Origin of the sequence: Afifella aestuarii (assembly GCF_004023665.1) — a bacterium.
GTDB lineage: Bacteria > Pseudomonadota > Alphaproteobacteria > Rhizobiales > Afifellaceae > Afifella > Afifella aestuarii.
Genome location: NZ_SAUF01000001.1, coordinates 342,654 through 785,000 on the forward strand (window position 1 = coordinate 342,654; position 442,347 = coordinate 785,000).

402 protein-coding genes, 4 tRNA genes and 4 pseudogenes (2 of these 410 running past the window's edge) are annotated in these 442,347 nt (G+C 64.0%); 220 read left to right on the forward strand and 190 right to left on the reverse strand.

Annotated features, from left to right (window positions below):
- From EO094_RS01510 to EO094_RS01525, 4 genes are all read right to left on the reverse strand, one after another.
- Positions 1-390: the start of an HpcH/HpaI aldolase/citrate lyase family protein gene (locus EO094_RS01510; RefSeq protein WP_128290588.1), read on the reverse strand. Its footprint begins 480 nt before the window's first position; the window shows 390 of its 870 coding nt (coding positions 1-390); it begins with the start codon at positions 388-390; its stop codon lies off the left edge, out of view.
- A gap of 101 nt (positions 391-491) precedes the next feature.
- Positions 492-1,373, reverse strand: a complete 882-nt coding sequence (locus EO094_RS01515) for a 3-hydroxybutyryl-CoA dehydrogenase (protein WP_128290589.1) — start codon at positions 1,371-1,373, stop codon at positions 492-494.
- A 150-nt stretch (positions 1,374-1,523) separates the two neighbouring features.
- Positions 1,524-2,468 (reverse strand): electron transfer flavoprotein subunit alpha/FixB family protein, encoded by a 945-nt coding sequence (locus EO094_RS01520; protein WP_128290590.1) that lies wholly within the window; start codon positions 2,466-2,468, stop codon positions 1,524-1,526.
- Between the two features lie 11 nt (positions 2,469-2,479).
- The gene (locus EO094_RS01525; RefSeq protein ID WP_128290591.1) at positions 2,480-3,229 is read right to left on the reverse strand and encodes an electron transfer flavoprotein subunit beta/FixA family protein; all 750 of its coding nucleotides are present in this window, start codon (positions 3,227-3,229) and stop codon (positions 2,480-2,482) included.
- Between the two features lie 177 nt (positions 3,230-3,406).
- Here EO094_RS01525 and msrA point away from each other — a divergent pair, with 177 nt between their 5' ends.
- Complete coding sequence (gene msrA, locus EO094_RS01530) at positions 3,407-4,078, forward strand: peptide-methionine (S)-S-oxide reductase MsrA (RefSeq protein WP_128290592.1); 672 nt, start codon at positions 3,407-3,409, stop codon at positions 4,076-4,078.
- A gap of 51 nt (positions 4,079-4,129) precedes the next feature.
- Here the strand turns inward: msrA and EO094_RS01535 are convergent, their stop codons facing one another.
- Positions 4,130-4,456: a YnfA family protein gene (locus tag EO094_RS01535; RefSeq protein WP_425455820.1), complete on the reverse strand. Its 327-nt coding sequence runs from the start codon at positions 4,454-4,456 to the stop codon at positions 4,130-4,132.
- Between the two features lie 274 nt (positions 4,457-4,730).
- Here EO094_RS01535 and EO094_RS01540 point away from each other — a divergent pair, with 274 nt between their 5' ends.
- Both EO094_RS01540 and EO094_RS01545 read left to right on the forward strand, forming a co-directional pair.
- Positions 4,731-4,925, forward strand: coding sequence for an antitoxin VbhA family protein (locus EO094_RS01540; RefSeq protein ID WP_128290594.1), 195 nt, complete (start codon positions 4,731-4,733; stop codon positions 4,923-4,925).
- Between the two features lie 75 nt (positions 4,926-5,000).
- The gene (locus EO094_RS01545; protein ID WP_128290595.1) at positions 5,001-5,921 is read left to right on the forward strand and encodes a Fic/DOC family protein; all 921 of its coding nucleotides are present in this window, start codon (positions 5,001-5,003) and stop codon (positions 5,919-5,921) included.
- 34 nt (positions 5,922-5,955) lie between these two features.
- Here the strand turns inward: EO094_RS01545 and EO094_RS01550 are convergent, their stop codons facing one another.
- From EO094_RS01550 to EO094_RS01570, 5 genes are all read right to left on the reverse strand, one after another.
- On the reverse strand, positions 5,956-6,654 hold the full coding sequence (locus tag EO094_RS01550; RefSeq protein WP_128290596.1) for a rhomboid family intramembrane serine protease: 699 nt from the start codon (positions 6,652-6,654) through the stop codon (positions 5,956-5,958).
- Between the two features lie 71 nt (positions 6,655-6,725).
- Positions 6,726-7,319, reverse strand: coding sequence for a cob(I)yrinic acid a,c-diamide adenosyltransferase (locus tag EO094_RS01555; protein ID WP_128290597.1), 594 nt, complete (start codon positions 7,317-7,319; stop codon positions 6,726-6,728).
- A gap of 197 nt (positions 7,320-7,516) precedes the next feature.
- Positions 7,517-8,125 carry an acyloxyacyl hydrolase gene (locus EO094_RS01560; protein ID WP_128290598.1) on the reverse strand — a complete coding sequence of 203 codons (609 nt, stop codon included), beginning with the start codon at positions 8,123-8,125 and terminating at the stop codon, positions 7,517-7,519.
- Positions 8,126-8,283: 158 nt separating this feature from the next.
- A complete protein-coding gene (locus tag EO094_RS01565) occupies positions 8,284-8,463 on the reverse strand; it encodes a twin transmembrane helix small protein (protein ID WP_128290599.1) in 180 nt (59 codons plus the stop codon).
- 97 nt (positions 8,464-8,560) lie between these two features.
- Positions 8,561-9,400 carry an SDR family NAD(P)-dependent oxidoreductase gene (locus tag EO094_RS01570; RefSeq protein WP_128290600.1) on the reverse strand — a complete coding sequence of 280 codons (840 nt, stop codon included), beginning with the start codon at positions 9,398-9,400 and terminating at the stop codon, positions 8,561-8,563.
- Positions 9,401-9,606: 206 nt separating this feature from the next.
- On the opposite strand from EO094_RS01570, the gene EO094_RS01575 reads away from it, so the two are divergent.
- The gene (locus tag EO094_RS01575) at positions 9,607-10,563 is read left to right on the forward strand and encodes an AEC family transporter (protein WP_128290601.1); all 957 of its coding nucleotides are present in this window, start codon (positions 9,607-9,609) and stop codon (positions 10,561-10,563) included.
- An 18-nt stretch (positions 10,564-10,581) separates the two neighbouring features.
- Here the strand turns inward: EO094_RS01575 and gluQRS are convergent, their stop codons facing one another.
- Together gluQRS and EO094_RS01585 are read right to left on the reverse strand one after the other, a co-directional pair.
- Entirely contained in the window at positions 10,582-11,490 is a 909-nt protein-coding gene (gluQRS, locus tag EO094_RS01580; protein ID WP_128290602.1) for a tRNA glutamyl-Q(34) synthetase GluQRS, read from the reverse strand.
- Positions 11,474-12,394, reverse strand: coding sequence for a DMT family transporter (locus EO094_RS01585; RefSeq protein ID WP_128290603.1), 921 nt, complete (start codon positions 12,392-12,394; stop codon positions 11,474-11,476). The genes gluQRS and EO094_RS01585 overlap by 17 nt, the downstream gene beginning before the upstream one ends.
- Before the next feature lie 172 nt (positions 12,395-12,566).
- Between EO094_RS01585 and EO094_RS01590 the strand changes: the two genes are divergently transcribed.
- Together EO094_RS01590 and EO094_RS01595 are read left to right on the forward strand one after the other, a co-directional pair.
- On the forward strand, positions 12,567-13,361 hold the full coding sequence (locus EO094_RS01590; protein WP_128290604.1) for a creatininase family protein: 795 nt from the start codon (positions 12,567-12,569) through the stop codon (positions 13,359-13,361).
- 117 nt (positions 13,362-13,478) lie between these two features.
- Entirely contained in the window at positions 13,479-14,432 is a 954-nt protein-coding gene (locus tag EO094_RS01595) for an NAD(P)/FAD-dependent oxidoreductase (protein WP_164879513.1), read from the forward strand.
- Positions 14,433-14,520: 88 nt separating this feature from the next.
- Here EO094_RS01595 and EO094_RS01600 read toward each other — a convergent pair whose 3' ends face one another.
- On the reverse strand, positions 14,521-15,600 hold the full coding sequence (locus EO094_RS01600) for a Glu/Leu/Phe/Val family dehydrogenase (protein ID WP_128290606.1): 1,080 nt from the start codon (positions 15,598-15,600) through the stop codon (positions 14,521-14,523).
- 230 nt (positions 15,601-15,830) lie between these two features.
- Here EO094_RS01600 and EO094_RS01605 point away from each other — a divergent pair, with 230 nt between their 5' ends.
- Together EO094_RS01605 and EO094_RS01610 are read left to right on the forward strand one after the other, a co-directional pair.
- Entirely contained in the window at positions 15,831-16,481 is a 651-nt protein-coding gene (locus EO094_RS01605) for a DUF1007 family protein (protein ID WP_164879514.1), read from the forward strand.
- Positions 16,472-17,578: a nickel/cobalt transporter gene (locus EO094_RS01610; protein WP_128290608.1), complete on the forward strand. Its 1,107-nt coding sequence runs from the start codon at positions 16,472-16,474 to the stop codon at positions 17,576-17,578. Before EO094_RS01605 ends, EO094_RS01610 begins: the two co-directional genes overlap by 10 nt.
- A gap of 18 nt (positions 17,579-17,596) precedes the next feature.
- Here the strand turns inward: EO094_RS01610 and EO094_RS01615 are convergent, their stop codons facing one another.
- Positions 17,597-18,376, reverse strand: a complete 780-nt coding sequence (locus tag EO094_RS01615; RefSeq protein WP_246008329.1) for a gamma-glutamyl-gamma-aminobutyrate hydrolase family protein — start codon at positions 18,374-18,376, stop codon at positions 17,597-17,599.
- A 180-nt stretch (positions 18,377-18,556) separates the two neighbouring features.
- Between EO094_RS01615 and EO094_RS01620 the strand changes: the two genes are divergently transcribed.
- From EO094_RS01620 to EO094_RS01645, 6 genes are all read left to right on the forward strand, one after another.
- On the forward strand, positions 18,557-19,648 hold the full coding sequence (locus EO094_RS01620) for a TRAP transporter substrate-binding protein (RefSeq protein ID WP_128290610.1): 1,092 nt from the start codon (positions 18,557-18,559) through the stop codon (positions 19,646-19,648).
- Positions 19,649-19,823: 175 nt separating this feature from the next.
- A complete protein-coding gene (locus EO094_RS01625; protein WP_205649797.1) occupies positions 19,824-20,366 on the forward strand; it encodes a TRAP transporter small permease subunit in 543 nt (180 codons plus the stop codon).
- A gap of 51 nt (positions 20,367-20,417) precedes the next feature.
- Positions 20,418-22,046, forward strand: coding sequence for a TRAP transporter large permease (locus EO094_RS01630; protein WP_128290611.1), 1,629 nt, complete (start codon positions 20,418-20,420; stop codon positions 22,044-22,046).
- Positions 22,047-22,061: 15 nt separating this feature from the next.
- Positions 22,062-22,838: an SDR family NAD(P)-dependent oxidoreductase gene (locus EO094_RS01635; RefSeq protein ID WP_128290612.1), complete on the forward strand. Its 777-nt coding sequence runs from the start codon at positions 22,062-22,064 to the stop codon at positions 22,836-22,838.
- A gap of 71 nt (positions 22,839-22,909) precedes the next feature.
- A complete protein-coding gene (locus EO094_RS01640) occupies positions 22,910-23,098 on the forward strand; it encodes a DUF3008 family protein (RefSeq protein ID WP_128290613.1) in 189 nt (62 codons plus the stop codon).
- Between the two features lie 248 nt (positions 23,099-23,346).
- Positions 23,347-24,882 carry a putative bifunctional diguanylate cyclase/phosphodiesterase gene (locus EO094_RS01645; protein WP_164879515.1) on the forward strand — a complete coding sequence of 512 codons (1,536 nt, stop codon included), beginning with the start codon at positions 23,347-23,349 and terminating at the stop codon, positions 24,880-24,882.
- 75 nt (positions 24,883-24,957) lie between these two features.
- On the opposite strand, the gene EO094_RS01650 is transcribed toward EO094_RS01645, so the two are convergent.
- Entirely contained in the window at positions 24,958-25,185 is a 228-nt protein-coding gene (locus EO094_RS01650; RefSeq protein ID WP_128290615.1) for a hypothetical protein, read from the reverse strand.
- Between the two features lie 468 nt (positions 25,186-25,653).
- Between EO094_RS01650 and EO094_RS01655 the strand changes: the two genes are divergently transcribed.
- Positions 25,654-26,952, forward strand: a complete 1,299-nt coding sequence (locus tag EO094_RS01655) for a glycosyltransferase family 87 protein (protein ID WP_128290616.1) — start codon at positions 25,654-25,656, stop codon at positions 26,950-26,952.
- 27 nt (positions 26,953-26,979) lie between these two features.
- Here EO094_RS01655 and EO094_RS01660 read toward each other — a convergent pair.
- Together EO094_RS01660 and cpdR are read right to left on the reverse strand one after the other, a co-directional pair.
- A tRNA-Val gene (locus EO094_RS01660) sits at positions 26,980-27,054 on the reverse strand.
- Between the two features lie 134 nt (positions 27,055-27,188).
- Positions 27,189-27,551 carry a cell cycle two-component system response regulator CpdR gene (cpdR, locus tag EO094_RS01665; RefSeq protein WP_092813218.1) on the reverse strand — a complete coding sequence of 121 codons (363 nt, stop codon included), beginning with the start codon at positions 27,549-27,551 and terminating at the stop codon, positions 27,189-27,191.
- A 152-nt stretch (positions 27,552-27,703) separates the two neighbouring features.
- Here cpdR and EO094_RS01670 point away from each other — a divergent pair, with 152 nt between their 5' ends.
- Together EO094_RS01670 and hisN are read left to right on the forward strand one after the other, a co-directional pair.
- Positions 27,704-28,600 carry an N-formylglutamate amidohydrolase gene (locus EO094_RS01670; RefSeq protein ID WP_128290617.1) on the forward strand — a complete coding sequence of 299 codons (897 nt, stop codon included), beginning with the start codon at positions 27,704-27,706 and terminating at the stop codon, positions 28,598-28,600.
- Between the two features lie 339 nt (positions 28,601-28,939).
- Positions 28,940-29,716 (forward strand): histidinol-phosphatase, encoded by a 777-nt coding sequence (gene hisN / locus EO094_RS01675; RefSeq protein WP_205649798.1) that lies wholly within the window; start codon positions 28,940-28,942, stop codon positions 29,714-29,716.
- Here hisN and EO094_RS01680 read toward each other — a convergent pair.
- Together EO094_RS01680 and EO094_RS01685 are read right to left on the reverse strand one after the other, a co-directional pair.
- Positions 29,682-30,674, reverse strand: coding sequence for an alpha/beta fold hydrolase (locus tag EO094_RS01680; protein WP_246008330.1), 993 nt, complete (start codon positions 30,672-30,674; stop codon positions 29,682-29,684). The two genes, hisN and EO094_RS01680, sit on opposite strands and share 35 nt — an antisense overlap.
- Before the next feature lie 193 nt (positions 30,675-30,867).
- Positions 30,868-31,284, reverse strand: coding sequence for a hypothetical protein (locus EO094_RS01685; RefSeq protein WP_128290619.1), 417 nt, complete (start codon positions 31,282-31,284; stop codon positions 30,868-30,870).
- A gap of 283 nt (positions 31,285-31,567) precedes the next feature.
- Between EO094_RS01685 and EO094_RS01690 the strand changes: the two genes are divergently transcribed.
- Together EO094_RS01690 and EO094_RS01695 are read left to right on the forward strand one after the other, a co-directional pair.
- Positions 31,568-32,050: an Hsp20 family protein gene (locus EO094_RS01690; protein ID WP_128290620.1), complete on the forward strand. Its 483-nt coding sequence runs from the start codon at positions 31,568-31,570 to the stop codon at positions 32,048-32,050.
- A 187-nt stretch (positions 32,051-32,237) separates the two neighbouring features.
- Complete coding sequence (locus tag EO094_RS01695) at positions 32,238-32,792, forward strand: GNAT family N-acetyltransferase (RefSeq protein WP_164879516.1); 555 nt, start codon at positions 32,238-32,240, stop codon at positions 32,790-32,792.
- Positions 32,793-32,891: 99 nt separating this feature from the next.
- Here the strand turns inward: EO094_RS01695 and EO094_RS01700 are convergent, their stop codons facing one another.
- Positions 32,892-33,950, reverse strand: coding sequence for a threonine aldolase family protein (locus EO094_RS01700; protein ID WP_128290622.1), 1,059 nt, complete (start codon positions 33,948-33,950; stop codon positions 32,892-32,894).
- Between the two features lie 830 nt (positions 33,951-34,780).
- Between EO094_RS01700 and gltB the strand changes: the two genes are divergently transcribed.
- Both gltB and EO094_RS01710 read left to right on the forward strand, forming a co-directional pair.
- Positions 34,781-39,508, forward strand: a complete 4,728-nt coding sequence (gene gltB / locus EO094_RS01705) for a glutamate synthase large subunit (RefSeq protein ID WP_128291756.1) — start codon at positions 34,781-34,783, stop codon at positions 39,506-39,508.
- Between the two features lie 247 nt (positions 39,509-39,755).
- On the forward strand, positions 39,756-41,195 hold the full coding sequence (locus EO094_RS01710; protein WP_128290623.1) for a glutamate synthase subunit beta: 1,440 nt from the start codon (positions 39,756-39,758) through the stop codon (positions 41,193-41,195).
- Between the two features lie 74 nt (positions 41,196-41,269).
- On the opposite strand, the gene EO094_RS01715 is transcribed toward EO094_RS01710, so the two are convergent.
- Together EO094_RS01715 and galE are read right to left on the reverse strand one after the other, a co-directional pair.
- Positions 41,270-42,709, reverse strand: a complete 1,440-nt coding sequence (locus EO094_RS01715) for an SGNH/GDSL hydrolase family protein (RefSeq protein ID WP_128290624.1) — start codon at positions 42,707-42,709, stop codon at positions 41,270-41,272.
- 241 nt (positions 42,710-42,950) lie between these two features.
- Positions 42,951-43,937: a UDP-glucose 4-epimerase GalE gene (gene galE / locus EO094_RS01720; protein WP_128290625.1), complete on the reverse strand. Its 987-nt coding sequence runs from the start codon at positions 43,935-43,937 to the stop codon at positions 42,951-42,953.
- Between the two features lie 148 nt (positions 43,938-44,085).
- Here galE and galU point away from each other — a divergent pair, with 148 nt between their 5' ends.
- Both galU and EO094_RS01730 read left to right on the forward strand, forming a co-directional pair.
- The gene (gene galU, locus EO094_RS01725) at positions 44,086-44,982 is read left to right on the forward strand and encodes a UTP--glucose-1-phosphate uridylyltransferase GalU (RefSeq protein WP_128290626.1); all 897 of its coding nucleotides are present in this window, start codon (positions 44,086-44,088) and stop codon (positions 44,980-44,982) included.
- 220 nt (positions 44,983-45,202) lie between these two features.
- The gene (locus tag EO094_RS01730) at positions 45,203-46,099 is read left to right on the forward strand and encodes a LysR family transcriptional regulator (protein ID WP_128290627.1); all 897 of its coding nucleotides are present in this window, start codon (positions 45,203-45,205) and stop codon (positions 46,097-46,099) included.
- Here EO094_RS01730 and EO094_RS01735 read toward each other — a convergent pair.
- From EO094_RS01735 to EO094_RS01750, 4 genes are all read right to left on the reverse strand, one after another.
- A complete protein-coding gene (locus EO094_RS01735; RefSeq protein ID WP_128290628.1) occupies positions 46,081-46,596 on the reverse strand; it encodes a phenolic acid decarboxylase in 516 nt (171 codons plus the stop codon). The genes EO094_RS01730 and EO094_RS01735 overlap by 19 nt on opposite strands.
- Before the next feature lie 334 nt (positions 46,597-46,930).
- Positions 46,931-48,505, reverse strand: a complete 1,575-nt coding sequence (locus EO094_RS01740; protein ID WP_128290629.1) for an outer membrane beta-barrel protein — start codon at positions 48,503-48,505, stop codon at positions 46,931-46,933.
- Positions 48,506-48,590: 85 nt separating this feature from the next.
- The gene (locus tag EO094_RS01745) at positions 48,591-49,055 is read right to left on the reverse strand and encodes an NfeD family protein (protein ID WP_128290630.1); all 465 of its coding nucleotides are present in this window, start codon (positions 49,053-49,055) and stop codon (positions 48,591-48,593) included.
- Positions 49,052-50,086, reverse strand: a complete 1,035-nt coding sequence (locus tag EO094_RS01750; protein ID WP_128290631.1) for an SPFH domain-containing protein — start codon at positions 50,084-50,086, stop codon at positions 49,052-49,054. The genes EO094_RS01745 and EO094_RS01750 overlap by 4 nt, the downstream gene beginning before the upstream one ends.
- A gap of 337 nt (positions 50,087-50,423) precedes the next feature.
- Here EO094_RS01750 and EO094_RS01755 point away from each other — a divergent pair, with 337 nt between their 5' ends.
- Positions 50,424-50,858 (forward strand): antitoxin Xre/MbcA/ParS toxin-binding domain-containing protein, encoded by a 435-nt coding sequence (locus EO094_RS01755; RefSeq protein WP_128290632.1) that lies wholly within the window; start codon positions 50,424-50,426, stop codon positions 50,856-50,858.
- On the forward strand, positions 50,858-51,319 hold the full coding sequence (locus EO094_RS01760) for an RES family NAD+ phosphorylase (protein ID WP_128290633.1): 462 nt from the start codon (positions 50,858-50,860) through the stop codon (positions 51,317-51,319). The genes EO094_RS01755 and EO094_RS01760 overlap by 1 nt, the downstream gene beginning before the upstream one ends.
- Before the next feature lie 123 nt (positions 51,320-51,442).
- Here the strand turns inward: EO094_RS01760 and hemH are convergent, their stop codons facing one another.
- Entirely contained in the window at positions 51,443-52,471 is a 1,029-nt protein-coding gene (gene hemH / locus EO094_RS01765) for a ferrochelatase (protein ID WP_128291757.1), read from the reverse strand.
- Between the two features lie 241 nt (positions 52,472-52,712).
- On the opposite strand from hemH, the gene EO094_RS01770 reads away from it, so the two are divergent.
- The 3 genes from EO094_RS01770 (at position 52,713) to EO094_RS01780 (ending at position 55,180) form a co-directional block, all read left to right on the forward strand.
- Positions 52,713-54,266: a bifunctional metallophosphatase/5'-nucleotidase gene (locus EO094_RS01770; protein ID WP_128290634.1), complete on the forward strand. Its 1,554-nt coding sequence runs from the start codon at positions 52,713-52,715 to the stop codon at positions 54,264-54,266.
- Between the two features lie 108 nt (positions 54,267-54,374).
- A tRNA-Ala gene (locus tag EO094_RS01775) sits at positions 54,375-54,450 on the forward strand.
- A 124-nt stretch (positions 54,451-54,574) separates the two neighbouring features.
- On the forward strand, positions 54,575-55,180 hold the full coding sequence (locus tag EO094_RS01780) for a hypothetical protein (RefSeq protein WP_128290635.1): 606 nt from the start codon (positions 54,575-54,577) through the stop codon (positions 55,178-55,180).
- Between the two features lie 100 nt (positions 55,181-55,280).
- On the opposite strand, the gene EO094_RS01785 is transcribed toward EO094_RS01780, so the two are convergent.
- Positions 55,281-57,695 carry a membrane-bound PQQ-dependent dehydrogenase, glucose/quinate/shikimate family gene (locus EO094_RS01785; RefSeq protein WP_246008331.1) on the reverse strand — a complete coding sequence of 805 codons (2,415 nt, stop codon included), beginning with the start codon at positions 57,693-57,695 and terminating at the stop codon, positions 55,281-55,283.
- Positions 57,696-57,857: 162 nt separating this feature from the next.
- On the opposite strand from EO094_RS01785, the gene EO094_RS01790 reads away from it, so the two are divergent.
- From EO094_RS01790 to EO094_RS01805, 4 genes are all read left to right on the forward strand, one after another.
- Positions 57,858-58,949 carry a glycosyltransferase gene (locus tag EO094_RS01790; protein ID WP_128290636.1) on the forward strand — a complete coding sequence of 364 codons (1,092 nt, stop codon included), beginning with the start codon at positions 57,858-57,860 and terminating at the stop codon, positions 58,947-58,949.
- 489 nt (positions 58,950-59,438) lie between these two features.
- Positions 59,439-60,464, forward strand: coding sequence for a GntR family transcriptional regulator (locus EO094_RS01795; RefSeq protein WP_164879517.1), 1,026 nt, complete (start codon positions 59,439-59,441; stop codon positions 60,462-60,464).
- A gap of 173 nt (positions 60,465-60,637) precedes the next feature.
- Positions 60,638-61,171 (forward strand): MarR family winged helix-turn-helix transcriptional regulator, encoded by a 534-nt coding sequence (locus EO094_RS01800; RefSeq protein ID WP_128290638.1) that lies wholly within the window; start codon positions 60,638-60,640, stop codon positions 61,169-61,171.
- 116 nt (positions 61,172-61,287) lie between these two features.
- Positions 61,288-61,503 (forward strand): hypothetical protein, encoded by a 216-nt coding sequence (locus tag EO094_RS01805; RefSeq protein ID WP_128290639.1) that lies wholly within the window; start codon positions 61,288-61,290, stop codon positions 61,501-61,503.
- A 90-nt stretch (positions 61,504-61,593) separates the two neighbouring features.
- Here EO094_RS01805 and EO094_RS01810 read toward each other — a convergent pair whose 3' ends face one another.
- Complete coding sequence (locus tag EO094_RS01810) at positions 61,594-62,163, reverse strand: sigma-70 family RNA polymerase sigma factor (RefSeq protein WP_205649799.1); 570 nt, start codon at positions 62,161-62,163, stop codon at positions 61,594-61,596.
- A gap of 227 nt (positions 62,164-62,390) precedes the next feature.
- On the opposite strand from EO094_RS01810, the gene EO094_RS01815 reads away from it, so the two are divergent.
- Positions 62,391-63,167 (forward strand): response regulator, encoded by a 777-nt coding sequence (locus tag EO094_RS01815; RefSeq protein WP_128290640.1) that lies wholly within the window; start codon positions 62,391-62,393, stop codon positions 63,165-63,167.
- Between the two features lie 76 nt (positions 63,168-63,243).
- Here the strand turns inward: EO094_RS01815 and EO094_RS01820 are convergent, their stop codons facing one another.
- Both EO094_RS01820 and EO094_RS01825 read right to left on the reverse strand, forming a co-directional pair.
- The gene (locus EO094_RS01820; RefSeq protein WP_164879518.1) at positions 63,244-65,691 is read right to left on the reverse strand and encodes a PAS domain-containing protein; all 2,448 of its coding nucleotides are present in this window, start codon (positions 65,689-65,691) and stop codon (positions 63,244-63,246) included.
- 126 nt (positions 65,692-65,817) lie between these two features.
- Positions 65,818-66,780: a choline ABC transporter substrate-binding protein gene (locus tag EO094_RS01825; RefSeq protein WP_128290642.1), complete on the reverse strand. Its 963-nt coding sequence runs from the start codon at positions 66,778-66,780 to the stop codon at positions 65,818-65,820.
- A 188-nt stretch (positions 66,781-66,968) separates the two neighbouring features.
- Here EO094_RS01825 and betI point away from each other — a divergent pair, with 188 nt between their 5' ends.
- From betI to EO094_RS01850, 5 genes are all read left to right on the forward strand, one after another.
- Complete coding sequence (gene betI, locus EO094_RS01830) at positions 66,969-67,559, forward strand: transcriptional regulator BetI (RefSeq protein ID WP_128290643.1); 591 nt, start codon at positions 66,969-66,971, stop codon at positions 67,557-67,559.
- The gene (gene betA, locus EO094_RS01835) at positions 67,552-69,237 is read left to right on the forward strand and encodes a choline dehydrogenase (RefSeq protein WP_128290644.1); all 1,686 of its coding nucleotides are present in this window, start codon (positions 67,552-67,554) and stop codon (positions 69,235-69,237) included. The genes betI and betA overlap by 8 nt, the downstream gene beginning before the upstream one ends.
- 274 nt (positions 69,238-69,511) lie before the next feature.
- Positions 69,512-69,724, forward strand: a complete 213-nt coding sequence (locus EO094_RS01840) for a hypothetical protein (protein ID WP_128290645.1) — start codon at positions 69,512-69,514, stop codon at positions 69,722-69,724.
- A gap of 112 nt (positions 69,725-69,836) precedes the next feature.
- The gene (locus tag EO094_RS01845) at positions 69,837-70,127 is read left to right on the forward strand and encodes a YggT family protein (protein WP_092813306.1); all 291 of its coding nucleotides are present in this window, start codon (positions 69,837-69,839) and stop codon (positions 70,125-70,127) included.
- Complete coding sequence (locus EO094_RS01850) at positions 70,124-70,432, forward strand: DUF167 family protein (RefSeq protein ID WP_128290646.1); 309 nt, start codon at positions 70,124-70,126, stop codon at positions 70,430-70,432. The genes EO094_RS01845 and EO094_RS01850 overlap by 4 nt, the downstream gene beginning before the upstream one ends.
- Before the next feature lie 39 nt (positions 70,433-70,471).
- Here EO094_RS01850 and EO094_RS01855 read toward each other — a convergent pair whose 3' ends face one another.
- Together EO094_RS01855 and typA are read right to left on the reverse strand one after the other, a co-directional pair.
- Positions 70,472-70,981 (reverse strand): GNAT family N-acetyltransferase, encoded by a 510-nt coding sequence (locus EO094_RS01855; protein WP_128290647.1) that lies wholly within the window; start codon positions 70,979-70,981, stop codon positions 70,472-70,474.
- 50 nt (positions 70,982-71,031) lie between these two features.
- Positions 71,032-72,858, reverse strand: coding sequence for a translational GTPase TypA (gene typA, locus EO094_RS01860; RefSeq protein WP_128290648.1), 1,827 nt, complete (start codon positions 72,856-72,858; stop codon positions 71,032-71,034).
- A gap of 280 nt (positions 72,859-73,138) precedes the next feature.
- Between typA and EO094_RS18375 the strand changes: the two genes are divergently transcribed.
- From EO094_RS18375 to EO094_RS01875, 3 genes are all read left to right on the forward strand, one after another.
- Positions 73,139-73,690, forward strand: a complete 552-nt coding sequence (locus EO094_RS18375) for a TadE/TadG family type IV pilus assembly protein (RefSeq protein ID WP_164879519.1) — start codon at positions 73,139-73,141, stop codon at positions 73,688-73,690.
- An 83-nt stretch (positions 73,691-73,773) separates the two neighbouring features.
- Positions 73,774-74,295 (forward strand): TadE/TadG family type IV pilus assembly protein, encoded by a 522-nt coding sequence (locus EO094_RS01870; protein ID WP_164879520.1) that lies wholly within the window; start codon positions 73,774-73,776, stop codon positions 74,293-74,295.
- Positions 74,295-75,755, forward strand: coding sequence for a pilus assembly protein TadG-related protein (locus tag EO094_RS01875; protein ID WP_246008332.1), 1,461 nt, complete (start codon positions 74,295-74,297; stop codon positions 75,753-75,755). Before EO094_RS01870 ends, EO094_RS01875 begins: the two co-directional genes overlap by 1 nt.
- 86 nt (positions 75,756-75,841) lie before the next feature.
- Here the strand turns inward: EO094_RS01875 and EO094_RS01880 are convergent, their stop codons facing one another.
- From EO094_RS01880 to EO094_RS01890, 3 genes are all read right to left on the reverse strand, one after another.
- A complete protein-coding gene (locus tag EO094_RS01880; RefSeq protein ID WP_128290651.1) occupies positions 75,842-76,990 on the reverse strand; it encodes a site-2 protease family protein in 1,149 nt (382 codons plus the stop codon).
- A 64-nt stretch (positions 76,991-77,054) separates the two neighbouring features.
- The gene (locus EO094_RS01885) at positions 77,055-78,275 is read right to left on the reverse strand and encodes an argininosuccinate synthase (RefSeq protein ID WP_128290652.1); all 1,221 of its coding nucleotides are present in this window, start codon (positions 78,273-78,275) and stop codon (positions 77,055-77,057) included.
- A 111-nt stretch (positions 78,276-78,386) separates the two neighbouring features.
- Positions 78,387-79,292 (reverse strand): phosphatase PAP2 family protein, encoded by a 906-nt coding sequence (locus EO094_RS01890; protein WP_128290653.1) that lies wholly within the window; start codon positions 79,290-79,292, stop codon positions 78,387-78,389.
- A gap of 24 nt (positions 79,293-79,316) precedes the next feature.
- Here EO094_RS01890 and EO094_RS01895 point away from each other — a divergent pair, with 24 nt between their 5' ends.
- Entirely contained in the window at positions 79,317-79,958 is a 642-nt protein-coding gene (locus EO094_RS01895; protein ID WP_128290654.1) for a LysE family translocator, read from the forward strand.
- Between the two features lie 19 nt (positions 79,959-79,977).
- On the forward strand, positions 79,978-80,562 hold the full coding sequence (locus tag EO094_RS01900; RefSeq protein WP_128290655.1) for a GNAT family N-acetyltransferase: 585 nt from the start codon (positions 79,978-79,980) through the stop codon (positions 80,560-80,562).
- On the opposite strand, the gene EO094_RS01905 is transcribed toward EO094_RS01900, so the two are convergent.
- Positions 80,559-81,440, reverse strand: coding sequence for an NAD(P)-dependent oxidoreductase (locus EO094_RS01905; protein WP_128290656.1), 882 nt, complete (start codon positions 81,438-81,440; stop codon positions 80,559-80,561). The genes EO094_RS01900 and EO094_RS01905 overlap by 4 nt on opposite strands.
- 141 nt (positions 81,441-81,581) lie before the next feature.
- The gene (gcvA, locus tag EO094_RS01910; RefSeq protein WP_128290657.1) at positions 81,582-82,508 is read right to left on the reverse strand and encodes a transcriptional regulator GcvA; all 927 of its coding nucleotides are present in this window, start codon (positions 82,506-82,508) and stop codon (positions 81,582-81,584) included.
- Between the two features lie 103 nt (positions 82,509-82,611).
- On the opposite strand from gcvA, the gene EO094_RS01915 reads away from it, so the two are divergent.
- The gene (locus EO094_RS01915; protein ID WP_128290658.1) at positions 82,612-82,806 is read left to right on the forward strand and encodes a hypothetical protein; all 195 of its coding nucleotides are present in this window, start codon (positions 82,612-82,614) and stop codon (positions 82,804-82,806) included.
- A 44-nt stretch (positions 82,807-82,850) separates the two neighbouring features.
- Here the strand turns inward: EO094_RS01915 and thpR are convergent, their stop codons facing one another.
- Complete coding sequence (thpR, locus tag EO094_RS01920; RefSeq protein WP_128290659.1) at positions 82,851-83,387, reverse strand: RNA 2',3'-cyclic phosphodiesterase; 537 nt, start codon at positions 83,385-83,387, stop codon at positions 82,851-82,853.
- Between the two features lie 478 nt (positions 83,388-83,865).
- On the opposite strand from thpR, the gene EO094_RS01925 reads away from it, so the two are divergent.
- On the forward strand, positions 83,866-84,312 hold the full coding sequence (locus EO094_RS01925) for a DUF2794 domain-containing protein (protein ID WP_246008333.1): 447 nt from the start codon (positions 83,866-83,868) through the stop codon (positions 84,310-84,312).
- A 27-nt stretch (positions 84,313-84,339) separates the two neighbouring features.
- Here the strand turns inward: EO094_RS01925 and EO094_RS01930 are convergent, their stop codons facing one another.
- The 4 genes from EO094_RS01930 to EO094_RS01945 all read right to left on the reverse strand — a co-directional run bounded on the left by EO094_RS01930 (position 84,340) and on the right by EO094_RS01945 (position 89,241).
- Positions 84,340-84,915: a GNAT family N-acetyltransferase gene (locus EO094_RS01930; RefSeq protein WP_246008334.1), complete on the reverse strand. Its 576-nt coding sequence runs from the start codon at positions 84,913-84,915 to the stop codon at positions 84,340-84,342.
- Positions 84,916-85,009: 94 nt separating this feature from the next.
- A complete protein-coding gene (locus EO094_RS01935; protein ID WP_128290661.1) occupies positions 85,010-85,780 on the reverse strand; it encodes a Bax inhibitor-1/YccA family protein in 771 nt (256 codons plus the stop codon).
- Positions 85,781-85,922: 142 nt separating this feature from the next.
- A complete protein-coding gene (locus EO094_RS01940; protein ID WP_128290662.1) occupies positions 85,923-88,508 on the reverse strand; it encodes an ABC transporter permease in 2,586 nt (861 codons plus the stop codon).
- Positions 88,509-88,515: 7 nt separating this feature from the next.
- Positions 88,516-89,241, reverse strand: coding sequence for an ABC transporter ATP-binding protein (locus EO094_RS01945; protein WP_246008335.1), 726 nt, complete (start codon positions 89,239-89,241; stop codon positions 88,516-88,518).
- Positions 89,242-89,432: 191 nt separating this feature from the next.
- On the opposite strand from EO094_RS01945, the gene EO094_RS01950 reads away from it, so the two are divergent.
- Positions 89,433-90,059, forward strand: a complete 627-nt coding sequence (locus tag EO094_RS01950; RefSeq protein WP_128291762.1) for an arylesterase — start codon at positions 89,433-89,435, stop codon at positions 90,057-90,059.
- 46 nt (positions 90,060-90,105) lie between these two features.
- Here the strand turns inward: EO094_RS01950 and EO094_RS01955 are convergent, their stop codons facing one another.
- Both EO094_RS01955 and acnA read right to left on the reverse strand, forming a co-directional pair.
- Positions 90,106-90,909: a DUF1223 domain-containing protein gene (locus EO094_RS01955; protein ID WP_128290664.1), complete on the reverse strand. Its 804-nt coding sequence runs from the start codon at positions 90,907-90,909 to the stop codon at positions 90,106-90,108.
- An 88-nt stretch (positions 90,910-90,997) separates the two neighbouring features.
- Positions 90,998-93,760, reverse strand: coding sequence for an aconitate hydratase AcnA (gene acnA / locus EO094_RS01960; protein WP_128290665.1), 2,763 nt, complete (start codon positions 93,758-93,760; stop codon positions 90,998-91,000).
- Positions 93,761-93,976: 216 nt separating this feature from the next.
- Here acnA and ccmA point away from each other — a divergent pair, with 216 nt between their 5' ends.
- The 5 genes from ccmA (at position 93,977) to EO094_RS01985 (ending at position 96,882) form a co-directional block, all read left to right on the forward strand.
- Complete coding sequence (ccmA, locus tag EO094_RS01965; RefSeq protein WP_128291763.1) at positions 93,977-94,570, forward strand: heme ABC exporter ATP-binding protein CcmA; 594 nt, start codon at positions 93,977-93,979, stop codon at positions 94,568-94,570.
- 10 nt (positions 94,571-94,580) lie between these two features.
- Positions 94,581-95,249, forward strand: coding sequence for a heme exporter protein CcmB (ccmB, locus tag EO094_RS01970; RefSeq protein WP_128290666.1), 669 nt, complete (start codon positions 94,581-94,583; stop codon positions 95,247-95,249).
- Positions 95,250-95,330: 81 nt separating this feature from the next.
- On the forward strand, positions 95,331-96,095 hold the full coding sequence (locus EO094_RS01975) for a heme ABC transporter permease (RefSeq protein ID WP_128290667.1): 765 nt from the start codon (positions 95,331-95,333) through the stop codon (positions 96,093-96,095).
- An 8-nt stretch (positions 96,096-96,103) separates the two neighbouring features.
- Positions 96,104-96,268, forward strand: a complete 165-nt coding sequence (gene ccmD / locus EO094_RS01980; RefSeq protein WP_092813432.1) for a heme exporter protein CcmD — start codon at positions 96,104-96,106, stop codon at positions 96,266-96,268.
- Positions 96,269-96,312: 44 nt separating this feature from the next.
- A complete protein-coding gene (locus EO094_RS01985; protein ID WP_246008336.1) occupies positions 96,313-96,882 on the forward strand; it encodes a DsbE family thiol:disulfide interchange protein in 570 nt (189 codons plus the stop codon).
- 140 nt (positions 96,883-97,022) lie between these two features.
- On the opposite strand, the gene EO094_RS01990 is transcribed toward EO094_RS01985, so the two are convergent.
- The 5 genes from EO094_RS01990 to dapF form a co-directional block, all read right to left on the reverse strand.
- Complete coding sequence (locus EO094_RS01990; protein ID WP_128290668.1) at positions 97,023-97,796, reverse strand: tellurite resistance TerB family protein; 774 nt, start codon at positions 97,794-97,796, stop codon at positions 97,023-97,025.
- A gap of 129 nt (positions 97,797-97,925) precedes the next feature.
- The gene (locus tag EO094_RS01995) at positions 97,926-98,525 is read right to left on the reverse strand and encodes a septation protein A (protein ID WP_128290669.1); all 600 of its coding nucleotides are present in this window, start codon (positions 98,523-98,525) and stop codon (positions 97,926-97,928) included.
- A 76-nt stretch (positions 98,526-98,601) separates the two neighbouring features.
- Positions 98,602-100,284 carry a signal recognition particle-docking protein FtsY gene (ftsY, locus tag EO094_RS02000; protein ID WP_128290670.1) on the reverse strand — a complete coding sequence of 561 codons (1,683 nt, stop codon included), beginning with the start codon at positions 100,282-100,284 and terminating at the stop codon, positions 98,602-98,604.
- On the reverse strand, positions 100,284-101,558 hold the full coding sequence (mtaB, locus tag EO094_RS02005) for a tRNA (N(6)-L-threonylcarbamoyladenosine(37)-C(2))-methylthiotransferase MtaB (RefSeq protein ID WP_128290671.1): 1,275 nt from the start codon (positions 101,556-101,558) through the stop codon (positions 100,284-100,286). Before mtaB ends, ftsY begins: the two co-directional genes overlap by 1 nt.
- The gene (gene dapF, locus EO094_RS02010) at positions 101,555-102,424 is read right to left on the reverse strand and encodes a diaminopimelate epimerase (RefSeq protein WP_128290672.1); all 870 of its coding nucleotides are present in this window, start codon (positions 102,422-102,424) and stop codon (positions 101,555-101,557) included. Before dapF ends, mtaB begins: the two co-directional genes overlap by 4 nt.
- Positions 102,425-102,633: 209 nt before the next feature.
- Here dapF and EO094_RS02015 point away from each other — a divergent pair, with 209 nt between their 5' ends.
- Positions 102,634-103,914, forward strand: a complete 1,281-nt coding sequence (locus EO094_RS02015) for a YihY/virulence factor BrkB family protein (protein WP_128290673.1) — start codon at positions 102,634-102,636, stop codon at positions 103,912-103,914.
- Positions 103,915-104,041: 127 nt separating this feature from the next.
- Here EO094_RS02015 and EO094_RS02020 read toward each other — a convergent pair whose 3' ends face one another.
- The 9 genes from EO094_RS02020 to EO094_RS02060 all read right to left on the reverse strand — a co-directional run bounded on the left by EO094_RS02020 (position 104,042) and on the right by EO094_RS02060 (position 112,192).
- On the reverse strand, positions 104,042-104,386 hold the full coding sequence (locus tag EO094_RS02020) for a RidA family protein (RefSeq protein WP_128290674.1): 345 nt from the start codon (positions 104,384-104,386) through the stop codon (positions 104,042-104,044).
- A 41-nt stretch (positions 104,387-104,427) separates the two neighbouring features.
- Positions 104,428-105,549 carry an NAD(P)/FAD-dependent oxidoreductase gene (locus tag EO094_RS02025; RefSeq protein WP_342772723.1) on the reverse strand — a complete coding sequence of 374 codons (1,122 nt, stop codon included), beginning with the start codon at positions 105,547-105,549 and terminating at the stop codon, positions 104,428-104,430.
- Positions 105,550-105,559: 10 nt separating this feature from the next.
- A complete protein-coding gene (locus EO094_RS02030) occupies positions 105,560-106,984 on the reverse strand; it encodes an FAD/NAD(P)-dependent oxidoreductase (RefSeq protein WP_128290675.1) in 1,425 nt (474 codons plus the stop codon).
- Positions 106,984-107,280 (reverse strand): (2Fe-2S)-binding protein, encoded by a 297-nt coding sequence (locus tag EO094_RS02035; protein ID WP_128290676.1) that lies wholly within the window; start codon positions 107,278-107,280, stop codon positions 106,984-106,986. Before EO094_RS02035 ends, EO094_RS02030 begins: the two co-directional genes overlap by 1 nt.
- Positions 107,264-108,373, reverse strand: coding sequence for an NAD(P)/FAD-dependent oxidoreductase (locus tag EO094_RS02040; RefSeq protein ID WP_128290677.1), 1,110 nt, complete (start codon positions 108,371-108,373; stop codon positions 107,264-107,266). Before EO094_RS02040 ends, EO094_RS02035 begins: the two co-directional genes overlap by 17 nt.
- Positions 108,370-109,170 carry an ABC transporter permease gene (locus EO094_RS02045; RefSeq protein ID WP_128290678.1) on the reverse strand — a complete coding sequence of 267 codons (801 nt, stop codon included), beginning with the start codon at positions 109,168-109,170 and terminating at the stop codon, positions 108,370-108,372. Before EO094_RS02045 ends, EO094_RS02040 begins: the two co-directional genes overlap by 4 nt.
- Complete coding sequence (locus EO094_RS02050) at positions 109,167-110,027, reverse strand: ABC transporter permease (RefSeq protein ID WP_128290679.1); 861 nt, start codon at positions 110,025-110,027, stop codon at positions 109,167-109,169. Before EO094_RS02050 ends, EO094_RS02045 begins: the two co-directional genes overlap by 4 nt.
- A complete protein-coding gene (locus EO094_RS02055) occupies positions 110,024-111,088 on the reverse strand; it encodes an ABC transporter ATP-binding protein (RefSeq protein WP_128290680.1) in 1,065 nt (354 codons plus the stop codon). Before EO094_RS02055 ends, EO094_RS02050 begins: the two co-directional genes overlap by 4 nt.
- A 72-nt stretch (positions 111,089-111,160) precedes the next feature.
- Positions 111,161-112,192 carry an ABC transporter substrate-binding protein gene (locus tag EO094_RS02060; RefSeq protein WP_128290681.1) on the reverse strand — a complete coding sequence of 344 codons (1,032 nt, stop codon included), beginning with the start codon at positions 112,190-112,192 and terminating at the stop codon, positions 111,161-111,163.
- Positions 112,193-112,301: 109 nt separating this feature from the next.
- On the opposite strand from EO094_RS02060, the gene EO094_RS02065 reads away from it, so the two are divergent.
- From EO094_RS02065 to trmD, 6 genes are all read left to right on the forward strand, one after another.
- Complete coding sequence (locus tag EO094_RS02065) at positions 112,302-113,267, forward strand: LysR substrate-binding domain-containing protein (RefSeq protein WP_164879521.1); 966 nt, start codon at positions 112,302-112,304, stop codon at positions 113,265-113,267.
- A 148-nt stretch (positions 113,268-113,415) separates the two neighbouring features.
- On the forward strand, positions 113,416-114,936 hold the full coding sequence (gene ffh / locus EO094_RS02070) for a signal recognition particle protein (protein ID WP_128290683.1): 1,521 nt from the start codon (positions 113,416-113,418) through the stop codon (positions 114,934-114,936).
- A gap of 24 nt (positions 114,937-114,960) precedes the next feature.
- A complete protein-coding gene (gene rpsP, locus EO094_RS02075) occupies positions 114,961-115,344 on the forward strand; it encodes a 30S ribosomal protein S16 (RefSeq protein ID WP_128290684.1) in 384 nt (127 codons plus the stop codon).
- 33 nt (positions 115,345-115,377) lie between these two features.
- Positions 115,378-116,010 (forward strand): ribosome maturation factor RimM, encoded by a 633-nt coding sequence (gene rimM / locus EO094_RS02080; RefSeq protein ID WP_128290685.1) that lies wholly within the window; start codon positions 115,378-115,380, stop codon positions 116,008-116,010.
- A complete protein-coding gene (locus EO094_RS02085; RefSeq protein ID WP_128290686.1) occupies positions 116,007-116,306 on the forward strand; it encodes a putative quinol monooxygenase in 300 nt (99 codons plus the stop codon). The genes rimM and EO094_RS02085 overlap by 4 nt, the downstream gene beginning before the upstream one ends.
- 12 nt (positions 116,307-116,318) lie before the next feature.
- On the forward strand, positions 116,319-117,023 hold the full coding sequence (trmD, locus tag EO094_RS02090) for a tRNA (guanosine(37)-N1)-methyltransferase TrmD (protein WP_128290687.1): 705 nt from the start codon (positions 116,319-116,321) through the stop codon (positions 117,021-117,023).
- On the opposite strand, the gene EO094_RS02095 is transcribed toward trmD, so the two are convergent.
- Positions 117,005-117,754, reverse strand: coding sequence for a sulfite exporter TauE/SafE family protein (locus EO094_RS02095; protein WP_128290688.1), 750 nt, complete (start codon positions 117,752-117,754; stop codon positions 117,005-117,007). The two genes, trmD and EO094_RS02095, sit on opposite strands and share 19 nt — an antisense overlap.
- Positions 117,755-118,085: 331 nt before the next feature.
- Between EO094_RS02095 and rplS the strand changes: the two genes are divergently transcribed.
- From rplS to EO094_RS02125, 6 genes are all read left to right on the forward strand, one after another.
- Positions 118,086-118,550 carry a 50S ribosomal protein L19 gene (gene rplS, locus EO094_RS02100; RefSeq protein ID WP_128290689.1) on the forward strand — a complete coding sequence of 155 codons (465 nt, stop codon included), beginning with the start codon at positions 118,086-118,088 and terminating at the stop codon, positions 118,548-118,550.
- Between the two features lie 266 nt (positions 118,551-118,816).
- The gene (locus EO094_RS02105) at positions 118,817-120,169 is read left to right on the forward strand and encodes a substrate-binding protein (RefSeq protein ID WP_128290690.1); all 1,353 of its coding nucleotides are present in this window, start codon (positions 118,817-118,819) and stop codon (positions 120,167-120,169) included.
- 95 nt (positions 120,170-120,264) lie between these two features.
- Positions 120,265-121,281: a branched-chain amino acid ABC transporter permease gene (locus EO094_RS02110; RefSeq protein WP_128290691.1), complete on the forward strand. Its 1,017-nt coding sequence runs from the start codon at positions 120,265-120,267 to the stop codon at positions 121,279-121,281.
- Positions 121,282-121,388: 107 nt separating this feature from the next.
- Positions 121,389-122,522 carry a branched-chain amino acid ABC transporter permease gene (locus EO094_RS02115; protein ID WP_128291766.1) on the forward strand — a complete coding sequence of 378 codons (1,134 nt, stop codon included), beginning with the start codon at positions 121,389-121,391 and terminating at the stop codon, positions 122,520-122,522.
- A gap of 11 nt (positions 122,523-122,533) precedes the next feature.
- Positions 122,534-123,292 (forward strand): ABC transporter ATP-binding protein, encoded by a 759-nt coding sequence (locus tag EO094_RS02120; protein ID WP_128290692.1) that lies wholly within the window; start codon positions 122,534-122,536, stop codon positions 123,290-123,292.
- A gap of 98 nt (positions 123,293-123,390) precedes the next feature.
- The gene (locus tag EO094_RS02125) at positions 123,391-124,122 is read left to right on the forward strand and encodes an ABC transporter ATP-binding protein (protein WP_128291767.1); all 732 of its coding nucleotides are present in this window, start codon (positions 123,391-123,393) and stop codon (positions 124,120-124,122) included.
- Positions 124,123-124,206: 84 nt separating this feature from the next.
- On the opposite strand, the gene EO094_RS02130 is transcribed toward EO094_RS02125, so the two are convergent.
- Complete coding sequence (locus tag EO094_RS02130) at positions 124,207-124,959, reverse strand: phosphodiester glycosidase family protein (RefSeq protein ID WP_128290693.1); 753 nt, start codon at positions 124,957-124,959, stop codon at positions 124,207-124,209.
- A gap of 207 nt (positions 124,960-125,166) precedes the next feature.
- Here EO094_RS02130 and EO094_RS18380 point away from each other — a divergent pair, with 207 nt between their 5' ends.
- Positions 125,167-125,325 (forward strand): hypothetical protein, encoded by a 159-nt coding sequence (locus EO094_RS18380; RefSeq protein ID WP_164879522.1) that lies wholly within the window; start codon positions 125,167-125,169, stop codon positions 125,323-125,325.
- 42 nt (positions 125,326-125,367) lie between these two features.
- Positions 125,368-126,774: a 3-isopropylmalate dehydratase large subunit gene (gene leuC, locus EO094_RS02135; protein WP_128290694.1), complete on the forward strand. Its 1,407-nt coding sequence runs from the start codon at positions 125,368-125,370 to the stop codon at positions 126,772-126,774.
- A 127-nt stretch (positions 126,775-126,901) separates the two neighbouring features.
- Here the strand turns inward: leuC and EO094_RS02140 are convergent, their stop codons facing one another.
- Together EO094_RS02140 and EO094_RS02145 are read right to left on the reverse strand one after the other, a co-directional pair.
- Complete coding sequence (locus EO094_RS02140; protein WP_128290695.1) at positions 126,902-127,174, reverse strand: hypothetical protein; 273 nt, start codon at positions 127,172-127,174, stop codon at positions 126,902-126,904.
- Positions 127,175-127,389: 215 nt separating this feature from the next.
- A complete protein-coding gene (locus EO094_RS02145; protein WP_128290696.1) occupies positions 127,390-127,761 on the reverse strand; it encodes a hypothetical protein in 372 nt (123 codons plus the stop codon).
- 331 nt (positions 127,762-128,092) lie between these two features.
- Here EO094_RS02145 and EO094_RS02150 point away from each other — a divergent pair, with 331 nt between their 5' ends.
- From EO094_RS02150 to EO094_RS02190, 9 genes are all read left to right on the forward strand, one after another.
- Entirely contained in the window at positions 128,093-128,347 is a 255-nt protein-coding gene (locus tag EO094_RS02150; protein WP_128290697.1) for a hypothetical protein, read from the forward strand.
- A gap of 24 nt (positions 128,348-128,371) precedes the next feature.
- Positions 128,372-128,770, forward strand: a complete 399-nt coding sequence (locus tag EO094_RS02155) for a metallopeptidase family protein (RefSeq protein WP_128290698.1) — start codon at positions 128,372-128,374, stop codon at positions 128,768-128,770.
- Between the two features lie 98 nt (positions 128,771-128,868).
- Positions 128,869-129,474: a 3-isopropylmalate dehydratase small subunit gene (leuD, locus tag EO094_RS02160; protein ID WP_128290699.1), complete on the forward strand. Its 606-nt coding sequence runs from the start codon at positions 128,869-128,871 to the stop codon at positions 129,472-129,474.
- A 260-nt stretch (positions 129,475-129,734) separates the two neighbouring features.
- Entirely contained in the window at positions 129,735-130,943 is a 1,209-nt protein-coding gene (locus EO094_RS02165) for a lytic murein transglycosylase (RefSeq protein ID WP_205649801.1), read from the forward strand.
- Positions 130,944-131,072: 129 nt separating this feature from the next.
- The gene (locus tag EO094_RS02170; protein WP_128290700.1) at positions 131,073-133,103 is read left to right on the forward strand and encodes a sensor histidine kinase; all 2,031 of its coding nucleotides are present in this window, start codon (positions 131,073-131,075) and stop codon (positions 133,101-133,103) included.
- Between the two features lie 67 nt (positions 133,104-133,170).
- Positions 133,171-134,295: a 3-isopropylmalate dehydrogenase gene (leuB, locus tag EO094_RS02175; protein ID WP_128290701.1), complete on the forward strand. Its 1,125-nt coding sequence runs from the start codon at positions 133,171-133,173 to the stop codon at positions 134,293-134,295.
- A gap of 282 nt (positions 134,296-134,577) precedes the next feature.
- Positions 134,578-135,720: a GNAT family N-acetyltransferase gene (locus EO094_RS02180; RefSeq protein ID WP_164879523.1), complete on the forward strand. Its 1,143-nt coding sequence runs from the start codon at positions 134,578-134,580 to the stop codon at positions 135,718-135,720.
- A gap of 139 nt (positions 135,721-135,859) precedes the next feature.
- Entirely contained in the window at positions 135,860-136,891 is a 1,032-nt protein-coding gene (locus EO094_RS02185) for an aspartate-semialdehyde dehydrogenase (RefSeq protein WP_128290703.1), read from the forward strand.
- The gene (locus EO094_RS02190; protein ID WP_128290704.1) at positions 136,891-137,643 is read left to right on the forward strand and encodes a pyroglutamyl-peptidase I; all 753 of its coding nucleotides are present in this window, start codon (positions 136,891-136,893) and stop codon (positions 137,641-137,643) included. The genes EO094_RS02185 and EO094_RS02190 overlap by 1 nt, the downstream gene beginning before the upstream one ends.
- Here EO094_RS02190 and EO094_RS02195 read toward each other — a convergent pair.
- From EO094_RS02195 to EO094_RS02205, 3 genes are all read right to left on the reverse strand, one after another.
- On the reverse strand, positions 137,640-137,981 hold the full coding sequence (locus EO094_RS02195; protein WP_128290705.1) for a DUF2147 domain-containing protein: 342 nt from the start codon (positions 137,979-137,981) through the stop codon (positions 137,640-137,642). The genes EO094_RS02190 and EO094_RS02195 overlap by 4 nt on opposite strands.
- A gap of 115 nt (positions 137,982-138,096) precedes the next feature.
- Positions 138,097-138,975 (reverse strand): PfkB family carbohydrate kinase, encoded by an 879-nt coding sequence (locus EO094_RS02200; RefSeq protein WP_128290706.1) that lies wholly within the window; start codon positions 138,973-138,975, stop codon positions 138,097-138,099.
- A gap of 138 nt (positions 138,976-139,113) precedes the next feature.
- Positions 139,114-139,425, reverse strand: coding sequence for a YjiS-like domain-containing protein (locus EO094_RS02205; protein ID WP_128290707.1), 312 nt, complete (start codon positions 139,423-139,425; stop codon positions 139,114-139,116).
- Positions 139,426-139,591: 166 nt separating this feature from the next.
- Between EO094_RS02205 and EO094_RS02210 the strand changes: the two genes are divergently transcribed.
- A complete protein-coding gene (locus tag EO094_RS02210; RefSeq protein WP_164879524.1) occupies positions 139,592-140,494 on the forward strand; it encodes a LysR family transcriptional regulator in 903 nt (300 codons plus the stop codon).
- Positions 140,495-140,554: 60 nt separating this feature from the next.
- Here EO094_RS02210 and tlpA read toward each other — a convergent pair whose 3' ends face one another.
- Positions 140,555-141,283 carry a thiol:disulfide interchange protein TlpA gene (gene tlpA / locus EO094_RS02215; RefSeq protein ID WP_128291769.1) on the reverse strand — a complete coding sequence of 243 codons (729 nt, stop codon included), beginning with the start codon at positions 141,281-141,283 and terminating at the stop codon, positions 140,555-140,557.
- Positions 141,284-141,286: 3 nt separating this feature from the next.
- On the opposite strand from tlpA, the gene argH reads away from it, so the two are divergent.
- From argH to EO094_RS02235, 4 genes are all read left to right on the forward strand, one after another.
- Entirely contained in the window at positions 141,287-142,717 is a 1,431-nt protein-coding gene (gene argH, locus EO094_RS02220) for an argininosuccinate lyase (RefSeq protein WP_128290709.1), read from the forward strand.
- Between the two features lie 23 nt (positions 142,718-142,740).
- Positions 142,741-143,022 carry an LPS translocon maturation chaperone LptM gene (lptM, locus tag EO094_RS02225; protein WP_128290710.1) on the forward strand — a complete coding sequence of 94 codons (282 nt, stop codon included), beginning with the start codon at positions 142,741-142,743 and terminating at the stop codon, positions 143,020-143,022.
- Positions 143,023-143,048: 26 nt separating this feature from the next.
- Entirely contained in the window at positions 143,049-144,323 is a 1,275-nt protein-coding gene (gene lysA / locus EO094_RS02230; RefSeq protein ID WP_128290711.1) for a diaminopimelate decarboxylase, read from the forward strand.
- A gap of 213 nt (positions 144,324-144,536) precedes the next feature.
- The gene (locus EO094_RS02235; RefSeq protein WP_128290712.1) at positions 144,537-147,305 is read left to right on the forward strand and encodes a TIGR02302 family protein; all 2,769 of its coding nucleotides are present in this window, start codon (positions 144,537-144,539) and stop codon (positions 147,303-147,305) included.
- Between the two features lie 122 nt (positions 147,306-147,427).
- Here EO094_RS02235 and EO094_RS02240 read toward each other — a convergent pair whose 3' ends face one another.
- From EO094_RS02240 to EO094_RS02250, 3 genes are read right to left on the reverse strand one after another with little or no spacing between them, the layout of a single operon-like run.
- Positions 147,428-147,805 carry a response regulator gene (locus tag EO094_RS02240; protein WP_092813577.1) on the reverse strand — a complete coding sequence of 126 codons (378 nt, stop codon included), beginning with the start codon at positions 147,803-147,805 and terminating at the stop codon, positions 147,428-147,430.
- A gap of 12 nt (positions 147,806-147,817) precedes the next feature.
- Positions 147,818-148,375, reverse strand: a complete 558-nt coding sequence (gene hpt / locus EO094_RS02245; RefSeq protein WP_128290713.1) for a hypoxanthine phosphoribosyltransferase — start codon at positions 148,373-148,375, stop codon at positions 147,818-147,820.
- The gene (locus tag EO094_RS02250) at positions 148,372-149,160 is read right to left on the reverse strand and encodes a zinc ribbon domain-containing protein (RefSeq protein ID WP_128290714.1); all 789 of its coding nucleotides are present in this window, start codon (positions 149,158-149,160) and stop codon (positions 148,372-148,374) included. Before EO094_RS02250 ends, hpt begins: the two co-directional genes overlap by 4 nt.
- A 165-nt stretch (positions 149,161-149,325) precedes the next feature.
- Here EO094_RS02250 and ftsE point away from each other — a divergent pair, with 165 nt between their 5' ends.
- From ftsE to EO094_RS02280, 6 genes are all read left to right on the forward strand, one after another.
- Positions 149,326-149,991 (forward strand): cell division ATP-binding protein FtsE, encoded by a 666-nt coding sequence (ftsE, locus tag EO094_RS02255; RefSeq protein WP_128291770.1) that lies wholly within the window; start codon positions 149,326-149,328, stop codon positions 149,989-149,991.
- Positions 149,981-151,024 (forward strand): cell division protein FtsX, encoded by a 1,044-nt coding sequence (locus EO094_RS02260; RefSeq protein ID WP_128290715.1) that lies wholly within the window; start codon positions 149,981-149,983, stop codon positions 151,022-151,024. The genes ftsE and EO094_RS02260 overlap by 11 nt, the downstream gene beginning before the upstream one ends.
- A 65-nt stretch (positions 151,025-151,089) precedes the next feature.
- A complete protein-coding gene (locus tag EO094_RS02265; protein ID WP_128290716.1) occupies positions 151,090-151,725 on the forward strand; it encodes a YdcF family protein in 636 nt (211 codons plus the stop codon).
- 155 nt (positions 151,726-151,880) lie between these two features.
- Complete coding sequence (locus EO094_RS02270) at positions 151,881-152,852, forward strand: SLAC1 anion channel family protein (protein WP_128290717.1); 972 nt, start codon at positions 151,881-151,883, stop codon at positions 152,850-152,852.
- Positions 152,853-152,995: 143 nt separating this feature from the next.
- The gene (locus EO094_RS02275) at positions 152,996-153,763 is read left to right on the forward strand and encodes a lysophospholipid acyltransferase family protein (RefSeq protein WP_246008338.1); all 768 of its coding nucleotides are present in this window, start codon (positions 152,996-152,998) and stop codon (positions 153,761-153,763) included.
- A gap of 30 nt (positions 153,764-153,793) precedes the next feature.
- Positions 153,794-154,153 carry a hypothetical protein gene (locus tag EO094_RS02280; protein ID WP_128290718.1) on the forward strand — a complete coding sequence of 120 codons (360 nt, stop codon included), beginning with the start codon at positions 153,794-153,796 and terminating at the stop codon, positions 154,151-154,153.
- On the opposite strand, the gene EO094_RS02285 is transcribed toward EO094_RS02280, so the two are convergent.
- Positions 154,135-154,719 carry a gamma-glutamylcyclotransferase gene (locus EO094_RS02285; RefSeq protein WP_128290719.1) on the reverse strand — a complete coding sequence of 195 codons (585 nt, stop codon included), beginning with the start codon at positions 154,717-154,719 and terminating at the stop codon, positions 154,135-154,137. The two genes, EO094_RS02280 and EO094_RS02285, sit on opposite strands and share 19 nt — an antisense overlap.
- A gap of 60 nt (positions 154,720-154,779) precedes the next feature.
- On the opposite strand from EO094_RS02285, the gene EO094_RS02290 reads away from it, so the two are divergent.
- Positions 154,780-155,754 carry a DUF2125 domain-containing protein gene (locus EO094_RS02290; RefSeq protein ID WP_128290720.1) on the forward strand — a complete coding sequence of 325 codons (975 nt, stop codon included), beginning with the start codon at positions 154,780-154,782 and terminating at the stop codon, positions 155,752-155,754.
- Between the two features lie 2 nt (positions 155,755-155,756).
- Here EO094_RS02290 and EO094_RS02295 read toward each other — a convergent pair whose 3' ends face one another.
- The 3 genes from EO094_RS02295 to EO094_RS02305 are packed head-to-tail and all read right to left on the reverse strand — an operon-like array spanning position 155,757 to position 158,600.
- Entirely contained in the window at positions 155,757-156,665 is a 909-nt protein-coding gene (locus tag EO094_RS02295) for a prephenate/arogenate dehydrogenase family protein (protein ID WP_128290721.1), read from the reverse strand.
- 13 nt (positions 156,666-156,678) lie between these two features.
- Positions 156,679-157,770 (reverse strand): histidinol-phosphate transaminase, encoded by a 1,092-nt coding sequence (hisC, locus tag EO094_RS02300; protein WP_128290722.1) that lies wholly within the window; start codon positions 157,768-157,770, stop codon positions 156,679-156,681.
- Positions 157,767-158,600, reverse strand: a complete 834-nt coding sequence (locus tag EO094_RS02305) for a chorismate mutase (protein ID WP_164879525.1) — start codon at positions 158,598-158,600, stop codon at positions 157,767-157,769. The genes hisC and EO094_RS02305 overlap by 4 nt, the downstream gene beginning before the upstream one ends.
- 135 nt (positions 158,601-158,735) lie before the next feature.
- On the opposite strand from EO094_RS02305, the gene metX reads away from it, so the two are divergent.
- Both metX and metW read left to right on the forward strand, forming a co-directional pair.
- Positions 158,736-159,908, forward strand: a complete 1,173-nt coding sequence (gene metX / locus EO094_RS02310; RefSeq protein ID WP_128290724.1) for a homoserine O-acetyltransferase MetX — start codon at positions 158,736-158,738, stop codon at positions 159,906-159,908.
- Positions 159,905-160,543, forward strand: coding sequence for a methionine biosynthesis protein MetW (gene metW, locus EO094_RS02315; protein ID WP_370642436.1), 639 nt, complete (start codon positions 159,905-159,907; stop codon positions 160,541-160,543). The genes metX and metW overlap by 4 nt, the downstream gene beginning before the upstream one ends.
- A 20-nt stretch (positions 160,544-160,563) precedes the next feature.
- Here metW and EO094_RS02320 read toward each other — a convergent pair whose 3' ends face one another.
- Positions 160,564-161,304: a class I SAM-dependent methyltransferase gene (locus EO094_RS02320; protein ID WP_234630395.1), complete on the reverse strand. Its 741-nt coding sequence runs from the start codon at positions 161,302-161,304 to the stop codon at positions 160,564-160,566.
- Between the two features lie 182 nt (positions 161,305-161,486).
- Here EO094_RS02320 and gloB point away from each other — a divergent pair, with 182 nt between their 5' ends.
- Together gloB and EO094_RS02330 are read left to right on the forward strand one after the other, a co-directional pair.
- Positions 161,487-162,257 carry a hydroxyacylglutathione hydrolase gene (gene gloB, locus EO094_RS02325; RefSeq protein ID WP_128290726.1) on the forward strand — a complete coding sequence of 257 codons (771 nt, stop codon included), beginning with the start codon at positions 161,487-161,489 and terminating at the stop codon, positions 162,255-162,257.
- A gap of 46 nt (positions 162,258-162,303) precedes the next feature.
- Entirely contained in the window at positions 162,304-162,735 is a 432-nt protein-coding gene (locus EO094_RS02330) for a cupin domain-containing protein (protein WP_128291773.1), read from the forward strand.
- Here EO094_RS02330 and yddG read toward each other — a convergent pair.
- The 4 genes from yddG to EO094_RS02350 all read right to left on the reverse strand — a co-directional run bounded on the left by yddG (position 162,684) and on the right by EO094_RS02350 (position 166,761).
- Positions 162,684-163,598 (reverse strand): aromatic amino acid exporter YddG, encoded by a 915-nt coding sequence (yddG, locus tag EO094_RS02335; protein ID WP_281275221.1) that lies wholly within the window; start codon positions 163,596-163,598, stop codon positions 162,684-162,686. The two genes, EO094_RS02330 and yddG, sit on opposite strands and share 52 nt — an antisense overlap.
- A gap of 11 nt (positions 163,599-163,609) precedes the next feature.
- Positions 163,610-164,551 carry a YihY/virulence factor BrkB family protein gene (locus EO094_RS02340; RefSeq protein WP_128290727.1) on the reverse strand — a complete coding sequence of 314 codons (942 nt, stop codon included), beginning with the start codon at positions 164,549-164,551 and terminating at the stop codon, positions 163,610-163,612.
- A 72-nt stretch (positions 164,552-164,623) separates the two neighbouring features.
- A complete protein-coding gene (gene phbB, locus EO094_RS02345) occupies positions 164,624-165,349 on the reverse strand; it encodes an acetoacetyl-CoA reductase (RefSeq protein WP_128290728.1) in 726 nt (241 codons plus the stop codon).
- A 236-nt stretch (positions 165,350-165,585) separates the two neighbouring features.
- Positions 165,586-166,761 (reverse strand): acetyl-CoA C-acetyltransferase, encoded by a 1,176-nt coding sequence (locus EO094_RS02350; RefSeq protein ID WP_128290729.1) that lies wholly within the window; start codon positions 166,759-166,761, stop codon positions 165,586-165,588.
- A 278-nt stretch (positions 166,762-167,039) separates the two neighbouring features.
- Between EO094_RS02350 and phaR the strand changes: the two genes are divergently transcribed.
- A complete protein-coding gene (gene phaR, locus EO094_RS02355) occupies positions 167,040-167,621 on the forward strand; it encodes a polyhydroxyalkanoate synthesis repressor PhaR (protein WP_128290730.1) in 582 nt (193 codons plus the stop codon).
- A gap of 150 nt (positions 167,622-167,771) precedes the next feature.
- On the opposite strand, the gene EO094_RS02360 is transcribed toward phaR, so the two are convergent.
- From EO094_RS02360 to mtgA, 3 genes are all read right to left on the reverse strand, one after another.
- Entirely contained in the window at positions 167,772-169,490 is a 1,719-nt protein-coding gene (locus EO094_RS02360) for a diguanylate cyclase domain-containing protein (RefSeq protein WP_128290731.1), read from the reverse strand.
- Positions 169,491-169,724: 234 nt separating this feature from the next.
- Positions 169,725-169,910 carry a 50S ribosomal protein L32 gene (gene rpmF / locus EO094_RS02365; protein WP_128290732.1) on the reverse strand — a complete coding sequence of 62 codons (186 nt, stop codon included), beginning with the start codon at positions 169,908-169,910 and terminating at the stop codon, positions 169,725-169,727.
- A 133-nt stretch (positions 169,911-170,043) separates the two neighbouring features.
- Positions 170,044-170,784, reverse strand: a complete 741-nt coding sequence (mtgA, locus tag EO094_RS02370; RefSeq protein ID WP_128290733.1) for a monofunctional biosynthetic peptidoglycan transglycosylase — start codon at positions 170,782-170,784, stop codon at positions 170,044-170,046.
- 52 nt (positions 170,785-170,836) lie between these two features.
- Here mtgA and EO094_RS02375 point away from each other — a divergent pair, with 52 nt between their 5' ends.
- Both EO094_RS02375 and EO094_RS02380 read left to right on the forward strand, forming a co-directional pair.
- The gene (locus EO094_RS02375; RefSeq protein WP_128290734.1) at positions 170,837-171,760 is read left to right on the forward strand and encodes a polyprenyl synthetase family protein; all 924 of its coding nucleotides are present in this window, start codon (positions 170,837-170,839) and stop codon (positions 171,758-171,760) included.
- A 227-nt stretch (positions 171,761-171,987) separates the two neighbouring features.
- Positions 171,988-172,938 carry an aldo/keto reductase gene (locus EO094_RS02380; protein ID WP_128290735.1) on the forward strand — a complete coding sequence of 317 codons (951 nt, stop codon included), beginning with the start codon at positions 171,988-171,990 and terminating at the stop codon, positions 172,936-172,938.
- A 91-nt stretch (positions 172,939-173,029) separates the two neighbouring features.
- Here the strand turns inward: EO094_RS02380 and denD are convergent, their stop codons facing one another.
- The 3 genes from denD to EO094_RS02395 are packed head-to-tail and all read right to left on the reverse strand — an operon-like array spanning position 173,030 to position 175,552.
- Positions 173,030-174,013 carry a D-erythronate dehydrogenase gene (gene denD / locus EO094_RS02385; RefSeq protein WP_128290736.1) on the reverse strand — a complete coding sequence of 328 codons (984 nt, stop codon included), beginning with the start codon at positions 174,011-174,013 and terminating at the stop codon, positions 173,030-173,032.
- 44 nt (positions 174,014-174,057) lie between these two features.
- The gene (locus tag EO094_RS02390) at positions 174,058-174,735 is read right to left on the reverse strand and encodes a GNAT family N-acetyltransferase (protein ID WP_128290737.1); all 678 of its coding nucleotides are present in this window, start codon (positions 174,733-174,735) and stop codon (positions 174,058-174,060) included.
- Positions 174,728-175,552 carry an isocitrate lyase/PEP mutase family protein gene (locus EO094_RS02395; RefSeq protein ID WP_128290738.1) on the reverse strand — a complete coding sequence of 275 codons (825 nt, stop codon included), beginning with the start codon at positions 175,550-175,552 and terminating at the stop codon, positions 174,728-174,730. Before EO094_RS02395 ends, EO094_RS02390 begins: the two co-directional genes overlap by 8 nt.
- Positions 175,553-175,835: 283 nt before the next feature.
- Between EO094_RS02395 and EO094_RS02405 the strand changes: the two genes are divergently transcribed.
- Genes EO094_RS02405 through EO094_RS02415 form a run of 3 tightly spaced genes read left to right on the forward strand, consistent with a single transcriptional unit; the run spans position 175,836 to position 177,723 of the window.
- On the forward strand, positions 175,836-176,141 hold the full coding sequence (locus tag EO094_RS02405) for a hypothetical protein (protein WP_128290739.1): 306 nt from the start codon (positions 175,836-175,838) through the stop codon (positions 176,139-176,141).
- Entirely contained in the window at positions 176,138-176,530 is a 393-nt protein-coding gene (locus EO094_RS02410) for a type II toxin-antitoxin system VapC family toxin (RefSeq protein ID WP_128290740.1), read from the forward strand. The genes EO094_RS02405 and EO094_RS02410 overlap by 4 nt, the downstream gene beginning before the upstream one ends.
- Positions 176,527-177,723: a pyridoxal phosphate-dependent aminotransferase gene (locus EO094_RS02415; protein WP_128290741.1), complete on the forward strand. Its 1,197-nt coding sequence runs from the start codon at positions 176,527-176,529 to the stop codon at positions 177,721-177,723. The genes EO094_RS02410 and EO094_RS02415 overlap by 4 nt, the downstream gene beginning before the upstream one ends.
- Here EO094_RS02415 and EO094_RS02420 read toward each other — a convergent pair.
- The 8 genes from EO094_RS02420 to aroA form a co-directional block, all read right to left on the reverse strand.
- Positions 177,713-179,311, reverse strand: a complete 1,599-nt coding sequence (locus EO094_RS02420; protein ID WP_128290742.1) for a TRAP transporter large permease — start codon at positions 179,309-179,311, stop codon at positions 177,713-177,715. The two genes, EO094_RS02415 and EO094_RS02420, sit on opposite strands and share 11 nt — an antisense overlap.
- A 12-nt stretch (positions 179,312-179,323) precedes the next feature.
- Positions 179,324-180,037 carry a TRAP transporter small permease gene (locus EO094_RS02425; protein WP_128290743.1) on the reverse strand — a complete coding sequence of 238 codons (714 nt, stop codon included), beginning with the start codon at positions 180,035-180,037 and terminating at the stop codon, positions 179,324-179,326.
- A 113-nt stretch (positions 180,038-180,150) separates the two neighbouring features.
- Positions 180,151-181,155 carry a DctP family TRAP transporter solute-binding subunit gene (locus EO094_RS02430; protein ID WP_128290744.1) on the reverse strand — a complete coding sequence of 335 codons (1,005 nt, stop codon included), beginning with the start codon at positions 181,153-181,155 and terminating at the stop codon, positions 180,151-180,153.
- A gap of 329 nt (positions 181,156-181,484) precedes the next feature.
- The gene (locus tag EO094_RS02435; protein WP_128290745.1) at positions 181,485-183,029 is read right to left on the reverse strand and encodes an alpha,alpha-trehalose-phosphate synthase (UDP-forming); all 1,545 of its coding nucleotides are present in this window, start codon (positions 183,027-183,029) and stop codon (positions 181,485-181,487) included.
- Positions 183,030-183,154: 125 nt separating this feature from the next.
- Entirely contained in the window at positions 183,155-183,895 is a 741-nt protein-coding gene (gene otsB / locus EO094_RS02440; protein WP_164879526.1) for a trehalose-phosphatase, read from the reverse strand.
- A gap of 172 nt (positions 183,896-184,067) precedes the next feature.
- Positions 184,068-185,786 carry a 30S ribosomal protein S1 gene (gene rpsA / locus EO094_RS02445; RefSeq protein WP_409977007.1) on the reverse strand — a complete coding sequence of 573 codons (1,719 nt, stop codon included), beginning with the start codon at positions 185,784-185,786 and terminating at the stop codon, positions 184,068-184,070.
- Positions 185,787-185,973: 187 nt separating this feature from the next.
- The gene (gene cmk / locus EO094_RS02450) at positions 185,974-186,633 is read right to left on the reverse strand and encodes a (d)CMP kinase (protein WP_128290747.1); all 660 of its coding nucleotides are present in this window, start codon (positions 186,631-186,633) and stop codon (positions 185,974-185,976) included.
- Positions 186,630-187,979 carry a 3-phosphoshikimate 1-carboxyvinyltransferase gene (aroA, locus tag EO094_RS02455; RefSeq protein WP_128290748.1) on the reverse strand — a complete coding sequence of 450 codons (1,350 nt, stop codon included), beginning with the start codon at positions 187,977-187,979 and terminating at the stop codon, positions 186,630-186,632. Before aroA ends, cmk begins: the two co-directional genes overlap by 4 nt.
- 220 nt (positions 187,980-188,199) lie before the next feature.
- On the opposite strand from aroA, the gene EO094_RS02460 reads away from it, so the two are divergent.
- From EO094_RS02460 to EO094_RS02480, 5 genes are all read left to right on the forward strand, one after another.
- Positions 188,200-188,634: a TIGR02300 family protein gene (locus EO094_RS02460; protein WP_128290749.1), complete on the forward strand. Its 435-nt coding sequence runs from the start codon at positions 188,200-188,202 to the stop codon at positions 188,632-188,634.
- 168 nt (positions 188,635-188,802) lie between these two features.
- Positions 188,803-188,878 (forward strand) — tRNA-Ala (locus EO094_RS02465).
- 222 nt (positions 188,879-189,100) lie between these two features.
- Positions 189,101-190,687 carry an ABC-F family ATP-binding cassette domain-containing protein gene (locus tag EO094_RS02470; protein ID WP_128290750.1) on the forward strand — a complete coding sequence of 529 codons (1,587 nt, stop codon included), beginning with the start codon at positions 189,101-189,103 and terminating at the stop codon, positions 190,685-190,687.
- Between the two features lie 66 nt (positions 190,688-190,753).
- Positions 190,754-191,281: an AAA family ATPase gene (locus EO094_RS02475; protein ID WP_205649851.1), complete on the forward strand. Its 528-nt coding sequence runs from the start codon at positions 190,754-190,756 to the stop codon at positions 191,279-191,281.
- A 349-nt stretch (positions 191,282-191,630) separates the two neighbouring features.
- On the forward strand, positions 191,631-193,106 hold the full coding sequence (locus EO094_RS02480; RefSeq protein WP_128290752.1) for a methyl-accepting chemotaxis protein: 1,476 nt from the start codon (positions 191,631-191,633) through the stop codon (positions 193,104-193,106).
- An 8-nt stretch (positions 193,107-193,114) separates the two neighbouring features.
- On the opposite strand, the gene hutC is transcribed toward EO094_RS02480, so the two are convergent.
- Together hutC and EO094_RS02490 are read right to left on the reverse strand one after the other, a co-directional pair.
- Positions 193,115-193,846 (reverse strand): histidine utilization transcriptional repressor HutC, encoded by a 732-nt coding sequence (gene hutC, locus EO094_RS02485; protein ID WP_128290753.1) that lies wholly within the window; start codon positions 193,844-193,846, stop codon positions 193,115-193,117.
- Complete coding sequence (locus tag EO094_RS02490; protein WP_128290754.1) at positions 193,843-195,195, reverse strand: formimidoylglutamate deiminase; 1,353 nt, start codon at positions 195,193-195,195, stop codon at positions 193,843-193,845. Before EO094_RS02490 ends, hutC begins: the two co-directional genes overlap by 4 nt.
- Positions 195,196-195,254: 59 nt before the next feature.
- On the opposite strand from EO094_RS02490, the gene hutI reads away from it, so the two are divergent.
- Genes hutI through hutU form a run of 4 tightly spaced genes read left to right on the forward strand, consistent with a single transcriptional unit; the run spans position 195,255 to position 200,504 of the window.
- On the forward strand, positions 195,255-196,484 hold the full coding sequence (gene hutI, locus EO094_RS02495) for an imidazolonepropionase (RefSeq protein ID WP_128290755.1): 1,230 nt from the start codon (positions 195,255-195,257) through the stop codon (positions 196,482-196,484).
- On the forward strand, positions 196,481-198,022 hold the full coding sequence (gene hutH, locus EO094_RS02500) for a histidine ammonia-lyase (RefSeq protein WP_128290756.1): 1,542 nt from the start codon (positions 196,481-196,483) through the stop codon (positions 198,020-198,022). The genes hutI and hutH overlap by 4 nt, the downstream gene beginning before the upstream one ends.
- 3 nt (positions 198,023-198,025) lie before the next feature.
- Positions 198,026-198,829, forward strand: coding sequence for an N-formylglutamate deformylase (gene hutG / locus EO094_RS02505; RefSeq protein WP_128290757.1), 804 nt, complete (start codon positions 198,026-198,028; stop codon positions 198,827-198,829).
- A gap of 4 nt (positions 198,830-198,833) precedes the next feature.
- Positions 198,834-200,504, forward strand: coding sequence for a urocanate hydratase (gene hutU, locus EO094_RS02510; RefSeq protein WP_128290758.1), 1,671 nt, complete (start codon positions 198,834-198,836; stop codon positions 200,502-200,504).
- An 82-nt stretch (positions 200,505-200,586) separates the two neighbouring features.
- Here hutU and EO094_RS02515 read toward each other — a convergent pair whose 3' ends face one another.
- Positions 200,587-201,078: a GFA family protein gene (locus EO094_RS02515; protein WP_128290759.1), complete on the reverse strand. Its 492-nt coding sequence runs from the start codon at positions 201,076-201,078 to the stop codon at positions 200,587-200,589.
- Positions 201,079-201,424: 346 nt separating this feature from the next.
- On the opposite strand from EO094_RS02515, the gene EO094_RS02520 reads away from it, so the two are divergent.
- The 6 genes from EO094_RS02520 to EO094_RS02545 all read left to right on the forward strand — a co-directional run bounded on the left by EO094_RS02520 (position 201,425) and on the right by EO094_RS02545 (position 206,904).
- Complete coding sequence (locus EO094_RS02520; protein WP_092813723.1) at positions 201,425-202,207, forward strand: response regulator; 783 nt, start codon at positions 201,425-201,427, stop codon at positions 202,205-202,207.
- A 578-nt stretch (positions 202,208-202,785) separates the two neighbouring features.
- A complete protein-coding gene (locus tag EO094_RS02525) occupies positions 202,786-203,691 on the forward strand; it encodes a sensor histidine kinase (RefSeq protein ID WP_128290760.1) in 906 nt (301 codons plus the stop codon).
- Between the two features lie 259 nt (positions 203,692-203,950).
- The gene (locus EO094_RS02530) at positions 203,951-204,475 is read left to right on the forward strand and encodes a flavin reductase family protein (protein ID WP_128290761.1); all 525 of its coding nucleotides are present in this window, start codon (positions 203,951-203,953) and stop codon (positions 204,473-204,475) included.
- A gap of 132 nt (positions 204,476-204,607) precedes the next feature.
- Positions 204,608-206,053 (forward strand): homospermidine synthase, encoded by a 1,446-nt coding sequence (locus tag EO094_RS02535; protein ID WP_128291775.1) that lies wholly within the window; start codon positions 204,608-204,610, stop codon positions 206,051-206,053.
- 157 nt (positions 206,054-206,210) lie between these two features.
- Positions 206,211-206,591 (forward strand): type II toxin-antitoxin system RelE/ParE family toxin, encoded by a 381-nt coding sequence (locus EO094_RS02540; protein WP_128290762.1) that lies wholly within the window; start codon positions 206,211-206,213, stop codon positions 206,589-206,591.
- Positions 206,578-206,904, forward strand: a complete 327-nt coding sequence (locus EO094_RS02545) for a helix-turn-helix domain-containing protein (protein ID WP_128290763.1) — start codon at positions 206,578-206,580, stop codon at positions 206,902-206,904. The genes EO094_RS02540 and EO094_RS02545 overlap by 14 nt, the downstream gene beginning before the upstream one ends.
- Before the next feature lie 28 nt (positions 206,905-206,932).
- Here the strand turns inward: EO094_RS02545 and pbpC are convergent, their stop codons facing one another.
- From pbpC to EO094_RS02560, 3 genes are all read right to left on the reverse strand, one after another.
- On the reverse strand, positions 206,933-208,924 hold the full coding sequence (gene pbpC, locus EO094_RS02550; RefSeq protein WP_246008339.1) for a penicillin-binding protein 1C: 1,992 nt from the start codon (positions 208,922-208,924) through the stop codon (positions 206,933-206,935).
- A gap of 113 nt (positions 208,925-209,037) precedes the next feature.
- Positions 209,038-214,518 carry an alpha-2-macroglobulin family protein gene (locus tag EO094_RS02555; RefSeq protein WP_205649802.1) on the reverse strand — a complete coding sequence of 1,827 codons (5,481 nt, stop codon included), beginning with the start codon at positions 214,516-214,518 and terminating at the stop codon, positions 209,038-209,040.
- Between the two features lie 98 nt (positions 214,519-214,616).
- A complete protein-coding gene (locus tag EO094_RS02560) occupies positions 214,617-215,267 on the reverse strand; it encodes a 5'-methylthioadenosine/S-adenosylhomocysteine nucleosidase (protein WP_128291776.1) in 651 nt (216 codons plus the stop codon).
- A gap of 148 nt (positions 215,268-215,415) precedes the next feature.
- Between EO094_RS02560 and EO094_RS02565 the strand changes: the two genes are divergently transcribed.
- Together EO094_RS02565 and EO094_RS02570 are read left to right on the forward strand one after the other, a co-directional pair.
- Positions 215,416-217,590: a malate synthase G gene (locus EO094_RS02565; protein WP_128290766.1), complete on the forward strand. Its 2,175-nt coding sequence runs from the start codon at positions 215,416-215,418 to the stop codon at positions 217,588-217,590.
- A gap of 149 nt (positions 217,591-217,739) precedes the next feature.
- Positions 217,740-218,273: an MgtC/SapB family protein gene (locus EO094_RS02570; protein ID WP_128290767.1), complete on the forward strand. Its 534-nt coding sequence runs from the start codon at positions 217,740-217,742 to the stop codon at positions 218,271-218,273.
- 44 nt (positions 218,274-218,317) lie between these two features.
- Here EO094_RS02570 and EO094_RS02575 read toward each other — a convergent pair whose 3' ends face one another.
- From EO094_RS02575 to EO094_RS02605, 7 genes are all read right to left on the reverse strand, one after another.
- Positions 218,318-219,316, reverse strand: coding sequence for an ABC transporter substrate-binding protein (locus tag EO094_RS02575; RefSeq protein ID WP_128290768.1), 999 nt, complete (start codon positions 219,314-219,316; stop codon positions 218,318-218,320).
- Positions 219,317-219,348: 32 nt separating this feature from the next.
- A complete protein-coding gene (locus EO094_RS02580) occupies positions 219,349-220,491 on the reverse strand; it encodes an ABC transporter permease (protein ID WP_128290769.1) in 1,143 nt (380 codons plus the stop codon).
- The gene (locus tag EO094_RS02585; RefSeq protein WP_128290770.1) at positions 220,488-221,420 is read right to left on the reverse strand and encodes an ABC transporter permease; all 933 of its coding nucleotides are present in this window, start codon (positions 221,418-221,420) and stop codon (positions 220,488-220,490) included. Before EO094_RS02585 ends, EO094_RS02580 begins: the two co-directional genes overlap by 4 nt.
- A gap of 195 nt (positions 221,421-221,615) precedes the next feature.
- Positions 221,616-222,458, reverse strand: a complete 843-nt coding sequence (locus tag EO094_RS02590; RefSeq protein ID WP_128290771.1) for an ABC transporter ATP-binding protein — start codon at positions 222,456-222,458, stop codon at positions 221,616-221,618.
- 59 nt (positions 222,459-222,517) lie between these two features.
- A complete protein-coding gene (gene hydA / locus EO094_RS02595; protein WP_128290772.1) occupies positions 222,518-223,972 on the reverse strand; it encodes a dihydropyrimidinase in 1,455 nt (484 codons plus the stop codon).
- A gap of 184 nt (positions 223,973-224,156) precedes the next feature.
- Positions 224,157-224,609 carry an endonuclease domain-containing protein gene (locus EO094_RS02600; protein ID WP_246008340.1) on the reverse strand — a complete coding sequence of 151 codons (453 nt, stop codon included), beginning with the start codon at positions 224,607-224,609 and terminating at the stop codon, positions 224,157-224,159.
- Between the two features lie 47 nt (positions 224,610-224,656).
- The gene (locus tag EO094_RS02605) at positions 224,657-225,925 is read right to left on the reverse strand and encodes a Zn-dependent hydrolase (protein WP_128290773.1); all 1,269 of its coding nucleotides are present in this window, start codon (positions 225,923-225,925) and stop codon (positions 224,657-224,659) included.
- Positions 225,926-226,045: 120 nt separating this feature from the next.
- On the opposite strand from EO094_RS02605, the gene rutR reads away from it, so the two are divergent.
- From rutR to EO094_RS02630, 5 genes are all read left to right on the forward strand, one after another.
- On the forward strand, positions 226,046-226,675 hold the full coding sequence (gene rutR / locus EO094_RS02610) for an HTH-type transcriptional regulator RutR (RefSeq protein ID WP_128290774.1): 630 nt from the start codon (positions 226,046-226,048) through the stop codon (positions 226,673-226,675).
- A 134-nt stretch (positions 226,676-226,809) separates the two neighbouring features.
- Entirely contained in the window at positions 226,810-227,328 is a 519-nt protein-coding gene (locus EO094_RS02615) for a fasciclin domain-containing protein (RefSeq protein ID WP_164879527.1), read from the forward strand.
- A gap of 154 nt (positions 227,329-227,482) precedes the next feature.
- On the forward strand, positions 227,483-228,565 hold the full coding sequence (locus tag EO094_RS02620; protein WP_342772724.1) for a type III polyketide synthase: 1,083 nt from the start codon (positions 227,483-227,485) through the stop codon (positions 228,563-228,565).
- Positions 228,562-229,278 carry a methyltransferase domain-containing protein gene (locus tag EO094_RS02625; protein ID WP_128290777.1) on the forward strand — a complete coding sequence of 239 codons (717 nt, stop codon included), beginning with the start codon at positions 228,562-228,564 and terminating at the stop codon, positions 229,276-229,278. Before EO094_RS02620 ends, EO094_RS02625 begins: the two co-directional genes overlap by 4 nt.
- Positions 229,275-230,483, forward strand: a complete 1,209-nt coding sequence (locus EO094_RS02630; protein ID WP_128290778.1) for an NAD(P)/FAD-dependent oxidoreductase — start codon at positions 229,275-229,277, stop codon at positions 230,481-230,483. Before EO094_RS02625 ends, EO094_RS02630 begins: the two co-directional genes overlap by 4 nt.
- Here the strand turns inward: EO094_RS02630 and EO094_RS18950 are convergent.
- Together EO094_RS18950 and preA are read right to left on the reverse strand one after the other, a co-directional pair.
- The gene (locus EO094_RS18950) at positions 230,401-230,628 is read right to left on the reverse strand and encodes a DUF1902 domain-containing protein (protein ID WP_128290779.1); all 228 of its coding nucleotides are present in this window, start codon (positions 230,626-230,628) and stop codon (positions 230,401-230,403) included. The two genes, EO094_RS02630 and EO094_RS18950, sit on opposite strands and share 83 nt — an antisense overlap.
- 68 nt (positions 230,629-230,696) lie before the next feature.
- Positions 230,697-232,031, reverse strand: a complete 1,335-nt coding sequence (preA, locus tag EO094_RS02640; protein ID WP_128290780.1) for an NAD-dependent dihydropyrimidine dehydrogenase subunit PreA — start codon at positions 232,029-232,031, stop codon at positions 230,697-230,699.
- A gap of 84 nt (positions 232,032-232,115) precedes the next feature.
- Between preA and EO094_RS02645 the strand changes: the two genes are divergently transcribed.
- Complete coding sequence (locus EO094_RS02645; RefSeq protein WP_128291778.1) at positions 232,116-232,346, forward strand: type II toxin-antitoxin system HicB family antitoxin; 231 nt, start codon at positions 232,116-232,118, stop codon at positions 232,344-232,346.
- 302 nt (positions 232,347-232,648) lie between these two features.
- On the opposite strand, the gene EO094_RS02650 is transcribed toward EO094_RS02645, so the two are convergent.
- From EO094_RS02650 to EO094_RS02675, 6 genes are all read right to left on the reverse strand, one after another.
- The gene (locus tag EO094_RS02650) at positions 232,649-234,028 is read right to left on the reverse strand and encodes an NAD(P)-dependent oxidoreductase (RefSeq protein WP_205649803.1); all 1,380 of its coding nucleotides are present in this window, start codon (positions 234,026-234,028) and stop codon (positions 232,649-232,651) included.
- A gap of 217 nt (positions 234,029-234,245) precedes the next feature.
- Positions 234,246-235,700, reverse strand: coding sequence for a xylulokinase (gene xylB / locus EO094_RS02655; protein ID WP_128290781.1), 1,455 nt, complete (start codon positions 235,698-235,700; stop codon positions 234,246-234,248).
- Between the two features lie 124 nt (positions 235,701-235,824).
- Positions 235,825-237,063 carry a matrixin family metalloprotease gene (locus EO094_RS18835; protein WP_205649804.1) on the reverse strand — a complete coding sequence of 413 codons (1,239 nt, stop codon included), beginning with the start codon at positions 237,061-237,063 and terminating at the stop codon, positions 235,825-235,827.
- 168 nt (positions 237,064-237,231) lie between these two features.
- A complete protein-coding gene (locus tag EO094_RS02665; protein ID WP_164879528.1) occupies positions 237,232-238,404 on the reverse strand; it encodes a GNAT family N-acetyltransferase in 1,173 nt (390 codons plus the stop codon).
- A gap of 114 nt (positions 238,405-238,518) precedes the next feature.
- Positions 238,519-239,070: a DUF924 family protein gene (locus tag EO094_RS02670; RefSeq protein ID WP_128290783.1), complete on the reverse strand. Its 552-nt coding sequence runs from the start codon at positions 239,068-239,070 to the stop codon at positions 238,519-238,521.
- A gap of 8 nt (positions 239,071-239,078) precedes the next feature.
- Positions 239,079-240,917, reverse strand: coding sequence for a long-chain-acyl-CoA synthetase (locus tag EO094_RS02675; protein ID WP_246008341.1), 1,839 nt, complete (start codon positions 240,915-240,917; stop codon positions 239,079-239,081).
- A gap of 74 nt (positions 240,918-240,991) precedes the next feature.
- Between EO094_RS02675 and EO094_RS02680 the strand changes: the two genes are divergently transcribed.
- A complete protein-coding gene (locus EO094_RS02680; RefSeq protein WP_246008342.1) occupies positions 240,992-241,246 on the forward strand; it encodes a sulfurtransferase TusA family protein in 255 nt (84 codons plus the stop codon).
- A 42-nt stretch (positions 241,247-241,288) separates the two neighbouring features.
- Here EO094_RS02680 and EO094_RS02685 read toward each other — a convergent pair whose 3' ends face one another.
- Positions 241,289-242,587 (reverse strand): D-alanyl-D-alanine carboxypeptidase family protein, encoded by a 1,299-nt coding sequence (locus tag EO094_RS02685; protein ID WP_164879529.1) that lies wholly within the window; start codon positions 242,585-242,587, stop codon positions 241,289-241,291.
- Between the two features lie 223 nt (positions 242,588-242,810).
- On the opposite strand from EO094_RS02685, the gene EO094_RS02690 reads away from it, so the two are divergent.
- From EO094_RS02690 to pyc, 7 genes are all read left to right on the forward strand, one after another.
- Positions 242,811-243,821: a TAXI family TRAP transporter solute-binding subunit gene (locus EO094_RS02690; protein ID WP_128290786.1), complete on the forward strand. Its 1,011-nt coding sequence runs from the start codon at positions 242,811-242,813 to the stop codon at positions 243,819-243,821.
- A gap of 123 nt (positions 243,822-243,944) precedes the next feature.
- On the forward strand, positions 243,945-246,086 hold the full coding sequence (locus EO094_RS02695; RefSeq protein WP_128290787.1) for a TRAP transporter permease: 2,142 nt from the start codon (positions 243,945-243,947) through the stop codon (positions 246,084-246,086).
- An 87-nt stretch (positions 246,087-246,173) separates the two neighbouring features.
- Positions 246,174-247,337: a M20 aminoacylase family protein gene (locus tag EO094_RS02700; protein ID WP_128290788.1), complete on the forward strand. Its 1,164-nt coding sequence runs from the start codon at positions 246,174-246,176 to the stop codon at positions 247,335-247,337.
- A gap of 114 nt (positions 247,338-247,451) precedes the next feature.
- Positions 247,452-249,233, forward strand: a complete 1,782-nt coding sequence (treZ, locus tag EO094_RS02705; RefSeq protein ID WP_128291782.1) for a malto-oligosyltrehalose trehalohydrolase — start codon at positions 247,452-247,454, stop codon at positions 249,231-249,233.
- On the forward strand, positions 249,226-251,946 hold the full coding sequence (treY, locus tag EO094_RS02710; RefSeq protein WP_164879530.1) for a malto-oligosyltrehalose synthase: 2,721 nt from the start codon (positions 249,226-249,228) through the stop codon (positions 251,944-251,946). Before treZ ends, treY begins: the two co-directional genes overlap by 8 nt.
- Before the next feature lie 132 nt (positions 251,947-252,078).
- Positions 252,079-252,354, forward strand: coding sequence for a glycine zipper domain-containing protein (locus EO094_RS02715; RefSeq protein ID WP_370642387.1), 276 nt, complete (start codon positions 252,079-252,081; stop codon positions 252,352-252,354).
- Positions 252,355-252,467: 113 nt separating this feature from the next.
- Positions 252,468-255,950, forward strand: a complete 3,483-nt coding sequence (gene pyc, locus EO094_RS02720; protein ID WP_128290790.1) for a pyruvate carboxylase — start codon at positions 252,468-252,470, stop codon at positions 255,948-255,950.
- 9 nt (positions 255,951-255,959) lie between these two features.
- Here the strand turns inward: pyc and EO094_RS02725 are convergent, their stop codons facing one another.
- Together EO094_RS02725 and EO094_RS02730 are read right to left on the reverse strand one after the other, a co-directional pair.
- Complete coding sequence (locus tag EO094_RS02725) at positions 255,960-256,547, reverse strand: O-acetyl-ADP-ribose deacetylase (RefSeq protein ID WP_128290791.1); 588 nt, start codon at positions 256,545-256,547, stop codon at positions 255,960-255,962.
- 42 nt (positions 256,548-256,589) lie between these two features.
- The gene (locus EO094_RS02730; RefSeq protein ID WP_128290792.1) at positions 256,590-257,369 is read right to left on the reverse strand and encodes a 3-hydroxybutyrate dehydrogenase; all 780 of its coding nucleotides are present in this window, start codon (positions 257,367-257,369) and stop codon (positions 256,590-256,592) included.
- A 164-nt stretch (positions 257,370-257,533) separates the two neighbouring features.
- Here EO094_RS02730 and ku point away from each other — a divergent pair, with 164 nt between their 5' ends.
- From ku to EO094_RS02745, 3 genes are read left to right on the forward strand one after another with little or no spacing between them, the layout of a single operon-like run.
- Complete coding sequence (ku, locus tag EO094_RS02735) at positions 257,534-258,487, forward strand: non-homologous end joining protein Ku (protein ID WP_128290793.1); 954 nt, start codon at positions 257,534-257,536, stop codon at positions 258,485-258,487.
- A 6-nt stretch (positions 258,488-258,493) separates the two neighbouring features.
- On the forward strand, positions 258,494-261,136 hold the full coding sequence (ligD, locus tag EO094_RS02740) for a DNA ligase D (RefSeq protein ID WP_425455823.1): 2,643 nt from the start codon (positions 258,494-258,496) through the stop codon (positions 261,134-261,136).
- A 47-nt stretch (positions 261,137-261,183) separates the two neighbouring features.
- Positions 261,184-262,095, forward strand: coding sequence for a glucosamine kinase nucleotide-binding domain-containing protein (locus tag EO094_RS02745; protein WP_128290795.1), 912 nt, complete (start codon positions 261,184-261,186; stop codon positions 262,093-262,095).
- Positions 262,096-262,150: 55 nt separating this feature from the next.
- Here the strand turns inward: EO094_RS02745 and EO094_RS02750 are convergent, their stop codons facing one another.
- The 3 genes from EO094_RS02750 to EO094_RS02760 are packed head-to-tail and all read right to left on the reverse strand — an operon-like array spanning position 262,151 to position 264,845.
- Complete coding sequence (locus tag EO094_RS02750; RefSeq protein ID WP_128290796.1) at positions 262,151-263,017, reverse strand: SDR family oxidoreductase; 867 nt, start codon at positions 263,015-263,017, stop codon at positions 262,151-262,153.
- On the reverse strand, positions 263,017-264,141 hold the full coding sequence (gene queG / locus EO094_RS02755; protein ID WP_128291783.1) for a tRNA epoxyqueuosine(34) reductase QueG: 1,125 nt from the start codon (positions 264,139-264,141) through the stop codon (positions 263,017-263,019). The genes EO094_RS02750 and queG overlap by 1 nt, the downstream gene beginning before the upstream one ends.
- 11 nt (positions 264,142-264,152) lie before the next feature.
- Positions 264,153-264,845: a glutathione S-transferase family protein gene (locus EO094_RS02760; protein WP_128290797.1), complete on the reverse strand. Its 693-nt coding sequence runs from the start codon at positions 264,843-264,845 to the stop codon at positions 264,153-264,155.
- A 156-nt stretch (positions 264,846-265,001) separates the two neighbouring features.
- Here EO094_RS02760 and EO094_RS02765 point away from each other — a divergent pair, with 156 nt between their 5' ends.
- The gene (locus EO094_RS02765) at positions 265,002-265,808 is read left to right on the forward strand and encodes an undecaprenyl-diphosphate phosphatase (protein ID WP_128290798.1); all 807 of its coding nucleotides are present in this window, start codon (positions 265,002-265,004) and stop codon (positions 265,806-265,808) included.
- Between the two features lie 120 nt (positions 265,809-265,928).
- Here the strand turns inward: EO094_RS02765 and EO094_RS02770 are convergent, their stop codons facing one another.
- The 4 genes from EO094_RS02770 to cysQ form a co-directional block, all read right to left on the reverse strand.
- Entirely contained in the window at positions 265,929-266,906 is a 978-nt protein-coding gene (locus tag EO094_RS02770; RefSeq protein WP_128290799.1) for a complex I NDUFA9 subunit family protein, read from the reverse strand.
- 81 nt (positions 266,907-266,987) lie between these two features.
- Positions 266,988-267,860: a TrmH family RNA methyltransferase gene (locus tag EO094_RS02775; RefSeq protein ID WP_128290800.1), complete on the reverse strand. Its 873-nt coding sequence runs from the start codon at positions 267,858-267,860 to the stop codon at positions 266,988-266,990.
- Complete coding sequence (locus tag EO094_RS02780) at positions 267,857-268,756, reverse strand: class I SAM-dependent methyltransferase (protein ID WP_205649806.1); 900 nt, start codon at positions 268,754-268,756, stop codon at positions 267,857-267,859. The genes EO094_RS02775 and EO094_RS02780 overlap by 4 nt, the downstream gene beginning before the upstream one ends.
- Entirely contained in the window at positions 268,746-269,582 is an 837-nt protein-coding gene (cysQ, locus tag EO094_RS02785; protein ID WP_128290801.1) for a 3'(2'),5'-bisphosphate nucleotidase CysQ, read from the reverse strand. The genes EO094_RS02780 and cysQ overlap by 11 nt, the downstream gene beginning before the upstream one ends.
- 140 nt (positions 269,583-269,722) lie before the next feature.
- Here cysQ and EO094_RS02790 point away from each other — a divergent pair, with 140 nt between their 5' ends.
- The 10 genes from EO094_RS02790 to gyrB all read left to right on the forward strand — a co-directional run bounded on the left by EO094_RS02790 (position 269,723) and on the right by gyrB (position 282,528).
- Positions 269,723-270,508 (forward strand): SRPBCC family protein, encoded by a 786-nt coding sequence (locus tag EO094_RS02790; protein ID WP_128290802.1) that lies wholly within the window; start codon positions 269,723-269,725, stop codon positions 270,506-270,508.
- Between the two features lie 78 nt (positions 270,509-270,586).
- On the forward strand, positions 270,587-271,078 hold the full coding sequence (locus tag EO094_RS02795; RefSeq protein ID WP_128290803.1) for a (2Fe-2S)-binding protein: 492 nt from the start codon (positions 270,587-270,589) through the stop codon (positions 271,076-271,078).
- Between the two features lie 81 nt (positions 271,079-271,159).
- Positions 271,160-273,532 (forward strand): xanthine dehydrogenase family protein molybdopterin-binding subunit, encoded by a 2,373-nt coding sequence (locus tag EO094_RS02800; RefSeq protein WP_128290804.1) that lies wholly within the window; start codon positions 271,160-271,162, stop codon positions 273,530-273,532.
- Positions 273,533-273,543: 11 nt separating this feature from the next.
- Positions 273,544-274,362, forward strand: coding sequence for an FAD binding domain-containing protein (locus EO094_RS02805; RefSeq protein ID WP_128290805.1), 819 nt, complete (start codon positions 273,544-273,546; stop codon positions 274,360-274,362).
- A 313-nt stretch (positions 274,363-274,675) separates the two neighbouring features.
- Positions 274,676-274,939, forward strand: coding sequence for a 30S ribosomal protein S20 (rpsT, locus tag EO094_RS02810; RefSeq protein WP_092814887.1), 264 nt, complete (start codon positions 274,676-274,678; stop codon positions 274,937-274,939).
- A 665-nt stretch (positions 274,940-275,604) separates the two neighbouring features.
- Entirely contained in the window at positions 275,605-276,039 is a 435-nt protein-coding gene (locus EO094_RS02815) for a rhodanese-like domain-containing protein (protein ID WP_092814884.1), read from the forward strand.
- A gap of 68 nt (positions 276,040-276,107) precedes the next feature.
- On the forward strand, positions 276,108-277,553 hold the full coding sequence (dnaA, locus tag EO094_RS02820; protein ID WP_246008343.1) for a chromosomal replication initiator protein DnaA: 1,446 nt from the start codon (positions 276,108-276,110) through the stop codon (positions 277,551-277,553).
- A 174-nt stretch (positions 277,554-277,727) separates the two neighbouring features.
- Positions 277,728-278,843 (forward strand): DNA polymerase III subunit beta, encoded by a 1,116-nt coding sequence (dnaN, locus tag EO094_RS02825; protein WP_128290806.1) that lies wholly within the window; start codon positions 277,728-277,730, stop codon positions 278,841-278,843.
- A gap of 4 nt (positions 278,844-278,847) precedes the next feature.
- A complete protein-coding gene (gene recF, locus EO094_RS02830; RefSeq protein WP_128290807.1) occupies positions 278,848-279,993 on the forward strand; it encodes a DNA replication/repair protein RecF in 1,146 nt (381 codons plus the stop codon).
- A gap of 99 nt (positions 279,994-280,092) precedes the next feature.
- A complete protein-coding gene (gene gyrB, locus EO094_RS02835; RefSeq protein WP_128290808.1) occupies positions 280,093-282,528 on the forward strand; it encodes a DNA topoisomerase (ATP-hydrolyzing) subunit B in 2,436 nt (811 codons plus the stop codon).
- Positions 282,529-282,592: 64 nt separating this feature from the next.
- On the opposite strand, the gene EO094_RS02840 is transcribed toward gyrB, so the two are convergent.
- Both EO094_RS02840 and nirK read right to left on the reverse strand, forming a co-directional pair.
- Positions 282,593-283,453 carry an SUMF1/EgtB/PvdO family nonheme iron enzyme gene (locus tag EO094_RS02840; RefSeq protein WP_246008344.1) on the reverse strand — a complete coding sequence of 287 codons (861 nt, stop codon included), beginning with the start codon at positions 283,451-283,453 and terminating at the stop codon, positions 282,593-282,595.
- A 100-nt stretch (positions 283,454-283,553) separates the two neighbouring features.
- Positions 283,554-284,678, reverse strand: coding sequence for a copper-containing nitrite reductase (gene nirK, locus EO094_RS02845; protein WP_128290809.1), 1,125 nt, complete (start codon positions 284,676-284,678; stop codon positions 283,554-283,556).
- Between the two features lie 317 nt (positions 284,679-284,995).
- Between nirK and EO094_RS02850 the strand changes: the two genes are divergently transcribed.
- The 3 genes from EO094_RS02850 to EO094_RS02860 all read left to right on the forward strand — a co-directional run bounded on the left by EO094_RS02850 (position 284,996) and on the right by EO094_RS02860 (position 287,597).
- Complete coding sequence (locus tag EO094_RS02850) at positions 284,996-285,244, forward strand: DUF2249 domain-containing protein (RefSeq protein WP_128290810.1); 249 nt, start codon at positions 284,996-284,998, stop codon at positions 285,242-285,244.
- Positions 285,245-285,247: 3 nt separating this feature from the next.
- The gene (locus EO094_RS02855; RefSeq protein ID WP_128290811.1) at positions 285,248-286,462 is read left to right on the forward strand and encodes an NnrS family protein; all 1,215 of its coding nucleotides are present in this window, start codon (positions 285,248-285,250) and stop codon (positions 286,460-286,462) included.
- Positions 286,463-286,691: 229 nt separating this feature from the next.
- Positions 286,692-287,597: an MBL fold metallo-hydrolase gene (locus EO094_RS02860; protein WP_246008345.1), complete on the forward strand. Its 906-nt coding sequence runs from the start codon at positions 286,692-286,694 to the stop codon at positions 287,595-287,597.
- 90 nt (positions 287,598-287,687) lie between these two features.
- Here the strand turns inward: EO094_RS02860 and EO094_RS02865 are convergent, their stop codons facing one another.
- The 4 genes from EO094_RS02865 to EO094_RS02880 form a co-directional block, all read right to left on the reverse strand.
- Entirely contained in the window at positions 287,688-288,803 is a 1,116-nt protein-coding gene (locus tag EO094_RS02865) for a class II histone deacetylase (RefSeq protein WP_128290813.1), read from the reverse strand.
- A gap of 78 nt (positions 288,804-288,881) precedes the next feature.
- Entirely contained in the window at positions 288,882-289,295 is a 414-nt protein-coding gene (arfB, locus tag EO094_RS02870; protein ID WP_128290814.1) for an alternative ribosome rescue aminoacyl-tRNA hydrolase ArfB, read from the reverse strand.
- 82 nt (positions 289,296-289,377) lie between these two features.
- A complete protein-coding gene (locus EO094_RS02875; protein ID WP_128290815.1) occupies positions 289,378-289,728 on the reverse strand; it encodes a carboxymuconolactone decarboxylase family protein in 351 nt (116 codons plus the stop codon).
- A gap of 125 nt (positions 289,729-289,853) precedes the next feature.
- Positions 289,854-290,474: a class I SAM-dependent DNA methyltransferase gene (locus EO094_RS02880; RefSeq protein WP_164879532.1), complete on the reverse strand. Its 621-nt coding sequence runs from the start codon at positions 290,472-290,474 to the stop codon at positions 289,854-289,856.
- 388 nt (positions 290,475-290,862) lie between these two features.
- On the opposite strand from EO094_RS02880, the gene EO094_RS02885 reads away from it, so the two are divergent.
- A tRNA-Arg gene (locus EO094_RS02885) sits at positions 290,863-290,939 on the forward strand.
- Positions 290,940-291,028: 89 nt separating this feature from the next.
- Here EO094_RS02885 and EO094_RS02890 read toward each other — a convergent pair.
- The 4 genes from EO094_RS02890 to EO094_RS02905 form a co-directional block, all read right to left on the reverse strand.
- A complete protein-coding gene (locus EO094_RS02890) occupies positions 291,029-291,514 on the reverse strand; it encodes a helix-turn-helix domain-containing protein (protein ID WP_128290816.1) in 486 nt (161 codons plus the stop codon).
- 94 nt (positions 291,515-291,608) lie between these two features.
- Positions 291,609-292,409, reverse strand: coding sequence for a hypothetical protein (locus EO094_RS02895; protein WP_128290817.1), 801 nt, complete (start codon positions 292,407-292,409; stop codon positions 291,609-291,611).
- Between the two features lie 41 nt (positions 292,410-292,450).
- Positions 292,451-292,657 (reverse strand): hypothetical protein, encoded by a 207-nt coding sequence (locus tag EO094_RS02900; protein WP_128290818.1) that lies wholly within the window; start codon positions 292,655-292,657, stop codon positions 292,451-292,453.
- Entirely contained in the window at positions 292,654-293,001 is a 348-nt protein-coding gene (locus EO094_RS02905; RefSeq protein ID WP_128290819.1) for a hypothetical protein, read from the reverse strand. Before EO094_RS02905 ends, EO094_RS02900 begins: the two co-directional genes overlap by 4 nt.
- A 122-nt stretch (positions 293,002-293,123) precedes the next feature.
- Here EO094_RS02905 and EO094_RS02910 point away from each other — a divergent pair, with 122 nt between their 5' ends.
- The 3 genes from EO094_RS02910 (at position 293,124) to EO094_RS02920 (ending at position 295,628) form a co-directional block, all read left to right on the forward strand.
- Entirely contained in the window at positions 293,124-294,413 is a 1,290-nt protein-coding gene (locus EO094_RS02910; protein WP_164879533.1) for an AlbA family DNA-binding domain-containing protein, read from the forward strand.
- Positions 294,414-294,519: 106 nt separating this feature from the next.
- Complete coding sequence (locus EO094_RS02915) at positions 294,520-294,771, forward strand: hypothetical protein (protein WP_128290821.1); 252 nt, start codon at positions 294,520-294,522, stop codon at positions 294,769-294,771.
- Positions 294,768-295,628, forward strand: a complete 861-nt coding sequence (locus EO094_RS02920) for a hypothetical protein (protein ID WP_128290822.1) — start codon at positions 294,768-294,770, stop codon at positions 295,626-295,628. The genes EO094_RS02915 and EO094_RS02920 overlap by 4 nt, the downstream gene beginning before the upstream one ends.
- Positions 295,629-295,656: 28 nt before the next feature.
- On the opposite strand, the gene EO094_RS02925 is transcribed toward EO094_RS02920, so the two are convergent.
- Genes EO094_RS02925 through EO094_RS02940 form a run of 4 tightly spaced genes read right to left on the reverse strand, consistent with a single transcriptional unit; the run spans position 295,657 to position 300,085 of the window.
- Positions 295,657-298,710 carry a transglycosylase SLT domain-containing protein gene (locus tag EO094_RS02925; RefSeq protein WP_128290823.1) on the reverse strand — a complete coding sequence of 1,018 codons (3,054 nt, stop codon included), beginning with the start codon at positions 298,708-298,710 and terminating at the stop codon, positions 295,657-295,659.
- The gene (locus tag EO094_RS02930; protein ID WP_128290824.1) at positions 298,710-298,991 is read right to left on the reverse strand and encodes a hypothetical protein; all 282 of its coding nucleotides are present in this window, start codon (positions 298,989-298,991) and stop codon (positions 298,710-298,712) included. The genes EO094_RS02925 and EO094_RS02930 overlap by 1 nt, the downstream gene beginning before the upstream one ends.
- A 17-nt stretch (positions 298,992-299,008) precedes the next feature.
- Positions 299,009-299,284, reverse strand: a complete 276-nt coding sequence (locus tag EO094_RS02935; protein ID WP_128290825.1) for a hypothetical protein — start codon at positions 299,282-299,284, stop codon at positions 299,009-299,011.
- Positions 299,285-299,296: 12 nt separating this feature from the next.
- Complete coding sequence (locus EO094_RS02940; RefSeq protein ID WP_128290826.1) at positions 299,297-300,085, reverse strand: hypothetical protein; 789 nt, start codon at positions 300,083-300,085, stop codon at positions 299,297-299,299.
- Between the two features lie 88 nt (positions 300,086-300,173).
- Between EO094_RS02940 and EO094_RS02945 the strand changes: the two genes are divergently transcribed.
- Positions 300,174-300,521, forward strand: coding sequence for a hypothetical protein (locus EO094_RS02945; RefSeq protein WP_128290827.1), 348 nt, complete (start codon positions 300,174-300,176; stop codon positions 300,519-300,521).
- Here EO094_RS02945 and EO094_RS02950 read toward each other — a convergent pair.
- The gene (locus tag EO094_RS02950; RefSeq protein ID WP_128290828.1) at positions 300,518-300,739 is read right to left on the reverse strand and encodes a DNA-binding protein; all 222 of its coding nucleotides are present in this window, start codon (positions 300,737-300,739) and stop codon (positions 300,518-300,520) included. The two genes, EO094_RS02945 and EO094_RS02950, sit on opposite strands and share 4 nt — an antisense overlap.
- A gap of 611 nt (positions 300,740-301,350) precedes the next feature.
- Between EO094_RS02950 and EO094_RS02955 the strand changes: the two genes are divergently transcribed.
- Positions 301,351-301,569, forward strand: a complete 219-nt coding sequence (locus tag EO094_RS02955; protein WP_128290829.1) for a helix-turn-helix domain-containing protein — start codon at positions 301,351-301,353, stop codon at positions 301,567-301,569.
- A 27-nt stretch (positions 301,570-301,596) separates the two neighbouring features.
- Positions 301,597-302,562 carry a DUF6602 domain-containing protein gene (locus EO094_RS02960; protein WP_128290830.1) on the forward strand — a complete coding sequence of 322 codons (966 nt, stop codon included), beginning with the start codon at positions 301,597-301,599 and terminating at the stop codon, positions 302,560-302,562.
- Here EO094_RS02960 and EO094_RS02965 read toward each other — a convergent pair.
- From EO094_RS02965 to EO094_RS02975, 3 genes are all read right to left on the reverse strand, one after another.
- Entirely contained in the window at positions 302,550-302,765 is a 216-nt protein-coding gene (locus EO094_RS02965; protein WP_128290831.1) for a hypothetical protein, read from the reverse strand. The two genes, EO094_RS02960 and EO094_RS02965, sit on opposite strands and share 13 nt — an antisense overlap.
- Positions 302,762-302,983, reverse strand: a complete 222-nt coding sequence (locus tag EO094_RS02970) for a hypothetical protein (RefSeq protein ID WP_128290832.1) — start codon at positions 302,981-302,983, stop codon at positions 302,762-302,764. Before EO094_RS02970 ends, EO094_RS02965 begins: the two co-directional genes overlap by 4 nt.
- A 227-nt stretch (positions 302,984-303,210) precedes the next feature.
- A complete protein-coding gene (locus tag EO094_RS02975) occupies positions 303,211-303,828 on the reverse strand; it encodes a recombinase family protein (protein ID WP_128290833.1) in 618 nt (205 codons plus the stop codon).
- A gap of 179 nt (positions 303,829-304,007) precedes the next feature.
- Here EO094_RS02975 and EO094_RS02980 point away from each other — a divergent pair, with 179 nt between their 5' ends.
- From EO094_RS02980 to EO094_RS02990, 3 genes are all read left to right on the forward strand, one after another.
- Positions 304,008-305,120, forward strand: a complete 1,113-nt coding sequence (locus tag EO094_RS02980) for a hypothetical protein (RefSeq protein ID WP_246008346.1) — start codon at positions 304,008-304,010, stop codon at positions 305,118-305,120.
- Between the two features lie 220 nt (positions 305,121-305,340).
- Positions 305,341-305,619 (forward strand): type II toxin-antitoxin system HicB family antitoxin, encoded by a 279-nt coding sequence (locus tag EO094_RS02985; protein ID WP_128291789.1) that lies wholly within the window; start codon positions 305,341-305,343, stop codon positions 305,617-305,619.
- 113 nt (positions 305,620-305,732) lie between these two features.
- A complete protein-coding gene (locus EO094_RS02990) occupies positions 305,733-306,422 on the forward strand; it encodes a hypothetical protein (RefSeq protein ID WP_128290834.1) in 690 nt (229 codons plus the stop codon).
- Between the two features lie 749 nt (positions 306,423-307,171).
- Here the strand turns inward: EO094_RS02990 and EO094_RS02995 are convergent.
- The 7 genes and pseudogenes from EO094_RS02995 to EO094_RS03025 form a co-directional block, all read right to left on the reverse strand.
- Positions 307,172-309,931: a CHC2 zinc finger domain-containing protein gene (locus EO094_RS02995; protein WP_128290835.1), complete on the reverse strand. Its 2,760-nt coding sequence runs from the start codon at positions 309,929-309,931 to the stop codon at positions 307,172-307,174.
- Positions 309,928-310,497, reverse strand: coding sequence for a hypothetical protein (locus EO094_RS03000; protein WP_128290836.1), 570 nt, complete (start codon positions 310,495-310,497; stop codon positions 309,928-309,930). The genes EO094_RS02995 and EO094_RS03000 overlap by 4 nt, the downstream gene beginning before the upstream one ends.
- A complete protein-coding gene (locus EO094_RS18955) occupies positions 310,494-310,727 on the reverse strand; it encodes a helix-turn-helix transcriptional regulator (protein WP_425455856.1) in 234 nt (77 codons plus the stop codon). Before EO094_RS18955 ends, EO094_RS03000 begins: the two co-directional genes overlap by 4 nt.
- On the reverse strand, positions 310,727-310,858 hold the full coding sequence (locus EO094_RS18840; RefSeq protein WP_281275223.1) for a hypothetical protein: 132 nt from the start codon (positions 310,856-310,858) through the stop codon (positions 310,727-310,729). Before EO094_RS18840 ends, EO094_RS18955 begins: the two co-directional genes overlap by 1 nt.
- Positions 310,859-311,023: 165 nt before the next feature.
- Positions 311,024-311,320, reverse strand: coding sequence for a hypothetical protein (locus EO094_RS03010; protein WP_128290838.1), 297 nt, complete (start codon positions 311,318-311,320; stop codon positions 311,024-311,026).
- A gap of 84 nt (positions 311,321-311,404) precedes the next feature.
- Positions 311,405-312,769 (reverse strand): integrase family protein, encoded by a 1,365-nt coding sequence (locus EO094_RS03015; protein WP_128290839.1) that lies wholly within the window; start codon positions 312,767-312,769, stop codon positions 311,405-311,407.
- A gap of 606 nt (positions 312,770-313,375) precedes the next feature.
- Positions 313,376-313,929, reverse strand: a pseudogene (locus EO094_RS03025) (ArdC family protein); the annotation flags it as partial.
- A 314-nt stretch (positions 313,930-314,243) separates the two neighbouring features.
- Between EO094_RS03025 and EO094_RS03030 the strand changes: the two are divergent.
- From EO094_RS03030 to EO094_RS03095, 14 genes and pseudogenes are all read left to right on the forward strand, one after another.
- Positions 314,244-314,861 carry a type IV toxin-antitoxin system AbiEi family antitoxin domain-containing protein gene (locus EO094_RS03030; RefSeq protein WP_128290840.1) on the forward strand — a complete coding sequence of 206 codons (618 nt, stop codon included), beginning with the start codon at positions 314,244-314,246 and terminating at the stop codon, positions 314,859-314,861.
- Positions 314,854-315,727: pseudogene (locus tag EO094_RS03035) on the forward strand (nucleotidyl transferase AbiEii/AbiGii toxin family protein). The gene EO094_RS03030 and the pseudogene EO094_RS03035 overlap by 8 nt, the downstream one beginning before the upstream one ends.
- Positions 315,728-316,393: 666 nt before the next feature.
- On the forward strand, positions 316,394-317,131 hold the full coding sequence (locus EO094_RS03040; RefSeq protein ID WP_128290841.1) for a hypothetical protein: 738 nt from the start codon (positions 316,394-316,396) through the stop codon (positions 317,129-317,131).
- A gap of 26 nt (positions 317,132-317,157) precedes the next feature.
- Positions 317,158-318,270: a DGQHR domain-containing protein DpdB gene (gene dbpB / locus EO094_RS03045; protein ID WP_246008347.1), complete on the forward strand. Its 1,113-nt coding sequence runs from the start codon at positions 317,158-317,160 to the stop codon at positions 318,268-318,270.
- A complete protein-coding gene (gene dpdA, locus EO094_RS03050; protein WP_128290843.1) occupies positions 318,270-319,559 on the forward strand; it encodes a tRNA-guanine transglycosylase DpdA in 1,290 nt (429 codons plus the stop codon). The genes dbpB (EO094_RS03045) and dpdA overlap by 1 nt, the downstream gene beginning before the upstream one ends.
- Positions 319,556-320,653, forward strand: coding sequence for a DGQHR domain-containing protein DpdB (gene dbpB / locus EO094_RS03055; RefSeq protein WP_128290844.1), 1,098 nt, complete (start codon positions 319,556-319,558; stop codon positions 320,651-320,653). Before dpdA ends, dbpB (EO094_RS03055) begins: the two co-directional genes overlap by 4 nt.
- Positions 320,654-320,656: 3 nt before the next feature.
- A complete protein-coding gene (gene queE, locus EO094_RS03060) occupies positions 320,657-321,292 on the forward strand; it encodes a 7-carboxy-7-deazaguanine synthase (protein WP_128290845.1) in 636 nt (211 codons plus the stop codon).
- Entirely contained in the window at positions 321,289-321,642 is a 354-nt protein-coding gene (gene queD / locus EO094_RS03065) for a 6-carboxytetrahydropterin synthase QueD (protein ID WP_128290846.1), read from the forward strand. The genes queE and queD overlap by 4 nt, the downstream gene beginning before the upstream one ends.
- Positions 321,643-321,653: 11 nt before the next feature.
- On the forward strand, positions 321,654-322,379 hold the full coding sequence (gene queC, locus EO094_RS03070) for a 7-cyano-7-deazaguanine synthase QueC (RefSeq protein ID WP_128290847.1): 726 nt from the start codon (positions 321,654-321,656) through the stop codon (positions 322,377-322,379).
- Positions 322,372-322,938, forward strand: a complete 567-nt coding sequence (locus tag EO094_RS03075; protein ID WP_128290848.1) for a VUT family protein — start codon at positions 322,372-322,374, stop codon at positions 322,936-322,938. Before queC ends, EO094_RS03075 begins: the two co-directional genes overlap by 8 nt.
- Before the next feature lie 379 nt (positions 322,939-323,317).
- The gene (locus EO094_RS03080; protein WP_128290849.1) at positions 323,318-325,786 is read left to right on the forward strand and encodes a DEAD/DEAH box helicase; all 2,469 of its coding nucleotides are present in this window, start codon (positions 323,318-323,320) and stop codon (positions 325,784-325,786) included.
- Positions 325,783-326,661, forward strand: coding sequence for a hypothetical protein (locus EO094_RS03085; protein WP_128290850.1), 879 nt, complete (start codon positions 325,783-325,785; stop codon positions 326,659-326,661). The genes EO094_RS03080 and EO094_RS03085 overlap by 4 nt, the downstream gene beginning before the upstream one ends.
- A complete protein-coding gene (locus tag EO094_RS03090) occupies positions 326,658-329,933 on the forward strand; it encodes a hypothetical protein (protein WP_128290851.1) in 3,276 nt (1,091 codons plus the stop codon). Before EO094_RS03085 ends, EO094_RS03090 begins: the two co-directional genes overlap by 4 nt.
- Positions 329,930-330,628, forward strand: coding sequence for a hypothetical protein (locus tag EO094_RS03095; protein WP_128290852.1), 699 nt, complete (start codon positions 329,930-329,932; stop codon positions 330,626-330,628). Before EO094_RS03090 ends, EO094_RS03095 begins: the two co-directional genes overlap by 4 nt.
- Here EO094_RS03095 and EO094_RS03100 read toward each other — a convergent pair.
- Together EO094_RS03100 and EO094_RS03105 are read right to left on the reverse strand one after the other, a co-directional pair.
- On the reverse strand, positions 330,615-336,932 hold the full coding sequence (locus EO094_RS03100; protein WP_128290853.1) for an AAA domain-containing protein: 6,318 nt from the start codon (positions 336,930-336,932) through the stop codon (positions 330,615-330,617). The two genes, EO094_RS03095 and EO094_RS03100, sit on opposite strands and share 14 nt — an antisense overlap.
- Entirely contained in the window at positions 336,929-339,148 is a 2,220-nt protein-coding gene (locus EO094_RS03105) for a PD-(D/E)XK nuclease family protein (RefSeq protein ID WP_128290854.1), read from the reverse strand. The genes EO094_RS03100 and EO094_RS03105 overlap by 4 nt, the downstream gene beginning before the upstream one ends.
- A 664-nt stretch (positions 339,149-339,812) precedes the next feature.
- Here EO094_RS03105 and EO094_RS03110 point away from each other — a divergent pair.
- Positions 339,813-340,694: a hypothetical protein gene (locus EO094_RS03110; RefSeq protein WP_128290855.1), complete on the forward strand. Its 882-nt coding sequence runs from the start codon at positions 339,813-339,815 to the stop codon at positions 340,692-340,694.
- A 171-nt stretch (positions 340,695-340,865) separates the two neighbouring features.
- On the opposite strand, the pseudogene EO094_RS03115 reads toward EO094_RS03110, so the two are convergent.
- A pseudogene (locus tag EO094_RS03115) lies at positions 340,866-342,188 on the reverse strand (tyrosine-type recombinase/integrase).
- A gap of 993 nt (positions 342,189-343,181) precedes the next feature.
- Here EO094_RS03115 and EO094_RS03120 point away from each other — a divergent pair.
- Positions 343,182-346,985, forward strand: a complete 3,804-nt coding sequence (locus tag EO094_RS03120) for a beta strand repeat-containing protein (RefSeq protein WP_128290856.1) — start codon at positions 343,182-343,184, stop codon at positions 346,983-346,985.
- Between the two features lie 132 nt (positions 346,986-347,117).
- On the opposite strand, the gene EO094_RS03125 is transcribed toward EO094_RS03120, so the two are convergent.
- Both EO094_RS03125 and EO094_RS03130 read right to left on the reverse strand, forming a co-directional pair.
- Positions 347,118-347,954 (reverse strand): PfkB family carbohydrate kinase, encoded by an 837-nt coding sequence (locus EO094_RS03125; protein ID WP_246008348.1) that lies wholly within the window; start codon positions 347,952-347,954, stop codon positions 347,118-347,120.
- Positions 347,941-348,954 carry an SIS domain-containing protein gene (locus tag EO094_RS03130; protein WP_128290857.1) on the reverse strand — a complete coding sequence of 338 codons (1,014 nt, stop codon included), beginning with the start codon at positions 348,952-348,954 and terminating at the stop codon, positions 347,941-347,943. The genes EO094_RS03125 and EO094_RS03130 overlap by 14 nt, the downstream gene beginning before the upstream one ends.
- A 283-nt stretch (positions 348,955-349,237) precedes the next feature.
- Here EO094_RS03130 and EO094_RS03135 point away from each other — a divergent pair, with 283 nt between their 5' ends.
- The 8 genes from EO094_RS03135 (at position 349,238) to EO094_RS03170 (ending at position 359,866) form a co-directional block, all read left to right on the forward strand.
- On the forward strand, positions 349,238-349,933 hold the full coding sequence (locus tag EO094_RS03135; RefSeq protein ID WP_246008349.1) for a GntR family transcriptional regulator: 696 nt from the start codon (positions 349,238-349,240) through the stop codon (positions 349,931-349,933).
- Between the two features lie 143 nt (positions 349,934-350,076).
- Complete coding sequence (locus EO094_RS03140; protein WP_128290858.1) at positions 350,077-350,919, forward strand: sugar phosphate isomerase/epimerase family protein; 843 nt, start codon at positions 350,077-350,079, stop codon at positions 350,917-350,919.
- A gap of 848 nt (positions 350,920-351,767) precedes the next feature.
- A complete protein-coding gene (locus EO094_RS03145; RefSeq protein WP_128290859.1) occupies positions 351,768-353,102 on the forward strand; it encodes an ABC transporter substrate-binding protein in 1,335 nt (444 codons plus the stop codon).
- Positions 353,099-354,070, forward strand: coding sequence for a carbohydrate ABC transporter permease (locus EO094_RS03150; protein WP_246008350.1), 972 nt, complete (start codon positions 353,099-353,101; stop codon positions 354,068-354,070). The genes EO094_RS03145 and EO094_RS03150 overlap by 4 nt, the downstream gene beginning before the upstream one ends.
- On the forward strand, positions 354,064-354,924 hold the full coding sequence (locus EO094_RS03155) for a carbohydrate ABC transporter permease (RefSeq protein ID WP_128290860.1): 861 nt from the start codon (positions 354,064-354,066) through the stop codon (positions 354,922-354,924). Before EO094_RS03150 ends, EO094_RS03155 begins: the two co-directional genes overlap by 7 nt.
- 149 nt (positions 354,925-355,073) lie before the next feature.
- Positions 355,074-356,492 (forward strand): NAD(P)/FAD-dependent oxidoreductase, encoded by a 1,419-nt coding sequence (locus EO094_RS03160; RefSeq protein WP_128290861.1) that lies wholly within the window; start codon positions 355,074-355,076, stop codon positions 356,490-356,492.
- 125 nt (positions 356,493-356,617) lie between these two features.
- Positions 356,618-357,760, forward strand: a complete 1,143-nt coding sequence (locus EO094_RS03165) for an ABC transporter ATP-binding protein (RefSeq protein ID WP_128290862.1) — start codon at positions 356,618-356,620, stop codon at positions 357,758-357,760.
- Between the two features lie 555 nt (positions 357,761-358,315).
- Positions 358,316-359,866, forward strand: coding sequence for a hypothetical protein (locus EO094_RS03170; protein ID WP_128290863.1), 1,551 nt, complete (start codon positions 358,316-358,318; stop codon positions 359,864-359,866).
- A gap of 41 nt (positions 359,867-359,907) precedes the next feature.
- On the opposite strand, the gene EO094_RS03175 is transcribed toward EO094_RS03170, so the two are convergent.
- The 3 genes from EO094_RS03175 to EO094_RS03185 form a co-directional block, all read right to left on the reverse strand.
- Entirely contained in the window at positions 359,908-361,119 is a 1,212-nt protein-coding gene (locus EO094_RS03175) for a thioesterase domain-containing protein (protein ID WP_128290864.1), read from the reverse strand.
- Between the two features lie 42 nt (positions 361,120-361,161).
- On the reverse strand, positions 361,162-362,802 hold the full coding sequence (locus tag EO094_RS03180) for an amino acid adenylation domain-containing protein (RefSeq protein ID WP_164879536.1): 1,641 nt from the start codon (positions 362,800-362,802) through the stop codon (positions 361,162-361,164).
- 165 nt (positions 362,803-362,967) lie between these two features.
- Positions 362,968-364,182 carry a polysaccharide biosynthesis/export family protein gene (locus tag EO094_RS03185; RefSeq protein ID WP_164879537.1) on the reverse strand — a complete coding sequence of 405 codons (1,215 nt, stop codon included), beginning with the start codon at positions 364,180-364,182 and terminating at the stop codon, positions 362,968-362,970.
- A gap of 181 nt (positions 364,183-364,363) precedes the next feature.
- Between EO094_RS03185 and EO094_RS03190 the strand changes: the two genes are divergently transcribed.
- The 3 genes from EO094_RS03190 to EO094_RS03200 all read left to right on the forward strand — a co-directional run bounded on the left by EO094_RS03190 (position 364,364) and on the right by EO094_RS03200 (position 368,712).
- Positions 364,364-365,104, forward strand: coding sequence for a sugar transferase (locus tag EO094_RS03190; RefSeq protein WP_128290867.1), 741 nt, complete (start codon positions 364,364-364,366; stop codon positions 365,102-365,104).
- Positions 365,094-367,070, forward strand: a complete 1,977-nt coding sequence (locus EO094_RS03195; RefSeq protein ID WP_128290868.1) for a tyrosine-protein kinase domain-containing protein — start codon at positions 365,094-365,096, stop codon at positions 367,068-367,070. The genes EO094_RS03190 and EO094_RS03195 overlap by 11 nt, the downstream gene beginning before the upstream one ends.
- 184 nt (positions 367,071-367,254) lie before the next feature.
- Positions 367,255-368,712 (forward strand): O-antigen ligase family protein, encoded by a 1,458-nt coding sequence (locus EO094_RS03200; RefSeq protein WP_164879538.1) that lies wholly within the window; start codon positions 367,255-367,257, stop codon positions 368,710-368,712.
- Positions 368,713-368,765: 53 nt separating this feature from the next.
- Here the strand turns inward: EO094_RS03200 and EO094_RS03205 are convergent, their stop codons facing one another.
- On the reverse strand, positions 368,766-370,217 hold the full coding sequence (locus EO094_RS03205) for a lipopolysaccharide biosynthesis protein (protein WP_128290870.1): 1,452 nt from the start codon (positions 370,215-370,217) through the stop codon (positions 368,766-368,768).
- Positions 370,187-371,518, reverse strand: a complete 1,332-nt coding sequence (locus tag EO094_RS03210; protein WP_164879539.1) for a glycosyltransferase — start codon at positions 371,516-371,518, stop codon at positions 370,187-370,189. The genes EO094_RS03205 and EO094_RS03210 overlap by 31 nt, the downstream gene beginning before the upstream one ends.
- A 331-nt stretch (positions 371,519-371,849) precedes the next feature.
- Here EO094_RS03210 and EO094_RS03215 point away from each other — a divergent pair, with 331 nt between their 5' ends.
- Positions 371,850-373,058: a glycosyltransferase gene (locus tag EO094_RS03215; protein ID WP_164879540.1), complete on the forward strand. Its 1,209-nt coding sequence runs from the start codon at positions 371,850-371,852 to the stop codon at positions 373,056-373,058.
- Positions 373,059-373,548: 490 nt separating this feature from the next.
- On the opposite strand, the gene EO094_RS03220 is transcribed toward EO094_RS03215, so the two are convergent.
- Positions 373,549-373,893: a hypothetical protein gene (locus EO094_RS03220; protein WP_128290873.1), complete on the reverse strand. Its 345-nt coding sequence runs from the start codon at positions 373,891-373,893 to the stop codon at positions 373,549-373,551.
- A gap of 829 nt (positions 373,894-374,722) precedes the next feature.
- On the opposite strand from EO094_RS03220, the gene EO094_RS03225 reads away from it, so the two are divergent.
- Positions 374,723-375,202, forward strand: a complete 480-nt coding sequence (locus tag EO094_RS03225; RefSeq protein ID WP_128290874.1) for a 4'-phosphopantetheinyl transferase family protein — start codon at positions 374,723-374,725, stop codon at positions 375,200-375,202.
- Here EO094_RS03225 and EO094_RS03230 read toward each other — a convergent pair.
- Positions 375,197-376,003: an IclR family transcriptional regulator gene (locus EO094_RS03230; protein WP_164879541.1), complete on the reverse strand. Its 807-nt coding sequence runs from the start codon at positions 376,001-376,003 to the stop codon at positions 375,197-375,199. The genes EO094_RS03225 and EO094_RS03230 overlap by 6 nt on opposite strands.
- Positions 376,004-376,115: 112 nt before the next feature.
- Here EO094_RS03230 and EO094_RS03235 point away from each other — a divergent pair, with 112 nt between their 5' ends.
- From EO094_RS03235 to EO094_RS03290, 12 genes and pseudogenes are all read left to right on the forward strand, one after another.
- Positions 376,116-377,468 (forward strand): UbiD family decarboxylase, encoded by a 1,353-nt coding sequence (locus EO094_RS03235; protein WP_128290876.1) that lies wholly within the window; start codon positions 376,116-376,118, stop codon positions 377,466-377,468.
- Positions 377,455-378,486, forward strand: a complete 1,032-nt coding sequence (locus tag EO094_RS03240; RefSeq protein WP_128290877.1) for a DUF4392 domain-containing protein — start codon at positions 377,455-377,457, stop codon at positions 378,484-378,486. Before EO094_RS03235 ends, EO094_RS03240 begins: the two co-directional genes overlap by 14 nt.
- On the forward strand, positions 378,471-379,199 hold the full coding sequence (locus tag EO094_RS03245) for a maleate cis-trans isomerase family protein (RefSeq protein WP_128290878.1): 729 nt from the start codon (positions 378,471-378,473) through the stop codon (positions 379,197-379,199). The genes EO094_RS03240 and EO094_RS03245 overlap by 16 nt, the downstream gene beginning before the upstream one ends.
- Positions 379,196-380,296, forward strand: a complete 1,101-nt coding sequence (locus tag EO094_RS03250) for a pyridoxal phosphate-dependent aminotransferase (RefSeq protein WP_164879542.1) — start codon at positions 379,196-379,198, stop codon at positions 380,294-380,296. Before EO094_RS03245 ends, EO094_RS03250 begins: the two co-directional genes overlap by 4 nt.
- Positions 380,293-381,087: an ABC transporter permease gene (locus EO094_RS03255; RefSeq protein WP_128290880.1), complete on the forward strand. Its 795-nt coding sequence runs from the start codon at positions 380,293-380,295 to the stop codon at positions 381,085-381,087. The genes EO094_RS03250 and EO094_RS03255 overlap by 4 nt, the downstream gene beginning before the upstream one ends.
- Before the next feature lie 13 nt (positions 381,088-381,100).
- On the forward strand, positions 381,101-381,877 hold the full coding sequence (locus EO094_RS03260; protein WP_128290881.1) for an ABC transporter ATP-binding protein: 777 nt from the start codon (positions 381,101-381,103) through the stop codon (positions 381,875-381,877).
- Between the two features lie 18 nt (positions 381,878-381,895).
- Entirely contained in the window at positions 381,896-382,906 is a 1,011-nt protein-coding gene (locus tag EO094_RS03265; protein WP_128290882.1) for an ABC transporter substrate-binding protein, read from the forward strand.
- Positions 382,907-382,925: 19 nt separating this feature from the next.
- On the forward strand, positions 382,926-383,507 hold the full coding sequence (locus tag EO094_RS03270; protein ID WP_128290883.1) for a UbiX family flavin prenyltransferase: 582 nt from the start codon (positions 382,926-382,928) through the stop codon (positions 383,505-383,507).
- Positions 383,508-383,990 carry a PNPOx family protein gene (locus tag EO094_RS03275; RefSeq protein WP_128290884.1) on the forward strand — a complete coding sequence of 161 codons (483 nt, stop codon included), beginning with the start codon at positions 383,508-383,510 and terminating at the stop codon, positions 383,988-383,990.
- Between the two features lie 519 nt (positions 383,991-384,509).
- Positions 384,510-385,520 (forward strand): aldo/keto reductase, encoded by a 1,011-nt coding sequence (locus EO094_RS03280; RefSeq protein ID WP_128290885.1) that lies wholly within the window; start codon positions 384,510-384,512, stop codon positions 385,518-385,520.
- A 142-nt stretch (positions 385,521-385,662) separates the two neighbouring features.
- Positions 385,663-386,220: pseudogene (locus EO094_RS03285) on the forward strand (methylenetetrahydrofolate reductase C-terminal domain-containing protein); the annotation flags it as partial.
- A 122-nt stretch (positions 386,221-386,342) separates the two neighbouring features.
- Positions 386,343-387,431, forward strand: coding sequence for a methylenetetrahydrofolate reductase (locus tag EO094_RS03290; RefSeq protein ID WP_128290887.1), 1,089 nt, complete (start codon positions 386,343-386,345; stop codon positions 387,429-387,431).
- 105 nt (positions 387,432-387,536) lie between these two features.
- Here EO094_RS03290 and EO094_RS03295 read toward each other — a convergent pair whose 3' ends face one another.
- The 6 genes from EO094_RS03295 to EO094_RS03320 all read right to left on the reverse strand — a co-directional run bounded on the left by EO094_RS03295 (position 387,537) and on the right by EO094_RS03320 (position 394,820).
- Entirely contained in the window at positions 387,537-388,397 is an 861-nt protein-coding gene (locus EO094_RS03295; RefSeq protein WP_128290888.1) for an RNA polymerase factor sigma-32, read from the reverse strand.
- 161 nt (positions 388,398-388,558) lie between these two features.
- Entirely contained in the window at positions 388,559-389,122 is a 564-nt protein-coding gene (locus EO094_RS03300; protein WP_128290889.1) for a CarD family transcriptional regulator, read from the reverse strand.
- Between the two features lie 310 nt (positions 389,123-389,432).
- Positions 389,433-389,771, reverse strand: coding sequence for a ferredoxin FdxA (gene fdxA / locus EO094_RS03305; RefSeq protein ID WP_092814553.1), 339 nt, complete (start codon positions 389,769-389,771; stop codon positions 389,433-389,435).
- A gap of 134 nt (positions 389,772-389,905) precedes the next feature.
- Entirely contained in the window at positions 389,906-390,319 is a 414-nt protein-coding gene (locus EO094_RS03310; protein ID WP_128290890.1) for an RNA-binding S4 domain-containing protein, read from the reverse strand.
- A 30-nt stretch (positions 390,320-390,349) separates the two neighbouring features.
- Positions 390,350-393,553: a helicase-related protein gene (locus tag EO094_RS03315; RefSeq protein WP_128290891.1), complete on the reverse strand. Its 3,204-nt coding sequence runs from the start codon at positions 393,551-393,553 to the stop codon at positions 390,350-390,352.
- A gap of 448 nt (positions 393,554-394,001) precedes the next feature.
- Positions 394,002-394,820: a DUF3108 domain-containing protein gene (locus EO094_RS03320; RefSeq protein ID WP_164879543.1), complete on the reverse strand. Its 819-nt coding sequence runs from the start codon at positions 394,818-394,820 to the stop codon at positions 394,002-394,004.
- A gap of 233 nt (positions 394,821-395,053) precedes the next feature.
- Between EO094_RS03320 and rpmB the strand changes: the two genes are divergently transcribed.
- A complete protein-coding gene (rpmB, locus tag EO094_RS03325; protein ID WP_128290893.1) occupies positions 395,054-395,356 on the forward strand; it encodes a 50S ribosomal protein L28 in 303 nt (100 codons plus the stop codon).
- 58 nt (positions 395,357-395,414) lie between these two features.
- Positions 395,415-396,023, forward strand: coding sequence for a VUT family protein (locus EO094_RS03330; protein WP_128291793.1), 609 nt, complete (start codon positions 395,415-395,417; stop codon positions 396,021-396,023).
- A gap of 90 nt (positions 396,024-396,113) precedes the next feature.
- On the opposite strand, the gene cobT is transcribed toward EO094_RS03330, so the two are convergent.
- The 3 genes from cobT to EO094_RS03345 all read right to left on the reverse strand — a co-directional run bounded on the left by cobT (position 396,114) and on the right by EO094_RS03345 (position 399,692).
- On the reverse strand, positions 396,114-398,000 hold the full coding sequence (gene cobT, locus EO094_RS03335) for a cobaltochelatase subunit CobT (protein ID WP_128290894.1): 1,887 nt from the start codon (positions 397,998-398,000) through the stop codon (positions 396,114-396,116).
- Between the two features lie 15 nt (positions 398,001-398,015).
- A complete protein-coding gene (cobS, locus tag EO094_RS03340; RefSeq protein WP_128290895.1) occupies positions 398,016-399,002 on the reverse strand; it encodes a cobaltochelatase subunit CobS in 987 nt (328 codons plus the stop codon).
- 63 nt (positions 399,003-399,065) lie between these two features.
- A complete protein-coding gene (locus EO094_RS03345; protein WP_128290896.1) occupies positions 399,066-399,692 on the reverse strand; it encodes a J domain-containing protein in 627 nt (208 codons plus the stop codon).
- A gap of 74 nt (positions 399,693-399,766) precedes the next feature.
- Between EO094_RS03345 and EO094_RS03350 the strand changes: the two genes are divergently transcribed.
- Positions 399,767-400,039, forward strand: a complete 273-nt coding sequence (locus tag EO094_RS03350) for a BolA family protein (RefSeq protein ID WP_128290897.1) — start codon at positions 399,767-399,769, stop codon at positions 400,037-400,039.
- A 30-nt stretch (positions 400,040-400,069) separates the two neighbouring features.
- Here EO094_RS03350 and EO094_RS03355 read toward each other — a convergent pair whose 3' ends face one another.
- The 3 genes from EO094_RS03355 to EO094_RS03365 are packed head-to-tail and all read right to left on the reverse strand — an operon-like array spanning position 400,070 to position 403,101.
- Complete coding sequence (locus EO094_RS03355) at positions 400,070-401,362, reverse strand: HlyC/CorC family transporter (RefSeq protein WP_128290898.1); 1,293 nt, start codon at positions 401,360-401,362, stop codon at positions 400,070-400,072.
- 3 nt (positions 401,363-401,365) lie between these two features.
- Positions 401,366-402,502: a 3-dehydroquinate synthase gene (gene aroB, locus EO094_RS03360; protein WP_128290899.1), complete on the reverse strand. Its 1,137-nt coding sequence runs from the start codon at positions 402,500-402,502 to the stop codon at positions 401,366-401,368.
- Positions 402,499-403,101, reverse strand: a complete 603-nt coding sequence (locus EO094_RS03365; protein ID WP_128290900.1) for a shikimate kinase — start codon at positions 403,099-403,101, stop codon at positions 402,499-402,501. The genes aroB and EO094_RS03365 overlap by 4 nt, the downstream gene beginning before the upstream one ends.
- A 111-nt stretch (positions 403,102-403,212) precedes the next feature.
- On the opposite strand from EO094_RS03365, the gene EO094_RS03370 reads away from it, so the two are divergent.
- From EO094_RS03370 to EO094_RS03385, 4 genes are all read left to right on the forward strand, one after another.
- Positions 403,213-403,356, forward strand: a complete 144-nt coding sequence (locus tag EO094_RS03370) for a histidine kinase (protein WP_092814517.1) — start codon at positions 403,213-403,215, stop codon at positions 403,354-403,356.
- A gap of 59 nt (positions 403,357-403,415) precedes the next feature.
- Positions 403,416-404,318, forward strand: coding sequence for a site-specific tyrosine recombinase XerD (locus EO094_RS03375; RefSeq protein ID WP_281275240.1), 903 nt, complete (start codon positions 403,416-403,418; stop codon positions 404,316-404,318).
- 115 nt (positions 404,319-404,433) lie between these two features.
- Positions 404,434-405,390, forward strand: a complete 957-nt coding sequence (locus EO094_RS03380) for an acetyl-CoA carboxylase carboxyltransferase subunit alpha (protein WP_128290901.1) — start codon at positions 404,434-404,436, stop codon at positions 405,388-405,390.
- 219 nt (positions 405,391-405,609) lie between these two features.
- Complete coding sequence (locus tag EO094_RS03385) at positions 405,610-406,812, forward strand: L,D-transpeptidase family protein (protein WP_128290902.1); 1,203 nt, start codon at positions 405,610-405,612, stop codon at positions 406,810-406,812.
- A gap of 236 nt (positions 406,813-407,048) precedes the next feature.
- On the opposite strand, the gene EO094_RS03390 is transcribed toward EO094_RS03385, so the two are convergent.
- The 6 genes from EO094_RS03390 to secA all read right to left on the reverse strand — a co-directional run bounded on the left by EO094_RS03390 (position 407,049) and on the right by secA (position 414,623).
- Positions 407,049-408,215: an MFS transporter gene (locus EO094_RS03390; RefSeq protein ID WP_128290903.1), complete on the reverse strand. Its 1,167-nt coding sequence runs from the start codon at positions 408,213-408,215 to the stop codon at positions 407,049-407,051.
- On the reverse strand, positions 408,212-408,754 hold the full coding sequence (locus EO094_RS03395) for a TetR/AcrR family transcriptional regulator (protein ID WP_128290904.1): 543 nt from the start codon (positions 408,752-408,754) through the stop codon (positions 408,212-408,214). The genes EO094_RS03390 and EO094_RS03395 overlap by 4 nt, the downstream gene beginning before the upstream one ends.
- Positions 408,755-408,908: 154 nt before the next feature.
- Entirely contained in the window at positions 408,909-409,448 is a 540-nt protein-coding gene (locus EO094_RS03400) for a GNAT family N-acetyltransferase (RefSeq protein ID WP_128290905.1), read from the reverse strand.
- Positions 409,449-409,850: 402 nt separating this feature from the next.
- Positions 409,851-410,078, reverse strand: a complete 228-nt coding sequence (locus tag EO094_RS03405; RefSeq protein WP_128290906.1) for a hypothetical protein — start codon at positions 410,076-410,078, stop codon at positions 409,851-409,853.
- Between the two features lie 249 nt (positions 410,079-410,327).
- Positions 410,328-411,677: an adenylate/guanylate cyclase domain-containing protein gene (locus tag EO094_RS03410; protein ID WP_164879544.1), complete on the reverse strand. Its 1,350-nt coding sequence runs from the start codon at positions 411,675-411,677 to the stop codon at positions 410,328-410,330.
- 159 nt (positions 411,678-411,836) lie between these two features.
- On the reverse strand, positions 411,837-414,623 hold the full coding sequence (gene secA, locus EO094_RS03415) for a preprotein translocase subunit SecA (protein ID WP_128290908.1): 2,787 nt from the start codon (positions 414,621-414,623) through the stop codon (positions 411,837-411,839).
- 213 nt (positions 414,624-414,836) lie between these two features.
- Between secA and EO094_RS03420 the strand changes: the two genes are divergently transcribed.
- Genes EO094_RS03420 through EO094_RS03435 form a run of 4 tightly spaced genes read left to right on the forward strand, consistent with a single transcriptional unit; the run spans position 414,837 to position 417,638 of the window.
- Positions 414,837-415,790: a peptidylprolyl isomerase gene (locus EO094_RS03420; protein WP_128290909.1), complete on the forward strand. Its 954-nt coding sequence runs from the start codon at positions 414,837-414,839 to the stop codon at positions 415,788-415,790.
- Positions 415,791-415,792: 2 nt separating this feature from the next.
- Positions 415,793-417,019 carry a bifunctional glutamate N-acetyltransferase/amino-acid acetyltransferase ArgJ gene (argJ, locus tag EO094_RS03425; RefSeq protein ID WP_128290910.1) on the forward strand — a complete coding sequence of 409 codons (1,227 nt, stop codon included), beginning with the start codon at positions 415,793-415,795 and terminating at the stop codon, positions 417,017-417,019.
- A gap of 11 nt (positions 417,020-417,030) precedes the next feature.
- Positions 417,031-417,429 (forward strand): 8-oxo-dGTP diphosphatase MutT, encoded by a 399-nt coding sequence (mutT, locus tag EO094_RS03430; RefSeq protein WP_128290911.1) that lies wholly within the window; start codon positions 417,031-417,033, stop codon positions 417,427-417,429.
- 5 nt (positions 417,430-417,434) lie between these two features.
- On the forward strand, positions 417,435-417,638 hold the full coding sequence (locus EO094_RS03435; protein WP_128290912.1) for a Flp family type IVb pilin: 204 nt from the start codon (positions 417,435-417,437) through the stop codon (positions 417,636-417,638).
- 62 nt (positions 417,639-417,700) lie between these two features.
- Here the strand turns inward: EO094_RS03435 and EO094_RS03440 are convergent, their stop codons facing one another.
- A complete protein-coding gene (locus EO094_RS03440) occupies positions 417,701-418,582 on the reverse strand; it encodes a methyltransferase domain-containing protein (RefSeq protein WP_128290913.1) in 882 nt (293 codons plus the stop codon).
- A gap of 51 nt (positions 418,583-418,633) precedes the next feature.
- Here EO094_RS03440 and EO094_RS03445 point away from each other — a divergent pair, with 51 nt between their 5' ends.
- From EO094_RS03445 to EO094_RS03465, 5 genes are all read left to right on the forward strand, one after another.
- A complete protein-coding gene (locus EO094_RS03445; RefSeq protein WP_128290914.1) occupies positions 418,634-419,425 on the forward strand; it encodes a ComF family protein in 792 nt (263 codons plus the stop codon).
- Positions 419,426-419,515: 90 nt separating this feature from the next.
- Positions 419,516-419,785: a glutaredoxin 3 gene (gene grxC, locus EO094_RS03450; RefSeq protein ID WP_128290915.1), complete on the forward strand. Its 270-nt coding sequence runs from the start codon at positions 419,516-419,518 to the stop codon at positions 419,783-419,785.
- Positions 419,782-420,657, forward strand: a complete 876-nt coding sequence (locus tag EO094_RS03455) for a carbon-nitrogen hydrolase family protein (protein ID WP_128290916.1) — start codon at positions 419,782-419,784, stop codon at positions 420,655-420,657. Before grxC ends, EO094_RS03455 begins: the two co-directional genes overlap by 4 nt.
- Positions 420,654-421,142, forward strand: a complete 489-nt coding sequence (locus EO094_RS03460) for a DUF1178 family protein (RefSeq protein ID WP_128290917.1) — start codon at positions 420,654-420,656, stop codon at positions 421,140-421,142. Before EO094_RS03455 ends, EO094_RS03460 begins: the two co-directional genes overlap by 4 nt.
- 188 nt (positions 421,143-421,330) lie before the next feature.
- Complete coding sequence (locus tag EO094_RS03465; RefSeq protein ID WP_164879545.1) at positions 421,331-422,182, forward strand: cation diffusion facilitator family transporter; 852 nt, start codon at positions 421,331-421,333, stop codon at positions 422,180-422,182.
- 163 nt (positions 422,183-422,345) lie between these two features.
- On the opposite strand, the gene EO094_RS03470 is transcribed toward EO094_RS03465, so the two are convergent.
- Entirely contained in the window at positions 422,346-423,041 is a 696-nt protein-coding gene (locus EO094_RS03470; protein WP_092814449.1) for a DUF1236 domain-containing protein, read from the reverse strand.
- Between the two features lie 197 nt (positions 423,042-423,238).
- Here EO094_RS03470 and trhA point away from each other — a divergent pair, with 197 nt between their 5' ends.
- Positions 423,239-423,874 (forward strand): PAQR family membrane homeostasis protein TrhA, encoded by a 636-nt coding sequence (gene trhA, locus EO094_RS03475; RefSeq protein ID WP_128290918.1) that lies wholly within the window; start codon positions 423,239-423,241, stop codon positions 423,872-423,874.
- A 25-nt stretch (positions 423,875-423,899) separates the two neighbouring features.
- Here trhA and EO094_RS03480 read toward each other — a convergent pair whose 3' ends face one another.
- From EO094_RS03480 to EO094_RS03495, 4 genes are all read right to left on the reverse strand, one after another.
- Positions 423,900-424,472 (reverse strand): YjbE family putative metal transport protein, encoded by a 573-nt coding sequence (locus EO094_RS03480; RefSeq protein WP_128291796.1) that lies wholly within the window; start codon positions 424,470-424,472, stop codon positions 423,900-423,902.
- A 93-nt stretch (positions 424,473-424,565) separates the two neighbouring features.
- Positions 424,566-425,312, reverse strand: coding sequence for a bifunctional 2-polyprenyl-6-hydroxyphenol methylase/3-demethylubiquinol 3-O-methyltransferase UbiG (gene ubiG, locus EO094_RS03485; protein ID WP_246008420.1), 747 nt, complete (start codon positions 425,310-425,312; stop codon positions 424,566-424,568).
- A gap of 104 nt (positions 425,313-425,416) precedes the next feature.
- A complete protein-coding gene (locus EO094_RS03490; RefSeq protein ID WP_128290919.1) occupies positions 425,417-426,478 on the reverse strand; it encodes an endonuclease/exonuclease/phosphatase family protein in 1,062 nt (353 codons plus the stop codon).
- Between the two features lie 153 nt (positions 426,479-426,631).
- Entirely contained in the window at positions 426,632-427,564 is a 933-nt protein-coding gene (locus EO094_RS03495) for a hypothetical protein (protein ID WP_128290920.1), read from the reverse strand.
- Between the two features lie 497 nt (positions 427,565-428,061).
- On the opposite strand from EO094_RS03495, the gene EO094_RS03500 reads away from it, so the two are divergent.
- The 5 genes from EO094_RS03500 (at position 428,062) to EO094_RS03520 (ending at position 434,898) form a co-directional block, all read left to right on the forward strand.
- Positions 428,062-429,315 (forward strand): aspartate kinase, encoded by a 1,254-nt coding sequence (locus tag EO094_RS03500; protein ID WP_128290921.1) that lies wholly within the window; start codon positions 428,062-428,064, stop codon positions 429,313-429,315.
- An 87-nt stretch (positions 429,316-429,402) separates the two neighbouring features.
- The gene (ptsP, locus tag EO094_RS03505) at positions 429,403-431,670 is read left to right on the forward strand and encodes a phosphoenolpyruvate--protein phosphotransferase (protein ID WP_128290922.1); all 2,268 of its coding nucleotides are present in this window, start codon (positions 429,403-429,405) and stop codon (positions 431,668-431,670) included.
- Between the two features lie 24 nt (positions 431,671-431,694).
- Positions 431,695-432,774 (forward strand): peptide chain release factor 1, encoded by a 1,080-nt coding sequence (prfA, locus tag EO094_RS03510; RefSeq protein ID WP_128290923.1) that lies wholly within the window; start codon positions 431,695-431,697, stop codon positions 432,772-432,774.
- A gap of 58 nt (positions 432,775-432,832) precedes the next feature.
- The gene (gene prmC, locus EO094_RS03515; RefSeq protein WP_164879546.1) at positions 432,833-433,729 is read left to right on the forward strand and encodes a peptide chain release factor N(5)-glutamine methyltransferase; all 897 of its coding nucleotides are present in this window, start codon (positions 432,833-432,835) and stop codon (positions 433,727-433,729) included.
- Positions 433,730-433,980: 251 nt separating this feature from the next.
- Positions 433,981-434,898 (forward strand): DUF4167 domain-containing protein, encoded by a 918-nt coding sequence (locus tag EO094_RS03520; protein ID WP_128290925.1) that lies wholly within the window; start codon positions 433,981-433,983, stop codon positions 434,896-434,898.
- 151 nt (positions 434,899-435,049) lie between these two features.
- Here EO094_RS03520 and EO094_RS03525 read toward each other — a convergent pair whose 3' ends face one another.
- Positions 435,050-435,814, reverse strand: coding sequence for an MOSC domain-containing protein (locus tag EO094_RS03525; protein ID WP_128290926.1), 765 nt, complete (start codon positions 435,812-435,814; stop codon positions 435,050-435,052).
- Between the two features lie 278 nt (positions 435,815-436,092).
- Between EO094_RS03525 and clpB the strand changes: the two genes are divergently transcribed.
- Together clpB and EO094_RS03535 are read left to right on the forward strand one after the other, a co-directional pair.
- A complete protein-coding gene (clpB, locus tag EO094_RS03530) occupies positions 436,093-438,729 on the forward strand; it encodes an ATP-dependent chaperone ClpB (protein WP_128290927.1) in 2,637 nt (878 codons plus the stop codon).
- 251 nt (positions 438,730-438,980) lie between these two features.
- Positions 438,981-439,808 (forward strand): lytic murein transglycosylase, encoded by an 828-nt coding sequence (locus tag EO094_RS03535; RefSeq protein WP_205649808.1) that lies wholly within the window; start codon positions 438,981-438,983, stop codon positions 439,806-439,808.
- Between the two features lie 22 nt (positions 439,809-439,830).
- Here EO094_RS03535 and EO094_RS03540 read toward each other — a convergent pair whose 3' ends face one another.
- From EO094_RS03540 to EO094_RS03550, 4 genes are all read right to left on the reverse strand, one after another.
- Entirely contained in the window at positions 439,831-440,187 is a 357-nt protein-coding gene (locus tag EO094_RS03540; protein WP_164879547.1) for a DMT family protein, read from the reverse strand.
- A 111-nt stretch (positions 440,188-440,298) separates the two neighbouring features.
- Positions 440,299-440,457, reverse strand: coding sequence for a hypothetical protein (locus tag EO094_RS18390; RefSeq protein WP_164879548.1), 159 nt, complete (start codon positions 440,455-440,457; stop codon positions 440,299-440,301).
- Between the two features lie 71 nt (positions 440,458-440,528).
- Positions 440,529-441,125, reverse strand: coding sequence for an SCO family protein (locus EO094_RS03545; protein WP_128290928.1), 597 nt, complete (start codon positions 441,123-441,125; stop codon positions 440,529-440,531).
- A gap of 75 nt (positions 441,126-441,200) precedes the next feature.
- Positions 441,201-442,347 carry the 3' portion of a M23 family metallopeptidase gene (locus EO094_RS03550; protein WP_128290929.1) on the reverse strand. The gene runs 815 nt beyond the window's last position, so 1,147 of the gene's 1,962 nt are visible here — the last part of the coding sequence; the start codon falls outside the window, past its right edge; the stop codon is at positions 441,201-441,203.

The window sequence follows — 442,347 nt, forward strand, 5'->3', positions numbered from 1 at the left end:
GTTGAGGAGCGCCTTCGGCGTTTCGATCATCGCCCAGAGCGAGATGCGGTCGAGCGCGTCGGCCTGGTCGAGGGCGTCGGCGACGCGCTCCAGATCGGCCGCGCTCTCGACTTTCGGGATGAGGAGACCCTCAGGGCGCGCGGCAAGCGCGGCGAGAAGATCCTCCGTCGCCCATTCGCTCGCAAGACCGTTGATGCGCACGATGACGGGCGCGGAAAAAGGCTCGGTGAGCGCCTCGCGCAGGGCCTCGCGGGCGTCTTCCTTGCTGTCGGGGGCGACGGCGTCTTCGAGATCGACGATGATGGCGTCAGCGGCAAGGCCGCGCGCCTTGGCGAGCGCCCGGGGCTTGTCGGCCGGAACGTAAATGAGCGAGCGGAAGACAGGCGGCATGGGTCGTCTCCGAGAATTTTGTCCGGTTGGATGAGGGGCAGCAGTCCGGCCGGCGGGTGCGGCCCGCGATCAGTCCCGAGCCGCGCGCGAGATGGCGGGCCTCAGCGGGTCGGGACCGGCTCGTCGCTGCGGTAATCGTAGAAGCCGCGACCCGCCTTGCGGCCGAGCCAGCCGGCCTCGACATATTTCACCAGAAGCGGGCAGGGGCGGTATTTGGAATCGGCGAGGCCCTCGTAGAGCATCTGCATGATCGACAGGCAGGTATCGAGACCGATGAAATCGGCAAGCTGCAAGGGGCCCATCGGATGGTGTGCGCCGAGCCGCATCGCCGTGTCGATCGCCTCCACATTGCCGACGCCTTCATAGAGCGTATAGATCGCTTCGTTGATCATCGGCATCAGGATGCGGTTGACCATGAAGGCGGGAAAATCTTCCGCCACCGCGATCTTCTTGCCGAGCGAGGTGACGAAGCGCTTCGCCTCCTCGAAGGTGGAATCTTCCGTCGCGATGCCGCGTACGAGCTCGGCGAGCTCCATCACCGGCACCGGATTCATGAAATGCATGCCGATGAAGCGTTCGGCGCGGTCGGTGGCGGCAGCGAGCCGGGTGATCGAAATCGACGAGGTGTTGGTGGCGATCATCGCCTCCGGATCGAGGATCGGACAGACCTCGGCGAAGACCTTGCGCTTCACCGCCTCGTCTTCCGTTGCCGCCTCGATGAGAAGATCGGCCGGGGCCAATCCTTCGACGCCCTTGGCGGGACGCACGCGGGCGAGCGCCGCCTGACGCTCTTCTTCGCTGATGCGGCCGGAGGTGCGCTGGCGGGCGAGCGTGCCTTCGAGCGTGGCAAGCCCCGCCTGCAGCCGATCCGGCGAATTGTCGTGCAGAATCACATCGTAACCGGCCAAAGCGCAGACATGGGCAATGCCTGCGCCCATCTGGCCTGCACCGACTATGGCGACCGTTTTGATCTCATCCGCCATGGATCATCTCTGTTGCTGGCGCTTGCGTTGAATATTGAACAAGCTTCGGGAAAGGGGAAGTGGTGCGTCGCAACATTTTCCGTGTTGAAACGGGCCCTTCTCGACGCAGGGAAGGGCCCGTCACTGAAGGTTACGGGGCCACGATCTAGATCACGCGCCGGCCTTGTCGAGTTCGGCGGTGAGTTCCGGCAGGGCCGTGAACAGATCTGCGACGAGGCCGTAATCGGCGACCTGGAAGATCGGCGCCTCCTCGTCCTTGTTGATCGCCACGATGACTTTGGAATCCTTCATGCCGGCCAGGTGCTGGATGGCGCCGGAGATGCCGCAGGCGATGTAGAGATCCGGGGCCACGATCTTGCCGGTCTGGCCGACCTGCCAGTCGTTGGGGGCATAGCCCGCATCGACCGCGGCCCGGCTTGCGCCGACCGCCGCGCCGAGCTTGTCGGCGAAGGGAAGCATCACCTCGTCGAACTTTTCCTTGGAGCCGAGAGCCCGTCCGCCGGAGACGATGATCTTGGCGGCGGCGAGCTCCGGGCGTTCGCTTTCCTGGATCTTGGCGCTGACATAGCGCGATTTGCCAGGATCGGCTGGGGCCGACACCGTCTCGATCGGCGCTTCGCCGCCCGCTTCGGCCGCCTGGAAGGCGGAGGTGCGCACCGTGACGACTTTCCTGGCGTCTTTCGCCTTCACCGTCTGGATGGCGTTGCCGGCATAGATCGGGCGCTTGAAGGTGTCGGACGCCACGACCTCGATGATGTCGGAAACCTGCATCACGTCGAGGAGAGCGGCGACGCGCGGCATGACGTTCTTGCCGCTCGTCGTGGCGGGGGCGAGGACGGCGTCGTAATCGCCGGCAAGGCCCGTGATCAGATCCGCCATCGGCTCGGCGAGATGATGGGCGAGCGCCTCGTCTTCGGCGAGAAGCACCTTGGCGACGCCCGCAAGCTTCGCCGTCTCTTCGGCCGCCGGGCGCGCATCCTTGCCGGCCACGAGAATGTGAACGTCGCCGCCCATTTCCCTGGCGGCGGTGAGTGCCTTGGCGGTCGCCTCGTTGAGGCTCTGATTGTCGTGTTCTGCGACGAGTAGAATGGTCATTTCGCGATCCCTCAGAGTACGCCCGCTTCGTTCTTGAGCTTTTCGACGAGTTCGGCCGGGGAACCCACCATGACACCGGCCTGGCGCTTGGCCGGCTCGCGCGTCTCCACGACTTCGAGACGCGGAGAGAGGTCGACGCCGTAATCGTCGGCCGTCTTTGTGTCGATCGGCTTCTTCTTCGCCTTCATGATGTTGGGAAGCGAGGCGTAGCGCGGCTGGTTGAGGCGCAGATCGGCCGTCACCACCGCCGGCAGAGCGATCGAGAGGGTCTCAAGACCGCCATCGATCTCGCGGGTGACTTCCGCTTCCTCGCCCTTGATCTGAAGCTCTTTCAGGAAGGTGCCCTGCGACCAGCCGAGAAGCGCCGAAAGCATCTGGCCCGTCTGATTGCAATCGTCGTCGATCGCCTGCTTGCCCATGATGACGAGGCCGGGCGCCTCGGCCTCGACGATGGCCTTCAGGATCTTGGCGACGGCGAGCGGCTCCACCGTGCCTTCCGCCTGGACGAGGATGCCGCGATCGGCCCCCATGGCGAGCGCCGTGCGGATCGTCTCCTGCGCCTGCGAGGGACCGACGGAGACGATGACGATCTCCTCCGCGCTGCCCGCCTCTTTGAGGCGAATGGCTTCTTCGACCGCGATCTCGTCGAAGGGGTTCATCGACATCTTCACATTGGCGAGGTCGACACCGGAGCCATCGGCCTTGACGCGCGCCTTCACATTGTAATCGAGCACCCGCTTGACCGGGACGAGAACTTTCATCAGGCAACCTCCGTTGTTTGCCCCCGGTTAGCGTTGCTCACCGACGGTGGCAAGAGAGCGCACCCCAAAGTTTCCGTTAACGTCAGCCTCCGTTCGTGCGTCAAAGCCGCGTGAGGCGCCTCGTCGCAGGCGGCGGGCTGCACCATATCGGTGCCAGGACGCTCGTGAGGTTTTGTCATGAAAGCCATTTTTGCTGTCGCCGCAGCTTTCGCCATGCTTGCCCTCGCACCCGCCGCCGGGGCGCAGGAGAAGGCGGGCCAAGCAAAAGGGGGCCAAGACACCGCCATCTTCGCCGGCGGCTGTTTCTGGTGCGTGGAGGCCGATTTCGACAAGGTGCCGGGGGTGAAGGAGACGATTTCCGGCTTCACCGGCGGGGATCTTCGCAATCCGACCTATCATCAGGTCTCTGCCGGCGGCACCGGCCACAAAGAGGCGGTGAAGATCACCTACGATCCGAATGTCGTCAGCTATGAAAAGCTTCTCGACGTCTTCTGGCATTCCGTCGATCCGACCGATGCGGGCGGGCAGTTCTGCGACCGCGGCGACAGCTACACGACGGCGATTTTTGCGCTCAACGACAAGCAGCTTGCCGCGGCAAAGGCCTCCAAGACGGCGACCGAAAAAGAGCTCGGCCAGAAAATCGTCACGGAGATCGAGAAGGCCGGGGAATTCTGGCCGGCCGAGGCCTATCACCAGAACTATTACAAGAGCGATGAGCGCATCCTGTCGCGCTTCGGCTACGTCACCAAGGCCTATGCCTATAAGGGCTACCGGGAAGGCTGCGGCCGCGACCAGCGGCTGAAGCAATTGTGGGGCGCCGACTATCACCGCGGCATTCCGCAGAGTTGATGGAAAGCTGATGGGGAGCTGAGCGGCGCAGACGGGTTTTGAAGGCCGGGTTCAGGGCGCCCGCGGGCCGAGAAGGATGACGGCCGTGCCGAGAAGGCAGATCGCGGCGCCCGTCACGTCCCAGCGGTCAGGTCTCAGCCCTTCGACGCTCCACAGCCACAGGAGCGAGGCGGCGATATAGACGCCGCCATAGGCGGCATAAGCGCGCCCGGCCGCATCCGTCTCAACGAAGGTCAGCGCCGAGGCGAAGACGAGCAAAGCGACGAGGCCCGGCGCCAGCCACCAGACCGATCGGTCGAGCCGAAGCCAGGCCCAGAAGGCGAAGCAGCCGGCGATCTCGGCAATCGCCGCGACGGCATAGGCGAGAGCGGTTTGCAAACGGGGCTCCATTTCAGATGACGGTGCGGTGGCATAGCCGACCGGCAAAGGAGGGCCAAACCGCGGAAAGTCAGAGGGGCGATCGGCGCGCTTCGTCAAATCTTCCGGACCAAGAGAGCCACAAATATATCTGCGGCTCTCATTCCTCTTTTTAGTGGGTTATCGGGCCTCTCTTGGCGGGGTATCGGGGCGCCAATTCCGGCCTTGGAAGGCTTATCGCCTTTCCCTTTTTCGGCTGCATTGTGCTATTCTCTCGACGCGAGGAGTTTCAACTATGAACGTCGAGCAGAAGCGCCCGGACCGATCGCCCGAAGCCGTCGAACGCCGTCGGCGTGCCGTCGAAGAGGCGGCGGCCGCAAACTATCGTCAGGGTCTGTCGCCGAGCCCCGCTTACGCCGCCGCCATGGAGCAATTCGTGTCTGGCGAGATCACCATGGAAGAGCTGCACGCCATCGGCAGGCAGGTTTAGAGCGACGCAAGCCAAGCTCCGCCGCCTCAGAGACGGGGCGCGGTCACTCCCCGCTCTCCCGCCCGAAGTATCGTCATGGCCGCCGCCAAGGGTTCCTACACCTATCCGACCGAGATCGACGATGACGACCATCGTGACGTTCTCAAAAACAAGTTCGGGGTCCGCACGCATTCCGAACTTCGCGAAAGAGAATATCCAGCGACTTTCGAACGCCAGGTGCGGATGCGGCTTGGGGAAGGGCCGACAGGCAATTTCGACGAGGCGCATCTGAAAGCCGTCCATCGCTTCCTCTTCGAAGAGGTCTTCGAATGGGCCGGCCACTTCCGCAACGAACGGGTGAGGGTCGAGGGGCAACAGGTCGAGCCGGTCGGTGCCATGTCGAAGGGCGGCGATCATTTTCTCCACGGCTCGCGCATCGAGATGGGCCTCAACGAGGCGCTGAGACCGATCCGAAATCGGGACGTTTTGCGGGGCTCGACGCCACGCGGGTTCGCTGAGGTCGCCGGCGCCGTGATGGGGGAGCTGAACTACGTCCACCCGTTCCGGGAAGGAAACGGACGCACGACCGAAGCGTTTATCGCCGCGCTCGGGCGCGAGTACGGGCACGAGGTCCGCTTTTCGCTCATCTCGGAGCCGCGCATGATCGCGGTGTCGAAGGAGACCTCGGCCAACCCGTCAAGTCAGGCGATGATCCAGTTGATTTACGACGCCACCGATCCCGGCCGCCAGACGGCGCTTCAGGCCGTCTTCGACGATCTTCGGCGGCTGGGAGAGGATCCGCTGGAGCACGATGTTCGCACCGCCCAGCCGGGAGAGGTCGTGTCCGGGCAGATCCTCGGCAGTGACGCGCGGCATGTCTGGCTGGTGACGGATACCGGTGTCGTCGTTGGCGGCCGTGCCGACCTTCCGGCAGATTTGCCGAGCGATGATCGTGACATCACCTTCGAGGCAAGATTCGACTTTGCCCGGGCTTCCGGCGGCGAACGTCCCGATTGAGCTCGATGCCGAAGCTTCGGCGCCGTGATCCGGCTCAGCGCGGCAGGTCGCGGTCGAAGAGGGGGACGCCGCGGCGGCGGAGCGGTACGACGAGCGCGGCACCGAGCGCGAAGCCGCCGATATGCGCCCACCAGCCGATATTGCTCGATTCCGGCGTCGACATTACGAGATTGGCGATCTGAAAGACGAGCCAGGCGCCGAGCACGATGAAAGCGGGAAGGCGAAGCGGGATGCGGCCGAAGGCGAGGACCCAGAGTTTGACCTTCGGATGCAGGATCAGATAGCCGCCGACGATCGCCGCGACCGCGCCCGAGGCGCCGATGAGGGGCGCTTCGGAGGCGGGATTGGCGAGGGTGTAGATGTAGCCCGAGCCCGCCGCGCCGAGGAGATAGAAGGCGAGATAGCGCAGATGGCCGAGCGCATCTTCGATGTTGTCGCCGAAGATCCACAAGAACAGCATGTTGCCGCCGAGGTGGATGAGGTTGCCGTGCAGGAAGGCATAGGTGATGAAACTCAGCTCTTCCGGGATCAGCACGAAGCCCGGCGGCAATTCGGCGATGTCGTTGACGACGGAGGGGATGAGGCCGAGCGAGATCGCCGCCATCTGCACGCGCGCCGCATCCAAGCCGCCCGTCAGGACAAAGCATGCCGCCGTGATCGCGATGATCGACCAGTTGACATAGGGCCGGCGGATATAGCCGAGCGGATTGGCGTCGTGGAGCGGCAGGAACATCGTCTACGTCACGCCTTCCAGGTCACGCCTTCTGCGCCGGGGCTTCTATGTGGGGTCGGGCGGCGGTGCCGTCAGCGGTTCTTTCCCGGCACCCAGAGGATGTCGCTCTCGCCCTTGCCGTTCACCCAGCGGCTCGCGACGAACATGAAATCGGACAGCCGGTTCAGATATTCGATCACCGGGGCGCCGACTTTTTGCGGCTCGTGGCTTGCCAGGGACACGGCGAGGCGTTCGGCGCGTCTGACGACGGTGCGGGCGAGGTGCAGATAGGCGCCTGCCGTGGTGCCGCCCGGCAGGATGAAGGAACGCAGCGGCGACAGCTCCTTGTTGAGCCGGTCGATATCGTGTTCCAGGCGCTCCACCTGCGAGTGGAGGATGCGCAGCGGCTCGTAATCGAGCGGCGTGCCATCATCCGGGCAGGCGAGATCGGCGCCGAGATCGAAGAGATCGTTCTGGATGCGCGCGAGCATGGCGTCGACTTCGGCGATCGGCTCGCCGAGCGCGAGATCGAGGCTGGAGCGCACGATGCCCAGAATGGCGTTCGCCTCGTCGACAGTGCCGTAGGCTTCGACGCGCAGATCGTATTTCGGCCGCCGCTCGCCGGTGCCGAGCGCGGTCGTGCCGTCATCGCCCTGGCGCGTGTAGATCTTGTTCAGGACGACCATCGGCTTCTCCGTTCTCAAGGCGGAGGCAACACTAGGGCAATTCGGGGAAGATTGAAGCACGTCCCGCGAGAGAGTGTCGCAGCGTTGCGTGCGGCGAAATCTCTTTCCGCTCGGTTGCCTTCGGCAGCGGCGCCCGGCGGCCGGCAAGGAAGCGACGCCGCCGGGGAGGCTGAGGCCCAAATGGGCCTCAAGAGAGCTTAGAACTTGTAGCCGACCATCACGCCGGCATGGGTGAGGCCGTCATTGTCGTCGCAAAGGCCGGCATTCGAGGAATGGTCGATGCGGGCCATGACGCGCAGATGCTGCGTGACGTTGACGCCGAGACCGGCGCTCTCACGAAACAGCGCCGAGCAGCCGAGACGGGCGCCGGTTTCCGCGTGATCGGTGTTGCCGTCGTGGATGGTGCCGCCGAAGGTGCCTTCCACGAAAATCCGGTTGGTCAGATTGTAGTCCCAGGTGAGGCCGGCATAGACCTGATTGGTGCCGCCCGAGGTGGTGACGGTGCCGCCGATATGCGGGCGCGGGCGCAGGAGGAAATCGACGAAGCGGTTGTCGAAGGGCGTCATCGGATTGCCGAAGAGCACTTCGCCGTTGAGGAAGACGCCTTCTTCCTCGTCGGTGAGGCGATGGCGATCATCGAGGAAGCCCGTCGCGCCGACGCGCACTTCGTCAAAGAAATGATAGGTACTGACCGGCTCGGCCGCATAATAGACGGGGTCGGCGGGCTCGGCCGGCAGATCCGCCGCCAGCGCCGCAGACGTCCCGAAAAGCGCAACCAAACCTGCGCCAAAGCTCAATAACCGCATCACAGCCCCGTGAAATTGTTCCTTCGGCTTTAGCTTTGCCGGCCGGGCGCGGCAACGGTGTTTGCCGGAAAGGTGGCCAAAGGCGGCCAAAGCTTCAGCGATTGTTGCCGCAAAGGCACGCTTGCCCAGCGGATTTCTCAGTCGGGTCTGGGCAGATTTCAGCGGGTGCTGAGCCAGAGGCCCGCCATCAGGACGATGACGGCGAGAAGCTGCAGACCGACGCGCCAGCGCATCAGGCTTTGCGAACGATTGGGGCTGCCGCCGCGCAGCATGTTCCACAATCCGAGTACAAGCACGACGACGACGGCAAGGACGGCGACCGGACCAAGATATTCCATGGTTTTCCTGCCTTGGCTGAGGACCAGAAAACCGCATTAAGCCAGGCACAGGCGAGACGCAAATCTGAGAGGCGGCGGAAGCGGGCTGTCGTTTTTCCTAATTGGTGGCGCGCGTCGCGGCTTTGTGCAGCAACCGGCGCGGCAGAAGCCTCCGGCCGAAGGCGGCGATCCTGGTCTGGCGGGTGACGGGATAATGGGTCGCGGGACTGGGCGCCTCGCAGGCCTCGATCAGAACCTCGAGGACGGCTTCGGGCCCGAGCTGCCCAAAGGTGTTGCCGCCCTTTTCCATGGAGGCGAGGCGGCGGCGGTAATAGGCGGCATGGACGGAGGCGTCGATGTCGACGTTGCGATGAAAGGCGGCGACGGCGTTTTCCGTCATGCGGCTTGCGATCGGGCCGGGCTCGATCGCCACGACCTCGATGCCGGTGTCGGCAAGCTCGATGCGCAAGGTGTCGGTGTAGCCTTCGAGCGCGAATTTCGAGGAATTGTAGGCGCCGCGGAAGCCGAGCGCGACGAGGCCGAGGACGGAGGAATTCATGACGATGCGGCCGGCATTCTGGCGGCGCATCACCGGGATCACCCTTCGCGTGAGCTCGTGCCAGCCGAAGAAATTGGCATCGAACTGGGCGCGCAGGACGGCAGGGGAGAGGTCTTCAAGGGCGCCCGGCTGCGAATAGGCGCCGTTGTTGAAGAGGGCGTCGAGGCGGCCCTCCGTGGCGGCGAGCACGGAGTTCAGGGCGGCTTCGATCGAGGCGTCGTCGGCATAGTCGAGATAGAGGGCTTCGAGACCGTAGCGGCCTCCGGCTTCGCGCAGGGCCGCGAGATCCGTCTCCTTGCGCGCCGTCGCAAAGACGCGCCAGCCGCGCTTTGCCATGCCGAGGGCGCAATGGCGGCCGATGCCGGACGAGCAGCCGGTGATCAAGATGCTGCGGGCCATGGGCGCCTTTCTTCTGGTTCCCCCGTCCGGGGAGCGTGAAATCGAGCTTTTCTTCAGCCCTTGTCCCCGCTTCCTCCTAGGCAATCAAGTGGCGGCGGCTTAAGGCGGAAGGAGATCCGAATTTCGCCGTCATAGCCGCCCACAGCCGTCCATCGCGGCCGAAGCCGCTGCAACCGCCGCAAACGCCGCCAACGCCGCAAACGCCGATGTCCGACACCGCCAGCATCGTCCTCACCATCTTCGGCCTCATCGGGATCGGCTATCTCGCGGCACGCTTCAAGCTCCTGAAGATGGAGACCGGCGGGGCGCTCGCCGATTTCGTCTTCACCATCGCCATTCCGCTCCTCCTCTTTCGCACGCTGGCGCATGCGGATTTCCACGGCCTGTCGCCGTGGCGGATCTGGATTGCGTATTTTTCGGGCGTGCTCGTCACCTGGACGGTGGCGCATGTTCTGGTGCGGCGGCTGTTCAAGCGCGACACGCGCTCAGGCGTCGTCGCGGGCGTGTCGGCGGCCTTCGCCAATACGGTTCTGATCGGCATTCCGCTGGCGCGCGCCACCTATGGCGATCCCGGCACGGTGGTCGTCCTCATTCTCGTCTCGGTGCATCTGCCGGTGATGATGGCGGCAAGCCTCGCCCTCAACAGCTGGGCGCGGCGGCGCGACGGGCTGGTGGCGGAGGTGGAGAGCAGCCGCGCCATGTGGGGGGCGTTTGCGCTCGAACTCATCCGCCATCCGCTCATCATCGGCATCATCCTGGGTGGCATCTGGCACGTCTTCCATCTTCCGATCCCGGGGCTTGCCGAAAAACTGATCGACAGCCTCGCCGACGTGGCGGGACCGGTGGCGCTTTTCGCCTGCGGCATGGGGCTCGCCCGCTACGGCATTGCCCGCAACATCCCGGCAGGCGCACTCATCGCCGGCATCAAACTCTTCTTCATGCCGCTCGTCGTTTTGCCGGTGGCGCTTCTCGTCGGGCTCGGCCCGGTGCCGACGGCCGCTCTGGTGCTGGTGGCGGCCTGTCCGACCGGCGTCAACGCCTTCCTCATCGCCACCCGCTTCGGCACGGGCGAGGCGCTCGCCTCCAACACGACCTTGATCTCGACGGCCTTCGGCGTCGGCGGCGTCGCCTTCTGGCTCATGGTGTTGCGCGCTTTTACCTGAACTTCGGCTACGGGAATCTCAGGCGACGGAGGCGGCGGCCCGCGGCGCAAAGCCCAGGCTGCGGCGTATCTCCTCGGGCGTGGCACCCGCCTCGCGCAGGTCGCCCAGAGCGGTCGAGCCGGCGGATTTCGCGAGTTTGCGGCCCTCCTTGTCGAGGATCAGCCGGTGATGGTGGTAGAGGGGCGCGGGCAGGCCGAGCAGCACCTGCAGGAGGCGGTGGACGGAGGTCGCCGCTTCGAGATCGGCGCCGCGCACGACATGGGTGACGCCCTGATAGGCATCGTCGAGGGTGACGGCGAGATGATAGCTCGCGGGCACGTCCTTGCGCGCCAGAATGACGTCGCCCCAGCCGCTCGGATGGGCGCTCACCCGTGTGGTTTCGCCGGTCTCCAGGTCGAGTTCCTGCCAGGCGAGCGGCTCGAGGCCCGCGAGCGCCCGGCGCATGTCGAGGCGCAGCGCATAGGGGGCGCCGGTCGCGATCCTTTCGGCGCGCATCTGCCGCGACCAGTCGCGTTCGAGGCCGGGATAATGCGGGGCGCCGTCGGGATCGCGCGGCCAGACATGGCCGGTCTTTTCCTTGTCAGAGATGGCGCCACGGATCTCCGAGCGGCTCAAGAACGCCGGGTAGAGAAGGCCGAGGCGATCCAAAGCGGCCAGCGCGCCGGCATAGGCCGGAAAGCGGTGGCTCTGGCACAGAATCGGCTGTTCGAAGGCGATGCCGAGCCAGGCGAGATCATCGAAGATCGCGTCGGTGAATTCCGGGCGGGCGCGGGTGTAGTCGATGTCCTCCATGCGCAGGAGGAGACGTCCGCCCACGGCCTTGGCGGCATGCTCGTTGAGAAGCGCGCTATAGGCATGGCCGAGATGCAGATAGCCGTTCGGGCTCGGCGCGAACCGGAAGACGGGTTTTTCAGGCGCGCGGTTCAATCGAGGGAGGCGTCCTGGTGCGCCGTTCGCGATAGAGAATGAAAAGGCCGCTCAAGATGATAATCGCACCTCCCAGAACCGTCGAACGCGGCGGAACATCGCCGAATATGACGAAGCCGAGGGCGGTGATCCAGAGAATCTCGCTGTAGACGAAAGGCGCAAGCAGGGTCGCGGGCGCGAGCTCGTGCGCCTTGATCAACAGCCAGTGGCCGAGGCCGCCGAAAAAGCCGGTGGCGATGAGGAGACCCCAGAGAAAGGTGCTGGGAACGGTCTCCCATTGGGCGATGCCGAGTGGCGCGATGGCGAAGCTTGCGAGGATCGCCGGCATGACGATCATGCTCTGCGCGGTTTCGCGCCCGGCCATCTGGCGCGTCAGGATGACGTAGAGCGCGTTCGAGGTCGCAGCCCCGACCGAGAGAAGCATCGCCGGCTCGAAGGCCCCCGGCACCGGCTGGATGATGATGAGCGCGCCGATGAAACCGACGACGACCGCCGCCCAACGCTGCGGCCCCGCCCATTCGCCGAGCATCGGCCCGGCAAGCGCCGTGACGATGAAGGGGCCAATGAAGAAGATGCTGACCGTCTGGGCGAGCTGAAGATGGCGCACGGCCAGGAAGTTGAACAAGGTCGAGCCGACCAGGCAGCAGGCGCGCGCCACCTGGAGCTTCTTGTTGCGCGGCAGACAGAGCGCCATGTCGCACCACGGCCGGAAGATGACGAGCGTCAGGACAAAATGCGTGAGAAAGCGCACCCAGACGATCTGCATCGCCGGCAGCCATTGGCCGAGATATTTCGCCGTCGTGTCCAGACAGGCGAAGCAGAGAAAGGCGAGCATGATGAGAAGAAGCGCACGCAGGCGCGCCGCGGCGGCGCCAGCGCCTGCGTCTTCGGAAAGGGAGACCATTTCACATGCAAAGGGCCTTCCAGGCCGGAAAGCAAGCTCTCATCGTTCTCTCACCTTTGGCCCTCATCTCTCGCCCTCATCGGCGGCGGCACGGCTCCCTTGCGCAAAAGGCGTTGCAGAGCCGGCGTATTTGCTTTTCACATGGATGTGAGACGCGTTGGAGAGGCTTCCCATGTTGCGCCTTTGGCAGGATCTGACGAGCCCCGAACTTGCCCGATGCGATCCCGCGCGCACCGTGGCGATCCTGCCGATCGCGGCCACCGAGCAGCACGGGCCGCATCTGCCTCTCGGCACCGATTGCCACATCGCCGAAGGGCTTGCGGGGGAGCTTGCAAAGACGCTCGATCCCGATGTCGAAGCACTGCTTCTTCCGACGGTCAGCGTGGGTGCCTCGCTCGAACACATGTCCTTTGCCGGCACGCTGTCGCTTTCGGCGGCGCAGATGACGCAGACGATCGTCGCCATGGGTGAAGGGGTGGCGGCGTCGGGCCTCAAGAAACTCATTCTGATCAGCTCGCATGGCGGCAACACGCCCTCGGCCGGGGCGGCCGTGCTCGAACTTCGGGCGCGCCACGGGCTTCTGGCGGTGACGACGAGCTGGCGGCGCTTCGGTCTGCCGGCGGAGCTTGCCGATGATTTCGAGCGCGCCGTCGGCATTCACGGCGGCTTTGTCGAAACCGCCCTGATGTTGCATTTCAAGCCCGATCTCGTCCGGCATCTTTCTCTGGAGAATTTTCCCTCGCGGCAAAGCGGGCTTACCGAGCGCTATCGCCATCTTCGCGCCTATGGCGATGTCGGCTATGGCTGGCTTGCCGAGGATCTGAATGCCGAAGGGGTCGTCGGCAACGCCGCCGCGGCGAGCGCCGAAGCGGGGGCCGCGATCGCCCGGCACCAGGCGCGGGGCATGGCGGAACTCGTGCGTGAGGTGGCGGTTGCCGACATGCGCGAGTGTCTTGCCGAAGAATGAGGCGCGACAGGGCTTTACGGCGGCCCGCAGCTTTGATTGAACCAGCGCCGGGCGCGCCAGAACCCGGTATCGGCACCGCGCCCTGAGGCGCTTTGGGAAAGGCGCCGAGGAGGACATTTGAAGGACGCATCGATCGCCATCATCGGAGCCGGCCTCGCCGGTCTCGCCGCCGCCAGGCGCCTGCGTGCGGCAGGGCTCGACCCCATCCTCTTCGAAGCGGCCGGAAAGTCCGGAGGGCGGCTCTCCTCGGAAGAGGTCGCCGGCGTGCCGGTCGATGCGGGCGCGGTCTATGTCACGGCCCGCGAAGAGCCCTTCAAATCCTTCATGCAAGAGGCGGTCTTCGCCGGCAAGGCGACCGGCTGGGCGCCCTCGGGGCGCGAGAGCGACGAGCCCTGGCTCATCGGCCTTCCGAGCATGGACGGCCTCACCGATTTCGCCGGAAAGGGGCTCGATATCCGCACGCATACGGCGGTCGAACGGATCGGCCGGGCGAGCGAGGGCTATCTCCTGCAAAGCAATTCCGCGCCGATCGGGCCGTTCGATGCGGTGATCGTGGCGCTTCCGGCGTCTGCCGCCGAACCGCTGCTGCATGCCCATGGCAAGCCCTTCGATCGCCTGTCGGAGGTGGTGATGCGGCCGGCGATCGCGGGGCTCTTCGTCTTTGACGGCGCCGTGCCGATCACGGCGGACTGGATTTCAAGGCGCGGCGATTTGAGCGTCGCCATCCGCAACAGTTCAAAGGCCGGCCGGGGCGATACGGAGAGTTTCGTCGTGCACGCATCGGCGGGGTTTTCCGAAGCGCATTTCGGCGCGCGCGAAGACGAGCTGTCGGAGCGGCTCCTCGACCTTCTCGCCGCCGAGGCGGACGGGCCGTTGCCGCCCTTGATGGCCCGCAAAATCCGGCGTTGGCGCCAGGCGCTCGTCGCGGAACCCGCGGGCGAACCCTGCCTCGTCGGGGCGAAAGGGCGGCTCGTCGCCTGCGGCGACTGGTGCATCGCCGCACGTTCGGAGGCGGCGTTCATTTCCGGCACCGCGGCGGCCGACGCGGCGCTTGCCTCGTTTGCGGATTAGAGGTCCGGCGCTTCCCGCTTCCCGCTTCCCGCTTCCCGCTTCCCGCTTCCCGCTTCCCAGCGGCCCGATGCCATGGTGTGTCGGCGCCTCAGGCGGCCTGCGAGCGCCGCTTGACGGCGGTCAGCCGCTCTTCGGCGAGCTGGTCGGCGATCGCGGCCGTCGTCGTCCTCTCTTCCGCGGCGCGCGCAAAGATCGACGCAAGCGTTGAGCCGATCGCCTCCACCTTGTCGCGCATCTCCGTCTGCGAGCGGCCGGCGCCGGCCAAAGCGAGCGCCACGACGCCGCCGGCATTGATGGCGTAATCGGGTGCATAGAGAATGCCGCGTTCGCGCAGCCGCACGGCGTCGTCGGCCTCGGCGAGCTGGTTGTTGGCGGCGCCCGCCACGATCGCGGCGCGGATCTGCGGAATGGTGGTGCGGTTGAGCCCGGCGCCGAGGGCGCAGGGGGCGAAGAGATCGACCGGCGCGGCATGGATTTCCGCCACGGGCACGGCGAGCGCGCCCCAGGCCTCTTCGGCGCGCGCCAGGGCTTTCGCGTCAATGTCGGAGACGAGAAGATCGGCGCCGGCCTCGTGCAGCTTTTCCGCGAGGCGCCAGCCGACATGGCCGAGCCCCTGGACCGCGACGCGGATGCCTTCCAGCGAGCTCGAGCCGAAACGGTATTCGACAGCGGCGAGAATGCCGTGAAAGACGCCGAGCGCTGTATAGGGCGAGGGATCGGCGACGCCCGAAGCCGGCGTGCCGCGCACATGCTTCGTCGCGCGGGCGACATCGGCCATGTCGGCGGGGCTGGTGCCGACATCTTCCGCGGTGATGTAGCGGCCGTCGAGTTCTTCGATCGCGGTGCCGAAGGCCTCAAAAAGCGCCGGGGTCTTGGGCGCGCCGGGGGCGAGAATGATGACGGCCTTGCCGCCGCCGAGATTGAGGCCGGCGAGCGCGTTCTTGTAGGTCATGCCGCGCGACAGGCGCAGAACATCCTCAAGGGCGGCGCCTTCATCTGCGTAACGCCAGACGCGGCAGCCGCCGAGGGAGGGGCCGAGCGTGGTGTCGTGGATGGCGATGTAGCCGGCGAGGCCTGCCGCTTCGTCTTCGATGCGCACCACCTCTTCGTGTCCTTCGAAGGCGGGATGGCTTGCGAGCTCGGCTTCCGACAAGGCGATGACGGGCATGGCTCAGGTCCTTTTTGTTTTTTTAGGCGTTTCCTCTTGGCGCAGAGATAAGCGCCCGGCGCGAAAGCTTCTGGCTGGAGGAGCGCCAAAAAGCCGCGGAGGGAGGGGCAAATGACTTTCTGCCGCGACGTCGGGCGAAAGATTATTCCGCCGCGCTGTCGCCGCACTTGTGCGAGAAAGCGCCTGTGTGTCCGCCGATTGGGTCGGATGCGATGACCGGAGACTGCCCGATGGCGCGCCGATTGCTCTCGCTTCTCGTTCTGGCCCTCGCGCTCTTGCCGGGGTCGGCGCTGGCGCATCCGCATGTGTGGGTGGATGTCGCCTCGGAGGTTTCCTTCGACAAAAGCGGGCGCATCGTCGGCATCCGCCATCATTGGCGCTTCGACGAGGCGTTTTCCGCCTACGCGACGCAGGGGCTCGACGCCGATGGCGACGGCAAATTGTCGGCCGAGGAGCTGAAGCCCTTGGCGGAGGTCAACGTTACCTCGCTTGCCGATTATGACTTCTTCACCGAGCTTACCGCGGGCGGCGAGCCGGTGAAGCTCGGCGATCCGGTCGATTACTGGCTGCAGCCGAGCGGCAAGCAACTGATTTTGCATTTCACCCTGCCGCTGAAGAAGCCGATCGCGGCGAACGCGCCGGTCGAGCTCGTCGTCTCCGATCCGGAATATTTTGTCGCCTTTTCGCTGCCGTCGAAGGAGGCGGTGCGGCTTGCCGATGCGCCGGCCTCCTGCAAGCTCGAGGTGACGCTCGGCGAGGAGCCGGATGCGACGGCGGCGGCGATGCTGGCGACGATCGGCGCGGACCAGCGCGAGCTTCCCGCGGAATTCAAGAGCCTGACGGCCGGCACGGAGAATGCCGCGATGATCACATGTCCCTGATGCGGCGAGAGGGGAGTGTGCGGCCGGATACGCCTGTCGCACTTATTGCGCTCATGCCGCTGATCGTCCTGGCGGCCTTCGTCTGTCTCGTCTCCGATGCCGAGGCGGCGACCTCGCCGTTTGGCGTGGGCCTGCCGGGCGAGGGCGGCGGCGCCGGGCTCGTGCCGATGATCGCCGCCTTGCAGAAGGGCTTCTACCGCGAATTGACGGCGACCCTGTCGCGGCTCGCCTCCGACGGGTCGGCCTTCTGGTGGCTCGGCAGCGTCTCCTTCATCTACGGCATCGTGCATGCGGCCGGACCCGGCCACGGCAAGGTGGTGATCTCGTCTTATATCCTCGCCAACGAGAAGACGGCGCGGCGCGGGGTTCTGATCGCCTTCCTGGCGGCGTTTTTGCAGGCGGTGGTGGCGGTGGCGCTGATCGGCGCGCTTGCGGCGGTTCTGGGGCTGACGAGCTTTGCCATCACCGATACGGCGCGGGCCTTCGAGATCGGCAGCTACGGGCTCGTTCTGGCGCTCGGCCTCTTCCTGCTGTTGCGCAAATCGCGGCGGCTTTTCGCGCGGCTGCGCCTCGGCATGCGTCCTGCGACCGCCGGCCTCGCACCGGTCGCGGCCGGGGCGCATGGGCATGACGTGCATCTGAGCGCGGCGCATTCTCAGGACGGGCATTCGCATGACCACCACCCTGATGATCACGGGCATACGCATCACCACGATCACCATCATGATCATGGCGCGTGTTGCGGGCATGTGCCGGATGCGGCGCTGGTGGAAAAGAGCCGGGGACTGGCCGGCGCGGCCGCGGCCGTCGTCTCCGTCGGTCTGAGGCCGTGTTCGGGCGCCCTCATCGTTCTCGTCTTCGCGCTGTCGCAGAAGATCTTCTGGGCCGGGGTCGCGGCGACGTTTTTGATGGCGCTCGGGACCGGGCTCACGGTCGCGGTTCTCGCCGCGCTCGCCGTCGGCGCCAAGGGCGTGGCGGCGAAGCTTCTTCAGACGCGGCCCGGCGCCGGCGCGGCCTTCGTCTCGGTGCTGGAATGGGGCGGGGCGCTCGCGATCACCGCGCTCGGCGGGCTTCTGCTGGCGGGGGCTCTCGCCTAGGCTCCTGCCGCCGTCAGGTCAGGTGTCCTGTTCGGCGGCGATTTTCGCCTTGGCGTCCTGATGCTGGCGGATCGCCTCCGAGAAGGCGGCAAAGATCGCCCGCGAGGGCGGATCGGTCTCCGCCCAGTATTCCGGATGCCATTGCACGCCGAAGGCGAAGCTTGCGGCATCCGAGACGCGCACGGCCTCGATGGTGCCGTCATCGGCGGTCGCCTCCACGACGAGGCCGCGGCCGAGCCGGTCGACGCCCTGGCGGTGGACGGAATTCACGCGGATGCGCTGGTTTCCGACGATTTTCGCAAGACGGCTGTCCTGCGCGAAGGTGACGTCGTGGGCGAGCGCGAAACGCTGATCGGGTTCGTCGGCCTGCGAGCGATGATCGAAGCGGCCCTCGATCTCCTGGATTTCCGACAAGAGCGCGCCGCCGAGCGCAACGTTCAGCTCCTGAAAGCCGCGGCAGACGGCGAGAAGCGGCAGGCCGCGCTGCAGGACGAGGCGGATCAGGGGAAGCGTCGTCGCATCGCGCGAAGGATCGAACGGCCCGTGCTTGTCCTCCGGCGCCACGCCGTAGCGGTCCGGGTGCACGTTGGAGCGCGAACCGGTGACGAGGACGCCGTCGGCCATTTCCACGGCGGCATCGAGATCGATGCGGTCGGCCATGGAGGGGAGGATGAGCGGCACCGCACCGATGCTGGTGATGGCCCTCAGATAGGTTTCGGCCACGGAATGCCAGACATAGCCGTCGGCGGGACGGACATCGGCGGTGACGAGAATGATGGGGGTGTTTCTGCTGCGCATCGTGGCAGGCATCCTAATGCGGTCGGCAGGCAAAAGTCAGCCCGTCTTCTCGCGTCACGTGCGGCCTTTCTCAATCTCTTGTCTGCCGCTTCGCCGCAGAGAGCCGCGCTGGACAGAGTTTGGCGAAAATGCAAGTTTTCCCGCCCGCTAAAGAAGACGACCCAAGGGAGGAAACAGAGCATGGATCGTCGCTCGTTTTTGAAGACAGCCGGGCTCGGCACCGGTGCGGCCGCGGCCACGACCCTTGCCACGCCGGCGCTGTCGCAAAACCGCATCCAGATCACGTGCGTCACCTCCTGGCCGAAGAACTTTCCGGGCATCGGCGAGGCGCCGGAACGGTTCGCCACCCTGATCGACGGGGCGACGGACGGGCGCATCACCATGAAGGTCTATGGCGGCGGCGAGCTCGTCCCGCCCTTGAAGTGCAATGACGCCGTGCAGGAAGGCACGGCGCAGATGTACCATTCGGCCGATTATTATTATCAGGGCAAGCTCACCGGCTATTCCTTCTTCTGCGCCGTGCCGTTCGGCTTCATGCCGGCGGAGATCGACGCCTGGATCCAGAAGGGCGGCGGCCAGGAATTGTGGGACGAGGTCGGTGGCCAGTTCGGCATCAAGCATCTGCCCGGCGGCAATTCCGGCTCCCAGATGGGCGGCTGGTTCAACAAAAAGATGCAGACCGTCGACGACTTCAAAGGCCTGAAGATGCGCATTCCGGGCTTCGGCGGCGACGTCATTACGGCGCTCGGCGGTACCTCGGTGACGCTCGCCGGTTCGGAAATCCTGCCGGCGCTGCAATCGGGCACGATCGATGCGACGGAATGGGTGGGGCCGTGGAACGACCTCGCCTTCGGTCTCTACAAGGTCGCCAAGAACTACCATTACCCGGGCTTCCACGAGCCGGGCTCGCTTCTGAGCTTCGGGATTTCGCGTCCGTTCTGGGACGGGCTTTCGGAAAGCGACCAGACGCTGATGACGGCGATCGCCTATGCCGTCAACAACGAGACGCTGTCGTCCTACAACACCCATAACGGCCAGGCGCTGAAGACGCTCGTCAACGATCACGGCGTGGAACTCGTGGAGTTCTCCGACGATATCTACCGCGAATTCGGCAAGGCGGCGAAAGACGTTCTCGACAAGGCGGGCAATTCCGATCCGCTGACCAAGAAGGTCTACGAGGCGTTCCTGGATTTCCGTGCCAAGGCAATCGACTGGACGAAGATTTCCGACCAGAGTTACGCCAACAAACGGGCGCTGACGCCTTTCGCGTGAGGCTTCGGTCGCGGGTGATGCGACCTGACGCCGAAACGCGTTCTATGGGCGCGTTCGAGGGGGGCGCGTTCGAAGGAAGGGTGTTCGGGGCGGGTTCTCCCGCCCCTTTTCAGTTTTCCGCGAGAGGGTTAGGCGCATGCGGCGGGCCGCCTGCCGCGCCTGAAGGGGAGAGAGCGTGAAAGCCATCATCGCCGTGATCGACGGTCTCAACTACCGCATCGGCCGCGCCGTCATGTGGCTCGCCGTCCTGACGGCGCTCGTGCAGTTTGCGACCGTCATCCTGCGCTACGTCTTCTCCATCGGCTTCATCCCGATGCAGGAATCCATCTGGTACATGCATGCGATCCTGTTCATGACCGGAGCCGGCTTCACGCTCCTGCAGGACGGGCATGTGCGCGTCGACGTCCTCTACCGCGAGGCCTCGCCGCGCAAGAAGGCGCTCGTCGATCTCTTCGGCGCGCTGTTTCTGCTCCTGCCGGTGTGCGTGGCGGCCTTCTGGCTGTCGCTCGGCTATGTCAGCAATTCCTGGCGCATCCTGGAGCGTTCGACGGAAGTGAGCGGCCTGCCGCTCATCTTCGCGCTGAAGACCTTCATCTGGGTCTTCGCCATTCTCGTCGGGCTGCAGGGGGTGGCGATGGCTCTGCGCGCCATCGTGGCGCTCAAGGAGCATGACGACAGCTATACGGCGGCTGGAATTGCGCGCGACAGCGTTCACTAATTCACGCAACCAAACGGGCCTCGTCCGCAGAACGGGCGATCGGCAAAGTTCATGATCGACCCGCTCCTTCTTTGTCTCTTGATGTTCGTGGCGGCCTGCGGGCTTTTGACGGCGGGCTTTCCCGTCGCCTTCACGCTCGCCGGAACGGCGCTCGGCTTCGCCCTCATCGGCTCCGCCTTCGACGTCTTCTCGCTGTCGCTTCTGACCGCCTTCCCGCAGTCGATCTTCGGCACGATGACCAACGAGACGCTCGTGGCCGTGCCGCTTTTCGTCTTCATGGGGGTGATGCTGGAGCGATCGCGGATCGCGGAAGAACTCCTCGACAATATGGGGCGGCTCTTCGGCTCGGTGCCGGGCGGTCTGGCGTTTTCGGTGTGCATCGTCGGCGCGCTTCTCGCCGCCTCTACCGGCATCGTCGGCGCGACCGTCGTCACGATGGGGCTGATGTCGCTGCCGACGATGGTGAAGCGCGGCTACAACAAGCGCCTCGCCTGCGGCACGATCGCGGCGTCGGGCACGCTCGGGCAGATCATCCCGCCCTCGATCGTGCTCGTGCTTCTGGGCGACCAGCTCTCCGTCGCCTATCAGAACGCGCAGTTTTCCATGGGGATCTTCGCGCCCGACACGGTGTCGGTGAACGATCTCTTCGCCGGCGCGCTGCTGCCGGGGTTTATGCTCGTCGGCCTCTATATCGTCTATCAGATCATCTACGTCTTTCTCCATCCGGCCGAAGCGCCGGCGATCCCGCATGAGGAGCTCGGCGAGCTTTCCGGCTTCGCCTTCTGGGGTCAGGTGATCCATGCGCTCGCCCCGCCGGTTCTGTTGATCGTCGCCGTGCTCGGCTCGATTTTGATCGGGCTCGCCTCTCCGACGGAGGCTGCGGGCGTCGGCGCGATCGGCGCGACGATGCTCGCCGGCTACAAGTGCGACGAGCGCCGCGCCGGGCCGATTTTGATCGGCGTTCTGTGCATGGCCGGCCTTCTCCTCCTCACCTCTTTCTATGATCTGCGCTCGCAAAGGAGCGTCGTTTCGGTCGAGGAATGGGTGGCGATCGGGGCGGCGGTGGTGCTCACTCTCGGTCTTGCCTGGGGCGTGGTGATGGCGCTCTGGCGCACCTTCACGTGGCGCGATGAAAACCGCGAGCGGGTGCTTGGGGCCGTCTGTCAGTCGACGATGGCGATTTCGGCGATGGTCTTCACCATCATCATCGGCGCGCGCATGTTCTCGATCGTCTTCATCGGTCTCGGCGGGGCCGATTTCATCGAGGAGTTTCTGACCGCGCTGCCGGGCGGCACGCTCGCGGCGATCCTTCTCGTCATGCTCGTCATGTTCGTGATGGGCTTCTTTCTGGATTTCCTGGAAATCGTCTTCATCGTCGTGCCGATCGTGGCGCCGATCCTGTTGCAGATGGAGATGCCGGGCGGCGGCACGATGAGCCCGGTCTGGCTCGGCATCATGATGGCGGTGAACCTGCAGACCTCGTTCCTGACGCCGCCCTTCGGTTTCGCTCTCTTCTATCTCCGGGGCGTGGCGCCGCCCGATATCCGCACCACCGACATTTATCGCGGGATCGTTCCGTTCGTTTGCATCCAGGTCTTTGCGCTCGTCCTGTTGTGGTTCCTGCCGGATGTGGCAACCTGGCTGCCGCTCAAGCTCTACGGGCATTATAGCGACCCATAGCTCCAGGGGGATCACATGCGCGCGGACGAGCTCTTCGATCTGAAAGGACAGGTGGCGCTCGTCACCGGCGCTTCATCGGGGCTCGGGCGGCGCTTTGCGCGGGTGCTGGCTGAAAACGGCGCCAAGGTGGTGCTGACGGCGCGGCGCCAGGACAAGCTCGAAGAGCTTGCAGATGAGATCGTGGGGGCAGGCGGCGCGGCGCTCGCGGTCGCTTGCGACGTCACCGATGAGGCGAGCCTCACGGCCGCCTTCGAGACCGCCGAGGCGCGTTTCGGGACCGTCACGGTCCTCGTCAACAATGCCGGCATCGCGCCGGCGGGTCCCGCCATCTCGCTTCAACGCGAGCATTGGCGGCAGGTGATGGCGACCAATCTCGACGCGGCGTTCTTCGTGGCGCAGGCGGCCGCAGAGCGCATGGCGAAGGCGGAGACGGGCGGCACGATCGTCAACATCGCCTCGGTCCTCGGCTTTGCCGTTTCCAAAGGGACCGCGCCTTATGCGACCTCGAAAGCCGCACTCGTTCATCTCACCAAGGCGCTGGCGCTCGAATGGGCGCGGTATCGGATTCGCGTCAATGCGATCGCGCCGGGCTGGTTTCTGACGGAGATCAACCGCGATTTCCTGGAAAGCCCGGCGGGCGAGGCGATCGTCAAACAAAATCCGATGCGCCGCTTCGGCGAGGAGGGCGATCTCGACGGGGCGCTCTTGTTTCTCGCCTCAAAGGCCAGCGCCTATGTGAGTGGCACGACGGTGACGGTCGATGGCGGGCAAGTGCTTGCAGGCGGAGGATAATTCGGTTTCAGCCGAATGAACCATCGAGCCCGATGAACGTTTCCTGGGAAACCTCGTCAGGAGATGTCGCAATGCCAGCCAAGTCGAAAGCCCAGCAAAAGGCCGCCGGGGCGGCGCTTTCCGCCAAGCGCGGCGAGACCAGGACATCCGATCTCAAAGGCGCCTCGAAGTCGATGTACGAATCGATGGATGAAAAGGAGCTCGAGGATTTCGCCAAAGGCGGCCGCAAGGACAAGCCGGACCACGCATCCAAGAGCTGAGCGCCCGCGCCGGCCTGGCGCGGCGCTGATCAGCGCCGTGCGGATGCCGCCGGGTGGCCTGTGGCGATCGCAAGATTCAGAAGCGGCAAACCTTTTTCTGCGATATACACGTGTAGATTGAGAATTGGCGGCGGGGCTTGACTGTTGTTAGAATTGCGCAACTTTGAGGTCTTATGCAGCGTAACAGTTTTCGCTCCGAGCCCCGGCCATCCCCCGCCGACGTTCAGGAGCCAGACCGGAGCAGGGTCGTGATCCGAACCCTTCTGATCATCGCTGCGGCTGCCGCTGTCGGCTACGCCTTCAGCCTCAGCTACGATTTCTTCGAGGCGCTGTACGATTTCAGCCGCCACCACGAATCCTGGCAGCTCGACGAGATTTTCGGAACGGCCGTCATCATGACGCTGATCCTGCTCGGCGTCGCCATCTGGCGGGTGGTGCAGCTGCGCCAGGAGATGGCGGCCAAGGACACCGCCCAGCGCGAGGCGCAGCGCCTTGCCCGGCACGACGTTTTGACCGGGCTCCCCAACCGCCGGCGGCTGTTCGAGATCTTCGAAAGCCATGTGATCGCCGCGCAAGATAGCGGACGGCGGCTTGCCGTCTTGATCATCGATCTCGACCGCTTCAAGCCGGTCAACGACCTGCACGGGCACCAGATGGGCGACGAGGTTCTGTGCATCGTTGCCGAGCGGCTGACGCGACTTGCGGTCGGCCGCGGCGTGGTGGCGCGCTTCGGCGGCGACGAATTCGCCGCGCTTCTCGAATATGAGGACGAAAGCGACGAGCTCCTCCGGCTCGTCCACAAGATCGTCCACGACATGGCGCTGCCGATCCGCGTGCGCGGCATCAGCATGCGCATCGGGGCGAGTGTCGGCGTGGCGCTTTATCCCGACGACGGAGAAGCCGCTGACGTGCTTTTGCGCAACGCCGACATCGCCATGTACCATGTGAAGGCGGAAGAGCGCGGCAGCTTCCACTTCTTCAAAGCGGGGATGGATTCTGCTCTCCTGGAGCGCATCGAGCTCGAGCAGCAGATGGACGAGGCGCTGGCGAGGCGGGAGATCGTCCCTTATCTGCAGCCCGTCGTCGACCTCAAGACGGGCGGGATCGTCGGCTTCGAGATGCTGGCGCGGTGGCTGCATCCGCAAAGGGGCATACTGTTGCCGGACCGGTTCATCGCCATGGCGGAGGACAGCGGCAAGCTGACCCGCATGACTCTCGCGCTTCTGGAGCAGGCGATGGAAGCCTCGGTCGCATGGCCGTCGAGTTTCACTCTATCGATCAATCTCGCGCCCGTGCAGCTTCTCGATCCGGCCCTGCCGAGCCAGCTCCTCGACATTCTGGCGCGCGCCCGCTTTGCGCCGCACCGGCTGGAGGTGGAGCTCACGGAAACGGCGCTGGTGGAGCGCATGGACGAGGTGAAGGCCGTGCTTGCGGCGCTTCGCAAGGCGGGGATTCGCGTCGCGCTCGACGATTTCGGCACCGGCTATTCCGGGCTCTACCATCTGCGCGAACTGCATCTCGACACGCTCAAGATCGACCGCTCCTTCATCGCCGGCATGCTGGAGAGCGAAGACCGGCAGGCGATCGTGGAGGCGGTCCTGCATCTCAGCCAGGCGCTCGGCATCGACACCACGGCGGAGGGCATAGAGGAGCTGGCGCTCGGCGAGAAGCTCGCCGAGCTCGGATGCCAACTCGGTCAGGGATTCTATTACAGCGAGCCGCTGCCGTTGGAGGCTGTCGACGACCTCATCGGCCGCAACTGGCCGGTGCGCGCGAGCGCCTGAGGGCTGTTGCCCGGCGGGCAGATGCTCACTGGGGCGATCTCAGGGTGCAGATGCTCGAAGCCGCGCACGTTCGGCTCAGCTGTAGAAGATGCCCAGGATCTGGAGGAAGGCGCCGAGGATAAGGATCACGATGCCGAACTGGCCGGCCCGGCGAATGTTCTCAAGGATCGCCTGCTCTTCGTCGTTTTGCGGCGGGCGAGGCTCCGGCATGCCGGGCTTCTGCGCCTGAAAGCCGATGCCGTAGCGCATCACGAGAAGAATACCGACCAGGTTGAAGATCACCCCGAATAAGGTGAGGACCATCTCAATCTCCCATGTTCCAGGCGACCCGCGGTGTCGCTGGATTGCCAACCGAGGCTCCGGGCCGCAAGCAGGCTCGCGACCGGCAGCAGAAAGGGGGCGCATCCCTTAGGCATCGGTTGCTGCAGAGACGATCTCTCGCTCTGCAAGCGCAGCGACGCCGGATCGGCGAGCCCCCTCATGGCCATGCGACAGCCCCATGGCCGGAGTGTCAACCTAGCCTGACTCGTCATACGGTGGCAGCGGACAGTTTGTCTCTGCCTTTCGCGGCTGTTTTCTCTCCTGTTCCTGGCGGTGTTCCTGGCGGCGTTCTTGGTCAGGCCCGCGCGTTCGTCCTTGGGCCTGGCGCCGATAGGCCGGTGTTAACGGCGGGGTCCGCATAAAAGCCGGCGGTGAGAGGCGTGCCGGGGATTCAGGGGGCGGAGATGCAGGCGCGGAAATGCAGCGGATGCAGTGGCCGGGAGGCCGACGATGAGCGGCGGTGAGATGCCGGCAGGCCAGGAGATCGGCGCCCGCTTCCGGCGCTATCAGCCTCTTATCCTGGCGCTTCTCGCGGTGGCGACGCTCGGCCGCGCCTATCGGTTTTCGGTAGCTGCGGAGGCGGACGGGCCGGCGCGGCTCGTCGATTTCGACATGTTCCACTTGGTCGCACGCCTCGTCTGGGCGGGGCGGCTCGAAGAGGCGTATCGTTTCGACAGCCTCTGGCCGCTCCTTCAGGCGCGCGGCGGCCTCGATTTCATGACCTGGGCCTATCCGCCGCCCTTCGACCTCGTCGTCGCCCCGCTCGGGCTTCTGCCGGCCGGTGCCGCCTATCTCGTCTTCGTCGGCGGCACGCTCGCGCTCTATCTCTTCGCGCTCAAGCGGCTGGCGGGCGAAAATTTCGCTCTGGTGGCGATCTTGATCTTTCCCGCCCTTGGGATCGGCATCAGCGGCGGGCAGAACGGCTTTCTGACGGGCGCGCTGATCGCGCTTTCCTGCCTCGGTTTTGAGAGGCGGCGATGGCAGGCGGGGGTGCCGCTCGGGCTGATGATCATCAAGCCGCACCTTGCTGCCGGCCTTGCGGTCAGGACGCTGCTTGCCCGGCGGGTCGCGGCGGCGGTGGCTGCCGCACTCACCGTGGCGGCCGCCTGTCTCGCCGCGACGCTTTGCTTCGGCGTCGGCATCTGGGCCGCCTTTCTGGAGGCGACGCGCGAGACCGGGATCTTTCTCAAAGAGGGGTTCTTTCCGCTCCACCGCATGGTGTCGATCTATGCGACGGCGCGCAGTTTCGGGCTCGGTGTGGCGCCGGCCTTCGTGGCGCAGGGGCTGGTGGCGCTCGTGGCGCTGGCCGCGATCGTCCGGATGACGTTCGGGGCCTTCACCTTGCGTCAGAGCCTCGGCGTGACGGCGGTCGCCTCGCTCCTCATCACCCCATACGCCTATGATTATGATCTGAGCCTCCTCGGGGTCGGCCTGGCGCTGCTTCTGCCCGATCTCCTCGGCACGGCGGGGAAGGGCGCCATCGGGGCGCTGTTTGCGCTCTGCTTCATCACCTGCGGCTATTGGCTCGTCGAGGCGGTGCCGCAATTGCTGGCGACGGATGGGGCGGGGGACGTGGCGAAAGCCGATGCGCTTCCGGCGCTGGCGGGCCTGACGCTCGTTGCGCTCTTTGCGCTGATCTGGTGGCTGACGGAGCGCTCTGCCGCCATGGCGGCAAGGGGGGCTGCAAGGGCGGCAGCAAGGCGGGCCGAGGCCGCCGCGAACACGTCAGCGGCGGGGGCAAAGACTTGAGTCTTCGGCTTGAGTTTTTCGATGGAATGGTGGGCGCGACAGGGATTGAACCTGTGACCCCTACGATGTCAACGTAGTGCTCTCCCGCTGAGCTACGCGCCCTTCCAAAGGGGTGCCGCCCGAAGGCGACTCGCGGGGATATATCCTCTGCGTTTCGGCCGTGCAAGGCCCTGCGGGCAGAGTTCTTGACCCCGCTTCAAGATATTGTTTGCGGCGCCGGGGCCGCCGGCCCTCTGTCAGGCCGCGATCAGGCGATCCACCTCGTTGACGAGGTCGCGCAGATGGAACGGTTTCGACAGGATTTTCGCATCCTGTGGCGCGGCCATGTCCGGGTTGAGAGCGACCGCGGCAAAGCCGGTGATGAACATGATTCGCAGATCGGGATCGAGCGCGGACGCCTTGCGCGCCAACTCGATGCCATCCATCTCCGGCATGACGATGTCGGTCAAAAGCAGATTGAAAGGCTCGTCGAGCAATCGATTGTAAGCCGAGAGACCATTGTCGAACGCGAGAACGTCATAACCCGCATGTTCGAGAGCTTTGGTCAAAAAACGACGCATGTCTTCGTCGTCTTCGGCGAGCAGGATTCGACCTCGCATGCTTCTCCAGCGCCTTCCGTCTTGAACCCGTCCGTTGTGAGCCCGCTCGGTAAATATCGGGTAAGCGGCCCGGAGACAATGACGGGGCCGGTTCGTTATGGACAGGGACGCGGCAGATCGGCAACATATCCGCATATGACAAGAGGATTTTGATGGACGAGCGCGTGGGAGACGAGCTGCCGCCCCTGCGGCCTTTCAGCCTGTTGGGTCGCTCCGACCCGGTCTCGCCCTTCCTGTTCAATTCCCCGCATAGCGGACGCTTCTATCCGAAGAGCTTTCTCGCCCAGTCGCAGCTCGATGCGACGGAGATCCGGCGTTCGGAAGATTTCATGATCGACATGCTGTTTGCGGGCGTCGCGGAACGCGGGGCGCCGCTTCTCTCCGCCGTCTATCCGCGCGCCTATGTGGACGTGAACCGCGAGCCCTACGAGCTCGAGGCGAAAATGTTTCGCGAGCCGCTTCCGGGCTACGCCAACAGCCGATCGATCAGAGCGGTGGGCGGGCTCGGCACGGTGCCGCGCATCGTCTCCGAAGGCCGGCCGATCTATGCCGGGCCGATCGCGCTCGCCGAAGCGCTTCAGCGCATCGACAGGGTCTATGTGCCCTATCACGAGGCGCTCCGGCAGCGGCTTGCGACCATTCACGCGCAGTTCGGCTACGCGGTTCTCGTCGATTGCCATTCGATGCCGTCGTCGGCGCGCAACGCCGCGCCGGGCATCCGGCCGGATTTCGTCATCGGCGATCGTTTCGGCTCAAGCTGCGCCCCGGAACTCACCGATCGGGCGGTGGAGATGCTGCGGCGGCGCGGCTATTGCGTGACCCGCAACAAGCCTTATGCCGGGGGCTTCATCACCGAGCATTACGGGCGTCCGCAGGCCGGACTGCATGTGATGCAGGTGGAAGTGAACCGGGGGCTCTACATGAACGAAGAGGCGATCCGCCTTCATGACGGGTTCGAGAGCGTGCAGGCTCTCGTGGAGGATCTGGCCGAGGCCCTGATGGGCGTCTCGATCGCGCCGCCGATCGCCTTCGACGAGGCGGCCGAATAAATCGTGACAGGTTCTCGTGCGGATGCGGCTTCGAAACGGTCTGCCTCCCGACGCGCCATGCCTTCGAAAACGGCATGGGCAGAAAGAAAAATGGCCGCACCGAGGTGCGGCCAAGTCTAGGGAGGAAACGCCCAATGAGGGCTGCGATACAACGTATCGCAACGCACAATCTATGCTGCTTTGCACAAGATGCAAGAGGCTTACGGCACCGATTGCCCGTCGGGTTCCGATATAGTCACCCTGAGCGGCAATGCAAACGTTTTGGGTAATTCATCAACCCTCTGATTTAAAACAACTTTTCCCACACAGTGGCAAAACGGCAACCCTGCTATGCATTCCATGGAAAGCTTTTTTCCCTTCCTGCACCGTCTCGCCGACGTGGCGGCCGATGCGATCCTGCCGCGATTCCGCTCCGCGATCGCCGTCGACAACAAGCTTGAGGCGGGCTTCGACCCGGTGACGGAGGCCGATCGCGGCGCCGAGCGCGCCATGCGCGACCTCATCCGCAAGACCTATCCCGAGCACGGCATCATCGGCGAGGAATACGGCGCCGAAGGCGAGGGCCGTTCGCATGTGTGGATCCTCGATCCCGTCGACGGCACGCGCGCCTTCATCTGCGGCCTGCCGCTCTGGGGCTGCCTCACGGGTCTTCTGATCGACGGCAAGCCCGCGGCCGGGATGATGTCGCAGCCTTATATCGGCGAGCGTTTTTTCGGCTCGGCCGAGACCGGCAGCTTTCTGGCGCGCGGCGGTGAGACGGGGCCGATCAAGGTGCGCGCCTGCGCGGCGCTCGACCACGCGCATATCTCCACGACCGACCCCAACATCTTCACCGCAGCGGAGAGACCGGCCTTCGAGAGGCTCTCGGCCCGGGCGCGGCTGACGCGCTACGGCTATGATTGCTACGCCTATGCGATGGTGGCGATGGGCGGCATGGATTGCGTCGTCGAATCCGGGCTGAAGCCCTACGACATCGCCCCGCTCATCCCGATCATCGAAGGTGCGGGCGGCGCGGTGACGAGCTGGACCGGCGGGCCGGCGGCAGGCGGCGGGCGGATCCTGGCGCTCGGCGACACACGTCTCACGCCTGAGGTGGAGGCGCTCCTGGCGACGTGAACACGGCGCGCCAGGCCTCGTCGGGCTCGCCGATGAAGGCATCGAAGGCGGCCCAGAAGATCTCGCGGTAGCGGTCGTCCTCCTGAAGGATCTCATGCATGGCGCCGGCGATGCGGACATTGCCGACGGTCTTGATGCGCATGGTGAACTCTTCGATCGCCCGGTTGGAGACGATGCTCTCCTGGCCGGCCATGGCGATGAGGACGGGAAGCGGCACGCGTTCGGCAAATTCCGGCAGAGCGAGAAATTCCGCCGCGCGCAGGGCCGAATGCACCCAGGCCAAGGTCGGGCCGGAAAGGCCGAGCTCGGGATGCGCCTCGATCAATTCGCGGACGCGCTCATAGCGTCTTTTGTCGGAGGTGACGCGGTTGCCCTCGAAGGGGCGGAGCTGAACGAGATTGCCGCGGAAGGGGCCGGCATACATCTCGCCGAGGCCGAGATAATTCAGGATGCCCGTGACGACGCGCAGAAAATGTGTGCGCCCGCCTGAAAGCGCCAGAAGCGGCGCTGTCAGCACCATGCGCTCGACCTGCGTGCGGGCGCGCGCGGCATAAAGGAGCGCGATGGCGGCGCCGGTCGAATGGGCGAGGATGTTGTAGGGCGGATGGCAGCGGGCGAGCGCCACCTCGCGCATCACCGTTTCGAGATCGACGAGATATTCGGAGAAATCGTCGACATGGCCCTTTCTCGGATCGCGCAGGCTGCGCGAGGAACCGCCCTGGCCGCGCCAGTCGAAGGTGACGACGGAATAGCCGCGGCGGCGCAATTCGGCGACGGTCTCGAAATATTTCTCGATGCATTCCGCCCGGCCGTGGAGGACGAGGACCGTGCCCCGCTTCGCCGAAGCCGCCGGATGCCACCAGGCGGTGCGCAGCTTGCGGCCATCGGGCGTCAGCACGAATTCGGCGTTCGTGCCGTCCGGGATCGGATTTTGCTCGGTTTCAAACAGAATGGCCAAGGCTGCGCCTCCCGCAGCGCTGATACTGGGAAGTGGGTCGGGCGGCAAGCAGTGGCGTTGGTCCCCGATGGGGTGCCCCAAAAAGGGGAGCCGACGACCCGAAGGCCGCCGGCTCCGTCACCGGACGCTGGAGGGGGCAGTTGCAGCGCCCGATCTCTGGTGCTCCGTCGAGGGTGCCGGAGCCGTCATGGGCTTAGCGGTGACGCCAGCCGCCGTGGTGGCGACCGTCGTGACGGCGGTGCTTGGGGCCGATGCGGCTCACGCTGATGACATGGCCGTTATAGGCGTTGACCCGGAGCATGACCGGGGCGCCGCGCCGGCCGCGGGCGGCGAGCGAATAGACGCGACCGCGGGTATCGAAATAGCGGACCGGGGTGAAGCCCTGGCGGCGCAGCTTGCGCGAGATGCGGTGCGTGCTGAGCTTATGGTTCCAGCGGCGCTCGTGATGGCGCCAGCCGCGGCCGCGATAATCGACCTTGGTGACGGCGTCGCTGCGCTCGACTGTCATGCCGGCCTGGCCGGCGGCGATCGGCGCGGCACTGGCGCCCGCTGCGAGCGGCAGGAACGAGAGCGTCGCAAGACCGGCGGCGGCGAGAATGTTGAGTTTCATGGCTTCGTCTCCTCAGTGATGCGGAGGGGCTGCCCTCCATCGATGTTTGGAGACTAGGCGGAGCTCACTGAACTCGTTCAGAACCGGCCGTTCATCTGGCGTTCAGCGGCAAAAGCCCGGGAAACTGCGATTTTCACGCGCTGCACGAAAAGGCTTGAAAGGGATTTTGGGAGTTCCCATTTCTCAATCGGGACGCCGAAAGGGTCCCGCGGAAAGGGCGGATCGGCTTTTGAGAGAGGCCGTCTTTTCCTTCTCAGAATGTCGCTTCAATGGAGGACTTCAGATGCGTCAGTATGATTTGAGCCCGCTTTACCGTTCGACCGTCGGCTTCGACCGGTTGTTCAACATGCTCGATTCCATGGCAGGCTCGGAAAACGGCGGCCAGAGCTACCCGCCCTACAACATCGAGCGGACCGGCGAGACCGCCTACCGCATCACGATGGCCGTGGCCGGCTTTGGCGAGCGCGATATCGACATCGAATCGAAAGAGAACATTCTCACGATCAAGGCGCAGCGCAACGAGGACGAAAACGAGCGCGACCGCGAAATTCTCTATCGCGGGATCGCGGCACGTTCCTTCGAGCGCCGCTTCCAGCTCGCCGACCATGTCGAGGTGACCGGCGCGACCTTGGAGAACGGCCTTCTCCACATCGATCTCGTGCGCGAGATCCCGGAGGCCATGAAGCCGCGGAAGATCGCGATCAGCGGTTCGGACAAATCCGAAAAGCAGATCGATGCGTCGATCGCGACCAGCAAGGCCGCCTGACACCCCCGACCCGACCTCCAGTCATCGGTCGAAGGCGCCCCGCGAGGGGCGCCTTTTTTGTTGGCACGGATTCCGTTCCGGCGGCAGACGCCCTGCGGCTTCAGTGTCGGGCAAGACGCCGGATCGGGTCTTTCGAGGATGGCGGATCCGCGCTGGTTTCGGGCGACATCACCGTGATGGCCTTGCGATGAAATTGATCGAACCGACACACACTGCTCTGTCCGCCTATCGGCGCGCGCTGGAGGATGGGTGGCAGCCTGACGATCGCCGCGCCGATGGCGCGACGCAGCAATTAAGGGAAATCGATGAAAATGCCGCGCAATTCCTCGCGCGTCTGAACGAGCGGAGCGTGCCGGATCGGCCGGTTCGCCTGCCGGACGGCTCCACGCGCCCCCGGCTTCCGAGCTTTCATTATTGGATCTGGGAAGAGGGGTTTTGCGGCCGGATAAGCGTGCGCTGGCAGCCCGGGACAAGCGAACTTCCGCCACATGTCCTCGGTCATATCGGATATTCGGTCGTGCCCTGGAGGCGGAACCAGGGTCTGGCGAGTGCGGCTCTTTTAAAGCTCTTGCCGGAGCTGCCGACGCTGGGCCTTCATCATATCGACCTCGTGACCGATCTGACCAACGCGCCGTCACTCCGCGTGATCGAGAAAGCGGGCGGAAAGCTGGTGGAGCGTTTTCATCTGCCAGAGGGTTATGAGGATGCCGAGGCGCTGAGGTTCCGCATTGCGCTGACTTAGTTTGTCTCGTCCCCGAGGCAGACCGCGCGTCCAGAGACAGGGCGCGCAGTGCGTCCACCTTGCGGTGGAGCCTCTTCGGCGGCTGCCGAAGCTTCCAGCCTAAAGCTTGGCGCCGAGGAGTTCGACGAAACGGTCAACCTCGTCTTCGCTCGTTTGGAAATTGGTGATGAGGCGCACAAGGATTTCGTCTTCGCCTTTCTCCATCTTCAGACCGTGCGGGCGCGGCCATTCCAGGAAGACGGCCCCGGCCTTGCGCAGGAAGCTCGCCTGCTCGCGCCCCAGCAAGGCGAAACTCTCATTGGTCTCGCTCGGCCAGGCGAGGCGGGGCTTGTCGGAGCTTTCGATGCCGGCGCGCAGGCGCTCGGCCATGGCATTGGCGTGGGCGGCGAGCCGCAGCCACAGATCGTCGGCGAGATAGGCCTGAAACTGGGCGGCGATGAAGCGGGTCTTGGAGAAGAGGTGGCCGGCACGCTTTCTGAGATAGGGAAGCTCGGCCGCCATTTTCGGATCGAAGAAGACGAGGGCTTCGGCGGAGACGCAGCCGTTCTTGGTGCCGCCGAAGGAGAGGATGTCGACGCCCTGGCGCCAGGTGATGTCGGCCGGGTTTTCGCCGAGATTGACGAGCGCATTGGCAAAGCGCGCCCCGTCCATGTGAACGGGAAGGCCGCGCTCATGGGCGATGGCCGTCAGCGCCTCGACCTCCTGGCGCGTATAGATGGTGCCGACCTCGCTCGCCTGCGTCAGCGACAGCGCCATCGGCTGGCCGGCATGCACGAAATCCGGCGAAAAGCGCGACACGGCATCCTTGAACTCGCCCGGATCGATTTTTCCGAGCGGGCCGTCGAGCTGCATCAGGCGGGCGCCGCCCGTCTGGAATTCCACCGCGCCGCATTCGTCGACGACGATATGGCTTTCGCGGTGGCAGAAGACGGCGCCGCCGGGCTTGTTGACCGCGGCGAGCGCGAGCGCGTTCGACGAGGTGCCGGTGCCGACGAAGAAGACGGCCACTTCCCGCTCGAAAAGCGCGTTGAAGCGGTCTTCGACGGCGCGGTCGAGGGCGCTCACCCCATAGGCATCGGCATGGCCGGCCGCCTGATGGGCGATCGCTTCCACGATTTCCGGCGCTGCGCCGGACCAATTGTCGCTGGCAAACTGCATATTGGCGGCTTAGGGCCGGCGCGCGTCTGGCGCAAGGGGGTGCGGCAGCCTGCGACGCCGGGACGAGCGCTCGGGGGCAGCCGTTTCGAGGTTTTCGCGGCAGGAAACGAAGGCTTGGAGAGTTCTGTCGATCGCGAGCGGTTTTTCTCGATGTTTCTCGGCTGTCTCTTGGCTGTTTCGCGGCTGTTTCTCTGTTGCTTCGGGCGGCGTTGCCGGCGCCTTCCTCAAGGTGATGTGCGAAAGCCCGACCGCGGCCGCAGGCTCCCGCGCGGCCGGCCAAGTCTCCGCCTCGGCCTTTGACAGACGAGCCCGCGAGGAACGCGGCAGGAGAAGTCATTCAGGATCGGGGATTTTTGGCGAAGTCCCATCTCTCCTTTGACGAGGCGCGAAAGTCTGGCATAGACGGTTGGCGAAAGCTGCCCAGCCGCGGCCGTGAAGCTTCTCTCCGCGACGGCGAAGCTTGCCACGGATTTCACCCTGCGGCACCGGCGACGACGCAACAGTTCCGTTCGGCCTTTGAACGGCGCGGAGAGTCGACTTGTCGTCTCTTGCAAAATTTGAGATGGTGAATGAATAGGACAGGTCTTCTGTCCTAGTTGGTGGAGGGCGCCGGTCCCGAGATCGCCGACGACGAAGACGGGGCATTAAAGGGCCGAGCGAAGGGCATTCCGCTCAACCCGAATGTGCCCAACCAGTATAAGTGTGAGCTTAGGCGTTAAGCCGATTGCTCGAGCCGCATGTCCTGAACGAGGCGTGCGACCCGAACGGAAGAGGTGCCCCGAGACGAAGGGTTTCGGTGCGGGGCGAGATGGCGGAGGCAGGCCGTGACGATGGAACCTCACCTCAAGAGCGAGCGGATGCGCGCAGCGGCGCAGGCGTTTGAGCGCGCGGAGCGCGTGCGCGGAACGCGAAAAACGCCGGCTGCCGGCCAAGGTCTTCTCGATCCGCGCGGCGAGCGCGATGCCTGCGGCGTCGGCTTCATCGCCGATCTGAAGGCGCGGCCTTCGCACACGATCGTCGAGCACGGGCTCAAGATCCTCCACAATCTGACGCATCGCGGCGCTGTCGGCGCCGACCCCGAGGTCGGCGACGGGGCGGGCATGCTCATCCAGCTGCCGGACGCGTTCTTCCGCGGCGAGGCGGAGGCCCACGGCTTTTCGCTGCCGCCGCTCGGCCGCTATGCCGTCGGCGTCATCTTCATGCCGCAGGACGCGGAGCTGCGCCGGCATCTGGAAGGCGTCGTGGAACAGGTGGTGGCCGAGGAAGGCCAGACGGTGCTCGGCTGGCGCGACGTGCCGGTCGACAATTCCTGCCTGTCGAAGGCGCAGAAGATCCGCGCGGCGGAACCGGTGCACCGGCAGGTGTTCATCGGCGCGGCGGACGGGCTCGAGGGCGACGATTTCGAGCGCCGCCTCTACATTCTGCGCAAGGTCATCTCCAACCGCATCTTCCACGAGAGCGACGGTCGCGACAAAGGCTTCTACATCGTCTCGATGTCGAGCCGCACCGCGGTCTACAAGGGCATGTTCCTCGCCCATCAGCTCGGCGAATATTACAAGGATCTGTCGGATCCGCGCTTCGCCTCGGCGCTCGCCCTCGTGCATCAGCGCTTCTCGACGAACACGTTCCCGTCCTGGAAGCTTGCCCATCCCTACCGGATGGTCGCCCATAACGGCGAGATCAACACGCTCAGAGGCAACGTCAACTGGATGGCGGCCCGCCAGGCGTCGATCTCCTCGCCGCTTCTCGGCGACGACATCGATAAATTGTGGCCGATCTCCTATGAGGGTCAGTCGGACACGGCCTGTTTCGACAATGCGCTCGAATTCCTGACCATCGGCGGCTACGAACTCGCCCATGCGGCGATGATGCTGGTGCCGGAGGCCTGGGCCGGCAATCCGCTGATGGACGAGAAGCGGCGGGCTTTCTACCAGTACCATGCGGCGCTGATGGAGCCGTGGGACGGGCCGGCGGCGATCGCCTTCACCGACGGACGCCAGATCGGTGCCACCCTCGACCGCAACGGGCTGCGGCCGGCGCGCTATGTCGTGACCGACGACGGCTTCGTCATCATGGCGTCCGAAGCCGGCGTCCTGCCGGTCGACGAAAGCTCGATCGTGCGCAAATGGCGGCTGCAGCCGGGTCGGATGCTGCTCATCGATCTTCAGGAAGGCCGCATCATCGACGACGGCGAACTGAAGGCGCGGCTTTCGGAAGGCAATCCCTATCGCCAGTGGCTCGCCCGCACGCAGATCGTTCTGGAAGACATGCCGGAGGTCGCCTCGCGCGCGCCGACGACGGCTGCCTCGCTGCTCGATCGCCAGCAGGCGTTCGGCTATACGCAGGAAGACCTGAAGATCCTGATGGCGCCGATGGCGGTGACCGGTCAGGAGGCGATCGGATCGATGGGATCGGATACGCCGGTCTCCGTGCTCTCCGACAAGCCGAAGCTGCTCTACACCTATTTCAAGCAGAACTTCGCCCAGGTGACGAACCCGCCGATCGATCCGATCCGCGAGGAAATCGTCATGAGCCTCGTCTCCTTCATCGGGCCGCGGCCGAACCTCTTCGATCTCGAAGGCCTGTCGGAGAGGAAGCGGCTCGAAGTGCGTCAGCCGATCCTCACCAATGCCGATCTCGAAAAGATCCGCGGCATCGGTGACATCGCCGACAACCATTTCCAGACGAAGACGCTCGACATCACCTACAATGCGAGCCTCGGCGCCGATGGCATGGAAGACGCCCTCGACCGGCTGTGCCAGCGCGCCGAGCGGGCGGTGCTCGACGGCTACAACATCATCATCCTGTCGGACCGCCTGGTCGGCCCGCAGCGCATCGCCATGCCGGCGCTTCTGGCGACGGCGGCCGTGCACCATCACCTGATCCGCAAGGGGCTCCGCACCTCGGTCGGCCTCGTGGTGGAGACGGGCGAGGCGCGCGAAGTGCATCATTTCGCAGTGCTCGCCGGCTACGGCGCCGAGGCGATCAACCCCTATCTCGCCTTCGAGACTTTGGCGCAGATGCATGAGCGCGGCGACTTCCCAGACGTCGTCGATGCGCGCGAAGTGGTGGAACGCTTCATCAAATCCGTCGGCAAGGGGATTTTGAAGGTGATGTCCAAGATGGGCATCTCCACCTACCAATCCTATTGCGGGGCGCAGATCTTCGATGCTGTGGGCCTGTCTTCGGCCTTCGTCGACCGCTTCTTCTTCGGCACGGCGACGATGATCGAAGGCGTCGGTCTTGCAGAGATCGCCGAGGAGACGGCACGGCGTCACCGCCTTGCCTTCGGCGACGACCCGGTTCTGAGGCGCACGCTCGAAGTCGGCGGCGAATACGGCTTCCGCATGCGCGGCGAAGACCATGTGTGGACGCCGGATGCCGTGGCGCATCTGCAGCATGCGGTGCGCGGCGAAGGTTTCGACCGCTTCCGCACCTTCTCCGAGATGGTGAACGGCGAGGCGGCGAAGCGGCTGACGATCCGCTCGCTCTTCCGCATCCGCGAGGCGGAGTCTATGGATGTCGAGCCGGTGCCTCTGGAAGAGGTGGAGCCGGCGGCGGAGATCGTGAAGCGTTTCGCGACCGGCGCGATGAGCTTCGGCTCTATTTCGCGCGAGGCGCATACGACGCTTGCGGTCGCCATGAACCGGATCGGCGGCAAGTCGAACACCGGCGAGGGCGGCGAGGAGCCGGAGCGCTTCGTGCCGAAGCCGAACGGGGATTCGGAGCGTTCCGCGATCAAGCAGGTCGCCTCCGGCCGCTTCGGCGTGACGACGGAATATCTCGTCAATTCCGACATGATGCAGATCAAGGTGGCGCAGGGCGCAAAGCCCGGCGAAGGCGGCCAGCTGCCCGGCCACAAGGTCGATGCGGTGATCGCGAAAGTCCGCCATTCGACGCCGGGCGTCGGCCTCATTTCGCCGCCGCCGCATCACGACATCTATTCGATCGAGGATCTGGCGCAGCTCATTTTCGACCTGAAGAACGTCAATCCGGCGGCCGACGTGTCGGTGAAGCTCGTCGCGGAAGTGGGTGTCGGTACGGTTGCGGCCGGTGTCGCCAAGGCGCGCGCTGACCACATCACCATTTCCGGCTATGACGGCGGCACGGGCGCCTCGCCACTCACCTCCATCAAGCATGCGGGTCTGCCCTGGGAGATCGGCCTTGCCGAGACCCATCAGACGCTGGTGCATGAGGGCTTGCGTTCGCGCGTGGCGCTGCAGGTCGACGGAGGGCTGAGGACCGGACGCGACGTGATCGTGGGTGCGCTCTTGGGCGCCGACGAATTCGGCTTCTCGACCGCTCCTTTGATTGCGGCCGGCTGCATCATGATGCGCAAATGCCATCTCAACACCTGCCCGGTCGGCGTCGCCACCCAGGATCCGGTGTTGCGCAAGCGCTTCCGCGGTGCGCCGGAGCATGTGATCAACTACTTCTTCTTCGTGGCCGAAGAGGTGCGCGAGATCATGGCGGCGATGGGCGTGCGCAAGCTCGAAGAGCTCGTCGGACGTTCCGACCGGCTCGACACGATGCCGCTCATCAAGCACTGGAAGGCGAAGGGGCTCGATTTCTCCAAGCTCTTCCATCGCCAGGACGCGCCTGACGACGAGGTCCGCTGGACAAGGCGCCAGGAGCATCCGATCGAGACGGTGCTCGATCGCAAGCTGATCAAGGAAGCGGCGCCGGCTCTCGAACGCGGCGAACCGGTGCAGATCGATGTGAAGGTCGCCAATCTCGACCGTTCGGTCGGCGCCATGCTGTCGGGCGAGATCGCCAAGCGCTACGGCCATGAGGGCCTGCCCGACGACACGATCGTGGTGAAGATGAAGGGAACGGCCGGCCAGTCCTTCGGGGCGTTCCTGGCCCGCGGCGTGACCTTCGACCTCGAAGGCGACGCCAACGATTATGTCGGCAAGGGACTGTGCGGCGGGCGCATCGTGGTGCGGCCGGCGGAGGGTTTCCAGCTTCCGGCGGAGCAGGCGATCATCGTCGGCAACACGCTGCTTTACGGCGCCGTCGAGGGCGAGTGCTATTTCTCCGGCGTTGCCGGCGAGCGCTTCGCCGTCCGCAATTCCGGGGCGATCGCGGTCGTGGAAGGCTGCGGCGACCATGGCTGCGAGTACATGACGGGCGGCATCGTCGTCGTCATCGGCGAGACGGGCCGCAACTTTGCGGCCGGCATGTCGGGCGGCATCGCCTATGTGCTCGACGAGGACGGCTCGTTCGAACGGCGCTGCAACCTCGCCATGGTCGAGCTCGAACCAGTGCCGGAGGAAGAGGCGCTTCTGGAAGAGCTGCACCACCATGGCGGCGACATGGAATGGCACGGCCGCGTCAACGTCTCCTCCAACATGAACACGCATGACGAGGAGCGGCTTTTGACGCTCATCACCAACCATCACCATTACACGGGCTCCAAGCGTGCCAAGCACATCCTGGAGAACTGGGCGGACTTCCGGCCGAAATTCGTGAAGGTGATGCCGGTCGAATATCGTCGTGCCCTCGTCGAGATGGAAGAACGCCGCATGGGCGGCGGGCGACGCATCGCGGCGGAGTGAGGCAAAGGTCGGGGCCGGCGCCAGGCCGGCCCATCACGACAGGTGCGGAGCGCGCCACGAGAGACACGCGAGCAAGGGCGGCGCGAGTAGGGGCATGGGGCCGATCTGCGGGCATTTGCCCGCCAGGCGGAACTGGAAATCCAAAAAAGGCTGCGGCATGAAGTCTGACCGGATCGGGATCTCCGGCGGCGGGCTTTCGGCACGACGAGTGCGGGGCGGCAGCGGGAATGACGGGTGAAGCGTAGTTATGGCTAAAGTCACAGGCTTTCTGGAGATCGATCGGCAGGAACAGCGCTACCAGCCGGCTTCCGACCGCATCCGGCATTTCAAGGAATTCGTCCTGCCCTTGCCGGAGCCGGAGGTGCGCCGGCAGGCCTCGCGCTGCATGGATTGCGGCATTCCCTATTGCCACGGGCCGACGGGCTGCCCGGTGCACAACCAGATCCCCGACTGGAACGATCTCGTCTGGCAGGGCGATTGGGAGGAGGCCGCGCGCAACCTCCATTCCACCAACAATTTCCCCGAATGGACGGGCCGCATCTGTCCCGCGCCTTGCGAAGAGGCGTGCACGCTCAATATCGAAGACGTGCCGGTCACCATCAAGACGGTGGAGCAGGCGATCGCCGACAAGGCTTTCGAGCAGGGCTGGATCCGTCCGCAGCCGGCGGAGCGAAAGACCGGCAAGCGCATCGCCATCATCGGTTCGGGCCCGGCTGGCATGGCGGCGGCCCAGCAGCTCGCGCGCGTCGGCCACGACGTGCATGTCTATGAGCGCGAGCCGAAGGCCGGCGGGCTCTGCCGCTACGGCATCCCCGACTTCAAGATGGAAAAATACCATATCGACCGGCGTGTGACGCAGATGGAAGGCGAGGGCGTCATCTTCCATTACGGCGTCAATATCGGTGTGACGAAGCCGATGAAGGAGCTCGTCGATGAGCACGATGCCGTGTTGATTGCCACCGGTTCTGAGCGGCCGCGCGATCCGGGCATCGGCGGCATGGAATTGACCGGCGTGCATTACGCCATGCCCTATCTCATTCAGTCGAACCGGCGCGTGAACGGCGAGCCGGTGCCGGAGATCGATCATCCCGACGACATCTGGGCCGGACGCCGGCATGTCGTGGTGGTCGGCGGCGGCGATACGGCCTCGGACTGCGTCGGCACGGCGTTCCGCCAGGGCGCGATTTCCGTCACGCAGCTCGATATCCGCGCCTGCCCGCCGGAGAAGGAGAACAAGGCGCTGGTGTGGCCGTACTGGCCGACGAAGCTTCGCACCTCTTCCAGCCAGGCGGAGGGGGCGGAGCGCGAATTCCAGGCGGCGACGCTCGAATTCGTCGGCAAGAACGGCGTTCTGACCGGCGTGAAATGCGCTCGCGTCGATGAAAAGCGCCAGCCGCTCGAAGGCACGGAATTCATCCTGAAGGCCGATCTCGCCTTCATCGCCATCGGTTTTTCCGGACCGCTGGAAGACACCTTCGTCAAGGAATTCGGCGGCGCGCTGAAGCAGGACCGGCGCACCAACATTCTCGCCGACGAGAAGAGCTATCGCACCTCCGTCGACAAGGTGTTTGCGGCCGGCGATGTGCGGCGCGGCCAGTCGCTGGTGGTGTGGGCGATCCGCGAGGGCCGGCAGGCGGCGCGCTCGATCGACGAGTTTCTGATGGACGAGACCTCGCTGCCGCTGTGACGGCAGATCTAAGCGGCGATGTGACTTCAGATATAACGAAGGCCGGGGCCTCGGCGCGTTTCGACGCGTGAGGTCTATTCGGCGGGTGCCGCTGACGCTGCGCGTTCTGCCGGGTCCGGTTCTGGATTGTCGGCCTCAGCTTCGGGCGAGGTGGCGGCCGAAGCACTTTCATCGCTTTCGGCCGGCTTTTCGGATGACGTCTCGGCCGCCTTGTCGGCGGCTTTGACCGGCGGCGTGCGCCGCTCCGGCGGCCAGCGGTAATCGTCGATGCGACCGGCCGGCGGCGGCGTGCCGGCGATCATTTTGGCGAGCAGGGCTTCCGCCTCGGGCTCGACGTCTTCCTCTTCGACCTTTTGCGGCGCCGCTTCGGCGGGTGAGGAGCGCGGAACGGCAGCCGTTTCGTCCTCTGCTGCAGGCGCGTCCTCGTCGCTGCCTTCCTTGCCGGCGCCTGTCGGCTGCTCGGCTCTGATCCGGGGCGTATAGGTGGAGAGGCCGCCGGCGTTGCCCAAGATCAATTTGTCGATCGGGATCATGGCGCTGATCGCAGGCCGGGCTTCCTTCTCGGCCGCGGCTTCGCCCTCTTCGAGGGAGGCCAGGAACGGCGAGCCGGTCTTCAGGATTTCCTGCAAATCGCGCTCGATGAAGAAGGCGAGCTTGCGCTGGCCGGCGCGGGTGAAATTGAGCCCGTCGCCGACGCGCAGCTGCCGGTTCTGGCCGTTCATGTCCGGGCCGGAGGCGACGTATTTGCCTTCGTCGTCGGCAAAGCCGTTCCACACATCGACGAATTTGACTGGCGAATCTTCCAGGGTCTCGCGGTAGATGGAATTGAAGGCGCTGTAATCGCGCGACATGACGGAGGAGGCGACCGGCACGAGGCCCACCCAGATGCCGGGCTCGCCGCTTTCGGCGATGACATTGGCGAGTTTTGCGACACGGTCGCCATAGGCCTCGTTCCATTCGTCGCCGCGCACCGCGAGCTTGCCGATCTCCTGGCGGTCGTTGCCGCCGAGCATGACGACGACGGCATCCGGCTTGTGCTCCGCGATGAGCTCGGGAAGCCGCGCCGGCCAGTCGTAGAAATCGTCGCGCACCAGGCCCGAGGAGCCGTTGGCGGCCTGGATGATCATGACTTTCGGGTTTTCGGCGAAGGCTTCGTCGAGACCCTTGGCGATGCTGCGGGCGAAGAAATCGCCGACGACGAGGACGCGCTTTGCGTCTTCCGCCTTCTCCACGATGTCGACCTGCGGCTCCACGGGTGCGCGGGGCGTGCTGCGGCGCGTGGACCGGCGCGGGGTGGAGCGCTGCGGGGCGCGCTGGCGCGTCTGCGGCTCCTGGCGCTGCGGCTGGGCGTTGCGCCGCGGGCCGAACAGGAAGCGGAAGAGGGACGGCTGGCGGTCGTTCTGGGCGACGACGATCGTCTCGGCCGCTGCGGCACGCGAAGTGACATCCATCTCCGCGCCGAGAAAGGCGAGAGCGGCGAGCGCCACCATGAAGCCTGCAAAGAAACTGCGCATCTCACGCTCCCGCGCCTGGCCGGTTCGTCCGGTCGATCACCGGGATCGACGGTGGCGGCGCCTTTCGGCTCCGCGCCGAGGGTTCATCGTGTCGCAGCACATGACGCGAACCGGCGCGGCATTCAAGCCGCTCGTTTGAGGGCCCATGTTAGCGTGGCTTCCGGCGCGGCAAAAGCCGCCGTGGCACGCCGGGGCGAGAAACCGCCATGACACCCGGCCGTAAGAAAGGCGGCGATCCGCCTCAGGCGGCGCGCATGGCGGCGCGGGCCTCCCAGGCGAGCGCGTGTTCCAGGATCGTTTCGAGATTGGAGAAGCGCGGCTGCCAGGCGAGCGCCTTCAGGATGCGGTGCGGATCGGCGACGAGGCTGACGATATCGTCGGCCCGGCGGGCGCGGGCGCGCACATCGAGCACTTTGCCGGCGATCCTTTGCACCGCGTCGATCACTTCAAGCACGCTGTGGCCCTGGCCATAACCGCAATTGACGGTGAGGCTGTCGCCGCCGGCTCGGAGATAAGCGAGGGCGGCCAGATGCGCATCGGCGGCGTCGGCGACATGCACGTAATCGCGAATGCCGGTGCCGTCGGGCGTGTCGTAATCGGTGCCGAAGACGGGCACGTATTCGCGCCGGCCGAGGGCCGCTTCGAGCACGATCTTGACGAGATCGGTGGCGCCGACGATCGCATGGCCGACGCGGCCCGACGGATCGGCGCCGGCGATATGGCCGGTGCGCAGGCTGACGCTCTTGAGGCCGTAGGAGGCGCCGGCCTCAGCGAGCATGCGCTCCGCCGAGGCCTTGAAGACGGCGTAGGACGTCAGCGGCTCGAGCGGCGCGGTCTCGGGGACCGGATTTTCGGCAGGGTGGCCGTAGACGGCGGTCGACGAGGACAGGACGATGTGGTCGACGCCGTTCGCGACCGCGGCGGCGATCAATTCGCGCGTCTTGATCGAGTGGTTCAGATAATAGCCGAGCGGGTCGGCGACGGAATCGACGACGACGAGGGCGCCTGCGAGATGCAGGACGGCATCGACGCGGCGGGTGCGCATGATGTGGTTGAGGAGAAGCCGGTCGCCGACATCGCCGATGACGAGTTCGGCGCCGCGCGGCACGGCCCATTCATAGCCTGTGGAAAGGTTGTCGAGGACGACGACGTTCTCGCCCTCGTCGCGAAGCGCGAGCACGAGCTGGCTGCCCAGATAACCGGCGCCCCCCGTTACCAGAACGCTCATGCGCGCCCGTCCCCTTTCTTCTGGCCTTCACTTTTTGCGGGCGTCGCCTAGGTTTTGAGCCTGCGTGCGCCACCCCGACCCGCCTGGACTCGTGCGGGACGCTTATTCTAAACGGGTGTCGCGCTTGTCCGTACCCCAAGAGGTTCCCGTGGTTAACCGGATCAGAAAAGCCGTCCTGCCTGTCGCAGGCCTCGGCACACGATTTCTTCCCGCTACCAAAGCCGTGCCGAAGGAGATGCTGACGATCGTCGACCGGCCCGTGCTGCAATATGTGGTCGACGAGGCGAAGGCCGCCGGCATCGAGCATTTCGTCTTCGTCACCGGGCGCGGCAAGGGCGTCATCGAAGACCATTTCGATATCCAGCCGGAGCTCGAAGACACGCTGAAGGCGCGCGGCAAGACCGCCGAGCTCGACGTGTTGAAGGCCGAATTGCCGCCCGCCGGCGGCACGAGCTTTACCCGCCAGCAGGCGCCGCTCGGTCTCGGGCATGCGATCTGGTGCGCGCGCGAGATCGTCGGCGACGAGCCGTTTGCCGTGCTTCTGCCCGACATGCTGATGCGCTCCGAGCCCGGTTGTCTGGCGCAGATGATGACCGCCTACGAAAAGCACGGCGGCAACGTCATCGCGCTCGAAGAGACGGTGCCGGAGCAGGTGCACAAATACGGCATCGTGGCGCTCGGCGAGGACGACGATGTCGGCGTCGAAATCACAGGCATGGTGGAGAAGCCGAAGAAGGAAGAGGCGCCTTCGACCTTCTATATTTCCGGCCGCTACATCCTGCAGCCGGAGATCTTCAAGCTTCTGGAGACGACGAAGCCCGGCGCCGGCGGCGAGATCCAGCTGACCGACGGTATGAAGGCTCTCTCTGAGAAGCAGCGTTTCACCGGCGTGCGCTTCCGCGGCGTGACCTTCGATTGCGGCGCGAAATCCGGCTTCCTTGCCGCCAATGTCGCCTATGCGCTCGACCGCGAGGATATCGCGGACGATTTCAAGGCGGAGCTGAAGAAGCTCGGCAAGGATTGGCTGAAGGGCCTCGTCGGCTAGTTTGGCCGATCACGTCGGCGCCGTCCTATGGCGCCGACGTATAAGGGGGCTCCCTCCAAGGGATGCGGAAAGGTCGGAGGCGATGGCGTCTCCGATCCGACCTCGCGCCCGTCGCGCCACGCTTCATCAGCGCGGGATCAGCGCGAGGGACCTCTCGCCCCGGGAGAGGACGGGGGCTTCAAGCCGGGGATCAACGAGGGGCGGGGACCGGACGGGCGCGATGCGGATTCCCAGAACCACGATGGAGCAATGGGCCGTCCTGCAGGCCGTCGTCGAGAGCGGCGGCTTCGCCCAGGCCGCGGAACGGCTCAACCGCAGCCAGTCCTCGGTCAGCTATGCCATCAGCCGCCTGCAGGAGCGCCTCGGCGTCGCGCTCTTTGAGATCGAAGGCCGCAGGGCCCGGCTGACACCGGCCGGGCGAAGCCTGTTGGCGGAGGCCAATCCGCTCATCGACGATCTCAGCCGGCTGGAGGATCGCGCCCGGTCGCTCGGCACCGAGGAGAGCCAGGTGCGGCTTCGCGTGGACAGCATCTTTCCCCGTCAGAGGTTGTTCGGCGCGCTGCAGGTGTTTGCCGAGCGCCATCCGCATGTGGAGGTGGCGCTGCGCGAGAGTGTGCGCGTGCCCGAGCCGGATCGGGCCTCCGACGATTTCGATCTCGCAATTTCGCTCTGGCAGCCGGGACGAGCCGATCAGCATCCGCTCATCGACATCCCGATGCTGGCCGTGGCCGATCCCGGGCATCCGCTGGTGCAAAGGTCGGGCGGCGCCATCACGCCGGCGACGCTGGCGCGCCATCTGCGTGTGGCGATCAGCGGCGACGGGGCGGTGATGGCGAGCGAGGGGCTGTCGCCCTCCGATGGCCGCACCTGGGACGTGAACAGCCTGGAAGCCGGCGTGGAGGCAGTTCTCAGCGGTTTGTGCTGGGGCTGGCTGCCCGAACATCTCGTTGCCGCGCATCTGGCGGCGCGGCGCCTGGTGGAGCTCGATCTCGTCAGCGGCAGCCGGAGGGTCATCCCGCTCGCGCTGAGCTGGGCCGACGAGACGCGGGCCGGCAAGGCGGCCCGGGCGCTGGGCCGCCTGTTGCTCGACGGGCAGGATCAGGTCCGGCTGGCATAGCCTTCGGGCAATTCCTCAGGCGCCACCGCGACGACGGTTTCGTCGTCGACCGCGCAGGTCTCCAGGAACGTCACTTTGGCGAATTCGTCGATGACGAGCTTCGGATAGGTCGGGCCGGCATCGCGGAAGGCGCGCATCTCGTCGAGATGCTCGTTCTGGAAGCACACCGTCTTCTTCGGATCCTGGGCGATCCATTGGGGGAAGAAGATGACGCCGTGGAGCTGGCGCTCGGCGAAATTCACCGAGACGCTGACGGAGGTACCGGTCGGCTCGTCCCAGGACACCTTGAGCACGTCGTCGGAGAGGCGGGCCAGATGCACCTTCTGATCGCGCACCCAGCGACCGCCGACCATGCCGCTGTGGATGCGGTAGTCGATGGTGTCGGCGTTCTTGATGTACATCTCGTACTGCCAGCCATTGTCATAGGTGTAGATGAAATGGCGGCCGAGGAACGGCTTCAGTTCCTCGGGTCTGGTGGAGGAGTAATCTTCGCTCATCGCTGAAATCCCGTTGCTGTTACGGGAGGGAGGTAGGTCCGTGAAATCCGAATAAAAAGTTCGAAATTCGCGGCGATATGATCGGAAAATCCGATGGGTCGGGTTTTGTTTGGACGTTCGGGGATAAGAGCTCTGGCGCCGGGGCATGAAGGGGTGGTGAGTTTCAAGGTCAGAGCCGCTGACCGCCCGGCAAACGGAGACACCCCTCCCCTGGCCCCTCCCCGCAAGGGGGAGGGGAAGAGGCCGTGCCATAGGCTTCTTCCGTCAATCCTTGGATTCTGACGCTAAATTCTGGCCCAGGAGTCGGGTGCGAGATTCCGGGGCGCCTTGGACCCTAGCGCTTCAGACGGAGGCGGACGGAGACGGTGTTGGTTTCGACCGTCTCGCCCGGATCGAGGATCCTGCGCTCGTAGGTGTAGCGGCCGATGAGGGCGGCGTAGCGGTTGAGGTCGTAGACGAGGCCGCCGAAAGCGGTCCAGGTCGTCTCCGTGAGATCGACGCCGTGGTAATCGCGGTAATCGAGGCCGAGGCCTGCCTCTGCGAAGAGATTGTGGCGCATGCGCCGCTCAAGCGTCAGATCGGCGGAATGGATGACGGAGCCCGAGGCGCCCTCGATCGTCGTTCCCTCCGTCGTCGTGGCGAGGTCGAGGCGGACATTGGTGAGGCGGCGCGGCGACCACAAGAGCGCGGCCGTCGCGAGCGGCGCGTTGAGATCCTCAAAACGCGGATCGTCGTAGTTTTCGTGGCGATAGCCGACGCCGATCTCGCCGGCGAGTTTCGGCGACAGATTGACGATGACGCCGCCGGTCAGTTCGCCCCAGCGGCTGTCGCGGCGATAGCCGGCGGCATCCGTTCTCTCGTCATAGCGGGTGGTGCCGAGACGCGCCTCCACGAAAGGCTCGAGCGCTGGCGAGATGAGATAGCTCGCGCGTCCGGTCAGCGCATAATCGTTGTTGTTGCGGTCTTCCTGGCTGATCGTGGCGCCGGAGGCCGTGGTGACGTCTTCGTAGGTTTCGCGCTCGAAGGAGCCGCGCAACGACATGCCGAGACGGTTGAAGCGCTGGGTGACGCCGAGAGCGGCGTTGTAATTCTGTTCGGCCGGACGTTCGACGGCGGCTGACGGCGTGTCGGGATCGGTGAAGGATTCCAGCGTGTAGAGATAGCCCGCCTCGACATTCATTTCCGTGTCGGAGCTGATGTCGTAGCGGCCGGTGAATTTCGCCTCTGCCTCACGGTCGTCGTTGGCATGGTCGTCGTAGAAGCTTGCCGTGCCGCGGAGGTCGAGTTCGACGGCGTGACGGTCCCAGTCGGATTGCAGATTGAGGGTGGGGGCGACGAGGCCGCCCGCCTCCCAGGATTGCTGTTCGTCGCCGTCCGGATTGTCGGAGGCGATGGCGCCCAGATCGAGCGTCGGGCGCAGGACGAAGGTGCCGACGCGCACACCGACCTGCGCATAGGGATCTTCCGCCTCTTCCTCCTCCACGACGCGGCGGATGAGACGGCGGCCGTCGAGCTGCGGTTTTGGCGTGGCGCGGCGCTGGCGCGGTTCCGGCTGAGGCGGGGACGGGGGCCCGGCAAGCGGAGGGCCTATCGGTTCGTCCGGCCTCGGCCCGAATGGGGGCGGGCCGATGGGCGCGTCGGGCGTGGGATAGGGCTGTCCGGGCGGCGGAGGCGGTGGCTCGGCTGACGCACTTTGCCCGGCCTCGTCGCCCGCGTCGCCGCTGTTCGCTTCGCCGCTATCCTGAAACAGCGTGTCCTCGTCGGCCGCATCGCTGCCGCGCAAGGTGAAGTCGGTGGGGCCTGAGGTTTCTTGGGCGCGCGCGGAGTTCGCCTGCACGACGAGAAGTGCGGGACCAAGGACGCCGATCAGTGCGGCGGAAGCAATGATGGCCGGCAGGCGCACGCGCATAGGCTTTCCGGTCCCGCGACGCGCGGGACATGCCTGCCAAGCGGTAAACGCTTATAGTTAACGCAAGGTTTGCGGAGGTTCCGGCCTAATCGTGGCTGAGCGGGGCTTCGGGTTCGACCAGCAAAAGCGCGCCATCGGCGCCGACGATGCGGATGCGCGCGCCCGCCGGCGTATCGGGGCCGCTTACCCGCCAGACGCTGTCGTCGATGCGGATGCGGCCGGAGCCTTCCGCGATCGGTTCGGTGAGCGTGAAGGTGCGGCCGTGGAGACGGGCGGTGCGCAGGTTGAGATATGGATCGCTCGACGGCGCGTCGCGATAGCCGAAGAAACGGCGGCCGGCGAGAGCGGCGACCACCGACAGAACGGCAAAGCCCAGGATCTGCATCTGCCACGGCCAGGAGATGGTGACCGCGCTCACCCCGATGAGGAGCGCGGCGACGCCGAACCACAGGAAGAAGAAGCCGGGGGCGAGAACCTCCACGCCGAGAAGGACGAGCCCGAGGATCCACCAGGTCCAGCCGCCGAGGCTTTCGATCGCGGCTTGGATCATGAGATGTCACCGGACGGCTCCGGCCGCTGGCCGGTGAAGGGCACGCTGCCACTGCTGCTGCTGGGGCTGCTGCTGGTGCTGCTGGCGCGGCCGCCCCGCACGGGATGCTCGTCCTTGTCGGCAAAGGCTTCGCGGGCGATTTCGGTGATGCCGCCGAGCGCCCCGATGACGGCGGAGGCTTCCATCGGCATCAAGAACGTCTTCTGGTTGGGCGAGGTGGCGAAGGCCTTGAGCGCGCCGACATATTCCTGCGCGACGAAATAGTTGATCGCCTGCACGTCGCCCTTGGAGATGGCTTCCGAGACATAGGCGGTCGCTTTCGCCTCGGCTTCGGCCTCGCGCTCGCGCGCTTCGGAATCGCGGAAGGCGGCCTCGCGCCGGCCCTCGGCCTGGAGAATGAGCGACTGCTTTTCACCTTCCGCCTTCAGAATGGCGGCCTCGCGCAGCCCCTGTGCCGTCAGGATCGAGGCGCGCTTTTCACGCTCCGCCATCATCTGGCGGTTCATGGAATCGATGAGATTGCGCGGCGGATCGATGTCCTTGATCTCGATGCGGGTGATTTTCACGCCCCAGGGGCCGGCGGCCGCATCGACCACTTTCAGAAGTTTGTCGTTGATCTCGTCGCGCATGGAGAGGAGCTGATCGAGATCCATCGAACCCATGACGGAGCGGATGTTGGTCATCGTCAGATTGACGATGGCGTTTTCCAGGAAATTCACCTCATAGGCGGCGCGCGGCGCATCCATGACCTGGAAGAAGGTGATGCCGTTCACCGTCACCGTGGCGTTGTCGCGGGTGATGACCTCCTGGCTCGGCACGTCGAGCACCGTCTCCATCATGTTCATCTTGGCACCGACGCGGTCGATGAAAGGCACGATGACGTTGAGGCCGGGCGACAGCGTCTTGGTGTAACGGCCGAAGCGCTCGATCGTGTAATTGTGGCCCTGCGGCACCGTCTTGACGCTCGCGAAGAGGACGAGCGCGATCAAGACGACCAGGACGATGACGACGATATCGAATCCACCGAGCATGGGTGTTACTTCTCCTTGGGCCTGCTGCGAGGCCGTCTTCCTCTACATGGGAATGGCGTGCCTGCAGCGCCAATCTTCGTGGGCGATCTTGCCGGCCAAGGGCGGTAGCAGATTTCCGTTAATCGAACACGTCGGGGATGATCACATCGCCGAGATGCGGCCGAACAGGCAAGGTCGCGCTCTTCTGGTGCGCTCTTCTATGGGGGTGGGCAAGAAGATGGCTGCGATCGTCTCGGAGGTTGCGGCTGGGGCGCTGTGGCTCAGCCGATCGCGGACTTGAGTTCGGCAATATGCCGGCATATATACGGCACATTGCCGTTCGTGAAAGAGGTGGCGCATGTCGATCGTCGTGGAGGAAGTCGCGCGCAAGCTTGGCGGCTCGTCGGTCCTCGGCAGTGCCGTGCGCACGCAGGCGGAATTGGCGGTGGCGGTGCGAAACCGGCTCCCCTTGGCGGCCTTGAAGGGCCTGGCAGAGGCGGGCTTGAGCGAGCAGGAAATCGAAAAATTCGTTCTTCCGCAGCGCACGCGGCGCCATCGCAGCGAGAAGCGGCAGCCTTTGACCGTGGAGGAATCCGACCGCGCCGTGCGGCTTCTCCGCATTCAGACCGTCGCCGAAGACACGTTTGGGGACAAGGAAAAGGCCAATTTTTGGCTCCGGCGTCCCCTGGCCGAGCTCCATGGCGACATGCCGCTCCTCGTCGCGCAGACGGAGGCCGGCGCGCGGGTGATCGAAACGATCCTTGGCAAGATCGCATGGGGTGCGGCCGCGTAATGCTGCTGTGGCGCCTGTCGGGCGAACGGTACGCACAAACCTTCGACGGCGGATACGGTCTCTTCTTCGACGGTCGCTGGAACACCATCGGGCATGCGGTGACCTATTGCGCCACCTCTCCGTCGCTCTGCGTCCTGGAAAAGCTCGTCCATGTCGAAGATCCGGCGCTCCTGCCGAACCTGGTGATGGTTCGCTACGAGGCGCCCGATGACATGGCGGCGGAGACGGTGGAGCTCACCGAGATGCCGCCCGACTGGCGCCGGCAGGAGAGCTGGACGCAGCAACGCGGCAATGCCTGGCTCCGCTCTGCGTCGGCTCCGCTCCTGAAAGTGCCCTCAGCGATCGTGCCGATCGAAGGCTCGCCGGACGTGAACGTTCTCGTCAATCATCGGCATCCCGGGGCCTCGCAGATCAGGGTGATCGGCTTTGAGCCGTTTGTGCTCGACGTGCGGCTGTTCTGAAGCTGCGATGGTCGCTGCGTCAGAGTGGCCGCGCTTGCGCAAACGCCGCTTGTTCGCGCGTCCCCGAACGCGTGACGTGATCGTGCTGCCCACTCTCTGGCCGCCCGAGCGGTGCGGGGCTTTCTAAAGCCAGCCCTGCAATTCGCGCATCACGACGGTCTTGATGACGTGCATGCCGTGCTTGGAATCGTTGAGGCAGGGGATGTGGCTGAAGTTTTCGCCGCCATGCTCCTCGAACGTCTCGCCGACGCCGATGGCGATCTCTTCGAGCGTCTCCAGGCAGTCGGAGACGAAGCCCGGATTCATGATGGCGAGCGATTTCACGCCTTCGCTCGCAAGCCTGGCCGTCGTCTCGTCGGTGTAGGGCTGGAGCCATTCCTCCGGCCCGAAGCGCGACTGGAAGGTGGTGAGAAGCCGGTCTTTCGGCCAGCCGAGGCGTTCCGCCAGGAGCCGCGTCGTCTTGTGGCAATGGCAGTGATAGGGATCGCCCTTCTCGAAATAGGATTTCGGCAGGCCGTGATAGGAGGTGATGACGACCTCCGGCGTGAAGTCGAGCCCGGCGATGTGCTCTTCGACCGACTGGGCGAGCGCGTCGATATAGGCCGGCTCATCGTGCCAGGGCGGCGCCGTGCGGATCGCCGGCTGCCAGCGCATCTCCTTCAAGGCATCGAAGGTCTTGTCGTTCACCGTCGCCGTCGTGGTGGCGCTGTATTGCGGATAGAGCGGAACGATCAGGACCTTCTCGCAGCCCTTTTCCTGCAGCCCGGTCAGCTTTTCGGCGATTGAAGGATTGCCGTAGCGCATCGCCCAATCGACCTCGACGCGGTCTTCGGCGGCGAAATCGGCGGCGAGCTTTTCGCCCTGGCTGCGGGTGAAGGTGCGCAGGGGCGATTCATTGCGCTCCTTATTCCAGATCGTGGCATAGGCCTCGCCGCTCTTTTGCGGGCGGGTCGACAGAACCATGCCGTTGAGGATCGGCCACCACAAAAGACGCGGCGTTTCGATGACGCGGCGGTCCGACAGGAATTCCTTCAGATAGCGACGCATCGGCCAGTAATCTGTGCCGTCGGGCGTGCCGAGATTGACGAGCAGGACACCGATGCGCCCGGCGCGCACGGGCGGATGATCCGACGGAAGGACCATCTCCTTCATGTCGTTGCGTCTGGAATCGGAAAAACTGGAAAAAACGGGCCGGTCCAGCACTACGGCTTCCCTCGTTCTGGCATCAGGGCCAAGATAAGATTCTACGGCGCACCTTCCACCTGTCTGCGCATGGCGTCACCGAGTTGTGCAAGATAGGTCGTAGCACAGGCGGAGCCAATGGAGCAGCGGGTCGAAGCACGCATAATCCTGAAATTCTGTATAATGATTGTCCGAACAGGGGAATGAAGCCATGGCTTCAACGCTGCGATGGTTTGCCGCGTTCGTCATTGCCGTCTCGCTTGTGCCCTCTTTTGCGGCGGCCGAGGACGTCTCCGTCACCTTTCTTCTCGTCAACGATGCCGACCAGATGGCAGGCTCGGATGATGTGCGCGGCGGCTATGCCCGCATCGGCGCCGTGGTGGCGCGCGAACGTGCCGAGCGCGATCACGTCATCTTCGCGCATGCGGGGGACGCGATTTCGCCGTCGCTGATGGCGGGTTTCGACGAGGGGGCGCATATCATCACGCTCCTCAACATCATCAAGCCGGACGTCTTCGTGCCGGGAAACCACGAATACGATTTCGGCCCCGAGGTCTTTGCCAGGCGCATGGGTGAGGCGGAGTTTCCCGTGCTCGCCGCCAATCTGCGCGATGAGGACGGCAAGAGGATCGGTGCGATCGCCGATACGCGCATGATCGAGGCGGAGGGCATCAAAATCGGCATCGTCGGCCTCACAGCGGAGGATTCCTATCAAAAGTCGAGCCCTGGCTCGCTGAAGATCGCGCCGGCGCTTGCGACCGGCGAGGACGCGGCCGAGGCTTTGCGTGCCAAGGGTGCCGATTTCGTCGTCGCCGTCGCCCATGCCGGCCATGAGGTCGACCGGGCGCTTTTCCAAAGCCGTGCCTTCGATCTCATCCTCTCCGGCGACGATCACGATCTGATGATCTTCTTCGACGGCAAGACGGCGATGGCGGAATCGAAGGAGCAGGGCGAGTACGTCACTGCCGTCGATGTGCGCATGGGGATCGAGGAGAAGGACGGCACACGCAGGCTTTCGTGGTGGCCGGAATTTCGCCCGATCGATACGGCGGGCGTCATCGGCGACAGCGCTGTGCAGGCAAAGATCGACGAGTTTCAGGCCGATCTTTCCAAGGAGCTCGATGTCGCCGTCGGCACGACGAAGACGGCGCTCGACAGCCGCCGCGCCACCGTGCGCACCGGAGAGGCGGCGATCGGCAATCTCGTCGCCGATGCGATGCGGGCCGGCACTGCGGCCGATGTCGCGATCACCAATGGCGGCGGCATTCGCGGCAACCGAACCTATGAGCCGGGAGCCACGATCACACGGCGCGATATCCTGACGGAGCTGCCTTTCGGCAATGTCACGGTGAAGCTCGAGATCTCCGGCGCGGCGATCCTGGAAGCACTCGAGCACGGATTTGGCGATGTGGAGAATGCCAGCGGCCGTTTCCCGCAGATTTCCGGCATGCGCGTGACGGCCGATCTCAAAAAGCCCGCGGGGGAACGCGTCGAGGCCGTGGAGATCGACGGCAAGCCGCTCGATCCGGGCGCGGTCTATACGCTCGCCACCAACGATTTCATGGCGGATGGCGGCGACGGCTATGTGGCGCTGACGAAGGGGCACGCCCTCATCAACGGGCGCGACGGCCGGCTGATCGCCAACGACGTCATGGCCTTCGTGCGTTCCGCCCATGAGGTGGCGCCGGAGCCGGAGGGGCGGATCACGTTTCTGGACGATGAAGCGGCCCTGGAAGACGATGCGGGGCGTGCCGCCAAAGATTAGGGCGCCGATTAGCGCGTGCCGAACGGACCGACATGCGGAAGTCCGCTTGACACCCTCCGGGGGCACACCCTAAATGCGCGTCGCTTGCGACCGTTTTCGGTTCGCGGCGGGGCCGTAGCTCAGATGGGAGAGCGCTGCAATCGCACTGCAGAGGTCAGGGGTTCGATTCCCCTCGGCTCCACCAATTTCCTTCCCATGTTTTCGTCGTTTTTCGCTTCCTGGCGCAGGTCTTTCGCGAGGCCTTTTGCGTGCCGTTTCACGCAGTTGGCGCCGGCCATGAGGGCGGGGTGAGGAGGAAGCCCGCGAGCATGCGGGCGCTTGAAGAGCTCGGGCGGGTGCGGCTGTCGGCGAATTTCTTCCTGCGCGATTTTCTCTATTCGGAAATCTCAGGCTTTTACGGACGGCCGAACGTGCCCGACGATCCCGATCTGATGATCGCGGCGGGGCGGCGGCTTTGCGAGGAGCTTCTGGAACCGATCGAGGCGACGTTCGGGCGGATCGCCATCCGCTCGGCCTATCGGGCGCCGGAGCTCAACGCTTTCGGCAACGACAACAAGCTCAATTGCGCGCGCAACGAGACGAGTTATGCCGGGCATATCTGGGATCGGCGCGGGCCTGAGGGCGAGATGGGGGCGACGGCCTGCATCGTCATCCCGTGGTTTGCCGACCTTTATGCCGACGGGGCCGACTGGCGCGCCATGGCGTGGTGGGTGCACGACCATCTGCCCTATTCGGCGATGGAGTTCTTTCCCAAACTCGCGGCTTTTAACCTGACCTGGTCGGAGCGCCCGGCGCGCACGATCTCAAGCTACATTCCCCCGAGGGGCTATCTGACGCGGCCCGGCATGGACAATCACGAAGGCCGTCATGGGGAATGGTACGAGGGGTTTCCGCCGCTGAAGATGCCGGGATAAAGCCTGCTTCCGGCAGACGGTAGGTGCGAAAACGAAAACGCCCGGGGATATGCCCCGGGCGGTGTTTCTCAAAGGCGCGAGCGCCTATTGCTGCGGCCCCTTATTGCTGGGGTAGGGCGTAGGCCACGAGGGCGTCGCCGATCGGCGTTTCCATGAAGTGGTGGCCGCCCGCCATGATGACGAGATATTGCCGGCCGTTCGCCTCATAGGTCATCGGCGTCGCCTGGCCGCCTGCCGGCAGCACGTCGCTCCACAAGGTCTCGCCCGTCTCCATATCGATGGCGCGGATGAGATTGTCCGTCGCCGCGGCGACGAAGATGACGCCGCCGGCGGTCACCACCGCGCCGCCATTGTTGGGCGTGCCGATGGTGATCGGCAGCATGGAGGGGATGCCGAAAGGCCCGTTGGTGCGCGCCTCGCCGAACGGGCGATCCCAGAGGGTTTTGCCCGTCTCCATGTCGATGGCGCGAATGCCGCCATAGGGAGGCTCCTTGCACAGGAGACCGGTGAATGGCAGGCGCCAGCCGGCATTGACGTTGATGGCGTAGGGCGTGCCGGCCTGCGGATCGCCGGCGCCTTCCGCCCCGCCGATGGCACCACGCTCCTGGCTGCGCGGCGCCCAGCCTTTGCGCTCGGCCTCGGCACGCGGCACGAGACGGTTGTAGTTCGGCATGTCGTTGTAATTGGCGACGATGACGCCGCGGGTCGGATCAACGGCGATGCCGCCCCAATCGGTGCCGCCATTGTAGCCCGGATATTCGATCCAGTGCTGGTCGGAGGTCGGCGCCGTGTAGAAGCCCTCATAGGAGGAGCGGCGGAACTCGATCCGGCACACCATCTGGTCGATCGGCGACATGCCCCACATGGAGGCTTCCGTCAGGTCCGGCTTGCGGAGCGTGTGATAGAGCGAGAAGGGCTGGGTCGGCGAGCGCTCTTCCGGCTCCACGCCACCTGTCGGCACCGGGCGTTCCTCGACGCCGGTGATCGGCTCGCCGGTCTCGCGGTTGAGGACGTACATGTCGCCCTGCTTAGAGGGGAGAATGAGCGCCGGCACGGTGCCGTCGCCGACCGGGAAATCGACGAGCGTCGCCTGGGCGCCGAGATCGTAATCCCAGACATCCTTGTGCACCGTCTGGAAGTGCCAGGCGGGCTTGCCGGTCTCCACATCGATGGCGACGAGCGAGGTCGAATATTCGCTCTCCGCGTCGGTGCGGGAGCCCGACCAGTAATCGACGGCGGAATTGCCCATCGGCAGGTAGACGAGGCCGAGCTCTTCATCGCCGCTCGCCGTCGTCCACATATTCGGCGTGCCGCGGGTGTAGGTCTTGCCTTCCGGCGGCTGGCCGGTGATCTCCGGCTGCGTCATGTCCCAGGCCCAGCGCTGCTCGCCGGTGACGGCATCGAAGCCCTGGATGACGCCCGAGGGGGCTGAACGTTTCTGGCCGTCGAGCACCTGATGGCCGGTGACGATGACACCGCGCACGATGGTGGGCGCGGAGGTCATCGAGACCATGCCGGGGACGACTTCGCCCATGCCGCGCTTGAAGTTGACGGAGCCGTTGTCGCCGAAATCGGAGCAGGGCTCGCCGGTCTCGGCATCGACGGCGATGAGACGACCGTCGAGCGTGCCTTCGATGACGCGCGTCGGGCAGACCTGATCGGGGGCTGCGTCAGGCACCTCGAAATAGGTCACGCCGCGGCAGGCGGCCGTGTAGGGGATCCAATCGTCGGACACCTTCGGATCGTAGCGCCAGCGCTCCTTGCCGGTTTCCGGATCGACGGCGATCATGATGTTCATGGCCGAGCAGAGATAGAGCGTGTTGCCGACCTTGAGCGGCGTCGTTTCCGCGCCGTATTTGCCCTTGGCGAGCTCGCTGTCGGGCAGATCGCCGGTATGGTAGACCCAGGCGCGCTTCAGTTTGCCGACATTGTCGCGATTGATTTCGGCGAGCGGGGAATAGCGCCGCGCCGAATAGGTGCCACCATAGGCAGGCCAGTCGCTGCCGACCTCCTTGAGTGACGGGTCGGCCATGGCGAGACGCCCGGCCGCCGGCAACGGGCCCTGGACCTGCGGGGCGTTGACGATGGCGATATAGACCCCGCCGCCGACCATCAGAACGAGGACGGCCGCGATGCCGGCAAAGGCCGAGCGCCAGGAATAATCCCAGGGCGCGAGCGGCGGCATCGCGGCAATGACGAGGACGAGAAGCACGGTCGGCGCCACCACGCGGGGCACGAGCGCCCAGCCGTGGAGGCCGACTTCCCAATAGGCCCACAGAAGCGTGGCGAAGAACACGAAAATGTAGAGCCAGGCGCCGCTGGCGCGGCCCGCCATGATCAAGATGCCGGACGCCAGAAGGCCGAGGCCGGCGAGAACGTAATAGAAGGAGCCGCCGAGGCTTGCGAGCCAGCCGCCGCCGCCGACCAGAACGAGCCCGATGAGAGCCAGAACGAGGCCGAGTAGCCGGGCGAGCCAAAGGCCCACCGTGTTTCTGTTTTCGGATTGTGTGTTCAACGCACGCCCCCTTTTTGTCTTGCTGCCGGCCGGGTGCCGGTCCGTTCGGCCGGTTGCCGAGCTTTGCGCTTCTGGTGCCGGCCGTGCGAGCGATGTGGCGCATGGTAGCGCGAAACTGGCTCTTCGCCAGGGCCGAGTGTGCATCATCGATGTGAAAGGCCAATGATCTCTGACCCCTCGACAACGGGCGGGCGGTCGGGCAAGGCCCGCGGCATCGGATTTCAGGAGCGCGGCGTGACGAACGAGGGGATGGAGCGGGTGGACGGCGGTGCCAATGGCCGCGTCGAGACAGGCAGCGCCGAGAGAGGCAGAGCGCCGAGCCGCGCAGATTTGGCCCGACACGTCACGCTCGTCACCGTCGCCTACAATTCGGCTGAGGCGTTGCGCTGGCAGGGCGCGCATTCGGCACGGCTGCCGGGCATCGTCGTCGACAATGGCAGCTCGGATGCCACACGGGCGGCGGCCAGGGAACGGGGCCTTGGCATTCTGGCGTTCGACGTGAATTGCGGTTTCGGCCGCGGCGTGATGGCCGGGCTTGCCGCTGTCACGACGGAATTCGCGCTCGTCATCAATCCCGATGCGGCGATGTCGGAGGATGGCGTCGCGGCGCTTCTTGCCGCGGCGGAGCGCTATCCGGACTGCGCGCTCTTCGTTCCGCGCATCGTCAACGAGACGGGGAAGGTGTTCTTTCGGGTCGATTCAGCGCTGGAGCCGCGCCAGAAGCACCGTCGCCCGCCCGAAGGCGATGCCTGCATCGCGATGCTGTCGGGGGCGGTGATGCTCGTCCGGGTGGCGCCGTTCCTCGCCTTCGGCGGCTTCGATCCGGCGATCTTTCTTTATTTCGAAGATGACGAGCTCGCGTTTCGCTACCGGGCGGCGCGGCGCCCGATCATCTATGTGCCGGAGGCGGAGGCGGTGCATCTCGGCAACCGGTCGTCCGGGCCTTCCGCCCGCCCGGCCGCGAAATCGAACCGCGTCAAAGACATCTCTTTCGGCTGGTCGCACGCCTATGTGATGGAGAAAACCGGGCGAGATTCTGGGAGGTCCGTTGGGCGGAGGAGCCGGGCGCTCGCCGTTCTGCGGCTGGCAGGCAGCATCGCCGTGTGCCTTGTCAGCGGGCGCTTTGGAAAATTGCGGCGGGAGGCTTACAGGCTCAAAGGTTTCGTGAGACGGCTGCGGGGGCGACCGGCGCCGTTTCTGCCGCCGGGCGAGCCGGAATGCGTGGCGCTCGACCTTTCTCACGGGAAGGTGTGAGAACAAAATTAGACGGGAAATTGAGTTCCGCTTCACTGTCGCAGAAATTGTGAGACTCGTTCCTGGATCGCTCTGGGGCGGGCGGCATCAGAGTGCGTCTTATTTTAGCTTATTTGTACAGGTTAAAGACAAGCGACGAAGAGATATGCTCTTTGCTGGCGTCGGCGAGGCGCCCGCAGCGTCACTGTTTGTCACTCAAGCATCTTCAACCGCCGGTGATTTCTTATTGCTGGAATTCCCCGGCAGGTTTTATAATTGAGTCGACGATGGACGAAATGCACATATTTGTGCAATGTGATGCGGTGTTTTCGGGGTCGGCACAGATCGTGGTGCGCAAGGGCGCGGCTGCGAGAATACTGGGGGTTGGCGACATATCTGTCGCGATTAGGTGAGACTTACGTGCCGGTTACTGCGTCCAACGGTGAATTGCCGTTGAACGCCGAAGCGTTTACCCAAATCTATCGAAGCAGAGGTCACAGGGGGAGACGAATGCGCGCCAGACGAGAGGAAACCAACGGGCAACGCGGTTCCAGGAGCCAATATGCTCTCGCCAACCAAATCCTGGATATCGTTCGAGATCGGCGGCTTGAAGAAGGCGATCGCCTGGCGGAAGTGGCGCTGGCAACCCAGCTCGGCGTGTCGCGCACGCCGGTGCGGGCGGCCCTCTCACTCCTTGCCGAGGAAGAGATCGTGCGGGCGCGTCCGAACCAGGGATATGTCCTCCTCAAGGGCTGGACGGCTCTGAAGAGCACGATTTTGGCGGCGCCGAGCAGCAGCGACGACGAGCTTTATCTCGATCTCATTCGCGAGCGCCTGCAGGGCGACATTCCCAATACCGTCACTCAGACGATGCTGCTCGACCGCTTCAAGACGAGCCGGGCCGTGCTGTTGCGCACGCTGTCGCGCATGGCCGAAGAAGGCATCGTGACCAAGAACAAGGGGCGCGGCTGGACGTTTCAGCCGGCGATCGACACCTCGGTGGCGATGCGCAACAGCTACGATTTCCGTATCATGGTGGAGCCTGCCGCTTTGATGCTCGACACGTTCGAGATCGACATGGTGGCGCTCGACCGCGCCCGCGCCCGGCATTTGTGGCTCCTGGAGCAGGGGGAAGTCCTGGCGCCGAGCAGCCTGGAATTGTTCGCCATCGATGCGCAATTCCACGAGATGATGGCCGGTTTCTCCAACAACAGCTTCTTCGTGCAGGCGATCCAGCATCAGAACCGTATGCGCCGGCTCCTGGAATATCAAGGCGTTCAGCCCGTTCAACGAATCGTGACCTGGGTGAAGGAGCATATGGAGATCATGGATGCGCTGTGCGCCAACGACCGCGAGCTTGCGGCGCGGAGAATGCGGTCGCATCTTGAAAACGCCTATGTGTCGACGATGAAACTGACCGCCGAAGCCCAGAAAGCCGCCGTTGCGCGCTCCAAGGCGAAGACCCAAGGGCGGCAGAACGCGCCGAGGCGGCGCGAGCGGAACGACGTATCGGCGGAGAGCGATCTCGCCGGATAAGGCGCGCTCGCTCGCCATCCGGCGATCTTTCTCCTGACCAACGGAGCGCGCGACAAAAGCGCGTTTCCTGCAACCTGGAGCGGAACCAGCCTCCGACTGCCGTGTTTCCTGCCACCGAATGCACTGACGCGCTTGAAGAAATCGGCGCGTCCCCGCGGAGGAGGGATCTGCTCTTGGTTCAGGACACACTGCTTTACAAACTCTCGCAGGCCGGCAAGGCCCAGCGCGTTTTCGTGGCGGCGAAATTGCGCGAAATCGATCTGCATCCGGGCCAGGACGGCGTCTTGATGCTGCTCAAGGAAAAAGGCGCGATGTGCCTTTCCGATGTCGGGCTGCTGCTCGCCATCCAGCCGCCGACGGTGACGAAGATGACGGTGCGTCTGGAGCGCAACGGCTATATCCGCCGCCGCACGGCCCCGCAGGATCAGCGCAAATGCATGATCGAGCTCACCGAGAAGGGTGAGGAAAAGGTCGCCGAGATCGAAGCGCTGTGGCAGCGCGCCGACGCGGACGTGATGCAGTCCGTTTCGCCGACGATGCGGGCTTTCCTCGATGAAGCGCTTGCCGATCTGGAGGCGAGCCTTTACCGCAAGGCCGGGCGCTGGAAGGCGCCGAGCAATCCGGTCCGCAAGACCGCCGCTTCGGCTTCCGGCGGCGCCGTCAATGGACGCGCGGAGGCCGTCTCCGTGCGTCAGTCTCCCGTTTGACAGAGGGGCCGACGCTCGCGCAACATCACGCGGCTAAGCGCTGGTTCAAGGCAACAGAGATGATCAGACCGCGAGCTCAATCCGGCGGCATTCCTATGGTATCTTCGGGGTTCCCCGTGTCGCAGGACGATGACTACCTGCAAAAACAGCTCGCGAAGCTCGGCGAGGAGGTTCTCGCCGAGGACGTGCCGGATCGCCTGCTTCAGGCGCTCACCGGCGACGCGCCGGCTGAGGGCGAGACCGCGCTAGAGAGTGCCGAAAAGACAGCGGAGGGAGCCGCTGGAACTCCGGGTGCCGGTTCTCGTTTCAGCAAGCCGAAAAGCGAAGACTAAGCCGCCGAGATCCGTGTGGCGACGGCCGGGGCCCCGTCATGCCTGCGGCGGCGAACGCCTGCGCCGCCCACCCGGCGCATACTCTGATGGTCAGTCGCTCTTCTGGAGATCGTCGATCTCGGCATCGCCGGCCGCTGCGGTCATGGCGTCCGCACCGCCGGGCTCTTGGAGGAGCTGCGTGAGGCGGGCGCGAGCGCGCGAGACGCGCGAGCGCACCGTGCCGATCGGAATATCGAGCATCTCGCCCGCTTCCTCGTAACCGACGCCTTCCACCGCCGTCAAAAGCAGGATCTCGCGATGCTCCGGCGAGAGGTGGGCGAAGGCATGGCGCACCTCCTGGAGAGCCACGGCGGATTCCTGGCCGGGCTTACTGTGCGTGCTCGCCTCATGCGTCAGATCCTCTTCCACCCGACGCCGGTTGGCGCTCTTGCGCAGATCGTTCTTGTAGATGTTGCGCAGGATGGTGAAGAGCCAGGCTTTGAGATTGGTGCCGTCCTCGTAGCGGTCGAGGGACGCGACAGCGCGCACGAGGCATTCCTGCACGAGATCGTCCGCCCATTCCGGATTTTGGACGAGATATCTCGCAAAGCGGCGCAGATGCGGGATCAGCGCGGCGATCTCGCGACGGACGTTGCCTTTCCGGTCGTCACCGGTCGTCATTTCACCGTTTGCCTGCTCTCTTCCCCAACGCCCGGTTTCGCGCAAGAATCACCCGCGGCGGCAAAGCCTGCCATATTTTGCCGAGGTTTCACGTCTAAGGTCGTTAGACGGCTACGGACTTTCGGCGCCGGCAGCCGCGTTTGAACACTAAGTTCGCCCAGGTTAATGTGTCGGCGCAAGTTTGCCGATAGGCTGTCACCTCATGTCGGACGGCTCGGGGGTAGAGTATGAACACGCAGGTTTCCGACGACGTGAAACACGCGGTGGCTCGTCTTCGCCGCTATGCTTTCTGCCTGTTCGGCTCGCTGCCGCAGGCCGACGAGGTCATCGAACGCTGTCTACGGCGGTTCGATCCGGCGCGGCTCGACGGCAAGACCGATCCCCTCATCACCCTCTTTCGCCATTTCCATGAGGTCGGCGCGTCCGAGATTTCGCCGATGTGGGTCAGCAACGGCCGTGCCATCGGGCAGGAAGTGCTGCATGGCGGTCTCTTGCGTCTGCCGCTGAAAGAACGCGAAGCCATCGCTTTGCGCGCCGTATGCGGGTTCCGCGCCGACGAGGTGGCGACGATCCTCGGCGTGAGCGCGGAGAGAGCGCAAGGTCTCGTCGACGAGGGCTACCGGATGCTCGCCTCGCCGAGCCTGTCGGCGCTGATCATCGAAGATGAGCCGCTCGTTGCCAGCGATATCTCCAGCATCATCTCGAGCATGGGCATCGAGGTGATCGGCACGGCCAGCAAGGAGAGCGAGGCGGTTTTCAAGGCTGCAGAGAAGCGGCCGCATCTCATCCTCGCCGACGTGCGGCTCGCCGAAGGCAACGGGCTCAACGCCGTCAGCACCATCCGTCGCTTTCACGAAGCGCGGGTCATGTATCTGACGGCTTTCCCGAGCGAGGTGCTGCGCTCCGTCGGGGAGCGGGACGCCCTGATCGTCCGCAAGCCGTTCGAGCGGGTCGCCGTCGAAGCCGCCGTGCGCCAGCTCGCCGGCCTTGAAATGGTCTCCTGACGCCGCTGTCAGCGAGGGGATTCTGTCCTCAGCTGTCCGGTCGGGCGGTCCGGCGATCTCGACAAGGTACCGCCTCTCACACCGACGCGAAGCTTTCGAGCGGGCTCGACATCAACAGGCGCACGATTTCAACGAGCGCTCTCTGATCGATCGGTTTCGGCAGATAGGGGGCATCGGCCAAGTCCGGCTCCAGAAGATCCTGCGGGCGATAGGCGCTGGCGATGACATAGGGCACGCCCTTACGGCGCAGATCACGCGCCACTTCCGTCGAAATCTCGTCCTGCAGGTTGAGGTCGAGGAGGGCGACCGCGAAATTCTTCTCCGCCACCATGCGACGCGCTTCGGCGACGTCGGCAGCGAGGCCGACCACCGGCCATCCGGCCGATTCCACGGCTTCCTGCATGACGGAGGCGAGGAGAGGGGAATCCTCGACGATCAGGACCGAACCTTTCGGCAGAGGGGGCGCGGCGCCGTCCCTGCCGCTTTGCAGGCCCCGCGCGACAGCCGGCAAATCATGCCGCGGCGCCTCCTTCATCTGCGGAATGCGGAAGGTGCAGAAAACGCCATGCGGGCGGAATTCCAGATGCACCTTTTCGCGCAGCTCCGTTTCCATCATCGAGCGAATGACGAAGGTGCCGAAGCCCTCATTGGCGGGCGGCTGCAGTGCTTCGGGTGCGGTCTCGTCCCAGGAAAAACGATGTCCGCCGTGCAGATCGTCGCGTTCCCAGCTGATCTTGAGATGACCTCCCGGCCCCGAGAGTGCGCCGAAGCGGGCGGCATTGGCGGCGAGTTCGTGCAGGCTCAAGGCGAGGCTCTGCGTCAGCCGCGGCGGCAGCATCACATCCGGACCGTCGATTTGTATGCGGGCATTGGCCCGGCCGCCGGCGACCCTCAAGGCCCCTTCGACGAGGTCGCGCAACAGCGCACCGTCCCAGCCCGATCGGCTCAAAAGCTCATGCGCATCCGCGAGCGCCTGAATGCGCCCGCGCAGGGAGCGGATGAAGGAATCGATGGAATGCGTCTCGCTGCGGCTTTGCGTGGCGATGGCGCTGATATTGGCGAGCATGTTCTTCACGCGGTGATCGAGCTCGGCCAGGAGCACCGTCTGACGCCGCTGGATTTCGAGAAGCTCGCTCACGTCGGACGCGAAGCCGAAGAGGCGGCTCGGGCGCCCTTCCTTGTCGAAGACGAGATAGGCGCGGTCCCAGACGTCGACCCAATGACCATCCGCATGGCGGACGCGGTATGTCGCCTCAAAACTGTCGCGCTCGCCGCGTCTCAGCTCGGTGCCGAGGGTCCGGAGCCTGTCGCGGTCGTCGGGATGGACGCGCTCAATCCACCAGGGCAGGAACGAGGTGCCGCCATGGCTTTCGCCGACGAGCCTATCCAGGCCTTCACTCGCCGCCACGCGCCCCGTCGCCATATCGCGCTCGTAGACGACGCCCGCGACGGCGCGCAGCGACAGGCGATACCGGGCGGCGTTGTCGGCCAGCTCGGCCTGCGCCTTCTTGGTGGCGCTGATGTCGTAATTGACGCCGTAGGCGCGCGTGCACTGGTCGCTGCGATGGCATTCGGCGGCCGAGGCGATCCAACGGATTTCGCCGTCGGGCCGGGTGATGCGGAACTCGATCGATAACGGCCGGCCCTCCTCGATGAGAGCTTTCAGCTCGCGCGAGACACGCTCGCGATCGGCGGGATGGACGAAGGCGAGGGCCTCCTCATGGGTGAGCGGGCCGCTTCGTTCCTGAACGCCGAAGATCTCGAAGGTGGTCTCGTCCCAATAGGAGAGGCCCTCTTCCTTGTGCCAGACCCAGGTGCCGATATGGGCGCTGTCGAGCGCCAGACGCAGGCGCCGTTCCTGCGCCTGCAATTTCGTTTCGGCGCGCTGCCGCTCGATCGCAACGGCGAGAATGTTGGCGACGGCCTGCACGAAGCCGATGTCCTCGGCGACGAAGCGCTCGATCTCGCAGGCGTGCACGCCGAGCGCGCCCCAGGGATTGTCCTTCTTGCCGATGAGGACGGTGACGCCGCTCTTGACGCCGTGTTCGAGAAAAATGTTGCTCTCTTCGAAGCGGGATTCGTGGGCGATGTCGCTGGTGACGACAGGCTGTCCGGAGGACAGGGCGAAGGACGCCTTGGAGCCGGCGCGAGCGCTGACGAGATGCGTTCCGACGAGGCCCGCACGCCAGCCGGAGCCGGCGGTCAGAAGGAAGTTCTCGCCATCGGGAAGGAGTCGCAAAATTGCGGTATGGTCGCAGCCGAGCGCCTTGCCGACACCGGAGACCGCCTCGTCCAACAGGTCATCGAGCGGAGCGCCGGCGAGCGCGCGATTGCCGAGCGCGGCGACGATCGCCTGCTGCTCTTCGCGCCGCAACAGGCGGGCCCGGGCATCTTCCTCTTCCGACGAGGACAAAGGCTGGCGGTCTGCCTCAAGAGCCGCGATGCGCGCCTTCAATTCGGCGTTCTCGCGCTTCAGGCCTTCAAGGCGATCCGCCGCCAGGGGTCTCAGGTTTTCTTCGTGCATTCCCAACCGCTTCTGGCGGCGGAGCATCCGCTGCCTTCCTGCGGTGAACGGCCGATACCCGCCCCGGGTTGCGGTGGGCCGGCGGAGATCTTCGCCGGCCCGGAATTTTACGTCTCCGCCGCAGCGTCAGCCGCCGAGGCTTTCCTTGACGGCCGGCAGGCCTTCTTCACCGGAGAAGGTCTTTACGCCCTCAAGCCAATTATCGAGGGTCTCGGGATGAGCCTGAAGCCATTCCTTGGCGGCCGCCCGGGCTTCCTTGTTGTCGTTCAGGATCGCGCCCATGATTTCGTTTTCCATCGGCAGCGTGAACTTCAGGTTCTTGAGGAACTGGCCGACATTCGGGCACTCGTCGAGATAGCCTTCGCGGACATTCGTATAAATCGTCGCGCCGCCGTAATCGGGGCCGAAGACATCATCGCCGCCCGACAGATATTTCAGCTCGAAATTGGCGTTCATCGGATGCGGCTCCCAGCCGAGAAAGACGATCGGCTTGTCGCGCCGCACAGCCCGGCTGACCTGGGCGAGCATGCCCTGCTCGGAGGATTCCACGAGCTCGAAATCGCCAAGGCCGAACTGATCGTCCTCGATCATGCCGAGGATGAGGCGGTTGCCGTCATTGCCGGGTTCGATGCCGTAGATCTTGCCGTCGAGCTCGTCCTTGAACTTGGCGATATCCTCGAAGCTCTTCAGGCCCTTCTCGTAGGTGTAGGCGGGCACGGCGAGCGTGTATTTGGCACCGGTGAGGTTGGCGGGCTCCAGCGTCTCAACCGAACCCTCCTCGCGATAGGGCGCGAGGTCGGCCTCCATCGTCGGCAGCCAGGTGCCGAGGAAGACGTCGAGATCGTTGTTCTTTAGCGACGCATAAGTGACCGGCAGGGACAGGACTTTCACGTCCGGCTTGTAGCCGAGGCCTTCCAGCACCACGGAGGCAAGCGCCGTCGTCGTCGTGATGTCGGTCCAGCCGACATCGGAAAAGCGCACCGTCTTGCAGCTATCGGGGGCGCTCTGCGACAGCGCCGGGCCGGCAAGCGACAGGGCGAAGATGCCGCCGGAGAGGGCGGCAAGAAGCTGTCGGGCGATGGGCGTCATTCGGTGTCTCCGTCTTGGTTCTCAAATTGCGTGCCGCGCGGCTCAAGGCGCCAGGCCCGCCGGTGCGGCGGGGCGTCAGGCGGCCTCCGACGCGGCGGCGGCATCGAAACACCATCGCCGCGGAATGGCAATGTTTGCTTGATTGACTGATCAATCAAAAAAAAGCAGAAGAGCGGCAGGAGACGACAATGCCCCGCATCGGAATGGAACCCGTGCGCCGCAAGGCGCTCATCGACGCCGCCATCGAGGCCATCCACCAGGAAGGCATGGCCCATATCACCATGGGCACGATCGCCAAGCGGGCCGGCGTGTCGGCCGGGCTCGCGCATCATTATTTCGGCGGCAAGGACAAGCTCCTGCTCGCCACCATGCGCCACCTTCTCTCCGAGCTCGGCGAGGAGATGCAGCGATGCCTGAAGACCGCGTCGACGCCGCGGGCCCGCATCAGCGCCATCATCGCCGGGAATTTTTCGGAAGCTCAGTTTCGTCCTGCCGTCATCTCCGCCTGGCTCGCCTTCTACGAGGCGGCACAGACGGAGCCCGAAGCGCGGCGGCTTTTGCGCGTCTATACGCGGCGGCTCGAAAGCAATCTCCTGCACGCGCTGCAGGATCTGGTGGCGCGCGAGGAGGCGGTGCGGATCGCTGAAACGCTCGCCGCGCTCATCGACGGCGTGTGGATCCGCCGTTCGCTTGCCGGACCCGCCGATCCCGACGGTGCGGCCGCTCTCCTGGAACATGCCGTCGATGCTCTCCTCAATCGGAAACCTGCTCATGCGTGACGTCGATTTCATCATCATCGGCGCCGGCTCCGCCGGCTGCGTGCTCGCCAACCGGCTGTCCGAGGACGGACAGAACAGCGTCCTCGTCGTGGAATATGGCGGCAGCGATGTCTCGCCCTTCATCCAGATGCCGGCGGCCTTCTCGATCCCGATGAATACGAGCCGCTACGATTGGGGCTATCGCAGCGAGCCGGAGCCGCATCTCGGCGGCCGGTCGCTCGCCTGCCCACGCGGCAAGGTGATCGGCGGCTCCTCGTCGATCAACGGCATGGTCTATGTGCGCGGCCATCCGGAGGATTTCGACACCTGGCAGGAGATGGGCGCCAACGGCTGGGGCTATGCCGACGTGGCGCCGTATTTCCAGCGGCTGGAGACGAGCCATGGCGGCGAGGACGGCTGGCGCGGCAGCGACGGGCCGATGCATGTAACGCGCGGCACGATGCGCAATCCACTCTATTCGGCCTTCATCCGTGCGGGCGCGGAGTCGGGTTATCCGCTCACCTTCGATTACAACGGCTCGGCCCAGGAAGGTTTCGGGCCGATGGAGATGACGGTGTGGCGCGGGCAGCGCTGGTCGTCGGCTCAGGCCTATCTGCGCCCGGCCTTGAAGCGGGCGAATGTCGAGCTCATGAGCAATACGCTGGCGGAGCGCATCCTGTTTGAGGATCGCCGCGCCGTCGGGCTCGTCGTCTCTCGCGGCGGCGCCCGCGAGACGATCCGGGCGCGGCGGGAAATCATCGTCGCCGCCTCGTCGATCAATTCGCCAAAGCTTCTGATGCTTTCGGGGATCGGTCCGGCGGAGCATTTGCGGGAGCAGGGCATCGATGTCGTCGCCGACAGGCCGGGTGTCGGCGCCAATCTCCAGGACCATCTCGAAGTCTATGTGCAGCAGGAATGCCGCAAGCCGGTGACGCTCAACCCGCATCTCGGGCTCGTCGGCCGCGGGCGGATCGGCGCGCGCTGGCTTTTGACGCGCACCGGTTTCGGCGCCACCAACCATTTCGAGGCCTGCGCCTTCATCCGCTCCGCGCCGGGCGTCGCATATCCCGACCTGCAGATGCATTTCCTGCCGGCGGCGGTGCGCTATGACGGCAGCGCGGCGGCGAGCGCGCATGGCTACCAGATCCATATCGGACCGATGCGCTCGCCCTCACGTGGCTCTGTGCGGCTGAATGGGCCGGATGCGGCGACGGCGCCTGCGATCCGCTTCAACTATATGAGCCACGAGCAGGACTGGCGCGATTTTCGGGCGGCGATCCGGCTGACACGCGAGATTTTTGGACAGCCGGCCTTCGGAGAATTCTCCGGCGCCGAGCTCGCGCCTGGGCCAGGGGTGGTGAGCGACGCGGCACTCGACGATTTCGTGCGCAGTGAAGTCGAAAGCGCCTATCACCCTTGCGGCACCTGTCGCATGGGGGAGGCCGACGATGTTGGCGCCGTCGTTGATCCCGCCTGCCGGGTGATTGGGGTCGACGGGCTCAGAGTGGCCGATTCCTCCATCTTCCCGCAGATTACCAACGGCAATCTCAACGCGCCCTCGCTGATGGTGGGCGAGAAGGCGGCCGATCATATTCTGGGGCGCAGCCTTCTGCCGCGCTTCGAGCGCGAGCCGGTTATCGTCTCCGGCTGGGCCGTGAGCCAGCGTAGCAAGCTGCCGCATCACGATCTCGCCGCCTGACGGGCGCGGTCATAGGCGTTTCACGGGCGTGTCACGGGCAGGGCCAGTCTGCGAGCCCGGTATGCGCGAGGGAATGGCTGGCCTGCATGTCGGGGCACGGCCGGCGCAAGCTTGAGCCGCTAAAAGGGAACCGCGCGGGCGCTTTCCACAGGCGGAACCGCGCCCGTTGCGCGGCAGCGTAACCAACGGTTAAGCATAACGCGCACTTACTGTCGCGCAGTTGAAACGCTTTTGAATCAAAGGGCGTTGTCGTCTGCGAAGGAGGGACTTTGCCATGGGCGAAGATGCCAAGATCATACTCCTGATGCAGGAAGTCTATCAGCCGGGGGATCCGGCGCGCAGCTGTGCCGCCAATGCCCTCATCCGCGCCCTGCGGGCCAAGCGCGACCTGCGCCGGGAGGAAGACCGGATCGCCCGCGAAGTGGCCCTCAGCTCCGGCGCCCATGGGGCCGCAGAGGTGCGGCGGCTCTGCCGGCTCGTCGCGTAAGGTCTGACGGGAACGTTTCGGCTGTCGGGCGCGGCGGGATCACGCCTTGTAAGGCGCCGGCTTGGCAGCTACATGGGCGAGCGTCCTGCCACCACAGACACCTCGGACCTCCATGCGCGCCATTCTCGACGTTATCCTTCTGATCCTCAATCTTTATACCTGGGTGATCATCGCCAGCGCGATCTTCTCGTGGCTTTACGCCTTCAACGTCGTCAATCCGCGCAATCAGGTGGTCTCGACGATCGGGCGCATGCTGTATCAGCTGACGGAGCCGGTGCTGCGGCCGATCCGGCGCTTCGTGCCGGCCTTTGGCGGTCTCGACATCTCGCCGATCATCGCGATCCTTCTCATCTTTCTGCTGCAGCGGATCATCGTCTATTACATCTATCCCGTCGTCTTTTGAGCGAGCCGTTTAAGGCGACCTCCGAGGGGCTCCTGCTTTCGGTGCGTCTGACGCCGAAGGCCGCCAAGGATGCGCTCGAAGGGGTGGAAGAGCTTGCCGACGGGCGCGCCGTCATCAAGGCGCGCGTGCGGGCCGTGCCGGAAAAGGGCGCGGCCAACAAGGCGCTCGAAAATCTGGTGGCGAAGGCGCTCGGTATTCCGAAGAGTTCGGTGTCGCTTGCAACAGGCGGGACGAGCCGCGTGAAGGTGCTGCTTCTCGCCGGCGATGCGGACGAACTCACGAAGAAGCTTCAGAGCGTCGTTTGAGCGTTCCGGTGGGCGTTCTGGGGAGCGTTCTGGCCGTTTTCAGAGTTTGAACGAAAAAACCGCGACGGGCATGCGCCGCTCGCCGAAAAGCGTCTGCGCCATGGAGCGGATTTCGCCGCCGCGGTGCTCGTAGAATTCGAGGGCGCGGGCGTTTTCCGTCAATGCGCGGACGATGAGGCGGGTGAAGCCCCGCTCCTTCAAGGTGCGGCAGGTCTCTTCGAAGAGCAGGCGTCCGCCGCCGATGCCCTGATATTCCGGCAGGAGATAGAGCTCGTAGATCTCGGCGGTGCGGGCATGGGAGCGCTGTCTGGCAACGCCGAAGGTGGCATAACCGGCGATCATGCCGCCCACTTCCAGAACGAGGACATTGCGCCTGCGGCCGATCACCTCCACCCAGTGGCGGGGTCCGTGGCGGGCGACCATCTGACGGAGCGCCACGGCCGGCAGGATGCCGGCATAGGCCTCGCTCCAGGAACGCTCATGCACATCCGCGATAGCGGTTGCATCGGAATGTTCCGCATAGCGGATATCGATAACGACAGCGCTCATGGGCGAAGCGTAAGCCGCTTCGCCCCTTTCGAGCAATCACTGTCGATACGTCAAGCGGCATCTTTTTTGCTGCGCTCGGCCCGTTTGCGATCGTTCGGATCGAGGATCGCCTTGCGCAGACGGATGGATTGCGGCGTGATTTCAACGAGTTCGTCTTCGGCGATGTAGGACAGCGCCTGCTCCAGGCTGAGCTTCAAAGGCGGCGTCAAAAGCACGGCATCGTCCTTGCCCGCGGAGCGGATGTTGGTGAGCTGCTTGCCTTTGAGGACGTTCACCTCGAGATCGTTGCCGCGCGAATGTTCGCCGACGATCATGCCCGGATAGACGGCTTCGCCCGGCCCGATCATCATCGAACCGCGATCCTGCAGGTTGAACAGCGCGTAAGGCACGGCGGCGCCGGTGCCGTTGGAGATCAGGACGCCGCGCTGGCGGCTCGGAATCTCGCCGCGCCAGGGCTGCCATTCGTGGAAGACGCGGTTCATGATCGCCGTGCCGCGCGTGTCGGACAAAAGCTCCGGCTGATAGCCGATGAGGCCGCGGGTCGGGACATAGAAGACGATGCGGGTGCGGCCGCCGCCCGAAGGCTGCATCTGCACCATCTCGCCGCGACGGGTGGACAATTTGTCGATGACGACGCCCGAGAATTCGTCGTCGACGTCGACCGTGACCTCTTCGACCGGTTCCAGCGTCTCGCCGTTCTCGTCCGTTCTGGTGACGACGCGCGGCTTTCCGATGGTCAGCTCGAAGCCTTCGCGGCGCATGGTCTCGATCAGGATGGCGAGCTGCAATTCGCCGCGACCGGCGACGTCGAAGGCGTCCTTGTCGGTCGATTCCGTGATCTTCAGCGCGACGTTGCCTTCCGCTTCACGCAGCAGGCGCTCGCGGATCACGCGGCTTTGCACCTTGGAGCCCTCGCGCCCGGCAAGCGGCCCGTCATTGATGCGAAACGACATGGAGAGCGTCGGCGGATCGATCGGATGGGCGGCGATCGGCGTCGTCACCTCCGGATCGGCGAGCGTATCGGCGACGGTCGCCTCGCTCATGCCGGCGAGAGCGACGATGTCGCCGGCCTCGCCCTTGTCGATCGGCTGACGCTCCAGGCCGCGGAAGGCGAGAACCTTCGAAACGCGGAAATTTTCGACCAGGTCGCCCTTGCGCGACAGCGCCTTCACCGTCTGGCCGGGCTTTATCTCGCCGGAGCGCACGCGGCCCGTAAGGATGCGGCCGAGGAAGGGATCGGCTTCGAGCGTCGTCGCCAGCATGCGGAACGGGCCTTCCTCGGTGGTCGGCGCGTTGACGTGCCGCACGACGAGGTCGAGGAGCGCATTGATGCCCTGATGCTGGCCTTGCGGTGTGTCCGCCATCCAGCCCTGCTTGGCGGAGCCGTAAAGCACGGGGAAGTCGAGCTGCTCTTCGGAAGCGCCGAGGGCGGCGAAGAGATCGAAGACCTCGTTGAGGACATAGTCGGGGCGGGCATCGCCCTTGTCGACCTTGTTGATGACGACGATCGGCTTCAGCCCGGCGGCGAGCGCCTTGGTGAGCACGAATTTCGTCTGCGGCATCGGGCCTTCGGCCGCGTCCACCAGGAGGAGGGCGCCGTCGACCATATTGAGGATGCGCTCCACCTCGCCGCCGAAATCGGCATGGCCTGGCGTATCCACAATGTTGATGCGCGCGTCGTTCCAGACGAGCGACGTCACCTTGGCGAGAATGGTGATGCCACGCTCGCGCTCCAGCGCGTTGGAATCCATGGCGCGCTCGGCGACACGCAGCCCCTCGCGAAAGGAGCCCGAGCTCTTGAGGAGCACGTCGATGAGCGTCGTCTTGCCATGATCGACATGCGCGATGATGGCGATGTTACGTAGAGTCTTTGTCATGAGGGCCTTTATATGTGCGCCGCCCATACTCCATTCCAGTCATGGAAGACAGGGGTTGTGGCGCAAACATGGTCCGAAGCGCGGAAAAGGCGCCTCAGAAGGGCCCTTTGACACATTTTTTCGGATTTTTCACGCGCCCCTTAACGCCTCATTGAGGCTTCTTGCAGGTTTCTCGCGAAATGCAGCGCATTTTAATCGCTTCCTGGCTTTTTGGGTCGAAGATGCAAGCCACATGACGGCTCGAAGAGACAAAAGAAAACGTCATCGTAAGGCGTTAACTATGCTCGGACGATATCGAACAAGATGTTCGCGGTGGCGTCGCGACGAAGACGGCGCGACGGCGGTGGAATTCGCGCTGATTGCCCCGGTGCTGATCTTCCTGATGATGGGGATCGTCGAGCTCGGGCTTTATCTCTCCGCCGAAAGCGTTCTGGAGCATGCGAGCTATACTGCGACCCGGCTCGGGCGCACGGGCTATAACGATAAAGACAACAAACTCACGCGCGAGCAGACGATCCGCGCCGAGCTTGACGGCTATTCCCGCGTTCTCGTGGATCCGGCGAAAATTAAGATCACCAGCCAGACCTTTTCCAACTTCGAAGACCTCGGCCAGTATCCGGATGGCTTCATCGATGCCAACGGCAATGGTGTCTACGACGAGGGGGAATACCGGGTCAGCAAGCCCGGTTACGGCGATGGCAGAGACGTTGTTGTCTACACCATCACCTACCCTTGGAAATTCTTCACGCCGATGATCGGCAAGATCCTCGGTGGAAGTGATAACACCCTCGATATCACCGTGCATGCGGTGGTGAAGAACGAGCCCTTCTGATGCGACCGATCCTGAAACGGGCACATAGCGCGTTGCGCCGGTCGGCGCAGTGTTTGCGCACTTTGCGACGCAACGAGGCGGGTGTGGCGGCGCTCGAGTTCGCGCTCGTCGCACCCTTTCTCGTGCTTTTGCTGCTCGGCGGTTTCGATTTGAGCCGCTACATCCTGGTGCAGCAGAAGGTGGACAAGATGGCCTTCACCGTCGCCGACACCATCTCGCGCGAGCAGATTCTGACGTCTTCCATGGCGAACCAGCTGTTTGTGGCTTCCGCCCAGCTGATGAAGCCGTTCGATTTCGGCGCGAACGGGCTCGTCATTCTGAGTGCCGTCGCCCGCAACGAGGACGAAAGCAAACTCCGCGTCAAATGGCAGTGCAAAGGCGGGGGGACACTCGAAGCGGCAAGCCGGATCGGCAAGATCGACGACATCGCCGACGTGCCGGGGGATCTCACGCTCGATGCCAAGGACTATCTCATCATCACCGAGGTCTTCTACGAGTGGACGCCGCCCTTCGGCAACTTCTTCCTCGGTGATCACGGGGTCTACAAATACGCCATGTTCCGGCCCCGTCTGGGGCAGCTGACAACGACGGCGGGGTGCCTGTGATGTTGTGTTCTCTCCGTCGCCTTTTTTACCGCTATCTGCGCCGGGAAGATGGCTCGGTCGCGCCGCTGATCGGCTTTTCGGCGCTCGGGCTGATCGTCGTCATCGGCTTTGCCATCGATGTCGGGCGGGCCCAGCTTGTGCAGGCCAAGCTCCTGAATGCCGCCGATGCCGGCGGGCTTGCGGCCGGATCGCGCATCCATTCGACCAATGTGCAGGACGAGGTGGAGCAGTTCGTCCGGGCGAATTTCCCAGACGGCTATGCGAATGCGCATATCGCCAGCGTCAAGGCAGAGCTGAACGATTCGAAGACGACGGTCACGGTGGATGCCTCGGCACGCGTGCCGACCACCTTCATGAAGCTTCTCGGCTTCAAGACGCTGACGGTCAGCGCCCATTCTGAGGTCACGCGCAAGATGACCGGTCTCGAAGTCGTGATGGTGCTCGATAACACCGGGTCGATGGGCTCGAGCATGGGAGCGCTGAAGACGGCGGCCAAGACTCTGGTTGACGCCCTCTTCGGAGACGATGCCGTCGGCGAAAACCTTTATGTCGGCCTGGTGCCGTTCTCACAGGCAGTCAATGTCGGGAAAAGCCACAAAGACTGGTTGACGACGGCCGATATCACGGATCCAGACGAGATCGATTATGGGCAATCCGCCGGTTATGAATGGGAGGGATGCGTCGAAGCAAGGCCGGACGGGTATGACGTTACGGATGATCCGCCGTCAGCCAAAAAATTCGATCCATACTATTGGCCTGACAGCAGTCGCTACGATTGGATTAAGACAACACCTGGGTCGAGATACTGTGATGGGCCGCTGATTCTCGGATTTATATGCCTTGGAACATGGCGAGAATCTCCGGGGACAAAAACGTATGAAATAACAAAAGATCAGGGTCCAAATTATAAGTGCCCTCAGGTTGTTACAAGGATGACTCCAATTAAGGCCAACATAATCAGCGGCATAAACAATATGTCTGCGCTCGGTAATACGTACCTTAATATCGGAGCCGTCTGGGGGTGGAGAATGCTTTCGCCGTCTTGGAGAGGTTTATGGGGTGGCGATATGGAAACATACAACCTGCCTCTCGATTATGAAAATAATCTAATAAGTAAGGCGGCGATCCTTATGACCGATGGGCGCAATGAAGTGTCTGGTGCGCTGAATGATTACGCTGCATACGGAAGTTTGTGGGACGGACGTCTCGGTACGACAAATCAATATGAGGCGGACAAAGAATTAAATGAGCGTCTCTCGATGGTTTGCAAATCTATGAACACGGCTGGGATTAAGGTCTATACTATAGTTTTTAGAACGACTGATCCGTCTATTCAGAAATTGATGCGAGAGTGTGCCTCTGATCCTAGCCTTTACTTCGATTCCCCCGACCCGGCGGCGCTCAAGAGCGCCTTCGAACAGATCGGCGATTCGCTTTCCAATCTGCGCGTCAGCCGCTGATTGGGTTCGTTTGGCACCTGCTGCGTGAGCGTGAAGCGGTGTTGGCTGGGCGTTTCGGCCGCCCCGCAGAAGGTCTTCGCAACGACCTATTGCGGCACGACGGGGCTGGTGCCGCGGCCTGGTGGTGAGGCGGGCCCGGTGGCGCCGCGGATCATCATCAGCTCGTCGATGTTGTCGGCAGTGATATAGCCGATGAAGCGGCCGCCTTCGGTGCGGCCGGCCAGGCTGATGCCGCCCTCTACGACGCCGACCGCCGGCGCCATGCCGGCCTGGAGGCGCTTCAGCGCATCGCTCAGGCGGGCGCGCGCGGCAATCACCGGAATATCGGTCGTCATGACATGCAGGACGGGGGCGTCCGGCCCCTCGGCTGCGAGCTTTTCGATCAGCGTCGCGCGGGTGAGGATGCCGCGCAGGCGGCCGCTGCCATCGACGACCGGAAATTCATGCTGTGTGGTGCGCAGAAGAAGCTCGGCGGCCTCGCCCAGGGTCGCGGAGGGGGCGAGGGATTCGAATTCGCTGATCATGGCATCGCGCACCCTGAGCCCGCGGGCGGCATCTTCCAGGCCGACGGAGCGGGCCTCCGCATTGCCGGCGAGGAAGATGAACGCGGCGATGAGGAGAAGGATCGGATTGCCGTAAAGGGCGAGAAAGCCGAAGCCGACCGCAATGCCCTGGCCGATGCGCGCCGCCATCGTGGTGGCGGCCGGGCGGCTCAGCTTGAAGGAGAGGGCCGCGCGCAGGACGCGCCCGCCATCCATCGGAAAGGCCGGGATGAGGTTGAAGAGGGCGAGGAAGAGATTGACGCCGGCAAGACGGGCCAAAAAGCTCACCTGCGGATTGTCGAGCGAGGCGAGCGAGGCCGTATCGACGGCGCCGCCGAGGGCGAGGATCAAGACGGCGGCGATGACGATGTTGACGGCCGGGCCGGCGAGCGCGACGAGGATCTCCTCGCGCGGATTTTCCGGCATGCGTTCGAGACGGGCGAGCCCGCCGATCGGCAGAAGCGTGATGTCGGGCGTCTTGATGCCGAAGCGGCGTGCCGTCAGCGCGTGACCGAATTCATGCGCGACGACGCAGGCGAATATCGCCAGGATGAAGAGAACGCCGTCGATGGCGGCGGCGGCCCCGCCCATCTGGTAATGCGCGAACCCGATCCACGCCAAAAGAAGAAAGAAGGTGGCGTGGATGCGGATTTCCGAGCCGAAGAGCCGGCCGATGGGAAAGGACCAGGACATAAGAAATAAATGGTCCTGGTCCTCTCAAATTGCAAAGATATGCGGACTTGCCGTCAGCCTTTCGTCAGCTTTTCAGCCGGTCGCGCATGCCGAGCGTTCTGAGGCGCAGGGCGTTCAGGCGGATGAAGCCCGCCGCATCGCGCTGGTCGTAGGCGCCGCGATCGTCCTCGAAGGTGACGAGTTCGTCATTGTAGAGCGATTGCGCGCTCGCCCGGCCGATGACGATGACATTGCCCTTGTAGAGCTTCAGGCGGACGGTGCCTTCGACCTTCTCCTGGCTCTTGTCGGCGAGCGCCTGGATCATCTCGCGCTCCGGCGCATACCAGAAGCCGTTGTAGACGAGCTCGGCGTATTTCGGCATCAGCTCGTCCTTGAGATGGGCCGCGCCGCGGTCGAGCGTGATCGATTCCATCGCCCGGTGAGCCTGCAGCAGGATGGTGCCGCCCGGCGTCTCGTAGATGCCGCGGCTCTTCATGCCGACGAAGCGGTTTTCGACGAGATCGACGCGGCCGATGCCGTTGTCGCGGCCGAGATCGTTGAGGGCCGCCAGAAGCTCATGCGGCTTCATCGCCTTGCCGTCGATCGACACGGGGTCGCCGTTCTTGAAGGCGATCTCGATCACCGTCGCCTTGTCGGGCGCCTCTTCCGGCGAGACGGAGCGCTGGAAGACGTAGGCCGGCGGCTCTTCGTTCGGATCTTCCAGGACTTTGCCTTCCGAGGAGGAATGCAGGAGGTTCGCATCGACGGAGAAGGGCGCCTCGCCGCGCTTGTCCTTCGGCACCGGGATCTGGTTCTTTTCGGCGAAATCGATCAAGTCGGTGCGCGACTTGAAGTCCCATTCGCGCCAGGGGGCGATCACCTTGATGTCGGGGTCGAGCGCATAGGCGCTGAGCTCGAAGCGGACCTGGTCGTTGCCCTTGCCGGTGGCGCCATGGGCGATCGCATCGGCGCCGGTCTCGTGGGCGATCTCGACGAGGCGCTTGGAGATGAGCGGGCGCGCGATCGAGGTGCCGAGAAGGTAGACGCCTTCATAGACGGCGTTCATGCGGAACATCGGGAAGACGAAGTCGCGGACGAATTCCTCGCGCAGATCCTCGATGTAGATTTCCTTGATGCCGAGCATCTCCGCCTTCTTGCGGGCCGGCTCGAGCTCGTCGCCCTGACCGAGATCGGCGGTGAAGGTCACCACCTCGCAGTCATAGGTGACTTTCAGCCATTTCAGGATGATGGAGGTGTCGAGGCCGCCGGAATAGGCGAGCACCACTTTCTTGACGTCGGAAGCCATGGAAATCCGCTTGTTGCGCAGGGTTATGATCGGCCGCGCACTATAGGCCGGGTGTGGTGCGGTGCAAGACGTGAGGCCCGGCTTGATGGCGACGAACGGGGGCCTGTGGCCTTATGCGCGGGTCGAGAAGATAAACCGCCCCGCCGCGCGCAGCCGGCGCCCGAGAATGGTGAGGGCGGCGGTGACGCCGCGATCGATCTCGGGCTGAAACCGGTAGAGCACCGGCAGGCGCAGAACGATCATGACGAGAAAGGTGACGAGCCAGGCGACGAGAACGTCGCTCAAAAAATGCCCGCCCATGGCGAGGCGCGTCCACGAGACGATGAGGAGGAGCCCGAAAGTCGCGAGAAAGACGGGCAGACGCCAGGCCCTCGGCACGACGAAGACGAGCGCGATCAGCCAGAAGGCGGAGGCCGCTTCGCCGGAGGCGAACGAGCAGTTGGAATGACAGGTGCCGGAGAGATCGCCGACGCGGGCGAAGACCTCTTCGCCGCCGAATTCGAAGAGATGACGGGGGCGCGGGCGCGCCGAGAACGTCTTGAGAAGGCCGTTGATGAGAAGCCCCGGCCCGATCGCCAGAACGAGATAGAGGAAGATCGGCTTGTGCGGGCGCACGAGCATCGGCCTGTCCGGCCATAGGAGTTTTGCGACGAAGGGCAGGCCGATGGCGATGGCGATAAAGATTTCGAGGCCGCGGCCGACATTGCGCCAGAAGGGCGGCGCGCCCGTCGCCGTGAACCCATGGCTGCGATCGAAGAAGAGCCTGGCGACGGCGAGATCGATGGCGGGAAAGGCGGCGAAGACGAGGAGGATCGCAAGAAGTGCGGAGAGCGCCGTCATCGTCGGGCGCCGCTTCACGAAGTCCGCGGCGTCGGCCACACGGCGACCGCGGCGCGCGGGCGGTGGCAGAAGCACGGGAAGATCCGCCAAAGGCCGCGATCCGGCCGTGCGCGCGGCGGGCATCAGCCGCAAAACCGGCGCAAAAAACGGGTGGCGCGTGACATCGGCAAGAGGCATGAATGCGGTCCTCAGGAGACGCGTATGGACTTTCTTCCTTCGCTGGCGGTCATCGCCACCTTCACCTTCGCGGCCGGCGTGCTCATCATTACGCCCGGGCCCGATATGACGCTGTTTCTCAGCCGAACGCTGACGCAGGGACGTGCGGCCGGACTTGCCGCCATGCTGGGCGCGACCTCGGGCCTCGTGGTGCACACGATGCTCGCGGCCTTCGGCCTGTCGGCGCTCCTCGCCGCCTCGCCCAAGGCTTTCCTCGCGGTGAAGATTGTCGGAGCGCTCTATCTTCTCTACCTCGCATTCCAGGCGATCCGCCGTGGTTCGGCTTTGACACTCGATACGAGCCTGCGCTCCAGACAGCCGCTCGTGAAGAGCTGGCTTGCAGGTTTCGGCATCAATCTCCTCAATCCGAAGATCGTTCTGTTCTTCGTGACCTTCCTGCCGCAGTTCATTTCGGTAAACGACCCGCACGCCTCTGCCAAGCTCGCGTTTCTCGGATCTTATTTTATCTGTCTCGGCGTCCCCTCCTGCGCAGCAATGGTGCTCGCGGCCGACCGCGTTTCTGCCACTTTGCGCCGTTCGCGCAAGATCTCGCGCGCGATCGACTGGCTTTGTGCCAGCATTTTCGGCGGCTTCGCCTTCCGCATCCTGTTGGCGCGCGGGCAGTAAGGTGGTCGGGTCTGCGGCCATGCAAAAAATTCCGGAGATCTCGACGCCGCGCCTAACCTTGCGACCATTGCGGATCGATGACGCGCCCGCGATCCAGAGCAGATTTCCGCAGTTTGAGATCGTCCGCTATCTGAACGCGGTGGTGCCGTGGCCCTATCCCGAGGACGGGGCGCTCACCTATATCCGCGACGTGGCGCTGCCGGCGATCGAGGCCGGGCGCGAATGGCACTGGACGCTTCGCCCGAAAGCGGGGCCGGACGAGGCGATCGGCGTGATCAGCCTGAGGCGGGACAGCGAAGACGATCATCGCGGCTTCTGGCTGGCGCCCGAATGGCAGGGGCAGGGCCTGATGAGCGAGGCGGCCGAGGCCGTCGGCGAATTCTGGTTCGAGACGCTCGGCGAGCCTTTGCTGCGTGTTTCCAAGGCGGTTGCGAACGAGCGCTCCAGGCGTGTCTCCGAGCGCGGCGGCATGCGCCTCGTCGCGGTGACGGAGCGCAGCTTCGTCAGCGGCCGCCTGCCCTCGGAAATCTGGGAAATCACGCGCGAGGAATGGCGTGCGCAGCGCCACAAGGCGATGCGCGAAGAAGGCCGAGAGAGAGGCTAGTCCTTCCTGCCGGCATCTTTTGCCGCAAGCGCGCCCATCGCCGACCAGTCGAGAGTTTCCCCGCCATGGGCGAGAAGCCGCAGGAAGCGGTCGTGCAAGAGGCTTGCGATCGGCAGCGGCACGTTGAGGGCATCGCCCGCCTGCATGGCGAGATCGACGTCCTTCTTGCCGAGGGGTGCTGGGAAGCCGGCCGGCTCGAAGTTCTCCTCCACGATGAGGCCACCATAGGTCTTGTAGACGGGGGCGCCGAAAATCGTCGAGGTGAGAAGCTCCAGATAGGCGTTCTTGTCGACGCCGCCTTTGTCGACGAGGGCGATCGCCTCGCCGAGGGATTCAATCACCGAGGCGATGAGGAAATTGCCGGAGAGTTTCACGAGGCTCGAGCCCTTCGGCTCCTCCGATATGGCGAAGGTGCGCTGGCCGATCGCCTCGAAGAGCGGTTTCGCCGTCTCGATGGCGGCCGCGGCACCGCCGGCGACGACGAAGAGCTTGCCGGCGGCGGCCATGTCCGGACGCCCGAAGACGGGAGCTGAAAGAAACGCCTGGCCTTTTTCGGCATGGGATGCGGCGAGCCGCTCCGCCATCGCGACGCTGATCGTGCTCGAGGAGATGTGGAGCGCGCCCTTGGGCAGGTTTTCCAGGATGCCGTCGGGGCCGTCGACGATTCCTGCGAGCGCCTTGTCGTCCGGCAGCATGGTGAAGACGGCCTCGCCGCTGCAGGCGTCGGCGATCGTGTCAGCGACTGTTGCACCGTCTCCGGCAAGGGCTTCCGCCTTGGAACGCGTGCGGTTGTAGAGTGTGACCTGGTGACCGGCGGCGATGAGGTTTTTCGCCATGCCGGTGCCCATCTGGCCCAATCCGATGAAGCCGATGTCCATATCGAAACCTTTCCGCATTTGTGAGGTGCCGTATCGGGATGCCGCGAGGGCGCGGGCGACGGCACGGTCCGTGTGCCTTCATCTGGAGCGGGGCCTTTGGGCGCCAATGGTTCGGCTCGCGGCAAATTCGCGGAGCTGCCCTTACGCTTCGTCAGAGAGAATGGCGCCTGGCGGGGTTGCCGCCTCCTCGCGCAGCCGCGTGACGATCCAATCGCAGAAGACGCGCACCTTGCGCGGCGGGCGCCGGGTCTCGGGATAGACGACGTAATAGCCCCAATCGGATGACGCGAGGAGCGGGAAGGGCTGGACGAGGCGTCCGTCTGCCATCTCCTCGCGGAAAAAGGCCGGTTCGAGAATCGCGACGCCCTGTCCGGCAATGGCCGCGCGGGCGGCGAGATGCTGGGACAGAAGATGCAGGCCTGAGCGTTCCTCGATGTCGCCGGCCTCGATGCCGGCGAGGCGGAACCAGTCCGTCCACCAGGAATCCGATGGATCGATCAAGGGAAGCTCGAGAAGGTCGGCGGGTTTTGGCGCCGGGCCGAGGCGCGCGGTAAGTGCGGGGCTCATCATCGGCGAGAAGGCGATGTCGCGCAGCTTATGGGTCGTAAGCCCCGGCCAGCCGCCACGGCCTGCCCGCAGCCCGAGATCGACGGAATCGCGTGCGAAATCCGTCAATTGGTTGCTGGTGTCGAGACGCACGGCGATTTCCGGATGGGCGAGCTGGAAGAAGCCGAGCCTTGGAACGAGCCAGGTGGTCGCGAAGGTGGTGACGGCGCTCACCGACAGGATGTGTTCGCTGGTGACGGCAAAGGCGGCGAAACTCTCCCGCAACCCCTCAAAGGCGCGCAGCACGGCCGGGGCGAGGCGGGCGCCCGCCTCCGTCAGCTCGACGCCGCGCGCCCGGCGCACGAAGAGACGCGTGCCGAGGCGCTCTTCCAGAAGCTTGATCTGATAGCTGACGGCCGCCTGCGTCATGGCGAGCTCTTCGGCGGCCGCCGTGAAGTTCAGATGCCTCGCGGCGGCCTCGAAAACACGGATTGCGGTCACGGGAGGAAGGGAAGAAGGCATAAATGCACCTTATTGCAGGGCGCGGATTATTGGTTGGATTGGAGGCCTCTGCAAGGCTTAGGAACGACCATCACTCAGATGATAGTTGTTCAGGAGATGGGCGATGTTCGCAGAAACATGCGCGTCCGGACGCCCAGTCCGGCGCATCCAATGGTTTGCGGCTCTCATGGCGCAATTTATGGCTTGGCGGGCGAGGCCGCGACGGCTCGATCTCGACGAGATGCCGGAAGCGCGGTTGCGCGATATCGGCTTTCTCGACGGGCGGCCGCATGCGCCGCGCGATGTGATGCGCGATTGAGAGGGATGATTGGGCTGGGGTCCGCCCCGTCCGTTCGGGCGGTGTCAGGCCGCGAGCGGATAGGCTTCTTCCATGATGTAGGGGCCGCCGCCTCTGGAATCGCGCGAGGAGAGAAGCACGAACCGACCGACCTCGAAGGGGGGCGTGCGGAAATCGCCGCGGAGCGCCAGATAGGCCGCGACATCGCCCTGGCTCGCCGTCTTGAGGCGGGCAAGCGTCACATGCGGGCTGAATTTGCGCCGGTCGGGATCGAGGCCGAGGCGCTGCAGGCGGCGTTCCAGATCGGCCTGCAATTCGCGCAGCTTGTCGCCGGCTGAGACGCCCGCCCAGACCGAATGGGGTTTGCGTCCGCCAAAGGTACCGAGGCCCGACAAGGAGAGTTCGAAACCCTGCCGGCTCACCTGCGCCAGCGTGCCGGCGACCTCGTTCGCCGTGCGGTGGTCGACATCACCGATGAAGCGGAGGGTGATGTGATAGTTCTCCGGGTCGATCCAGCGCGCCCCGGGCAGGCCGCCGCGCAACAGGGACAGAGAGAAGGCGATATCGGAGGGAAGCTCGAGCGCCGTGAAGAGGCGGGGCATGACGGTCTCCCATGCGGGGCCTTCGGGCCGGTTCGGCTGTGCCTTGCGAATCACGCATGGGCACCGCGACTGCTCCCTATTCTAGGGCCAGATGGGGAAAGGAAAGAAGGGGACCAAAAAGACCAGACGTGACGCCGTGCCCGATCCGGGCGGCGAACACGATGAAAGTCTGGACAAGAAAAAGGCCGGGCAAGAAAAAGGCCGGACTGACCGGCCTTTAAGGTGTTACCTCTGGGGGATTGAACCTACTCGGAACAATATTCGGCGGAACCGGAGTTCGGGGGCTGGGGGCGAACCGTCGCCCCGGCTCCGACGAATTATATGAGGCAGTCTCAATCTCGCTTTTCAGAGTGGCGTGCGAAGGGCTGAATTCCGGCGACAATATGAAATTTCTTTCCCGCGACGGGACGTTCAACCAATCTAGCCTTGCCTGCCTGCCGCGATTGCCGCTTTAATGGACGGCTATCAGGAGGCTTGCTTGAGCGAGACAGAAGACGGGTCTAGGGCTGCGCTGCGGACAGGTTTCGCAGCGCATTCGAGCGAGAAAACGAGCGGGCATTCGTCGACGCTTTCTGGGGCGCAGTCTGGGACGCATGCCGGTGGAAAGTCGGGCGCCAACAAGGCGCTGGTCGCCTTCCACCGCACCGAACTCGACGTCATCCTCAGAGTTTACGGGCGGCGCGTGGCGGAAGGCGAATGGCGCGATTATGCCATCGACCATTTGGCGGATCGGGCGATTTTCTCGATCTTCCGGCGCGCCAGCGAAATGCCGCTCTACAAGGTGGAGAAGGTGCCGGCTCTTGCCCGAAAACAGGGCGCCTACCGGGTGGTGGCGACCGGCGGCACGATCCTGAAGCGCGGCCACGATCTGGCGCAGGTTTTGAAGATTCTCGACAAGCCGAAGCTGAAGCTCGTTTCGGGCTGAGCTGCCGGCGCTGCCTGGCGGCCGATCCTAAGACGCCGGAAGCCCCGGGTCGCGATCGGGCAGGGTGCTGCCGCCTTCGCCGAGTTCTTTTTGCATCCACACCGTGTCGAGCCAGCGGCCGAACTTGAAGCCCGAGGCGGTGATGGTACCGGCATTGCGGAAGCCCAAGGCCGCGTGCAGGCCGACGGAGGCGACATGGCGGCTGCCGTCGCCGATGACGGCGACCATCTGACGAAAGCCGCGCCGTTCCGATTCCTGAATGAGCGCTTCGAGCAGGCGCCGGCCGATCCCCTGACGGTGCGCTTCGGGATGAATGTAGATCGCGTCCTCGACCATGTAGCGATAGGCGCGGCGGGCGCGAAAGGCGCCGGCATAGGCGTAGCCCAGGATCTCATCGCCTCGGGTTGCCACGAGATAGGGATGGCCACCCGCCAGGATCGTCTCGAAACGCGACAGCATCTCCGCTTCGTCGGGCGCATCGAGCTCGTAGCTCGCCGTGCCGTGAAGGACGGCATGGGCATAGATCTTGGTGATGGCCGGGATATCGGCCGCTTCGGCGGGACGAATTGTGAGAGAGGCTGGCGTGTCCATGGCTTTCGCCATAGCGCTTTGCGCGATCAGCGTCGATGGGAGAAAGCGCACACAAAAACGGCGCCCGAAGGCGCCGTTCGAAGCTTTTTCAAAAACCTCTTTCCGCTTAGTTGCGGTTGCCCATGAACTGAAGCAGGAACATGAAGAGGTTGATGAAGTCGAGGTAGAGCTGCAGGGCGCCCATGATGGAGGCGCGGCCCGCGGCCACCGTGTCGCCGGACACGTAATCATACGTGTTCTTCAGCCGCTGTGTGTCGTAGGCGGTGAGGCCTGCGAAGAGCAGGACACCGATCGCCGAGACGGCAAACTGCAGCGCCGAAGAGGCGAGGAAGATGTTCACGATCGAGGCGATGATGATGCCGATCAGGCCCATCACCAGGAACGAACCCCAGCCCGACAGATCCTTCTTGGTGGTGTAACCCCACAAAGAGAGGCCACCGAAGGCCGCCGCCGTGACGAAGAACGTCTGCACGATCGACTGGCCGGTGAAGACCAGGAAGATCGTCGACAGGGACAGACCCATCACCGCCGCGAAGGCGAGGAACACCATCCGCGCCGTTCCCGGCTGCATGCGGTTGATGCCGGCCGAAAAGCCGAACACGAAGAGAAGCGGGGCGAACATGATCACCCACTTCAGCGGGCTCGCATAAACGGCCTGGCCGAAGGGCGTCAGCATCGCGCCACCCGCCGTCTGGTCGACGGCGAAATAGAACGTGGCGAAGGCGGCAACGCCGGTGACGGCAAGGCCCATCGCCATGTTGTTGTAGATGCCGAGCATGAAGGCGCGCAGGCCCTCGTCGATGCCAGCGCGGGCGCCGGCCCGGGATACTGTGCTCGAGCGATCGACAGTCTGGTACTGCCGGTCGAATTCAGCCATCGAATTCCTCCTGTTGGGGTGCTTCGCCTAAGCTACAAAAGGGCGTCGCTCCGCATATGGCGATGGGACAAGTCCATCACAAGACCTGTCCGTCCTGGAAGAAATTAACATCACGCAAGGTTAAGCGAAACATTATCCCCGATCACAGATTGCGGAGGAAGGGCGCGGGGCGCACCGAGAGGATGCGCCAGGTGCCCGCAAGGCCGAGCCCGATCGTCACGACGAGGGCGATGACGGCCGCTGCCGCCGCGACCCAGGGGAAGAGCGTGAAGCGGAAATCCATGAGGGCGGAGACGACGAGCCAGGCGGCGCCGGCGCCCGCCAGAAGCGCGAAAAAGCCGGTGGCGAGGCCGAGAAGCCCGTATTCGACGGCAAAGGCCGTCATCAGCTGACGCCTGGTCGCCCCGAGCGCCTTTAAAATGACGGCGTCCTGGCGGCGCTGACGGTGACCGGCGGCGAGCGCGCCGGCGAGAACCAGCATGGAGACGACGAGCGCCAAGGAGGCCGCGATGCGAACAGCGAGAGCCAATTGCCGCACGACGGAATTGACCGCCTCAATCGCGTCCTTCACCCGCACGGAGGTGACGCCCGGAAAGGCGTTGGTGACCTCGCGCAGGACGTTTCCGGAGATTTTCTCCGGGCTTCCTTCGGGCAGAGCGAGGGTCGCGAGATGCGTGTGCGGCGCGCCCGCAAACGTGTTGGGCGAAAACACCATGACGAAGTTGATGGCGAGCGATTCCCACTCCACGGAGCGGAAATTGGCGATTTTCGCGGTGATGGAGCGGCCGAGCACGTTGACGGTGACGGTGTCGCCGAGCTTGAGGCCGAGGCCGCGGGCAAGCTCGCCGTCGAAGGAGACGAGGGGCTCTCCCGCATAATCTTCAGGCCACCATTCGCCCTCTTCGATGCGCGAATTCTCGGGAAGGTCGCTCGAATAGGTGATGCCGCGGTCGCCGCGCAGCACCCAGCCGGAGCCTTCTTCCGGCTCGATCTCCGAAGCCGGGGTGCCGTGAAGCTCGGTGATGCGGCCGCGCAGCATCGGCACGGTCTGGATGGTGCCGTCGGGCGCCGCCTTGCGCAGGAGGGTGATGAACGGCTCGCGCTCGGCATTCTGGATGTCGACGAAGAAAAAGTCCGGCGCCTCGTCGGCGATGCGGCCGGTCAATTGGGCGCGCATATTGGTGTCGATGAGGGCGAGCGTGACGAGGAGCGTCAGGCCGAGACCGAGCGAGAGAACGACACTGCCGGTCAAGGCGCCCGGGCGCTGGACGTTGCGAATGGCGAGCCGCAGGGTGGTGTTGCGGATGGTGCCGGCATGAGCGGCCGCCCAGACGATGGCGAAGGCGATGAGGCGCAGGACGAAGAAGACGACGATGACGCCCGCCACGAACCAGGCGGCGATATGCCAGTCGGCCGACAGGAGAATGGCGATCGCGGCGAGGCCGGCGAGAAGGCCGAGCTGCAGGAGGCGGATCGACAGAGCCGGTTTTGCGGCAAAATGGGCCGAACGGTCGGCAAACAGGCTGGACGCCTTGAGATCGCGGGCCCGGCCGAGCGGCCAGAGCGAGAAGGAGAGAGCGACGAGAAGCCCGTAGAGGGCGGCGAGCGCCAGCTCGCGCGGATAGAGCGCGGGGACGGCGGAGAGCGGCAGAATGTTGGAGAGGGCGGCGAGCGCCACGAAGGGAAGGATGGCGCCGACGGCGAGGCCGATCGCGATGCCGAGGGCGGCGAGAATGAGGATCTGCGTCAGATAGGTGCGGAAGACGAAGCTGCGCGAGGCGCCGAGGCATTTGAGTGTGGCGATCGACGGCCGCTTCAGATCGACGAAGCTTGCCACCGCATTGCCGACGCCGACGCCGCCGACGACGAGGGCGGTAAGGCCGACGAGGGTCAGAAACTGGGCGAACCGGTCGATGTTGTCGGACAGCCGCGGCGAGGCGTTGTCGCGCGAGCGCATGCGCCAGCCGGCTTCCGGGAAGCGCTCATCGGCTCTGTCGCGGAGCGCGGCGAGGCGTTCATCGGAAGCGCCGGGCAGGATCAGGCGGTATTCGTAGGTGATCAGGCTGCCGGGGCGCACGAGGCCTGTGGCCTCCAGCGTTTTTTCGGAGACGAGAAGGCGGGGGCCAAAGCCGATGCCGTCGGAGAGGCGGTCGGGCTCCGTCTCGGCGACGCCGCGGATGGCGACTTTCGTGGCGCCGAGCGCCACTTCGTCGCCCACGCTGAGATTGAGCCGCTCCATCAGCTCCGGCGCGGCGACGGCGCCAGAAACCCCGTTCTGGGGGCTGAGCGCCTCCTGGACGTCGCCGCCACCGGCAAGCGCAAAGGTGCCGAGCTGCGGATAGCCCGGTCCGACCGCTTTCAGCTCGACGAGCGTCTGGTCCGAGCCGTCGAGACGGCGGGCCATCGCCCGCATATTGGAGACGAGCGCGAGTGTGCCGCCGGCATCGTCGGCCGCCTTCATGAGGAAGGCGTATTCGTCCGGGTTCGCCTGGCGGTGGATGAGCGAGAAGGAGATGTCGCCGCCGAGGATGGTGCGGCCCTCATGGGCGATGCCTTCCGTCAGTGCGCGCGAGACGGAATTGACACCGGCGATCGCCGCGACGCCGAGCGCGATGCAGGCGAGGAAGACGTAGAAGCCGGCAAGACCGCCTCTCAGCTCGCGGAGCGCAAAGCGTAGCGAGGTGGTTGCGGGGGCGCGGCGAGGGGCGGGGGAGGAAGAGGCTGTCATCGGCCGCTCAGGCCGGGCTCGCTACGGCGCGTTCGCGCGCCGGCACTGCCTTGTCGCCGCTCACCGGCTCGATATGGCCGCTCGCGATCCTCACGGTCCGGTCGCAGCGCTCGGCGAGCGCCCGGTCATGGGTGACGAGGAGAAGGGTGGTGGCGTGTTCGCGCACCGTCTCAAAAAGAAGATCGGCGATTTCGCGGCCGGTGTCTTCGTCGAGATTGCCGGTCGGCTCGTCGGCGATCAGGATCGCAGGCTCGGTGACGAGGGCGCGGGCGATCGCCACGCGCTGCTGCTCGCCGCCCGACAGCGCCGCCGGATAATGCGAGAGGCGCTCGCCGAGGCCGACGCGCGCCAGCATCTTTTCGGCGCGGGCGAAGGCGTCTGATTTTCCGGCGAGTTCGAGCGGCACGGCGACGTTTTCCAGCGCCGTCATCGTCTGCATCAGATGAAAAGCCTGAAAGACGAAGCCGATCTTGTCGCCGCGGAAGGCGGCGAGCGCGTCTTCGTCCATTTCCGAATAATCGCGCCCGGCCACGGCGACACGGCCGCGGTCGACGCGCTCAAGCCCCGCGACCACCATCAGAAGCGTCGATTTGCCGGAGCCCGACGGGCCGATGAGGCCGATCATCTCGCCAGGGGCGGCGACGAGGCTCGCCTGTCTCAGAACATGGACTTGGGAGCGGCCGGTGCCGAGCGTCAGCTCTGCACCGTCGATCAGAATGGCCGGTTCACGCACGCTTATGAAAACCTATATCCGCCTTCGGGCACGGCTGCGCATATGGGGCTTCGCATATGACATTCAAAGTTTCTGGGGGCGTTTATGGGGGCCAGGGTGGCCCGGGTCACGTTCCTTTGAGCAAAGGCGGTGCGAGGACAGGTGGTGCGGGCCGGATCTGGCCGGCGCTCGCGCTCGGGCTCGCTCTCATCATGGGAGGGATCTTGGGCGGCGGACTTGTGGGCACGCGGGCGCAGGCGGCCGAGCCCGTGGAGATCGTCGCCTTCGGCGACAGCCTGACGGCGGGCTATGGCCTTGCCTCCGGCGCGGGCTTTGCCGATCAGCTGCAGGCGCGTCTCGACGAAGAGGGGATCGCGGCCAAGGTGATCAATGCCGGCGTTTCCGGCGATACGGCGACCGGCGGGCAGCAGCGTCTCGAATGGTCGGTGCCGGAGACGGCCGATGCCGTCATCGTCGAACTCGGCGCCAATGATGCGCTCCGAGGGGTCGACCCCAAGGTGACGCGCGCGGCGCTGACGAAGATCGTCACGCGCTTACAAGAGCGCGGCCAGAAGGTGCTTCTCGCCGGCATGTACGCCCCGCCCAATCTCGGCGACGAATATGGCGAGGCTTTCAACGCGATCTATCCCGATCTCGCGAAAGAGACGGGGGTGCTCTTCTATCCGTTCTTCCTCGACGGCGTGGCGCTCGACGACAGCCTCAAACAGCCGGACGGGCTGCATCCGACGAAAGCGGGCGTGACGGTCATCGTCGACAACATTTTGCCGAAGGTGAAGGAGCTGATCGAAGAGGTGCGGGAGGAGCAGGCGCCGGAGTGAGGGTGGGCGTCGTGACGCGCCTCTTGCCGCTGTCCTTCGTAAAAGCTCAGCCCTGCGCCTCGGCGCGCAGCGTGCCGGCGCCGAGGATGCGGCCGGGGCCTTTGTCGCTTTCGATCTGCAGAATGATGGCGCAGCCTTTGCCGGGCCCTTCCATGACGGCTTCCGTCGGAAGAACGAGCTTCATCGCGTTGCCGTCCCACATGCCGATTGGTTCGTTGTCGAGGACGACATTGCGGTAGGTGAGGGTGCGGCCGCGGTTTTCGCCGGAGCGGATCGGCACATCGACCTTCTTCAGGAAGGTGACGAGACGCACGGTCACCATGCCGTCCTGCGGAGGCGTGCCGGCGCCGATGTCGACGTTGAGGCGCTCGTGGCTGCGGGAGAGAGAGACCGAGACCGGGAGATGCGCCGTGGCGAGCAGCGAGGTGATCTTGTGGCGGTTGCTGCCGACATAATGGCCGTGGCCGTTGACCACCATCTGCGGGGTATAGACCTTGCCGTCGCCGCGTACCGCCGCATAGGCGCGCTGACGGGCGGTGTTTTCGGGCTGGGCGAGCGTGTCCTTCCAGCCGAGATAGTCCCAGTAATCGACCGGCAGCGACAGGATGATGAGGTCGTCGTGGGTCGACAATTCGTTGAGAAAGGCGTCGGCCGGCGGACAGGCGGAACAGCCCTGGCTTGTGAAGAGCTCGATGACGGCCTTCGTCCCTGATCCGGGTGTGGCGGCTTGCGCGCTTTCGGCCCTGGCCGGCGCGGCTGCGATCACCAGTGCGGCGCCGAGCATGACAGCGAGCGTGGCGGGCAGGGCGAAAGGAAGCAGGCGGAAATAGCGATGCATGACGCGGCGCACTATGCCTGCTCCTCCCCCAAAAGAGTGTCACAAGGGGGTGAGCGCACACCCTTGTGACATGTCTTGAACCGTCGAGATCAGAAGATCCCTATGCGGCTTCTTTGTCGCTCACGAGGTTGCGCAGCACATAGTGCAGAATTCCCCCGTGGCGGTAGTAGTCGAGCTCGTCTTCCGTGTCGATGCGCACCATGAGCGGCACCTCCTCGGTGCGGCCGTCGGCGAAGGTGATCTTGGCCGTCACCTCGCTGCGCGGACGGATATCCGTGAGGCCCGCGATCGACACTTCCTCGTCGCCCTTGATGCCGAGCGACTGCCAGGAGGTGTCGTCCTTGAAGACGAGCGGCAGGACGCCCATGCCGATCAGGTTCGAGCGGTGAATGCGCTCGAAGCTCTCCGCGATCACGGCGCGAACGCCGAGAAGACGGGTGCCCTTGGCCGCCCAGTCGCGCGACGAACCGGTGCCGTATTCCTTGCCGGCGAAGATGACGAGCGGCACGCCCTCTTCCTCGTAGCGCATCGCGGCCGTGTAGATCGGCAGCTCCTCGCCGGAGGGGTAGTGACGGGTGTAGCCGCCTTCGACGCCCGACAGGATCTGGTTCTTGATGCGGATGTTGGCGAAGGTGCCGCGCATCATCACTTCATGATTGCCGCGCCGCGAGCCATAGGAGTTGAACTCGATCGGCCGCACCTGATGTGACACCAGATAGTCGCCGGCGGGGCTGTCGCGCTTGATGGCGCCCGCGGGCGAGATGTGGTCGGTGGTGATGGAATCGAGGAAGAGGCCCAGAATGCGCGCCTTTTCCACGTCCTCCACCGGCTTCGGCGTCTTGTCCATGCCTTCGAAGAAGGGCGGGTTCTGGACATAGGTGGACGAGGACGGCCAGGTGTAGGTCATGCCGCCTTCGACCTTGATCCCCTGCCAGCGCTTGTCGCCGCGGAAGACGTCGCCGTAGCGGGTGCGGAACATCTCTTCCGAAATCACCTGGCGAACGATTTCGGCGACCTCCTGCGAGCTCGGCCAGATGTCCTTCAGGTAGACGGGGTTGCCCTCTCTGTCCTCGCCGAGCGGTTCCTCGGTGACGTTGAGGCGGAGCGAGCCGGCCAGCGCATAGGCGACGACGAGCGGCGGCGAGGCGAGATAATTCGCCCGCACATCCGGATTGACGCGACCTTCGAAGTTGCGGTTGCCCGAGAGGACCGAGCAGGCGACGAGATCGTTTTCGGCAATGGTTGCGGAAATCGCCTCCGGCAGCGGTCCGGAATTGCCGATGCAGGTGGTGCAGCCATAGCCGACGAGATCGAAGCCGAGCGCGTCGAGATCTTCCTGCAGACCCGATTTCGCCAGATAGTCGGTGACGACCTGCGAACCCGGGGCGAGCGAGGTTTTCACCCACGGCTTCACCTCCAGGCCCTTCTCGCGCGCCTTGCGGGCGAGAAGCCCGGCGGCGATCAGAACGCTCGGATTGGAGGTGTTGGTGCACGAGGTGATCGCGGCAATGACCACGTCGCCGTCGCGCAGATGATATTCCATCCCCTCGACCGGATAGGACGGCACGTCCATGACGCCTTCGGCGCCCTCGTCCATGTAACGGGCCTCGCCGGTGCTTTCCGGCGGCTCCTGCGAGCTCTTCTTGCCGCCGCGCAATTCGCCGAGCGCGCTTTCGAAGGCGCCTGCGGCGTCCGTCAGAGGCACCCGGTCCTGCGGGCGCTTCGGACCGGCCAGCGAGGGAACCACCGTGGAGAGGTCGAGCGTCAAGGTGTCGGTGAAATGGGGATCGGGCGTGTCGTCGAAGCGGAACATGCCCTGCGCCTTGGCATAGGCCTCCACCAGCTCGACGCGATGCGGATCGCGCCCGGTCGCCTTCAGGTATTTGAGCGTGTCGTTGTCGATCGGGAAGAAGCCGCAGGTGGCACCATATTCCGGCGCCATGTTGCTGATCGTGGCCTGATCTTCGAGCGAGAGGTTGGACAGGCCCTCACCGAAGAATTCCACGAACTTGCCGACGACGCCCTTCTTTCTGAGCATCTGGGTGACGGTCAGAACGAGGTCGGTCGCGGTCGTGCCCTCCGGCAGGCGGCCGGTGAGGCCGAAGCCGATGACTTCCGGGATGAGCATGGAGATCGGCTGGCCGAGCATGGCGGCCTCCGCCTCGATGCCGCCGACGCCCCAGCCGAGAACGGAGAGGCCGTTGACCATCGTCGTATGGGAATCGGTGCCGACGAGGGTGTCCGGGAAGGCAAACGTTTCGCCGTCTTCCTCACGCGTCCACACCGTCTGGGCGAGATATTCGAGGTTCACCTGGTGGCAGATGCCGGTGCCCGGAGGAACGACGCGGAAATTCTCGAACGCGCCCTGGCCCCAGCGCAGGAACTGATAGCGCTCGCCGTTGCGCTCGTATTCCATCTCGACGTTTTTCTCGAAGGATTCCGGCGTGCCGAAATAATCGACCATCACCGAATGGTCGATGACGAGGTCGACCGGGACGAGCGGGTTGATGACGTTCGGGTCGCCGCCGAGATGCGTCGTGGCGTCGCGCATGGCAGCGAGATCGACGACGGCGGGCACGCCGGTGAAGTCCTGCATGAGGACGCGCGCCGGACGATAGGCGATCTCACGCGAGGAGCGGCGCTCCTTCAGCCATTCGGCGACGGCCTTGATGTCGTCGGCGGTGACGCTGCGCCCGTCTTCGAAGCGCAGGAGGTTTTCCAAGAGGACTTTGAGCGAGAAGGGCAGGCGGGAAACGCCGTCGAGCCCGTTCTTTTCCGCTTCAGTCAGAGAGAAATAGGTATAGGTCCGCCCATCGACTTCGAGCTGTTTTCGGGCCTTGAAACTGTCGAGAGATTTGGTCACGCGAGGCTCCTTTGATCGCACAATGAGGCCGGCCGCTCTTGGGCCAATGCCTCTCCTCCGGTGCGGTTCCGGCTGATTTTTTGGAGGCCGGCGGAGAGGAGCGCCTGCCGCCGCCGGTTGCCGGGCATATAGAATATTCTTAAAGCGGAGACCAGCCGCGCAAACGGCCGATGCCGCAGAGAACGACACTTGGTCCAAAATTCTTTTCCCAGCCCGATTTCCGTGAATGCCGAAGATCTCGCCTGCGAACGCGGGGGGCGGCCGATTTTCGAAGGCGTCAGCTTTTCGCTGTCAGGCGGCGAAGTGCTCGCCATCATCGGCCCGAACGGCACCGGCAAATCGAGCCTGTTGCGCATGATCGCGGGGCTTCTGTTCCCGGTCGCCGGTTCTGTGACGATCAAGGCCGGCACGCTGGAGGAGGGGTTTTTGCACTTCCTCGCCTATGGCGACGGGCTCAGAAGCGTCTTCACGGTGGAAGAAAACCTGAAGCTCTGGTCGCGCATCTATGGGGGCGAGACGGGCGGCGAGGCGATCTACGACGCGCTCGAAGAGGTGGGCCTCGCGCATGCCATGCATCTGCCGGCGCGGGCGCTCTCGACCGGACAGCGGCGACGTGCCGGGCTTGCGCGGCTCGTCTTGTCGAAGCGGCCGGTCTGGCTTCTCGACGAGCCGACGTCGGGCCTCGACCGCGACGGCGAGGCGGTGCTCGGCGGGCTGATGCGGACGCATCTCGATGCCGGCGGCGCCATCATCGCGGCCACCCATCTCACCCTTCCCGTGCCGCCGACCCGCACGCTCGAGCTGCAATGAGAAAGCCTTCATGAGCGCCTTTTCCGCCATCATCGGGCAGACGGTCAAAGCGAGCTTCCGCGCCGGCGGCGGCGCGCTCACTGGCCTTCTCTTCTTTCTGACCGTCGTGACCGTCTTCCCCTTCGGCGTCGGCCCGGATCTCAATCTTCTCGCCCGCATCGGACCGGCGGTTCTGTGGATCGGGGTGCTTCTGTCACTGCTTCTCGGGCTCGACCGGCTCTTCGGCCAGGACCGCGAGGACGGGGCGCTCGAACTCATCATGGTGTCGGGCGAGCCCCTGGCGCTCTTCGTCTTCGCGCGCGCGGCCGGCTACTGGCTGGCGCACGGTTTGCCGATCGTGGTCGTGGCGCCGATCCTCGGGCTCATCCTCAATCTCGACGCGGTGTCGCTTGCCGCCGTCACGGCGACGCTCGTCGTCGGTTCGCCGGCGCTTGCCATGATCGGCGCGGTGGGCGGGGCGCTGACGGCGGGGCTTGCCCGCGGCGGCATGCTGGCGGCGATCCTGGTTTTGCCGCTCTCGATCCCGGTGCTGATTTTCGGGGTCGCGGCCGTCAACGGGGCGATCGCCGATCCGGACCCGTTCCTCGCGCCCTTCCTGATTTTGTGCGCGTTCACGATGTTTTCAGCGGTTCTGGCGCCGATTGCGGGCGCAGCGGCACTTCGTCTCGGCCTCGATTGATCTAGCTCATGGCTGGTTGAGGCCGGACATGAAAGTCAAGTGGTGTTTGCTGTCACTCTAGAATGGTCCTAAAGTCTTCTCATGGGTGCCATCTCCAGCCTCGCCAATCCGACACGCTTCCTGTCGTGGTCGGCACGTATCCTGCCCTTCGTCACCGTTCTCGCGGTGGTGACGCTGGCCATCGGCCTCTACCTGTCGCTGGTGGCTTCGCCGCCGGATTATCAGCAGGGCGACAGCGTGCGCATCATGTATGTGCATGTGCCGGCCTCCTGGCTTGCGATGTTCTGTTACCTGGTGATGGCGGGCGCGGCTCTCGGCACGCTCGTCTGGCGCCATCCGCTCGCCGACGTGTCGGCGCGGGCGGCAGCCCCGATCGGGGCGGCGTTCACCTTCCTCGCGCTCTTTACCGGCTCCGTCTGGGGCAAGCCGATGTGGGGCACTTGGTGGGTGTGGGACGCGCGGCTCACCTCGGTTCTCGTGCTCTTCATCATGTATCTCGGGCTTTTGGCCCTGTGGCGCGCCTTCGATGATCCGACGCGGGCGGCGAAGGTCGCGGCCGTCCTCATCCTCGTCGGTTTCGTCAACATCCCGATCATCAAGTTCTCGGTCGATTGGTGGAACACGCTGCATCAATCGGCGAGCGTCATCCGCCTCGACGGGCCGTCGATCGCGCCGTCGATGCTGTGGCCGCTCGTGGTGATGGCCGTCGCCTACACACTTATTTTTGTCGCCCTGCATCTTGCGGCGATGCGTGCGGAGATCTATCGGCGCAGGGCGCGCACGACGGAGATCCTGATCGCGGCCCGCCGCCCGAGCACGGCCGTCAGGCCCGCCGCCGCGCATTAGAGGTCGCCATGACGCATCTGCCTTTCATCCTCGCAGCCTATGGTGCGAGCGCGCTCGTTCTCATCGGCCTCATCGTGTGGGTCGTGGCCGATACGCGCATTCAGAAGCGTCGGCTCAACGAATTGGAAAAGGCCGGCCCCAGGCGCCGCCGCTCGACGACACAAGGCCTATGAAACCTCCCATCAAGACGACGAGCAAACGAAGCAATTCGCCCGCGATGAAACGCGTCTGGCTCGTTTTGCTGCTCGTTCTGTTCATGGCTCTCGTGGCCATCTTCTGGAAACAGCTCGGCGAGGACGCCTCGCAGGTTCCCTCCGCCCTCATCGGCAAGGAAGTGCCCGATTTCGATCTTCCGCCGCTTTACGAAGACGGCAAGGGCCTCAAGACCGCCGATCTCGAAGAGGGCGTGCATCTCGTCAATATCTGGGCCTCCTGGTGCGGCCCGTGCCGCGGCGAGCATCCGGTGCTGATGCAATTGTCGGAAGACGACCGCTTCGACGTCACCAGCATCAATTACAAGGACGAGGGCGAAAACGCCCGCCGTTTCCTCGGGACGCTCGGCAATCCCTTCGATCGCATCGCGACGGATTCGACCGGGCGCACGGCGATCGACTGGGGCGTCTACGGCGTGCCGGAGACGTTCATCGTGCGCGACGGCATCATCGTCTACAAGAATGTCGGCCCGCTCAACACCAAGGCCTTTCAGACGGATTTCATGCCGGCGTTGGAGAAGGCGATCTCCGAGGAAGAGGCCGAAAAAAGCGGCGGCCAGCAGCCGACGAGCTGAGTGCTCCTGAGCCGAGTTGGCCTACGCTGAGTTGGCATGGGCCGAGTTGGCTCGCGCTGAGCGGACGATAAGCTGAGCGGATGCGTGGAACCGAAGCCGGGGGTCAGCCCCGGCTTTCGTGTTTTATGCCTGTCGGCGGCTTATGCCGGCACTCCGTCTTCCTGCACCTCGTCGGTGGCGCGGCGGACTTCGTGCGTCAGCGCCTCGGGCAGGCCGAGCCTTGCCGCCAGCATGTCGAGATAGGCTTTCTCCGCCGGATGGTCGGGATCGATGGCGAGCAGCGAGGCGGCGTAGACTTCCGTCGCCACTTCCTGGTTTGGCGTTCGCTCGACGAGATCGTCGATGGAGAGCGGGCGGCGCATCTCGTCGAAGAGAAGGCCCTTGTCCTCGCTGTCGAGATCGAGCGCCTCGATGCGCCCGTAGATTGCCTCCTGCTCGTCCTGATCGATGTAGCCGTCGGCCTTCGCCGCGGCGATCATGGCAGACAGGATCAGGCGGGCGCGGTCTTCCGCCTCGTGGCCGTCCGGCGCAAAGGCGGTGCCTTCGGGGGATGGCAGTTGCTGGGCCGGCTGATGGGCGATCTGCGGCTGCTGCTGTTGGGGGGGCAGGCTGCCGTCGTTTTTCGCCTGGTGGTTCTGCCAAGCCTTGTAGGCGAGGCCCGCGACGAGGGCCATGCCGCCATATTTCACGGCCTTGCCGCCGAGTTTCCGGCCGCGCTTGGAGCCGAGAAGATAGGTCGCGAGACCGCCGGCGAGCGCACCCTTCAGAGCCGAATTGCCCTGGCCGCCGAGAAACCCGCCGATCTGATCCTGGATCGAACCGCCGGACGTCTGCCGCGGGCTCGCCGGCGTGCCGGCGCCCTGTTGTGCGCCCGTGCCGAGAAACTGGTCGAGAAGCTTCTGCGCGTCGATCATCAACGGTCCCTTTCTTTCTGGTCGTCGGCGAAGGCCGACCGGGACCGATATCGGCATCGCCTTTCCGCGTCGCAACGGCGATGACGTATGCGTGATCTCGAGGCTTGCTGCAGCCGCGCGAGGGGCGGCCTACTTGTCGCCGCCGAGCGGCTCCAGCGAGTGCCGGTTGATGAGCGGCATCTGCGTCAGCGTGAAGACGATGGTGAGCGGCATGATGCCGAAGACCTTGAAGCTCACCCAGAAGTCGGTGGAGAAATTGCGCCACACCACCTCGTTCAGGATGGCGAGGGCGAAGAAGAAGAGGCCCCAGCGGAAGGTCAATTTACGCCAACCCTCGGCATCGAGCCGGAAGACGCTGTCGAAGACATAGCCGAGGAAGGAGCGGCCGAAGGCGAGGCCGCCCAGAAGGATGGTGCCGAAGAGCGCGTTGACGATCGTCGGCTTCATTTTGATGAAGACTTCGTCATGCAGGATGAGCGTCAAGGTGCCGAAGACGAGGACGACGATGCCGGTGACGAGTGGCATGATGGCGAGCTTCTTCGTCAGCCAATAGGAGACGCCGAGCGAGATGGCGATCGCCACCATGAAGGAGGCGGTGGCGACGAAAATGTCGAAGCGCGCATTGGCGAAAAAGAAGACGACCAGCGGGCCGAGCTCCAGCAGGAGCTTGACGAGCGGCGGCAGGTGATCGCGGCCGGGATCGCCCGGTTCGCGCTCGAAGATCGACATGGCGGTCCTTCGTCAGCGTTGCGCTTCTATGTGCGGAGGGCGCCGCAAAGTGTCAATCGCGCCCTCCTTGCGGCGTTTACATGCCGGCAATGGCCCGGGCGAAATCTTCCGCCTTGAAGGGCTGCAGATCGTCGATGCCCTCACCGACGCCGATGAAATGCACCGGCAGAGCGTGTTTTGCGGCGATGGCGACGAGAATGCCGCCGCGGGCGGTGCCGTCGAGCTTGGTCATGACGAGGCCGGTGACGCCGGCGCGCTGGCCGAAAATTTCCACCTGCGAGAGGGCGTTCTGCCCGGTCGTCGCATCGAGCGTGAGAAGCGTCGTGTGCGGTGCGCTCGGATCGTGCTTCTTGATGACACGCACGACCTTTTCGAGCTCGTCCATCAATTCGGCGCGGTTCTGCAGACGCCCGGCCGTGTCGATGATGAGGACGTCGCTTCCCTCTTTCTTCGCCGCCTGCATGGCATCGAAGACGAGGCCGGCCGCATCGGCGCCCTGTTCGCGCGAAATGACGGTGCTCTTGGTGCGCTCGCCCCAGATCTTCAGCTGCTCGATGGCGGCGGCGCGAAACGTGTCGCCGGCGGCGAGCATGACGCTGCGCCCCTCGGCATGAAGCTTGGCGGCGAGCTTGCCGATCGTCGTCGTCTTGCCGGAGCCGTTGACGCCGACGACGAGGATGACGAAGGGCTTTTTGGCGGCGTCGATGGCAAGCGGCTCGGTGACCGGGTCCAGTACTTTTGCCACCTCCTCGGCGAGGATGTTGCGGATCTCGTCTTCGCCGACCGTCTTGTCGTAGCGCTCGCGGGCGAGGCGCTCGGTGATCGCGGTCGCGGTCGTCACGCCGAGATCGGCCTGGATCAGGATGTCTTCGAGATCCTCCAGCGTCTCGTCGTCGAGCCGGCGCTTGGTGAAGGTGCCGGTGAGCCGCGAGGTGATGGTGCTCGAGGATTTCGACAGGCCGGCGCGCAGGCGCTGCAGCCAGTTCTGGCGCGGCAGCTCGGTGGCGACGGGGAGGGTTTCGGCCGGTTCGAGCTCGGTGGCTTGCGGCTCGTCGGCCGGCGCAAGGTCGGTCGCAGGTTTTGCCGTCTCAGGGGCCGTCTCTGGGGACGCGTCAGGGGCGGGTTCTGCGGTCGTCTCGGTTCCTGCCGGGCTTTCCGGGGGCACGAGAATGTCCGCGGCGCGCTCTTCGTCCGGCTCGGGCTCGTCTTCTTCCGGCTCCGAAGCGGCCGGGGCCTCTTCGATCGTGGCTTTCTCTGCCGGCTCCTCCGGGTGCGGGGGCGCTTCGGGTTCAGGGGCGGGTGCGCGGGCCGCGAGATCTTCGTCAGCCTCTTCTTCTTCAGGCTGCGGCTCTGGCTCCTTGACCGGATGTTCGGCGAACGAGGTCGCTTCCGCGTCGGCATCGGCTGGCGCGGCGGCAGGGCGGTGGAGGTCGGCGTCCGGCGCCTCCGCCTCTTCGACGACGCCGATATCGGTCTCGGTCGTCTGGGCGCCGCGATCCTCCGTCTCGAGCTGATGGCCGGCGAGGCGCTCCTCGTCGTCTTTTTCTTCGGAAGGGGTGTCTTCGGACGCGGCCTCTTCGGAGGTGGTCTCTTCAGAGGTGCTTTCTGCGGCGGCCTTCTCTTCCGAGGCGGCTTCGCTTTCTTCCGCGGCCTTGTCTTCTTCCGCCTGCGTCTCGTCGAGCGGCGCCTCTTTCTCGGCGACATCGTTGCCTTCGCCGAAAAGGATGCGCTTGAAGAAGCCACGCTTCTCTTTTGCCATTATGCGGCCTCCGCCAGCTGCTGGCCCTGCAACATGCCGGCCTCGATGCCGGCGATGCGCACGTTCAAAATGTCTCCGGCCGTGCCTGCGGACCCGAGGCGCACCGGCGCGAATTGTTCGGTTCGGGCGGAGCCTTCCTTTTCCACGAGTACGCGGCGCTCATGGCCGAGCTCGCTTTCGAGGAACCGCCGCTCGGCGACTTCGCCCGCTTCCCGGAGGCGGCGTGCGCGCTCCTTGATCTCCTGGCGCTCGAGCATCGGCATGCGTGCGGCCGGCGTGCCCTTGCGCGGCGAGAAGGGGAAGACGTGCAGGAAGGTGAGACCGCAATCCTCGATGAGGCGGAGAGAATTCTGGAACATCTCCTCCGTCTCGGTCGGGAAGCCCGCGATGAGATCGGCGCCGAAGACGATGTCGGGACGCAGCCGGCGCGCCTCCTCGCAGAAGCGGATCGCATCGTCGCGCAGATGCCGGCGCTTCATGCGCTTTAAAATCATGTCGTCGCCGGCCTGCAGCGACAGATGCAGATGCGGCATCAGCCGCTCTTCCTCGGCGATCGCGCGCATGAGGTCCGGATCGGCCTCGATGGAATCGATGGAGGAGAGGCGCAGGCGGGCGAGTTCCGGCACATGGCGCAGGATGGTGCGCACGAGACGGCCAAGACGCGGCGCGCCCGGCAGATCGGCGCCCCAGGAGGTGAGGTCGACACCGGTCAGAACGATTTCGGGATAGCCCGCGGCGACGAGGCGGCGGACTTCCTCCACGACCGGGCCCATGGCGACAGAGCGGGAATTGCCGCGGCCATAGGGGATGATGCAGAAGGTGCAGCGATGGTCGCAGCCGTTTTGGACCTGCACGAAGGCGCGGGTGCGGCCCTCGAAGGCGTCGACGAATTGCGGCGCGGTTTCGCGGATCGCCATGATGTCGGAGACGACGATCTTTTCCAGCGGCGGCAGATCCATGGGCGAGCGGGCGACGCGGGCCCAGGCGGAGCGCTCGGTCTTTTCGGCATTGCCGAGAACGAGATCGACCTCCGCCATCTCGGCAAACATTTCCGGATCGGTCTGCGCGGCGCAGCCGGTGACGACGATGCGGCGGCCGGGGTTCTCGCGCCGTGCCTTGCGGATCGCCTGACGTGCCTGGCGCACGGCCTCCGCCGTGACGGCGCAGGTGTTGACGATGATGGCGTCGGAAAGCTCTTCGCCCGCCTCGCGGCGCATGACTTCCGATTCATAGGTGTTGAGCCGGCAGCCGAAGGTGAGGATGTCGAGGCTCATTCGGCCGCCTCCTCGGCGCGCTGCCAGGCGCCCGTCTCAGGATCAAAAGTTCCCGCAAATTCCGTCTCGGCCGGGCCGGTCATCCAGATGTGGTCGCGCTCGTCCCAGCGGATCGTGAGTTCGCCGCCCGGCATGGCGATCACCGCCTCGCGAGCCGAACGGCCGGTGCGGGCGGCGGTGACGAGCGTGGCGCAGGCGCCGGTGCCGCAGGCACGCGTCAGGCCGGCGCCGCGCTCCCAGGTGCGAATGCGGATGCGGTTCGGCGTCTCCACATGGGCGACGGTGATGTTGGCGCGCTCCGGGAAGATCGGATGGTTTTCCAGAAGCGGGCCGAAACGCTCGATCTGATGCGCGTCGACGTCATCGACGAAGAAGACGGCGTGCGGGTTGCCGACATTGACGACGGCGGGCGAATGCAGAACCGGCGCATCGACCGGGCCGATCTGCAGTTCGATCGCACGGGTGTCGTGGAATTCCTCGGCGAGCGGGATCGATTGCCAGTCGAATTTCGGCACGCCCATATCGACGGAAATCGCCTCGCCGGAGATCTGGCCGATGAGAAGGCCGGCGCGCGTCTCGATCGAGGCATGGGGCTTGCCCGTCTCCGCCATGACGAGGGAGGCAACGCAGCGCGTGGCGTTGCCGCAGGCCGCAACCTCGCCGCCATCGGCGTTGTCGATGCGCATGAAGATGTCGGCACCTGAAGGCGAACGCTCCAGAGTGATGAACTGGTCGAAGCCGACGCCCGTTTTTCGGTCGGCGAGCTTCCTGATGATTTCAGGCGCCGGACGCACGCCTCCCGCACGCGTGTCGACGACCACGAAGTCGTTGGCGAGACCGTTCATTTTCAAAAAGGGCGTGTTCATGGGCGCCTATATGGGCGAAACCAGGACAGAACGCCAGATGAGGCGAAAACTGGCAAAGCGCCATTTTGTCTTGGGTCTTTTTCGGGATGCCGGCGCGTCCGCCGATTTACGGCGCCGATTTGCGGCGCCGAGATGGCGCCCGCGGCGCATCCTGCGGCCCATTGGGCGGAACCAACGCCCCGGCCGCCGATTATTCGGCCAAGGGATTCATGAACAACGACAGACCACACAGCCAGCATGCCCGCGATCCGCGCGGCCGCGATGCCCGCCAGCCGACACAGATCCCGTTTCTGGGCTGGAAAGACATTTTCTGGCGCGTGAGCCAGGAGATCGGCGAGGACCGCGTTTCGCTCGTGGCGGGTGGCGTCACATTCTATCTGCTTCTCGCCGCATTTCCGGCGCTCGGCGCGCTCGTTTCCATCTACGGGATTTACAACGATCCGGCCAATCTCGCCTCGCAGCTGCAGGCGCTGCAGGCGGTGATGCCGCAGGCGGGCATGGACATTCTGCAGCAAGAGCTGTCGCGGCTCGTGACGGCGAAATCCTCCTCGCTCAGTTTCGCGTTTCTGACCACGCTCGCTCTGTCGCTGTGGAGTGCCAATAAGGGCGTGAAGTCGCTGTTTCAGGCGCTCAACGTCGCCTATGAGGAGAAGGAGAAGAGGAATTTCTTCGTCCTCAACGTCGTGTCGCTCGCCTTCACGCTCGGCTTTCTGATCCTCATCATCCTGTTTTTGAGTGCCACGATCGTGGTGCCGGCCGTGCTTGCCTATCTCGGCCTCCATCAGGGATGGCTGGTCGCCTCTATCCGGTGGCCGATCCTGCTTCTGGTCGCGGCCTTTTCGATCGGCATCCTCTATCGCTACGGGCCGAGCCGGCGGCCCTCGCGCTGGCGCTGGGTGACCTGGGGCGGGACGATCACCGCCGTGGTGTGGATCGCGGCCTCGATCATGTTCTCCTGGTACATTGCGAATTTCGCCGATTACAACGCCACCTACGGATCGCTCGGGGCGGTGATCGGCATCATGATGTGGATCTGGGTGTCGGTGTTCGTGCTCCTCGCAGGCGCCGAGCTCAACGCCGAGATGGAGCATCAGACCGCCCGCGACACGACCTTGTCGCCGGAAAAACCGATCGGGCTACGCGGCGCGCATATGGCCGATACGGTTGGCAAGGGGCTCGACGGGTCGGGCGGCGGTGCCGGCATCGACCTCTTCGGCACGCGCCAGCCGCTCGGACGCGACCGGCCGTTCAGCTTCGGCGAATTGATCACGCTCGGGATCCCCTTCGTGCTGATCGCCATCCTTCTCACCCCGCCAAAACGGCGGGCGGCGAAGAGCGGACGGCATTCGACGAAGCGGGACAGCGTGTCCGGTAAGAAGCACGGAAAGAGTGCCAAGGACAAAAGCGCCAAGGACGGGCGGCGATCGGCGTCCGGGAGCGTTCTCGCGTCGGTTCTGCGTCTGGCCGCGGCGCAAGCCGCCAAGCGCTGAGCGAAGACGGATTTCTCGAAGAAAGGGGACGGGCGGCTGAGCCGCTCGGGGTTCCCGCCGGGGGAAGGCGAGAACCCCTCGCAAACGTGCCGCCGGTTGCCGGCGACACGCGTCGTCAGATTTGGACTTACTTCGCCGCGGAGACTACGACCTCGATGAGGGTGTCCTTGCCGAGTTCGGCGACGCCGATCGTGGCGCGGGTCGGCAGATGCTCGGCCGGCAGCCAGGCCAGCCAGGCCTCGTTCATGCCGTCCTTCTGGGAAAAGTCGGAAATGTAGATCATCGCCGTCAGGAGTTTCTCCTTGGAGGAGCCGACCTGGGCCAGAAGATCGTCGATCTTCTTGCAGATCTCTTCCGTCTGCCCCTTCATGTCCTTGCTCATATCGTCGGCAACGAGGCCGCCGAAATAGAGAACGCCGTTATGCTCCACGACGCGATGGTTGATCTTCGTCTGGATGTGACGCTGGATCATTGTGTGTCCTTGCTTGGTTTTGGAGGGGGATGAGGCCCGCTTCAGGACTTGGCGAAGCGGGTGATGGAAAACGGTGCGATCGGGGCGTTGGTGTGCCCGGTCGCGATCAGTTCCGCCATGATCTCGCCGACGGCCGGGCCCAGCTGGAAGCCATGGGCGGAAAAGCCGAAAGCGTGGAAGGCGTTTTCGTGGGTCGATGAGGGGCCGATGACCGGAATGTCGTCGGGCATGCGGCCTTCTATGCCGGCCCAGGAGCGGACGATGGTGGCGCTCTTCATGATCGGAAAGATGCCGATTGCCGTCTCCGCCGAATAGCGCAGCTGCGAGAAGCGCATCTCGGATTTGTTGGTCTTCGGATCGGGATAGCCGCGCCGTCCGCCGCCGATGATGACGGTGCCGTTTTCCGCCTGCTTGAACGACAGCGGGCGGCCACAGCCGCCGACGACGGCATCGCAGAAGCGCTTCATGCGCGCCGTCACGATCATCATCGGCGCAATCGCCTCGATGGGGGCATGCTCGCCGAGCTGTCTGGCGATTTCGCCCGCCCAGGCGCCGGCGCAATTGAGGAGATTGCGTCCCTTAAAGGTGCCGGCCGAAGTGTCGACGTGCCAGTCCTTCCCGTCGCGGCGCACTTTCTCGACGCGCGTCTTCTCGAAGAACTGGACGCCGAGCGCGCGCGCCTTGCGCTGAAAGGCGAAGGTCGTGTTGTAGGGGATGGCGAAGCCGTCATCGAGGCTTGCGAGCCCGCCGACGCAATGCGGGGCGACGGCGGGGAGGAGACGCCGCAATTCCTGCTGATCGACGATGACTTCGTGGGTGAAGCCGAGTTCGCGGAGATCGGCAGCCCGCTTTTCGAGCGTCTCGAGCTCCGCTTCGGTCTCCGCCACCTTGATCTGCGGACAGCGCTGAAAGCCGCAATCGTCGTCGACGAGATCCCCGATCCGGTGCCAGATTTCCATCGAGCGCACCGAGATCGGCACCTCCGCGTAATTCCGGCCGAGGCGGCGCACGCCGCCGGCATTCACGCCGGAGGCATGGCGGCCGGCATTGTCCTTTTCGATGACGATCACCGACAGGCCGCGTTTGGCGGCGTGCAGCGCGGCCGAGCAGCCGTGCAGGCCGCCGCCGACGACGATGAGATCCGCCATAGGCGTGCCGGTCACGGTCGCGTCCTCAGTGTACGGCTGCGGATTCATCAGCGAGATCGGCCGGAACGGCTTCCTCGCTTTCGAGCGCTGCGAGCTCCGACAGGAGGAGCGGCTTCAGGGGTGGTCGGATGCGGTAATAGCCGATCTCCGAGATCGGTTCGCCGCGCCGGCTGGCGATGATCTCGCTGACAGCGAGCCCGCACATGCGCCCCTGACAGGGGCCCATGCCGCTGCGCAGGAAGGATTTCACCTGGTTGGGGCCCGGCGCTCCGAGATCGACGGCCTTTCGGATGTCGCCGGCCGTCACCTCCTCGCAGCGGCAGACGAGCGTCTCGTCGGCGGGGGCGAGAATTTCCGGCGAGGGCGCGTAAAGGGTTTCCAGAAGCGGCCGGATCTTGGCCTCGCGCATGAGCGCATCGGTGACGGAGCGGCGCTCCTGGGCGTTGCCGCGACCGGCCTTTTCCGCGATCCTGAGGCCCGCGAGGCGCCCGCGCAGCCTGGCGGCAACCGCGCCGCCGATGCCCGCACCGTCGCCTGCCACATAGACGTCGGCCATGGTCGTCTCGAAATACTCGTCGACCTTCGGGACGAAGCAATGCTGGCTCTTGTTCCATTCGTGATCGCAGCGCAGAAGGCGCGTGACCTGCTGGTTCGGCACGATGCCCTGGTGGAGCGCGACGGAGGTGGTTTCGAGACGGTGGGATTTGCCGCCGCTCGTGAAGGTCACGGCCTCCGCCTTGCCATTGCCCTCGATGCGGATTCCGGTCGCATCGCGGTAGATCGGCACGCCGGCGCGGCGCAGCGACAGCATCATCGCCAGGCCCTTCACGAGATAAGATGCGGCTCCGAGGGCTGCCGGAAGATGCTTGAGCGCGGCCACGTAGCGGCTCTGCGGCACGGTCTCCACGATGGCGCGCGGCTTGACGCCGGCCTTCAGCATCTGCGCGGCAATCAGCGACAGGAGCGGACCGGAGCCGACGAAGACGACATCGTCGGAGACGACGCCGTTCGCCTTCAAGAGGATCTGCAGAGCGCCGGCCGTGGTGACGCCCGGAAGCGTCCAGCCCGGCATCGGCGTCGGCCGCTCGATGGCGCCCGTCGCCACTACGATGGCGCCGGCCTGGATGTGTTTGGAGCCTTGGCCGAGCGACACGTCGATGCCGAGGGCGCTGTCGATGTTCCAGACGGTGGCGCCGGGGAGATATTCGGCGCTGCATGCGCGGAAGGCTTTGGCGATGTCGCGGCCGGCGGCATAATCGGGCCCAAGGACCTTTGTGCGCTTCTCGTCGCTCGTCTCGATGCCGCGATAGATCTGTCCGCCGGGTGCCGGCTGTTCGTCGAGAACGATGGCGGAAAGCCCGGCCCTGGTGACTTCCACCGCGGCGGCCATGCCGGCCGGACCGGCGCCGATGATGGCGACGTCGTAGCGGTTTTTCGTCGTCGCGCTCATCAGGAGATCACCTCCGCGCTGCCCGACTGGCGGCGCACCTGCATGCCCTCTTCGACCTGCACCATGCAGGCCTGGCGGTTCGGCACGCCGTCGATCTCGACGAGGCAGTCGAAGCAGACGCCCATCAGGCAGAAGGGGCCGCGCGGCGTCTCGGTGACCGGCGTGGTGCGGAAAATGCGTTCGTCGGCCGCGAGAAGAGCCGCCGCGATCGTGTCGCCGGTGCGGGCCTTCAGGGCCTTGCCTTCGAAAGTGAAGGAGAGGGAGGGAGCGCCCGTCTCCTCAGCGCGCTTGAACATTGAATCTCCTTGCTGAAAAGGCGGCCATCTCGTCGTCGAGCCGCCCGCGGGCGATCATCGGCGCGAGCGCCATCGCATGGGCGCCGGCGAGCGTGACGCCGGAATGGCAATTGACGCTGAAGGCGCCGGGATGGGTTTCGGATTGCTGATAGATCGGATGGCCGTCGGGGCTCATCACCCGCAGCGCCGCCCATGAGCGCACGACACGCAGATCTTTCAGAAACGGGAAGGCGCGCAGCGCGCGGGCGGCGATATCCGCCATGATGCGCGGCTTCGAAGTGGTGTCGAAGCCTTCATCCTCGTGGCTGTCGCCGATCATGATGGAGCCTTCGTCGGTCTGACGAACGACATGCGTCGGCATGGTGAAGAGAGGCGCAGTGCGCTCCGTCACCAGGATCTGGCCCTTGAGCGGTTCGACGGGAATGTCGAGGCCGACCATTTCGCCCAGATCGCGATTGCCGAGGCCGGCGGCGAGGACGACCTTGGCGCCGGTGAAGGTGCCGGCCGGCGTGCGCACGGCAAAGTGGCCGCCGTCGCGCTCGATCTCGATGCCGCGGGCGTTCGGATGATATCGGCCGCCGTGCTTAAGGAGGCCGGCATGCAAAGCGCGCATCAGATAGAGCGGGCTCGCGTGGCCGTCATGCGGCGAATAGGTGCCGCCGACGACATCGGGGCCGAGGCCCGGCAGCATGTCGTCGAGTTCGGCGCGGCTCAAAACCCGGCCGCCGTAATATTCCGCGCCATGCTCCTGGTTCATGCGGTTGAGGATCTTAACCTGTTCCTCAAGCTCTTCCTCATCGACGCAGACATGCACGCCGCCCGGCTTGTGATAGGCGGTGGAGACGCCCGTCTCTTCCAGGAGGTTGTCGGAAAATTCCGGCCACACATCCGCCGAACGGCGTGTCCAGCGCGCATATTCGGGCATTTTGAGACCCTTCGTCTGCACCCAGACGAGGCCGAAATTGCCGCGTGAAGCGCGAAAGGCGACGTCGCCCTCGTCGAGGAGATCGACCTTTTCGCCCTCGCGGGCGAGGCCATAGGCGATGGCGGCGCCGACGAGGCCGCCGCCGATGACGATGGTGTCCGCCTTCATCTTGCGCCCTCGCCGATGAGGAGGCGATCGAGGCCGTAGATGCGGTCGACGAGGAACATGAGACCCACGGTAAACAGGATGGCGACCGTGGAGATGGAGGCGACGAGAGGATCCGTCGTCTGCGTGATGTGGGAGAAGAGACGCACTGGCAATGTCGTTGTGGTGGGGCTGACGATGAACACCGTCACGGTGAGTTCGTCGAAGCTGGTGATGAAGGCAAGGACCCAGCCGCCGATCACGCCCGGCATGATGGCCGGCAGGGTGACGCGGCGAAAGACGGTCCAGTCGGAGGCACCGAGCGACACCGCCGCCTGTTCCTGCGACCGGTCGAGGCCGGTCACCGAGGCGAGAACGAGACGCAGGATGAAGGGCATGATGATGATCGCATGACAGAGCATCAGCCCGACGAAGGTGCCGTTGGCGTTGAGGAAGCTGAGAAAGCGCAGGAAGGCGATGCCGAGAACCACGGTCGGCACCGTCAAAGGCGACAGGAAGAAGGCCTGAAGCACGTCGCGGCCCGGAAAGCGGCCGCGGCCGATGGCGAGCGCCGCCGGGACGGCGAAGATGGAGGAGACGGTCGCGGAGGCGACGCCGAGCTGGAGGCTGATCCAGGCCGCTTCGATGAAGTCGGGATTGTCGAGGATCGCCCGGAACCAGCGCAGCGACAAGCCGCTCGGCGGAAACTCCAGAAAGCCTTCCGGCGTGAAGGAGACGCCGATGACGACGACGAGCGGCGCCAGCATGAAGGTCGCGAAAAGAACGCTGAAGCCTTTGGCGAAGAGGCCGTTGTGTCTCATTCGAAGACCCCCGCAAAACGGCGTTCGACGAGCCGGTTCCAGCCGACCATGATGGCGAGCACCGAGACCAGAAGAAGGATCGCGATCGCTGCGCCGAGCGGCCAGTTCAAGGTGTTCAGGAATTCGTCATAGACGGTGGTGGAAACGACCTTGACGCGGCGGCCGCCAAGGATGGCCGGCGTGGCGAAGGCGCTCGCCGACAGCGAAAAGACGATGAGGGAGCCCGACAGGATGCCAGGCATCGCCTGCGGCAGGACGATCCTGCGGAAGATGGTCCAGGGCCGGGCGCCGAGCGATTCCGCGGCACTTTCCGTCGCCGGATCGGTGCGCTGGAGGGCGGCCCAGATGGCGAGGATCATGAACGGCACCATGACATGGACGAGGGCGAGGACGATGCCGCCCGAGGTGTACATCATGCGGATCGGCGAGGTGATGAGGCCGAGATCGCGCAAGGCGTCGTTGATGACGCCCTTGTTGCCGAGAAGGATCGCCCAGCCCAGCGTCCTCACCACGACGGAAATGAGGAGCGGGCCGAGCACGACGAGGAGCATCACGGAGCGCCAGAACGGGTGCATGCGCGACAGGAAATAGGCCTGCGGCAGACCGATCGCGGCACAGATGAGCGTGGTGGCGAGCGCGATCGCGAAGGTGCGCCCGAAAATCTCGTAGAAATAGCCGTCGCTCAGGACCTCGACGTAATTCTCCAGCGAGAAGGTCGGGGCGATGCCGCCATAAAAGGAGAAGCTGTGAAAGCTGAGGATGAAGGTCATCACCAGCGGCACCAGCAGCAAAACGAGAAAGAGCAGGAGCGCCGGGGCGCTCAGGATCCAGGGCCTGGATTTCGCTTGAAGTGTCATGCCGCGCCATCCTCCTTCGGCAGGAGGCGCAGATGATGGGGCGTCCAGGCGAGATGCACGGTCTCGCCGTGTTCCGGCTCGCGCTGGCCGCGGTTGCGGCGCACGACGAGGAGAGGTCCGAGCGGCGTCTCGATGCGGAAGAGCCATTGGTCGCCGAGGAAGATGCGCTCGATCACCGGGCCTGAGACGACGGCTTCGCCCTCTGCGACGATTTCGATGCGTTCCGGGCGCAGGGAGACGGTGATCGGGCCGGGCCGCAGATGGGCGGGCGGACCGGCAAGCGCCATGCCGTTGCAGTCGAGAGCGGAGCCTTCGTCATTCGTCGACTTCAGCGTGGCGGCAAGGCTGTTGGTCTTGCCGAGGAAGGTCGAGATGAAGGAGGATTTCGGGTTTTCGTAGACGTGGAAGGGCGTCTCTTCCTGCATCAGGCGGCCGTGATGCATGACCGCGACACGGTCGGAGAGCGCCATTGCCTCGTTCTGGTCGTGGGTGACGAGAAGCGTCGTCACGCCCGCTTCCTGCTGGATGCGGCGGAGTTCGAGCTGCATTTCCTCGCGCAGCTTGGCGTCGAGATTGGAGAGCGGCTCGTCGAGGAGAAGGAGCTCCGGCTCGATGACGAGGGCACGGGCGAGCGCCACACGCTGGCGCTGGCCGCCGGACATCGCCCGGGGATAGCGCTTGGCGAGATGGGCAAGCTGCACGAGCTCCAGCGCTCCGGCGACCTTGCGCGCACGCTCCTTCTTGTCGATGCCGCGCATCTCCAGGCCGAAGGCGACGTTTTCTTCCACCGTCATATGCGGGAAGAGCGCATAGGTCTGGAAGACGATGCCGAGACCGCGGTTGCGCGCCGGCACCTCTTCCAGATGGCGGCCGTTGAGCATGATGTGTCCGGAGGTCGGCTGCTCGAAGCCGGCGATCATCTGCAGCGTCGTGGTCTTGCCGCAGCCGGAGGGACCGAGGAGGGAGACGAACTCGCCTTTCTCGACGGCGAGCGAAAAATCTTCGACGGCCACGACTTCGCCGAAGCGTTTGGTCAGACCGCTAAGCTGAAGGAAAGGCATCTGTGAACTCGCAAAGCCGGCAGTAAAGGGGCGAAGGCGGGAGTGCCGAGCACTCCCGCAATGCCGTTCAACTCAGCGCTCGACCTCGCGCGCCCAGCGCTTGGTCCACTCTTCGCGGTTCGGGTTGATCGTATCCCAGTCGACGGCGACGAGGTTTTCGATCTGCTCAGGCCCATAGGGCAGGAAGGAGGCCTGCTCTTCGGTCAGCTCCGCTTTCCGGTTGACCGGACCGGAGCCCATGACGTCGGCGAGCTTCACCTGAACTTCCGGCGTCAGGAGATATTGGATGAACTCGTTGGCGACTTCAGGAACGTTGCTTTCCACGACCGGGCAGGCCGCGAGCATGAGGGCGACGGCGCCTTCCTTCGGATAGGCGAATTTCGCCGGGAAGCCCGTATCGGCGAGCGACTTGGTGCGGCCCGAGCCCCAGATCGACAGGGCGATTTCCTGCGACTGGAAGAGCTCCGACATCTTGCCCGAGGACGGCTCGAAGACGAGGACGTTCGGCGCGACGTCATCGGCCATCACCTCAAAGCCCGGATCGATGTCCTTCTCACCGCCGCCGTTGAGCCGCGCCATCATGATGAGGGTGTGCAGACCGTAGGTGTTGTTGATCGGCGGGATCGACAGGATGCCTTCGTATTTCGGATCCTTCAGGTCTTCCCAGCTTGCGGGGGGATCCCAGCCTTCGCGCTCGAACCATTCGGTGTTGTAGGTGAAACCGGTCGCGACGAAGCCGATGCCGATGGAATTGGGGCCGAGCTTGGCGAGATCGTAGACGTCGTCGAAGGCCGCCGCCTTGCTCATCGGGGCGCAAAAGCCGAGGGCGTCCGCCTGATACATCGGGCCGTCGTCGAGGATAACGACGTCGAGTTCCTGATTTCCCTTCTGCGCCTGCAGACGTGCGAGGTTTTCGGTGGAATTGCCGGCGACGAACTGGATCGTCACGTCATGCGTCTTCTCAAATTCGGGGAAGACGACTTCCTTCATCAAGGTTTCGAAAGAACCGCCATAGCCGCCGACGACGAGGGTATCCTGCGCCTGGGCGGTCTGAACGGTTAGGAGGGAGCTTGCGGCCGCAAGCGCCATGATGACCGGTTTCATTGAGAACCCCTCTGTATTCTTTTGAGACATGATCATTGAATGGGCGTTTTCCGGGTGTTTCAAATGAGATTATATGTACATCTCATTCCCAAAGGTTATGAGGTGCGCCTTGGCGAAGCCCAATATCCGGCAGGTCGAAGCCTTCAATGCCGTCATGAAGGCCGGGTCCGTGACCAAAGCGGCGGAAGGATTGTTCGTCAGCCAGCCGGCCGTGAGCAAGTTGCTGCACGCCTTCGAAGTGGCCTGCGATCTGCCGCTCTTCACCCGCACCAAGGGCCGCGTCGTGCCGACGCCGGAGGCCCGGCAATTGTTCGTCGAGACCTCCAAGCTGGAGCAGGGGCTGACGCGTGTGCACGAGGCGGCGCGCGCCATCCGCGAATTGCAGCGCGGCGAGATCTCCATCGTCGCCTTTCCGGCGATGAGCATGCGGCTCATTCCGCGCAAGGTGGGCGAGCTTTTGTGCGACCGCCCCGACGTGCTTCTCTCCCTCTTCACGCGCACCTCGCGCAGCGTCGAGAATTCGATGATCACGCGTGCGGCGGATTTCGGCATCTCGCTCGTGCCGACGAGCAATCCGGCGCTGCATTGCGAGCCGTTCACCAACATCTCCATGATCTGCGCGCTGCGCCGCGAGCATCCTCTGGCGCGCAAGGCGGCGATCTCGCTTGAAAGCATCGCCGGGGAGCGTCTCGTGGCGCTCGGGCGGGACGATCTTTCCTATCCGCTCATCGACGAGGCGTTTCAGCGTGCGGGGCTGGCGATGCGGCCGGCAGCCGAAGTGCAGATGGCGGATGCGGCCTGCAGCATGGTGGCGTCCGGCTGCGGGGTGGCGATCGTGCCCTCACTCGTGTCTTTCGAGGCGGACTTTCCGGATGTCGTGTTCCGCCCGCTCACCGAGCCGATCGCCATGACGACCTGGCTTTTGACGTCCACCTATCAGGAGCTGTCGCAGCTGGCGCTCGAGCTGATGGACGAGATCCGGGGTGCGGTGGAGGAGCTGGAGGCGGAGCTGCACGGCACGCTCGGCTGCGACCCGGCCGCCGATTCGCGGTTTGCGGGCGCGGCGCATCCTTGACTTGTGGCGCGCTGCCGCTTAGGTGAGCGACACTCTATAAAAGAGCCAGATTTACGACCCGCCGACCGGAACGGGATTCCGGAGGTCACCATCCGCCAGCGAAGGTTCGCCCGCGGATGCAATTTGCATTGAACGCTCGAGACGCGCCATGTTCGATACCCTATCAGATCGCCTTTCAGGCATCTTCGACAAGATCACCGGCCGCGGAGCACTTTCCGAGAAGGACGTCTCGGAAGCGCTGCGGGAAGTGCGGCGTGCGCTTCTGGAAGCGGACGTCGCGCTCGAAGTGGTGCGTGCCTTCACCGAGAAGGTGCGCGAGCGCGCCGTCGGCGCCGAAGTCGTGCGCTCCGTCAAGCCGGGGCAGATGGTCGTCAAGATCGTCCACGACCAGCTCGTCGAGATGCTGGGCGAGGAAGCCTCGGAGATCAATCTTCACGCCGCGCCGCCCGTCGCCATCATGATGGTCGGTCTGCAGGGCTCGGGTAAGACGACCTCGACGGCGAAGATCGCCAAGCGCCTGTCGGAGCGGGAGAAGAAGAAGGTCTTGATGGCCTCCCTCGACACCCGCCGGCCGGCGGCGCAGGAGCAGCTCAAGGTGCTGGGCGAACAGATCGGCGTCGCGACTTTGCCGATCATCGAAGGGCAGGGGCCGGTCGACATCGCCAAACGGGCGCAGAATGCGGCTCGCCTCGGCGGCTACGACGTGCTCATGCTCGATACGGCGGGCCGCACGCATATCGACGAGCCCTTGATGATCGAGATGGAGGAGGTGAAGCGGGCGTCCAATCCGCATGAAATCCTCCTCGTCGCCGATGCGCTCACCGGTCAGGACGCCGTCAATGTGGCGCGCTCCTTCAACGAGCGCTGCGCGGTCACGGGCATCGTGCTGACGCGTATCGACGGTGACGGGCGCGGCGGTGCGGCGCTTTCCATGCGCGCCGTCACCGGCAAGCCGATCAAGCTCATCGGTACCGGCGAAAAGATCGACGCGATCGAGGCCTTCCATCCCTCGCGCATCGCCGACCGCATTCTCGGCATGGGCGACATCGTCTCGCTCGTCGAGCGGGCGTCGGAGCAGATCGACCAGGAGAAGGCCCTCAAGACCGCCCAGAAGATGAAGAAGGGCGAGTTCGACCTCGAGGATTTCGCCGAACAGCTTCGTCAGATGGAAAAGATCGGCGGCATGTCGGGCATCATGAGCATGATGCCGGGCATCGGCAAAATGAAGAAGCAGGTGGCCGCGGCCGGCATCGACGACAGCGTCGTGAAACGCCAGCTCGCCATCATCTCGTCGATGACGCGCCAGGAGCGGCAGAAGCCGGCGGTGATGAATGCGAGCCGCAAGAAGCGCGTGGCGGCGGGCTCCGGCGTCGAGGTGCAGGACGTCAACAAGCTCCTCAAGATGCACCGGCAGATGTCGGACATGATGAAGAAGCTCGGCCGCAACAAGAAGATGGCCGGTCTCTTCGGGGGCGCGCAGCCCGATCCGGCGATGCTGGAAGAGATGCAGAAGGGCGGTTTGCCGGGCGGCATGTCTGGCGGGCTCCCGGGCGGTCTCGGCGGTATGCCGGGCGGCCTGCCCAAAGGATTGCCGGGCCTTCCAGGAATGGGAGGCGGGATGGGCGGTCTGCCGGGGCTTCCCGGTCTTGGCCGCGGCAAGAAGAAATAAGGTTCAAACGCAAGGAAGACTGAAATGACTGTGAAACTGAGATTGTCCCGCGGCGGCAGCAAGAAGCGCCCGTTCTACCGGGTCGTGGCCGCTGACGAGCGCTCCCCGCGCGACGGCCGCTACATCGAGCGTGTCGGCACCTACAATCCGCTTCTGCCGAAGGATCATGCCGAGCGCGTCGTGCTCAACACCGAGCGCGTCGAATACTGGCTGTCGCAGGGCGCCCAGCCGACCGACCGCGTGCTGCGCTTCCTCGACGCGGCCGGCCTTGCCAAGCGTCCGGCGCGCAACAACCCGAAGAAGGCCGAGCTCGGCGCCAAGGCCAAGGAGCGCCTCGAGCTGCGCCGCCAGGCCGAAGAAGAGGCGAAGGCTGCCGCCGAGGCGCCGGCCGAGGAAGCGGCGGAGTAATCCGCCGCTTTGCCGGTGCGGCAGGACGGGCCGATGGCGGTTTCGCAAGATCGTGCGGCGGGAGACCGCCTCATCGTCGCAAAGATCGGCCGGGCGCATGGCGTCAGAGGCGAGGTGCGGGTGAAAACCTTCACCGCGGATCCCCTGGCGCTCGCCGATTATTCGCCGCTTTTTGCGTCGGACGGGCGAAGTTTTTCCGTCAAGGAGCTGCGTGCCGACAAGGGCGACATGGTCGTCGCCCGCTTCAAGGGCGTGTCGGACCGCAATGCGGCCGAGGCGCTCAACGGCACGATGCTCTTCGTCGCGCGCGCGGCGCTGCCGGCGCCTGACGAAGACGAGTTCTATCACGCCGATCTCATCGGCCTTGCGGCCGAGGCGCCCGACGGTTCGCCGCTCGGGCGGGTCGTCGCCGTGCACGATTTCGGCGGCGGCGATATCCTCGAGGTGAAGCCGGAGCGGGGCGAGAGCCTGCTCGTCTCCTTCACGCGCGAGGTGGTTCCCTCCATCGATCTTGCCGGCGGGCGCATCGTCGTCGACCTGCCTGCCGAGATCGAAGTGCGGGAAGACGATGCGGCGCGCGAAGATGCGCGAGAAGACGACGCGCAGGACGACGCCCCGCAGACAGAGAACGCAGGCGAAAGCCCGGCGGAAGAGGACAGGGCATGATCATCGTCGCCGGCGAATTTCGCATTCCCGAGGAGAAGCTCGACGCCTTTCTGCCGGCGGCGCAGAAGGTGATGGCCGCGACACGGCAGGAGACGGGCTGCCTCCTCTACACCTTCGCCTTCGATCTCGATGTGGCCGGGCTCGTGCGCGTCTTCGAGAAATGGGAAAGTCGCGAGGCGCTCGCGGCGCATTTCAAGACCGCGCATATGGCGGAATGGCGCCAGGCGCTGTCGGCGATCGGTGCCACCGGGCGAAGCGTCAAAGCCTATGCCGCCGATGACGGCGAGCCGCTCTAAGGCTGATCCGGAATGAGCTTCAAGGCGAGCGTTCTCACGCTCTTTCCCGAAATGTTTCCGGGGCCGCTCGGTATCTCGCTGGCCGGGCGGGCGCTCGAGGCCGGCCGCTTTGCGATCGAGGCGCGGCAGATCCGCGAGCACGGCATCGGCACGCACCGCATGGTCGACGACACGCCCGCCGGCGGCGGGCCGGGCATGGTGATGCGCGCCGATGTGATGGCGGCGGCGATCGATGCCGCAGCTCCTGACGGCGACCCGCGCCCGCGCCTTCTGATGAGCCCGCGCGGACGTCCCCTGAGCCAGCAGATGGTGAAGGATTGGGCCCAAGGCCCCGGCCTCGTCATCGTCTGCGGACGGTTCGAGGGGATCGACGAGCGCGTGATCGAGGCGCGGCGCCTTGAAGAGGTGTCGATCGGCGATTTCGTTCTCTCGGGTGGCGAGATTGCCGCGCTTGCCCTTCTCGACGCGGTCGTACGGCTTCTGCCGGGCGTCATGGGCAAGGCGGAATCAGCTTCCGAAGAGAGTTTTGAAAACGGGCTTCTGGAATATCCGCAATATACGCGACCGCAGGAATTCGAAGGGCGCGAGATCCCGGAGGTTCTGACCTCGGGCCATCACGGCAAGGTCGCCGAATGGCGGCGCGCCGAGGCGCTCAGGCTGACGCGCGAGAGACGGCCGGATCTCCTGGAGAGACCCGCTCAGCCCGTCACGAAATAATAGACGGTGAGGACGAGGCCGACCGTGATGACGAAGCCGCGGACATAGGTCTGCGGGAATTTGCGTGCCGCGGCGACGCCGAGATAGCCGCCGAGCGCGACGGCGACGAGCATCACCGAACCGGCGCTCCAATCGACGATGCCCCCCTGCACGAAGACGGCGATGGCGATGACGGCGATCACCACCGACAAAAGCGTCTTGATGGCATTGATGCGGTGAAAATCGTCGCCCTCGGTGAGGCCGAGCGAGGCGAGCATCATGATGCCCATGCCGGCGCCGAAGAAGCCACCATAGATCGCCACGACGAACTGGATCAGCCAGGCGAGCCAGGGCGGGGAATGCAGATCACGCGCCCGCAAGGCGCGTGTGACGCGCGGCCCGGCGGCAAAGAGCGAGGTGGCGGCGATCAAAAGCCAGGGCACCATGGCGCGGAACTGCGGATTGTCGAGCGCCAGAAGCACAAGCGCGCCGATCAGCCCGCCGAAGATGGAGACGATGAGGTAGGGGAACGCTACGCGGCCGATCTTCCGCAATTCGCGCCGATAGGCGAGCGTCGAGGTCACATAGCCCGGGAACTGGGTGATGGAGGTCGTGGCGTTTGCGGTGATCGGCGGGACGCCGACGAGGGTGAGCGCGCCGAAGGCGATGAAGGTGCCGCCACCGGCGACCGCATTGATGGCACCGGAGACGAAACCGGCGAGGACGAGCAGAAGAATGTCGAGAAGAGACATGGCGCAGGTTTCGTCGTGACGAATTGAGGCGTTTCGATGCGGTGGATGGCCGTTTGTGGGCGGCGCACGTCGTAAACCTGTCTCCGCCGGGGCGCAAAAGGCAAGTCCGCCATTGTGACGAGAGATGAAAGGTGTCATCGGGGGTGGGTCGGAGCCGCAGAGTCTCGCCGCAGCGTCGTTTTTGCATGCCGGGGGCGTCGACATGAGGCCAGAGAGCGTGTATATGGCCGCCAACTTCCGATCCGATGTGCGAAACAAAGCCGCGCAACGGTCGTTTCGTCGTGAAACGACACGTCGAGACAAACCAGCGCGCGACGAAGAGGTTTGAGAAATGAACGCGATCCAAGAGATCGAGCAGGCGGAGATGGCGGCGATCGTCGATCGGCGTGTCATTCCGGAGTTCGAGGCGGGCGACACGGTCCGCGTACATGTGCGTGTGACGGATGGCAACCGCACCCGTCTGCAGGCCTATGAGGGCGTGGTTATCGCGCGCTCCGGCGGCGGTCTTCACGAGAGCTTCACGGTGCGGAAGATCTCGTACGGCGAGGGCGTTGAGCGCGTCTTCCCGGTCTATTCTCCGCTGATCGAAAAGCTCGAAGTTGTGCGGCGCGGCAAGGTGCGGCGCGCGAAGCTTTATTATCTGCGCGGCCGTCGCGGCAAGTCGGCACGTATCGCCGAAGATGCGCGCGTGCGCGCCAAGCGCTTGAACGACGAGGCGCGAGAAATCGCAGCCGCCGAGCGCGCAGCCGTCAAGGAAGCCAAGGAAGCGGCCAAGGCAGAAAACGCCGAAGCCTGAGCTTCAGCTTTTATTCCGGTCCGTTTTGTCGGACCGCGACATTCAAAGGCGCCCCGCGGGGCGCCTTTTTATTTGCGCGATCGAAAGTTTGTCCTTCAGAAAATTTTGCGGCAGTGCAACCGAGCCTTGTCGGAACGGCGCGGACCATCGAAAGTAGTATTGCGATAGGTGCATAGGACCTATACCGAAACGCATGGCGAACCAGCGTCGCCCGAATGCGGTCCGCCGCCAACGAATTGAAAAATATACTGGAGGAATGAACGCTCATGAGCACCAACGATAGGACGAGTCTGTCTCGCCGCAGCCTCCTCAAGGCCTCCGCTGCCGGCGCGACCGTACTCGCGGCCCCGCATTTCTTCATCAAGGGTGCGTACGCGGCCGAATACTGCAACATGCCGACGGGCGACACAGTCACGCTCGGTTTCAACGTGCCGCAGACGGGCCCTTACGCCGATGAAGGCCTCGATGAACTCAAGGCCTTCAAGCTCGCCGTCAAGCATCTGAACGGTGAAGGCGACGGCGGCGCGCTCAACACGTTCAAGCCGTCGAACCTCAAGGGCAACGGCATTCTCGGCAAGAAGGTCGCCTATGTATCGGGCGACACGCAGACGAAGTCGGATGCCGCCCGCGCGTCGGCCAAGCGCATGATCGAGAAGGACGGCGCCTTGATGATCTCCGGCGGTTCCTCGTCGGGCGTCGCGGTCGCGGTGCAGTCGCTGTGCCAGGAGACCGGCGTGATCTTCATGTCCGGCCTCACGCATTCCAACGACACGACCGGCAAGGACAAGCGCCGCTACGGCTTCCGCCACTTCTTCAACGCCTATATGTCCGGCCAGGCGCTCGGCCCGATCCTCGCCCAGGAATACGGCAAGGACCGCAAGGCCTATCACCTGACCGCCGATTACACCTGGGGCTGGACGCAGGAAGAATCGATCAAGGACGCCACCGAGAAGCTCGGCTGGGAGACGGTGCAGACCGTGCGCACGCCGCTCGGTGCCGGCGATTTCTCGCAGTATCTGACGCCGGTCCTGAATTCCGGCGCCGACGTGTTGATCCTCAACCATTACGGCTCCGACATGGTGAACTCGCTGCGCCAGGCGGTGCAGTTCGGCATGCGCGAGAAGCAGGTGAACGGCAAAGACTTCCAGATCGTCGTGCCGCTCTATTCCGAGCTGATGGCGATGGGTGCCGGCGAGGCGGTGAAGGGCATCCTCGGCACCGCCAACTGGAACTGGCAGCTCGACAACGACGGCACCAAGGCCTTTGCGAAGTCGTTCGGCCAGGAATACGGCCAGCCGCCGTCGCAGGCGGCGCAGACCTGCTACGCCCAGACGATCCTCTACGCCAATGCCTGCGAGACGGCGGGCGAGTTCACGCCGCCGGCGGTGATCAAGGCGCTGGAAGGCTTCGAATTCGAGGGCCTCGGCAACGGCAAGACGCTTTATCGCGCCGAAGACCACCAGTGCTTCAAGCCGGTGCTCGTTGTGAAGGGCAAGGAAAACCCCTCCAACCAGTTCGACATCCTGGAAGTCGTCGAAGTGGTGCCGACCGAACAGGTGACCTACGACCCGTCGATCTTCGGCGGCGAACTCGGCCCCTACGAGGTCAAGGGCTGCTAAGGCCCAAGCAACCGGTGCCGACCGCCTGTGCGCGGTCGGCTTCCTCCCCCCGTTGATGCCTGATCGACCCGCTTTGCGAGCGGGTTGGAGGGGATATGGACGCGCTTATTCTTCAAATTTTGAACGGTCTCGACAAAGGCGCCGCCTATGCGCTCATCGCGCTCGGTCTGACGCTCGTCTTCGGGACGCTCGGTGTCGTCAACTTCGCCCATGGGGCGCTTTTCATGCTCGGCGCTTTCTGCGCCGTGACCATGCAGAAGCTTCTGACCCTGTCGACGCGGGTTCGCGACGAGAGCATCACCTTCTTCGAAGCCTATAAGGAAGTCCCGTATCTGGAGAGCTGGCTCGGCGATACGGGGCGGATGATCATCGATTATTCGGTGCCGCTTTCGATCCTCCTGACGATCCCCGTGATGATGCTCGTCGGCGTCGTCATGGAGCGCGGCCTCATCCGGCATTTCTACAAGCGCAGCCATGCCGAGCAGATCCTCGTCACCTTCGGCCTCGCGATCGTGCTGCAGGAGATCATCAAGGCAATCTTCGGCGCCAACCCTGTGCCGGTGCCGGCACCGCCGGCCGTTGCCGGCTCCGCGTCGATCGGCGAATGGTTCGGCCTCGGCCCGGCGATCTCCTATCCGTGGTGGCGTCTCGTCTATCTCGCCTTCTCTCTCGTCATTCTCGCCGCCGTCTTCGCCTTTCTGCAGCTCACCACCTTCGGCATGACCGTTCGGGCGGGCATGCGCGACCGCGAGACGGTCGGGCTTCTCGGCATCGACATCGAAAAGCGCTTCATCATCGTGTTTGCGCTGGCGGCGATCGTCGCCGGCCTCGCCGGTGCGATGTACGCGCCGATTCTCGCGCCCAACTACCATCTCGGCATGGACTTTCTGGTGATCTCCTTCGTCGTCGTGGTGGTCGGCGGCATGGGATCGCTCGGCGGCGCGGTCGCGGCAGGCTTCCTTCTCGGCATCCTGCAATCCTTCGCCTCCATGACGGAGGTGAAATCGATCCTGCCGGGCATCGATCAGATCATCATCTATCTCGTCGCCGTCGTGATCCTCTTGGTGCGCCCGCGCGGTTTGATGGGCCGCTCCGGGATCATGGAGACCTAAGCATGGTCAAGAAAGTCATCCAAAAAATCCGCAAGGCCGCGATTTCCGATCCGGATTTCGAAGTCTCCACCCGGCAATTGCCGCCGCGGGGGCCGGAAACGAAGCCGATGACGCCGGTCGACAAGGACTGGATCGCCATCGTCGCCTTCACGATCATCATCCTTGCCATGCCGTGGTGGCTGCAGCCGCTCGGCGCCGCCTATCCGGACCTCATGCAGAAGTTCGCGATCTACGGCATCTTCGCGCTCGGCTTCAATCTGCTCTTCGGCCTGACGGGCTACCTCTCCTTCGGGCACGCCGCCTTTCTCGGCGTCGGCTCCTATGCGGCGGTGTGGTCGTTCAAGCTCTTCACCATGAACATCATCCCGGCGGTCCTCTTCGCGATGCTGATCGCCGGGGTTCTCGCCGTCGTCATCGGCTTCATCAGCCTCAGACGGTCGGGCATCTACTTCTCGATCCTGACGCTCGCGCTTGCCCAGATGTGCTACAATCTCGCCTATTCGGTCTTGACGCCGATCACCAACGGCGAGACCGGTCTGCGCGTCTTGCGCGACGATCCGCGCTATCTCGACGCCGCCTTCGGTGCCGAGCATCAGGGCGTGCTTCTCGGCAATCTCTTCGGCGAGAGCATGGTCGGATATCCGGGCTTCTATCTGTGCGCGGTGCTTCTCATCATCGCCTTCTACATCGCGCTTCGGATCATGCGCTCCCCCTACGGCATGATGCTGCGGGCCATCAAATCGAACCAGAACCGCATGATCTATACGGGCTTCAACCCGCGTCCCTACATGCTGACGATCTTCATCATCTCCGGCATGTATGCGGGGCTTGCGGGCGCGCTCCTTGCCATCACCGATCCGCTGGCCGGGGCGGAACGCATGCAGTGGACGGCCTCGGGCGAGGTCGTGCTGATGACCATTCTCGGCGGTGCCGGCACCATTTCCGGACCGATCCTCGGGGCGGCCATCATCAAATATTTCGAGAACATCTTCTCGGCCCTGAACGACAGCGCGCTCGCCTCGGCCTTCTCGTTCCTGCCGCACAGCGTCCAGGAATTCGTCGTCACTATTCTGAGCCCCTTCGTCGGCGAGGGATGGCATCTGACGCTCGGCCTCCTCTTCATGGTGATCGTCATCTTCCTGCCCGGCGGCATCATGGAAGGCATCCGGCGGACCTACCGCTTCCTGCGCGGGCATGGACGCGGATCGAAGACGCAGACCGATCTGCAGGCTGCAGAGTGAAAGGCTGACAGATGACCAACGCAGTCCTGCATGTGTCGGAAGTGCAAAAGAGCTTTGGGGGCCTTCGCGCCCTCACCGACATCGAGCTCCAGGTGGAACAGGGCAAAACCCACGCCATCATCGGGCCGAACGGCGCCGGCAAATCGACGCTTCTCAATGTGTGCATCGGGCGGCTGCCGCCCGATTCCGGCACCGTCACCTTCGATGGGCATCTCATCACCGGGCGGCCGCCCTACGAGATCAACCAGCTCGGTGTGGCGCGCGTCTTTCAGACGCCGGAGATCTTTCCCGATCTCTCGCTTCTGCAGAACGTCATGGTGCCGGCCTTCGCCAAGCGCGACGGAACGTTCCGCATGAGCGCGCTTTCCTCGCTCGAAAAGGAGACGGATCTGCGCGACGAGGCGGAGAAGCTTCTGGAGGATGTCGGGCTTCTGCAGTTCTACGCCAAGCTCGCCTCCAGCCTGTCGCGCGGCGACAAGCGACGGCTCGAACTCGCCATGTGTCTCATCCAGCATCCGAAGCTTCTGCTTCTCGACGAGCCGACGGCGGGCATGTCGCGGCACGACACCAACCGCACCATCGATCTTCTCAAGCAGATCAAGGAGCGCGGCATGACCAAGGTGATCATCGAGCACGACATGCATGTCGTGTTCTCACTTGCCGACCGCATCTCGGTTCTGGCGCAGGGCAAGATCATCGCCGAAGGGACGCCCGACGAAGTGCGCGGCAGCCCGCGCGTGCAGGAAGCCTATCTGGGAGGAGCGCATTGATGAACGCCATGATGACCGGGACGGGCGAGGCGACCCCGATCGATCCCAAGGCGTCGACGGCTGCGAACCCGCAGGCGCCGGGCACCGCCCAGACGAAGATGATCGAGAGAACTGGCTACGAAGAAGGCGCCTTCTTTTCCTGCCGCGATCTGCATGCCTATTACGGCGAGAGCTATATCGTGCAGGGCGTCAGCTTCTCCATCCAGGAGAGGGAGGTGCTCGCCCTTCTCGGGCGCAACGGCGCCGGCAAGACCTCGACCTTGCGCACCATCGCGCGCGCCAGCAATCCCGAACTCAGGCAGGGCGAGATCTGGCTCAAGGATCAGGCGCTGCACAAGATGGTCGACTATCAGGCGGCGCGGGCCGGCGTCGTGCTGGTGCCGGAGGATCGGCGCATCATTCCGGGGCTGACGGTGGAAGAAAACCTCGTCCTCGCCCGCATCGAGGAGCCGCGCGGCTGGGAAATCGAAGAGGTTTACGAGCGTTTTCCGCGGCTTGCCGAGCGGCGCAACCAGGAAGCCACGACGATGTCGGGCGGCGAACAGCAGATGCTGGCGGTCGCCCGCGCGCTGGTGCGCGATCTGAAGCTCCTGCTCCTCGACGAGCCCTATGAGGGGCTGGCGCCTGTCATCGTGCGGGAGATCGAAAAGATCGTGGCCGAGATCAAGGAGATCGGCATCACCACGGTGATCGTGGAGCAGAACGCCGTCGCCGCCCTGCAGCTCGCCGACCGGGCGATGATCCTCGACATGGGCGAGGTGGTCTATGAGGGGACGGCGAAGGAAGTCCTCGAGAACGAGGATCTCAGGCACGAATATCTGGCTGTGTGATCGGCCCGGCGATCCGGGCGGCCGCGGGTGTGTCACCGGCGGCCGCTTATTTCCCGCTATTCCTGCCGTCTATTTTTCGACCGTCTACTTCTCTGCCGTCACGGCGATGATCGGGCCGAGCGGGAAGAAACCGTCGGCGCGGCGCAGCTCGGGGGCGTAGAGGCTCGAAATCGAGCCGTCGAGGAAGAGAGCGTTGTCGCAGCCGATCCGGTCCTTGAAGAAGCCTGAAAACTCCCAGAACGTCACCGGGCCTTCCGAGACCGCGAAAACGATCTCGCCCTTTTTGGTGACGCAGACGCCGTTTCTTTTCTTGGCGCTGTCGCTATCCTTCAGGAAACGTGGATGGCGCTTGCCGTCGATGAGGAGCATCGGGCCGGACTGGGTGGCGAAATCCGCCGGCGGCTTGCGGCGCAGATAGGCCTCCGTCTCCAGAACCCCCGCTTTGCCGCCGCCGATCCAGAAGATGCCGTTCGGCAGCATGTGGAAATTGCCGGGGCCCTTGTTGGTGTTGGCGCTCTTCACCGTGCGGCCGTCTTCGATATAAAGGCCGACCGGCGAGAAATCCTCGTGGTACATGCCGCCGTTCATGGCGAAGACGAGACGCTTTCCCTCGCTCTCGAGCGCCGATTTCAGCGCCCGGAACGAGCCATAGGGCTTGCCCGTCGCGTCGTTGAGATAAAGGCGGACGTCGTCGGTTGCGGGATCGAAGCGGCAGACGGCATAGGAGCGTTCGCCGTCGCGCGTCACCTCGCAATTCTGGCCGGCGGCAAAGGCGGGGCCGAGAAGGGCGGAGGGAATGGTGAGGCCCGCAAGAAGCAGGGAAAGAAATCTGCGCATTCCTCCGGTTAGCCCGGACCGGCGGCGAAGTCATCCCGACACGTTGCGAAGAAGGGCCGGCACCGCCCGAAGAGCCCAGACGATGCGAAGGGGCGGCACGAGGCGAAGGGCGGTCTGCCCCTCACGCGCAAGGCCATGAGCGAACTTACGCAATTGTGCGGGATGAAAGAATTGAGAGGAGCGGGCCAAGTTGCTATATGCAGCGCCATGTCGTCGAACGAAACGCCCAAGGCCGGATCGCGCGGAGCGATCGGGGCCATCTTCCATTCCACGCACGCTTTTGCGGCGATCGACGACCATGCGCGTCTGCCCTGGCGGTTTTTTGCGCGTCTCTTCGCCTCCGACGGATCGCTTACGAGCGCCTGACGGCGCCCTTTCCCCTTTTTGCGATCACAATTGAGTAGACCCATGAAACCGAGAACGCTTTACGACAAAATCTGGGACGACCATCTGGTCGACCGGCAACCCGACGGCACGTGCCTCCTCTATATCGACCGTCATCTCGTGCACGAAGTGACGAGCCCGCAGGCCTTCGAGGGCCTTCGGATCGCCGGCCGCAAGGTGCATGCGCCGGACAAGACGCTCGCCGTCGTCGATCACAACGTGCCGACGACCGACCGCTCGAAAGGCATCGACGATCCGGAATCGGCGTTGCAGGTCGACACGCTCGCCACGAACGCCGCCGATTTCGGCATCGAATATTACAACGAACTCGATATGCGGCAGGGCATCGTCCACATCATCGGGCCGGAGCAGGGCTTCACGCTGCCCGGCATGACGATCGTGTGCGGCGACAGCCATACCTCGACGCATGGCGCCTTCGGGGCGCTGGCGCACGGCATCGGCACGTCCGAAGTGGAGCATGTGCTCGCCACCCAGACGCTCATCCAGTCGAAGGCGAAGAACATGCGCGTCACCGTCGACGGCAAGCTGCCGGACGGCGTGACGGCGAAGGACATCATCCTCGCGATCATCGGCGAGATCGGCACGGCCGGTGGCACCGGCCATGTCATCGAATATGCCGGCGAGGCGATCCGCTCGCTGTCGATGGAAGGCCGCATGACGGTGTGCAACATGTCGATCGAGGGCGGTGCCCGCGCCGGCATGATCGCCCCCGACGAGATCACCTATGCCTATATCGCCGACCGGCCGCGGGCCCCGAAGGGCTCGGCGTGGGACATGGCGAAGGCCTATTGGGAGAGCCTGCCTTCCGACGAGGGGGCGCATTTCGATCGGGAAGTCCGGCTCGACGCGGCCAATCTGCCGCCGATCGTGACCTGGGGTTCATCGCCCGAAGATGTCATCTCGGTTCTCGGCGCGGTGCCGAACCCCGACGATATCGCCGACGAGAACAAGCGCGCCTCAAAATGGCGGGCGCTCAAATATATGGGCCTGACGCCGGGCACCAAGATGACCGACATCACGCTCGACCGCGTCTTCATCGGCTCGTGCACCAATGGCCGCATCGAGGATCTCAGGGCTGCCGCCAAGGTCGCGGAAGGCCGCAAGGTCGCCGAGAGCGTCAATGCCATGGTGGTGCCGGGATCGGGCCTCGTGAAGGCGCAGGCGGAAGCGGAAGGTCTCGACAAGATCTTCCTCGCCGCGGGCTTCGAATGGCGCGAGCCGGGCTGTTCCATGTGCCTTGCCATGAATGCCGACAAGCTCGCCCCGGAAGAGCGCTGCGCCTCCACCTCGAACCGCAATTTCGAGGGGCGCCAGGGTTTCAAGGGCCGCACGCATCTCGTGTCGCCAGCGATGGCGGCCGCGGCGGCGATCGCCGGGCGCTTCGTCGACGTGCGCGATTGGGGCCACTGAATCTCAGACCACTGAATCTCGGGCCATTGAGAACTGCTCACCCTGAACTCTCAGGGATCTGAATACGGAAAGGGCCGTCCCTCGGGCGGCCCTTTTTCGTTGGGGTTTTTCGGGTGGTGCGCCGCGTTCAGCGATGCACGATCTTGTTGAAGCGGCTGGTGCGGCCGCCGGCCGTTTCGTTCTGGACGAGAAGCGCCAGGTTGCCGCCCTCGAAGGTTTCGAACCAGGTCTCCCAGGTGATCGATTCCAGGCCCTCGTCAGCGTCGCCGAAATCGATCCGAAGCACGCCGACGCCGTCGCCCTCTGTGGCCGTTGCGGAGACCATCGCAGGTTTGCCGCCGCGCTCTTCGACCCACTTCTTGATGTCTTCGTGGCGTATCAGTTTGTGCGCTTCACTCATCGCTGTCTCCTCTGGGTTTGCTGAGGAAACAGGTGCGATTGGCTCCGGTTCCCCGGGAATTGGGGGCTATCCCGCGGGAGCAGACGGGTGGGGCGGTCCTCCCCGGGTGAGCCGCTCCGCCCAAGCGCCCACACATAAAAACAGGCGGGGCCGCGGCCCCGCCTGTCATCACCCGCAAATTGCGGGAAGGCTCTTAAAGCTCTGCCGACGAGAGCTTAGTTGTTGGTGCCTTCGGTGCCCGGAGCGTACGGCTCCAGCGGACGGTCACGGCTTTCCTCGCCGGCCATGTTCGAGTCCGAAGACGCCGAATCCATCGACTCCGAGTACATCGTCTTGTCGTCGTCACAGGACACGTAGACCTCGCGGTCGTTGTCCATCATCGTGTAGTAATTGCCGGTCTCGCAGGTTTCCGGACGCTCGCCCGAGGTCTCACCCGGGCCGTAAATCCGGGCTTCCTGCTCGGTCTCGGTGTTGACGATCACCTTGTTGTCCGAAGCGTCCTTGCGCAGGATCATTTCAGCGTTGGCGGCGCTCACGCCCACCATCATGGCGGTCATGGAAACGGCGGTCAGCTTGGCGATATTCATGGAGTAGCTCCTTAGTCGTTTGCCTCTCGTTGCGGGTTCCCGCCCGATCGATCGCATGAGGGATCAGACAGCACGGGAGAGGCGGTGTTGGCGTTGCCTCGCCGAAACAACGTGGAGACCTGGAGAGAGTTCGCTGAAAAAAACGTGATCGGTGAGACGGCTAAGTGGTTGGAACTCAAGGACGAAACGTCTGTTCGCGCGCGCCTTGCGCGAGCGCATCGGGTAGAGTGAGGGGCTTTCGGGCGCCGAGGGGCATTGAATCCATCGCAAACGGGGGAGGGGCTGAAATGTCATCGTGCGGGAAAGTCGGAGGGGGCGTTGGAGGTGATCGGTGAGTGAGGATCGCGAGGCGAGAAGAAGCCGCGAGGCGCGCGAGGCGCTCGAACGCGTGCACCGCGACAGCGAGGCGGTCGGCACGTCATCGTTCGCCCGCGCCGCCGGCCGCGCGAAGGACCATCTGGCGGGCGCCGACGCGCCGGCGCACGACCGCGTCGAGGTGTGGGGCCGCAGGGTCGGGCGCGGGCTCTCGATCGTCTTCGTGATGTGGCTTTTATGGTATCTCGTCAGCACCTATCTGACGCGCTGACGTCCACTTCGCCGGTGCCGCGCCATGTCCGCCTTTTCATCGATCCCCGACCTTGAAGAGTTCGAGCGCATCGCGCTTGCCGCCTACGACCGATTGCCGGAGGAGTTCCGGGCGCTGACGGGCGACATCCAGATCCGGGTCGCCGAGCGCGCCGACCGGGAATCGCTCGCCGCCGTCGGGCTGACGCATCCCCTGGAACTGCTCGGGCTCTTCGAAGGTATCGGCCTCGCACATGCGCCGGCCACGCCCTATTCCGGCCTGATGCCGAACCGGGTGTGGCTCTACCGCCAGGCGATCCTCGCCTATTGGCAGGATCACGACGAGCGGCTCGACGACATCATCGCGCATGTTCTCGTGCATGAGATCGGCCATCATTTCGGCCTCTCCGACGACGATATGGAAGAGATCGAGGCGGCTGATTGAGGACGGCCCGCATGGGCGCAGCCAAGATCGGACCCGTAATATCTTGACCGGAACGCGCCTGCGAAGCATTGAAGGGGACTTCGAAAAGGAACCTGCGAATGGAAAAGTTCACGACCCTCACTGGCGTCGCCGCGCCGATGCCGATCATCAATATCGACACCGACATGATCATTCCGAAGCAGTTTCTGAAGACGATCAAGCGGACCGGGCTCGGCGCGTCGCTCTTCTACGAGATGCGCTTCAACGACGACGGCTCGGAAAACGAGGATTTCGTCCTCAATAAGCCGGCCTATCGCAACGCCAAGATTCTGGTTGCGGGCGACAATTTCGGCTGCGGCTCGTCGCGCGAGCATGCGCCCTGGGCGCTCAAGGATTTCGGCATCACCTGCGTGATCTCCACCTCCTTCGCCGACATTTTCTACAACAATTGCTTCAAGAACGGCATTCTGCCGATCATCGTCTCGCCGGACGATCTCGAGAAGCTTCTCGACGACGCCTCGCGCGGCGCCAATGCGACCTTGACCGTGGATCTGGAAAAGCAGGAAGTGCGCGGCCCGGACGGCGGCAAGATCGAGTTCGAAATCGACGCCTTCCGCAAGCATTGCCTGCTCAACGGCCTCGACGATATCGGCCTGACGCTGGAGAAATCGGAAAAGATCTCCGGTTTCGAAGGCCAGATGACGGAAGACCGTCCCTGGGTCTGACGCGCCGCTGATGTGCTGATGATGTGTTTGGGGGCGTCCGCGGGATGCCCCTGAGACGTCTGTGGAGGGGCGGCGCTCTCGGCGCCGCCGCGAGGGCGTCCGTTTCTCTCAAGTTGCCGTGATAACGACGATTTCACCGGCAATTTTGATTTCGTTAACCATTTTCAAACTGCGGTGAGCGAGGCTCCCTGGACGTGCACGCGGATTCTCATCCGCGCTGAGACCGCGTACAATTTTTCTGCGACCACTGAGGAGTGCAGATGCGGACCGCAATCCCCGGCCTGGCTGCGCGCGCTCTTGTCGGAGCGACGCTCGCTTTCGGTCTTTCCTTCGCCCCGATGCCCGCATCGGCCGCGAGCTTTTCTTCCTGCGTTCAGAGCCTGAAGCAGGCGGCGGTTGCCGCCGGCGTCAGCCCGCGGCTTGCCGCACGGGCGCTCGACGGCGCCCGCGTCGACGACGAGGTGTTGCGCAAATCGCGGGCGCAACCGGAATTCAAGACGCCGATCTGGGATTATCTCGGCTTCCTTGTCGACGAGGAGCGCATCGCCGACGGCAAGACGATGATGCGGCGTTATGATCGGGTGCTGCGCGCGGCGGAGGAACGCTACGGCGTCAACCGCTATGTCATTGCCGCGATCTGGGGTGTGGAGAGCAATTTCGGCCAGGATGCGGGGGATGATTTCCTGCCGCATGCGCTCGCCAATGTCGCCTGCTACGGCAGCCGGACAAAATTCTTCCGCGGCGAGCTGATCTCCGCCTTGAAGCTCGTGCAGCGCGGCGATCTCGACCTCGACGAGCTTTATGGGTCCTGGGCGGGCGCCTTTGGGCAGACGCAGTTCATTCCTTCGACCTATGAGCGGCTCGCTGTCGATTTCGACGGCGACGGTCGGCGCGACCTCGTGAAATCGGTGCCCGATGCTCTGGGCTCGACGGCGAATTACCTGCGCCGTGCCGGCTGGCGTCCGGGCGAGGCCTACATGATCGAGGTGAAGGTGCCGGCGAGCTATAAGGGGCCGACGGGCCGCAGCCGCAAGGCGTCCCTGTCGACCTGGGCGAAACGCGGCGTGGTACGTGCCGATGGCGCGCATCTTTCGGGCGGCAGCCAGGCGGGCCTGCTTCTGCCGTCGGGGCCGCGCGGGCCGGGCTTTCTCGTCTTCCGCAACTTCGATGCGATCTATTCCTACAACCAGGCGGAATCCTACGCGCTCGCCATCTCCCATCTCGCCGACCGCATGGCCGGCTATCCGGGGCTGCGCACGGCCTGGCCGACGGACGATCCGCCCCTGTCGCGTGCCGAGCGCTTTGAGTTGCAGCGGCTTCTTCTCGCGCAGGGCTATGATGTCGGCGAGGTCGACGGGAAGGTCGGGCCGATGACGCGCGATGCGATCAAGAAGGCGGAGCAGCGTTTCGGTATGGAGCCGACCGGGCGGCCGGGCGGCAAGATCTACCGCAAGCTCGGAGGGCGCTGAGGGCGTGTTACGCTCTCTGGCCCAAGCGCCTTCTCCTGATGAGGTCGGGCAGTTACCGTCAGGTGACCTCCGGAATTGTCACTGCGCCTCTTCGATGCTAGGCGGATAACCCGGCCAAGGGGAGAGGCCATGGTTTCCATCCGCAGTGTTCTGGCGCTGTCGCTTGCGGGGCTGCAGTTTGTTGCAGTCGTCGCCGTCCTCTTTCTTTCCTACGTCACCTCCGAGCGGGTTCTGCTGCAGCATGCGCGCGATCTCATGGGCGATGTCGCGCGCAGCACCATCAATCACACGGTCGCTTTTCTCGCCCCTGCGGAGGCGGCCGCCGACCTGTCGCAGCGGCTTGCGCGCCAGGAGGTCGTCAGCAGCGAAAACGAAGGCGCGATGGAGCGCTACTTTTTCGAGCAGCTGCGATCGCACAGCCAGTTCGCCGGCATTTTCTACGGCAACACCAACGGCGATTTCGTCTTTGTGAACCGCGATGCGAGCGTCGCGGGTGCGCCGTTTCGCATCAAGACCATCGCCAACCGGGCGCAGCGCCGCGACGTGGAGCTCTATTGGCGCGACGGGGATTATACCGTCGCCGCCCATCGCAGCGATCCGGCCGACGGGTATGATCCGCGCACGCGGCCCTGGTACGGCCGGGCGGTGGAGGCCGGCGGGGTCACCTGGACCGATCCCTATATCTTCTTTTCCTCGCAGGAACCCGGCATCACGGTCGCCACCCCGGTGACGGGCACGCGCGGCGAACTCCAGGGTGTCGTCGGCATCGACATCGAGATCTCGGCCTTATCGACCTTTCTTGCCGATCTCGAAATCGGCGAACATGGCAGCGCCTTCATCCTTAGCGACAGCGGCGACGTGATCGCCCATCCGGAGCCTGCAAAGATCAAGACGCGCGGCACGTCGGGCGACACTTTGCGCTTCACCCGCATCGACGAGCTCGACGACCCGCTGGCGCAGGCGGCCGCGGCCTCGTTCAACACCGCGCAGACCGGAAGAGACGGCCTGAAGGAACGCGCGGCGAGCTTCACCTTCGGCGGGGAGACCTATCATGCCGTCGCCTCGTCTCTGCCGGGCACGCGCTGGCCCTGGACGGTCATCACCTATGTGCCGGAGAACGACTTTCTCGGGGCGATCAAGGACAATCGCCGCAACGGCGTCCTGCTCGCGGCGCTCGTTGCCGCGGTGACGGCGATGATCGGTCTTGCCATCGCCCGCTCCATCACGCGGCCCGTCGGCGCGCTGGCGGGGCAGGCCGACCGGATCAGCGGCGGCGACATTTCGCCGATGCCGCCGTTGCGCACGCATTACCGCGAATTGCAGCGGACGGGATACGCCTTCGGGCGCATGACGGAATGGCTGAACCGGCGCAATGCGGAAAACCTCGCTCTGACCGATGAACTGCGCGCGGCCTCGCGCGAGCTCGAGGCGCGGGTGGAGGAACGCACCCGGGAGCTCAATCACGCCAATGCGCAATTGCGCGAGGAGGCGGAGCTCAGGGCGCAGCAGGCGGAGAAGCTGGAGCGGGCGAACACGCAGGCGGAGCTTCTGACGCGGGAGCTCAATCACCGGGTCAAGAACGTCTTCGCCGTCGTCTCCGCCGTCCTGTCGCTTGGGGCCCGCTCCGCGCGTTCGGTGGAGGATCTCGCGAGCACGACGCGCCGCCGCATCGATGCCCTGTCGAAGGCGCATTCGGCGACGCAGGGGCATCCGGGCCGCGCCGGCAGCATCGCCGATCTCACGCGCCTCGCCGAACTCGTCCTCGCGCCTTATGCGGGCGACGGGGCGGGCCGGATCGACGTCTCGGGCGTCCGGGTGCGGTTGGGCGGCGAAGTCGCCACCGCGCTCGGCCTTATCCTCCACGAACTCGCCACCAATGCCGCCAAATACGGCGCGCTCAGCGCGGAGGCCGGGCGTGTCGAGTTGAGCTGGACGCTCGACGAGGAGGGGCCAAAAGTGCTGCACCTCGTCTGGCGGGAAACCGGCGGGCCGGTGCCGCAGAAGCCGGCGGAGGACAAGCGCGGCTTCGGCACCAAGATGGTGGAACAGATCATCGCCCAGTATCATGCGACCTACCACATCGACTGGCGCACCGAGGGTGTGGTGGTGACGCTCAACATGGTCCTTCCCGCCGAGGAGCCGGCAGATGACGTTGCGTGAGCCGGCATGGCTTGCGCCGCGGCCGGTGAGCGGCTAGCTGACAGACCTCATCACGACGGATCTTCAAATGACGCACAAGCTCCTGCTTCTCGCCGGTGACGGCATCGGCCCGGAAATCATGGCCGAGGTGAAAGCTCTCATCGATTGGATGAACGCCGAAGGCATCGGCTCTTTCGAATGCGAGGATGGCCTGGTGGGCGGTGCAGCCTACGACGCCGAAGGCGTGGCGGTCAGCGACGCCACCATGGAGAAGGCGCTCGCCAGCGACGCGGTTCTCTTCGGCGCGGTCGGCGGGCCGAAATGGGACGGGGTGCCCTACGAGGTGCGCCCGGAAGCGGGGCTTCTGCGCCTGCGCAAGGATCTCGGCCTCTTCGCCAATCTGCGCCCGGCCATCTGCTATCCGGCGCTCGCCGATGCTTCCTCGCTGAAGCGCGACGTGGTGGAGGGCCTCGACGTCCTCATCGTGCGCGAGCTTACCGGCGGCGTCTATTTCGGCGAGCCGAAAGAGATCAAGGATCTCGGCAACGGCCAGAAGCGGGCGATCGATACGCAGATCTACGACACCTACGAGATCGAGCGCATCGTGCGCGTCGCCTGCGACCTCGCCCGCACGCGGCAGAAGCGCGTCACCTCGATGGAAAAGCGCAATGTCATGAAGTCCGGCCTGTTGTGGAACGAGGTCGCGACCCGGATCGCCGGCGAATATCCGGATATCACCTTGGATCATGTGCTCGCCGATGCCGGCGGCATGCAGCTCGTGCGCTGGCCGAAGCAGTTCGACGTGATCGTCACCGACAATCTCTTCGGCGATATGCTGTCGGATGTCGCCGCCATGCTGACCGGCTCGCTCGGGATGCTGCCGTCGGCTTCGCTCGGCGCGCCCGATCAGGCGACCGGACGGCGCAAGGCCATGTACGAGCCGGTGCACGGCTCCGCCCCGGACATCGCCGGCACCGAGGTCGCCAATCCGATCGCCATGTTCGCATCCTTCGGTATGGCTCTCAGATATTCCTTCGGCATGATCAGCGAGGCCGACAAGCTCGATCAGGCGATCGCCGACGTGCTCGACGAAGGGCTCCGTACGCGGGATATCCTGCCGCGCGGCGGCGGCAACGGGCTGACCGAGGTCGGCACCAAGGGCATGGGCCAGGCGATCCGCGAGCGGTTCTTGAAGCTGATGCACGGCGCCTGAGGCACGATCCTTCGCCAGACGTCTTTTTGAGTTACCCTTGAGTTAACTGCAATCGGACGGGGAAATTGCATAAAATTTTCCCCTCCGACAATGTGAGGTTGCGCGCTTCAGGGGGGATTCGATGGCGGGTGAAGACAGACGTTGTTGCGGGAGGGCTTGCCCGCGAGGTTGCGTGGCATGAGCAGCGCCAATGCTTCGCCACGCACATCATCCGCCGATATGGCCGCCCCTCAAAGCATGCAGGTGTCTTCCGAGAGAAATGCTTCTTCTGCCGTGGAGGTGTTGGGCGACGTCCGCCAGGCGGTGACGGCGGAATTCCGCCGCGACTGGCGGAAATTGGCCGCCGAGTCCGGGACGCCCAACGCCTTTGCGGAGCCTTTTTTCGTCGAAGCGGCGCTTCAGCGCCTGGTGCGGCCGGGCAAGGTCAAGCTCGTCGCGTTTGCCGATGATCATGGGCTCATCGGTCTTCTGCCCCTGACCGTTTCGCCGCCGATCCCGGGCATCGGCCGTGTGGCCAATCGCTTTATGCACATTCACGATTTCGACGGCACGCCGCTGGTGCGCCGCGGCAGCGAGGCTCTGTTTCGCGCGAAACTCGGCGCCTGGCTGACGCGCGAAGGGGTCGCCTTTCTGCGTTTTCGCGATGTGGAGGAGGCGAGCCCCGCCATCGATGGGCTTCTCAACGGAGAGGACGAGACGCTTCGAGGGGCCGTCGTCGCCCGGCTGGTGCGCGCGGCTCGCCATCTCGGAGACGGGTCCTGCGGGCTGGAGGCTCTGCAATCGGGCAAGAAACGGCGCGGTATGCAGCGGCGCAGACGTCGGCTCGAGGAACTCGGAGAGCTTGCCTTCGTCGATTTGAGCGCGCAGCCGCCTTCCTCCTGGGCGGACGATTTCCTGAGGCTCGAAGCGAGCGGCTGGAAGGGAGAGATGGGAACGGCGATCGCCTGCCGGCCGCAGGAGCGCGCCTTCTTCGACAAGATGGTGGACGCGGGAAGCGCCAACGGCAACCTGATCGTCCACGCCCTGGAGCTCGACGGGCGGCGCATTTCGATGACGCTTTATCTGCGGGCCGGCGACGTCGCCTGGGGCTTCAAGAAAGCCTATGCCGGCGATCTTGCGCGATGCTCTCCGGGTTTCGTCCTGGAGGCCGAGAGCGTCGCAGCCCTCAAGACACAAGGCGATATCGCCTTTGTCGACACGTGCAGCATCGATACCTCGACCCTCGTTCCGGGACTGTGGCCGCAACATCGGGCGATGGCCGACATCGTCGTCGCCGTCGGCTCCGCGCGCAAATGGCTGAAAACGGCGGTGTGGCTGGAGAAGACGTATCGGGCCAGGCGGCGCGATCTGCGCAGTCTTTATGTGCGGCTGAAACGTCTGCCCGCGCAGGCGCGCCGGGACCGGCCCGCTGCGACACACAATTGACATTGTGCGCACCTGCGATAAAACCTCCGCCACCATGATGAGCACAGCCAAGACGAAGACGACCGGCTAATCGCTCCGCCCCGATCTCTCCCCGGGGCGGGGGAGAGATGCTTTGTTTTCGGGGAGAGAGGAGCTAGACATGGGTTACAGGATCGCTGTCGTAGGTGCGACCGGCAATGTCGGGCGGGAAATGCTCGACATTCTCGATGAACGTGGTTTCCCCGCAGACGAAGTCGTGGCGCTCGCCTCCCGGCGCAGCCAGGGCACGGAAGTCTCCTTCGGCGACAAGACGCTGAAGGTGCAGGCGCTCGAACATTTCGATTTCGCCAATGCCGATATCGCGCTGATGTCGGCGGGCGGCTCGGTGTCCCTGGAATGGGCGCCGAAAATCGCTGCGAAGGGCTGCGTCGTCATCGACAATTCCTCGGCCTGGCGCACCGATCCGGACGTGCCGCTGATCGTGCCGGAAGTGAATGCCGATGCCGTCACCGGCTTCGCCAAAAAGAACATCATCGCCAATCCGAACTGCTCCACCATCCAGCTCGTCGTGGCGCTGAAGCCGTTGCATGAGCGCGCCAAGATCAAGCGCGTCGTCGTTGCGACCTATCAGTCGGTTTCCGGCGCCGGCAAGGACGCGATGGACGAGCTCTTCAATCAAACGCGCGCCGTCTTCGTCGCCGATCCGATCGAGGCGAAGAAATTCCCGAAGCGCATCGCCTTCAACTGCATTCCCCATATCGACGTCTTCATGGAAGACGGCACGACCAAGGAGGAATGGAAGATGGTGGCGGAGACGAAGAAGATCCTCGATCCGAAGATCAAGCTTTCGGCCACCTGCGTGCGCGTGCCGGTGTTCGTCAGCCATTCTGAAGCCGTCAACATCGAGTTCGAGGAAGAGTTGTCCGCCGAAGAAGCGCGCAACATCCTGCGCGAAGCGCCGGGCTGCCTCGTCATCGATAAGCACGAGCCAGGCGGCTACATGACGCCCTATGAGAGCGCCGGCGAGGATGCGACCTATATCTCCCGCATCCGCGAGGATCCGACGGTCGATTCCGGTCTTTCCATGTGGGTCGTGGCCGACAATCTCCGCAAGGGCGCCGCGCTCAACACGGTGCAGATCGCCGAGCTTCTGGTGAACCGCAAGCTCCTGGAGAACCGCAAGGCCGCCTGATGGCGGGCGCGACGGGGCGAGGGGCGAGTGACGGCGATAAAGCCGGCCGGCCGTGTCTCCTGGTGACGGGCTTCGGCCCGTTTCCGGGCGTTGCGGTCAATCCGAGCGCCTGGGTGGTGGAGCGGCTCGCCGACGAGGCGGGCGGGTTCGCTTCTCACGCCGATGTGCGGACCGCCATTCTCGCGACCGACTGGCAGGAGGGGCCGAACACACTCGACCGCCTCTGGCAGGCGCACCGCCCGGATGTCGTCGTGCATTTCGGTGTGGCGTCTGCGGCGCGGGGCTTTCGGCTCGAACGTGTCGCCCGCAACAGGCGGCTCGCGCGTCCCGACGTGCAGGGCGCCCTGCCGCCATCGGCGGAGCTCGAAGAGGCGGGGCCCGCCTCGTGGCGCGGCTCGCTGCCGCTGCGGCGCATCCATGCGGCGCTGTCGGGCGCCGGCATTCCGGCCGATTTTTCCGACGATGCCGGTGATTATCTCTGCAACGCCATCTTCTATCGCTCCGGCCGCTATGCGGCCGAAGCCGGCCGCCTCGTCATGGCGGGTTTCATCCATCTGCCGTTCTGCACCTCGGCGCCGGCTTCCGCGGTTGCCGACGGTGGCGACGGTGAACGCGGCTGCGATGCTGGTCCGACCTGCCTTGCCGACGAGGTGATGCTGGCCGGCGCGCGTCTCGTTCTTGAGACCGCCATCGCAGCGTGGCGGGAGCGCGCCGGCTCGAGCTTCGATCGCGACCAGTTTGAGGGCGACTAGCGCCGCTGCCAGTTCTGCGTCTTGCAGAAGATGCCGAGCGCGCAGCCCTTGAGTTTCAGGCTGTTCGCGGAGGTGAGGGTGGCGGAGCCGGAATAGGTCTTGTCGTCTTCCGGATTGACGACCGTTCCCTTGTATTTGCCGTCCGAGCCCTGCATGCGGCCGATCTCCTTGCCCTTGTTGGGGCCGCTCGTCACCTTCATGCAAAAGGCGTTGCCGCAGGAGCTGATGCGCACCGTGTTGCCGGTGGCGGCGACCCAATTGCCTTCCAGAGGATCGGCTGCGGCGAGGGCCGGCCACGCGACAAGGGCCGCGATGAGGGCGATGGTTTTGGTCTTCATGACGTCTCCTCCCAAGTTTTTTGCCACTATGGGGAGGAGTTGAGACAAAGAAAACCGCGATTTTCGCGTCCGGCGGAGCTGCCGTTGCGGAAGTCTTCGCGGTTATGAACAGGTTTTACGTCAGGCTTATTGGGCCTTTCGCTTCGGCGATGCGCCGCAACGCGATGCGGCCGAGATTTGGCCGGAGCATCACGTCCTGTCCTTCGGCAAAGGCAAGTTCATCGCGGCCGAGCTGTTCGGTGACGACGAAGAGGTCGGCCGTGCCGGCCGCCGCGAAGGCGAGCGCTTCTTCAGAGGACGCGCCGAGGATCTTGCGACCGAGATAAAGTGCCGAAAAAAGATCGCCCGCGCCCTTCGCCGGATTTTCGACGACGGGATGTTCGGCGAGGATCGTCTCGTTCGGTTTGACGAGCACGGCCGCCATGCGGCCGCGCATCAGGGCCGGGGCCGAGGTGACGATGACTTCGGCCGGGCCTAGGCGGCGTGCGTCGGCGACGAGGGCGGTCGGGTCGGGCTCGGGCTTCGTGCCCGTCAGCCAGCCGAATTCGAAGACGTTCGGAGTGGCGATGTCGGCGAGCGGCAGGAGATGGTCGCGGATCGCCTCCGCCACGGGCTCCGGTACGTAGAGGCGGTCGGAATCGCCCATCACCGGATCGCAGAGATAGACGAGCCCCGGAAACCGATCCTTCAAGCCGGCGATGAAGCGGGCCGTCTCGGCCACGTGTTCGGCGCGGCCGAAATAGCCGGTGGCGACGGCGAGCGGCGGGCGCTCGGAAAAGCGCGTGGCGACGCCGGCGAGAAGAGCTGCGAAATCGGCGGCGCTCGCCAGGATCGGACGGCCGAGGCCGAAGCCCGGATGATGCGGCAGAAGCACGGTCGGGATGTCGACCGTCTCCATGCCGAGCCGCTCCAACGTGAAACCCATGATGCGGTTGCCGACGGCGCCGGCAGCGACATGGCTGGAAATCAAAATAATCCGGCCGGAGGAAGCCATTGCATTCCTTCAAAATGAGGCAGGGAGAATCAGGGCCATCTGAACCAAGGCGGCCCAGAAGAGCAAGAAGCCCGCCGCAATGCGACGGGCTCCTAGAGATCAAACGGGGCTTTTTGCGGTTGAGGCGATCGCCTCAGGTCAGCGCGTACGAACACCGCGGCGACGCTGGCTTGCAATCCGATCGGCGCGACGGCGAACCAATTCCGCGTTCGGATCAGAAGTCAGCGGCATGGCGAGCGCGCTCTCGACCTCGAAACGCGTCAGGCCGATATCCTGCAGCATCTGATCGTCGAGGGTGGCAAGCCGGTAGGCGGCGCGGCGTCCCTTGATGGCACGCGCGAGGCGCAGGAGCGTGTTGGCGACCGGCTGCAGGAAGGCGCCGGCGCGGGCGGCGAGATCGCCTGATCCGGCGGTTCGGACCGCTGGATTGTGGGAAAGATTGTCGAGCATTGCTGCCTCCAAACGAAAAATCGGGTCTTCCGAAACCCGGTTCAGGGAATGGCGGCGGGACACCGTGTCGTACCGTCCATGAGCCTCATTTCGTCTTTCCCTATTGATCAATCAAACGAAAAGGTTTTACATTTCGGTTCAGTTTCATTGAATCATGAGGCGCGTCATGCAGCCGATCCTCGATGCCGATCTCCTGCGTACATTTGTCGCGATTGCCGACACCGGAAGTTTCTCCGTCGCCGCCGAACGGGCCGGGCGTACGCCCTCGGCCGTCTCCATGCAGGTGAAGAAGCTCGAAGACCTCGTCGGACGGCGGCTTTTCGACCGCGATTCCCGGCGCGTCGCGCTCACCGCCTTCGGGGAATCGATGCTGCCGGATGCGCGCCGGATCCTGCAGATGCATGCCGAGCTCTGGGGCCGTCTGAAGCAGCCCGATCTCGAGGGCTCGATCACCGTCGGCACGCCGGACGAATATGCGAGCGCCTTCCTGCCGCGTGTTCTCAGAAGTTTCGCCCGCACGCATCCACGCGTGCAGGTCAACGTCATCTGCGACATCTCGGCGAAGGTGCGCGTCTATCTGGAACGCGGCGACATCGACAGCGGGCTCGTCACCAATGCGGACATTTCGGATGCGCAGTTCCTCCGCCGACAGGTGCATGAGGAACAGCTCGTCTGGCTCGGGGCGCGCGGAGGCACCGCCTATCGGCGCGAGCCCCTGCCGGTCGCCGTCGCCAATCCCGATTGCTGCTGGCGCAAACGCTCCGTGGCGGCCTTGAACAAGGCGGGCTTTCGGCATCGCGTCGCCTATCAGAGCGCTTCGGCTGCCGGTCAGATCGCAGCCGTTGCCGGCGACCTCGCCATTGCGCCGCTGCCGGCGTCGCTGGCGCGCGGCGATCTCGTGCTTCTCGGTGCCGATACGGGGCTGCCGGATCTCGGCACCTATGCGATCTCCTTCATCGCGCGCGACGAAAGCGATCCCCTCGTCATGGCGCTGTCCGACCATGTGGCGGAGAGTTTCGCACCGGCGAGCGTCCCCGCCCCCGGCATGAGCCTCGGCAAGGCGGCGTAGGGTTTCGCCGCCTGGCGCTGAGGAAACGGTCAGGGAGCCCGCGAGGGGCTCGGAAGAGGTTCAGGAACCTGCGGGAGCTGCCGCCGAAGGGGCCTCGCGGGTCGTCTGGGCGGTGCCGTCGAGCGCCGCCTTGATCAGCTTCGTGCCATCGGCTGAATTCCATTCCGCCGGGCCGTTCATATGGCCGACGAGGCAGCCATTGCCGTCGACGAGCGCTGTCACGGGCAGGCCGACGGCGAGCCCCATCGCCTTCATCTTGTTGAAGATGTCCATGGATTTGTCGGTGAGAAGCGGCAGATGCTCGACGCCGATCTCATCGAGGAACTGGCGCGGTCGCTCCGGCCCGGAGGTGTCGATGTTGATCGGCACGACCGAGAAGTCGTCGCTGCCGAGATCGCCCTCGAGCGCATCGAGCGCCGGCATTTCCTCACGGCAGGGGGCGCACCAGGTGGCCCAGAGATTGACGAGCTTCAAACGGCCGGAGAGATCGGCGAGGCTCTGCTCGCTTCCGTCCGCGCCGGTGAAGGTGAGGGCGCTCAGATCCTGCGGTGTGTTTGCCGGGATGAAGGCCGCCACTTCGCCGCCGATCACCGGGTCGAGGCGTGCGCCTGCCTCAACGGCCGTCTGGCAATTGGCGCCCAGTTCGCCGGCCGCATCATTGCCATCGCCGGGAATCCCGTATAGGGCGAGTCCAAAGCCGAGGACGATCACTGCGAACGTACCGAAGGCCAGATAAGTGCGTTTCACCGTAATCTGCTCCGAATCTTCATCTTCAAAGACTGCGATCAGCTGATGTCCAACCGCATGTGGGGCGGCCGCTTTTCCGAAAGCCCGGACGCCATCATGGAAGAGATCAACGCTTCCATCGATTTCGACCGGGCTCTGGCGAGCCAGGATATTGCCGGCTCCAAAGCCCATGCCGAGATGCTGGCGAAAGCCGGCATTATTTCGACGGAGGATGCCCGCAAGATCATCGACGGTCTCGACCAGATCGCGGCCGAGATCGAGGAAGGCCGCTTCACCTTCTCGCGGAACCTGGAAGACATTCATATGAATGTCGAGGCACGTCTCGCGGAATTGATCGGCGATGCGGCAGGGCGCCTGCATACGGCGCGCTCGCGCAACGATCAGGTGGCGACCGATTTCAGGCTTTGGGTGCGCGATGCGCTCGACGATCTCGATCGCCAGATCCTCGCCTTGATGAACGCACTGGTGACGAAGGCCGCAAAGCATGCCGGCACCGTCATGCCGGGCTTCACACATCTGCAAAGCGCGCAGCCGGTCACCTTCGGCCATCACATGCTCGCCTATGTGGAGATGTTCGCGCGCGACCGGAGCCGCTTCCGCGATTGCCGCGCCCGCCTCAACGAATGTCCGCTCGGCGCTGCAGCCCTTGCCGGCACCGCCTTTCCGATCGACCGGAAGATGACGGCGGCCGCGCTCGGCTTCGACCGGCCAGCTGCCAATTCGCTCGATGCCGTCTCCGATCGCGATTTCGCCATGGAGGCGCTTGCGGCCGCCTCGATCTGCGCGGTGCATCTGTCGCGCTTTGCCGAAGAGATCGTCATCTGGTCGTCGGCGCAGTTCCGCTTCGTCAAGCTCTCCGACAAGTTCACAACCGGCTCCTCGATCATGCCGCAGAAGCGCAATCCGGACGCGGCGGAGCTGGTGCGGGCCAAGGCCGGGCGCATCATCGGGGCGCTCAATGCGCTGATGGTGGTGATGAAGGGTCTGCCGCTCGCCTATTCCAAGGACATGCAGGAAGACAAAGAGCAGGTCTTTGACGCCCTGCCGTCGCTGTCCCTGTCGCTTGCGGCGATGGCCGGCATGGTCGCCGATCTTCAGCCGAACGAAGCCCGTTTGCGCGAGGCCGCCGGGATCGGCTTTTCGACGGCGACCGATCTCGCCGATTGGCTGGTGCGCGAGGCGGGGCTGCCGTTCCGCGAGGCGCATCACATCACCGGCCGGATCGTCGCCGAGGCGGAAGCGCTCGAGGTCGATCTCGGCGAGATGCCGATCGAGGCGCTGCGCAAGGTCTATCCGAAGCTCGATGCGAGCGTGTTCGACGTCTTGTCCGTCGATGCCTCGGTCGCGAGCCGCGTGAGCGAAGGCGGCACCGCCCCCGACAATGTGCGCCAGCGCGCCAAAGATTGGCAGGCCCGGCTCGCCGAGGAGGAGGCTCTTGCAAAAGCCACTCCGCTTTCGCCTAAGGGCTCGCTATAGTCCGCGAAAGGAAGAGGTTCGCGATGGCCTGGCTGCGCTTAGCTGTGGTTTTGATGATGACGGCGACGGTGGTTGCCGGCTGCGGGCGCCGCGGCGCGCTGCAGCCGCCTCCCGGTGCGCCCGAAGCGGTGACGCCGCGCGGCGACATCGGCAATCCAGGCTCGAGCGACCGCAATTTCGACGATCTCACCAGGCTCGACGAGCCGGCGGCGAACGACGAGGACGGCGACATCGCCACACGTCGTGCCGAGGAAGCGGAGAAGGCCCATGGCGGGCGCCGCTTCATCCTCGATCCGCTGATCTAAGCAGGGCGCCAGGGAAGGGCGAAGCTTTGCATCATTTTTCCTATCGCGGCGGCGTGCTCCACGCCGAAGACGTGCCGATCCCGGAAATCGCCGCGGCGGTCGGCACGCCGTTTTATTGCTATTCGACGGCGACTTTGACCCGGCATTATCAGGTCTTCGAGGAAGCGTTTGCGGACCTGCCGCACCGCGTCTGTTACGCCCTCAAGGCCAATTCCAATCAGGCGGTGATCGCGACTTTGGCGCGGCTCGGCGCCGGGGCCGACGTGGTCTCGGAAGGCGAATTGCGGCGGGCGCTCGCGGCCGGTGTCCCGGCTGAAAAGATCATGTTCTCCGGGGTCGGCAAGACCGCCCACGAGCTGCGTTTCGCGCTCGAGGCGGGCATCCACTGCTTCAATGTGGAATCGGAGCCGGAGCTTGCCCTCCTCTCCCGGCTTGCCGTCGAAGCCGGGCAGGTGGCGCCGGTCAGCCTGCGCATCAATCCCGACGTCGATGCCGGCACGCACGACAAGATCGCGACGGGGCGCAAGGAGAACAAGTTCGGCATTCCGGCGGACCGGGCGCGGGCCGTCTATGCGGAAGCGGCCAAGATGCCGGGGCTCAAGATCATCGGCATCGACATGCATATCGGCAGTCAGATCACTGAGCTTCAGCCTTTCGACGCGGCCTTCCGGCGGCTCGCCGAACTCGTCGTGATGCTGCGCGAGGACGGTCACGAGATCGAGCATGTCGATCTCGGTGGCGGGCTCGGCATTCCCTATGACGAGGACAAGGCGGCTCCGCCGCTGCCGTCGAACTATGCCGAGATCGTGCGCCGCCATATGAATGCGCTCGTTGCCACCGTCATCTTCGAGCCCGGCCGCCTCATCGCCGGCAATGCCGGAATTCTGGTGAGCGAAGTCATCTACGTGAAGGAGGGAGAGGGGAAGAATTTCGTCATCGTCGATGCGGCGATGAACGATCTCATCCGCCCGACCCTCTACGAGGCCTATCATCGGATCGCGCCAGTGCGCGAAAGCGATGCCGAGACGATCGTCTGCGACGTGGTCGGTCCGGTCTGCGAGACCGGCGATTTCCTCGGCAAGAATGTGCGCATGGCGCGGCCGGAAGCGGGCGATCTCGTCGCCGTCTTCTCCGCCGGCGCCTATGGCGCGGTGCAGGCGGGCACCTACAATACGCGCCGGCTGGTGCCGGAGGTGCTGGTGCATGGACATGAATATGCGCTGGTGCGGGCGCGGCACAGCTACGAGGAGCTCATCGGTCTCGACCGTGTGCCGTCTTGGCTCATGCCGGACGACGCCTAAGCGAGATCACGAAGACGTCAAATCTCGTGCAAGGCCTTGATGTGGCCATGCTTCGCCCTTGTCCTTTCCGCTCATTCGTTGTCCGCTATACTTGTGACGATCGGACGCAATCTGTCCTTTCGAGGCGGCCGCTGAGCCCGGTCGGATGCGCGGCGGGCGAGGTTGGCGTCGAGGCCGGCAGAATGACGAGACCGGCAAGATAAGGAACTGGCCGTGAGCGATGCGCCGAAGACGATGCCAGGCAGAGATTTCGACGGGCCAGGCGAGGATGTCCCTGGCGACGACCTGAGCGCCCGCGAGAGGACGCCCGACGAGGCGCGGGCGCAAGTCGCCGAAGAGCGCCTTGTCCGCCTCACACGCCGCGCCCGGCTCGCGCTCTTCTGGGAGGCGGCCTGGCCGCGGCTCGTTCCGCTTCTGTCAATCGTCGCCCTCTTCTTCGCGCTCTCGTGGCTCGGCGTCTGGAGCTTTGTCGGCGATTGGGTGCGCGGCGGCATCCTCCTCGGTCTGGGTCTTGCCGCGATCGCAGCATTCGTCTGGATCCTGCGCACGCCCTTTCCGAGCCAGGCCGCCGCCCTGAAGCGGGTGGAACGGAATTCGCCGGTCTCCCATCGCCCGGCGAGCGGCTTGCGGGACACGCTCTCCACCGTTTCCGAAGGGCCGGCGGCGGAAGCTCTGTGGGCGGCGCATCGCCGGCGATTGATGGCATCTCTGGCCGCGATGCGCGCCGGTCCGCCGCGTCCCGACATGGTGCGGCGCGATCCGAATGCGCTGCGCTTTGTCGTCCCCGTTTTGCTCTTCGTGGCGTTTCTGGTCGGCTGGGGCGAGCACTGGCCGCGGCTTGCCGATGCCTTCCGGCCCGTCTCGGCGCACCTTTCGACCGGCGTGCCGGCCCGCATCGACGCCTGGGTCGATCCGCCGACCTATACCGGCGCGGCGCCCGTCTATCTGTCGCGCCGTGGTGAAAGACAGGGCGAGAGCGCCGGGGAGGTGACGGAGGTGCGGGTGCCGCAGGGAAGCCGCCTCACCGTGCGCGTCGCCTCGAGCGAACCGGCCGTCGTCACGCTCGACGGACCCAGCGGCCCGACGGCGCTCGCGGCCGACGAGGACGGCGCGACGTCGAAATCCGGTGCGGAGCCTCAAGCGGCCAATGATGCGGCGAAGACGGCGGTTCCGGCACCGGCTGCAAACAAGGCACCCGGCGCAAACAAAGCGGGCTCGCGCGACGACCAGACGATCCGCAGTTACACGACGACGCTCGAAAGCGACGGCTCCGTCTCGGTCGAGGCCGGGCGGGCCAGCGAACATTACGCCTTCCGCATCATTCCAGACCGGCCGCCGACGATCCGGCGCGGCGAGGTCACCGTCAATCGGTCCGGCTCCTTCACCATGGCCTTCACGGTGGAGGACGATTACGGCGTGACCGACGGCAACGTCACGTTCCGGCCGCAGACGCCGCCCGAAAAAGGTGCGCATCCTCTGGTCGAGGCGCCGTCGATCGCGATCCGCACGGGACGCGGGCGCAAGGAGGAGAACGGTGCCAAGGCGTCGGGGCGCCTGGAAGAGCATCCTTATGCCGGCATGCCGGTCGTTGCCGACGCCGTGGTGCGCGATGCCGCGGGCCAGGAAGGCCGGCCGGCCGATGACGGCGCCATGACGCTGCCGGCGCGGCCATTCCGCAACCCGATCGCCAAGGCGCTCATCGAGCAGAGGCGTGAGCTCGCTCTCGATGCCCGCAGCAAAGACCGCGTCGTGCAGGTGCTCGATGCGATGACCATCCGGCCGGGCGATTTCGTCAAGGATTCCGGCATCTATCTCGGCCTCACCGTCGCCTATCAGAGAATGCGGGCGGCCGAGAGCGACGACGAGCTGCGCGCGATGCTCGATTATCTCTGGGAGATGGCGGTTCTCATCGAGGACGGAGAATTGTCGGAGGCGCAGGAGCGGCTTGCGGAGGCGCGCGAGGCGCTCGAACAGGCGCTCGCAGAAGGTGCCTCGGAGGAAGAGATTTCGCGTCTCACCGAAGAGCTGCGGCAGGCCATGAACGACGTCATGCGCAGTATGGCCGAACAGATGGCACGCTCCGATCCGCAGAAATTGATGCCGATCGATCCGAACGCGCAGGTTCTGTCGCAGCAGGATCTCGAACGCATGCTCGACCGCATCGAAGATCTGGCGCGGCTCGGCGACAAGGAGGCAGCGCAGGAGCTCTTGAGCCAGCTCCAGGAGATGCTCGACAACATGCAGATGGCCCAGCGCATGCAGCAGCAGATGCAGAGCGGCGAAATGGGCCAGATGATGCAGCAGATGGAGGAACTCGGCCGGCTGATGCGCGAGCAGCAACGGTTGATGGACGATACGTTCAGCCTCGATCAAGGGCAGCGGCCGGGGCAGAGACCCGGCGACGGCGAGATGTCGCCTTCGGAAATGGCGGAAATGATGCGCAAGCTGCAACAGAACCAGGGCAATCTGCAGGAGCAGCTGCAGGCGCTCCTCGACAAGCTGCGCCAGCAGCAGGGCCAGGGCCAGCAGCCGGGCGAGCAACCCGGCGGCGAGCCGGGGCAGGGCGGCGAAGGCCAGATGGGGCAGGGCGAGCGCGCCCTCGACCGCGCCGGACGGGCGATGGGAGAAGCCACCGGCTCACTCGGAGACGGCGAACCCGGTCAGGCCATTGGTCCGCAGGGCGAGGCGCTGCAGGCGATGCGCGAAGGCATGCAGCAGATGATGAGCGAGATGATGGGCCAGCAGGGTCAGGGCGGGCAGCAGCGGGTCGGCCGCGGCGGCAACCCGCAGGGCCAGACGGACCCGCTCGGCCGGCCGCAGCGGGCGCAAGGGCCGCAGCTCGGCGAGGATGTGCGCATTCCCGACGAATTCGACGTGGAGCGCGCGAGGCGCATTCTCAACGCCATCCGCGAACGCCTCGGCGAGCGCTTTCGGCCGAGCTACGAGCTCGATTACCTGGAACGGCTCCTGCAGCGCGATTGAGCGCGCGGGCTGAGAAAGCCCGGCTGAGAACGCGCGGCCTCTTAAATCGAAGCCGGGAGCGAACCGGAAAAGCCGCGCGTCATCTGGGATGAAGGAAGGTCGGCGGTCTTCGCCGTGGCAGATCAGGCGACCTGCTGCTTTTCTGCACCCGCGACGCTGACCGCGGTGCGGATTTCCTGAAGCGTGAAGGGCTTGGTGAGGACGTCGCGAATGACCTTCTGAAGGTCATCGGCGCGCTCGCGCTGATCGGCGAAGCCGGTCATCAGAAGGATCGGGAGGCCCGGCCATTTGCGCGCGGCGCTGTGGGCGAGATCGATGCCGTCCATGAGCGGCATCTTCACGTCGCTGACGAGCAGATCGAATTCGCCATCGCTGGCGAGCAGTCGGTCCATGGCTTCCAGGCCATCGCACGCCGTCTCGACGCTGTGGCCATCCAGTTCCAGCGCGCGGCTGACGAAAGCTCGGACGGAATCATCGTCTTCCGTCAGGAGAATACGCATTACCCTTCCCCGCTAATTGGCTCCCTCCTCGTCGCTTTCGACTACGCCGACAAAGGGGAGTTCGCGATGGGCATGGCCTGCATCCATGCCGTAACCGACTACAAAATAGTCGGGACAGGTAAACCCAACGTAATCAGCTTCGATTTCTGCCTTCCGGCCTTCGGGTTTGTCGATCATGACCGCCACCTGCACGCGGCGGGCGCCGCGTGTCGCCATCAATTCGCGCGCAAAACGGACGGTGAGGCCGGAATCGAGGACGTCGTCGATGATGAGGACGTCGCGCCCGGCCACAGGGCAGCCGATGTCGCGCAGGATGCGCACTTCACCGCTCGTCTTCAGGCTGGCGCCATAGGAAGAGAGCGAAATGAACTCGATCTCCATCGTCACGCCGCGACGCGACATGGCGCGGACGAGGTCGGCGCCGAAGACGAAGCCACCTTTCAAGACGACGATGGCGAGAAGCTCTTCCGGCTTCGTCGTGCAGATCGCTTCGGCGAGCTCGTTGATGCGGCGGTCGATCTCTTCGGCGGAAAAGAGCGGGCGGATATGCGCCGTCGTCACTTTCGTCATGAACCGGCAACGGCGGTCTGGATGAAGGGGTCGGCGAAGCGAAGCTCGATCCTCGCGGCATTGGGCGGGGTATCGGTCAGGGTGTAGGCGAAGGACAGCCGCTCGCGCGGTGCGATTTCCGGGGCGGGGGCTTCCATGGCGCGATTTGCCAGTTTCTCGCCTGAGGCGCTGTAGATCTCCATGGAGACCGGTTGCAACGGCTGCGAGCGGTGGTCAAGGCTGACGAGCCGGCCGGTGACGAGAAGGGCGTTTTGTCCCGCCATTTCTGCGCGATAGACGTTGACCGCCTCAAAGGCGACGGGATCGGCGCTCACCTTCAGCCCGGCGAGGCCGTAGAGGCTGGCGAGATCGGGCGCCGCCTTGACGATTGCAGGTCGTGCAAGGACGAAGAGGACGAGGAAGGCGAGCGAGAGGGCGCTGAGAACGGGAAGGGCCACGCCTTTCCATTCGGACTTCTGCACCGGCGTCTCGTCGTCGACGAAGCGCGAACGGCCCGGTGAGGGCTGCGGCTCTTCTTCCCAGATCTTCGCGGTTCCGGCCGACGGCAGCGGGGAGGCCGCGATCGGTTTTACGGCGAAGGCCGGGAAGGCGGCCGGGAAGGCGGGAAGGAGGGCCCGATGCAGGTCGGTGTGCGCCTTCCAAGTCTCGCCGCAATGGCCGCAGACGATAAGCTTCGTTTCGGCATCGAGCGATGCCGTCTGCAGGTGCTCGCGCGCGCCGCAGCCAGGGCATTCCATTTCGAGTTCCCTGGCGGGTCGCTTGTCGCCCGCGTGGCATTCGGGCATGCAGGACTCCGTTTACCATGCCCGACGACTTGTTGCCGAACATCGTTAACGTCGGCTTAACGGGCGGCGAGGCAGATGGGACGACGATGGTGGTGTGCTTCGGCGGCCACAGCCTGGCTTGTGAAAGGACGCATGGAAGAACGATCGGCGCACGGGTATCAGCCCCTGATTCGCTTCGACAATGTCGGGCTGCGCTACGGGCTCGGGCCGGAGATCCTGCGCGACGTGACCTTTGCGATCGAGCCCGGCTCTTTCCAATATGTCACCGGGCCGTCGGGTGCCGGCAAGAGCTCGCTTTTGCGGCTTCTCTTTCTGTCCTTGAAGCCGACGCGCGGGATGGTGGAGATTTTTGGCCAGGACGCGGCGACGGCGAGCCGGACGACCGTGCCGGTGCTGCGGCGGCGGATCGGGATCGTCTTCCAGGATTTCCGGCTTCTGGAACATCTCACCACCTATGAGAACGTCGCTCTGCCCCTGCGCGTGCTCGGACATCCGGATTCGAGCTACCGCCACGACGTTACCGAGCTTCTCGAATGGGTGGGGCTCGGCGACAAGATGTGGGTGCATCCGCCTGTTCTTTCGGGCGGTGAGAAGCAGCGCGCCGCGATTGCCCGCGCCGTCATCACGCGCCCCGAGATCCTTCTCGCCGACGAGCCGACTGGCAACGTCGATCCGCCGCTGGCGCGGCGCCTGTTGCGGCTCTTCATCGAGCTCAACCGGCTCGGAACGTCGATCGTGATCGCCACCCACGATCTCGCGTTGATGGACCAGTACGATGCGCGCCGGCTCATCCTCAATTCAGGCTTGCTGGAAATTCACGATGTCGTCTGAGCCCGGCCGGCAGAAACGCCGCTTGAAGCGGCCACGGCTTTCGCGCCGGCGGGCGCCGCAGGCGGCCGCGCCTGTCGATGATATCGATGCGAGCCTGCGTCGTCCGGGCGTGTCGGTCAGTTCCGGCCCGATCGAGCAGCCGCGCGAAGAAAACCCGATCGTGCCGCCGCGCTCCGTCGCCGGGCGCGCGCTTCTCGTGCTCGTGGCGATCATGAGCTTTCTGTCGTGCCTGTCGGTCGCCTCCGTCTCCGTCGTCTCCGACCGGGCGCGCGGCTGGGAGCGCCAGATCGCCGCCGAAGTCACCATCCAGGTGAGCGTCACCGGCGGTCACGACGTGGCGCAATCGATGGCGCGCGCGGAGGAGATCGCCGAGGCGACGCCGGGCGTCCTCTCGGCCGAGCCGGTCAGCGAAAAGGATTCCAAGGCGCTTCTGGAGCCGTGGCTCGGCAGCGATTTCGATCCGGTCGAACTGCCCGTTCCGCGGCTCATCGCCGTGCGGCTCGGCGGCAACGTCGATCTTTCGAGCCTGGCGCGGCAATTGCGCGACGAAGTGCCGGGGGCGAGCCTCGACGATCACGGCGTCTGGCTCAAACGTCTGGCGCGCATGGCGCAGGCGATCACCTTCGCCGGGCTCGGCATCGTCGCGCTGGTGATGACCGCGACGGCGCTCTGCGTCGTCTTCGCGACGCGCGGCGCCATGGCCGGCAACAAAGATGTGATCGAGGTCCTGCATTTCGTCGGCGCCGAGGATTCCTATGTGGCGGGTGAGTTCCAGCGGCATTTTCTGGTGCTCGGACTGAAAGGGGCCGGTCTCGGCGGTATCGCCGCCATCGCGCTCTTTGCGATTCTGTCGCTGATCGGCGGCGTCGAAGGGCCGACGCCGGAAGAGGCGCAGCTTCGAAGCCTTCTCGGCGGGCTCACGATCGGGCCGCCGGCCTATATCGGCTCCGTGATCACGGTGGTGGCGATCGCCGTGATCATCGCAGCCACCGCACGCTCGACCGTGCGGCGAACGCTGTCACAGATCGGATAGACGTTGCCAATGTGCGCGAAGCAGATCAGGAAGCCCCGATCAAAGTTCGGCAGCAAAGGTCGTTGATGTCCCGCGAGACGCTGGCTGAGAAAGTCGAGGCGAAATCTCCCCGCCCGCGCCCCTCGATCGGGCGGCGGCTGGTGCGCGTCGTCGTCTTTGCGGTGTTCCTGATCGGCCTGTTCTTCGTCGGCGGCTTCCTCATCTTCGCGCAGCAGGTCGCCTCCGCGCGCCCGCCGGCCGCGCCCCAGGCCGACGCGATCGTGGCGCTCACCGGCGGTTCGGCGCGCGTGGAGGGGGGCGTCGAGCTTCTGCGTGCGGGCGCCGGCCAGCGGCTCCTGATTTCAGGCGTCTATGCGGACAACAGCAAGCAATCGATCGCCAATGCCGTGGCGGCGGAAAGCTCCGATCTCTTCCGCTGCTGCGTCGATCTCGGCAAGGCGGCCCGCGACACGCGCGGCAATGCGGAGGAGACGCGCGAATGGGTGCGCCATCACGGCTATCATTCGCTGATCGTCGTCACCAGCGCCTACCACATGCCGCGTTCGATCGCGGAATTGCGGCGCGAAATCCCGGATGTGCGGCTCATTCCCTATCCGGTGCGCCGGCCGGGCCTCGATCTCGGCGACTGGGCGCAGCGCAAGGAGATCTTCGTCATCCTGTTCCGCGAATATCTCAAATATATCGTCGTGAAGTTGCGCTGAGCGGGCGTTGCGGTGAGGTCGGCAACGGCCCCGGGATGGCGGTGCAAATTGTCACAGCAGCTTGGAAGCGATTGATCCGCCACGGCTCTGCGGCGACGTTTGCCGGGGTTCGGGACTGAGGTCATCACTTCCAATGCCGCAGGGGGTGGCATTCGATGAGCGATATCTCTTTGCCTGAGCATTCGAGGCTCGGCCAGTTTCCGATCAGCTTCTTTGCCATCGTGATGGGGCTTTCGGGCCTCACATTGACCTTGCGCGCCTGCGAGCACGCGCTTGCCCTCGATGGGCGGATTTCCTCATGGGCGCTTTATGGGACGGTCGCGGTGTTTGCCGTAATCGCGCTGCAATACGCGCTGAAACTCAGCTTTCATCCGCGTGATGTGGTGGAGGAATGGGCGCATCCGGTGCGCATCGCCTTCTTTCCGACGATCTCGATCTCGCTCCTCTTGATGGCGACGGCCGCCGCGCCGGTCTGGCCGGAGGTCGCAAGGCCGGTATGGATCGTGGGCGCCGCGGCGCAGGCCGTCCTGTCGCTCAGCGTCATCGCCAATTGGATCGGCCACCGCCCGTTCGAGCATGTGCATCTCAATCCGGCCTGGTTCATTCCGGCCGTCGGCAACATCATCGTGCCGTTGGCCGGGGTCGAGTTCGGCTTCGTGGAGGTGAGCTGGCTCTTCTTTTCTGCCGGGCTGATCTTCTGGCTCGTGCTTCTGACCCTGGTCGTCAACCGGCTGATCTTCCACGATCCGCTGCCGGGGCGGCTGGTGCCGACGCTCGTCATCCTGATTGCGCCGCCGGCCGTCGCCTTCATCGCCTATCTCCGGCTGGAGGGCGAGGTCGACGCCTTCGCGCGCATCCTGATCAATGTCGGCTATGTCTTCGCGCTCGTCGTGGTGACGCAGGTGCCGAAGCTCGCGCGACTTCCCTTCGCGCTGTCCTGGTGGGCGCTGTCGTTTCCGGTCGCGGCTCTGGCCGTCGCCTCGCTCCTCTTCGCGGAGACGGCGGGCTCGGTCTTCCATCTGTGGGTCGGATTTCTGCTCGCAGGCCTTCTTTGTGCGATCGTCGCCGTGCTGGCGCTGCGCACGGGCCTGGCGATCCAGGGAAAGGAAATCTGCCGGCCGGAATAAGTGTAGGTGCGATTTCGGGGCGTCGGCGCTTCGGCTGTGGGTTCCACGATATGGCGGCCCGACTTGACGCCCCGACTTGACGTCGAGGCCCGAGCGCGCCACTCCGGTTGCGCCCCGCTTGGGCGAGGCTTCAGAGGCTGGCCATGTACGCGCGCTCCATCCTGTTCAACGTTGTTTTCTATGTGAATTTCGCCGTCCAGGCGATCGTGTTCTCGCCGATGCTGCTGCTGCCGCAGCGCTACGGCATCTGGGTGACGAAGTTCTGGACCGCCTCCTCGCTCTTCTGGCACCGGCTCATCTGCGGCGTGAAGGAAGACGTGCGCGGGCTGGAAAATATTCCGAAGGGTGGCTGCATCATCGCCGCCAAGCATCAATCGACATGGGAGACGATGCGGCTCGTCTATATGCTCGACAAGCCCGCCTATATTCTGAAGCGCGAGCTCATGTGGATCCCGCTTCTCGGCTGGTACATGAAGAAGTACGGCCATATTCCCGTCGACCGGGGGAGCCGCTCCAAGGCACTTTTTTCGATCACCGAACACGCCAAAGACCGCGTCGCCAAAGGTTTTCAGGTCATCATCTTTCCCGAAGGGACAAGGCGGGCGCCGCTTGCGCCGCCGAATTACCGCTACGGGGTCGTGCATCTTTACAAGGAACTTCAGGTTCCCGTGGTGCCTGTGGCGCTCAATGCCGGCCTTTACTGGCCGCGGCGGTCGTTTGCGCATATTCCCGGCACCGTTCGGGTCGAAGTTCTGCCGCCGATCGAGCCTGGCCTTGATTCCGCCACCTTCGCCGCAAAACTTCAGCAATCTATTGAAGATAAAACAAATGAGTTGATGCAAGAAGCACGCGACCGCGATCCGGCGACGCGGCGCATCGTTGTCGAAGAGCATGTCGCAGAGGTGACTTGAACCGACGCGGCAACGAGATGGAAGGTTTTCGTGACCGTTAAGTCATCACTGCCGCATGTGGTGCGGGAGCAGGGTGTTTCCGACCGGTATCTCTATTGGTCGGGGGCTTCGGGTCGACGCTATCTCTTCAGCAGACTCGATTTGGAACATGTCCTCAGCGTGAAAGATGCCGTGGTTCTCTGCGTGAAGGGCGGGGATCTCCGCTGGGTCGGAAGCGACGATGCGCTCGATCCTGCGGATGTTTTGCGATTCGCCGCCGATGGCGTGATCTTCTACGCGCATTTTCTTGCCGGGTCGGGTCGCTCCAGACAATTGGTGAGCGAAGATCTGAGCTCTTCGGAAACCCCTCCGGAAAAACGCCGCGGCGGCGGTTACTGCGTCGCCGCCTGATTGCCGCCGCTTTCGCCCGCCACCGCGGGGCGATGATGTTCCAATTCTTCGGCGAGCCAGAAGAGATGGCGGTCGACGACGCCCATGTCGCGCAGATGCTGGGCCGTGCTGACGACATAGTCGATGTTCGGCCCGGATTGTCCATGCGCGTGACGGACGATTTCGAGCTGGTGGGGCGCATCGAGAACGCCGGCATATTGCTGGTGCGTGCGATCGACGAGATAGACGAGGGCATGGCCGCGCCCATCCGCGAAGACGACCGGCCGGACTGCTTCCTTGTAGACGCGCGTGACCTGTTCGCGGGCGCGAAGATATTCGACGACGGCTTCGCGGTCGTCCGCCTTCACCTTGAAAGCGAGGCCCCGGCAGCTGCCGCCGCGATCGAGGCCGAGCACCAGGCCCGGCCGTTCTTCGGTGCCGCGATGCACGAAGGAATAGACGCAGAGCGAGCGGTGGGCGCCGATGAGACGCGCCGGTTTCGTCTCGACATGCGGAAAGCCCGGGTTCCACATGAGGGACCCGTAGCCGAAAACCCAGAAATCTTCGTCTGAAGGAACTTGCGCCATCGCGGGCTGGAGCTATCAGTTGCGCCGGCCGACCGCAACGGCCGTGAGGGAGAAGCCTGAATGCGACGCATCTTGACGGTCCTGGCGATCATCGCCGTCATCCTGGCGGGTCTCTGGTCGGCGGGGTGGTACGCGCTTGCGACCTATGCCGACCGGCAGGTCGATGCTTTCCTTACCGAGCAGGCGCGGCGCGGCGTCGTCATGTCGTGCCCGGGCCGGCACATCGGCGGCTTTCCCTTCCGCTTGCGGCTCAGCTGCTCGCAGCCGGTGGAATTCACCTCCGCCGGGACCGAGGCGGCGACGCCGGCGCTTGCCGCGACCGTGCGGGCCGAACGCCCGCAGCAGGTCGAAACGGAGCTGGCGAGCCCCTTGACCATCAAGGCGCCCTATCTCGCCGAACCTCTGAAACTCGAATTCGCCGATGCCAAGATGACGACCGGTTTCGGCGGGGATGGCCTCAAGCGCGCCACCGTCGACGTCATGGGCGGACGCACGGTGCAGGGTGCGGTGACGGCCGGCCTCGATCGCGGGCAGGCTTTGGTGAAGCCCACGGAGGCGGAAGACGGCACCTCGGTGCAGGTGGCGCTGCGTGGTCTCACCGTCACCAAGGACGATCTCGCTTTGCCGGCGAGCGATCTGGCGCTCGCCGCCGATGTCGCGGCCGCGCCGGAGGCCGTTCTGAGCGGACTTCCGGGCCTGCGCCAGACCGGCCTCGAAGTGCGGCAGATGCGTGCGGAATTGAAGACCGGGGGTGCGCGGGTGCTGGCATCCGGGCCTTTGCGGATCGGCCCCGACGGGCTCGTCTCCGGCCAGCTCGATGTCACCATCACCGGCATCGAAGCCCTGTCGCGCTCCATCAAGGAGATGCCGGACGGCATCCGCGAGCCGGGTCAGCTGGTGCTGGCGGCCATTTCCGGCATCGGCGTACCGGCTGAGGTGGACGGGCTTCCGGCGCGGCGCCTCACGATCAGCCTCGACCGGGGTGCTGCACGCATCGCCTTCATCAATCTCGGGCGGGTGCCGCCGCTCTTTTGAGGTTACGCCTTTTTCTGGCGGCCGAAATCGGGATCGGCCGTTTCCTGGCCGGCCTCGATGATGCCGCGGCGGATCGCCCGGGTGCGCGTGAAGAGATCGAAGAGCGTGTCGCCGTCGCCCCAGCGGATCGCCCGCTGCAGGGCCGTCAGATCCTCGTTGAAGCGGGCGAGCATCTCCAGAACCGCTTCGCGGTTGGTGAGAAAGATGTCGCGCCACATGGTCGGATCGGAGGCGGCGATGCGGGTGAAATCGCGAAAACCGCCGGCGGCGAATTTCATGACTTCCGATTCCGTCACCGTCTCCAGATCGGCGGCGGTGCCGACGATGTTGTAGGCGATGAGATGCGGCACATGGCTGGTGATGGCGAGGACCATGTCGTGATGGCTGGGCTCCATCGTCTCGACATGCGAGCCGAGCCGTTCCCAGAAGGCTTTGAGCTTCTCAACGGCGTCGGGATTGGTTCCTGAGGGCGGGGTCAGAACGCACCAGCGTCCGTCGAAGAGTTCCGGAAAGCCCGCATCCGGCCCGGAATGCTCGGTGCCGGCAATCGGATGGGCGGGCACGAAATCGATGTGGTCGGGCAGATGCGGCTGCATGGCGGCGACGACCGCGCCTTTGACGGAGCCGACGTCGGAGATGATCGCACCCGGCTCAAGATGCGGGGCAATGGCCTCTGTGATGTCGCCCACCGCGCCGACCGGCACGCACAAAATGACGAGATCGGCGCCTTTGACCGCTTCCGCGGGATCGGTCGTGTAGGTGTCGCCAAGACCGCGGCGCGCCGCCGCGTCGACGGTTTCCTGACGCCGGCTCTGGATGGAGACCTCATCGACGAGGCCCTCCTTGCGCGCCCGCAGGGCGATCGACGAGCCGATGAGACCGATACCGATGAGACAAAGACGTTTGAACATGATGGGAAATGGATCAGGCAAAGAAGCGGGTGAGCACGTCCACCACCTTGCGGTTGGCCGCTTCCGTGCCGATGCTCATGCGCAGTGCGTTGGTTAAGCCATAGCCCGACACCCGGCGCAGAATGCAGCCTTCGGCCCGCAGAGCGTTGTCGGCGGCTTCGGCGTTCCTGTCCGGGGTGTCCGGGAAATGGATGAGAATGAAATTGCCGGCGCTCGGCGTCACCGTCAGGCCGAGCTTTTCAAGCTCTTCGCTCACCCAGGGCAGCCATTTTTCGTTGTGGGCGATCGCCGTCTCGACATGGGCGCGGTCGGCCATCGCCGCCGCACCGGCGGCAAGCGAGGGCGCCGAGACGTTGAAGGGGCCGCGCGTGCGGTTGAGGAGCTCGATGACGGAAGCCGGGCCATAGGCCCAGCCGATCCTGAGGGCGGCGAGCCCGTAGATCTTGGAGAAGGTGCGCGTCATCAGGACGTTCGGTGCTTCGCCCGCGAGCTCGATGCCGCTCTCGTAATCGTTGCGCCGGACGTATTCGGCATAGGCCGCGTCGAGGACGAGAAGGACGTTCGCCGGCAGACCGCGCTGCAGGCGGCGGATTTCCGAGAAGGGGAGATAGGTGCCCGTCGGGTTGCTCGGATTGGCGAGATAGACGAGCCGCGTCTTCTCCGTGACGCAGGCGAGGATCGCATCGACGTCGACGGTGAGGTCTTTTTCCGGCGCCACGACCGGTGTCGCGCCGGCCGACAGGATGGCGATGCGGTAGACGAGAAATCCGTACTGCGGATAGATCGCCTCGTCGCCCGGCGACAGGAACGTCTGGGCGGCGAGCGTCAGGATCTCGTCGGAGCCGTTGCCGCAGATGATGCGATCGGGATTGAGACCATGGGCGGCGGCGATCGCCTCACGCAGCTTGCGGGCCGAGCCGTCGGGATAAAGATGCAGGTCGCCGGCGAGCGAACGAAACGCTTCCACCGCCGCCGGGCTCGGGCCGAGCGGGGTTTCGTTGGAGGAGAGTTTGAACGTCTCCCGGCCGCCGTCCCCGCTATCGCCCGGCACATAGGCGGCGATATCGAGGACCCCTTTGCGGGGCGTGAGAGCCTTGGTGCTCATACCTGGTCTTCTTCCGTCTGTTCTTCCTCCTGGCCGACGAAATGGATCGGTGCGGCGAAGGAGCCGAGCTCCACGGGCTCGGAAAAGGTCGCGCCGCGCTTTTCAGCTTCTTCCTGCAATGCGGCGTAGGAGATCGCGCCCGAAATCTCGACGAGGATCTCGTCGCCCTCGCGCGTGACGATGCGCGCGTTGAAGGCGGACAGCGTTTTTTCGAAGGCGCCCGTCGCGTGCATGCGCCAGAGCCGGATATCGGCCTCCGGCGGCACGGACAGCTTGGGGCCGGCGACATAGGCCTCGGCCTGGACGGGGTGGTTCGGCGCGATGATGAAGGGCAGGCGCGCGAAAATCTGCAGATCCTCGCCGTCGAAATCCCGCCACCAGCGCCCGGGCGAGTGCGGGGACAAAATGGCGATGAGATCGCCGTCGCGGCGCAGGGCCGCCAGGGCGTCGGCATCGCTTGCCGCCGCTTCCGCCGGCACGGAAAAGCCGAACTGAAAACGGACGAGATCCTGCAACGCGGCGGGGTCCGTCGACTGGCCGATCAGGATGCGGAACGGTGCCTGCATCGCGGTGAAGGTGGAGATCACCTCGCGCCAGATGTGCTCGACGGTCGCAAGCGGCAGAATGCCTTCGTGACGCATGACGAGCGCCCGCATCATGTGCGCTTCCCGGTCCGGCCGGAAGGCCGCTCCCGGCGCGCTCGTCCCCTTGATGTGGATGAGTTCGTCGATCACGGCGCTGCGTTCGATCAGAAGGCGATGAACCTCCTCGTCGATGTGGTCGATACGCTGGCGGATCTTGGCAAGCGCGTCGGGTGCCATGGCGCTCATGGGTGTTATCCGGTCTTCTAGGCGGCGGGTTTCTTCGCTTTGCTGCATAGCGAGACGGCCCGCTGGACGCAAAGAAAAGATTGACAGGCGCGAAGCTCGCTTCCTAAGCCGCTCAACCACCGAAGGAACGTCGCAATGGATGCCGGTGTGCCAAATCATGCCACCGCCGCTGCCCGGCAGGTGGATTGCCCTTCAAGCCTCTGCATGGGTTTTGCGGAGACGCTTGCGCTCGACGGCGGCGATGCGCTGCCGAGCTTTCAGATCGCCTATCAGGTCTACGGAACACTCAACGAAGACAAATCGAATGCCATCCTGGTCTGCCATGCGCTGACCGGCGATCAACATGTCGCCAACGAGCATCCGGTGACCGGCAAGGCCGGCTGGTGGTCGCTGATGGTGGGGCCGGGCCGGCCGATCGATACGGACCGCTATTTCGTCATCTGCGCCAATGTGCTCGGCGGCTGCATGGGATCGACGGGACCGGCGTCGTCGAACCCCGCGAGCGGCGAGCCCTATGCCCTCGATCTGCCGGTCATCACGGTGCGCGACATGGTGCGGGCGCAGGCGCGTCTCGTCGACGAGCTCGGCATCGAGAAACTCTTTGCGGTCGTCGGCGGCTCGATGGGCGGCATGCAGGTTCTGCAATGGGCCGTCAGCTATCCCGAGCGCGTCTTCGCCGCGATCCCGATCGCGACCGCGCCGCGCCACACCTCGCAGAATATCGGCTTCAACGAAGTCGGCCGGCAGGCGGTGATGGCCGATCCCGATTGGTGCGGCGGCAAATATCTGATGCTCGGCAAGCGGCCGGCGAAAGGCCTCGCCGTGGCGCGCATGGCGGCGCACATCACCTATCTGTCGGAGAGCGCGCTGCACCACAAATTCGGCCGGCATCTGCAGGACCGCGAGGCGCTGACCTTCGGTTTCGACGCCGATTTCCAGATCGAATCCTATCTGCGCCATCAGGGGATGACGTTCGTGGAGCGCTTCGACGCGAACTCCTATCTCTACCTGACGCGGGCGATGGATTATTTCGATCTGGCCAAGGATTTCCGCGGGCGGCTGGCGGATGCCTTTCGGGGGGCCACGTCGCGCTTTTGCGTGATCTCCTTCAGCAGCGACTGGCTGTTTCCGACGGCCGAGAACCGTTCGATCGTGCATTCGCTCAATGCGTCGGGCGCCAATGTCTCCTTCGTGGAGGTGGAGACGGATCGCGGCCACGACGCCTTCCTGCTCGACGAACCGGAGCTGTTTCGCACCGTCTCGGGCTTTCTGCGCGGTGCGGCACGTGTCAGGGGGCTGGCGGAATGAGCGAGATGCAATTGGCGACGATGGCGGCCGATCCGGACCGCGTCGATCTGCGTGTCATCGCCGGCTTCGTCAGTCCGGGGTCGCGCGTGCTCGATGTCGGCTGCGGCGACGGGGCGCTTCTGAAGCTCCTCGCCCAGGAAAAGGGCGTCGACGGGCGCGGCATCGAATTGTCGCAAAGGGGCGTGAACCAGGCGGTGGCCGAGGGTCTTTCCGTCATCCAGGGCGATGCGGACCGCGATCTCGAAACCTATCCGGACGGTGCCTTCGATTTTGCCATTCTGAGCCAGACGCTGCAGGCGACGCGCAATCCGCGCACGGTCGTGGAGAATCTTCTGCGTATCGGCCGGCGGGCGATCGTGTCGTTCCCGAACTTCGGCAATTGGCGCATCCGCAGCCAGTTCATGGTCTGGGGGCGCATGCCGATCACCTCCAACCTGCCCTATAGCTGGTACGACACGCCGAACATCCATTTCTGCACGATCAAGGACTTTTTGACCCTGACGGGCGAGATCGATGCCACGATCGAGGATGCGGTCTGCCTCTATGGGGAAGGCAAGCGGATGACGCAGACGGCTCCCTGGACGATCTGGAACCTCTTCGGCGAGCAGGCCGTGTTCGTTCTGAGCCGCGGTTAGATCCTTCGCGAGGACCGGCCTCAGGTCGCGTCGATCATGCCGACGCCCGGCTGAAGCGCCGGCTTCAGCGCCGGACGGAACGCCCGTTTCGCCTTCACTGTCGTCGCCGGCATCACCACCTTTTGCGCATAGACGCAGGTGACGCCGGAAAACGCCGGCCAGAGATTGCGGCCGAGCTTTTCGATGGCGGGCGACAGGCTGAGGAGCGAGCGGCTTTGCGTCGGCCACATATGGAGCGCGGTCGTCCAGGCGGTGACGTTGAAGCCCGTCTCCTGCAGGAGAGACTTCAGCTGGCTGCGCGAATAGGGGCGGCCATAGCCGAAGGGTGAGGTCTCGACGCGCGCCCAGGCCCCCTGGCGATTGGGAACGACGATGAAGACGCGGCCGTTGTTGGTGAGAACGCGGCGCAGCTCCGCCATCAATTCCGGCGGTTGCGACGAGGTTTCGAGCGCATGGACGAGAATCGCAAGATCGATGGCGGCATCGGGCAGAGGCAGACAGGTCTCCTCCACGAGAGCCGTCGCAGAGCGGCTGGCGCAGGGCCATTCCATGACACCCTGCGGCGCCGGCATGAAGGCGAAGACGCGTTCGGCCCGGCCGAGCTGCGGGCCGAGATAGGGGGTGGCGAAGCCAAGGCCGAGGACGCGATCGCTCGGTCCGACATTGATCAGCCGGTGCATGCTGTCGCGCACATGCCGCGTCACCATTCTGCCGAGAAGGCTTGCGTAGAATTCGCGCAGATCGACGACGTCAAGATGCATCACGTGAACCTGCCAGACCTTCCTCCGTCAGCGCCGTGGCACTGGGACCCAACTGCGCCCCATCGTCTAGCATGCCTTGCTCACGGCTTCATGGCGGGAAATATCGCCCTATACTGGCCGCACGCCAACACCTAACGCCAACACCGAGCGTCCAGCGCAACCCAATCGAGAAGGAGAAGGCCTTGGCGGCACTCGAAATCGTTCAGTTTCCGGCCCGTTCGGACAATTACGCCGTGCTGGTGCATGACCCTGATTCGGGGGCGACGGCGGCCATCGATGCGCCCGAAGCCGATCCCATCATCGAGGCGCTGCAGGCGCGCGGCTGGGTGCTCACAGATATTTTCGTGACCCACAAGCATTTCGACCATATCGAGGGCGTGCCGGCGCTGCGCGAGACGTTTTCCGCGCGCACCATCGGTCCGCGCAAGAGTGCGGCCGCGACCGGCCTCTACGACAAGACGGTGGAGGACGGCGAGACGTTCAAATGGGCCGGCCGCACCATCCAGGTTTTGGAGACGCCCGGACATACGCTCGACCATCTCGCCTATTATTTCACCGAGGACGGCGTCGCCTTCGCCGGCGACACGCTGTTCGCGCTCGGCTGCGGACGGGTCTTCGAAGGATCGGCCGAGCAGATGTGGAATTCGCTGCAGAAGCTGCGCGCGCTGCCGGACGAGACCGTCGTCTATTGCGGTCACGAATATACGCTCGCCAACGCTGAATTCGCCGTCAGCGTCGATCCCGACAATGAAAAGCTTGCCGAGCGCAAGAAGGAAGTCGAAGGGCTGCGCCAGGACGGCCATGCGACGCTGCCGACGACGATCGCGCTGGAAAAGGCGACCAATCCGTTCCTGCGTGCCGATGATCCGGCATTTCAGCAGGCGCTCGGTATGGAAGGCGAGGAGCCTGTCGCGGTCTTTGCCGAGACGCGCAAGCGCAAGGACAATTTCTGAGCGACGGGCGGAAACGATGCCGGGAGAAGACCGGGCCGGCGGCCGGATGGAAAGCCTGAGCGCGGAAGAGGTGATTGCTCTCCTCAAGCTCACGCCGCATCCGGAGGGCGGGCATTTTCTGGAGACTTTCCGAGATGAGAGGGAGGCCGGCGGGCGGGCCGCCGGCACGCTCATCTATTTTCTTCTGGCCGAAGGCGAGCGCTCGCACTGGCACCGGATCGATGCGAGCGAGGCCTGGCATTATTACGCCGGAGCGCCGCTCGCTCTCGAGATCGCCGAAGAGGGGATGGCGCGGCGCCGGCATCTCCTCGGTCCCGATCTTGCCGCCGGTGAACGGCCGCAATGCGTGGTGCCTGCCTTTGCCTGGCAGGCGGCGGAAAGCCTCGGCGCCTGGACGCTCGTCGGCTGCAGCGTGGCGCCGGGCTTTCAGTTCGAGGCGTTCGAGCTGGCGGAAGCAGGCTTCGAGCCCGGTCTCTGACGCGAGAGGCGCCCGCCTCTTGCGGCAAGAAGTGCGCCGCCGGTGATGAGGAGTGCGGCGACGGCGATCTGCGGCGTCAGTACGCCATAGCCGGCTGCAATCAGGATGATCGTGGAAAGAAGCGGTGCGGCATAGCTCGTCACGCCGAGGAGCTGGATGTCGCCGCGTTTGACGCCGATGTCCCAGACATAGAAGGCCGCGCCGACGGGCATCAGGCCGAGGCCGAGGACGGCGAGCCATTCGCCCCCGTCTGCCGGCCACACCGTCGTCTCGAAAAGAAGATGCGCGATCGCCGCGCCGATCGCCGTCGTGCCGCAATAGCCGGCGACGATGCCGGTCGGCACCGAGGCGAGGCGGCGCGAGACGACGGAATAGCTCGACCAGGTGAGGGCGCAGCCAAGTGCTGCGACATAGCCGAGCGTGTAGCGCGGATCAAAACTCAGGCTCTCGCCCCGGGTGACGATGAGAACCGTGCCGGAGAGGCCGAGAAGCGCGCCCACGAGATGATACCAGCGCAGTTTCTCGCCCGGCAGAAGCGCCGAAAAGACGACGATCAGAAGCGGCCAGAGATAGGCGATAAGGCCCGCTTCCACCGGCGGGGCGTTTCTGAGCGCGGTGAAATAGAGCGCGTGATAGCCGAAGAGGCCGACCGTGCCGAAGACCCAGACGGAGAGCGGCTGCCGCAGTTCATGAAACCGCCCCTTGGCCCAAAGCCAGATGAAGCCGATCGCGGTGCCGACCGTGAAGGTGAGGGCGGCGAGCTGGAAGGGTGGAACCTCGCCGCTTGCGGCGGTGAAGAGAGCAAGCAGCGCCCACATCAAGATCGCAGTCGTGCCGAGCGCGGTGGCGAGAGAACGGCTCACGCGGCAGCTCCTCAACGCCGACCGAAGGGCAATTTCAGTTGGTGGCGCATCATCCAGGTTTCCTTGCGATTGGTGATCTCGTCGTCGATGGCACGGTTGAGCTCCGCACCGTACTGGAAGATGAGCGCCTGGATATAGAGGAAGAACATCAGCGCCACGATGCCGCCGAGGCCGGCATAGGTGGCGGAATAATTGGCGAAGACGGAGATGTAGAAGGAGAAGATGCGTCCGGCCACCCACCACAGAGCGACGGTCAGGATGACGCCCGAGGCCAGGACGCGCACGCGGCGGTGGTTCGCCGGCAGGAAGATGTGCACCGAGGTCAGCATCGCGACCATGACCAGGAAGAGGATCACGCGGCCGCCGGCGGAGATCATCTCCTGATAGAGCGCCTGGTCGGGGAAATAGGCGCGCACGACGGCAAGCCAGATCGGCAGGGCGACGCCGAGCGCCGAGACGATGATCAAAAACGCCATGCCGAGGAAGACGAAGATGACGCTGCCGCCATAGCGATGCAGGAAATTGCGCTGATCGGAACAGCGATAGGCCTTGTTGAGGGCTTCGCGCACGGCCTCCACGGCGCCGGTGATGGAGACGAGCGTGACGAGAAGGCCGATGGTGATGAGGCCGCCATTGCGGCTGTCGAGGACGCGGTTCACCTCCGGCTCGATGGTTCTCACCATGTGCTCGGGCATGACGTGGAAGGCTTCGCGGGTGAGATAATCGGCAAGTTCCGGGCCGCCGAAGACGCCGGCAAGCGCGATCAGGAACAGGAGAAACGGAAAAAGCGCGAAGATCAGCGAAAAGGCGATGGCGCTCGCCAGCATGATGCCGTCATGGCGCAACAGCCCGGAGATGGCGTTGATATTGACGCGCCAGAGGAAGCGCAAGGCGCGCCAGATCAGCCGGACCAGACGAACGGGCCAGATCTCCTCGCTGTCGCCAAATGCCATGATCGCCTATCAGCAAGGGCCCGGTCGTGAGACAGAAACGACCGCATGCCCTTGCCGTCTGCAGCCGATCTATCAGGGCATGTACTGGCCGCCGTTGGCCGTCAAGGTGGAGCCGGTGATGAAGCCGGCGTCATCGGAGGCGAGAAAGACCACGATGCGGCCGACTTCCTCAGGTTCTCCGAGGCGGCCGATGGGGATCTGCGGCAAAATCCGCTTGTCCATCACTTCCTGAGGGACGGCCTTGATCATCTCGGTGGCGATGTAGCCCGGGGTGATGGCGTTGACGGTGATGCCCTTGCGAGCGCCTTCCTGGGCGAGCGCCTTGGTGAAGCCGAGTTCGCCCGCCTTGGAGGCGGAATAATTCACCTGGCCGATCTGGCCGCGCTGGCCGTTGATCGACGAGATGTTGATGATGCGGCCAAAGCCGCGCTCACGCATCCCGTCCCAGACCGGGCGCGACATGTTGAAGAGCGAGCCGAGATTGGTCTCGATCACCTTGTGCCACTGCTCGCCCGTCATTTTGTGAAACATGGAATCGCGGGTGATGCCGGCATTGTTGACGAGAATGTCGACGGGGCCGAGGTCTTCTTCGACCTGGCGCACGCCCTGGGCGCAGGCTTCTTCGTTGGACACGTCCCATTTGTAGACGGGAATGCCGGTCTCTTCCTTGAAGGCGGCAGCCTTTTCGTCATTGCCGCAATAATTTGCTGCAACTTGATAGCCGGCCTCTTTCAGAGCCTTTGCAATGGCGGCGCCGATGCCGCGGGTTCCGCCTGTGACCAGTGCAGTCCGTGCCATGTATTTCCCCCCGTCAGTGGCTCCTCAAGGAGCTCGTTACCGTCCCTGCATGTGACCAGGATGACGAAAACCTTGCGTTGAGCAAGGGCATTCATGCATATCGCGCGTGAAAATTTCTCGGCCGGAAGAATAGCTCAGGCCAAAGGGGTGCCGTCGGAGACGCCGAAGCGGCGCCTCCGTCACCAGCGCAATTGCGCGACCGCCCCCCGGCGAATGCACGGTAGGCGTGACGGGGCTTAGGGGCGCTCTACGCACATGGCGACGCCCATGCCGCCGCCGATACACAACGTGGCGAGCCCCTTTTTGACGCCGCGGCGCTGCATCTCGAAGAGAAGCGTCGTCAAAACCCGCGCGCCGGAGGCGCCGACCGGATGGCCGATGGCGATGGCGCCGCCATTGACGTTGACGATCTCCGTGTTCCAGCCGAGATCCTTGTTGACCGCACAGGCCTGCGCGGCAAAGGCCTCGTTGGCTTCGATGAGCTCGAGGTCGTCGATGGTCCAGCCGGCCTTCTCAAGCGCCTTGCGGGAGGCGGGGATCGGTCCCGTGCCCATCACGGCCGGATCGACGCCCGCGGTTGCCCAGGAGACGATGCGGGCAAGCGGCTCGATGCCCCGCTTTTCCGCCATTTCGGCCGTCATGATGACGGCGGCTGCCGCGCCGTCGTTGATGCCCGAGGCATTGCCTGCGGTGACGGAGCCTTCCTTGTCGAAGGCCGGACGCAGGGCGGAGACCTTCTCGATCGTGGTTCCGGCGCGGATATATTCGTCGTCCTCGACCACCGTATCGCCCTTGCGGCCCTTCACGGTGACGGGGACGATCTCGTCCTTGAAGCGGCCGGCCTTCTGCGCGGCTTCGGCCTTGTTCTGCGAGGCGACGGCGAAACTGTCCTGCTGTTCGCGGGTGATCTGCCACTGACGGGCGACGTTCTCGGCCGTCACGCCCATATGGTAGCCGTTGAAGGCATCTAGGAGCCCGTCCCTCAGCATGGTATCGACCATCTTGTAGTCGCCCATCTTCACGCCCTGCCGAAGATAGGCCGCATGCGGGGCCATCGACATGGATTCCTGGCCGCCGGCCACGATGATGTCGGCATCGCCCTGGGCGATCTGCTGCATGCCGAGCGCGACGGCGCGCAGGCCGGAGCCGCAGAGCTGATTGATCCCCCAGGCGGTCGTCTCTTTCGGGCAGCCGGCGGCCATGGCGGCCTGCCGGGCCGGGTTCTGGCCCTGGGCCGCGGTGAGGATCTGACCCAGGATGACTTCCGTCACTTCCTCCGGCGACACGCCGGCACGGTCCAGCGCGCCTTTGATGGCCACCGCGCCGAGATCGTGCGCCGGCACGCTCGCAAAGGCGCCGTTGAAGGATGCAACCGGGGTGCGTGCAGCACTCGCAATAACGATATTGGGCAAAAGCTCCTCCTCTTTCGGGCCTGTTCGTGGGGCGATTGTCGATCGCTAAGGCAAAAAAAGCAGCATTCGTCGGCCCGCCAATACAAAGTTAAAGAGCGCGGCGGGCCGGGCTGTCAACGAGGGGTAGAGCTGGGTTTTTGCGCAAAAGGGTGGGGATTTCAGGCAAAGCGTGGCCTTCGCGCTGTTGGGCGGTGCAAAAAGAATTGGCAACGACTGCCTATTTCCCGTTATCCTGCCCTCTGAAGGCGAATGAGTTCCAAAGCGGAAACCAGCACTGCATGAGCCAAGAGACCCCAACCGTTATCAAGAAATACGCCAATCGGCGTCTCTACCACACAGGCACCTCGACCTATGTGACGTTGGAAGATCTCGCCGAGATGGTGAAAGCCGGCGAAGATTTTACTGTCACCGATGCCAAGACCGGAGAGGACATTACACGCGGTGTCCTCGGCCAGATCATCTTCGAGCAGGAAAACAAGGGACAGCATCTTCTGCCGATCGCCTTTCTGCGTCAGCTGATCCGGTATTACGGCGACAGCATGCAGACCTTCCTGCCCACCTATCTCGAAACCTCGCTGTCGGCCTTCAGCCGCAATCAGGACAAGCTGCGCGACCAGATGAGCCGTGCGCTCAAGGGCGACGCTTTCGGTGCGATGGAGGAGCAGGCGCGGCGCAACATGGATATGTTCACCGAGGCGATGCGCATGTTCACCCCCTTCCCGCAGGCGGGTTCCGCTGCGGGCACGCGTTCGGCGCCGCGAACGGCGGAAGGTCAGGCGGAAGAGATCGAGGCTTTGCGCGAGCAGCTTCGCGAGATGCAGCGCACCATCGAGACGATCGCGAGCGAGCGCAAGCAATAGGAGTTTGTTGCGGCGCGAGATCCTGATCGGATCGGGAACTGCGACTGCAGCCCGCTCTTTGACTGGCCGGCTCTTCGAAGAACGCCCGACAAAATCAACCGGGCGAAATCGTCTCGCTCACCTCAGCGCGGCGGGATCAACCTGGCGAGATCAGGCCGGCTTCTTTTCGATGAGGGGGAAGCCGGCTTTTGCCAGGCGCGCCTCTTCCTCTGTGGAGGAGGTGCCGGATACGAGGGCCTTCAGCCCCATCGCGGCGACAAGATCGGCCGTGCTCGTCCAGGCGCGATCTTCGGCCTCCGCCTCCTCCATGCGCAGTTGGGCCAGCTCAAGCTCGAGAAATTCGAGGCCCATCTGCCCTAAAGGCCGCGCATCCCAGAACCGGCCGTCGAAACGACGCACGGCGAGCTTCGCGCCCAGGCTGCGCACGCTCTCCACGAGTTCTGCGGCCTCGTCGCCGCGGGCGAGCAGCGTGTCGAACGGTACCGCGATGATGAGGCGGTCCGGGGCGCCCGACGTCTCGCGCAGGATGCGCTCCAGATTGGCGAGCCAGACTTCGTTCAACAACGCGCCGGTGGAGACTCCGAGGCAGAAACGCTGTTTGGGCGCCGCCGCGAGGCGTTCGCGCGTCAGATAGAGAAGCCGCATGTCGACGAGCTGCGCGAAGCCCAGTCCTTCGGCGCGGTCGACGGCCTTGCCGGCGGGGACGAGGTCTCCGTCCTCGTTCAAAAGATGCGGTGCGAGATGCAGAAAGACCGTCTTGCCGGTCTCAGCCTCGCGAACGGGAATCTGGGACAGGATGAGGCGGCCTTCGCGCACAGTGCGCAAGAGCTCGTCGACATCGTCTTCCCGGGCCTTCTGGGGCTCGCCCGCGCCGGGCTCGTCGACCCTATCGATGACGAGGTGGCCGCCGCCTGCCTTCTGGGCGCGGATCAGCGCACGGCGGACGGCGTCGAGGCAATCGCGCATGCTGTCGGCTTCGGTGCCGGAGACGACGAGTGCGCCGACCGAGACGACCGGCACGACGACGCGGTCGCGCAGCGGGACGGTGACCGTCATCATGCGCTCGGCGATGCGCTGAACGGCCGTCTCCGCCTCCTGCGGGTCGATGCGGTTCAAGATGATGCCGATCTCGCCCTCGGCGAGTTCGCCGACCACATCGGTGTCGCGCACGGTCTTTTCGATCGTGGTGGAGAATTCCTGCAGGATCGGGTCGATGATCTGCGGCCCGTAGGTCTCGGCCGCCAGCTTCAGATTGTCGATCGAGACGACGGCGAGGATGAAGGGGACGGCGTAGTGCTGGGAGACGGCGAGCGTGTCTTCCAAAAGCCTGAGAAAATTGGCGCGCTCCTTGAAGAAGCGCGGCCTTTCGGCTTGTTGCGGATCGCCGGGGCCGGCCGGTTGCACGCGGACCGCGCCACGGGCGAGAACCGGTTCGCCTTCGTGATTGCCGTACCAGCGGCCGCGGTCGCGGACCCAGATTTTTCGCTTGTTGCCTTCGCTGCCGACGCGCAGGGCGTAGGTGACTTCGTAAGGCACGCCGTCACCGTAATCGACGGCGATTGCGTGGCGCACCGCCTGGGTGCGGTTCATCAGACTGTCGGGATCGACGAGGGTCTCGAAGTCGCGGCCGCTTTCGATCTTGCGGAGATTGGGAATGCCGAGGGCGCCGGCCGCATTGCTCGCCCAGCGAAGCTTATCGGTGGCGAGATCCCACTCGTAGACGGTTTCGCCGATTTCGGTGAGGATCGCCTGTGCGGTGGCGCCGGCTGCGGGATGCTGAGACGCGGACGGGGCGGCCACCACCGGCGTCGTATCCGGCACGTAGTCGCCACGCGAACCCGCGACATTCTTCGTGCTGCGTTTTGCCAATCCCGCCGGCCCTTTCCCCCGCGACCAGAGGCAATTGTGGCAGAACCGGATAAATCGCCGGTTAAGAAACGTAACCGGATTGTTCTGTCTCGTTCCCCGGCATGAGGCGGAGGGTCGCAGGCGGCAGAGTTTCGGCGACGCCTGCGTCCCGAGACAGGCTGGCCCGAACGCGAAAAGGCCGGCGCGAGGCCGGCCTTTACAAAACTTCCGAGCTTTGAGCCCGAAATCGAACCGTTAGACGGATGCCTTCGGCTCGAGGACCTGACGTCCGCGATACTTGCCGGACTTCAGGTCGATATGATGCGGGCGGCGAAGTTCGCCGGAATCCTTGTCTTCGACATAGGCGGGCTGCTTCAGCCCGTCTGCGGAACGCCGGAAGCCGCGCTTCATCGGCGTGGTTTTTCTTTTCGGAACAGCCATCTCAAGCTCCGTGAATGGATTTAGCGGGCAACGCCCATAGCCGGACGGCCCGCGACATGCAGGCTCGACGTTTGGCGGCCATATAACCCCTCAAAGGCGTTTTGGCCAGCGGTTCGATGAAAATAGCACGCAACTACTTCTTCAGGCAGTCGATATGCGGCCCGGCCGCGGCGGCGCGACGGGCAAAGAGCCTGGCGAGATCGCGCGTCACCGGGCCGGGATTGGCCGGGTTGCGCAGGTCCGGGGCCGGCAGGGTCGCGGCGAGACGCGCGCCTTCGGCTCGTGTGAGGTTCGCCGCAGGGCGGTTGAAATAATGCTGGGCCGCGGCCTCGGCGCCGTAGATGCCGCGATCCCATTCGACGACGTTCAGGTAGATTTCCAGAATCCGCCGCTTCGACAGGACGAGGTCGGCATAAAGCGCCAGTGGAAATTCCACCGCCTTGCGGACGTAAGAGCGGCTCGGCCACAAAAACAGGTTCTTGACCGTCTGCATGGTGATGGTGCTCGCACCGCGCATTTCGCCGCCTTTTTGCGCTTCGCGCCAAGCAGCCCGCAATTCGCCGAGATCGATGCCGTGATGGCGGCAGAACTTTGCGTCCTCGGCCATCACCACCGCGTTGACCAGATTGGGGGAGATGTCGTCGAGGGTAACCCAGCTGCGTTCAATTGGCGCGCCGCCCAGGCGTTTGACCAGCATCAGTGTCGTCACCGGCGGGTTGACGATGGAATAGATCGGAATGAGAAGCAGCGGCAGTATAAGAACAAGGAGGAACGCCAGGACGAGACGGCGAAACCAAGATCGGCGCCGCTTGCGTGGGCGCTCCTCCTCCGGCTCGGGGCCGCGAGGTGCTGTCGCGTTGCTTTCTTCCGCCATTGCCTGCAACTGATCTCTCCGCCGTCCTCACCGTCCTGCTTGCTGCAAAATCATGACAATCACAACATCAGCAAATCCAAGCCGCTTTCTTCCGCTCCACACGGCGTTTGTCGAGCGCCTCAACGGCGAGCTCGACGCCGTGCTTCAGCCCGAGCGCCTCGACGCCGTCGGGACCGCGCCGGAGCGCCTGGTCGCCGCCATGCGCCATGCGCTTCTTGCCGGCGGCAAGCGGCTTCGTCCCTTCCTGCTAGCCGAGACGGCACGGCTCTTCGGCCGCGATGATGAATGTCTCAGGGCCGGTGCGGCGGTCGAATGCCTGCACACCTATTCGCTCATCCACGACGATCTGCCGGCGATGGACAATGACGACCTTCGTCGCGGTCTGCCGACGGTGCATCGCGCCTTCGACGAGGCGACGGCCATTCTCGCGGGCGACACGCTTCTGACGTTGTCGTTCCAGCTTCTCGCCGAGCCCGAGACGCATCCGGACGCCATGGTGCGCTCGGAACTCGTCTTGATGCTTGCGAAGGCGACCGGGGCGGGCGGCATGGCGGGCGGTCAGATGCTCGATCTCGCCGCCGAGCATGCGACGCTGACCGCCGATCAGGTGCGCAATCTGCAGGCCATGAAGACCGGGGCGCTCATCGCCGTCTCCTGCGAGATGGGGGCCTGCCTCGCCGGGGCGGGCGAGGAGGATCGCGCCGTGGCGCGCGATTTCGGGGCGGCGCTCGGCCTTGCCTTCCAGATCGCCGATGATCTCATCGACAAGCAATCGACGAGCGAGGAGGCCGGCAAGGCGACGGGCAAGGACGAGGCGGCCGGCAAGGCGACGCTCGTGCATCTTCTGGGTGCGGAGGAAGCCCGCCGGCTTCTCGATGCCACCATCGCCGAGGCGGAGACGATGATGCGCCGCTACGGCGAACGCGGCGAAACCCTCGTGGCGGCCGCCCGCTTCATCGCCCAGCGCAGCCACTGAGCCGCTTCTCGTTCGACGCCGGAGGCGGCCTCTTGCGGTCGCCCGGTGCGCTTCTGTGCGCGCTTGGCCGGGAGCGTTCTTCGGATTTTGCGACGAGCGCTTTTGTTGATCTTTTTTAATGCGGCGGTCGGTTCCGTAACCGCGGAGGCGGTCTATCTCTCTTGCCATCGGATATTTCGCGGCCGCAGCGATCAGCTCGATGCCGGCCGCCAGCAATGGAGTTTCAGATGGACAAGCGGCTTTTGGGACGGACCGGCCTTGAGATTTCCCCCGTCGTCTTCGGCGGAAACGTTTTCGGCTGGACGGCCGACGAGGCGACGAGCTTCGATCTTCTCGACCGGATGGTCGATCTCGGCCTCAACACGATCGATACTGCGGATGTCTATTCGGCCTGGGTCGACGGCAACAAGGGCGGGGAATCGGAAACGATCATCGGCAAATGGCTGAAGGCCGACCCCTCACGGCGCGACAAGGTCGTCATCTTCACCAAGGTCGGTTCGGAGATGGGCGAGGGCAAGAAGGGCCTGTCGGAGCGCTGGATCACGCAGGCGGTGGAGGATTCGCTCGCACGCCTCAACACCGATCATATCGACCTTTATTTCTCGCACTGGCCGGATGCCGACACCCCCTATGAGGAAACCCTCGGCGCCTATGACAAGCTTCTGAAGGCGGGCAAGATCCGCGCCGTCGGGGCCTCAAATCTCGACGCCGCGCAGCTCGGCGAGGCGCTGAAGGTGGCCGAAGACAAGGGGCTGCCGCGCTACGACGTGCTGCAGCCGGAATACAATCTCTACGACCGCTCGAAATTCGACGGGGCTTTGCGCGATCTCGTCATGCGCGAAGAGATCGGTGTCGTGACCTATTTCAGCCTCGCTTCCGGTTTCCTTTCCGGCAAATACCGCTCCAAAGAGGATCTCTCGAAGAGCAAGCGCGGCGCCGGTGTCGAAAAATATCTCGACGCGCGCGGCATGCGCATTCTCGAGGTGCTCGACAAAGTGGGCGCAGCGCATGGTGCCAAGCCGGCCGAGGTGGCGCTCGCCTGGGTGATCGCGCGTGAGGGCGTGACGGCGCCGATCGCGAGCGCGACGAGCCGCGAGCAGCTGCAGAGCCTCGCCAAGGCGGCGGAGTTGCGGCTTTCGGCCGAGGATGTCCGCAAGCTGGACGAGGCGAGCCGCTGAGGTCTGGGCTCTCTGCCCGGAGTTTACGAGATGATCGGGATCAGAGGACCGATGGCGGTTCTCTGATCCTCAAGTGTTTCAGAGAGCCGCTTCAGGCGAGGATCGGCGGTTTGCCGCCGTGCTCGTCCTCGACATGGGCGCGGACGATGCCCGCGAAATCGCTTTCGGCCTCGAAGCCGTGGTCGCGGGCGCGGCGGGCTGCAATGTTCGCCGGCCAATTGTGAACGAAGCCGGCGATCGTCGGGTCCGGCTCCTTGCGGATGAGCGCCACGGCCTTGTCGCCGCCGATTTCCCGAAGCGCGGCGATTTCCTCGCCCACGCTGGCGCTGACGCCGGGCATGGCGAGCGCGCGGTGGCCTTTGAGCGCGTCCGTGTCCATCGTTGCGGCGTGGAGGAAGAAGTTCACGGCCGAGCGCGGGCTGGCGAAAAAGTGCCGGACATCCTCGCCGACCGGAAGGACGGTCTCTTCCCCCTTCAGCGGCTCGCGGATGATGGAGGAGAAGAAGCCGGAGGCGGCGCGGTTCGGTTTGCCGGGGCGCACGCAGATCGTCGGCAGGCGCAGGGAGATGCCGTCGAGGATCTCGCGACGGCTGTAATCGCTGACGAGCAATTCGCCCATCGCCTTTGCCGCGCCGTAGCTCGTCAGCGGGCGCAGTTCGACATCGTCCGGGATCGGATCGGCGAAGGGCGGCCCGTAGACGGCGATCGACGAGGCGAAGACGACGCGCGGCGCATAATTGGCGCGGCGGACCGCCTCCAGAAGCGCCCGCGTGCCGTCGAGATTGATGCGATAGCCTTTGTCGAGGTCGGCCTCCGCCTCGCCAGAGACGACGGCCGCGAGATGGAAAATGACGTCGGGGCGCTCGGCCATGACATGCTCGATCAGGGCATGATCGGTCATGTCCCCGACGACCGGGAAGATCGCGGTGTCTTCGGAGCCGTAGGTGTGCGGCTCGACGATGTCCTGAAGGGTGATCTTGGTCACCGGCCTGCCGCCGAGTGAGCCCGTCGCGACCAGGTTCTCGGCAATCTTGCGCCCGATCATGCCGGCGGCGCCGGTGATGAGAATGTGCATGGCGGCTCCTTGTTTTTCTCGGCCGCCCGGGCGGGCAGCCTTCCTCACGCCGTCTTGCGGAAATCCTGAAGGCGGCGAAGTTGTTTCCCGTCTTCGTCAAAATTCTTCGGATCGAGCCAGGAGGTGAGGGCGGCGCGGTGCGCCGGCCATTCACTGTCGATGATGGAGAACCAGGCCGTGTCGCGGTTGCGGCCCTTCATCACGAGATCCTGGCGGAAGATGCCTTCGAAGGTGAAGCCGAGCCTTTCGGCAGCGCTTCTGGAGGCGGCGTTCGCCGCGTCGCATTTCCATTCGTAGCGGCGATAGCGCAGATCGTCGAAGACGTGGCTTGCCATCAGCGCCATCGCCTCGGTCCCGCCGGCACTGTTTTGCAGAAGCGGCGAATAGGCGATGGAGCCGACCTCGGTCGAGCCGTGGTCGGGGCGGTTGCGCATGTAACTCGCCATGCCGACGATCTTGCCGTCGGAGAGGCGGCGGATGACGAGCGTCCGCCAGCCGCCTTCGGTAATGGCTTCGGAGACGGTGCGCTCCATGATGTCGGCCGACGCGAAGGGGCCGATCGCCATGTAGCGCCAGATGGCGGCATGGGCGGCACCGCCGAGCGCGGAGAAGAGACCTTGGCGGTGCGCCGACCAGACGAGCGGCTCAAGCCGAACGCGCCGACCCTCCAGCACTTTGTTGCCCGGAAGGGCGCGGGGAGACCAGGAAGTGAGATCAGTCATCATCGTCGAGAGAGGGTGAGAAAGCGCCGTCGAGGGTGGAGGATTTTGCCGCCCCGGAGAAGGTGAAGCGGCGGTGGGTGAGGGCATTGGCGGCGTCGAGAAAGGCCCCGAGCGCCACCTTATTGAGGCCGGAGCCGATCGAGACACGGCGCACGCCGAGCCTTTCGAGGGCCGCGATGTCATCGGAGATGCCGCCGACGCCGCCGAGCACATTGACGGGAACGGAGACGGCGCCGGCAATGGCTTCCACCTCCTCGCGCGTGGTGATGCCCGGCGCATAGACAGCGTCGGCCCCGGCAGCCTCGAAGGCGCGCAGACGCTTCACCGCTTCGTTGACGGGGTCGGCATGGCGGACGAGAAAAGTCTCAGTGCGGCCGGTCAGGACGAAATCGGGATTGGCCTTCGCGGTGGCCTCTTTGGCGGCTTCGAAACGGCGGAGCGCCTCGTCGAGCGGATAAAGCTCGCCTTTTTCCAGATCTTCGATCGAACAGCCGGCGAGACCGCAATCGATCGCCTGACGGATGGTTTCGCCAACCTCTTCCGGCGTGTCGCCGTAGCCCGATTCGAGATCGCTGTTGACCGGCAGAGAGGTCGCCGAAACGATCGATTTCGCATGGGCGAGCGCCTCCTGCCGGCTCACACGGCCGGCGGCATCCGGGCGCCCGAGCGACCAGGCGAGCGCGGCCGAAGAGGTGGCGAGCGCCTCAAAGCCGAGATCGGCGAGGAGCTTTGCCGTGCCCGCATCCCAGGGATTGGGCATGATGAAGAGCTTGTCGCGGGCGTGCAGAGCACGGAACGTGGCGGCTTTGTCGCTCATCGGGCCCCCCTTGGGTCACATCGCGGCCAGGGGTACCATTTCCTCACCGGCGGCAGCAATGAGGTCCGTGTCGAATGTCGCGAGTGGCAGGCTGCGGCGCTGGGCGAGCTCGAGATAGGCCGCGTCATAGACGGTGAGCCGATGGCGCTCCGCAAGCGTTGGGCACGTGGTTGGGGCTTGGCGTTTCCGTTCGGGCTCTATGTCTGGCCGGAACGCCGCTTGGAAGCATATGCAGCTAGGCGACAAATCCAGGCAGTGATATTCTCAGGACCGGATAAAGCTCATGGCAATCACGCTTCGCAACAAAGAAACCGAGTTGATGATCCGAACCCTCGGACGCCGCTGGAGGCTTGGGCCGAGCGCCGTGATCCGCCGACTGGCGCAGAAGGAAGTCGGGCAGGGCGAGACGGTGTCGGAGGGCGAGTTTCGGCGGCGCATGGCCGCCTGGGACGACATCATGGAGCTCGCGCCGCCGCGCGACCCCGATCTTCGCTGGAAAGATGTCGAGCGGGAGATGGACAATCTCTTTGAGGGCATGGACGAAGCGGGGCAGCCGGCAGAAGGCCTGCAGCCGCAGGACGTCCCGTGATCGTCATCGACACGTCGGTTCTGGCCGCAATCTATCTGCGCGAACCCGATGGTCGCGGCTTCTTTGAGTGTATCGCACGAAGCACTCAACGGATTCTCCCGGCGACATGCGTTGTGGAATTTCTTCTGCTGCGCCGGTATGGCGGCGACCGACGAGCCTGGCTCGACAGGCTCATCCGGACGCAGGACATCCGCGTCGAGGCCTTTACGGCTGCCATGGCGGCGGTTGCGGCCGAGGCCGCGGAAAAGTATGGCCGCGGCTCCGGCCATCCCGCAGAACTCAACTTTGGTGACTGCCTCTCCTACGCCATCGCCAAACATCTTGGCGCACCCCTTCTCTATAAGGGGGGCGACTTTTCGCACACCGATATCGAAAGCGCGTTTCCATGACCCTCACGACCATTTCCGGCTTCGATCGCATCGGCGAAGAGAATGCCTTTGCCGTCCTGGCGCGGGCCGGAGCGCTCGCCGCTGAAGGTCGCGACATCGTCAATCTCGGCATCGGCCAGCCGGATTTCAAAACGCCCGAACATATCGTCGAGGCGGCGGTGAAGGCTCTCAAGGACGGGGCGCATGGCTATACGGATGCGACCGGCATCCTGCCGCTGCGCGAGGCAGTGGCGCGGCGCATGCTCGCCACCACCGGCGTCGAGGTCTCGCCCGGCAATGTGATGATCGTGCCGGGCGGCAAGGTGACGATGTTCGCCGCGATCTTGATGTTCGGCGAGCCGGGCGCGGACATCCTCTATCCCGATCCGGGTTTTCCGATCTATCGCTCGATGATCGAGTTCACTGGCGCGCGGCCTGTGCCGGTGCCGATCCGCGAAGAGAACGGCTTTGCCTTCTCCGCCGAGGAGACTTTGTCGCTGCTGACGCCCGACACGCGGCTCGTCATCTTGAATTCGCCGGCCAATCCGACTGGCGGCGTGACGCCGAAGGCGGAGATCGACAAGCTGGTGGCGGGGCTTGCCGAGAGGCCCGACATCGCCATCCTCTCCGACGAGATCTACGACCAGATGGTCTATGACGGCGAACGCCATGTCTCGCTTCTCGCCTATCCGGAAATTCGCGACCGCCTCATTCTCCTCAATGGCTGGTCGAAGACCTGGGCGATGACCGGGTGGCGCATGGGCTGGTCGATCTGGCCGGATGCGCTTTACGACAAGGTGCGGAAGCTCGCCGTGAACGCCTGGTCCTGCGTCAACGCCCCGGCGCAATATGCCGGGATTGCCGCGATCGACGGGCCGCAGGATGCGGCAGACGAGATGATCGCCGCTTTCGACCGCCGGCGCGGCGTCGTCACCGAGCTTTTGAACGAGCTGCCGGGCGTCTCCTGCATCACGCCCAAAGGCGCCTTCTATGCCTTCCCGAACATTTCCAAGACGGGCTTCAAGGCGAAGCCGCTCGCGTCAGCACTTCTCGAAGAGGCCGGCGTCGCGCTGATCGGCGGCCCGGATTTCGGCGTCCACGGCGAAGGCTATGTGCGCGTCTCCTACGCCAATTCGGAGGAGAACATCCGCCGTGCGGTCGATCGGATCGGCGAGTTTCTGACGGGCGCGAAGGCCCGCCAGATCAGCGCGTGACGAGCTCCGGCCCCATCAGGATCGTCGGCAGGAAGGTCGAGATCCACGGCACGTAGGTCACGATCACCAGGAAGATCATCAAGATGCCGGTGAAGGGGAGCGCCGCCTTCACCACGCGCACGAGATTCATCCCCGTTATGCCGGAGGTCACGAAGAGGTTGAGCCCGATCGGCGGGGTGATCATGCCGATCTCCATGTTGACGATCATGATGATGCCGAGATGGATCGGATCGACGCCGAGCTGAATGGCGATCGGGAAGACCACGGGCGCCACGATCAGCAGCAGGCCCGACGGCTCCATGAACTGACCGCCGAGGAGGAGGAGCAGGTTGACCGCGATGAGGAAGGTGAACCAGTTGAAGCCGGCTCCCAGCATCCAGTCGGTGATCGTCTGCGGAATGCGTTCCGACGTCAGCACATGGGCGAAGAGGAGCGCGTTGACGATGATGAACATCAGCATGATCGTCGTCTTGCCGCTGTCGACGAGCACCTTGCGCGTGTCGCGATGGAAGCAGGCGGCCGGAAAGCCGAGGACGATGTCTTTGAGACCGCGGGCCCAGACCGGCAGGCTCGCCACCAGCGCCTTCGGCGCGCCGGCGCCCTCACGCCAAACGAGATAGGCGACGAACGTCGCTACAGAGACGATCATTGCGAAGATCTGGCGCTCGCCCAACGAGGCATCCGGCACCAGGAAGAACCCGAAAATGAGGATCGTCACATGGATGGTGAAGGCGTAGACGACGCCGAGGAAGCCGTTGCGTGCGGCGTGCCCGTCCTCCTCGCGCACCCATTTGCGGCCCTTCAGGGGACCCATGTCGCGATAGACGAAAAGCGCGACCAGGAAGGCGTAGACGGCGGCGACGGCTGCAGCCTCCGTCGGGGTGAAGGCACCGCCATAGATGCCGCCCAGGATGACGACGATCAGGAAGAGGCCTGCGGCCGCATCCTTGCCGGCGGAGAGGATCTCGCCGAAGCCCGGAAAAGGCTGGGGCTGCAGCCCGCGGATGCGGGCGTTGATGTAGATGCCGACCATCAGCATGACGCCGGCGAGGAGACCCGGAATGACGCCGGCGAGGAACATGCGCCCGACCGAGACGTCGGTCGCCGCCGCATAGACGACCATGACGATCGAGGGCGGGATCAGGATGCCGAGCGTGCCGGCATTGGCGATGATGCCGGCGGCGAATTCCTTGGAATAGCCGGTCTGGCGCATGGCGGCGATGGCGATCGTGCCGATCGCTACCACGGTCGCGGGCGAGGAGCCTGAGAGCGCGGCAAACAGCATGCAGGCGAGGACGGAGGCCATGGCGAGGCCGCCGCGCATATGGCCGACGGTCGCGACGGCGAAGCGGATGATGCGCTGCGCGACGCCGCCGGTCGACAGGAACGCCGATGCCAGGATGAAGAACGGGATGGCGAGGAGCGTGTAGTTCTGCGAGGCGGTGAAAAGCTGCAGGGCCACCGAGGACATGGAATCGGTGGAGAAGAAGGCGATGACGATGACGCTCGACAGGCCAAGCGCGATGGCGATCGGCACGCCCAGAAACAGAAGGGCGAGGACGAGCACAAAAAGGATCGAGGATTCCATATCGGCGCGGCTCTAGCGAGGATCGTGGGGGCGTCGGCCGTAGCCGTGCGGATGCGTGTGGGTCATGGAGCCCTCGAAGGGCTCTTCCTCGTCGTCATCGTCGTCGTCATCGAGAAAGCCTTCGTTCTCGGCGACGAGCTCTTCGGCTTCATGGGCGGCGACGATGAGTTCGCGGCGCCCGGCCACGATGGCGACCGTCGCCTGAAGAGACCGCAGAGCGAGAAGGAAGAGGCCGATCGGCAGCATGAGGTAGGCGACCCAGCGCTGCACGCGCTCCGGCGCGCCAAACGTCTCCTGGGCCCAGACGGGATAGCGAAGATCGTCGAGGCCGAGGGGCAGATGGTAGAAGCGCGTCCAATAGGCGATGGCGCCGCCCTTCGAATTGGCGCCCAGATATTGCAGCCAGTCGGAATAGAGCAGGATCACGGCATAGAGCAGCACCGTGAGGGCGCCGAAAATCGCCGCCACCTTGAACAAGGGGCGCGGCAGAGCCCGGATCATGACGTCGACGCCGAGATGCGCGCCGATCTTCACGCCATAGGCCATGCCGAAGAGGATGAGCCAGGCGAAGAGGATGCGGGTGAATTCAAGCGCGCCGGTCCAGCCGGAATGGAAAACGTAGCGGGCGACAACCTGGGTGAACTGGGTGAGCGTCATCGCCGCCAGGAGAAGCGCGATGAAGTTCTCTTCCAGGTGGGTGACAAAGCGCTTGGCCCTCGTGCGCATGGGCTTTCCCTCCGGGGCGGGCGGACGTCTCAAACGACGTCCGGTGCCGGCCAGCGTGCGCGGGCCGGGCGAAAGTCTGCGCCCCGGCGATGCGGGGCGCAGAGCGGCTCAGATCAGCTGTTGCCGGCTGCGACGGCGGCGTCGATCACGTCCTGACCGACATCGTCGCGGAACTGATCCCAGACCGGCTTCATGGCGTCGACCCAGGCCTGACGCTCTTCAGGCGTCAGCTCGCGCACGGTACCGCCCGCGTCGATGATCTTCTGCTTGGCCTCTTCGTTGATCTCCTCGGCGCGCGCATTGTACTCGTCGCTCACCTCCTTGAAGATCGACAGGAACTGGTCGCGCACGTCAGGCTCGAGGCTGTCGAGCCATTCCGTCGACGTGACCGCCAGATAGGTCAGGAGCTGGTGGTTCGTTTCGGTGATGCCGTCCTGCACCTCGAAGAACTTCTGGGTGTAGATGTTGGACCAGGAATTCTCCTGACCGTCGACGACACCCGTCTGCAGCGCGCCATAGACTTCCGAGAAGGCGAGCTTCTGGGCATTGGCGCCGAGCGCCTCGATCATCGCTTCGGCGACGTCGGAGGTCTGAATGCGGAATTTCAGGCCCTTGGCGTCTTCCGGCTTCATCAGCGGCTTGTTGGCCGAGAACTGCTTCAGACCGTTGTAGATGTAGCCGAGGCCGATGAAGCCCTTGTCCTCGATCGCGTGGAGTAGCTTCTCGCCTTCCTCGCTGTTGGAGAACTTGTTCACCGCATCCATGTCGGGGAACAGGAACGGGAAGTCCCAGATGCGGTATTTCGTGGTGTAGGCCTCGAACTTCGCCAGCGACGGCGCGGCGAGCTGTACATCGCCGAGAAGCAGCGCTTCCATCACCTTGTCGTCGTCGAAAAGCTGGGAGTTCGGGAAGACCTGCATGCAGGCCGTGCCGTCCATCTCTTTGTTGACGCGCTCGGCGAGCGCGGCCGCCATTTCACCTTTCGGGTGACCTTGGGCGGCGACGACATGGCTGAACTTGATGACCATTTCGCCATCGTCGCAGCCGTCCTGCGCGAATGCCGGGCCGGCAGCCGCCAGCATTGCTACTGCGGCGAGACCGCCGAGGAGCTTATTCATTGGAGTTCCTCCCTGAACTTCTGACTTTTGAAGACAAGCGCAAGAGCAAGGCCCGGCGCAAGTCTCCTGCTGCCGGCCCGTTACGTTGCCCGGGCCCTTATACGATTGGCTCTTGTGGATTGGCTAGACCAATTGTCCTAGCCACAAAGTCGAAGACGCGCCCGGAAATGAAACGCTTTCAGGCATTAAGGCAGAAACGGGAGGTGGCGTCGCGGGTGGTCTGAGGCGCGCCCGATATACGTTTGCGGGGCCCCGAAAGCACTTGTGGGCCTTGAGGATTGACCTCAAGACCCACTCTTGTGCCTGCGACAGTTGGTCTGTGTAGCGCGTTAAAGCACGCGGCTTCCGAGATAGGGGAAGGGCCGCTTTGGCTCATCCGCATGGGGCCGTGCGCCCTTGGGCAGCGTCGGGAAGCTCTCGCCGGTGCGCGCCCGTTTCGGCTCCACCGCATTCGGCCTCTTGCCGGAGGCCGTCGGTGCGGAGCGCACTTTCACCTTCTTGTCGGCGCGTTCTTCAAGGGCTTGCAGGATGGCGTCGCACCAGGCCTGGGCTGTGCCCTTGCTGATGCGATCGAACATCGCCTGCCAGCGCTCCTTGCGCTCCTCGCGCGACATGTTGAGCGCCTGCTGCAGGGCCCGGGCGAGGGAGGCCGTGTCATAGGGATTGACGATCAGCGCCTCGGGCATCTCCTTCACCGCGCCGGCAAAGCGCGACAGGACGAGAACGCCCGGATCTTCGGGGTTCTGGGCCGCGACATATTCCTTGGCGACGAGGTTCATGCCGTCGCGCAAGGGGGTGACGAGGCCGACGCGGCTCGCCCGATAGATGCCGGCGAGAGCCCGCCGCGTGAAGCCGCGTGTCATGATGCGGATCGGCACCCAATCGAGCGCCGAGAAGGCGCCGTTGATGTGGCCGGCGAGCTCTTCAAGCTCGCTCCTGAGGTCGGAATAGGCTTCGAGATCGGAACGCGAGAGCGGCGCCACCTGCATCAGGCTGACGCGCCCGCGGTTTTCCGGATAATCCTGCAGAAGCCGTTCAAAGCCGCGGAAGCGCTCCGGAATGCCCTTGGAATAATCGAGGCGGTCGACACCGATGATCTGGTGGCGGTCGCGCAAAAGCACCTTCAGCTGCGCTTCATGCTCCTGGGCTTCGTCGCTGACGGCGAATTCCGCGAAGCTTTGCGTGTCGATGCCGATCGGGAAGGTGGAGGCGCGGAAGGTGCGGCCATAGGCTTCCAGTTCGTCATTGGGGAGTTCGCGTCCGCCGAGCTCTTCGACGACGTAGCGGGCGAAATTCCGGCGATCGGAATCCGTCTGGAAGCCGATCACGTCATAGGCGGTGAGGGAGCGCACGATGCTCTGCGAGTTCGGCAGAGCGGTCATAATCTCCGGGCTCGGGAAGGGCACGTGCAGGAAGAAGGCGAGGGGGCCGGTGAAGCCCGATTCCCGCAGGCGTTCGCCCAGAACGATGTAGTGGTAATCGTGGACCCAGACCATGTCGCCCGGCTGAAGCTGCGGCGTCAGGCGGGCCGCCATGCGCTCGTTCACACGCCGGTAGGCGTTTTCATAGCGCTGATCGAAATTTGCGAGATCAAGGCGGTAATGGAGGAGCGGCCACAAAGTCTGGTTGGCATAGCCGCCGTAAAATTCTTCCGCGTCTTCGGCGGTGAGGTCGATGGTGGCAAGGCGTACCTTGTCGTGGTCTTCGATCTTGAGCGGGCCGAAGGTGCCTTCTTCGCTCTTTTCGCCTGACCAGCCGAACCAGATGCCGCCGCGCGTGCGCAGCGCATCTCCCAGACCCACGGCCAAACCGCCAGCTTTGCCGCCGTCATGCAACGGCCCTACCCGATTCGACACGACTACGAGACGTCTCATGAGCCTGCTTTCGCCTCCGTCATTGCGCGTTTCTTGATTGTCATCATGTTTTCGGCAGAACCCCCGAACTGCTTCTTAAGTTCCTTTTGTCACGCACTTTTCATTGGCGTGTCATTGGCGGCGTGTCATTGGCGAGCGACGGCGTCGAGCCAGCGGTGAACCGCGGCGACGTCGTCGAGGCGATATTTCGCGGCCGTCTCTCCCGAACCCACCTTGATGCCGAAGCCTCCGGCTGCGGCGACCCATTCGAAGCCGTCCTCGTCGGTGGTGTCATCGCCGATGAAGACCGCCTTGCGGCCGGCGAAGGGCTCGCGCTGCATCAGCTTTTCGATGGCCTTGCCTTTGTCGACGCCCGAGGGGCGGATTTCGACGATCGCATGGCCCTTGACGAGCCGGAGATCCGAACAGCCCGCCACCGCCTCCTCGCCGAGCCTTTCGGCGCGGTCCGCCTCTTCCGGCGCGGTGCGGTAATGGACGACGAGCGCCGTCTCCTTGTCTTCGATGCGGAGCTTGTCGCCCGGCCCGATCGCAGCCTGAAGCCTTGCGCGCGCCGTGGCGAGATCGTCAGGCGGCGGGGCCGTGACGACGTCGCCGCCCGCCGTGTAGCGCACTTCCTGACCGTGCACGCCGGCCGCCGGAAAGGCGAGCGGGGAAAGAAAACGGTCGATTGAAGAAAGGGCCCGCCCGCTGATGAGGGCGACGGCGCCGCCCTGGCGTTCTTCCAATGCGCTCAGGCGCTCAAGCGTGCCAGGCTCCAGAGTAATCCCGTCGGGATCGTCTGCAAAACCGACGAGGGTGCCGTCGAAATCGAGGAAGAGAGCGTGGAGGGTCTTGTCGAGAAAGGGTGGTTTCGAAAGATCGCCCATGGCCAATGGGTAGCGTGTTTGCGCAACTGCGTCAAATTTGGTTGCGCTGCAGCAAGGGATCGACTTCGCTTCGGTCATGAAAAAACCCGCGGCCAGGACGGCCGCGGGTTGATTTCTTGAGCCGGTCTTAAAACCGGCAAGTAGTTGTCGCCAAAGGGCTTATTCGGCGCCCTTAGTTTTTTTCCTCGGCGTTGCGCTTCTTCAGCGCGGCACCCAGGATGTCGCCAAGCGAAGCGCCGGAATCGGTCGAGCCGTACTGGGCAACCGCTTCCTTCTCTTCGGCGATCTCCAGCGCCTTGATCGACAGCGCGATACGGCGCGCCTTCTTGTCGATGTTGGTGACGCGGGCATCGACCTTCTCGCCGGCGGCAAAGCGCTCGGGGCGCTGCTCGGAACGGTCACGCGCCAGCTCGGCGCGGCGGATGAAGGCGGTCATCTCGGTATCGGCGATCTTCACCTCGATACCGGAATCCTTCACCTCGACGATCTCGCCGGTGACGATGGCGCCCTTGCGGATGCCCTCGACGGCCTCGGCGAACGGATCGCCCTCGACCTGCTTGATGCCGAGCGAGATGCGCTCCTTGTCGACGTCGACTTCCAGGACGACGGCCTTGACCATCTCGCCCTTCTTGTACTCCTCCATCGCCTCTTCGCCCTGGCGGTCCCAGGAGAGGTCGGAGAGGTGCACCATGCCGTCGACGTCGTTGTCGAGGCCGAGGAACAGGCCGAACTCGGTCTTGTTCTTGACTTCGCCTTCGACGAGCGTGCCAACCGGATGGTTGTCGGCGAACTCTTCCCAAGGATTGCCCATGGCCTGCTTGAGGCCGAGCGAGATGCGACGCTTCTGAGGATCGACCTCGAGCACCATCACCTCGACCTCCTGAGAGGTGGAGACGATCTTGCCCGGATGGACGTTCTTCTTGGTCCAGCTCATCTCGGAGACGTGGATCAGGCCTTCGATGCCCGGCTCCAGCTCCACGAAGGCGCCGTAATCGGTGATGTTGGTGACGCGGCCGGTGAACTTGGCGTTGACCGGATACTTCACCTCGATGCCTTCCCAGGGATCCGCCTCGAGCTGCTTCATGCCGAGCGAGATGCGGAAGGTCTCCGGGTTGATGCGGATGATCTGCACCTTCACCGTCTCGCCGATCGCCAGGATCTCGGAGGGGTGATTGACGCGCCGCCATGCCATGTCGGTGACATGCAGGAGGCCGTCGATGCCGCCGAGATCGACGAAGGCACCGTATTCGGTGATGTTCTTGACCACGCCGTCGACGACCTGGCCTTCCTTCAGCTTGGCAACGAGCTCCGAGCGCTGCTCGGCGAGCGTGTCCTCAAGCACGGACCGGCGGGAGACGACGATGTTGCCGCGACGCTTGTCCATCTTCAGGATGCGGAAGGGCTGCGGCGTCTGCATCAGCGGGCCGACATCCTTCACCGGGCGCACATCGACCTGCGAACGCGGCAGGAACGCCACGGCGCCGTCGAGATCGACGGTGAAGCCGCCCTTCACCTGGTTGAAAATGGTGCCCTGAACGGTGTCGTTCTTCTCGAAGCTCTCTTCAAGACGGACCCAGCTTTCCTCGCGACGCGCCTTTTCGCGCGACAGCATGGCCTCGCCGAGCGCGTTTTCCACGCGCTCCAGATAGACCTCGACCCGGTCGCCCGGCTTCAACTCGCCGTCGCGGCCACGCACGCCGAATTCCTTCAGCGGCACCCGGCCTTCGACCTTCAGGCCGACATCGATAACGGCCATGTCCTTTTCGATGGCGACCACAGTCCCATCGACAACCGTGCCCTCCTGGACATCGGCGTCGGCAAAGGATTGTTCGAGTAGGGCCGCAAAATCTTCACGGCTCGGCTGCGGGGCAGCCTGTTGCATACTGGCCATTCATGCTCCTGTTAGGGCCCGCATTTGGGGCGGCTCATAGGCTCGCCTGCGGGTCACAGCGCCATCGGTTCGTGTTGCTCTGGCCGCGTCCTCCCCCGCATCTAAGCGGTTGGCGCATCGGGACGAAACGGCGCGGTTTCCCCGCGCGCCGTCTTAACGATCTCCAGATAGCCCTAAAGGCACACCCTCAAGAAGGGCATGCCTCGCTGCGGGCCGAAACGGCTCGATCAATAATCGCGACAGCTGCGCGGAATGCCGCTTCTATAGTCATTGCGCTGGTATCGATCAAGTGGGCGTCGTCTGCGGGACGCAGCGGCGAATCGGCTCGCTGCATGTCGCGCGCGTCGCGGCGCTTCAGATCTTCAAGCACGGCTTCGTAGTCGACATCCTGTCCGCGGCCGCGCAGTTCGTCCGTGCGGCGGCGGGCCCGTTCCTCGGGCTTTGCCGTCACAAAAAGCTTGGCAGCGGCATCGGGGCAGACCACCGTGCCGATGTCGCGTCCGTCGAGGACGGCGCCGGGCAGCTCGGCTGCGAATTGGCGCTGGCGCTCGACGAGGGCGCGGCGGAGCTCGCCCATGACGGCGATCTTCGAGGCTGCCTCGCCGATATCGTGCGCGGCAAGGCGGTCGCGCTCCATCGTCGAAAGATCGAGCCGGGACGCTGCGGCGACGGCCGCGGCGACATCCGGTTCGTCCTCGCCCGAGGCCAGAAGCTCGGCCGCCACGGCGCGGTAGGTGAGGCCGGTATCGAGATGGCGCAGGCCGTAATGCGCGGCGAGCCGGCGCGCGAGCGTTCCCTTGCCGGAGGCGGCGGGGCCGTCGATGGCGATGATGAGAGGTTCGCTCATGAGAAGGCCGGCTCCTGATCTTTGAGGTCGGCGCCGAGCTTTCGCAAAGTCTCCTCGAAATTCGGGAAACTCGTTGCGATCATGTTGGCGTCGTCGACGGTCACCGGCTTGTCCGCCACGAGGCCCAGAACGAGGAAGCTCATGGCGATGCGGTGATCGAGATGGGTGGTGACGGTGGCGCCGCCCGGCACCTTGCCTCCGGTGACGGCGAGGCTCGCCTCGCCCTCTTCGCAGGTGACGCCGTTCGCCGCGAGGCCGGCGGCGACCGCGGCGAGACGATCGGATTCCTTGACGCGCAATTCCTCAAGCCCGTGCATGACGGTCGTTCCTTCGGCGCAGGCGGCGGCGATGGCAAGGATCGGATATTCGTCGATCATCGAGGGTGCGCGTTCGGCCGGGACCGTGACGCCTTTGAGACGCGAGGTGCGGGCGCGCACGTCGCCCAGGCGCTCGCCCCCGGTCTCGCGCTCGTTTTCGATCGACAGGTCGGCGCCCATGTCGTGAAGCACCTGCAGGAGGCCGGTGCGGCGCTCGTTGAGGAGAACGCCTTCCACGACGATATCGGAATCGGGGCAGATGAGGCCGGCGACGATCAAAAAGGCGGCGGAGCTCGGGTCCGACGGGACCTCGATCGGCTGCGGCTTGAGCTCGGGCAGCCCTTGAAGGCGGATGACCGCTTCGCCCGAGGCCGTCGTCTTCACCTCGATATCGGCGCCAAAGCCTTTGAGCATCTTTTCGGTGTGGTCGCGCGTCGGCACCGGTTCGATCACCGTCGTGGTGCCGGCGATGTTGAGGCCGGCGAGAAGGACGGCCGATTTCACCTGCGCCGAGGGGACGGGAACGCGGTACTCGATCGGCGCCATCGGGGAGGCGCCTTTGAGCGTCAAAGGCAGACGGTCGCCGGAGCGGGCGATCACCTCGACGCCCATTTCCCGCAACGGGTCTAGGATGCGGCCCATCGGCCGGCGCGACAAAGAGGCATCGCCGAGGAAGGTCGTGGCGAAGGGATGGGCGCCGGCAAGCGCCATGGTGAGGCGCGCACCGGTGCCGGCATTGCCGAAGTCGAGCGCGGTTTCCGGCTCCAGAAAGCCGCCGGTGCCGAGGCCGTGGACGCTCCATTCGCCGGTCGAATGCCGCTCGACCTTGGCGCCGAGGCTGCGCATCGCCGCGGCCGTGGCGAGAACATCGGCCGCTTCCAGCAGGCCCGTGATCCTGGTCTCGCCGAGAGCGAGCGCGCCGAACATCAACGAGCGATGCGAGATCGACTTGTCGCCCGGCACCGTGACGCGGCCCGAAAGGCTGGAGGAGGCGCGGGCCGTCGACGGGCGTGGAACGGCTTCCGACATGGGCGATGTCCTCATATGGTGCTGCGACAAGGTGGTCTCGCGGATGCTTTCCGGAGCGCTTTCGGGGCATGCCCCGGCGCCCTCCCGTTAGCATCCTCCCCGGCGGGGGTCATCCCCGCGGGCGCCCCGCGCGAGACAGATGCACAGAGAAGGCGTTTGACAGGGGCAGCACCGGCCGGTAGTGGGACCGCGATTTTCTGACATTCGAGGATTAGCCGACGTGGCCAAGCCAGAACTTGGAACCAAACGCGTTTGCCAGGAATGCGGCACCAAGTATTACGACCTCAATCGTGATCCTATTGTGTGCCCGCATTGCGGTACCGTCTATGAGCTGTCCGCCCGCGAAAAGGCGGCAGAAGCGGCCGCGGCCGAGCAGGAGGAAGAGGTCGAGGACGTCGTCGAAGCGGAAGACGACGAGGATGAGGACGTGGATGTCGTCTCCCTCGAAGAGGCCGAGGACGAGGAAGAAGGCGAGACGAGCGATTCGAAGTCTTCCGATGAAGACAGCGATGACGACGACGTTCCGGAGATCGACGACGACGGGTTGGAGATCGACAACGACGACGACGATGACGCCTTCCTCGACGACGACGAAGACGAGGATGAGGACGTCTCCGACATCCTCGGTGACGTCGACGAAGACGAGGAGCGCTGAGGCGCTGCAAAATTCGCATTTTTCGGGACTTGCAAAACGACAAAGTCGCGCATAGTTTCCGCCCGCTTCGGTCGGAGAGCATTCGCTCCCCGGCCGAACAAGGTTCCCGCCTCCAAGGCGGCAGCCTGAAGGCCGATCTCCTCGTTTGATCGGTCATTCCCAAAGAATGGGGCCGTAGCTCAGTTGGGAGAGCGCGTGAATGGCATTCACGAGGTCAGGGGTTCGATTCCCCTCGGCTCCACCATTTTTCGATGTGATTCTCTTTTAAGCGCTTCATAGCCTCCGCTCCTGCCGCATCGGCCGCGCGGACTGTCTGTGAGAATCCCCCCGAGCGTTCTCGGGCATATCGATCGCGGGCCTTGCCGTTTTTCGCCCGCGTGATGTCGACAGGACAGGAGCTGCTTCGACATGGACAAAAATCTCGCCGTTTTCGCCCTTCCGATCTCGCTGCGAGAAGTCTGTTTCCATGTCCGTGTTTCTCACCCTTTCCGATCTTTCCTGGTCCAAGCCTGACGGCGCGCCGCTTTTCAGCGATGTTGATCTGAGATTTGGCCGCGAGCGTGTCGGCCTCGTCGGGCGCAACGGCATCGGCAAGACGACGCTCCTGCGGCTCATTTCCGGCGAACTGCGTCCTACATCGGGTCATGTCGACATTCGTGGCACGGTCGGTCTGATGCGCCAGGAGATGGCGGTCGCGGGCGGCGGGACGATCGCGGACGTCTTCGGTGCGGGCGCGGCCTTGGACCTGATCGATCGCGCCGAGGCTGGCCTTGCGGGCGTCGACGAGCTTGGTCACGCCGATTGGACGATTTCCGAGCGCATCCGGACCGCACTCTCCCGCTGCGGTCTCGACGTCGATCCGCGCACACCGCTTGCGGCGCTCTCAGGAGGCGAGCGGACGCGTGTCGCCCTTGCCGCTCTCGTCTTCGAGGCGCCCGATTTCCTGCTTCTCGACGAGCCGACGAACAATCTCGATCGTGCGGGGCGGCAGGCGGCGATCGAGCTCATCCGCGGATGGGGGAGCGGCGCCATCATCGTCAGCCACGACCGCGAGCTTCTGGAAGAGATGGATGCGATCGTGGAGCTGTCGCAGCTCGGAGCGGTGCGCTACGGCGGCAATTACAGCGCCTTCAGCGAGCAGAAGGCCGCGGAATCTGAGGCTGCCGAGCGCGAACTGGCGGATGCGGAGAAAACTCTCGCCGAAGCGCGACGACGGACGCAGCAGGCGGCGGAGCGCAAGGCGCGCACGGACAGCCGGGGACGAAAGGCCCGTGCCAGGAGAGACCAGCCCAAAATTCTGATGGATGCGGCAAAGGAGCGGGCCGAGGCGACAGGCGGGGCACATGCGCGTCTGCGCGATGCACGGCTTCAGACGGCGAAGAACGCGCTTGCCGAGGCGCGGGCGTCTGTCGAGATCCTGCGGCCCTTGTCGATGGAGCTTGCGCCGACCGGTCTGCCCCGCGGCAAGACCGTCTTGCGGGTCGATGGGGTGACCGGCGGGTATGAGCGGGCGAGGCCGGTCATTCGCGATTTTTCCCTGACGATCACCGGGCCTGAGCGTGTCGCCATCGCCGGGCCGAACGGCTGTGGCAAAACCACGCTGATCAAATTGATCACCGGGCGGCTCGAACCGCTAAGCGGTCATGTCGATCTTCGCGTGCCGTTTGCGTTTCTCGATCAGCATGTGAGCCTGCTGCGTCCCGACCTCTCGTTGCGGGAGAATTTCCGCCGCCTGAACCCGCAGGCGGACGAGAACCAATGTCGCGCGGCCCTGGCGCGGTTTCGGTTTCGGGCGGAAGATGCGCTGCAGGAGGCGGTGAGCCTGAGCGGGGGCGAGCGCCTGCGCGCCGGTCTCGCCTGCACCATCGGCCAGGCCGAGCCGCCCCGCCTTCTCATTCTGGACGAGCCGACGAACCATCTCGATTTCGATGCGCTTCAAGCTCTCGAGAGCGCGCTTCAGGCCTATGACGGCGCGCTCATCGTCGTCAGCCACGACACCGCATTCCTTGCACGCCTCGGCCTCGACCGGGTGGTGGCGCTCGGCGGAGGCTGAGCGATCGCGCGCAGGGTGCGGCGCCGATAATATTCGAAGAGGAGGAGAGAGTTTTTGGCCGACCATATGCACGTGGTGACCGGTGGCCCAGGCTCGGGGAAAACCGCGCTCATCGAAGCCCTCGCGCGGGCGGGGCTGCGCACCATGCCGGAGGCGGGACGCGCGATCATCCAGGATCAGGTTCAAATCGGCGGATCCGCTCTGCCCTGGGCGGATCGGGCCGCTTTTGCGGAGCTCATGCTCTCATGGGAATTGCGCTCCCACCGTGAGGCGCTCGCCATCGCCCGCCCGCTGGTGATGGATCGTGGCGTGCCGGACGTGATGGGCTATCTGCGGCTTTGCGGTCTTCGCGTTCCCGATCATGTGCGCAAGGCGGTCGAGCTCTACCGATACAACCCGCGGGTTTTTCTCGCGCCCTGGTGGCCAGAGATCTTCGCGCAGGATGCGGAACGCAAGCAGGACGCCGCAGAAGCGCAGGAAACCGGCGCGGTGATGGAGAGAACCTATTTGGAGCTCGGCTACGAGGTCGTGCACCTGCCTTACGCCAGCATCGAGGAACGTGCGGCCTTCGTGCTCGAACGCGTGGCAGCGTGAGGGCGGCGGGTTTTCGCAAGCGCGCCGGCCTTTGAACGCGCAGCGTTTGAGACGAGGGTCGTTCCCGCCTTCGTGCGATCGTCTTGGCTGGGTTTTCTCGCTCGAGTCCGCTCTCCGTGCCGTGCCGACATGCTTTCTTGCGTCTCCCGGGCACAAGAAGAATGACCAGTTTTGAAATCACGCGGAAAGGCTGGGGAGTTCTGTAAGAAGGGTTATTGAGCCTATTAGAAGTTTTGCGCGCGTGCGAGATGCAAGCTGTGCGCAAGGTATTCGGTATATTCGCGATCGATCTTCTACATCTTTATGCGCGCCTTGGTCGGAAGCGCTGAGGGGGGTCTTGGGGAAGACTATGCTGCGTTCTGCCAAAGCCAAGAATGCCGAACTGATCGTGGAGGCTCTCGATCGTTCGCTCGCCATCATCGAATTTACGCCAAGCGGAGAGATCCTCACGGCCAATCGAAACTTCCTCGATTGTGTCGGCTATGAACTCAGCGAGATCGTCGGGAAACATCATTCGATGTTCGTCGACGCGATCTATCGGCAGAGCGAGGCGTACGAGCACTTCTGGCGCGATCTGGCGGCCGGTAAGTTCATGCAGGCGGAGTTCAAGCGTGTCGGCAAGGCGGGCGCGCGTATCTGGCTGCAGGCGACCTACAATCCCGTCATGTCGAAGGGAAAGGTCGTCAAGATCGTCAAACTTGCGACCGACATCACCGAAAAGAAGCTGCAGACGGAGACCGATGCGGCCTGGCTTTCCGCCCTCAACCGCTCGCAAGCGGTCATTCAATTCGATCTCTTCGGGACGATCGTCCACGCCAATGCGAATTTCCTGGAGGCGACCGGGTATTCTCTGGAGGAGATCGTCGGCAAGCATCACTCCATGTTCCTGGAAGCCAAGGAGCGCGAGAGCGCGGATTATCGCGAGTTCTGGAAAGCGCTGCGCAACGGCGAATTTCAGGCCGCCGAATACCGCCGCTTCGGCAAGGGTGGCCGGGAAATCTGGATCCAGGCGACCTACAATCCGATTTTCGATGAGAATGGCGACGTCTGCGGCGTGGTGAAGTTCGCCACCCAGACCAACCGGGTCAAAGAGCGGCTGGAGCGGGAGGCCATTCAGAAGTCGATCGACGTCGATCTGGAGGCGATCCTCAAGGAGATCACCGACGCCAGCCAGCAGGCGACCTCCGCAGCGAGCGCCTCCACGCAGACCTCCACCAACGTCCAGGCGGTCGCCTCGGGCGCAGAGGAATTCGCCGCCTCGATCGAGGACATCGGTCGGCAGGTAGGTCATGCGCTGGAGATCACGGCAGCCGCCGTCGGCAAGGGCGATCGCGCCAATGCCATCGTCGGCGGGCTGTCGGAAGTGACCCAGAGGATCGGCGACTTCGTCGGCCTCATCAACAGCATCGCCGCCCAGACGAACCTTCTTGCCCTCAATGCGACGATCGAGGCGGCGCGTGCCGGCGAGGCGGGCAAGGGTTTTGCCGTCGTCGCCTCCGAGGTGAAGCATCTCGCGGGTCAGACCGCCAAGGCCACGGACGACATCACCACGCAGATCGCGGCCGTTCAGGCGGTGACGGGCGAGGCGGCGGATGCGTTGAAGGAGATCACGGCGCTGGTCAGCGAGATCAACTCCATCTCCATCAGCATCTCTTCGTCGATGGAGGAGCAGTCCGCCGTGACCCGCGACATGGCCTCGAATATGGAGACGGCGTCCTTCGGCGTTACCACGATCACGGACAATATGGCTGCGATCGCCGCGGCGACGCAGGGCGTGCGAAACTCCACCTATCAGGTCCGCGAAGCCTCCCGGATGATTGCCTGACGATGTCTCTAGGCTCCCTGGCGGAAACGGCCGGAGAGGATGTGGCTGGAGCCCGGATAGACGAAGTTGGCGAAGGTGATCATGGTCTTGCCGCGCCAGGTGCGGCGTTCGACACTGAGGCAGGGCTCGTCATCGGCGATCTGAAGCAGACCGCCGGCCGTGCTGCCTGCGCGGATGGCGGCGATGCGGTGCTCGCCTTCGGTGTAGGAGACGTTTTCCAGAAGCCAGGGGCCCGGCGGAATATCCTCGAACGGGATGCCGCGGGCTTCCGGTACGATGGTGAGATTGATCCAGCGGTCTTCGAGCGCGGCGGGCTTTGAACTTGCGAAATGCCGGCAATGGAGATGCAGGATCGGCGTTTCGGCTGCCACGCCGGTGGCAAGGCTCATCGCCGCGGACACGCGCGCTTCCTGGCGCTGCATCAATTCGTAACCATAATCCTCGCCCCGGGCCTCGATTTCGTGGCGGATGTCGCCGATCGAGGTGACGGCGTGTTCGCCGGCGCGCGGGGCGACAAAGCTGCCGACGCGGCGGCGGCGGGCGATCAGGCCCTGATCGGCAAGGGCCCTGAGCGCGCGGTTCACCGTCATGCGCGACGCGCCGAACGTCTCCATCAGGCTGACTTCCGGGGGAATGCGCTTTCCCGCTTCCCAGGAGCCGGAGAGAATCGGATCGGCGATCGCCCGGCGGATCTGGTCGTGGAGCGGGCCTTCGCCGTCGAGCTTCAACTCCGCCGTCATGAGACGAGCCGGCGCATCGTCTCGGCAAAACGCTCCCGGATTTCCGTGCGGGCGACGTGGCGGCCGGATTCCACCTTCTTCTCGCCGCCGACATAGACGTCGGCGATCGCGGCGGGACCGCCCGCAAAGATGTAGCTGTCGAGAAGGCGATCCTCGTCGCGTCCGACGAGGGTCGGATGGTCTTGGTCGAGGACCACGATATCGGCGCGGCATCCGACTTCCAGACGACCGATCGGGCGGGCGAGCACCTGCGCCCCGCCTGCGGCGGCACCCTCATAGAGACGGCGGCCGGTGGAGAGGGCGGGGTCGCCGAGGACGTTTCTCGCGCGCTCCTTGAGGCGCTGCGAATATTCCAGCATGCGCAGTTCCTCGGCCGCACTGATCAGGACGTTGCTGTCGCTGCCGACGCCGAAAGCGCCTGAGGCGGCCAGAAAACGGGTGCCGTCGAAAATGCCGTCGCCGAGGCTCGCTTCGGTGATCGGGCAAAGGCCCGCCACCGCGCCAGATCGTGCCAGCCCTTCGGTTTCTTTCGGCAGCATATGCGTGGCGTGGACGAGGCACCAGCGGCGGTCGAGCGCCACATTGTCGAGGAGCCATTCGACCGGACGGGCGCCAAGGGCCGCCACGCATTCCTCGACCTCTTTCGTCTGTTCGGCAGCATGGATGTGGAACGGGCCGGAGGGACAAAGTGCCAGAACGTCGTCGAACATCTCTGGCCTGATGGCGCGTAGCGAATGTGGCGCGATGCCGAGTTGGGCATCCGGGAGCGTCGCAAGATGGGTGCGGGAGGCTTCGAGAAGCCGGGCGAAGCGTTCCGGGTCGTTGCCGAAGCGAAGCTGCGCCGGGCTGAGCGGCTCGCCGGCAAAACCGTTCTCGCCATAAAAGACGGGGAGAAGCGTCAGGCCGATGCCGGTCGCGCGCGTCGCCTCGACGATGCGGCCGGCCATTTCGGCGATGTCGTCATAGGCGGACCCGCCCGGCGCATGGTGGAGATAATGGAATTCGCCGAGCGCTGTGAAGCCGCCTTCGAGCATTTCCACGCAGGCCTCCGCCGCGATCGCCTCCACGTCGTCCGGCGTCAGGCGCTCCAGGAAGGAATACATCACCTCGCGCCAGCTCCAGAAGGAATCGGCTGTCTCGCCGCGCCGTTCGGCAAGCCCCGCCATGCCGCGCTGGAAGCAATGGCTGTGCAGGTTCGGCAGGCCGGGGAGGGCGATGCCGGAGGCGGGGCTGCCGTCGCTTTGACCCGTCTCGATTTTTGCGATGGCGCCATCCTCGGCGACGTCGATCGCGACATTGTCGGCCCAGCCGGTCGGCAACAGAGCCTTGTCGAAACGGAGCTTGATCATCGGCATTGTCCTCGCTAATCCTTATTTGTATAGACAAATGATGAGAGCGAGGGAAGAGCTTGGCTGAACCTGTCGATCGTCTCTGGCGCAATGCGCGCATCGCCACGCTGGAACCCGGATCCGGCGCCGGATCGGGTGATGGCGCGCTCGGCATCATCGAAGGTGGCGCGCTCGCCACGAAAGACGGCAAGATCGTCTTCGTCGGCCGCGAGGGCGACATGCCTGCCGTCGCCGCCCAAGAAACGATCGACTGCGAAGGCCGGTTCATTCTTCCGGGCCTCATCGACTGCCACACGCATCTCGTTCATGGCGGCAACCGCGCCGCGGAATGGGAAATGCGGCTGAAGGGCGAGAGCTATGAGGCGATCGCCAAGGCCGGCGGCGGCATCGTCTCGACAGTCTCCGCGACGCGCGCCGCCTCGGAAGACGATCTCGTCCAATCGGCGCTGCCGCGCCTCGACACGCTCCTTGCCGAGGGCGTGACCACGATCGAGGTGAAATCCGGCTACGGGCTCAATCCGGACGACGAAGTGAAGATGTTGCGGGCCGCAGGCCGGCTCGCGGAGCTCCGGGACGTCGATGTGGTCCGCACCTTCCTCGGCGCGCATGCGTTGCCGCCGGAGGCGGAGGGCGACAAGGATGCCTATATTGCCGAGGTCTGCGAGCAGCAGCTGCCGCAGGTGGCGGCGGAAAAGCTCGCCGATGCGGTCGACGGCTTTTGCGAGGGGATCGCCTTCTCGCCGGAGCAGATCGCCAAAGTCTTCGACGCCGCCAAAGGTTTCGGTCTGCCTCTGCGCCTCCATGCCGAACAGCTTTCCGATCTCGGCGGGGCCGCACTGGCCGCAAGCTATGGCGCGCTCTCGGCCGACCATCTGGAATATCTGGGCGATGACGGCATTGCCGCGATGGCCAAGGCGGGCACGGTCGCCGTGCTCCTGCCCGGCGCCTATTACTTCCTGCGCGAAAAGCAGTCTCCGCCGGTTGCCGCCTTGCGCGCGGCGGGCGTGCCGATCGCGATCGCGACCGATTGCAATCCCGGCACCTCGCCGATGACCTCCCTCACGCTCACCATGAACATGGCCTGCACGCTCTTCCGTCTCACCCCGGAAGAGGCGATCGCCGGCGTCACCCGCGAAGCCGCGAAGGCCCTCGGGCTGGCGGCGCGGATCGGCACGCTGGCCGAAGGAAAGGACTGCGATCTTGCGATTTTTGACATCGAGCATCCGGCCGAGCTCGCCTACCGCATCGGCTTCAATCCGTTGTGGCAGCGTGTGAGGCAGGGACGATGACAAAGCTTACTTTGACGCCGGGTGCCGTCACCCTCGCCGAGCTTGAACGCCTTTACCGCGACGGTCTCGATGCCGAGCTCGACCGGGCCTGCCGCCCGGCTGTGGAAGCCTCGCAGGAGCAGGTGCAAAAGGCGGCCGCCGGCGAGGCTGCCGTCTATGGCATCAATACGGGCTTTGGGAAGCTCGCCTCGACGCGGATTGCCCCGGCGGACACGGCGCAGCTGCAGCGCAATCTCATCCTGTCGCATTGCTGCGGCGTGGGCGAGGCGCTGCCGGCGCCGATCGTGCGGCTGATGATGGCGCTGAAGCTCTTGTCGCTCGGACGCGGCGCCTCCGGCGTGCGCTGGGAGATCATCGCCTGTCTCGAAGACATGATGGCGAAGAACGTCGTTCCCGTGGTGCCGCGGCAGGGCTCGGTCGGCGCCTCCGGCGATCTGGCGCCGCTCGCCCATATGACGGCGGTGATGATCGGCGAGGGCGAGGCGGTCTATGACGGTGCGCGCATGGAAGGCGGCGCGGCCATGCGCGCGGCGGGGCTTCAGCCCGTCGTGCTCGGTCCGAAGGAAGGCCTCGCGCTCATCAACGGCACGCAATGTTCGACCGCGATGGCGCTTGCGGGTCTCTTCGGCGCCTGGCGCGCGGGTCTCACCTCGCTGGTGACGGGCGCGCTTTCCACCGATGCGGCGATGGGGTCTGCCGCGCCCTTCCGCGAAGAAATGCACACGCTGCGCGGCCAGCCGGGGCAGATCGCGGCGGCTGCGACGCTGCGGGCGCTGATGGCCGATTCCGAAATTCGCGAATCGCACCGCGAAGGCGACGAACGCGTGCAGGACCCGTACTGCCTCAGATGTCAGCCGCAGGTCGCCGGCGCCTGTCTCGACCTTTTGCGCCAGGCCGGCAATACGCTCAGGATCGAGGCGAATGCCGCGACCGACAATCCGCTCGTTTTGACCGAGAGCGGCGACATCGTTTCCGGCGGCAATTTCCACGCCGAGCCGGTGGCATTCGCGGCCGATCAGATCGCCCTAGCGATCGCCGAACTCGGTTCGATCGCGCAGCGGCGCATCGCCATGCTGGTCAATCCGACGCTCTCCTTCGGCCTTCCCGCCTTCCTGACGCCGAAGCCCGGTTTGAATTCGGGCTTCATGATCGCCGAAGTGACGGCGGCGGCGCTGATGAGCGAGAACAAGCAGCGCGCCAATCCCTGTTCGACGGATTCCACGCCGACGAGTGCCGACCAGGAAGACCATGTCTCCATGGCCGCGCATGGGGCGCGGCGGCTCGGACCCATGAACCACAATCTTTCGCGCATCATCGGCATCGAATGGCTGGTGGCGGCGCAGGGCGTGGAACTGCGTGCGCCGCTTCAGACCTCGCGCGCTTTGCAGACGGCGCTGGCGCGGCTGCGTGATGCGGTGCCGGCGCTCGACGATGATCGCTATCTTGCGCCCGATCTCGGTGCGGCGGCGGGCCTCGTGGAAGCGGGCGCGGCGCTCGATGCATGCCGGGACGTGGCATTTCCCGATCTGGAGGCTTGATCCTTGCGCGATTTCATCACCGTCGGACGCGGCGGCTCACCGCTCATCCTGTCTTTCCCGCATACGGGAACGGCGATCCCGCCCGAGCTCGAGACGCGGCTCGTCAGCCGCGAGCGGGCCATCCTCGACACCGATTGGTGGATCGACCGGCTCTATGGCCCGATCGCCAAGCAGCTCGATGCGAGCATCGTGCACACCGTGATGTCGCGCAGCGTCATCGACGTCAACCGCGACCCGTCGGGCGTCTCGCTCTATCCCGGGCAGGCGACGACGGGGCTGGTGCCGACCGAAACCTTTGATGGCGAGCCGCTTTATCGCCCCGGCGAAGAGCCGGATCCGGCGGAGATCGACGTGCGGCGCGAGAGCTGGTTCGCGCCCTATCATGCAGCTCTCGAAGCTGAGATCGCCCGCGTGAAGAGCCGGCACGGCTTCGCCGTCCTCTACGACTGCCATTCCATCCGCTCCGTCATCCCGCGGCTTTTCGAGGGCGAATTGCCGGTCTTCAATCTCGGCACCAATGAAGGGGCGAGCTGCGCGCCCGAGATGCAGGCGGCCGTCGCCGATGTCTGCGCCGCTTCGGATTTTCCGAGCATCGTCAACGGCCGCTTCAAGGGCGGCTGGATCACCCGCCATTACGGCCGGCCGGACGAGCGCGTGCACGCGCTGCAGATGGAGCTCGCCTGCCGCGGCTACATGGACGAAGACCCCGTCGCCTGGAACGAGGAGAAGGCCGAGGCCATGCGGTCGGTCCTGACCAAAGCCCTGACTGCCCTCCTCGTGGCGGCCAAAACCAAGGAACAGAGCTGAGCACATGAACCGTCTCGACAACGCCCGCAAGATTTCGAGCCCGCGGGGAACCGAGCTCACGGCCAAATCCTGGCTGACCGAAGCGCCGATGCGCATGCTGATGAACAATCTCGACCAGGAGGTCGCCGAAAAGCCGGAAAGCCTCGTCGTCTATGGCGGCATCGGGCGCGCGGCGCGCGACTGGGAGTCCTTCGACCGCATCGTGTCGACGCTGAAGGAGCTCGAAGCCGACGAGACGCTGCTCGTCCAATCGGGCAAGCCGGTCGGTGTCTTCCGCACGCATGAAGACGCGCCGCGAGTTCTGATCGCCAATTCCAATCTCGTGCCGGCCTTCGCCAATTGGGAGCATTTCAATAAGCTCGATCGGGCCGGGCTGATGATGTACGGCCAGATGACGGCCGGCTCGTGGATCTATATCGGCACGCAGGGCATCGTTCAGGGCACCTACGAGACGTTTGCGGAGATGGGCCGCCAGCATTACGGCGGCGATCTCTCCGGCCGCTGGATCCTGACCGGCGGGCTCGGCGGCATGGGCGGCGCGCAGCCGCTCGCCGCCACGATGGCCGGCGCCTCGATGCTCGCCGTCGAATGCCAGCAGAGCCGCATCGAGTTCCGCAAGCGCACCGGCTATGTCGACGAGATGACGCAGGATCTCGACGAGGCGCTCGCGATGATCGAGCGCGCCTCCAAGGAGAAGAAGGCGATCTCCGTCGGGCTTCTCGGCAATGCCTCTGAGGTGTTCCCTGAGCTTCTGCGCCGCGGCGTCCGCCCGGATGCCGTCACCGATCAGACCTCGGCACATGATCCGCTCAATGGCTATCTGCCGGCCGGGTGGACGCTCGGCGAATGGGAAGAGCGGCGCGAGAGCGACCCTGAAGCCGTCGAAAAGGCGGCGAAGGACTCCATGCGGGCACAGGTGGAAGCCATGCTCGGCTGGTGGGACCAGGGCGTGCCGGTCGTCGATTACGGCAACAACATCCGCCAGCGTGCCAAGGAAGTGGGGCTCGAACGCGCCTTCGACTTTCCGGGCTTCGTGCCGGCCTATATCCGCCCGCTCTTCTGCCGCGGCATCGGGCCGTTCCGCTGGGCCGCACTTTCCGGCAACCCGGAAGACATCTTCAAGACCGACGCGAAGGTGAAGGAGCTCCTGCCGGACGACAAGCACCTGCACAACTGGCTCGACATGGCGAGGGAGCGCATCCACTTCCAGGGTCTGCCGTCGCGCATCTGCTGGGTCGGGCTCGGAGACCGCGACCGACTCGGTCTCGCCTTCAACGAGATGGTGGCGAAGGGTGAACTGGAAGCGCCGGTCGTCATCGGCCGCGATCATCTCGATTCCGGCTCCGTCGCTTCGCCGAACCGCGAGACGGAATCGATGCGGGACGGCTCGGACGCGGTCTCCGACTGGCCGCTCCTCAATGCGCTTCTCAATTGCGCTTCCGGCGCGACCTGGGTGTCGATCCATCATGGCGGCGGCGTCGGCATGGGCTGGTCGCAGCATTCCGGCCAGGTGATCGTCTGCGACGGCAGCGAGGCCGCGGCGCGGCGGATTTCACGGGTTTTGTGGAACGACCCGGCGACCGGCGTCATGCGTCATGCCGATGCGGGCTATGAAGAGGCGCTCGCCTGCGCCCGCGAGAAGGGCCTGAAGCTGCCGGGGATTTTGGGCAGCTGAGGTCTCAACTCACGAGAGATCGAAAAGGCGGGCTGCGGCCCGCCTTTTCTTTGCGTGCGGTTTCGTGGACTCCAGCCGATCGTCACTCCACCCAGAGGTCGCGGCTCTTGTGCCAGCCTTCGAGCGATTCCTCCGGGTACACGTCGAAGGTCTGATCGTTCGGGCCGATATCGGGCACGACCCAGTTCGCCTTCGAGCCGAGCATCAGATGCACGCGTTCCGGCGGGATCGGCAGTTCGCTGTCGATTGCCGAGGCGAAGGGATGGATGAGTTCCGGCCAGGTCGGGTCGAACAGCCAGAGGGCGGTGGCGCAATGGCGGCAGAAATTGCGTTCCCCGGTCGAGATCTCGCAATGGCCGCCGCGATCGATTTCGGCGCGGAAGATCTCAATCGCCTCGCGGCCTTCCACTTTGAGCGTCGCGGCAATGCCGCCGAGATTGATGGCGTAACCGCCGCCGCCCGCCGTCTTGCGGCAGATGGAGCAATAGCAGAGCTGATAGGGCTGAGGCGTGTGGCTTTCGACGGAAAAGTGCACCGCGCCGCAGCGGCACGAGCCTTTCAGGGTCATTGGCATGGCGGTCTCCTCGTAAAGGGCCTTGTTTCACTCCGGCATCTAGGACGGCGCGGCGCCGTCGCGAGGGGAGGGCATGGCGCCGCCGCCTTTGAGCGCCCTGCGCCCCCGCCACGCCTCGTGCCTGCAGGCCCGACCGCTGCGGCTTGATGCGTCGCGTTGGGGGCTCCGGTTCGGAAGCCGGCAAAGTCAATGATTTCGCGGCGTTTGGCGCCTTGCCTCCTTGCAACTCTTGCCACAATCATTTCATAACGACGCGTTGCAGCACCCCAGAGGACGGACCTCATGCAGCCTTTGCCGGTGACGCTTTGATTGTCCGCAACCTCGTTGTTCCATTCAGGATGATGACATGTCGCTAGTCGCCAACACCGCGCCCCACCTTCCTTATCTGCGTCGCTTCGCCCGCGCATTGACGGGCGGGCAGAAGAGCGGAGATGCCTATGTGGTTTCCGTGCTGGAGGCGCTCGTCGAGGATCCCGATTCCTTCAATTCCGATAACGACCCGCGCGTCGAGCTTTTCAAAGCCTTCTGCCGCTACTGGAATTCGGTCGATATCAACCTGAAGGAAGACACGGTCGATCCGGTTGGCGACCCGTCCGTGCGGCGGCTCGAGGCGATCACGCCGCTGCCGCGCCAGGCCTTTCTGTTGATGTCGGTGGAAGATTTTTCCGCCGGCGAGACGGCCGAAATTCTCGGCAAGTCGGAAGAAGAGGTCTCCCGCCTCGTCGACCAGGCCGGTCGCGAAATCGCCGAGCAGGTGGCGACCGACGTCCTCATCATCGAGGACGAGCCGCTGATCGCCATGGACATCGAAACCCTGGTGAAGACGCTCGGCCACAGCGTGACCGGTGTCGCCCGCACGCATTCCGAAGCGATCAAGGCGGTGGAAGAGCATCGCCCGGGACTGGTTCTCGCCGATATTCAGCTCGCCGACGGCAGCTCCGGCCTCGATGCCGTCAATGAAATGCTGCAGTCGTTTTCCGTGCCCGTCGTCTTCATCACCGCCTATCCGGAGCGGCTTTTGACCGGCGAGCGGCCGGAACCGGCCTTCCTCATCACCAAGCCGTTCCAGCCGGACACGGTCAAGGCGGTGATCAGCCAGGCTTTGTTCTTCGAGCGCCGCGCGAGCTAGGTGCGAGGCGGCCGGAGGGGGCTCAGAACCCCGTCCGGCGCGAGGGCGCGCGCGCTGCAGGCGGCCTTCGCGAAAAAAATCGCAGCCCGTCGTTTTTTTTCGGAACCTTCCTTCGAACCCGCCGTTGTGGGTCCATAAGTAAGAGTTACGGAAACGGCGGGCGCGCCTCCTCTTCCCCCCTTTGCCCCAGCGTCCGCTGTTTCCGTCAACTTTCCAAGCAGCAAGAACAGGCCTCCTCCGGGAGGCCGTTTTTTTATGGTTCGGCTTTCTCTCCTTCGTACCGCCCGGCTTTTTCGAGGTCCCGTCGGACACAGCGAGATGGGTGCCTGCGGTGTAAGGCCGAGGGCTTTTTTCTTGTGGCGAATTATCGCCGCCATGGACGGGAACTTGATGCGCCGCCTATCGTTGTGCCGAGGACCGACCTCCGGTATGACCTGTCTCATGTATTTTCGGTGTTTTTGGCCGTGACAGCTTCACCGCCTCGCGACAAGGAAGGACGCCCTCTCGGGGCGACGCACGTCGCCAAAGCGGCGCTATGGGAGCGCTGTGCCAAGCTCCTGCGCGGCTCGCAGATCTCATTGTTTTCTCAAGACGCCGAAGGCCATTTCAACTGGGTCTTCAATTCGCCTGCGGGCTTGAGCCCCTCCACCGTGCTCGGACGCACCGATGAGGAGGTGCTGCCGCTCGCGGCGGCCGAGCAGCTCGGAGCGGCCAAGGAGGCGGCGATCCAGGAGGGCGAGATGCAGCAGGTGGAGCTGTGTCTGCCTTACGGTGACGATCCGCGCTGGTACGACGTGATGCTGGTGCCCGAAGAAGACGAGGACGGCTCGCAGACCGCGATCATCGGCGCGGCAATCGACATCACCGAGCGCAAGATCCAGGAAGAGCATCTTCGCATCGTCATGCGCGAGCTCGCGCACCGCTCCAAAAATCTGCTTGCCGTCATTCAGGGCATCGCGCGGCAGACGGCGGAAAACGCCTCTTCCACGGAGCAATTCGTCAGCCGCTTCAACGGGCGCATCTTTTCCCTGTCGCGCGCGCATGACGTGCTGACGGAGGCCGACTGGCGCGGGGCGCGCATCTTCGATCTCGTTCGCTCGCAGATTTCGCTTTATGCCGAGCCGCGGCTGAGCCAGGTCGAGATCACCGGCATCAACGGCTTTCTGCGGCCGAACGCCGCGCAATATCTCGGGCTCGCTCTGCACGAGCTCACCACCAATGCCATCAAATACGGGGCGCTCGGCACCGACGAAGGGCGTGTCGAGGTCAGCTTCGAGCGGGTGCCGGAAGATGCCGGCCGCTACCGCTTCACCTGGTGCGAGCGCAAAGGTCCGCCGGTGAAGGAGCCCAAATCGCGAAGCTTCGGCGTCGTCATGCTGTGCAATGTCGTGCCGACGACCGTCGGCGGCGAGGCAGACCTCGTCTTCGATGGCGACGGGCTGTGCTACGAGCTGACGCTCGCCAAATCGCAACTTATTCCCTGATCGCTCGGTCATGGGCAGTTGGCACGGACCCGTCGGCCTGACAGGCCGGCTCGGCCGTGAGCACCGGCTGCATCGTCTTCCGACCGGACCGAGGATCTTCTCGCGTCCCTTGCCGCCCGGTGGAACGCGCCTATCGCAAGCGCCCGAGCGGAAGGCGTGACATCACGGCATGGTCGCTTCCACGCCCGGCATTTGTGAGATCGCGAGCGACCCTATATGCAGGGTCGATAAGAAAACCCCAGGCATTCAGGACGATTTCATGGACCAGACGGCGGCGACCGCCATCGACCCGAAGCTTTTCCGCAATGTCATGTCGCGCTTTGCCAGCGGCGTGACCGTGGTTGCCGCCGAGACGGAGAGCGGTGTGCGGGCCATGACGGCGAACGCGTTTCTGTCGGGTTCTCTCAACCCGCCGCTCACGGTCGTTTCCGTTGCCAAACGCGCCCATATGCATCCGGTGCTGTCAGAGGCCGAGATCTATTCGATCAGCTTTCTCGCCCGCGAGCAGGAGGATCTGAGCAACCTTTTTGCGGGACGCAAGGTGGAGGGCGCGAAGGCGGAGTTTTTCGATTTTCACGGCGCCCCCGCGCTCGAGGGCGCTCTCGCCCATATCGCGCTCACGCCGCATGCGGTGCATGAATGCGGCGACCATTCGCTCTTCCTCGGCGAGGTCCGCGGCATGCAGGCGAAGACCGGGACGCCGCTTCTTTATTACGCTTCAGCCTATCACCACCTTGCGACCGAGCCGGAGAGCGCGACGCACAAGGTGGCGAATTTCTGGTGACACAAGGCGGCTGAAGCAGTGGGTTGGCATGGGGAAAGGTCTGTCCGGTAATTTCCCTGCGCAACTTTCCCGTGCCGCCTTGCCCTTTCTGCCGCTTTCCTCCAATCGGAAGCCGGCATGAGCCCGAAGGAGATGTTGATGAGCGACTGGCCCGTCCACGGCAAGATTACCGGCCCCATCGTGATGATCGGCTTCGGCTCGATCGGACGCGGGACGCTGCCTCTGATCGAGCGGCATTTCGAGTTCGACAAGGACCGCTTCGTCGTCATCGACCCGGTCGACACGGACCGCAAGCTCCTCGACGAGCGCGGCATCGCTTTCATCCAGAAGGAAGTGACGGCGGACAATTATCGCGAGCTTCTGACGCCGCTCCTGACCAAGGGCGAGGGCCAAGGCTTTTGCGTCAACCTTTCGGTCGATACGTCTTCGCTCGACATCATGAAGCTCTGCCGCGAGATCGGCGTGCTTTATATCGACACCGTGGTGGAGCCCTGGCTGGGTTTCTATTTCGACCGCGGCATGGACCAGGCGCAACGCACCAACCATGCGCTGCGCCAGACCGTGCGCGACGAGAAGGCACGTTCGCCGGGCGGCACGACGGCCGTCTCCTGCTGCGGCGCCAATCCGGGCATGGTGTCTTGGTTCGTGAAGCAGGCGCTCGTCGATCTCGCCGAGGCGCTGCAACTCACTTATGAAGAGCCGTCGCAGGACGATCGCGCCGGCTGGGCGAAGCTGATGCGCGATGTCGGCGTCAAAGGCATCCATATCGCCGAGCGCGACACGCAGCGTGCCAAGCATCCGAAGCCGATGAACGTCTTCTGGAACACCTGGTCGGTGGAAGGCTTCATTTCGGAAGGCATGCAGCCGGCCGAGCTCGGCTGGGGCACGCATGAAAAATGGACGCCCGAGAATATGCGGGCGCAGCAGACGGGCTGCCAATCGGCCCGTTTCATGCTGCAGCCGGGCGCCAATACCCGTGTCCGCACCTGGTGCCCGACGCCGGGCGCGCAGTACGGCTTCCTCGTCACCCACAATGAATCGGTGTCGATCTCCGATTATTTTACGATCGGCGAGGGGCTCGAACCGGAATACCGGCCGACGGTGCATTACGCCTATCACCCGGCGAACGACGCCGTTCTGTCGCTGCATGAAATGTTCGGCCAGGCCGGTCAGGCGCAGCCGAAGCACCATATCCTCGACGAGGATGAGATCGAGGACGGTATCGACGAGCTCGGCGTGCTGCTCTACGGCCACAAGAAGAACGCCTATTGGTACGGCTCGCGGCTTTCCATCGAGGAGACGCGCGATATCGCTCCCTATCAGAACGCGACCGGCCTGCAGGTGACCTCGGCCGTGCTCGCCGGCATGGTGTGGGCGCTGGAACATCCTGAAGCCGGCATCGTGGAGGCCGACGAGATGGATTTCCGCCGCTGCCTCGAGGTGCAGCTTCCCTATCTCGGGCCCGTCGAAGGCCATTACACCGACTGGACGCCGTTGACGGACCGGCCCGGGCTCTTCCCGGAAGACATCGACGACAGCGATCCCTGGCAGTTCCGCAACGTGCTCGTGCACGGATAAGCGGCACGCACTCTTCGGCAAGAAACAAGGCGGTCGCTCCGGCGGCCGCCTTTTTGTTTGGTCGGGGGCCGCGTTTCGGCGAGGCGCAGGAGACTTGTTCTGTAACACTCAGGGTTATATATCGTTTCCTGGTTGGGGGATGGCCGGGTGTGCCGGCATGAAGGTTTTCAAGAACAAGTGGTTCGCTCGATTTGCTCGGAATGAAGCGATCGAAGACGAAGTCCTTTGCGCAACGGTTGCCTATCTGGAGAGGGGTTTAATCGACGCTGATCTGGGGGGCGGGGTGATCAAGCAAAGGCTGGCTCGTCCGCAGGGAGGCAAGTCTGGAGGCTTTCGAACGATCCTCTTATTTCGTTGCGGTGATCGGGCGATATTCGTTTACGCTTTTGCCAAGAGCCGTCGTGCCAACCTGCGGAGAGACGAAGTCGTTGCTTTCAAGCGGCTTGCTTCCGAGTTTCTGAAATATGACGCAGCAGCCCTGGCAAAGGCCGTCGCGTCCGGTGCCCTGATCGAGGTTCTTTGTGATGAAATCGGCTGACGACACGTATCGAAGCGATGCTTTCGCTGCCGTGCACGAGACGGCGTCGGACCTTCATGAGGCGGGCCTCATGGACAAAGAGACCCTGCGTGGTTTCGACATGCTTTGTCTGACACCTGTGAAGGCGCTTTCTCCCGACGAGATCAAAGCGCTGCGCGAGCGTGAACGGGTGAGCCAGGCGGTCTTCGCGCGCTATCTCAACGTGACGGCGGGTCTCGTCAGTCAATGGGAGCGTGGCGAAAAGAAACCTGCAGGTCCATCTCTCAAGCTCCTGAGCCTCGTTCGAAACCGCGGTCTGCGAGCGATCGCTTAGCCTGGCGGAGAGCTGCGCGGCGGCTTTCCTATTGCAGGAAGACGCGGACGGAGGCGCCTTTGCCGGTTCGGTCGAGCACCGTGACATCGGCAAAACCCGGACCGTCCGGCTCAAAGAAGAGCTCGCGACGAAAGGCGGTGCTGCCGACCGGGCGACCATTGACGAACCAGGTGAAGGGCGGCGCGCCGTCGCGGAGTTTCACGGCGAGCGCTTCGCCATGGCCCTTACCATGTTGGTCGGCGAGGCCGAGATCGATGCGGGCACCGTCGGGCGGAAAGGCGATTTCGGGCCCTGGCGTGCCCGGACGAGCGGTGCGGGCGACATGGCGGAGCGGCGGCGGGAGATCGGCCGTCGCCACATCGAGAAGGTTCGGCGGGGCGGCGCGCAGGCGTCTGGTGGGCCCGAGGCGGGCGAAGGCTTCCAGCATGATCGGGGCCGCAGCCTCGATTCCGACGAGGCCCGGAACGGGGGTCGCATCGGCGCGGCCGGCCCAGACGCCGATCACGTGGTTTCCGTCGAAGCCGACCGCCCAGGCGTCGCGGTAGCCATACGAGGTGCCGGTCTTGAAGGCGATGTTGTCGGCCTTGGCGCCGAGCGGCGTCGGCGCGCCGGCGAGGATGTCTGAGACCTGCCAGGCCGCTGCCTCGGAGAGGACCCGGCCGAGCGGTTTGCCCGTCGCGGCTCCCGTCTGGCCCTTTTCCTCCGTCAACGAAATGGCGCGCCCGCCGCGGGCGATCGCCGCCGACAAAGTGACGAGATCGCGGAGCGTGACGCCGAGCCCGCCAAGGCCGATCGCAAGGCCCGGCGGCGAGACGTCGGACAAAGCGGGGCGCACGCCGGCGCGGCGCATGCGGGCGAGAAGCCGCGCCGGGCCGACCTCTTCCAGAAGCGTGATCGCCGGCACATTCAGAGACAATTGCAGGGCGCGGCGCACGGTGACGGTGCCCCGGTATTCGCCGTCGAAGCTCGACGGCGTGTAGCCTGAAAAGGCGCTCGGACGGTCGTCGATCAGGCTTTCGGGATGGGCGAGACCGAGCTCGAAGGAGAGGCCATAGATCAAGGGCTTCAAGGTGGAGCCCGGCGAGCGCTCGCGCTCCGTCATGTCGATGAAGCCGGCGCGGGCGAAATCGAGCGGATCGGAGGAGCCGACAGAGGCCAGAATCTCGCCGGTGCGGTGGTCGGCGACGAGGATGGCGACGCTCGTCTTGCGCCCGAGTGTCTTTGCCGCCTTGTGCGCCAGAGCCTCAAGGCGCGCCTGCGCATCCGCATCGATCGAAAGCGCGACGACGGGAGGCGCGTCGGCGCGATGGGCGAGGCGGTTCGCGAGATGGGCCGCGAGCATCGGGAAGGGATGGCGCGTGTCCGGCGAGGCTTCGGTGCGCGCCTGGCGGGCGATTTCGGGGCGGAGTGCGCCGGCCTTGGCCGCGCGGGCGAGCACACGGTCGCGCGCCTCTTTTGCCCGCTTCGGAAAACGGTCCGGCCGGCGGGCTTCCGGCGATTGCGGGATGGCGACGAGAAGCGCGGCCTCGGCCGCGGTCAGACGGCGCGGCTCCTTGCCGAAATAGGCGAGCGAGGCGGCGCGCACGCCTTCGATATTGCCGCCATAGGGGGCGAGCAGGAGATAGAGGTCGAGGATCTCGTCTTTCGACAGGCGCGTCTCAAGGGCGCGCGCCAGGAGGATCTGGTGCGCCTTGCCGGCGAGGTTGCGCGTGTCGTCGCCGCCGAGAAGCCGTGCCACCTGCATGGTGAGCGTCGAGCCGCCGGAGACAATGCGCCCGTGGCGCAGCATCTGCCAGAAGGCGCGGCCCATCGCGGCCATATCGACGCCGTGATGGGCGAAGAAGCGCTTGTCCTCATAGGCGAGAAGGAGACGGGTGAAGAGAGGGTCGACATCACCTTTCACTGCGTCGAGACGCCAGATGCCGTCCGCCACCGGGAAGGGGCGGAGCAGCGTGCCGTTGCGGTCGACGACGAGCTGCGAGGTCGGCGGGTAAAGGTCGGGCAGAGGCGTGAGATGCACTGCGAGCCGCAGGCCCGCGGGCGCTGCGAGCGCGAGGGCGCAGGCAAGCGCGAGGCCGATGCCGAGGCGGCGTCGTCCCCGGCGACGGCCGCGCGTATGGGGGCCGTTCTCGCTCAGCGCAGCGGCCCCTCCACATGCACGCGGCTGGCCTCGGTGCGGGCACGAAGCTCCGGCTCGTACATGTCTTCGATGGTGGCGGCCGGCTGCACGAAATCGCCTGGCGAGACGGCGCGAACCATGTAGGCGAGGCTGAAGCGGGTTTGATCGTCGGGCTGGCGATCGAGGGCCGCCACGAAGCGATCGGAGCGGAATTCGACATGCGCCGGCTCTGTCGACAGATCGAGCCAGTCGAGGGTGCCGACATCGCCGGAACGCAGGATGTTCGGATTGTCGATCTCAAAACCCGCCGGCAGCGGATCGTCGAGGATGAGATGGCCGGAGCCCGTCTTTTCGGCGGTGACGGTCAGAACGACGACGAGGCGGTCGCCCTGCGCCACATGGCTCGGATCGAGAGGATCCCCTTCGAGCGTGAAGGTTTCGCGCGCGATCAGATAGCCATTGCCGGAGGCGGGTTCGGGCGAGGCCGGCTTGCCGGTCGCACTGATCGCCACATCGACGGGCGAGTCGGCGAGATTGGCGATTTTCGGTCCCTCGCCTTGCAGGGCGTCTTCCTCGATCATCGTCGACATCGGCCCGTCATAGCGTTTGCCTGCGACCTCGAGTTCCGGCCGGGCGGCGCTTTGCATCAGCGCATGGGCGGCCATCAGCGACCAGGCGTCTTCCTGCGTACTGGTGCGCTTTTCCTCGGCGCGCCGGTCGGCGACGAAATTGGCGAGAAGCGGCAGATCGACGGAATCGGCGCTCGTCTCGGAGGCGAGGGTCAGGATTGCCGCGCCGTCGCGGAGCTTGGAGCCGTAATCGCTGCGCCGCTGATCCGATGCGGCGTACTCAAGCTCGGACACCGCGCGCCGGAAGACCGTCTGCGACAGGCTGCGATCGCCATAAAGGGCAAGGCCCGCGCCGATCTGCGCCTTGGCGAGCGGGGTGGCGAAATCACCGAGCTTCGTCTCGGCGTAATAGCGGAGGTCGCCGATCGCGGCGCGGCCGTTTTGCGCGAGCACATAAAGCGCATAGGCGATGTCTTCGCCGCCATCTGAGAAGTCGGAGGCATAGGCGATGCGGTTCTTCAGATTGTCGAGCGCGATCGTGAAGGCCGTCTCGGGAACCTCGTGGCCGGCGCGGCGAGCGCGGGTCAGGAAATCGCTCACATAGGCATCGAGCCAGAGATCGTCGGAGCCCGGACCCCAGAGGCCGAAGCCGCCGCTGGCGCTTTGATAGGCGAGGACCGATTCGATCGCCTTATCGATGCGCTTGTCGGTTTCCGCATCGCTGCCGAGGCCGGCGGCAACCGCGACGTCGTTGAGATAAACGAGCGGCAGAGCGCGGCTCGTCAGCTGTTCGGCGCAGCCATAGGGATAGCGGTCGAGTTTTCGCAGGATCTGCGGCACGTCGATGCGACCGGCTCCGGAGGCGGAGACGCGCACCTTGCCCGAACCCGGGACGAGGCCGTCGAGAAGATCGGACGAGAGATCGACCGATCCGCTCGGCGCGAGCGTGACGAAGGAGGTGCGGACGACTTCCGGCGTCGCATCGCGAACGGTGAGCGCCAGATCCTTTTCCAGAACCTCGCCCGACGGTGTGGTGAGGCGGACCGAAAGGGTCGCATCGCCTTCCTTGCCGGCCGTCACCGGCAGGAGGAGCTGGCTGCGGGCGCTCTCGGCGAGGTCCGTCTCGACGGGGGAGCCTGCGACGCTCACGATCTCGTCGTCGCTGCTTGCGACCTCGACCGAAACGGGCCCGGCGGGGCCTTCCACATGGGTGAGATCGAGCGCGAGGCGGGACTGGTCGCCCGGCGCCATGAATTGCGGCAGGGCGGTCGAAACCACCACGGGGTCGCGGATGAGGACGTCGTTTTCGGCATGGCCGACGCCCTTTTCACCCCAGGCGAGGGCCATCAGGCGCACGGTGCCGTTGAAATCGCCGATCGGCACGGAGACCGTTACCTTGCCGTCCGGCCCGGCTTTCACGATGCCGGAATGCCAGGCGACGAGGTTCTCGGTCGGCGCGGGGCCCTCGAAGCGGGCGAGTGCCGCATCGCCACCGGTGCGGACACGGCCCGGTGCGCCCTGGAAACGGTCGATCAGGGACGAATAGATGTCGCGGATTTCAACGCCGAGACGGCGCTGGCCGAGATAATAGCTTTCCGGATCGGGCGTTTCGAAGCCGGTCAGGTTGAGGATGCCGAGATCGACGGCGGCGAGCGTCACATAGGCTTCTTCGCCCTCGGCAAGGTCGGCGATCTCCACGCTCGCCTCGAAAGCCTGGCGCGGTTTGGCGCTTTCGGGCGCGTCGATGGTGACGGCAAGCCGCTGCGCGGGATTTTCGACGCCCGCCCAGGACAGGCCGAGGGCACGCGCCGGCATGCGCTTCGCTTCGAGATCCATCGGGCGGTAGAGCGCGGCCGTCACATAGGCGCCCGCACCCCAGTCTTCCGTCACGGGAAGTTCGATTTCCGTGGAGCCTTCTGACACCTCGACGGATTTCGTCGTCACGATGCGGTCGTCGATCACCATCACCTGGGCGATGCCGGCAAAGCGCGGCTCCAGATGCACCGTCGCGGTGTCGCCGATGCGGTAGCGTTCCTTGTCGAGTGAGAGCTTCAGGAATTCCGGCGTTTCGAGCGTCTTCGGGGCGGAATACCAGCCGGCCTCGAAGGTCATGCTGGCGGGAAGGAGCGAGCCGTCCGCCTTGGCGATTTCAAGCTCGTACTTGCCCCATTCGACATCGGCCGCAATCTTGGCCGGGTCCTCGGCGGAGATCGAGACATTGCCGCTCGCCACGCGCTGGCGCGTCTCGATCGTCTCGTAGTTCCAGCGCCCGCCGGACCGGTACCATTGGTAATTCGTGTCGATCTTGGAGAGGGTCCAGCTGAGGCCGTCGGCGGCGATCCGCGATCCGTCCTCAGACAAGGCGATGACGCTGAAATTCGCGGTCGAATTCTCGTCGACCTCGTCCTCGAAGGCCGGCTTGATGCCGAGCCTGGGCCTGTCGCCTGCCAGGGGCAAAGTGAGGCTGCGCTCGACCGGGCGGCCGCTCGTATCGATGACGCGGACATTCACCGTCGTCTTAAGGGGATGCGAGGAGACGCCTGTCTCGGGCAGCTGCGGCCGAAAGGCGAGATGGCCGTTCTCGTCGGTTGCAAGGCCCGACTGCGGTGCGGTCTGCGTGTCGAAAGTTTCGTCGGCAAGGCCGAAGCGGTAGCCCGCCCAGCCGTCAAGCTCGCCGGCGGTGGAGACGATGGTTTCCGCCTCCACGTCTAGATCCGCGGCCGGTGCGCCATAGAGGAAGCGGGCATCGGCGGTGATCTCGGGCGGGTTCGCCGGCTCGAACTGCGTCGCCTCCGTTTCCAGCGTGAAGTCGAGACGTTCCGGCTGGAAATCCTCGACCAGGAAGGTCGTCTCGGCGATCGCCGGCTTTTTCGGGTCGGTGTGGACCGAGACGCGCCACTGGCCGCGCATGGCATTGTCGGAGAGCGCGATCTCGGCGAGCGCGCCGCCGAGGCCTTCATCCTCGAGAAGCTCCTGGCGGTCTTCCTTGCCGTCCGGGCGGGTGATCTTTGCCGTCAGCGGCAGATCGGTCAGTGCTTTTGAGCGGGAATCGCGGGCGAGCGCCGTCAGATAGACGGTCTCGCCGACGCGGTAGATGCCACGCTCCGTCGTCAGGAAGACGTCGACGGGACCGGGCGCCGCACGTCCTTCGACGCCGCGGTCGGTGAGGTCGAAGGAGGGTTTTGTGAGATCGAGGAAATTGTAGTCGCCGTCTTTCGTCTCGGCGGCGAGAAGGGCCGGCGCCATGCCACCGGTGCCGCGAATGAGGCCGGGGGCGAAATTCGCCTTGCCGTCCGCATCGGTGTCGGCTTCTCCGAGGATTTCGTTGCTGGTGGCGATGAGGCGGAGATGCACGCCTTCGACGGGCTCCGCACTTGCGAGCGAGCGGAGGCTGACATTGAGCCCGTCATTGCCGGCGAAGGTCGCAAGCCCGAGATCGCTTGCGAGGAACCACTGCGTCGCCTTCGCGCCCCAATCCTGGGCGTTGTTTTCCGCGCTTGCGACGAGGACATAGATGCCGGGCTCAAGGTCGTCGACGAGTTCGCCGATCGGAATGGCGCTCACGACTTCGCGGTTGAGACGGGTCTCGACGTCGACACTGCCTTCCCAGATCTTGCGGCCTCTCTCGCTTTCGATCTCGGCCGCCTGCCATTGCGAGAGCTGGTCGAGGAAATTGCCGTTGCGCAGCGTCTCGGCGATGCCGCGATCGGCGATCCAGTAGAGCGAGGCCTTGACGGTCGAGGTGTTGACGGTGGTGACGGGCAGAGAGGCGCTGCCGCCGGCCGGCACGACATAGGCGTTGCCGGAGAAGCGCACGGCGGGCGAGCGGTCACGCACATAGATGTCGAGGGTCGCCGATTTCAGAAGCGCCTCGCCATCGGCGGACGGCAGGCCGGCGCGGGCGGTGATGCGGTAACGGCGGCCATGTTCGACGCCGCTGATGCAGATCTGCTGGCCTTCCGCCTCGACGGCTAGATTGTCGGCGTTCTCGATCGAGACGAAATCGCTCAGATCGGAGCGCGTCGCGGGCAGCTGGTCGGAAAAGTTGAGGCAGATGCGCGGGTCGGCGGCGTCGGAATCGACCTGATGGTCGATGATGCGAAAGCCGTGTTCGGCCACGGCGCTTTCATAGGCGCTTCGCACATCGGGCAGTTCTTCAAGCGCGAGGCTTGCGCGGTAGGCCTTGATCGCCGGCTTCCACTCGTCACGCTCGCCGAGCGAGCGGGCAAGAAGCACAAGGGCTGCGGCGCGGTCACGCGAGCCGCGGGCGTGGAGGTAGGCGTTGACGGCGGCGGCTGTGCGCTCTTCGGGGAGGCGTTGGCGCGTCTTCCAGTCGTCGGAGGTCGCCTCGGCGCTGACGGCGGAAAGCCGCAGCCACAGATCGACGCGATCCGGTGCCATCTTGAGTGCGCTTTTGAGTTGCGTTGCCGCGAAGAGATAATTGCCGTTGGCGGCGGCCTCGTCGGCCACGGCGAGTGCGGCGTCGAGCGAGGGGGCATTGTCGGCCCGCGCCAGATCGCCGGAGAGGCGGCGCGCCTCGTCGATGAAGCGCGAGGGCAGGAAGGAGAGCTCGGCCGTGCGCTCTTCGGCAAGCGACAAGGTCGGCAGATCGGAGGTGACGATGCGGCCGGAGATGGCGGCCTTGACGGCGCGGAGATCGCCGACCTCCTCCTTCAGGAAGCACCATTTGGCGTTGGTGTTGTAGGTGAAGGCGGCACAGCGGCCATCGACGACGCAGGCGCGTTTGCAGCCTTCGAGCTCAACATCCTTGATGACGTCGTAATCGCCGCCGAAATAATCGGCGCCTTCCGTGGTCAGAAGCCGGCGCTCCTGTGCCTGGGCGCTCACAGGCTCTGGCTGGAGAGTGAGAAAGACGACGGCAAGGGCGGCAAGGGCCGCCGGAAATCCGCGAAACAGCGCAAACACCGCACGCTCCCCAACACTTTTTCTGCGTCGGGCGAGCATAGGGGGCGCCGCTATGTCGGTAAAGCAGCTCCTGGCGAAACCTCGCGCATAGCGGGCTTTCAGCGCGCCGCCGTGCGATGTGGCAATTGCGTCCAGTAGGCGCGATCCATGGCGGCGATGGCGCCCTCCAGCCGGTCGATCACCTTTGCGAGAGACTCATCGACGGCCTCCAAATAGTCGGCCCAATCGCGGAAATGGCGGAGGTCCGCCTTGCCGTCGCTGATGCCTTTGAGGGCGATCGTCGGCAGGTCGAAAGCATGGCCGGCGCGCATCACCGCAAAGCCTTCCATGTCGACCATGTCCGCATCGATGAGATCATAGGCGGCGCCGGAGACGATGTTGGAGCCGGTCGAGAGCCTGGCGGCGGCGACGTCGCCGATCTGCTGCGGGATCGCAATTTCCGCCGGAAGATCGAGGAAGGGCGTGCGGCCCTTCTCGAAGCCGAGAGGCGAGGCATCCATATCGCGGAAGCTGATGTGGCTCGCCTGATAGACCGCGCCCTGTTCGAGCGCTCTGGAGCCGGCACTGCCGATGGAGACGAGGAGATCCGGGCGTTCCTCGGGCTTCATTCGGGCGAGGAAGGCCGTGGTGGCGACGGCGGCTTCCACCGGGCCGACGCCGGTGATCAGGGGGCGAATGCGTGCCCGCAGCTCGCTGCGATATTCCTGCTCAGTCGCCATGATGAAGAGGAGGCCGAAGCCTCCGACCATTTCGATTTTCGGCTCTGACACCTTCGAACCCCGCCTTTCAGCCTTTCCGCCAGTTTGACAGAATGGAAAATTCCTTAGATCACACGGCAACAACACCATGCTCCGGACGTTGGCAAGCGACCGGAGGGCGAGAACAGGGGGATGCGTCATGAGTGACCGTGTCGAGGCCGGGGGACTGAAGGTTGCCCGCCCGCTTTATGATTTCATCAACAACGAGGCTCTGGCCGGCACAGGCATCGCGCCGGAGACATTCTGGGATTCCTTCGCGGCGATCGTGCGCGATCTCACCCCGAAGAACCGCGCACTCCTGGCCGAGCGCGAGCGGCTGCAGGCGCGCATCGACGACTGGCATCGCCAGCGTCGCGGCAAGGGTAGCTCAGCGGCCGAATATACCGCCTTCCTGCGTGAGCTCGGCTATCTGCAGCCGGAGCGCGGCGAGGTCACCGTCGAGACCGACAATGTCGATCGCGAAATCACCACCATCGCGGGCCCGCAGCTCGTCGTTCCGGTGATGAATGCGCGCTATGCGCTCAACGCCGCCAATGCGCGCTGGGGTTCGCTCTACGACGCGCTTTACGGCACCGATGCGATCTCCGAAGACGACGGGGCGGAGATCGGCAGCGGTTACAATCCGAAGCGCGGTGAGAAGGTGATCGCCTACGCCCGCGGTTTCCTCGATGAATGCTTCCCGCTCGACGGCGATAGCTGGCGCAACGCGAAGGGACTGTCCGTGCAGGACCAGGCGCTCGCGGTCTGGATGGATGAGGGCCGCTCCGTCCGCCTCAAAGCGCCGGAGCAGTTTGCGGGTTTCCGCGGCGAGACGGGTTCGCCCTCGGCCGTCCTTCTTGCGAATCACCATCTGCATGCTGAGATCGTCATCAACCGCGATCACCCGATCGGCGGCACCGATCAGGCCGGCATCGCCGACGTGATTCTCGAATCAGCCGTCACCACCATCCAGGATTGCGAGGATTCGGTTGCCGCGGTCGACGGCGAGGACAAGACGCTCGTCTATCGTAACTGGCTCGGCCTGATGAAGGGCGATCTCACCGCTTCCTTCCAAAAGGGCGGCGAGACGAAGACCCGCGCGCTCAACGAGGATCGGCGTTATACCGCGCCCGACGGATCGGAGCTCGTCCTGCCCGGCCGTTCCTTGATGCTCGTGCGCAATTCCGGGCATCTGATGACGACGCCCGCGGTGCTCGACGCGAACGGCGACGAGGTCTTCGAAGGCATGCTCGACGCCATGTGCACGAGCCTGATCGCGCTGCACGACATCGGGCCGAACGGCAAACGCGGCAACAGCCGCACGGGCTCGGTCTACATCGTCAAGCCGAAGATGCACGGCCCCTTCGAGGTCGCTTTCTCCGACACGCTCTTCGGGCGTGTGGAGGATGCGCTCGGCCTGCCGCGCAACACTTTGAAGATGGGCATCATGGACGAGGAGCGGCGCACCACCGTCAACCTCAAGGAATGCATCCGCGCCGCGAAGAACCGCGTCGTCTTCATCAATACCGGCTTCCTCGACCGCACCGGCGACGAGATCCACACCTCGATGGAAGCCGGCCCGATGATCCGCAAGGGCGACATGAAGGGCTCTGCCTGGATCCGCGCCTATGAGGATTGGAACGTCGATGTGGGCCTTGCCTGCGGGCTTCGAGGCCGCGCGCAGATCGGCAAGGGCATGTGGGCGATGCCGGACAAGATGGCGGCGATGCTGGAGCAGAAGATCGGCCATCCGCAGGCCGGCGCCGACACAGCCTGGGTGCCGTCGCCGACGGCGGCGACGCTGCATGCGATCCACTACCACAAGGTCGACGTGCTCGAGCGCCAGGCGGAATTGAAGAACCGCGAGAAAGCGAGCCTCGACGACATCCTCACCATTCCGGTCGCCGAGAGCCCGAACTGGACGGACGAAGAGATCCAGGCCGAGCTCGACAACAACGCGCAGGGCATTCTCGGCTATGTCGTGCGCTGGATCGATCAGGGCGTCGGCTGCTCGAAAGTGCCGGACATCAACGATGTCGGGCTGATGGAAGATCGCGCAACTCTGCGCATCTCGTCTCAGCATATGGCGAACTGGCTTCACCATGGCGTGGTCAGCGAAACGCAGATCGTGGAGACGCTGGAGCGCATGGCGAAGGTCGTCGACCGCCAGAACGAGGGCGATCCGAGCTACCGGCCGATGGCGCCGAATTACGACGACAGCGTCGCCTTCCAGGCGGCCAAGGATCTGGTGCTCAATGGCCGCGTGCAGCCCTCCGGTTACACCGAGCCCATCCTTTATCGTCGGCGCATCGAGGCGAAGGCGAAACAGAGCTGAGCGCACCGCGGTAGATTGAGGGATGAGGAAACGGCAGGTCGAAGGACCTGCCGTTTTCGTTTCGGGCGCTCTGCCGGTCGATGGGCGAGGCAACCGGAGCGCAAGACATGTGTTCGCTTCCTGTCTGAGGAACGGCGAGGAGGAGCGGCATGGAGGAACTGAGCCTGGCCCTGAATGGTCTGTTCGAGACCACGACGACGCCTGTCGCGGTCATCGCGGCACGGCTCATTTTGGCGGCCGTGCTCGGGGCGATTCTCGGTCTTGAACGCGAGTGGCAGGAAAAGCCCGCGGGTCTGCGCACGCATATGGTGACGGCGCTTGCGGCTGCGACGTTTGCGGTTTTGACGCTGGAGATCGTCGACCTTTTCGAGGGGGCGGGCGACAATGTGCGCTCAGACCCGATCCGGCTCATCGATTCCATCACGGCGGGCGTCGCCTTTCTTGCCGCCGGTGTGATTTTGCATTCGCGCGGCCGGGTCGAGGGGCTGACGACGGGCGCGGGCATGTGGCTGTCGGGAGCAATCGGCGCCGCAGCCGGCCTCGGTTACGGCATCATCGCCATGCTTGGGGCGGGGATCGGGCTTTTCATTATCCTGGCGCTCAGGATCGTCTCTGCGAAAGTGCCTGGCGATGAGGGTGATGGGGACAGCCGTGCCGGCGGGGAAGAAAAAAGGGAGGCCTGAGCCTCCCTTTCATTGTCATGCGCGCGATGTGACGTGAGCCCGGCTCACATCTCCTTCATCTTGTCGGTGACCTTGGTCGTGTAGGCGCCTTCCGGCTCCTTGGTGATGACCGGGTCGGAACCGCCTTCGAGCAGCGTCTTCACGGTGCGGTCGTAATCTTCGACATTGAGCGTGCCGTCGGAGCCTTCGGTCAGCTTGTTGATTTCGCGCATCATGCGCTTCTGGTGCTTTTCCGTCTGGGCGCCGGTGTCGTCGTTGTCGAGCACGATCTCGGCCGCCTCGTCCGGGTGCTCTCGGGCATAGTCCCAGCCCTTCATGGAGGCCTTCACGAAGCGGGCCATCTTGTCGACGAATTCGGGATCTTGAAGATTCTCCTCCATGACGTAGAGGCCGTCCTCGAGAGTCGCCACGCCCTGATCCTCGTATTTGAAGACGACGAGTTCATCTTCCGGGATGCCGGCGTCGATCACCTGCCAGTATTCGTTGTAGGTCATCGTGGAGATGCAATCGGCCTGCTTCTGGATCAGCGGATCGACGTTGAAGCCCTGCTTGATGACGGTGACGCCGTCCTCGCCGCCCGTCGTCGGGATGTCGAGATGGCTCATCCAGGACAGGAACGGATATTCGTTGCCGAAGAACCAGACCCCGAGCGTCTTGCCTTTGAAATCCTCCGGCTTGGTGATGCCGGTCTCTTTGAGGCAGGTGAGTTCCATGCCGGATTTCGCAAAGGGCTGGGCGATGTTGACGAGGGGGACGCCGCGCTCGCGGGCCGCAAGGGCGGCCGGCATCCAGTCGACGATGACATCGGCGCCGCCGCCGGCGATCACCTGTTCGGGCGCGATGTCGGGGCCGCCCGGCTTGATTTCGACATCAAGGCCGGCCTCTTCGTAAAAGCCCTTGTCCTGGGCCACGTAATAGCCGCCGAACTGGGCCTGCGTGACCCATTTAAGCTGCAGGACGACATTGTCGTCCGCAGCCGCGGGGCCGGCGGCGACGGCGGACATGCCGACGGCCAGTCCGAGAGCTGCCAAAACTCGCTTCATACCATTCTCCCTCTCTTTTTGGGGCCGCCGCCCTAATGGCGATAGGACGGATGCCAGAATGTCAGCGCCCGCTCGATCATGGCGACGAGGCCGTAAAAGAGCGATCCGGCGATCGCCGCTACGGTGATCTCCGCCCAGACCATGTCGATGTTCATGCGCCCGACTTCGGTCGAAATGCGGAAACCCATGCCGACGATCGGCGTGCCAAAAAACTCTGCAACAATCGCGCCAATGAGGGCGAGGGTGGAGTTGATCTTGAGGGCGTTGAAGATGAAGGGCAGCGCCGCCGGCAGGCGCAGCTTGATGAGCGACTGGGTGTGGGTCGCCGCATAGGTGCGCATGAGGTCGCGCTCCATGGCGCCGGCCGCGTTGAGGCCCGAAACCGTGTTCACCAGCATCGGAAAGAAGGTCATGACGACGACGACGGCCGCCTTCGACGGCCAGTCGAAGCCGAACCACATCACCATGATCGGGGCGATGCCGACGATCGGAAGTGCCGAGACGAGGTTGCCGACGGGCAGGAGCCCCCGCTTCAGGAAGGGCACGCGGTCGACGAGAAGGGCGAGGAGAAAGCCCGCACCGCAGCCCATCGCATAGCCGGCAATGACCGCTTTCAAAAACGTCTGCCTGAAATCGGCCCAGAGCGTGGGAAGCGAGGAGGCAAAGGTGACGGCAATCGCGCTCGGCGGCGGCAACAGCACCGGCGGCACGCCGAAGCCGCGCACCAGGCATTCGCACAAGATCAGGAGCCACAATCCGAAGACGACGGGTACGGCGAGCGAGAAGGCGCGGCGCAAAGGCGTCGGCCGGCCTTCCGTCAGGCGCGCGAGATCGCGCATCACCTGCACGGTGAGAAGCGCGCTCGCCGTCAATGCCGCCCAATAACCGAGGCCCGCCCGCCCTTCGACGGTCGACAGAAGCGCCAAGAGAAGGCCGAAAGCGGCGGTTGCGATGACGGCGTTGAGAAGAAGGCGCAAGCCCACGATGCGCGGCCAGCCCGTCGTCGGGACGACGAGGAGGAGGGAGGCGAGCAGGAGCGAGGAGCCGGCGACGCGCGAACCGCCTTCCGCAACCGGCAGCGGCAGCGCGACGATGGCAAAGATCGCCGCCAGAAAGGTGAGAAGAAACGCACCCTGGCTTTGCGGCCGCTCGGCGGTGACATGGGCTGCGCTCACGCTTTCACCCCCATGCGGCGCAGCACCATGCGGTCGGCGATACCGACGATGGTGACGAGGATCGCTGCCATGAAGGCCGCGACGAGGAGGGCGGACCAGATCTGCACCGTCTGGCCGTAATAGGAGCCGGAGAGGAGGCGGGCGCCGAGCCCGGCGCGGGCGCCGGTCGGCATTTCGCCGACGATCGCACCGACCAGCGAAATAGCGATCGCGACTTTGAGGCTCGCAAACAGGAAGGGCATCGCGGCCGGCAGGCGCAGCTTCGCCATTGTCTGTGTCGGGCTCGCCGAATAGGTGCGCATCAGATCGAGCAGCATCGGGTCGGGCGATCTCAGCCCCTTCACCATGCCGACGGCGACGGGGAAGAAGGCGAGATAGGCGGAGACGGTGCCTTTCGCCCAGATCGGCGGGACGTCGAGCGATCCGAGGACGACGACGATCATCGGCGCGATCGCCAGGATCGGGATCGTTTGCGAGGTGATGATCCAGGGCATGAGGCTCTTGTCGAGCGTGCGCGAGGAGACGATGCCGATGGCAAGCACGATGCCGAGAAGCGTGCCGATGCCGAAGCCGGTGAGGGTGGAGGCGAGCGTCACCCAGCCGTGATAGACGAGGCTGCGCTTCGAGGTCGGCTTCACCTCGACGGTCGTCTTCCAGATTTCCGCGGCCACCTGATGCGGGGCGGGCAGGACCGGGCGCTCCTGGGCGTAGGTCGCGGCGGCGAAGTCGATGAAACTGCGTTCGATGCCGGCGCGTCGGTCGCGGTCGATCTGCTGCGGGGCGTTGAGATAGATCGCGCCCGCATACCAGACGAGAATGAGCGCTGCGACGACAACGAGAACCGGGCCCGTCTGGCCAGCGAAGATGCGCTGAACCCAAACCCGCGGCGCATAACCGACCCCGCCACCGGGCTCCGCGATCTCACTCATAGGCGGGGCTCTCCGACTGGGCTTTCGGGCGGACAAGCGGCCGCCTTCAGGTCTTCGTTCGACCCCCACCCCCGTCCCCTCCCCACAAGGGGGAGGGGGACGCCAATTGCGTCGCCGCCGCCCCGCTGTTTCAGGCCGGCTTGTGAGCGCAAAAACGCTCCGGTCGGATCGATCTCAAGGTCGCTCTCCGACATCTCAGTCCTCATAGGAATGGCCGGCGCGGAGGCCTTCGCGGACGCGGTGGGCGATTGCCAGGAATTCCGGCGTTTCGCGGATGTCGAGGCCGCGGTCGCGGGGCAGGCCGCAATCGATGACGTCGTAGATGCGGCCCGGGCGCGGAGACATGACGACGATCTTCGAGGACAGGAAGACCGCTTCGGGGATCGAATGGGTGACGAAGACGATGGTCTTGTTGGTCTTGGCCCAGAGCTGCAGGAGCTGTTCGTTGAGGTGATCGCGGACGATCTCGTCGAGCGCGCCAAAAGGCTCGTCCATGAGGAGAAGATCCGGCTCCACGGCGAGCGCGCGGGCGATGGAGGCGCGCTGCTGCATGCCGCCGGAAAGCTGCCAGGGGAATTTGCGCTCAAACCCCGCCAGGTTGACGAGATCGAGGTTCTTTTTGACCCGCTTCTGCTGTTCCGCCTTCGGCAGCCCCATGATTTCGAGCGGCAGAGCGACGTTCTTGGCGATGGTGCGCCAGGGATAAAGCGCCGCGGACTGAAAGACATAGCCGTAGGAGCGTTCGCGGCGCGCCGCATCGGGCGAGACGCCGTTGACGGTGATCTCGCCCGAAGTCGGCTGTTCGAGATCCGCGATGACGCGCAGCAAGGTGGTCTTGCCGCAACCGGACGGGCCGATCAGCGAGACGAATTCGCCGCGATGGATCGCAAGGTCGATGTCGGCAAGCGCCTGGACGGGGCCGTCGGCCGTCTGAAAGGTGAGCGAGAGACCGGACGCGGCGATGACCGCGCCGGTATGCGCCGGTTTGGGGGGCGCGCTCCTTGCGGCCGTTGCGGGTGTGGTGTCAGCTTCGACCATGGGCCTCTAGGCTCCCGAAGGCGTTGATGGGATGAAAGAGGCGTTGTGCATGTGGCTCCTCAAACACCGGCCGGAATGCCGGCGCGCTCCACGCGGCGCGGGGCCGTGAGCTCTTTCCATGTCGACAGCGCTTTCGCAACCGGCGGATTGGCCGGGCGCTCCACGAAGCGACCGTCGCCGGTGCCGGCCTTCACCTCACCCTCCTCGTAGGCGACGCGGCCGCGCGACAGGGTCATCCGCGGCAGTCCATGCACGGGCATGCCCTCGAAGACCGTGTAGTCGATCGCCGATTTCTGGCTCCCTGCGGTGATCGTCTTCGTCGCCTCGGGATCCCAGATGATGATGTCGGCATCAGCCCTTTCGACGATCGCGCCCTTCCGCGGATAGATGTTGAGGATCTTGGCGATGTTGGTGGAGGTGGCGGCGACGAATTCGTTCATCGTCAGCCGGCCCGTCCGGACGCCATAGGTCCACAGAAGCGGCAGACGCTCCTCGATGCCGCCGGTGCCGTTCGGGATTTTTGTGAAATCGCCGAGCCCCATGCGCTTCTGCTCCGTGGTGAAGGCGCAATGGTCGGTGGCGACGACCTGGAGAGAACCCGCGGCAAGCCCCGCCCAGAGCGAGTTCTGATGATCCTTGCTGCGGAAGGGGGGCGACATCACCCGGCGGGCGGCATAGTCCCAATCGTCGTTCAGATATTCCGTCTCGTCGAGGAGAAGATGCTGGATGAGGGGTTCGCCGAAGACGCGCATGCCCTTCTGGCGCGCCCGGCGGATCGCCTCATGCGTCTGCTCGCAGGAGACATGCACGATATAAAGCGGCACGCCCGCCTGATCGGCGATCATGATGGCGCGGTTGGCGGCCTCGCCCTCGACTTCCGGCGGGCGCGAAAAGCCGTGGGCTTCCGGGCCGTTGTTGCCTTCGGCGAGGAGTTTTTGCTGCAGGAAGGCGACGACATCGCCGTTCTCGGCATGGACGAGCGGCATAGCCCCGATCTCCGCGCAGCGGGAGAAGGAAGCGAACATCTCGTCGTCGTTCACCATCAAGGAGCCCTTGTAGGCCATGAAATGCTTGAAGGTGTTGATGCCCTGCGCGACGACCTTCGGCATCTCGTCGAAGACCTGCTTGTCCCACCAGGTGATGGCCATGTGGAAGGAATAGTCGGTGCGCGCCTTGCCGGCCTTCTGGTACCATTGCTGGAGCGCGTCGATGAGGCCCTGGTTCGGCGCCGGCAGGCAGAAATCGACCGTCATCGTGGTGCCGCCGGCAAGCGCCGCGGCCGTGCCGGAATCGAAATCGTCGGTCGAATGCGTGCCCATGAAGGGCATTTCCATATGGGTGTGCGGGTCGATGCCGCCCGGCATCACGTAGCAGCCGGTCGCATCGATCACGTGATCGGCGTCGTGATTGAGATCGGGGCCGATCGCCACGATCTTGTCGTGCTGGATGAAGACGTCGGCCTTGTAGGTGCGGTCAGCGGTGACGACCGTGCCGCCCTTGATGATCTTGGTCATGGCGCTCTTGCTCCCCTAAACTCTTTTCCGGACTTGCACTCCGAAGACCCCCACCCTCATTCCCTCCCCACAAGGGGGAGGGATGACCACTCTGCCCCGCCCAGCTTCTGCAATCGAGGCTTTGTCTGTGGCTGGGGCTCTCCCTCGAGATCGGCGCTTCGCGCGGAAAACGGGATCTCTCTTCTCATGCAATCCCCAGCTCCCGCAGGATTTCCTCCACGCATCCGTCGAAGGCTTCATCGATCTCGGCGGTCGAAAAGCGCAGGATGCGATATCCTTGAGTTTTCAGCCACGCATCTCTCGTGCGATCTCTCGCAGCGGTTCTGCTGTGGAGATGATGGTGGCCATCCACTTCGATGACGAGCTTCTCGGAGTGAACGGAAAAGTCGGCGATATACGGCCCTATCGGTGCCTGCCTTCGCACGTGAACCCCATGGAGCCGGCGAAGCTCGCGCAGCTCGTTCCATAGCTTCCTCTCGCCGAGCGTCATGTCGCGCCGGAATGCGCGCGCCAGGCCGATCGTCCGAGGTTCGATCGTGGAGGGTGTCATCGGCATGACCCGACAAGCACGGCATATCCCCCTCCCCCTTGTGGGGAGGGGATAGGGGTGGGGGTCGAAGGAGACCGTACCGAACATCTCATCCGATCCTCCCTGAGCCCGAACGCTTCGGCAGTGAGTGCCGCTCAGCTCACAATCTCCGCCGTTTCGAGCACTGCGTGGAAGAGGACATTGGCGCCGGCCTCGGCCCATTCCTTGGAGATGTCTTCGTCTTCATTGTGCGACAGGCCGTCGACGCAGGGGCACATGACCATGGTGGCGGGGGCGACTTTTGCCGCCCAGCAGGCGTCGTGGCCGGCGCCCGACACGATGTCCATGTGGGCGTAACCGAGCGTTTCGGCGGCCTTGCGCACGGTGGCGACGAGCTCGGGCGTGAAGGTGACCGGATCGAAATGGCCAACCGCCTCCACCTCGCAGCCGACGCCGATCTCGGCGCAGATCGCGGCCGCCTCCTTCTCGATGCGGGCGCGCATGCCGTCGAGCTTTTCCTGATCGACGGTGCGGATATCGACGGTGAAGACGACCTTGCCGGGCAGGACGTTGCGCGAGTTCGGCTGGAACGTCACCTGGCCGACACCGCCGACGGCGTTCGGCTGGGCGTCCATCGCCACCTTCTGCACCATCTCGAAAATGCGGGCCATGGCGAGGCCGGCATTGACGCGCATCGCCATCGGCGTGGAGCCGGTATGGGCCTCCTTGCCGGTCAGCGTGAATTCGAGCCACCAAAGACCCTGGCAATGGGTGACGACGCCGATTTCCTTCTTCTCGGCTTCGAGGATCGGGCCCTGCTCGATATGCAATTCGTAATAGGCGTGCATTTTGCGCGCGCCGACTTTTTCGTCGCCCTTCCAGCCGATGCGGGCGAGCTCCTCGCCGAAGGTCTTGCCTTCGAGATCCTTGCGGCCATAGGCGTAATCGAGCGTGTGCACGCCGGCGAACACGCCGGAGGCGAGCATCGCCGGGGCGAAGCGCGCACCTTCCTCGTTCGTCCAGTTGACGACGACGATCGGGTGCTTCGTCTTGATGTTGAGATCGTTGAGCGAGCGCACGGCCTCAAGCGCGCCGAGCACGCCCAGAACGCCGTCATAGCGGCCGCCAGTCGGCTGTGTATCGAGATGCGAGCCGACATAGACGGGCAGGGCGTCCGGGTCCGTGCCTTCGCGACGGGCGAACATCGTCCCCATCTCGTCGATGCCCATCGTGAGCCCGGCCTCGTCGCACCATGTCTTGAACAGGCGACGGCCCTCGGCGTCGTCATCGGTCAAGGTCTGGCGGTTGTTGCCCCCGCGCAGGCCCGGTCCGATCTCGGCCATTTCGTGAATGGAATTCCAAAGCCGGTCGGCATTGATCCGCAGATTGGAGTCCACAGCATTCCCCCCTGTGGTTTCTGCCATGCGGGGCAGAAAACTTGACTAAATGGTCAAATCTCACGCTAGGTGTGGCTTAATTTACGGTCAAGGCGAAAAGCTGGACTGACTGCCTAGCAAGTAGGCATCCGTTCGGGCGGGGCAAAGATGCTGGATGATGCCATCTCCAAGAGGAAGAGAACGCGCATTCAGACCGTCAATCGCGAAGCCATTCTGCAGGCAGCGCTTTCCGTCTTTTCCGCCTATGGTTATCGTGGCGCCACGCTCGACGAGATCGCCGAAAAGGCCGGCATGTCGAAGCCCAATCTTCTTTATTACTTCCCGCGCAAGAAGAGCCTTTACGTGGCGGTGCTCGAAGAGACGCTGACGCAATGGCTCGCCCCGCTTGCCACGATGAAGGCCGACGGCGATCCGGCCGAAGAGCTGTCGCGCTATATCGACGCCAAGATCGCCATGTCGCGCGACAATCCGGCGGCGTCGCGGCTTTTTGCGAGCGAGATCCTGCAGGGCGGCGGCGCCATCACCGAATTCCTTCACGGGCCGTTGAAGGCGATCGTCGATGAAAAATCGCGCATCATCGCCGATTGGATCGCCGCCGGCCGCCTCCGTCCGGTCGATCCCCGCCATCTCATTTTCATGATCTGGGCGACGACCCAGCATTACGCCGATTTCGATGTCCAGGTGCGTGCGGTGCTCGCCTCCGACGACGAGACGCGTTTCGACACCGCGGCCGAGACCGTGCGGCGGGTGGTTCTCGAGGGCCTCCTGCCACGCTGACGGGGTGGGCTGACCGGGGCGCGCCTCACCTCCGCCTCCTTGTGGTCGTCAGAAAGACGCCTCGCGCAAATATGACTGCACCCATCGAACGGGTTCCGGCCCGCGCCGTTGATCCCGTAACGAGGGAGGATATCGTGCGCAATCATCTGAAAATTCTGGCCGCTGCTGCTGTTGTCGGCCTCGGGCTTCAAAGTGCGCCTGCGCTTGCCGCCGAAGCGGATCTGTGGGGTGCGATCGAGACCCGGCCGGAGCTTTCCTCTCTGGCAGAGGCCATCGAGACGGCCGGCCTCAAGGAAACGCTGCAGGGCGATGAGCCACTGACCCTGCTCGCGCCTGACAATGTCGCCTTCGAGCAATTGCCGAGCGAGCTTGCAGAAATGCTGAAGAAGCCGGACAGCAAGGAGACGCTCGCCGCTCTCTTGCGCCACCATATCGTGGAGGCGGCGCTGCCGACGAAATCCTTCGACGGGGAGACGGAGGTCGAAACCCTCGATGGCTCCAAGCTGACCGTGACCTCGATTGGCGATCAGCTGATGGTCGGCGAGGCGCGCATTCGCAAGGCCGATATCGCGGCCAGCAATGGCCTGATCGACGTCATCGACAAGGTGCTGGTGCCGGAAGGGCTGATCGTGCCGGCCAGCGGCGCGGAATAGAAGCATTCCGAGCGGCTTGCCAAAAAAAGTGCAGTTCATGGGCGCCGTTGTGACAGCCGGATAAAGAAAATCGGGCGGCGTTTGCCTTTGTCCTGTTCTCGGGGGCGCTAGTTAACTTTGCCGAAGACGGCAATTCGATCGCATCGAGGGCATTTTGGCCGAAGCCTATATCAACCGCATTGCGACGGCGGTGCCCGCCAACGACGTGCACCGTTATTTCCTTGGCTTTGCCGCGGCGCAGCTGAAGGACGCTCCGCGCCAGCGGGCCATCTTTTCGCGGATGGCCGACAAGGGCGGTATCGAGCACCGCTATTCCTGTGTAGCTCCGGCCGAGGACCCCGAAGGCATCAAGGTCGATGCGGGCGGTATTTTCCTGCGCGGTGCGTTTCCGGGAACGGCGCAGCGCATGGACCTTTATGAGAGCCATGCGCCGGACCTCGCGGAGATTGCCGTTGAGCGGCTCGATCTCGAAGAGGAGCGCGACCGCGTCACGCATCTCATCGTGACGAGCTGCACCGGTTTTTCCGCGCCCGGCATCGATCTCGAAATTGTCGCGCGCTGCGGCCTTGCGCAATCGGTGGAGCGCACGCTCGTCGGCTTCATGGGCTGCTATGCGGCGCTCAACGCGCTGAAACTCGCCCGCCACATCGTGCGCTCCGAACCGGAAGCGCGGGTTCTCGTCGTCAACATCGAGCTCTGCACGCTGCACCTGAAAGACACCGTCGACATGGAGGCGCTTCTCTCCTTCTGCCTCTGGGGCGACGGCTGCGCCGCCTCGCTCGTCTCGGCTGATCCCACTGGCCTTCGGCTCGACAGTTTTCGCACGCTCCTTGCTGCCGACAACCGCGAATTGATGACCTGGAACGTGCGCGACGACGGTTTCGACATGGTGCTCTCGGGCCGTGTGCCGGCGGTCATTCATGAATTGCTCGGGGGCCGTCAGCGGGAGGTTTTGGGCAACACGGCGGTCGATGAGATCGACCTCTGGGCGGTGCATCCGGGTGGACGCTCCGTGCTCGATGCGGTGCAGCGGGCGCTCGCTCTGGACGCGCATGCCCTCGATCGCTCGCGGGCGGTTCTGCGCGACAATGGCAACATGTCTTCGGCGACCGTCATGTTCGTGCTGGAAAAGATGCTGGCGACGGCAAAGGCCGGGGAGCGGGGCTGCGGCATGGCCTTCGGCCCAGGTCTGACGGCGGAGACGATGCGCTTTGAAGCCGTCGGACGGCAGCCATGAGCGGCCTCGCCCTTAGGCAGATCGAACCGGAAATCCTCGACCAGCTTCCGGAGACGGACCCGCGGGCGGTTGCCTCGCGGCGCGACCTGAAGCGGGTCAATGCGATCATGGCGCAGGCCCGGATCACCGCGAGTTTGTTGCGTGCAAACCTCGTAAAGCCGCCGCGGCGCATCCTGGAGATCGGCGCCGGCGATGGGACGTTCATGCTGAAAGTCGCCGAAAGGCTCGCGCCCGATTGGCGGGATATCGAACTCGTTCTCGTCGACCGACTGCATCTCGTGAGCGATACGAGCGTTGCCGCCTTCGGCGCGCTCGGCTGGAAGGTGCGGCCCGTCCAGGCCGATGTCTTCGCCTATCTGGATGAAAATGCGGACCAGAGCTTCGACGCGGTCACGGCGAACCTCTTCCTGCACCATTTCAACGACGGCGAGCTTTGCCGTCTGTTTGCCGGTCTTTCCCAGATCGCGCCGGTCTTCGTCACGACGGAGCCGCTCCGCGGTTCGCTGCCTCTCCTCTCGGCGGGGATGCTTTGGGCGATCGGGGCGAACGACGTCACGCGCCATGATGCGGCGGTGAGTGTGCGGGCAGGTTTTGCAGGTGAGGAGCTTTCGGCGCTGTGGCCGCAAGAGCCCCCCTTCGAGCTTCAGGAAAGGCGGCGTGGGCTCTTTACCCAGGCCTTCGTGGCGCGACGGAGCGAGGTGGCGGCCGCATGAACTTCGATGCGATCATCCTCGGCGCCGGACCGGCGGGCTCCACCGCGGCGATTGCGCTATCGCGCCGGGGCTGGAAGGTGGCGCTTATCGAAAAGGCGGAATTCCCGCGCCGAAAAGTCTGCGGCGAGTTCGTCTCCGCAACCAGCCTTGCGGTGATCGACCGTCTGGGCCTCGGAAGCACATGGCGATCGCTCGCCGGACCGGAGGTGCGGCGCGTCGCCCTGTTCTCTGGCGAACGCGTCGTGGCAGCACGGATGCCGGCCGCGCACGGGGAAGGATTCGGCAGGGCGCTCGGTCGCGACGTGCTCGACGATCTTCTCGTGCAGGAGGCGTCGCGTGCCGGCGCCACGCTCTTCCAGCCGTTCCGCGCCACCGGTGTGCGTCCGAGCGGGGACGAGAGCACGGTGACGATCGCCTCGCGGAATGAGGAGGCGACCTTGTCGGCGCCGGTCGTCATCGCTGCCCATGGTTCCTGGGAGCCGGGCGGCCTGCCGAGCCAGCTTCAGAAGACCAACGCTCCATCCGATCTCCTCGGCTTCAAGGCGCATTTTTCGGGGGCGAGGTTGGAGCCGGACCTGATGCCGCTTCTCGTCTTTCCCGGCGGCTATGGCGGCATGGTGTGGGCGGATCGTGGCCGGCTTTCGCTGTCGCTCTGCATCCGCCGCGATGCGCTCGCAGCACTTCGCAAGGAGACCGGCGGCGGCTCGGCTTCGGATGCGGTGCACCGCCATCTCCTCGCCTCCTGTCGCGGTTTGCGCGCGGCGATCGGCGAGGCGCAACGTCAAGGGCCGTGGCTTTCGGCGGGGCCTATCCGACCGGGGATGCGCGCCCGCTACGGGGACGACGTCTTTCGCATCGGCAATGTGGCGGGGGAATCGCATCCGGTGATCGCGGAGGGGATTTCGATGGCGATGCAATCGGCTTGGCTTCTCGCCGAAGAGCTTGAAGCGATCGATCCGGCAAAACGTGCCGAACGTGATGCGGCCGGCCGCCGCTATTCCCGCCGCTGGCGCGACCAGTTCGGCGCACGCATCCTTGCCGCTTCCGCCATCGCCGGGCTCGCTCTGAGGCCGGCTGGCGCGCGGCTGATGGGAGGCGCGATCGAAGCGCTGCCCGCCCTCCTCACGCTCGGCGCGCGGCTTTCCGGGAAGACGAAGGTGCTGCCGGGGTTTCCCGCGCGTTTAGTTCCAAGAGCTGGCGAATAAGCGTCTCTGTTTCTGAGATCATCATGTCGACGGAACGTGCCTCTACCACCAGTCCCGGCACGTCCTCGCTGACCGCGACCCACACCCTTGCCTCAGCGTCCCAGTCTGCCGTGATTTCGATCGAATGGGTTGAGCTTTCAGTCATCCGTCGATCCTCGCTCTTGGTTGCCCGAGAATATCACGACGATGCGGCAAGCGCAGCCGGCGTGGGCGCTACTCCGCCGCGTCCGGGACGATCTTCTCGATGTCGGCGTCGGGCTTCGCCATCGGGTTGTTCGGGTGGCGCGTCCAGTTGCCGTATTCGGCCGGGATCGGCTTTTTCGTGCGGGGATCGTAATCGGCGATCTGCTCCATGGTGATGCAGTTCTCGACCGGGCAGACATTGACGCAGAGATTGCAGCCGACGCATTCGGCGTCGATCACCTCGAAATGGCGTTTGCCGTCGACCATGTGGGTGATCGCCTGGTGCGAAGTGTCCTCGCAGGCGATGTGGCAGCGCCCGCATTTGATGCAGAGCTCCTGGTCGATGCGCGCCTTCGTCACGTAATTGAGATTGAGATACTGCCAGTCGGTGACGTTGGGCACGGCACGGCCGATGAAGTCGTCGAGGGTCTCAAAACCCTTCTCGGCCATCCAACGCTCGAGCCCTTCCACCATCTCGCGGACGATCTTGAAGCCGTAGGTCATCGCGGCCGTGCAGACCTGCACGTTCTGCGCCCCCAGCGCCATGAACTCGGCCGCATCCTTCCAGGTGGTGATGCCGCCGATGCCGGAGATCGGCAAATTGCGGGTTTCCGGGTCGCGGGCGATCTCGGCCACCATGTTGAGGGCGATCGGCTTCACCGCGGGACCGCAATAGCCGCCATGCGAGCCCTTGCCGTCGATCGTCGGTTCCGGGGCGAAGAGGTCGAGATCGACGCCGGTGATGGAGGAGATGGTGTTGATCAGCGAGACCGCGTCGGCGCCACCCTTCTGCGCCGCCCTCGCCGGGTAGCGGATGTCGGTGATGTTCGGCGTCAGCTTGACGATGACGGGCATGCGGGTGTTCGCCTTGCACCAGCGGGCGACCATCTCGATGTATTCCGGCACCTGGCCGACGGCTGAGCCCATGCCGCGCTCCGACATGCCATGCGGGCAGCCGAAATTGAGCTCGATCCCGTCGGCGCCGGTTTCTTCCACGCGGCGCAGGATGTTGACCCAGTTACTCTCCTCGCAGGGCACCATGAGGGAGACGACGACGGCGCGATCCGGCCAGTCGCGTTTCACCTGCTTGATCTCGCGAAGGTTCACCTCCAGCGGCCGGTCGGTGATCAGTTCGATGTTGTTGAGGCCCAAGAGCCGCCGGTCCGGCCCGTGAATGGCGCCGTAGCGCGGGCCGTTGACGTTGACGATATGCGGGTCCTCTCCGAGCGTCTTCCACACGACGCCACCCCAGCCTTCGCGAAAGGCGCGGACCACGTTGTACTCCTTGTCCGTCGGCGGTGCGGAGGCGAGCCAGAACGGATTCGGCGATTTGATGCCGAGGAAGTTCGAAGCGAGACTGACCATGAGAAGAACCTCTCAGGCTTGGGAGTTTCGGCGAGACGGGATAAATTCGAAGCGGCCGCACCAGAGCGGGAGGGTGTGTTCAGTATGGTGGACGAGCGGAGATATACTGTCCTTCTCCTGCCGCAGCCGGAGGGCGGATACACCGTCCTCGTCCCGGCTCTTCCGGAAGTCGTGACTCATGGTGACACTGAGGAAGGAAGTCTGGCGATGGCACGCGAGGCCATCGAGCTTGCACTCGAGGTGCGACGTGATCGCAGCGAGGGCATCCCGGACGATATCGAACCGATCTTCAGAAGCGTCGAAATCTCGGCTTAGCGATCCGGCACCGAGCCCTTGCTTTTCCCTCACGTGAAACGGCGACTGCATTTGGCGTGTAGCATTGCGGCTCAGCTCCGTTCCTCTCCCCCCTGGGGAGAGGTGCCCGCGTAGCGGGCGGTGAGGGGGCTGCCTTTCCCCATTCAGCTCTCCCTGCGACCGGCTGAGACGCCGCCCCCTCACCGACCTCGCGCCGTTGGCGCGCGGCCACCTCTCCCCACGGGGGAGAGGAGTGGAGCCTGTTGCGACTGATAGCGCCCCGATCCGAGGGGCGAGGCTGTTTGAGAGGCTCGGCATGACGCTTACCCCATCAATGCGCGGTGAATGCTCTCGGCTGCGACCTTGCCGTCTTCGACGGCGGCGACTGTGAGATCTTCGCCGCCGAGGACGCAGTCGCCGCCGGCCCAGATGCCGGCAACCGAGGTGCGGCGTTCGTCGTCGACGCCGATGCGGCCGTGCGCGAGCGCGATGGCTTCGGCCGCGCCGTCGAGCGAGGCGGGAAGAAACGTCTGGCCGATCGCCTTGAACACCATGTCGGCGGCGAGAGCGAACGTCTCGCCCGTGCCGACGAGGCGGCCGTCTTCCTCGCGGGTGCGCTCCAGCTCGATCCCGCTCAGATGACCGTTCTGGGCAATGAGGCGCTTCGGCTTGGCCCAATGGCGGATGCTGACGCCCTTCGTCTGGGCGAGCTCCTGCTCGAAGCCGGAGGCCTTCATGGCCTCGGGGCCGCGGCGGTAGACGATGGTGACCTCTTCGGCGCCGAGAAGTTTCGACTGCACGGCCGCGTCGACGGCAGTCATGCCGCCGCCGATGACGACGACGCGGCGCCCGATCGGTAGCGTGGAAAGGTCGAGCGTCTGGCGCAGGTCGGAGATCCAGGTGATGGCGTCGGCGGAGCCTGAGGCGTCCTCACCTTCGGCGCCGAGCGCGTTGACGCCGGCAAGTCCGAGGCCGAGGAAGATTGCGTCGTAATCCGCCTTCAAGCCGTCGAGGGTGAGCTCACGCCCAAGCGCCCTGCCGGTCTCGATCGTGATGCCGCCGATCCTGAGCAGAAATTCGACTTCTTTCTGCGCAAAGCCGTCCGGGGTCTTGTAGGCGGCGATGCCGTATTCGTTGAGGCCGCCGGGCTTGTCGCGCGCTTCGAAGATCGTGACGTCGTGGCCGTGCATGGCCAGCCGATGGGCGCAGGAGAGGCCGGCCGGTCCCGCACCGACGATGGCGACGCGCTTGCCGCTTAGCGCTGCGCGTTCGAAAGGATGCTCGCCTGCCGCCATCATCGTGTCGGTCGCAAAGCGCTGCAGGAAGCCGATCTTCACCGGCTTGTCTTCAGCGAGATTTCTGACGCAGGCTCCCTCGCACAACGTCTCGACCGGGCAAACGCGGGCGCACATGCCGCCCAGAATGTTCTGCTCGAAAATCGTCTCGGCCGCGCCCTTCGGATTGTGCGCCTGGATCTGGCGGATGAAGAGCGGAATGTCGATCGAGGTCGGGCAGGCCTCGGTGCAGGGGGCGTCGAAACAGAAATAGCAACGGTCTGCCTCCACCAGCGCCTCGTGTGGCGAAAGCGGCGGGTGCAGGTCAGAAAAATTCTTCAGGTAATCTTCAACATTTAGGCGGGCGGCACAAATGTCCGGTTCGCCGACCGGTGTTGCTGCCGGCAGGCCTGACGAAATCTGGTTCACGGCTTCTTTCTCCCGTGAATATTGCTGTTCCCACGGGAAGAATGCGCATTTTCGACCAGTTGGTCAAATTTTTCATTTGCGCAACACTTTGAAGTGCCTGAAAAGCAGGCGCGAGCGCTTTTTGTTCAATGGGTTGCGGGAGGGCGGACGCGCTCGCCGCACCCCGGCTCAGCGGACCGTCGGCGATCTCCCAACGAGATGCGGTGGCCGTGCGGGCCTACCGCATGACGTCGCGCACCGCCGGATAGAGCGCACGCCAGCGCTCATAGCTGTCGCGGTAGGCTTCGCTCAGGGCCGGAACCGGATCGATGGTGTCGGCCAGCGGCGGATGCGTGAGGATCTCTGCGGTATCGCCGCCCTCTGCGGCCAGGAGGCCGAGACGAGCCGCCCCAAAGGCGGCGCCGTAATCGCCTTCTTCGGGAATGCCGATCGGGGTGTTGAGGGCGCTCGCCATGATCGTCAGCCAAGTCTTGGAGCGCGAGCCGCCCCCGACCGCGAGATAACGCGGAATGGTGGTGCCGGCGGCGGCAAGGACTGCCTGGCAATCGGCGAGTGCGAAGGCAACGCCTTCCAGCACCGCCTGGGTGAGTGTGGCGCGGTCGCTTTCCTGCGCAAGGCCGATGAAAACGCCGCGCGCCGCCGCATCGTTGTGAGGCGTGCGCTCTCCGGAAAGATAAGGCAGGAAGAGGACGGGCGCCGGGTAATCCGGGGTGGTGCCAAGATGGCCGATGAGATCGGGCACGGGCTCCTTGAGAAGCCGACTCAGCCATTCGAGCGAGCCTGCGGCCGACAGGATGACGCCCATCTGGTGCCACGTGTTCGGCAGGGCATGGCAGAACGCGTGAACGGCACTTTCCACGTTGGGCGCGAAAGCCTCCGTTGCGGCGAAGACGACGCCCGAGGTGCCGAGCGAGACGAAGGCGGCGCCCGGATGGGTGACGCCCACGCCGCAGGCGGCCGCGGCATTGTCGCCCCCGCCGGCGGCGACGACCACTTCGCCGGTCATGCCCCAGAGGCGGGCCAGTGCCGGGCGCAGCGTGCCGGTTGCCTGCGAGCCCTCGTAGAGCTTCGGCATCTGGCTTTCGTCCATGTCGGTTGCCGCCAGGAGCTCCGGCGACCAGCAGCGCTTGCCGACATCGAGCCAGGAGGTGCCGGAGGCGTCCGACATGTCGGTTGCCGCATCCGCCGTCAGATAAAGGCGCACGAAATCCTTGGGCAGCAGCACCTTGGCGGTCGCGGCGAAGTTTTCCGGCTCATGCGTCTTCACCCAGGCGAGTTTCGGCGCAGTGAAGCCTGGAAAGACGAGATTGCCGGTGATCTCATGGAAGCGCGGATCGGCGTCGAGCCGGCGCGCTTCCTCGGCAGACCGTCCGTCGTTCCAAAGGATCGAGGGGCGGATCGGCGCGCCGTCCTTGGCAACGAGCGTGGCGCCATGCATCTGACCGGAGAGGCCGATCCCTTTGACAGCGGCGACCTCCGCCGGACGTTCGCGCTTCAAGGCGTCCATCGCCGTGCCGAGCGCGGCGATCCAGGCGTTCGGATCCTGCTCCGACCATCCGGGTTGCGGCCGCATCACGTCGAGCGGCGCGGTGGCGGAAGCGAGAACGTCCTGTGCCGCCGTCATCAGGATGACCTTGATGGACGACGTGCCGATATCGATGCCGAGATACACGGAAAAAACCCCTTGCTGCCTCGATTACCTCTTAGCGGCGGAGGGGGCTGAGGTCGAGATCGGCATGCCCGGAAGGATGGTGCGCTGGGGGCGCCGCAGGCCGGGGAGACCAGGCCGGCGGGTGTCAGCTCGTCAGCGTTTGAAAGATGAAATCGCTTTCGTCGAGAGCGCTGACGGCGATGCCGTTCAATGTCAGAACGTCGCCGCCGCCGAGATCGATCAAGGCGTTGCCCGTGCCGTCCTGGGCAATTGTGAGCTCTGAGAAGCTGCTGAAGCCGTTGTCGGAGACATCGATACGGTCGCTGCCGTTCTCGAAGCCGAAGACGGTGTCGTCGCCGTTGTTTGCGACGGTGGCGTAGATGTCGGCGGCGCCGTCGGACGTCCCGAGATAGATCTGGTCGTCGCCCGTGCCCCCGAAGAGGAGGTCGGCGCCATTGCTGCCGTAGAGCGTATCGTTGCCGGCCGCGCCATAAAGCGTGTCGTTGCCGTCGCCACCCTGTAGCACGTCGTTGCCGGCGGCGCCGCCCAGCTCGTCGTTGCCGGTGCCGCCCTTCAAGGTGTCGTTGCCGGCGCCAGCGTAAAGGGCGTCGTTTCCGGCCTCGCCGTTCAGATCGTCGGCTGCCGCATCGCCGCCGCCGAAGAGAAGATCTGCGCCATCGCCGCCATGGATGTGATCGGTGCCGCTGCCGCCGCCAAGGGCATCGTTGCCGCTGCCGCCGTAGAGCGTGTCGACCCCGTCGCCGCCATATACCGTGTCATTGCCGGTGCCCGCATCGAGGTAATCGGCGAAATTGCCCTGGCCGCCGAAGATGAGGTCGGCGCCGTCCCCGCCGCGCAGATTGTCTGCTCCCGTGCCGCCGAACATGGTGTCGGCGCCGGCGCCGCCGGAGAAATTGTCGGCCTCGGCGGTGCCAACCAGATAATTGTCCCCGCTGTCCGGTCCGTAGAGGGACTGCAGCTCGGTGATGTTCGCGGCATTCAGCGTGATCACGCCCATCGAAAAGGGGTACATGATCGAGGTGGGATCATCGTCGTGGTCGAGGCCGATGGCGTGGCCGATCTCGTGGGCGAGCACCGACAGGTGATCCTGATCCGGATCGGCCTCGTCGATGGTGATCTCGGCGCGCGTGATGGTCGTGCCGCTCATATAGGTCACGCAACTGCCGAGCGTGCCGCCATAGCCGTCGATCGGACCCTGAAAAATCTGGATGTCGGCGGACATGAAATTGGCAGCGCTGACGAAATCGGGTTCCATCCACGGATCCCAGATCGCGAAGGCATCAGCGATGTTGAAGCCATAATCGGGCGCCGTCGACGCGAAGGTTATGATCGCCTGGTCGAACGTCGTTCCGTAATTGGCCATGGTTCAATTCCTCTGAGGTCGCTGTCAGCTCGTTACACGAGATTCGTAATATTCTCCTGAGAGGACGAAACGATTGCGGCTAAAACCTGAAGGAAGTTTTGCCGAGGGACGTTTAAGCTTATCGCGTCTGTCTTGCGCGAAGCTTGCAAGGGTCAGTTGCGGCACAAGTCAGTTGCGGCGGAAGCGTCCTTGCAGGCGGTCGCGGACGGCCCGCGCCTGCTGACGGAGAAGCCAGCGCCCATGCTCGGCCGAGCGGGCAAGCCGCGCCCTTGTGGCGGACGGCGTCACCTCCAGAACGGCTGCTTCATAAGGCTCCGAATGGTGCCAGTAATGTGTGAGCAGCCTGGCATCGGTGGTGTTCGAAACGGGATCGATCCGGGCGATGGTGGGATCCGAGAGCCATAGCCGGGTGTTGCGCAGGATAAGCTGAACACCCGGCGAAAAGCGCGAAAAGCTCTCGTCGAAGGCGATCTTCCAGGGGATGAGGAGCGAGCCGGAGACCAGCGTGATCGAGGATGCGGCCAGCTTGCCGCCGACCGTCAGGCGCTCGATTCTGGCTGCATCGCGGGCGCCTGGCGCGAGGATCGCATCTTCGGCGAAGCGTCTGCCGGCATGGTTGAGGATGGCGGTGCCGCGGCGGCCCTTCCAGCCGGCGGCCTCCAGCGCGAGGAAATCCTCGAACGCCGCGGGTAGCGCTGGGCCGGTCGCCGTTGAAAACTCCACCGGGCCCTCGTCCTCCAGCCGGCGGCGAAGGCGGCCGATGTCCTTGCGGCGCTGCGACGAGATGCCGGCTTCGAATTCCTGGAGGGCATCCGGCTCGGCGGTGAGGATGGGACGTTCTTCGCGAAAGATCGTGTGAACCCGACCCTCGGCCGCACGCCGCAGACTGATCCAGGTGTCGCAGAGGACGGGCGTGTCGCTCAGCATCAAAAGCTCGATGCCAGCGTCTGCGAGATCGGCGAAGAGCGCCCGGGCGACGGCGTGTCCGCGGGCGCGATCAAGCAGCGGCACGCCGAGAGGACCATAATTATGGCTCCAGATCTGAGCCATGCGCAGCGCGCCGCGGCGAAAAGGTGCGCATAGGATCGGCGCGAAGAAGACGAGGCGGGTGCCGGCATAGAAAAGCGCGAGCTCGACCTCTCCGTTGCCGAACGCCCTGATGGCGGGGCCGAGGAAGGCCGGAAGATAGAAGGGATTGGCGTCGAGGCTTTCGCCCGCCAGCCTTTCGATCTCGTCGGCATGGACGCTCAAGGCTTCCGGCTTCTCGATGAGAAGGCGGAATGTCGGCTCTGTGGCAGGGCCCGGGGTTTTCACCCAGCCGGCGTCGCTCTTCAGGGGCATCATCTCCATTATACAACGCTAGCAGAGGCCGAGCAGCGGGGAGGAAATTAGGTAAAATTATCCCTAACAAGGCCGCTCAATTTCGCACAACTCACCGCAGAATCGGAGCTCGCTTCAGCCGGAAAAACCGCCTTCCTCCAGAAACCTCCGCTCTGCGGGGCTCGTGTGCCGGCCGAGCACGGCATTTCTGTGGGGAAAGCGGCCGAAACGGCGAATGATGTCCCGATGCTCCAGGGCAAAGGAGAGCGTGCCGGCCTTGTCGAGCCGGTGGCTGAGCGCGACGCAACGGTCCTGGTCGGGAAGGCTTTCGGAATGCATGAAGGGCATGGCGAAGAATTTCGCGACGTCCGCCGGCACCTGGTTCTCGTAGCCCTCAGACAGGGCTTTCCTGGCCAGGCGAAGGGCCGCCGCGTCGTTGGCGAAAGCCTCCGGCCGCTGACGGCAGAGATTTCGGGAGAATTGATCGAGGAGGAGGATGAGGGCGAGAGCGCCGTTCGGCGTCTCGGCCCAGTCCTCGAGCGCGCCCTTCGATGCGGCCTCATGCAGGGCGCCGAAGCGCTCGCCGATCTCGCGATCGAAGGCGTCGCTCTTCTTGAACCATTTCTCCGGGCCCGCCTCGCGCCAGAAGGCGATCACGTCGTGCGGGTCCGGATTTGTCTCTGACATCTCTTGCCTCAAAGCCGGAGATCACCGCTCTCGACCTCTTCATAGAGGCCGGTGTCGAGCGGCACATAGGTCTGCTTTTCCGGGTGCAGCATATAGAGCGGATCGGCGATGCGGTTCGGGTCGAAGCCCTCACGCACGAGGTCGACCTTGCGCTGCTTGAAGGTGCCGGTCATCTCCATCGATTGCTGCAGGCGCAGGAAGATCGGCCGCGCATACCGCGGCAGATGCCGTTCCACATGGACGTAAAATCCGTTCATATCGAAGGTTTCTTCGACGACGAGCGAGGCCATGCCGGCGCGCCCGTCGGTGTTGGGCACCGAAACGCCGAAGACATTGGCATCCTTGACGCCCGGATAGACGGTGATCGCCTCCGCCACTTCGGAGGTGGCGACGTTCTCGCCCTTCCAGCGGAAGGTATCCCCGATGCGATCGACGAAATAGAAATAGCCCATTTCGTCCTTCTTCATGAGGTCGCCGGTGCGGAACCACATATCGCCCTTCTCGAAGACGTCCTTGAGGATCTTCTTCTCGGTCGCCTTGGGATCGGCGTAGCCTTCGAAACGCTGGCTCGGACGGCTCGGATCGTCGATGATCTGCGAGATCACCTCGCCGATCTCACCCGGCGCGCATTTCATGCAGAAGCCATCGGGACCGCGCTCCGGCTCTTCGGAGGAATGGTCGAAGCGGACGATCTCGGTGACGAAACGCTTCTCCGCCCATTTCGGAATGCGCCCGACGGAGCCGACTTTGCCGTCGAAATTGAAGAAGACGGCGTTGCCTTCCGTCGCCGCATACCATTCCAGAATCTTCGGGATGGCGAAGCGGTTCTTGAAATCTTCCCAGATGTCGGGGCGCAGACCGTTGCCGCAGGCAAGCCGAAGCTTGTGCTGACGCTCCTTGGGGTGCGTCGGGCTGTTCAAGAGGTAGCGGCAGAGCTCGCCGATATACTGGAAGATCGTGCATTCGTAGTCGACGACGTCGTCCCAGAACTGGCTCGCGGAGAATTTCTCGCGGATGACGACACTGGCGCCCGCTGTCAGCGCCGCGCCGGAAGCGAGCACGCTGCCGGTCGTATGATAGAGCGGCAGGCAGACATAGATGCGGTCGTGCGGCTTCATATCCATGGCGCCGTTGAAGCCGAGCGAGATGGCGAGCACGCGGTAATGGTTGATGTTGGCGGCCTTCGGCATGCCGGTCGTGCCGCTCGTATAGATGAAGAGGCAGCGGTCCGACGTGGTCAGCTTCGGTCTTTCGGAAGCTTCGAGCGGATCGCGGCTGAACTTGTCGAGCGCCTTGTCGAGCCGTTTCCACGCGTCCACGCCGCTGCCATAGGCCCAATATTCCGCTTTCGTCTGGAGAAAGGGATCGGCGGTGTGGAAGCCGTCTGAGATCGCCGTGTCGACGATGATGTGCTTCGGCTCCACGATGTTCACGCAATTGGCGAGGACCGGCCCGCGCAGATTGGTGTTGAGGCAGGCGGTGACGCCGCCGGCCCGCGCAATACCGAGCCAGGCGGCCATGTATTCCGGCTTGTTCGGCATCATCAGGGCGACGCAATCGCCCTTTTTGACGCCGTTGGCGATGGCCCAGCGGGCATATTGGTTGGCCCGCTCGTTGTATTCGCGGTAGCTCATGCGCTCGTTCTCGGCGATCATCGCCGGCCGGTCGCCATGCTCTTTTGCGATGTCCTCGATCAGATCGGGAAAAGTGCGGTTGCGGTTCTTTGCCGCCGAGCTGACTTTGCGAAGTGCACGCAGGGCGCCGCGTACATAGGCGAGTTCGCTCTTGATTCTTTCGATAAAGCCCATCGTCTCCCCCGCCGCTTCAGGCAGAAGAGCCCGCGGCATTCTTGCTGTTTCTGGCATCTCTTCCCATACCAGGGACGGAAATTGAAGAGGTCAAGCCTGCAAGGAGGCCGATGTTGGCCATTCATTCAGGGGATGAAGAAAACAACTGCCACGTCATCGATGTGCGCGGGCTGAAATGCCCCCTGCCGGTTTTGAAAACCGCCAAGGGGGTCGCGTCTCTGCCGCCGGGCGTACGGGTCGTGGTTCTGGCGACCGACCCGATGGCGGCGATCGACATTCCGCATTTCTGCAACGAACGCGGCCACCGCTTTTTGGGGCGTCACGACGACGAGGGTGTCAGCCGCTACGAGATCGAAACCGGCGGCTGAGAATCCCTGTCGAAAGGCCGCCGGGCCGGGCGGCGCTTATGCCTACCGGTCGGGCCGCGGGCGCGGCATCAGGGCCGGGGCTGCAAGGAGCAGGACGGGATCGACGGGCGCTGCCTTGTTCGCTTCTTCGCTCGGCGCGAACGCCGTCGCAAGCTGCGGCCGGGGCGGGATGGCGATCGTCGGGCGCGGCCGTGGCATGACGCCGAGCTGTGCCGTCAGAATCTCCTGCGCAAGGTCGTCGACACCCGGGCCTTCGACGCCGCCGGTCGCCACCTCGATCGGGGTCACAGGGCCTTTGCGCTGGCCGATATGGGAGGGTTTGAAGCCGTCTCCCTCGTCGACCATGATGAGGCCGCCCTTCATGGGCTTGTAGATCGGGTTCGACTTGGAGGCGACCTGCTTGCCCTTCTGCGGGCTGCACACCTGATCGCGCATGTCGTAGGGCTCGGTGTAGCGGGAGCCGGAATTGATGCGGGTGATGTCGGGGCCGCCTGAGAAGAGCCCTCCGCCGCGGTCGAAGCCTGCATCCAGCAGACGGGCGGCGCGTTCGGCGCGGTCGATACCGTTGTCGGCGCCCAGAACGACCGCAATCAATTCGCGCCGGCCGCGCTGCGCGGTCGCGACCAGGTTCCAGCCGGAATCGCAGATATAGCCGGTCTTCATCCCGGTGGCGCCGCGGTAGCGGCCGATCAGAAGGTTGGTGTTGCGCTTCACCGCACCCCCAACCTTGATGGCGGGGACGTTGAAATAATGCCGGTAGCTCGGGAATTCGTCGAAGATCGCCCGCGTCAGAAGCGCGAGGTCGCGCGCGCAGGTGACCTGGTGCGGACTGTAAAGGCCGTGCGGGTTGACGAATTGCGTGCGCGTCATGCCGAGACGCTTCGCCTCGAGGTTCATGCGCAGCAGAAAATTGTCATAGCCGTCGCCGACCGATTCCGCGATCGCCATCGCCATGTCGTTGGAGGAGCGCGCCAGCATGACCTTGAGCGCGTTGTCGACCGTCAGGACCGAGCCGGGTTTGAAGAAACGCGCCGCATAAGGCTGGTTGTAGGCGTGCTGCGACATCACCACTGGCGATTTCAGCGTGATCTCGCCGACTTGGAGCGCGCGGAAGACGACGAAGGCCGTCATCAGCTTGGTCGTGGACGCCGGATACCAGGGGCGGAGCGCATCATGCTCCTCGTACACGTCGCCGGTTTTCGCATCGACCAGGAGGTAAGGCCCCAGGACGTCGCCATCGCCAGCCGCTTCGTTGGCGGCGGCGGCAAGGGGAGCGGTCACAAGAAACAGGAGAGCGAGCAGCAGGCGCGCCCCTGAAAGCATGCGAAGCGGAGATGTCAAGGTTTCGGCCCCACAGTTGTCCGGGTCAGACTTACGCGACCGCCGCTCCGTAACACAATTCGGCTCACTTTCACAAACGCGCCTTGCTTGAGTTTCCGTGAGCCCTCGCGCGGGCTTTGCTTTCCGGCCGATAGCCCATAAGCTCAGTCTTCCAAAACAATAAGACTGCAATGGTGGGAGGAACAGAATGCTATTCCAGCGCAAAGTTTTACGCTCCTTTGTCATGGCCGCGACGAGCCTTGCTCTCGTTGGTGCGATTGCCTGGCCTTCTTCGGGGCGAGCCCAGGAAGAACAGAATTACCTTCTGGCGACCGCTTCAACGGGAGGAACTTATTATCCGGTGGGTGTTGCTCTTGCCACGCTCATCAAGGTCAAGCTGCAGCCGACTGAGAAGATCGGCCTGTCGGCGATCAACTCGGCGGGCTCGGCCGAGAACATCAAGCTGATGCGCGACAACGAGGTTCAGTTCGCCATCCTGCAAGGCCTTTATGGCGCTTATGCGAAGAAGGGCTCCGGCCCGTTGGAAAATGAAGGGCCGCAGGAGAACCTCCGCTCCGTCACCATGCTGTGGCCGAATGTGGAGCACTTCGTCCTGAAATCCGACCTCGCGGACACCGGCACGATCGCCGATGTCGCGAACGCCAAGGGCAAGTCGATCAATCTCGGCGCGCAGAATTCCGGCACGCTCGGCTCCAACCGCACCATCCTCGGCAATCTCGGCTACGACATCGATCAGGATTTCACCCTGGCCTATTCCGGTTACGGCCCAGCGGCGGAAGCCCTGCAGAACGGACAGGTGGTGCTGATTTCGACGCCGGCGGGCCCGCCGGTCGGTGCGATCAGCCAGGCCTTCGCCAATATGGGCAACGACATCACCGTCCTCGATTTCACCGACGAGGAGATGCAAGAGGCGAACGGCGATTTCGAAGAATTGTGGACGCGCTTCACGATCCCGGCCGAGACCTATCCGGGGCAGGAGAAGGAGATCAACACGATCGCGCAGCCGAATTTCCTCGCCGTGCGCGACAATGTGCCGGAAGAGACCATCTACAAGATGACGAAGACGATCTACGAGAACCTGCCGTTCCTGCAGGGCATTCATCCGGCGACGAAGAATATGAAGCTCGAAGCGGCGATCGCCGGTCTGCCGCTGCCGCTGCATCCGGGCGCGGCGCGCTATTACGAAGAGCAGGGGATCACGATCCCGGACCGTCTCAAGGTTTCGGCCGAATAAAAGGCGCGTGCGAAACGCCGCTTCAGGCCTGGTCACGGGCCCCGTGCGCTGGCACGCGGTCCGCTCGGCTGGGACGGCGTCTTTCACTCTCCGCGAAAGTTTTCCAGTTGCAGGGATCGGACGATGAGCGAGGCGCAAGACGCGTCTGAGCAGGCCGCGCCTCAGAAGGATGTCGACGGCGAAGTCGAAACCCATGTCAGGAGCCTCGTCTCCTGGCCCGCCCGGGTTTTCGCCGCCTGCGGCATTGCCATCTCGCTCTTCCATATCTGGGCGAACATCGACGGGCGCGTGTCGACCTTGTGGCTCGTCGGCATTCACTTTGCCGGTTTCGCCTTTCTTGCCTGCCTGCGCTATCCGATGAAAATCGGCCGCTTCGTGGCGCCGCTCTGGCTCGATGCCATCACCGGGGTCGTGATCGCCGGTGCGACGCTCTTCATCATCGGCTCGGAGACGGCGATCTACGCGCAGGGGGTGCGTCTTTCGCCCGAGCATTGGGTGGCCGGAATTCTCGTCATCCTTGGCGCGATCGAGCTGACGCGGCGCACGACGGGGCCGATCATCCCGGTCCTCATCGTCCTGGCGCTCTCCTATGTCTCGTTTCTCGGTGCCTATGCGCCCGGCGTTTTCCGCTTCGCCGGGCTCTCCTATGAGACGGTTCTCTTCCGCTCGATCTTCGCCGATGAGGGCATGTTCGGCACGATCGGGCGGATCTCTGCGAGTTTCGTCTTCATGTTCATTCTTTTCGGCGCGTTTCTGGTGCGCTCCGGAGCGGGTGATTTCATCATCGATCTTGCCCGCGCGCTCGCCGGCCGTCTCGTCGGAGGCCCTGGCTTCGTCGCTGTCTTTGCCTCGGGACTGACCGGCACGATCTCCGGCTCGGCCGTCGCCAATACGGTGTCGACCGGCGTCATCACCATTCCGCTCATGAAGAAATCGGGGTTTCCGCCACGTTTCGCTGCCGGCGTGGAGGCCGCGGCCTCGACCGGTGGGCAACTGATGCCGCCGATCATGGGGGCGGGTGCCTTCGTCATGGCGTCGAATACGCAGATCCCCTATCTCGACATCGTCGCCGTCGCGACGCTGCCGGCGATCGCCTATTTCCTCACCGTGGCCTTCTTCGTCCGGATCGAGGCGAAGAAGCACCATATCGTCGGCGTCGACGACGAAAGCCGCAGCGCCTGGGAGGTGCTGAAGGCGGGCGGCCCGGCCTTCCTCGTCCCCGTCGCAACCCTGATCGGACTTCTGATCTACGGCTTCACCCCGGTCTATGCCGCCGGCTGGGCGATCCTCTCCGTCGTTGCCGCCTCCTGGCTCACCAAGAACCGCATGGGACCGAAGGCGATCCTGGAGGCCCTGGCGCTCGGGGCGCAGAACATGATCATGACGGCGGTGCTTCTCATTGCCGTCGGGCTCATCGTCAACGTCATCGCCATGACCGGCATCGGCAACACCTTCTCGCTGATGATCGCCGAGTGGGCGGGCGGCAATCTCCTGATCGCGCTCCTCTTGATCGCGCTCGCCTCGCTGGTGCTCGGGATGGGGCTGCCGGTGACGGCCGCCTATATCGTGCTCGCGACGCTCTCCGCGCCCGCCCTTCAGGGCATGATCGAGAACGGCTATCTTGTCGATCTTCTGACTTCCGGTACCTTGCCGGAGGCGGCACGCGGGCCCTTCCTGCTCGCCGATCCCGAGGCGATGACGAAGCTTGCCGCACCGATGAGCCGCGAGGCGGCGAACGCCTTCATCGCCGCGGCCCCCGCCGAAGTCCTGCGCCTCGTCCACGGCCAGGCGCTCGATCCGGCGCTGATCACGGCAGCACTTCTTTCGGCCCATATGATCATCTTCTGGCTGTCGCAGGATTCCAACGTCACGCCGCCGGTCTGTCTCACCGCCTTTGCGGCCGCGGCGATCGCTCGCACGCCGCATATGGCGACGGGGATGACGGCGTGGAAACTCGCCAAGGGGCTCTACATCGTGCCGATCCTCTTCGCCTATACGCCGTTCCTGCACGGCAGCGTGCCGGAGGTGCTTCTCGTCTTCGCGCAGGCGGTGATCGGCTCCTATGCCGTCGGAGCCGCCTTCGAAGGCTACATGGAGGCGCCGCTCGCCTGGCCGCTCAGACTTCTTGCAGGTGTTGCGGGTGTCGTCGTGCTGTGGCCGGGCCTGCCGGTCGCGACGGCGATCGGCGCGGCGATGACTTTTGCGCTGCTCCTGTGGACGATCCGGCTCGACCGGCGCGGCCGAGCGGCCGAAGCACTCGCCTGAGCGCCGACCCGAAGCCTGGCAATTTCTCTGTGCTTGCCAGGTGCGGCACAGGCGCTAGCATCGGCTCTTTCACGAGAGAGCCGCGTCATGCCCGTCATCAACTCCCTTGCCGAAGCCGCCGACGAGATCACGCAATGGCGGCGCGATTTTCACCGCCACCCGGAGCTCCTCTACGAGGTGCCGCGCACGGCCAAAGTGGTGGCGGACAAACTGCGCGCTTTCGGTTGTGACGAGGTGGTGGAAGGCATCGGGCGAAGCGGTGTCGTCGGCATCATCCGCGGTCGCGGAGACGGCGATCGCGGCATCTGCCTTCGTGCCGACATGGACGCGCTGCCGATCGAGGAGGAGAGCGGCAAGCCATGGCGTTCCGAAACGCCCGGAAAGATGCATGCCTGCGGCCATGACGGGCATATGGCGATGCTGCTCGGCGCTGCGCGCTATCTCGCCGAAACGCGCAATTTCGCCGGTCGCGCGGTGATCGTCTTCCAGCCGGCCGAGGAAGGCGGTGCGGGGGCGCGGGCCATGATCGAAGACGGGTTGATGGAGCGTTTTGCCATCAGCGAGATCTATGGCCTGCACAATATGCCGGGCATTCCCGTCGGCCAGTTCGGCATCCGCCCGGGCCCGCTGATGGCGGCGACCGACAATTTCGTCATCCAGATCGAAGGCAAGGGATCACATGCCGCCAAGCCGCATGCCGGGGTCGATCCCGTTCTCGTCGGCTCGCAGATCGTCAATGCGCTGCAATCGGTCGCCTCGCGCAATGTGGATCCTTTGAAGAGTGCCGTCGTCTCCGTGACGACCTTTCACGCCGGCGACACGTTCAACGTCATCCCGCAGCGCGGGACCTTGAAGGGCACGGTGCGCACGCTCGATCCGGCCATCCGCGATCTGGTCGAGCGGCGCATGAACGAGCTCGTGCCGACGATCGGTCAGGCTTTCGGGGCGCGCGCCCGTCTCGATTACCAGCGGCATTACCCGGTGACGGTCAATCACCAGGAGCAGACGCACAAGGCGGCGGCCGTCGCGCGCGAAATCGTCGGGGAGGGGGCGGTCACCGAAGAGACGCCGCCGCTGATGGCGGGGGAGGATTTCTCCTACATGCTGGAAGCGAGGCCCGGCGCCTTCATCTTTCTCGGCAATGGCGATTCCGCCGGCCTTCACCACCCGGCCTATGATTTCAACGACAGTGCAGCACCTTACGGGGCGAGCTATCTGGCGCGTCTCGTCGAAACGGCGATGCCGGCGTGAGGCTCGGAACGCTGGGATCGCCCGAGCGTTGACCGGCCACTGCACCCGCAACACTTTTAGTCGATATATTCCGTGACCCAGAGCTTCTTATTCGAAACGACATGGGGCGCATTCATGCGCCCGGAAGGCGGCGCCCGTTTCCGCTTGTGGGCTCCCGCTCAGAATGCACTGACGCTGCGCCTCGCCGGCCAGGATCTGGCGATGAACAAGGCCGATCGCGGCTGGTTCGAGCTCACCGTGCCGGAGGCCGAGGCGGGGCAGGATTATCAATTCGTCCTGGAAGACGGTTTTGCCGTTCCCGATCCGGCCGCAAGGGCGCAGGCGGGCGACGTGCATGGGCCGAGCCGGCTCGTCGATCCGAAGGCGTATAGCTGGCAGAGCGCCGGCTGGCGCGGGCGCCCGGTCGAAGAGCTCGTCACCTACGAATTGCATGTCGGCACGTTCAGCCCGGCCGGCACCTTTGCGGGGGTCGAGGAACGGCTCGATTATCTTGCCGATCTCGGCGTCACCGCGATCGAGCTTCTGCCGGTCGCGCAGTTTTCCGGCAATCGCGGCTGGGGCTATGACGGCGTTCTACTCTATGCGCCGCACAGCGCCTATGGCGGGCCGGAGGGGCTGAAAGCGCTCGTCGATGCCGCTCATCAGCGAACTCTGATGGTCATCCTCGACGTCGTCTACAATCACTTCGGGCCGGACGGGAATTATCTCCACATGTATGCCCCGTCCTTCTTTGACCCGGAGCGGCACACGCCCTGGGGCGCGGGCATCCATTACGATGATGCGGCCGTGCGCTCGTTCTTCATCGACAATGCGCTCTACTGGCTGGAAGAGTTCCGGCTTGACGGCATGCGCTTCGATGCGATCGATCAGATTAAGGGGCCGGGCGCCGAGACGCTCCTGCCCGAACTTTCCTCCCGCATCCGCGAAAAATGGCCCGACCGCCATATCCATCTGACGACGGAGGACGAGCGCAACATCGTCTCTCTGCACGAGCGCGACGCGGAAGGCGCGCCGCGCTATTTCACGGCGGAGTGGAACGACGATTTCCATCACGCCGCGCATTGCGCGGCAACGGCCGAGCATGAAGGCTATTACAAGGATTACGCCGACGATCCCGTCGGCCATCTGATGCGGATCCTGGGCGAGGGTTTTGCCTATCAGGGCGAGGTGTCCGAGCATTGGGGCGGGCCGCGCGGCGTCGCGAGCGCCGGCCAGCCGCCGACGACCTTCGTCACGTTCCTGCAGAACCACGATCAGGTGGGCAATCGCGCCGACGGCGAACGGCTCGCCGTTCTCGCCGACGAAGAGATGCTCAGGCTTCTGACAGCCATTCATCTGCTGCAGCCGCAATTGCCGCTCCTTTTCATGGGCGAGGAATATGCCGAGACGCAGCCCTTCCTGTTCTTCACCGATTTTCATGGCGAGCTCGCCGATCTCGTGCGCGAGGGCCGACGGCGGGAATTCACGGCCTGGGAGAGCTTTCGCGACCCCGCGCGCCGGGCGGCGATCGCCGATCCCAACGACGTGAAGACGTTCGAGCGCTCGTGCCTCGACTGGTCGGGTGCGGCGCGCGGCGAGGGGCATGAACATCTCGCCTTCACCCGCGAGCTCCTGCATCTGCGCCATCGCGAGATCGTGCCGCGCCTTGCCGGCATGCGGGCGATGAACGCCGAGGCGGAACGTCTTGGGGACCACGGCTTCCGCGTCACCTGGACGATGGGCGACGGAGCTCGGCTGACACTTCTCGCCAATCTCGGCGATACGCCCGTTTCCACCGACAGCTACAAGCCGTCGGCTCCGATCTTTGTCTCCGGCCCGGGGGTCGATGCGGAGATCGCCGACGGGCTCGTGCCGGCGCTCGCCGTCGCCTTCTTCATGGAGGCGTCCCATGCGTGAGGCAGGTCCGCCGCTCGAGGCGGTGCCGACGGCCACCTATCGCCTGCAGTTTCGCGAGGGGATGGATTTCGACACAGCGGCCGGGCTCGCGCCCTATCTGAAGCGCCTCGGCATCAGCCACCTCTATGCTTCGCCGATCTTCACGGCGGTGCCGGGTTCGACCCATGGCTATGACGTCGCCGATTTCGCCGAGCTCGACCCGGCGCTCGGCGGCGCGGAGGGGTTTGCCCGCCTCGCTGACGCTCTCAAGGCAAATGGCCTCAAGCTTCTCCTCGACATCGTGCCCAACCATATGGGCGCGTCGACGGCCAATCCCTATTGGGCGGACGTGCTCGAATGGGGCGAGGAGAGCCAGTATGCCGGCTATTTCGACATCGACTGGTCGGCGGCGAAGCTGCTCATTCCGGCGCTCGGTGCGCCCTATGGCAAGGTTCTCGAAGACGGGGAATTCGGGCTGCGTTTCGACAAGGACGAAGGCCGCTTCCGCTTCACCTATTACGACATCGCGCTGCCGCTGGCGCCGAATACCTATGGCCGGATTCTGGGCGAGATCGACGAGCCAGATTTTCAGGAGCTGTCGCTGACTTTCGCCACGGGTTCGGCCGACGGGGCGGGGCTTCTCCAGGAGCGGCTTGCGACGCTTGCCGAAGATCCCGAGGCGCTCGCCAAGATCGAAAGAGCGGTTGGCGAGATCGCGGCAGATCGAGAGGCGCTGCACGATCTGCACGAGGCGCAGAACTGGCGGCTCGCGCATTGGCGCATGGCGCGGGAGACTTTGACCTATCGCCGGTTCTTCGAGATCACCGATCTCGTCGGCGTGCAGGTCGACCGTCCCTCGGTCTTCGAGGCGACACATGCGCTCGTCAAAGAGCTCGCGGAGAGAGGCGACGTGGCCGGTCTCAGGATCGATCATATCGACGGGCTTGCGGACCCCAAGGCCTATCTCGCGCAGCTCGCGGAGATCGAGAATGCGCCCTATGTCGTGGTCGAGAAGATCCTCGGCCCCGACGAAAGGCTGCCGGAAACCTGGCGGACGGCGGGGACGACCGGCTACGAATTCGCCCACGCCTTGACGGCGCTGCAGGTCGATACGGAGGGGCTTTCCCGCCTCGATGAGGCGTGGCGCGAGGAGACGGGCGAAACGCGGCCGTTTTCGGAGATCGTACGCGAAACCAAGCGCCGCATTCTTACCTACAATCTCGCCGGCGAGCTCGCCTATCTCGTCGAACGCGCCCGCGAGATCGGCAAGCAGGATCCGACGACACGCGATTATGGCCCGGATTCCTTGCGCCGCGCCTTGATTGAGATCGCCACCGCCTTTCCGGTCTATCGCAGCTATGTCGATCTTTCGGGCGCCTCGCAGCAGGACCGGGAGCTCGTCGTCGCAGCCGGCGAGGAGGCGAAGCTCTCGCCCTTCGTGGAGGATCCGGGGGTCGTCGATTTCCTGGTCGGTCTTCTGCTTCTGGAAAACCTCTCCGATCACGAGACGATCGCAAGCGCGCTTTATCTCGCCCGCCGCTTCCAGCAGACGACCGGTCCGATGATGGCGAAAGCGCTGGAGGACACGGTCTTCTACCGCTTCAATCGGCTGATTGCGCTCAACGAGGTGGGCGGCGAGCCGGAGCCCGGCCCGCAGGCGAGCTTTCACCCCGCGATGCAGGAGCGGCTCGAAACGCAGCCGCAGGCGTTGTCGACGACGGCGACGCACGACACCAAGCGCGGCGAGGATGCGCGCGCCCGGATCTCTACGATCAGCGAAATGGCGGAGGAGTGGGCGGACGCGGTGAAGCGATGGAACGCGATCCTCCTGCCGCTCGTGGCGGAGATCGACGACGGGCCGGCGCCCGAGCCGAATGTTGTCTGGCTGTTCCACCAGGCGCTCCTCGGCGGCTGGCCGCTGGAGCTTCAGCCGGACGATCATGATGGCATGCGCGATCTCGTCGAGCGGCTGGAAGCCTTCATGCTGAAGGCCGTGCGCGAGGCGAAAGAGCGGACGAGCTGGACGGCCGCCAATACGGCCTATGAGGAAAAGCTCTCCAACTTCGTGCGTTCGGCGCTCTCCAACGATTTTGCCGCCTATCGCCAGGATTTCCTCAAGGTGAGCGCTCCGCTCTTTGCAGCCGGTGCGGTCAATTCGCTGGTTCAGACGGTGATCAAGTTGACGGCGCCCGGCGTGCCGGATGTCTATCAGGGCACGGAATTATGGGATCTCTCCTTCGTCGATCCCGACAATCGCCGGCCGGTCGATTTCGACAGGCGCCGGGCGTTGCTCGATGAATTCGGGCTCGATGAATTCGGCGAGATGAGTTTTTCGGATGCGCTCTCCCGATGGCGCGAGGCGGTGCCGAAGGCATGGCTCGTGCAGCGTCTGCTTCGCCTGCGCGGCGAGCACCGCGGGCTCTTCCTCGAGGGCAGTTACGAACCGCTTGCCGTCGAAGGTCCGATGGCGGCGCAGATCACCGCCTATGCGCGCCGTGTGGAGGGCGAGACCCTCGTCGTGATCGTGCCGCGATTGCCGCTTTCGCTGCTCGAGCGGGACGACGGGCTCACTTTGCGCGCCGACGCCTTTGCCGACACGTTCGTGTCGCTGCCCGGCGGGGCGGCCCGGTTCGCCGATCTTCTCGGCGGTGGCGATGTCGAGGGCGATCGGATCGCGGCTTCGGAGCTTTTCCGCCGCGCGCCGCTGGCACTCCTCTTCGGCTCGGTGTCCTGAGATTTTGCACGCGAGCGGGGTCGCGCCTAAACCTCCGGCATGGATGATGAAATTTTTGGAACCTTGGCATGGGTGCCGGTGTTGTGAGAACGGTTGACCGCACCCGGACACGGAGAGGATGGACGCATGAAAATTAAAGCCATTGCCATTGCTGCTGTTGCTGCTCTCAGCATCACTGCCTGTACGCAGACGGATAAGAACGCAGCGACCGGTGCTGCCATCGGCGGCGTCGGCGGCGCAGCGATCGGCGGGCTTGCGACGAAATCGGTTGGAGGCGCCGTGGTCGGTGGCGCGATCGGTGCCGCTTCTGGCGCCATCATCGGCTCGGTGGCGAGCCGCCCCGGCTATTGCTACTACCGCGATCGTTATGGTCGTCGCTACACCGCGGAGTGCCCGGCGGGCTACTGATCGCGCGCAGCTGAGTTGAAAGAGAGGCCTCCGGCGCAAGCCGGGGGCCTCTTCATTTGCGTCGCCGAAAACCGGCCGGTAAGAAAGTGCGTTCTTGCAGAGAGAGGGTGGCCTTGCGGAAAGTTTCTAAGCTCCTCGTCGCCAATCGTTCCGAAATTGCAATCCGCGTTTTTCGCGCGGCCAACGAGCTGGGGCTGAAGACGGTCGCCGTCTTCGCCGAGGAAGACAAGCTCGCCCTGCATCGTTTCAAGGCCGACGAGGCGTATCTGATCGGCTCTGGATCGCATCTGCCGAACCAGATGGGTCCGATCGAGGCGTATCTGTCGATTGACGAGATTCTGCGCGTCGCCAAGGCGAGCGGTGCGGACGCCATCCATCCCGGCTACGGCTTTTTGTCGGAAAGCCCGGAATTTGCCGAAGCCTGTCGCGAGGCGGGCATCACTTTCATCGGCCCGTCGCCGGAGACGATGCGCCGGCTCGGCAACAAGGTCGCGGCGCGCAATCTCGCGGTCGAGGCGGGCGTGCCGGTGATGCCGGCGAGCGAGCCGCTGCCGGACGACGAGGGCCGCTGGAAGGAAGTCGCAAGCGAGATCGGCTACCCGGTCATGCTCAAGGCCTCCTGGGGCGGCGGCGGACGCGGTATGCGCGTCATCGCCAACGAGAAGGAACTCGTGGAGACCGTGCGGCAGGCCAAGCGCGAGGCCAAGGCCGCCTTCGGCAAGGACGAGGTCTATCTGGAAAAGCTCGTCGAGCATGCGCGCCATGTCGAGGTGCAGGTTCTCGGCGATCGGCACGGCAACCAGGTGCATCTTTTCGAGCGCGATTGTTCCGTGCAGCGGCGCCACCAGAAGGTCGTGGAGCGCGCGCCGGCTCCTTATCTCAGCGCCGAAAAGCGTGAGGAATTGTGCGGCTATGCGCTGAAGCTCGCCAAGGCCGCCGATTATGTCTGTGCGGGGACCGTTGAATTCCTGCAGGATTCCGCGACGGGCGAGTTCCACTTCATCGAGGTCAATCCGCGCGTGCAGGTGGAGCACACGGTCACCGAAGAGGTGACGGGCATCGATATCGTCAAGGCGCAGATCAAGCTGATCGAGGGCGAGAAAATCGGCGATCCGGCGTCCGGTGTGCCGGCGCAGGAGAAGATCTTCCTCAACGGTCATGCCCTGCAATGCCGCATCACGACGGAAGATCCGGAAGAGAATTTCATCCCCGATTACGGGCGTATCACCGCCTATCGCGGCGCCACCGGCTTCGGCATCCGCCTCGACGGCGGCACGGCCTATTCCGGCGCGGTGATCACCCGCTATTACGATCCGCTTCTGGAGAAGGTGACGGCCTGGGCGCCGACGGCGGAAGACGCCTTGAAGCGGATGCACCGGGCGCTGCGTGAATTCCGCATTCGCGGTGTGGCGACCAATCTCACCTTCCTGGAAAACATCATCACGCATCCCTCTTTCCAGGATAACAGCTACACCACCCGCTTCATCGACGAGACGCCGGAGCTCTTCGATACGGTGCGGCGCCGCGACCGCGGCACCAAACTGTTGAATTATATCGCCGACGTCTCGGTGAACGGGCATCCGGAGACACGCAACAGGCCGCGCCCGCCTGCCGATGTGCCGCCGCCCGTGCCGCCTTTGTTCGAGGCGAAGGCGATGCCGGAGGATTTCGTCGGCAGCCGCCAGCTCCTCGATCGCGAGGGGCCGGAGGGGCTGGCGCGCTGGGTGCGTGCACAGAAGCGGACGCTCGTCACCGACACGACCATGCGCGACGGGCATCAGTCGCTGCTTGCCACGCGCATGCGCACGCACGACATCGCGGCGATCGCGCCGGCCTATCAGGCGGCGCTGCCGGAGCTCTTCTCGCTCGAATGCTGGGGCGGGGCGACCTTTGACGTTGCCATGCGCTTCTTGACGGAAGATCCGTGGGAGCGGCTGAAACGCATCCGCGCCGGGGCGCCAGGCATCTTGATGCAGATGCTGCTTCGAGGCTCCAATGGTGTCGGCTACACCAATTACCCCGACAACGTCGTCCGCTTCTTCGTTGCCAAGGCGGCCGAGGCGGGTGTCGATGTGTTCCGCGTCTTCGACTGCCTCAACTGGGTCGAGAACATGCGGGTGTCGATGGATGCCGTCATCGAGAGCGGCAAGATCTGCGAAGGCACGATCTGCTACACCGGCGACCTCTTCGATCCGGACCGCTCCAAATACAACCTCGCCTATTACGTCGATCTCGCCAGGCAGCTGGAAAAAGCCGGCGCGCATATGATCGCCGTCAAGGATATGGCGGGCGTTTTACGTCCGGCCGCGGCGAAGGCGCTGTTCAAGGCGCTGCGCGAGGCGACCGATCTGCCGTTGCATTTCCACACGCATGACACGTCGGGCATTTCGGCCGCTTCGGTGCTCGCTGCGGTGGAGGAAGGCGTCGATATCGTCGATGCGGCGATGGATTCCGTCGCAGGTCTCACCTCGCAGCCGGCACTCGGCTCGATCGTGGAAGCGCTCGCTTCGGGCGAGCGGGCGACGGGCCTGACGCGCGATGCGATCCGCAAGATCGCGTTCTACTGGGAGGCCGTGCGCTACCAGTATGCGGCCTTCGAAAGCGATCTCAAGGCGCCGGCTTCTGAGGTCTATCTCCACGAGATGCCAGGCGGGCAGTTCACCAATCTCAAGGAGCAGGCGCGGTCCCTCGGGCTTGAATCGCGCTGGCACCGGGTGGCGCACACCTATCACGACGTTAACTTGATGTTCGGCGACATCGTCAAGGTGACGCCGTCCTCGAAGGTCGTCGGCGATATGGCGCTGATGATGGTGAGCCAGGATCTCTCCGTCGACGACGTCCTCGATCCGAGCCGTGAAATCGCCTTCCCGGATTCCGTCGTCAAGATGATGCGCGGCGAGCTGGGTCAGCCGCCCGGAGGCTGGCCGGAAGCGATCCAGAAAAAGGTTCTGAAGAACGACACGCCGATCACCGTGCGGCCGGGCTCCTTGATGGAACCGGCGGATCTGGAGGCGGAGCGCGCGAAGGCTACGGAAGCGGCCGATCACGAGATCTCCGACGAGGAGCTCGCCTCCTATCTCATGTATCCGAAGGTCTTTACCGACTTCGCCAGGGCGCAGGAGGATTATGGGCCGACGGAAGTTCTGCCGACGCCCGTCTACTTTTACGGCCTTGAAGCTGGCGACGAGGTGATGGTCGAGATCGAGCGTGGCAAGACGCTCGTGATTCGCTGTCAGGTGGTCGGCGAGCCCGATGAAGAGGGGCAGGTGCGCGTCTTCTTCGAGCTTAATGGCCAGCCGCGCTTCGTGCGCGTGCCGGACCGGGCGCATGGCGCGGCCGATGCGGCGCGGCGTCCGAAGGCGGAAGCGGGCAATGCCGATCAGGTGGGCGCACCAATGCCGGGCGTCATCTCCCAGATCGCGGTCAAGGCCGGCGAGAAGGTGACGGCGGGCGACGTGCTCTTGTCGATCGAAGCGATGAAGATGGAGACGGCGATCCATGCCGACCGCGACGGCACGATCGAAGCGATCATCGTCAAGGCTGGTGATGCCGTCGACGCCAAGGACCTTCTGATCCGCTACGAGGCGGCCGAATAGGCTGTTGGATTATCGGCCCGGGTGATCGGCCCGGGCCTCTTCGTCGGCGATCTCCGCCTCCTGGCCGATTTCGGCGAGGGCGCGGCGATGCTGCTCGGCCGATTCTTCGGAAAAACAGCAGAAGATGATCTCCGACAGCGCGCCCGGATGGCCTTCCGAATAGCCGACGCAGGTGGACGTCGCGATCGTCGCCGCGCGATCGGCGGGAAAGCCGTAGATGCCGGTCGAGATTGCCGGAAACGCGATTGTCTCAAGGCCATTCTCTACCGCGATATCGAGCGAGCGCTTGTAGGCTGACGCGAGAAGCTCCGCCTCGCCATGACCGCCGCCTTTAAAGCGCGGGCCGACGGCATGGATAACGTGGCGGGCCGGCAGATCATAGCCGTCCGTCAGGCGCGCCTCGCCTGTCGGACAGCCGCCGAGCGTGCGGCATTCTTCGAGGAGTTGCGGGCCGGCGGCGCGATGGATCGCTCCGTCGACCCCGCCGCCGCCCAGAAGCGACTGGTTGGCGGCGTTGACGATTGCATCGACCTCAAGCGTGGTGATGTCGGCGATGATGATCGAGAGCGTCGTCTCGGCGATTTTAAGCGTGTCCATCTTCCGAGAAGGCCCTTCGAGCGGCTTCTGTTCCTTTGCCCTTTAAAGAGCCGTCCAGCCGCCGTCGATTGACAACGGTGTCCCGGTGATCTGGGCGGCCGCGTCGGAGCAGAGAAAAACGGCCATGGCGCCGATATCCTCGACCTTGACGAATTGCTTCGTCGGCTGGCGCTCCAGCATGACTTCGCGGACGACGGTCTCGCGGTCCATGTTGTGGGTCTTCATCTGGTCTTCGATCTGGCCTTCGACGAGCGGCGTCTTCACATAGCCCGGGCAGATGGCGTTGCAGGTGATCGGCGTCTCGGCAAGCTCCAGCGCCACCGTTTTCGTGAGGCCGACGACGCCGTGCTTGGCGGAGATATAGGCGCTCTTATAGGGCGAGGCGGTGAGACCGTGGGCGGAGGCGATGTTGATGATCCGGCCCCAGCCGGCTTCTTTCATCCCGGGCACGGCGGCCGCCGTGGTGAAGAAGGCGGAGGAAAGATTGATGGCAATGATCTGGTGCCATTTCTCGGCCGGAAAATCTTCCACCTTCGCCACATGCTGGATACCGGCATTGTTGACGAGGATCTGAACCGGGCCGATCTTGGCCGCCTCTTCGATGAGGCCGCGGCATTCGGCATCGACCGACATATCAGCTTTCACATATTTTGCTGTCACGCCGTATTCGGAGGCGATCTTCTCGGCGAGCTCGTGGTCTTCGGGGCGATCCGTGAAGGAATTAATCACGACATTGGCGCCTTCGGCGGCGAGCGCCTTGGCGACGCCGAGACCGATCCCGGAATTCGATCCGGTGACGACGGCGGTCTTGCCTTTCAACATGCTTCTTCTCCTGCGATTTCTTCGTTGCACGTGAAAATGCTGCGGGAGGCGCGGTTTTCCAGGCCAATTCCCGTGGCCGCAGGGCGGGCATGCGCAGTGGAACAACGCCTGCGGGCGCGGCGTTGAATAAAGTCCGTGAGTCTTATCAGTTAGTTGAGTCCGATATGCCCGCCGCCCGTCCTGTCTGGAAAGGTCAGCTGCGCCTCTCTCTCGTTTCCATCCCGGTCGAACTCTACTCGGCGACGAAGACGTCTTCCAAGATCTCCTTTCGTCAAATTCACGAGCCTTCGGGCAAGCCCGTGAAATACCAGAAAGTGGTTCCGGGTGTCGGGCCGGTGGATACAGATGAAATCCTGAAAGGCTTCGAATACGAGAAGGGGAATTACGTCCTCCTGTCGGAAGACGAGATCGACGAGGTCAAGCTCGAGACCAAGAAGACGCTCGAGCTCACGCAATTCGTCGGCTCCTGCGAGATCGATCCGCTTTATTTCGACAAGCCGTATTTCATGGTGCCGCAGGACGATCTCGCCGAAGACGCTTTTCGCGTGGTGCGCGATGCGCTGCGCCAGTCGGAGAAGATCGGGCTCGGGCAGCTCGCGCTTCGCGGCAAGGAATATCTCGTCGCCATCAAGCCCTGCGGGACGGGGCTTCTCCTGGAGACACTGCATTACGAGGAGGAGATCCGCAAATCGGATTCCTTCTTCTCCGGCATTGGCGACGAGGAGGCGGATGAGGATCTCCTGGGCGTCGCCTCAGAGCTGATCGAGCGCAAGACCGCGCCTTTCGATGCGGCCGTTTTCAAGGATCATTACGTGAAGGCGCTGCGTGACGTGATCGACTCAAAGCTCAAGAAGAAGCGGCCCAAGGTCGTCGAAAGCGACGATGACGAGGCGCCGAAACGCGGCGGCGACAATGTCATCGATCTGATGGCGGCGCTGAAAGAGAGCCTGGAGAAGAGCGGGGAGGACGGCAAGAGCGGCGGTAAGAGCAGCAGAAAGTCCGCTGCGAAGACGTCGTCTTCTTCGGCGAAGTCGCGGAGCGGCAAGGCCGGCACCGGCAAATCCTCGTCCCGGGCGAAGTCCTCCAGCTCGTCCGGCCGTCAGCGCAAATCGGCTTAAGGAGACTTGATGGCGACGGCAGATCTTCTCAAGACCTATCGCACCAAGCGCGACTTCGCCAAAACGCAGGAGCCGAAGGGCAAACGCGGCAAGGCCAAGGGTGCGAGCTTCGTCGTCCAGAAGCATGATGCCACCCGCCTGCATTACGATTTCCGGCTCGAGCTCGATGGTGTTCTGAAGAGCTGGGCGGTGACAAAGGGCCCGAGCCTCGATCCGGGCGAAAAGCGCCTGGCCGTGCATGTCGAAGATCATCCCCTCGATTACGGCGGCTTCGAAGGCACGATCCCCAAGGGCCAATATGGCGGCGGCACGGTGATGCTGTGGGATCGCGGCACCTGGGAGCCGCTCCATGATCCGCATGAGGGCTTGGAAGAGGGCAAGCTGCATTTCCGTCTCAACGGCGAGCGGATGAAAGGCGGCTGGGCGCTCGTCAAAATGCGCGGGCGGCCAAAGGAGAAGCGTGAGAACTGGCTCCTCATCAAGGAGCGCGACGAGACGGCCGACGAAAACGATCCCCTTCTGAAAGACCACGAGACCAGTGTTGCGACCGGCCGCAGCATGCAGGCGATCGCGGAGGGCGCGGATTCGCCCGTGTGGGAATCGGAGCCCGAGAAAGGCAGTAAGGCAGCCAAGGGCGAGACCGGCTCCAAGGGCAAGGCGGCTGCCAAGAAGAGCGCAGGGACGAAAGACGCCAAGGCCGCGATGCCGGCCTTCCGCTCGCCGCAGCTTGCAACCCTCGTCGATGCCGTGCCGTCGGGTGCCGGCTGGGTCCACGAGATGAAATATGACGGTTACCGTCTGATCGTGGCGCTCGGTAAAGGAGGCCCGAAATTCTTCACCCGCAGCGGCCAGGATTGGACGGCAAAATTTCCTAAGCTCGCCAAAGCTTTCGCGCCGCTCGGCGGGCGGTCGGCGCTCGTCGACGGCGAGCTCGTCGCTTTCGACGACAAGGGACGGACCGATTTTTCCTCCCTGCAGCGGGCGATCGGCGAGGGGGGCGATCTTGCCTTTTTCGCCTTCGATCTCCTCGAGATCGATGGCGAGGACGTGACCGGCGAAAAACTGAGCGAGCGCAAGACGCGGCTCAAAGATCTCCTGAAGCCGCTGCCGAAAAATTCCGTCGTGCAGTTTTCCGAACATGTGCGCGGCGAAGGCGAGAAGGTGCTGTCGGCGCTCTGTGCCGGCGGGCATGAGGGCATCGTCTCGAAAAAGGCGGATGCGTCCTACCGCTCGCGGCGCACCAAGACCTGGCTCAAGATCAAATGCACGAAGCGGCAGGAATTCGTCATCGGCGGCTGGTCGCCTTCGCAGCGGCGCACCGGCTTTTCATCTCTCCTTCTCGGCACCTTCGAGGACGGCAAGCTTCGTTACAACGGGCGTGTCGGAACGGGGTTCGATGAGAACGATCTCGACGCGTTGTCGACGCGGCTGAAAGCGATCGAACGCAAGACGCCTCCGTTCGCCGATGTGCCGAAGGCGGTGGCGCGCGGCGCCCATTGGGTGAAGCCTGCCCTCGTCGCCGAGATCGCCTTCACCGAATTCACCGGCGACAACATTCTGCGCCATCCCTCTTTCCTGGGACTGCGCGAGGACAAGGACGCCAGCAAAGTGAGCCTCGAAAAGCCTGTAGCGGCGACAGACGCCGAAACCTCGTCGAAGTCGAAGCAAGAGCCAGGGAAGCAAGGCTCCGGGAAGCGGGGCTCGGGCGGTGCGTCGTCTGCGGGTGCCGCAAGCGCCGCAGGCGACGGCGACGACATGCGCGTTGCTGGCGTGCGCCTCACCTCGCCCGATCGTGTCGTCTTCCCGAGCCAGGGCCTGTCGAAGCGCGATCTTGCGGAATATTACGCGGCGATCGGTGAATGGATGCTGCCTTATCTCGCCGAGCGCCCACTCAGCCTCGTGCGCTGTCCGCAGGGGCGCGCCAAGAAGTGTTTTTTTCAGAAGCACGATTCCGGCGGTTTTCCCGAGGAGATGAAGCGCGTGGAAATCACCGAGGGCTCCGGCGATATAGAGCAGTATTTCTATGTCGACGATCTCGCGGGCATCCTTGCGGGTGTGCAGATGGGGGTGATGGAATTCCACATCTGGGGTTCGCGCATCGATCAGGTCGAGAAGCCGGAGCGTATCGTCTTCGATCTCGACCCCGATGAAGGGCTCGATTTCGGTGATGTGAAGACGGCCTCCTTCGACCTCCGCGACAGGCTCGCCGATCTTGGCCTTCAGAGTTTTCCGATGCTTTCCGGCGGCAAGGGCGTGCATGTCATCGTGCCGTTGACCCGGCGCGCCGAATGGCCCGAGGTGAAGGCGTTCGCGCGCGGCTTTGCGATGAGACTTGCCGAGGAGGCGCCGGAGAAATACGTGGCGACGATGTCGAAGGCGAAGCGCAAGGGGCGGATTTTCCTCGATTATCTCCGCAATGAGCGTGGCTCGACGGCGATCGCACCCTTCTCCACGCGCTCGCGCGACGGGGCGCCGGTGGCGACGCCGGTCTCCTGGGACGAGCTCTCCTCGGTGAAAGCGGCGAATGCCTACACCGTGGAAAATCTGCCGAAACGGCTCAAGGCGCTTCGCGGCGATCCCTGGGATGAATATCAATCGGTGCGGCAGTCGGTCACGAAGGCGGCGATGAAGGCGGTCGAAGGCGATTGAGCGCGGACCGTCGGCGCAGCATCGCAAGGCATCGGGAACAGGTTTTTATGGAAAGAACGATTCTGGCAGTCGATGCCGGCGGCACGACTTGCCGCGCCCGCCTTGTCGCCCCCGATGGGGCGGTCCTCGCGAGTGGCGAAGGCGGCGCCTGCAATCCCTCCACGGATCTTGCCGGGGCGATCGCCGTCCTTGACGCCCTCATCAATGTGCTCTGCCGGCAGACCACGCCGCAGACCCAGCGCGGATCGGTGGTTCTCAGCCTCGGGGTGGCGGGCCTCGTCGACGTCAACCGGCGCACGGCTTTTCTCGCCGCACATGAGGGATTTGCTGAGATCTTAGCGATGTCGGACGGATATGCGGCACTTGTCGGAGCGAGCGGCGGGCAGCCGGCGCGTCTCATCATCCTCGGTACGGGTGCGGCCGGGCACCGGCTTTTTGCCGATGGAACCTCGATCCAACGCGACGGCTGGGGTTTTCTCGGGGGAGATCGCGGCTCCGGCGCCTGGCTCGGCCGTCGGGCGGTGGAGGCCGCGCTGAAGAGCTTTGACGGGGCGGCGCCTGAGAGCCTCCTGTCCGAGCGGCTCGTGGCCCGGCTCGGCGGCAGTGAGGCGACTATTCTGGACTGGCTGTTGCAGGCGAGGCCCCGGGATTTTGCGGCACTCGTGCCGGAGATCGCCGCGGCCGCGGAGGTGGGGGATGACGCAGCTGACGCGCTTCTGGAAGCTGCCGCCGATGAGGCCACGGCTCTCGTCTCTTCGCTTGGCGATGGCCTCGGCGGGGAGAGCGTCAGCGGAGAGAGCGACGGCGAGCCGCTCTATCTTCTGGGGGGGCTTTCGGGGCTTTTGCGCACCCGCATCGAAAGGCGGCTCGGTCGGCATCTCGACGTGCCGCAGGGCTGCGCGCTCGACGGCTGTGTCCACGTGGCCCGCGGAAAGGCGCCGCAGGAGCGGCGCCGGTAGGAAAGACGCTGGCTCTGCCAGCCGGCGTCCTGCCGGGCAGGCCCGCAGAGAGCGCTCAGTCGTTTTCGGCGGCGAGAATGGCTTTCAGGCCCTCGCGATAGGTCGGGTAGGCGAGGGTGACGCCGAGCTCGTTCTTGATCTTGTCGTTTTTGACCCGCTTGTTCTCGCCATAGAAGGTGCGCGCCATCGGGCTCATATTGGCGGCCTCGAAACGGACTTCCTCCGGCGGCTCGACGCCCAGAAGCTCGGCGGCATAGGTGATCACGTCCTGCGGTGCGGCCGGCTCATCGTCGGTGCCGTTGAAGATCCCGGACGCATTCTGCCGGAGAGCGGCGGCTGCAATCTGGCCGATATCCTCGCCGTGGATGCGGTTGAAGACCTGTCCGTCCTTGATAATGCGGCGGCTCGTGCCCCGGCGGATCTTTTCGAACGGGCCGCGGCCGGGGCCGTAGATGCCGGAGAGGCGGACGATGGAAACGGGAATGCCCGTCGTCTCTGAGAACGAGAGCCAGGCGTTTTCCGCCTCGACCCGCTGCTTGGAGCGCGTCGAAACCGGCCGGCATTCCGACGTCTCGTCGACCCAGCCGCCGTCGTGGTCGCCATAGACGCCGACCGTGGAGAGGTAGCAGATCGAACTGGGCCCCGCTTCCGACAGGGCGTCGCCGAAGACGTTGAGCACGGGATCACCCGTCTCGTCGGGCGCGATGGAGACGAGGACATGGGTCGCCTCGGCGAGCGCATCGGAGACGGCACCGTTATGGGGCGCGCCGGCATTTCCGTCGAAGAGGAGAGGCATGGCGCCGAGCGCGGCCATCGCATGCAGGCCTTCGGCGCTGCGCGTCGTGCCCCAGACGCTTTCGGGTTCAAGTGCGTCCATGGTGAAGCGGGCCGAATAACCGAGGCCAAAGCAAAAGAGATCCATCAATCCTCGCCAAGCAAATTCCATTCGCCGCGCACGGCGGCATTGTCTTCTTGCGGCAAAAGTTCTGCCCGTGCCCTCTCTGCCGTTTCGGGGGCGAGCCTGGCGAGTGCCCAGATCGCCGCGCCGCGCACAAGCGGGCTTTCGTCATCGAGCCTTGCCCTAGCTTCCGATGCAAGCTCCGCATCGCCCGAATTGCCGATCGCGATCAAGACATTGGAGACGAATTTCGCCCGTCCGATGCGTTTGATCGGCGAGCCGGAAAAATGCTGCCGGAAGGCGGCATCGTCCAGGCGGACGAGGTCTTTCAGAGAAGGCGCCTGAAGATCCTCGCGGGCTTTCAGCTTCGCCTCAGAGGCGGTTTCAGCAAATTTGTTCCACGGGCAGGCGGCGAGGCAGTCGTCGCAGCCATAGATGCGGTTGCCGAGGTCTTTGCGAAATTCGCGGGGGATGAGGCCTTTGTCTTCGATCGTCAGATAGGAGATGCAGCGCCGGGCATCGAGCTGGTAGGGCGCCGGGAAGGCGTTCGTCGGGCAGGCCTCGAGGCAGCGCCGGCACGAGCCGCAATGGTCCGTCTCCGCGGGATCTGCGGGAAGCTCGGCGGCGGTGAAGATCGCGCCCAGAAAAAGCCAGGAGCCGTGGTCGCGCGAGACGAGATTGGTGTGCTTGCCCTGCCAGCCGATGCCGGCGGCGGCCGCCAGCGGCTTTTCCATGACGGGGGCGGTGTCGACAAACACTTTGATCTCGTCGGGGAGATTGCGGCGGCGCGCTTCGGCGGCAAACCGCGAGCCGATGCGCTTCATCGCGCCCTTGATGAGGTCGTGGTAATCGCGGTTGCGGGCATAGACGGAGATCGTCGCCTTCTGCCGTTCCGCGAGCGTGGCGAGGGGATCGCCTTCGGGGCCGTAATTCATGCCGAGCATGACGACGGAGCGAACATCGCGGAAGATGCGGCGTGGATCGGCGCGCCGGTCCGCCGTTTCCGGCATCCATTCCATGCTGCCGTGGCGGCCTTCGTCGATCCAGACGCCGAGGCGCTTGCCGGCGCCTCCGAGCCCGTCCGGATGCGTCACGCCGAGGGAGGTGAAGCCTTCGTCACGGGCAATTTCGGCCAGGAACGCCTTCAGGCGCTCCGTCTCTAGAAGTCGAGATCGGCGTAATGGGCCGGCGGCGTCACGCCGCGCATCTGGTCGTTGAGGAGCGGACGGAAGGACGGTCTCGATTTGATCCTCGCGTACCAATCCTTGACTTCCTCATATTCCTGCCAGGGCACCTCACCCAGAAAATCGGCCACGGAAAGCGCCGCGGCGGCGGCGAGATCCGCGTAGCTCATGCGGTCGCCGGCAAGCCAGCTCTGTTCCACGATCAGATGATCGATATAGCGCAGGTGCATGCGGATATTAGCCCGGCCGGCGCGCAGAAGCGAGGAATCGGGCGAGGAATCCATGCCGAGCCGAGACATCTCGCGTTTGATGACCCGCTCTTCGGCGAGGTAGACCGTCACCTCGGGATCGAACTTTCCGAGAAACCAGTCGAGAAGCCGGCGCACCTCGGCGCGGCCATCGGCGCTTGCCGGCAGAAGCCGGTGTTCGTCGAGGGCAAAGCCGCGGGTCTCGTCGAGATATTCAGATGCCGGCCAGGCGCCGACGATCGGCGGGCCGTTGTCTTCCTGCATCACCGGCAGCGTGCCCGCCGGGTTCATCAGAAGAAATCCCTCACGGCGCTCCCACGGGCGCTCCTCGATCAACTCGCAATTGAGATCGCATTCCCCCACCGCCAAACGGATGAAGCGGGAGGGAACGGACAACGGATGGTGGTAAAGCCGGATCATCAGCGGGGCTGGCTATCAAACTGGTGAAAGGAAATGGGAACGCTCATTGCGGCATGGTAGGAGCCGCACGCTCGCGACGATTCGCGAGCGCCCTTGTGCCATGGCGGCGCAATCGGGCGAAGGTTGGGCGATCGCCTATGCGGGAAAGGAAAGAGCTTGGATATCGGAACCATCTTTGATGCCGCTTTCCTCGGTTTGATCGAAGGGTTGACGGAGTTCATTCCGGTTTCATCGACAGCGCACATTCTGCTCGCCGGGCATTTTCTGGGCTTCGAATCGACGGGCAAGACCTTCGAAGTGCTTATCCAGCTCGGCGCCATCCTGGCCATTCTGTCGGTCTATTTCGGGCGGTTGTGGCGCGTGGCGACACAGCTTCCGACGAGCCCCGATGCAAGGCGCTTCGTCATCGCGATCCTCCTCGCTTTCCTGCCGGCCGCAGTCATAGGTGCCATCGCGCACGATTTTATTAAGAATGTCTTATTCGAGACGCCGGTGTTGATATGTATCACCCTAATTGTGGGTGGCATCATTCTCGCGTTCATCGATCGGCTGGACCTGAAGCCGGTCCATCATGACGCGATGCGGTATCCGCCGGGGCTCGCCTTCAAGATCGGCGTGTTCCAGTGTCTTGCGATGATCCCGGGTGTTTCGCGCTCCGGTGCGACCATTGCCGGTGCGCTTCTGATGGGCTGCGACAAGCGTTCGGCGGCGGAATTTTCGTTCTTTCTCGCCATGCCGACGATGGCCGGCGCTTTCGCCTACGATCTCTTCAAGAATCGCGCGCTCTTGTCGGTCGACGATGCGGTGATCATTGGCGTCGGCTTCGTCTTCGCTTTCGCGGCGGCCCTCGTCGTGGTGCGCAGCCTGCTCGACTTCGTCTCCCGCCATGGCTTTACGCCATTTGCCTGGTGGCGCATCGCCGTCGGCACGGCGGGCCTCATCGGGCTCTGGCTCTGGGGCTGATCTCTGCGCCTGATCTCTTCGTCTGATCTCTGCGGCGCGGGCGGGAGCTCGCCCCGCCGCTTCAACGTTCTGAATGACTTCGAAGCGCGGCTTGGTCGCGTTTCGCGCTCCGACCCTGCCTCAGACGGGATGCTTCTCGGCGAACTGCCCGTGGTCGCGGAAGCGCACGAGGTAGGTCGGGAGAATGAGCTCCAGCGCGGCAGGATCGATGCCGAGGCCTTCGAGCGTGCGGCCTTCCGCTTTCGCCTCTTCCGAGACGACATTGTCGAGCCGGAGCTGACGCACCTGATCGTAGGTGAGGGGCGGCGAAGGCAGTTTGCTCATGATGCGGCCCATCGGCTTGGCGACACTGAAGGGGATCGACACGATCTTGCGACGGCGGTTGATGACTTTCAGCATGAGCTCCATGCATTCGCGGAAGGTCAAAACCTCCGGGCCGCCGAGCTCATAGGTCGCCCCGGGCTTCGCCTTGCCTTCGAGACTGTTAGCAATCGCCTCGGCCACATCGCCGACGAAGACCGGCTGAAAGCGCGAGCTGCCGTCGCCGATGATCGGCAGGATCGGAGACATCGCCGCCATGCCGGCAAAGCGATTGAAGAACTCGTCTTCCGGCCCGAAGACGATCGACGGGCGCATGACGACGGTTTCCGGCCGGTGTTCGCGCAGCCCCGCTTCGCCTTCCGCCTTGCTGCGGAAATAGGGGATGTCGGAGTTCGCGTCGGCGCCAATGGCGGAGACATGGACGATGTCGTCGACGCCTGCGGCCTTGGCCGCTTCGCCGATGGTGCGCGGACCTTTCGCCTGCACGGCGTCGAAGTTCTGGGCCCCGCCCTGGTAGAGAATGCCGACCAGATTGACCGCGGCGTCGGCCCCATCAAGGGCGCGTTCCACCGACCAGGGATAGCGCAAATTCGCCTGCATCGGGACGATCTGCCCGACCGAGCCGAGCGGGCGCAGGTGGAAGGCGAGATCGGGGCGCCGCACGGCGACGCGGATGCGCCAGCCGCGCAGTGCAAGGGCACGCACGACATGACGGCCCAGAAAGCCAGAGCCCCCGAAAACGGTGACGAGGCGGGTCGGTTCGCTCGGTGGTTGCACGTTCAACTCCTGCCAGGCGTGTGGCTTCTCAGGCGAGAAGCGCGGGTTGCGGACACATATAGTCTCGACGGCATGCGGCCATCAACGGCCCGTACTTCGTAAAGGTTGAGCTTTTGCCAAGGTCGCGGCGTTTCGTGGGTGCTTCAGCGCCTCGTAGATCATCAAGCCGGTGGCGACGGCGAGGTTGAGCGAATCCGCTCCCTCGCGCATCGGGATGCGCAAAAGGCTGTCGCAGCTTTCGGCGAGCGCATCGGTCAGACCCTGGCGCTCATTGCCCATGACGAGGACGAGTGGCGGCGCATAATCCGCCTTGCGGAAATCCTCTGTGGCCGAAAGATGCGTGCCGAGGAGGCGCGCCGAATTGGCCTTTGCCGCGGCGAGGAAGGCTGCCTCGTCGGCGGTGGCCAGCGGCACGTGGAAGAAGGAGCCCATGGAAGCGCGTACCGTTTCCAGGGAAAACGGATCGCAGCATTCGCCGATGAGTGCGACGCCCGCGACGCCTGCCGCATCCGCCGTGCGCAAGATGGTGCCGAGATTGCCGGGATCGCGGATGCGGTCGAGCCCGATCCACAGGCCTTCGCGGCCGATCTCCTTGCGGGGCGCCAGCCTCTGCTCGAAGACGCCGATGACGGAATGCGGGTTGTCGCGGCGGGAGAGCTTTTCCAGCACCGGGCGGCTGACGGAAAGAACCCGTCCTCCTGCGCCTTTGACGGCGGCGGCGGTGTCGGCAACCGCGCCCTCCTGCAGGCTCTCCGCAGAGGCGATGAAATCGTGGACGCGAAATCCCGTCTCCAGCGCGTCGCGCACGAGCTTCAGGCCTTCGCCGAGAAAGAGGCCGGTGCGGTCCCGCTCCTTCTTCTTGGCCGAAAGGGCCGAGAGCTGTTTGACGATGGGGTTCGACGGGCTGGTGACGCGGTGAAAGCCTGGGCGCCACTCTTCCTCGGCTTCGTTCATTGTGGTTTCTCCGCCCGGCAATATAGGGCCGTGGGCAAGGCCTTGGCGCGGCCTTCGCCAAGGAGCGCCATTTCGCCGGACGTGACCCTGCCGCCGACGATATCGGCCGAAAGCTGGTGCAAAGCGAGATAGGAGGCGCGGATGGCATAAGCCGTCAGGATCAGCGTTCCCCCGGGCTTCAGGCACTGGGCGCAGAGTTTCAGCATCTCCGGCAGATCCTCAAACAGATGCCAGGTCTCGCCCTTCGGCCCGCGGCCGTATTTCGGCGGATCGAGCAGGATCATGTCATAGAGATTGCCGCGGCGCACCTCGCGGGCGGCGAACTTGCCGGCGTCGTCGAGGAGCCAGCGGATCGGCTTGTCATCGAGCCCGGAAAGCGCCTGGTTTTCGCGCGCCCAGGCGATCGCTTTTTTGGAGGCGTCGACATGGGTGACCTGGGCGCCGGCCTGCGCGGCGACGAGCGAGGCGATGCCGGTATAGCCGAAGAGATTGAGGAGTTTCGGCGCCTCAAGCCCCTTGAGCCGCTCTTCGACGAAATCCCAATGCACGGCGTGTTCGGGGAAGACGCCGACATGGCGGAAGGATGTCAGGCGGCAGGTGAAGGCGAGCGCGCCGTGACGGCACGTCCATTCCGTCTCGCTGGCGTTCTGCCGCCAGCGTCCGGCGCCTTCCTCTTCCACGTCGCCGGTGAAGACGGCGTCTGCCCGCTGCCATTGTTTCTCGGGGAGAGAAGGCGCCCACATCGCCTGCTCCTCCGGCCGGTCGAGCAGCATCGGCCCAAAGCGCTCGAGCTTGCGGCCGTTGCCGCTGTCGAGAAGCGCGTAATCCTCGTGGCCGCGGCTTGCGAGCACCCGCGGCTGAAAGGTGGCGTCGTCCGGAAGGGTGTCAGTCTGCACGATTGCCGATCAGAGTTTCTGTGAGCGTCGGGTCGCCGATCGCCAGGAAATAGGGGTTCTGGAAAGGGCGGGGCCCGCCTTCGTGTTCGCGACCATAGAGAAAGGGCGTGCCATCGAGGTTCAGAACCTGGCCGCCGGCCGCCTCCAGCACCGCCTGGCCGGCCGCCGTGTCCCACTGCATGGTCGGGCCGAGGCGAGGGTAGAAATCGGCCTCGCCCGCCGCAAGCAGGCAGAATTTGAGCGAAGAGCCGATCGAGCGCGTCTCCGCGGCTTCGAAACGGTCGAGAAATGCGGCCGTCTCCGGCGACATGTGCGAGCGGCTCGCGACCGCGATCGGCGTTTCCGGGACGGGGCGGATGGCGATCGTCTGCAGGTCGGTGACGATCCCCGACGGCCGCTCCACCTCGCCGCGCCAGGCCTCCTGTTTGAGGCCGCAGAAGAACTTGCCGAGCACCGGGGCGTAGACGACGCCGGCGACCGCGTGTGCGTCCTCGACGAGGGCGATGTTGACGGTGAATTCGCCGCTGCCGCTCAGGAATTCCTTCGTTCCGTCAAGCGGATCGACGAGGAAGAAACGGGAGCCGCATTCGGGCGGTCCGAATTCCGAGCAGGCCTCTTCGGCGACGATCGGGATGTCGGGAAAGTGGTGGCGCAATCTTTCGGTGATGAGCTTTTCGCTCGCCCGATCCGCTGCGGATACGGGTGATGAATCGGCCTTCTTCTCCACGGCGAGGTCGCCGTCATGGATTTCGAGAATGGCCTCCCCGGCAGCGATCGCGATCGTCATGAGCGTATCGAGCGGCGCGGGCAGTTGGCTGAGTGGCATGAGGTCCCTTGTTGTCTCCGGCCTTGTCGTCTCCGGTCTTGCCATCAAATAGCCTTTGCCGGGGTTTGTTTGCCAGTTGAGTATGAATGGGCCTGTGTGCACAATCGAACGCAATCAACAAGGGGGCGTAGGGAGGCAGTATGAAACTCACCGGTGAATACGTGATCACGGCGCCGCGAGAGAAGGTCTGGGCGCTGCTCAACGATCCGGACGTGCTGCGCGAATGCCTGCCCGGCTGCGAAGAACTCCATGAGACCGAAACCGGCGGCCTGTCCGCGCGGGTGACGACGAAGATCGGACCGGTGAAGGCGACCTTCAACGGCACGGTGGAACTGCAGGATGTGAAGCCTCCCGAGAGCTACCGGATCGCTGGCGAAGGCCAGGGCGGGGTCGCTGGCTTTGCCAAGGGAACAGCCGATGTGCGCCTTGCCGAAGAGGGCGAGACGACGATCCTGACCTATGACGCCGATGCGCAGGTGGGCGGCAAGCTCGCCCAGCTCGGCAATCGCCTCGTGGGATCCACCGCCAAGAAGCTCGCCGATCAATTTTTCTCCTGCCTCGCCGAAAAGGCCGGCGGGCACACCATCAAAGCCGATGAGGCGGCGCCGGCTGCCGGCACGGCCGATGAAGCCGTGCTCTCAGAGCCTGCCGGCACGGCTGCGATCCCCGGGGCCACCGTGCCGCCGCTCGCGACAGGCGTGCCGGAAGTGGGCGGCCAAGAGACCGCCACCGGTACCAGCAGCGAGGCCAGGCGCGAGGGCGAGCATGAATCGGCGTTTTCGCATGCCGCCCACGAGCTGGAGCATGCCGCTGAAGAGGCCGAGGAGGCGGTCGAAGAACGCGCCGCCGGCGGGTTCCTCGGCGGGCCCATGGTCTGGGGCTTTATCGCGATCCTCGTCCTGATCGTGCTCTGGGCGATTCTTTAAGATCGCGGCCGCATTGCCGGCCGCGATCTGAATAACGGGCGACACGCCCCCATAACAAAACTCATAGGGAGGGTTTCAATGGTCACTGTGACGATGACGGTGAATGGCCGTCAGGTCTCCAAGGAGGTGGAAGATCGCCGCCTCCTCGTGGACTTTCTGCGCGAAGATCTGGAGCTGACCGGCACGCATGTCGGCTGCGACACCTCGCAATGCGGCGCCTGCGTCGTGCATCTCGACGGCAAGGCGATCAAATCATGCACCATCCTTGCGGCGCAGGCTGACGGGACGTCGATCACGACGATCGAAGGGCTCGCCAATGGCGCCGATCTGCATCCCCTGCAGGCGGCCTTCAAAGAGCATCACGGTCTGCAATGCGGCTATTGCACGCCCGGCATGATCATGTCCGGCGTCGACATCATCCGCCGGCACGAGGGCCAGCTCGACGAGGACACGGTGCGCCACGAGCTCGAGGGTAATATCTGCCGCTGCACGGGCTACCACAACATCGTCAAGGCGATCCTCGCCGCGGCGCAGGAGATGCATGGCGAGGTCCGCCAGGCCGCCGAATAGACGCGTTGATCTTGGATCCGGACCGCCCCGCAAGAGACCCGACAAAGGGTCCGGCAAAAGGGTGCGGCCGAAGGAGGAAACATGGCTCAAGATGGCATCGGCGCGCGGGTCGCGCGCAAGGAAGACAAGCGATTCATCACCGGTAAGGGACGATACGTCGACGACATGCGCGTCGCGGGCATGAAGCATGTCGCTTTCGTGCGAAGCCCATACGCCCACGCGAAGGTGGGGGGCATCAATTCAGAACAGGCGCGCAACATGCCGGGCGTGCTCGCCGTCCTCACGGGCTCGGAACTCGTGGCCGACGGCATCGGCAATCTCATCTGCGGCTGGATGGTCCATTCCAAGGACGGCACGCCGATGAATATGGGCGCATGGCCGGCGCTGGCGCCGGAAGTGGTGCGCTTCGTCGGCCAGGCCGTCGCCATGGTGATCGCCGAAACGCGGGGCGAGGCCCGCGATGCGGCCGATGTCGTGGCGGTGGAATGGGAGGAGCTTCCCGCCATCACCGATCCGGCGAAGGCTTTGGGGGAGGGCGTCCCGCAGCTTCATCCCGAGGCGAAGGGCAACCTGATCTACGATTGGGAGATCGGCGACAAGGCCGCAGCCGACAAGGCTTTGTCGGAGGCTGCCCATGTCACCCGCATGGAGATCGTCAACAACCGCCTCGTTCCGAACGCCATGGAGCCGCGGGCGGCGCTCGCCCAATACGACGCGGCGGACGACCATTTCACCTTGTGGACGACGTCGCAGAACCCGCATGTGGCGCGGCTCGTTCTCTCCGCCTTCTACAATGTGGCGCCCGAACACAAATTGCGGGTGATCGCGCCGGATGTCGGCGGCGGCTTCGGCTCCAAGATTTTCATCTACCCGGAAGAGGTCGCCTGCCTGTGGGCGGCGCGCAAGACGGGTCTTGCGGTGAAATGGACGGGCGACCGGTCTGAGGCGTTTTTGACCGACGCGCATGGCCGCGACCATGTCACGGTCGCGGAAATGGCCTTCGACGCGAACAACCGCATCACCGCCTTCAAGATCGACACGATCGCCAATTTCGGCGCCTACATGTCGCTCTTTTCGTCCTCGGTGCCGACCTATCTCTACGCCACGCTGTTGTCGGGGCAGTACGATATCCCGACGATCCACTGCAATGTGCGCGGCGTCTATACGAACACCGCGCCGGTCGATGCCTATCGCGGCGCCGGGCGGCCGGAAGCGACTTATGTCGTGGAGCGGATGATGGAGACGGCGGCACGCGAGCTCGGCGTGGCGCCACCGGAACTTCGGCGGACGAACTTCATCCGCGAATTCCCGCATCAGACGCCGGTGATCATGAATTACGACGCCGGCGATTACGAAGCCTCGCTGAGCGCCGCTCTGTCGGCCTCCGATTATGCCGGTTTCGGCGAGCGCAAGGCGGAAGCCGCGCGGCGCGGCAAGCTCCGCGGCATCGGTCTCTCCTGCTATATCGAAGCTTGCGGCATCGCCCCCTCGCAGGCCGTCGGGTCGCTCGGAGCGGGCGTCGGGCTTTGGGAATCGGCCGAAGTGCGGGTCAATCCGGTCGGCACGATCGAGGTTCTCACCGGCTCGCACAGCCACGGCCAGGGGCATGAGACGACGTTCGCCCAGCTCGTGGCGGAGCGCCTCGGCGTGCCGATCGACAATGTCTCGATCGTGCATGGCGACACCGACAAGGTGCAGTTCGGCATGGGCACGTACGGTTCGCGTTCCGGTGCCGTCGGCATGTCGGCGATTTCGAAAGCCATCGACAAGGTCGAGGCGAAGGCGAAAAAACTCGCCGCGCATCTTCTGGAGGCGGCGGAGGGCGATATCGAGATTGCCGATGGCGAGGTGCGTGTCGCCGGCACCGACAAGAAGCTCGGCTGGCATGAGGTCTGCCTTGCCGCCTATACGGCGCACAACATGCCGGAGGGGATGGAGCCGGGCCTCAAAGAGGGCGCCTTCTACGACCCGGCGAATTTCACCTTCCCGGCGGGCGCCTATGTCTGCGAGGTCGAGGTCGATCCCGATACCGGCCACACCGAGATCGTCCAGTTCGTGGCGGCCGATGATTTCGGGCGGGTCATCAACCCGATGATCGTCGAAGGCCAGGTGCATGGCGGCATCGCCCAGGGTGTCGGGCAGGCGATCCTGGAGGGCTGCATCTATGATGCGGAGAGCGGCCAGCTCATCACGGCGTCTTACAATGACTACGCCATGCCGCGGGCGCACGATTTGCCGTCCTTCAAGGTGTCGACCACGGAGACGATCTGTCCGTCCAATCCGATCGGCATGAAAGGCTGCGGCGAGGCGGGGGCCATCGGCACGCCGCCGGCGGTGATCAACGCCATCACCGATGCAATCGACAACAACGACCTTTCCATGCCGGCGACACCGGAGAAGGTGTGGCGGGCCCTTCGGGCCGGTGCCGCGCCGATGCGGCAGGCAGCGGAATAGGAGCAAAGCCCATGTATTCTCTCACCTATAAGCGTGCAGACAGCGTGGAAGAGGCGCGGCGCTTGTTCCAGGAAGCGTCCGATGCCGCCTATCTCTCCGGCGGCCACACCTTGCTGCCGACCATGAAGCAGCGGCTTGCCGCGCATGACGTGCTCGTCGATCTCACCCGCATCGGCTCCATGAAGGGGATCTCGGTCGAAGGCGATCGGGTCCGCATCGGGGGCGGCATGACGCATGCGGAGGTCGCGAGCTCCAGCGAGGTGCAGCGGGCGATCCCCTCGCTTGCCGCGCTCGCCGGTTCGATCGGGGATGCGCAGGTGCGCCATCGCGGCACGCTCGGCGGCTCGATCGCCAATGACGATCCGGCTGCCGATTATCCCGCCGCCGCGCTGGCGCTTGCCGCCACGATCACGACCGACAGCCGCGAGATTGCGGCCGATGATTTCTTCACGGCGCTCTATGAGACGGCGCTGGAGGAAAGCGAGATCGTGACGGGCGTGAGCTTCGCCATTCCCGAGACGGCGGGCTATGCCAAGTTCCGCAATCCCGCCTCGCGCTATCCGATGGCCGGGGTCTTCGTGGCTCGCCATCGCGATGGCTCGGTCCGCGTCGCCGTCACCGGTGCCGGCAATGAAGGCGTCTTCCGCTGGCATGCGGCGGAGACCGCGCTTTCCGGGGATTTCTCCGCCAATGCGCTGGAAGGCCTCAGCGTCGATCCCGATCTGATGATGGGCGACATTCACGGCTCGGCCGAATACCGGGCGAACCTCGTCGCCGTGATGGCACGGCGGGCGCTCGCCAATCTCGGCTCGGCCGAGGCGATCATCTGAAGCGTCGCACGCTGCAACTGTAAGAGGGAGCGGCCGCGGTTGCGGCCGTTTCGTTTTCGGCGACCGAGGCGGCGAGGCAAGTCGGGCCTTTGCTCCGGCGATGCGCGTTACAACGGCGGGGCTAGTCTGTGTCGCTCAGGTCGCGTAAAAATGCTTGTTTGCGGCAGGTGGAGCTTGCCGTTGACTGCCGGGCAGGGCGCAACTATAGCATCGGGCGACAACGCGGCCGTTTACGGCCGCGCTTTCTGTTGGGCCGAAGCGACAATTGTCGGCGCCGACAGAGCCCTTCAATTGGCAACGAACGGATCTTGATATGGCCAATACACCTTCGGCCAGGAAGGCTGCTCGGAAGATCGAGCAGCGCACGGCCACCAACAAGGCGCGGCGCTCGCGCCTGCGCACTTTCCTGCGGCAGGTCGAAGAGGCCATCGCCTCGGGCAACTCCCAGGCCGCCCAGAGCGCTCTGCGCGAGGCGCAGCCGGAATTGATGCGCGGCGCTTCCAAGGGCGTCCTGCACAAGAATACTGCGGCGCGGAAGATGTCGCGTTTGGCACAGCGCGTGAAGGCCCTCGGCTGAACGCAACCTGGCGGCGTCTTCGGTGCGTCGCCTCGCCTGAGATGACATGGCAGGGCGGGCTTTGCCCGCTTTCCACACACAGCCAAAGAGACGCTGCAGTGCCCTTTTTGCGGCCGGCGTCGAACGCTCCCGGCAGAGTCTGGTTGAGCCACGCTGTCAGAATTATCCATTCATTAACAAAAGTTTATGGGCAAGACGGACGCTCGGACCCGGATTTTTGGACCGGATTACGAGTCAAGCCCAATTGCGCGGCAACGATTCTGACTCACTTCGAAAGCCGTTGCCGAAAACGCACATATTGCCCAAGACTCTGAGACTCCAAGGGCTTGCGGCGCGACGCTGGGACGGTCTTCCCGAAGGTCATGTCGGAGTCGTTTTTAGTTCGTTCCGTCTGCGGCGGATTCGGTGGTTGCCCCCCCCTCTGCTCTGTGGTTTTTAGGTCGCCACGACGGGGCGACCCGAATGCCCTCAGCAAAAGGTGAAGCCGAACGGCGCCAGGAATCCTTCCTGGCGTGGTGGACGCCTTGCGCCTGGGCGGGTCTACGCCCGGGGTTCGCTCCGTCGCGGCGGTCTTTCAAGACCGTCAAAACCAAAAGGCTGGGATCCCCTTTTATGGGTGTTTTTGGCGGCCGGGTCATGGCTCGGGCGGACAGGAGGCATTTGTCTTGCGTACAGCGGCTTATCAGGGTGACGTCGGACCGGAGGAGGCCTGGAAGGCTCTCTCAGAGTCGGATGCCGTGCTGATCGATGTGCGCACGCGTGCCGAATGGGCCTATGTCGGTCTCCCGGATCTATCGCCCCTGGGGCGCCAGCTTTTTTTAGCAGAGTGGCAATCTTTTCCCACGCAACAGGTCGATCCGGAGTTTGCCGGAAAGCTTGTGGCAGCCCTTGGGGAGGCTGGGGTCGGGCAGGAGGTGCCGCTCTATTTCATCTGCCGGTCGGGAGTGCGTTCCGCTGCAGCAGCGGCGGCCATGACGGCGGCAGGGTATGGTCCATGTTTCAACGTTTCGGGAGGGTTCGAGGGGGACCGCAACGAGGCTGGACATCGCGGGCAGATCAACGGCTGGAAAGCGGTGGGATTGCCCTGGACACAGTCGTGACTGTGGTTCGGGTGCATGAGGTGAAAGGCCTGGCGCGTCAGCGCCCGGCGCAAGGAGGACGAGGCAGTATGTCTGCAGAGGCGGCGAAAATCATGAAGGAGCAGGACGTGGCGGAGACGGACGTCGAGCGGCGTGACTGGGACGAAGCCTGGGCGCGCGTCAAAAAGCGGCTCCGGACGGAGCTCGGTGACGATGTCTTTACGTCATGGTTTGCGCGCATCGAATGCGACGGGGTTGCGGCGGGTGTCGTCAGCCTTTCGGCGCCGACCCTGTTTTTGAAGGGATGGATCAAGAGTCATTACAGTGACCGCCTGGTGGCGCTCTGGAACGCCGAATATGGCGATGTGCGCCGGGTCGATGTCGTCAAGCGCAGCCCCCTCAAGTTTCCTGCGCAAGTCAAGGTTGTGCATTCCGAACCCGCGCCGGCCCAGCCTCAGGCCGCGCAGGAGGATGCGGAAGACCGCTTCGCCGGCTCGCCTCTCGATGCCCGGCTGACCTTCACCAGTTTCTGCGAGGGCGCCTCCAACGAGGTCGCGTTCCGCGCGGCCCGGGCCGTGGCCACGGCGCCCGACGGCGCACCTCCCCTCTACAATCCTCTCTACCTCCATGCCGGCGTCGGCATCGGCAAGACGCATCTGTTGCAGGCGATCGCGCATGAGACGCGTAAGCTGCATCCGCAGCGGCGGGTGATGTATCTGACGGTGGAGCGCTTCACCTTCCAATTCGTCGCCGCCCTTCGCGACAAGGCCGCGCTCGACTTCAAAGAAAAGCTGCGTTCGATCGACATCCTCCTGATCGACGACATGCAGTTCCTGACCGGCCGCAGCGTGCAGCAGGAATTCTGCCACATGCTGAACGCGCTTCTCGACAGCTCCAAGCAGGTCGTCGTTGCAGCCGACCGCGCGCCGGGCGAGCTCGATGGGATCGACGAGCGCGTGCGTTCCCGCCTCAAGGGTGGCGTGGTGGTCGGCATGGCACGCCCCGATACGGCGATGCGCCGCAAAATTCTCGATCTTCGTCTGGCGGCCGCGCGCGAACGCGATCCCAAGATCCAGGTGCCCGACAATGTGCTCGATTTCATCGCCCGCATGGTGGTGAGCAACGGGCGCGATCTCGACGGTGCCTTGAACCGGCTGATTTGTCGCGCCCAGTTCTCCGACCAGCCGATCTCGGTGGACGCCTGCGAACTGGCGATCGCCGATCTCATCGGGGACCGCGAGCCGAAGCGCATCCGCATCGAAGACATCCAGAAGATCGTCGCCCGCCACTACAATGTGAGCCGGCAGGATCTCGTCTCCGCGCGGCGCACGCGCACCGTCGTCAGGCCCCGTCAGATCGCCATGTATCTCGCCAAGACCATGACGCCGCGCTCGTTTCCGGAAATCGGCAAGCGCTTCGGCGGCCGCGATCACACGACGGTCCTGCACGCCGTGCGCAAGATCGAGGGGCTCGTCGGCGCCGATCAAAAGCTCTCCGACGAGATCGAGCTCCTGCGTCGACTGTTGCAGGATTAAGTCCTCCGGCGCTGGCGGTGTTCTCCACCGCCGGCGCCCCTCTTCGTGGTTCTTCCGCGCAAGCGGCCACGCGCACTTGCTTTTGTCAGTGAGGCGCGCCAATTTGACCGCCCGCCGCTGCGATGCACCCGTATCCGCAGTGGCTTCGGGCCCTCCAATTCCTGGAATGCCGGTATGAAAGTTGCGATCGAAAGGGCTGCCTTCCTGAAAGCCCTGACCCCCGTCCATCGCGTCGTCGAACGGCGCAACACCATTCCGATCCTGTCGAATGTGCTGTTGCGCGTGGTCGAGGGCGGCGTGCTCTTGAAAGCCACCGACCTCGATCTCGAGGTGTCCAATCGGATGCCGGCCATGGTCGAGCAGCCGGGGGCCGCCACCGTGCCGGCGCATATGCTCTACGACATCGTGCGCAAGGCGCCCGAAGGTTCGGAGATCTCGCTGACGACCGGCGACGGCGGCACCATGAAATTGATGGCGGGGCGTGCCCGCTTCGAATTGCAGATGCTGCCGGATACCGATTTCCCGGACCTCGATCCTGGCGAGCTTCCGGTGCGGTTCTCCCTGACGGCGAGCGAATTGCGGCGCCTCATCGAGCGCACGCAGTTTGCAATCTCCACCGAAGAGACCCGCTATTACCTCAACGGCATCTTCTTCCACGTCTCGGGTGAGGGGCCGGAGCGGCGGCTGCGCGCCGTGGCGACCGACGGCCACCGTCTCGCCAAGGCGGAAATGACCGCGCCGGAAGGCAGCGACGAGATGCCGGGCATCATCATTCCGCGCAAGACGATCGGCGAGATGCAGCGGCTTCTGGAGGACGGTGACACCAATGTGTCGCTTGAACTCTCCGATACCAAGATCCGTCTGAGCGCCGGTTCGATCGTGCTCACCTCGAAGCTCATCGACGGCACGTTTCCGGATTACGAGCGGGTCATCCCGTCCGGCAACGACAAGGAGATGGTCGTCTCCAAGGACGTCTTCAAAAACGCTGTCGACCGGGTCTCGACCATTTCCTCCGATCGCGGTCGGGCGGTGAAGCTGGCGCTTTCCGAAGGGCGTCTGGTTCTGACCGTCAACAATCCGGATTCTGGCAGCGCCACCGACGAGATCGATGTCGATTATGATGCCGAGCCTTTGGAGATCGGCTTCAATTCGCGCTATCTCCTCGACATCGCCGACCAGCTGACGACGGGCGAAGCGCGTTTCGAGCTTGCCGATCCGGGATCGCCGACGCTCATTTGCGACAAAGAGGGCGGCGACGCGCTCTATGTGCTGATGCCGATGCGCGTGTGAGGTCATGATCGCGGCGCCTGCGGCTTGGCAGCAGGTCACGCTCGCTTCCCTGAAGCTGACGGACTTTCGCAATTATAAGGCGGTCGGGTGCGACCTCCGGCCGGGCCTTGTCGTGCTTACCGGCCGCAACGGTTCCGGCAAGACCAACCTTCTGGAAGCGGTGTCTTTTCTTTCGCCCGGCCGGGGTCTGCGGCGGGCAAAACTCGGCTCGGTTGCCCGCACCGATGGTGCCGGGGGCTGGGCCGTTGCGGCGGATATCGCCGCCGGCGAGGACGTTAGGCGCGTCGGCACCGGGCTTCGTTCCGCAGAGGAGGCAAGCCGGGAGGTGCGCGTCGACGGGGCGACGACGCCCTCTTCGGAAGCCCTGTCGGAGTATTGCCGGGTTTTGTGGCTGACGCCGGCGATGGACGGGCTCTTCACCGGCGCGCCGGGAGACCGCCGACGTTTTCTCGACCGCCTGACGCTTGCGATCGATCCGGGGCACGGGGCGCGGGTGCGCGCCTTCGACCGGCTCATCTCGAGCCGCAATCGTCTGCTCGAAGACGATGCCGGGCCGCGCTGGCTTTCCGCGGTGGAGGCGGAGCTCGCCGAAGCGGCGCTCGCCGTCTCGCTCGCCCGCCAGGAAACGGTGGCGCTCCTCGCCGGGCTGATTGCTTCCCATGACGAGACCTCCGCCTTTCCCTCCGCCGGGCTCGCGCTAGAGGGCGATTTCGAGGCGGCGCTGGTGGCGGGCCGCTCGGCAAGCGAGGCGGAGGAAGCCTATCGGGCCGCGCTTGCCTCCGAGAGAGGGCGCGACCGCGCCGCCAAGCGAACCCTTTCCGGGCCGCACCGCTCCGATCTCGCCGTCACCTTTGCCGCCAAGAACGCGCCGGCGGCGCTTTCTTCCACCGGCGAGCAGAAGGCGCTGCTGCTTGCCATCATCCTGGCGGAGGCGGAGCTCGTTGCCCGCGTTGCCGGAATGACGCCCATCCTCCTCCTCGACGAGGTCGCCGCCCATCTCGATGAGGGACGGCGTGCCGCACTTCTTGCGCGTCTCGAGGCGCTCGGCGGGCAGAGTTTTCTCACCGGCACCGACAAGGCCCTCTTTGCCGCCGTCAATGACAGCGGCCAGTTCATCGAGGTTGTCGACGGGCAGCTTTCGGTTGCTTAAAAGAGAAAAGCGAAAAGCATCGCGGACCGCCTTCATTGGCGTTGCCACAATCCCCATCTATAAGGGGAAATCCCATCTCTCTAGCCGATTCGAAAGCTTATGACGGACACACCCGAGACGCCACGCATTAGCCTCCCGTCAGATTACGGGGCGGGCTCCATCAAGGTCCTCAAGGGCCTCGATGCCGTGCGCAAGCGACCCGGCATGTATATCGGCGACACCGATGACGGGTCGGGCCTGCACCATATGGTCTACGAGGTGGTCGACAACGCCATCGACGAGGCGCTTGCAGGCTGGGCCTCCGAAGTGTCGGTCACGCTCAATTCCGATGGCTCGGTCACGGTGATGGACAATGGTCGCGGCATTCCGACCGATCTGCATCCCGAAGAGGGCGTGTCTGCTGCCGAAGTGATCATGACGCAGCTGCATGCCGGCGGAAAGTTCGACCAGAATTCCTACAAGGTTTCCGGCGGTCTGCACGGTGTGGGCGTCTCCGTCGTCAATGCGCTGTCCTCCTGGCTCAAGCTCAAGATCTGGCGCGACGGCAAAATCAACGAGATGCGTTTCGTGCACGGTGTCGCCGAGCAGCCGCTCGCGGTGATCGGTGAGGCGGGCGATATGACCGGCACCGAAGTCACCTTCATGCCGTCGACCGAAACATTCACGATGACGGAGTTCGACTTCGACACCCTGGAGCGCCGCCTGCGCGAGCTCGCTTTCTTGAATTCGGGCGTCAAGATCCGCCTGACCGATCGCCGTCATGCGGATGTGCGCGAGGAGCTCCTGGAATATGAAGGCGGCCTTGAAGCCTTCGTGCGCTATGTCGACCGGTCGAAGAAGCCGCTGATGCCGGCACCGATCGCGGTCTATCATGAGCGCGACGGCATCACCGTCGAGGCGGCTTTGTGGTGGAACGACAGCTATCACGAGACGGTGCTTCTCTTCACCAACAACATTCCGCAGCGTGACGGCGGCACCCATCTCGCCGGCTTCCGAGGCGCGCTGACGCGGCAGGTTTCGGCCTATGCGGAGAGCTCCGGCATCGTGAAGCGCGAGAAGGTATCCCTGACCGGCGACGATTGTCGTGAAGGACTTTCCTGCGTTCTGTCAGTGAAGGTGCCGGATCCGAAATTTTCCTCGCAGACCAAGGATAAGCTGGTCTCCTCCGAAGTGCGCCCCGTGGTGGAATCGGTCATCAACGAGGCGCTCTCCACCTGGTTCGAGGAGCATCCGGCGGAAGCCAAGATCGTCGTCAGCAAGGTGGTCGAAGCCGCCGCTGCGCGCGAAGCAGCCAGAAAGGCGCGCGATCTCACCCGCCGCAAAGGCGCGCTCGACATCTCCTCGCTGCCCGGCAAGCTCAAGGATTGTTCGGAGCGCGATCCCTCCAAATCGGAAATCTTCATCGTCGAGGGTGACTCGGCTGGCGGGTCGGCGCAGATGGGCCGCGATCGCGGCTATCAGGCCGTTCTGCCGCTTCGAGGCAAGATCCTCAATGTCGAGCGCGCGCGCTTCGACAAGATGCTCTCCTCCGATCAGATCGGCACCTTGATCACGGCGCTCGGCACCGGCATCGGCAAGGAAGAATTCAACCCCGACAAGCTGCGCTACCACACCATCGTCATCATGACGGATGCCGATGTCGACGGCGCGCATATTCGCACGCTGCTGCTGACCTTTTTCTATCGGCAGATGCGCGAGCTGATCGATCGCGGGCACATCTTCATCGCGCAGCCGCCGCTCTACAAAGTGACGCGTAACCGTTCCGAGCAGTATCTGAAGGACGAGCGGGCGCTTGAAGATTATCTGATCCGCGGCGGTCTGGAAGAGACGGTCCTGACGCTCGCCCATGGCGAAGAGCGGGCGCTCGAGGATCTGCGCGCCATCATCGACGAGGCGCGCGGCTTGCGCACCGCACTCGACCGGCTGCATTCGCGCTACAATCGTGCCGTCGTGGAGCAGGCGGCGCTTGCCGGCGCTCTCGATGCGGAGCGCATGGCGGTGCCGGCGGAGGCGTTGCAGATCGCCGCGAAAACGGCAGAACGCCTCGATCGCATGGCCGATGAGACGGAAAAGGGCTGGCAGGGCGAGGTGCGCGACGGTGGCGTGCTCCTGCAGCGCACCTTGCGCGGCGTGACGGAGGTCGTGCGCCTCGATTCGGCGCTGATCGGTTCGGCCGATGCGAAGTCGATCAATCATCATGCCCAGCCGCTGATGGCCGTCTTCGACGAGCCGGCAAGGCTGCGACGCAAAGAGGTCGACAGCACGGTGTTCGGGCCGATGCAGCTTCTGGAGGGCGTCTTCGCCGTGGGGCGCAAGGGCATCACGCTGCAGCGCTATAAAGGGCTCGGCGAGATGAACCCGGATCAGCTCTGGGAGACGACGCTCGATCCGGAAAGCCGCTCGCTTCTGCAGGTCTCGGTCAAGGACGCGGACGCGGCCGAAATGATCTTCTCGGGCCTGATGGGCGACGATGTCGAGCCGCGGCGCGAGTTCATTCAGACGAACGCGCTGCAGGTGGCGAACCTCGACGTCTGAGGCTCGGCTCAGCGGTGGGCGCGCCCCGGTGCTTTGCCGGGGCGAGGTGCGTCTGCCGCTCGTTTCAAAGGCCGAAGATTTCGCCGATGCGTTCGAAGAACGTCGTTTCTTCGCGCACCAGCCGGATGCCGAGATTGGCGGGCGGGATGCCGACCGAACAGGCGCCGGCTGACGGGTTGCGCACGAAGCTCGTCAGATAGGCCCTGTGCTCGCCCTCGGCGATGCGCACGCCGCAGCTTTCATGGGTGCTCGCAACACCCGTTTCGTCGAGCCGGTGGCGCGTGAAACAGGTCGACGTCCATTCCCAGATATTGCCTGAGATATCCAACAGGCCGTTCTCGTTTTCACCGAAGCTGCCGATGGGCCGCGGTTCGGCCTCGACCTTGCGGGCGCGTGCGGCCTCCGCGTCATAGCTTGCCAGCCAGCGTTCCGCCGGATTGTCCGTATCGGTCGTGACGCCGAGGCCATCGTCCTGAAAGCGCGCGCCGGCCGCGATCGCCCATTCCTCGTCCGTCGGCAGGCGGTAATGATCGCCGGTCGTTTCCGACAGATACGCGGCATAGGCAATCGCATCGTCGTAGCTGACGCCGACGAGGGGGAGTGCCGCATCTCCCGCCTCGTCCAGCGCCCGGCAGGCGCCTGCGGCGACGCAAGCGGAATATTCGCCGCGCGTCACCTGCCGTTTCATGATGAAGAAGGCGCGATCCGGCGTGATCTTCGCAAGCGGGGGGTCGACGGGATGGCTGCCGCGAAGAAATTCGCCGGAGGGCCTATAAGCGACTTCCTGGCTCTCGATGCGCACGAAGACGGGATCGTCCTGCGCCTTATCCGCTGCGATCGCGGGCTCGATGAAAGCGGAACCGGAAAGGGCGATGAGGAGCGCGCCTGAGGCCATGGCGTCGCGAAGCGTCTTATGAAGCTGCATCGTCCCCTCCTCGCATTTTGAGGGTAGGGCGGCCCGCCGGGGGGCGTGGCGGGCCGCTCCGCCGGCCTGTCGGTCGGCGGGAAGGTTCGTCGTCAGGTCGTCAGGCCTGGATCGGGCCCGGAGCGCTCACCTGGGTCATCAGGTCGTTGTCCCAGTCGCCTTCCACCTTCACATGACCGGTGGCGCCGAGCTCCGCCGCCTCGATCAGGTTGTGGTTGACGTAGGCGTAGATGCCGGGCTGGCGGAAGGTGTAGACGGCCGCCGCCGCGCTGCCGCCGCGCACGAACCAGGTCTCCTGGTCCTTCTGCGGGGCATTGGCGAATTTGCCGTTTTCCCAGACCCAATCGCCGTGCCCGCCGATGAGATGCGGGCGGCTGTCGCGGTTGGCGCAGGAATGGATGAAGAGCACCGTCTCGCCGACCTTGGCCGTCATGGCATTCTCGCCGGTCAGCGCACCGACCTTGCCGTTGAAGACGACATGGGTCGGAATGAGGCCGCGCATCACGTCGAGCGTGTCGGAATAGGATTCGCCGGGACCGTCATAGGTCTTGTAATTCCCATCCTCGTCGCGCGGGATGTAGAGGTCGAATTCCCCGATCGTGTAGATGCGGTCGTAGTGGAGTGGCTTGCCCTCGCCGTCCTTGAGGCCGTCGCGCGGCAGAACCAGAACCGCACCGCTCATGCCGGAGACGACGTGCCAGGGCACCATGCCGGTCGGCGCGCAATGGTAGATGAAGACGCCGGGGCGGAAGGCTTTGAAGCGCAGCACCGTCTGCTCGCCCGGATTGATGAGGGTGAGGCCGCCGCCGCCGAGCGCGCCCGTGGAGGCGTGGAAATCGATATTGTGCGGCATGGTGTTGGTTTCCGGATTGACCAGGGTCAGCTCCAGATAATCGCCCTCATGCACCACCATCGTCGGTCCGGGCATGGAGCCTTCGTAGGTCATGGCCTGGAATTCGGTGCCCTGGTCGTCGACGACGACCTTCTTTTCCTGCACCGTCATCTTGAATTCGACGATCTTGGGTCCGCCCTTGGCGACCTGGTCATGCGCCATGACATGCGGCGGTGTCACGAGCTTGCCCTTCACGCGCGGCAGATCGCCGACCTTGGTCGCGGGAGCGAGGCCATCGGAGGCCTTCTCGGTGGCACGGGCAGGAGCGCTCGCCAGAAAGGCGGCTGTGGCGGCACTGGCGGCACCCATCAATGCGGAGCGGCGGGTGATCATCGATCTCGTCCTTCTATCTCGATCTCGTTCGATGACAGGAATGAACACCCGATCGTGGAAAGTGTTTTTGCGGAAAAGCAAAGAACCGAACGTTCGACCATTTGGGGCGGTGCGACATTCTGTCAGTAAAAGCGGGCAGGGCGGCTGCGACATTCTGTCAATACATGCGCGGCCGTCTCCTATTTTCGTTTTCTCTGAAGCAGAACCCCATCACGCTCGTCCGCTATGAGATCTTGCCGGTGTTTGTGGTGGCGCAACGAGCGGCGGCGGTCGCCGGCCTAGATTTCAGACCTGTTTGAAACGTGGAGGATGAAGGCATGACCGTTTCTGCCGCCGAGGACCGGCTCGTCGATTTGCGCGAGGTCACGAAACCGATGCGGCGCGTCGCCTTCTTTGCCGCCTTCGATGAGCTTCAGACGGGCGAGGCCCTTCTCATCGTCAACGATCACGATCCGATGGGTCTGTTTCATTATCTGCAGATCGCCATCCCGGGTGACTTCACCTGGGAATATGTCGAGCGCGGCCCGGATGAATGGCGCGTCAGGATCGGCCGGATTTCGAGCTGAGCGATGTCTGCGTTTTCTGCTGCGGTCGCCGCGGGTCCCGGTCGGCGGAGCGGCTGGTTTCTTGCTGCACCCTTCCGACCGTTCTTCATCGGCGCCTCGCTTTTTGCCGCCTCCGCCGTGCCCGTCTGGCTGTGGCTTTATCTGATCGAGCCCGTCGAGGTTGCCGGCATGCCGGCACTTGCATGGCACGCGCATGAAATGGTGTTCGGCTATCTGCCGGCGGTGATGGCGGGCTATCTTCTGTCGCTTGCTGGCGCGGGGACGGGAGAGGGAGAGGGGGCTCTGCCCGGGCGGTCGATCGCGCTTCTTTTCTTTCTCTGGATCGCCGGCCGCCTGCTGCCGCTCGTCGTGCCATTCGCCGTCGGAACGGCGGTCGACGTTCTCTTTCCTCTCGCCGTTGCGGGCGTGCTCTTAAAGCTTTCGCGCTTTCCGAGCGCAAAACAGTCGAAGCACGGGCTCGTCCTCTTCCCCCTTCTTGCGGCGGCCTCGCTGGCGCATCGCGTCTTCGCTTTGGGTGATGGGGCGGCCGATTATGAGATGGTGGCACTTCTCTCCCGCCTCGGCATTTCCGTCGGCGCTCTCCTCATCGGGGCCGTCGGCGGGCGTCTCGTGCCCGAGCTCACGCGTCTCGCCCTCGGAGATGAAGCCGGTGAGCGCGTGCCGGAGCCCTATCGCCGCTTCGATCTGATCGCGCTTCTGTCTCTCTCAGCCGGTCTTGTCGCCTGGGTGCTCGTGCCGTCGCATCCGCTCACTTTCGTGCTGGCGGGGATGGCCGCCCTCATCAACCTTGCGCGCCTCGTGCGCTGGCGGGGCTTCCTTCTCGGTGATCTGCCGACGCTTGCCCTTCACGGCGGCTATCTATGGCTGATCGCCGGGCTTTGCCTTGCTGCCCTCGCCGCGTCGCCTGCCTCTCTCGTGCCCGCCGATGCGGCGCTGCATGCGCTCTCTGCCGGGGCGATCGGCACGATGACGCTTGCCGTCATGGCGCGACTTGCGGTTTCGGCCGAACCGGGGCGGCTGGTCGGGAAGGCGGTGCGGCTCGCCATTGTTCTCGTCCATGCGGGCGCCCTTTTGCGGGTTGCGGCGCCGTTCGTTGTCGATCTCTACCGTCCGCTCCTGGCGGGCGGCGGGACGTTTTGGTCGGCCGCCTTTTTTCTCTTTTTCGTCGTCCAGATCATGCCGCTCTTTGGGGGACGCGGCCGCATCCGCGAAACCTGAAAAGCCTCTCGCCTCACAGCGATTTGTCCAAGGCGCGCTGCCTGCGACCTGACAAGCGCCGTCTGCCTCCTAGTTTCGGTTGCGAGACTTGACCTTGAGGGAGGTTCGTATGCATCTCGACAGGAGATCACTTTTTCTCACCCTGGCCGCCGGGACAGCCGGTGCAGCCGCCATGACGCGCGGCATTGGCAGAGCCGGCGCGCAGAGCGCATCTGAAGGAAATCAAGAGATGGCCGGAATGTCGGCGCCGGACGAGCAGCTTCCGAGCGCCTATCGCTATCAGCTCGGCGATTTCCTCGTCACGCAGCTCTCCGACGGCATGGCGGAGCGCCCGCTTCAGGACGGTTTCGTCGTCAATGCCGAGCTTAAGGACGTGAAGGCGGCGTTGCGCGAGGCGTTTCTGCCGGAGGACAAGCTCTTCATTCCGTTCACGCCGCTCACATTGCGCAAGGACGAGGATCTCATCCTCTTCGATACCGGCTTCGGCGAGAAAGGCCCGCCCACGGCCGGCCAGCTGAAACGCGGCATGGCGGCGACGGGCATGGCGCCGGAAGACGTCACAAAGGTGGTGATCAGCCATTTCCACGGCGATCACATCATGGGGCTCACCACCAAGGACGGCGCGCCGGTCTATCCGAATGCCGAAGTTTTTGTGCCGGAGCCGGAATACGCCTATTGGATGAGCGACGACAACAAGGCCAATGCGCCGGAAGGGCGGCGCGGGAATTTCGATCTCGCGCAGCAGATTTTCGGCACGCTCGATGATCGCCTGACGCAGTTTTCCTGGGACGAGGAGTTTTTGCCCGGCATCACCGCGATCGACGCGCATGGCCATACGCCGGGACACACGGTCTTCGCGATCGCATCGGGCGACGAGAAGATGATGTTCCTGTCCGATACGACCAACCATCCGGCGCTTTTCGTCACGCATCCGGACTGGTCGGCGGTGTTCGATCAGGATGCCGATGCGGCACGCGAGACGCGCCACCGCATTCTCGACATGGTGGCCGAGGAGCGCATGCGCATCGCTTCCTATCACTTCCCGTTCCCGGCGACCGGGCATATCGGCAAGGACGGCGACGGCTATCGCTATGTGCCGGCGCAATGGATGCCGGTCTTGAAGGGCGTCAGCTGAGGCACTCTTGAGCGGCGCAGAAGAGGCGCACTTGCGCCAAAATCTCCCGCCTTGCGCGGGAGGTTTTTCTCCTGGGCGGGCGGATGGCCGCTAAAACCCGAGAAAACCCGCCATTTCGTTGATCAAAACGCGCTGGAAAGCCTGAGCGCGCGGTGAAGGCTGCTGGCCCGCGATGCGCTCCTCCAGCGGATCCGGCGCATGGATCTCAGAGCGCGACAGCGTCTCGATGACCTGATGCCCGCAGAAGGGCACATGCAGCTCCGAATAACCGCCTTCATGGACGACGACGAGGCGGCTGCCGCAGAGTTCGAGCGCCCTTTCCATCAGAAGCCGTGTCATCTGGCGGAAGGTCGAGGCCGAGGTCAGCATGCGCCCGAGCGGATCGACGCCGGAGGAATCAAAGCCGCAGGCGACGATGATCGCGTCCGGCCGAAACCGGGTGAGGGCCGGGCTCACGATCTTCTCGAAGGCGTAGAGATAGGCGTCGTGGCCGCCGCCCGGCAGGAGCGGGACGTTGATGTTGTAGCCTTCGCCAGCCCCTTCGCCGCGGGCCTCGATCCGCCCCGAGCCGGGCGGGTAATTGTTTTCCTGGTGGAGCGAAATCGTCAGGACGTCGCTGCGGCCGTAGAAGATCGCCTCGGTGCCGTTGCCGTGATGCACGTCCCAATCGACGACGGCGATGCGCTCCGCCCGCCGCTCGGCGAAAGCCGTCTCGATGGCGATGGCGATATTGGCGAGAAGACAAAAGCCCATCGGCCGATCCGGCAGGCAATGATGTCCCGGCGGGCGCGACAGCGCATAGGCGTTGACCATTTCCTCGCCGAGGACGGCGCGAAGCGCTTCTGTCGCAAGGCCTGCCGAGAGAGCGGCGATCTCGTAACCGCCCGGCCCGAACGGGGTGCGTTGACCGAGCTCGCCGCCGCCCGCGTCGGAGAGCTGTTTGAATTCGCGGAGGTAATGTTCCGGATGGACCCGGCGCAGCATCTCGTCCGTCGCCGGTGCGGCAGAGCGCTGATCGAGCTCACCGATCAGGCCGGTGCGCTCCAAGAGGTTCTTGAGCCGCCGTTTGCTCTCCGGGCTTTCCGGTAGCCCGTTCATGGGCTGAACCAGCCCGCCGGCCGGCACCATGAAGGCGTAATTGCCGCCACCGTGCCAGAAACAGGCCTCGTCGCTGAAGAAGCCGGTATGTCTCAGTCCATCGCTCATCCGATATGGCTAGACTGCCCGTTCTTGTCTCACAAGCAAAGAGAAGGCGAGCCGGGCATTTCGCCGGGGCTTACCTTCTCACCATTCGCCGCGTCTTTCTTTCTTCAGCGCGCCGCGGGCCTTCTTTGTCTGCAAGCGCCGCTCCTTTGAGGCGCGGGTCGGTCGTGTCGGCCGGCGCTTCTTGGGTGCGGTCAGAGCCTGGCGGATGAGCATGACGAGGCGCTTTTCGGCATCCTCGCGGTTCTGCTCCTGGCTGCGGAAGCGTTCCGCGCGGATGACGAGGACGCCGTCCTTGTTCAGGCGGCGGCCGGCAAGGCCGGTGACGCGCTGCTTTACGTCGGGTGGCAGGCTCTGCGAGGCGGCAAGCGCAAAGCGCAGCTCCACCGCGCTCGCCACCTTGTTGACGTTCTGCCCGCCGGGGCCGGACGCCTGGACGAAGCGCTCTTCGATTTCGTCTTCGGCAAGCGCGATGTTGGTGGAAATGCGGATCATGCTAAAAGATCGCGGCCGGTTCTGTTCTTCTCAATCATCAAATGGCTTCGTCAGGCCGCCCGCCACCTTCCACGATTGCGCCTCAGCCGTGGTCTTGCAGAAAGGCGTCGAAGGCTCTGAGGGCCGCACCTCCATAGACCACCGAGGGGCCGCCGCCCATATGGATGGCGGTGCCGATCGCCTCGGCCACCTCCGCGCGCGTGGCGCCGCAATCGGCCACGGCTTTGGCATGGTAGGCGATGCAGCCATCGCAGCGTACCGATACGGCGATTGCGAGCGAAATGAGCTCTTTGACCTTCGGCGACAGGGCGGCCTCCTCGGAGGCGGCTTCGCCGAGCGCGCCGAAGGCCTGCATCAGGTCAGGGATGGCGCCTTGCAGAAGCTCGATGCCTTCGGTGACCTCCTGCAGGGTTTCCGGGAAGTTCTCGCTCATGGGCCTGCTCCTCTGTGCTGGGGCTCCCTGGCGCGGGGCCCGGGCAAGGCCATGCTATCGCGGCTTTCGAGGGCAGGGCGTGACACGTATTGACGCGCTTGCGTCTCTCTCGGGACGGGGCTGCCTCACGCGGCAGACAGCAGGCACAGCCGGCAGCGATAGCCCTCGCGTTCGTGATAGGGCGCGTCGATCAACTCGTTGATGCGCAGATGTCCGTCCGCCTCGAAGCGGGTGAGCGCATCGGGATAGGCCTGCGCCTCCCAGACATTTTCGTGCACGGTGATGACGAGAGGCGCGTCCTTCTTCACCACGCGAGCAAGATCGGCGATCGCATCGGGGCCGACATGGCCGGAGGTGAAAACCCCGACGCTGATCGCCGCGTCATAGCTGTCGTCGGCAATGTTCAAACGCTCCGTCAGATCCGCCACGTCGAGATTGCGGTAGACGTTCTTCTCCGCCGCCACATCCAGCATGCCCGGCGACAGATCGATGCCATCGACGGCGCCGAGCCCACGGCGGGAGAGTTCTTCGCCGACGAGGCCCGTGCCGCAGCCGGCATCGAGCACGCGCGCCTTGTCGTCGACGAGGTCGGCAAGGGCCGCGGCCGCAAGCTTCGGCGCAACATAGCCCATGCCGCGCAATGTGTCGGTGTCGTAGTCCCTGGCCCATGCGGCATAGACATTGCGCGTTTCGTCGCGGTCCCCGGCGAGCGCATAGACGCGTTTCAGGATCGGATTGTCGCTCACGGCTTTGTGCCTCCCTGCTTCGCTTGAGCAAGAACTAGGCAGATGTGGGCGCGATGGCAAATCGGGGGCCGGAGAGTGCCTGCGATCGAGAGGCGTCTTTGCGATGGCCCGATGGTTCGTCGGCGGTGGCTCGACGGTCGTGGCTCGACGGTCGTGGCTCGGCGGCGGTGGCTCGGCGGTGGTCCAGCTCGGGCGGCCTCTTGGCGGCGAGGCTCGCTGACGGGGCAATGCCGCTTTCAAGGGGCGGGCAGACGATCCTCACGCCTTTGACGAGGTCCGGCCTGAGGGGCGGATAGGTGCGTCTCACGCTCCCGGTCCTCATAAACGCGCAGCAGGCGTCGACACGCCGTTGCAGGCCCGCCTTTGATCGGTTACATGGGCGTGAGCTGCACCCGTAGCTCAGCTGGATAGAGCGCTGCCCTCCGAAGGCAGAGGTCACAGGTTCGAATCCTGTCGGGTGCGCCAAGTTTCCCAAACATTGCAAGCACTTAGCGGAGTCGCCTTTCAAGCGGCAGAGGCCTCAGACGCCGCCAGGCGGCAAATAGGCGGCACGCTCAGCCCAACAATTCCCGCGCCAGCGCCCGCAAGCCATGCGGGTCGTCGTCCCCCGGGCTTTCCCCCTCAGAATCGCGCCGCGGCTCTCCTGCGGCCTCGTTGACCCCGTCTCGGGCCGGTGCTGGCGCCGGCAGCAGTCGCGGTTGATCCTTCAGTGCGGCCACCTCCTGGCGAAGCGCCACGAGCTCGGCGTGCATGGCCTGCAACGCCTGCAACATCGCTTGTTGCATACTCTCGGCGGTCGCCGTCGCAGATTGTTGCATCTCGCCCGGCATCTCCCGCGGCTCACCGTAGGCGCGGATCGCCTCTGAGAGGTCTATGACGCGCTTCCCGTCGCCTCGGACGGTGCATGACAAGCGGCCGGCATCGATGTGGCGGTGCACGGTGGCCCGGTGCTTGCCGAACAGCCTGGCGGCCTCGGTGATGGTCAGTTGCATGGCGTTGCAGAACGTCGCGGCGGGGATGTTGCGATGATCCCTCGCCATTGAAGGCAGTGCAATCGGGCCAGTCGCTTGGCGAGCTGCCCATCAGGCGTTACTGATCGCCCATCGAGCGCGATCGCGGCTGCAGCAGAGTCCGTCAAGCCACCGCGCGAGCCGATGCCAATCCAAGCTTCCGGCAAAGCTCTTTGAATTCAGCATGGCTGGACGCGACAGGAGGCATCAGGAAATCGGTGTTAGTCCCATCTGGCTCGAACCGAGTTTGATCGTTCGTGTTGCGCCGGAAATTGCGAAGCGCCACGGTATCGATGAAAACGTGGGGGCTGATGCCGGGAACAGGCCTGTCGGAAACGATTCGGCCGATATTGGAACCGATCATAGTCGACCAGGCGCCCGGTCCCGCTTGAAGTCCGGCCATCGACGGCGGCGAATCGACCTCAAAGGATCCGGCGATCCGACTTTTGTAGAGCTCGACGTCTGCTCCACTGCCGATGTGGCAGACGCTTACCCCCTTTGGCATGTGAACGGGGGTGAAATCAGGCCAACAGAAACTTGTTACGTAAACACGCCGAAACTTAGGATCTCCCATGTGCTCAGTCGGTGATATTCCTACCATAAGTATCTGAGCGCCGCCCGCCTGTTCGCGAGGGTCTGACTCCGCGAAAAGCTTTGCTGCGATCGGCGACCATTCTTCGGCTACTACCTCCGGCCTCCAGACGGCATCTTCCGGGAGATCCGGGACTAACAGGCAGTGCTGCAAGCATTCGATGAGGCGGAAGCCGATATCGACAGAACCGGCAAACCCTGCCAGCAGGTAAGGCCCCACCTGGTAGCACTTGCGGAGCATGTCTTGCTCGGTTCCATTTGAGAACGAGACGCGAACGTCAGAGATCACAAGCCCATGCCCAAAGATCGAAGAAGCGCCAATCACCCATGTCATCGGCAGACCTTTACCCGATTATTCGAGACCTGTCGTGCAGATCAGGCTGGTTGCTTTTCTCTTCGAAGCTGCTTGCCTGCGGCATCGAGCACGGGAGGCTCGCTCCCACCTGGCAAATTTGGCCCCTCAGATCGGAACAACTCCAGCGCGTCCGCCATCCCATCGACGCGGCCCGCTACGTAAGCACAGCCGGCGACGAAGAAGAGGCTGGCGATCATCGCGAGGGTCATCAGGAAGTGTCGCGTCATGCCATCACCTCGCTGGTGCCGTTGGCCGCCCCTGAAGGCGTGGTGAGCGTGTCCAGGAGCCGCCAGGCGACCGCGTCGGAATCGAGACCCACGCACTGGCAGAGCCAGTCGAGCTGGTACCGTTTCCCTCCGAGATCGAAAAGCGCCTCGCGGCCGTAGTCGCCGGCACGGCCCTGCATCCCCTTGGCGGCATCTTCAACGTAAAGGGCAAAGGCAGCCGCCCAAAGCTGGCGGCATCGGCCGGCCATCTCAGCTTCCGAATATATGCCGTCGGCACTGGTGAAGGCGGGATCAACACCGGCGAGCGGCATGTCGATGGTGGGCAGGGGATGGGCGGCGATCATGGCGGCTCCGAAAGATGAGGACACCGCTCATCGTCGAGTCACTACGGCGCCAGCTCCAGGTCGAAACGGGATATAAACTTGGCTGCATTGCCGCGCGGTCAAGACTCGGAAATAGTTGGTGGATGCCCTACGGACCATTTGACAAGCCGCTCGACGCTCTAACCTCCGAAGACATCGATAGTGTTGTCCGGGACTCTCTCCCCGAGAGCTTGTTTCTTGAGTTGAAGAAGGATCTCGCCGCCTCGGAAGGCGAGAAAACATCGCGATGGGCACAGGGTCACACGAAGAGCGTCCCGGAAGGTGCTCGCGATAAGATCGCCAGAGAAATCTGCGCCTTTGCCAACGCAGATGGCGGCACTTTGATCATCGGCATCAATGAAACGGCGGAATCGCCGGGCACACCTGGGCATGCAGATGAAGTGGTTCCGTTGCCCGAGCCCGGAAAGCTTGCGGACCAGCTTAAGCGATCCTTGGGAGACGTGATCGAACCTCCCTTGGGCAGAATTGAAGCAGCGGCTGTGCTTACCACAGAAGAAAACCACGGCGTCGTCGTTCTCCGCGGTCCCCCGTCACCACTCGCCCCGCACCGCGTGAAGGGGAAAGTGTGGCACTGCTTCATTCGTCGGGAGGACGAGAGCAAGCAAATGGATATGCGGCAAATCCAGGACATGGTGCTGCAGAGGGAGTATTCGGCGGTGCGGCTAGAGCAGCAGTTCGAACGGGAAGCGGAACGGTTTGCCAACCGGCTACAGGCGCAACGGGCCCGATCTTCTGTCGGCCAATGGCTCGGCTGGCACTTGCTCGTGATACCCGAAACATCAGTCGCTCTGGATCTGACGACGCCGTACAACACGCGCGTCTCACCGGGAGCGCTATACGAGAGCTACCGCTGCTCCGAGCCACGGAAGATGGGCCAAGCGGGAGAGCTTCTCCGGATCGAATCTGCGCGCCCGATCCTCGGTGGTATCGCCTCGTCACTATCATCCGGTTCTGGTGACAATACTAGAAGTCTGATTAACCTAGACTTGAGATGGTACAAGAATGGGCGGTTCCAGCTTGGCGTATTTTATAGGGCTGTGGAGGAGGAACCGCCGGCCATCGGGCGATCCGTCTTTACGCGTCTGCTGGCTGATTGCTTCTGGTGGCCTGCTGAGGTTCGCGCGCGCTGCGGAGATCCGTCCATCCCATTCATCATGCAAACTGCCATCGACAACGAGCCGAAGATGATGCTGGTGGAGCGTGGTGGGCCAGGCACGGTATTTGGCCAACCGACAATTGGAGGGACCCATGTCTCTCAGCTGCACGCTTTGGGTGCCGGCGAGGCCTTTGACGACGGCGTTACCGCTATCTGCGAAGACATCTTCAACGCGTTTGGCGCCGACGCCAATAGCTGTCGCTACACCTATCGGTAGTTGTAGTTTCGCCACTGAAAGCCACCACGCAACAGCCTAACGCCATAACGCTCGTCCCCGTCGTGATCTTCCAATGTCCGTAACGCCAACACGGAAATGGATACTCATGGCCGCATCCAACGCCGAGCGACAGGCCGCTTACCGGCGCCGCTTGAAGGCCCAGGGCCTGGAGCGCATCAGCGCCTATGTCGATCCCGCCACCGCCCGCACCTTTCGCAATCTCGCCGCCGCTCATGATCAGCCCCAGGCCGCTGTGTTCAAGCTCGGCACGCTGGCCGCCGCCCGGCTCCTGGCCGGCGAGAAGCTCGTCCCCGCCGATTCCGCCGAAACAGACCTCGTGCTGAGGATCGACGCATGATGCCGATCAAGGTTGAGTATTTCGAGGCCTACCCAGAGCTGATGCCGGGCATCCAGTTCTTCTCCTGCAGCGCCATCGGCGCGACGCTCCGGCCGGCACACTGCGGAGCGCGCCACGACAGAGCGTGCCGGGTCCGCTCCGTGGACGACGACAGCGACCAGGCCTTCACCATCTGCCGCCAATGCCCCGTCGGAGCCCGCCACGCCGGCAAGGAAGCCGAATCCCCTCTGGCGCCGGTGTCACCGCTTCCCGCCTTCGTCTGCTCCCGCTGCAGCCGCGGCACCATGCGCATGATCGGCGGCCAGATCTGCGTGAGCTGCTACAACCGGGAGCAGGAAGCGCGGAAGGGGCGAAACGCCCGGGGCACCAAGCCGATCACGTTTCAGCCGCTACGCCGGCACCACGTCGCCATCGACGATGGGCGAAGGGTTCGCTGGTTGGCCTTCGAGGTCCAGAACGGCCACGAGCCCCTGGTCCGGGCCTTGCGCGGCAAGCAGGCGGCCGCCTTGGTAGAAGAACGCCCGGGACGCGTCGCATGGGACCCGGATCTGGGCTTCCACTACGTGGACCAGGAAGGTGCCGTGCTGACCGAGGATCCCGGGGCCAAGGGCGAGATCCGTTACCGGCCGCGCCAGCCGGGAGAAGCGCCCGCCCGGGTCGCGCCGCCCACGATGATGATCGAGCCGGGGACCCTGCGCACTTGGCTCGAGGTGAGCGATTGCGGCGACGACCTGACGACGGACTGGCAATGGCAATCGTTCGGCTGCGCGCGTTGCCGGCGCGGGGTGCTGCGGGCGCGGCGGCGATCTGGCTGTGTTCAATGCCGGTGCGCAGCCTGCGGGGTGAGAAGCGAATGAGCGAGGGGGCACCGAAGCGCCCCTCTCGTCAGGCCACGCCGAACGGCTTGGGGCGCGAGACCTTCGGCTGCAGCTGCTGGGGCGGTGCCATCGGTTCGCCGCGCTCATTGCGCACGGTCACGTCGACCGAGGGCACGTCGAACCGGAAGCGGTGCTCCTGTGCCCGCTGGGATAGCGCCAGGTCCTTGGGCATCTTCCGCTCCCCGACTCGCTCAAGCACCTTGTCGACATAGTTCTGCGTCTCGCTCGGCAGGTGGTCGAGCCACTCGTCGCCGAACTCGCGAACGGCACCCTTCACGCGCCCGGGACCGGCGTTGTACGCGGCGAGAGCCTTCCGACGGTTGCCGCCGAACTCGCGAAGCATCGCATCGATGTAGGCCTGGCCGACGCGCTCGTACTCCGCACGGCTGTCGTTCTGGATCCCGAGGATGCCGTAGCCCGGGTCACGCGCGGTCCCCGGCATCAGCTGAGAGATGCCAAGGGCGCCAGCAGGCGACCGCACCAGGGTGCCGTCCGGATTGCGGTGCCGCGTGCCCGACTCCTGCTCAAGGATGCTGGCGAAAAGCGCGCGGCTCGCCTCACCCGTGCCGCCGGTCGGTGACAGTGTGGCTGCCTGACCGCTGGTGCCCACCGGCAACTTCCCGATCACTCCGGCCTGGGCGACCTTCACATCCGCCGCCGCCGCCCCCGTGCGGTTGCGGTCCTTCGACCCTTCCAACTGGCGCCGTCGCAGCTCGGCTTCCTCCAAGCGCTGGTTCTCGGTCTTTTCGATCCGGTCCAGCTCCTCCTGCAAACGCGCCTTCTCGGCCTCCAGACGCTTCTTCTTGTCGTCGACGATCGCCTGACGGCGCTTGTCGAATTCCTCCTGCGTCTGGTCGAGAAGCTCATGGCCTGCATCCGAGGAGCGGAACACCTGGTCCTGCTCCCAGGCCTGCGCCTTGCGCTGGTACTCCTGGCGATCGGCCTCGGTCGCGGTGCCCGCCTTCATCTTCTCGATGTAATGCTTCCGGAAGGGCTCGTTCTCCAGGTCGTAGACGCCCTTGGGAAGCAGGTCGGCAACGGCCTTGCGCCGCTGCTCCTCCAAGTCCGATAGCTGCTGATCGGTGCTGGCTTCGATCTTGCCCATCCGGTGGCTGGCGTCATTGCGAGCGATCTTCTCCAGCAGCTGCTGGCTGCTCATCTTGCCGTCGCCGGCCATGTAGAGGACGCCGGCGCGAATATCCTGGGTGAACGGCACCAGCTTGCTGGCCACGGCCGTCTTCAGGTTCTCGAGGGCGACCTTGCTGTCGCGAATGTCCTTGCCCTGGGTGGAGCCCTGGTCCCGCGTCGCCACCAGGCGTGCCAGCTCGTTCTTGATTGCCTCCTGGTCCTGGCCGGCCATCACCCGGTCCAGCGCCTCCCGCTCGGCGCTCGACAGCGCATCGGATCCGGTGCGGGAGCGGAGATCGTTGGCCACGCTGGTCCAGGTTTCGCGGCCACCGTCCTCGATCTTGGAGAGCGTGCCGAGGCTGGCGGCATTGATCCGGCTCATGTCGAACCCCTCGAGCCCCTCAAGGCGCTTGCGCAAGCTGCCCATTTCGTTCGGCTTGATGTCGAGCAGCGCCATGGCCTGCCCCATGCTCAGCCCGAGATGGTTCGCCGTCGCCGCGGCCAGCGTCTCGTTATGGCCGCCGTACTGGCGGCGCAGCTCCTCGAGGGTGGCCCTAAGGAGGGTCATGTCGCCGCCCGGCCCGACCATCCCGTAGCGGCCGGCGATGCTGTCTTCGCCGAAAGTGGTCGACAGGGTCGCGAACGGACCGCCTTCATTCCAGGTGCGGGCCTGGAAAGGGTCGAGCCCGTACCGGCGGCCGACCGTCGCACTGAAGAACTGGCTGGCCTCGCCATTGGCGCCGCCACGTCGCAGCGACTGCCCCGCCTGTCCAATGACGGCGGCACTGCCTGCCACGTCGAGCCCCGTCTGGCCGGAACCGGTCAACGCCGAGAGCAAGCCCGCATAGCCGGCGATATTGACGTTGCTGAGCGACTGGCGTGCCTGGCTGCTGGCGAAGTTGGAGATGGCATTCATGACCTCGTCGGCCTTGGCGAATGCGTCGGACTTGCCCACGGCTTCGCCGATCATCAGTGCCAGGCGACGGCTGTCGTCGGCGTCGCCAGTCAGCCGTACGCCGCGCATTTCGCCGAGAAAGCTGACGCCGCTCTGCGGATCGAGCCCCAGGGCACGGGAGAGCCCTCCACCGGTCGACAACTCATCCGCCAGCTGCTTGTAGTTGTCCTCGCTGACATTCCCCAGCTTGGTGAAGCTCGCGGCCAGCTTCTGGCCTTCTTCCCAGGTGACGTGCATGCCCTCGGCTGAGGCGCGCACACTCTCCTTCAGGTGCTCGAAGGAGACGTTGACGTCGCCGATCGCCCGCTTCAGCCGGTCATAGTCGATCTGATCCTGCTCGGCGGCACCAATCTTCTCGGTCGCAGCCCCCACGGCTTTGCCGACACCGAATGCTGCAAGTCCGCCGAGCAGGCCGACCAGACCGGCGCCGGCGCCGCCCACGAGGGCAGTGTTAAGCGCACCAGAGGCGGCATTGCCCGCACCTCCCAGCCCCCCGAGCGCGGAGGAGGCGATGTTTCGCCCCTGGCGCCGCGCCTCATCTCCAGCCGCGCTTGTTCCAGGCGGATCGCGAGGTGGAGGGGTCGAGCCGCCGCCGTGACCAGAGACACCGCCTTCGCCTGGCTTCACGGCCTTGGCCGAGTTGTCGCGCAGGATGTTGACAAGGGTCTGCATGTACCGCGTGCGCTGATGGTCGTCCGGAAAGGCCTTGTTCCAGTCGACCTCGTTCCAGTTCTTTCCACCCTGGCCGGCTTCGTGAAGCCGCTTTGCCAGGCCGGGCGCCGCCTTCTTCAGGGCCTCGAAGCGAGCAGTCATCTGCTTCATTTCTTCGAGGGTGCCCTTCTCGATCGGGTTGAACGTCACGTCTTTGAGCGACGCGGCGGCCTTGCCCAGCTCGTTGAACTGGTGCTGCATCTGCTTGACCTGCTGGTCGACGTTGCCCGTATCGAGCGACGCCGAAACTGGGATCTTGATCGCCATCAGCTGATCCCCCGCAGGTAGTTGGCGACATCGGCCGGAACCGCGCCGTGGCTTTCGACGGCCTTCTCGATCTTGAGGGCGTCAGTCCCCGTGATGTTGCCGTGGCCGCAGGCACGCGAGAGTCGCGCCTTCGCCTCGTCGACCGACATGGGCGCCGGCGCATCCTCGGCTCGCGATTTCGCCATGACGACGCGCCGCGGGCGGCGCGCCTTGGTGACCAGCATCTGCTTCGGGCCGCCGAAGGCCCGGTTGAGCAGGTCCAGCACTGCGTTGTCGTTCATGAGGTCGCTCCTCGATGTCAGTGGTTCGAGCCGACGCGTCCGATCTGGGCGAGCTCGAGCTGTAGGTTCGAAAGGGATTGGCCCTGCACGTGGGCGGCGAGCAGGTTCAGCAGGCCGGCCAGCACCTCGTCGGAGCGCTCGGAGGCATCGAAGGCCTGCTCCAGCATCGTCGGCAGCTTCTGCTCGAGCAGGTGCTGGACGTGTTCTTCCGGGCTCCGGCGCCGCGGCCGGCCTCGAGGGTTGGGAGACTGTCCGCCGGGCGTGAAACGGCCTTGGGGGTCACGATCGATCATGGGGAGGCCTCCTCAGTAGACGCCGTAGACGATGAATTTCAGGTCCGGGCTGGGCGTGAAGGCCGTGAAGCGATTCTTCTCGCCCGCGGCCATCGCGGCCTCGACGAACTTGGCATGGGCATGAATGAACACCTGCTCAGCTTGGCGGGCGCGCTGCTCAAGGACGCGGGCGGTGGCATGAGTCCGAACTTGCTCCAGCCGCTGGCGTGCTTCGGTCAGCGCGCGCTGCTCATGGGCCGGACTGCGATCTTTCGCCTGGCGCCGTGCGTCCGCCAGCAGCTCGCGCAGGCCCTCGATGTCGAGGCCGAGGGCGTGGAGCTCGGCCGCGTTATCTTCATCGCCGGCGAGGCGTGCCTGTCTCAGCGTGTGTTCCCGCGCCTCCTTCTCGTTCAGACGTTTCTGGAGCTTCGCGACCTGTGCCTGCGCTTCCTGATGACGCTCGGACGCCACGTCGAAAACGTGCTGGGCCTGCGCGACGCCGCGTGCCGCTGTCTGCAGCTCAGGGTCGTCAACGACGGGTGCAGGTTCCTCGCCATCGAGCAGCTCCGACAGCCCGTCGACCTGTGCGCCCTGGTCGATTTCCTGCTGCTCAGCCAGAGCGACCTCCTGTGCGGCCTCCTGGAGCGCGGTCTCCTTCGCCTGGCGCGCCTGGCGTGTCTTCGCCGCTTGAGCCTGTTGCTCACCCGCGAGTTTGTCTTCGAGATTCTTGATCTGGGAGCGGATGCTGGTGGTGTCCTCACCATCGCGCAGTGCCGCGGTCAGTGCTTCGTTCGCTTCATCGAGCTGTTTCTGAGTGCTCATGCGGTTCTCTCCGTGGTAGCGTCCAGTTTTCGGCCTGTTTCGGCCTGTTTGAATGGTCGCGTCACGACGGGCGTGGCAGGGAACCGCGATGCAAGAACAGAAGAACTTTCGGCAGGTGGCGGCCGATCTCGTCGCCCAGTACGAGCGCCAGCCCCGCCTGGGACCGGAGACCATCACCAAGCTGCCGGCCTATCGGCCATTCATCGAGGAGGCGGTGCGCGCCGGCTGGACGGGGCCTGAGATGGAGCTGGACCCGGACTTCTGGGCGCGATCGGCGGAGTGGGTGGCCAGCGCCAGCGATGAGCAGCGGCGGCGCTGGCTGCACAGCGTATTGAGATCGGAGCGCTGGAACGCCGAGTGCCCGATGGCGATCCTCGAGGCGCTCCAGGGCGGGCAGATGGCGGCGTTTGTCACCGCCCTCCGCGAGCCGGCTTAGCGCGTCGAGGCGAAGCGCTCCCCGTCATACTCGTAGGTCGACTGCACCGTGCGGCGCTGCTCGTAGTCGATGACCTCCTCGAGCGGATAGACCACCTTGCCGCCCAGCTTGGTGAACCGAGGCCCGTGACCACTGAAGCGCCAGTTGGCCAGGGTGCGCTTGTTCACCGTATTGCCCCAGCGGTTCACGAGTTCATCGGCGGTGAGGAAGACAGTCATGGCGTTCTCCACGTGTTTATACCGTTATCGGTGTTTGTCACGGGAAGTACGTCCGCCTCATTTCGAGGTGCGTCGCAAGATCCGCCTGGAGATGATGTCCGATAGTCAGCAGACCCCGGCATCGGAAAGCCTTGAGAACCGGGCAGATATTTTTTTCACCGGCGGCATAGGGCGCAGATAGGGCGCAGCACGGCCGAATGGTCAGCATGTTCATACGTTTGTGGCTGCCGCACCCGATCTGGTGCCGTGCCGGCCGCCACGCATCATCCTCGCCAGCTACCGGGGCGTCTGGTCGTGATCGGATACTCTCAGACGTAGCTCATGCTTCTCTCCTCTGATGACTAAGGCCCCCGAAAGGGGGCTTTCTTGTTCTGGCAGGCGAATGATCCATGCTGCCGGACGCGGACGCGAAGAGCTTCGAGGACCTCTGAGGCTTGTCCTGCGCCCTATGTGCGCCCTGCGATTTTTTTCAGATTTTTTCTCCCCGGTTCCGTGCGGTTCCACTTCGCGAGACAGGCTGACTACTAGTCAGCATCACGCCCGTTACTGTTGCCACTGCGTCTGCCACGCGTCATCACCATGACCACACCGGGAATCACGGAGATGCAACAATGGAACACGCCAGCAAGCGCTACTTGACCCCTGCCGAGCTCTCGGCGCGCTACGGCGGCCGGATCAATCCGCGGACGCTCGCCAACTGGCGATCGGCCGGCCAGGGACCCTCGTACCTGAAGCTGGGCGGGGCGGTGGTTTATCCCATCGCAAAGGTTGAAGAATGGGAGGAGCGGAATACGGTGAGCGGGACGGGCGAGTACTGCGGAAACCCGTGACACTCTCGCTGCCCAGGAAGCAAAGTCATGGCGGTCGCCACCACTCACGCTCTTCACACCTTCATGGCCCAGCTCAGCGATGAAATGGCCTCCGAGTATGCCCGGATCTACGCTCGAGCCTCTGACGATCCAGGAACGGCAGGCGATGAAGGCGAGGCAAACTGGGCCGCTCTATTCCGCGAGTGGCTTCCGCCGACCTACCAGGTAGAGACCAAGGGGAGGATCATTGGTCATGATGGCCGTCTCTCGCCTCAGATTGATGTCCTGATACTCAAGCCGACGTACCCGCTGAAGTTGCGCGAGAAGAAGCTGTGGCTGGCTGGAGGCGTGGCGGCGGCGTTCGAGTGCAAGACGACCCTTGGCTCCTCTCACCTCGCGGAGGCCTTCGGCCGCTGCCAGAAGTTCAAGAGCCTCTTTCCTGAGCGGCAGGGCTCTCCGAGGAAAGAGTTGCGATCGCCGCTTATTTACGGCCTCCTTGCACATTCGCATGTCTGGAAGAGCGAGAGATCTTCTCCTCTCGAGAACATCGAAAAGCACTGGCGCGGAGGGCAACCGGTAGATCATCCCCGGTTTGAGCTTGATCTGGTATGTGTCGCCGATCTCGCTTGCTGGTCAGGCATGTACCTGGCTGGATTCCCGGTAGAGATGGCGGGAAGCAGCGACGAGGCTGCCGCCTATGAGAAGGAGTTCGGTGGGAAGATCGGACCAATGACCGCGTTCAACTGCGCCGCCTATGATTCGCAGGACCAGTACCAAGACTTCCGTCCAGTAGGGGCTCTGATTGCAGCTCTCACCCGACGCATCGCCGCTGAAGACGCCGCGGTTCGTGACATCGCCGACTACTACGACATGGCCAATCTCGGCGGGCAAAACCGCGGGACTCTCCGGACGTGGCCTCTGGATGTTTATTCCGCAGACGTGCGGCCAAAGGTGGAGCGCCGGCAGCTCATCAACGGCGAGCCGTGGGATGAGTGGTCTCTCTACGGCCTGTGAGCAAAGACGGCCAACGCCTCCTCTGCCGTCTCGGCAGAGTAGATCCGCCCCAATCGATCGCGCGCGACCCAGCCCGCCCCCTCATGCTCCGGCACGTAGGCGGGGCGCAGGTGCCCCACCTCGATCATCGGATACCCAGGGTGTCGCTCCTGGATGGTGTGGGAGACGCCGTTCCTGTGCGGTGTCAGGCAGTAGATCGTCATCGCTGGGGCTCCAGTCGCGCCAAGCGCCGTTCCAACAGCCTTCGTAGGGTGTCGCGCAGCTCACCGGCTTCATCGTCGGTGAGATCGAGCGGGCCATAGCCCGTATCGAGGGAACTCTGGATGGCATCGATCTGCTTCGACAAGGCGTAGCGAGTTTGATCGGCCGCGTCCGCGGGGTCTTGAGCGCCGATTTCTGCAGCGATTTCGCTGGCATTCACGATATAGCCTCCAGGCGCGCCAGGCGCGTCGCCAATTCGATCACGGGGGCCGAGATCGGCTCGCCCCGATACGGCGCCAGCGCCTCGAGCAAGGCAGCCAGCTGGCGTCCGGTGAGTGTTCCAATGCGCGCTGGGCGCGCGGTACCATTGTGCCGCATCGCGATGTCCTCCAGGTAGTCGCGGTGTCATGCCCTCGGGCGGGGTCCAGCCGTCGCGGGGGCTCCTTTTCAGGCCGACATCTCGGCCTTCACGCTCTGCACGGTGTAGGGGCTGGCGTCGGCCAGATCGGCGGCCTTCCGGACGCTGAAGCCCGCCGCCAGCAGCTCGCGGATCTTCTGGCGCTTCTCCTCGTCGCGAGGCCGGCCCCGGTACTTGCCCTCGGCCTTCGCCTTGGCGATGCCCTGGGCCTGCCGCTGACGCCGCTGCTCGTAGTCCTTGGCGGCGATCGCCGCGAGCATGTCCATCATCATGCTGTTGATCGCGTCGAGCATCCGCGAGGTGAACTCGTCGCCGGCAGTGTCCTTCATGCCGGCGTGGCTGGTCGGCAGGTCGATCGAAACGATCCGAAGGCCCTTCGCCTCGATCTGCGCCCGCAGCTTCTTCCACTCGGCGGCGGGAAGGCGCGACAGGCGGTCGACGGCCTCGACCAGCATGATGTCGCCGGGCTGGGCATCCTTCAGCAGCCGGTGAAGCTCCGGCCGGTCTGCCGTGGCGCCCGAGGCGTTCTCGACGTACCAGGATGCGATGGTCTGCCCGTGCTCCCCGGCGAAGGTCGCCAGCATGTCGCGAGCGCGCTCCGCATCCTGCTTATCGGTGCTCGCCCTGAGATACCCGCGTGTGAACATGATCGGCCCTTGTGCTGGTTTGGCGTATTGCCAAGTCAGTGTATTGGTTAGGGCCGGAAAACAGAAATAGCAATACGCTATCGGATGCTCGAAATTGAGCGTCGCTAGGCTATACCCAATTCAGCACGCTCCACCGGGCTACGAAACTGCGACATAGACCTTCAATCGCGAGATGATCATTGGCCTTACTTAAATCCATCGTGGTCGGTCCTGACAGCTCGCATTGGGCGAAATGGATCGATGCCGCATCGGGGAGCGACCCCGCTCGCCGCGAACGGGCGCTTCGCCTTCATGCCGAGCTTATGGAGCGAGGCCGGATTCCGCTTCTGTCATTCCACCACCTGGAAGAGTTGCTGCTTCTTGAAGATGAAGCCATCGTCCGTGCCCGCGTCGAATTCATACAAAACTTACCGCTTCTGGCATGGGTGGGATCGCAGAGCCCCGGAGGGGTGGGATCCATCGTACAGGTCTTGGCGGCGGAGGTGGTCGCCGTGAGCGAGGGCCACCATAGCCCAGCCTCGATACGTGATCGGGCGCGCACGCTATTCCTGAAGACAGGCACCGGCACCGAGGCCATCGGCTCAGATGTCTGGGTGTGGGAAGCGATACGACCGGCGCTGCGCTCAAGGGTCGGCAAAGCAGACATGACTGCGGTCGTCTCGCCCATCCAATTCCTCGATATGAACCGTACGATCGGCGAGTTGTCGAAGGGAACCGTTCGCTCTCCTGCCCAGGCGCGCGCGCAGCTCAGTCGAATTCGGGGTGAGGTGTTCCGCGAGGCGATGCAGAGCAACGGCGGAGATGAGAAGGACGCAGAAGCTTTGGCTATGGATTTTGTGGACAGAGCTTCACAGATGATGCCGCTGACAGGCAAGTCGGTGCGCGACGTGTTGGTCGCCGGTTTGGCCATCCAAGGTGTGGACGAAGCTGAGATCCGGGATGAATGCCTCCTTGCTGACCTCAGTCGACTGGGTGATTTTAGAAGTCAGCTGCGTGTCGTAGCGTCGGCGACAGGACTTCCATTCGACGAGCTCAAGAAGATCCCTATCGATCTCCTACCTAGCCGCATTGTAAGCGATGCCCTTATAAAGCACGGTCAGTTGAGGAAGAAGCGACCCGGCAGCGACCTCAACGATCGTTTTCTCGGCGTCCTTGCCGCCTATTGTGACGTTTTATACGTAGACAAGCGGACCGCGGAAGACTTTCGCCGGGCGCGGCATAAGGAGCGCCGGCTTGACGAGCTAATAGGCGAAATAGTGAAGTCGCCTGACTTCGAGTCTCTCTTGGGATAGGCAGAGATAAATAACATCAATGAATCGATCATCGATCGCTGAGCTCTCCGCCTCTTCAATTCGTCACGGGCAACCTTGCGATCTGACGGAGACGTTCTGCAGTCGTCGCTGCAGCCGCCGTTCATCGGCATCGGTCCATGCCGCTGCTACTGAGCGCTTGCCGGTCGTTGGTCCTTGGCCTGCCTGTGGTCGACTCCGAAGATAACGGTATAACGTGACGATGAATGAATGCGATCTCGAACTCTATCCGGTCATCCTGACTCCTGACGCAGACGGCGGCTACGTCGTCACCTGTCGCGACGTCCAGGGCGCCACCACCCAGGGCGATACTCTTGAGGAGGCTCTGTACGAGATGGCTGACGCGCTGGCCGTCGCTCTGGAGGGATACACGGAAGCAGGTAGAGCGCTACCGAAACCATCGGAGCCGCAACCGGGCGAGCGCCTGGTGAGGCCAGAATTCCACCCGCGCGCCACAGAGGGCGGCGCCGCACGGCGATAACGGCATGACGGACGGCCGGACAAAGGTGCGTTGCGAGCGCCACGTCCGTCTATACTGTCGTCATCGGGCGACACCGCGCTGCCCGCCACTTCCATGACCCACCGGAGACCGCCGTGCGCCCATCAGTCGCCGCCGCCGCATTGCTTTGCTCTTTCATGGCCGGCACCGGCCACGCCGACACGCTCGGCATCTACTCGCGCTACATCAACGCCGCCGAGCGCATGTCGATTGCGCTGAGCGATCGACCCGCCGATCCCGCTCGTTGTCCGAATCTGGAGGATCCCCGCGAGGGGACGATCTACCTCAGCTCAGGCTACGGCGATCCGGTTGACGTGGGCAGCGGCTGCTGGGCCCCGCGCGCCGACTACGTGATCACCGCCATGTCGACCTACGCCGGGGAGTCCGTCGTGCTCACCCTGCCGCTCGAGGAAATCTCGCGTGAGGACGCCTTCGATCTCTGGCCAACGGCAAACCGCGAGACCTGGGAGAGGCAGGCGAGCGCAGTGATCGGCTTCGTTTCCATCGAGGATGAGGGCGATCGCCCCATCGTCGCCGGCCTGAGCAACGATGCTCTCGCCTGCGGAGCCGATGGCACGCCCGGCTACCGCGTCGACTACTTCCTGGCGGGTCGCTTCTCAGACGGCCCCATCGACACCGGCTGCTGGGTGCCTCGCCAGGCAAGCGTGCATCTCGGCGGTCACCGCCAAGTCAATGGCGCCAGGTTCGCTCGCGACTTTCCGAAGGCGGCGGTCATCAAGAGCGAGCATTTCCGCCAGTGGCCTGACCCCGCGGCCGATCGCTGAAGATTGAACGGGCGCCCTGAGAAGCAGTTCCGGCGCCTCCAGCCCCGGTCTCTTCGTGCAGACCTGGATCGGCTGATCACACCGCATCCCCCGGGCCAGCGGCCCACCAAGGTTCATCCTGGTTCTGGAGACGATCGAGATCCAGCGAGATCCTCGATCTGTCCTTCCTCCAGCGGCGCCTCGCGCGCGCGTTTTTTTAGTTAACCGGCCTCGATGGTCAGGTTGACGGTCGACACCCCGGTCCTGGGCACCCTTCGCCGCCGCAAGCATCAGTGCCGCGAGCAATAGCGCCTGCCAACCCTCGATCATAGCTGGTGGAACACTCTAAAACCCTGATTTCACAAGGCTTTTGCGATACCTGTTCCACCTGTTCCACCTGCCTAATTTAGGGGGTGGAACACGCAAGTTATTGATTTTACTGGGAGAACCACCCTTCTGTTCCACTGTTCCACCTTAAAGAGGATATACACATACACAGGCGAGGCGGGCGCCGGTGTCGAGGTGGGGCAGAAGATGGGCCTTCATCTTCGTTTTGTTGCGTGTGTGTATGTTTTCGGTGGAACAGTGGAACGGATCGCCCAGAACCCCCGTGGTTGCTGGGTTTCTGGCGTTCCAACGGGGGTGGAACAGGGGGCGTTGAGGGTGGAACAAGTGGAACACCTTCGGGCCTCGACGGTGCCCACCGGTGTTCCAGCACAAAAAACCCGGCGCTGAGGCCGGGTCAGGTGGAGGGCTGCGGGATTGGTCCGCTACTCGGGAAAGCACTCGCTCAGGGGGAGCGACACATAGCGTAGCGCCTGGCCGGCGAAGCGGGTCTTCTCCGGCGGCGACTTCTTGTTGGACTTTGTCGCGCCAGGGACGCGCGCCAGCCGATCGGTGAGGCCCGCAGCGAACGACGTGGTTTCGATCAGGCGGACGAGGCCGGAATGACCGCGGGCGAACTGCACGCGCCGCGGCGACTCGTTCTCCGAGACGCGGATGCCGACCAAGCCAAGGGCCTGGACGGCGTCGCGCCGCTGCATGTCCCCCTCGAGGGGATGGTCGGGGACCTCGACCACGGTCTGGACGAGCTGTGCCACCGTGCGGGTCACGTGGCTGTCGAGGCGCACCGGTGAGCCCATGACGGCGGCGAGGGCCTGCCGCGAGTCGTCCTCCTCCACTGCATCGCCAGCGCCGAACTCACCGAAGTCGAGCTGATTGAGCAGGATCTCGACCTCGCTCTCGTCGGGCACGCGATCGTTCTGCATGCACCAGCATCCGGCCAGCAGGGTGCCGAACTGATCGCCGTCACGCTGGCGGCCGAAATGCTGGCCGGCGACGCGGGTGAAGATCTCGACCGACTCGTGGATCAGCGGCAGCATGCTCAGCGCGCGGGCGAAAAGGCGCTCGCTGAGGCCGCGGTCGAGCGAATACTCGCCCAGCCGCTTCGACAGCTCCTGCCATTGATGATTGTCGCCCGTCTGCAGCTCGAGGACGGTCACCCGGTCGCGATCGGTGCCGCGATTGAGGGACACGCCGACGCTCGCCAGCGCGAACATGCTGCGCACGGCGAAGCTCTGGGCGGTCCCGTGGGTGGTGCCGCGCGCCACGATGGCGTCGTTGTCGCTCGAGGCCTGGCGGATCATGGTCAGGACGCTTTCAATGCGGTCGCGGTCACGCTTCGTGTTCGATTCGAACTCATCGATCAAAACCGGGCGCGCGTCCGACTTCAGCATCTGACGGATGCCGGCCTCGGTGGAATTGCCCTGGAGGAGCAGCATCCAGCGCGGCTGCACCAGGGGCGTCAGGTAACGGCTGAGGAACGTGCTCTTTCCCGCGCCCGGTGCGCCGGTGATCCAGATGTGAGGCCTCCACTGCAGCGCCCCGCAAATCGGCGCGAGGAAAATCCAGCCCGCGACGAGCAAGCCGGATCCGGGATGCTTCCACCGGAACTTCCCTGCATCTTGGACCAGGCTGTACCCTTCCTCCGCGGTCATGATCTCCTTGGACTTGATGGGGATCGGCGCGGCGCCTTCGTAGGCGAAGCTGCTGCGAATTCGGCCGAGCTCGACGCGATCCCCGTCCACGGTGAGGCAGTCGCCGTGGTGGAAGACGTTGCGCTGGTCGTCGCGCCAGGCGCCGCGGCCCCGGGTACGTGCCGGATCGAAGATGCCGCGCCGTACCGCGACGCTATTGATCCAGTTGGCCGCCGCCGCGCAGTCCAGGGCGCCATTTGACTTGGCGAAGAAGCCTTCCCACCAGTTGAGGGGCGCCAGCTCGATCAGACCCGCGGGCCTGGTGAGCTGTGACAGGCTCGTCTCCACGACCTGCCGTCGCTTGAGGCTGTAGACGTAGATGACCTTCCGGTCGAAGCCGAGAACGGAGAAGTGGCCGTTATCTTCATCGGCGCCCGCTTCCTCTTCTGGCTCGCCGTCAGCCTCGGCCGACGGCTCGCTGGCCTCCGGGACCGGCTTGGCTACGGGCGCCAAGCCCGGGCCTTCAAGCGGTGCCCGGAATGCCTCGATGCTCGTGGAGGACGCCTTCGTATGCGCCAGCAGGTCGAACCCCTGCGGCGGCTCGTCGGCGAGGTCCCAGCCATCAGCCACGTTCTCGGGCGGCATGATGAACTTGAGCGCTTTGACCTCGCGCTCGATGCGGTCGGCGATCTCCAGCATGCAGGTGGTGCCCGGCTGCTCGAGGAACGGCATCCGCTGCCCGGCCAGATCATGGGTCTCGGGGTAGTCCTTCTGGTCCGCATCCGGCCAGAGGCCGACGTTGCGGCCCGCGAGCGGTGACCAGTCGGCGTGCTTAACGGCCTTGCCGCCACCTGGCCAGGAGATGACCACCAGCTTGTCGCGTGAGACGCCTGCTTCCTCATAGCGCGCCTGAGCAGCGTCGGCGGCCTTCTCCCCTTCGACCACGATCACCTGGGCCTTGGGATGCTGAGCCAGCCTGTCGAGCCCGTAGAGTGGGCGCGGCTTGCTGAAGGACAGCCAGCGCCAGCCCATCTCGCCGGAGGCGGTGTTGGCGCAGTAGGAGAGCGGGATCACGTCCTTTCCGCCATCCGGCCGCTCGAAACGACAGACGTAGCCGAGACGCTCGCCATCCCCGTCTCGATAGAGCCAGGTCCGGTCCGCCTGTTGCCCCCGGAACGTAAAGTCGGGCGCTGGGGCGTCCGCTGGAATGGGCGCGACAGGTTCCCAGGCCGGTGCCTTCGACTGCTTGACCGACTGGCGCTGCTTGGGGAGGGATTCGCCGGCGTGGCCCCCGGAGATGCGCCGAACCGCCTCCAGAAAGTCGACGCTCTCCATCTTCTGCACGAAATCGATCGCGTCGCCATGGGCGCCGCAGCCGAAGCAGTGGTAGAACTGCTTCTCGGCGCTGACGGTGAATGACGGCGTCTTCTCCTGGTGGAAAGGGCAGAGCCCCTCGAACTCCGAGCCGCTACCCTTCAGCTCGACATGGCGACCGACCACGTCAACGATATCGCCCCGCGCGGTGTCGATGGTGGCTTCGGAAAGGAGGCTCATGCGACCACCTCCGCTCCATGTGGACAGAACGCGGCCACAATCTCTGCCACGGCGCCGACGTCATTGACCGCTCGCACCTTGTGGCGAGGGGACTCCTGGAAGAGGACCTGGCCGCGCGGGGTCAGCATGACCACCGGCGCCTGATGGTCGAGCTGACGGACCACACCGTCGATGCTGCCGAGGTGGTAGCGGCGCCAGCCGCTCTCATGGCCGACAATGCCAACGCTATCGCGCCAGGTGACCGACATGCCCAGCACCCGCCAGATCCGCGCGCGGTCCCGTCGCCCCCCGAAGAAGCGGACCACCGTGTCTAGGAAATCCGTGTCAATGAAGCCTTCGCCGACGATCTCCCCCTCGTAGCCGAAGACCGGATAGTGAACCCAATGTCCCGACGATCGCCACTCGATCCACTCGGACGGGGCGGGCAGATGAACGTCAGAAATGAGCGAAATTGCTTGCGTTACGTCGGTAGTGAAGTTACCTTTCATAGTATAGAGCTCGTTCATGCCGCTGGTAACGGCGTGGATTCCGAAAGCCCGGCTTCCCTCAAAGCTGGGCTTTCTCATTTTTGGCCTCGGCGGATCTCCAGCCACGCGTCCAGGTCCTCGGTTTTCCACCCGATTGCATTGGTAGAGAGCCTAATCGGGGGCGGAAATTCTTCGCGCTTCCTCAGATTCTTGAGTGTGCTGAGCGAGACGCCGATGTAGGCGGCGGCTGCCTTTGTGCGCTTGATGCTGTCCGAATGGATCATCGGGTTGACCTCGCTTGTCTCCGAATGACCCTGGCAGCCTCGCATCACGACGCGCCGGCCTGCTGAACGATCGTCGCCATTTGCAGGACGAGCAGCAGCGTCGCGCTGGTGAGGAGCATGGTTTGAGTGATGCGAACGCGCCGGGCGGCACGCCAGGTGGGATCGAGCTTGATCATGCTTGCTCCAGGCCCTTTTCCAGTGGGGCGGCAGGTGCGTGGATGCTGGAAAACGGCCGGAGAACGCCGCGCGCCCGCAGGCGCCATCCACGCACCCACCATAGCGGAGCGTGCTGGATCTCTCGGTTGCCGGTTTCCAGGCCGGGCTGACTGCTGTCAGCAACTTCATTGTGCTTTCACGACCCGGGCGGCCGCTTCAGCGGTGGTGCGAAGGGGCTCGCCTGCCGCGCCATCCATCCAGGACTGCAGCTCCGCGGCGTTGTACCAGACGAACTTCCCCGCCTTGCGATAGGGTGGCGCCGCGCGACCAAACAGCCGCCCTTCGCACCGCGCCTTCTTCAGCGTGGCGCAGGAACATGGCACGATCGCCCTGGCTGCCCGCTCGTTCAGGAACAGTGTCGATGGATCGATGCCGGCTTCGATCAGCGAGCGAGCTTCAACCATCTCCTTTGCGTATATCATCGCTATACTCCCCAATGGTTACTATTGGGATATTAGCGTCGATCTTCGGAGAACGTAAAGCGTTTATAAATGAGCGAGTTGCGCTCAATTATGCTTATGCGTTGCTTTTATTGATCGCAGATGAGTTTCCGGGAAATCTATGGCATGAGAAAATTTTTCGACCAGGGCACGAGAATGGTCCTGGGCGAGGTGGCCATAGTGCTTCGCGGTGATCTCGATGCTGGCGTGCCCCATGAGTCGGCTGACCGTGAGCAGGTCGGCTCCGCTCATGAGCAGACTCGACGCGAAGTGATGGCGAAGCGTGTAGAGGTCCACGTCGGGGAGCTGGACACCGCCATGGACTGCAACGTGCTGCGCCGACAGGGCCTTAAGCAGTCGCCAGGGCTTTCTCATGACGGTGGAGGACAGTCGTCCGCCGGTACGGCCGGGAAAGACGTATCCCGTCGCCGGCACGCCGCTCTGCTCCCACCAGTCGGTGAGGACTTCAGTGGCGCGTTGAGCGAGCGGAAAAGTTTGTGGATCCGGCTTCTGGTGAGCGGTCTTCTCGATGACCTTGCGGATGTGACGTCGCTTGAGGTCGACATGCTGCCAGAGGAGCCCATGCAGATCGCCCGGCCGGAAGCCGGTGAGGAGCATTGTCAACGTGAAGGGCACAACGAAGTCGACAAACCGCACGGCATCCAGATCGGGGAGATGCGACTTGCCATGCTCGCGGCTGCTCCGCCGCTTCCGGCGCTTCCGCTCCTGGTAGAGCTCGAGCGCGGTTAGTAGCGCGGCCACCTCTCGCCCCTCCAGCCAGCGTCGTTCGGTGCCCGCCGCCTCCAAGGCGTCACCGGTCATCGCCGGACGCTCCAAACCGGTGCCGGCGAGGGGATTGGCCTCTATCACCCCGTCGATCACGGCGCGATTGAGCATCGTGCGGAGGCCACCGTAGGAGCGCTTCAGCGTCTCGAAGGCGAGACCGCCGGCGAGCTGCTCTGCCTGCCACTTCACCACGTCCTCGTGCGAGAGGCTGCCCATCGGGCGATCCAGAAGCGACGCGAACTGCCGGCGGATCCTGTTGACGGTGGCCTTGCCGTCGCGCTTGTGCGTCTCCTGGTACTGGCGGTAGGTGCTCTCCAGGTAGGCGCGGATCGTCTGCTGCTGCGCCTTCACGGCCGCGGCACGGGCGGCGGCCTGGATCTCACGGGGATCGCCTCGCTGGGCTACCGTGGCCGCATGCTGGCGAGCCAGGTCGCGTGCAACGGTCGCGGTGACCACGCCATATCGCCCGATGGTGACGGCCGTGTTCCTTCCGTTGAGACCGCGATAGGCGAAGCGCAGCGACAGGCCGCGCTTGTAGGGCCGAACGTGATAGCCAGGGATCTCGGTATCCCAGACATCGCCGTCTGGCGGCTCCCGGAGCATGCGATTCAGGGCGGTGGCGGTCAGCTTCTCCGAACGGCGCAACGAACACTCCAGGCGGCAAATAGGCGGCAGGTATGGGTCACCATCCGCTTCTATCGTCGCCGCATGGTAACGATCAACTCCCTCTAAGTACCTGAATTGAAATGTTTTCTAGGATCAAACGGGAAAATGCGTGATGTCACGTGTTGCCTGATTGTTCTCGATGTTATGCCCTCCGAAGGCGAAGGTCTCAGGTTCGAATCCTGATGGGTGCGCCATTTATTTTTAAATTCAATCTCTTGCGCCGTTGCCGGCTGGCAGCAGTGCGTGACGATCACGAAAGTGCTACGGAAATAGTCGGGATCGGCGCGCCTTGGCCGCCCATGTCCACTTAACTTCCCAGCCTCACGCATCTTCTACCTTTCAGGAAGCACAAGGTGGGACCTCTGGGACGCGCCTGAAACAGCCGGTTGGGCCAAGTCCTTCTGGATAAACGTGCCGGGTACGGAATTTCGAACTAGCGCATGATGTGTGCGACCAGGTCGAGACAACGAGACGCATACCCCCACTCGTTGTCATACCAGGCAACGATCTTTGTCAGCCCGCCCTCGACCTGCATGCCGGCTGCCCCGTCGACGATCGAGGAATGCGGATTGCCGCGCATGTCAAGGCCCGGTTGCCGCCGATGCGGAAGTCGATGCCGGAGGCTTCGATCAGGGCTTCGACGCGGGGTTCGATCAAGCCCGTCGGTGCCGGCGGCGCTGCGGTCGCCACGTCCTCGGGCAGGTTCTCGCACTGATCGGTGTTGAAGACCGTGAAGCGCTTCAGGAACGGGATTGCCTGGGCATCCTCGCCGGTCTCGCACGCACGCGCTTCTCGTCTTCGGGGAGGAAGCGGTCAGCATAGACCACGGTGGTGCCGCGCTCGCCCTTCACGACATTGCCGCCGAGCGACAGCGCCTGGCGGAAGGTCAGCCATCTCTGGCCGGAGAAGCTGCGCTCGATGACGGCGCCCCACAAGAGCAACACGTTGATCCCGGAATAGGTCCGGCCGGTCGACGCGTTCTTCGGCAGGCCGAGCGGCGCCTTCGCCGCGGCCGTGCTCCATGGCTGGACCCAGGGCACGCGCCCGGCCTCCAACTCAGTGATGATCTTGTCGGTGATTTCGGAATAGAGGTTGGTCCGGTCGCGCTTAGCGCCGGCGTTGCGGTGGTGTCTGGACATCGCGGTTCTCCGCGACGGGCGCCGAAGGCCTCTCCCTCGGCTTCCAACCCGTCACGGCAAACCCGTCCGCACTCTCACTCTCGGGGCGTTGCGGGGTGTCCCCGCAGAAGGGGTCGGCAGAGACGATAGGCTTGGCCGCAGGGGAAGGCCTTCCCCTCCCGGGCTACTTTCCACGTCGCGGTCCATTCGCGTCCTATCCGCGGCGCGTTGGCTTCTAATCAGCCGATCCAATGAGCTCGTTGGTCTTTTCTTCTACCTCTCCATGTGATACAAAACCTCACACTATGGATGTTGAAGTGCAAGAATATGTATCTATGCCTCAGGCCCCATCCCAGCGCGAGATAGCCCGCGGTCTTCTCGCGGGGAGTGGGATTCTGCGCCTTGCAGAACTCAGGAATGCCGGTGTGACCGCCGCAACCGTCAGCCGCATGGAGAAGGATGGTGAGGTCATCCGCCTGGCGCGCGGGCTCTACCAGCTTCCTGATGCAGAACTCGATGCTAACCACAGCCTTGCCGAGGCGGCCAAGCGTTTCCCCAAGGGCGTGATCTGCCTCGTCTCGGCACTCGCCTTTCACGGAATCACGGATCAGCTTCCCAAGAAGGTGTGGATGGCGATCGGCCGGAACGACTGGACCCCAAAGCCGAGCGACATGCCGATACGTGTGCTGCGTTTCTCGGACGATCTGCTTACCGACAGTGTCGAAACCCATGTGATCGAAGGCGTATCGGTAAAGGTGTTCGGCGTGGCAAAGACTATCGCGGACTGCTTCCGCCATCGCGGCAAGATCGGTCTCGCCGTCGCGCTCGAAGGCCTGCAAGAGGCTCTGCGCCAACGCAAAGCCACGCCGGCAGAGATCGCGAGGGCGGCGGATACAGGCGGGGTTGGCACGGTGATCCGCCCCTATCTGGAGGCGCTCACCGCCAATGGCTAAGGAGATCAAGAATATCGGCGCCTCGGTGCGCGCCCGGCTTCTCAACCTCTCCAAGGCGAACGGACAGAGCTTCGATCTGGTGCTCACGCGCTTCGCGCTGGAACGCCTTCTGTTCCGGCTCAGCCAGTCACCGCATGCCGACCGCTTCGTGCTGAAAGGCGCCATGCTCATGATGAGTTGGTTCGACGATCCGCACCGCGGGACGCGCGATCTCGATCTGCTGGGATTCGGCGACCCCGAGCGAAGACGCGATGCTGACGACGTTCCGGGACATCCTGTCGCGGGATGTCGAAGACGGCGTCGTGTTCGATCCGGACAAGCTGCGTGTCGATCGTATTCGCGAAGAACTCGACTATGGCGGTCTCCGGTTGCGTGCGATCGCTTCGGTCGGCGGCGCCCGGATCAATCTGACAATCGACATCGGCTTTGGCGATGCGGTGGAGCCTGGGGCGGAAGTCGTCGACTACCCCGTCATGCTCGATCTCCCCGCGCCGAGGCTGCGCGCCTATGCGCGAGAGGCAGTCATCGCCGAGAAATTCCAGGCGATGGTGGCGCTTGGGCGGGCGAACAGCCGGATGAAGGACTTCTACGACATCTGGATCCTCAGCCGATCGTTCACCTTCGATGATGATAGGCTCGCACAGGCGATTGCCGCGACCTTCGCGCGGCGAAAGACGGCGATACCGACCGATCTGCCCGATGCGCTCACGCCGGCATTCGCAGCGGACGAACAGAAACAGAAGCAATGGCGCGCCTTTGTCGAGGATGTTGCGGTTGATCCAGGACCTCTTGCGCCAGTTCTTGAGGATCTCACTGGCTTTTTGATGCCGTGTGCCGATCAAGCGAAGGGCCTCGATCGAAAGTGACGACATAAAAGCAGGCCGCGCGAAACGCTTATGGAGAGATCCGCTGCGTTATTGCCCGAAGCACATTCGCGAGACCAGACAAGACCTCAGTTGCTGCGTTCTTGCCATGTCCGAACCAGTGCCATGCAATTAGCCCGCGCCTGCATCCGCGATGCGCCCGCTTTTCGTCGCCCCGTCAACCGGCTCGAGACTGAAACTCGCGCACGAAACTGCGTCTGATTGCCATGCAGTTATTTGCAGTCACACATCCAATTCGTAAGTGAAAACTGCGATGTGCGGAATAGCGGGTTTCTGCCAAAAAGTGCTTCTAAGAAATTGACATAATGAATATTTTGCCGTAGCTGTTTGTTGCGGACAGCTTTCACAATCCGTGTAGGCGGCCGCTTTCGGCTACAAGTGCCGGAAAATGCGAGACAAACCCAACGAATGTGGCCAACGGAACGGTTTATGCAAAAGGGTGAGCATTCACGGGCGACTCAGGGTGCGATCTGTGCACTTTTGGTCCCGTGTTCCAGTCGAAAGAAGGTGCATCCCAGCCTGAATGCGCGAGCAGTTTCTCTTCCTATCTTAGACCAGTACTGTCTGGAAACTACATGGATTGAACGGCTACATTCGCTCCCAGTCGCTAGCCGCGCAGGTGAACTTTATGGCGGCCGCGGATTCCAGTTGGCGCTTCGGGCTTCGCAGATATCAGAAGCGCCGCTGTACGCGATTTCTGCCGGTCTTGGGCTTGTAGCCATTGAGCGCTCCATTCCCGCCTATGGCGTAACCGTAAGCGGAAAGGGGCCGGAAAGCATTGTGGCGCGCATCGATGACCGCTTCGATCCCGCATCCTGGTGGTCTGCAGTCAGTCACGGGCCGTATTCCACGCCTATGACACATGTATTTTCGGACAAAGACTCTGGGTGTGTAGTCATGGCACTCAGCCAGTCCTACGCGCGAATGCTGGCATCAAGCTTAGATACCCTGTCGAATTCAGTCATCGCCAGATTACGCATTGTTGGCGCCAATCTTAAGTCGATTTTGCCATCCAGGGTTTCACCGAGTTTGTTGCCCTATGATGAGCGTCTTCAGGCCATCTTGCCTGGGACCCGGGCCGACTTCTCTCAGCGAGCGTTACTGCATTTCGTCCAATCGGGCCTGGAGGAGCGCCCTGACGGTGATGCGGCAGCCCATCGTGATTGGGTTATATCGACGCTTTCCAGGAAAAAGGCCCCAGTACAGCGGCAACGGCAACGTCTCCGGGACGAGGATATCCTGGCTCTTATCCAGCAACACCTGCCGCGGACAAAGGGGATCGGGCGCTTGCTTCGTGTGCTCCGCGACCGTGAGGGGGTTGCCTGTGAGCAGGCTCGCTTTTCGCGTCTTTATCGTGAGGCAACAGGTGAAGGGGGGCTTGTATGAGAGTTGGCAGGCATGATCAGGCATCGATGTTGACCGTCCGCGCATTGCGTACGCAGCAGGCCGATGGGATCGATATTTATTCGTTCTTCGTGCCTGGCGCAGATTTGCTGCGCATCGCCGAGATCAGCAGGATACACCGAAACTCTGATGGCTCGCTGCACGGTTTCCAGCGCAAGCAGATCCGCAACCATGTCCGGTCCATCGTCGAGTTTCTCGATCAGGGTGCAGTCCTTTTCCCAAACGCGATCATCCTGGCGATTTCCCCGCAAGCAGTTTTTACCCAGAGCAGGGGCAGCAAGCCGGAAGGCGACGTTGGCGCTTCCCAATCAGGCACCTTGCGCGTTCCTATTCCGGAAGATGGAAGCAAGGCGGCCTGGATTGTCGATGGTCAACAGCGCTCGATTGCCCTTGCTGAGGCAAAGAACAAGAGCTTCCCTGTTCCCGTCGTCGCCTTCGTTTCCGAGGAACTGGCCGTTCACCGTGAGCAGTTCATCCTGGTCAATAAGGCACGCCCACTGCCGCCGCGACTGATTAACGAACTGCTTCCGGAAGTCGAAGTTGCGCTCCCCCGCGATCTGGCGCCTCGCCGCATCCCCAGTGCGATCGTCAATCTGCTCGCAACCGCGCCGGATTCGCCCTTTCGTGGCCTCGTTAGCCGCGTTTCGGACGAAAATGCGGACGCTGTCATTGTCGACACCGCGCTGATCAAGATGGTGCGCAACAGCATCAGCAGCCCCTTGGGAGTTTTGGCTCCATACAAGGCTTCTTCTTCGCAGGACGCGGATTGCGCGGCTATGGTTCGTCTGTTGAATGCGTTCTGGGGGGCGGTCGCCGAGGTGTTTCCTGAAGCGTGGGGCAAGCGGCCGACCCAAAGTCGACTGATGCATTCTGCCGGCATAGAGGCGATGGGCTTTCTGATGGATCGTGTGATGGCGCGCGCGCCTGGCAACGGAGATATGCGCCGTCATGCCCAAGAAGCGCTCTTTCGCATTGCGCCCTACTGTTGCTGGACTAGTGGGCGTTGGCCGGACATCGACCGTGACTGGAATGACATCCAGAACGTCGGCCGTGACATCAGGCTGCTTTCCGACCAGTTGGCACGTCTCGATCACGCACATTCTATGGCGAAGGTCGCGTAATGAAGTTCGTATTTGCCGATAGTCTCGATTTTGTCGATCCCGCCTACGATTTCATTGCTGATCGTAACGGAGCAGGACGAACGATACATCGTGACGACCAGTTCCCACACGAGTTCCTCGATACCTCCCCTTACGACGGTATCCTCGTTTCTCGCGGTATTGTTGGCGACGCGCTGATTCCGGGAAAATACACAGAAGCTCAATTGATGCGGTTCAGGCGCGAAGGGGCCCGACGCTTCCTGCGCTACTCGCGCGAGCAATTTCCAGACAGCATGATGATGGGCGATTGCGGTGCGTTCACCTACCGTAATATGCCCGAACCCCCGTATCGCGCCCAGGATACGGTCGAGTTCTACGGTGACGGCGACTTCAGCCATGGTTGTTCGCCGGATCATCTTATCTTCGATTTCGATGATCAGGATGCGGAGCGATCAGAGAAGGAAATCCCGGAGGATATCCGCATCCGCTTCGAGATTACTCAACAGAATGCAGCAGAGTTCCTGCGCGAAGCCAAGTCTCTTGGACGTCGCTTCGTTCCCATGGGTGTGATCCAGGGATGGTCAGCGCCGAGCATGGCTCAGGCGGCGCTCAACCTTGCCAAGATGGGTTATGTCTATCTGGCAATCGGTGGCACAGTTCCGCTCAGAATCGAGCAGATAAGACGCGCCCTGGCGGCGATTCGTGAGGTGCTGCCAAAGCAGGTTCGGCTGCATCTTCTCGGCTTTGGCAAGATCGAACACCTCGCCGATCTCGAGCGATATGGCGTCACCAGTTTTGATACGACATCACCGCTGGTTCGCGCGTTCAAGGACTCCCGCAAGAATTACTGGGCACGCAGTAAAGCTGGCGAGCTTTCTTATTACACCGCAATCCGTATTCCGCAGGCGACTGAGAACAATCGGCTAAAGGTCAAAGCGTTGCAGGGTCGCTTGGATCAGGAAGAAGCCCGCCAACTTGAAGCTACGGCGCTTAACGGCGTCCGGCGTTTGGCCTGCCGCGAGATCGACGTTGAAGATGCTCTCGATGCGGTGATGGCCTATTGGGAGAAACTCAATTGGAATGACGAGGCCTCTCCATCCAAGCGGGTACAAGCGCTTGATCGGCAGCGCCGCATTTACGCGCAGACGCTCCAGGATCGGCCATGGGAAGGTTGCGATTGTCGCGTTTGTCGCGAAGGCGGCGTCGAAGCGCTGATCTTCAGAAACTCAAATCGAAACAAAAGGCGAGGAATGCACAATTTGCATGTCTTTTATAAGCATTTGCAGGATTTCCGGGCGGACGCGGTATGAGTTCCCCGCATATTCTCCATTTTGACGTTGTCGCGCCGCGCCAGAGCGAGAGCCTCCCCGTTTTCACTTTCGCCGCGCGTGCTCGGGACGTCGAACGTTTTGCCCGCATCGAGCGAGCAGGACGGGACGATTCCGGTACTCTGCGCGGCTTCCAGCGTCCGCAGATTGCCGGTCATATTCGGGAAATCCGTGATTATCTTGAAAAGCCCGGAGCAATCCTGCCCAACCCGATCATTGTTGCATTCACGCATTCAGCAAGCCTGGAGTCAGGCCCGTCACATGATGGCGTTGAGGGCCGGTTCGGGCGGTTGGCGATCGACGTATCAAATGGTGCGCCGGGATGGATCGTCGATGGTCAGCAGCGCTTCACCGCCCTGAGGGATTTGCATGGGAGCGATTTTGAAGTCCTGGTTTCGGGTTTTATCTGCGATTGTCTTGAAGAGCTACAAAAGCAATTCATCCTTATCAATAACACGCGTCCGCTACCTAAGGCGCTGGTCTACGAGTTGCTGCCTCAGGTAAGCGACCTGCCTCCGCGAATGTCTAATCGCAGCCAAGCTGCATTGATGACGGAGGCGCTGAATTACCGGGAAGGCTCGGCGCTGCGGGGCATGATCAAGCAGCAGACGAACCCGAAAGGCATAATTCGAGACACTGTCATTCAGCGATTGCTCATGAACTCCATAAGCGACGGCGTACTGCGTCTTTACGCTGACGATGACCGATTGCTGCTCGATCGTGGCGTCAATTTCGTCAGTGAGTTCTTCCATGCGGTCAGACATGTCTTTTCCGAGGATTGGGAGGACAAGACGCCGAAAACATCCCGGTTGGTGCATGGCGCCGGTATCATCGCGATGGGTTACGTAATGGAGACAGTGCACGTTCTGACCGGTGCCGAAGATCGCGATGCCTTCGCTCGGGGATTGCGGCATCTGAAGGGTCGAACGGCCTGGAGTTCAGGGGAATGGGCGTTCGGAGACGAGCGTCGTCGCTGGAACGGCCTGCAGAACGTCCCCGCCGATATCAGGCAGCTATCGTTGCACCTCGTCCAGGAACTGCGGCGCGCCATTCCACGCAACGAGGAGGTGAGTTGAACGGTGGCCTACGCTGTCAAGGAAATGTTCTGCACCTTGCAGGGCGAAGGCCGACACGCCGGACGAGCGGCAGTTTTTTGCCGCTTTGCGGGTTGCAATCTCTGGTCAGGGCGTGAGGCCGATCGACCGAAGGCTGTCTGCCAGTTCTGCGATACGGATTTTGTCGGAGTTGATGGTGACGGTGGTGGTCGATTTGTAACAGCACCTGAACTTGCCGAGGCAGTAGCCCTGAAATGGCAATCTGCGCATGGCCAACACCGTTTCGTGGTGCTGACCGGCGGCGAGCCACTGCTTCAGATTGATGCGCCGCTGGTCGAAGCCCTGCATAGCGAGGGCTTCGAGATCGCAATCGAGACCAATGGTACACTGACGCCGCCCGACGGTATCGACTGGATTAGCGTCAGTCCGAAAGCCGGCGCTCCGCTAGAACTTTTGCGCGGCAACGAACTCAAGCTGGTCTTTCCACAAGCCGGAGCCGAGCCGGAACGGTTCGAGGCACTCGCTTTCGATCATTTCCTGCTCCAGCCAATGGACGGACCGGACGTCGCCCGCAACACACAGGCGGCGGTGGCGTACTGCCTGGCTAATCCGCGGTGGCAACTCAGTCTTCAGACGCACAAGCAGTTAGGAATCCGATGAAGATCACCCAGGCCTTCACCTTCGAGGCAGCTCATCGACTGCCCAACGTACCCGAGACACATCGTTGTCATCGGATGCACGGACATTCCTATCGGGTCGAACTGCGACTTGAAGGCCCCGTCGATCCTCGCTCGGGCTTCGTTATCGATTTCTTCGACGTAGAGGCCGCATTCGGTCCTCTGCTGGAACGACTTGATCACTATTGTCTCAACGATATCGAGGGTCTTGAAAACCCAACGGCCGAGAATATCGCGGCTTGGATCTGGGACCGAGTTAAGCCGATTCTTCCGCAAACCAGTTCGGTAAAGGTGTTTGAGACGCCGAATTGCTGGGCGGAATACGAAGGCTAAGGGGGTGCATCATGAATGACGGCGACGCGATCGTCCTATTTTCCGGAGGTCAGGATTCCACGACCTGCCTTGCATGGGCGCTCGATCGCTTCGAACGCGTGGAAACTGTCGGCTTTGACTATCGACAGCGTCATCGCGTCGAACTCGATACCCGGCCGGTGGTTCTCGAGGCCCTTCGAAAGCGTTTCCCGCAATGGGGCCCCAAGCTTGCAGAAGATCATCTCATTGATCTCGCCGTACTCGGCCAGGTGAGCGAAACATCGCTCACCAGGGACGTCGGGATCGAAATGCAGGAGAATGGGCTCCCTAACACGTTCGTGCCGGGCCGCAACCTGCTGTTCATGACCTTCGCGGCCGCGATAGCATACCGCCGCGGCGCCAAGCATATCGTCACTGGCGTGTGCGAGACGGATTTTTCCGGTTATCCCGACTGTCGTGATGACACGATGAAGGCGCTGCAACTGGCACTCAACCTCGGTATGGACACCCGCTTCGTGGTCCACACACCCCTGATGTGGATCGACAAGGCCGAGACCTGGCGCTTATCCCACCGTCTGGGTGGGGACATGCTGGTCGATCTCATCCGTGCGGAGAGTCACACTTGCTATCAAGGCGAACGCACTCTTCATGACTGGGGACGCGGATGCGGAACATGTCCGGCCTGCGAGTTGCGCGCTCAAGGTTATCTGCGTTTCGTCGCCGACCCACAATCAAAAGCGGGCGTCCCAAATGGCTGAAATAGACCGTATTCGCAAGCTGGAAGGCATCGCCTATTTTTTGTGCTTCGTCGGATCAATCCCCCTCTCGAACTGGCTCATCGGGAATGTAGGGACGACGTGCATCCCCGACGGTCCTTGCTTGATCCCTGTGGCGCCCGGACTTGACGCGCCAAGTGGCGTTTTGACGGTCGGCCTTGCATTGACACTACGTGATCTTGTGCAACGACGGCTTGGGCTCAACTGGTCCATCGTCGCAATTGTCCTTGGTGCATTGCTTTCCGCGAGCTTTGCGCCTCCCGCTCTTGTCGTCGCTTCCACAGTTGCTTTTCTACTGTCCGAGTTCGCGGATATGGCAGTCTATACTCCATTGCAGCGTCGACGTTTTGTCCGCGCGGTCGTTGCAAGCAGCATCGTGGGCCTTGTCGTTGACAGCATGGTGTTTCTCTGGCTCGCTTTCGGTTCGCTGGAGTTTTTGGCCGGACAGGTTGTTGGAAAAGCTTGGATGGTGCTCGCAGCTTTACCCATTCTTGCGTGGCTGCGATCGCGCGATCGCCGACTCGGTATTCTGCCCGCCTAACCTGAGAGAAATCCGCACGACCTCTCTTGATCTCTTGCTCAGCCAAGGGCGGAAGTTTCGATTGGAGATCTCGACTGAGGCAGTCATAGTCAATTGCGACCCAGTGTGCCGGATGGACTTTCTCTCGGTATCGTATATTGCAAGCGTCCAGCGCGCAATATTCGGTAGAGCCAGAGTTGATCTCCCCCAGCCAGGATGCTTGCCGATCCATGTGGTTGCTCTTCATGCATATTGAGAAAGACCCTGGTTAGGTGCCGCGTGTCATTGTGTATCTGCATGAAAGCTACTGTTGCACTTGATGTTCCTTTGACGGCCGTGTCAGATACGATCCGCCAGAGGCATAGGGGGCGCTTCGATTTTGTCACCAGCATACGGTCGGGTGAATCACGGCGGCGACCTGCAGCACGAACCGGGTTGGGTGGAAAACTCAATCGCGCGATGTATCCACGCACTGGCGTCGGCCACGAGAGCGGCCGATCGCCTTGCGCTCATTCGCTCATTGATTCGTTTTAGAGGCGGAAGAATTGACCTGTCTGACCTTGATCGACCGCTCACGCTCGACGAGTTCGCTCTACTCTCGCGCTTTGGTCTCGCACGAACCAATTCGAATCGTTCGCTGCGGATTATCGACGAAGAAGACGCACATGACCTCAATGGTCTTGGCGCCGCCTTGAAGTTTGACCCGGCTCCGCGGCAGGCTTACGAGCCTGCGTCGCCCGATGGCGTCTTGCTGCGGCTGACCAATCATTCCCGCTATCGGACGATGACGCAAAAGGCGGCGACGCGGGCACTGCTAACTCAACCGCCAGGCTCTGGCTTGTTAGTCAGTATGCCAACCGGATCAGGCAAAAGTCTCCTGTTTCAGATCGCCGCCAATTACGAGCGCGAGATTCAATCGGGCGCTTGCTCGATCGTGATAACCCCGACGATCGCACTCGCACTAGACCATGAGCGCACCTTGTCCGGAATGCGGGGTCTCGAGCGCAGCAAAGCGCTGACAGGAGATACGCCACCCGCCGACTCAGAGGCGATCATCAACGACTTCCGGCGTGGACAGGTGCCCATCTTGCTTCTCTCTCCGGAGAAAGCACTTAGCAATTCTATCCTGCAATATCTGGTCGAGGCAGCCAGCCCGCATTCGGTCGAATACGGACTAGACGCGCGCCTCAGTCATATCTTTATCGATGAAGCTCATATCGTCGAGAGTTGGGGGCGCAGTTTTCGTCCCGATTTTCAACGGCTGCCTGCTCTGCTTGCACGACTAAGGATTGCTAACCCTGAAATCCGTGCGGTTCTGCTGTCCGCAACTCTACCGGATAGCGCGCGCAGGCTGTTAAGATCCGGCTGGAGCCTTGATGGAGCCTGGCTCGAAGTTGACGCAAGGCTACCGCGCTATGAGCATGATGTCGTCGTCGCGCATTATAAGTGGGAAAGCCAGCGCGAAACTGCGCTCGACTATCTCGTTGACCGGGCGCCGCGCCCATTGATCATTTATACGACGCAGATTGCTGACGCTGGTGCGCTCTACGCGCGCCTTATGGATGCCGATCACGGCTATAAGCGTGCAGCACTGTTCACGGGAGACACCAGTTCGCAGGACCGCCGCCGCATTGTCGAGGATTGGGCGAAGGACCGGATCGATATCGTCGTTGCCACATCAGCGTTTGGATTGGGCATAGACAAGGCCGATGTCCGCTCTGTGATCCACGCTTGCCTGCCCGAAGGTCCCGCGCGTTGGTATCAGGAGATTGGCCGTGCCTCTCGCGATAATGGCCAAGGATTCGCGGCCTGTCTGTTCGTCGAGGGGCCTGCCCAAAGTGATGTCAAACAGGCTTACAGCCTAGCAACCTCGGGATGGCTGACACGCGAGTTGGCCGAACAGCGCTGGGCGGCGCTGCTGAAGGCCGCATCTAACCAGGGTTATGCCGACGAATATATGCAGATGACTCTCGACCTCGATGCATTTCGCGAAGGATTGCGACCGACCGCTGGCGATTGGAATCGCGGTTGGAACATGAACTTGCTGACTCTGATGCAGAGGGCTGGCGTGCTGCGCGTGTTGTCGATCCCAACTGAAGGCGATCAACCCGAATTCTCCTGGGAAATCGAGGTCAGAGATCCCCGCGCTCTGAGCGGCGTCGACGATAACATATGGGCGCAGATAAGCGATTTCCGCGATGCCGAACTTGCCGAAGCCCGAGCCGACCTCGACACTTTCGTTGCAGTAATGCGCCGTCCAGATCGGGTATGCGTTACGCGCACCGCTTTTGAGATTATCGAACCGCGGTCCTTCACCACCCCTTGCGGTCGTTGTCCCGCCTGCCGCAGGAATAACGTCAATCCGCCCGTTCATCTGGCCGCGGCGGGGTTGGAAAAGCGGTGGCCTGATGCCTTTCCTCGGCGTGGCAATCTTCCCGTAGACGTGTTGCTAGTGACGCCGCTGGATCCCGATTTTGAGCGCGGTCTTCCTAGTCTGATCAAAACGCTGACCGGGGCCGGTGTAGAGCAGATTGTCGTCCCGCAAGACTTGGCGTCACAAGCCGCCGAGTTTATGGTGCATTCTGGAACAAGATTGGGACTCGTGCTCGATGAGCGGGAGTGGTTAGGGGATAATCAATTGGCCAATATGACGTCGGCAATACTTATGCCGGCGGATCTTTTTCAAGCCGAGGCAATGCTCGATCGGATTAGCGACATGCGCAGCAAAATCGACGCGCCCCTACTGGTTGTTGCGCGACCCGAGCGTGTCTTGCGCGGCCGCCGACTCGATCAGACAATATCGCGCTATGCCCCTTATGCTGAGGATCAGGTACTGGGGCTCGCTGGCGGTGAGGGTGCTGGCGGATGACGCTGCTTTCCAGCCCGCAGGGTACGCCTGAACGCGTTTGGTCGTTGGTCGCCGGTCTGTCGGCCTTGGGCGGTACGTTGCCGCGGGCCACCTATGATGGTCTGCTCAATCCAGGCTTCAAGCGCGATGGCGATGAAGTGAAAGCGAAGGCAACCCTTGCGGCGGACGCGCACAATGCTGCCCTCAGCCTTAACCTCGTTGAGAGCAGCCGCGATCAGGTCACACTGTCTGTCAGCGCTCCGCAAGATTTCATAGGCTTCGCTGATCTCGTGCATGACCGCCTCGTGGCGCTGGAGAGTGGCGATGCCGACACCACCATCCTCGAAGGCTTCGCTTGGATCGTTGCCGAAAGTGATCGCCAGGGCGGTCTTGAGTGGATTTATCAGAGTGGTCGCGAGGAATTTGCCGATAAGGCCAATGAAGGCCTCGCAGGCAAGGAAATGAACACTACCAAAGCGGTCGCGTGGCGCCGCTGGCTGATGTTTATGGGGCTCGGCATCACCATGCCCCATGACCATAATGCACCTGATTTCCCGTCGCCCGCCGCACGAATCGCGCGCGAATTGGGACGCTCGGGTTTTGTGGCCGGTGCGAAGCTGCCCGCCAAGGAATTCCTTGAACTGCTTACTCAACGAATGCCCTATCTTGATCGGGGCCGGCTGTTCTTACAGGCTTGTCAGCGCATGGGGTATGATTCCACCAGCGGGCGGCTCTCGCCTCTTTTGAGCGCGGCGCTACGCGATCTTCATGATGACCATACCTTACAACTGGTGCCGAGTGGCGACGCCGCAGAGCGAGTGCGATTGAGCGAGGATAGCGCCCACACGATAGATGCGTTTACTACCGTCATCCTCTTTCCCGGAGAGGCTTCATGAACGCACCGGTTGCCGCCTGTTGGCGCGCCGAGGACGCGCGCGCGATCTTCGTGACCGAAGCACTCGAGGGCGACGACGCTATTTTCCTTGCCACTCACACGCCAATTGAAGGCTTCGATGCCGGCGAGTTCTCGGGACAGGACGAGCATGCGATCCTTGAGGTGCTAGCCGATCCGACGCGGCAGCACGCGTTCTGTGTCGTGCAAGGCGAGCCCGGTTCGGGCAAGTCGCATCTAATCCGATGGCTTTCGGTCAACTGGCCTCATACTGGTGATATCAAACTACTGCTCCGGCGTGCGGACGGCAGTCTTGAAGGCGCGCTCCGGCAGTTGCGCGACCGTCTGCCGAGTGAGTTCGCGCCACTGTTCGATAACCTCGGCCAGCGCCAGAAAGCGACCCTGCAAGGGCGCGCCAACATTTTCCTGAGCACTCTGGCCAATACGCTTGAACCTGGCCACTTCGACACGCCGCTTCCGGACGAAGGCTGGTGCAAGCAATTTTCACCTGCTGAATTGCTCGCGCACCCAGCAATCCGGACCGGCTGGAAGGCGCCGTCGCGCATTCTCAATCTGCTCGAGGGCGCGGGCGGCGAGCGTAATTCTGCGACAGCGTCGTTCGACTTATTTGACATCCAAGACCTGGGTGATCTTTGCCGTCCGATACTTGGGGACGCATCGATCCCGCGTTGTCGAGATCTAGCGCGCCGGCTTGCGCGAGAGTCCGACACGATCCAAGCGTTCCGTGATCAGCAGTGGCTCCCCGATGAGCTTGCCGAAGAGCATCGTGACCAGTTTCCCAATAGCCTGTCGCTGATCAAGACGCTGAACCTACGACGCAATGACGCGATCCAGAATGTGCTCGGCGTATCGGCGCAGGGCCTGAAGACTCTATTCCGGCAGGTCCGGGAGGCGCTCGCCGAGCGCGGCCAACGCCTGGTGTTGCTGCTCGAGGACATTACCAGTTGGGAGGGCCTCGACGACAGCCTGATCGATGTGCTGGTGTTCAACGCTTCAGCGCGGGGCGAGGCGAGCGAGAAGCCGGTTTGCCCGTTGATCTCGGTAGTCGGCGTGACGCCGGCCTACTACGACAAGCTTCAAGGCAATTATCGCCAGCGCATTACTCATGAGGTGCGGCTCGGCCATGCTACGGATGGCCTGCAGGATGTGGCAACGCTGCGCGAAGTTGGGACGCGCCGTCAATTTGCTGTGCGCTATCTGGCTGCAGTCCGTGCCGGACCCGCCGCACTCAACGTCTGGCTCGGCGAAGTGCGGGAGGGGAGAGAGATCGATCCGCCCAATCGGTGCAGCACTTGCCCGCGCCAGGAAAGCTGCTTCGACATTTTCGGCGAGGAGGGAGGCATTGGCCTCTTCCCATTCACCGAGCACGGGTTCGATCGGTTCTTCGAGGCGCTGAAAGAGAATGACAACGGCCAGACCTGGAAAACGCCGCGTGGCATCCTCCAGGCAATTCTAAACCCCAATTTGCTGCAACCCGACAGCCTGGCGGCCGGCAGCTATCCGGAAAGCTTCATCGAATCCGATGCCTTCCGTGCTGATCGGCGCTCCGACCTCGCGCTTGTGCCTCGGCTCGAGCAGATCATCGACAATAAGATCGAGGCACCAGCAGAGCGTGCACGCATGCGGCGCGTGCTCACCTACTGGGCCAATCCCAATCGGACGGATACCGAATCGGTCAACGGGCATCTAACGTTCGCGGGCACACGGCGCGCAGTCTATGAGGCGTTCGGGTTGCCGTGGATTGGCGGAAATGCGGCAGGCGGCAATACTCAATCCAAAGTGGCGCCGGTCATAATCGCGCAATCCATCATTGATCCCGCGGAAGAAGCGAAGGCCGATGAGGAGACGCCGTTGACACAGGCTATCGCGGTCCGCCCCGGCATCTCTCCGCGCCCCACACGGACGATCGTCGGTGCGCCCAAGCCCAAAAGGTTGATGCCGACCAAGAGCGAACTCGACCAACTGCGTGAGCAGATCCGCAGTTGGACGGCCAGCGGCAGCATTGAGAATGGCAATAGGTGGAATGAGATCCTCTACGCAATCACTGAGCAGATAGATCCGCGCGCCATTGGCGTGACGCCGCCGCTCTTCAAAAAGCTCGTCACGCGCGAGATGGTGAAGCTCCAAGGCACGACAACGCGTTCGCTCGCCTATTTCATCCTTCCTGCTGAGCCTTGGGTACGCACCGGCCTCGAGGCATTCGTGTCGCTTAGGCAGGACACCAGCATGAAGCTGGACGATGTCGAATATAACCGGCGTACCCTCGCGACGATGATGAGGCGGCTAGAGAAGAGCATTGCGGCTTTTCTCGATAGGAAGATCCCCTTGCTTGCCGACGGCCAGCGCTGGTCGCCGGCCGTGTCCTTTACTCAGATCCTGCTTGCGCGCGCCTATTTACGCGGCGCCACCCATGTCGAGGCGCCTATCCCTGAGCAAATTTGCGCGGTGCTGAGCGATGAGGGTTCGTCAGAGACAGACTTCAGCGCTCGGAGCGCGCCATGGCAAGAATGGCTGACAGCGACCAAAGGCTCCCATGATCGCCTACGCACTGAGCTACGTGCAATGGTCAGTCTTCATTTGGCCGACAGCAGTGTCGGAACTGGTGGTGGTGCGGCGCTTGTCGACGCGAGCGAGATCGCCAGCGCGATTGTGCGGTTCAGCGGAAGCGGCAAGTTCGATCCCGTTCCCAATGAAAGTGGTGGGCTCCCGGACCTATACGTCAAGGCATGCGAACTCGCGCAATCTTGGACCGATAAGCGTCTTCAGATCGAGCGCACCGAGTTCAACCAGATCAAGGGCCGCAGTGAAAATCTCTCTGGTCTCTTACGCGGTAAGGATGTCGCGACGCATCTGGGACGGCTCGACCGCTGCATATCGGGAATCGCCGAACAACTTCCGAATGCCGCGACCGATAAGGTGCAGGCTTGGAAACAGGCGCAGGCGCGATTGAAGGTGAAGCTCGAGGATGGTGCGGGAGCGCGAGTCGAGGATCTCATCGTTGCGCTTGAGGAAGAGGAGTTCCCAGCAAATTTGCTGAAGCGTATGGTGTGGCTTGCACGCCAACCGGCGCGCGATCTTGAGGACATACTGACCGTCGCGCAGACTGGAGAGCGCGCTGTCGAAGAACTCCGTAACCACGCGCGCGATTGCGTGCGGGAGGCGGGCGGCAGTGGCTCGCTCGACGATGTAAAACAAGTCGGCCGAGCCTTGCAGTTGGCTGTCGCCAAATCCTCGGCATCCGGGGGAGCGGCATGAGCGACGCCCTTGTCGAAGCCGAGGCGCTACTCGAGCAGCTTCCCAATGCGGTATCGCGTCGCACACTTGGCGAGCGGCTTGAGAAGGCAATCCAGGAACTAAGCAATGCCAGCCACCAAATGCAGCGAATGACCGCCTTGATTCAGACGGCAGAACTCATCGACTTCGGCAAACAGCCGCATCAATCTGAGGCGCTCGACGAGATGATCGGGTGTGCACAGATGGTCGGCAAGGCGCTCGAGAATGCGGAAGACGCTGAGGCGCTACGCGAGGCAGTGTTCGAATATTCCAACGATCTCAAGCAAGCCGTCGCCGCGCTTGAACGATCGATCCGCGACAATTTACGAACGTTTGCAAGTGAGCGATTCCAGCCCCTCATTGGTTTGGGCGAGTTGCTAACCTCAATGAATGTGTCCAACGATCTCGGGAGCCGGTTGATCGCCTGCGGCCGCGAAGGCATGTCAGTGTCGAACGCCAGTTCGGCACCGCAGCTTCAAGCGGCGGTCGAGGCGGTGTTTGACGACTACGACGTGCTTCAGGCCGAGCGAGCGACGGTAATCGGCGAGGATGAGGTGGGTGACTTCATCAATGCGCTCGCTGACAAGCGAGCCACGCTCGCGATGGTGACGCCGAAGGTGCGCGAATGGCTGGCCGACCATGACGTTCTCGAGCGTCTCGGAATCACGATACGCTAGCAAGAAAGCGCTGCAGCAGCGAACGGCTGACGCTGGACTCGACAAGGCTGTCGCTCATGAGGTCGCTCGATTGGTGCACGCAACTTCTGCAGCCGTCGGCGCAAAGCGGCGCAGCCAAGCGAAACACCTGTTCAGCGAGTCGAGCCGCCGGCGTCAGCGAACCTTCAGCGTTGGGATCCAGAGCGTCATAGGCGTCGAACAGCCGATGCAGTACCGGCGCGGCGCCCGCGCCAGCGGCATCGACCGCTGCAGCCGCCAGTTCCCATCCAGGCACTGGCTGATCCGTGTCGCCGAAAGCGCGTACGCGAACATCCTCAATCTCTGCAGCGATGTCGTAGAGCGCGAACGGCTCGGCTTCGATGGCCTCCTGTGCAAAAAGGACGCGAACCAGCACGGGCGGAAGGCTCTCGGCTTCTGGCGAGAGTTCAGCGGCGATGGCTGCGAGCGCGGTGACGTCCCGCGGATCCGCCTGGCGCCATGCTTCATGACGCTTTGGCATCGACCAGAAGCGGTGCACCAGCCGGTCTTCGTCGGCATTGGGACAGGTGCCAAGATAGCCCGAGCTTACCAGCGCATCGAGTGACTGCCAGTTGTCGACGACGCCACGTATCGTACCGTCGCCGTATGCGCCTGCCTCACAGATGGTAATATTGCTTTCCGCGTCGGCACCGAACTGCAACGGTAGCTTGACATGGGCGAGCAACTGCCGCTCGTCACCCTGTCCGATCTGCGTCACTAGCAACTTTAGCCGCAGCGTGAGGCTGTGGAGGATCACCGATATGAGGTAGGCCCGCAGGGCGTTGGGGTCGCGCACTTCCCTGACCGCTTCGCTAAGAACGGTGTGAAAGGCTTCGATGCCGAGTATGTCGGCAGCACGCTCTACTCGTGCCGCAGTCATCAGCGGATGCTGGCTCAGCAGTTGGTCCCGCACCGTCTGGAACAATGTCTTGAGCGCGGCTGGCGACCAAAACCGGGCAAGCCGTCGCAGAAGCGGTGCGAAGGTTGGATGTGCGGCGGCGGCGGCGATGATGTGCGCGCCGAGTCGGGCGTCGTAGCCGGCGATCCCGATCGCGCGGCTGCGACTTTCGATGAGGTAGCGGAGAAACTGCGCCTCGTGCCAACGCTGCTGTCCCCCGCCCTCGGCGAATTCGGTTGTAATCTGGTCGACGCAGCGATCGAGTGCTTGGCGGTCGACGGTGAAGCGTAGACCCTCGGTGGTAACCTGATAGCCATGCAGCAGCGGGCGTTCCGTTTCGGGATCGACGAAAATCTGCGAGAGGCTCACCGGGTCGACGCCGCGGCGATCAAAGCGTAGTTCCGCGTCAACGCCCCAGAAGACGCGCGCGACATTGAGCCCTGAGGCCGCGCCGGCGATGTCGTCACCGGTGAATGCACTGACATCGACCATGCCGGGTACATTGGCCCCGGTAATCTCGCGAGCGCGCGTGGGGTCGGCTGTCACGAGCAGGAAGCCACGCAGGCTGGCGTTGCTGTCGTGGCGCAGTGGAATACTGTGTGGGTCGAGTGGAGCGATCGGCGGATAGCGGCCGGGTGCAAAGCCCACCTCCGCGGTCCAATGAGCGCCGGCCATCCAGCCCATCGGCTCAAGGGTGGCAACGATCGGCCGGCATAGGTCGCTGTGCAGGCCAGCGAGTGTATCCCGGGCATCGGCCGGCAGTTCGGCGAGCAGTGCCGCGCTGTCGGCTCGAAGCTCCTGGCGTTCGGCCTGATCATAGTCGCTGGTCGTCAGCCACGGCGCATGACCATGGACCGGCGGGCGCCAATGAACGGTCGACGGATTGTATCGGCGGGTGGCGTTGCCGGGCGCAATGGTGGTGAGCGCGAGGCCGATGTCCTCGCTCCCGCCACCGACCACATTTCGGCCTTGGACCGAGAGCGCCGGCAGGTTGATCGTGTCGAAAAGGAGGTCTGGAGCCCAACGCAACCCACGTCGGAGCTCATTTAGATATCGGGGTCTCAGGCTTGGCTGTGCGGCCATTGCCGCCGCCCAGAAGCCTTCGGCATCGACGACGCCGAACTCATCCCATATGCCGCTTCCGAGCACTGTTTCCACGAGCGCACCTGCCTCGACCAGCATCTCCCGCGTCGGCGCGGTGCTGGGGCTAAAGTCTCCGCCGCGCGCAACGCTGCGTGCGAGGCCGTCGAGCAACGTGGTGAGCGCTTGGCCACGACGTACGAAATAATTGTCGGGGTTGATCGGAATTCGGAAACCCGCCGGCGAGATCATCTCCGCCGGCCGCCGGAAGTACCAGCTGTCGCGCGGAGAATAGATGGAAAGCGTGACGGCTGTTGTCGGCCGATCGTCGACCCCGCGTCCACCCCGCCCTTTTCGCTGGATGAAGCTTGCGAGATTTTGCGGCGCATAATGTTGATAGACGAGGGTAATGTCGGGATCGTCATAGCCTACCTCGAGTGAAGAAGTGGCGAAAACGATGTCAGAGCTCTTGACGAGGGCCTCGGCGTCGCTGCTAGTCCCGGAATAAATTGGCGTGCGCGCGACCCGACGCGGGGTGCCTGGCACACGTGTCCCACCTGCGCCACACTGCCTTCCATCATTGGCGGCGAACCACCAGCATTCGCCATCGGCGAAGCGATCGCAGCCAATAGGTTCTTTGCAGCATTCGGTCTGCGGCTGACCATTCGCATCGTCGCCGAAATCGGAGATGCGCAAGGACGCGAGTTCCTTGCCCTCTTCAGCATCAGTATAGGCGCCGTGCAGCCGCCGCATCTTGTCGATCGAATCGAAGAAGACGAGACCGCGATAGCCACCCTCAATGCCGGTCCGGCGCCGCATGCCATGGCCGATGCACATCAAGCTCTGGATCGTGGTGGACGCGCCGGCGATGTCAGCCCCGCGCGACTCCACCTCGGGCTGGATGAAGTAGAAGACTTCGCGGCCGCGCGGATTCGCCTCGAGTTCGGCGGGATCTGGACGAATCGTGCGAACGTCGTTCCGATCGATGAGCCGGCCCCACGCTTCTGCAGGATCCGAAATCGTCGCGCTCATGCCGATCGCGACCATCGGTCGGGTATCGCGCCCGCTGGTCTCGGCGCGGCCGGCGAGGCGGCGCAGCGCAAGGCCGACTTGGGCCCCGTGGATATGGGTATAGAGATGTATCTCGTCGGCAAGCAGCGCGCGAGGCGGCGCGTAGCGCGGATCGTCGCCAAAGAGCGCGCCGTAGCGCGGATCGTGCAGCCATTGATGGAGGCTGTCAGTTGTCGGCAGGAAAAGAGAAGGCGGACGGTCGCGCAACTGAGCCTTGGAGCCGATCCAGCCATCATAGCGCCAGTCGCAGGACGTGCAGACCAGCGCATCGGCGCCCTGATGGCCGTCGCCGGCGCGGAGATGCAGGGTACAGCCGCAGGCAGGACATGCAAAAAAGGGAAACTCAAAGCTATTGAGACCGGTAGATCGCCAGGCCTCACGATAGCGGTCGTGCATCGCTTCGAAACTGTCGGGGACATCCGAGACCTGGAGGCCCAGAGTCAGAAGGGGCAGGTTGGGAATACTTGCCGACGCCGCGAGATACCCGGCAAGACGCTGCGCCTGATTGGTGGCGAGGCGGATACGCGGATAGGCGAGAACCGCGCGGACTCCGAGAATGCCTTCGAGCGCATCGCCCAGCGCGCCGGCGATCAGTGGTAGCACGGCGGCTTCGGTCTTGCCCGATCCGGTGTCGGCCGCGATCGCGAGGCTCGGACTTCCGTCCCCGCGCCAAGCCTCGAGGCCCTCGAGCAGGCCCTTGCGCTGAAAATCGGCAAGCGCGGCGCGCTCTCCCCATAGCCCGGCAAGTGCGTGATAAAGGCCCTCGAGCGCTTGCGCCTGAGATAGGCTGGCCGCTGCAGTCGCCTCATCGAAGACTTGGCGAAGCGGCCGGTTGCGGATCGGCTTGTTGCGGTCACGCAATTCGACCTTGAGATTGCGCACTAAATAGGGTCGCTCCGCAGCGTCGTCGGTCTTGAAGCGCTGCTTTACATGACGGAGTTCGCGCGCGATCTCAGCGATACGGCTGCGCACCCGTGCATCTTCGGCTAGCATGACATAGCCGTTAAGCTCGAGACGCGAAAGGGCAGCGAGCGTGTCCTCGGCCGAGCGCTGCGCGTCGCGTGCGAGCGATACCGTCGATGTCCAAGAATCGAATATGCCGAAGTTGATGCGCGCGGCTTCAATATCCTCAAGCCGGTTGAGCAGTCGAAAATCGTCGTCGGAAAGTGGCGTCAGCGGCTCGTCGGAGGCGTTCTCCTCAGCTACGCGCTCCGCGACGGACATGGCGATCGTCATGGCACCTCCGGCGGCCCCAAGCGTCAGTAACCCCTCGGACTGCAGTGCTTGGATGACAGGTAGCAGCACGTCTTCGCCGCGCTCAGACATCCAGGCAAAACGATCGCGCGCTCGGTCGTAAAAGCAGTATTTGCCCGCACGTGCTTCGCGAATCACCGTTGCGATCCGCATGCGGACCGTGTCGATGTCGGTCGCATAGACCCGCCGTGGGGTTTCAAACGGCTTGGCCTGCCAGTAGCGGCCGAAGCGTCCTTCGCGCTCCTCGAGCGAAACGTTGCCGAGCAAATGCAGGAGGCGCGCATCGGCGAAAGGCTCGGCGGTAAGCGCCATCGCCCTGCGAACCTGACTTAAAGTCGCTGTACCGTAGGTATTGGTCGCGGCAGCGCGGTGAATGGCCGCGAGCAGTCCTTCGAGGGCCGGCGTCATCTCCGGGAGGACTTGCTCCGATTCAGCGTCGGGCGTTAGATCGAGTTCGGGCGGATCGCCGTTGAACCCCCGCGCGCGGATCTGAGTACGAATGGGGCGACCGGCGGGGCCGTCGAGAACCGTCTCGGTCACTAGATTGCAGGAGTAGACGAACTCGCGCAGCAACTCGGCCTTGTCCATCGTCTCCTGCTCGGCCGGCGCGGCTTCGAGGAGGCGACGGCTGATGATCAAAACGAGCTTGGTGCGGGCGCGGGTCGAGGCGACGTTGAGCCGTTCGGGCGAGAAGATGAAATCTGCCTCAGCAAGCGCAAATTCTGGATCCGCGACGCAATAGGACAGGATGACCGCGTCGCGCTCCTTGCCCTGGATGCGATCGACTGTCTCGACGAAAGCATCGAGCTTAAGGGCCGCTGGCAACAGCGCGCGGATGGCTGCGTTATGCGCGCGGTGAGGACTCACCACCGCGGCGATCTCGGACCAGAATTCGTCTGGCGATACAACCCCGTTTGGCCCTTCGATGCGGTGAGCGAGATCAGCCGTCAGCTTGGCGGCAAGGTTCGCTTCGAACGGGCTGGAAGTGGCGGCCGCAGGTCCGTCGTGCACCACCACGACGGTCGGCAAGGCGGGATCGAGCGCGAGGCGTGAAACGAGGTCAAGTCCGTCGCGCCAGTTGGCCTGAAGCGCGAGCCGTGCGTTGGGCACCGCCGACACATAGCAACCGGGATAGAATTTGCGCTCAGGAAACTGGGCCAAGGGCGCATTAAGCCGGAAGGTCTCTTCGAGCGGGAACTCAGCTGCCTGGGCCGACTTCAGAAAGGCGTAGAGCGATCCGCCCATCTCGCGATCGTCGATGCGCGTCGAGCGCATGGCGCGGACCGGCGGCAACTGTTGATCGTCGCCCGAGACGACGACGCGGCAACCCGGTGCCATGCCGGCGAGTGCCATTAGCCCTTGGCCGAGGACCATCTGCGACGCCTCGTCGATACAAACCAAGTCGAATAAGGCCGCGGTCGGGCCGTCCACCGAAGGGAGTATCCCCGAAGCAATCAGGCGGTAGAGCGACCAGATGGTTGCGCCGATTACGGTTCGGCCGCTCGCGATTTCCTGGGCGAGATCGGCCTCGTCGCCGCGCCCAAGCAACTGGACACCGGCGGCGAGACCGCCATTCGGAGGTGCGCCATAGAAAATCGGGTCAGGCGCTGCTTGGTCATGAAGCGCTTGGCGCTTTGCGACCGCGTCTAGCACATTGCCCACAGCATTCTTGGTGAAGGCCGTGACCAGGGTGCGCGCGGGACGCTGATGCGCCGTGCGCACCACACCAAAACCGGTGATGAGCCAAGAGAGGAGGTGAGTCTTGCCGGTACCCGGTGGACCTAGGACCAGGCCAACGCGCTGATCGGCAAGGCCACGCCATGCCGCTTCTTGTGCGGCGCGCAAGGGGCGGTCTCCGGTCCGAGCGATCGAGGGATTGGCGAAGTCATCGAGACCCTCGGTCCAAAGATCGCGGTCGGCGGCGGTCGCGGCGAATGCTGCGGGATCGCGCAGAAAGCTCAAGATATCATCGCGCGTCGTCATGGTTGCACCTGCGCGCCCAGGAAGGTGAGGAAAGCGTCGGCCTTCGACGAATTGAAGTCGACGAAACTCTGGTCTAGCCACCAGCCGTCTTGGCCAGCGCGCCGTTTGACCTCCTGAAAGACCGGGCCGTTGAAGGTCGGCCGGAACATGCGCAGTCTTACGAGATTGGGCGCATCCTGGCTCCAAGGATCCATAAGGTCGCAGCCAATGCTCGACCAGAGCCTAGGCTCGAGCACGAGGTCGGGCTCGCCATCGCTCAGGATCAGACCGAAGCCACCGGGGGAAAAATCGCTATCTTCGGCTTCGCGTGGAATCGCAAAGAGCAAATAAGCGTAGCGACCCTTCTCGCTCACATTGAGGAGACGCATCGGTCCGATTGCGCGGCCAGCATCGCGGCGCACGCGCGTCGGCCGAGCAAGCTGGATCATGGTGCCCAGCAGTCCGGATCGGTTCTCAAGCAGTTCGAAGGCGCGCAGCACGTCTAGGTCGCCAGCATCAAGCGGATTGAAGGTAGCCTGCAAACGGAAGGGCTGCTTGTTAAGGCGCAGCATCGGCGACTCTCCGGCGAGAACGCGGCGCTGATGCTCGGCCCGCAACCAATCGCTGATCGTCTGGGTGGTGGCGAGTCGTGCGCTCACGTCTGCGCGAATGGCATCGGCATCAGGGCCTTTGCCGCGCCCTTCCCGGAGATTGCGGCTGACATCGAGCGCGAGCAGTGACGAGAAGGGTCGCTCGAACGCTGGCGCCGGAAGGTATGCCTGCGTGATCAGCCCCGCGCGATGGAGCGCTGCTGAGACCTGCCGCAGATCGTAGGAGACGGTGACTGGTAGCGAAAGCAGTTGTTCGACGACGCTGCGCAAGGCTGTTGCTGGCATATGCTGCATGCCGCGAAATTCGGGTTCAGGAACCACCTCGTCCGGCGGGAAAAGGCGTACCATGTGGAGCAGCCCAGCCCGCACGCGCGGATCCTCGAGATGGCGCTTTACAGCATTTTGCAGCGCCAGCGCCTCGGTCGTTTCATAGAGGAAGATATGCGCATAGAGACTAGCCGGATCGCTGGGATTTCCGACCGCCTCATTGTGCGCGTCGATCGCCTCCAGGTCGCGTATAAGCTGGCCGAAAACCGATACCAGCGCATCGGCTTCGGCCCTCCGATCGGCGCTCGGCAGGACCTCGATATGCTCGCGTACGCCACTCGCGTCGACAAAGCGGTAACCAAGCGCGACGAGCGTGTCATCGACCGGATCATTGTCGGCAACGAGATAGATGGCGGCTTCGGCGCGCGGCGGCATTAGGAAGCTATGAGGCTCTGGTCCTGGCTGCACGCTATCGTCGCGCAGCGCCCGGGCGCGGCTCACAAGCTGTTCGGCGCGGCGCGACAGCGACCAGCCGGCGCCATCGATGCGGCCGACGCCTGGTCCGAGTTCAGCAAGGCCTGCAACAGTACCGACACCGATCGAGAGTAGCGTGCGCTTCGCCTCATGGCTGAGGCCTGCGACAGCTGAGACGTCGCGAGACCGGGCTGGCCGGGCGGGACTCACGGCGTTGATGCAATGTGGGAGATAGGCACATTGCTCGCATTTGAAATAGACATGGAAGAAGGTGTCGTCGCGCCCCGGTGCTACGGTCTTGCTGGCGATCGTGGGAAGCATCGTCTGGCAAAAATCCTCTACCAGGCGAAGATAGGGGTTGAGGGCGAAGGTCTCGATTGCGCAAGCATCGCCCTCGGCGTCGCCATCGTCGGGAATTCGCCAGATTTCGCCCGTCGCTTCGACCGTGCCGACTACGCCGAGTTCGGCGAGCATCGCCCGCAACAGCAACACGTAGAAGGCGACCTGTGTCTTGTGGAAGGCGCGGGCTGCCCGCGTCGCCTTGATGTCGATAACCGTGAAATGCAAACCCGTCGAACGGACTTCACGCCGGACAAGATCGGCGAAGCTCCGACGCAATTTGATGTCGGCGCCGCGCATGAATTCGGGTTGGGTGCGGGGACGCAGATTGACCTGTCCAGCATAATCAGCCGAGCCCAGACCCTTGAGAAAGGCGGTCGCATTGCGCTCTAACAGGCCATCGTCACCATGGGCCGGACGAAGCACGGTTTTTTCGCGAGCGAGACGGGCGACAACGCGCTGCTCATAATCGACGCCTAGCGTCGCCCAGGGTTGTTCGCGTTGATCTTTGGCGACGGGAACGGCGGCGAGATCGCTCGGATCCATAATCTCGTAGCGCGTCTTGCGCTCGCAGCGATATTGAAACCAGGATTTTATTGTTGAGCCGCTCAGGCCTGAAGCCACGATCCCCCTCCCTCACCGGTTCTCCCGGTCGTTTTGTTACGCCGCCCGGTTTGCCACGAAGTGAAACCAGCCCTTTAGGTGCAAGGTGCAGGCGGGAGACCCCGACCATACCCCATCCGTGCAACGTGCCCGAGTTCACCCATATAGCAAGTATGTGTGCCGTTGCGAGTTAGAACAATCAGGGATTTAGGCGACTCCAGTTCGCAGAGACTCTCCTATGACGAAATACTCGCTTGCTGCGCGGCAAACTAAGCTTTTTCGTCCTGGCTAATTGAAAAGGATGGATAGGCGGCCCGCGTCTGGAAAGCGTTGCGCGAACAGATGTCGCACAAAGTAAGCTTGCATATCGAGCGTCTTCATCGCGAACTCGAGATCGGCCGTACGTCGGCAACGTCGGCTATCCTCGGCGAGTTTGGCAAGGTCCCAGTATGGCCCGAAGCAAACAATACAATGCGAGTTCCATCCAGAACGTCAGCCGGGATACAGAGAGACTACGCGACTATCTGATGAGGATCATTCGCGACGATATTCGAGAGCAGTAAGAGCGCGCGGGCAAAGGCTGAGGGGTCGGACCATGGCAACACACTTGAGCAACGACGCCGAGATCACTGAACAGGTTCGAAAGGCGTGGTTGTGGGTCAAGGACATTCCACTGGTGATCGATGACGAGAACATCGCTCGCTTCTACGATGCGATCGTGCGTCCGGTATTCAAGGACGGGGCGCGAACCATTCGTCTCACCAAGGAGCAGAGCGAGGACGTCCAAACGAGCTTCATGGGCACGGTGCGTGGTGGCTTGTCCGGTCTTTTCGGTATGTTCACCGCTGAAGCCGAGGGCAGCGCGCAACGGGAGAAGACAAAAGGTTCGAAACTGGGGAGCGAGCAGGAACTGGTGCTCGAGCCGATCAGCACGTCGCATCGCCAGCTTGAACAGTTGATCGTCTACTACTCGCTGCTGCATCCAGAGCGCCTGCTCGTTGGCGACCATACCGCGCTTCTCGACTGGCATGACAGACACCTCGCCCAAAGTCTGCCCCGAGCCCTCTGTTTGATGGACCTGCCGCCCGGGCTGCGCTTCATCCCGATGGCCGCCGAGTTCGAGAACGGCAAAGTGCAGCGGCTTTTCCAGGATCTGGCGAGAAAGGCCGGCCGGGAGCTACCAGCGTATGATCGGGACCGGAAGGTAGCTTATTGGCTAAGCCTGACCGAACTCGCGGAGCCCGCCCGGGCCGCCGAAGTTATCGAAGAGGCTTCTGCTGAGCACGGAAGGATCGAGTGGATCGATTTTCGCGTGGTGCTCGATGGGACTGGTCGCTCGGTGCATCTTCATCTTGAGTCCCGCGGCCGCTACTTCACTGGCGCCTTCGCATACATGGTAATTCGCCGTGTCGTCGGTCACGGCCTTCGCCTCGTCGGAACGCTCAAGGACGGCCCTGATGTGAATGTCCTAGCAATTTACGAAAAGTGAAGTGGTCAACGAGTGTTCCGACGGGGCAGGCCCCTGTTCTGCTATCGTGGAGGTCAGGAACCGGCTACGCGCTGCTGTAGTTCAACCCACTTTCGTGGCAAAGCGCTCTGTAGGCCGATATAAAATAGTGACTAGACTAGGGTCGAGATGCTTTAGGTCATGGTCCATAATCTACGTGGCCAGCTTGGATTCGGTGAGCATTAGCTCGATCGCATTTTGCCGGGACTGCCGATCCAGCGTGTAGGTGTTCCGCCTAAATTCGGCACCTTCGAGCAGCGCTTTTACATAGCCTGACACGGTGTCCGCGGCCATGATCAGCGTCGAGTCGAGCGTGTGGACGTATTTGCTTGTGACCGACCCTTTGGCGTGCCCGATCAGCGCAGCGATTGTGATCTCGGTGAAGCCCAGGTCGTTGGCAATGCTCGCGAAACTGTGCCGCAGCACGTGAGGCGTCACATCCCAGAGCGGCGTGTCCTTGAACAGTTTCTTCCATCTCTGCGGAAAATTCCCAACCGCGTTGTCGAAGCCATGGCCGGGAAAGACGTACGTTCCGGTTCTGTGTGGTCGTTCCTTCTCCAGATGTTCCACGACCGGAAGGCCCACCGGGCAAACTGAGGAGCCTTCCTTGCTGTCGACCAGTCGCAGGCAGTTGCCCTCAAGATCGACCTCGCTCCATTTGAGGTTGACGATTTCTCCGCGCCGGCAGCCGGTCAGCGTAATGAGCCTGAGGATCTCGGCATGTATTCTGTAGCGGTCGCTTTGCTGAGCCCGGCGAAGGATATCTCCCAAAGCACGGTACTCAGCTTAGCTGAGGCGACGATCGCGAACCTGGTACTTTGGCTTGCGGAGCCCATGGGTGGGATTCTGCTCGATCACGCCAGCCTCGACTGCGTATGAGAAGATGCCGCCAAGCAGACCCATAGTCCGGATCGCGGTTCCGCGACCGCCGCGAACGATGGCCTTGCCGCGCAGCTTTTCGGTTTTCATGGTCACGCGTGTCTTGCCGGCGATGATGTCCTTCATCAGATTGTTCATGTCCGGCTTGGTGATGTCCCGCACACGTCGTGTCCCTAAGAGGGGAATGATGTGCCTGCGGATACGGCCGACATCGGTGGCGATGGTGGTGTCCTTCTTCGGCCGGCCGCCTTTTCCCAAGATAAGGCCGGCCTCCATATCGGCAATGTACTGTTCGCAGAGTTGCTTGATGGTCAGCGCCTTTCGGTCTTCCTCGCGCTCTTCGGCAGGGTCGCTGCCATGAGCGACCTGTCCGAGCAGGGCCTTGGCTTCACGGCGCGCGGTCTCGGGTGCCCAGACGCCATGAAGGCCGATCGTGTAGCGACGTGAACGGCCACGAGAGCGGTACTGGACGATGTAACTGCGCTTGCCCGAGGGATAGACGCGAAGACCGAAGCCCGGTAATTCGTCGTCCCAGACGACGTGACCTTTGCTCTGTGGCTCGGCGGTCTCTACAAACCTTTTGGTCAGTTTGGCCATGCTCCCGTCCCTCGGAAGCCCCGATTTCGAGTAAGCACCACGCAAGCACGCGTGCGGAAATCAAGGCGTATTCTCGGATAGAGACTTCGGAGAGCGGATTCTGAAAATCAATATATTTCAGTTGGTTATCGTGCTCTGGTGTGCCCTATCGTGCAATTCGGATAGGCCCTTAGACCAGCTCCGAAGGCAGAGGTCACAGGTTCGAATCCTGTCGGGTGCGCCATCGCGGATGCGTTTACGGCATTTACCGCTGTTTCAGACCGTTGCCGGCGCCCGCGCTGTAAGGGATGCCGCTTCGACAGGTGGTGCGCCGGAGTCCATCTGCGTCTCGGACGCGCACTGCGCCACGCTTGGAGAGGCGCGGCAAAGGCGTCTGCGCTCCCATTTGTTGATGTATCTCGATCACGCGTTCGACGGGCTTTTCGAGGCCCGGCGATCGAGCGCGGTCACCTCGATCGCGCAGACCGGTTGTCGCTCAAAGCCTATTCAGGGGCCTGATCCGGGAAGGGGCTGAGCGGTTCTTGCTCCCCCTGCCTTTCGGGCTCCCGCGCCCTTCACCGACAGCTTCACCCAGGATGTGCGCCGGACGCTGAGGCACGCGCGCTCGGGCATGCGCGCTCGGCAGTCGCATGCGTCAGCCTTTGCCTGCTCTCTGCGGTGCAAACCCCGGATTTTGACACCCGTCCATGTCAGTCCAATTTGTACGACATGATTGTGCGTAGATTTAAAATCAAAATGTATCGTTATATAATGTTTGTATCTATTCCTAAATATAAGACTTCTTTCTATATTATATCCTTATAAATTACATATCGTGACCGGTTAAATTCACATAGCCGGCTACGATTTGCGGTCTATTCAAAAATGTTCTACCTGTAGATGCAGATCGAGTAGTAATGCGGCCATTAATCCTCTCGCAATAATTGTTGTCTAGCGCTGAGGACGACGTGCGGCAATTTGCTCGCCTCCCACCAAACAAGGAAGACGACCGCGATGGCAATTATCAACGGCAGCAACAACGACGACACCCTCCAAGGAACGGCTTTTGCCGACACCATCTACGGTCTAGAGGGTGCCGATTCGATCTCGGCGCTTGAGAGCAGCGATGACATCCGGGTGGTTGCCGATGCCGTAGGTGGCGGCGACACCATTGATGGTGGCGACGGGACGGACACTGCGCGGCTTGATGCGACCGGCATAGCCGCAGCTGTGGATTTCACGTGGGTCGATGGGGGCACCAGCCTCATGACGTCCGGCGCCGACACGCTGGCGAGCCTCACCACTGTCGAGCGCTTCGACATCTCAACATCTGGCGATTTTGATGATTCAATCGCAACCGGCACCGGGGGCGATACGATTTCGACCGGCGAAGGCGCCGATTCGATCGATGCCGGAGATGGCAATGACCGTATCAGTGTCATCGCCGATGTGAGCGGCGGTGACAGCATCGACGGCGGCGTCGGCACCGATACGCTGACGCTCAACGCGAGTGCGCTCTTGACCGACGTCGACTTCGTCTGGGGCGATACCGTTTCCAGCGTCATGACGGCTGGGGCCGGGGCCGATACCCTTGCAACGATCGACAACGTCGAGACCTTCAACATCACCACCGGCAGCGGTGCGGATTCCATCATCACTGGCGACGGAGGCGACACGATCGTCAGTGGTGACGATGACGATACCATTGCCTCTGGTGCCGGGAGCGACACGATTTCGGCCGGCAACGGCGCTGATTCGATCGATGCCGGTGCGGGCTTCGACACGATCACGGTTCTGGCGGGTGATGGCGACAGCATCGACGGCGGTGCCGAGACCGATCTCCTCTACTTGAACGCCAGCGGGCAGGCTGGGCCCGTCATTTTCACCGGCGATAGCGTCAATGGCGGCGAGATGACCGATGCGGCCGGGACGACGACGCTTTCGACCGCCGAAAACATCGAACAGTTTTATGTGACAGGCACCTCGGACGCCGATACGCTCAACGGTGGCACCAATGCCGACACGCTAATCGGCGGGGCTGGAGCAGACAGCATCCTCGGCGGCGACGGGGCCGATTCGATCCAGGGCGGGGCTGACGACGATTCCATCTTTGGTGGGGCGGGCAACGACCGGATCGATGCCGGTGACGGCGCCGATTCGGTCGATGGTGGTGCCGACAACGACACCATCATCGTGGCTGCCGGGGGAGGTGACAGCATCGACGGCGGCGATGGCAGCGACCTTCTCTATCTTGATGCCAGCGCACAGACTGGCCCGGTTATCTTTACGGGCGATAGCGTCGACGGCGGCGAGATGACCGATGCTGGTGGTACGACGACGCTCGCGACCGCAGAGAGCATCGAAGCCTTCTTTGTGACAGGTACGGCCAACGGTGACACGCTCAATGGCGGCACCGATGCGGACACTTTGGAAGGTGCAGCCGGAGCGGACAGCATTCTTGGCGGCGATGGTGCCGATTCCATCAATGGCGGTGCCGATGACGATTCTCTCTTCGGTGGTGCGGGTGCTGACCGGATCGTGACCGGAACGGGTGCCGATTCCGTCGATGGCGGTGCCGACGACGATGTCATCACCGTGCTTGCCGGGAGTGGCGACAGTATCGATGGCGGTGACGGCGTGGACACCGTTTACATCAGCGCGGAAGGCGGGGCCGGCGTCGGGCTCGAAATGAGCTTCGACGGGTCCAACGTGGCCACCGTGACCGACGGAGCGGACACGCTTGCGACGTTCGCAAACGTCGAAGCGTTCAATGTTACCGGCAGCACCACGGCAGCCGATACGCTCGATGGCGGCGCCGGCAACGACACCCTCGACGGCAATGGGGGCGCCGATACGCTCGATGGCGGTGGCGGCAACGATTATCTTTACGGTGACATCGGCGACGATTCGCTCATCGGCGGGGCCGGGAACGACTACCTCTACGGCGATGTGGGCGTGGATACGCTCGAAGGTGGTGACGGGAACGACACGCTCATCGGCGGCGATGGTGCCGACAGCCTGAGCGGCGATGCCGGCAACGACTCGATCGCCGGCGGCATTGATAACGACGTTATCTTCGGCGGGGTCGGGACGGACACTCTCAACGGCAATGACGGCGACGACACGATCTCCGGCGGCGATGATAACGACACGATCAACGGTGGTGACGGTGCCGATAGTCTCCTCGGTGATGCGGGGAACGATTCGATCACCACGGGTGCCGGTACGGATACGGTCGATGCCGGAGCCGGCAACGACTTTGTGTCCGTGACGGTCGAGGGTAGCGACAGCATCGCTGGTGGCGACAGCATCGATCTTGGGGATGGAACCGACACGGTCTCTTTGGGGACCTCGGTCACTGGAGCGCTGACCTTTAGTGTCGATAACATGAATGTCGCCACGTTCAGCGAGGGTGCCACAACCCTTGCGACGACGGAAAATGCCGAGAGCTACATTGTCTATGGCTGGTCGGGCGACGATACGTTGAGCGGCGGCAGCGCGGCCGATACGTTGCGCGGCAATGACGGTGCCGACAGTCTCGTCGGCAATGGCGGCAACGACCGGCTCTACGGCCTAAACGGCGACGACACGCTCTCCGGCGGTGCCGGGGCCGACACCCTCGATGGGGGCGCCGACTTGGACGTGATCTCCGGTGGCGACGGTGCCGATTCCATCTCGGGTGGAGCCGGTGCCGATACGCTGACCGGCGGTGCCGGCAACGACACGTTCTCGGGTTTTGCCTCCGAGCTCAACGGTGACACCATCACCGACTTCGGTCTGGGTGACGTCATCTCGGTGCAGCTACTGGGCGGCGAAACCATCGACTCGTTGGAGTACAGCAGTGGTTCGCTGACGATCAACGTCAATGGCGGCAGCACGCCCCAGGTCATCATCGACGTGCCGGATGATCTGAACGCCAGCTATTTCTCGTTCACCGGCGGAACGATTTCCTACAAAATGCCGGGTGGTGGCCCGTCTGGCCCGACGCCGCCGGTCGGTACGGACGAAGACGATGATCTCCAAGGGTCGGATAATTCGGAATCGATCGCTGGCGGTCTCGGGGCCGATACGATCGAAGGCGGCGGCGGTGCCGATACGCTTTTCTCCGGTGACGGCGACGATCTGTCCTTCGGCGGTGACGGCGACGATCTGATGTTCGGCGGCAACGGCAACGACACGGCGGCCGGCGGCGAAGGCAACGACCAGATGTATGGCGGTGCCGGCGACGATGAGCAGGCCGGCGGTGCGGGCAACGACTTCATCGGTGGCGGGACCGGCAACGATCTCGGCTTCGGTGCGGCCGGGCAGGACGTGCTCTTCGGTGCCGACGGGGCCGATACGACCTATGGCGGTGACGATGACGACACGAGCTATGGCGGCAACGAAGACGATGTACTTCTCTCCGGCAACGGCAACGACGTCTCTGGCGGTGGGCTCGGAAACGACGAGCTTGGCGCCGGTGCTGGCAACGACACCATCTATGGCGGTGCCGGCAACGATACGATCTTCGCCTCCGACGGTGCCGATGTCGCCTATGGCGGCGCGGGCGATGACGTCATCTATCTCGGGGCCGATGACGGGGCGCAGGACATTTATGTCTCCGTCGCCGACAATGGTTCGGACATCGTCTGGGGCTTCGAGAACGGCACCGATCTCATCAACCTGACGGGATCGGGCTTTGGAAGCTTCGCCGATGTGCAAGGGTCGATCGGCAGCGATGCGGCTGGGAACGCCACGATCGATCTGGGCGACGGCGACATTCTGACCCTCGTCGGGGTCAACGCCGCCGATCTCGATCAGGCTGACTTCCAGTTCTGATCGGCTGATACCGACATCAACGCTTAAAAGCGGCCCGGGGATGAGATCCATCCCCGGGCCGTTCGCTTTTGTGCGGCGGGTGTTTTTCGGGCGCGTGAGCTATTCGCTCGCGCCTATTCGCTTGGTTCGGGCCTATTCGCTTCGCTGGGGGAAGCCGCCTTCGTGGAGGCAGGTGGCGCTGGCGCGGCTTATGCCGGCCCTGGCCGCCTCCGCGTCGTCGGCGCCTTGAAGGCGCGCCACCAGGAAGCCTGCGATGAAACTGTCGCCAGCGCCCGTCGTGTCGACGGGGCTGATCGGCTCGGCCGGCAGATGCAGGCTGCGGCTTGGGGAAATCACGGAGGCGCCCTCGGCCCCGCGCGTGACGACGACGAGGCCTGCGCCTTTTTCGAGCAGGTCTTTGCCGAGCGTTTCTGCGGCCTGTGGTGATCCCGGCCGCGAGCAGAAGACGATGTCGAGGGCGTCGGGCGTCAGGTGCTCCGGCGCGTTGTTGACCGACAGATCCTGCGAGAGCGAGCAGCCGGCCGCCTTGAGGCGCCGCTTCAGCGCACCGCCATCGTCGAACCAGCCGATATGGATATGCGCGGCTTCAAGAAGACGCTCAAACGCCGCCTCGCTCGGCCGGTAGCCGGCGCAGGCGCCGAAATCCTCAAGCGCGATGATGCGTTCGCCTTTGTCCGTCACATGCACCTCGGTGACGGAAGTCGGCTTTTCCCGGCGGACGAGGAAGCTCGTATCGACGCCGTTGCGATGAAGCTCGCGGGCGATGATGTCGCCATTGTCGTCGCGCCCGACGGCGCCGAAATAGGCGGAGGGCAGGCCCAAGATCTGGGCCTGCACCGCGACATTCACGGCATTGCCGCCGGCAAGCCGCACCGAGGGGTGGAAGCCGGCGCCTTCGTCCGGCTTCGCCCCGATTTCGTCGATGCAATTGTCACCGACGGCTGCAAGCCATGGCTCAGTATTCGACACGGCGATAATAACGGCGCGTCGTGAGCGGATGGTCGCGCATCACCTCAAGGTGCGCACTGATGCGTTCCAGCATGGTGGCGAGGAAGGCCGGGGCGAGCAGCTCGCGCGCTTCCGCCGACAGCCCCTCGGTCGGGTAATCCTTGGTGTCGAGGATGGTGAGCGAGCCGCCGACCTTCGGCACGAAGGCTTCGACGCGTTCGGCCAGCGCCCGGTTCGGGCCTTCGCCCTTCATCAGGATGACGCTGACACCCTTTTCCACGAGCTCCAAAGTGCCGTGGAAGAAATCGCCCGCATGGATCGGGCGGGTGCGGATCCACTGCATCTCTTCCAGAATGCACATGCCGTAATAGAACGCCTCGTACCAGACATTGCCGGCCCCGCAGACGATGTGCCAGTCGGAGCCCGCGATCACCTTGGCGTAATCTTCCGCCTTCGGCTCGACCGCCTTTTTCATGCGCAGAAGCTCGCGCGGCAAGTGCTGAATTTCGGCGACGAGGGCATCGTAATTGTCGATCTCGCCGCGGTGTTTCATCACCGAGAGCGCAGCAAACAGCGACTGGACGTAAAAACTCTCCGATGACGTGTCGTCGGCAGCGAAGTTGACGATCGCATGGTCGGCGTCGCGGCCGAGCGGCGTATCGGCGTGGCCGACGAGAGAGACGACCTCGGCGCCCCGTTCCTTGGCGAGTTCGAGGAAGGCGACGCTCTCCTTCGTCGTGCCGGACAAGGACGGGAGAATGACGAGCGAGCCCTTTTTGAGATTGGCGGAGCCGGCGGCGAGAAGCTCCGCCGTATGGCCGCCAAAAACCGGGAAGGACGAGCGGGCGCGCAGAAGGTCCACGGCGGGCTGCATCAGGATCGCCGCGCCGCCCGTGCCGAGGAAGAAGATGTTGGGTGCGCCGGCCTTGAGAGCCGCGCCCACGATCGCGTCGAGCTCTCCGGCCGTTGCAACCGCGCCCGATTGGATCGCGAGAAAACGCTTTTCGTCAAAATTGAGCATCAGCGGATGATCCTTCTTACCGTCCAGACAGGTCGCCTTTCGGTGACGGCCATGTTGTCTGACAAGTTGATGGCCCGACGACAGGCACTTGTCAACTCGCTACGTTCCGCCTTAGGCGGGTAAGCTGTCGATGCGGGTGCTCAGCGTCCGCGTATGGCATGGGTTAGCGCCGGCGTTTAGGCCGGGGTTAGGGATGGGATCCGGGGTGGCCGGAGACCCGATGCCGCAAAGGGGCGAGGACGAAGACATGGCTGGCGCTGGTGGAGGAGGGCAGACGACTGTCATGCGGTTCCGCGACGGCATTCTCAATCTCGTCGCGGAACGGGGCCTGAAGGCTGGCGAGAAGATCCCGACGGAGGCGGAGCTCAAGGCACATCTCGGCGGCTCGCGTCCGACCATCCGCGAGGCGCTCAAGCTTTTGGAGCAGGCGGGGATTCTCTCCGTCGAGCACGGACGCGGCCGCTTTCTGACGGCGGCCGGGACGCTGCACGTCGCCCGCTCGATCACGCATTTCGAGAGCATTACCGAGATGGCCGGCCATTTCGGTTACAGCTATGAAAACCGTGTGTTGGGGTTTTCGGAGGAGACACCTGACAAGGCGGTGCGGGCGGCGCTGAAGCTGGCGCCCGGCGAAACCATCATCCGGCTGGAACGGCTGCGGCTGCATGAGCGCAAGCCGCTCATCTACTGTCTCGCCATGATCCGCCGCAGCCTCATTTCCGATCCGATCTACGAGGTGGATTGGAGTGGCTCGCTCAATGCCGTCCTCGAACGCTACGGCTACCCGCCGCGCATGTCGACGGCGGAGGCGCGCGCGGAAATGCTGCCGGAAAGCGCCGTCTCCCGCCACGGGCTCTCCGATTTCGGCCCGGCCTTTCTGATCGACGAAACGGTTTTTACGCGCGCCGGCGAGCCGATCATGTTTGCCAGCGACTGGTACAAGGGCAGTCATTTCGCCTTCAATTTCGCGCGCAAGTGAGGCGGCTGGGGCGCCCGTGGAGGCCTGTTGCCGGTGGAAGCGGTGCTGCCGCGGCATGTGCTCCTGAATTGTCAGACGTCTGATCTGCTGGTATCGATCGGTCGCGAAATCGCGCGACGAACAGAATACCGGGCAGGGAAATCATGGCGAGGCTTGCGGCAGGTCAGCTTTGCGGGATGAACTTCCATTATTTCCGCCATTCCTTTGCGCGGTTTCTGGACGATGTTGCGGAAGCCGGTCTGACGCGTGTCGAGCTGTGGGGCGCGCAGCCGCATTTCTACCTCGGCGATCCGTGGCTCCAATCGGCGCGCGAGATCCGCGACGATCTTCGGGTGCGGGGGCTGGAGCTCGTCTGTTTCACGCCCGAACAATGCGCCTATCCGATCAACATCGCGGCCGAAGAGGCTGTAATCCGCGAGCGCAGCCTGAGGTATTTCCTGGAGAGCCTGTCGGCCTGCGTCGAGCTCGAGAGCCCCTATCTCCTCGTGACGCCGGGTTGGGGCTATGCCGACAAGGATGCGGGAGAGGCTTGGAAACACTCGGCTGACGGCCTTTCGCTGCTTTGCCGGCACGCCGAAAGGCTCGGTATCGCGCTTCTGCTGGAGCCTCTGACACGAGCGGAATCGAACGTCATCAATACGAGTGCCGATCTCGCCCGGATGATGGCGGAGCTTCGCTCGCCGGCCGTGAAGGCCATTCTCGATACGGCCGCGATGGTGGCCGCCGGCGAGACGATCGGTGATTATCTTGCCCGCTTCGGCCCCGATCTGGCGCATGTGCATTTCATCGACGGCGATGATGCGGGCGCCCATCTCGCCTGGGGCGACGGATCCTATCCGCTTCACGCGTTCCTCGCCGAACTTCAGAGCGGCGGTTACACGGGAAGTCTTTCGTTCGAATTCACCTCTTCCCAGTACTGGCTCGACCCTTTGCCGCCGATGCGCGACAGCGCGGCCTTGATCCGCGGCGAGCTTCAGAAGCTGTAAGGTCCGAGGCTGGATGAGGCAGAGGGCGGGCGGCGTTTTTCGGCGCGCCGGGCTTTTCAGCGCCTTGTCTTTTTTCATTTGCAAAGCACAATTTGTTGCCTGCCGTTTCGGGTCGGAGCTACCGTAGCGTGCGGCTTTGTCCCGGGTGCTGCTGTCCTGCTTTTCTCGGAAAAGCCAAAGAATGCAGGTTTCGGCACTCGCGAATGCTGCGTTGCAGCAATATTGAGCACGGCGAAATTTCCGCCTTGACACTCCGTCGACGGCAATGTTGTCTGACGTCTAATGGAAAGGGTCACCTCTTTTCAGCGACTTTGACACCATGCCAAAGGGGTTGGCGCGATGGGCTCAGGCGAGATCAGTGTTGCTGCGGCAACCCCTGTCGACGCCGGGCGCAACTTTGGCGCGGTGGCAGACGCAAACTGCTGCGCGCGTGCTTCAGCACAGCTCGCCAGCGCCCTGAAGGCTCGCAAGTTCGCCGATAACCCCCGTTTCCAGGCCTCTTTCCGTGTGCCTGCGCAGGATTTTCCGCGCGCCTCGGAGGCAGCCCGCGTCCGCCATGAAGGAGGCCGGTTGGCGCGGGGAGCGTCCGCGCTGCCTTCGGTGCGATCTGCAATCGGTTCTCGATCTGGCCGCGTTGGCAAGGGCAGCCGCCCCCATGCGGATGTCGCCTCTAGCTCAAAAGATGTCAGACTAGTTCTGCCGCAAACCCATTTGCCTTGCGGATGCGTGCCCCTTGGGCGCCGGCCGCTCGATATGCCGGCGGCGGCCTGGAATGGCCGCCTCCTCGACAGAAACCTCGCCCGCGGGGCGATGCGAACAATGGGTTCAACCGCACTGAAGGAGAAGCAATGAAGCATCCACTGAAGGCCGCGGTGATGGCAGGCGTCGCCGTCTCCGCACTGACCCTTTCGACGGCCGCGGGTTCGGCTGCACCGCTGAAAGAGGTCGTGGTGGCAGATCCCGACGCCCCTGTGACATATGAGGGGACGGTCTCCGTCCTCACGAAATTCGGTCTGGAGCAGCTTTCGCCGTTCTTTGTGGATCTGGCGAAGAAATATGAAGAGCTGCATCCGGGCGTGACGGTCGAACTCGACCAGGAGAGCGACGACAGCGTCAAGGGCAAGACGAAGACACTTGTCGCCTCCAACTCGCTGCCCGACATCTATTTCACCTGGACCGGCAATTGGGGCCACAATTTCGTCCGCGGCAACCGCGCCGTCGATCTGACGAAGGTGATCGGACCGGGCACGGAATGGGGCGAGACCTTCGCGCCGGCTGCCGTCAAATCGTTCATCTACAACGATAAATATTTCGGCATTCCGCTTTATCTCGACGCCAAGTTCATGGGCTACAACAAGGCGATGTTCGAGAAGGCCGGCATCGACAAGCCGGAAACCCTCGACGAGCTGATCTCCGCCTGCGACGCCCTCAAGGAGACGGGTGTCACGCCGATCTCGCTCGGCAACAAGGAAGCCTGGCCTGTCGTTCATTATGTCGGCCAGCTGCTTGCCTACAACGTGCCGCAGGCGACGCTCGAGAAGGATTTCGATCCGAAACAGGCGGAATACTCGCATCCCGGCTACGTGAAAGCCCTCAAAGAGTTCAAAGAGATCGAAGAGCATTGCACGGACGGCGCCTCGATGAACGGCACGTCCTATGCGTCCGCTCTGCAGGCGTTCAGCAACGCTCAGTCGGCGATGTACTATCAGGAAATCCTGGAGTTCGATCAAAGCGCGACGGAGGATTCTCCTCTGAAGGTCGAGGATTTCGGCTTCTTCCAGCTGCCGGCGCCGGCCGACGCGGAGGGCGATCCGAAGGCCATCGAGGGGGCGCCGGAGGGCTACATGATCAATGCCCGCTCCTCCAACATCCCGCTTGCGATCGACTTCATGAAGTTCGTGACCTCGCCCGAGAATGCCAAGATCGTGTCGGCACCTCCTTACGGCCAGCCGACCGCGGTCAAGGGCGTCGTCAACGAAGAGGTGTCGAGCCCGACCGTTGTCGAGGGCATGCAGGATATCGCCGAGGCGTCCTACCTGATGCCCTGGCTCGACACGGCCAACACGCCGCATGTGGCCGCGGCTTGGCTGACCAGCCTGCAGGCGCTCGCCGGAGACACCATGACCCCGGAAGAGGTCGTGGAGAAGGTCCGGGAGGCGGCCAAGGCGGAGGCCCGTCGGTGAAAACGACAGGTTCGGATCTGGGGCGGCTTTCCGTCAGCACCGGAAACGAAGATGCGCTTGAAACGGTGGCAGGTGGACGCTGGCGCGTCCACCTGCGCAACGCCGCATCGCTTCGCTGGGTGGCGATCTCGCTGATTGTCCTGTGTTGGTTCGTCTATTATCCGATCGTCGACAATTTTCTGATCAGCACGACCGAGGAAGACATTTTTACCGGCGAGGTCCTGCATGTGGGGCTCGCCAATTACGAGCGGCTGATCAACGACCCCGTCGTCTGGCGCGCGCTCTGGAACAATTTTGCCTATGCCGGGCTGTCGATCGTCTTCCAGGTCTTCGGTGCCTTCGTTCTGGCGGCGACCATCGAGGGGCTCGCAAGCGATCGCTGGCGACGTTTCTGGCGCGCGGTCTATTTCATTCCCTCCGCCATCTCGATCACCGTCACCGGCCTTCTTTTCTATTTCATCTACCAGCCCAAAATCGGCCTCCTGAACGCGGCCCTCGAGAATGTCGGGCTCGGTCTTCTCATTCAGTCCTGGCTCGGCAGCGAACACACGGCGATCTACGCCATCATCGCGATGAGCCAATGGCAGGGTTTTGGCTATTCGACGCTCTTGTTTGCTGTCGCGATCCAGAAGATCCCGCGCGAATTGTTCGATGCGGCGATCATGGACGGGGCGGGCCCGATCCGGCGGCTGTGGAGCCTCACCTTTCCGCTCACCCGCGAGATGACCGGTCTCATGGTCATCGTCACCATCACCGGCGCCTTCCAGGTGTTCAACGAGGTTATGGTGATGACGGGCGGCGGGCCGAACAACAGCAGTCAGGTCCTGGGAACCTGGCTCTATCAGCAGGGCTTCATCGAGAACAATTTCGGTTATGGCGCGGCGATCGCGGCGGTGGTCTTCGTCGTCACGCTCCTCACCGGCATCGCCCAGCTCTGGTATACGAAGCGGCGGAGGGTGCAATGGTGAGCACGGAAACGGCGGCACCCGTCAAGGAAACCAGCATCTGGACGCCGCTCTCCAAGGCCTTCCTGTGGTCGTTCCTCATCTGCCTCGGGATCGTCGTCGTCTATCCGCTTCTGTGGATGGCGATGAACGGCTTCAAGAACAACGTCCAGATTTTTGGCGACCCGTTCGCTTTGCCCACGCATTGGTCCTGGCAGAACTACGTGCGTGCCTGGAACCAGGGCGTGCGCGATTATGTGGTGGTGAGCGTTCTCGTCACGGTCGCGTCCGCTATCTGCACGGTCATGATCAGCGCCTGGACGGCGTTCGGGCTGACGCGCAGCAAACTGCCGGGCAAACCGATCGTTCTGATCGTGGTTCTGGGCGGCCTGATGCTCAGCCCGACCGTGGCGCTCATCCCGCTCGTCAAGATGTTTCAGGCGCTCGGCCTCTACAACTCCTTCTGGGCGCTCATCATCCTCTACACGGCGTTTCGCGTGCCGTTCACCACCTTCCTCATTCGTGCCTACATGCTCGATCTGCCGAGCGAGCTCGACGAGGCGGCGACGATGGATGGTGCGAGCGAAGGCCAAAGGTTCTGGCGGATCATCCTGCCGATGTGTCGGCCGATCATCGCGTCTTGCATCATCCTGCATGTCTTGTTCGCATGGAACGAATACATCTTCGCGATGGTGTTCACGAGCGGCACGGACATGACGACTTTGCCGGTCGGGCTGACGGCCATCATGGCCAAGCACGGCACTGACTATTCCGTCGTCTTCGCCGCGATGACCATCTCGGCTTTGCCGATCGTCATCATCTTCTTCGCGACCCAGCGCTACTTCATCCGCGGTCTTGCCGAGGGCATCGGCAAATAGGCGATGGGCGCGAGGGATCTTCGATATCTCGGGGGCCGGCAGGGGTCTGTCGTTGCGGACGGACTTGCCGCGGCCCCGGTCGCAAAGTCCGACTGCCTGACCGCGTCGTCCGGGCTTCCGCAATTCGTCGTTACGGCTAGGAAAATCTGATGGCCACAATCACTTTGAGGCAGCCGAGTGCCGCGCAACCGAGCGACCGGGCATTCTGGCTCCAGGATATCGGAGCGGATGCGGCAACGCCGCCGGTGGCGGGGAGCGTAGGCGCCGATATCGCCATCGTCGGGGGCGGGTATACCGGCCTGTGGACCGCCTTGCGGATCAAGGAAACCGCGCCCGACACCCGGGTCGTCCTTCTGGAGGCGGATTTCTGCGGTTCCGGCGCGTCGGGGCGAAACGGCGGTCAGGTGCATTCCTGGTTCGCCGAGATCGACCGGCTGAGCGCGGTCGTCGGCGAGGAGGAGGCCCGAAGTCTCTGCCTTGCCTCCGTCGATGCGATCGCCGAACTCGACGAGCTGCAGCGTTCCGGTCTCGTCGATATGGATCTGAGGCTCGACGGCTGGCTGTGGACGGCAAGTTCGATCGCGCAGGAAGGTGCCTGGGCGAAAGCCGTTGCCATGACCGAGGCGGCGGGCGCCGATCGTTTCGAGCTGCTCAGCGCAGAAGACATCGAGCGGCGCACCGGGTCGAGCGCATCTTATGTCGGCGTCGTCGAGAAAAACGCCGGCACGGTGCAGCCGGCGAAGCTGGCGCGCGGTCTTCGCGATCTTGCGATCTCGCGCGGTGTCACAGTTCATGAGCACAGCCCCGTGCAGGAGATCGTCCCCGGCGCGCCGTTAAGGTTGCGCACGCCGAACGGCGTGGTCGAGGCCGATAAGATCGTGCTGGCGGCGAACGCCTGGCTGTCCGCCCTGCCGGAACTCAGGCGCCATATGTATGTGGTCGACAGCCGGGTGATTGCGACGGGCAGGACGCCCGACACGCTCGATCGCATCGGCTGGCGAGACGGGGCGGCCATCTGCGATTCCCAGGACCAGGTGCTTTATTACCAGCGGACGGACGAGGGGCGTGTCGTTCTCGGTCGCGGCACCGGCGGCGTCGCGTTCCGCGGCGATTTCGGTGCGAGTTTCAATCGCAACCCGCAGGGTGCGCGCGATAATGTGCGCGAGCTCCATCGCCTCTATCCTCAATTGCGTGGTGTGCCGATCGAATTCGACTGGGCCGGGCCGATCGACTGCGTGCCGGAACATGTGCCGGTGTTCGATCACCTGAAGGGCCACCCCAACATCTTCTTTGGCATGGGCTACAACGGCACGGGCATCGCGCAGGCGCCGATCGGCGGCCGTATCCTCGCGAGCCTGGCGCTCGGTCACAAAGATCGCTGGAGCCAATGCGGGCTCGTGGGCCTTACCGGACGTGCGAGCCTGCCGCCCGAACCGTTCCGTTATATCGGCGCGAAGCTCGTCGGGGCTGCGATCGACCGCAAGAACGAGGCGGAGATCCGCAACCGCGTTCCAGGTCCGCTGACACGTCTGGTGATCAAGCTGATGCCGGGCGCGTCAGAGCATTGAGCCGTGGCGAAAGAGCAGGCCGGGTGAGGCTTTCGCTCCGGCCGGGTTGTGAGAGAAGACGGTTTTGGATTGCCCGGTGCCGCGCGATGCAGCGCCACCGGAACGAAGCAACGAGGAAGTAAGCCATGGTGGGTGTTGCGCTCAAGCAGGTGAAGAAATCCTACGGCAATCACGAGGTTCTTCACGGCATCGATCTCAATATCGATCCTGGCGAATTCATCGTCTTCGTGGGGCCGTCGGGTTGCGGAAAATCGACCCTGTTGCGCGTCATCGCGGGTCTCGAGGAAATGACCTCCGGCGAGTTGCGGATCGGCGGCCGGCTCATGAACGACGTGCCGCCCGCCAAGCGCGGCATCGCCATGGTGTTCCAGTCCTACGCGCTCTATCCGCATATGACGGTCTACGACAACATGGCCTTCAGCATGAAGATCGCGCGCGAGAAGAAGGCGAAGATCGACGCGCGCGTGCGCCAGGCGGCGGAGATCCTGCAGCTCACCCCCTATCTCAACCGGCTTCCCAAAGCGCTTTCCGGTGGGCAGCGGCAGCGGGTCGCCATCGGTCGTGCGATCGTCCGCAATTCGGAGGTCTTCCTGTTCGACGAGCCGTTGTCGAACCTCGACGCAGCCCTGCGGGTGGCGACCCGCATCGAAGTGGCGAAGTTGAAGGAATCTCTGCCCGACACGACGATGATCTACGTGACCCACGATCAGGTGGAGGCGATGACCCTGGCCGACCGTATCGTGGTGTTGAAGGACGGCTTCATCGAGCAGGTGGGGACGCCGGAAGAGCTCTACCGGGAGCCGACGAACTTGTTTGTCGCCCAGTTCATCGGCTCACCGGCGATGAACCTTCTGCGGGCGCGGATCGAGGAACCCGGTCCGAAGACGCTCCTCGCCTATGCCAATGGCACGAAGATGCAGGTGCCGGTTCCAACGCCCGCTTCCGCCAAAGGGGCTGCCGTCGATGTCGGTGTGCGGCCGGAGGAGCTTCGCATCACCGAGGGCGAGCACATCTTCGAGGGCGTCGTTGATTATGCCGAATATCTCGGCGAGGTGCAGCTCGTCTATTTCAAGACCGAGGATGAAGAGCATCCTTTCATCGCCAAGCTTCCCGGCAACGTGCATGTCGAGCGCGGGGCGCGTCTCAAGCTCGGGGCGGATGTCGGCAGCCTGCATGTCTTCGATGCTGAGGGTCGGGCGTTTCGCGGCAAAGACGGGACGGAAGGCGAGGGGGCCGCGCGTCCGTCTGTGATGGCAACGCACTCCTAAACAAGAGACGCATGCTTGCGGCGGATGGTTTTCGCCGCACGGACCGGGTCTCGCGGCCGCCCGACCGCCTGCGTTTCCAGTTTTTCCGCTCCCGGCGCCGCGATGACCACGCCGCGCGCTGGGCCCCGCCGGTTGGCTTCTCCTGCTCGCCGCTCTGCGGCGTTTGTCCGGATTTCCCGGGCCTCTACCGGCGCGACGCCTTCCGAGACGCCATTCCTCCCGTTTGAGCCGTCATCGCTGCTTCCTGGTCCCCGGCTGGCTCCGGAAGGCGGAGTTAGGCGTTCTGGACCCTGAAGGCGGCTTAGTTCTAATTTTATCTAATAATTTCTATAAGTTTTTTGCAATTATCTTATAGTGAAGTAGAGTAAGCTCTATGATCTAAAGTTAACCAGAACATAACTGGTCGCAATGATGGCGGTTTCTTATCTTATTTCTAACAATCTGCGTGCCCTTGGTGGCTCCGAGTTGTTGCGGGCGGTCGGGCTCTGCTTTGGCCTCTTCGGCGCAGGTTCCGCTCCGGCATCAACTCCAACGGTCAACAACGGTTGGATTGATATGGCCTCCACGACACGCACGGGTGCGCTCACCGTCGATTTGAAGAGTGCGATGAGCGCCGATGCGTTCGTCGATACGATCGGCGTCAACACGCATCTGAACTGGACGGACACTGCCTATGCGCGGGCCGGGCTCGTCGAGAGCGAGCTCGTCTATCTCGGTATCGACAATCTGCGGGACGTCATCCCGCTCGATTTCCAGGCAAAGGTCTATGAGGATTTCGCGGCCAAGGGGTACGACTTCAACTTTCTCGTTCAGGTGGTCGACGGGACGCCTCTGATCGATCAAGGGGTCAAGACGGCCGCCGAGTTTCTGAAAGCCCATCCGGGCAGCATCGACGCGATCGAAGCTCCCAACGAGATCAATCTCTGGCCCGCGAGCCTTGCGGGCAAATCGGGTCTTGCCGCCGGCAGCTCGATCCAGGCGCATCTTTATCAGGCGGTGAACGCCAATGCCGTCCTTGGCGATGTTTCGGTGGTCGGTCTCTCGGTGGCCTATGCCAACGAGAAGCTGATGACTTCGCTCGGGGACCTCTCGAAATGGGCCGATTACGGCAACGCCCACATCTACTTTCCGAACTCTTCGAAGCCTCAGGAGCAATGGGATACCATTCTTGACGCAAGCCGGATTCCAACCGGTGACAAGCCTGTCGTCGTGACGGAGACCGGCTTCTACACTCTCGCCGACACCACGATGGGCGTGAGTGAAGAGGTGCAGGCGAAACAGATCCTCAACGTGCTGATGGATGCGGCCGAGGACGGCGTCGAGAAGACGTATATCTATCAGCTGATGGACCCCTACAGCGATCGCAACCTCGATCCGGAGAACAATTGGGGGCTCTTCAACGCCGATGGCTCGCCGAAAATGGCGGCGACGGCTCTGCACAATCTGACGACGATCCTCGGCGACAATTCGGATGTTTCGGCGACAGTGCAGGGGACGCTGCAATACGGGATCGAAAACCTTCCCGACACGGCGAAGCATATGGTTCTGACGGAGGCCGATGGGACGGTCGATCTCGTCATCTGGAACGAGGAATTGATCTGGGACAGTGCGACGGCCAGCGAAAAGCCCGCCTCCGCCTATGTCTCGACGGTGACAGTCGAAAGCACGGCGGACCTCTCCGTCTACGATCCCATGATCAGCGGCACCGATGCGATCGCCCACACCGAAGACGGCAAGCGAGTTTCCTTCGAACTCTCCGATCATCCGATCGTCATCGAGATCAGCGACTATGACGGCGCAGTGGTGTCGCCGGGCGGCGGATCGCTTCCCGTCACACCGAAAGTGCCGCCGGCCGCGCCGGCCGGACACGATTCGTCCGCAGGTCCGCGGAGCCTCTTCGGCGCCTTCACAGCCCGCGTCGAGCAGCGTGGCGCGTCGGCGGGGGATGAGGATCACGAGCCCGCCAGCGGTTTCATTGCCCACGCCGTCTCACGGTCCGTCGCCAGTGCCGATGTCGGGTTGGGCGTCGAGGCCTTCGACCATGCCGCGCACGGATTGGCCGAGATCTTCGATGATGTGCTGCAATCGGACTGGCTGACGTTTTGACCGGCTTTTGATCGGGGCGAGAATCTCGCGGCCGTACCGGTTCAGATGATCTGCGGCATGGGCTGGGGACAATCCGGCTCGGGCCGGTGCGTGCTCCAAACGGCCTGGGATGTGTCCTCGGTGGGGCTGTTGCAGCGGGCGAGCGCCTTATCGAGGGCGCGCGCCATCTGGTCGAGGCCGAGGCCGCTCCAGATTTCCGTGTGGGTACCTGCCACCCGTGCGTGGCTGAGGTTCCCCTGGACCAGCCCTGTCCAGCCGAAGGCCTTGTCGATGAAGCGGCTTTTCGGCTGATCGTCGCTCCAGATGGCGAGGACATTGCCGGGGTAATCCTGCGTCGCGTGCCTTTCGCCCGCGGCGTCGATCGCCCTGAAGATCGCAAGGTCCTCCGGATCGAGCGCCTGTTCCGGCTCGTTCATCATACGTCGAACGAGATTGCGCGCTGCGATCAGCCGTCGGCGCACCGTGTCGCTCCGTCGGTGGAGGTCGCGGAGGCCGGAGATGCCGTTCGGTAGCGCCGCTCTCAGATGGGCCGAGGCGCGATGCAGGAAGAAGGCCGTTCGCCCGAGCATCGTCCCGCCGCCGGCGCGATAGCCTGGCGCCCAGCCATCGACGACGATGACGAGAGGGATGGTCTCGCCCGCCTCTTTCAGCTGGCGCGCGATTTCGAGCGAGAGACGCCCCGCAAAGCAGAAGCCGATGAGGATATAGGGGCCCCGCGGATGCGCATGGCGGATCGCGGTGACAAAATGCGCTGCAATGTCCGCATAGGACTGGGAAAGAGGATCGACCTCCTCCGGCATCGGCACGGCGAGGAAGGGCTGGTCGCGACCGAGCCTTTCTGAGAGCTCGCGGTAGATGACCGTATCGTGCACGGCGACGATCGGAATTCGGGAGCCTGTGGGCTGGAGGGCGATGGCGCGCGCCTGCGGCTTGCTTTTCGCGGCGATGATTTCGGCAAGCGCCGTGACGGTCGGGGCGCGATAGAAGGTCTCGAGCGGGATGTTGCAGCCATAGAGCCTGCGGATCTGCGCAAGACAGCGATAGGCGGTGAGCGACGAGCCGCCGAGGGCGAAGAAATCGTCGTCCGGGCCGATATCCGTCACCTGCAGGAGATCTTCCCAGGCCGTCAAAAGAGCCGCGACGATGGGCGCGTTCCCGCAGGCAGGATCGGACGATCGCGCCGGAGCGTCATCGCTCTGATAAGGCTCTTCCGGTTCAACGAAAGCGCCCTCCGGGAAGACGTTCTCAGTCAAGGTCGGGCTCCCTGCGATGGTGCCTGGTCGCGCTGTCCTCTCTCATGCGGCTTCTTCCCTCGCTACCCTGTGCTGGGCCGGCGCCATGACCGGCTCTCTGCCGTTCTCGCCGCCCGGGTTTCCGGGAGGCTCAAAAAGCGTCGCGAGGAGCGCGGTCCGGTCGAGTTTGCCGTTCCGGTTCACCGGAAAACGCTCCATCACGTTCAGTCTTGCCGGGACGGCCTCTGGTGACAGGATCTGGCGCAGCCTCGCCATGATCGCCGCCTCGTCGGGCCAAGCCTGCGCAGGCCGCAGGAAGGCGACGACCTGCTTTTCGCCAGGACGGATCTCGCGCACCGACGCGACCGCGTCGGCGACGTTCGGCATCTCCTCCAGGATGGCTTCGATCTCGGACAGCTCGACGCGTTTGCCGTTGATCTTCACCTGCAGATCGGCGCGTCCGACGAATTCGATGTTTCCCGCGGCATTTCTGCGCACGAGATCCCCGGTGCGGTAGAGTTTCGCCCCGCTTTCTTCGGCAAAGGGATCGTCGAGGAACGACCGCTCGGTTCTCTCCGTGTCAGCGAAATAGCCGAGCGCCACGCCGAGGCCGCCGGTGTAGAGTTCGCCTATCTCGCCATCCGGGACCGGATGCATGTTGCTATCCAGAATATGCGCCGTGGTGCCAGAGATCGCCTGGCCGATCGGCGCCGGAGACGGCAGCGGGCCCGTCGATGGCAGTGTGTAGGTGGTGGTGAAGGTGGTGTTTTCCGTCGGACCGTAACAGTTCACGAGATGCGCGTGCGGGAGCAGTCGGCGCGCCTTTTCGGCATGTGCGACGGAGAGAACGTCGCCGCCGGTCAAAATCTGCCGGAGGGGTGCGATATCCTCGGGCACCTCTTCGATCATCAGGTTGAAGAGACCGGAGGTCAGCCACAATGTGGTGACGCCATGGCGGCGAACGGCCTCGCCGATATCGAGCGGTGAGGGCTTCGGATTGTCGACGAAGGCGAGTGCGCCGCCATTGAGAAGCGGTGCCCAGATCTCGAATGTCGAAGCGTCGAAGGCGAGGGGGGCGAATTGAAGGAAGACCTCGCTGTCGTCCATCCGGGCGTAGTGGGCGTCTTTCACCAGACGCACGATGCCCCGATGTGGGACCATGACGCCCTTCGGCGCGCCCGTCGAACCGGACGTAAACATGATGTAGGCGAGATCCTCCGCGCCGGGAGGAGGGCTTTCGAGGCGAGGGTCGGCAGTTTCGATCCGCTCGGCCTCATGCTGCGGACAGACGACGTCGCCGCTCCATTCGGTGCCTGCGGGAAGGCGGGCGAGCAGCTCTTCGTCGGCCATTGCGAGAGGCGCGTTCAACCGTGCGAAGAGCGCGCCGATCTGGGCGTCGGGCAGGTTCGGATCGATCGGCACATAGGCGGCACCAAGCTTCAGAACGGCAAGATAGACCGCCACACTGGCTGGCCTCTGGAGGGTGAGGGTCGGGACGAGATCGCCGCGTCCGACGCCCCGTTGCCTCAGAACCTGGGCGATGCGGTTCGACCATTGGTCGAGCGCGAGATAAGTGATCGGGCCGACGTCTGCGAGAAGTGCTGCGGCGGCGGGGCGCCGGGCAACCTGCTCGGCAAAACAGCTGACGACGGAGCGAGAGGCGGTCGATGCCTGGGAAGTTCCAGCGTCATCTTCCATTTCCATAGGCCCTATCGGCCGCCCGGCCGCCCGCTCTGTCTGAGCTCGATTGCTGCCGCCGAACAGTGCTGCAAGCCTGCCGGCACCTCGTCCCGTGAAAGCCATTTTGCGTTCCTGTCGTTCGTTCCGAATGACGGCGAGGCGTCGTTTGGAAATGCCGCCGCCGTGCGATCAGTTGAGTTGCGTTGTGAAAAGCTCCCGTGGCAGCTCCAGCTTCACCTCGACGACATCGCCCGGCATCAGCCGCGCATCTTCGGAGGCGGGCATGCTCTGTGGCTCACCCTCCGGATCGCTGCGGTGGATGATGATGTCCGGGGGGGCGTGGCGGCGCACGAGGTCGGACTGCAACAGGCCGGCATAGAGGAGTTTCTGGCCCGCGGAGCGCAGCCCTGTCCGGGTCGTCTCCAGTTCTAGCCGGGCATCTTTCAGAGCTTTGAGCAGGGTCACCTCGCGCTCGGCGTCGAGGGTGTCGTAGCGGCGCGCGAGCCCGTCGCGCTCGACAGTCGCGCGCAGCTTTTCGACTGTGGTTTCGAGCTGCTGGCTGCTCGTCAGCAAGATGGCTCGGCGCGCATCGCTGATGCGCGTCGATTGCGCGAGGCCCTTCTTGTCCAGCTCCTTCAGATTGTCGAGTTCCGCTCGGGCTGCCGCCAGTTCAGCAGTCTGCATGTCGTCCCGCTCTTCCAACGTGGCGATCTGGCGCTCGGTCTCCCTCAGGGTCTTGGCGAGCTGCTCGCGGTCCAAAATGTGATCGGACAGGTCGAGGGAGAGCTGCTTTTTTTCGGTCTGGAGGATCTGGGAGATCAGTTCAGGGTCGACGGGGACGGTGGGAATGTCCGTGTGCCCGATGTCGTCGCGCCCCTTCAGCTCGGCTTCGAGACGCCACACGGTTGCCTGCTGATGCGCGAAAGCGATCCACAGAGCTGCGTAATCGGTGCGGGCATTCTCCATCTCGATGAAGGGATCGGCCTGCCGCAGCCGTGCCACGTCGTAACCGCCAGCCAGCGTCACCGCCTGGCGGACCGTGAGATCGGGGCGATACGTGACTTCGCCCGGTTTGCCCACATCGCCGTGAACGTAGACGGGGCGGCTCGCAATGAGATCGAAGAAGACGTCCTCTGCCGTGATCGATACCACCTGCCCATTAGGATTTTGTAGTTTTGGACGATAACTTTTCCCCGGTGCATCGTGTTTCAGCCGCGTGCGCACCTGTGAGGGCGAAAGCCCTGAGACTTTGATGTCTCCAAAGAGAGGTAGTGAAACGACGCCGTCTTCTGCAACCGTGGTGCGTCGTGTCAGATCCTGAACCCCAGTGACCGTCATTTCTACGGTGTCGCCGGCTTGCAGCGGGAGTTCGTCAGCCGCAGATACGGTGGTGAGCGAGAGCAAAAGAATGAGAACAACTAGTTTCATTAGCTTTCTCGCGCATTTAAACTTGTGGAGAAAGTGCGGCTCGAGAGGCGCATTCCTGTTTCACTCAAGTTTTGACTTAACGAGGATGTTGACAGGAATTCTAACAAATGTCTAACTGAAATTAGGATAATTTTAATCTTTGAGGCTGGTGCTGTCGATGAGCGAGCTTTCGGACTTCGAGTTTGCCTCGCGTCCCGGCAATGCGTCGGCCAGTCCTGTTGCCGTGCAGGAGGCTGCGATCCTGGCGCGGCGAATGCCTGTCCTCGTGAGGGGGGACTGTGATGTCGAGGTTGGAGAGGGCAACCCTTATCTCTTCGCGTCCTCCAAACGGACGGCCGACATTGTTATGGCGCTCGCGCTGATCGCACTCTTTCTGCCGCTGATGGGGCTCATCTATGCCGCGGTCAGGATCACGAGCCGGGGTCCGGTCATCTTCCGCCAGGAGCGAAGCGGTCTGCGAGGGCAACCCTTTCAGATCTACAAGTTCCGCTCGATGTATTTCTCGATGGGCGAGGATTTTCGCCAGGCCGGTCGTAGCGACGGGCGCGTCACGCCGGTCGGCCGGCTTCTGCGCATGACGAGCGCGGATGAGCTTCCACAGTTGTTCAACGTGCTCTTCGGCGACATGTCGATCGTGGGGCCACGCCCCCATGTCGCGTCGCTCGATGCGGCGTATGCCACGCTCGTGCAGGGCTATCCTGGCCGTTTGCAGACGCGACCGGGCATCACCGGGCTCGCCCAAATCCGCGGGCAGCGGGGCGAGACACCGACGGTGGAGGTGATGCAGGCGCGCGTCAATTCCGACCTGGAATATGTGCGCGAAGCTTCACTCCTCCTCGATGCCCGCATCCTCATCGTGACCATCATCTACGTGTTATTCAGCAAAGATGCGTACTGACCCTTTCTCCATCACCGGGGCGCAGGAGACGCCCGCTCAATCCGGCGTCGAAACCGGTGCCGGCAGTCTTCTGTGGATGCTCCGCCTCCTCGTCCGGCGCAAATGGGTGGTGGTGCTCGTCGCCGCGGTCGTCTTCATGGGGATGGCGGCGGTGATCGCGAAACTGACGCCGTCCTATCGCGCCACGGCTCTCGTCCTGCTCCCTTCGGTGCCGGTTGATGATCCACGGACGGCCGAGGAAAAGACCGTTTCGCCCATGCTGCCTTCCTTCATCATCGCGTCGGAAGCGGCCGTTCTGGGCAGCGAGGAAGTTGCCCGCAGGGTCATCGAGACGCTCGATCTCCAGGACGAGCCGAGTTTTGCTGAGAAACCGTCCTGGCGAACCAGGCTGCGGAGCTGGAGCGCGCGCTTTTTCGGGGGAAACGAGGTGCGAGCCTCGGCCTGGAGTGCTGACGAGCTCGAGCGGGACCGGCTTCTGCAAACCTATATGAAGAAGCTCTCCACCTATAATGACGGTTTGTCGACGGCGGCCCTGATCAGCTTCACCTGGAGCGATCCGCATCTCGCCGCAAAAATCGTCAACGCCCACGCGGCGGCCTATATCGGCATGCAGGTCGAGCGACGCACGCTCGCGCTCCAGCATGTCGTCGACCTTCTGAGCGCACAGATGCAAGAGCGGCATGCGGAGGTCGAAGCGGCGATGGATGCGCTGGCATCGGCTCAAGCCGTATCGGGCGGGAACGCGCCGCTCGCTGGTTCAGTCTTCGGTTCAGGGGCCGGTCCGGTGGCAGGTTCGCTCGGAGATTCGTTGCCGGATCTCCAAAGCGATCTCGACAGAGCCCGGGGTGCGCTGGCGCAGACACAAAGCCGGCTTGTCGAGGCCACATCGAGATTGCACGACGGCCAGCTGCAGAGCGCAGATTTCGTCGCCGACGATGCCAAAGTCGTGTCGCGGGCTTCGGTGCCGACGCGCCAGATCTTTCCCAAGGTGGCGCTTTTCCTCCTCCTTGCCGCTATCGTTTCCCTCGCGGCTGGCCTCGCGGTCGCAATGATGGTCGATCATCTTGCAAGCCGGTGGCGGCGCAATGCCGCTCAGGTCGAAGGTATTGGTCTTCCGATCTTGGGGACGATCTCGCTCAACGTCTTAAGCCGCCTTCCGTCGAACCGATGCAGCCGTGTGAGGTTCTGGGAGGAAATCCGTTTCGTCCGGAACCGCCTGCTTCATGACAACGGAAAACCCACGCGCGTGGTGCTCGTCGTCTCGGCGATGCCGCGGGAAGGCAGGTCGCTTGCCGCGGTCGCGCTCGCTCAAAGCTTCGCGGCGACGGGGAGAAGGGTTCTCCTGCTGGATGCCGACCTCCGGCATGGGGCGGGTGACCATGCGGCCGCGCCATCGGCTGGGAAAACCGGGCTCAGCGATCTTCTCGGTGCGTATGGCGGGAAGGGACGAGCCGGGCTGCGTGACGCGATCATGGCGGTCGAGGGGACCTCGCTTCATGTTCTCGCTGCCGGGAGTGCTGCTGGAAGTGATGCAAAGGCCATCGATGCTCTCGCATCGCCGGTCTTGCCGAAGCTCATCGAAGTCCTCAGACGTGACTACGACGTTATCGTCATCGACAGTCCGCCGCTCAACGTGGTCTCCGACGCGACCTCCCTCGCCACGCTCGCCGATCAAACGCTGCTTCTCTGTCATATTGGGCGTTTCTCGCCGGATGCCGTCGACGAGACGATCACACTCTTGCGCGCCTGCCGCGCGGAGATCTCGGGTGTCGTTCTGACCGGCAACAGCGTTTTCGCGAAAGAAGGCATTTTGCGCCATGGCGCGCCGGTTCCGTCGCGGGCGCAAAAGGGGCTTACGAGACTGCGTCCGACCCTCACGGCTGCCTCGCTCGTGAAGGCCTATCCTACCCCGCAGCCCGTTGGCGGGGCATCCCTGCCGGAAGCTGCGGCCGCCTCTCCGTCCTAGGATGAGCGCCGGGGGACCGGCGGTTCCGCCGCCGGCGAGCGACACTGGGCGAGATTGGGTCTCCGAGGGAGCGCCGCGCGCCCGTGCTTCCCCAAGCGGATCTGCGCCCGCCGGCGGTGGGCCGGGTCGTTTCGTTTCCGCTTGTGGCGGGCCTGCTTCGCGTGGACCTGCTTCTGATGGGCTTTTGCGCCGTGCCTTGCTGCAGGTGCAGGTTCTGGCGCTGATCGGGATCATGACGGCGCCTGCGTTCACGAGCGCGGCCGGCCTCCTGCGGCTCGCTCTACCGGCGGGGGCTCTTGCCGTTGCCGTCTTCTTTCTGCTGCGGGGCGATATGAGGCGGTATATCGCCTTCTGCCTCTGGCTCTTTCTTCTAACGCCGTTCATCCGGCGGATGGTCGATTTTCACGCCGGCTTTCTCGATTACAGCCCTCTGCTGCTTTCGCCTTATGCGGCGCTCGCCCCGTCTGCCGGCGCCCTTGCCTTTGCCATGGCGAATCTCCGTCACCCGATGTCGGCCGGGCTTCTCCTCGTCGTTGCCGCTGCGGTCTATGGGCTGATGCTGGCCGCTCTCAACGGCCAGTTTCTCCCTGGTGCCGTTGATTTCCTTCTCTGGGTGTTGCCGGCGGCATTCGGCATGTTCGTGGCGTGCAACCCCTCCTGGGTTGGACAGCTGCGGCGCGATCTTACCGTGTTTTCGCTCTTCGCGGGCATCGTTCTCGGCCTCTACGCGCTCTATCAGTTTCGCTACATGCCCGGCTGGGACGCGCTTTGGATGAAGAAGACGCTCATGCCGACGATCGGCGAACCCTATCCCTATAAGGTTCGCGTCTTCGCCACGATGAACTCGCCCGCATCCTTGGCCTTGTTTCTGCTCCTGCCGCTGTCGATGCTCATCGTTTCAAAAGACGCCCTGCGCTGGGTCGCTTTGGCGCTCGGCTTCGTGGCGCTCGGCCTCACGGCGGTGCGGACCGCCTGGGTCGGCATCTTCATCATCGGTGCTTATTGTTTTCTCCTCGGCTCCGGCCGCATCAGAACCTCGATGCTTGCGCTCGCCCTCGTGCTCGTGGTGGTGGCGCCCATGGCCTTGCTGACCGACCAGGGGACGAGGATTGTCAGTCAGCGGATTGAATCCATGCTCGATGCCCGCTCCGACGTCAGTGCCAATGAGAGGCTTCACGTCTATTCGGCGGCGTTCGAGGAAATGGAGCGGCATGTTTTCGGCTCCGGTCTCGGGGGATCGCGGGCCGATCCGGCCACCAAGAGCGGCGTTCAGGCGATGCAGATCGATAGCGGCCCGATAGCCGCGATGCTGGCGGTGGGTGTCGTCGGCGCTCTCGTTTATTACGTCGGGATCGGCTTCGTCGTTGCCTTTCTCTTCGTTCAGGGCGCCGCCTTGAAGGCGGAGGAGAGGGCGCTCGTTCTCGCCTCGCAGGCAATCGCCGTGTCCTATCTCGTGATGAGCCTCCTGATCCCGGCTACTTTCGGGGAGCATGGTGTCGTCTTCTGGTTCATGCTCGGGATGGGGGTGGCCCAGATCACGGCTGCGCGTGCGAAGATGCGCCTGCCATCACAGGATCGAGGCTCGCTGGGTGCCGGCGTCGTGGATGGCCCTATCGCCGCCACCCTTCCAACGCATCCCTGATTGCCGCGTTGAGGCCGGAATCGATGGCCGGCAGCGTGTCGTCTGGCGGCCTCTTACAGATGAATGAGCCGATCACGCAGATAGCGGAGGTCCGCAAGGGTCAGATAAGGACGCGGCAGCGGCAGCTTCAGCGAGATTTTGATCCCGATCAGGATGAGGGTGAGGCGGAGAAGCGTGACCGCGAGGATCGCCCAGGCCGCTCCGAGTGCGCCGTCGCGGGAGGCCATCACGTAAACCGAGACCAGCATGGCCGCAAAGCATGTCGCCTCCACGGCGGAGACATAGCCCGGGCGGTTCAAGGCCTGGAAGAGCTGCGCGCTGATATTGGCGAGGCCGAAGATGATCGCCTCGGCAAGAAGGATGTGGAAGATCGGAACCACGGGCGCGAATTCCTGGCCGTAGAGCAGCACCAGGAGCGGCGGTCCCCACCACATGCCTGCCAGCCAGGTGATCAGAAGAAGGGCAAGGGCAAAGCGAAAGGTCTGGTCGAAATGGCATTTCGCAATGTTCGCTTCGGCCCTCGCCATCTTGGAGAGGAGCACGCTGTTGATCGGCATGATCCACGCCATGGCGATGCGTGAAAAGCTGAAGGCGATCACATAGAAGCCGAGCTCGGCAGGGGCGACGAGGCCGATCAGGATCAGACGGTCGGTATATTCTGCACAGGTGGTGACGATGTCGGCAGGCCCGGCGCGCAGGCTGTAGGAGAGCATCGATCGTGCATGGCGTCGAAAATCGCCTCGTGCGACGCCCATGCGGACCAAGAAGGCCGGAATCTGCGTGACGAGAGCCAGGCTGATCCCCGCAATCGAGGCCAGGACGGCGGCTTGCCAATTCAGGTCGGCGAAGCCCAGCACTCCCATCAGCGCGAAGAAATAGAAAAGGTTGGGGGCGAGGCGGCCGTAATTGTTGAAGGTGAAGGCGCCCAACCCGATGAGGACGCAGCACAGAAGCGCCTGCGAACCGCCGAAGATAGAGGCAAGAGCTGCGATGCGGGCGTAGAGGATCGCTTGCTGATCGTACTGCGTCATCAGGTGGGGGATCGCGAGGAGCGCGACCGTCAGAACGAGGCTTCCCCAGCCGGCCGCCAGTACAAAAGCGATCTGCGCGATCCTTGCCCGGTCATCGCGGTTCTTGGCCACATGATAGGTCGTGGCGGCGCCGATGCCGGCCGTGGAGATCAAAGCCAGGAACTGCGTCCAGAGCACGACCGCGGAATAGATGCCGCGACCGTCCGGCCCAAGGAGCCGCGCGGTGATGATGCCGGTGACGATGTTGACGAAGAGGATGGCGGCAAAGGTCGCCATCGATTGCATGACGGCATAGATGGCGGTGGGCGCTTTGAGGATCCGGCCCGGCAGATGCAGGAGGCTCGCGGCGAGAATGGTGCGCATGGATGGGGCGGCCGTGGCGCCATCGCCACTGATGGGCGCGATGTTGACGGCCGCGATGTCGGCTTTCGCCTGATCGGCTCCTACAACCACAGGGCGGGCTTTCGGGTGCATTCGGGCCCGTCTTGATTGGCGGTGCCGGGATTGCCTTTGATGAGAGCCGGGTTCGCCTGTGAGGAGCCCGGCCGAGAGGCCGCGAACAGGCCCGGATGCCTGCGCCGACCCGAGGTTGTTTTTTCGCAGGCGAGCCGCATCCTGCGGTCGCCGAGAACCCTCTCGTAGATCTCGGCAATGCGGGCCCGGAATACGTCCGGCGAAAACTGCTTCCGCGCTATGCTCGCGACAAAAGAGGCAGGTACGTGCTCTTGCTGTCTCAGGACCGCGAGCACGGCCTCGGCCACGGCGTCCGCGTCGTCCCTGGGGACGAGAGTGCCTCCCGTCTCCGTGCAGACGGCCTCGCGCACGCCGCCGATATCCGTGGCGACGACCGGTCGGCCCACGATTTGTGCCTCGGCGAGGACCATGCCGAAGGATTCGTTGCTCGTTGAGGTCAACGCCACGACGTCCATCCCGGCCATCCACGATGGCATGTCGGTCTGAAAGTCGGTGAAGCTGACGCGGCCGCGCAAGGCCGGGGTCTCCGCCATGTGATGGAGACGATTTGCGTAGTCTTCCTTGTCTTTGAGGGCGAGCGGGCCGACGACCCAGAAATGCGCACCGGGCTCCTTAGCTGCGATCTTCTCGGCAGCCTCAAGGAAAATATGCTGCGCTTTTCGCGGCTCGATGACGCCGAAGATGCCGATATTGTAGCGCGCGCCTTTGTCGACGATCGGTGCGGCCGGGCGTGCTCTGGCCGCCTTCTCGATGAACGCCGGATCGACGCCGTTCGGGACGATCTCGATGCGTTCGTGGGAGACGCCGATCGTCTCGAGAAGTTCACGGCTCGCTCCGGAAACGCAGATGAAGCGGTCGACATGACGGGCGGTCCAGCGGAGCGCGAGGCGGTGCTGTGGTTTGATGGGCAGGACTTCATGCACATGCATGACGACCGGAATGCCGAGGCGACGGGCGGCGGGGAGCGCGTACAGCGCACCGACCGGGTGGTGAACGTGAACGAGCTTGATCTCTCCGGAGGCGAGCAGTCGTCCAATCTGGCGGCTGCCGGCTCGCCACGCCTGGAGATAGTTCCATAGTGCGAGAGGGTCCGAGGTGGCGCGCATCCGCTCGAAGCCGCAATCCGCAAGCGGGATCGAAAGCGAGCGGGCAGCCGCCGCAAGATCACCGCCGCCGGGGCAGGCGAGGACAGGGGAATAGCGGTAAGGCTTCATGCCTCGCGCGAGCGTCAGGATCACGCGCTCGGCGCCGCCGAGAAAGCCGACGCGGCTCACATGGAGAACGGCGCGCTCTGCACACATGCTGGGACCCTCATCTTGAACCATTGCCCCACAGGCGCGGAGCCGTGCCGAGCGTCTGCTCATGACGGGGCGCCGTTTGGCTAAGTTTTTAGATGAAGACGGAATATTCTTGGCGCAGTCAATATATAATGCTAATTAATTTATAATTATGCTAATCCCAAAAGTGGCTCGAATGCTCGACCTGCCGAAAGCCGCAGAGCGAGTGCTTTGGCTGAGGCGCATGCGCCTGGTTGCTGCGTCGGGCTGGTTGTTGTGCCAGAGCGGCGCTCGTCTCCTTTCGGGGAGGGCGGTGAGCTTGTGTGGGCGTGAGGCTTTCGGGTCTGGAGGGAGAATGCGGGTTGCTCTGATCCACGAAGCGCTGACCGTCTACGGTGGGGCCGAAAAAGTGCTCGAGGAGCTGATGCGGATGTTTCCGGAGGCTCCCGTCTTCGTTCCGCTCTACGAGCCGTCGGCGTTTCCGGAGATTTTCCATAAGGCCGATATTCGTGCCACTTGGATCAACCGGCTGCCGCTGGTGCGGCGCCATCACCGCGCGCTCTTTCCCCTCTATCCTCTGCTGATGAGCTCGATCGACCTCTCTGGCTACGACCTCGTCATCAGCAGCTCTTTCAACTTCGCGCACAACGTGGTCACGCCGCCCGAGAGCTGCCATGTGTGCTACTGCCATTCTCCGCCCCGTTTTCTCTGGGATTACAACGCCTATGCCCGGCGCGAGGGCTTTGGCGTCTGGAAACGGCGGCTCGTGGAATCCATGCTGCCGCGGCTTCGTTCCATGGACCGGGCCGCGGCGCAGGGGGTCGATTTCTGGGTGAGCACGAGCACTCTCGTGGAACAGCGGATCCGAAAAACCTACCGCCGTCGCAGCACCATCATCCCCCCGCCTGTCGATGTGAACGAGTTCAGGCCGGGAAGTGGTCGTGGCGAGTACTTTCTGCTCTTGATGCGTCTCGTCGGCTGGAAGCGGCCCGATATCGCCGTCAAAGCCTGCAGCGAGCTCGGCGTGAAGCTCGTCGTCGCCGGTGACGGCCGGGAGATGCGGCACCTCAAGGCCCTTGCCGGGCCGAGCGTCGAATTCGTCGGTCGCGTGGATGGGGAGGCGAAGGCCGAGCTTTATCGCAATTGTACCGCCCTGATCCTCACCTCGGTGGAGGATTTCGGCATTACGCCGCTTGAGGCCATGGCCTCCGGGCGTCCCGTCATCGCATTGGGTGAGGGGGGCGCTCTCGACACGGTTGTTCCCGGCGAGACCGGGGAACTCTTCGACGAACAGACCTGCGAGAGCCTCAAACGGACCCTCCGACACTTCAATCCGAAGCGCTATGATCCTGCTTCCATTCGCCGGCATGCAGAAGTTTTTGACAGCCGTCAGTTTCGGACAAAGCTGAACAGCTTTCTCGGTCGCTCGGTCCGTCTCTATTCTCGGAGGATGAGCGAAGCCAGTGTCGCCAGCGTCGATGAGCCAGACCTCGGCGACGGTTCAGAGGCGCGTGCTTCGGACTGGCAAGAGAAGCCTCGGTTTCCGGCGCAAATGCAGCTTTAAGTTTTGTATACTGCTAGGTGTTCGATCGTTCAATCTTTCCAATCTACAAGGAAACCGGAAAGTTCCCTTAGAAGATAGATGGTATTTTAATCCAATTTGAAATCCATCTTGTTATGTCTCTCATTTCTCCATATAATTTTCCGAGGTGATTGCTTGTAGGTGCGTGTTTATGTCGTGTCGCGATATCTCCACTGGCGAAAGCTGTGAGCAATGCCGTTTCTGGGCGCGTCAAGGCAATAAATTTGCCGGGGAATGCCGCCGTTACCCGCCGCACTTTTCCGAAGGGTCACATGGTCGCCCGCTGGAATTGAAGCGGGTCTATCCCATGGTCCCTCCAACGGATTGGTGCGGGGAATTCAGGCCCCGGGTGGCGGAATTACTTTAATTTCGGTCTGGGCCTTACTCGGAGACTGAGTGGCGATACTTCGTGGCGCGCTTGATGTTTCCGCGTCGGCAGCGCGCGACTTCGGGGGGCGCCGCTCAGAGGGAGCTATGAGCGGCGATCGTTTTCCCAGATCGTGTGGATGCGATGCGCGCTTGGTGTCGAAATCTGAAACAGCCGTGCCACTTCGATCTGCTTCATGCCGCGATCGAAGGCGGCATAGACCGCAGTCTTACCGAGGCGCGTCAGCCGGTCGCCCTTTTTCCAGGCGGGGTTGAACGCGCTGAGGTCGACAGGGCTGGCCTGCCCGCCCGGGCGGAGTTGTGCGATCGCCTCGTCGAGCGCAGCCGCCGCGGCGAGGCAATAATCGCGCTGCGCCTCCAGGTATCTGACTTTCGCCTCCGGTGAGAGGATGTCGTACTCAGGCCTCTCCAGGAACGGCCGCATCATCATGTTCGCAATTCTCCCTCCGGATTGGTGATCGGAGACCTCAGGTGGCCTGCCGGGCGTCCCGAATCGTTGGTTCCCTGCCTAAATCTTGTTTATGGGGGCACGAATTTCTAGAGCAATAGGATAAAATTGCGGCCTCTATTGCTACATTTTGTTGACTTTTTCTATTTTCTTGATGTGATGCCAGCCTACGTAATCCGCGACCCCTGCCGTCTCGGACCGATGCCGCTGCGGATTGAAGGTGTCGAGGATATGTTGGCGTATCGGGGCCTCTTGCTTGTCTGTGCTGCTGCCGGGTGCTGGTTCGCCTTGTATTGTGTGGTGGGCTGTGCCGCCTCGGCAGAAAGTGGTTCGTGTCGGGTGCCGGATCCCGAGCGGATGGCCGTTCCATTCGAATTTGCTCGGACGTTCCTCTCTCCTTTTTACCCGAGCTATGCGCTGAATATCGGTGTCCTCCTGCCGCAGGTCGCGGCCTATCGAATTGCCCTCCCGGGGAGCAAGGCAGGAGGTCTCATCGAGAGAGAAGCAGGTATGAGCGGGGTTCTACTCCGCCGGAGTGGGTGATGCCGTGTCACCTTCGCTGGCTGAAGATGACATCCATATCTGGACCTGGCGGCTCGACGGCGATTTCCTGAGTGCGTGCGGTGACTGTCTCACCCCTGAGGAGAGAGATCGCTGCGCAGGGCTGTCTGAGCCTCATGCTCAGATCCGCTTTGCCGCGGCCCGCAATGGTCTCCGGTTTCTGCTGGCCCGTTATCTCGGGGGCGAGCCTTCGGAGGTCAATTTGAAAGAAGGTCGGTGCGGGAAGCCTGACCTCGGCTTGGGCGCCGACATGGCGTTCAATCTCGCGCATGCTGGCGACCTCGCTGCCGTCGCACTGTGCCGTGGCGGGGAGGTGGGGATCGATATCGAAGCGGAAACGGCGGGACATATCGAGCTCCGTGGGATCCTCTCTGCGGAGGAGGAGCAGCAGCTTCACCTGCTCGGCCTCTCTCCCGACCGTTCCGTTCTGCTTCAGATCTGGGTCTGGAAAGAGGCAGTGTTGAAGGCGTCGGGTCTTGGTCTGTCGGTTGATCCCGCCAAGGTCGTTCTCACTTTCGAGCGGCAGGGACGCCGGCTCGCGGCACGAAACGGTGCGGTGCCAGGTTTCGGCTCTTATGAGCTTCGGAGTTTTGTGCCGGTGCCGGGGTTTGTCGGGGCGGTGGCCGTGACGCGGGAAGGTCTGCGGATGCTCTCTTTCTCGCTTTGCCGCGAATATCTGAACGAGGCATGCCGGATGTGGTCGGACGTGGGTCGGATTAAGGCCTCATAACTTGCCTGGACCGCCCTCCGTGTAGCCCATCTCCAGAGAGATCCGTGACGCGGCGTTGCAGACCTGCCTGACCAATTCATCCTGACGGGCTTCGTCGAAGCGGTACATGGGCAGCGTGATGGTGATGGCACCGACAGGGCGGTGCTGAAGGTCGCGCACGATTGCGGAAATGCCGCCGGCATCTTCGGAAAGCTCGCCGCGATTGATGGCGAAGCCGCGCATACGGATCTCGTCGATCTGGCCGCGAAGTGCCTGCGGGTCCGTGATTGTGCAGGGTGTGTGGCGCGGCAGGGTTTCCGCAAGGATCGCTTCGATCTCCGCTTCGGGCGCGAAGGCCAGTAGCAGCTTGCCCGACGCCGTACAGTGGGGTGCGTTGCTCTGGCCGGGTCCTGCATAATGCGTAATCGCGTTGGTGCCGATGACCTGGTCGAGGCTGATCGCTTCCAGCCCGTTCCAGACGCTGAAACTCGCCGTCTCGCCTGTGTCGTGCGCCAGCCGCTCCATGTGTTTGTGTGCGATCGTGGAGATGCCGCGGCTCGTGAGGATCGGCGCTGCGATGGCGATCAGGCCTATGCCCAGGATGATGCGTTCGCTCGCCGGCTCGCGCTCCAAAAGCCCCTCGTCTTCGAGCGTGGCGACGACCCTTGAAATCGAGCTTTTGTGGAGCCCGATGCGGCGCGCGATCTCGTTGATGCCGATACTTCCGCCTGCCTGCGACACGCAGCGCAGAACCTCCACGGCGTGCCTTGCGGCGACAACCCCGGGACGGCGGGCGGCTGGTTCTGCTGAATTCTTGGGCATCGCTGCATTCTGACCTTTTCGAGGCATCTCGTGCTTGACCTCTGTCAGATGAAAGTCAATCATAGCTAAACGCAACAGCGTTGCGCAATGCGCAACAACAGGAAACGATTTGATGAAGGCCAAAACGGCATTCCGTGAGGTGGTGCGAGAACTCGAGGCGCGAGGCGCCCTTGCAACCGTCTCGCGGCAAGTTGATCCCAAGCACGAACTGACGGCTGTCATGCGGCAAATGCAGAAGAGCGAGAACAAAGCGCTTCTGTTTCGTTCCGTTGCCGGTTCCGACCAGCCGGTCGTAACCAATGTCTTCGGTTTCCGCAGCCACGTGGCGGCTGCTCTCGGTCTCGAAGAAGCCGATCTGCTTTCTTCGCTCGTCCAGTTGGAGAACCAGCGTCTTCCGACGGAAAGAGTAGACGAGGCTCCCGTTCAGGAAGTCGTCGTGGCTGGCGCCGATGTCGACGTCTCCCGCGATATTCCGCAGGTGGTGTTCTCGGAGCTCGATGCCGGGGCCTATCTGACGGCCGGTGTGTTGATCGCGCCGCATCCGGAGACCGGTGTCTACAATGCCTCATGGAACCGTTGCCAGCTCGTTGGCGGCGACCGGATGCGGGTGCGGATGATGCCGCCTCAGCATCTTGGGCGCTATCATCAGGTGGCGGAGGAAAAAGGGCAGAATCTTCCCTGCGCCATCGTCATCGGAGCGCCTCCGGGAGTGATGTTTTCAGCCGCTTCGAAAGTGCCCTTCGAAGTGGATGAGCTGGAAGTGGCCGGCGCCTGGCAGGGCAGTCCCTTGCGCGTCACGCGCTGCAAGACGATCCCCGTCGATGTGCCGGCGGATGCGGAGATGGTGATCGAAGGGGAAGTCATCGCCGGCGTGCGCGAGGATGAGGGTCCCTTCGGCGAATTCACCGACGGTTATGTGCCGGTGATGAAGAACCACGTCTTTCGTGTGACCGCCATCACGCGGCGCCGCGATGCGATCTATCATGCGATCCTCGCCGGCGGCACCGAAGATCTCAATCTCGTCGGCGTTCCGATCCAGACCGAGATCTACAAAAAAGTCTCGTCCTTCGTGCCGCGCATCCGCGACATCGCCACTCCTGGCTATGTCTTTGGCTGCGTGATTTCCATCGAGAAGAAGAGCGAGGATCAGTCGAAGAATGCCGTGCTTGCGGCTATTGCTGCCTATTCGTGGACAAAAGTTGTCGTTGTCGTCGATGAGGACGTTGATCCTTTCAACGCGGCCGATGTTCTATGGGCGATTCAAACGCGTGCGACGCCCGATACCGGCGTTTACGTTTTTCCGCGTGTGCCGAGCTATACACGCGAGGACGTGCGGGAGGTGCATCGCGGCAAGATCGGCATCGATGCGACCGTGCCGCTGCATATGAAGAAATTGTTCGAGCGACGACGCTTTCCGGGAGAATCTGACGTGCGTCTGGAGGAGTATATCGATGGCGGGTGTTAGCCTCGAGAATATCGGCGAGGCGATCGACCATCTGGTCACGGCGCCCATGTCGAATTGGACGATCCTGAAAGGCATTCCGCTTCTGAAGCTTTATGCGCGGGCCCGGGAGAAAGCTGGCGGGGAGGCGGTGACGCTCACCGCTACGCGCCTTCTGGAGAATCGCGTGGGGCCAGGTGACCGGGTCCTCGTCTTGAGCGGCTTCATCATGCGAGATTACGGGCTGCCGGAAACGGATGGGCCGATCGGCGCGGCCGTTCTGGCGCGCGCCCTTGCCATCGCTCTCGGCGCCGTGCCTATCGGTATCTCCGAGGCCTCTGTCGTGCCCTGCATGGAGGCGTGTTTTTCGGCTGCGGGTCTGATCCCGGCCACGCCTGATACCCTCGGCTCCGGACGCAATCGCTGCGCACTCCTCGACTTTCCTGTCGATGCGGCCGAGGCGGAGCGCGCGGCGGCCGAAATTCTCGACCGCTATCAGCCGAAAGCCGTCATCGCGGTCGAGCGGCCGGGCGCCGGCGCGGACGGGCATTATCACGGCGGCGGCGGTTTCGAGATCTCTGGCTTCACGGCCAAAACAGACGTTCTCTACCGGATGGCACGCGAGCGTGGCATCGCCACGATCGGTATCGGCGATCTCGGCAACGAGCTCGGTATGGGCACAGTCGCCGACGAGGTCCGGGAATATGTGCCGCTCGGCGAGACGATCGCCGCCGAACAGCCGGCCGACGTGACGGTCGTCGCCAATATCTCCAACTGGGGCGCTTACGGGATTGCGGCCTGTCTTGCCGCCTCGACTGGACGCGAAGCGGCTTTCCACGACGGGCGAGAGGAAGAGCGACTGATCGAGGCTTGCGTGCGCGCAGGCGCGATCGACCCCGTCGGCGGGCAGTTCCGGCTCTATGTCGACGGGACCGACGCGCGCACCAATGCGGCCATGGTCGATCTGTTGCGCTCGCTGGTCGTCTTGAGCCGGGAAGGTGCCAACGTCACAGACTATCAGACGTCATGGCAGAAGCGGTGACCGCGGGCTCCGCTCTCTCCAGGCGCCGCGTCGGCCTTATCGTGCCGTCGGTCAATGCGGTGATCGAGCCGGATTGCGCGCGTATCGCCTGGCCAAATGTCACCTTTCATGCGACGCGGGTCATGCTGCGCGAGACGACGCCCGAGGGGCTTCGTCAGATGAACGATGGCGTTGCGGCCGCCGCCGATCTCATCGCTTCCGTCACGCCCGATGTTGTCGCCTTCGCCTGCACCAGCGGCTCCTTCATCGACGGCGAGGAGGGCCTCGCCCGCCAGATCGCTTCGATCGAGGCGCGCGTCGGTTGTCCCGTCGTCTCAACTTCGCGCTGCATCGTCGCAGCGATGGCCCATCTCAACGCGACTAAGGTCGCCCTTGCGACGCCTTATCTCGACGAGGTGAATGCGGCCGAATTGGCCTTTCTTGAAAGCCATGGCCTGACCGTGACCAATCTGCGCGGGCTCGGGCTTTCCGGAAAGGCGATCCGCGAAGTGCCGCCCGAGCGTGTGAAGGAGCTGGTGCGTGATGTCGATACGCCGGACAGCGAGGCGATTTTCGTGAGCTGCACCGATCTGCGGGCGCTCGAGGTCGCCGAGGAGCTTGAAAATGAATGCGGCAAGCCGGTTTTGACGAGCAACCAGGTCACATTGTGGGGCGTCCGCAATGCTCTCGGCGGGGTTCCGGCGGTCACAGGTTACGGGAACCTGCTCGCATGACGCTCAACCCGCAAAGCGCCGAAATGTCTTCGACGCGCCTCTATGAAGCCGAGACCTCGCCCGATTTGATCGCCGAGCGGTACGGTCTTGCCCGCGAGGCCGTCATCGACTTCTCCCTCAATGTGAACCCTTTCGGCCCGCCGCCCGCTGCCGTCGAAGCCGCGCGGCGTGCCTGCGGTGCCATTCACCTTTATCCCGACCTCAATTATTCGCAGCTGCGGCGGGCGCTTGCCGCGCGCCACCGTGTCGACGAGGCGATGTTCTTCTTCGGCGCCGGGCTCGACGACGTCATCAAGCTCATTCTGCAGGCCTGGACGAGCGCGGGCGACGATGTCCTCGTGCATCTGCCGACGTTTCCGCGTTACGAGCTCGAGGCCTCCCTGCGCGGTTGCCGGATCGTTGCGGTGGAAAATGCCGAGCCGGAGCTGATCGACGCGGGACGGATCGAAAAGGCGCTCGTGGCGCACAAGCCCGCACTCGCCTTCATCTGCTCGCCGAACAATCCGACCGGCGCACGTCTCACCCGGAGCGAGATCGCGCGGCTCGCAGAAGCGGCGCCGGAGACCATTCTGGTCGTCGACGAAGCCTTGATCAATCCGGCGGAGGAGGGGGCCGTCGGCCTCGTCGTCAATCACCGCAATCTCGTCGTCCTGCGCACCTTCTCGAAATATTTCGGCATTGCCGGCATGCGTGTCGGTTATGCGATCGCGAGCCCGGATCTCGTTGCCGTCGCCGAGGTCGGGCGTCCGCCTTTCAACCTCGCTTTGCCGTCGCTCGACGCGGCGATCGCGGCCCTTTCAGACCGTGAGTTTCTCGCCCGCTGCAAAGCGACCTTTGCCGAAGAGTTCGCGCATTTCCTGACGGAGATCGCGTCCGATCCACGCCTCAAGGTGCGCGGCCACAACGCCAATATGATCCTCCTCGATCTCGGCGGGCGCGATCCGGGAGAGGCGGCCGAAAACCTCGCGCGCCGCGGCCTCATCGTCGCCGACGCCACATCCTTCCACGGGCTTGAAAGGGATCATGTCCTGCGCATTTCTCTGCGCTCACGGGCGGACAACGACAGGCTCATCAAGGCCTTGAAGGAGCTGCCATGACCGCCTCGTCGGGACGGGCCGAGAAAAAGGGGCGGGGCAAGGCGCGCCTGCCCTTCGACAGCCTCATACTGTGCCTCGCCGTCGTCCTCGCCTGGCAGGCGGTCACATATTTCGGCGATGTTCCCGCCTATCTCCTGCCGCCGCCTTCGGCGATCGCCGAGCGCATCTATTCCGATTTCGGACTGCTCTTCAGCCATTCTCTGGTCACCGCCAAAGAGGTCCTGATCGGCTTTCTTCTGTCGATCGTGATCAGCGTCCCGCTTGCCGCGATCCTGGCGCAGTTCCCACTGGTCGAGCGGATGCTCTATCCGCTTCTCGTCGCCTCGCAGACGGTGCCGAAGGTGGCGATCGCGCCGCTGCTCGTCGTCTGGTTCGGCTTTGGGCTGTTTCCCAAGATCCTGATTGCCTTCCTCATCTGCTTCTTCCCGATCCTGGTCGATTCCCTCGTCGGGTTTCGCTCCATGCCCAAGGAAATCGCCTGGCTCGCCCGCTCCACCGGGGCCTCGCGCTGGAAGGTCTTCCTGCATTTCCAGGTGCCGGCAGCTCTGCCGAACATCTTCGCCGGCGTGAAGGTGGCTTCGACACTCGCCATCGTCGGGGCGATCGTCGGGGAGTTCGTCGCCGCCGACAGCGGGCTCGGCTATCAGCTCATCGTGGCGAATGGTTCGCTCGATGTGACGCTCTCCTTCAGTATCCTGATCGTCTTGAGCGTCATGGGGATGTTGTTGTTCGCCCTCGTCGATCTCGCCGAGCGCCTGGCGCTTCCCTGGCATGTCTCGCAGCGCTCGTGAGGAGACGGTGACAATGGAGCCCGCCCTCGATTTTTCCGCCGTCAGCAAGACCTTCACGACATCCAGCGGGCCGGTGAAGGCTCTCGACGATGTCAGCTTCTCTATCGCCGAGGGTGAATTTCTCGCCGTCCTCGGGCCGAGCGGCTGCGGCAAGAGCACACTCCTGTCTCTCGCCGCCGGTCTGGAGCGTCCGACCTCCGGGGGCGTGAAGACGGCGGGCCGGGTTATCGATCGGGCCGTCACCGACATCGGCATCGTCTTTCAGACCGATGCGCTGCTCGATTGGCGCAGCGTCCTTCAGAACGTGATGATCCAGCCGCAGATGCGCGGCCTCAGGACGAGCGAGTATGAAGGCAAGGCACGCGAGCTTTTAGAACTTGTCGGGCTTGCCGGCTTTGAGGAGAAATATCCCTACGAGCTCTCGGGCGGCATGCGCCAACGAGTCTCCATCTGCCGTGCGCTCGTGCACAATCCTTCGCTTCTTCTGATGGACGAGCCTTTCGGGGCGCTCGACGCGCTGACGCGCGAACAGATGGTGATGGAGCTACATCACATCTGGCTTCGCACCCACAAAAGCGTGATGTTCGTCACGCATGATATTCAGGAGGCGGTTCTCTTGGCCCAGCGTGTGCTGGTCATGACGCCACGGCCTGGTCGAATTGCTGAGATTATCGAGGTGGATCTCCCCCTCCAGCGCACACCAGACATTATGGAGAGCGAGAAGTTCACGCAGAAAGTCGCCCATATCCGCCACCTCTTCGAGGCACATGGTGTGCTGAAGAAGTACTGATATTTGGAGAAGGATCGAATGAAACTCACGCGACGCACTCTTCTTGTCTGCGCGACGGCGCTCGGATTGACCCTTCCCGCGGGGATGACCGAGGCCCTGGCGCAGGACAAAGACCTCAAAAAAGTCACCGTCCGTCTCGCCTTCAACTACAACGGCCACCGTTCGCCGTACCTCCTGGGGGTCGACAAGGGCTTCTACGAGGAAGAAGGCCTTGATGTGGAAGTCCTCGAGGGCAAGGGCGTGACATCGTCCATGCAGCTCGTCGCCAACAAGCAGGACACTTTTGCCATCATCGATCCGCCCTCGCTGATGCTGGGTGCGGCCCAGGGCATGCCGCTGCGCATCGTGGCGCAGCTCTACCAGGTGAGCCCCAACGCGGTGATCAGCTGGAAGGAAGAGAACATCAAGAAGCCGGCCGATCTCGTCGGCAAGACCGTCGCCACATTGCAGGGCGATACGACCACGACCATGCTCTATGCGCTTCTCGCTCGTAACGACGTGGAGCGTAACGACGTCAAGATCGTGGCGACGGACGGCGGCACCCGCAATCAGACATTCCTGGCGAAGCGCGCCGCAGCGCTGACCGGCTTTTCCAACGATTCCTATCTCGGCATGAAGGCGACCACCGAGGATGATGTCGACTACTTCATGTATTCCGATTTCGGCATCGACACGATGGGCGACGCGTTGGCCGCCAATACCGATACGATCGAAGAAGATCCGGAAATGGTCGCCGCCTTCGTCAAGGCGACCTTGCGTTCCTATGCCTACGCTCTGGAACATCCGGAGGAGGCGATCGACTCCCTGATCAAGCGTTCGCCGACCCGCGACAAGGACGTGGCGGTGGAGAAGCTCAAGGCGACGGCGGAGCTGATGACCTCTGACGTGACCGAAGAGCACGGCATCGGCTATTCCGACAAGGCGCGCTTCGAACAGACGCAGGAGCTGATGGCGGAATTCGGTGGGCTGACCAAGACGGTGGACGACGTCTCGGTCTATTACACCAACGATTTCCTCCCGAAGAACTGAAAGAGGTAGGTAAGTCCTCGTGCGCAAGCGTCTCGTCGTCGGTATCAGTGGTGCATCCGGTGTCATTTACGGGGTTCGGGCTCTCGACCTGCTTCGGGAGCTCGACTTCGAAGTGCATCTGGTGATGACCAAGTCCGCACAGATCACTCTGGCGCACGAGACGGACCTGAAAGTGGCCGATGTCCACGCCCGCGCCGATGTCGTTTACAAGCCTGAAGACATCGGCGCGGCAATCGCCAGCGGTTCCTTCCGCACGGAGGGGATGCTGGTGGCGCCGTGTTCGATCCGCAGCCTTTCCGAAATTGCCTGGGGTGTTACGGCAGGGCTCCTGAGCCGCGCCGCCGACGTCGTCTTGAAGGATCGCCGGCGTCTCGTCCTCATGGTCCGCGAGACACCTTTGCATCTCGGGCATCTCCGCACGATGACCCAGGCGACGGAAGCCGGCGCGATCATCATGCCACCGGTTCCCGCGTTTTATGCCAAGCCCCGATCGCTCGACGATATGGTCGAACAAAGTGTGGCTCGCGCCCTCGACCTTCTCGGTCTCCACAACGACAAGGTCCGTCGCTGGGGCGAGCCGACGCCACACGCCGAGGCCTGAATGTCGGAAGGCGGCGAAAACGGGGATGCTGAGCTCGACCGGCTGGCGGAGGACGCTCTTCCCGACCCCCGCATCAACGCGTTTCTCGCCTCGCACCACGTCCTCGCGCTTGCCTGCTCGGACGGGGAGGAGGTTTGGGCCGCGAACTGCTTCTATCTATGGCTGCCGCAATCGGCTTCGTTCGTAATCTTGACCGATGGCTCGACCCGCCATGCGGAGATGATGCGCGTACGAGACCAGGTGGCGGGCTGCGTCGCGGGGCAGCCGGAGAAGGTCGAGGATATTAAGGGCGTGCAATTCTCCGCGCGTGCGACATGTCTCCCCGAAGCGTCTGCCAGCACGGTGCGGGCTCTCTATGAAGAGCGCTTCCCCGTTGCGAGCAAGATGCCGGCTCCGGTCTGGCTCCTCGCGGCGGACTTTCTCAAATACACCGACAACAGTCTCGGCTTCGGCGCGAAAATCCTCTGGAGCCGCAAAGACTGACCAGCTTGGTGGAGAGGAAATCTCCTCCGTCGCACCGCTTCCAAGCGCCTTGCACGACGGCGAAGCGCTCGTGCAGGTGCCTCCCGTTTCTCCCGCAACCGCGATACGGCAGAAGCGCTGGAGCAGGTTCCACTTGAATCCCGTCTGCACGAAAAGGTTGTGCGTCAGCCCGGACCGCGCCAGCAGTGACATGTGATGGTGCCGGTTCAATGCGCTCCGGCTTTGGCTATCACCTTATTTTTAATAGAAATGATCGACCAGACATCTCGCAGAGCGAGCTCTCTGCGACAATAGACTCATGGTCGAGCCACGACCCTGGGTTTATATATCTTCCGGTTGCAGCAGGCAGGATCCACGCGGTTGCGAGAATTGCCGTGGTGTCGGTGTCTCAAGTTCGTTGTGCCTCGGCGGCGGGGCATCTTAAAGCGATACAGAGTGTGAGTTGCTGCCTGCATAATGAAACAAAAATCGTTTATCTTGTTGTCTGAGAGAATTGATTAGCCAAAGGATCATCTGCGAATGCAGCAGAGAAAGCTTGGGCGCTATTCCGTATCGGCCGTTGGTCTTGGGTGTATGAGCATTTCGCACGCTTACGGGGCGCCGTTGGCGCGCGCGGATGCTGAACGTCTCCTCAATCAGGCGCTTGAGTGTGGATATAGTCTCCTGGACACCGCGGTGATCTACGGATACGGGGCCAACGAAGCGTTGATCGGCGAGGCTCTCAATGGCCGGCGGGACGAGTTCGTGCTCGCCAGCAAGTGCGGCATCTTCCGTGCAGATGACGGGAGCCGTGTGATCGACAATCGCCCCGAGCGGTTGAAGCGCGCCTGCGAAGACAGCCTGAAGCGCCTCAAGACGGATGTCATCGACCTCTATTATCTGCACCGCTGGGACAAAGTGGTGCCGATCGAGGAGAGTGTGGGCGCGTTGTCGGAGCTCGTCCAGGAAGGGAAGATCAAGGCGGTCGGCCTCTCGGAAGTTTCGGTGCCCACTCTGGTGCGCGCCCATGCGGTGCATCCGATTTCTGCGGTTCAAAGCGAGTATTCGCTTTTCACGCGCAATCCTGAAATCGCGATGCTGGCAGCCTGTCGACAGCTCGACATTACATTTGTTGCCTTTTCGCCTCTCGCGCGCGGCCTTTTGAGCGGCCAGCTGCGCGATCCTGCGAAACTTAAGCCCGGGGATTTGCGCCGCAACATGCCGAGATTCCAGGGGGCCAATTTCGTTGCCAATATGCAGCTCATCGACGGTCTCAAGGAGATTGCCGACGACGCCGGCTGCACGATGGCGCAGGTCGCTCTGGCTTGGCTTCTCGCCAAGGGCGACGACATCATTCCGATCCCGGGTACGACGTCGAGAGCGCATCTTCGGGAGAATGCCGAGGCGGGCGATATCGTCCTGCCTGCCGGAGCGCTTCCACGTCTCGATGCCCTGATCAACGAGAAGACCGTGCGCGGAGCGCGCTACAGCGCCGCCGTCCAAGGTGAGATCGACACCGAGGAATTCGGCGTCTCATGTGGAGCGCCTTAGGCTGCCGGATAACTGCATGCAGAAGCCGGCGGTAGAATTCTTCGGATGTGCAGTCTTCGGCGGGCGTGTGTTTTTCCTCGTTCGGTGGGGGCTGTGCTGCGGCGGCCGAGGCGGCGCAAACGAAACCGCTGGGTGACGCGTACGGCCAAGCCCAACCTCCTCATTCCAGGCACAAAGGGAAAGCCGGAGCCGCCGTGGCGCTCTCGGCCGTCATGCTTCGGGGGCAGGAGGGCAGGGATCTATGTACCGGTTGCGCTTATGGTCCGTGCGCCATTCCAGGGGGCTGGAGAGGCTCTATAAGTGGGTCGAGGGCACGATGGTGGCACTTGACCCGCTCTTCTCTCGGCTCGGTTACGACCGCGTCGAGCGTCCGATCGCCTTCGTCGAGCGCAACGTCAAAGGCCTCCTCTTCGATTGCGAGATGTGCGGCCAGTGCGTGTTGTCGTCGACAGGCATGTCCTGCCCGATGAACTGCCCCAAGCAGCTTCGAAATGGTCCCTGCGGCGGCGTCAGGCCCGGGGGCTTTTGCGAGGTGCGGCCATGGATGCGTTGCGTCTGGGTGGATGCCTGGAGCGGGGCGCAGACAATGCGCAACGGGGCTTGGATCGAAGAGGTCCTGCCGCCGGTCGATCGCAGTCTCAAAGGCTCGTCCTCCTGGCTCCGCGTGGCGCGCGAGAAAGCGGCTGCACGGCGGGCCGCGCCGGTGCGAAGCAGGGCGCGCGCCATCGTCGCCCGCGCCTTTTCCGGCGCCAGGCGCAATGAGCCTGCCTCCGCACCGCTTGCCGAGGAGCCGTCGAGCGCCGTCAATCAGGAGGCGCAGCGGTGAGCGGGTCGAGCGAATTCACCCATCCATTCCAGGCTTACGAGGTGCCGCCGCCTGGGCATTCCTCCGGGAGCCGGTTGGAGCGGGTCCTGCGACAAGGCCGTTTTGCCGTGACGGCCGAATTGAACCCGCCGGATTCCGCCAATGCGGAGGATGTGTACGAGGCGGCACGGCCTCTTGCCGAGGTTGTCGATGCGATCAACGCGACCGATGCGTCCGGCGCCAATTGTCATATGTCGTCGATCGGCATCTGCTCGCTTCTGACCCGGGCCGGCTATGGCACGATCTATCAGATCTCCTGCCGGGATCGGAACCGTATCGCCATCCAGGGCGATGTCCTCGGGGCGGCGGCGATGGGGGTCAAGAATGTCCTCTGCCTGACCGGGGACGGCGTCGGGGTGGGGGATCAGCCCGGGGCGAAGCCGGTTTTCGACCTCGATTCCATCTCGCTCTTGCGGGCGCTCAAGACGATGCGGGATGAGGGGGCTTTTTTGTCGGGTCGCAAGATCAGCAGTCCGCCACATCTCTTCCTAGGAGCGGCCGAAAACCCCTGCGTGCCGCCGCTCGAATGGCGCCCGGAGCGGCTGCGCAAAAAGATCGAGGCTGGGGCGGAATATATCCAGACCAATTATATCTTCGACATGCCGGTCTTTGAGGCCTTCATGGCGCGTGTGCGCGATCTCGGTCTCGACAAGAAGGTGTTCATCCTCGCTGGCGTCGGTCCGCTTGCTTCCGCGAAAGCGGCGCGCTGGATGCGCTCGAACGTTCCCGGCATCCATATCCCTGATCATGTCATCGAGCGCCTGGAGAAGGCCGAGAAGCCCGGCGAAGAGGGCAAGCGTCTGGCGATCGAGCTCATTCAGCAGATCCGGGAGATCAAAGGCGTCGCCGGGGTGCATGTCATGGCCTATCGCCGCGAACATCAGGTTTCCGAGATTATTCTGGAATCCGGCGTCCTGAAGGGGCGGAGACCCGAAGGGTCGAGGCGGGCGCGGACAGCGGCCGGCTCCAGGTCAGGCAGAGAGGCGGGAGAAGACGCTTCCGCGGCCTCGATGGGGGTGCGTCCATCTGACGGCGGGGCGCGCTGAGAGCCTGCGGCTGCCCGGGGCATCCCTCTGTCGACTGCGGCTGTTCCGAATACGAAACGGGCGCAGCCTTGCGACTGCGCCCGTCATCTCGTCGCCGCGCGCCCTTCAGGCGAGCGTGATGCGATTGTCTTCCGTCAGCGCCGTACGCAGCTTCTCCAAGGCACGGCTTTCGATCTGGCGCACGCGCTCTTTGGAAATGCCGAGTTCCTGACCCAACGCTTCGAGCGTCGCACCGTCTTCTTCGAGACGGCGTCGGCGGACGATCTTCAATTCGCGTTCGTTGAGCACGCTCAAGGCCGAATAGAGCCAGCCCGACCAGCGCTCTGAATCGATATAGTTGCCCACCGTCTCGTCCTGGAGAGGGGCGTCCGAGGCGATGAAATCCTGCCGATCGGCGCTAGAGCCGTCGGATTCGATGATCGGCGCGTTGAGGGAGGTATCCGGGCCGGAAAGCCTGGAATCCATCAAGGCGACATCGTTGGTGGACACACCGATCGCCTGCGCTATCTCGTTATACATCTCCGGTGCATTGATCATCTCAGACCCGCGGGAGAGGCGAGCTCTGAGGCGTCGGAGATTGAAAAATAGCGATTTCTGTGCCGACGATGTTCCGCCGCGCACAATCGACCAGTTGCGCAGGATGTGATCTTGGATCGAGGCGCGGATCCACCAAGTTGCATAGGTGGAAAAGCGCACTTCCCGTTCCGGCTCGAAGCGAGCCGCAGCTTCCAGGAGCCCGACATGGCCTTCCTGGATGAGATCGTTCATGGACAGCCCGAAATGCCGGAAGCGTGCTGCGATCGAAATGACCAATCGCATATGGGCCGAGGTCAGGCGATGCAGTGCCTGCTGGTCCCGTTTTTCCTTCCACGCGACCGCGAGTTCGCGCTCTTCGTCGCGTTCGAGATAGGGGGCCTTCATGGCCGCCCGGACTATCTGGCGTCGTGAGTTGCTGGAATCGTTCATGCCAACCTTCCCGCCTGTGTGAAACTCTGCCCGTCTTCGTCCCTTCCCTGTAACACTTCTAAACACCGTTTTGTTTCCGCTGAAACAGAAAAACCCGACCTGCCGATCGGGTTCCCTGTTCACAAAAGCGTTTTTGGCCCTAAATGGGCCGCGCCCCGGATTTAAGCGGCTTCTTCGCGCGCCTCATCCTCTTCCTGAGCGCGCTTGCGCTTGGGGCTCGCCTCAATCATTTTCTCGATCTTGCGCTGCGCTTCCGTCTCGGAGGTCTTCTCCACAGCGGCCACTTCGCGCGCCATCCGATCGATGGCGGCTTCATAGAGTTGCCGCTCGGAATAGGATGGCTCCGGCTGCGCCTCTGAGCGATAGAGATCGCGGACGACCTCCGAAATGGCGATGAGGTCGCCGGAATTGATCTTGGCTTCGTATTCCTGCGCGCGGCGGCTCCACATGGTGCGCTTGACGCGTGCGCGTCCGCAGACAGTGTCGAGGGCCTTGGCGACGGTCGGTTCGTCCGCAAGCTTGCGCATGCCGACAGAAGCCGCCTTGGCGACAGGGACGCGCAACGTCATCTTATCCTTGTCGAAGTCGATGACGAACAATTCGAGGCTCATTCCGGCGACTTCCTGCGTCTCCACATCGACGATGCGGCCGACGCCGTGGGCCGGGTAAACAATGCTCTCGTTCGTACGAAAACCCTGACGCTTCAACGTCTTCTTTGTTGTCATACGCGTGCGACTCCTGAGTTCGGAAAAGGCAGCTTCGCCGGGGGCGTGGTGCCGAGGGCGCTTTAGTCTGCGCGGGGGACCTTTCTGACGACACAGGGCTGACGACACAAAGTTTACCGCTGCCTCTGGCAGCGGCTATCATCCTGTCGTTATTCCATGCCGGAATTATGAGATCGGAACACGAGCACGTCCGATCTTCCGAACATAGTTCAAAAGGGCGTAGAAATCAAGGATTTGTTGCACGCGCACGGCAAACGTGCGCGGGGGCGGGGTGCCTCCGCGCCGTCAGGTGCAGAATTGGGCGGCCGGCTTAGTCGCCTTCACCGGCTTCCGGCGAGAAGTACTTCTCGAGCTTGTTTTCCTCGCCATCGTGTTCCTTGGAGTCGGGCAAAGGATCACGCTTCATGGTGAGGTTCGGCCATTTCTCCGCATATTCGGCGTTGAGCGTCAGCCACTTCTCCAACCCCGGCTCGGTATCGGGGCGGATCGCATCGGCCGGGCATTCCGGCTCGCACACACCGCAATCGATGCACTCGTCAGGGTGGATGACGAGCATCGTCTCGCCTTCGTAAAAACAGTCGACCGGGCACACCTCGACGCAATCGGTATATTTGCACCGGATGCAATTGTCGGTCACGACGTAGGTCATTCTCTACTCCGCGTCAGCGCTTGCGTTCGGGGCCTAATGGCTTTTCGGCGAGGGTGCAAGGGTGTGCGGCCAACCCAGACATGCAGCCGCAGGCGCTCTAATAATGAGCGTGCCCGGAGAGTTAGCAGCGCCTGTCAGTTCCGCCGCTTCATCGCAATGAGCGCCCGCCGTTCGCGTGGGCTCGGGCGGTGCTGGGGTGCGGGCGGAGGCGCATCGTCGGGCGCTGGGGCCGTTTCACCGGAGGAGGTCTCAATGCTCGCGCCGACGTCGCGGTAAAGCGTCGTCGCGACCGAAAAAGAGCCGCGGCGCTCGCTGAAGCCAAGTGCTTCCACGACCTTCACACCGCCGGGCAGAGCGAGGGTGAGAACGTCGCCGATGCGCACCAGACGGCTCGCCTGATCGACCTTCTGCCGGTTGATGCGCACATGCCCGTCGCTGATGAATTTCTGCGCGGCGGAGCGTGTCCGCACGAAGCGCGCGTGCCAGAGCCAGCGGTCGAGCCGCTGCGCCTCTGTCGTGCCCGCTTCGTCCGCCGACGCTTTCGCCAATCGCGCTCCCTTTCGGCCTTTCCGGCTCTCCTACTTGTCGGAGGAGCCGAGCTTCTCCTTCAGCGCAGCAAGGGCCGCGAACGGGCTGTCGGGATCGGCCCGCTTTTCCCGTTCCTGCCTTTGGGGACGCTGGGGCGGACGCTTGGGCAGCCCCTGTTCGCCGCGGTGGCGGAACTTGCCCTTCTTGTGCTGCGGTTTGGACGGGGCCGGGCCGTGCGGGGCCGCCGCCGCTTCCCCGCCTTCGGTTGCCGGCTTCTGGGGGCCGCCACGGCCTGTGGCTCGGCGTGGAGAGCGCTTCGCTTTGCTGGGCCGACGCTCCTCGCGCCGGGGCATGCCGCCATAGCGCCAGATCTCCAAAAAGGCCGGCTCGGCCTTTTCTTCGGTCTCGGCCTGTCCTTCGGTCTCCGGCTGTGCCTCGCCCGAAGCGTCCGCATCCGTGGCGCCTGTCGTTTCGGCGATTTGCGCCGCTGTGGAGTCCGTCTCGGGCGCAGGTGCTGCGTCTTCCGGTGCGAGCGGGGTCGGCGCGCCTTCATCGGCGACCATGCCGGCTTCAGATCCTGCCCCGGTTGCGGCCTCGCTCCCCTCCAGGGGCGTTTCTTCGCGGGGGGCTTCTTCGATTTCGGTGCTTTCTGTGGGCGCAGGTGTCGCTGCTTCGGAGGTACCGACGGGCGCTTCGGCTCCTGACGCCTCGGCGGTCGCGGCCACGTCCAGGCCGTCCGCGGTTGCTGCGGCTTCAGCTTTTTGCACCGCTTCTTCCGTCGCGGGCGTCTGCGGCAAGGGGCGCCGCTCGACGCGGTAGCCGAGGCCGTTCAGGATGACACCCATATCTTCGCCCGAGGCGCCGAGGAGAGACGTCATCGCGGACGTGACGGTGAAACCGCCGCCTTCCTCGATCGCGCCTGCGGGCGGCTCGATCTCACGGCCGGGCCGCCAGGTGAGGGCGGGACGGATGAGATCGGCCAGCCGCTCGAGAATATCGATGCGCACGGCGCGACGACCGAAGATGCGGTAGCCGAACCGGTGGTAAATGGCCGGATCGATCTCTGGGTCGACGTTGACGGAGGTGCGGCCGGAAGCCGAGACGGAGGCCACCTCGGCGATGCTGTCGCGGTCGTCGCGGCCTTTGTGCAGAGCTTCGAGCTCCGCCAGCAGAGTTGCCGGCGCGGGCTTGAGCAGCATCGGCAGATAAATATGGTAGGCGCCGAAACGGACGCCGTGGCGCCTCAGACCGGCGCGGGCGTCCTGGTCCAGGGAGCGGACTTCTTCGAGAACGTCGCGGCGGTCCAGAATGCCGAGCTTTTCCTTCAGCTGATAGGCGATGCCGCGGGCCAGACCGGAGAGGCTCTCATCGGCTTCCAGTTCGAGAAGCGGCTTCAAATGCGTGCTGATCTGATTGGACAACCAGACGGTCAGCCGGGCCTCGACTTTCTCGCGGCTCGGGCCTGTGAGCTGCTCGTCAGCAAGAAGCAGGATCCGCGGCTTCAAAGGTTCAGATTCGGCGATCAAACGCGCCACGGGTTCGCCGTGCCAGCGGATGATCGCGCCGGACGTCAGCAAGAATCCCGCATCGTCTGAACGTGACAGACGCTCAGCCCGTTCGGCGACCGCCGTGCCCAGCGCCTTTGCTGCCGCTGTGCGAACCGTTTTTGCATCCGACCCCTCCGCCTTGGCGTCGGGTGTGAAGCGAAAGCCGATCAGCGTGCCGACATGCTCGCCCTCCACCAGCACGTCGCCCCCCGGGGTGATCTCGGCCTCAAGCATTGTATTCTCCTTCAACCGGCGCATCAGAACGCTAGTTCGCCGATCGACAAAGCGTTTTGTAAGCCTGTCGTGAAGTGCGTCAGATAGCCTATCCTCAACGCGCTTCGTCTCTTCGCGCCAATAAGTCGGGTCGGCAAGCCAGTCCGGCTGATTGGCCACAAAGGTCCACGTACGAATTTCTGCAATGCGCGCCGACAATGTGTCGATGTCGCCATCGGTGCGGTCGGCCCGCTTCACCTGCGGCGCAAGCCAGTCGGGTGGAACGGAGCCTTTGTCCATAAGAAAAGTGAAGATCGAACCGATCAGTCCGGCATGCTGAGCAGGCGCAATGCGTCGATAATCGGGCAGCCGGCAGATGTCCCACAAACGCTCCACGGCCTTAGGGTGCGTCAGTCGGTCGGTGATGTCGTCATCGCGCACCAGAAGCTCAAGCGCGACCTGGTCGGCCGCTGGCGGCGATTTCGTCAAAAAAGGATGCTTCGGTGCCTGTTCCAGCGAGGCGCGCAGGGCTTCGTGGGACGAGAAATCGAGGCGGTCGTTGCGCCATTGCAGCACCCGGACCCCTTCGAAACGGTGGCTCTCCAGCGCTTCCACCAGGGGCGGCTCGAAGGGAGAGACCGTTCCCGTCACGCCGAACGTGCCGTCGCGCATGTAGCGCCCGGCGCGCCCGGCGATCTGGCCGAGTTCGGCGGCCGTCAGGGGGCGGTGCTGGTATCCGTCGAATTTGCGGGCCGAGGCGAAGGCGACATGGTCGACATCGAGATTGAGGCCCATGCCGATCGCGTCCGTGGCGACCAGAAAGTCGACATCGCCTGACTGATAGAGCTCCACCTGACGATTGCGCGTGCGCGGTGAAAGGGCGCCGAGAACGGCCGCCGCACCGCCGCGCTGGCGGCGCATCAGCTCGCCGATCGCATAGACCTCCTCGGCCGAGAAGGCGACGATCGCGGAGCGCTCCGGCAGGCGTGTCAGCTTCTTCTGCCCGGCATAAGCGAGGACCGACATGCGCGGGCGTGTGACGATATGCGCGCCCGGCAGAAGGCCTTCGATGACGCCGCGCATCGTCGATGCGCCCAAGAGCAAGGTTTCCTGGCTGCCGCGCAGCGACAGGATTCGGTCGGTGAAGACGTGGCCGCGTTCAAGATCGGCGGCGAGCTGAATCTCGTCGATGGCCGCAAAGGCGGCATCCGTGTTGCGCGGCATTGCCTCCACGGTGGAGACCCAATAGCGCGGTTCCGCCGGGACGATCTTTTCTTCGCCGGTGACGAGGGCCACCTTGTCGGCGCCGGCGCGCTGAGCGACGCGGCTATAGACCTCCCGCGCCAGAAGCCTGAGCGGCAGGCCGATGATGCCGGTCTCGTGACCGAGCATGCGCTCGATGGCGAGATGCGTCTTGCCGGTATTGGTGGGGCCGAGCACCGCTGTGACGTTGCGGGCGCTCCACTGCCGTGGATTGTCGGATGTCACATTCATCAGGCGATGGCGAAAACCGTTGGGACGAGTACGAATGCGCGAGCGCGGCTTGACTTAATGGTTCCGGGCCGACTCGAACGACTCTTGAACAAAAGCGGATCGAATCGACGACTCTTCCGGATTCAGGATTCGTTCCACGGGCTCGACCGTGAAGCCCACAAGCGTGTTAGCGAGAGCAGGTGACATATGCGGTCGGGGCCTTGAAACAAGGTTAGCAAAAAGCAAACGCCCGCTCGCCGCAGGACGGCAGATGATTCAAGCATAGGCCGTTTTGACGAACGAATCGCCGACGAATCGGCAGGGTCAACAAGTTCAACTTCCGTTCTCTCCACATATGGGGGATAACGTCCGCAGAGCGCAAGATCTGCGGACCACCGTGCGGCCATGCGCCCTCAATGATCAAGGGGGCAAAGGCGCTTCTTAACGATTTCGTCTCAAAACGGCACATTCACCGCACATTGAGACGGTCGGCGGTGGCTGTGAGAAAGCCCCATTCCGTTCGCACCCGCATCTTTACGGGGACCGCAAGTCCCACCGTCTCGATTGGCGCGAGCCAGACTTCCATATCCTTGTTTGCCGCCATGAAGCGCTCGCTCTTCTTGTGTGCGCGGTGGCCGGCGATGGGAACATAGCGAACGGCACAGACGACGACCGGGCCGGAATAGCTCTTGCTGCCGCCGTTGTAACGCTCCGTGCGCGCAAAGCGCATCGTGATATCGAAGCGTTTGTTGTTCTCGAAGACCGGCGTCCTTTCTTTGCACAGGTCTTTTCCGCTGCGGCCGGCGATCGGCATCACGAGCGCGCTCAAAGGATCGATCACACCTGTCTTGTGCTCCGGTTTCACCGGCACGCGATCGGCATATTCTTTGTGAGGCTTGTCGGCTTTGAAACGAAGATCGCTCACACGACCATTGGCGAAGGAGAGCGACAAATCCTCAGCCTCTCCATCCTCCACCCAATGGCGATGATAGCTCTGCGCCTCTGGGGCATCCGTGAGGGTGCCGGTGGCTTCGGCATTGACGCGCGCATCGGAGAAAAGCCGACTGAAGCCGGTTGCCTTCGCGTATCCTTCCGCATGGTAGCTGCGTTTGTCGACGCTCAGGGTGGCCTTCACCTTGCCGACCGGGACGCCCATCAGAGACGCGCCGTAGCGCACCGTCAGTGTGGCCGCTGCAGCCGTGGGGGCGGAAAGTGCCGCACCCCCCAGCATGGTGAGGACTGCGACCATCGGCAGGAAGAAGGCGCTTCGAGTGTGCGGATGCCGCATTGGCGGAAGCTCCATTTTGGTGGCGGGGCACCCTTGTGTTCTGCCTAAGGACGAAAGCCGGCCTTTTTCGGGCCCATATTGCGGGTTTATGCGAGCCCCGCTGTGGCTGATGACTTGACCCTTGCGGCCACACTCCTTATAGGAGCGCTTTCGAAAAACCGGGCTTGAAGTGCCGTCCCGGCTGCGTCATGCGCAGGACGGTCCGCCCTCCAGATCAGATCATGAGGTTCTCCATGGCGCGCCGTTGCGAGCTGACCGGCAAGGCCGTCCTGACCGGCAACAATGTGAGCCACGCCAACAACAAGTCCCGGCGTCGGTTCCTTCCCAATCTGTGCAATGTGTCGCTGATGAGCGATGCGCTCGGGCGCGCTGTGCGGATGCGCATCTCTGCTGCCGCTCTGCGCAGTGTGGAGCATCGTGGCGGGCTCGACGCTTTCCTTCTCAAGGCGCAGGCGGACGAGCTGTCGCCAAAGGCGAAGCTTCTGAAGCGCGAGATCGCCAAGAAGGCGGCCAGCGCGGAAGCTGCTGCGGCCTGAGTTGACGGCGATCTTCCCAACGCATCGGAGACGCGGTTTTCTGACCGCGGTCGGCGCCATGGCTGCGGTCGTGGTGGCGTCGAACATTCTTGTTCAGTACCCGGTGCATGGGCACATCGGCGGTTACAACCTGGCCGATCTTCTGACGTGGGGCGCGTTCACCTATCCGCTCGCGTTCCTCGTCAATGATATGACCAACCGCACCTTCGGGCCAAAGGCGGCCCGTCGGGTAGTGTTCGTTGGTTTCCTTCTGGCTGTGATCGTTTCCACCGTTCTCGCCACGCCGCGGATCGCGGTCGCCTCGGGTTCGGCTTTTCTCGCCGCTCAGATGATGGATGTCGGTATCTTTCATCGCCTGCGGGCCGGGCGCTGGTGGCGCGCGCCTGTGGTGTCGAGCCTTATTGGCTCCGCCCTCGATACGGTGATCTTCTTTTCGCTCGCCTTCGCTGCTGTCTTCGGGATTCTCGGTGCAAACGATGCGTTCGCGATCGAGACGGCGCCCCTCTTCGGCGCCATCTCTCTGATCGAGGTGCCGCGTTGGGTATCCTGGGCGCTCGGCGATTTTTCCGTGAAGCTTCTGCTCGCGGCTCTGGCGCTCGTTCCCTACGGCTTCCTCATCCGTATGGTGACGCCGTGGCAGCCGCACACCGGTATCGCGCGCGGGTGAAAAGGATCGGGCCGGGGCTCTGGCAGGTGGCGGATAAAGCGGGCGAGGCCCGCTTTTTTTGTTTCTGGCGTTTCGAAGCTCTGAGCCTCGTTAGGCGGCGCGATTGCGGCGCGTTCGCGGGGGACGCGTGACGCCGGGAATGTCCGCTTCAAACAGCTCCGCGAGCTTTTCCGTCATGGCGCCGGCAAGTTCCTCTGCATCCACGATCGTGACGGCACGCTTGTAGTAGCGCGTCACGTCGTGGCCGATGCCGATCGCCATAAGCTCAACCGGCGAGCGGTTCTCGATCTCGTCGATGACGTGGCGCAGATGCTTTTCGAGGTAATTGCCGGAATTGACCGAGAGCGTGGAATCGTCGACCGGCGCGCCGTCGGAAATCACCATCATGATGCGCCGCTGTTCCGACCTTGCCAGAAGCCGCTGATGCGCCCAATCGAGCGCCTCGCCGTCGATATTCTCCTTCAACAGCCCTTCGCGCATCATCAGCCCGAGATTGCGTCTTGAGCGTCGCCAGGGCGCGTCGGCGCTTTTGTAGATGATGTGGCGGAGATCGTTGAGACGGCCGGGATGCGGCGGCTTGCCAGCGCGCAGCCATTCCTCGCGCGCCTGACCACCTTTCCATGCCCTCGTCGTAAAGCCCAGGATCTCCACACGGACACCGCAGCGTTCGAGCGTTCGGGCGAGAACGTCGGCACAGATCGCGGCAACCGTAATCGGGCGCCCGCGCATGGAGCCGGAATTGTCGAGAAGCAAAGTCACCACGGTGTCACGAAATTCCGTGTCGCGCTCCTGCTTGAAAGACAGAGAGGCGAACGGATCTGTGACAACGCGCGACAGCCTTGCGGGATCGAGCACGCCTTCTTCCAGATCGAAGTCCCAGGCGCGGTTTTGCTGCGCCAGAAGCCGCCGCTGCAGCCGATTGGCGAGGCGCGCAACGGCACCCGCCAGGCTCACCAGCTGCTTGTCGAGATAAGAGCGCAAACGATCGAGCTCTTCGGGCGGGCAGAGATCCTGCGCGGCCACCACCTCGTCGTGTTTTGCGGTGTAGACGTTGTAATCGCTGACCGGGGTGTTCTGACCGTAAAAGTCCGGCCGTCGTCCATCGGCAAAAGGGTCGGTCTCGGCCGAATCCTCAGCCTCCAGAAACTCTTCGGTCGTCTGCTCGGTGCGCTCGCTCTCGGAGACCTCGTCGTCGTCCTCGCCGGAAGCTTCCGTTTCTTGCGGCTCGGCGGAGGCGTCATTGTCGTCGTCGGCTTCGCCGCGCGCCCCCTCGCTCGTGTCGGAGGTCTCGTCGCTGTCGTCTCCGCCGTCATCCTCCTCGCTTTCGCCGTCCTGGCCCGCTTCGCTGCCCATGTCGAGGGAAGCGAGCAGATCGCGGAGTGCGCGAGCAAAGGCATTCTGGTCGGAAATCGATTGCGACAGCCGGTCGAGTTCGGCGCTGGACCGCTCCTCGATGAAGTCGCGCCACAGCTCGACAACTTTTTCGGCGCTTTTCGGCGGCGCCTGACCGGTGAGCCGCTCGCGCATCAGCAGAGCGAGCGCATCTTCCAGTGGCGCGTCGGCGCGGTCGCGGATCTCTTCGTACTGGCCGCGGTGGTATTTGTCCTCCAGCATCGCGGAGAGGTTTTCACGCACGCCCGTCATGCGCCGCGCGCCGATCGCCTCGCAACGCGCCTGTTCCACGGCATCGAAGATTGCTCGCGCCTGCTCACCTTGCGGCGCAAAGCGACGGTGCATTTTATCGTCATGGCAGGCGAGGCGAAGCGCCATGGCATCGCCAAGCCCTCGGGTGATGGCGATGTCGTTGGCACTCATGCGCCGGGCGGGCTCTGGCAGGCGCACACGGTGGCCGAGAAGCTGCGGCCGATCGGACGCGAAGACGACCTCGAGTTCGCGGTCGCCGGCCACCGCCTTCACACAGGACGACAGAGCCCGCTTGAACGGGTCTGTCGGAGTTTCCTTGTTGCGTCCGCTCATGCCGTGTGCCGCGCCTCAGCTCAGAACCAGGTTGGCTGCCGATTCCGGCAGCTCCTTGCCGAAGCAGCGCTGATAGAATTCGGCCACAAGCGGCTGCTCGAGCTCATCGCATTTGTTGAGGAAGGTGACGCGGAAGGCGAAGCCCAAATCTGAGAAGATCTCCGCATTCTCTGCCCAGGTGATCACCGTCCGCGGGCTCATGACTGTCGACAGATCGCCGTTGACGAAGGCGTTGCGGGTCATATCCGCGACACGCACCATACGGCTTGCCTGGTCGCGGCCTTCCGGATTGCGCAGATGCGCAACCTTCGAGAGAACGATGTCGACCTCGTTGTCGTGCGGCAGATAATTGAGCGTGGTGACGATCGACCAGCGGTCCATCTGACCCTGATTGATCTGTTGCGTGCCGTGATAAAGGCCCGATGTGTCGCCAAGCCCGACGGTGTTGGCGGTCGCAAAAAGACGGAACGCCGGATGCGGGCGGATGACCCGGTTCTGGTCGAGAAGCGTCAGACGACCGGAAACCTCCAACACGCGCTGAATGACGAACATCACGTCCGGCCGGCCTGCATCGTATTCATCGAAGACGAGGGCGGTGTTGGTCTGGATCGCCCAGGGCAGGATGCCGTCACGGAATTCCGTCACCTGCATGCCGTCGCGCACGACGATCGCGTCCTTGCCGACGAGATCGATGCGGCTGATGTGGCTGTCGAGATTGACGCGCACGCACGGCCAGTTGAGGCGCGCCGCGACCTGTTCGATATGCGTCGACTTGCCGGTGCCGTGATAGCCCGTGACCATGACACGGCGGTTGTGGGCAAACCCTGCGAGGATTGCCAAGGTCGTCTCGCGGTCGAAAAGATAATCCTCGTCGAGATCGGGGACGTGCGGATCACCCTGCGAAAAGGCCGGCACTTCGAGGTCTGAATCGATGCCGAAGACCTGCCTGACCGACACCTTTATATCGGGGGCGGCGGGGGTGTTCTCGACGGCTTCCTGCATGACAAATTCCTTCTTTCGGCGCCGTATGCGCCGGCTCTTTTCACGGCGTCAGAGACCCCTGATCTAGCAGAAACCGACGCTCTTCAAATAGCTGTAGGCCTGGATAATTTCCCGGAGTTTCTCCTCCAGAGAACGGTCGCCGCCATTGGCATCGGGGTGATGGCGCTTCACGAGCGTCTTGTAGCGCGCCTTTACTTCGTCGGGGCCAGCGGTCTCGTCAAGGCCAAGAGTCGCCAGCGACTTCCTCTCCATATTGCGCACAGTGCGTCGGGTCGGCTCTTCTGACGGGCGGCTTTTGAAGCCGTCGCCAAAAAGATGGAACGGGTCGTCGGTCTTGCCGGTAAAGCCGTATTTGGCGCGTCCTCCGGGTCGCGGGCCCTCATCGGAGCGCGCATTGGAGCCCATTCGCCAAGTCGGCCTGTGGCCGATGATCGATTCCTTCTGGAAGGATTGGACGTCGTTGTCGTCGAGCCCGGCGAAATAATTGTACGATTTGTTGTAGGCGCGCACGTGCTCCAGGCAGAACCAAAAATACTCGCCTTCTGCGTCGCGTCCCTTGGGTGCGCGATGCGTCGCGGGCGCATTGCAGCCTTCGGCTTCGCAGACGCGCGTCGCCCTTTCTTCCTGCTTGGGCTTCTTCGTTCCCTTGCGGGTTCTAATCTTGTCGAACAGGTCCGATTCAAGCTTCATGGAATCAATATGCCCGCCCCGGCGGGCCCTCTCAAGCCGTACCTCAACGCCAATCAGACAGAACCGGAGGAACGATGAGCGTTCGTGAAAAAATGGAAGACAAACTTAATGGTGCCCTTTCCCCCGAGGAGCTGACCATTACCGATGAATCGCATCTTCATGCCGGTCATGGTGGCGCGCATCCTGAGGGTGAGAGCCACTTCCGCATCCATATTGTGTCTGCGGCCTTCGAAGGGAAGAGCCGTGTTGAACGCCATCGCATGATCAATGAGATCCTGGCTGAAGAGCTGAAGGCCAGAGTGCACGCGCTGGCCGTAAAGGCGTATGCGCCGGGCGAAGGCCGGTAGGCGGCCGGCCTCCTGAATGGAACGGGTGGCCTAGACCGGCAAGCTCGTCGCCTGTGTCGTCGCCACCGGCGTGACCGGGGTCACCCTTATCTGCGTCAGTCGATTCCGTGTCTTGCGCAGAACCTTGAAGCGGAAGCCGTGGAAGGTGAATTCCTGTCCCGCTTCGGGAATTGTCTGTGCTTCGTGGATCACCAGGCCCGCCATCGTTGTCGCCTCTTCATCCGGCAGGTTCCAGTCGAAGGCGCGGTTGAGATCGCGGATCGGCACCGTGCCTTCCACGATAATGGAGCCGTCCGGCTGCTGGCGCACGCCCTGGATCTCCACGTCATGCTCGTCGGCGATCTCGCCGACGATTTCCTCCAGAATATCTTCGAGCGTGATCAGGCCCATCACCTCGCCATACTCGTCGACGACGAGCGCGAAGTGAATTTTGCGACGCAGGAACTCGTTGAGCTGCGCCTGCAGAGAAGTCGTGTCAGGCACGAACCAGGGCTTTGAGGCGACCGCCATGATATCGAGAGCTGTTGCATCGCCGCCGGCTGCCGCGAGGGCCCTCAAGACGTCCTTGGCATGCAGGATCCCGACAATGTTTTCGGTCTCGCCGCGCCACAAGGGCAGGCGTGTGAAGGGGCTCTCGATCACCTGGGTGACGAGCTTCTCCGCCGGATCATCGGCGTTGAGGGCCTGCATCGCGGTGCGGTGAACCATGACGTCGGAGACATCGAGCTCGTTGAGGTCCAAAAGGCCGCCCAGCATGTCGCGGGCGCCCTTTTGCACGCTGCCTTCGCGGTGCAGGAGATCGACGGCGCCGCGAAGTTCCTCGTGGCCGGACAAGAGCACGTCATGGCTCGCGGCGACGCCGAAGAGACGCAAGAGCGCCGAGACGAAGCGCTGAACTGCCATCACGACAGGCGCAAAAACCCGAACGACCGTTGAGACGAAGGGCGAGACGGCAAGCGCGAAGCGGTCTGGCGTCGTGATTGCCCAGGTCTTCGGCAAAACCTCTGCAAAGACAAGGACCAGGACCGTCATCACGAAGGTCGCCGCCGCCACACCTGCATCGCCCAGAATGTCGATGAAGGCGGCAGTTGCGAGGGCGGATGCCAGGATGTTGACGAGGTTGTTGCCGAGAAGCAGCGACGAGATCATGCGTTCGCGGCGATCGATCAGACGCGAAACGATCCCCGCTCGGGCATCGCCCGACCGCTCCATCTGGTGCATGCGGGCGCGTGATGCCGCCGTCAAAGCGGTCTCCGATCCGGAGAAGAAGGCGGAAAGGAAAAGCAGAATGACAATGGCAAGCAGAGTGGCTGCGAGCCACATGGGTTATTCTCCTGTCTGAAGGGCGGGTGCAGGCTCGGCCGCGAGCTCATCGGCGAGGAACGTCTCAACCGAGTGAGGCGCGACATCCTCCGCGATGAAAGCCTCACCGATCCCTCGGCTCAAGATAAAGGTGAGGCGGCCAGCTTTGACCTTTTTGTCCTGGGCAATGTGATCCATCAATTCCGAGGTGGGAAATCCGCTTCCCGGAATGCTGTTCATGTGGGTTGGCAGACCCGCGGCGGCAAGATGCCTCTCGACGCGCTCCGCCGCCTCCGGCGCACAAAGTCCCTGCTGGACTGAAAAACGATGGGCCATGGCCATACCGATGGCCACACCCTCGCCGTGGATAATGTGGCTGGCGTCGTAGTTGCACGCAGCCTCAAGCGCATGTCCGAAAGTATGTCCGAGATTGAGGAGGGCGCGTGTTCCGGCCTCTCGCTCGTCGGCGGCGACGACGCGTGCCTTCGCCGCGACGCTGCGGCGGATGGCTTCTCCGCGTGCGTCCTCGCCGGCGAAGACGGCCTCTCTGTTGTCCTCGAGCCACGAGAAGAACTCCGCATCGTCGATCAAGCCGTATTTTACGACTTCCGCATAACCGGCGCGAAACTCGCGGTGAGGGAGGGTGTCGAGTGCGCTCGTATCGGCCAGGACCAGCCGTGGCTGGAAGAAGGCACCGACGAGGTTCTTGCCTTCCGGCGTGTTGATGCCGGTTTTGCCGCCGACGGATGAATCCACCTGTGCAAGAAGGCTGGTCGCCACCTGGACGAGGCTCATGCCTCGACGGGTGATCGCAGCCGCAAAGCCCGCGAGGTCACCAACGACGCCGCCGCCAAGCGCAATGACGATGTCGGAGCGTTCGAGCCGGGCTGCGAGCAGCTCTCTCACAACGCGTTCCAAGGTGGAGAAGCTCTTGGAGGCTTCTCCCGGCGCGACGACGATCTCGACGCTCTCGATTTCCGCGTCGCTTAGCGCCTGGCGGACGGGGTCAAGATAAAGACGGCCGACATTTTCGTCTGTGATGATCGCGGCGCGGCGGGCGTCCATCCGCGCGGCCATGTGGCGTCCGAGATTGGGGATGAGGTTGGCGGCGACGAGGACGTCGTAGCTGCGCTCGCCAAGGTCCACATGTACGGAACTCATGATGGGTTCTCGCTGGTCAGAAATTTATCGAGGGCGGAAAGAACGTCTGCCACGACGGTGTGATGGGGCACGTCGCGCGAGGCGACCGTGAGCGTGGCGAGGGCGTAGGTGGGTTCTCGGCGGGCGAGGAGATCCGCCAGGATTTCTTTCGGGTTCGGTTTGCGCAAGAGCGGCCGGTTCGACCGGCGCCTGACACGGTCGAAAAGGAGATCGAGATCGGCCTTGAGCCAAATGGAGACGGCGTCATTGGCGATCGCCTGACGTGTCTCCGCGTCTTCGAAGGCACCTCCGCCGGTCGCGATCACTGTCGGGCCGGTGGTGAGAAGACGCCGGATGACTTTTTTCTCACCGTCACGAAAATGCGCCTCGCCGTAAGTTGAGAAAATGTCGGCGATCGTGAGGTTGGCGGCTGCTTCGATTTCCTGGTCGGCGTCTTTGAAAGGCAGGTTGAGTGTCGCAGCAAGGCGGCGGCCGACGCTGGTCTTGCCAGCGCCCATCATCCCCACGAGGACGATGTTTCGTGCACCCAAACGCTCGACGACGCGTTCCGCGGCGCCTTCCTCGATGCGTGAATATTTCTTGCTGTCAGTTCGCAACATGCCCCGTCCCGGCCCACAATCGGCTCGCTATAAAGCTTTATCTGTTGCCGTGCATCCCTTGAAATAGCAGCGGAAGCGGCGATAAGGGGCTCACGTAAACGGGCGGTTCGAATGCCAAGTCTCTTTCGCTTCTTGTTTGTCATCGCGGTTCTGGCCGCGATCGTCTATGGTGGCATGATAGCGCTGACGCTTCTCGTGGAGCCCAATCCCAGAGAGATGAGCGTGCGTATTCCTGCGGAGCGGGTCAATCAGTGAGTGCGGCCTCGTCCCCAGCGGGGGATGCTGGGCCGCGCCCGCGCCGCCCGCGCGATCTTCTGGATATCGAAGCATTTCTGGAGATGCTGGCGGCTGAGCGCGGGGCTTCTGCCAATACGCTTGCGGCCTATCGGCGCGACCTTCTCGATGCTCTCGGCACCGTCAGCGACCTGCGCGAGGTCGGCGGCGACGGGGTGCGCGACTATATCGCCACACTTGCAGCACGCGGCATGAGCCCGGCGACACAGAGCCGACGGGTTTCTGCGCTGCGCCAGTTCTTTCGCTTCCTCCTTTCCGAAGGGTTGCGCAGCGACGATCCGACGATCGTGCTTGATCGTCCGAAGCCACTGCGCGGCCTGCCAAAGACCTTGTCTGTCGAAGAGGTTGGTACCTTGCTGGATACGGCACGCGCGCGGGCAGACCGCGAGGCGCCACCGGCACGGCGCCTGGCTGCGGCGCGCATGCGGGCGCTTCTGGAGCTTCTCTATGCCACCGGCCTTCGGGTTTCGGAACTCCTCGGGCTGCCGGCAAGTGCGGCGACCGGCGAGCGCCCTTTCCTGATCGTCACCGGCAAAGGGGGGCGTGAGCGGCTCGTGCCTTTGAACGAAGACGCCCGCCTTTCGATGCGAGCTTACCGCGCACTCCTCGATGAGCGGCAGGCGGGCCGAAGCCCGTTTCTGTTTCCGGCGGCCTCGGCCTGCGGGCATCTGACGCGCCAGGCTTTCGCGCGCGACTTGAAGGAGGTCGGCATTGAGGCCGGCATATCGCCCGCGCGCCTGTCGCCCCATGTCTTGCGTCATGCTTTCGCGACGCATCTCCTGTCAGGCGGCGCCGATCTCAGGGCCGTGCAGACATTGCTCGGCCATGCCGACATTTCGACCACACAGATTTATACCCATATTCTGGAGGAGCGCATGAAGACGCTCGTCCAGGAGCATCACCCTCTCGGGCGCATGCGCTGATGATGTCGCCCTCAAAGCCCCGCTGGCGATGAGATGGGGGCCGATTGTCGCCTCCGCTTGACTTGACAACGCCCCATCGCCAGTTTGCGGCCACCTTAAGGATCAACTGCCTTACATGCGCCACTTCCTCGATTTCGAAAAACCCGTTGCCGACCTCGAAGGCCAGATTCAGGAGCTGCGTCGGCTGCAGGAAAGTGATGACAGCGTTTCCACCGACGAGGAAATCGCCAATCTGGAAACCAAAGCGCGGGATGCGCTCAAGGGCCTCTATGCCAAGCTGACGCCCTGGCAGAAGGCGCTCGTCGCCCGCCATCCCGACCGGCCGCACGCGAGCCGTTACATCTCCTCGCTGATCAAGGATTTCACGCTTCTTGCCGGCGACCGGAAATTCGCCGAGGACCGCGCGGTTCTCGCCGGTCTCGGGCGGTTCCGCGGCGAGCCAGTCGCTGTCCTCGGCCAGGAGAAGGGCTTCGACACGCAGTCGCGGCTTAAACACAATTTCGGCATGGGCCGGCCGGAGGGTTACCGCAAGGCGGTCAGGCTCATGGAAATGGCCGATCGTTTCGGCCTGCCGGTGATTGCTTTCGTAGATACTGCAGGGGCTTACCCGGGGGTCGGGGCTGAGGAACGCGGCCAGGCAGAGGCGATCGCGCGCTCCACGGAAGCCTGTCTCGGGCTCGGCGTGCCGAATGTCTCCGTCATCATCGGAGAGGGCGGATCGGGGGGCGCGATCGCGCTCGCGACGGCCAATCGCGTCTATATGCTCGAGCATGCGATCTATTCGGTGATTTCGCCGGAAGGCGCCGCATCGATCCTGTGGCGGGATTCCACACGCGCCGAAGAGGCCGCCACCGCGATGAAGGTGACGGCCGAAGATCTCAAGAATCTCAAGGTGATAGACTCTATCATCAACGAGCCAGTCGGCGGTGCGCACCGCGATCCGGACGCCGTGATCGCCGCCGTGGGCGACGTCATTGCCGGCGCGCTCGGCGAATTCCGCGGCCTGCCGGCGCACGATATCCGGCTGCAGCGACGGGAAAAATTCCTGGCGATCGGACGCAGTCTCGGCTGATTCCGCGGTCTCAAGCCGCGTTGGGAGATTTTTGGCCAATTTGACCGGGGAAAAGTGCCGGACACCGCGAAATTCGCGGTGTCTGCGACGATTCCGTCACACTCGGCGAAATTCGCGGTCTCTCCAGCAGGAAATCGCCGCATTTCGTTGGCTTAAACCTCCCGGCAACGATATGCCTTTAGAAATCCGCAAGAGACAGGGGAAGAGGCTCTTCGGGTCATGATGACAGCACTATTTTCACGCGCTGCGCGCGTCGCGGCTCTCATCGTTACAGGTCTGGCGGTACTCATCCTGGCCGGCTGCAACGATTTCGAGGGCATGGCCAAACATCTTCGGCCGCTTTCGCATTCCACCAAATCGCTCATCGCCAAAAAAGGCATGAGCGAAACGAGCCCGATCCTGGTTCGCCTGTTCAAGGAAGAATCGGAGCTCGAGGTTTGGAAGCAGGAGAAGGCGACCGGCCGCTACGCGCTCCTCAAAACCTACGACATCTGCAAATGGTCGGGTAAGCTCGGGCCGAAGCAGCAGGAGGGCGACCGCCAGGCGCCGGAAGGTTTTTATACGATCACTCCCGCGCAGCTGAACCCGAACTCCTCCTATTATCTGTCGTTCAACATGGGCTACCCGAACGCCTATGACCGTTCGCTCGGGCGCACCGGCTCGCATCTCATGGTGCACGGCGCCTGCTCGTCGCGCGGCTGCTATGCCATGGACGACGACCAGATCCAGGAAATCTACACGCTGGCGCGGCTCGCCTTTCAGGGCGGCCAGAAATCCTTCCAGGTGCATGCCTTCCCGTTCCGCATGACGCCGGAAAATCTCGCCAAGCATCGCCGCAACGAAAATTACGCCTTCTGGAAGATGCTGAAGGAAGGCAGCGACGTCTTCGAACTCACCCGCCAGGAGCCGAAAGTCGCCGTGTGCTCGAAGCAATATGTCTTCGGCACCGAGCGCCAGGCCGGCATGAGCTATTCGCCGAGCGCCTCCTGCGCCCCGAAGGTGGACGATTCGGTTCGTCTCGCGGTCGCCAAGAAGCGCGCCGAGGACGAGCTGCGCGAAGACAAGATCGCGAGCAATCTCAACGACCGCGACTATGCAAAGATCGCCGTCGCCGACCTGATGCGCGATCCGCGGCAGAAGAACGAAGTGCCGCCGACGCTTCTGGCGCTCGCCCGTGGCACGATGCCGGCCGAGGCGGCGACGCCGAACGCCCCGCAGAATGCCCCGATGTCGACGCCGGCCGATGCGCCTGTGATGACGGCGAGCATTCCGGAACGTTCCGAAAGCGGCAAGACGGGTGCGGAGACGCAGGTCGCCTCCGAGACTCCGGCAGGCGGAGAGCCCGCGATGGCGACCGCCTACGCGCCGCAGCAGGAAGAGGACGCCGGCCTCTTGTCGCGGCTGATCAAGAAGGTCTGGTAGCGACCCTCGCTGGCCGCGGCCTTCCGGGCCAGGCCAGCGATTTCAAAAGACGGCTTCAAAGCACATGAACGGCGCGGGCGACCGCGCCGTTTTTTGTTTGGCGCACGCTCATTCTCCGGTTTCTCTCGCGCATTCTCGGCGCTGCCGTGGGGCATTGTCGCGACCCCCGGTTTTCGCCCGCTATGCCGTTCACGCGCGATCCGGGCTTAAAGTGGCGCGGGCTTTCGGCCGCGGCCTTATCGGGCCTCGGTGCATCTTCGGGCGGCCGGAGCCCCGAAAAGGCCGACGCGCTCGTATCCCATCATCCCGGCCGCGAGCCCGATGGCGGCAAAGACGATGACGGCCTGATCCGGACCGAAGGCGTCCAGGATGAAACCGAAGAGGGGCGCTCCCGCCGTCTGGCCGATGGCGATGGTGAGAAAGCCGATCATCAGCCCCGTCGCCGGGCGATCGGAAAGTGCCGCCACACCCCAGACGAGGTAGATTCCGGTCAGCATCACATAGGCCGCGCCGAAGAGAGCGCCGCCTGCGAGCGTCGTTGCGGGGGTGGCGAGGGCCGAGCCGGTCGCGAGGATGCCGAGCGCCATCATCGTCAGAAAGGCACGATGCGTCCGGTCGACGCCAAAGCGTTTCACCAGGGTGCCTGCCGAGGCGCCGGCAATTCCCGCAATGCCGATGGCGGTCCACAAAACGCCGATGCCGCTCGTGCCCCAGCCGAGCCTTTGCGATGCGATCTCGCCGCCGAAGGACCAGAGGGAGGTGCTTGCGGCGCCCATGAGGAAATAGGCTGCGACGAGGCGCATCAAAGGTCCGGTTACGGGTGGCAGGTGACTGCCTTTCGCGGAGTTGCGCCGCGTTGGCGGAACCGCGACAGCGGCTGCGAGCGCCACGACAACGGCAAGTGCGGCGAAGCCCGCAAAGGCGAGACGCCATTCCCCGCCGATCGCCAGGGCGACGGGGCCTGAGAGTGCGACACCAGCACTGGTGCCCGCATTGATCGCGGTGTTGGTGGCGTCCTGCCGCTCGGCCCGGACCGAGGCTGCGACCGCCGCAGCCATGGGCGGAGAGGCGAGGCCGGTGCTCGACCCTGCCAAAAGCACGGCGCCGGCCAGCCAGGCGGCATTGGGCGCGGCGGCGATCGCGGCCATGCCGGCCGCGGCGACGAGGGCCGCCGCAATCGCCACGGCGCGCGCCCCGAAACGCTCGGTGAGGACGGCCGAGGCAATGATCGTGAGGCAATAGCCGAGAAAGGATCCGCCCGAGAGGACGCCCGACAGCGCCGGGCCGAGCGATAGATCGGCATCGACCTCCGGCAGAAACAGACCGAAGGCGAAACGCGCAAAGCCGTAACAGACGGCGATCAGGCCGAAACCGACGGCGCCCAGGCGAAGGGCCGGTTTCACGGGCGTTGTCCGGCGTCAGCGTCGGCGACAAGGATTGCCGCTGCCCGGCGTGCCGCCGCGACCGCGGCCGGGCCCCGATAGACAGAGGCTGCCGTGGCGCCCTCGTAGAGGACCAATATCTCTTCCGTCAGGTGCGCGCTTGCCGCCTCGCCGAGTTCGGTCACGAGGATCTCGGTCAGGCGTTTGCGGAAGGTTTCTTTGTGGGCGAGAACGGCGGCACGCACTTCCGGGATGTTGCCGCCGGTCTCTCCGAAGGCTCGCAGGAAAAGGCAGCCGCGGGCGCCTTCTTCCCGCACCCACGTCTCCAAAGCCGCAAAGATGCCGTCGACGCTCTCGAGGCCCTGGAACGTGCGCATGAAGCGGTGATCGCGCTCGGCGAGGACGGCGGCCATCAGGTCGGTTTTGCTGCCGGCGTGCTTGTAGAGGGTGCGCGTGGACATGCCGGCGGCTTGCGTCAGCCGGTCCATTCCGGTGGCGGTGAAACCGTTCAGGTCGAAGAGCTGTTCGGCGGCGGCGAGGAGCCGGGTTTTCGTTTCCATCGCAGGGCATGTAAAACGTACGTTTTACATTTCAAGGATCGGCTTCGAAATCCGCTCGGCGTGCGTGGTGTGCGGGCACGGACGGCTGCCGTTCGGCCGATGGGTCGCTCTCACAGAGTGTGAGGGACAGGGAGGCCGTCCAGGGGAGGGCGACTTAGCCGCTCGCTGGGAGATGCCTGTTGCCTGAGTCCGGTGTTGCGGGAAGAGGGGGGATTGCGATCCGGTAGAATTTCGTATCGACGTCGACGAGCGGGAAGGCTGGCGGCAGCTCGGTCTTGTCGATCTCCGCAAAGCCGTTCTTCTCATAGAAGCGGTGCGCCGCGAGAAACTTTGCCGTCGTGCCGAGGAAGATCTCGGCGAGGCCGCGTTCCGCCGCGGCGGCGAGCGCGGTTTGCAAGAGCCCTGAGGAGACGGAGTGCGGGCGACCGCGATGGGTCGCCGCCACGAACATCTTGCGCAAGGCGGCCTGGTTGTCGCCGATGTCCTTGAGCGCGATCGTGCCGACGACGCGACCCGCGTCCTTCGCCACCCAGAAATCGCCCTTGCCGACCCGGTAGAAACTCTCGATGGCGAGAAGGTCGGGCTGTTCCTCCAGCGTGATCGGGATCGCAAATTCGCGCTGCTGGATCGGCAGGATGAGATCGAGCACGCCCTGCTGGTCGGCTTTCTCGTAAGGGGAGATCGTGGCGGGCATGGATGTCGCGGCCTCAAAGGATGCGTTTGGGTGACCGAGCTTATCTCGAAGGCGGCAACCTGAGGCAGGGCATCTCGCATCTTTTTCGACCGTCTTGCCGGGACAGGCCGCACGGCATTGGCCGCATCGTCACGGGCTCTCCCGGACGCTGAAAGCTGCAGTTTACGAGGTGACGATGCGTCGATAGCTGGCCGGTGAGCCGGCTAGAATATGATGCGCGGAACGCGACGCAGGACGAAGCTTCCCGCCATCAAAAGCAGTGAGATTGCCACCATATATGCGCTCAGCCGGTCCCATGCCGGTGGGGTATTTGGCAGCAAGCCAAGGATCCCGCCCACGAACAAGCCGCTCCACGGAATGATGGCCCCAAACAGGACGCAAACAGCGCAGCCGCCGGATTTGCTAGTCATCTGCTTCGTCCTTTCCAAAGAAGTCATCGACCTTGAAGCCGTGGCATAGAGCTTCGTAGCCCCAGCAGGCGGCGATGAACGTTCCCCCGATGATCCACAGGTAGCCGGGCCCAAATAAATAGGTCACCAAATTATCGACGGAAGCGGAAAGAGCAAGAAAAGCGGCGCCGGCGCATCCCGCGACCTTTAGCGCACAGCGCCGCCTGTTCACTTCCGTCATCTGCAATGTCCCCCGCACTGCCATTCGACGCTTAGATACTTCATGCGCAGTGGATCAACTTTTGCGGGAGCGCACTCCTGGTTCAAGACGCGTCGTCGTCACACGGTGCATTTGGGAAGAGCGGCGCCGCAGCGCCTTTCCTGCACGCCGGCTCTGACCGCAGACCTCGCGCTTTTATTGGGCTGCTTGTCTGCTCAGAGACGCTGTGTTCTGCACGCGGGACGGCGACCGACGGGCTCGCATGTCACCTCATCCCTTGGCGCGGACGGCGCGGTTGGCCAGGAAATCCATTTCGGCGGCGCTTTCCCGTGGGCGATGGGCGCGTTTTTTCGGGGGTGCGCTCGGATCCCCGGTTTCCATGACCGGCTCGGGGAGGCGGTGCGGTGTCGGCCCCGCCCAGGCATAGAGCGCCACGGGCTCCGAAAAGCCTCTGAGCGTGTGTTCGCCGAGCGGCGTCCAATGGGCGGGGGCGTGGTCCGCGACTTTCTGGACAGCAAGCGCCGGCACGCCGAAAACCTTGGTCATCGCCTGAACGCGCGCAACCTGATTGACGATCGGGCCGATCACCGAAAATGACAGACGCGAGGCCGTGCCGATATTGCCGAACATGACGTTGCCGCGCGTCAGCCCGACGCCGTAATCGAGCGGCTCTTCCCCGGCCGCAATTCGGGCCTCGTTCAAGAGCGCGAGCTTCTGCCAGCCCTTTTCAATGGCGCGGCTTGCCGCCTGCGCCGCTTCCGTTTCCGATGACCAACAATCGAGCGAGAACAGCGCGATCACGGCGTCGCCGATGAAATTCAGGATGTCGCCGCCTTCCTCTTCGATGGAGGCGGCGATGCAATCGAAATAGGAATTCAACAGGTCGATGTAATCGGCGCGCGGGATGCGCTCGGCGAAGGCGGTCGAATTTCTGAGGTCGCTGTAGAGGATGATCGCCGGCACGGTCTCGCCGTCGCCGCGATGGATCTGGCCGCCGAGCACGCGCGGGCCGGCGCGATGGCCGAGATAGGTTTCGGCGATCGTATCGGCCATGCGCGACAGGATCATCACCTTGCCGGAGAGGGCGAAGCGGCGGGTGACACGCTGAAGCGCCGCGATCTCGCCATCCGAAAAGCCGGTCGGGCGGGTGCAGCAATACGAGACGATGATGCCGCTGCGCGAGTTCGCCAGGCCGGTGCCGGGGATGGCGAGATCAATCGCAAAGGCGACATAGTCGGTGAAGCCTTCGTCGGCGAATTCCTGCAGGACCGGGAAATCGACGAGTTTCTCCGGCCCCTGCAGGGCGCGCCGGAAGACGTCGCCGCCGCTCTCCACAAGCACCTTGAAAGGGCTTTGCCGCCACGCCTCGCTGATATGGTCGGGCTCGGGATTGTAGGCGATCTGCTCGAAGGCCACTTCCTGGCCCTCGCGCCAGATGACCGCTTCCACCTGAAAGAGCGGGTGGAGCGTGGTCCAATTGACCATGGCGCGGCCGATCGGGATGCCGACGCCGAAGATGCGGTCGCACATGCCTTGAAAAAGCTCGGTCGGGTCGGGCTCGCCAAAGGCCTGCTCGACCAGCCAGGAGGTGACGCTGTCGACGAGTGTGCTTGAGGACATGAAAGATCCTTGGCCGACACCGAGAGCCGCCCGCGCCTGTGGCACGAGCGGGGATGTCATCCTGAGCTGATGTTCAAAACAATTCTAGCCGGCCGTGGGTGGGCCGGCTAGAGCGGTGGTTGTAGGGCCCGGCTCTTTAGACGAGCGCGCCGTGGCAGTTTAGACGAGCGCGCCGTGGCAGTGCTTGAACTTCTTGCCGGAGCCGCACGGGCAGGGCGAGTTACGCCCGACCTTGCCCCAGGTGGAGGGGTCGTTCGGGTCGATCGTGGCCGCGCCTGCGCCTTCGCCGCCGGCGTAAGCGCTGCTCGCGGCGACCGCACCCGCACCGACGGGAAGCGCGCCGGCGCCGGCTCTCTCCGATCCGCCGCCATCGGTCATCTCGAATTCATCCTCGCCGGTGGTTGCATCGACGTGATGGGCGATGCCTTCCGGCGGGCGCAGCGTTTCTTCAAGCGGCTCACGCTCGGCGAGCTCGACATGCATGAGCTGTGCGGTGACGGCACGGCGAAGCTCCGACAGCATCGCCTCGAAGAGCTCGAAGCCCTCGGTCTTGTACTCGTTCAACGGATCGCGCTGGCCGTAGCCGCGGAAGCCGATGACGGAGCGCAGCTGATCGAGCTGTGCCAGATGTTCGCGCCAGAGCTGATCGAGCGTGCGCAGGAGGATCTGCTTTTCCACCATGCGCATGAGCTCGGGGCCGAAACGGCTCGCCTTGCGGGCCATCAGCTCGTCGCCGGCCTTTTCGATGCGCTCGCGCATCTCCGCATCGGCGATGCCTTCCTCCGCCGCCCATTCGTCGATCGGCAGATCGAGGGCGAGGATCTGTGCGACTTCCGCCTTCAGGCCCTCCACATCCCATTGCTCGGCATAGGCGCGCTCGGGGATGTGCTTGGAGACGATCTCGTCGATCGTCTCGTGGCGCATGTCGCGGACGGTCTCCGCCGTCTCCTCCTGGCGCATCAGATCGATGCGCTGCTCGAACACGACCTTGCGCTGGTCGTTCATGACGTCGTCGTATTTGAGAAGGTTCTTGCGGATGTCGAAGTTGTGCGCCTCGACCTTGCTCTGCGCCCGCTCCAAGGCCTTGTTGATCCAGGGATGGACGATCGCCTCGCCCTCCTTGAGGCCGAGCTTCGTCAGCATCCCGTCCATGCGGTCGGAGCCGAAGATGCGCATCAGATCGTCCTGCAGGGACAGATAGAATTGCGAACGGCCGGGGTCGCCCTGACGGCCGGAACGGCCGCGGAGCTGATTGTCGATGCGCCGGCTTTCGTGGCGCTCGGTGGCGAGCACCATCAGGCCGCCGGCATCGAGCGCCTCGCGCTTCATGCGTTCCAGATCGGCCTTGATCGCCTGGGTCTTGGCGTCGCGCTCCGGCCCTTCCTCCATCTCGCCGAGCTCTGCGGCGAGGCGCATGTCGACATTGCCGCCGAGCTGAATGTCGGTGCCGCGGCCGGCCATGTTGGTGGCGATGGTGATGGCGCCGGGCTTGCCGGCCTGGGAGATGATGATGGCTTCCTGCTCGTGATGGCGGGCGTTGAGGATATTGAAATCCTTGACGCCGCTCGTCTTCAGGCGCTCCGCCAGAAGCTCCGACTTTTCGATCGAGGTGGTGCCGACGAGAACCGGCTGACCGCGCTCGCGGCAATCTTTGATCGTCTCGATGATCGCGGCGTATTTTTCTTCCACCGTGCGGAAGACCTGGTCGTCCTCGTCGATGCGGGCGACCGGGACATTGGTCGGCACCTCGACGACGTCGAGACCGTAGATGTCCATGAACTCGTCGGCTTCCGTCATCGCCGTGCCGGTCATGCCGGCGAGCTTTTCGTAGAGGCGGAAATAATTCTGGAAGGTGATGGAGGCGAGCGTCTGGTTCTCCGGCTGGATCTTGACGTGCTCCTTGGCCTCGAGCGCCTGGTGCAGGCCTTCCGAATAGCGCCGGCCTTCCATCATGCGGCCGGTGAATTCGTCGATGATGACGACCTGGCCGTTCTTGACGATGTAATCCTTGTCGCGCTGGAAGATCTTGTGCGCCTTCAAGGCGTTGTTGAGGTGATGGACGACGGCGACGTTTTCCACGTCATAGAGGTTGTCGCCCTTCAGAAGCCCGGCCGCTTCCAGGAGACGCTCGGCATGTTCGGTGCCGTCTTCGGTGAGCGTGGCGGAGCGGACCTTCTCGTCGATCTCGTAATCTTCCGGCTTCAGCTGCGGGATGATGGCGTCGATTGCCTGATAGAGCTCCGATTTGTCTTCCACCGGACCGGAGATGATGAGCGGCGTGCGCGCCTCGTCGATCAGGATGGAATCCACCTCGTCGACGATGGCGTAATGGTGCCCGCGCTGCACCATGGCACCGAGGTCGTATTCCATATTGTCGCGCAGATAGTCGAAGCCGAATTCGTTGTTGGTGCCGTAGGTGACGTCGGCGCGGTAGGCGCGGCGGCGCTCGTCCTGCGACAGGCCGTGGACGATGACGCCGACGGACAGGCCGAGGAAGCGGTAGATGCGGCCCATCCAGTCCGCGTCACGGCTCGCCAGATAATCGTTGACGGTGACGACGTGGACGCCCTTGCCGGTGAGCGCGTTCAAATAGACCGGCAGGGTGGCGACGAGCGTCTTGCCTTCACCCGTCTTCATTTCGGAGATGGCGCCTTCGTTCAAAACCATGCCGCCGATGAGCTGCACGTCGAAGGGGCGCTGGCCGAGAACGCGCTTGGCCGCCTCGCGCACGGTGGCGAAGGCCGGCACCAGGAGATCGTCGACTTTGGCGCCGTTTTCGAGCTGCTGGCGAAATTCCAGCGTGCGGCCGGCGAGCTCTTCGTCGCTCAGCCTTGCCGTCTCGTCCTCGAGCGCATTGATCTGATCGACGAGGGGACGATACTTTTTGACGCGGCGGTCCGACGGGGTGCCAAAGACCTTGCGGCCCAAACTGCCCAAGCCCAGCATAAATACATCCTCTTCGTCGGCAAATTACCGATGTCGGCGTGTCGTGAGGCCGCTCATCGCTTCTGAAGTGGCGCGGGGATCAGCGTTGAAAGCCGTCGAGCCGGCGCCCCCGCTTCTGGACGGCGGGCCGGGGGAGAGATAAGAACGCAGGTGAATCATGTCAATCTGCGGCGCTTGCGCAGACATCGCGCCGATGTCGATCGAGGACCTATCATGACCATCCGGAACACGTCGTACAAGATCGGCGGCGCGAGCGGCGCCCTCGCCGCTCTCGTCATCGCGACCGGTGCCTTCATGGCGTCAGCCCAGGCGCAGGACGCGCCGTCACCCGATGCCGTCGCACGCGTCGGCGATACGATCATCACCGAAAAGGATCTGTCGGAAGCGGCGAACGATTTCTCCGACGAACTCGACCGCGTGCCCGGCCCGCGCCGGCGCGCCGTTCTCGTCGACGTCCTCGTCGACATGGAGCTCCTGGCGGAGGCGGCACGCGAGAAGGGTCTCGACAAGACCCCCGATTTCGACCAGCGCCTGGAATTCCTGAAGACCCGCGCGCTCAGGAACGAGTATGTGGAGAAGGAGATCGTCAACGCCGTCACCGACGACGAGGTGAAGGCGGAGTACGACAAGCAGATTTCCGGCTTCAAACCCGAGGAAGAGGTGCATGCCCGCCACATCCTCGTGACGACCAAGGAGGAAGCCGAAGAGATCATCAAACAGCTCGATGCCGGCAAGGATTTCGCCGAGCTCGCCAAGGAAAAGTCGACAGGTCCGAGCGGCCCGCAGGGTGGCGATCTCGGCTATTTCCCGAAAGGCCGCATGGTGCCGGAATTCGACAAGGCCGTGTTCGCGCTGGAGCCCGGCGAATACAGCAAGGAGCCGGTGAAGTCGGAATTCGGCTGGCACGTGATCAAGCTCGAAGACAAGCGCATGTCGAGCCCGCCGCCGCTTGACGACATCAAGGAGCAGCTGCGCGGCGTTCTGGTGCGGCAGAAGTTCAACGAGGTGATGACGAAGCTGCGCGACGACACCACCATCGAAGTCTACAACAAGGCGAATGCCGAGCCTGCGGCGGATGGAGAAGCCGGGTCCGATGAAGGTGCGGCCGAAGAGGGCGCTTCCGATGATGGGGCTCCTTCCGACTCCGATGCGGGGCAGAACCAGTAAGAATGAGCGCAAGCGTTTCGCCGCTGGCGCCCCGCGAATTCGCGGAGCTGCCGCAACTTGAGGGAGTTCGGCTTGCGACGGTTGCGGCCGGCATCCGCTACAAGGGCCGCACCGACCTCCTTCTGATCGCCTTCGATCCGCCGGCGACGGTCGCCGGTGTCTTCACGCGGTCGAAATGCCCGTCTGCGCCGGTCGATTGGTGCCGGGCGCAGCTTCCGCGCGGACGTGCCGCGGGGCTCGTGGTCAATTCCGGCAATGCCAACGCTTTTACCGGCGCCAAGGGCGCGGCCGCGACGAAGGCGAGCGCAGAGGCGGCTGCCGAGGCGCTCGGCTGCGCGCCGGAAGACATCTTTCTCGCCTCGACCGGCGTGATCGGCGAACCCCTCGATCCAGAGCCGTTCCGGCGGCATCTCGGCCCGCTCGCTCAAGAGGCGCGCGGCGATCGTTTCCGCGAGGCGGCGGAAGCGATCATGACCACCGACACGTTTCCGAAGCTCGCCCATAAAGAGGTGACGATCGGGGGCCGGACGGTGAACGTGCAGGGCATCGCCAAGGGCGCCGGTATGATCGCGCCGGATATGGCGACGATGCTCGCCTTCGTCTTCACCGATGCGAAGATTTCGCCGATGGCCTTGCAGACGGCTTTGTCGGAGGCCGTGAAAACGAGCTTCAACGCGATCACCGTCGACAGCGATACCTCCACGTCGGATACGCTGCTCGCCTTTGCGACCGGCACCGCCGATGCGGAGATCGTGCCGGGAAGTGGCGATTTTCAGAGTTTTATGGAGGCTTTGACCGAGGTCTGTCGCGAGCTTGCCTTCCAGGTGGTGAAGGACGGGGAAGGCGCGCGCAAATTCCTCGAAGTCACCGTGACGGGCGCCGAAACCGATGCGTCGGCGAAGACGATCGCGCTTTCGATCGCCAATTCGCCCCTGGTGAAGACGGCCGTTGCCGGCGAGGACGCCAATTGGGGCCGCGTGGTGATGGCCGTCGGCAAGGCGGGGGAGCCCGCCGACCGCGACCGGCTTTCCATCTGGTTCGGTCCGCATCGCGTCGCCGTCGACGGTGCGCGCGACCCGGATTACTCGGAAGAGGCGGCCTCCGCCTATATGACGGGGGACGAACTTGCGGTGAAGGTCGATCTCGGTCTCGGAACCGGCCAGGCGACCGTCTGGACCTGCGACCTCACCAAGGAATATGTCGCCATCAACGGCGATTATCGCAGCTGAACGAGGCCGCGATGAAGCTTCTCCTCGTCGTTGCCGTGGCGCTTGTCGATCCCGACGGGCGCGTGCTTCTGGCCCGCCGCCCGGACCATAAAGAATTCGGCGGCATGTGGGAGTTTCCCGGCGGCAAGGTCGAGGCAAGCGAAAGTCCCGAAGCTGCTCTCATCCGGGAATTGCGCGAAGAACTCGGGATCGATGTGCAGGAAGCCTGTCTGGCGCCGTTGACGTTCGCCAGCCATGCTTATCCAAATCTTCATCTGCTGATGCCACTCTACGTCTGCCGACGCTGGTCTGGCGTGGCGCAGGCTCTCGAAGGACAGGAACTGCGCTGGGTCCGGCCGCAAAAGATGAGAGAGTTTGCCATGCCGCCAGCTGACGAACCGCTGATTTCCCATCTGCTCGATCTGTTGTGATCGACATGCTGAGATCGCGCCTGCGCGAACTCGCTTTGGTGTTGACCTCGCTCCGGCGTGATGAATCCGGCGCGACGGCGATCGAATACGCTCTCATCGGCTCGCTGGTCACCATTGCCCTGCTGGCAGGTTTCAGCGTTTTCATTCCCGCGCTGACGGCCCTTTACGAGGGTATCGCGGCGCATTTTGCCGAGATCGGCTGGGGGTAAAGCGTGCCTCTCGGCCGGCGCGGTCCGGCCCACTCATTCCCGGCCCATTCAGTCTCGGCCGTTCATTCCCGGTTCTTCTCTTCCAGAAGATGGGCAAGACTCACCTGCGCCGAACCGCGTTTCGCAGGCTTCTGCTGGCTTTCATGCGGCGCCCAGCCGGACACGGCGTAAAGCTCGAACGTCGCCGGCACCCGTCCTTCTCCATCGCCGTAGAGTTCGCGGTAGGCTTCCGCTGCACGGGCGATGAGCGCCCGCGTCGCGGGTTTGCGGGCGCGTTCAGACAGCACATTGGAGGCGCCCATCGCCTTCAGCTCCGCCATCAGCTTCAAGGGCTCGCGGTAGCGCACGGTCACCACTTCGCGGTCGACGACTGGCAGGGCAAAACCGGCCCGCTGCAGAAGTGCGCCGACATCGCGGATATCTGCAAAGGGCATGACGCGGGGGCTGACGCCGCCCATCATCTCGGCTTCCGCGTGCATGAAGGCATGGCGCAGTTCGGCGAGCGTCCCGCCGCCCGGAAAGACGGCGAGGCAGAGACCGTCGGGCTGCAAAGCGCGGCGGATCTGAATGAGGGCGCCCGGCAGATCGTTGGCGTTGTGGAGGCTGAGGACGGAGGCGAAGAGATTGACGCTTTCGGGCGCAAGCGGCAGCGCCTCGTCGTCGGTGACGGCGACCTGAGCCGTGTGCAATCTCGCCGCTGCAAGGCTCTGCTCCAGGGACAGGATTTGATCCACCTTGCCGCTTGCCAGAAGGACCTCTGCAAGTGCAGGGCCCCGGCCGAAGGCGGCGACCCCCCGTTCGAAACGGCGCTCCACCATGGCAAGGCGCATGGCGACTTCGTCGATCGCCCGTTGCATCAGGAAATCGATACCCTCCGGTGCGGGGGCGGCGCGCTCTTCGCGGCGGCGAAGGAGATGCTTGTCGAGGATCGGGGGAGCGGTCATGCTCGGGTTCTAGCGCAAGACGCGCGATGGTGAAGCGCAATGCGACGGGACATGTCTCTTCGTGCGGCGGGATCGGAGCCGGTCCACGCCAGAAGCAGCCTCCGCGACATCGTCAAAGCGGGGGCGAGACAGGTCGCGGATCTGCTTTTGCCGCCGCTCTGCCCGGTCTGCCGGCGGGCCGTCGGCGCGCATGATCTCTTGTGCCCGCAATGCTGGGCGAAGCTGCGCTTCATCGAAGAGCCGTTCTGCCCGGTGCTCGGCGTTCCCTTCGCCGCCGATCTCGGAGACGGGATTTTGTCGGCGCAGGCGATTGCCGATCCGCCGCCGTTTTCGCGGGCGCGTTCGGCCGTCCTCTTCGACGAAACGGCGCGCAATCTCGTGCATCAGTTCAAATATTACGATCAGGCGGCCGTCGCCCGCACGCTGATCGCGCTGACTTTGCGACCGGCGCGAGACCTCTTCCGCGAGGGTACGCTCGTGGTGCCGGTGCCGCTCCACCGCTCGCGTCTGTGGCAGCGGCGTTTCAATCAATCGGCCGTGCTCGCCAAAGGCATCGCCGATGAACTCGGCCTTCGTTTCGTGCCGCGAGCGCTCACCCGCAGCCGGCGCACACGGCAACAGGTCGGTCTGTCGCAAAAGGAGCGGCAGGCCAATCTGCGCGGCGCCTTCAAGGTGCGCGATGCGCAAAGAGGCGTCGTCGCCGGCCACCGCATTCTTCTCGTCGACGATGTCTACACTTCGGGCGCGACGGTGAAGGCGGCAACGAAGGCGCTTCTCAAAGCCGGGGCGCAGGAGGTCGACGTCGTCACCTTCGCGCGCGCCGGTGTCGTCCCGCTCGGGTGAGGCTCCGGTCCTGGTGCGCGGCGTTAAGCCGATGGTTCTGTTGCGGAAGTTTTCCGTGAGGCTATATCTGGGGCAACGCTTGGAGCATTCATGGCCAAAGTCACCATCTATACCCGGCAGTTTTGCGGCTTCTGCAGCTCGGCGATCCGCCTGCTTGAGGAGAAGGGCGCGGATTACGAAGAGATCGACGCCACCTTCGAGCCCGACAAGCGGGCCGAGATGATGGCGCGCTCGAAACGCCAGACGTTTCCGCAGATCTTTATCGGCAGCCGGCATGTCGGCGGCTGCGACGATCTTTATGCGCTCGACCGGCAGGGGCGTCTGGAGCCCATGCTTGCGGGCGAGGAGGCGGGGTCGTGAGTTTCAAGGCCGCCTGTCTGCAGCTCAATGCCACGAATGTCGTTTCCGAGAACATCGCCACGATCGAACGGCTGGCGCGCCGCGCCGCCGAGGCGGGGGCGGATTACGTGCAGACGCCGGAGATGAGCAACATCATCGAGCGCGACCGCGAGAAGCTGTTTGCGGCGATCACGATGGAAGCAGACGATCCGACGCTTGCCGCCTGCCGGGCGCTCGCCTCTGAGCTCGGCATCGTCTTTCATGTCGGCTCGCTCGCCCTGAAAAGTCAGGATGGGAAGATCGCCAACCGCGGCTTCGTGGTCGGGCCGGACGGCGCCATCCTGGCACGCTACGACAAGATCCATCTCTTCGATGTCGATCTGCCGGGCGGCGAGAGCTGGCGGGAATCGGCGACCTATACGGCGGGCGGCGAGGCGGTGCTCGTGCCGCTCGCCTTCGCCACGCTCGGCGTCTCGATCTGCTATGACGTGCGCTTTCCGCAGCTTTACCGGGCGCTCGCCAAGGCGGGGGCGGATGTGTTGACGGCGCCGGCCGCCTTCACCCGCAAGACCGGCGAGGCGCATTGGCATGTTCTTCAGCGTGCGCGGGCGATCGAGAACGGCGCCTTCATGATCTCCGCGGCCCAGGCGGGGACCCATCGCGATGGCCGGGAGACTTTTGGGCATTCCATCATCGTCTCGCCCTGGGGCGAGGTTCTGTCTGAGGCGGGCGGCGACGGCGAAGAGGTGATCCTCGCCGACATCGACACGGCGCAATCGGCAGAGGCCAGAGGCCGCATTCCCTCGCTCGCCAACGAGCATAATTTCACGCAGCCCTCAGTCGGGCCATCCCTTGCGCCATCCGTCGCGCCGCCGATGAGGTCGGCATCATGATCCATTACGATTTGCGTTGTGACGAGGGCCACGGCTTCGACGCCTGGTTTGCAAGTTCGAAGGCCTTCGAAGAGCAGCAAGAGGCCGGTCTGCTCTCTTGTCCGCATTGCGGCTCGGCGTCCGTCGAACGCGCCTTGATGGCCCCGGCGATTTCGGGCGGACGCGGACGCGAGCCGGTTCACTCCGTTGCGGCCGAGACGGGCTCTGCGGGCGCTCCTGTGGCGGCCGGCGGCGGCAAGGGGCAGCAGGTGGCGACCACCGTGCCGGCGCCGCTCCTGGAGGCGATGCGCGAGGTGCGCAAATATGTTCAGGCGCATGCCGATTACGTCGCCAACCGCTTCGCCGAAGAGGCGCGCCGCATCCATTACAAGGAAAGCGATCCGCGCGGCATCTATGGCGAGGCGAGCCGCGAAGAGATCAAAGAGCTCAAGGACGAGGGCATCGAATTTCAGCCGCTGCCGGTCCTGCCGGAAGATTTCAACTAGGCCGCGCCCGTCCCGCGTGAAAGCAATCTAGACCTTTTCCGTCGAGTTTTCTAAACCGGCGGGGATTGGCACGGGAGGCTCCCATCGGCGGACATCACGATCATCATCATGGCCATGATCACGCGCACGGGCATTCCCATGCTCACGGCCATGCGCATGCGCACGGGGCGGGCGGCAACGAAAAGCGCATGGCGATCGCCGCCGCGCTCACCGGCTCGTTCATGCTCGCTGAAGCGATCGGCGGTTTTCTCTCCGGCTCGCTCGCCCTTCTCGCCGATGCCGGCCACATGCTCACCGATTTCGCGTCCTTGTCGCTCGCCTGGTTCGCCTTTCGCATCGCGCGGCGCCCGGCGGACTGGAAGCGCACTTATGGCTTCGATCGCTTTCAGGTTCTGATCGCCTTCGTCAACGGCATCGCGCTTCTCGCCATCTGCGTGTGGATCATCGTGGAGGCGGTGCGGCGCTTCAATGCGCCGGTCGAGGTGATGGGCGCGCCGATGCTGGTGATCGCCGTCCTCGGGCTCATCATCAACATCGCCGTCTTCTTCGTGCTGCACAGCTCCGAGGAGCAGAACCTCAACATGCGCGGCGCCATCCTGCATGTGCTCGGGGATCTCCTCGGCTCCGTCGCAGCGATCATCGCCGCACTCGTCATCCTGATGACGGGATGGATGCCGATCGACCCGATTTTGTCGCTTCTCGTCTGCCTCCTGATCCTGCGCAGCGCCTGGTATGTGACGAGCCAGTCGGGGCATATCCTGCTTGAAGGCGCGCCGGCGGGCGTCGATGTACGCGAGATCGAGCGCGATCTGCCGCAATCGGTCGAAGGCGTCCTCAACGTGCATCACGTGCATGCCTGGGCGATCAGCGAGGAGCGGCCGATGGTGACACTGCATGCGCGGCTGGCCGACGGGGTGGCGACCGATATCACCGTGCGGGCGATCAAGGCGCGCATCGCCGAGCGCTTCGACATCGATCATGCGACGATCGAGGTGGAAGGCCTGCATTGCGCCGACGAGGCGATGAAGCGGGCGTCTTAGGCAAAGATCGTTGCCCGCGGTCTTTGCGACCTCGAGCCTGCCTGCCGAAACAACACAGAAAAGACCCGCCGCGCGGGCGGGTCTCCGGTCTCGGGTTTTGCGGGGGTGGTGAGGGCTGCTGTGGGGTTGAGAAGCCCTGGAGGCCGGGCCTTCTCATGCGGGGTCAGCGGACGACGTAGACGATGCGGTGGCTGCCCGGTTCGACGAGGACCGGCTGGCCGTTCACATAGGCGTATTCGTAGTCGTAATCCGGGATCGGCGTCAGCGTGACGGTTTCGGGTACGCCGGCGCCGACCACCACTTCACCGTCGAGATAGACGGGCTGAACCGGGTTCGTCTGCACATAGGTAGTGACGGTCTCGGGCGGATCGATGATGGCGCCGGCCGCAGAGCCGCCGACCGTTCCAGCAGCCCCGCCGATCGCGGCGCCGGCCGCCGCACCCACCGGACCGCCGATCAAGGCGCCGGCGACTGCGCCGCCGACCATGCCGGTCGCACCGCCTGCCGTGCCACCGGTTTCGGCGCCCGAGGGCTCGTAGGTGGTGACGGGAACGCCGGCATCGGCGTAATGGTCGGTCATGACGACGGGCGAGCCGCTGATCGGTGCCGTCAGATAATCGGAATAAGCCCAGCCTTGCGTGCCTTCATGGGTGACGGTGCACCATTTGCTGCCCTGGAGGCAGCCGTTCACGGTGACCTCGTCCTCGCCTGGAATGTAGCCGACGATGGGATATTCCGGTCCCGGGCCTGAGCGGATGTTGAGGTCGGTGGTGGCGGTTGCCGCGCTCTGGGCGAGGGCGGTGGTCGAGAGCGCCGCAAGAGCGGCGGCTGCGAGCGTCGCGTTTTTGGCAAATCGCATTGATCGTCTCCGTTCAGATTGATGGCGCTACAACCTGAAGGCTGAAGAAGCGGTTCCGGCACGTTGCGCGAAACCGCTCCAGTCTGTGGCGGGTGCGCAACAGTCGCTGACGCAAGCGTGTTCGGCAGCCGCCTTGCTGCCGCGGCCGCGCCCGCTAAGTTTTTTCGAAAGCCAAAGATGAGCGAACAGGAGACAAGATGCGCAGAGCACCAGGGGTACGGTATTCGCCGGCGGAATTGTGGGCCGACGGGATCGTGCACGGGCTCGGCCTGTCGCTTGCGATCGCGGCCGCGATCGCCGTGCCGCTTGCCTTGAGCGGGCGCGTGCCCGCCGGGGAAATGGCGGCGGTGGGCGTCTATCTCGGGACGCTCGTTCTCTCGCTCGGGATTTCGGCCGCCTATAATCTGTGGCCGGCGGGAAGCGTGAAGGCCGTCTTGAGGCGGCTCGACCATTCGGCGATCTTCCTTCTGATCGCCGGCACCTATACGCCCTTCATGGCGGTGAGCGAAACCTGGTGGCTTCTCGCCTTCGTGTGGAGCGTGGCGGCGGCGGGCGTGTTCGGAAAGCTTTTCGTGCCGCACCGTTTCGACCGCGTCGCGCTCGTCGCCTATCTCGGCCTCGGCTGGTCGGGCATCGTTGCCTACGGACCGCTGACGGAGGCGCTGTCGTCGTCCGTCGTCTGGCTCGTGATCGGCGGCGGGATCGTCTATTCGGCGGGCGTCATCTTTCACGTCTGGGAGCGGCTTCTCTTCCAGAACGCCATCTGGCACGCCTTCGTGGTGGCGGCCGCCTCCATCCATTTCGTCGCCGTGTTGAAGAGCGCGGCCGCGTGAGCGGCCATGTCGCCGGGTCGGGCTCTTAAGCGACGACCGTGGCGATCTCTTCGACGCCTTCCCAGATCATGTGGCCGGCCACATAGACGATGATCAGAAGACCGACGTAAGCGATCCAGCGCTGCTTGTGCAGGAGGTCGGCGATGAGGCTTGCCGCAATGCCCATCAGCGCGACCGACAAAACGAGGCCCGAGGCGAGCACCCAGGGGTGCTGGTGCGCGGCACCGGCGACGGCAAGCACGTTGTCGAGCGACATCGACAGGTCCGCCAATATGATCTGAAAGACCGCCTGAGCCATGGATTTGGGTTGTGGCTTGTCGATCGTAGCCGCGTGAGGCCCGCCCTCGTGGCAGGCCTTGCGGTCGGCCTCGAGTTCCCGCCACAGCTTCCACGACACCCACAGAAGCAGGATGCCGCCGGCCAGCAACAGGCCGATGATCTCCAAGAGTTCGACGGCGACGAGCGCAAAGGCGATGCGCATGACGGTCGCTGCGGCGATGCCGATCGCAATGACTTTCGTGCGCTGCTTCGCAGGCAGGGACGCCGCCGCCATACCGACGACGACGGCATTGTCGCCGGCAAGCACGACGTCGATCATGACGACGGTCAGAAACGACCAGATCTCGGCGCTGGTGATCACGTGACTGGCAGGTTCGAAAAGAAAAGGCTCAAACGTGCGGGCTGTCGACGCTCAGCGTGCCGGCCGCTCTGCCAGCATCATATAGTTCACATCCATGTCCCGTGACAGGCGCATTCTGTCCGTCAGCGGGTTGTAGACGACGCCGGTCTCGTCCTTGATCGTGAGACCTCCCGCCATCAAGGCGTCGGCCAATTCGCGCGGCTTGACGAAACGATGGTGCTCATGCGTGCCGCGAGGAAGCCAGCCGAGCACATATTCGACGCCCACGATGGCGAGCGCGAAGGATTTCATGGTGCGGTTCAAGGTGGCGAGGAACATGAGGCCGCCCGGCTTCACGAGCGCTGCGGCGGCCGCGATATAGGCTTCCACATCAGTGACGTGCTCCACCACCTCCATCGACAGGACGACATCGAAGAGAGCGCGTTCGGAGGCGAGATCCTCCGCCGCCGCACAGCGGTAATCGATGACGAGGCCGCTTTCGGCGGCGTGGCCGGTCGAGACTTCGATGTTGGCGGGGGAGGGATCGATACCTGTCACCTTGGCGCCGAGACGCGCCATCGGTTCGGCGAGAAGCCCGCCGCCGCAGCCGACATCGACGATGTCGAGCCCCGTAAACGGTTTCGGAGCCCGCGGGTCGCGGTCGAACTGCTCGCAGACATGGCGCACGATATAATCGAGCCGCACCGGATTGAGCTTATGCAGCGGACTGTTCTTGATGCCGCCCCACCAATCCTGAGCGCTCTGCTCGAATTTGGCGACTTCCTTGGGATCGATGGTGGATGAGCCGGCCTGCATGATGTCCTCCGCTTGGGCGCGTGCGGAGAAGAGGTGGCGAACGGGTCGGAAGTCAAGCCTTCCCGGCTGCGACCTGCTTTCCAGGTGCACGGGAAAGGCGCTTTTTATCATGTGCCGCCTTCGGCGATCTCACGCGCCTCGACCTTGATCGGACGGTGCTTGAAGGTGGCGCAGATGACCCCGTGGTCGCTGGTGCCGCTCTCTTTGTGGTCGTCGTAATTGAGGTGGTCGTTGGCGACCGTCATGCCGTCAAACATCCACAACCGGCGGCGGCTGTTGTCGTAGAACTCTTCGCTGACCAGAATGTGGTCGAGGGATTCCCGGAATTCCTTGTAGATGTGCGTGTAATAGACATCGCGGGTGCTGCGGTATTCCTGCAAAGTTTGCGCCGTGTAGAGGCTGACATCTCCACCGCCCTTCGAATCGCCGACGAGATAACGCGGTTGCTCTGTTAGGATGTTGGCGGTGTTGGAGTGCTGCCCGTCATTGATGTCACCAAGGACGATGACGGGGGTCCGGGTTCCTTTCATCTGTTCCGACAGGAGGAAGCGGAGCGCTGCGGCCTCGGCGGTGCGGCGGATCGTGGAAAGGGCCGCGCCGAGATTGTTCTGGTGTTTTTTGTAGATGTCCTCGTCTTCGTGAAACCAGGCCTCGCGGTAGACCTTGGCCGGCGATTTCGATTTCAGGTGGCAGACATAGACTTGCACGGCCGGCTCGTCCTCACGCGGGCGGATGCGGAAGTGCAGGACCGGACGTGAAAAACTCTCAATGGCGACACTGATTTCCGGCGTCTGGGGATCGTCGCCCGTGCTTCTCAACAGAAACCTCTCCGGAAACGCCACGATCCAATCGGGATCGCCTTCGAGAAGACCGCGGCGGACGATGGCGGCGCAGACGATCTTTTGGCCATCGGCGTCGTCCGGCACGAGCATGTCGTAATCGTCCGCAAGGCCGGAAGCTTGAAGAGCGGTCTTGAGGGAGTCGCGGTGCCACAACTCCTGGAATCCCAGGATGTCGGGCCGAAGCAGGCCTATGACATGCTGGGTCCACGCGATTTTGCGGCGGTAGGCCTCGCGCGACCAGCCGTCTCGGTCGGAATAGATCGGCAAGCCAGGCTCGTTGAGATTGTAGAGATTAAACGTGCCGATGCTGAGTGTGCGCTTTTTCATGAGCGGCCTCCCGTTTGAGCGGAGACTATCGCTGTTTCATGACACTCCAACCGGCGCGTGCAATTTATGGGCGTATGCTTTGTTTCGATCTTGGGTAGAAAACGCACCAAACCCGAAGACATGGCTATGAGTGGGCGAGTGCGTGCCGCTTGGTTATGTTTGATCGTTATGAGCGTTAGCTGCTTTCAAACCAATGTTTATGCCAACTTCATCCCCCAGCTGAGGAACATGACCAGCTACGATGAACGCATAGGCTTGGATGGCAAATCTTGTTTTGTGGAAATCGCCGAAAACATCGTTATAGATGACTATTCCGAATATCGTTGGAATAGTTGGCCCTCCATTCGTATCTTTGACAAAAAAATCTTCTTGTGTAAGGTCGCTGCGAAATCGCGACTCCGCTTCATCAGAGGCAGAAATGGTAAATCCTCCACTACTCATTTCTGCTGCTCTGACCATGTCGGGGCACGGTGTGGGCAGTTGTCGTGGCTGCCATCCTGTATTCAAAATAACTTGCACATTGCGAGCGGGAGAGTGACCAAAATTGCGCGTGAGAACGTCAAAGGATACTGGCGTCGTCATGTCGCTTCCACGCAGGGGCGGCACCACGTTAATCCGCACAGAGATATACGCACGGGTCTGTTTCTGGCCGATTTCTCGTGTGACGATCACGGCATCGTCAGCGGCTTTTACGGCCTTGCGGGTCTCAAATAAAGTCCAGACGATAGCTGCGGTGCCAACAAGCAAGAAGATGGTCTGCCAGCGGCCGAGAATCACCATTTCGTGCGCCGAACGCTCCATGTTTCGCTGCGCGACAAGATTTTCTATTTCTCGATGCTCGGAACGCTTCTCGCGATCGTCACCAGCTTCCCTTTCAGCGTCGGATTCGACAATCGTTACCGGGAACGTGAGCGGAAGAACAAATGGCTCCTCCGCAACGGGCGATCGGCCACCCTCGTAATTGGATTGCTCCTGACATTTTACAGCCTCTGGGGATAATGAAAGAATTACCCCAATCGCAAATGTCGCGATCCAAGTGCCTCTAGGCATTGCAGCAAGAATCCCACGCATTGCCAGTACATCCATTACGCTCCGCACACCTTCGTCATCTCGCATAGACCGTAGCACCTTGCCGACCCATTTCGTCAGATCGGAGAGGTAACTGCGATCAGGCGTGCCTTGTCCACTCAAATGGACAAATTCTTTACGATTCGGCGGCTTGCGAATGGGCTGTCAGCGTCTTTCAGCACGCTGTGTATGGCCTGCAATAGCCCTCTTCTGTCGAAAACAACCTTTCACTTCTGGCGAGGCATCTGTGTGTCCAGATCGGCTCTGTAGCCGAGCAGGTTCAAGGTGAGATCAACCGCGCCTATGTCGGCCTTGATCCTAACAAGTCGGTCGCAGATGCGGTCGGCTGCCGACCTCCCTGGCCTCGCTCGAGGTGAAAGCCTCGCCGCCGCGCCGATTGCCCCCGGGCGCATTCCCGGCTAAAAGCGGCGCGCCGGGGTGCCCGGCCGCGGCCTTGCGCCATTTTTGTTGGCGGGTCGTACCCACAAATTCCATCAGGCCTAGCCGAGCCGAAAATGTCCCGCCTCGTGATGAAATTCGGCGGCACTTCTGTCGCCGATCTCGACCGCATCCGCCGTGTTGCGCGCCATGTGAAACGTGAAGTCGATGCCGGCCACGAAGTCGCCGTCGTCGTTTCCGCGATGGCCGGCGAGACGAACAAGCTCGTCAAATTGTGCCGGGAAGCGTCGCTCATGCACGACGCGCGCGAATACGATGCCGTCGTCGCCTCGGGCGAGCAGGTGACGGCCGGGCTTCTCGCCATCGTGTTGCAATCGATCGGCGTCGATGCGCGCTCCTGGCTCGGCTGGCAGATCCCGCTTCGCACCGATGCCGCACATGGCGTGGCGCGCATCGCCGACATCGATTCCCGCACGCTTCTGGAGCGTATGAGCCGCCAGCAGGTGGCGGTCGTCGCGGGCTTTCAGGGCGTCGCCCCCGACAACCGCATCGCCACGCTCGGCCGCGGCGGCTCGGATACGAGCGCGGTGGCGCTCGCGGCGGCCCTCGGGGCGGAGCGCTGCGACATCTATACGGACGTCGACGGCGTCTATACGACGGATCCGAGAATCGTATCGGGCGCCCGGCGCCTGCCGAAGATCGCGTTTGAGGAAATGCTCGAAATGGCGTCTCTCGGCGCCAAGGTGCTGCAGGTCAGATCCGTCGAACTCGCCATGGTGCACGGGGTCAGAACCTTCGTGCGCTCCTCCTTCGACGACCCGGAAGCGCCGCAAGTCGGCGAGGGCAATCTGCCCATCGGCACGCTCATTTGTGACGAGGACGAAATCGTGGAAAAGCAGCTTGTCACCGGCATCGCCTATTCCAGGGACGAGGCGAAGGTCACGCTCCGACGCGTCGAGGACCGACCCGGCGTCGCCGCGACCATTTTTGGCGCGCTCGCCGACCAGGCGATCAATGTCGACATGATCGTGCAGAACATTTCCGAGGACGGGCGCACCACCGACATCACCTTCACCGTCACCACGACCGATTTCGACCGTGCGCTCGCCCTCATCGAGGGGATGCGGCCGGGCGTGGCGATGGAGATGGTGACGGGCTCGAGCGACGTTGCGAAAGTCTCCGTCATCGGCATCGGCATGCGCAGCCATGCGGGCGTCGCAGCGGAGGCGTTCAAGGCGCTCGCGGCTCGCGGCATCAACATCCAGTTGATCACCACCTCGGAGATCAAGATCTCCATCCTGATCGACGCCGCCTATACCGAACTTGCCGTACGCACCCTCCATTCAATATACGAACTGGACAAGACGTGACGGGCTAACGTCGAATACGGCGCCCACGGGGGACGGGGCGGCCGGGAGAGACTGTGCACGGCGACGGGATGAGGGGGTCTGCCCGCAATGCGAGAGACGCTTGCCGGACCGAGAGTGCTGCTCAGGCGGCTCCGCGAAGTCATGGCGGAGCCGATCGGCGCACAAGATCGTCTGGATAAGATCGTCAGGCTGATCGCCGCCAACATGGTGACGGAGGTCTGTTCCGTCTACATCCTGCGCGCCGACGGGGCGCTCGAACTCTTCGCCACCGAAGGTCTGAAGGCCTCGGCCGTTCACCGCGCCACCTTGCGCGTCGGCCGCGGCCTCGTCGGCCTGATCGCGGCGGAGGCACGGCCGCTCAATCTGCCCGACGCGCAGAAGCATCCGGCTTTCGCCTATCTGCCGGAGACCGGGGAGGAGATCTACAATTCCTTCCTCGGCGTGCCGGTGCTGCGTGCCGGCCGCACTCTCGGCGTACTCGTCGTCCAGAACCGCGCCCACCGCTCCTACACCGAGGAGGAGGTGGAAGCCCTGCAGACGACAGCCATGGTGCTCGCCGAAATGTTTGCCGCCGGCGAAATCGAAGACCTCGCCACGCCCGGAGCCGACCTCGATCTCAACCGCCCTTTTCGTCTGGAAGGTGCGGCGTTTTCGGAAGGAATCGGGCTCGGAAAAGTGCTCCTGCACGAACCGCGCGTGGTGGTGACGCAGCTGATCGCCGAAGACGTCGATCAGGAGCTCGTGCGCCTCGACGAGGCGATGCGGAGCCTGAGGCTGTCCGTCGACGATCTTCTGGCGCGCGGCGTGGAGGCCGGGCAGGGCGAGCATCGCGACATTCTCGAAGCCTACCGGATGTTCGCGCAGGATCAGGGCTGGGTCCGGCGGCTGCGCGAGGCGGTGGCGGCGGGCCTCACCGCGGAAGCGGCGGTGGAGAAGGTGCAAAGCGACATGCGGGCGCGGCTCGCACGCAGCGCCGATCCTTATCTGCGCGACCGGCTGCATGATCTCGACGATCTCGGCAACCGGCTGTTGCGCACGCTGATGGGCCGCCCGCACGGTCCGGGCAGCGCGCAGATGCCGTCCGATGCGGTGGTCGTCGCGCGCAATATGGGGGCGGCCGAACTTCTCGATTACGACCGCGACAAGCTGCGCGGCGTGGTGCTCGAAGACGGGGCGCCGACGAACCATGTGGCGATCGTGGCGCGGGCCCTCGGCATCGCGACCGTCGGCCAGGTGGAAAACGTCGTGGCGCTCGCCGAATCGGGCGATCCCGTCATCGTCGACGGGGAGACGGGCGAGGTGCATCTGCGTCCGCCGGGCGATATCGAGCTCGCCTATGTCGACAAAGTGCGCTTCCGGGCACGGCGGCAGGAGCAGTTCCGCCGTCTGCGCGACACGCCCGCCTCGACCAAGGACGGCGTCGATGTTTCCTTGATGATCAATGCCGGCCTGATGATGGATCTGCCGCATCTTCAGGAATCGGGAGCGTCGGGCATCGGGCTCTTCCGCACCGAATTGCAGTTCATGATCGCCTCGTCGTTTCCGCGGCTCGGCGAGCAGGAGGCGTTTTATCGCGACGTCATGGAAGGGGCCGGCGACAAGCCCGTGACCTTCCGCTCGCTCGATGTCGGCGGCGACAAGGTGCTGCCCTATATCCGCACGCATCCGGAAGAAAATCCGGCGCTCGGCTGGCGCGCAATCCGGCTCGGCCTCGACCGGCCGGCGCTGTTGAAGACGCAGATCCGTGCTTTGCTGAAGGCGGCGGCGGGACGCACTTTGCGCCTCATGTTCCCGATGGTGACAGAGGTGTCGGAATTTGAACGCGCCGCGCAGATCGTTCGGAGCGAAGAGGCGCATTTGCGGCGCCACGACCATCCGACCGCCGACAAGGTGGAGCTCGGCGCGATGCTGGAGGTCCCGTCGCTTCTGTGGCAGCTCGACGAGCTTCTGGCGAAGGTCGATTTCCTGTCGGTCGGCTCCAACGATCTGTTTCAGTTTTTGATGGCGTCCGACCGCGGCTCGACGCGGCTTGCCGGCCGTTTCGATGCCTTGTCGCCGGCGTTTCTGCGCCCCTTGCGCAAGATCGCGCACCGGGCCCACGATATGGGCAAGCCGGTTTCCGTGTGCGGCGAAATCGCCGGGCGGCCGCTCGAAGCCATGGCGCTTCTGGCACTCGGCTACCGGTCCTTGTCGATGGCGCCGTCGTCGATCGGGCCGATCAAGGCGATGATCCTGGAATTGCGGCTCGAACCCCTTGCCGAACGGCTCAATGCCATGCTGGACGGGGATGTGAGCGCCTCGGAACTCCGCACCGAATTGCGGGCCTGGGCGAATATCGAACGCATCCCCGTGTGAGCGAATTCTCGCTATAGAGAGCGGATGATACCGAAAGAACGACTGGACGGGCTGATTGCCCGCCGCAACGCCATCACCACGGAACTCACCAAGGCGCCGGAGACGGAGGTCTTCATCCGCCTGTCGCGCGAGCTTGCCGAGATCGAGGAGGTGGCCGGCAAGGGCGAAGAGCTGCTTGCGGCCCAGCAGGAGCTCGAAGACGCCGAGGCGCTGACCGCCGACCGCGACAGCGATGCGGAGATGCGCGAACTCGCCGAGGAAGAGGCCTATGCGCTGCGCAAGCGCATCGCCGTGCTCGCCGACGAGATCCGGGTTCTGCTTCTGCCGCGCGACGAGGCGGATTCCAAAAGCGCCATCCTGGAAGTCAGAGCCGGCACCGGCGGCGACGAGGCGGCGCTTTTTGCCGGCGACCTTTTCCGCATGTATTGCCGCTATGCCGACCTCAAGAAATGGAAGGTCGAAATCCTCTCCGTCTCGGAGGGCGAAGTCGGCGGCTATAAGGAAGTGATCGCCTCCATCTCCGGGCGCAGCGTCTATGCGCGGCTCAAATTCGAATCGGGCGTGCACCGGGTGCAGCGCGTGCCGGAGACGGAAGGCGGCGGCCGCATCCATACCTCGGCGGCGACGGTCGCCGTCCTGCCGGAGGCGGAGGATGTCGATATCGAGATCCGCCAGGAAGATCTTCGCATCGACACGATGCGCGCCTCGGGCGCCGGCGGGCAGCACGTCAACACGACCGATTCAGCGGTGCGCATCACGCATCTTCCGACCGGCATCGTCGTCACGTCGTCTGAGAAGTCGCAGCACCAGAACCGGGCGCGCGCCATGCAGGTTCTGAAGGCGCGGCTTTATGACATGGAACGCGAGAAGGCCGACAGCGAACGCGCCTCGGCCCGCAAGAGCCAGGTCGGTACCGGCGACCGCTCGGAGCGCATTCGCACATACAATTTCCCGCAGGGCCGGGTGACCGACCACCGCATCAACCTGACGCTCTACAAGCTCGACAAGATTCTGGCCGGCGAAGCGCTCGACGAACTGGTCGACGGGCTCGTTGCCGACGATCAGGCGAACCGGCTTGCCGCGATCGAAGCCGAGCCGGCGTGAGGGCGGGGAAATAGCGAGAAGTCCGGCCGGTCGCGGGGCGCCAAGCCGCGACGCGCTTTTGAAGCAAGCGCGTGGAACCCTGAAGGCGGCCGGCATCGCCGATCCGGGGCGCGACGCGCGGCTGCTTCTTGCTGCCGCCTGCGGGATTTCCGCCGAACAGCTGATTTCGGTGGGTGATGCGCCGGTGTCGGACGAGGAGGAGGTGCGGTTTTCCGCCTTCATTGCCCGCCGCGTGGCGCGAGAGCCCGTCGTGCGCATTCTCGGAAAAGCGGAATTCTGGGGGCTTTCGTTTCAGGTGGGGCCGGAGGTTTTGACGCCGCGCCCGGAGACGGAGCATGCCGTTGAAACCGCACTCGCCTTCCTTCGGGCCGAGGGGCGTGGCGAGCAGCTCCTCTTCGCCGATCTCGGCACGGGAAGCGGGGCCATCGCGGTGGCGCTCTTGCGGGAGCTTCGCGAAGCGCGATGTGTCGCGGTCGATCTGAGTGCCGCAGCGCTCGATGTGGCCCGGCAGAATGCCGTAAGGCACGGGGTGGAGGAGCGATTTTTGCCGTTTCACGGCGACTTTCGCGATCTCGGAGAGGTGGTCGCGCCGCAAAGCCTGACTTTTATCGTTTCCAATCCACCCTATATAGAGAGCGACGTCGTCGCGACGTTGATGCCAGAGGTCGAACGCTTCGATCCGAAGATGGCGCTCGATGGCGGCGAAGACGGGCTGGCCGCCTACCGGGCGATCGCAGAGGTCGCTCCCGAATTTTTGAAACCGGGCGGTGCACTTATCCTTGAGATCGGCGCGGGCCAGGCGGAGAGTGTCACGGCACTTCTCAAGGAAAACGGACTTTCTGCATGTTCCGAGACAGTCGATCTTGCCGGAATCGTGCGTGTGGTCAGCGCCAGGAAAGCTTGTGATGACAGTGTTGCAGACGCTGCTTTCGCCTGCCGCAATGCGAAAAAATAACTTGGAAATCCAAGTCAATCTCGCTACGGTCAAGAGGCGATCCGGGGCACAACGCCACACAAATGTCCTTGAGACAGGCGAAGTTATCGCCCCCAGCGCGGATCGTTTGCACGTCTTCGCCACCGATGGTCATGAATGACACGGGCAGCTCCGGCTGAATTGGGAATCGTGCGATTGGAAAACTCAGCTTCGGTCAAGCCGTGGCGAGTAGGGGCACGGATCAAAAAGCTCTAAACCAGCGAGAACGGTTGATGAGGCATAATCAGAACAGGCGGTCGCGGGGACGCAACCGCAAGGGGCCTAATCCTCTTTCGAGAAGCTATGAATCGAATGGGCCGGACGTCAAAGTTCGTGGAACGGCTCAGCACATCGCCGACAAATACGCCTTGCTGGCACGCGATGCGCTTTCTTCGGGGGACAATGTCTCGGCCGAGAACTATTTTCAGCACGCAGAACACTACAACCGCATCCTGATGGCTGCGCAGGCGAACATGCCGCAGCAGCAAAACGTCAACAATCAGGATCAAGACGACGACGACGATAGCGACGACTACCGTCCGATGAACGGCCATCGTCAGCCCTCGCGCAACGATTCGCGCCAGGACGACCGCGATTCCGACGAGCGCGAGACGCGCGGTTCGGGAAATCGGGACGATAACCGCCGTGACGATAACCGTCGTGATGACGGGCGCCGCGATGATGGACGGCGGGGAAATCGCGACGGCCGCAATCGCGACGAACAGGCCGCATCGAGCGACAACGACGACGACAACGAGGGTGATGGCGAGGAGCGCAGCGAGCGCCGTCCGCGTCGCACCCGCCGTCGTCCGGCCGCGGTCGCCGAGAGCGCCGAGACCGGCAATTCGGACGATTCCAGCACGGATGAGCCCGCCGCCGAGAAGCCCAAGCCCGCCCGGACGCCGAGGGCCCGCAAAACCGCCAAGGCGGAAAATGCCGAAGCGGCCGACAGCGGAACGGATGAGGGGACGGGCGAAGCTGCGCCGGCTCCGAAGCCGCGCCGCCGCACCAAGAAGGCGGCTGCTGCCGACGGCGAAAGCAGCAATGGCAACGGCGAAGCCAAGGCCGAGATGAAGGCCGACGGCAAGAGCGACGAAAAAGGCGAGCCGACGCACGACGGTGCCGCGGCTCTGGCAGCCTTTCCGGAATAAGTTTCGGCTCATTGAAACAGTGACATCAGGCGTGGGTCTCGGCCCGCGCCTTTTTCATATCCGCTATCGGGTCTGCGGAATGGGCGGACGGCCTTGCCGCCCTGCGCAATTCATGGGTTCGGCGCTTGCCTTACCCTGCCGTCTCAGGCCGTCAGGCCGGAGGCGAAAACGCGTCGCCCTCGCGTAGCGAGCCGGCGGTTGCGGCCGTGAGATAGATGCCGAAATCGGAATGGCCGTAGAGCTCCAAGAGGGCTCGCGGGAGGGCCGCGTCGCGCGCGCCCGTCTTTGGATCGACATTGGTGGCGGCACAGCGCTGCGTGCGCTTTCGACCCGAGAGAGTGATCTCCGGCAGGTCCAGCGTCTTGCCGATCCAATCGAATTCGGCGAAGGGCGGCGCCCCGTCGATAACGATGTTGGGCCGGAAACGCAGGGGATCGAGGCTGCGGCCGAGCTTTTCTTCCAATGCGCGCAGGCTTGCGAGATTGACGAGATGCAGCGATTTCGTGCGCACGTCGGAAAAGGAATGACCCGGCACGCGCAGAAGCCGCGGCGGACCGCGCAGCTCCGCGGCGAATTCTTCCGCTACCCAGGCTTCGAGCGCTGCGCGGCCTTCCGCCGTGGCCAGCGAGCCTGAAAAACCGGCCGAGCCGCCATCCTTCGGCGTGATCGAGAGCTCTTGCGTTCCCTCGTCGAAGCGGCTTTCGAAGGTGGCGAGCCGCTCGTTCTTCATCAGCATCAAAAAGCGGATCTTCGGCAGATGCTGCGGGTTTTCCGGATCGAAGCCTGAGGGGCCGTTCTCGATCGCAAAGGCGCGGTCGAAGGGCATGGTGGCGCCCTTTTCGAGCGTCGCGTCCGAGAGGCGTTCCGGGGACAGCCCTTTGACGGGATAGCGGTAAAGCGCGGTGACCTTGATCATGGGATTTGGCTTCCGCTGCGGTGGTGGCAAAGTCAACCGACGGTGTGCACCGCAGGGCGGAGACGTACGTTTCCGGGGGCCGCTGGTCACTCAAATGCGGGCTTTTCGCTCCCTCTCAAAAGGGCGGTTGCCGAGGCTCGAAAATCGGCGCCGCGACCATTGCGTGGCAAATCAGCCACACCCATATGAGCATCCGGTACGGGGCGCTTCCGAAGAAGGCCTCAATCTCATGTCAGGTGCGGGATGCTACGGGTCCCGGCGCCGGAAGGGGTCAAACGATGAATTTTGAAAAATACACAGAACGCGCGCGCGGCTTCATCCAGTCTGCGCAGACTTACGCGTTGGGGCAGGGGCATCAGCAGTTCCTTCCCGAACATCTTCTGAAAGTTCTCCTCGACGATCCGGAAGGCATGGCGGCGGGCCTCATTTCGCGCGCCGGCGGCCGTCCGAAGGAGGCGCAGCTCGCCAATGATGCGGCGCTCGCCAAGCTGCCGAAAGTGTCCGGCGGCAACGGCCAGCTCTATCTGGCGCAGCCGCTCGCCAAGGTTCTGCAGACCGCCGAGGATGTGGCGCAGAAGGCGGGCGACAGCTTCGTCACCGTCGAACGGCTGCTTCTCGCTCTCGCCATCGAAAAGGGCGCGGCGACCTCCGGGATTCTCTCCAAGGCCGGTGTGACGGCAAACGGGCTCAACGACGCGATCAACGACATCCGCAAGGGGCGTACGGCCGATTCGGCATCTGCCGAGCAGGGCTATGACGCTCTAAAGAAATATGCGCGCGACCTCACCGAAGAGGCGCGGGCGGGCAAGCTCGACCCGGTGATCGGCCGCGACGAGGAGATCCGTCGTGCCATCCAGGTTCTGTCGCGGCGCACGAAGAACAATCCTGTGCTGATCGGCGAGCCGGGCGTCGGCAAGACCGCGATCGCGGAGGGGCTGGCGCTGCGCATCGCCAATGGCGACGTGCCCGAGAGCCTGAAGGAGAAGAAGCTCCTCGCGCTCGACATGGGTGCGCTCATCGCCGGCGCGAAATATCGCGGCGAGTTCGAAGAGCGGCTGAAGGCGGTTCTCTCGGAAATCGAGGCGGCGGCCGGCGGCATCATCCTCTTCGTCGACGAGCTGCACACGCTGGTGGGCGCGGGCAAGGCGGAAGGCGCGATGGACGCCTCGAACCTTTTGAAGCCGGCCCTGGCACGCGGCGAGCTGCACTGCGTGGGCGCGACGACGCTCGACGAATACCGCAAATATGTCGAGAAGGACGCGGCCCTGGCGCGGCGCTTCCAGCCGGTCTTCGTCAACGAGCCGAACGTCGCCGACACGATCTCGATCCTGCGCGGCCTCAAAGAGAAGTACGAGGTGCATCACGGGGTCCGCATCACGGATTCGGCGCTCGTTTCCGCGGCGACGCTTTCCAACCGCTACATCACCGACCGGTTTCTGCCGGACAAGGCGATCGATCTGATGGACGAGGCCGCCTCCAGGCTCCGCATGCAGGTCGATTCCAAGCCGGAGGCGCTCGACGAGCTCGACCGGCGCATCATCCAGCTCAAGATCGAGCGGGAAGCCTTGAAGAAGGAGACGGATGCGGCCTCGCATGAGCGGCTCGAAAAGCTGGAGAAGGAGCTTGCCGACCTCGAAGAGGAATCGGCCGCGCTCACTCAGCGCTGGCAGGCGGAGAAGGAAAAGCTCGCCGGTGCCTCCAAGCTCAAGGAGGAGCTCGACCAGGCGCGCTTCGACCTCGAACAGGCGCAGCGCCGCGGCGATCTCGCCAAAGCGGGCGAGCTTGCCTATGGCGTCATCCCGCAGCTCGAGAAGAAGCTGAAGGAAGCGGAAAAGCGCGAGGCGCAGGCGTCCAGCGGTGAGGGCGGCGGCGGACTGGTCGAAGAGGCGGTGACGCCCGACCATATCGCCCATGTCGTGTCGCGCTGGACCGGCGTTCCGGTCGACAAGATGCTCGAAGGCGAGCGCGACAAGCTCCTCAGAATGGAGGACGAGCTGTCGCGGCGGGTCATCGGCCAGGCCGAGGCGGTGCATGCGGTTTCGACCGCAGTCAGGCGTGCGCGCGCCGGGCTGCAGGATCCGCATAGGCCGATCGGCTCGTTCATGTTCCTGGGCCCGACGGGCGTCGGCAAGACGGAGCTCACGAAGACGCTCGCCGACTTCCTGTTCGACGACGAGAGCGCCATGGTGCGCATCGACATGTCGGAGTTCATGGAGAAGCATTCCGTGGCGCGGCTGATCGGTGCGCCTCCGGGATATGTCGGCTACGAGGAAGGCGGCGTTCTGACCGAAGCGATCCGGCGGCGGCCCTATCAGGTCGTGCTCTTCGACGAGATCGAAAAGGCGCATCCCGACGTCTTCAACGTGCTTCTGCAGGTGCTCGACGACGGCAGGCTGACGGACGGCCAGGGCCGCACCGTCGACTTCCGCAACACGCTTATCATCATGACCTCCAATTTGGGTGCGGAGTTCCTCTCCAATCTCAAGGAGACGGAGGACGTCGATGCCGTGCGTGAAGAGGTGATGCAGGTGGTGCGGGCGAACTTCCGGCCGGAATTTCTCAACCGTGTCGACGAGGTGATCCTGTTCCACAGGCTGAAGCGTCAGCAGATGGCTGCGATCGTGGAGATCCAGCTGAAGCGGCTCGAGACGCTCCTGGAGGACCGCAAGATCGAGCTCTCGCTCGACGACAGCGCCACGGCCTGGCTCGCCGAGAAGGGCTACGACCCCGCCTATGGGGCGCGGCCGTTGAAGCGGGTGATCCAGAAGCAGGTGCAGGACCCGCTGGCGGAGAAAATCCTCGCCGGCGAGATCCGCGACGGCGCTGAGGTCAAGGTGACGGCGGGTTCCGACCGGCTCCTCTTCCATGTCGTCGGCTCGAAGACCGGCACGGAAGGCGAATCGATCGCCGCCTGAGCCCGTTTGGTGACGGCGCCCCGCTCCGGCGAGGCGCCATCCTCTCACATTTAAGATGCGAACGCACTTCCCGGAGCCGGGGAGGGCGTTTTTTTATGCGCGCGGGCATTTCCTCCTGCCCCTCACGCGAGCGGCCTCGTTTCAGCGGCGGGCCGCGCGCCTCTGCCGGGAACTCCCGCGGCCCTTAAGACTTTGTCCTTCCTGGCTGCGCTAACGTCGCGGCGTTTGGATGACAGGGCAGGGGCATATTCATGCTTTCAATGAGACGCGTTGTTGCCGCGGCGGTTTTCGCCTGCGCGGCGGCAGGTTTTTCCGCCACGACGCAGGCCGCGTCCTGCGGCAATGGGCCGGCGGGCTTTCCGGCCTGGCTGCAGGATTTCAAGCAGGAGGCGGCACGGGCCGGCATCTCACAGCGGGTGATCGATCGGGCGCTTTCGGGCGTCTCCTACCAGTCGAAGGTCATTCGCCTCGACCGCGGCCAGCATTCCTTCAAGCTCTCCTTCGACGAGTTTTACCGCAAGCGGGTGAACGACGCGATGATCCGCAAGGGGCACAAGCTCATCGGCCAGTATTCGTCGCTTCTGTCGTCGATCGAAAAGCGCACCGGCGTGCCGCCGGAGGTGATCGTCTCGATCTGGGGGCTGGAGACCGGCTATGGCCGCAATTCCGGATCGATGGCGACGTTCCCGTCGCTTGCCACGCTCGCCTATGATTGCCGGCGCTCCGCCTTCTTCACCGGCGAGCTTCTGGCGGCCCTGAAGATCGTTCAGCGCGGCGACATCGCTCCCTCGCAGATGCGCGGCGCCTGGGCGGGCGAACTCGGCCAGACGCAGTTCCTCGCCTCGTCCTATCTGCGCTTCGCCGTCGATGGCGACGGCAACGGGCGGCGCGACCTCATCAATTCGGTGCCGGATGTGCTCGCCTCCACAGGCAATTATCTCCGGGCCTATGGCTGGCAGCCGGGGCGGGGCTGGGAACCGGGCACGACGAATTACAACGTGCTGCACCAGTGGAACAAAGCCGACGTCTACGTGAAGACGATCTCGGTGATGGCCTCGAAAATGGCCGGGCGAAGCTGACGGCGCATCGCCCGGATGAGGCCTAAATCGGCGCGCGGAAGATGAAAAACGCGCCGAGCCCGATGAAGGCGAAGCCGACGAGCTGGTTGAGCGTGATCGGCTCTTTCAAATAGATGGCGGAGAAGCCGACGAAGACGACGAGGGTGATGACCTCCTGAATCGTCTTCAGCTCCGCCGCACTATAGGCGCGGTAGCCGATGCGGTTCGCCGGCACGGCGAAGCAATATTCCAACAGCGCGATCATCCAAGAAATGAGGATGACGAGCGGCAGCGGCCGGTCGGTGAAGCGCAGATGCCCGTACCAGGCGACCGTCATGAAGAGATTGGATGCCGACAGAAGCAGGATCGGCGCGACCTGCGGCGGGATGGAAAACGTCATCGTGACCTTAAGACAAGGCGGGATGCCGACAACGCTCCCGCGAGCGAAGCAATGAAGAAGACCGCCGAAACGTTCCCGCCGTGGTGATGAAACGCGGACGGGACAGGCGTCTCAGATGCCGAAACAGCCGGGCAGACCCGAGACCAGCACCGACATGAAGATCGCATCCGATTTCAGCTGCCAGCCGAGAAAGACGGAAACGATCGCGGCGAGCGCGAGCAGGGCCGAGGCGGCGGTGAAGGCGAGCGAGCCGTCGAAGGGAAGCTTCATGGAGGAGATGTTGCGCCGGCGCCCGCTCCACCGTCAAGCATGGCGTCAAGCGGGGGCCGTCAGGCAGGCGTTCAAGCCGCGCCGTCAAGCAGTCGGTTGAGCTTGGCGAGCGCTGCGTCGCGGTCCTCGTTGAAATTGATGGTGCCGGCGAGGCGGCCGTCCCCGTCGAGCAGGAAGACCGAGGCGGTGTGGTCCATGGTGTAGTCGCCGCCCTCCGTCTCCACCTTGCGATAGAAGACATGATAATCGTCGAGCATGGCCCGCACCTTGTCAGGCTCGCCGGTGATGCCGCGGATCCCGGCATCGAAAGCTGAGACGTAATCGGCCATCACTTCGGGCGTGTCGCGCTCCGGATCGACGGTGACGAAGACAAGGGCGAGATCATCCGCCTTGTCGCCGAGCGCTTCGCGCCAGCTCGCCATGTCGGCGAGCGTCGTCGGGCAGACATCGGGGCAATGGGTGAAGCCGAAGAAGACGGCGGAGGGGTGGCCCTCGAAAATCTCTTCAGTGACCGGCGCGCCTTGTTCATCGACGAGGGTGAAATCGGCGCCGAGCCGATCGCCGCCGGCGATGCCCCCCTGGTTGCGCGACAGGACCCAGAGGGCCGTGACGCCGACGAGGGCGGCGGCAACCGCGATCCAAAGTCCAATCAAGATGCCGCGTCGCATGTCGTCAGGCTCCTTTCAGGCGGGTTTCTCCGCGAGAGATCGGGCACCTTCGGGAGCGGCGCCCGGGCTGCGGGCTCAGTCGGTAAGGGTCGCGACGCGAGAGGAATTGTCGCGTGCGAGCAAGGCGTCGATGCGCTGACGCTCCTTGTTGAAACGGGCGAGCTCGGCGCCGGTCAAAGTGTGGCCGCGCGGGACGCGGATCTTCATCGGATCGACGAAGCGGCCGTTGACCAGGACCTCGAAGTGGCAATGCGGCCCGGTCGACAGACCCGTTGAACCGATATAGCCGATGATCTGGCCCTGATGGACGCGCATGCCGACCTTGATGCCTTTGGCGATGCCCGACATGTGGTTGTAGGTGGAGACATAGCCGTTGGCGTGTTTGATCTCCACGCGCCGGCCGTAGGTGGAGAACCAGCTGGCGCGCTCGATGATGCCGTCGCCGGCGGCGATGATCGGGCTGCCGCGCGGCGCCGCCCAGTCGACGCCGGAATGCAGCTTGTAGCGGCCGAGGATCGGATGCTTGCGCATGCCGAAGGGCGAGCGGAAAACGCCGTTCGGCACCGGCTTGCGCAGGAGGAACTTGTCGGCGCTCTTGCCGTCGGGATCGTAATAGCCGATCGAGCCGTCTTCCTCGTTGCGGTAGCGATAAAAGCGATGCTTGGCGCCGTTGACGGTGAGCGAGGCGTAGATGAGCTCCTCCGCGTCGGGATCGCCCGTGTAGACGGCTTCGAATTCGTCGCGCCTCGATGTGCGGCTTTGCAGATCCGTGTCGAAGGAGAAGATGCGCACGAGCTTTTCGGCAAGCTCGGGCTTCATGTCGAGGCTGAGGGCGGAGCGCCAGAGCGCGCTGTAGACGCTCGGAAGAGAGGAGCGGGAGCGCGTATCGGCGGCGTTCGCAGTCTCGAAATCGCCTTCACTGAAGTTCGGCTCGGCCGCCGCCACATAGGCGCCGCCATCGGAGAGCGCCACCGTCGCCAGATGCTGGCCGTTGGAATAAAGGCTGATGCGGACCGGGCGCACGCGTCCTGCGTCGTCTTCGGCAAGGCCGAGGCGCAGCTTCTGGCCGGCACGGAAATCGAAGGCGAAATTGGCGATCATCGTCGACTGGATCTCGGCCGCCTCCACCTCCGTGGCGCCTTCGGCCTCCAGAAGCTTGGTGAGTGCATCGCCGGTCGCGACCTGGACGATCTTTTCCTCGATCGCCTCGTCGACCGGCGCC

Bases quoted from the DNA above. Each gene is read 5' to 3' on its own strand.
- EO094_RS01515 (WP_128290589.1), bottom strand. From the start codon at position 1,373: ATGGCGGATGAGATCAAAACGGTCGCCATAGTCGGTGCAGGCCAGATG.
- EO094_RS01520 (WP_128290590.1), bottom strand. From the start codon at position 2,468: ATGACCATTCTACTCGTCGCAGAACACGACAATCAGAGCCTCAACGAG.
- EO094_RS01525 (WP_128290591.1), bottom strand. From the start codon at position 3,229: ATGAAAGTTCTCGTCCCGGTCAAGCGGGTGCTCGATTACAATGTGAAG.
- msrA (WP_128290592.1), top strand. From the start codon at position 3,407: ATGAAAGCCATTTTTGCTGTCGCCGCAGCTTTCGCCATGCTTGCCCTC.
- EO094_RS01540 (WP_128290594.1), top strand. From the start codon at position 4,731: ATGAACGTCGAGCAGAAGCGCCCGGACCGATCGCCCGAAGCCGTCGAA.
- EO094_RS01545 (WP_128290595.1), top strand. From the start codon at position 5,001: ATGGCCGCCGCCAAGGGTTCCTACACCTATCCGACCGAGATCGACGAT.
- EO094_RS01550 (WP_128290596.1), bottom strand. From the start codon at position 6,654: ATGTTCCTGCCGCTCCACGACGCCAATCCGCTCGGCTATATCCGCCGG.
- EO094_RS01555 (WP_128290597.1), bottom strand. From the start codon at position 7,319: ATGGTCGTCCTGAACAAGATCTACACGCGCCAGGGCGATGACGGCACG.
- EO094_RS01560 (WP_128290598.1), bottom strand. From the start codon at position 8,125: ATGCGGTTATTGAGCTTTGGCGCAGGTTTGGTTGCGCTTTTCGGGACG.
- EO094_RS01565 (WP_128290599.1), bottom strand. From the start codon at position 8,463: ATGGAATATCTTGGTCCGGTCGCCGTCCTTGCCGTCGTCGTCGTGCTT.
- EO094_RS01570 (WP_128290600.1), bottom strand. From the start codon at position 9,400: ATGGCCCGCAGCATCTTGATCACCGGCTGCTCGTCCGGCATCGGCCGC.
- EO094_RS01575 (WP_128290601.1), top strand. From the start codon at position 9,607: ATGTCCGACACCGCCAGCATCGTCCTCACCATCTTCGGCCTCATCGGG.
- EO094_RS01585 (WP_128290603.1), bottom strand. From the start codon at position 12,394: ATGGTCTCCCTTTCCGAAGACGCAGGCGCTGGCGCCGCCGCGGCGCGC.
- EO094_RS01590 (WP_128290604.1), top strand. From the start codon at position 12,567: ATGTTGCGCCTTTGGCAGGATCTGACGAGCCCCGAACTTGCCCGATGC.
- EO094_RS01600 (WP_128290606.1), bottom strand. From the start codon at position 15,600: ATGCCCGTCATCGCCTTGTCGGAAGCCGAGCTCGCAAGCCATCCCGCC.
- EO094_RS01605 (WP_164879514.1), top strand. From the start codon at position 15,831: ATGGCGCGCCGATTGCTCTCGCTTCTCGTTCTGGCCCTCGCGCTCTTG.
- EO094_RS01610 (WP_128290608.1), top strand. From the start codon at position 16,472: ATGTCCCTGATGCGGCGAGAGGGGAGTGTGCGGCCGGATACGCCTGTC.
- EO094_RS01615 (WP_246008329.1), bottom strand. From the start codon at position 18,376: ATGCGCAGCAGAAACACCCCCATCATTCTCGTCACCGCCGATGTCCGT.
- EO094_RS01620 (WP_128290610.1), top strand. From the start codon at position 18,557: ATGGATCGTCGCTCGTTTTTGAAGACAGCCGGGCTCGGCACCGGTGCG.
- EO094_RS01630 (WP_128290611.1), top strand. From the start codon at position 20,418: ATGATCGACCCGCTCCTTCTTTGTCTCTTGATGTTCGTGGCGGCCTGC.
- EO094_RS01635 (WP_128290612.1), top strand. From the start codon at position 22,062: ATGCGCGCGGACGAGCTCTTCGATCTGAAAGGACAGGTGGCGCTCGTC.
- EO094_RS01640 (WP_128290613.1), top strand. From the start codon at position 22,910: ATGCCAGCCAAGTCGAAAGCCCAGCAAAAGGCCGCCGGGGCGGCGCTT.
- EO094_RS01650 (WP_128290615.1), bottom strand. From the start codon at position 25,185: ATGGTCCTCACCTTATTCGGGGTGATCTTCAACCTGGTCGGTATTCTT.
- EO094_RS01655 (WP_128290616.1), top strand. From the start codon at position 25,654: ATGAGCGGCGGTGAGATGCCGGCAGGCCAGGAGATCGGCGCCCGCTTC.
- cpdR (WP_092813218.1), bottom strand. From the start codon at position 27,551: ATGCGAGGTCGAATCCTGCTCGCCGAAGACGACGAAGACATGCGTCGT.
- EO094_RS01670 (WP_128290617.1), top strand. From the start codon at position 27,704: ATGGACGAGCGCGTGGGAGACGAGCTGCCGCCCCTGCGGCCTTTCAGC.
- hisN (WP_205649798.1), top strand. From the start codon at position 28,940: ATGGAAAGCTTTTTTCCCTTCCTGCACCGTCTCGCCGACGTGGCGGCC.
- EO094_RS01685 (WP_128290619.1), bottom strand. From the start codon at position 31,284: ATGAAACTCAACATTCTCGCCGCCGCCGGTCTTGCGACGCTCTCGTTC.
- EO094_RS01690 (WP_128290620.1), top strand. From the start codon at position 31,568: ATGCGTCAGTATGATTTGAGCCCGCTTTACCGTTCGACCGTCGGCTTC.
- EO094_RS01695 (WP_164879516.1), top strand. From the start codon at position 32,238: ATGAAATTGATCGAACCGACACACACTGCTCTGTCCGCCTATCGGCGC.
- EO094_RS01700 (WP_128290622.1), bottom strand. From the start codon at position 33,950: ATGCAGTTTGCCAGCGACAATTGGTCCGGCGCAGCGCCGGAAATCGTG.
- gltB (WP_128291756.1), top strand. From the start codon at position 34,781: ATGGAACCTCACCTCAAGAGCGAGCGGATGCGCGCAGCGGCGCAGGCG.
- EO094_RS01710 (WP_128290623.1), top strand. From the start codon at position 39,756: ATGGCTAAAGTCACAGGCTTTCTGGAGATCGATCGGCAGGAACAGCGC.
- EO094_RS01715 (WP_128290624.1), bottom strand. From the start codon at position 42,709: ATGCGCAGTTTCTTTGCAGGCTTCATGGTGGCGCTCGCCGCTCTCGCC.
- galE (WP_128290625.1), bottom strand. From the start codon at position 43,937: ATGAGCGTTCTGGTAACGGGGGGCGCCGGTTATCTGGGCAGCCAGCTC.
- EO094_RS01730 (WP_128290627.1), top strand. From the start codon at position 45,203: ATGCGGATTCCCAGAACCACGATGGAGCAATGGGCCGTCCTGCAGGCC.
- EO094_RS01735 (WP_128290628.1), bottom strand. From the start codon at position 46,596: ATGAGCGAAGATTACTCCTCCACCAGACCCGAGGAACTGAAGCCGTTC.
- EO094_RS01740 (WP_128290629.1), bottom strand. From the start codon at position 48,505: ATGCGCGTGCGCCTGCCGGCCATCATTGCTTCCGCCGCACTGATCGGC.
- EO094_RS01745 (WP_128290630.1), bottom strand. From the start codon at position 49,055: ATGATCCAAGCCGCGATCGAAAGCCTCGGCGGCTGGACCTGGTGGATC.
- EO094_RS01750 (WP_128290631.1), bottom strand. From the start codon at position 50,086: ATGCTCGGTGGATTCGATATCGTCGTCATCGTCCTGGTCGTCTTGATC.
- EO094_RS01755 (WP_128290632.1), top strand. From the start codon at position 50,424: ATGTCGATCGTCGTGGAGGAAGTCGCGCGCAAGCTTGGCGGCTCGTCG.
- EO094_RS01760 (WP_128290633.1), top strand. From the start codon at position 50,858: ATGCTGCTGTGGCGCCTGTCGGGCGAACGGTACGCACAAACCTTCGAC.
- hemH (WP_128291757.1), bottom strand. From the start codon at position 52,471: ATGAAGGAGATGGTCCTTCCGTCGGATCATCCGCCCGTGCGCGCCGGG.
- EO094_RS01770 (WP_128290634.1), top strand. From the start codon at position 52,713: ATGGCTTCAACGCTGCGATGGTTTGCCGCGTTCGTCATTGCCGTCTCG.
- EO094_RS01780 (WP_128290635.1), top strand. From the start codon at position 54,575: ATGCGGGCGCTTGAAGAGCTCGGGCGGGTGCGGCTGTCGGCGAATTTC.
- EO094_RS01790 (WP_128290636.1), top strand. From the start codon at position 57,858: ATGATCTCTGACCCCTCGACAACGGGCGGGCGGTCGGGCAAGGCCCGC.
- EO094_RS01795 (WP_164879517.1), top strand. From the start codon at position 59,439: ATGCGCGCCAGACGAGAGGAAACCAACGGGCAACGCGGTTCCAGGAGC.
- EO094_RS01810 (WP_205649799.1), bottom strand. From the start codon at position 62,163: ATGACGACCGGTGACGACCGGAAAGGCAACGTCCGTCGCGAGATCGCC.
- EO094_RS01815 (WP_128290640.1), top strand. From the start codon at position 62,391: ATGAACACGCAGGTTTCCGACGACGTGAAACACGCGGTGGCTCGTCTT.
- EO094_RS01820 (WP_164879518.1), bottom strand. From the start codon at position 65,691: ATGCACGAAGAAAACCTGAGACCCCTGGCGGCGGATCGCCTTGAAGGC.
- EO094_RS01825 (WP_128290642.1), bottom strand. From the start codon at position 66,780: ATGACGCCCATCGCCCGACAGCTTCTTGCCGCCCTCTCCGGCGGCATC.
- betI (WP_128290643.1), top strand. From the start codon at position 66,969: ATGCCCCGCATCGGAATGGAACCCGTGCGCCGCAAGGCGCTCATCGAC.
- betA (WP_128290644.1), top strand. From the start codon at position 67,552: ATGCGTGACGTCGATTTCATCATCATCGGCGCCGGCTCCGCCGGCTGC.
- EO094_RS01840 (WP_128290645.1), top strand. From the start codon at position 69,512: ATGGGCGAAGATGCCAAGATCATACTCCTGATGCAGGAAGTCTATCAG.
- EO094_RS01845 (WP_092813306.1), top strand. From the start codon at position 69,837: ATGCGCGCCATTCTCGACGTTATCCTTCTGATCCTCAATCTTTATACC.
- EO094_RS01855 (WP_128290647.1), bottom strand. From the start codon at position 70,981: ATGAGCGCTGTCGTTATCGATATCCGCTATGCGGAACATTCCGATGCA.
- typA (WP_128290648.1), bottom strand. From the start codon at position 72,858: ATGACAAAGACTCTACGTAACATCGCCATCATCGCGCATGTCGATCAT.
- EO094_RS18375 (WP_164879519.1), top strand. From the start codon at position 73,139: ATGCTCGGACGATATCGAACAAGATGTTCGCGGTGGCGTCGCGACGAA.
- EO094_RS01875 (WP_246008332.1), top strand. From the start codon at position 74,295: ATGTTGTGTTCTCTCCGTCGCCTTTTTTACCGCTATCTGCGCCGGGAA.
- EO094_RS01880 (WP_128290651.1), bottom strand. From the start codon at position 76,990: ATGTCCTGGTCCTTTCCCATCGGCCGGCTCTTCGGCTCGGAAATCCGC.
- EO094_RS01885 (WP_128290652.1), bottom strand. From the start codon at position 78,275: ATGGCTTCCGACGTCAAGAAAGTGGTGCTCGCCTATTCCGGCGGCCTC.
- EO094_RS01890 (WP_128290653.1), bottom strand. From the start codon at position 79,292: ATGCCTCTTGCCGATGTCACGCGCCACCCGTTTTTTGCGCCGGTTTTG.
- EO094_RS01895 (WP_128290654.1), top strand. From the start codon at position 79,317: ATGGACTTTCTTCCTTCGCTGGCGGTCATCGCCACCTTCACCTTCGCG.
- EO094_RS01900 (WP_128290655.1), top strand. From the start codon at position 79,978: ATGCAAAAAATTCCGGAGATCTCGACGCCGCGCCTAACCTTGCGACCA.
- EO094_RS01905 (WP_128290656.1), bottom strand. From the start codon at position 81,440: ATGGACATCGGCTTCATCGGATTGGGCCAGATGGGCACCGGCATGGCG.
- gcvA (WP_128290657.1), bottom strand. From the start codon at position 82,508: ATGCCTTCTTCCCTTCCTCCCGTGACCGCAATCCGTGTTTTCGAGGCC.
- EO094_RS01915 (WP_128290658.1), top strand. From the start codon at position 82,612: ATGTTCGCAGAAACATGCGCGTCCGGACGCCCAGTCCGGCGCATCCAA.
- thpR (WP_128290659.1), bottom strand. From the start codon at position 83,387: ATGCCCCGCCTCTTCACGGCGCTCGAGCTTCCCTCCGATATCGCCTTC.
- EO094_RS01930 (WP_246008334.1), bottom strand. From the start codon at position 84,915: ATGGCGAAAGCCATGGACACGCCAGCCTCTCTCACAATTCGTCCCGCC.
- EO094_RS01935 (WP_128290661.1), bottom strand. From the start codon at position 85,780: ATGGCTGAATTCGACCGGCAGTACCAGACTGTCGATCGCTCGAGCACA.
- EO094_RS01940 (WP_128290662.1), bottom strand. From the start codon at position 88,508: ATGACAGCCTCTTCCTCCCCCGCCCCTCGCCGCGCCCCCGCAACCACC.
- EO094_RS01950 (WP_128291762.1), top strand. From the start codon at position 89,433: ATGGGAGGGATCTTGGGCGGCGGACTTGTGGGCACGCGGGCGCAGGCG.
- ccmB (WP_128290666.1), top strand. From the start codon at position 94,581: ATGAGCGCCTTTTCCGCCATCATCGGGCAGACGGTCAAAGCGAGCTTC.
- EO094_RS01975 (WP_128290667.1), top strand. From the start codon at position 95,331: ATGGGTGCCATCTCCAGCCTCGCCAATCCGACACGCTTCCTGTCGTGG.
- ccmD (WP_092813432.1), top strand. From the start codon at position 96,104: ATGACGCATCTGCCTTTCATCCTCGCAGCCTATGGTGCGAGCGCGCTC.
- EO094_RS01985 (WP_246008336.1), top strand. From the start codon at position 96,313: ATGAAACGCGTCTGGCTCGTTTTGCTGCTCGTTCTGTTCATGGCTCTC.
- EO094_RS01990 (WP_128290668.1), bottom strand. From the start codon at position 97,796: ATGATCGACGCGCAGAAGCTTCTCGACCAGTTTCTCGGCACGGGCGCA.
- EO094_RS01995 (WP_128290669.1), bottom strand. From the start codon at position 98,525: ATGTCGATCTTCGAGCGCGAACCGGGCGATCCCGGCCGCGATCACCTG.
- ftsY (WP_128290670.1), bottom strand. From the start codon at position 100,284: ATGGCAAAAGAGAAGCGTGGCTTCTTCAAGCGCATCCTTTTCGGCGAA.
- mtaB (WP_128290671.1), bottom strand. From the start codon at position 101,558: ATGAGCCTCGACATCCTCACCTTCGGCTGCCGGCTCAACACCTATGAA.
- dapF (WP_128290672.1), bottom strand. From the start codon at position 102,424: ATGAACACGCCCTTTTTGAAAATGAACGGTCTCGCCAACGACTTCGTG.
- EO094_RS02015 (WP_128290673.1), top strand. From the start codon at position 102,634: ATGAACAACGACAGACCACACAGCCAGCATGCCCGCGATCCGCGCGGC.
- EO094_RS02020 (WP_128290674.1), bottom strand. From the start codon at position 104,386: ATGATCCAGCGTCACATCCAGACGAAGATCAACCATCGCGTCGTGGAG.
- EO094_RS02030 (WP_128290675.1), bottom strand. From the start codon at position 106,984: ATGAGCGCGACGACGAAAAACCGCTACGACGTCGCCATCATCGGCGCC.
- EO094_RS02035 (WP_128290676.1), bottom strand. From the start codon at position 107,280: ATGTTCAAGCGCGCTGAGGAGACGGGCGCTCCCTCCCTCTCCTTCACT.
- EO094_RS02040 (WP_128290677.1), bottom strand. From the start codon at position 108,373: ATGAAGGCGGACACCATCGTCATCGGCGGCGGCCTCGTCGGCGCCGCC.
- EO094_RS02045 (WP_128290678.1), bottom strand. From the start codon at position 109,170: ATGAGACACAACGGCCTCTTCGCCAAAGGCTTCAGCGTTCTTTTCGCG.
- EO094_RS02050 (WP_128290679.1), bottom strand. From the start codon at position 110,027: ATGACACTTCAAGCGAAATCCAGGCCCTGGATCCTGAGCGCCCCGGCG.
- EO094_RS02055 (WP_128290680.1), bottom strand. From the start codon at position 111,088: ATGCCTTTCCTTCAGCTTAGCGGTCTGACCAAACGCTTCGGCGAAGTC.
- EO094_RS02060 (WP_128290681.1), bottom strand. From the start codon at position 112,192: ATGAAACCGGTCATCATGGCGCTTGCGGCCGCAAGCTCCCTCCTAACC.
- ffh (WP_128290683.1), top strand. From the start codon at position 113,416: ATGTTCGATACCCTATCAGATCGCCTTTCAGGCATCTTCGACAAGATC.
- rpsP (WP_128290684.1), top strand. From the start codon at position 114,961: ATGACTGTGAAACTGAGATTGTCCCGCGGCGGCAGCAAGAAGCGCCCG.
- rimM (WP_128290685.1), top strand. From the start codon at position 115,378: ATGGCGGTTTCGCAAGATCGTGCGGCGGGAGACCGCCTCATCGTCGCA.
- EO094_RS02085 (WP_128290686.1), top strand. From the start codon at position 116,007: ATGATCATCGTCGCCGGCGAATTTCGCATTCCCGAGGAGAAGCTCGAC.
- trmD (WP_128290687.1), top strand. From the start codon at position 116,319: ATGAGCTTCAAGGCGAGCGTTCTCACGCTCTTTCCCGAAATGTTTCCG.
- EO094_RS02095 (WP_128290688.1), bottom strand. From the start codon at position 117,754: ATGTCTCTTCTCGACATTCTTCTGCTCGTCCTCGCCGGTTTCGTCTCC.
- rplS (WP_128290689.1), top strand. From the start codon at position 118,086: ATGAACGCGATCCAAGAGATCGAGCAGGCGGAGATGGCGGCGATCGTC.
- EO094_RS02105 (WP_128290690.1), top strand. From the start codon at position 118,817: ATGAGCACCAACGATAGGACGAGTCTGTCTCGCCGCAGCCTCCTCAAG.
- EO094_RS02110 (WP_128290691.1), top strand. From the start codon at position 120,265: ATGGACGCGCTTATTCTTCAAATTTTGAACGGTCTCGACAAAGGCGCC.
- EO094_RS02115 (WP_128291766.1), top strand. From the start codon at position 121,389: ATGACGCCGGTCGACAAGGACTGGATCGCCATCGTCGCCTTCACGATC.
- EO094_RS02120 (WP_128290692.1), top strand. From the start codon at position 122,534: ATGACCAACGCAGTCCTGCATGTGTCGGAAGTGCAAAAGAGCTTTGGG.
- EO094_RS02125 (WP_128291767.1), top strand. From the start codon at position 123,391: ATGATCGAGAGAACTGGCTACGAAGAAGGCGCCTTCTTTTCCTGCCGC.
- EO094_RS02130 (WP_128290693.1), bottom strand. From the start codon at position 124,959: ATGCGCAGATTTCTTTCCCTGCTTCTTGCGGGCCTCACCATTCCCTCC.
- EO094_RS18380 (WP_164879522.1), top strand. From the start codon at position 125,167: ATGTCGTCGAACGAAACGCCCAAGGCCGGATCGCGCGGAGCGATCGGG.
- leuC (WP_128290694.1), top strand. From the start codon at position 125,368: ATGAAACCGAGAACGCTTTACGACAAAATCTGGGACGACCATCTGGTC.
- EO094_RS02140 (WP_128290695.1), bottom strand. From the start codon at position 127,174: ATGAGTGAAGCGCACAAACTGATACGCCACGAAGACATCAAGAAGTGG.
- EO094_RS02145 (WP_128290696.1), bottom strand. From the start codon at position 127,761: ATGAATATCGCCAAGCTGACCGCCGTTTCCATGACCGCCATGATGGTG.
- EO094_RS02155 (WP_128290698.1), top strand. From the start codon at position 128,372: ATGTCCGCCTTTTCATCGATCCCCGACCTTGAAGAGTTCGAGCGCATC.
- leuD (WP_128290699.1), top strand. From the start codon at position 128,869: ATGGAAAAGTTCACGACCCTCACTGGCGTCGCCGCGCCGATGCCGATC.
- EO094_RS02165 (WP_205649801.1), top strand. From the start codon at position 129,735: ATGCGGACCGCAATCCCCGGCCTGGCTGCGCGCGCTCTTGTCGGAGCG.
- EO094_RS02170 (WP_128290700.1), top strand. From the start codon at position 131,073: ATGGTTTCCATCCGCAGTGTTCTGGCGCTGTCGCTTGCGGGGCTGCAG.
- leuB (WP_128290701.1), top strand. From the start codon at position 133,171: ATGACGCACAAGCTCCTGCTTCTCGCCGGTGACGGCATCGGCCCGGAA.
- EO094_RS02185 (WP_128290703.1), top strand. From the start codon at position 135,860: ATGGGTTACAGGATCGCTGTCGTAGGTGCGACCGGCAATGTCGGGCGG.
- EO094_RS02190 (WP_128290704.1), top strand. From the start codon at position 136,891: ATGGCGGGCGCGACGGGGCGAGGGGCGAGTGACGGCGATAAAGCCGGC.
- EO094_RS02195 (WP_128290705.1), bottom strand. From the start codon at position 137,981: ATGAAGACCAAAACCATCGCCCTCATCGCGGCCCTTGTCGCGTGGCCG.
- EO094_RS02200 (WP_128290706.1), bottom strand. From the start codon at position 138,975: ATGGCTTCCTCCGGCCGGATTATTTTGATTTCCAGCCATGTCGCTGCC.
- EO094_RS02205 (WP_128290707.1), bottom strand. From the start codon at position 139,425: ATGCTCGACAATCTTTCCCACAATCCAGCGGTCCGAACCGCCGGATCA.
- EO094_RS02210 (WP_164879524.1), top strand. From the start codon at position 139,592: ATGCAGCCGATCCTCGATGCCGATCTCCTGCGTACATTTGTCGCGATT.
- argH (WP_128290709.1), top strand. From the start codon at position 141,287: ATGTCCAACCGCATGTGGGGCGGCCGCTTTTCCGAAAGCCCGGACGCC.
- lptM (WP_128290710.1), top strand. From the start codon at position 142,741: ATGGCCTGGCTGCGCTTAGCTGTGGTTTTGATGATGACGGCGACGGTG.
- EO094_RS02240 (WP_092813577.1), bottom strand. From the start codon at position 147,805: ATGCGTATTCTCCTGACGGAAGACGATGATTCCGTCCGAGCTTTCGTC.
- hpt (WP_128290713.1), bottom strand. From the start codon at position 148,375: ATGACGAAAGTGACGACGGCGCATATCCGCCCGCTCTTTTCCGCCGAA.
- EO094_RS02250 (WP_128290714.1), bottom strand. From the start codon at position 149,160: ATGCCCGAATGCCACGCGGGCGACAAGCGACCCGCCAGGGAACTCGAA.
- EO094_RS02260 (WP_128290715.1), top strand. From the start codon at position 149,981: ATGTCGTCTGAGCCCGGCCGGCAGAAACGCCGCTTGAAGCGGCCACGG.
- EO094_RS02265 (WP_128290716.1), top strand. From the start codon at position 151,090: ATGTCCCGCGAGACGCTGGCTGAGAAAGTCGAGGCGAAATCTCCCCGC.
- EO094_RS02270 (WP_128290717.1), top strand. From the start codon at position 151,881: ATGAGCGATATCTCTTTGCCTGAGCATTCGAGGCTCGGCCAGTTTCCG.
- EO094_RS02275 (WP_246008338.1), top strand. From the start codon at position 152,996: ATGTACGCGCGCTCCATCCTGTTCAACGTTGTTTTCTATGTGAATTTC.
- EO094_RS02285 (WP_128290719.1), bottom strand. From the start codon at position 154,719: ATGGCGCAAGTTCCTTCAGACGAAGATTTCTGGGTTTTCGGCTACGGG.
- EO094_RS02290 (WP_128290720.1), top strand. From the start codon at position 154,780: ATGCGACGCATCTTGACGGTCCTGGCGATCATCGCCGTCATCCTGGCG.
- EO094_RS02295 (WP_128290721.1), bottom strand. From the start codon at position 156,665: ATGTTCAAACGTCTTTGTCTCATCGGTATCGGTCTCATCGGCTCGTCG.
- hisC (WP_128290722.1), bottom strand. From the start codon at position 157,770: ATGAGCACCAAGGCTCTCACGCCCCGCAAAGGGGTCCTCGATATCGCC.
- EO094_RS02305 (WP_164879525.1), bottom strand. From the start codon at position 158,600: ATGAGCGCCATGGCACCCGACGCGCTTGCCAAGATCCGCCAGCGTATC.
- metX (WP_128290724.1), top strand. From the start codon at position 158,736: ATGGATGCCGGTGTGCCAAATCATGCCACCGCCGCTGCCCGGCAGGTG.
- metW (WP_370642436.1), top strand. From the start codon at position 159,905: ATGAGCGAGATGCAATTGGCGACGATGGCGGCCGATCCGGACCGCGTC.
- EO094_RS02320 (WP_234630395.1), bottom strand. From the start codon at position 161,304: ATGCATCTTGACGTCGTCGATCTGCGCGAATTCTACGCAAGCCTTCTC.
- EO094_RS02330 (WP_128291773.1), top strand. From the start codon at position 162,304: ATGGAAAGCCTGAGCGCGGAAGAGGTGATTGCTCTCCTCAAGCTCACG.
- EO094_RS02340 (WP_128290727.1), bottom strand. From the start codon at position 164,551: ATGGCATTTGGCGACAGCGAGGAGATCTGGCCCGTTCGTCTGGTCCGG.
- phbB (WP_128290728.1), bottom strand. From the start codon at position 165,349: ATGGCACGGACTGCACTGGTCACAGGCGGAACCCGCGGCATCGGCGCC.
- phaR (WP_128290730.1), top strand. From the start codon at position 167,040: ATGAGCCAAGAGACCCCAACCGTTATCAAGAAATACGCCAATCGGCGT.
- rpmF (WP_128290732.1), bottom strand. From the start codon at position 169,910: ATGGCTGTTCCGAAAAGAAAAACCACGCCGATGAAGCGCGGCTTCCGG.
- mtgA (WP_128290733.1), bottom strand. From the start codon at position 170,784: ATGGCGGAAGAAAGCAACGCGACAGCACCTCGCGGCCCCGAGCCGGAG.
- EO094_RS02375 (WP_128290734.1), top strand. From the start codon at position 170,837: ATGACAATCACAACATCAGCAAATCCAAGCCGCTTTCTTCCGCTCCAC.
- EO094_RS02380 (WP_128290735.1), top strand. From the start codon at position 171,988: ATGGACAAGCGGCTTTTGGGACGGACCGGCCTTGAGATTTCCCCCGTC.
- denD (WP_128290736.1), bottom strand. From the start codon at position 174,013: ATGCACATTCTCATCACCGGCGCCGCCGGCATGATCGGGCGCAAGATT.
- EO094_RS02390 (WP_128290737.1), bottom strand. From the start codon at position 174,735: ATGACTGATCTCACTTCCTGGTCTCCCCGCGCCCTTCCGGGCAACAAA.
- EO094_RS02395 (WP_128290738.1), bottom strand. From the start codon at position 175,552: ATGAGCGACAAAGCCGCCACGTTCCGTGCTCTGCACGCCCGCGACAAG.
- EO094_RS02405 (WP_128290739.1), top strand. From the start codon at position 175,836: ATGGCAATCACGCTTCGCAACAAAGAAACCGAGTTGATGATCCGAACC.
- EO094_RS02415 (WP_128290741.1), top strand. From the start codon at position 176,527: ATGACCCTCACGACCATTTCCGGCTTCGATCGCATCGGCGAAGAGAAT.
- EO094_RS02420 (WP_128290742.1), bottom strand. From the start codon at position 179,311: ATGGAATCCTCGATCCTTTTTGTGCTCGTCCTCGCCCTTCTGTTTCTG.
- EO094_RS02425 (WP_128290743.1), bottom strand. From the start codon at position 180,037: ATGCGCACGAGGGCCAAGCGCTTTGTCACCCACCTGGAAGAGAACTTC.
- EO094_RS02430 (WP_128290744.1), bottom strand. From the start codon at position 181,155: ATGAATAAGCTCCTCGGCGGTCTCGCCGCAGTAGCAATGCTGGCGGCT.
- EO094_RS02435 (WP_128290745.1), bottom strand. From the start codon at position 183,029: ATGAGACGTCTCGTAGTCGTGTCGAATCGGGTAGGGCCGTTGCATGAC.
- otsB (WP_164879526.1), bottom strand. From the start codon at position 183,895: ATGGGCGATCTTTCGAAACCACCCTTTCTCGACAAGACCCTCCACGCT.
- rpsA (WP_409977007.1), bottom strand. From the start codon at position 185,786: ATGGCCAGTATGCAACAGGCTGCCCCGCAGCCGAGCCGTGAAGATTTT.
- cmk (WP_128290747.1), bottom strand. From the start codon at position 186,633: ATGAGCGAACCTCTCATCATCGCCATCGACGGCCCCGCCGCCTCCGGC.
- aroA (WP_128290748.1), bottom strand. From the start codon at position 187,979: ATGTCGGAAGCCGTTCCACGCCCGTCGACGGCCCGCGCCTCCTCCAGC.
- EO094_RS02470 (WP_128290750.1), top strand. From the start codon at position 189,101: ATGTCCGTGTTTCTCACCCTTTCCGATCTTTCCTGGTCCAAGCCTGAC.
- EO094_RS02475 (WP_205649851.1), top strand. From the start codon at position 190,754: ATGCACGTGGTGACCGGTGGCCCAGGCTCGGGGAAAACCGCGCTCATC.
- EO094_RS02480 (WP_128290752.1), top strand. From the start codon at position 191,631: ATGCTGCGTTCTGCCAAAGCCAAGAATGCCGAACTGATCGTGGAGGCT.
- hutC (WP_128290753.1), bottom strand. From the start codon at position 193,846: ATGACGGCGGAGTTGAAGCTCGACGGCGAAGGCCCGCTCCACGACCAG.
- EO094_RS02490 (WP_128290754.1), bottom strand. From the start codon at position 195,195: ATGATCAAGCTCCGTTTCGACAAGGCTCTGTTGCCGACCGGCTGGGCC.
- hutH (WP_128290756.1), top strand. From the start codon at position 196,481: ATGACAAAGCTTACTTTGACGCCGGGTGCCGTCACCCTCGCCGAGCTT.
- hutU (WP_128290758.1), top strand. From the start codon at position 198,834: ATGAACCGTCTCGACAACGCCCGCAAGATTTCGAGCCCGCGGGGAACC.
- EO094_RS02515 (WP_128290759.1), bottom strand. From the start codon at position 201,078: ATGCCAATGACCCTGAAAGGCTCGTGCCGCTGCGGCGCGGTGCACTTT.
- EO094_RS02520 (WP_092813723.1), top strand. From the start codon at position 201,425: ATGTCGCTAGTCGCCAACACCGCGCCCCACCTTCCTTATCTGCGTCGC.
- EO094_RS02530 (WP_128290761.1), top strand. From the start codon at position 203,951: ATGGACCAGACGGCGGCGACCGCCATCGACCCGAAGCTTTTCCGCAAT.
- EO094_RS02535 (WP_128291775.1), top strand. From the start codon at position 204,608: ATGTTGATGAGCGACTGGCCCGTCCACGGCAAGATTACCGGCCCCATC.
- EO094_RS02540 (WP_128290762.1), top strand. From the start codon at position 206,211: ATGAAGGTTTTCAAGAACAAGTGGTTCGCTCGATTTGCTCGGAATGAA.
- EO094_RS02545 (WP_128290763.1), top strand. From the start codon at position 206,578: ATGAAATCGGCTGACGACACGTATCGAAGCGATGCTTTCGCTGCCGTG.
- EO094_RS02560 (WP_128291776.1), bottom strand. From the start codon at position 215,267: ATGGTCGGAGGCTTCGGCCTCCTCTTCATCATGGCGACTGAGCAGGAA.
- EO094_RS02565 (WP_128290766.1), top strand. From the start codon at position 215,416: ATGAGTGACCGTGTCGAGGCCGGGGGACTGAAGGTTGCCCGCCCGCTT.
- EO094_RS02570 (WP_128290767.1), top strand. From the start codon at position 217,740: ATGGAGGAACTGAGCCTGGCCCTGAATGGTCTGTTCGAGACCACGACG.
- EO094_RS02575 (WP_128290768.1), bottom strand. From the start codon at position 219,316: ATGAAGCGAGTTTTGGCAGCTCTCGGACTGGCCGTCGGCATGTCCGCC.
- EO094_RS02585 (WP_128290770.1), bottom strand. From the start codon at position 221,420: ATGAGTGAGATCGCGGAGCCCGGTGGCGGGGTCGGTTATGCGCCGCGG.
- EO094_RS02590 (WP_128290771.1), bottom strand. From the start codon at position 222,458: ATGGTCGAAGCTGACACCACACCCGCAACGGCCGCAAGGAGCGCGCCC.
- hydA (WP_128290772.1), bottom strand. From the start codon at position 223,972: ATGACCAAGATCATCAAGGGCGGCACGGTCGTCACCGCTGACCGCACC.
- EO094_RS02600 (WP_246008340.1), bottom strand. From the start codon at position 224,609: ATGTTCGGTACGGTCTCCTTCGACCCCCACCCCTATCCCCTCCCCACA.
- EO094_RS02605 (WP_128290773.1), bottom strand. From the start codon at position 225,925: ATGGCAGAAACCACAGGGGGGAATGCTGTGGACTCCAATCTGCGGATC.
- rutR (WP_128290774.1), top strand. From the start codon at position 226,046: ATGCTGGATGATGCCATCTCCAAGAGGAAGAGAACGCGCATTCAGACC.
- EO094_RS02625 (WP_128290777.1), top strand. From the start codon at position 228,562: ATGAGCGGCCTCGCCCTTAGGCAGATCGAACCGGAAATCCTCGACCAG.
- EO094_RS02630 (WP_128290778.1), top strand. From the start codon at position 229,275: ATGAACTTCGATGCGATCATCCTCGGCGCCGGACCGGCGGGCTCCACC.
- EO094_RS18950 (WP_128290779.1), bottom strand. From the start codon at position 230,628: ATGACTGAAAGCTCAACCCATTCGATCGAAATCACGGCAGACTGGGAC.
- preA (WP_128290780.1), bottom strand. From the start codon at position 232,031: ATGGTCAGTCTCGCTTCGAACTTCCTCGGCATCAAATCGCCGAATCCG.
- EO094_RS02645 (WP_128291778.1), top strand. From the start codon at position 232,116: ATGGTGGACGAGCGGAGATATACTGTCCTTCTCCTGCCGCAGCCGGAG.
- EO094_RS18835 (WP_205649804.1), bottom strand. From the start codon at position 237,063: ATGGCCAATTACGGAACGACGTTCGACCAGGCGATCATAACCTTCGCG.
- EO094_RS02665 (WP_164879528.1), bottom strand. From the start codon at position 238,404: ATGCCCCTGAAGAGCGACGCCGGCTGGGTGAAAACCCCGGGCCCTGCC.
- EO094_RS02670 (WP_128290783.1), bottom strand. From the start codon at position 239,070: ATGTCAGAGACAAATCCGGACCCGCACGACGTGATCGCCTTCTGGCGC.
- EO094_RS02675 (WP_246008341.1), bottom strand. From the start codon at position 240,917: ATGCCGCGGGCTCTTCTGCCTGAAGCGGCGGGGGAGACGATGGGCTTT.
- EO094_RS02690 (WP_128290786.1), top strand. From the start codon at position 242,811: ATGGCCGCGACGAGCCTTGCTCTCGTTGGTGCGATTGCCTGGCCTTCT.
- EO094_RS02695 (WP_128290787.1), top strand. From the start codon at position 243,945: ATGAGCGAGGCGCAAGACGCGTCTGAGCAGGCCGCGCCTCAGAAGGAT.
- EO094_RS02700 (WP_128290788.1), top strand. From the start codon at position 246,174: ATGCCCGTCATCAACTCCCTTGCCGAAGCCGCCGACGAGATCACGCAA.
- treZ (WP_128291782.1), top strand. From the start codon at position 247,452: ATGCGCCCGGAAGGCGGCGCCCGTTTCCGCTTGTGGGCTCCCGCTCAG.
- treY (WP_164879530.1), top strand. From the start codon at position 249,226: ATGCGTGAGGCAGGTCCGCCGCTCGAGGCGGTGCCGACGGCCACCTAT.
- EO094_RS02725 (WP_128290791.1), bottom strand. From the start codon at position 256,547: ATGGACACGCTTAAAATCGCCGAGACGACGCTCTCGATCATCATCGCC.
- EO094_RS02730 (WP_128290792.1), bottom strand. From the start codon at position 257,369: ATGTTGAAAGGCAAGACCGCCGTCGTCACCGGATCGAATTCCGGGATC.
- ku (WP_128290793.1), top strand. From the start codon at position 257,534: ATGCCCGCCGCCCGTCCTGTCTGGAAAGGTCAGCTGCGCCTCTCTCTC.
- EO094_RS02745 (WP_128290795.1), top strand. From the start codon at position 261,184: ATGGAAAGAACGATTCTGGCAGTCGATGCCGGCGGCACGACTTGCCGC.
- EO094_RS02750 (WP_128290796.1), bottom strand. From the start codon at position 263,017: ATGGATCTCTTTTGCTTTGGCCTCGGTTATTCGGCCCGCTTCACCATG.
- EO094_RS02760 (WP_128290797.1), bottom strand. From the start codon at position 264,845: ATGATCCGGCTTTACCACCATCCGTTGTCCGTTCCCTCCCGCTTCATC.
- EO094_RS02775 (WP_128290800.1), bottom strand. From the start codon at position 267,860: ATGAACGAAGCCGAGGAAGAGTGGCGCCCAGGCTTTCACCGCGTCACC.
- cysQ (WP_128290801.1), bottom strand. From the start codon at position 269,582: ATGCCACTCAGCCAACTGCCCGCGCCGCTCGATACGCTCATGACGATC.
- EO094_RS02790 (WP_128290802.1), top strand. From the start codon at position 269,723: ATGAAACTCACCGGTGAATACGTGATCACGGCGCCGCGAGAGAAGGTC.
- EO094_RS02795 (WP_128290803.1), top strand. From the start codon at position 270,587: ATGGTCACTGTGACGATGACGGTGAATGGCCGTCAGGTCTCCAAGGAG.
- EO094_RS02800 (WP_128290804.1), top strand. From the start codon at position 271,160: ATGGCTCAAGATGGCATCGGCGCGCGGGTCGCGCGCAAGGAAGACAAG.
- EO094_RS02805 (WP_128290805.1), top strand. From the start codon at position 273,544: ATGTATTCTCTCACCTATAAGCGTGCAGACAGCGTGGAAGAGGCGCGG.
- rpsT (WP_092814887.1), top strand. From the start codon at position 274,676: ATGGCCAATACACCTTCGGCCAGGAAGGCTGCTCGGAAGATCGAGCAG.
- dnaA (WP_246008343.1), top strand. From the start codon at position 276,108: ATGTCTGCAGAGGCGGCGAAAATCATGAAGGAGCAGGACGTGGCGGAG.
- dnaN (WP_128290806.1), top strand. From the start codon at position 277,728: ATGAAAGTTGCGATCGAAAGGGCTGCCTTCCTGAAAGCCCTGACCCCC.
- recF (WP_128290807.1), top strand. From the start codon at position 278,848: ATGATCGCGGCGCCTGCGGCTTGGCAGCAGGTCACGCTCGCTTCCCTG.
- gyrB (WP_128290808.1), top strand. From the start codon at position 280,093: ATGACGGACACACCCGAGACGCCACGCATTAGCCTCCCGTCAGATTAC.
- EO094_RS02840 (WP_246008344.1), bottom strand. From the start codon at position 283,453: ATGCAGCTTCATAAGACGCTTCGCGACGCCATGGCCTCAGGCGCGCTC.
- nirK (WP_128290809.1), bottom strand. From the start codon at position 284,678: ATGATCACCCGCCGCTCCGCATTGATGGGTGCCGCCAGTGCCGCCACA.
- EO094_RS02850 (WP_128290810.1), top strand. From the start codon at position 284,996: ATGACCGTTTCTGCCGCCGAGGACCGGCTCGTCGATTTGCGCGAGGTC.
- EO094_RS02855 (WP_128290811.1), top strand. From the start codon at position 285,248: ATGTCTGCGTTTTCTGCTGCGGTCGCCGCGGGTCCCGGTCGGCGGAGC.
- EO094_RS02860 (WP_246008345.1), top strand. From the start codon at position 286,692: ATGGCCGGAATGTCGGCGCCGGACGAGCAGCTTCCGAGCGCCTATCGC.
- EO094_RS02865 (WP_128290813.1), bottom strand. From the start codon at position 288,803: ATGAGCGATGGACTGAGACATACCGGCTTCTTCAGCGACGAGGCCTGT.
- arfB (WP_128290814.1), bottom strand. From the start codon at position 289,295: ATGATCCGCATTTCCACCAACATCGCGCTTGCCGAAGACGAAATCGAA.
- EO094_RS02875 (WP_128290815.1), bottom strand. From the start codon at position 289,728: ATGAGCGAGAACTTCCCGGAAACCCTGCAGGAGGTCACCGAAGGCATC.
- EO094_RS02890 (WP_128290816.1), bottom strand. From the start codon at position 291,514: ATGGCGAGGGATCATCGCAACATCCCCGCCGCGACGTTCTGCAACGCC.
- EO094_RS02895 (WP_128290817.1), bottom strand. From the start codon at position 292,409: ATGACATGGGTGATTGGCGCTTCTTCGATCTTTGGGCATGGGCTTGTG.
- EO094_RS02900 (WP_128290818.1), bottom strand. From the start codon at position 292,657: ATGACGCGACACTTCCTGATGACCCTCGCGATGATCGCCAGCCTCTTC.
- EO094_RS02905 (WP_128290819.1), bottom strand. From the start codon at position 293,001: ATGATCGCCGCCCATCCCCTGCCCACCATCGACATGCCGCTCGCCGGT.
- EO094_RS02910 (WP_164879533.1), top strand. From the start codon at position 293,124: ATGCCCTACGGACCATTTGACAAGCCGCTCGACGCTCTAACCTCCGAA.
- EO094_RS02915 (WP_128290821.1), top strand. From the start codon at position 294,520: ATGGCCGCATCCAACGCCGAGCGACAGGCCGCTTACCGGCGCCGCTTG.
- EO094_RS02920 (WP_128290822.1), top strand. From the start codon at position 294,768: ATGATGCCGATCAAGGTTGAGTATTTCGAGGCCTACCCAGAGCTGATG.
- EO094_RS02925 (WP_128290823.1), bottom strand. From the start codon at position 298,710: ATGGCGATCAAGATCCCAGTTTCGGCGTCGCTCGATACGGGCAACGTC.
- EO094_RS02930 (WP_128290824.1), bottom strand. From the start codon at position 298,991: ATGAACGACAACGCAGTGCTGGACCTGCTCAACCGGGCCTTCGGCGGC.
- EO094_RS02935 (WP_128290825.1), bottom strand. From the start codon at position 299,284: ATGATCGATCGTGACCCCCAAGGCCGTTTCACGCCCGGCGGACAGTCT.
- EO094_RS02940 (WP_128290826.1), bottom strand. From the start codon at position 300,085: ATGAGCACTCAGAAACAGCTCGATGAAGCGAACGAAGCACTGACCGCG.
- EO094_RS02945 (WP_128290827.1), top strand. From the start codon at position 300,174: ATGCAAGAACAGAAGAACTTTCGGCAGGTGGCGGCCGATCTCGTCGCC.
- EO094_RS02950 (WP_128290828.1), bottom strand. From the start codon at position 300,739: ATGACTGTCTTCCTCACCGCCGATGAACTCGTGAACCGCTGGGGCAAT.
- EO094_RS02955 (WP_128290829.1), top strand. From the start codon at position 301,351: ATGGAACACGCCAGCAAGCGCTACTTGACCCCTGCCGAGCTCTCGGCG.
- EO094_RS02960 (WP_128290830.1), top strand. From the start codon at position 301,597: ATGGCGGTCGCCACCACTCACGCTCTTCACACCTTCATGGCCCAGCTC.
- EO094_RS02965 (WP_128290831.1), bottom strand. From the start codon at position 302,765: ATGACGATCTACTGCCTGACACCGCACAGGAACGGCGTCTCCCACACC.
- EO094_RS02975 (WP_128290833.1), bottom strand. From the start codon at position 303,828: ATGTTCACACGCGGGTATCTCAGGGCGAGCACCGATAAGCAGGATGCG.
- EO094_RS02985 (WP_128291789.1), top strand. From the start codon at position 305,341: ATGAATGAATGCGATCTCGAACTCTATCCGGTCATCCTGACTCCTGAC.
- EO094_RS02995 (WP_128290835.1), bottom strand. From the start codon at position 309,931: ATGAGCCTCCTTTCCGAAGCCACCATCGACACCGCGCGGGGCGATATC.
- EO094_RS03000 (WP_128290836.1), bottom strand. From the start codon at position 310,497: ATGAGAAAGCCCAGCTTTGAGGGAAGCCGGGCTTTCGGAATCCACGCC.
- EO094_RS18955 (WP_425455856.1), bottom strand. From the start codon at position 310,727: ATGCGAGGCTGCCAGGGTCATTCGGAGACAAGCGAGGTCAACCCGATG.
- EO094_RS18840 (WP_281275223.1), bottom strand. From the start codon at position 310,858: ATGATCAAGCTCGATCCCACCTGGCGTGCCGCCCGGCGCGTTCGCATC.
- EO094_RS03010 (WP_128290838.1), bottom strand. From the start codon at position 311,320: ATGATATACGCAAAGGAGATGGTTGAAGCTCGCTCGCTGATCGAAGCC.
- EO094_RS03030 (WP_128290840.1), top strand. From the start codon at position 314,244: ATGCCTCAGGCCCCATCCCAGCGCGAGATAGCCCGCGGTCTTCTCGCG.
- dbpB (WP_246008347.1), top strand. From the start codon at position 317,158: ATGTTGACCGTCCGCGCATTGCGTACGCAGCAGGCCGATGGGATCGAT.
- dpdA (WP_128290843.1), top strand. From the start codon at position 318,270: ATGAAGTTCGTATTTGCCGATAGTCTCGATTTTGTCGATCCCGCCTAC.
- dbpB (WP_128290844.1), top strand. From the start codon at position 319,556: ATGAGTTCCCCGCATATTCTCCATTTTGACGTTGTCGCGCCGCGCCAG.
- queD (WP_128290846.1), top strand. From the start codon at position 321,289: ATGAAGATCACCCAGGCCTTCACCTTCGAGGCAGCTCATCGACTGCCC.
- queC (WP_128290847.1), top strand. From the start codon at position 321,654: ATGAATGACGGCGACGCGATCGTCCTATTTTCCGGAGGTCAGGATTCC.
- EO094_RS03075 (WP_128290848.1), top strand. From the start codon at position 322,372: ATGGCTGAAATAGACCGTATTCGCAAGCTGGAAGGCATCGCCTATTTT.
- EO094_RS03085 (WP_128290850.1), top strand. From the start codon at position 325,783: ATGACGCTGCTTTCCAGCCCGCAGGGTACGCCTGAACGCGTTTGGTCG.
- EO094_RS03090 (WP_128290851.1), top strand. From the start codon at position 326,658: ATGAACGCACCGGTTGCCGCCTGTTGGCGCGCCGAGGACGCGCGCGCG.
- EO094_RS03095 (WP_128290852.1), top strand. From the start codon at position 329,930: ATGAGCGACGCCCTTGTCGAAGCCGAGGCGCTACTCGAGCAGCTTCCC.
- EO094_RS03100 (WP_128290853.1), bottom strand. From the start codon at position 336,932: ATGACGACGCGCGATGATATCTTGAGCTTTCTGCGCGATCCCGCAGCA.
- EO094_RS03105 (WP_128290854.1), bottom strand. From the start codon at position 339,148: ATGGATCCGAGCGATCTCGCCGCCGTTCCCGTCGCCAAAGATCAACGC.
- EO094_RS03120 (WP_128290856.1), top strand. From the start codon at position 343,182: ATGGCAATTATCAACGGCAGCAACAACGACGACACCCTCCAAGGAACG.
- EO094_RS03130 (WP_128290857.1), bottom strand. From the start codon at position 348,954: ATGCTCAATTTTGACGAAAAGCGTTTTCTCGCGATCCAATCGGGCGCG.
- EO094_RS03135 (WP_246008349.1), top strand. From the start codon at position 349,238: ATGCGGTTCCGCGACGGCATTCTCAATCTCGTCGCGGAACGGGGCCTG.
- EO094_RS03140 (WP_128290858.1), top strand. From the start codon at position 350,077: ATGGCGAGGCTTGCGGCAGGTCAGCTTTGCGGGATGAACTTCCATTAT.
- EO094_RS03145 (WP_128290859.1), top strand. From the start codon at position 351,768: ATGAAGCATCCACTGAAGGCCGCGGTGATGGCAGGCGTCGCCGTCTCC.
- EO094_RS03155 (WP_128290860.1), top strand. From the start codon at position 354,064: ATGGTGAGCACGGAAACGGCGGCACCCGTCAAGGAAACCAGCATCTGG.
- EO094_RS03160 (WP_128290861.1), top strand. From the start codon at position 355,074: ATGGCCACAATCACTTTGAGGCAGCCGAGTGCCGCGCAACCGAGCGAC.
- EO094_RS03165 (WP_128290862.1), top strand. From the start codon at position 356,618: ATGGTGGGTGTTGCGCTCAAGCAGGTGAAGAAATCCTACGGCAATCAC.
- EO094_RS03170 (WP_128290863.1), top strand. From the start codon at position 358,316: ATGGCCTCCACGACACGCACGGGTGCGCTCACCGTCGATTTGAAGAGT.
- EO094_RS03180 (WP_164879536.1), bottom strand. From the start codon at position 362,802: ATGGAAATGGAAGATGACGCTGGAACTTCCCAGGCATCGACCGCCTCT.
- EO094_RS03190 (WP_128290867.1), top strand. From the start codon at position 364,364: ATGAGCGAGCTTTCGGACTTCGAGTTTGCCTCGCGTCCCGGCAATGCG.
- EO094_RS03195 (WP_128290868.1), top strand. From the start codon at position 365,094: ATGCGTACTGACCCTTTCTCCATCACCGGGGCGCAGGAGACGCCCGCT.
- EO094_RS03205 (WP_128290870.1), bottom strand. From the start codon at position 370,217: ATGCACCCGAAAGCCCGCCCTGTGGTTGTAGGAGCCGATCAGGCGAAA.
- EO094_RS03210 (WP_164879539.1), bottom strand. From the start codon at position 371,518: ATGTGTGCAGAGCGCGCCGTTCTCCATGTGAGCCGCGTCGGCTTTCTC.
- EO094_RS03215 (WP_164879540.1), top strand. From the start codon at position 371,850: ATGCGGGTTGCTCTGATCCACGAAGCGCTGACCGTCTACGGTGGGGCC.
- EO094_RS03220 (WP_128290873.1), bottom strand. From the start codon at position 373,893: ATGATGATGCGGCCGTTCCTGGAGAGGCCTGAGTACGACATCCTCTCA.
- EO094_RS03225 (WP_128290874.1), top strand. From the start codon at position 374,723: ATGGCGTTCAATCTCGCGCATGCTGGCGACCTCGCTGCCGTCGCACTG.
- EO094_RS03230 (WP_164879541.1), bottom strand. From the start codon at position 376,003: ATGCCCAAGAATTCAGCAGAACCAGCCGCCCGCCGTCCCGGGGTTGTC.
- EO094_RS03235 (WP_128290876.1), top strand. From the start codon at position 376,116: ATGAAGGCCAAAACGGCATTCCGTGAGGTGGTGCGAGAACTCGAGGCG.
- EO094_RS03240 (WP_128290877.1), top strand. From the start codon at position 377,455: ATGGCGGGTGTTAGCCTCGAGAATATCGGCGAGGCGATCGACCATCTG.
- EO094_RS03245 (WP_128290878.1), top strand. From the start codon at position 378,471: ATGGCAGAAGCGGTGACCGCGGGCTCCGCTCTCTCCAGGCGCCGCGTC.
- EO094_RS03250 (WP_164879542.1), top strand. From the start codon at position 379,196: ATGACGCTCAACCCGCAAAGCGCCGAAATGTCTTCGACGCGCCTCTAT.
- EO094_RS03255 (WP_128290880.1), top strand. From the start codon at position 380,293: ATGACCGCCTCGTCGGGACGGGCCGAGAAAAAGGGGCGGGGCAAGGCG.
- EO094_RS03260 (WP_128290881.1), top strand. From the start codon at position 381,101: ATGGAGCCCGCCCTCGATTTTTCCGCCGTCAGCAAGACCTTCACGACA.
- EO094_RS03265 (WP_128290882.1), top strand. From the start codon at position 381,896: ATGAAACTCACGCGACGCACTCTTCTTGTCTGCGCGACGGCGCTCGGA.
- EO094_RS03275 (WP_128290884.1), top strand. From the start codon at position 383,508: ATGTCGGAAGGCGGCGAAAACGGGGATGCTGAGCTCGACCGGCTGGCG.
- EO094_RS03280 (WP_128290885.1), top strand. From the start codon at position 384,510: ATGCAGCAGAGAAAGCTTGGGCGCTATTCCGTATCGGCCGTTGGTCTT.
- EO094_RS03295 (WP_128290888.1), bottom strand. From the start codon at position 388,397: ATGAACGATTCCAGCAACTCACGACGCCAGATAGTCCGGGCGGCCATG.
- EO094_RS03300 (WP_128290889.1), bottom strand. From the start codon at position 389,122: ATGACAACAAAGAAGACGTTGAAGCGTCAGGGTTTTCGTACGAACGAG.
- fdxA (WP_092814553.1), bottom strand. From the start codon at position 389,771: ATGACCTACGTCGTGACCGACAATTGCATCCGGTGCAAATATACCGAT.
- EO094_RS03315 (WP_128290891.1), bottom strand. From the start codon at position 393,553: ATGAATGTGACATCCGACAATCCACGGCAGTGGAGCGCCCGCAACGTC.
- EO094_RS03320 (WP_164879543.1), bottom strand. From the start codon at position 394,820: ATGCGGCATCCGCACACTCGAAGCGCCTTCTTCCTGCCGATGGTCGCA.
- rpmB (WP_128290893.1), top strand. From the start codon at position 395,054: ATGGCGCGCCGTTGCGAGCTGACCGGCAAGGCCGTCCTGACCGGCAAC.
- EO094_RS03330 (WP_128291793.1), top strand. From the start codon at position 395,415: ATGGCTGCGGTCGTGGTGGCGTCGAACATTCTTGTTCAGTACCCGGTG.
- cobT (WP_128290894.1), bottom strand. From the start codon at position 398,000: ATGAGCGGACGCAACAAGGAAACTCCGACAGACCCGTTCAAGCGGGCT.
- cobS (WP_128290895.1), bottom strand. From the start codon at position 399,002: ATGCAGGAAGCCGTCGAGAACACCCCCGCCGCCCCCGATATAAAGGTG.
- EO094_RS03345 (WP_128290896.1), bottom strand. From the start codon at position 399,692: ATGAAGCTTGAATCGGACCTGTTCGACAAGATTAGAACCCGCAAGGGA.
- EO094_RS03350 (WP_128290897.1), top strand. From the start codon at position 399,767: ATGAGCGTTCGTGAAAAAATGGAAGACAAACTTAATGGTGCCCTTTCC.
- EO094_RS03355 (WP_128290898.1), bottom strand. From the start codon at position 401,362: ATGTGGCTCGCAGCCACTCTGCTTGCCATTGTCATTCTGCTTTTCCTT.
- aroB (WP_128290899.1), bottom strand. From the start codon at position 402,502: ATGAGTTCCGTACATGTGGACCTTGGCGAGCGCAGCTACGACGTCCTC.
- EO094_RS03365 (WP_128290900.1), bottom strand. From the start codon at position 403,101: ATGTTGCGAACTGACAGCAAGAAATATTCACGCATCGAGGAAGGCGCC.
- EO094_RS03370 (WP_092814517.1), top strand. From the start codon at position 403,213: ATGCCAAGTCTCTTTCGCTTCTTGTTTGTCATCGCGGTTCTGGCCGCG.
- EO094_RS03380 (WP_128290901.1), top strand. From the start codon at position 404,434: ATGCGCCACTTCCTCGATTTCGAAAAACCCGTTGCCGACCTCGAAGGC.
- EO094_RS03385 (WP_128290902.1), top strand. From the start codon at position 405,610: ATGATGACAGCACTATTTTCACGCGCTGCGCGCGTCGCGGCTCTCATC.
- EO094_RS03395 (WP_128290904.1), bottom strand. From the start codon at position 408,754: ATGGAAACGAAAACCCGGCTCCTCGCCGCCGCCGAACAGCTCTTCGAC.
- EO094_RS03400 (WP_128290905.1), bottom strand. From the start codon at position 409,448: ATGCCCGCCACGATCTCCCCTTACGAGAAAGCCGACCAGCAGGGCGTG.
- EO094_RS03405 (WP_128290906.1), bottom strand. From the start codon at position 410,078: ATGACGGAAGTGAACAGGCGGCGCTGTGCGCTAAAGGTCGCGGGATGC.
- EO094_RS03410 (WP_164879544.1), bottom strand. From the start codon at position 411,677: ATGTCCTCAAGCACACTCGTCGACAGCGTCACCTCCTGGCTGGTCGAG.
- secA (WP_128290908.1), bottom strand. From the start codon at position 414,623: ATGCTGGGCTTGGGCAGTTTGGGCCGCAAGGTCTTTGGCACCCCGTCG.
- EO094_RS03420 (WP_128290909.1), top strand. From the start codon at position 414,837: ATGACCATCCGGAACACGTCGTACAAGATCGGCGGCGCGAGCGGCGCC.
- argJ (WP_128290910.1), top strand. From the start codon at position 415,793: ATGAGCGCAAGCGTTTCGCCGCTGGCGCCCCGCGAATTCGCGGAGCTG.
- mutT (WP_128290911.1), top strand. From the start codon at position 417,031: ATGAAGCTTCTCCTCGTCGTTGCCGTGGCGCTTGTCGATCCCGACGGG.
- EO094_RS03435 (WP_128290912.1), top strand. From the start codon at position 417,435: ATGCTGAGATCGCGCCTGCGCGAACTCGCTTTGGTGTTGACCTCGCTC.
- EO094_RS03440 (WP_128290913.1), bottom strand. From the start codon at position 418,582: ATGACCGCTCCCCCGATCCTCGACAAGCATCTCCTTCGCCGCCGCGAA.
- EO094_RS03445 (WP_128290914.1), top strand. From the start codon at position 418,634: ATGTCTCTTCGTGCGGCGGGATCGGAGCCGGTCCACGCCAGAAGCAGC.
- grxC (WP_128290915.1), top strand. From the start codon at position 419,516: ATGGCCAAAGTCACCATCTATACCCGGCAGTTTTGCGGCTTCTGCAGC.
- EO094_RS03460 (WP_128290917.1), top strand. From the start codon at position 420,654: ATGATCCATTACGATTTGCGTTGTGACGAGGGCCACGGCTTCGACGCC.
- EO094_RS03465 (WP_164879545.1), top strand. From the start codon at position 421,331: ATGGCGATCGCCGCCGCGCTCACCGGCTCGTTCATGCTCGCTGAAGCG.
- EO094_RS03470 (WP_092814449.1), bottom strand. From the start codon at position 423,041: ATGCGATTTGCCAAAAACGCGACGCTCGCAGCCGCCGCTCTTGCGGCG.
- trhA (WP_128290918.1), top strand. From the start codon at position 423,239: ATGCGCAGAGCACCAGGGGTACGGTATTCGCCGGCGGAATTGTGGGCC.
- EO094_RS03480 (WP_128291796.1), bottom strand. From the start codon at position 424,472: ATGATCGACGTCGTGCTTGCCGGCGACAATGCCGTCGTCGTCGGTATG.
- EO094_RS03490 (WP_128290919.1), bottom strand. From the start codon at position 426,478: ATGAAAAAGCGCACACTCAGCATCGGCACGTTTAATCTCTACAATCTC.
- EO094_RS03495 (WP_128290920.1), bottom strand. From the start codon at position 427,564: ATGGATGTACTGGCAATGCGTGGGATTCTTGCTGCAATGCCTAGAGGC.
- EO094_RS03500 (WP_128290921.1), top strand. From the start codon at position 428,062: ATGTCCCGCCTCGTGATGAAATTCGGCGGCACTTCTGTCGCCGATCTC.
- ptsP (WP_128290922.1), top strand. From the start codon at position 429,403: ATGCGAGAGACGCTTGCCGGACCGAGAGTGCTGCTCAGGCGGCTCCGC.
- prfA (WP_128290923.1), top strand. From the start codon at position 431,695: ATGATACCGAAAGAACGACTGGACGGGCTGATTGCCCGCCGCAACGCC.
- EO094_RS03520 (WP_128290925.1), top strand. From the start codon at position 433,981: ATGAGGCATAATCAGAACAGGCGGTCGCGGGGACGCAACCGCAAGGGG.
- EO094_RS03525 (WP_128290926.1), bottom strand. From the start codon at position 435,814: ATGATCAAGGTCACCGCGCTTTACCGCTATCCCGTCAAAGGGCTGTCC.
- clpB (WP_128290927.1), top strand. From the start codon at position 436,093: ATGAATTTTGAAAAATACACAGAACGCGCGCGCGGCTTCATCCAGTCT.
- EO094_RS03535 (WP_205649808.1), top strand. From the start codon at position 438,981: ATGCTTTCAATGAGACGCGTTGTTGCCGCGGCGGTTTTCGCCTGCGCG.
- EO094_RS03540 (WP_164879547.1), bottom strand. From the start codon at position 440,187: ATGACGTTTTCCATCCCGCCGCAGGTCGCGCCGATCCTGCTTCTGTCG.
- EO094_RS18390 (WP_164879548.1), bottom strand. From the start codon at position 440,457: ATGAAGCTTCCCTTCGACGGCTCGCTCGCCTTCACCGCCGCCTCGGCC.
- EO094_RS03545 (WP_128290928.1), bottom strand. From the start codon at position 441,125: ATGCGACGCGGCATCTTGATTGGACTTTGGATCGCGGTTGCCGCCGCC.